Origin of the sequence: Haloferax sp. Atlit-12N (assembly GCF_003383095.1) — an archaeon.
GTDB lineage: Archaea > Halobacteriota > Halobacteria > Halobacteriales > Haloferacaceae > Haloferax.
In genome coordinates this window covers 1-461,373 of sequence record NZ_PSYW01000003.1, presented here as the reverse complement: position 1 = coordinate 461,373, position 461,373 = coordinate 1, and the positions used below count along the sequence as shown (strand labels likewise).

General features: G+C 64.7%; 381 protein-coding genes and 3 pseudogenes (1 of these 384 only partly in view). 198 read left to right on the top strand and 186 right to left on the bottom strand.

Annotated features, from left to right (window positions below; all coding sequences use genetic code 11):
- Nucleotides 1-107, top strand: the 3' portion of a protein-coding gene (locus C5B90_RS16325) for a D-2-hydroxyacid dehydrogenase (protein ID WP_115883014.1). Its footprint begins 859 nt before the window's first position; only the last 107 of its 966 coding nucleotides appear in the window; its start codon lies off the left edge, out of view; the stop codon is at nt 105-107.
- A 113-nt stretch (nt 108-220) separates the two neighbouring features.
- Nucleotides 221-1,003, top strand: a complete 783-nt coding sequence (locus tag C5B90_RS16320) for an IclR family transcriptional regulator (protein WP_115883013.1) — start codon at nt 221-223, stop codon at nt 1,001-1,003.
- 376 nt (nt 1,004-1,379) lie between these two features.
- Here C5B90_RS16320 and C5B90_RS16315 read toward each other — a convergent pair whose 3' ends face one another.
- The gene (locus C5B90_RS16315) at nt 1,380-2,048 is read right to left on the bottom strand and encodes a bifunctional 4-hydroxy-2-oxoglutarate aldolase/2-dehydro-3-deoxy-phosphogluconate aldolase (RefSeq protein ID WP_115883012.1); all 669 of its coding nucleotides are present in this window, start codon (nt 2,046-2,048) and stop codon (nt 1,380-1,382) included.
- 733 nt (nt 2,049-2,781) lie between these two features.
- On the opposite strand from C5B90_RS16315, the gene C5B90_RS16310 reads away from it, so the two are divergent.
- The gene (locus C5B90_RS16310) at nt 2,782-3,651 is read left to right on the top strand and encodes a fumarylacetoacetate hydrolase family protein (protein WP_115883011.1); all 870 of its coding nucleotides are present in this window, start codon (nt 2,782-2,784) and stop codon (nt 3,649-3,651) included.
- Between the two features lie 239 nt (nt 3,652-3,890).
- On the opposite strand, the gene C5B90_RS16305 is transcribed toward C5B90_RS16310, so the two are convergent.
- Nucleotides 3,891-5,033 carry an ABC transporter ATP-binding protein gene (locus C5B90_RS16305; protein ID WP_115883010.1) on the bottom strand — a complete coding sequence of 381 codons (1,143 nt, stop codon included), beginning with the start codon at nt 5,031-5,033 and terminating at the stop codon, nt 3,891-3,893.
- Nucleotides 5,034-5,240: 207 nt separating this feature from the next.
- Here C5B90_RS16305 and C5B90_RS16300 point away from each other — a divergent pair, with 207 nt between their 5' ends.
- From C5B90_RS16300 to C5B90_RS16285, 4 genes are all read left to right on the top strand, one after another.
- Entirely contained in the window at nt 5,241-6,620 is a 1,380-nt protein-coding gene (locus tag C5B90_RS16300) for an ABC transporter substrate-binding protein (RefSeq protein ID WP_115883009.1), read from the top strand.
- 63 nt (nt 6,621-6,683) lie between these two features.
- Complete coding sequence (locus C5B90_RS16295) at nt 6,684-7,559, top strand: carbohydrate ABC transporter permease (RefSeq protein ID WP_115883049.1); 876 nt, start codon at nt 6,684-6,686, stop codon at nt 7,557-7,559.
- Nucleotides 7,552-8,427 carry a carbohydrate ABC transporter permease gene (locus C5B90_RS16290; protein WP_115883008.1) on the top strand — a complete coding sequence of 292 codons (876 nt, stop codon included), beginning with the start codon at nt 7,552-7,554 and terminating at the stop codon, nt 8,425-8,427. Before C5B90_RS16295 ends, C5B90_RS16290 begins: the two co-directional genes overlap by 8 nt.
- A complete protein-coding gene (locus tag C5B90_RS16285; protein ID WP_115883007.1) occupies nt 8,424-9,134 on the top strand; it encodes a hypothetical protein in 711 nt (236 codons plus the stop codon). Before C5B90_RS16290 ends, C5B90_RS16285 begins: the two co-directional genes overlap by 4 nt.
- Nucleotides 9,135-9,136: 2 nt before the next feature.
- Here the strand turns inward: C5B90_RS16285 and C5B90_RS16280 are convergent, their stop codons facing one another.
- The 4 genes from C5B90_RS16280 to C5B90_RS16265 form a co-directional block, all read right to left on the bottom strand.
- Nucleotides 9,137-10,471 carry a sialidase family protein gene (locus C5B90_RS16280; protein WP_115883006.1) on the bottom strand — a complete coding sequence of 445 codons (1,335 nt, stop codon included), beginning with the start codon at nt 10,469-10,471 and terminating at the stop codon, nt 9,137-9,139.
- Between the two features lie 78 nt (nt 10,472-10,549).
- Complete coding sequence (locus C5B90_RS16275; protein ID WP_115883005.1) at nt 10,550-12,085, bottom strand: alpha-N-arabinofuranosidase; 1,536 nt, start codon at nt 12,083-12,085, stop codon at nt 10,550-10,552.
- Nucleotides 12,086-13,426: 1,341 nt separating this feature from the next.
- On the bottom strand, nt 13,427-16,753 hold the full coding sequence (fdhF, locus tag C5B90_RS16270; RefSeq protein ID WP_115883004.1) for a formate dehydrogenase subunit alpha: 3,327 nt from the start codon (nt 16,751-16,753) through the stop codon (nt 13,427-13,429).
- Nucleotides 16,750-18,267, bottom strand: coding sequence for an NADH-ubiquinone oxidoreductase-F iron-sulfur binding region domain-containing protein (locus tag C5B90_RS16265; RefSeq protein ID WP_233512077.1), 1,518 nt, complete (start codon nt 18,265-18,267; stop codon nt 16,750-16,752). The genes fdhF and C5B90_RS16265 overlap by 4 nt, the downstream gene beginning before the upstream one ends.
- A 192-nt stretch (nt 18,268-18,459) precedes the next feature.
- Between C5B90_RS16265 and C5B90_RS16260 the strand changes: the two genes are divergently transcribed.
- Complete coding sequence (locus C5B90_RS16260; RefSeq protein WP_115883002.1) at nt 18,460-18,735, top strand: hypothetical protein; 276 nt, start codon at nt 18,460-18,462, stop codon at nt 18,733-18,735.
- A 115-nt stretch (nt 18,736-18,850) separates the two neighbouring features.
- Here C5B90_RS16260 and C5B90_RS16255 read toward each other — a convergent pair whose 3' ends face one another.
- The gene (locus C5B90_RS16255; RefSeq protein ID WP_115883001.1) at nt 18,851-19,231 is read right to left on the bottom strand and encodes a Rid family detoxifying hydrolase; all 381 of its coding nucleotides are present in this window, start codon (nt 19,229-19,231) and stop codon (nt 18,851-18,853) included.
- A 396-nt stretch (nt 19,232-19,627) separates the two neighbouring features.
- On the opposite strand from C5B90_RS16255, the gene C5B90_RS16250 reads away from it, so the two are divergent.
- A complete protein-coding gene (locus C5B90_RS16250; RefSeq protein WP_115883000.1) occupies nt 19,628-20,785 on the top strand; it encodes a glutathione-independent formaldehyde dehydrogenase in 1,158 nt (385 codons plus the stop codon).
- Nucleotides 20,786-20,859: 74 nt separating this feature from the next.
- Nucleotides 20,860-21,021, top strand: coding sequence for a hypothetical protein (locus C5B90_RS20925; protein ID WP_199180631.1), 162 nt, complete (start codon nt 20,860-20,862; stop codon nt 21,019-21,021).
- Here C5B90_RS20925 and C5B90_RS16245 read toward each other — a convergent pair whose 3' ends face one another.
- The gene (locus tag C5B90_RS16245; RefSeq protein WP_115882999.1) at nt 21,022-22,155 is read right to left on the bottom strand and encodes a GTP-binding protein; all 1,134 of its coding nucleotides are present in this window, start codon (nt 22,153-22,155) and stop codon (nt 21,022-21,024) included.
- A 277-nt stretch (nt 22,156-22,432) separates the two neighbouring features.
- Between C5B90_RS16245 and C5B90_RS16240 the strand changes: the two genes are divergently transcribed.
- Entirely contained in the window at nt 22,433-24,187 is a 1,755-nt protein-coding gene (locus C5B90_RS16240; protein ID WP_115882998.1) for an aldehyde ferredoxin oxidoreductase family protein, read from the top strand.
- A gap of 51 nt (nt 24,188-24,238) precedes the next feature.
- Nucleotides 24,239-24,970 carry a selenium cofactor biosynthesis protein YqeC gene (gene yqeC, locus C5B90_RS16235; protein WP_115882997.1) on the top strand — a complete coding sequence of 244 codons (732 nt, stop codon included), beginning with the start codon at nt 24,239-24,241 and terminating at the stop codon, nt 24,968-24,970.
- On the opposite strand, the gene C5B90_RS16230 is transcribed toward yqeC, so the two are convergent.
- The 3 genes from C5B90_RS16230 to C5B90_RS16220 all read right to left on the bottom strand — a co-directional run bounded on the left by C5B90_RS16230 (nt 24,967) and on the right by C5B90_RS16220 (nt 29,776).
- The gene (locus C5B90_RS16230; RefSeq protein WP_115882996.1) at nt 24,967-25,578 is read right to left on the bottom strand and encodes a molybdenum cofactor guanylyltransferase; all 612 of its coding nucleotides are present in this window, start codon (nt 25,576-25,578) and stop codon (nt 24,967-24,969) included. The genes yqeC and C5B90_RS16230 overlap by 4 nt on opposite strands.
- A 556-nt stretch (nt 25,579-26,134) precedes the next feature.
- Nucleotides 26,135-27,097 (bottom strand): hypothetical protein, encoded by a 963-nt coding sequence (locus tag C5B90_RS16225; RefSeq protein WP_115882995.1) that lies wholly within the window; start codon nt 27,095-27,097, stop codon nt 26,135-26,137.
- Nucleotides 27,098-28,222: 1,125 nt separating this feature from the next.
- Nucleotides 28,223-29,776: a family 43 glycosylhydrolase gene (locus tag C5B90_RS16220; protein WP_394337545.1), complete on the bottom strand. Its 1,554-nt coding sequence runs from the start codon at nt 29,774-29,776 to the stop codon at nt 28,223-28,225.
- A 477-nt stretch (nt 29,777-30,253) separates the two neighbouring features.
- On the opposite strand from C5B90_RS16220, the gene C5B90_RS16215 reads away from it, so the two are divergent.
- Nucleotides 30,254-35,005: a glycoside hydrolase family 2 TIM barrel-domain containing protein gene (locus tag C5B90_RS16215; RefSeq protein WP_199517527.1), complete on the top strand. Its 4,752-nt coding sequence runs from the start codon at nt 30,254-30,256 to the stop codon at nt 35,003-35,005.
- A 303-nt stretch (nt 35,006-35,308) separates the two neighbouring features.
- Nucleotides 35,309-36,805 carry a family 43 glycosylhydrolase gene (locus C5B90_RS16210; protein ID WP_233512070.1) on the top strand — a complete coding sequence of 499 codons (1,497 nt, stop codon included), beginning with the start codon at nt 35,309-35,311 and terminating at the stop codon, nt 36,803-36,805.
- A gap of 336 nt (nt 36,806-37,141) precedes the next feature.
- Here C5B90_RS16210 and C5B90_RS16205 read toward each other — a convergent pair whose 3' ends face one another.
- Complete coding sequence (locus C5B90_RS16205) at nt 37,142-38,536, bottom strand: GntP family permease (RefSeq protein ID WP_115882991.1); 1,395 nt, start codon at nt 38,534-38,536, stop codon at nt 37,142-37,144.
- 152 nt (nt 38,537-38,688) lie between these two features.
- Between C5B90_RS16205 and C5B90_RS16200 the strand changes: the two genes are divergently transcribed.
- From C5B90_RS16200 to C5B90_RS16190, 3 genes are all read left to right on the top strand, one after another.
- Nucleotides 38,689-39,135: a universal stress protein gene (locus C5B90_RS16200; RefSeq protein WP_115882990.1), complete on the top strand. Its 447-nt coding sequence runs from the start codon at nt 38,689-38,691 to the stop codon at nt 39,133-39,135.
- 734 nt (nt 39,136-39,869) lie between these two features.
- Nucleotides 39,870-40,673, top strand: coding sequence for an inositol monophosphatase (locus C5B90_RS16195; RefSeq protein WP_115882989.1), 804 nt, complete (start codon nt 39,870-39,872; stop codon nt 40,671-40,673).
- Nucleotides 40,674-41,341: 668 nt separating this feature from the next.
- On the top strand, nt 41,342-42,139 hold the full coding sequence (locus C5B90_RS16190; protein ID WP_115882988.1) for an IclR family transcriptional regulator: 798 nt from the start codon (nt 41,342-41,344) through the stop codon (nt 42,137-42,139).
- 54 nt (nt 42,140-42,193) lie between these two features.
- Here the strand turns inward: C5B90_RS16190 and C5B90_RS16185 are convergent, their stop codons facing one another.
- Entirely contained in the window at nt 42,194-43,861 is a 1,668-nt protein-coding gene (locus tag C5B90_RS16185; protein ID WP_115882987.1) for an aldehyde ferredoxin oxidoreductase family protein, read from the bottom strand.
- Between the two features lie 158 nt (nt 43,862-44,019).
- Here C5B90_RS16185 and C5B90_RS16180 point away from each other — a divergent pair, with 158 nt between their 5' ends.
- Nucleotides 44,020-45,399: an aspartate aminotransferase family protein gene (locus C5B90_RS16180; RefSeq protein ID WP_115882986.1), complete on the top strand. Its 1,380-nt coding sequence runs from the start codon at nt 44,020-44,022 to the stop codon at nt 45,397-45,399.
- Between the two features lie 18 nt (nt 45,400-45,417).
- A complete protein-coding gene (locus C5B90_RS16175; protein WP_115882985.1) occupies nt 45,418-45,804 on the top strand; it encodes a Rid family detoxifying hydrolase in 387 nt (128 codons plus the stop codon).
- A gap of 71 nt (nt 45,805-45,875) precedes the next feature.
- Here the strand turns inward: C5B90_RS16175 and C5B90_RS16170 are convergent, their stop codons facing one another.
- Entirely contained in the window at nt 45,876-46,529 is a 654-nt protein-coding gene (locus tag C5B90_RS16170; protein WP_115882984.1) for a hypothetical protein, read from the bottom strand.
- Between the two features lie 458 nt (nt 46,530-46,987).
- On the opposite strand from C5B90_RS16170, the gene C5B90_RS16165 reads away from it, so the two are divergent.
- Together C5B90_RS16165 and C5B90_RS16160 are read left to right on the top strand one after the other, a co-directional pair.
- Nucleotides 46,988-48,622 carry a BCCT family transporter gene (locus C5B90_RS16165; protein WP_115882983.1) on the top strand — a complete coding sequence of 545 codons (1,635 nt, stop codon included), beginning with the start codon at nt 46,988-46,990 and terminating at the stop codon, nt 48,620-48,622.
- A 207-nt stretch (nt 48,623-48,829) separates the two neighbouring features.
- Nucleotides 48,830-50,188 carry an aminotransferase class III-fold pyridoxal phosphate-dependent enzyme gene (locus C5B90_RS16160; protein WP_115882982.1) on the top strand — a complete coding sequence of 453 codons (1,359 nt, stop codon included), beginning with the start codon at nt 48,830-48,832 and terminating at the stop codon, nt 50,186-50,188.
- A gap of 72 nt (nt 50,189-50,260) precedes the next feature.
- Here the strand turns inward: C5B90_RS16160 and ilvA (C5B90_RS16155) are convergent, their stop codons facing one another.
- Nucleotides 50,261-51,559 (bottom strand): threonine ammonia-lyase, encoded by a 1,299-nt coding sequence (gene ilvA / locus C5B90_RS16155; protein WP_115882981.1) that lies wholly within the window; start codon nt 51,557-51,559, stop codon nt 50,261-50,263.
- The gene (locus C5B90_RS16150; protein ID WP_115882980.1) at nt 51,556-52,863 is read right to left on the bottom strand and encodes an amidohydrolase; all 1,308 of its coding nucleotides are present in this window, start codon (nt 52,861-52,863) and stop codon (nt 51,556-51,558) included. The genes ilvA (C5B90_RS16155) and C5B90_RS16150 overlap by 4 nt, the downstream gene beginning before the upstream one ends.
- A 130-nt stretch (nt 52,864-52,993) precedes the next feature.
- On the opposite strand from C5B90_RS16150, the gene C5B90_RS16145 reads away from it, so the two are divergent.
- Both C5B90_RS16145 and C5B90_RS16140 read left to right on the top strand, forming a co-directional pair.
- On the top strand, nt 52,994-53,962 hold the full coding sequence (locus tag C5B90_RS16145; RefSeq protein WP_115882979.1) for a D-2-hydroxyacid dehydrogenase: 969 nt from the start codon (nt 52,994-52,996) through the stop codon (nt 53,960-53,962).
- A gap of 6 nt (nt 53,963-53,968) precedes the next feature.
- The gene (locus tag C5B90_RS16140) at nt 53,969-57,109 is read left to right on the top strand and encodes an FAD-binding and (Fe-S)-binding domain-containing protein (protein WP_115882978.1); all 3,141 of its coding nucleotides are present in this window, start codon (nt 53,969-53,971) and stop codon (nt 57,107-57,109) included.
- Between the two features lie 57 nt (nt 57,110-57,166).
- Here the strand turns inward: C5B90_RS16140 and gdhB are convergent, their stop codons facing one another.
- Nucleotides 57,167-58,474: a glutamate dehydrogenase GdhB gene (gene gdhB / locus C5B90_RS16135; RefSeq protein ID WP_199517523.1), complete on the bottom strand. Its 1,308-nt coding sequence runs from the start codon at nt 58,472-58,474 to the stop codon at nt 57,167-57,169.
- 26 nt (nt 58,475-58,500) lie between these two features.
- Nucleotides 58,501-59,679 (bottom strand): M24 family metallopeptidase, encoded by a 1,179-nt coding sequence (locus tag C5B90_RS16130; protein WP_058568101.1) that lies wholly within the window; start codon nt 59,677-59,679, stop codon nt 58,501-58,503.
- Between the two features lie 356 nt (nt 59,680-60,035).
- Between C5B90_RS16130 and C5B90_RS16125 the strand changes: the two genes are divergently transcribed.
- On the top strand, nt 60,036-61,058 hold the full coding sequence (locus C5B90_RS16125; RefSeq protein ID WP_115882977.1) for an LLM class flavin-dependent oxidoreductase: 1,023 nt from the start codon (nt 60,036-60,038) through the stop codon (nt 61,056-61,058).
- A gap of 66 nt (nt 61,059-61,124) precedes the next feature.
- Nucleotides 61,125-61,481, top strand: a complete 357-nt coding sequence (locus tag C5B90_RS16120) for a hypothetical protein (protein ID WP_115882976.1) — start codon at nt 61,125-61,127, stop codon at nt 61,479-61,481.
- A 27-nt stretch (nt 61,482-61,508) separates the two neighbouring features.
- Here C5B90_RS16120 and C5B90_RS16115 read toward each other — a convergent pair whose 3' ends face one another.
- From C5B90_RS16115 to C5B90_RS16095, 5 genes are all read right to left on the bottom strand, one after another.
- Nucleotides 61,509-63,416: a hypothetical protein gene (locus C5B90_RS16115; protein ID WP_115882975.1), complete on the bottom strand. Its 1,908-nt coding sequence runs from the start codon at nt 63,414-63,416 to the stop codon at nt 61,509-61,511.
- A 7-nt stretch (nt 63,417-63,423) separates the two neighbouring features.
- A complete protein-coding gene (locus C5B90_RS16110) occupies nt 63,424-64,209 on the bottom strand; it encodes a signal peptidase I (RefSeq protein ID WP_115882974.1) in 786 nt (261 codons plus the stop codon).
- Nucleotides 64,210-64,212: 3 nt separating this feature from the next.
- Nucleotides 64,213-65,631 (bottom strand): TasA family protein, encoded by a 1,419-nt coding sequence (locus C5B90_RS16105; RefSeq protein WP_115882973.1) that lies wholly within the window; start codon nt 65,629-65,631, stop codon nt 64,213-64,215.
- Nucleotides 65,632-65,737: 106 nt separating this feature from the next.
- Entirely contained in the window at nt 65,738-66,361 is a 624-nt protein-coding gene (locus C5B90_RS16100; protein ID WP_115883047.1) for a TasA family protein, read from the bottom strand.
- A 207-nt stretch (nt 66,362-66,568) separates the two neighbouring features.
- Nucleotides 66,569-68,530, bottom strand: coding sequence for a helix-turn-helix domain-containing protein (locus C5B90_RS16095; protein WP_115882972.1), 1,962 nt, complete (start codon nt 68,528-68,530; stop codon nt 66,569-66,571).
- A 168-nt stretch (nt 68,531-68,698) separates the two neighbouring features.
- Between C5B90_RS16095 and C5B90_RS16090 the strand changes: the two genes are divergently transcribed.
- Genes C5B90_RS16090 through C5B90_RS16085 form a run of 3 tightly spaced genes read left to right on the top strand, consistent with a single transcriptional unit; the run spans nt 68,699 to nt 70,981 of the window.
- Nucleotides 68,699-70,405 carry a histidine kinase N-terminal 7TM domain-containing protein gene (locus C5B90_RS16090; RefSeq protein WP_115882971.1) on the top strand — a complete coding sequence of 569 codons (1,707 nt, stop codon included), beginning with the start codon at nt 68,699-68,701 and terminating at the stop codon, nt 70,403-70,405.
- 58 nt (nt 70,406-70,463) lie between these two features.
- Nucleotides 70,464-70,586, top strand: a complete 123-nt coding sequence (locus C5B90_RS21235; RefSeq protein WP_255566832.1) for a hypothetical protein — start codon at nt 70,464-70,466, stop codon at nt 70,584-70,586.
- Nucleotides 70,583-70,981: a hypothetical protein gene (locus C5B90_RS16085; RefSeq protein ID WP_115882970.1), complete on the top strand. Its 399-nt coding sequence runs from the start codon at nt 70,583-70,585 to the stop codon at nt 70,979-70,981. Before C5B90_RS21235 ends, C5B90_RS16085 begins: the two co-directional genes overlap by 4 nt.
- Before the next feature lie 259 nt (nt 70,982-71,240).
- Here the strand turns inward: C5B90_RS16085 and C5B90_RS16080 are convergent, their stop codons facing one another.
- A complete protein-coding gene (locus C5B90_RS16080; RefSeq protein WP_115882969.1) occupies nt 71,241-72,215 on the bottom strand; it encodes a DMT family transporter in 975 nt (324 codons plus the stop codon).
- A gap of 196 nt (nt 72,216-72,411) precedes the next feature.
- On the opposite strand from C5B90_RS16080, the gene C5B90_RS16075 reads away from it, so the two are divergent.
- Complete coding sequence (locus C5B90_RS16075; protein ID WP_115882968.1) at nt 72,412-73,200, top strand: winged helix-turn-helix domain-containing protein; 789 nt, start codon at nt 72,412-72,414, stop codon at nt 73,198-73,200.
- 344 nt (nt 73,201-73,544) lie between these two features.
- On the top strand, nt 73,545-74,546 hold the full coding sequence (locus tag C5B90_RS16070) for a PQQ-binding-like beta-propeller repeat protein (protein ID WP_115883046.1): 1,002 nt from the start codon (nt 73,545-73,547) through the stop codon (nt 74,544-74,546).
- A 114-nt stretch (nt 74,547-74,660) separates the two neighbouring features.
- Here C5B90_RS16070 and C5B90_RS20920 read toward each other — a convergent pair whose 3' ends face one another.
- The 3 genes from C5B90_RS20920 to C5B90_RS16060 all read right to left on the bottom strand — a co-directional run bounded on the left by C5B90_RS20920 (nt 74,661) and on the right by C5B90_RS16060 (nt 76,255).
- Nucleotides 74,661-74,822 carry a hypothetical protein gene (locus C5B90_RS20920; RefSeq protein ID WP_004971617.1) on the bottom strand — a complete coding sequence of 54 codons (162 nt, stop codon included), beginning with the start codon at nt 74,820-74,822 and terminating at the stop codon, nt 74,661-74,663.
- A 111-nt stretch (nt 74,823-74,933) separates the two neighbouring features.
- Complete coding sequence (locus C5B90_RS16065; RefSeq protein ID WP_115882967.1) at nt 74,934-75,551, bottom strand: class I SAM-dependent methyltransferase; 618 nt, start codon at nt 75,549-75,551, stop codon at nt 74,934-74,936.
- A 350-nt stretch (nt 75,552-75,901) separates the two neighbouring features.
- Complete coding sequence (locus tag C5B90_RS16060) at nt 75,902-76,255, bottom strand: hypothetical protein (RefSeq protein WP_115882966.1); 354 nt, start codon at nt 76,253-76,255, stop codon at nt 75,902-75,904.
- Nucleotides 76,256-76,660: 405 nt separating this feature from the next.
- On the opposite strand from C5B90_RS16060, the gene C5B90_RS16055 reads away from it, so the two are divergent.
- From C5B90_RS16055 to C5B90_RS16020, 8 genes are all read left to right on the top strand, one after another.
- Entirely contained in the window at nt 76,661-78,238 is a 1,578-nt protein-coding gene (locus C5B90_RS16055; RefSeq protein WP_115882965.1) for a helix-turn-helix domain-containing protein, read from the top strand.
- A 108-nt stretch (nt 78,239-78,346) separates the two neighbouring features.
- Nucleotides 78,347-79,120 carry a helix-turn-helix domain-containing protein gene (locus C5B90_RS16050; RefSeq protein WP_042664823.1) on the top strand — a complete coding sequence of 258 codons (774 nt, stop codon included), beginning with the start codon at nt 78,347-78,349 and terminating at the stop codon, nt 79,118-79,120.
- Between the two features lie 96 nt (nt 79,121-79,216).
- A complete protein-coding gene (gene yciH, locus C5B90_RS16045; protein WP_042664820.1) occupies nt 79,217-79,522 on the top strand; it encodes a stress response translation initiation inhibitor YciH in 306 nt (101 codons plus the stop codon).
- A gap of 202 nt (nt 79,523-79,724) precedes the next feature.
- Nucleotides 79,725-80,909 carry a hypothetical protein gene (locus tag C5B90_RS16040; RefSeq protein WP_115882964.1) on the top strand — a complete coding sequence of 395 codons (1,185 nt, stop codon included), beginning with the start codon at nt 79,725-79,727 and terminating at the stop codon, nt 80,907-80,909.
- A gap of 6 nt (nt 80,910-80,915) precedes the next feature.
- On the top strand, nt 80,916-81,710 hold the full coding sequence (locus tag C5B90_RS16035) for an ABC transporter ATP-binding protein (protein ID WP_199517522.1): 795 nt from the start codon (nt 80,916-80,918) through the stop codon (nt 81,708-81,710).
- Nucleotides 81,711-81,810: 100 nt separating this feature from the next.
- Nucleotides 81,811-83,007 (top strand): ABC transporter permease, encoded by a 1,197-nt coding sequence (locus C5B90_RS16030; protein WP_115882963.1) that lies wholly within the window; start codon nt 81,811-81,813, stop codon nt 83,005-83,007.
- A 22-nt stretch (nt 83,008-83,029) separates the two neighbouring features.
- Complete coding sequence (locus tag C5B90_RS16025; protein WP_115882962.1) at nt 83,030-84,202, top strand: ABC transporter permease; 1,173 nt, start codon at nt 83,030-83,032, stop codon at nt 84,200-84,202.
- Nucleotides 84,203-84,304: 102 nt separating this feature from the next.
- The gene (locus tag C5B90_RS16020) at nt 84,305-85,333 is read left to right on the top strand and encodes a transcription initiation factor IIB family protein (RefSeq protein WP_115882961.1); all 1,029 of its coding nucleotides are present in this window, start codon (nt 84,305-84,307) and stop codon (nt 85,331-85,333) included.
- A gap of 157 nt (nt 85,334-85,490) precedes the next feature.
- On the opposite strand, the gene C5B90_RS16015 is transcribed toward C5B90_RS16020, so the two are convergent.
- Both C5B90_RS16015 and C5B90_RS16010 read right to left on the bottom strand, forming a co-directional pair.
- A complete protein-coding gene (locus tag C5B90_RS16015) occupies nt 85,491-85,925 on the bottom strand; it encodes a hypothetical protein (protein WP_115882960.1) in 435 nt (144 codons plus the stop codon).
- A 95-nt stretch (nt 85,926-86,020) separates the two neighbouring features.
- The gene (locus tag C5B90_RS16010; RefSeq protein WP_115882959.1) at nt 86,021-86,515 is read right to left on the bottom strand and encodes a TRAM domain-containing protein; all 495 of its coding nucleotides are present in this window, start codon (nt 86,513-86,515) and stop codon (nt 86,021-86,023) included.
- A 150-nt stretch (nt 86,516-86,665) separates the two neighbouring features.
- Here C5B90_RS16010 and C5B90_RS16005 point away from each other — a divergent pair, with 150 nt between their 5' ends.
- Complete coding sequence (locus tag C5B90_RS16005) at nt 86,666-86,860, top strand: hypothetical protein (protein ID WP_115882958.1); 195 nt, start codon at nt 86,666-86,668, stop codon at nt 86,858-86,860.
- A 24-nt stretch (nt 86,861-86,884) separates the two neighbouring features.
- Here C5B90_RS16005 and C5B90_RS16000 read toward each other — a convergent pair whose 3' ends face one another.
- From C5B90_RS16000 to C5B90_RS15990, 3 genes are all read right to left on the bottom strand, one after another.
- Nucleotides 86,885-87,430, bottom strand: coding sequence for a phage tail protein (locus C5B90_RS16000; RefSeq protein ID WP_115882957.1), 546 nt, complete (start codon nt 87,428-87,430; stop codon nt 86,885-86,887).
- Nucleotides 87,427-88,050, bottom strand: a complete 624-nt coding sequence (locus C5B90_RS15995) for a phage tail protein (RefSeq protein ID WP_115882956.1) — start codon at nt 88,048-88,050, stop codon at nt 87,427-87,429. Before C5B90_RS15995 ends, C5B90_RS16000 begins: the two co-directional genes overlap by 4 nt.
- A gap of 195 nt (nt 88,051-88,245) precedes the next feature.
- Nucleotides 88,246-90,279, bottom strand: a complete 2,034-nt coding sequence (locus C5B90_RS15990) for a copper-translocating P-type ATPase (RefSeq protein ID WP_394337544.1) — start codon at nt 90,277-90,279, stop codon at nt 88,246-88,248.
- 316 nt (nt 90,280-90,595) lie between these two features.
- On the opposite strand from C5B90_RS15990, the gene C5B90_RS15985 reads away from it, so the two are divergent.
- The 3 genes from C5B90_RS15985 (at nt 90,596) to C5B90_RS15975 (ending at nt 92,138) form a co-directional block, all read left to right on the top strand.
- Nucleotides 90,596-91,195 (top strand): MarR family transcriptional regulator, encoded by a 600-nt coding sequence (locus C5B90_RS15985; protein ID WP_115882955.1) that lies wholly within the window; start codon nt 90,596-90,598, stop codon nt 91,193-91,195.
- A gap of 218 nt (nt 91,196-91,413) precedes the next feature.
- Nucleotides 91,414-91,731 (top strand): hypothetical protein, encoded by a 318-nt coding sequence (locus C5B90_RS15980; RefSeq protein ID WP_115882954.1) that lies wholly within the window; start codon nt 91,414-91,416, stop codon nt 91,729-91,731.
- 56 nt (nt 91,732-91,787) lie between these two features.
- Nucleotides 91,788-92,138 carry an SHOCT domain-containing protein gene (locus C5B90_RS15975; RefSeq protein WP_115882953.1) on the top strand — a complete coding sequence of 117 codons (351 nt, stop codon included), beginning with the start codon at nt 91,788-91,790 and terminating at the stop codon, nt 92,136-92,138.
- 13 nt (nt 92,139-92,151) lie between these two features.
- On the opposite strand, the gene C5B90_RS15970 is transcribed toward C5B90_RS15975, so the two are convergent.
- Nucleotides 92,152-94,284, bottom strand: a complete 2,133-nt coding sequence (locus C5B90_RS15970; RefSeq protein WP_115882952.1) for a beta-glucosidase — start codon at nt 94,282-94,284, stop codon at nt 92,152-92,154.
- Nucleotides 94,285-94,425: 141 nt separating this feature from the next.
- On the opposite strand from C5B90_RS15970, the gene bioB reads away from it, so the two are divergent.
- Nucleotides 94,426-95,484, top strand: coding sequence for a biotin synthase BioB (gene bioB, locus C5B90_RS15965; RefSeq protein WP_115882951.1), 1,059 nt, complete (start codon nt 94,426-94,428; stop codon nt 95,482-95,484).
- Between the two features lie 55 nt (nt 95,485-95,539).
- Here bioB and C5B90_RS15960 read toward each other — a convergent pair whose 3' ends face one another.
- Nucleotides 95,540-96,304 (bottom strand): inositol monophosphatase family protein, encoded by a 765-nt coding sequence (locus tag C5B90_RS15960; protein ID WP_115882950.1) that lies wholly within the window; start codon nt 96,302-96,304, stop codon nt 95,540-95,542.
- 114 nt (nt 96,305-96,418) lie between these two features.
- Here C5B90_RS15960 and C5B90_RS15955 point away from each other — a divergent pair, with 114 nt between their 5' ends.
- The 5 genes from C5B90_RS15955 to C5B90_RS15935 all read left to right on the top strand — a co-directional run bounded on the left by C5B90_RS15955 (nt 96,419) and on the right by C5B90_RS15935 (nt 101,638).
- A complete protein-coding gene (locus C5B90_RS15955; protein ID WP_115882949.1) occupies nt 96,419-97,096 on the top strand; it encodes a glycerophosphodiester phosphodiesterase in 678 nt (225 codons plus the stop codon).
- Nucleotides 97,097-97,227: 131 nt separating this feature from the next.
- On the top strand, nt 97,228-98,706 hold the full coding sequence (locus tag C5B90_RS15950; protein WP_115883043.1) for an ABC transporter substrate-binding protein: 1,479 nt from the start codon (nt 97,228-97,230) through the stop codon (nt 98,704-98,706).
- 23 nt (nt 98,707-98,729) lie between these two features.
- Nucleotides 98,730-99,623, top strand: coding sequence for a carbohydrate ABC transporter permease (locus C5B90_RS15945; protein WP_115882948.1), 894 nt, complete (start codon nt 98,730-98,732; stop codon nt 99,621-99,623).
- Nucleotides 99,624-99,627: 4 nt separating this feature from the next.
- Nucleotides 99,628-100,494, top strand: coding sequence for a carbohydrate ABC transporter permease (locus C5B90_RS15940; protein ID WP_115882947.1), 867 nt, complete (start codon nt 99,628-99,630; stop codon nt 100,492-100,494).
- Nucleotides 100,495-100,504: 10 nt separating this feature from the next.
- Nucleotides 100,505-101,638 (top strand): ABC transporter ATP-binding protein, encoded by a 1,134-nt coding sequence (locus C5B90_RS15935; protein WP_115882946.1) that lies wholly within the window; start codon nt 100,505-100,507, stop codon nt 101,636-101,638.
- Between the two features lie 35 nt (nt 101,639-101,673).
- Here the strand turns inward: C5B90_RS15935 and C5B90_RS15930 are convergent, their stop codons facing one another.
- The 5 genes from C5B90_RS15930 to C5B90_RS15915 form a co-directional block, all read right to left on the bottom strand.
- Nucleotides 101,674-102,075, bottom strand: coding sequence for a hypothetical protein (locus C5B90_RS15930; protein WP_115882945.1), 402 nt, complete (start codon nt 102,073-102,075; stop codon nt 101,674-101,676).
- A gap of 125 nt (nt 102,076-102,200) precedes the next feature.
- Nucleotides 102,201-102,368 carry a hypothetical protein gene (locus C5B90_RS20915; RefSeq protein WP_199517530.1) on the bottom strand — a complete coding sequence of 56 codons (168 nt, stop codon included), beginning with the start codon at nt 102,366-102,368 and terminating at the stop codon, nt 102,201-102,203.
- A 669-nt stretch (nt 102,369-103,037) separates the two neighbouring features.
- Nucleotides 103,038-103,805: an IclR family transcriptional regulator gene (locus tag C5B90_RS15925; RefSeq protein WP_115882944.1), complete on the bottom strand. Its 768-nt coding sequence runs from the start codon at nt 103,803-103,805 to the stop codon at nt 103,038-103,040.
- Between the two features lie 99 nt (nt 103,806-103,904).
- Nucleotides 103,905-105,011, bottom strand: coding sequence for a Gfo/Idh/MocA family protein (locus tag C5B90_RS15920; protein WP_115882943.1), 1,107 nt, complete (start codon nt 105,009-105,011; stop codon nt 103,905-103,907).
- Between the two features lie 84 nt (nt 105,012-105,095).
- The gene (locus C5B90_RS15915) at nt 105,096-107,195 is read right to left on the bottom strand and encodes a pectate lyase (protein WP_199517521.1); all 2,100 of its coding nucleotides are present in this window, start codon (nt 107,193-107,195) and stop codon (nt 105,096-105,098) included.
- Between the two features lie 376 nt (nt 107,196-107,571).
- Here C5B90_RS15915 and C5B90_RS15910 point away from each other — a divergent pair, with 376 nt between their 5' ends.
- Together C5B90_RS15910 and C5B90_RS15905 are read left to right on the top strand one after the other, a co-directional pair.
- Nucleotides 107,572-108,720 carry a Gfo/Idh/MocA family protein gene (locus tag C5B90_RS15910; RefSeq protein ID WP_115882942.1) on the top strand — a complete coding sequence of 383 codons (1,149 nt, stop codon included), beginning with the start codon at nt 107,572-107,574 and terminating at the stop codon, nt 108,718-108,720.
- Between the two features lie 24 nt (nt 108,721-108,744).
- The gene (locus C5B90_RS15905) at nt 108,745-110,121 is read left to right on the top strand and encodes a DUF362 domain-containing protein (protein ID WP_115882941.1); all 1,377 of its coding nucleotides are present in this window, start codon (nt 108,745-108,747) and stop codon (nt 110,119-110,121) included.
- A 48-nt stretch (nt 110,122-110,169) separates the two neighbouring features.
- Here C5B90_RS15905 and C5B90_RS15900 read toward each other — a convergent pair whose 3' ends face one another.
- The 3 genes from C5B90_RS15900 to C5B90_RS15890 all read right to left on the bottom strand — a co-directional run bounded on the left by C5B90_RS15900 (nt 110,170) and on the right by C5B90_RS15890 (nt 113,606).
- Nucleotides 110,170-111,708 (bottom strand): glycoside hydrolase family 28 protein, encoded by a 1,539-nt coding sequence (locus tag C5B90_RS15900; protein ID WP_115882940.1) that lies wholly within the window; start codon nt 111,706-111,708, stop codon nt 110,170-110,172.
- A 109-nt stretch (nt 111,709-111,817) separates the two neighbouring features.
- Nucleotides 111,818-112,873, bottom strand: coding sequence for a S9 family peptidase (locus C5B90_RS15895; RefSeq protein ID WP_115882939.1), 1,056 nt, complete (start codon nt 112,871-112,873; stop codon nt 111,818-111,820).
- Nucleotides 112,874-113,363: 490 nt separating this feature from the next.
- Nucleotides 113,364-113,606: a hypothetical protein gene (locus C5B90_RS15890; protein WP_233512067.1), complete on the bottom strand. Its 243-nt coding sequence runs from the start codon at nt 113,604-113,606 to the stop codon at nt 113,364-113,366.
- Between the two features lie 154 nt (nt 113,607-113,760).
- Here C5B90_RS15890 and C5B90_RS15885 point away from each other — a divergent pair, with 154 nt between their 5' ends.
- Both C5B90_RS15885 and C5B90_RS15880 read left to right on the top strand, forming a co-directional pair.
- The gene (locus C5B90_RS15885; RefSeq protein WP_115882938.1) at nt 113,761-115,857 is read left to right on the top strand and encodes an ABC transporter substrate-binding protein; all 2,097 of its coding nucleotides are present in this window, start codon (nt 113,761-113,763) and stop codon (nt 115,855-115,857) included.
- 207 nt (nt 115,858-116,064) lie between these two features.
- Nucleotides 116,065-118,191 (top strand): ABC transporter permease subunit, encoded by a 2,127-nt coding sequence (locus tag C5B90_RS15880; protein ID WP_115882937.1) that lies wholly within the window; start codon nt 116,065-116,067, stop codon nt 118,189-118,191.
- A gap of 233 nt (nt 118,192-118,424) precedes the next feature.
- On the opposite strand, the gene C5B90_RS15875 is transcribed toward C5B90_RS15880, so the two are convergent.
- Nucleotides 118,425-118,643 (bottom strand): hypothetical protein, encoded by a 219-nt coding sequence (locus tag C5B90_RS15875; RefSeq protein ID WP_058828641.1) that lies wholly within the window; start codon nt 118,641-118,643, stop codon nt 118,425-118,427.
- A gap of 215 nt (nt 118,644-118,858) precedes the next feature.
- On the opposite strand from C5B90_RS15875, the gene C5B90_RS15870 reads away from it, so the two are divergent.
- Entirely contained in the window at nt 118,859-119,920 is a 1,062-nt protein-coding gene (locus C5B90_RS15870; protein ID WP_115883040.1) for an ABC transporter ATP-binding protein, read from the top strand.
- Nucleotides 119,917-121,032 carry an ABC transporter ATP-binding protein gene (locus C5B90_RS15865; RefSeq protein WP_115882936.1) on the top strand — a complete coding sequence of 372 codons (1,116 nt, stop codon included), beginning with the start codon at nt 119,917-119,919 and terminating at the stop codon, nt 121,030-121,032. Before C5B90_RS15870 ends, C5B90_RS15865 begins: the two co-directional genes overlap by 4 nt.
- Nucleotides 121,033-121,193: 161 nt before the next feature.
- Here the strand turns inward: C5B90_RS15865 and C5B90_RS15860 are convergent, their stop codons facing one another.
- The 7 genes from C5B90_RS15860 to C5B90_RS15830 form a co-directional block, all read right to left on the bottom strand.
- Nucleotides 121,194-122,315 (bottom strand): Gfo/Idh/MocA family protein, encoded by a 1,122-nt coding sequence (locus C5B90_RS15860; protein WP_115882935.1) that lies wholly within the window; start codon nt 122,313-122,315, stop codon nt 121,194-121,196.
- Nucleotides 122,316-122,488: 173 nt separating this feature from the next.
- Entirely contained in the window at nt 122,489-124,351 is a 1,863-nt protein-coding gene (locus tag C5B90_RS15855) for a hypothetical protein (protein WP_115882934.1), read from the bottom strand.
- Between the two features lie 144 nt (nt 124,352-124,495).
- Complete coding sequence (locus C5B90_RS15850) at nt 124,496-125,521, bottom strand: Gfo/Idh/MocA family protein (protein WP_115882933.1); 1,026 nt, start codon at nt 125,519-125,521, stop codon at nt 124,496-124,498.
- Nucleotides 125,522-125,640: 119 nt separating this feature from the next.
- Nucleotides 125,641-126,825 carry an MFS transporter gene (locus tag C5B90_RS15845; RefSeq protein WP_115883039.1) on the bottom strand — a complete coding sequence of 395 codons (1,185 nt, stop codon included), beginning with the start codon at nt 126,823-126,825 and terminating at the stop codon, nt 125,641-125,643.
- A gap of 154 nt (nt 126,826-126,979) precedes the next feature.
- Nucleotides 126,980-128,134, bottom strand: coding sequence for a UxaA family hydrolase (locus C5B90_RS15840; protein ID WP_115882932.1), 1,155 nt, complete (start codon nt 128,132-128,134; stop codon nt 126,980-126,982).
- On the bottom strand, nt 128,131-128,442 hold the full coding sequence (locus C5B90_RS15835) for a UxaA family hydrolase (RefSeq protein WP_115882931.1): 312 nt from the start codon (nt 128,440-128,442) through the stop codon (nt 128,131-128,133). The genes C5B90_RS15840 and C5B90_RS15835 overlap by 4 nt, the downstream gene beginning before the upstream one ends.
- Nucleotides 128,439-129,629, bottom strand: a complete 1,191-nt coding sequence (locus C5B90_RS15830) for a UxaA family hydrolase (protein WP_115882930.1) — start codon at nt 129,627-129,629, stop codon at nt 128,439-128,441. The genes C5B90_RS15835 and C5B90_RS15830 overlap by 4 nt, the downstream gene beginning before the upstream one ends.
- A gap of 86 nt (nt 129,630-129,715) precedes the next feature.
- On the opposite strand from C5B90_RS15830, the gene C5B90_RS15825 reads away from it, so the two are divergent.
- The 3 genes from C5B90_RS15825 to C5B90_RS15815 all read left to right on the top strand — a co-directional run bounded on the left by C5B90_RS15825 (nt 129,716) and on the right by C5B90_RS15815 (nt 131,459).
- On the top strand, nt 129,716-130,399 hold the full coding sequence (locus C5B90_RS15825) for a carbohydrate-binding family 9-like protein (RefSeq protein ID WP_115882929.1): 684 nt from the start codon (nt 129,716-129,718) through the stop codon (nt 130,397-130,399).
- Nucleotides 130,400-130,492: 93 nt separating this feature from the next.
- Nucleotides 130,493-131,146, top strand: a complete 654-nt coding sequence (locus tag C5B90_RS15820; RefSeq protein WP_115882928.1) for a ThuA domain-containing protein — start codon at nt 130,493-130,495, stop codon at nt 131,144-131,146.
- Between the two features lie 70 nt (nt 131,147-131,216).
- Nucleotides 131,217-131,459 (top strand): hypothetical protein, encoded by a 243-nt coding sequence (locus C5B90_RS15815; protein WP_115882927.1) that lies wholly within the window; start codon nt 131,217-131,219, stop codon nt 131,457-131,459.
- A gap of 56 nt (nt 131,460-131,515) precedes the next feature.
- On the opposite strand, the gene C5B90_RS15810 is transcribed toward C5B90_RS15815, so the two are convergent.
- From C5B90_RS15810 to C5B90_RS15785, 6 genes are all read right to left on the bottom strand, one after another.
- A complete protein-coding gene (locus C5B90_RS15810) occupies nt 131,516-132,598 on the bottom strand; it encodes an LLM class flavin-dependent oxidoreductase (RefSeq protein ID WP_115882926.1) in 1,083 nt (360 codons plus the stop codon).
- Nucleotides 132,599-132,682: 84 nt separating this feature from the next.
- The gene (locus C5B90_RS15805) at nt 132,683-134,116 is read right to left on the bottom strand and encodes a glycoside hydrolase family 4 (RefSeq protein ID WP_115882925.1); all 1,434 of its coding nucleotides are present in this window, start codon (nt 134,114-134,116) and stop codon (nt 132,683-132,685) included.
- A 63-nt stretch (nt 134,117-134,179) separates the two neighbouring features.
- Complete coding sequence (locus C5B90_RS15800) at nt 134,180-134,629, bottom strand: universal stress protein (protein ID WP_004971521.1); 450 nt, start codon at nt 134,627-134,629, stop codon at nt 134,180-134,182.
- A gap of 131 nt (nt 134,630-134,760) precedes the next feature.
- Nucleotides 134,761-135,897, bottom strand: a complete 1,137-nt coding sequence (locus C5B90_RS15795; RefSeq protein WP_115882924.1) for a mandelate racemase/muconate lactonizing enzyme family protein — start codon at nt 135,895-135,897, stop codon at nt 134,761-134,763.
- A 119-nt stretch (nt 135,898-136,016) separates the two neighbouring features.
- Nucleotides 136,017-137,258, bottom strand: coding sequence for a mandelate racemase/muconate lactonizing enzyme family protein (locus C5B90_RS15790; protein WP_115882923.1), 1,242 nt, complete (start codon nt 137,256-137,258; stop codon nt 136,017-136,019).
- A 92-nt stretch (nt 137,259-137,350) separates the two neighbouring features.
- Nucleotides 137,351-138,403 (bottom strand): Gfo/Idh/MocA family protein, encoded by a 1,053-nt coding sequence (locus C5B90_RS15785; RefSeq protein WP_115882922.1) that lies wholly within the window; start codon nt 138,401-138,403, stop codon nt 137,351-137,353.
- A gap of 114 nt (nt 138,404-138,517) precedes the next feature.
- Between C5B90_RS15785 and C5B90_RS15780 the strand changes: the two genes are divergently transcribed.
- The 4 genes from C5B90_RS15780 (at nt 138,518) to C5B90_RS15765 (ending at nt 144,133) form a co-directional block, all read left to right on the top strand.
- Nucleotides 138,518-139,456, top strand: a complete 939-nt coding sequence (locus tag C5B90_RS15780) for a dihydrodipicolinate synthase family protein (protein ID WP_115882921.1) — start codon at nt 138,518-138,520, stop codon at nt 139,454-139,456.
- Nucleotides 139,457-139,669: 213 nt separating this feature from the next.
- The gene (locus C5B90_RS15775; RefSeq protein ID WP_115882920.1) at nt 139,670-141,610 is read left to right on the top strand and encodes a hypothetical protein; all 1,941 of its coding nucleotides are present in this window, start codon (nt 139,670-139,672) and stop codon (nt 141,608-141,610) included.
- A 493-nt stretch (nt 141,611-142,103) separates the two neighbouring features.
- Nucleotides 142,104-142,826, top strand: coding sequence for a ThuA domain-containing protein (locus tag C5B90_RS15770; protein WP_115882919.1), 723 nt, complete (start codon nt 142,104-142,106; stop codon nt 142,824-142,826).
- Nucleotides 142,827-143,065: 239 nt separating this feature from the next.
- Nucleotides 143,066-144,133: a mannonate dehydratase gene (locus C5B90_RS15765; RefSeq protein ID WP_115882918.1), complete on the top strand. Its 1,068-nt coding sequence runs from the start codon at nt 143,066-143,068 to the stop codon at nt 144,131-144,133.
- Between the two features lie 140 nt (nt 144,134-144,273).
- Here C5B90_RS15765 and C5B90_RS15760 read toward each other — a convergent pair whose 3' ends face one another.
- The 3 genes from C5B90_RS15760 to C5B90_RS15750 form a co-directional block, all read right to left on the bottom strand.
- Nucleotides 144,274-145,212 (bottom strand): dihydrodipicolinate synthase family protein, encoded by a 939-nt coding sequence (locus tag C5B90_RS15760; RefSeq protein ID WP_115882917.1) that lies wholly within the window; start codon nt 145,210-145,212, stop codon nt 144,274-144,276.
- Nucleotides 145,213-145,314: 102 nt separating this feature from the next.
- Nucleotides 145,315-146,766, bottom strand: a complete 1,452-nt coding sequence (locus C5B90_RS15755; RefSeq protein ID WP_115882916.1) for an aldehyde dehydrogenase family protein — start codon at nt 146,764-146,766, stop codon at nt 145,315-145,317.
- A 186-nt stretch (nt 146,767-146,952) separates the two neighbouring features.
- Nucleotides 146,953-147,732 (bottom strand): IclR family transcriptional regulator, encoded by a 780-nt coding sequence (locus C5B90_RS15750; protein WP_233512063.1) that lies wholly within the window; start codon nt 147,730-147,732, stop codon nt 146,953-146,955.
- A gap of 671 nt (nt 147,733-148,403) precedes the next feature.
- On the opposite strand from C5B90_RS15750, the gene C5B90_RS15745 reads away from it, so the two are divergent.
- Nucleotides 148,404-149,813 carry an extracellular solute-binding protein gene (locus C5B90_RS15745; RefSeq protein ID WP_158547232.1) on the top strand — a complete coding sequence of 470 codons (1,410 nt, stop codon included), beginning with the start codon at nt 148,404-148,406 and terminating at the stop codon, nt 149,811-149,813.
- A gap of 185 nt (nt 149,814-149,998) precedes the next feature.
- Here C5B90_RS15745 and C5B90_RS15740 read toward each other — a convergent pair whose 3' ends face one another.
- Nucleotides 149,999-151,261: an enolase C-terminal domain-like protein gene (locus C5B90_RS15740; protein WP_115882913.1), complete on the bottom strand. Its 1,263-nt coding sequence runs from the start codon at nt 151,259-151,261 to the stop codon at nt 149,999-150,001.
- Between the two features lie 213 nt (nt 151,262-151,474).
- Between C5B90_RS15740 and C5B90_RS15735 the strand changes: the two genes are divergently transcribed.
- The 4 genes from C5B90_RS15735 to C5B90_RS15720 all read left to right on the top strand — a co-directional run bounded on the left by C5B90_RS15735 (nt 151,475) and on the right by C5B90_RS15720 (nt 155,995).
- Nucleotides 151,475-152,740, top strand: coding sequence for a mandelate racemase/muconate lactonizing enzyme family protein (locus tag C5B90_RS15735; RefSeq protein WP_115882912.1), 1,266 nt, complete (start codon nt 151,475-151,477; stop codon nt 152,738-152,740).
- A gap of 150 nt (nt 152,741-152,890) precedes the next feature.
- Nucleotides 152,891-153,859, top strand: a complete 969-nt coding sequence (locus C5B90_RS15730; RefSeq protein WP_115882911.1) for a carbohydrate ABC transporter permease — start codon at nt 152,891-152,893, stop codon at nt 153,857-153,859.
- Between the two features lie 6 nt (nt 153,860-153,865).
- Nucleotides 153,866-154,762: a carbohydrate ABC transporter permease gene (locus C5B90_RS15725; RefSeq protein WP_115882910.1), complete on the top strand. Its 897-nt coding sequence runs from the start codon at nt 153,866-153,868 to the stop codon at nt 154,760-154,762.
- Between the two features lie 54 nt (nt 154,763-154,816).
- Complete coding sequence (locus C5B90_RS15720; RefSeq protein WP_115882909.1) at nt 154,817-155,995, top strand: ABC transporter ATP-binding protein; 1,179 nt, start codon at nt 154,817-154,819, stop codon at nt 155,993-155,995.
- Between the two features lie 672 nt (nt 155,996-156,667).
- Here C5B90_RS15720 and C5B90_RS15715 read toward each other — a convergent pair.
- Nucleotides 156,668-157,093, bottom strand: coding sequence for a DUF5518 domain-containing protein (locus tag C5B90_RS15715; protein ID WP_115882908.1), 426 nt, complete (start codon nt 157,091-157,093; stop codon nt 156,668-156,670).
- Between the two features lie 250 nt (nt 157,094-157,343).
- Here C5B90_RS15715 and C5B90_RS15710 point away from each other — a divergent pair, with 250 nt between their 5' ends.
- The gene (locus C5B90_RS15710; RefSeq protein ID WP_115882907.1) at nt 157,344-157,697 is read left to right on the top strand and encodes a hypothetical protein; all 354 of its coding nucleotides are present in this window, start codon (nt 157,344-157,346) and stop codon (nt 157,695-157,697) included.
- A gap of 42 nt (nt 157,698-157,739) precedes the next feature.
- Complete coding sequence (locus tag C5B90_RS15705; RefSeq protein ID WP_058568170.1) at nt 157,740-158,588, top strand: carbon-nitrogen hydrolase family protein; 849 nt, start codon at nt 157,740-157,742, stop codon at nt 158,586-158,588.
- Nucleotides 158,589-158,653: 65 nt separating this feature from the next.
- Here C5B90_RS15705 and C5B90_RS21065 read toward each other — a convergent pair whose 3' ends face one another.
- From C5B90_RS21065 to C5B90_RS15660, 8 genes are all read right to left on the bottom strand, one after another.
- Nucleotides 158,654-158,905 (bottom strand): hypothetical protein, encoded by a 252-nt coding sequence (locus C5B90_RS21065; RefSeq protein ID WP_233512061.1) that lies wholly within the window; start codon nt 158,903-158,905, stop codon nt 158,654-158,656.
- 465 nt (nt 158,906-159,370) lie between these two features.
- Nucleotides 159,371-161,674: a pentapeptide repeat-containing protein gene (locus C5B90_RS15695; RefSeq protein ID WP_115882906.1), complete on the bottom strand. Its 2,304-nt coding sequence runs from the start codon at nt 161,672-161,674 to the stop codon at nt 159,371-159,373.
- Between the two features lie 201 nt (nt 161,675-161,875).
- Nucleotides 161,876-162,832 (bottom strand): hypothetical protein, encoded by a 957-nt coding sequence (locus tag C5B90_RS15685; protein ID WP_115882904.1) that lies wholly within the window; start codon nt 162,830-162,832, stop codon nt 161,876-161,878.
- A 16-nt stretch (nt 162,833-162,848) separates the two neighbouring features.
- The gene (locus tag C5B90_RS15680) at nt 162,849-163,379 is read right to left on the bottom strand and encodes a DUF2617 family protein (RefSeq protein WP_115882903.1); all 531 of its coding nucleotides are present in this window, start codon (nt 163,377-163,379) and stop codon (nt 162,849-162,851) included.
- Nucleotides 163,380-163,385: 6 nt separating this feature from the next.
- The gene (locus tag C5B90_RS15675) at nt 163,386-165,230 is read right to left on the bottom strand and encodes a spermidine synthase (protein WP_115882902.1); all 1,845 of its coding nucleotides are present in this window, start codon (nt 165,228-165,230) and stop codon (nt 163,386-163,388) included.
- Nucleotides 165,231-165,299: 69 nt separating this feature from the next.
- Nucleotides 165,300-166,025, bottom strand: coding sequence for a hypothetical protein (locus C5B90_RS15670; protein ID WP_115882901.1), 726 nt, complete (start codon nt 166,023-166,025; stop codon nt 165,300-165,302).
- A 93-nt stretch (nt 166,026-166,118) separates the two neighbouring features.
- The gene (locus C5B90_RS15665) at nt 166,119-166,709 is read right to left on the bottom strand and encodes a hypothetical protein (RefSeq protein ID WP_233512060.1); all 591 of its coding nucleotides are present in this window, start codon (nt 166,707-166,709) and stop codon (nt 166,119-166,121) included.
- Nucleotides 166,710-166,831: 122 nt separating this feature from the next.
- Entirely contained in the window at nt 166,832-168,094 is a 1,263-nt protein-coding gene (locus tag C5B90_RS15660) for a glycosyltransferase family 2 protein (RefSeq protein ID WP_115882900.1), read from the bottom strand.
- Between the two features lie 158 nt (nt 168,095-168,252).
- On the opposite strand from C5B90_RS15660, the gene C5B90_RS15655 reads away from it, so the two are divergent.
- The 4 genes from C5B90_RS15655 (at nt 168,253) to C5B90_RS20405 (ending at nt 170,829) form a co-directional block, all read left to right on the top strand.
- Entirely contained in the window at nt 168,253-168,726 is a 474-nt protein-coding gene (locus tag C5B90_RS15655) for a molybdopterin-dependent oxidoreductase (protein WP_115882899.1), read from the top strand.
- A gap of 7 nt (nt 168,727-168,733) precedes the next feature.
- Nucleotides 168,734-169,693 (top strand): extracellular solute-binding protein, encoded by a 960-nt coding sequence (locus C5B90_RS15650; protein WP_394337546.1) that lies wholly within the window; start codon nt 168,734-168,736, stop codon nt 169,691-169,693.
- Nucleotides 169,674-170,483, top strand: a complete 810-nt coding sequence (locus tag C5B90_RS15645; protein ID WP_042665717.1) for a molybdenum ABC transporter permease — start codon at nt 169,674-169,676, stop codon at nt 170,481-170,483. The genes C5B90_RS15650 and C5B90_RS15645 overlap by 20 nt, the downstream gene beginning before the upstream one ends.
- A gap of 130 nt (nt 170,484-170,613) precedes the next feature.
- Nucleotides 170,614-170,829, top strand: a complete 216-nt coding sequence (locus C5B90_RS20405) for a hypothetical protein (RefSeq protein ID WP_042665719.1) — start codon at nt 170,614-170,616, stop codon at nt 170,827-170,829.
- An 87-nt stretch (nt 170,830-170,916) separates the two neighbouring features.
- Here the strand turns inward: C5B90_RS20405 and C5B90_RS15640 are convergent, their stop codons facing one another.
- The gene (locus tag C5B90_RS15640) at nt 170,917-171,426 is read right to left on the bottom strand and encodes a hypothetical protein (protein ID WP_115882897.1); all 510 of its coding nucleotides are present in this window, start codon (nt 171,424-171,426) and stop codon (nt 170,917-170,919) included.
- 346 nt (nt 171,427-171,772) lie between these two features.
- On the opposite strand from C5B90_RS15640, the gene C5B90_RS15635 reads away from it, so the two are divergent.
- The 3 genes from C5B90_RS15635 to C5B90_RS20910 all read left to right on the top strand — a co-directional run bounded on the left by C5B90_RS15635 (nt 171,773) and on the right by C5B90_RS20910 (nt 173,959).
- On the top strand, nt 171,773-172,510 hold the full coding sequence (locus C5B90_RS15635; protein WP_115882896.1) for a sporulation protein: 738 nt from the start codon (nt 171,773-171,775) through the stop codon (nt 172,508-172,510).
- Nucleotides 172,511-172,591: 81 nt separating this feature from the next.
- Nucleotides 172,592-173,602, top strand: a complete 1,011-nt coding sequence (locus C5B90_RS15630; protein WP_115882895.1) for an aldo/keto reductase — start codon at nt 172,592-172,594, stop codon at nt 173,600-173,602.
- 216 nt (nt 173,603-173,818) lie between these two features.
- Nucleotides 173,819-173,959, top strand: a complete 141-nt coding sequence (locus tag C5B90_RS20910) for a hypothetical protein (RefSeq protein WP_199517520.1) — start codon at nt 173,819-173,821, stop codon at nt 173,957-173,959.
- A gap of 100 nt (nt 173,960-174,059) precedes the next feature.
- Here the strand turns inward: C5B90_RS20910 and C5B90_RS15625 are convergent, their stop codons facing one another.
- Nucleotides 174,060-175,079 (bottom strand): GNAT family N-acetyltransferase, encoded by a 1,020-nt coding sequence (locus tag C5B90_RS15625; protein ID WP_115882894.1) that lies wholly within the window; start codon nt 175,077-175,079, stop codon nt 174,060-174,062.
- A gap of 285 nt (nt 175,080-175,364) precedes the next feature.
- Here C5B90_RS15625 and C5B90_RS15620 point away from each other — a divergent pair, with 285 nt between their 5' ends.
- A complete protein-coding gene (locus C5B90_RS15620; RefSeq protein ID WP_115882893.1) occupies nt 175,365-175,760 on the top strand; it encodes a pyridoxamine 5'-phosphate oxidase family protein in 396 nt (131 codons plus the stop codon).
- Nucleotides 175,761-175,804: 44 nt separating this feature from the next.
- On the opposite strand, the gene C5B90_RS15615 is transcribed toward C5B90_RS15620, so the two are convergent.
- Genes C5B90_RS15615 through tenA form a run of 3 tightly spaced genes read right to left on the bottom strand, consistent with a single transcriptional unit; the run spans nt 175,805 to nt 178,838 of the window.
- On the bottom strand, nt 175,805-177,334 hold the full coding sequence (locus C5B90_RS15615; protein WP_115882892.1) for a sodium:proline symporter: 1,530 nt from the start codon (nt 177,332-177,334) through the stop codon (nt 175,805-175,807).
- Nucleotides 177,328-178,176, bottom strand: a complete 849-nt coding sequence (locus C5B90_RS15610; protein ID WP_115883037.1) for a TenA family protein — start codon at nt 178,174-178,176, stop codon at nt 177,328-177,330. The genes C5B90_RS15615 and C5B90_RS15610 overlap by 7 nt, the downstream gene beginning before the upstream one ends.
- The gene (tenA, locus tag C5B90_RS15605; RefSeq protein WP_115882891.1) at nt 178,173-178,838 is read right to left on the bottom strand and encodes a thiaminase II; all 666 of its coding nucleotides are present in this window, start codon (nt 178,836-178,838) and stop codon (nt 178,173-178,175) included. Before tenA ends, C5B90_RS15610 begins: the two co-directional genes overlap by 4 nt.
- A 230-nt stretch (nt 178,839-179,068) precedes the next feature.
- On the opposite strand from tenA, the gene C5B90_RS15600 reads away from it, so the two are divergent.
- The 3 genes from C5B90_RS15600 to C5B90_RS15590 all read left to right on the top strand — a co-directional run bounded on the left by C5B90_RS15600 (nt 179,069) and on the right by C5B90_RS15590 (nt 182,942).
- Nucleotides 179,069-179,635, top strand: a complete 567-nt coding sequence (locus tag C5B90_RS15600; RefSeq protein WP_115882890.1) for a TATA-box-binding protein — start codon at nt 179,069-179,071, stop codon at nt 179,633-179,635.
- A 793-nt stretch (nt 179,636-180,428) separates the two neighbouring features.
- On the top strand, nt 180,429-181,661 hold the full coding sequence (locus C5B90_RS15595) for a Cdc6/Cdc18 family protein (RefSeq protein ID WP_007274162.1): 1,233 nt from the start codon (nt 180,429-180,431) through the stop codon (nt 181,659-181,661).
- Nucleotides 181,662-181,784: 123 nt separating this feature from the next.
- Nucleotides 181,785-182,942, top strand: coding sequence for a M20 family metallopeptidase (locus C5B90_RS15590; RefSeq protein ID WP_115882889.1), 1,158 nt, complete (start codon nt 181,785-181,787; stop codon nt 182,940-182,942).
- A gap of 52 nt (nt 182,943-182,994) precedes the next feature.
- On the opposite strand, the gene C5B90_RS15585 is transcribed toward C5B90_RS15590, so the two are convergent.
- Together C5B90_RS15585 and glyA are read right to left on the bottom strand one after the other, a co-directional pair.
- Nucleotides 182,995-183,414 (bottom strand): heme-binding protein, encoded by a 420-nt coding sequence (locus tag C5B90_RS15585; RefSeq protein ID WP_058567641.1) that lies wholly within the window; start codon nt 183,412-183,414, stop codon nt 182,995-182,997.
- A gap of 225 nt (nt 183,415-183,639) precedes the next feature.
- Entirely contained in the window at nt 183,640-184,887 is a 1,248-nt protein-coding gene (gene glyA / locus C5B90_RS15580; RefSeq protein WP_115882888.1) for a serine hydroxymethyltransferase, read from the bottom strand.
- A 372-nt stretch (nt 184,888-185,259) separates the two neighbouring features.
- On the opposite strand from glyA, the gene ilvA (C5B90_RS15575) reads away from it, so the two are divergent.
- On the top strand, nt 185,260-186,501 hold the full coding sequence (gene ilvA, locus C5B90_RS15575; protein WP_115882887.1) for a threonine ammonia-lyase: 1,242 nt from the start codon (nt 185,260-185,262) through the stop codon (nt 186,499-186,501).
- Nucleotides 186,502-186,657: 156 nt separating this feature from the next.
- On the opposite strand, the gene C5B90_RS15570 is transcribed toward ilvA (C5B90_RS15575), so the two are convergent.
- Nucleotides 186,658-187,536 (bottom strand): hypothetical protein, encoded by an 879-nt coding sequence (locus C5B90_RS15570; RefSeq protein ID WP_115882886.1) that lies wholly within the window; start codon nt 187,534-187,536, stop codon nt 186,658-186,660.
- A gap of 242 nt (nt 187,537-187,778) precedes the next feature.
- Here C5B90_RS15570 and C5B90_RS15565 point away from each other — a divergent pair, with 242 nt between their 5' ends.
- Nucleotides 187,779-188,429 (top strand): helix-turn-helix domain-containing protein, encoded by a 651-nt coding sequence (locus tag C5B90_RS15565; protein ID WP_115882885.1) that lies wholly within the window; start codon nt 187,779-187,781, stop codon nt 188,427-188,429.
- Between the two features lie 35 nt (nt 188,430-188,464).
- On the opposite strand, the gene C5B90_RS15560 is transcribed toward C5B90_RS15565, so the two are convergent.
- Both C5B90_RS15560 and C5B90_RS15555 read right to left on the bottom strand, forming a co-directional pair.
- On the bottom strand, nt 188,465-188,839 hold the full coding sequence (locus tag C5B90_RS15560; RefSeq protein WP_115882884.1) for a hypothetical protein: 375 nt from the start codon (nt 188,837-188,839) through the stop codon (nt 188,465-188,467).
- Nucleotides 188,832-189,974, bottom strand: coding sequence for an aromatic ring-hydroxylating dioxygenase subunit alpha (locus tag C5B90_RS15555; protein WP_058567647.1), 1,143 nt, complete (start codon nt 189,972-189,974; stop codon nt 188,832-188,834). The genes C5B90_RS15560 and C5B90_RS15555 overlap by 8 nt, the downstream gene beginning before the upstream one ends.
- 197 nt (nt 189,975-190,171) lie before the next feature.
- Between C5B90_RS15555 and solA the strand changes: the two genes are divergently transcribed.
- From solA to C5B90_RS15540, 4 genes are all read left to right on the top strand, one after another.
- Nucleotides 190,172-191,314: an N-methyl-L-tryptophan oxidase gene (gene solA, locus C5B90_RS15550; RefSeq protein ID WP_115882883.1), complete on the top strand. Its 1,143-nt coding sequence runs from the start codon at nt 190,172-190,174 to the stop codon at nt 191,312-191,314.
- 289 nt (nt 191,315-191,603) lie between these two features.
- Nucleotides 191,604-193,358 (top strand): BCCT family transporter, encoded by a 1,755-nt coding sequence (locus C5B90_RS15545; RefSeq protein WP_115882882.1) that lies wholly within the window; start codon nt 191,604-191,606, stop codon nt 193,356-193,358.
- A gap of 36 nt (nt 193,359-193,394) precedes the next feature.
- The gene (locus tag C5B90_RS20905) at nt 193,395-193,553 is read left to right on the top strand and encodes a hypothetical protein (protein ID WP_199517519.1); all 159 of its coding nucleotides are present in this window, start codon (nt 193,395-193,397) and stop codon (nt 193,551-193,553) included.
- A 217-nt stretch (nt 193,554-193,770) separates the two neighbouring features.
- Entirely contained in the window at nt 193,771-196,284 is a 2,514-nt protein-coding gene (locus C5B90_RS15540) for an FAD-dependent oxidoreductase (RefSeq protein ID WP_115882881.1), read from the top strand.
- A gap of 226 nt (nt 196,285-196,510) precedes the next feature.
- Here the strand turns inward: C5B90_RS15540 and C5B90_RS15535 are convergent, their stop codons facing one another.
- Together C5B90_RS15535 and C5B90_RS15530 are read right to left on the bottom strand one after the other, a co-directional pair.
- Nucleotides 196,511-196,921, bottom strand: coding sequence for a hypothetical protein (locus C5B90_RS15535; protein WP_115882880.1), 411 nt, complete (start codon nt 196,919-196,921; stop codon nt 196,511-196,513).
- Complete coding sequence (locus tag C5B90_RS15530) at nt 196,918-197,781, bottom strand: ParA family protein (protein WP_115882879.1); 864 nt, start codon at nt 197,779-197,781, stop codon at nt 196,918-196,920. The genes C5B90_RS15535 and C5B90_RS15530 overlap by 4 nt, the downstream gene beginning before the upstream one ends.
- 253 nt (nt 197,782-198,034) lie before the next feature.
- On the opposite strand from C5B90_RS15530, the gene C5B90_RS15525 reads away from it, so the two are divergent.
- From C5B90_RS15525 to C5B90_RS15500, 6 genes are all read left to right on the top strand, one after another.
- The gene (locus tag C5B90_RS15525) at nt 198,035-199,405 is read left to right on the top strand and encodes an SLC13 family permease (protein WP_115883036.1); all 1,371 of its coding nucleotides are present in this window, start codon (nt 198,035-198,037) and stop codon (nt 199,403-199,405) included.
- 156 nt (nt 199,406-199,561) lie between these two features.
- On the top strand, nt 199,562-200,215 hold the full coding sequence (locus tag C5B90_RS15520) for a helix-turn-helix domain-containing protein (protein WP_115882878.1): 654 nt from the start codon (nt 199,562-199,564) through the stop codon (nt 200,213-200,215).
- Between the two features lie 183 nt (nt 200,216-200,398).
- On the top strand, nt 200,399-202,267 hold the full coding sequence (locus C5B90_RS15515; RefSeq protein WP_115882877.1) for an ABC transporter substrate-binding protein: 1,869 nt from the start codon (nt 200,399-200,401) through the stop codon (nt 202,265-202,267).
- A 51-nt stretch (nt 202,268-202,318) separates the two neighbouring features.
- Entirely contained in the window at nt 202,319-203,314 is a 996-nt protein-coding gene (locus C5B90_RS15510) for an ABC transporter permease (protein ID WP_042661704.1), read from the top strand.
- Nucleotides 203,311-204,231 (top strand): ABC transporter permease, encoded by a 921-nt coding sequence (locus C5B90_RS15505; RefSeq protein WP_115882876.1) that lies wholly within the window; start codon nt 203,311-203,313, stop codon nt 204,229-204,231. Before C5B90_RS15510 ends, C5B90_RS15505 begins: the two co-directional genes overlap by 4 nt.
- On the top strand, nt 204,228-206,345 hold the full coding sequence (locus tag C5B90_RS15500) for an ABC transporter ATP-binding protein (protein WP_115882875.1): 2,118 nt from the start codon (nt 204,228-204,230) through the stop codon (nt 206,343-206,345). The genes C5B90_RS15505 and C5B90_RS15500 overlap by 4 nt, the downstream gene beginning before the upstream one ends.
- Nucleotides 206,346-206,729: 384 nt before the next feature.
- Here the strand turns inward: C5B90_RS15500 and C5B90_RS15495 are convergent, their stop codons facing one another.
- The gene (locus C5B90_RS15495) at nt 206,730-207,770 is read right to left on the bottom strand and encodes a zinc-binding dehydrogenase (RefSeq protein ID WP_115882874.1); all 1,041 of its coding nucleotides are present in this window, start codon (nt 207,768-207,770) and stop codon (nt 206,730-206,732) included.
- A gap of 98 nt (nt 207,771-207,868) precedes the next feature.
- On the opposite strand from C5B90_RS15495, the gene C5B90_RS15490 reads away from it, so the two are divergent.
- From C5B90_RS15490 to C5B90_RS15475, 4 genes are all read left to right on the top strand, one after another.
- A complete protein-coding gene (locus C5B90_RS15490) occupies nt 207,869-208,642 on the top strand; it encodes an SDR family NAD(P)-dependent oxidoreductase (RefSeq protein ID WP_115882873.1) in 774 nt (257 codons plus the stop codon).
- Between the two features lie 738 nt (nt 208,643-209,380).
- Nucleotides 209,381-210,250 (top strand): fumarylacetoacetate hydrolase family protein, encoded by an 870-nt coding sequence (locus C5B90_RS15485; protein ID WP_115882872.1) that lies wholly within the window; start codon nt 209,381-209,383, stop codon nt 210,248-210,250.
- On the top strand, nt 210,247-211,377 hold the full coding sequence (gene gfo6, locus C5B90_RS15480) for a D-xylose 1-dehydrogenase Gfo6 (RefSeq protein WP_115882871.1): 1,131 nt from the start codon (nt 210,247-210,249) through the stop codon (nt 211,375-211,377). Before C5B90_RS15485 ends, gfo6 begins: the two co-directional genes overlap by 4 nt.
- A 60-nt stretch (nt 211,378-211,437) precedes the next feature.
- Complete coding sequence (locus C5B90_RS15475) at nt 211,438-212,415, top strand: D-xylose 1-dehydrogenase (protein ID WP_115882870.1); 978 nt, start codon at nt 211,438-211,440, stop codon at nt 212,413-212,415.
- 27 nt (nt 212,416-212,442) lie between these two features.
- Here the strand turns inward: C5B90_RS15475 and xacC are convergent, their stop codons facing one another.
- Together xacC and C5B90_RS15465 are read right to left on the bottom strand one after the other, a co-directional pair.
- On the bottom strand, nt 212,443-213,303 hold the full coding sequence (gene xacC, locus C5B90_RS15470; protein WP_115882869.1) for a pentonolactonase XacC: 861 nt from the start codon (nt 213,301-213,303) through the stop codon (nt 212,443-212,445).
- A 77-nt stretch (nt 213,304-213,380) separates the two neighbouring features.
- The gene (locus C5B90_RS15465; protein WP_199517518.1) at nt 213,381-214,142 is read right to left on the bottom strand and encodes an SDR family oxidoreductase; all 762 of its coding nucleotides are present in this window, start codon (nt 214,140-214,142) and stop codon (nt 213,381-213,383) included.
- Between the two features lie 100 nt (nt 214,143-214,242).
- Here C5B90_RS15465 and C5B90_RS15460 point away from each other — a divergent pair, with 100 nt between their 5' ends.
- From C5B90_RS15460 to xacK, 6 genes are all read left to right on the top strand, one after another.
- Nucleotides 214,243-215,007, top strand: coding sequence for an L-arabinose 1-dehydrogenase (locus C5B90_RS15460; RefSeq protein WP_115882868.1), 765 nt, complete (start codon nt 214,243-214,245; stop codon nt 215,005-215,007).
- A gap of 296 nt (nt 215,008-215,303) precedes the next feature.
- A complete protein-coding gene (locus C5B90_RS15455) occupies nt 215,304-216,614 on the top strand; it encodes an ABC transporter substrate-binding protein (protein ID WP_199517526.1) in 1,311 nt (436 codons plus the stop codon).
- A gap of 54 nt (nt 216,615-216,668) precedes the next feature.
- Nucleotides 216,669-217,622, top strand: a complete 954-nt coding sequence (xacH, locus tag C5B90_RS15450; protein ID WP_058828574.1) for a xylose/arabinose ABC transporter permease XacH — start codon at nt 216,669-216,671, stop codon at nt 217,620-217,622.
- Between the two features lie 2 nt (nt 217,623-217,624).
- The gene (gene xacI / locus C5B90_RS15445) at nt 217,625-218,554 is read left to right on the top strand and encodes a xylose/arabinose ABC transporter permease XacI (protein ID WP_115882867.1); all 930 of its coding nucleotides are present in this window, start codon (nt 217,625-217,627) and stop codon (nt 218,552-218,554) included.
- Between the two features lie 3 nt (nt 218,555-218,557).
- On the top strand, nt 218,558-219,709 hold the full coding sequence (gene xacJ, locus C5B90_RS15440; protein WP_115882866.1) for a xylose/arabinose ABC transporter ATP-binding protein XacJ: 1,152 nt from the start codon (nt 218,558-218,560) through the stop codon (nt 219,707-219,709).
- Nucleotides 219,710-219,711: 2 nt separating this feature from the next.
- Nucleotides 219,712-220,863 (top strand): xylose/arabinose ABC transporter ATP-binding protein XacK, encoded by a 1,152-nt coding sequence (gene xacK / locus C5B90_RS15435; RefSeq protein ID WP_115882865.1) that lies wholly within the window; start codon nt 219,712-219,714, stop codon nt 220,861-220,863.
- A 356-nt stretch (nt 220,864-221,219) separates the two neighbouring features.
- Here the strand turns inward: xacK and C5B90_RS15430 are convergent, their stop codons facing one another.
- Entirely contained in the window at nt 221,220-222,458 is a 1,239-nt protein-coding gene (locus tag C5B90_RS15430) for a xylonate dehydratase (protein WP_115805603.1), read from the bottom strand.
- A 180-nt stretch (nt 222,459-222,638) separates the two neighbouring features.
- Here C5B90_RS15430 and C5B90_RS15425 point away from each other — a divergent pair, with 180 nt between their 5' ends.
- Nucleotides 222,639-224,087, top strand: coding sequence for a 2,5-dioxovalerate dehydrogenase (locus C5B90_RS15425; RefSeq protein WP_115882864.1), 1,449 nt, complete (start codon nt 222,639-222,641; stop codon nt 224,085-224,087).
- A 321-nt stretch (nt 224,088-224,408) separates the two neighbouring features.
- Here the strand turns inward: C5B90_RS15425 and xacR are convergent, their stop codons facing one another.
- The 14 genes from xacR to cobN all read right to left on the bottom strand — a co-directional run bounded on the left by xacR (nt 224,409) and on the right by cobN (nt 245,543).
- Nucleotides 224,409-225,164, bottom strand: a complete 756-nt coding sequence (gene xacR, locus C5B90_RS15420) for an HTH-type transcriptional regulator XacR (RefSeq protein WP_004972172.1) — start codon at nt 225,162-225,164, stop codon at nt 224,409-224,411.
- Between the two features lie 607 nt (nt 225,165-225,771).
- Nucleotides 225,772-227,199, bottom strand: coding sequence for an MATE family efflux transporter (locus tag C5B90_RS15415; RefSeq protein ID WP_115882863.1), 1,428 nt, complete (start codon nt 227,197-227,199; stop codon nt 225,772-225,774).
- Nucleotides 227,199-228,047, bottom strand: a complete 849-nt coding sequence (locus tag C5B90_RS15410) for a polysaccharide deacetylase (protein ID WP_115882862.1) — start codon at nt 228,045-228,047, stop codon at nt 227,199-227,201. The genes C5B90_RS15415 and C5B90_RS15410 overlap by 1 nt, the downstream gene beginning before the upstream one ends.
- Nucleotides 228,047-229,984: an IucA/IucC family siderophore biosynthesis protein gene (locus C5B90_RS15405; protein WP_115882861.1), complete on the bottom strand. Its 1,938-nt coding sequence runs from the start codon at nt 229,982-229,984 to the stop codon at nt 228,047-228,049. The genes C5B90_RS15410 and C5B90_RS15405 overlap by 1 nt, the downstream gene beginning before the upstream one ends.
- A complete protein-coding gene (locus C5B90_RS15400) occupies nt 229,981-231,354 on the bottom strand; it encodes a lysine N(6)-hydroxylase/L-ornithine N(5)-oxygenase family protein (RefSeq protein ID WP_115882860.1) in 1,374 nt (457 codons plus the stop codon). The genes C5B90_RS15405 and C5B90_RS15400 overlap by 4 nt, the downstream gene beginning before the upstream one ends.
- On the bottom strand, nt 231,351-231,989 hold the full coding sequence (locus tag C5B90_RS15395; RefSeq protein ID WP_115882859.1) for a GNAT family N-acetyltransferase: 639 nt from the start codon (nt 231,987-231,989) through the stop codon (nt 231,351-231,353). The genes C5B90_RS15400 and C5B90_RS15395 overlap by 4 nt, the downstream gene beginning before the upstream one ends.
- Nucleotides 231,986-233,767, bottom strand: coding sequence for an IucA/IucC family siderophore biosynthesis protein (locus C5B90_RS15390; protein WP_115882858.1), 1,782 nt, complete (start codon nt 233,765-233,767; stop codon nt 231,986-231,988). The genes C5B90_RS15395 and C5B90_RS15390 overlap by 4 nt, the downstream gene beginning before the upstream one ends.
- Complete coding sequence (locus C5B90_RS15385; RefSeq protein ID WP_115882857.1) at nt 233,764-235,320, bottom strand: aspartate aminotransferase family protein; 1,557 nt, start codon at nt 235,318-235,320, stop codon at nt 233,764-233,766. The genes C5B90_RS15390 and C5B90_RS15385 overlap by 4 nt, the downstream gene beginning before the upstream one ends.
- Complete coding sequence (locus C5B90_RS15380) at nt 235,317-236,747, bottom strand: diaminobutyrate--2-oxoglutarate transaminase (protein ID WP_255566834.1); 1,431 nt, start codon at nt 236,745-236,747, stop codon at nt 235,317-235,319. Before C5B90_RS15380 ends, C5B90_RS15385 begins: the two co-directional genes overlap by 4 nt.
- Before the next feature lie 226 nt (nt 236,748-236,973).
- Complete coding sequence (locus C5B90_RS15375; protein WP_115882855.1) at nt 236,974-238,800, bottom strand: IucA/IucC family siderophore biosynthesis protein; 1,827 nt, start codon at nt 238,798-238,800, stop codon at nt 236,974-236,976.
- Nucleotides 238,801-238,899: 99 nt separating this feature from the next.
- Nucleotides 238,900-240,099 carry an ABC transporter substrate-binding protein gene (locus C5B90_RS15370; protein ID WP_115882854.1) on the bottom strand — a complete coding sequence of 400 codons (1,200 nt, stop codon included), beginning with the start codon at nt 240,097-240,099 and terminating at the stop codon, nt 238,900-238,902.
- A 75-nt stretch (nt 240,100-240,174) separates the two neighbouring features.
- Nucleotides 240,175-241,017, bottom strand: coding sequence for a cobalt-precorrin-7 (C(5))-methyltransferase (locus tag C5B90_RS15365; protein WP_115882853.1), 843 nt, complete (start codon nt 241,015-241,017; stop codon nt 240,175-240,177).
- The gene (locus C5B90_RS15360) at nt 241,010-241,690 is read right to left on the bottom strand and encodes a precorrin-8X methylmutase (protein WP_115882852.1); all 681 of its coding nucleotides are present in this window, start codon (nt 241,688-241,690) and stop codon (nt 241,010-241,012) included. Before C5B90_RS15360 ends, C5B90_RS15365 begins: the two co-directional genes overlap by 8 nt.
- The gene (gene cobN / locus C5B90_RS15355; protein WP_115882851.1) at nt 241,683-245,543 is read right to left on the bottom strand and encodes a cobaltochelatase subunit CobN; all 3,861 of its coding nucleotides are present in this window, start codon (nt 245,541-245,543) and stop codon (nt 241,683-241,685) included. The genes C5B90_RS15360 and cobN overlap by 8 nt, the downstream gene beginning before the upstream one ends.
- A gap of 44 nt (nt 245,544-245,587) precedes the next feature.
- Here cobN and C5B90_RS15350 point away from each other — a divergent pair, with 44 nt between their 5' ends.
- Nucleotides 245,588-247,723, top strand: coding sequence for a VWA domain-containing protein (locus C5B90_RS15350; protein WP_115882850.1), 2,136 nt, complete (start codon nt 245,588-245,590; stop codon nt 247,721-247,723).
- A 36-nt stretch (nt 247,724-247,759) separates the two neighbouring features.
- On the opposite strand, the gene C5B90_RS15345 is transcribed toward C5B90_RS15350, so the two are convergent.
- From C5B90_RS15345 to cbiT, 11 genes are read right to left on the bottom strand one after another with little or no spacing between them, the layout of a single operon-like run.
- The gene (locus tag C5B90_RS15345) at nt 247,760-248,998 is read right to left on the bottom strand and encodes a PQQ-binding-like beta-propeller repeat protein (RefSeq protein ID WP_115882849.1); all 1,239 of its coding nucleotides are present in this window, start codon (nt 248,996-248,998) and stop codon (nt 247,760-247,762) included.
- Between the two features lie 6 nt (nt 248,999-249,004).
- Nucleotides 249,005-249,388 carry a DUF3209 family protein gene (locus C5B90_RS15340; protein ID WP_115882848.1) on the bottom strand — a complete coding sequence of 128 codons (384 nt, stop codon included), beginning with the start codon at nt 249,386-249,388 and terminating at the stop codon, nt 249,005-249,007.
- A gap of 2 nt (nt 249,389-249,390) precedes the next feature.
- Entirely contained in the window at nt 249,391-250,611 is a 1,221-nt protein-coding gene (locus C5B90_RS15335) for a CbiX/SirB N-terminal domain-containing protein (RefSeq protein ID WP_115882847.1), read from the bottom strand.
- On the bottom strand, nt 250,608-251,279 hold the full coding sequence (locus tag C5B90_RS15330) for a cobalamin biosynthesis protein (RefSeq protein WP_115882846.1): 672 nt from the start codon (nt 251,277-251,279) through the stop codon (nt 250,608-250,610). Before C5B90_RS15330 ends, C5B90_RS15335 begins: the two co-directional genes overlap by 4 nt.
- Complete coding sequence (locus C5B90_RS15325; protein ID WP_115882845.1) at nt 251,276-251,536, bottom strand: ferredoxin; 261 nt, start codon at nt 251,534-251,536, stop codon at nt 251,276-251,278. The genes C5B90_RS15330 and C5B90_RS15325 overlap by 4 nt, the downstream gene beginning before the upstream one ends.
- A 1-nt stretch (nt 251,537) precedes the next feature.
- The gene (gene cobJ, locus C5B90_RS15320; protein ID WP_115882844.1) at nt 251,538-252,518 is read right to left on the bottom strand and encodes a precorrin-3B C(17)-methyltransferase; all 981 of its coding nucleotides are present in this window, start codon (nt 252,516-252,518) and stop codon (nt 251,538-251,540) included.
- A gap of 3 nt (nt 252,519-252,521) precedes the next feature.
- Complete coding sequence (locus C5B90_RS15315; RefSeq protein WP_115882843.1) at nt 252,522-253,400, bottom strand: precorrin-3B C(17)-methyltransferase; 879 nt, start codon at nt 253,398-253,400, stop codon at nt 252,522-252,524.
- A complete protein-coding gene (gene cbiG / locus C5B90_RS15310; RefSeq protein WP_115882842.1) occupies nt 253,397-254,377 on the bottom strand; it encodes a cobalt-precorrin 5A hydrolase in 981 nt (326 codons plus the stop codon). Before cbiG ends, C5B90_RS15315 begins: the two co-directional genes overlap by 4 nt.
- A complete protein-coding gene (cobM, locus tag C5B90_RS15305; protein WP_115882841.1) occupies nt 254,374-255,225 on the bottom strand; it encodes a precorrin-4 C(11)-methyltransferase in 852 nt (283 codons plus the stop codon). Before cobM ends, cbiG begins: the two co-directional genes overlap by 4 nt.
- Nucleotides 255,222-255,929 (bottom strand): cobalt-factor II C(20)-methyltransferase, encoded by a 708-nt coding sequence (locus C5B90_RS15300; RefSeq protein ID WP_115882840.1) that lies wholly within the window; start codon nt 255,927-255,929, stop codon nt 255,222-255,224. The genes cobM and C5B90_RS15300 overlap by 4 nt, the downstream gene beginning before the upstream one ends.
- The gene (gene cbiT, locus C5B90_RS15295) at nt 255,926-256,480 is read right to left on the bottom strand and encodes a precorrin-6Y C5,15-methyltransferase (decarboxylating) subunit CbiT (RefSeq protein ID WP_115882839.1); all 555 of its coding nucleotides are present in this window, start codon (nt 256,478-256,480) and stop codon (nt 255,926-255,928) included. The genes C5B90_RS15300 and cbiT overlap by 4 nt, the downstream gene beginning before the upstream one ends.
- 170 nt (nt 256,481-256,650) lie before the next feature.
- Between cbiT and C5B90_RS15290 the strand changes: the two genes are divergently transcribed.
- The 4 genes from C5B90_RS15290 to C5B90_RS15275 all read left to right on the top strand — a co-directional run bounded on the left by C5B90_RS15290 (nt 256,651) and on the right by C5B90_RS15275 (nt 258,635).
- Nucleotides 256,651-256,836, top strand: coding sequence for a CbtB domain-containing protein (locus C5B90_RS15290; protein ID WP_115882838.1), 186 nt, complete (start codon nt 256,651-256,653; stop codon nt 256,834-256,836).
- 2 nt (nt 256,837-256,838) lie between these two features.
- Nucleotides 256,839-257,675 carry a CbtA family protein gene (locus tag C5B90_RS15285; RefSeq protein WP_115882836.1) on the top strand — a complete coding sequence of 279 codons (837 nt, stop codon included), beginning with the start codon at nt 256,839-256,841 and terminating at the stop codon, nt 257,673-257,675.
- On the top strand, nt 257,675-258,016 hold the full coding sequence (locus C5B90_RS15280; protein WP_115882834.1) for a ferredoxin: 342 nt from the start codon (nt 257,675-257,677) through the stop codon (nt 258,014-258,016). Before C5B90_RS15285 ends, C5B90_RS15280 begins: the two co-directional genes overlap by 1 nt.
- Before the next feature lie 124 nt (nt 258,017-258,140).
- Nucleotides 258,141-258,635 carry an Lrp/AsnC family transcriptional regulator gene (locus C5B90_RS15275; protein WP_115882832.1) on the top strand — a complete coding sequence of 165 codons (495 nt, stop codon included), beginning with the start codon at nt 258,141-258,143 and terminating at the stop codon, nt 258,633-258,635.
- Nucleotides 258,636-258,698: 63 nt separating this feature from the next.
- On the opposite strand, the gene C5B90_RS15270 is transcribed toward C5B90_RS15275, so the two are convergent.
- Both C5B90_RS15270 and C5B90_RS15265 read right to left on the bottom strand, forming a co-directional pair.
- A complete protein-coding gene (locus tag C5B90_RS15270) occupies nt 258,699-260,111 on the bottom strand; it encodes an APC family permease (RefSeq protein WP_115882830.1) in 1,413 nt (470 codons plus the stop codon).
- 249 nt (nt 260,112-260,360) lie between these two features.
- Nucleotides 260,361-261,740: an NAD-dependent succinate-semialdehyde dehydrogenase gene (locus C5B90_RS15265; RefSeq protein ID WP_115883033.1), complete on the bottom strand. Its 1,380-nt coding sequence runs from the start codon at nt 261,738-261,740 to the stop codon at nt 260,361-260,363.
- 258 nt (nt 261,741-261,998) lie between these two features.
- Between C5B90_RS15265 and C5B90_RS15260 the strand changes: the two genes are divergently transcribed.
- Entirely contained in the window at nt 261,999-263,309 is a 1,311-nt protein-coding gene (locus C5B90_RS15260; protein ID WP_115882828.1) for an aspartate aminotransferase family protein, read from the top strand.
- Nucleotides 263,310-263,342: 33 nt separating this feature from the next.
- Here C5B90_RS15260 and C5B90_RS15255 read toward each other — a convergent pair whose 3' ends face one another.
- From C5B90_RS15255 to C5B90_RS15210, 10 genes are all read right to left on the bottom strand, one after another.
- Nucleotides 263,343-263,873 (bottom strand): Lrp/AsnC family transcriptional regulator, encoded by a 531-nt coding sequence (locus C5B90_RS15255; RefSeq protein ID WP_115882826.1) that lies wholly within the window; start codon nt 263,871-263,873, stop codon nt 263,343-263,345.
- Between the two features lie 207 nt (nt 263,874-264,080).
- Nucleotides 264,081-265,196 carry a DUF917 domain-containing protein gene (locus C5B90_RS15250; protein ID WP_115882824.1) on the bottom strand — a complete coding sequence of 372 codons (1,116 nt, stop codon included), beginning with the start codon at nt 265,194-265,196 and terminating at the stop codon, nt 264,081-264,083.
- A complete protein-coding gene (locus C5B90_RS15245) occupies nt 265,193-266,281 on the bottom strand; it encodes a DUF917 domain-containing protein (protein WP_115882822.1) in 1,089 nt (362 codons plus the stop codon). The genes C5B90_RS15250 and C5B90_RS15245 overlap by 4 nt, the downstream gene beginning before the upstream one ends.
- Nucleotides 266,281-267,825 carry a hydantoinase/oxoprolinase N-terminal domain-containing protein gene (locus C5B90_RS15240; RefSeq protein ID WP_115882820.1) on the bottom strand — a complete coding sequence of 515 codons (1,545 nt, stop codon included), beginning with the start codon at nt 267,823-267,825 and terminating at the stop codon, nt 266,281-266,283. The genes C5B90_RS15245 and C5B90_RS15240 overlap by 1 nt, the downstream gene beginning before the upstream one ends.
- The gene (locus C5B90_RS15235; protein WP_115882818.1) at nt 267,818-268,909 is read right to left on the bottom strand and encodes a DUF917 domain-containing protein; all 1,092 of its coding nucleotides are present in this window, start codon (nt 268,907-268,909) and stop codon (nt 267,818-267,820) included. The genes C5B90_RS15240 and C5B90_RS15235 overlap by 8 nt, the downstream gene beginning before the upstream one ends.
- Nucleotides 268,906-269,979 carry an ABC transporter ATP-binding protein gene (locus C5B90_RS15230; RefSeq protein ID WP_115882816.1) on the bottom strand — a complete coding sequence of 358 codons (1,074 nt, stop codon included), beginning with the start codon at nt 269,977-269,979 and terminating at the stop codon, nt 268,906-268,908. Before C5B90_RS15230 ends, C5B90_RS15235 begins: the two co-directional genes overlap by 4 nt.
- Entirely contained in the window at nt 269,972-271,084 is a 1,113-nt protein-coding gene (locus tag C5B90_RS15225; protein WP_115882814.1) for an ABC transporter ATP-binding protein, read from the bottom strand. The genes C5B90_RS15230 and C5B90_RS15225 overlap by 8 nt, the downstream gene beginning before the upstream one ends.
- Nucleotides 271,081-271,980 (bottom strand): ABC transporter permease, encoded by a 900-nt coding sequence (locus C5B90_RS15220; protein WP_115882812.1) that lies wholly within the window; start codon nt 271,978-271,980, stop codon nt 271,081-271,083. Before C5B90_RS15220 ends, C5B90_RS15225 begins: the two co-directional genes overlap by 4 nt.
- A complete protein-coding gene (locus C5B90_RS15215; protein ID WP_115882810.1) occupies nt 271,977-273,008 on the bottom strand; it encodes an ABC transporter permease in 1,032 nt (343 codons plus the stop codon). The genes C5B90_RS15220 and C5B90_RS15215 overlap by 4 nt, the downstream gene beginning before the upstream one ends.
- Nucleotides 273,005-274,750, bottom strand: a complete 1,746-nt coding sequence (locus C5B90_RS15210; RefSeq protein ID WP_115882808.1) for an ABC transporter substrate-binding protein — start codon at nt 274,748-274,750, stop codon at nt 273,005-273,007. Before C5B90_RS15210 ends, C5B90_RS15215 begins: the two co-directional genes overlap by 4 nt.
- Before the next feature lie 724 nt (nt 274,751-275,474).
- Between C5B90_RS15210 and C5B90_RS15205 the strand changes: the two genes are divergently transcribed.
- A complete protein-coding gene (locus C5B90_RS15205) occupies nt 275,475-276,344 on the top strand; it encodes an SMP-30/gluconolactonase/LRE family protein (RefSeq protein ID WP_115882806.1) in 870 nt (289 codons plus the stop codon).
- Between the two features lie 90 nt (nt 276,345-276,434).
- On the opposite strand, the gene C5B90_RS15200 is transcribed toward C5B90_RS15205, so the two are convergent.
- Nucleotides 276,435-276,851, bottom strand: a complete 417-nt coding sequence (locus tag C5B90_RS15200) for a heme-binding protein (protein ID WP_004041071.1) — start codon at nt 276,849-276,851, stop codon at nt 276,435-276,437.
- Nucleotides 276,852-277,020: 169 nt separating this feature from the next.
- Nucleotides 277,021-278,637, bottom strand: a complete 1,617-nt coding sequence (locus C5B90_RS15195) for a glycosyl hydrolase family 28 protein (RefSeq protein ID WP_304465971.1) — start codon at nt 278,635-278,637, stop codon at nt 277,021-277,023.
- A gap of 56 nt (nt 278,638-278,693) precedes the next feature.
- On the opposite strand from C5B90_RS15195, the gene C5B90_RS15190 reads away from it, so the two are divergent.
- Together C5B90_RS15190 and C5B90_RS15185 are read left to right on the top strand one after the other, a co-directional pair.
- Nucleotides 278,694-280,121, top strand: a complete 1,428-nt coding sequence (locus tag C5B90_RS15190; protein ID WP_115882804.1) for a sulfatase — start codon at nt 278,694-278,696, stop codon at nt 280,119-280,121.
- Nucleotides 280,122-280,229: 108 nt separating this feature from the next.
- Nucleotides 280,230-281,360 (top strand): enolase C-terminal domain-like protein, encoded by a 1,131-nt coding sequence (locus C5B90_RS15185; RefSeq protein WP_058567741.1) that lies wholly within the window; start codon nt 280,230-280,232, stop codon nt 281,358-281,360.
- Between the two features lie 153 nt (nt 281,361-281,513).
- On the opposite strand, the gene C5B90_RS15180 is transcribed toward C5B90_RS15185, so the two are convergent.
- From C5B90_RS15180 to C5B90_RS15150, 7 genes are all read right to left on the bottom strand, one after another.
- The gene (locus C5B90_RS15180) at nt 281,514-281,732 is read right to left on the bottom strand and encodes a hypothetical protein (protein ID WP_058567742.1); all 219 of its coding nucleotides are present in this window, start codon (nt 281,730-281,732) and stop codon (nt 281,514-281,516) included.
- A 144-nt stretch (nt 281,733-281,876) separates the two neighbouring features.
- Nucleotides 281,877-282,938: an ABC transporter ATP-binding protein gene (locus C5B90_RS15175; RefSeq protein ID WP_115882802.1), complete on the bottom strand. Its 1,062-nt coding sequence runs from the start codon at nt 282,936-282,938 to the stop codon at nt 281,877-281,879.
- Nucleotides 282,935-284,005: an ABC transporter ATP-binding protein gene (locus C5B90_RS15170; RefSeq protein WP_115882800.1), complete on the bottom strand. Its 1,071-nt coding sequence runs from the start codon at nt 284,003-284,005 to the stop codon at nt 282,935-282,937. Before C5B90_RS15170 ends, C5B90_RS15175 begins: the two co-directional genes overlap by 4 nt.
- A 45-nt stretch (nt 284,006-284,050) precedes the next feature.
- Nucleotides 284,051-285,076, bottom strand: coding sequence for an ABC transporter permease (locus tag C5B90_RS15165; RefSeq protein ID WP_115882798.1), 1,026 nt, complete (start codon nt 285,074-285,076; stop codon nt 284,051-284,053).
- A gap of 2 nt (nt 285,077-285,078) precedes the next feature.
- On the bottom strand, nt 285,079-286,083 hold the full coding sequence (locus C5B90_RS15160; protein WP_233512054.1) for an ABC transporter permease: 1,005 nt from the start codon (nt 286,081-286,083) through the stop codon (nt 285,079-285,081).
- Nucleotides 286,084-286,156: 73 nt separating this feature from the next.
- Complete coding sequence (locus C5B90_RS15155) at nt 286,157-288,013, bottom strand: ABC transporter substrate-binding protein (protein WP_115882794.1); 1,857 nt, start codon at nt 288,011-288,013, stop codon at nt 286,157-286,159.
- A gap of 123 nt (nt 288,014-288,136) precedes the next feature.
- Nucleotides 288,137-288,358 carry a hypothetical protein gene (locus C5B90_RS15150; RefSeq protein WP_058828528.1) on the bottom strand — a complete coding sequence of 74 codons (222 nt, stop codon included), beginning with the start codon at nt 288,356-288,358 and terminating at the stop codon, nt 288,137-288,139.
- Between the two features lie 184 nt (nt 288,359-288,542).
- Between C5B90_RS15150 and C5B90_RS15145 the strand changes: the two genes are divergently transcribed.
- The gene (locus tag C5B90_RS15145; protein ID WP_004972061.1) at nt 288,543-289,004 is read left to right on the top strand and encodes a universal stress protein; all 462 of its coding nucleotides are present in this window, start codon (nt 288,543-288,545) and stop codon (nt 289,002-289,004) included.
- A gap of 135 nt (nt 289,005-289,139) precedes the next feature.
- Here C5B90_RS15145 and C5B90_RS15140 read toward each other — a convergent pair whose 3' ends face one another.
- Both C5B90_RS15140 and C5B90_RS15135 read right to left on the bottom strand, forming a co-directional pair.
- Nucleotides 289,140-290,798, bottom strand: coding sequence for a right-handed parallel beta-helix repeat-containing protein (locus C5B90_RS15140; protein WP_115882792.1), 1,659 nt, complete (start codon nt 290,796-290,798; stop codon nt 289,140-289,142).
- 140 nt (nt 290,799-290,938) lie between these two features.
- Entirely contained in the window at nt 290,939-291,778 is an 840-nt protein-coding gene (locus tag C5B90_RS15135; RefSeq protein ID WP_115882791.1) for an NAD(P)-dependent oxidoreductase, read from the bottom strand.
- Nucleotides 291,779-292,006: 228 nt separating this feature from the next.
- Between C5B90_RS15135 and C5B90_RS15130 the strand changes: the two genes are divergently transcribed.
- The 4 genes from C5B90_RS15130 (at nt 292,007) to C5B90_RS15115 (ending at nt 297,228) form a co-directional block, all read left to right on the top strand.
- Nucleotides 292,007-292,945, top strand: a complete 939-nt coding sequence (locus tag C5B90_RS15130) for a dihydrodipicolinate synthase family protein (protein WP_115882789.1) — start codon at nt 292,007-292,009, stop codon at nt 292,943-292,945.
- A gap of 645 nt (nt 292,946-293,590) precedes the next feature.
- Nucleotides 293,591-294,628, top strand: coding sequence for an SGNH/GDSL hydrolase family protein (locus C5B90_RS15125; RefSeq protein ID WP_115882787.1), 1,038 nt, complete (start codon nt 293,591-293,593; stop codon nt 294,626-294,628).
- A gap of 98 nt (nt 294,629-294,726) precedes the next feature.
- Nucleotides 294,727-295,635 (top strand): AEC family transporter, encoded by a 909-nt coding sequence (locus C5B90_RS15120; RefSeq protein ID WP_115882785.1) that lies wholly within the window; start codon nt 294,727-294,729, stop codon nt 295,633-295,635.
- A 141-nt stretch (nt 295,636-295,776) separates the two neighbouring features.
- Entirely contained in the window at nt 295,777-297,228 is a 1,452-nt protein-coding gene (locus tag C5B90_RS15115) for an aldehyde dehydrogenase family protein (RefSeq protein WP_115882783.1), read from the top strand.
- Nucleotides 297,229-297,247: 19 nt separating this feature from the next.
- Here C5B90_RS15115 and C5B90_RS15110 read toward each other — a convergent pair whose 3' ends face one another.
- Nucleotides 297,248-298,021, bottom strand: coding sequence for an IclR family transcriptional regulator (locus C5B90_RS15110; protein WP_115882781.1), 774 nt, complete (start codon nt 298,019-298,021; stop codon nt 297,248-297,250).
- Between the two features lie 188 nt (nt 298,022-298,209).
- Here C5B90_RS15110 and C5B90_RS15105 point away from each other — a divergent pair, with 188 nt between their 5' ends.
- Together C5B90_RS15105 and C5B90_RS15100 are read left to right on the top strand one after the other, a co-directional pair.
- Nucleotides 298,210-299,277 carry a glycoside hydrolase family 105 protein gene (locus C5B90_RS15105; protein ID WP_115882779.1) on the top strand — a complete coding sequence of 356 codons (1,068 nt, stop codon included), beginning with the start codon at nt 298,210-298,212 and terminating at the stop codon, nt 299,275-299,277.
- Nucleotides 299,278-299,371: 94 nt separating this feature from the next.
- Entirely contained in the window at nt 299,372-300,469 is a 1,098-nt protein-coding gene (locus C5B90_RS15100; protein ID WP_115882777.1) for a Gfo/Idh/MocA family protein, read from the top strand.
- A gap of 540 nt (nt 300,470-301,009) precedes the next feature.
- Here the strand turns inward: C5B90_RS15100 and C5B90_RS15095 are convergent.
- Nucleotides 301,010-301,312, bottom strand: a complete 303-nt coding sequence (locus C5B90_RS15095; RefSeq protein ID WP_004061665.1) for an L-rhamnose mutarotase — start codon at nt 301,310-301,312, stop codon at nt 301,010-301,012.
- A gap of 79 nt (nt 301,313-301,391) precedes the next feature.
- Here C5B90_RS15095 and rhcC point away from each other — a divergent pair, with 79 nt between their 5' ends.
- The 13 genes from rhcC to C5B90_RS15030 all read left to right on the top strand — a co-directional run bounded on the left by rhcC (nt 301,392) and on the right by C5B90_RS15030 (nt 316,942).
- The gene (rhcC, locus tag C5B90_RS15090; protein ID WP_115882775.1) at nt 301,392-302,261 is read left to right on the top strand and encodes an L-rhamnono-1,4-lactonase; all 870 of its coding nucleotides are present in this window, start codon (nt 301,392-301,394) and stop codon (nt 302,259-302,261) included.
- 209 nt (nt 302,262-302,470) lie between these two features.
- The gene (locus C5B90_RS15085; RefSeq protein WP_115882773.1) at nt 302,471-303,826 is read left to right on the top strand and encodes an ABC transporter substrate-binding protein; all 1,356 of its coding nucleotides are present in this window, start codon (nt 302,471-302,473) and stop codon (nt 303,824-303,826) included.
- A gap of 58 nt (nt 303,827-303,884) precedes the next feature.
- Nucleotides 303,885-304,811 carry a carbohydrate ABC transporter permease gene (locus C5B90_RS15080; protein WP_115882771.1) on the top strand — a complete coding sequence of 309 codons (927 nt, stop codon included), beginning with the start codon at nt 303,885-303,887 and terminating at the stop codon, nt 304,809-304,811.
- The gene (locus C5B90_RS15075) at nt 304,811-305,776 is read left to right on the top strand and encodes a carbohydrate ABC transporter permease (RefSeq protein WP_115882769.1); all 966 of its coding nucleotides are present in this window, start codon (nt 304,811-304,813) and stop codon (nt 305,774-305,776) included. The genes C5B90_RS15080 and C5B90_RS15075 overlap by 1 nt, the downstream gene beginning before the upstream one ends.
- A gap of 96 nt (nt 305,777-305,872) precedes the next feature.
- Nucleotides 305,873-307,054: an ABC transporter ATP-binding protein gene (locus C5B90_RS15070; RefSeq protein WP_115882767.1), complete on the top strand. Its 1,182-nt coding sequence runs from the start codon at nt 305,873-305,875 to the stop codon at nt 307,052-307,054.
- 168 nt (nt 307,055-307,222) lie between these two features.
- Nucleotides 307,223-308,257, top strand: coding sequence for a 2-keto-3-deoxy-L-rhamnonate dehydrogenase (gene rhcE, locus C5B90_RS15065; protein WP_058828517.1), 1,035 nt, complete (start codon nt 307,223-307,225; stop codon nt 308,255-308,257).
- Nucleotides 308,258-308,443: 186 nt separating this feature from the next.
- On the top strand, nt 308,444-309,649 hold the full coding sequence (gene rhcD, locus C5B90_RS15060) for an L-rhamnonate dehydratase (protein WP_115882765.1): 1,206 nt from the start codon (nt 308,444-308,446) through the stop codon (nt 309,647-309,649).
- A 2-nt stretch (nt 309,650-309,651) separates the two neighbouring features.
- Nucleotides 309,652-310,680 (top strand): TIGR03560 family F420-dependent LLM class oxidoreductase, encoded by a 1,029-nt coding sequence (locus tag C5B90_RS15055; RefSeq protein WP_115882763.1) that lies wholly within the window; start codon nt 309,652-309,654, stop codon nt 310,678-310,680.
- Nucleotides 310,681-310,891: 211 nt separating this feature from the next.
- A complete protein-coding gene (locus C5B90_RS15050) occupies nt 310,892-311,650 on the top strand; it encodes an IclR family transcriptional regulator (RefSeq protein WP_115882761.1) in 759 nt (252 codons plus the stop codon).
- Between the two features lie 84 nt (nt 311,651-311,734).
- Nucleotides 311,735-312,586, top strand: coding sequence for a 2,4-diketo-3-deoxy-L-rhamnonate hydrolase (gene rhcF / locus C5B90_RS15045; protein WP_115882759.1), 852 nt, complete (start codon nt 311,735-311,737; stop codon nt 312,584-312,586).
- Between the two features lie 51 nt (nt 312,587-312,637).
- Nucleotides 312,638-313,435, top strand: coding sequence for an L-rhamnose 1-dehydrogenase (rhcB, locus tag C5B90_RS15040; RefSeq protein ID WP_052367687.1), 798 nt, complete (start codon nt 312,638-312,640; stop codon nt 313,433-313,435).
- An 855-nt stretch (nt 313,436-314,290) separates the two neighbouring features.
- Nucleotides 314,291-314,914, top strand: coding sequence for a rod-determining factor RdfA (gene rdfA, locus C5B90_RS15035; RefSeq protein ID WP_115882757.1), 624 nt, complete (start codon nt 314,291-314,293; stop codon nt 314,912-314,914).
- Between the two features lie 78 nt (nt 314,915-314,992).
- Entirely contained in the window at nt 314,993-316,942 is a 1,950-nt protein-coding gene (locus C5B90_RS15030; RefSeq protein ID WP_115882755.1) for an archaea-specific SMC-related protein, read from the top strand.
- 132 nt (nt 316,943-317,074) lie between these two features.
- On the opposite strand, the gene C5B90_RS15025 is transcribed toward C5B90_RS15030, so the two are convergent.
- On the bottom strand, nt 317,075-317,839 hold the full coding sequence (locus tag C5B90_RS15025; RefSeq protein WP_115882753.1) for an IclR family transcriptional regulator: 765 nt from the start codon (nt 317,837-317,839) through the stop codon (nt 317,075-317,077).
- Between the two features lie 363 nt (nt 317,840-318,202).
- On the opposite strand from C5B90_RS15025, the gene C5B90_RS15020 reads away from it, so the two are divergent.
- Nucleotides 318,203-319,615, top strand: a complete 1,413-nt coding sequence (locus tag C5B90_RS15020) for an amidohydrolase (RefSeq protein ID WP_115882751.1) — start codon at nt 318,203-318,205, stop codon at nt 319,613-319,615.
- Nucleotides 319,616-319,693: 78 nt separating this feature from the next.
- Here C5B90_RS15020 and C5B90_RS15015 read toward each other — a convergent pair whose 3' ends face one another.
- Nucleotides 319,694-320,398 carry a creatininase family protein gene (locus C5B90_RS15015; protein WP_115883031.1) on the bottom strand — a complete coding sequence of 235 codons (705 nt, stop codon included), beginning with the start codon at nt 320,396-320,398 and terminating at the stop codon, nt 319,694-319,696.
- A gap of 161 nt (nt 320,399-320,559) precedes the next feature.
- Here C5B90_RS15015 and C5B90_RS15010 point away from each other — a divergent pair, with 161 nt between their 5' ends.
- The 4 genes from C5B90_RS15010 to C5B90_RS21265 all read left to right on the top strand — a co-directional run bounded on the left by C5B90_RS15010 (nt 320,560) and on the right by C5B90_RS21265 (nt 326,953).
- Complete coding sequence (locus tag C5B90_RS15010; protein ID WP_115883030.1) at nt 320,560-322,203, top strand: ABC transporter substrate-binding protein; 1,644 nt, start codon at nt 320,560-320,562, stop codon at nt 322,201-322,203.
- Between the two features lie 60 nt (nt 322,204-322,263).
- On the top strand, nt 322,264-323,271 hold the full coding sequence (locus tag C5B90_RS15005) for an ABC transporter permease (protein ID WP_058567772.1): 1,008 nt from the start codon (nt 322,264-322,266) through the stop codon (nt 323,269-323,271).
- Nucleotides 323,264-324,244 (top strand): ABC transporter permease, encoded by a 981-nt coding sequence (locus tag C5B90_RS15000; protein ID WP_199517517.1) that lies wholly within the window; start codon nt 323,264-323,266, stop codon nt 324,242-324,244. The genes C5B90_RS15005 and C5B90_RS15000 overlap by 8 nt, the downstream gene beginning before the upstream one ends.
- A gap of 180 nt (nt 324,245-324,424) precedes the next feature.
- Nucleotides 324,425-326,953: an ABC transporter ATP-binding protein gene (locus C5B90_RS21265; RefSeq protein ID WP_115882747.1), complete on the top strand. Its 2,529-nt coding sequence runs from the start codon at nt 324,425-324,427 to the stop codon at nt 326,951-326,953.
- Nucleotides 326,954-327,069: 116 nt separating this feature from the next.
- Here the strand turns inward: C5B90_RS21265 and C5B90_RS14990 are convergent, their stop codons facing one another.
- Nucleotides 327,070-327,894: a polysaccharide deacetylase gene (locus C5B90_RS14990; protein ID WP_115882745.1), complete on the bottom strand. Its 825-nt coding sequence runs from the start codon at nt 327,892-327,894 to the stop codon at nt 327,070-327,072.
- An 80-nt stretch (nt 327,895-327,974) separates the two neighbouring features.
- Nucleotides 327,975-328,928, bottom strand: a complete 954-nt coding sequence (locus tag C5B90_RS14985) for a TIGR03560 family F420-dependent LLM class oxidoreductase (protein WP_115882743.1) — start codon at nt 328,926-328,928, stop codon at nt 327,975-327,977.
- A gap of 175 nt (nt 328,929-329,103) precedes the next feature.
- Between C5B90_RS14985 and C5B90_RS14980 the strand changes: the two genes are divergently transcribed.
- The 4 genes from C5B90_RS14980 to C5B90_RS14965 all read left to right on the top strand — a co-directional run bounded on the left by C5B90_RS14980 (nt 329,104) and on the right by C5B90_RS14965 (nt 333,593).
- On the top strand, nt 329,104-329,829 hold the full coding sequence (locus C5B90_RS14980) for an SDR family NAD(P)-dependent oxidoreductase (protein WP_115882741.1): 726 nt from the start codon (nt 329,104-329,106) through the stop codon (nt 329,827-329,829).
- 637 nt (nt 329,830-330,466) lie between these two features.
- The gene (locus C5B90_RS14975) at nt 330,467-330,874 is read left to right on the top strand and encodes a PPC domain-containing DNA-binding protein (protein ID WP_042663361.1); all 408 of its coding nucleotides are present in this window, start codon (nt 330,467-330,469) and stop codon (nt 330,872-330,874) included.
- Between the two features lie 562 nt (nt 330,875-331,436).
- On the top strand, nt 331,437-332,300 hold the full coding sequence (locus tag C5B90_RS14970; protein ID WP_115882739.1) for a DUF6293 family protein: 864 nt from the start codon (nt 331,437-331,439) through the stop codon (nt 332,298-332,300).
- Nucleotides 332,301-332,363: 63 nt separating this feature from the next.
- Nucleotides 332,364-333,593, top strand: coding sequence for a PQQ-binding-like beta-propeller repeat protein (locus C5B90_RS14965; RefSeq protein WP_115882737.1), 1,230 nt, complete (start codon nt 332,364-332,366; stop codon nt 333,591-333,593).
- Nucleotides 333,594-333,656: 63 nt separating this feature from the next.
- On the opposite strand, the gene C5B90_RS14960 is transcribed toward C5B90_RS14965, so the two are convergent.
- From C5B90_RS14960 to C5B90_RS14940, 5 genes are all read right to left on the bottom strand, one after another.
- Nucleotides 333,657-335,285, bottom strand: a complete 1,629-nt coding sequence (locus C5B90_RS14960; protein ID WP_115882735.1) for a hypothetical protein — start codon at nt 335,283-335,285, stop codon at nt 333,657-333,659.
- Nucleotides 335,282-336,058 carry an ABC transporter ATP-binding protein gene (locus tag C5B90_RS14955; RefSeq protein WP_115882733.1) on the bottom strand — a complete coding sequence of 259 codons (777 nt, stop codon included), beginning with the start codon at nt 336,056-336,058 and terminating at the stop codon, nt 335,282-335,284. Before C5B90_RS14955 ends, C5B90_RS14960 begins: the two co-directional genes overlap by 4 nt.
- 86 nt (nt 336,059-336,144) lie before the next feature.
- Nucleotides 336,145-337,011 (bottom strand): hypothetical protein, encoded by an 867-nt coding sequence (locus tag C5B90_RS14950; RefSeq protein ID WP_115882731.1) that lies wholly within the window; start codon nt 337,009-337,011, stop codon nt 336,145-336,147.
- A gap of 217 nt (nt 337,012-337,228) precedes the next feature.
- Nucleotides 337,229-338,452, bottom strand: coding sequence for a PQQ-binding-like beta-propeller repeat protein (locus C5B90_RS14945; protein WP_115882729.1), 1,224 nt, complete (start codon nt 338,450-338,452; stop codon nt 337,229-337,231).
- Complete coding sequence (locus C5B90_RS14940) at nt 338,449-339,738, bottom strand: PQQ-like beta-propeller repeat protein (RefSeq protein WP_115882727.1); 1,290 nt, start codon at nt 339,736-339,738, stop codon at nt 338,449-338,451. Before C5B90_RS14940 ends, C5B90_RS14945 begins: the two co-directional genes overlap by 4 nt.
- 127 nt (nt 339,739-339,865) lie before the next feature.
- On the opposite strand from C5B90_RS14940, the gene C5B90_RS14935 reads away from it, so the two are divergent.
- From C5B90_RS14935 to C5B90_RS14925, 3 genes are all read left to right on the top strand, one after another.
- Nucleotides 339,866-341,056: a PQQ-binding-like beta-propeller repeat protein gene (locus C5B90_RS14935; protein ID WP_115882725.1), complete on the top strand. Its 1,191-nt coding sequence runs from the start codon at nt 339,866-339,868 to the stop codon at nt 341,054-341,056.
- Complete coding sequence (locus C5B90_RS14930) at nt 341,046-342,302, top strand: PQQ-binding-like beta-propeller repeat protein (protein WP_115882723.1); 1,257 nt, start codon at nt 341,046-341,048, stop codon at nt 342,300-342,302. Before C5B90_RS14935 ends, C5B90_RS14930 begins: the two co-directional genes overlap by 11 nt.
- Nucleotides 342,303-342,421: 119 nt before the next feature.
- Nucleotides 342,422-343,432: a zinc ribbon domain-containing protein gene (locus tag C5B90_RS14925; RefSeq protein ID WP_115882721.1), complete on the top strand. Its 1,011-nt coding sequence runs from the start codon at nt 342,422-342,424 to the stop codon at nt 343,430-343,432.
- A gap of 81 nt (nt 343,433-343,513) precedes the next feature.
- Here the strand turns inward: C5B90_RS14925 and C5B90_RS14920 are convergent, their stop codons facing one another.
- From C5B90_RS14920 to C5B90_RS14905, 4 genes are all read right to left on the bottom strand, one after another.
- Complete coding sequence (locus tag C5B90_RS14920; RefSeq protein ID WP_115882719.1) at nt 343,514-344,692, bottom strand: ABC transporter ATP-binding protein; 1,179 nt, start codon at nt 344,690-344,692, stop codon at nt 343,514-343,516.
- A gap of 2 nt (nt 344,693-344,694) precedes the next feature.
- Nucleotides 344,695-345,693, bottom strand: a complete 999-nt coding sequence (locus tag C5B90_RS14915) for a carbohydrate ABC transporter permease (protein ID WP_115882717.1) — start codon at nt 345,691-345,693, stop codon at nt 344,695-344,697.
- The gene (locus C5B90_RS14910) at nt 345,693-346,685 is read right to left on the bottom strand and encodes a carbohydrate ABC transporter permease (protein WP_115882715.1); all 993 of its coding nucleotides are present in this window, start codon (nt 346,683-346,685) and stop codon (nt 345,693-345,695) included. Before C5B90_RS14910 ends, C5B90_RS14915 begins: the two co-directional genes overlap by 1 nt.
- A 63-nt stretch (nt 346,686-346,748) precedes the next feature.
- The gene (locus C5B90_RS14905; RefSeq protein WP_115882713.1) at nt 346,749-348,236 is read right to left on the bottom strand and encodes an extracellular solute-binding protein; all 1,488 of its coding nucleotides are present in this window, start codon (nt 348,234-348,236) and stop codon (nt 346,749-346,751) included.
- A gap of 97 nt (nt 348,237-348,333) precedes the next feature.
- Here C5B90_RS14905 and C5B90_RS14900 point away from each other — a divergent pair, with 97 nt between their 5' ends.
- Nucleotides 348,334-350,343, top strand: coding sequence for a glycoside hydrolase family 15 protein (locus C5B90_RS14900; RefSeq protein ID WP_199517516.1), 2,010 nt, complete (start codon nt 348,334-348,336; stop codon nt 350,341-350,343).
- 113 nt (nt 350,344-350,456) lie between these two features.
- Nucleotides 350,457-351,521 (top strand): TrmB family transcriptional regulator, encoded by a 1,065-nt coding sequence (locus tag C5B90_RS14895; protein ID WP_115805515.1) that lies wholly within the window; start codon nt 350,457-350,459, stop codon nt 351,519-351,521.
- Between the two features lie 371 nt (nt 351,522-351,892).
- On the opposite strand, the gene C5B90_RS14890 is transcribed toward C5B90_RS14895, so the two are convergent.
- Nucleotides 351,893-352,747 (bottom strand): MBL fold metallo-hydrolase, encoded by an 855-nt coding sequence (locus C5B90_RS14890; RefSeq protein ID WP_115882711.1) that lies wholly within the window; start codon nt 352,745-352,747, stop codon nt 351,893-351,895.
- Between the two features lie 90 nt (nt 352,748-352,837).
- Nucleotides 352,838-354,643, bottom strand: a complete 1,806-nt coding sequence (locus C5B90_RS14885) for a PAS domain S-box protein (protein ID WP_115882709.1) — start codon at nt 354,641-354,643, stop codon at nt 352,838-352,840.
- Nucleotides 354,644-355,601: 958 nt separating this feature from the next.
- Between C5B90_RS14885 and C5B90_RS14875 the strand changes: the two genes are divergently transcribed.
- From C5B90_RS14875 to C5B90_RS14825, 10 genes and pseudogenes are all read left to right on the top strand, one after another.
- Complete coding sequence (locus C5B90_RS14875; protein WP_115883027.1) at nt 355,602-356,651, top strand: PQQ-binding-like beta-propeller repeat protein; 1,050 nt, start codon at nt 355,602-355,604, stop codon at nt 356,649-356,651.
- 198 nt (nt 356,652-356,849) lie between these two features.
- Nucleotides 356,850-357,278 carry a CopG family ribbon-helix-helix protein gene (locus tag C5B90_RS14870; RefSeq protein WP_042665622.1) on the top strand — a complete coding sequence of 143 codons (429 nt, stop codon included), beginning with the start codon at nt 356,850-356,852 and terminating at the stop codon, nt 357,276-357,278.
- A gap of 352 nt (nt 357,279-357,630) precedes the next feature.
- Nucleotides 357,631-358,656 carry an ABC transporter substrate-binding protein gene (locus tag C5B90_RS14865; RefSeq protein WP_199517515.1) on the top strand — a complete coding sequence of 342 codons (1,026 nt, stop codon included), beginning with the start codon at nt 357,631-357,633 and terminating at the stop codon, nt 358,654-358,656.
- On the top strand, nt 358,656-359,498 hold the full coding sequence (locus C5B90_RS14860) for an ABC transporter permease (RefSeq protein WP_115882705.1): 843 nt from the start codon (nt 358,656-358,658) through the stop codon (nt 359,496-359,498). Before C5B90_RS14865 ends, C5B90_RS14860 begins: the two co-directional genes overlap by 1 nt.
- The gene (locus C5B90_RS14855) at nt 359,489-360,280 is read left to right on the top strand and encodes an ABC transporter ATP-binding protein (RefSeq protein WP_115882703.1); all 792 of its coding nucleotides are present in this window, start codon (nt 359,489-359,491) and stop codon (nt 360,278-360,280) included. Before C5B90_RS14860 ends, C5B90_RS14855 begins: the two co-directional genes overlap by 10 nt.
- A 264-nt stretch (nt 360,281-360,544) precedes the next feature.
- Nucleotides 360,545-360,964 carry a CopG family ribbon-helix-helix protein gene (locus C5B90_RS14850; protein ID WP_115882701.1) on the top strand — a complete coding sequence of 140 codons (420 nt, stop codon included), beginning with the start codon at nt 360,545-360,547 and terminating at the stop codon, nt 360,962-360,964.
- 165 nt (nt 360,965-361,129) lie between these two features.
- Nucleotides 361,130-361,210: pseudogene (locus C5B90_RS21305) on the top strand (cobalt ABC transporter permease); the annotation flags it as partial.
- Between the two features lie 95 nt (nt 361,211-361,305).
- A complete protein-coding gene (locus C5B90_RS14840; RefSeq protein WP_115882699.1) occupies nt 361,306-361,524 on the top strand; it encodes a hypothetical protein in 219 nt (72 codons plus the stop codon).
- A 279-nt stretch (nt 361,525-361,803) separates the two neighbouring features.
- A complete protein-coding gene (locus C5B90_RS14830; protein ID WP_115882695.1) occupies nt 361,804-363,096 on the top strand; it encodes an FAD/NAD(P)-binding protein in 1,293 nt (430 codons plus the stop codon).
- A gap of 1 nt (nt 363,097) precedes the next feature.
- Entirely contained in the window at nt 363,098-363,490 is a 393-nt protein-coding gene (locus C5B90_RS14825; RefSeq protein ID WP_115882693.1) for a hypothetical protein, read from the top strand.
- Between the two features lie 35 nt (nt 363,491-363,525).
- Here C5B90_RS14825 and C5B90_RS20600 read toward each other — a convergent pair whose 3' ends face one another.
- The 3 genes from C5B90_RS20600 to C5B90_RS14815 all read right to left on the bottom strand — a co-directional run bounded on the left by C5B90_RS20600 (nt 363,526) and on the right by C5B90_RS14815 (nt 365,364).
- Nucleotides 363,526-363,678 carry a C2H2-type zinc finger protein gene (locus C5B90_RS20600; RefSeq protein ID WP_158250849.1) on the bottom strand — a complete coding sequence of 51 codons (153 nt, stop codon included), beginning with the start codon at nt 363,676-363,678 and terminating at the stop codon, nt 363,526-363,528.
- Nucleotides 363,679-363,772: 94 nt separating this feature from the next.
- Nucleotides 363,773-364,084 (bottom strand): hypothetical protein, encoded by a 312-nt coding sequence (locus C5B90_RS14820; protein ID WP_233512049.1) that lies wholly within the window; start codon nt 364,082-364,084, stop codon nt 363,773-363,775.
- A gap of 2 nt (nt 364,085-364,086) precedes the next feature.
- The gene (locus C5B90_RS14815) at nt 364,087-365,364 is read right to left on the bottom strand and encodes a GTP-binding protein (protein WP_115882692.1); all 1,278 of its coding nucleotides are present in this window, start codon (nt 365,362-365,364) and stop codon (nt 364,087-364,089) included.
- 61 nt (nt 365,365-365,425) lie between these two features.
- Here C5B90_RS14815 and C5B90_RS21060 point away from each other — a divergent pair, with 61 nt between their 5' ends.
- Genes C5B90_RS21060 through C5B90_RS14800 form a run of 3 tightly spaced genes read left to right on the top strand, consistent with a single transcriptional unit; the run spans nt 365,426 to nt 368,020 of the window.
- Nucleotides 365,426-366,073 (top strand): HEAT repeat domain-containing protein, encoded by a 648-nt coding sequence (locus C5B90_RS21060; RefSeq protein WP_115882690.1) that lies wholly within the window; start codon nt 365,426-365,428, stop codon nt 366,071-366,073.
- A 2-nt stretch (nt 366,074-366,075) separates the two neighbouring features.
- Entirely contained in the window at nt 366,076-367,374 is a 1,299-nt protein-coding gene (locus C5B90_RS14805; protein ID WP_115882688.1) for a P-loop NTPase, read from the top strand.
- Between the two features lie 10 nt (nt 367,375-367,384).
- Nucleotides 367,385-368,020: a molybdenum cofactor guanylyltransferase gene (locus C5B90_RS14800; protein ID WP_199517514.1), complete on the top strand. Its 636-nt coding sequence runs from the start codon at nt 367,385-367,387 to the stop codon at nt 368,018-368,020.
- Nucleotides 368,021-368,485: 465 nt separating this feature from the next.
- Here C5B90_RS14800 and C5B90_RS14795 read toward each other — a convergent pair whose 3' ends face one another.
- On the bottom strand, nt 368,486-369,268 hold the full coding sequence (locus tag C5B90_RS14795) for an IclR family transcriptional regulator (protein ID WP_115882686.1): 783 nt from the start codon (nt 369,266-369,268) through the stop codon (nt 368,486-368,488).
- Nucleotides 369,269-369,772: 504 nt separating this feature from the next.
- Here C5B90_RS14795 and C5B90_RS14790 point away from each other — a divergent pair.
- From C5B90_RS14790 to C5B90_RS14750, 9 genes and pseudogenes are all read left to right on the top strand, one after another.
- The gene (locus tag C5B90_RS14790; RefSeq protein WP_115882684.1) at nt 369,773-370,870 is read left to right on the top strand and encodes an ABC transporter ATP-binding protein; all 1,098 of its coding nucleotides are present in this window, start codon (nt 369,773-369,775) and stop codon (nt 370,868-370,870) included.
- A 1-nt stretch (nt 370,871) separates the two neighbouring features.
- Nucleotides 370,872-371,672 carry a creatininase family protein gene (locus tag C5B90_RS14785; RefSeq protein ID WP_115882682.1) on the top strand — a complete coding sequence of 267 codons (801 nt, stop codon included), beginning with the start codon at nt 370,872-370,874 and terminating at the stop codon, nt 371,670-371,672.
- Between the two features lie 154 nt (nt 371,673-371,826).
- The gene (locus C5B90_RS14780) at nt 371,827-373,098 is read left to right on the top strand and encodes a sugar ABC transporter substrate-binding protein (protein WP_115882681.1); all 1,272 of its coding nucleotides are present in this window, start codon (nt 371,827-371,829) and stop codon (nt 373,096-373,098) included.
- 9 nt (nt 373,099-373,107) lie between these two features.
- The gene (locus C5B90_RS14775; RefSeq protein WP_115882679.1) at nt 373,108-374,046 is read left to right on the top strand and encodes a carbohydrate ABC transporter permease; all 939 of its coding nucleotides are present in this window, start codon (nt 373,108-373,110) and stop codon (nt 374,044-374,046) included.
- Nucleotides 374,043-374,904: pseudogene (locus C5B90_RS14770) on the top strand (carbohydrate ABC transporter permease). Before C5B90_RS14775 ends, C5B90_RS14770 begins: the two are co-directional and overlap by 4 nt.
- A gap of 44 nt (nt 374,905-374,948) precedes the next feature.
- The gene (locus tag C5B90_RS14765) at nt 374,949-376,097 is read left to right on the top strand and encodes a hypothetical protein (RefSeq protein WP_115882678.1); all 1,149 of its coding nucleotides are present in this window, start codon (nt 374,949-374,951) and stop codon (nt 376,095-376,097) included.
- Nucleotides 376,098-376,138: 41 nt separating this feature from the next.
- A complete protein-coding gene (locus tag C5B90_RS14760; RefSeq protein WP_115882676.1) occupies nt 376,139-377,305 on the top strand; it encodes a mandelate racemase/muconate lactonizing enzyme family protein in 1,167 nt (388 codons plus the stop codon).
- Nucleotides 377,306-377,356: 51 nt separating this feature from the next.
- Nucleotides 377,357-378,196 carry an SDR family NAD(P)-dependent oxidoreductase gene (locus tag C5B90_RS14755; RefSeq protein WP_115882674.1) on the top strand — a complete coding sequence of 280 codons (840 nt, stop codon included), beginning with the start codon at nt 377,357-377,359 and terminating at the stop codon, nt 378,194-378,196.
- An 11-nt stretch (nt 378,197-378,207) separates the two neighbouring features.
- Nucleotides 378,208-378,582 carry a Rid family detoxifying hydrolase gene (locus C5B90_RS14750; protein WP_115882672.1) on the top strand — a complete coding sequence of 125 codons (375 nt, stop codon included), beginning with the start codon at nt 378,208-378,210 and terminating at the stop codon, nt 378,580-378,582.
- A 201-nt stretch (nt 378,583-378,783) separates the two neighbouring features.
- Here C5B90_RS14750 and C5B90_RS14745 read toward each other — a convergent pair whose 3' ends face one another.
- A complete protein-coding gene (locus C5B90_RS14745; RefSeq protein ID WP_115882670.1) occupies nt 378,784-379,431 on the bottom strand; it encodes a bifunctional 4-hydroxy-2-oxoglutarate aldolase/2-dehydro-3-deoxy-phosphogluconate aldolase in 648 nt (215 codons plus the stop codon).
- 137 nt (nt 379,432-379,568) lie between these two features.
- Here C5B90_RS14745 and kdgK1 point away from each other — a divergent pair, with 137 nt between their 5' ends.
- From kdgK1 to C5B90_RS14725, 4 genes are all read left to right on the top strand, one after another.
- Entirely contained in the window at nt 379,569-380,525 is a 957-nt protein-coding gene (gene kdgK1 / locus C5B90_RS14740) for a bifunctional 2-dehydro-3-deoxygluconokinase/2-dehydro-3-deoxygalactonokinase (protein WP_115882668.1), read from the top strand.
- A gap of 786 nt (nt 380,526-381,311) precedes the next feature.
- A complete protein-coding gene (locus C5B90_RS14735; RefSeq protein WP_115882666.1) occupies nt 381,312-382,865 on the top strand; it encodes a glycoside hydrolase 43 family protein in 1,554 nt (517 codons plus the stop codon).
- Between the two features lie 279 nt (nt 382,866-383,144).
- A complete protein-coding gene (locus C5B90_RS14730; protein ID WP_199517513.1) occupies nt 383,145-386,312 on the top strand; it encodes a right-handed parallel beta-helix repeat-containing protein in 3,168 nt (1,055 codons plus the stop codon).
- Nucleotides 386,313-386,782: 470 nt separating this feature from the next.
- Nucleotides 386,783-387,823 carry an NAD(P)-dependent alcohol dehydrogenase gene (locus C5B90_RS14725; protein ID WP_115882664.1) on the top strand — a complete coding sequence of 347 codons (1,041 nt, stop codon included), beginning with the start codon at nt 386,783-386,785 and terminating at the stop codon, nt 387,821-387,823.
- Here C5B90_RS14725 and C5B90_RS14720 read toward each other — a convergent pair.
- The 14 genes from C5B90_RS14720 to C5B90_RS14655 form a co-directional block, all read right to left on the bottom strand.
- Nucleotides 387,818-388,585 (bottom strand): SDR family NAD(P)-dependent oxidoreductase, encoded by a 768-nt coding sequence (locus C5B90_RS14720; RefSeq protein WP_115882662.1) that lies wholly within the window; start codon nt 388,583-388,585, stop codon nt 387,818-387,820. The genes C5B90_RS14725 and C5B90_RS14720 overlap by 6 nt on opposite strands.
- A gap of 126 nt (nt 388,586-388,711) precedes the next feature.
- Entirely contained in the window at nt 388,712-390,010 is a 1,299-nt protein-coding gene (locus C5B90_RS14715) for a TRAP transporter large permease (RefSeq protein WP_115882660.1), read from the bottom strand.
- Between the two features lie 48 nt (nt 390,011-390,058).
- Nucleotides 390,059-390,610: a TRAP transporter small permease gene (locus C5B90_RS14710; RefSeq protein WP_115882658.1), complete on the bottom strand. Its 552-nt coding sequence runs from the start codon at nt 390,608-390,610 to the stop codon at nt 390,059-390,061.
- 25 nt (nt 390,611-390,635) lie between these two features.
- On the bottom strand, nt 390,636-391,706 hold the full coding sequence (locus C5B90_RS14705) for a TRAP transporter substrate-binding protein (RefSeq protein WP_233512047.1): 1,071 nt from the start codon (nt 391,704-391,706) through the stop codon (nt 390,636-390,638).
- 173 nt (nt 391,707-391,879) lie between these two features.
- Nucleotides 391,880-392,833: a mannonate dehydratase gene (locus tag C5B90_RS14700; RefSeq protein WP_233512046.1), complete on the bottom strand. Its 954-nt coding sequence runs from the start codon at nt 392,831-392,833 to the stop codon at nt 391,880-391,882.
- Between the two features lie 196 nt (nt 392,834-393,029).
- Nucleotides 393,030-393,803, bottom strand: coding sequence for an IclR family transcriptional regulator (locus C5B90_RS14695; protein ID WP_115882654.1), 774 nt, complete (start codon nt 393,801-393,803; stop codon nt 393,030-393,032).
- Between the two features lie 568 nt (nt 393,804-394,371).
- Nucleotides 394,372-396,315: an archaea-specific SMC-related protein gene (locus C5B90_RS14690; protein WP_115882652.1), complete on the bottom strand. Its 1,944-nt coding sequence runs from the start codon at nt 396,313-396,315 to the stop codon at nt 394,372-394,374.
- Between the two features lie 330 nt (nt 396,316-396,645).
- Nucleotides 396,646-397,287 (bottom strand): rod-determining factor RdfA, encoded by a 642-nt coding sequence (gene rdfA / locus C5B90_RS14685; RefSeq protein ID WP_115882650.1) that lies wholly within the window; start codon nt 397,285-397,287, stop codon nt 396,646-396,648.
- A gap of 104 nt (nt 397,288-397,391) precedes the next feature.
- The gene (locus C5B90_RS14680) at nt 397,392-398,681 is read right to left on the bottom strand and encodes a sensor histidine kinase KdpD (protein WP_115882648.1); all 1,290 of its coding nucleotides are present in this window, start codon (nt 398,679-398,681) and stop codon (nt 397,392-397,394) included.
- Nucleotides 398,682-398,880: 199 nt separating this feature from the next.
- Nucleotides 398,881-399,840 carry an energy-coupling factor transporter transmembrane protein EcfT gene (locus tag C5B90_RS14675; protein WP_115882646.1) on the bottom strand — a complete coding sequence of 320 codons (960 nt, stop codon included), beginning with the start codon at nt 399,838-399,840 and terminating at the stop codon, nt 398,881-398,883.
- Nucleotides 399,837-401,651 (bottom strand): ABC transporter ATP-binding protein, encoded by a 1,815-nt coding sequence (locus C5B90_RS14670; RefSeq protein ID WP_115882644.1) that lies wholly within the window; start codon nt 401,649-401,651, stop codon nt 399,837-399,839. The genes C5B90_RS14675 and C5B90_RS14670 overlap by 4 nt, the downstream gene beginning before the upstream one ends.
- A gap of 18 nt (nt 401,652-401,669) precedes the next feature.
- Nucleotides 401,670-402,533 (bottom strand): hypothetical protein, encoded by an 864-nt coding sequence (locus C5B90_RS14665; protein ID WP_233512044.1) that lies wholly within the window; start codon nt 402,531-402,533, stop codon nt 401,670-401,672.
- Nucleotides 402,534-402,771: 238 nt separating this feature from the next.
- Nucleotides 402,772-403,569: a sugar phosphate isomerase/epimerase gene (locus tag C5B90_RS14660; protein WP_115883024.1), complete on the bottom strand. Its 798-nt coding sequence runs from the start codon at nt 403,567-403,569 to the stop codon at nt 402,772-402,774.
- On the bottom strand, nt 403,562-404,299 hold the full coding sequence (locus C5B90_RS14655; RefSeq protein WP_115882640.1) for a 2-phosphosulfolactate phosphatase: 738 nt from the start codon (nt 404,297-404,299) through the stop codon (nt 403,562-403,564). The genes C5B90_RS14660 and C5B90_RS14655 overlap by 8 nt, the downstream gene beginning before the upstream one ends.
- A gap of 690 nt (nt 404,300-404,989) precedes the next feature.
- Here C5B90_RS14655 and C5B90_RS14650 point away from each other — a divergent pair.
- The 8 genes from C5B90_RS14650 to C5B90_RS14615 all read left to right on the top strand — a co-directional run bounded on the left by C5B90_RS14650 (nt 404,990) and on the right by C5B90_RS14615 (nt 411,888).
- A complete protein-coding gene (locus C5B90_RS14650) occupies nt 404,990-405,433 on the top strand; it encodes a DoxX family membrane protein (protein ID WP_115882638.1) in 444 nt (147 codons plus the stop codon).
- Nucleotides 405,434-405,529: 96 nt separating this feature from the next.
- The gene (locus C5B90_RS14645) at nt 405,530-406,504 is read left to right on the top strand and encodes a deoxyhypusine synthase (RefSeq protein WP_115882636.1); all 975 of its coding nucleotides are present in this window, start codon (nt 405,530-405,532) and stop codon (nt 406,502-406,504) included.
- Between the two features lie 60 nt (nt 406,505-406,564).
- Nucleotides 406,565-407,299: an aspartate/glutamate racemase family protein gene (locus C5B90_RS14640; protein WP_115882634.1), complete on the top strand. Its 735-nt coding sequence runs from the start codon at nt 406,565-406,567 to the stop codon at nt 407,297-407,299.
- Nucleotides 407,300-407,432: 133 nt separating this feature from the next.
- Nucleotides 407,433-407,966, top strand: a complete 534-nt coding sequence (locus tag C5B90_RS14635) for a hypothetical protein (protein ID WP_233512042.1) — start codon at nt 407,433-407,435, stop codon at nt 407,964-407,966.
- 253 nt (nt 407,967-408,219) lie between these two features.
- Entirely contained in the window at nt 408,220-409,323 is a 1,104-nt protein-coding gene (locus C5B90_RS14630; protein WP_158547233.1) for an extracellular solute-binding protein, read from the top strand.
- Nucleotides 409,324-409,325: 2 nt separating this feature from the next.
- Entirely contained in the window at nt 409,326-410,264 is a 939-nt protein-coding gene (locus tag C5B90_RS14625) for an ABC transporter permease (RefSeq protein WP_115882630.1), read from the top strand.
- Nucleotides 410,261-411,148 (top strand): ABC transporter permease, encoded by an 888-nt coding sequence (locus tag C5B90_RS14620; protein WP_115882628.1) that lies wholly within the window; start codon nt 410,261-410,263, stop codon nt 411,146-411,148. Before C5B90_RS14625 ends, C5B90_RS14620 begins: the two co-directional genes overlap by 4 nt.
- Nucleotides 411,148-411,888 (top strand): ABC transporter ATP-binding protein, encoded by a 741-nt coding sequence (locus C5B90_RS14615; RefSeq protein WP_115882626.1) that lies wholly within the window; start codon nt 411,148-411,150, stop codon nt 411,886-411,888. Before C5B90_RS14620 ends, C5B90_RS14615 begins: the two co-directional genes overlap by 1 nt.
- Here C5B90_RS14615 and C5B90_RS14610 read toward each other — a convergent pair.
- Nucleotides 411,810-413,123, bottom strand: coding sequence for a DUF6498-containing protein (locus C5B90_RS14610; protein WP_233512040.1), 1,314 nt, complete (start codon nt 413,121-413,123; stop codon nt 411,810-411,812). The two genes, C5B90_RS14615 and C5B90_RS14610, sit on opposite strands and share 79 nt — an antisense overlap.
- Nucleotides 413,124-413,245: 122 nt before the next feature.
- Between C5B90_RS14610 and C5B90_RS14605 the strand changes: the two genes are divergently transcribed.
- Together C5B90_RS14605 and C5B90_RS14600 are read left to right on the top strand one after the other, a co-directional pair.
- Entirely contained in the window at nt 413,246-413,593 is a 348-nt protein-coding gene (locus C5B90_RS14605) for a hypothetical protein (protein ID WP_115882624.1), read from the top strand.
- A 73-nt stretch (nt 413,594-413,666) separates the two neighbouring features.
- A complete protein-coding gene (locus C5B90_RS14600; protein WP_115883022.1) occupies nt 413,667-415,091 on the top strand; it encodes a DUF6498-containing protein in 1,425 nt (474 codons plus the stop codon).
- A 109-nt stretch (nt 415,092-415,200) separates the two neighbouring features.
- Here the strand turns inward: C5B90_RS14600 and C5B90_RS14595 are convergent, their stop codons facing one another.
- From C5B90_RS14595 to C5B90_RS14585, 3 genes are all read right to left on the bottom strand, one after another.
- Nucleotides 415,201-415,512, bottom strand: coding sequence for a hypothetical protein (locus C5B90_RS14595; RefSeq protein WP_115882622.1), 312 nt, complete (start codon nt 415,510-415,512; stop codon nt 415,201-415,203).
- 1 nt (nt 415,513) lies between these two features.
- Nucleotides 415,514-415,885 carry a helix-turn-helix domain-containing protein gene (locus C5B90_RS14590; RefSeq protein ID WP_115882621.1) on the bottom strand — a complete coding sequence of 124 codons (372 nt, stop codon included), beginning with the start codon at nt 415,883-415,885 and terminating at the stop codon, nt 415,514-415,516.
- A 343-nt stretch (nt 415,886-416,228) separates the two neighbouring features.
- Nucleotides 416,229-417,413 (bottom strand): outer membrane lipoprotein carrier protein LolA, encoded by a 1,185-nt coding sequence (locus tag C5B90_RS14585; protein ID WP_115882619.1) that lies wholly within the window; start codon nt 417,411-417,413, stop codon nt 416,229-416,231.
- A 342-nt stretch (nt 417,414-417,755) separates the two neighbouring features.
- On the opposite strand from C5B90_RS14585, the gene C5B90_RS14580 reads away from it, so the two are divergent.
- From C5B90_RS14580 to aceB, 5 genes are all read left to right on the top strand, one after another.
- Nucleotides 417,756-419,321, top strand: coding sequence for a PAS domain S-box protein (locus C5B90_RS14580; RefSeq protein ID WP_115882617.1), 1,566 nt, complete (start codon nt 417,756-417,758; stop codon nt 419,319-419,321).
- Between the two features lie 734 nt (nt 419,322-420,055).
- A complete protein-coding gene (locus C5B90_RS14575; protein WP_115882615.1) occupies nt 420,056-422,920 on the top strand; it encodes a bacterio-opsin activator domain-containing protein in 2,865 nt (954 codons plus the stop codon).
- Nucleotides 422,921-423,035: 115 nt separating this feature from the next.
- On the top strand, nt 423,036-423,179 hold the full coding sequence (locus C5B90_RS14570) for a rubrerythrin-like domain-containing protein (protein WP_004971811.1): 144 nt from the start codon (nt 423,036-423,038) through the stop codon (nt 423,177-423,179).
- A 60-nt stretch (nt 423,180-423,239) separates the two neighbouring features.
- On the top strand, nt 423,240-423,701 hold the full coding sequence (locus tag C5B90_RS14565; RefSeq protein WP_255566829.1) for a nucleoside deaminase: 462 nt from the start codon (nt 423,240-423,242) through the stop codon (nt 423,699-423,701).
- Nucleotides 423,702-424,545: 844 nt separating this feature from the next.
- On the top strand, nt 424,546-425,856 hold the full coding sequence (aceB, locus tag C5B90_RS14560) for a malate synthase AceB (RefSeq protein WP_115882613.1): 1,311 nt from the start codon (nt 424,546-424,548) through the stop codon (nt 425,854-425,856).
- Nucleotides 425,857-425,979: 123 nt separating this feature from the next.
- Here aceB and C5B90_RS14555 read toward each other — a convergent pair whose 3' ends face one another.
- Complete coding sequence (locus C5B90_RS14555; RefSeq protein ID WP_115882611.1) at nt 425,980-426,744, bottom strand: IclR family transcriptional regulator; 765 nt, start codon at nt 426,742-426,744, stop codon at nt 425,980-425,982.
- Nucleotides 426,745-426,978: 234 nt separating this feature from the next.
- The gene (locus C5B90_RS14550; protein WP_115882609.1) at nt 426,979-427,860 is read right to left on the bottom strand and encodes a GAF domain-containing protein; all 882 of its coding nucleotides are present in this window, start codon (nt 427,858-427,860) and stop codon (nt 426,979-426,981) included.
- Nucleotides 427,861-428,016: 156 nt separating this feature from the next.
- Between C5B90_RS14550 and C5B90_RS14545 the strand changes: the two genes are divergently transcribed.
- A complete protein-coding gene (locus tag C5B90_RS14545; protein ID WP_115882607.1) occupies nt 428,017-431,040 on the top strand; it encodes an FAD-binding and (Fe-S)-binding domain-containing protein in 3,024 nt (1,007 codons plus the stop codon).
- A gap of 199 nt (nt 431,041-431,239) precedes the next feature.
- Nucleotides 431,240-431,845 carry a YqaA family protein gene (locus C5B90_RS14540; protein ID WP_115882605.1) on the top strand — a complete coding sequence of 202 codons (606 nt, stop codon included), beginning with the start codon at nt 431,240-431,242 and terminating at the stop codon, nt 431,843-431,845.
- 15 nt (nt 431,846-431,860) lie between these two features.
- Here the strand turns inward: C5B90_RS14540 and C5B90_RS14535 are convergent, their stop codons facing one another.
- The 6 genes from C5B90_RS14535 to C5B90_RS14505 all read right to left on the bottom strand — a co-directional run bounded on the left by C5B90_RS14535 (nt 431,861) and on the right by C5B90_RS14505 (nt 440,080).
- Nucleotides 431,861-433,606, bottom strand: a complete 1,746-nt coding sequence (locus C5B90_RS14535) for a multicopper oxidase family protein (RefSeq protein WP_233512037.1) — start codon at nt 433,604-433,606, stop codon at nt 431,861-431,863.
- Between the two features lie 125 nt (nt 433,607-433,731).
- Nucleotides 433,732-436,107, bottom strand: a complete 2,376-nt coding sequence (locus tag C5B90_RS14530; RefSeq protein WP_199517512.1) for a PGF-CTERM sorting domain-containing protein — start codon at nt 436,105-436,107, stop codon at nt 433,732-433,734.
- A gap of 368 nt (nt 436,108-436,475) precedes the next feature.
- The gene (locus C5B90_RS14520; protein WP_115882603.1) at nt 436,476-437,327 is read right to left on the bottom strand and encodes a sugar phosphate isomerase/epimerase; all 852 of its coding nucleotides are present in this window, start codon (nt 437,325-437,327) and stop codon (nt 436,476-436,478) included.
- A 95-nt stretch (nt 437,328-437,422) separates the two neighbouring features.
- The gene (locus C5B90_RS14515; protein WP_115882601.1) at nt 437,423-438,376 is read right to left on the bottom strand and encodes a UbiA family prenyltransferase; all 954 of its coding nucleotides are present in this window, start codon (nt 438,374-438,376) and stop codon (nt 437,423-437,425) included.
- Between the two features lie 45 nt (nt 438,377-438,421).
- Nucleotides 438,422-439,297, bottom strand: coding sequence for a sugar phosphate isomerase/epimerase (locus C5B90_RS14510; protein WP_115882599.1), 876 nt, complete (start codon nt 439,295-439,297; stop codon nt 438,422-438,424).
- A 3-nt stretch (nt 439,298-439,300) separates the two neighbouring features.
- Nucleotides 439,301-440,080 (bottom strand): TatD family hydrolase, encoded by a 780-nt coding sequence (locus tag C5B90_RS14505; protein WP_199517524.1) that lies wholly within the window; start codon nt 440,078-440,080, stop codon nt 439,301-439,303.
- Between the two features lie 184 nt (nt 440,081-440,264).
- On the opposite strand from C5B90_RS14505, the gene C5B90_RS14500 reads away from it, so the two are divergent.
- From C5B90_RS14500 to C5B90_RS14490, 3 genes are all read left to right on the top strand, one after another.
- On the top strand, nt 440,265-440,474 hold the full coding sequence (locus tag C5B90_RS14500) for a hydrogenase expression protein HypA/HybF (protein ID WP_115882597.1): 210 nt from the start codon (nt 440,265-440,267) through the stop codon (nt 440,472-440,474).
- A gap of 81 nt (nt 440,475-440,555) precedes the next feature.
- Entirely contained in the window at nt 440,556-441,752 is a 1,197-nt protein-coding gene (locus tag C5B90_RS14495) for an inositol-3-phosphate synthase (protein WP_115882595.1), read from the top strand.
- Nucleotides 441,749-443,149 (top strand): alkaline phosphatase family protein, encoded by a 1,401-nt coding sequence (locus C5B90_RS14490; RefSeq protein ID WP_115882593.1) that lies wholly within the window; start codon nt 441,749-441,751, stop codon nt 443,147-443,149. The genes C5B90_RS14495 and C5B90_RS14490 overlap by 4 nt, the downstream gene beginning before the upstream one ends.
- 119 nt (nt 443,150-443,268) lie before the next feature.
- Here C5B90_RS14490 and C5B90_RS14485 read toward each other — a convergent pair whose 3' ends face one another.
- Entirely contained in the window at nt 443,269-448,488 is a 5,220-nt protein-coding gene (locus C5B90_RS14485; RefSeq protein WP_115882591.1) for a PVC-type heme-binding CxxCH protein, read from the bottom strand.
- A 455-nt stretch (nt 448,489-448,943) separates the two neighbouring features.
- On the opposite strand from C5B90_RS14485, the gene C5B90_RS14480 reads away from it, so the two are divergent.
- The 7 genes from C5B90_RS14480 (at nt 448,944) to C5B90_RS14450 (ending at nt 457,093) form a co-directional block, all read left to right on the top strand.
- Nucleotides 448,944-450,155 carry a Tm-1-like ATP-binding domain-containing protein gene (locus C5B90_RS14480; RefSeq protein WP_115882589.1) on the top strand — a complete coding sequence of 404 codons (1,212 nt, stop codon included), beginning with the start codon at nt 448,944-448,946 and terminating at the stop codon, nt 450,153-450,155.
- A 179-nt stretch (nt 450,156-450,334) separates the two neighbouring features.
- Nucleotides 450,335-451,753: a substrate-binding protein gene (locus tag C5B90_RS14475; RefSeq protein WP_115882587.1), complete on the top strand. Its 1,419-nt coding sequence runs from the start codon at nt 450,335-450,337 to the stop codon at nt 451,751-451,753.
- Between the two features lie 277 nt (nt 451,754-452,030).
- Nucleotides 452,031-452,972, top strand: a complete 942-nt coding sequence (locus C5B90_RS14470) for a branched-chain amino acid ABC transporter permease (protein WP_042664448.1) — start codon at nt 452,031-452,033, stop codon at nt 452,970-452,972.
- Entirely contained in the window at nt 452,969-454,111 is a 1,143-nt protein-coding gene (locus C5B90_RS14465) for a branched-chain amino acid ABC transporter permease (RefSeq protein WP_115882585.1), read from the top strand. Before C5B90_RS14470 ends, C5B90_RS14465 begins: the two co-directional genes overlap by 4 nt.
- Nucleotides 454,111-454,869, top strand: coding sequence for an ABC transporter ATP-binding protein (locus C5B90_RS14460; protein ID WP_004971745.1), 759 nt, complete (start codon nt 454,111-454,113; stop codon nt 454,867-454,869). The genes C5B90_RS14465 and C5B90_RS14460 overlap by 1 nt, the downstream gene beginning before the upstream one ends.
- Complete coding sequence (locus C5B90_RS14455; protein ID WP_042664456.1) at nt 454,866-455,609, top strand: ABC transporter ATP-binding protein; 744 nt, start codon at nt 454,866-454,868, stop codon at nt 455,607-455,609. The genes C5B90_RS14460 and C5B90_RS14455 overlap by 4 nt, the downstream gene beginning before the upstream one ends.
- Before the next feature lie 224 nt (nt 455,610-455,833).
- Entirely contained in the window at nt 455,834-457,093 is a 1,260-nt protein-coding gene (locus C5B90_RS14450; RefSeq protein ID WP_115882583.1) for a PQQ-binding-like beta-propeller repeat protein, read from the top strand.
- An 83-nt stretch (nt 457,094-457,176) separates the two neighbouring features.
- On the opposite strand, the gene C5B90_RS14445 is transcribed toward C5B90_RS14450, so the two are convergent.
- From C5B90_RS14445 to C5B90_RS14430, 4 genes and pseudogenes are all read right to left on the bottom strand, one after another.
- Nucleotides 457,177-458,010 carry a phosphoenolpyruvate hydrolase family protein gene (locus C5B90_RS14445; RefSeq protein WP_042664462.1) on the bottom strand — a complete coding sequence of 278 codons (834 nt, stop codon included), beginning with the start codon at nt 458,008-458,010 and terminating at the stop codon, nt 457,177-457,179.
- Between the two features lie 123 nt (nt 458,011-458,133).
- Nucleotides 458,134-458,544, bottom strand: coding sequence for a cupin domain-containing protein (locus C5B90_RS14440; protein ID WP_115882581.1), 411 nt, complete (start codon nt 458,542-458,544; stop codon nt 458,134-458,136).
- 954 nt (nt 458,545-459,498) lie between these two features.
- Nucleotides 459,499-460,452, bottom strand: a complete 954-nt coding sequence (locus tag C5B90_RS14435; RefSeq protein WP_115882579.1) for an AEC family transporter — start codon at nt 460,450-460,452, stop codon at nt 459,499-459,501.
- 789 nt (nt 460,453-461,241) lie between these two features.
- Nucleotides 461,242-461,373: pseudogene (locus tag C5B90_RS14430) on the bottom strand (mandelate racemase/muconate lactonizing enzyme family protein); the annotation flags it as partial.

Here is a 461,373-nt window from a genome sequence, read left to right as displayed (position 1 = left end):
GTCACACACCGGCTCATTGGAGCCGACTCGCGGACATCGTCGCGAGAAACGTAGCCGCTCTCGAAGAAGACGACAACGCCGATCTCGAAAATCAGGTCATCCCGTAACCGACGCCGGAGGAGCCGTTACGATTTTAGAGGAAACTCGTTCAACAATATCGAATAGTTGTGTTTTCGAGAATGACCGTACGCTTATTATGCTAGGTTAGAGATTGAACCGTATGGTTAAGAATCGCGGCGAAGACGGGTCGAAAAACAGGATCAATTCTATTGAACGTGCGTTCAACATAGTTGATTTTCTTGAGGCCGAACGAGGCGCGACGGTGACAGAGACCGCTACTGCGCTCGACACCCCAAAAAGTACAGTTCACGTCTACCTGAAGACGCTCGAATCGCTCGACCTCGTCGTCCGTGACGGAGACCGCTATCGGCTGGGGTTCCGGTTCCTGAAGTACGGTGGCGGTGTCCGGAACCGGTCGAGGCTCTACCGAACGGCAAAGCTGGAAGTCGACAAACTCGCACGAGAAACGGGTGAAGTGGCCAACCTCGGTATCGAAGAAAACGGTCTTCGCGTCCTCTTGTACAAGTCCGAGGAAGCGGACGCAATCCACGATAATGCACCCATCGGCGAGTACACCAATATGCATTGGACCGCTCTCGGCAAGGCGATGCTGGCGCACTACTCCCCCGAGCGGGTCGAGGAAATCATCGACCAACACGGACTCCCAGAAGCAAACGAGCACACGATAACCACACGCGAGGAACTCTACGAAGAACTCGAAGAGACGCGAGATCGCGGCTACTCGATAGAGGACCAAGACCGTCGTCAGGGCGTACTCACTATTGGCGTCCCAATCATGGACCAGGGCACGAACGAGGTGATAAGTGCAGTCTCGGTTTCTGGACCGGTAAGCCGCGTCCGTTCTCCTGAGACGATGGCAGAATTGGCCGACGCCGTGAAGAGCACCGCTAACGTCATCGAACTGCGATACGCCCACTACTGAAATCGAATTCGACTTCGAGTACAGATACGTGACAGAAACTGACGATGTTTTTGTTCAACACTATTGAATACTTCTGTGGCTACCGGTTTGATCTAGAACAGACGGTCACGTCGGCCAATCGCTCACTTGGACGAGCGACCACTCATTGGAAACAAATTACGAATCTACGCTTGTAATATTGGTGCGGGAAGACTTCAGACCGAGTCGTTTTCGGGCGACTTCACCGTACTGGCGACGGATCTCGCTACCCCTCAAAGCGTTCCAGACGACTCCACAGAGTCCGAATCACTAATTACGCCGAGTGTCCGCGTTCATCACGGTACAGGTCATCTCGCCGACGTCAACCGCGCCATGGTCACGCAGGACGGCCAGAAAGTTAGCGCGACCCGGCCACGGTCTTACCTGCCCGTGCGGATTCGACAGCCGTTCGGAACGCGCGGGCGTTCGCTTCGATAACGTCGAACTCGCCGCGAGCGATGGCCTCGGTGTCGACAATTGAACTCCCGACGCCGACGGCCGTTGCGCCCGCGTCGAAGAACCCGTCCACGTTGTCCAGTCCGACCCCGCCGGTCGGAACGGTCGGGATGTGGCCGAGCGGGCCGCCGAGCGCCGAGACGAACCCCGGTCCGAGCGTGCCCGCAGGGAACACCTTCACCATGTCAGCACCGGCCTCGAAGGCGTTCACGGCTTCGGTCGGCGTGGCAATACCGACGAGCGAGGGTGCACCGTAGCGGTTCGCTGTTTTGACGACGCCCTCGTCGAACGACGGCGTGACGATGAACTCCGCGCCGGCGAGGGTCGTCGCCCGCGCCGTCTCCGCGTCGAGGACGGTCCCCGCGCCGACGGTGACCTCGTCGGCACCGAACGACGCTGATACGTCCCGAATCATGTCGAGGACACCTTCGGTGTTCGCGGTTATCTCGACCGTCGAAACCCCGCCGCGGCGGAGCGCGTCAACCGTCTCGATCGCCGTTTCGGGGTCGGTCCCGCGGATGATTGCGACGATGCCCGACTCCGTGATTCGCTGGGCGGTGGAAGCGACCATACCCGTAGCAGGACGACCGGCCGCTTAGCCTTCGGGGTTCGAGAGTGTCCTGCAGCAAACACCGTCGGGGGCAGAGGGTAAGCCGCAGCGGCCGCTCTCAGGTGGCGCGTCTCATTCGGGGCACGTAGGGTGGTCCGTCACTCGACCGTCGACAGACAGACACCGATATTCGAGATTGTGTTCCACGGTAGAGAACGTCATTTGAAAGATGGAGTTATCGGTCCTCTATAAGCACTTCACGGACAGTTGTGGGTTCAAACGAGATGTGCATACAATACTATGATTGTAATGTTTTGGTTCAGAAACGAACTCATTCGGACCTGACAAGGAGTCGATCAGCGTGACTTCGGGCGATCTCATTCTGAAATCAAGAATATCAAATCAACCTCTAATCACCGGCGTTTGGCTCGATAAACGGAGCTAACCAATGATATCCAAATACAGACACAGCTAACAGCTCCACGCCATCCGATGAGAAGGGGAGGGTGTATGTACGGTCTAGCACCCCTGGCCGCGTAAACCGTTACGAATATACAACGTAGCTGCATTATTCAGTATTAACCGACACTATCTGCTAGTTCGTTGCAAGGGGTTCCACCGAGTCGACGATTCGGGCCAGCCCTATTCTGTTATTCAGAACACTATCGTTCGTCCCCGGGCTGCGGGGACAACGTGTGGTGCGGGACACCACAGAACATAATTTTATTAGATTTGGTTATAAACCAGGATTCGAATGCATTACCACCAGCTAGCGGTGTCGGGAGAGCGCCGACTCTCGGTGAGCCGCGACTCCACGACGTACGACCTCACGAGCGCCGACGAGGATCTCCGGACCTTTGGGGACTTGGCTCGTGTGGCCGGTATCGCCCGAATACCAATCGACAGACTCGCCGCCGAACTCACAGAAGCCGCCGAGGTAGTCGACGAGGCGTTCGTCGACGAGCACGCGACCGTCCCGGTCGACGCTGAAGAAGTCTGGGCGGCGGGCGTCACCTACCAAATCAGCGAGCAGGCGCGCGAGGAAGAGAGTTCCATGCCGGACATGTACTACGACGTGTACGACGCTGACCGGCCGGAAATCTTCTTCAAGGCCACGCCCTCTCGAACGGTCGAACCCGGCGACGCTATTGGCGTCAGAGACGATTCCGAGTGGGACGTGCCCGAACCGGAACTCGGAATCGTGCTTCGTCGCGGCGAAATCGTCGGCTACACGGTCGGCAACGACGTGAGCAGTCGGTCGATAGAGGGCGAAAACCCGCTGTATCTGCCACAGGCGAAAGTGTACGACCGTTGTTGCTCGCTCGGCCCGTGCGTGGTCACGCCGGAAGACATCGACGACCCCCACGAGTTAGAGATGAGCATGACCATCGAACGCGACGGCGAGGTCGTCTACGACGACGCCACAAACACCAGCGAGATGGTCCGTAGCTGTGAGGAGCTCGTGTCGTACTTCACGCGCCACAACACGGTTCCCGAACTTGCGGTCATCCTCACGGGCACTTCGCTCGTCCCCGAACAGCCGTTCGACCTCCAAGAAGGCGACCGCGTCGACATCACCGTCGAGGGAATCGGCACCCTCTCGAACGGCGTCACCACCGTATGACCTCTACACCCACCGACATCACAAACGAGTTCAGTCTACCGACAAGGTGGACCGACGGAGACCGATAGAGATACCGATGGCGTCGTCGCTCCTCGTCGGAGTCGAACCGTAGTTCCGACTCCGGCCTTCGCCGACGAAGCTCACCGACGCGTCGCTCGCGTCTCGCTCCGCGAAAACACTATCATCGGGTGTCGGCCGTAGCTCTCCGGCGAGTTGACTCGTCGAATTGTACAGGACCGCTATCCGGCCTGTTGTTCAGCCGCCGCCTCTAACGACGGTTCGTCTTGAGCGAGAATGTTGATGCCGTCCGATTGCCGAAAGAGATGCAGCCGCTCCTCGTCGAAGGCGAGCGATAGCTCCTGGTTCGTGTCGGGTTTGACGTCTCCGGGCACGCGGACCCAACACTCCTCGCCCTCGATGTCGAAGTGGAGGTAGTTGTCCGACCCCACCGGCTCGCGGACGTCGAGGAACGCTCGAACCGCGTTGGGCTCGTCGCTGTCTGTGAGGGTGATGTTCTCGGGGCGGATACCGAGCACGAACTCGTCTACCCCGTCGGCGTACTGTTTGATGTGTTCGAGGACCCTCTCGGAGAGGTCGTAACTGAAGCCGTCGGCGACCAACGACGTGCCCGACAGCCGCACTTCGAACTGGTTCATCGGCGGGTTCCCGACGAAGTCGCCCACGAACAGGTTTCGAGGTTCGTTGTATATCTCCTCGGGCGTCCCGATCTGCTGGAGTTCGCCGCCGTCGACGACAGCGATGCGGTCAGACATCGTCATCGCCTCCTCCTGGTCGTGAGTGACGTACACCGTCGTCGTCCCGAGCGTGTCCTGCAACTGCTGGAGTTCCGTCCGCATGTGCAGTCTGAGCTTCGCGTCCAGGTTCGAGAGCGGCTCGTCGAACAGGAAGACGGACGGCTCGCGCACGATGGCGCGGCCCGTGGCGATACGCTGTTGCTGGCCGCCAGAGAGGTTCCCGGGATGCTTGTCAAGTTGGTCCGTGACGCCCATCATCTCCGCCGCCTCCATCACCCGCCGGTTTATCTCGTCATCGGGGAGGTCGGTCGTCAACTGCAACCCGTAGCTCATGTTCTTTCGCGCGGTCATGTGCGGGTACAGCGCGTAGTTCTGAAACACCATTGCGACGTCCCGGTCCTGTGGCTGTACGCCGTTGACGACTCGGTCCCCGATGCGTATCGTCCCCTCTGTGATATCTTCCAGACCCGCAATCATACGGAGCAACGTCGACTTGCCCGAACCCGAGGGACCGACGATAGTCAGAAACTCCCCGTCTTCTATCTCGAAGCTGATGTCGTCGACAGCGACAATATCCGAGTCGCCGCCGTAGACTTTCCGCACGTTTTCGATGCTAACAGTACCCATAGTGCGTGGGTTGCCAAGAGAACTAATAATAGTTGTGGTTACTTCCGGTCAAGGCGACCTCATTCGGGCACGCGAGCGCATTCTGAACGTCAACTCTCCGCGCCGCCACGCCCGACAGACGAACGGGTGGTGTGTCGGGCTTCATCTACCGGCAGAATTAGTCATGGAAAATAGTTTAATCAATACCCCTGCATGTACATACGGCACATGGTTCGAGAAGCTATCACTAGCAGGACCCGTCGGAAGTTCATCAAATCAGCCGGAGTCGCGGGGACCGTCGCCCTCGCAGGCTGTGCCGGTAACGGCGATAACAGCGGCAACAACGACGGTGGTGGCGGCGACAGCACCAACACCGATGGCGGCAGTTCCGGTGACACGCGGAGCGAGTCCTACGAAATCACCTTCTGGGAGCTGTTCAGCGGTGGCGAAGGGCCGATTATGGAGAGCATCGTCAACAAGTTCAACGAGGAACAGCCGCTCGACACGGACGCGGAGGTGACCATCAACCGACAACGAACGCCGTGGAACGAGTACTACAACAAGCTGTTCACCGCCCTCTCCGGCGGCGAAGCGCCCGATATGGCGATCATGCACGCCGCGTACCTGCGAGCGTGGGACGGCGGTATCGACGCCATCGGTTCCTACGCCGACACGGCGTCGATTAAGAGCGATTACACTGCAAGCCACTGGGACCTCGTCACCGTCAACGACAACGTGAACGCGCTGCCGATGGACATGCATCCCATCGGAGTGTACTACAACAAGGACCTGTTCGAGCAGGCTGGCTTGGACCCCGAGAGCCCGCCGACGAACTGGGAGGAATTCCGTCAAGCGGGTGACGCAGTCGTCCAGAACACCGACGCCCACGCGTTCACGCAGTCGCCGTACAACGACGGCTTCGGTTCGTACCGCGTGTGGAGTAGCTGGGTCAAACAGCAGGGCGGGAGCCTGTACGACGAGGAGTGGAACCCGACGTTCGACAACGAGGCCGGCCAGAACGTCGCCCAACTGTTCTCCGACATGACCGGCGATATGGGGTGGTCGAAGCCCACGAGCGAGGCCAACTGGGGGAACAACGCCTTCCAGAACGGCTCGTGTGCGATGGCGATGAACGGAACGTGGTACGTGGCAGCCTTAGCGAACGTCGACGGGCTCAACTGGGGCTTCTTCGAACCGACGGTCGGTCCGAACAAACAACAGGACAAGGTCTGGGCCGACGGCCACTCTATCGTCCTCCCGAAGAAGCAGGGCCGAAGCGACGCCAAGTCTGAGATTGCCGCCGAGGTCGCCCACTGGATGACCACGCAGAACCCCTCGTGGGGTGCCGAAGCCGGTCACCTGCCCGCCGCGAACAGCATCTACGAGTCCGACGCCTTCCAGAACAGTCCGTACTACGACAAGACGCTCAACAAGTACGTCGAGATGGCCGAAGACGGTGACTACTTCTACCACCCGAAGGTCCCGAACGGTGACCCGAACGCGCAGAACTGGTACACGTGGCTCGTCGACATCTGGGCGCAGAACTCTGAGCCGCAGGAAGCTATCGATTCCGGAATCCAGACGGTCTCTAACGGCATCTCGGAGTAATCGAAGATGGGGATAACAGAACGCATTATGGGAGGTGAGAACGCGACGAACAGCAAGACAGTTATGGGTCTCCGCAAGGAGACCATCGAGGGCGTCCTGTGGTCGATTCCGTACCTCGCCGTGTTCACGGTGTTCCTCATCTGGCCGGCCCTGAAGGGGCTCTACATGAGCCTCCACACGTACCCGAACAAGTTCGACCTCACCGAGACGGAGTGGGTCGGCCTCCAGAACTACGTGGAACTGTTCCAGGACCCGGTGTTTTACAACGCCATGGAGGGCACGCTCCTCTTCGTCGCTATCTCGGTTCCAGCGCTGGTCATCCTCGGGTTGATAATGGCGCTCGGCGTGAACCGAGACGTGGCCGGGAAACGTACCCTTCGGGCCATCTACTTCAGTCCGTACGTCCTCACCGTCGCGGTCGTGACGTTGGTCTGGGGACAGGTGTACTCCCAGAGCTACGGCCTCATAAATTACTACCTTGGGTTCTTCATCGACAACCCGCCGGGATGGCTCACGTCGCCGGACCTCGTCATGGCGGCGCTCGCGTTCATGACCGTCTGGTGGCTGGTCGGGTTCAACTTCGTCATCTTCCTGGCGGCCCGACAGAGCATCCCTGAACGGCTCTACGAGGCCGCACGCCTCGACGGTGCGACCGGCTGGCGAGCCTTCAAGGATATCACGCTGCCCCAGATGCGAAACTCGGTCGTGTTCGTGGTGATGGTGCAGTTCATCCTCCAGTTCCAGGTGTTCGCACAGCCGTACGTGATGACGCAGGGCGGCCCGAAGGACACCTCGGACACGCTCGTCTACTATCTCTACCGGAGCGCCTTCTCCCAACAGCAGTTCGGCTACGGCGCGGCGATGGGGTACGTGCTGGTCGCAATCCTCATCATCATCGCAATCGTGAACTTCAAAGTAATCGGTGATTCAAATGACTGAAACGACATCACAGGACTCGATACGCGCGCGGCTCAACGGCGACACGGTGCGGAACGTGTTGCTCCACGCGTTCCTCTACGGCCTCGCCGTTCTCATGGCGGTCCCGTACCTGTACACGCTCTCTCGGTCCTTCCAGCCGACCGAGCTGTTGCGCGACCCGCGACCCTACTGGATACCGCCGCTCGCGGGCGAGCCGATAACGCTCGAACACTACCAGTACCTCCTGAACAACACGCTCGTCGTGGAGTGGACCATCAACACCTTCATCATCGCCGCCGGCGCGACGCTGCTCATCGTCGTCATCGACTCGATGGTCGCGTTCTCGCTTACGCGACTTGACTGGCCCGGACAGGGTCTGGTCATGGGGGTTATCCTCGCGAGCTTCATGGTCCCGTACTACATGAACATCGTTCCGCTGTACCAGATCGTCTCGGACCTCGGCCTCATCAACTCCTACTGGGGTGTGATACTGCCGGCCGTGGCCAGTCCGCTCGGCGTGTTCCTCCTCTATCAGTTCTTCAAGGACATCCCGGTCGAATACGAGGAGGCGGCGAGGCTCGACGGGTTCACCACCTTCCAGGTGTACACCCGAATCATCCTCCCGCTCGCGAAGCCGATCCTCTCGGCGCTGGCGCTGTTCATGTTCGTCTACAACTGGAACGCGTTCCTCTGGCCGCTTCTCGTGCTGTCGAACGAGACGGCGTACACGCTGCCCATCGGACTGGTGAACCTCTATCAGGGGAACATCGACACGCCCGGACTCCACATGGCCGTCGCGATTCTGGGGTCCTTGCCGCTGTTCATCATCTACCTCATCTTCCAGGGACAGATCGTACGAGCAGTGCAGATGCAGGGCGCGACGGGATGAGCGAGTCAGCGGACGGCACCGTCGGCGTCCACCGCGCGCTCGTCGCCGCGGTCCGAACGGTGTTCCATCACCCCGTTCAGATGGTCGTCATCAGCGTCGCCTGGATGCTCGCATCGATTCCCCTGGTCACGCTCGGCCCGGCGACGTTGGGCGTCTACAGCGCCGTCGCCTCCGTCCGCGAACAGGGTCACACCGACCGCGACGCCGTCAGGGAGACGCTTTCGGACCACTGGCTCGACGCGCTCCTCTTCAGCGGGCTTCTGGTCGCGTTCCCGGCCCTCGCCGTCTTCTACCTCGGCCGGTTCACGGCCTCCGGGTCGGCGTTCGCGGGCGTCCTCGGGATGGTCGGGTTTTATCTCGCGTACCATGCGTGGGTCGTCTTCGCGCTGGGCTTCGTCGCGCTCGCACAGGGCGACGACGCGTTCGACGCCGTCACCGACGGCTACCGGTGGTCCGTCGAGCGGCCGGTGGCGACGGTGCTGGTCGGTGTCGTGACCGCGACGCTGTTCGTCGTGTGTTTGGTCTTGACGGTCGCACTCCCGCTGGTGTTTCCCGCGCTCGTGGCCGCGTTCCACACGGAACTGGCCGCCCAGACGCGCGACCGAGAAGAGGAGACGGCGGACGCAGCGGACTCGACCGCTCCGACCGACCGCCCAGTCTCCGGTGAGAGTCTACGAAACGATTTCTCCGCGACGTTTCGACGGTGACGTTACGTCCCGTCGTCGAGTTTTAGCGACTGGACGCCGTAACTGATTTCACAGAGATTCGGCCCGTCCGCGACCGACGTGAGCTGCAGTAGCTCGTCCCCGTGGCGCGAGGGCAGCAGCGGTGTCGTCCAACCGACGAACGCCCGGCCGCCGAGGTCGCTCTCCGTCTCGAACGACAGCGGGGCGTCGACCGCCTCCCAGTCGCCGCTGCCGTCGAGGTTCGAGTTCGCGAGCACGACCTCACCATTGCCCTCGGCGAGGTCGCGATTCCCGTCGACGAGCTGTTTTCCGGACACGAGTATCGTTCCGTCTTTGCCGCCGGCGGGTGTCCACGTCACGTACGGGCCGTTGATGAACCGCCGGCCATCAGCCGTCGAGACGAGGGTTCCCGCGTCCGTCGGGTCGCCCCAATCACGCCCGTCGGGCGAGGTCTTGACGTGGACCTCGCCGTACAGGTAGTCCGGGCCGATGACCTCGTAGCTCATCATGTACGTGCCGTTGGGGAGCGGGGTGACGGTGGGCATCCCCGGGCGCGTCGTCTCGTCAGGGATGGCCGCGACGAACTGCTCGTCGCCCCACGACTGGCCGCCGTCCTCGGAGGCTTTGTACGCGACCAGCTGATTGTAGTCGTCGTCGCTCCCCATCCGCTCGTCGGCGAAGTAACAGACGAGATTCCCGTCGTCGTCCAGCCCCAGTTCCGGCTCCCAGACGGGGCTGTTCCCGTCGTAGGGGACGGCCTTGCCGCCCGTGACGACGGTGCTCACGAACTCCCAGGACTCCCCGCGGTCGGTACTGGCGTAGAGGTCGATGCTCGTCTCGCCGAGTTCGCCGATCTCGCCCTCGGGGACGTCTTCGGGATCGTCGAGAATCGGGATGGAGTTTCCGGCGGCGAGGACCGTCCCGGCCGGCCACGGACCGACCGCGTGCGGGAGTTCGAACAGCGTCGGCTGGTATCGGAGTCCCCAGTCCTTCCCGCTCGTGTCGTGAATCTCGGAGAACTTCGACCAGGTCTCGCCCCCGTCAGTGCTTCGGTAGACGGGGAAGTACGGCTCCGACCCGCCGCTCATCGACGGGTAGTACTCGAACGTCGCGAGCAGCTGCTTCTCGCCGCCCTTTCCCGACCCGTGTTTCAGTCGTGTGACTCGGGGATACAGCGACCCGGGTGCGGGCGCGTCCGACGGGGGCGAGTACAGCGTTCCTTCGACATCTGTCGGTTCGTCGTCGCGTCCACGGCCCGCGATAACGCCGGTGGACCCGACTGCTGCGGCCCCGACGGCGCCGACCGCGGCGAGGTACTTCCGACGGCTATGCTGGCGGATGGAATCGCGTTCGCTCATGACGCTGCTATGTGTTCACACGGAACCATAATAACTGTATCCCCGCTGTCAGCTCAAAAAAGAACGACGGCGGCTCCGTTACTCCGTCAGCGTCAGACCGACGACGGACGCCGGCGGCGCTTCGAACGTGATAGTTCCGTCGCCCTCGTCGGTGACGGCCAGGTCGCTGGCTGCGAACGACTCCGCATTCTCCTTCGTCGAGTACTCTCGGATGTCGTTGTCTTCGAAGAGAACGGTGGCCGAGGACACCGAGTACTCCGACGACCCGACGTCGACGGTGAGCAGTTCAGCCTCGTCGTGGCGGCGGTTCGAGGCCGTGACGAACAGCTCTCCGTCGCCCTCGGAAGCCGACGCCGAGACCATCGGGACGTCGTGGTCCTCGCCGTCGATTTCGCGTTGCTCCGTGTCGACGCTCGTTTCGAGCGCCGTCTGTCCGACGTGGTTCTCGTACAGGTCGAAGACGTGGTACGTCGGCGTCCGCCACGCGTCCTCTTCGTCGGTCTGGACGAGACACTGCAGGACGTTGACGAGCTGTGCGATGTTCGCCATCGAGACGACGTCGGCCCGCGCGTGGATGAGGTCGAGCACGCCGGCGGTCGTCAGCGCGTCCCGGACGGTGTTTTCCTGCTCCAGCCCGTTGTCGCTCCGCGCTTCTGGGTGCCACACGCCCCACTCGTCGACGATGATGCCGATTTCGCCCTTCGGGACGTACTCCGAAATCGTCTCGGCCGCACGGTCGATGTCGCCACCGACCTTCTGTGCGCGTGCGAAAATCTTGTAGTACTGCTCGTCGGTGAAGTCGGTGTCGCCGCCCGCCTGATAGTAGCGGTGGACGGAGAAGTGGTCCATCAGGTTGAACGGCGAGCCCATGCCGAGGAACGAACCGGGGCCGAACTCCATACCGCCGTTGAGGCTGTCGAAGAATACCTTGTTCCAGTCGTCCGTGAGGTGTCCGCAGGCGATGAACTCGGTGGAGTCCTCGTTCATCAGCTTATCGAAGCCGTTGAAGTAGTTCGCGAACCGGCGGTACTCGTCGGCGTACTCGTCCGGCGCGAACCGACCGCCACAGCCCCAGTTCTCGTTCCCGATGCCCCAGTACTTCACTCCGTACGGCTCCTCCTGTCCGTTCTCTCGCCGCCTGTCGGCGAGTTCCGTGTCGCCGCCGTAGTTGCAGTACTCGATCCAGTCAAGCGCCTCCTGCGGCGTCGACGACCCGACGTTGACCGCGATGTACGGGTCCGTGTCGAGGAGTTGGCAGAGTCGAAGGAACTCGTCCGTCCCGAACTCGTTGGACTCCTCGGGGACGTTGTCTCGCCCCTGCGTCCACCACAGGTTCCGCCGGCGAGGACGGTCCTCTCGCGGGCCGACACCGTCTTCCCAGTGGTAATCGTCGGCGAAACAGCCTCCCGGCCAGCGGAGAACCGGCATGTTCAGTCCGCGGAGCAGCGAGACGGTGTCCATTCGGATTCCGTCCTCGGTCTCGACCCTGTCGTCGTCGCCGACCCAGAGGCCGCCGTAGATACACCGTCCGAGGTGTTCGGCGAAGTGACCGTAGATGTTCTCCGAGATATGGTCTATCGGCTCCTGACTGCTAACGCGTACTTCACTCTGCATACGTTCTTCCATCAGTACCCGGTTAAATAACTATTGTGCCTTGTTCCCTGTTTGCACGAGGTTAGATGTGGAGCCGTCTAGTTAAGCGGTGAACGCAGGGCGAAGCGTTGTGCACCTCGGGTCCGTGAGCAACGCGTTCGTCGCACCCACTCCAAGGTTCCCTATATCAGAACAAGATAATATCGTTCTGCACACTACAATTACAAACATAAATGTGTAATTTCTACGATGCCACCAGCGGATACTCTCCGAAACCAGTCTCTTCGGTCGGTTTCGAGAATCCGGCGTGTTGTTCCAGCATAGTGAATGGCGAATAACCGGTGGCCATAGTAGTGGATAGTTAGTTCGACGACAGTAGCCGTACTCGGGGCCGTCCGGAGGGACGTTCAACAGAGAGATAGATACAGTGGGGGCCGTCGAGGCACTCGCCATCGTCGATCGCGCAGTCGCACTCGCGGAAACAGCAGCCACATACCAGGGAGGGCCTTCTGACGTTTCTGGCATCGAGAACAACATGGCGGCTGGGGCAAACGTGACAGGGCCGTCATCGTGAACACAGATGAAGTCGGAGGACCCCGACTGGTCGGCGACCTATCGGGATGTTAAGCGTGCATAAGAGTTCTAACTCGGGGCCAGAGTTCGTACTGAACCGGGCTACGTTCCCAAAAAATGATGGCAGCGGGTGGTGTGTTGAGCTCGACGTGGAGTGCTGTCAGGTGTTCATGAGCTTCGACCGGGACAGCCAACTCTACGCATAACGTCACGTCTATGACATGACTGATACGTTAGCCTCTTGGTCGGTTACGCTATCGACCATATAGCTGGATGGTTGAGTCTCACATTACTTTTTCCTTCTCTGCAAATCTTAACACCGGAACTGAGCGCGACTGCGCACCGAGTAATACGACAATCGTCGTGGTAAGGGTTAAGTGACTATCGAACAGTTAACGAAACGCATGCGTTGTCCAAAGTGCAGTCACAGCCTCGCCATCTACGATTCGTTTTACGACGTCGCCTTCGTCTGCGACTCGTGTGGATACGTCCTTCCGCGGGGAGCGGATTGAAGAGACAGATGAATCGATGACAGCCAACTACTCCGCCTGTTAGCTGAATCACGGTCGCGGACCAGAGCGCCGGGAGAGGAGTCACAGCCCCGGTGGAAACCACGGTCGAAAATAGATATAGCAGCATACGGTGTATGGATGGGTCGAGTCTCGCTCACGAGCCGAAACGTAGTACAGGTATGAACAAACACGAGTTCGCCACGTCACAGGCACCAACTTTCAGCGGAAGTCAGTACGCCTTGGAGAGGAGTACAGCGAAACGAAGCGACCGCCGCGGTCAGTCGTTGCCGTGTGCGGTGCTCCCAGCGCCTGCGTCCGGAGTCCGCAGCACGTCCGGGTCTGCGTCAGGTCCGAGCGGTTCGACGCGCACGCTCGATACCTTGAACTCCGGAATGCCAGCCTGCGGGTCGAAGGTCTCCTGGGTGAGTTTGTTGACCGCACCGGCCGCGAAGTGCATCGGGATGAAAAGCGTCCCATCGCCGACGCGGTCTGTCACCGTCGCCTTGACCACGATGTCGCCGCGGCGGGATTCGACCTTGACGTACTCGCCGTCCGGAACGCCGAGTTCCGCGGCGGTCGTCGGATTGATTTCGATGAAGCTCTCGCCGACGTGGCTCATGAGGCCCTCGACGCGTCGGGTGATCTGTCCGGTGTGCCAGTGGTAGAGGACCCGCCCGGACGTGAGCGTGAAGGGGTACTCCTCGTCGGGGAGTTCGCCGGGGTGACCGCCGTCCGCCGGCACGAAGCGGGCCAGCCCGTCGTCGAAGTTGAAGTTCCCCTCCTCGTAGTCGTAGAGATACGGCGTGCCGGGGTGGTCTTCGTCCCAGCACGGCCACTGAAGTCCGTGCTCGTCGCCCGATTCGAGACGCTCGTAACCGACGCCCCCGTAGATGGGAGTCAGGTCGCTAATCTCGTCCATCACTTCCCGCGGGTGGTCGTAGCCCCAGTCGTAGCCCAGTCTGGCCGCCAGTTCCTGCGTGATTTCCCAATCCTGACGCGCCTTTCCGGGCGGTTCGGCGGACGCTCGAACCCGCTGTATCCGGCGCTCGGTGTTGGTGAACGTGCCGTGTTTCTCCGGCGAGGTCGCCGCCGGCAGGACCACGTCCGCGTGCTCTGCGGTCTCCGTCATGAAGATATCCTGGACGACGAGGAAGTCCAAGCTATCGAGCGCCTCGCCGGCGTGCTGGATGTCGGGTTCCGAGAGCGCGGGGTTCTCCCCGACGATGTACATCCCGCGGAGATTCCCCTCGTGAGCCTCGGCGAGCATCTCCGGCACTTTGAGGCCGGGTTCCGCCGGTGGACGCTCGCCCCACGCCTCGGCGAACTTCTCGCCAACTTCGTCGTCGGCTGGGTCCTGGTATCCGGGGAGACTGCCGGGCAGAGTCCCCATGTCGCCGCCGCCGCCCTGCACGTTGTTCTGGCCGCGGAAGGGCGACAGTCCGGAACCCGGTTTCCCGACCTGCCCGAGGGTGAGCGCGAGGTCGGCCATCGCGAGGAGGTTCTCCGTCCCGTGGCTGGATTGGGTCATACCCATCGCCCAGCCGAAGACGACGTTCTCGGCGTCGGCGAGCGTCTCGGCGGCCGACTGCAGTTCGTCGGGTGAGACGCCGGCCAGTTCCTCGACTTTCTCGGGGGTGAACGCCTGGACCTTCTGCTTGACCGCGTCGAATCCTTTCGTATTTCGTTCGATGAACGCCTCGTCGTGCAGGTCGTGCTCGATGAGGTATCGGATGAGTCCGTTGAGCCACGCCACGTCGTAGCCGGGCGTCGTTCTCGTGTACTGGTCGGCGTGTTCGGCGATGCCGATTTTCCGGGGGTCGAACACCACGAGGTCGGCCCCGTCGCGGACGTTCTGCTTGATGCGAGTCGCCAACACCGGATGCGACTCGGTCGTGTTCGACCCGCTGATAAGGTAGGCGTCGGCCTCGCCGATGTCCTCGTTGATGCGGTTCGTCATCGCACCGTAGCCGAGCGTCTGTTGGAGCGCCGCCACCGTCGAGGAGTGACAGAGCCGGGCGCAGTTGTCGATGTTCTTCGTCCCGAGCACCTGCCGCGCGAACTTCTGGACGAGATACGCCTCCTCGTTGCTCCCTTTCGACGATGCGAGGCAACTGACCGCGTCGACGCCGTGTTCGTTCTGAATCTCACGGAGTCGGCCGGCAACGTAGTCGAGGGCCTCGTCCCACGATGCCGTCTCGAACTCGCCGTTCTCGTTTCGAATTAGCGGCTTCGTGAGCCGTTTCTTGCTGTTGGCAAAGTCGTGTCCGAACTTCCCCTTCACGCACGTCGAGAAGTTGTTCGCCGGGGCGTTGTCCGGGTCGTCGACGGGTTGGACGCCGAGGGCGTTGCCGTCTTTGCCCCACATCTCGAACCGACAGCCGACCGCACAGAATCCGCACGTCGTCTCCGCTTTGTCGACTTTCCCCAGTCGGTAGTCGCTGACGAGCGACGCGATGTCGAATAGCCGACCCTCTGGCAGTGTCTGCGCCGCGATGTTCTCGGCGGTGTGTTCGCCCGCGAGCATGGCCTTCCGACCGTATTTGTCGAAGAAATCGGACGCTCGGCGTTTGCTCTGGGCCATGTATCGGGCGACGCCGCTTCGTCCTTCCTGTGCCGCCTCGGCTTCGCCACCGGCACTCCCCGCACTACCGGGTGCAGGCGAGCGGTTCGGTGCCGTCGTATCGTCGAGGGTCTCTACCTCCTCGTGTTCGATGACGTTCCCGACGGAGTTCCGCTGCGTGAATCCCGGAAGCGGGAGCGTCCCCGCGCCACCGATGTCCTTCTCGGTCAGCGCGCCGGTCGGACAGACCGTGGCACAGTGCCCACAGGAGACGCAGTCAGAGTCAGCCATCGTCTCGGCGTCGGACTGGAAGCCGATGCGGGTGTCCTCTCCGGAGCCCTCGATGCGGAGAACTCCTTCGACCTGAACGTCGTTACAGCCCTCGACGCACCGATTACAGAGGATGCACTTGTTGCGGTCGATCTGAATGAACGAGGAGCTGTCGTCGAGCGGTTCGTACTCGCTTCGCTCGTCGAAGACGCCGTAGCGCGGGTGGTCGACCCCCTCGTTGATGGCCGTCTCTTGGAGTTCACACCGCCCGTTCCCGTTACAGGTCGTACAGCGCAGATTGTGGTTGGAGAGGACGAGGTCGAGGTTGACGCTCCGGCACTCCTCGGCGGTCGCCGTGTCGGTCTCGACCGTCAGCCCGTCGGTGGCCGGGAACGAACAGGAGGGGACGACCCCATGTTCGTCGGTTTCGACCATGCAGGTTCGACACTCGCTCCGAGGGCCGATTTCGTCGCTCACGTCGCCCTCGCGGTCGTAGTAACAGAGCGCCGGAACGTCGGCGTCCTCATCGAGGCTGTCGGCACCGGGGTCCACGGTCACAACCTCGTCGTCGGCGGCTTGCATGGCGTCGATGACGGTCGAACCCGGCGGGACAGTGACCTGTGTTCCGTTGACAGTAACCGTCGTCGGGTTCTCGCCGTCGGTGCCGACGGGCGGGTCGTTCGCGGTCCCGGTCTCGAACTCCGCCGTGACCGGCGTCTCGTGCTGCGGGTCGTCTAGCTCCGGAACGCCCGGGAGTGGGTCGTCAGTACTCATAGTTTGTCAGAACAGGTGCCGCTCGGACAGCGGCCGTCGGCGTGCGCTTCGAAACTCGATTCGAACTCGTCAATCGCAGTCAGCACCGGACGCGGTGCATGCGCGCCAAGCAGGCAGTTGCTCGACCGGGTCATGACCCGGCCGAGTTCGCGTATCTTCTCCCGGTCGAACGAGCCGCGGTAAACCGCTCGCAGCAGTTCGGTGAGTTGGACGGTTCCCTCCCGTCCCGGCACGCACCGCCCGCTGTTGGCTTCCGAGGCAAAGCGCGCTCGCTCTCCAGCGGTCGCGACCGCACACCGCTCGTCGTTCAACAGTTCGACGACGCCTTCCGTTCCGAGGCCGGCCGCGGTCAGTTCGGCCGCGGTCGGTGCGATGTCCAACGTTCGGGTGACGCCGCCGAAAACCCCGCCGACGCAGGCCATCTTGAACGACCCCTCCAGTTCGACGGCGTTCCGAACCGCCGAGAGGCGGGCGTCCGAGCCGACCTCTATCGTCGCGGGCGCGGTCACGTCGCCGGTGACAGTCAGCAGTCGCGTCGTCGATTCGGCGTCTCTATCGGTGCCCTCGGGGTCCGAGAGCGCGAGACGTATCTGGGCGAAGGTCCGCGGCGTGTGAATCACCGTCGGGCGACCGTACAGTCCGTACTCGGCCGGCGTCGGTGGCTGGAGACGGGGCTCGATTCTATCCGCACCCTCTATCGCTTCCAGCGCCGCCGTCGGTTCGCCGACGCGGTACTCGTCCGGACCGGTGACGACTCCCGGCACGACCGGGAGTTCGTCCGCGGCGGCGTCGATAGCCTCCTGAAGATGTGCTTGCAGTTCGGTGTCGGTCTCGGCGAGGTGGATGACCGCGTCAGTCGTCTCGATGTACTCGGCGACGGCCGCCACGCCATCGAGCACCGACATCGGCGACCCGGCGAGGAGCGTTCGGTCCGCGCGCTGGCGGTCGTCCGCGTCGTTCGCGTTCACGACGACAACCGGGTCGCCGTTGGTCTCTCGCGCGCGTCGCCAGATGTCTGCGACCGGTTCGTCAGCGGCGGCGTCGCCTCTGCCTCGACCGACGAGTCCGGCGTCCACGATGGCGCCCGCGTCCCTATCGAGCGAGTAGAACTGATACGCTGTCGGGTCCAGCGGGTCGACCCATCCACAGGGGCCGAGGACGCGCCGTGTTCCCACCGCGAGCGGCCCGTCGGCCGGAACTGGCAGCGTCGTCGTCTCGGCGTCGTGTTCGACGACTGCCGCAGCACCGTCCGTCGGTAACTCCCCGTCTTCCATGGCGGTGACGAGGTCTCGGACCCTCGATGTCTCCGGGGCCGGGAAGAACGCGGTCCGCCCCGCGTCGGTCGCGAGAACCAACGGGTCGTACTCGCTGATTCCGGTGGGTCCCGTCCGGAGGACCGTGACGGAGTCGGCGGTACCGCGCGCGGCGCTCAAGACACGCGCTCCGCGTTCTGTCCGTCCGGCTCCCGAGACCCGGAGTACCGGCGACCGGACTGCGTCTCCTGTGCGACTCATTCTCACAGTTGAAGAGACACGGCGGGGTTAAAAAATCATCCCACTCCACTCGCGTCGGAGTGCGACTTCGAGGCGTTCGGGAAGCCGAACTGGAAGTCGATTCGAGTGCGAGTGGGCGGGAAACAGGTGACTGCTTCAGACGGGATAGCGAGTGGAGCAAAAAGCTAAGGCGGCGACGCGTCGTCTACCGTGATGATGACCAACCCACGGTTCGACGACGTGCGAGAGAAGGCGGCCGACGCGACTCGCGGAGACGACGTCCAGTCCGTGTACACCGGACTCGTCCACGACGACGGTCGACAGGAGTACTACTTCGCCAACGACACCGAAGAGGCGTCGGAGTTACGCGAGACGGCGGCGGTCCAACTCGGGATGTTGGTTCGCGTCCTCGCGGACCGCTCCGAGAGCGACATCGAGGAGATTACCGACCTCGCGGCCGAGCGAGCCGAGAACATGCGATTGGAGTAGCCGACGATTGTAACACCGGCTGCTCGGAAGTGCATTCTCTCGGGACGTGTCGGCTCGAAAAATGCCGGGCGCGTCGGAATCGTCGAGCGCCCTTCAGAGGTCAGCGGCGGTTCGCTTATTCGGTCACCGCGACCGCTTCGATTTCTATCGCGGCTCCTTTCGGCACGTTGCCGACTTCGACCGCGCTCCGCGCCGGCGGCTCGTCGTCGAAGAACTCGCTGTATACCTCGTTGAACTCCTCGAAGTCGTCGATGTCGTCGAGGAAGACGGTCGTTTTGAGCACGTCGTCTAAGGACGCGTCCTCGGCGGCGAGAATCGCCGCCACGTTTTCGAGACACTGCTTCGTCTGGTCGCCGACCGAGGCGTCGTCGAGTAGCTCGCCGTCGGGCGTGAGCGGGAGCTGTCCCGCGGTGAGGAGTAGCTCGCCGTTCGTCGTCGCTTGACTGTACGCGCCAACAGCCGCCGGGGCATCCGAAGTGCTAATCGTGCGCTTCATGGCCGGCCGTTGCGGACGATCCGTATTAAATCCAGTTCGGGGACTGAATCCGCACACGTCATGTAAGAAACCGGAGTGCTTGTGGGATGTCTCGGCGCACACGTGAGTTGACGACTACCGTACAGGTGGCCGAGACGGTTCGCCACCGGTCAGTCCCGCAGGGAGCACCGAGCGTGGCCGGGACCGTCGACTGCGAGGCGGAGCCGGGCCGTCGTGGGGTGTGTTTTCCGGACGAGTACGGCATGAGGAAACACAAATAATAATTTATCTGGTAATTTGAGAATGGACGACACTACTCTACTCACCCGTAACGTGTCAAACTTCACGAAGACGAAGTCTACCCGAGCTATAAATGGTGACCGTTCGCAGAGGTTGAGTGGAGTTCACACAATGTCTATGGACGCAGTCGTCTACAAAGGCGAACGAGAGGTCGCAGTCGAAGCGGTCGAAGAGCCCCAGATTCAACATCCGAACGACGTCGTCATCGACATCACGACGACCTGTATCTGCGGGTCCGACCTGCACATGTACGAGGGACGAACGGCCGCGGAACCGGGAATCGTGTTCGGCCACGAGAATATGGGTATCGTCGAAGAAGTCGGCGAAGCCGTCAGCAGTCTCGAAGTCGGCGACCGCGTCGTCGCGCCGTTCAACGTCGCCTGCGGCTTCTGTGAGAACTGTGAAAACGGCTACACGGGCTTCTGTACGAACGTCAATCCGGGGTTCGCCGGGGGAGCGTACGGCTACGTCGCCATGGGCCCCTATCAGGGAGGGCAGGCCGAGAAGCTCCGCATTCCGTACGCTGACTTCAACGCGCTCAAGCTACCCGACGGGCGGGAGCACGAGGACTCGTTCGCGCTGCTCGCGGACATCTTCCCGACGGGGTGGCACGGCACGGAACTCGCCAATCTCGAATCCGGCGATTCCGTCGCCATCTACGGCGCCGGTCCGGTCGGCCTGATGGCCGCCTACAGCGCCAAACTCAAGGGCGCGGCCGAGATTTACGTCGTCGACCGCGTTCCCAGTCGCCTCGCGCTCGCCGAAGAACACTGTGACGCCACGCCCATCAACTTCGAGGAGGGCGACCCCGTCGAACAGATCAAAGAGATTCACGGCGGCGGCGTCGACAAGGGCGTCGACGCGGTCGGCTACCAGGCCATCGACCCGGACAAGGAAGCCGACTCCGCGTACGACCCCGCCCGGGAGAACCCGGCCGTCGTCATCAACAACCTCATTCGGACGGTTCGACCGACCGGCGAACTCGGCATCCCCGGTCTCTACGTGCCCGACGACCCCGGCGCTCCCGACGAGATGGCCGCGCAGGGCCGTCTCGGCATCGACTTCGGTCTCCTCTTCGAGAAGGGTCAGGCCCTCGGCACCGGCCAGTGTAACGTCAAGGAGTACAACCGAAAACTCCGCGACATGATCATCGAGGGACGCGCCGACCCGAGTTGGGTCGTCTCCCACCGCGTCGGCCTCGAAGACGCGCCCGAGATGTACGAGAAGTTCGACAACCGCGAAGAGGGCGTCACGAAGGTCCTGCTGGAACCCTAGGACTAGGAGCAGCGGAGCCTCCTAACCCGGTTCCCACCGATACTCCTTTGCCGGTTTGCCCGGTATCGCGTTCTATGTGCCAGTACTGCAGTTACCGGTATCACGACGGTTGGACGCAGTTGTTGGAGTACGACGAGGTGTATCAGACGGTAATCAGCGGTGAGTCGGAGTCGACCTACGGGTTCCACGAGTCGTGGGACGAACTCCGAGACGAGGTCGACTTCGGCGCGGCCTAATCAGGCGGATTCGCGGGGAAACGGGTCGTCGGGATACGCCGCCCCTCGCTCGTCCGTCGTCGCCAGACACTCGTCGAGTTCTTCGGTCAATGCGTCCTCGTCGAGGTCGCGACCGATGAACACGAGTCGCGTCTCGGGGTCATCGTCTCCCCATCGACCGATGGGGCCGACCTGCACCGACGGTCCCGCCTGACTCACACCGAGAACCGCCTCGGGACGACTCGCGACCCACGCGAACCCCTTCGCGCGGACGACGTTCCCCCGCCAGTCGTCGAGCCACGCGTCGAGTCGATGCGGATGGAACGGACGGTCTCGACGGTAGACGAAGGACTCGACGCCGTGGGCCGTCGCTGCCGAGACACCCTCGTCGTGAGTATGGTCGTGGTGGTGGTCGGTGTCGTGGTCGTGGTCCGCCTCGGCCCCGTCACTCGCGAGGGCCTGTTTCCAGCCCTGGTGGCGCTTCGCCGCCTCGAAATCGAAGCGCCCCGTATCGAGAACCCGCGTCGGGTCGACTTCGCTGTAGGTCGTCCGGTGGAGGCTCGCACGCGGCTGGAGCTCTCGAATCTCCGCTTCGACGGCGTCCAACGCGTCGTCGGGGACCATATCGCACTTGTTCAGCAACAGCACGTCACAGAACTCGACCTGCTCGACGAGTACCTCCGTCAACGGACGCTCCGGGTCGGGGGCGGCGTCCGGAAGCGACTCCGCCGGGTCGAACGCCTTCCAAAAACCGTAAGCGTCGATGACCGAGACCGTGGTGTCCAACCGGAGTTGTTCCGGCAGTCCGCCCTCGTTCGACTCGCTCGCCAGCGTCCGCGCAATCGGAAGCGGTTCGCTGATGCCCGAGGCCTCGATGAGGAGATAGTCGAACGAACGGTTCTCCGCCAACCGCGTCACTTCGGTCACGAGGTCGTCCTGTAGCCGACAGCAGATACACCCGTTCGAGAGGTCGATGACCCCGTCGTCCGACTCGGACGCGACTAACTCCGCGTCGACGTTCAGTTCACCCATGTCGTTGACGACGACGGCTATCTCCCTGTCACCGGGGTCGTTCAGGAGTCGGTTGACCAACGTCGTTTTACCCGCGCCGAGTGGACCGCTAACGACCGTAATCGGTATTTCCGTTGTAGACATGTCGATGCTGTGTGACGCCTCGGGAGTGCTCGTAATGAAGACTGGGTCGGCCGACCCACACGGGGGCAGAACCCGTCATTCTCCGAACTCCCGCCGTGAAAACACATCGTCTGTTTTGATTGACATATCTGGTTTGCCGTCGGTTCGCATCGTGTGGCTCGTCCTCCGAGCGAACCGATGAGTACGGCTTTGACGGAGGCGTTCGCGACGCCGAATTCGCTCGGCGGTCCGCGAGAACGGCACATCTTTTTGGTCGCCGGTACTGACGAACGACCAGATGGCACCTCCAATCGCTGACCGATTCCTGCGGGTCGACTTGTCCGCCCGCTCGGTCGAGAGCACGCCGATTCCGGACGAGTGGCGACGGCGATACGTCGGCGGCAAGGGGTTGGGTGCCCGCTATCTCTACGACGAACTCGACGCCGGCGTCGACCCGCTCGGCGAGGAGAACGCGATTCTGTTCATGCTCGGCCCGCTTTCGGGCTATCTCCCGGGCGATTCGAGATACGCCGCCATCACGAAATCCCCGCTGACGGGGTGCTTTCTCGACTCGTACGCGGGGGGCGAGTTCCCCGACTCCCTGGCCGGCGCGCTCGGGTCGCACATGGGCCTGCTCGTGACGGGTGGCGCGTCCGAACCCGTCCACCTCGTCATCGAAGACGGGAACGCGACAATCGAACCCGCCGAGACGTGGGGGACCGGGACGGTCGAAACGGCGCGGGCGTTCCCGAATGCGTCTGTCGCGTGTGTCGGCCCCGCGGGAGAACGACAGGTCGCATACGCCACCATCGCGTCCGACGCCGGAGACCACCACGCGGGCCGGGGAGGAGCAGGCGCGGTGATGGGTTCGAAGCGGCTGAAGGCAATCGTCGCGCGGGGAGACCCACCGGACGGTTTGGACGACCTACGAGAGGCCTACGCGGCGAAGTATCGAGAGACCGCCACCGGGCGGTGGCTTCAGGCCAGTGGAACCGTCGAGACTATCGATTTCGCGAACGAAATCGGCGCACTCTCGACACGAGGCTGGAGCGACGGACAGTTCGAAGCGGCGGAGGAGTTAGGCATCGCGGCAGTCGAAGACCGGGCCGTCGGTCGCGAACACGCCGACACAGAAACTCCGGGCGGGTATCGCGTGGCTACGGAGGAGGGCGACCACGTCCCACGCGGTGCCACGGCGATGACGCTCGGAGCCGGACTCGACATCGACGACTTCGACGCCGTCGCAGTGTTGGGACAGACCTGCGACCGCCTCGGGATGGACCTCATTAGCGCCGGGAGTGCGGTCGCGTGGACGGTCAAGGCCAACGACACCGACGTACTCGACCGCTCGCTCTCGTTCGGTGAGCCCGACGGCGCGCGGGCCCTCTTACAGGAGATTGCGGAACGCGAGTCGGACCTCGGCGACGCGCTCGCGGAGGGCGTCGAAGCGGCGGCAGCGCGGCTCGGCGGGCGAGCCCTCATCCCCACGGTGAAGTCGATGGAGCTACCGGCCTACGACCCGCGCGGCGCGCAGAGCATGGCGCTCGCGTACGCGACCAGCGACCGGGGGGCGTGCCATCGACGAGCGCGACCCATCGAACGCGAGGCATTCGACGGAGGTTGGGGAGCCGACCGGACCGCGGCGGAGGTCATCCGCGAACAGGACCGGCGGTCGGTGCTCTGGAGCCTCATCGCCGATGACTTTTTCGGCGACGCGCTCGCCGACCTCGGCCGGGAGTGGCTCGAGTCGGTCGGCCTCGAAACCGTCGGCGGACTCGCCACAATCGGCGAGCGGATTTGGAACGTGACGCGACTGTTCAACGTCCGCGAAGGCATCTCGCGCGAGGACGACTCGCTCCCGGCCGCGCTCCAAGAGCCGCTCGAGACGGGACCGCGCGCCGGTGCGACCGTCGACCGCGACGACTTCGACTCGATGCTCGACGCGTACTATCACCGCCGCGGCTGGAACGACGACGGCGTGCCGACGGCGCAGACTATCGACCGCCTCGGCCTTACTGAACTCACTAATGACTTCGACACCCTCGATGCTTGAACACCGCACGAACGGCTGGACGACGAACCGTACACACCCCGGAGAACGAACATGACGCTCGCTGATGCGCTCTGCGCTCGACACGGCGTGGTCTGCGTCGTCGGCGCGGGCGGGAAAAAGTCCACGCTGTACGCGCTGGCGCGCCGGCTCGACCGTGCCGTCGTGACGGCGACGGTCCGCATCCCCATCTTCGACCAGCACGTCGTTGACGTGGTCGTAACCGACACGCCGGTCGAAGCGCTCGAACGGGCGACTGACTGGCCGGTGGGCGTCGTCCCCAACCGTGACGGCGACGACCGCTACCGCGGGTACGACCCCGACGTGGTCGACGCCATCGGGGATTCGGGTGCCGCCGGCACGGTGTTGGTGAAGGCCGACGGCGCGCGGATGCGCGAGTTCAAGGCCCCGGGTGACCGCGAACCACAGCTCCCGGCGACTGCCGACACCGTCCTCCCCATCGCGAGCGTCCACGCGGTCGGTGAGCCACTTTCCGAAGCGTGTGTCCACCGCCCGGAACGAGTCGCCGACCTCACCGACCTCGAACTCGGCGACACGATTCGCCCGGAGGACGTCGCAACTGTGCTCACCAGCGAGCGCGGCGGCCGCGTGGACGTCCCCGACGGTGCGACGGTCGTTCCCGTCCTGAACAAGGTCGATGACGCCGCCCACGAGGCTGTCGCACGGGAGATTGCTACGGACATCCTTGCTCAGTCAGACGTCCCACATGTCGTACTGACGCAGTTGACGGCGCCAGAACCCGTCGTGGCCGTCGTGGAGCGCTAGCGCAACTGTTCCGCCGCGCGAGCGAACTCGTCGGGGGTGTTGATGTTCTCGAAGGTGTCGAGACTCGCGTACTCGCACACCTCGTCCTCCCCGAGGACGACGTAGTCGAGCGTGAACAGCGGGTCGATGATTTTGTGGCTCCCCTCGGCCAGCGCGACCTCGCAAGCGTCGGCCATCGCCGAGGCCCGGTACACGGCGTGCGTCGGCTGGAACCAACCGTCACCGACCCGCGGCACGGCGGCATCGTGACCGCCCGCCCGCTCGAACAGTCTCTCGATGAGCGCGGGTTCGAGAAAGGGCATATCGCAGGCGGCGACGAACGCGTACTCCGATTCCGCGGCGCGCAGGCCCGTCATAATTCCCGACATCGGGCCCTCGTCGCAGTCCGCGTCCTCCGCAATCGTTATCGGGTGGTCGTAGCCGTCGAGCGCGGTTCGGAGCGCAGCAGTCTGCTCCGGTCGGCAGTTGACGACGAGGCTGTCGATGACACCCGCCATCCGGTCGGCGACGCGCCGGATGAGAGGGGTTCCAGCGAGCGAAGCGACTGCTTTGTCCTCCTCACCGAATCGCGTCGAGTACCCGCCGGCGATGATGACACCAGTTCGCATACTGGTGGTGTTTACTTTCGTCGTGGAAAGCAGTTGTGCTACGAGCCGTATATCGGTTCATTCGTCAGTTTCGTGCCGGGGTTGGCTACCCTGTGCTGTATTCTCAGCTACCGTCGCTTGCAGTCCGGAACGTTCGACGCTTTTTGAGTGATCAGAGACTTCGATTTCGGGACGCGAGAGTGAATGAGAACGAACCACACACATTACACAGCTATCCGTGTTATCCAGATTTTCATTTTATTTAAAATTAACGCAGAATCGGAACGAGCTGGAGGTGATTACTGCTGAATCGTCGAGTGTTACACTCGATGCTCGCTGGCGTAATTGGAGCGGCTCGCTGGCCGCTCGGATGACGGTCATCCACTTTGATCACCACTTGGGCCGTTACGATGGGTCTGAAAATCCTCACAACCTCGGAGGATGATTTTGATGCGTTCCTTATTTACGATTCTCAGGACATCGAATGATTCTATCCGCAGGAGATGAGGGTGAACTATTAGTGCAAACGTACGTGTGGACTCTTAGAGGCGTGAGGAGAGTTACTACGCTCGCAGCTCTACTCGGACGATTCGTTCGTCGTATTCGCCCCTATATTACAACCCATGAGCGTCGAGACGGTGCTAGCCGTGAGTTCTCCCGCAGCGTTGATTTCTGCTCGCGTTGAGGACTCGTTACAGTCGAAGTTTTTGGGCGTAACTTGCTCAGTCACCGTCGTCCCTGTTTCGATCACACCCATCGATAGAGTGTACGTCCCCCTCTCACTGAGGGTGATCAGTACCGTCCCCTCGGGTTCGACCGTGTAGACCCCATCGAACTGCGTTGTCGAGTCGTCCTCGACGAGAATTCGGGTCGTCCACGTGTCGTCCGATGGATTCCGAAGCATGAGCGTGTGGCTGAATTTCCCTGTATCCGCAGGAATCGGATCGTCACCGAGTGTGTGCGACGCTAGCCCATCAGTGGAGGCATTTTCGCTGACAACACCGGGACACGCCATACGCGTCGAAACACCGATCGAGTCAAGCGTACCATCGTCTTGAACGCTGATCGTCGTTCGGGTCACGTTACAGGTGAATTGGCTAGGACTGATAGTAACCTCTTCAGTCGCATCCAACTCGGGAACTGTCACGCGGGCTGCGTACGTATCGAGATCGGTGAGTGATACAACGATGCTCGCGTTCGCTTCGAGTTCCACCGATTCCTCAAACACGGTCTCGCCGGCCTTCGAAACCGTAATCGTTCCGTGATGGGTCTCCTCGGTGGGGTTTCCAAACGCGACGTGGTGAGCTTTTCTGAGGCCACGCTCTTCGAGCGATTTGGTCCCGACAGTTCGTTCGACCGTGTCTCCGGACTTGATGTGCGTACGTTCCTGCATTTGCTCAGTCTCGGTCTGTGTCTCTTCTGTGGTTGACGTTTCTGTCTCAGTTGTGGATGATCCATCCGAAGTTGCTTGGGAGGTACAGCCCGCTGCTGCGGTTGCGAGGCCAATTCCAGCACTTGCCAGAAACGTTCTCCGTTTCATATCCAACCATTAGAGGGGTCAAGTATCGTCCTATCCCAGATTCAAAGGCGTCTTTGAGTCCCGGAACCCACATCATAGGGTGGCACTGTCTAGTCACAGTTTCGGCGTTTGGATTCCGTTGCGTGGCTTATTTTCACGCAGATTAGGTTTGGTTAGGCTGTGGTCTCGTAATTTTCGAATTTTCCACAGTGAGAAAGCTTGGAAAGGTTTTCTGAGAGACATGGAATCGAAATCGATAGACTGCTCCTATTTCAGTCTCGATATGCTTGAACAGAAGGCACGCAACACGCCCATCCTCCGAGGTTGTGATCCTCAGACGAAGCAGATGGATATCGCTCTATACAGTTTATGAGCTCCGCGACTGTCGGATTATAGTACGAGACGAAAAACGCGTGAAGGGAGGTCGAGGCCACACCGAACCACGCAGAACCGGTTCGTGAGGGCCAAAGCGATCTATTTCCAGAACTAACGGCCGATTGGCGCGTACATTTCGACAGTAAATTGCAGTACTGGACCGGCGATGTACCAAGAAACAGCTCACCGACCAAGTTCGATATCTCATCTGCGAGTTGCTCGTTCGGTCCACAAACCCGGGGTCGAAGCACCCAAAGCGGCCCGCTGTCGATCAATCCGAATCTGAATACGTGATTTTCGAGACAATCGGTGGTTGTGAAATATATTTGAATATAATACTAGTGTCGTTGTCCGTAGTAGACAACGAGGATTAGTAATCAGGCCAGGGGAACCGGCGGTGAACGAATAAACTTCATATTGCTATACGAAATTTGAGATTGGATGGTTACAGAGTTCGGGGGAGAGACGTCTTCTGCCCGGATTTGTCGAGCAGTACAGGATATGACGAGCGATACTAACTCAAAGACATAGCCACGCGAGAGATTTCTCTGCGATTATCGGAGAATCCGAATAATCGTCACTCAGTAGTGCCTTGTAGAGACGGCAGACGCGACCGAGCGTCAGTCGTAGAGTACGAAGTGAATTCCACGTCGAACAGAGAGAGGTGTGCGTCGTTGCAACAACGAGACGCCGAATCCAGGCCAGACCCCAGCGACAGTCGTTGCAACGCGGCGATGCTGAATCAGCGTCGGTGTGATGCAGCGGTGCCGATCACCACGGGCGACCGTCCCAGAGCGGTTGGACGCCGCCGATGAAGTTGAAGTTCCATCGCTGTTGGTCCCCGCCGTTCCACGGCCACTGGACCACGTCGTCTCCGTCAGCGGTCCCGGCGTTGTACACCTCGGCTACATCACCAGTCGCAACGCTTTCGATGCGGTAGGTGCCGTCTCCGTTATCAATGATGTTCCACTTCTGGGCGGCACCGGTGAACCACGGCCACTGTTGGAGACTCGCACCGTCCGTGGTCGTCCCGTCCGGGACGTCGAGTGCGCGGTTGCTGTTCTCGTTGACGATGCGGTACTCGCCGCCACCGATGTACTCGACCCACCATCGCTGGCAGGTGCAGTCGTTTGCGGCCCACTGCCGAACGTTCGCCCCGTCGCTCGTACTGGCATCTGCGACCTCCATCACCTTCCCGCTGTTGACGTTCTGAATCTCGTAGATTCCGTCAGCGAGGATGCCGCTGTCGTTGGTGTTCGGTTCGACCGACTGAAGGCTGGGCGTCTTATCCCCGGCGATGACGGGCCAATCGTTGTCCGTCCACTCGACGCGGTCGATGAAGAACTGCCGGGCCGGAACGCCGTCTACGTACTCCGGACCAGTACGGTCGTAGGCGTGATACACGAACCAGTCCTGCCCGTTGTCATCCGTGGTGATGTCCCCGTGGGCGGGCGCGACGAACCGACCGTTCGAGGTGAGTTGCGCGATGCCGGCGTTGTCGCTGTTGTAGCTCATCATGTCCGTGCCGGACACGTCGGTGTACGGCCCGAAGAAGTTCGTCGACCGGCCGACTTCGACCTCGTAGGTGCTGCTGTAGCCGTTACAGCAGGTCCCGGTTGCGACAAACAGGTACCAGTAGCCGTTGCGGTAGAAGACCGTCGCCCCCTCGTAGGCGTCACCGGCGACCTGTTGGAGCGTTTCTGGCTTCCAGTCCTGGAGGTCCGAGGTGAGTTCCATCAGATAGATTCCCTGGAAACTCCCCCAGAACAGATACGGCGTGCCGTTGTAATTGACGAAGTATCCGTCGATGGACCCGCCACCGGCGTGGTCGTTGTCGCCGATAATCTGGCCGTAGTCAGTGAAGGGGCCGTCCGGCGTGTCGGACTTTGCGAGGCCGATGCCGAACTCACCGCTCTCCCACGGGCGGGGTGAAAGCGAGTAGAACATCACCCACTCTCCGTCGTAGTAGTGGATGTCCGGTGCCCAGATGGAGCCGTACGTCCAGCCCGGACGGGAGTCGAAGGCTTCCCCGACGTAAGTCCACTCGTGGAGGTTGTCAGAGCGCAGAATCGGGATGAGCAACTCGTCGGAGTCGTTGTTCCGATTCATGTTCGTTCCGTAGGCCCACCAGGTTCCGTCTCCCGCCCGATGAATCGTGGGGTCGGGGAAGTGAGGGCCGTACAGGGCGTTGTGATAGTGTGTCGAATCGTCCGTCGTCGCAGAGACTGACCCGCTCCCCGCCACTGCAAGAGTCGAGCCGAGAGCGCCGATACCGATGCTTTTCAAGACGTTCCGCCTGTTCAATCCACTGTCATTTTCTGGCATGCAACTGCCAAAATATAGACACACATACATAATGCTTTTTGCTGTTATTATCTGGTTCGTTGCTTCCGGCTTCGGTTGAACACGATTGTGGAACCAGCTTCTCGAACGACAGACGCAGGAAGACCACATCATGAGCCACGAGACGAGAGCGACCAAAATAGCAGGTATCAAACACGGTGTGATTACGGGCCTACTCGGCTAGTGAGTAACAAGCAGTCACCTACCAGATAATACTCGGCACATGTTCTATTGGTTCTATGTGATACTGCCATTAGAATTAAGTTAATTGTATATGATTATAGTTTGACGGTCGTAGTTCCTCAACTGCGCGTCAGGAAGGCGGTTGACGAGCGTTCTAGACCTCCTACCGCACATCGAAACACCATGACACACTCAAATCAGCGGAAGACAGGTATCGAACAGTCACCCGATAGTCGGCTCACTCCGACGCGACGGAAGTTCTTGCAGGCGACCGGAATGGCCGCGGTAGCCATGGGAGCAAGTTCGCAATCCGGTGCCGCAACAGCGATGAACGTGCCAAGCGCCCCGGGTCGGATTTCGAATCTCGCGGCGTACCTCGAAGACCCCGAAACGGTTGCCGAGAACGTCGAGCCGACGCACGTTACGACCGCCGTTCCCTACGGGTCCGTGCACGCGGCCCGAACGGCGGACGAACCGTTTACCGAACTCGAATCGCGATTCGCGGAGTCGGAGTACGTCCAACTACTCAACGGGGAGTGGCAGTTCGCGTTCCACGAGAAGCCTGCCGACCTTCCCGACTCGTACGACAGCCTTGCGAGCGACGAGTGGGGTTCGATAGACGTTCCCGGTGTTTGGCAGACGCAGGGCTACGGTCAGCGAATTTACGCTAACAATGCCATCACGTGGGAAGCCTACGAGCCGAACCAAGATGGCGATTTAGTGCCCGACGAAAACGGCACCGTCGACGTCCCGGGAATCGACGACGACGGCCTCAACCCCGTCGGCACGTACCGACGGTCGTTCGCAGTGCCAGAGGCGTGGGACGGCCGCGAGACGTTCCTCCACTTCGAAGGCGTCAAGCAGGCCTTCTTCGTGTGGGTCGACGGCGAGTACGTCGGCTTCCGGACGGGGTCGATGACGCCCGCCGAGTTCGACGTCAGCGACCACGTCGAGGCCGGCGGAGACCACCAGGTTACAGTGCAGGTGTATCACTGGTCCGACAGCGAGGCGCTGGAGACGATCGACATGTTCCGGTACGCCGGCATCTTCCGAAGCGTCTACTTGTTCGCGACGCCGACGGTCCACCTCAGGGACTTCTACGCGCGCACCGACCTCGACGACGACTACGAGGACGGCGAACTTCGTATCGACGCCGAAATCGCGAACTACGGCGATGCGCCCGCGGGAGAGTACGAGGTGCGCGCGCACCTCTACGAGACCTCCCGCACGAAACCGGGCCGCGGACCGCCGCGTGAGAACGGGACGAACGCAGCAGGTCGAGACAACGGGAAGCAGAAGGGCCGCAAGGAACCTCAGGGACGCGGCCCACCGGACAACACCGGTCGCGGCCGCGGGCCGCCGCGCGGGCGCAAGGTCACGACCCTCTCGTCGACCGCGACTGTGGACGAAGACGGAGCGGTAGTCACGCTCGATACCGACGTAACGGACCCTGCAAAGTGGTCGGCCGAGCATCCGAACCTCTATCAGCTCGCGCTGGAGCTCGCGCCCGTCGGCGGCGAGCCGACGGAGGCGATGCTGGAGAAAGTCGGCTTCCGGACCTACGAGACGACCCGCGGACGACACGGTGCCGAAGTTCTGGTCAACGGCGAGTCAGTCGATATTCAGGGCGTGAACCGCCACGAGACCGACCCCGACTTCGGGCGGACAGTACCAATCGAGCGCGTTCGGGAGGATATCGAGACGATGCGACGGTTCAACATCAACGCGGTCCGAACCTCTCACTACCCGAACGACCCGTCGCTGTACCGACTCGCGGACGAGTACGGCCTCTACCTGCAGGACGAAGTCTGCGTCGAGACCCACTGGTGGGAGGGACTGCTCGCGAACACCGAAGTCTACCACGACCAGGCGGTCGCGCAGTTCCGCCGAATGGTGCTTCGAGACCGAAATCACGCCTCGATTTTCAGTTGGTCGACCGGCAACGAGGCCGGGACTGGTGCCGAGCACCTCGAAATGGCGTCGCTAGCAGCCGACTCTGACGAGTACATCCCTGAGGATACCGCCGACGTCAGCGGCGTCGAAACCGTCGAGTCGTTCGACGGAGCCGCCGAGGGGCTGGCGTCCGACCGCTTGCTCTATCACCAACCGAACGGCGGCGGCTGGAACGTCGAGTACAGCGACATGCTCGGGCCGCGGTACGCCGACATCGGGACGTTGCTGTCGGTCGGCGACGGGTCGTACATCGGTGACGGACTCCGTCCCGTCGTGATGGGCGAGTACAACCACGCGATGGGCAACAGCCTGGGACTCGTCCACGAGATGTGGAACGAGTATATCAAGCCGCCAGTCCGGGAAGCGACCGACCGGGCAGGCGCCGACATCCCCGGTGTGCTCGTCGGGTCGCCGGATGTCGTTCCCGGGCCGGACGCGGCACCGGGTGGGAACACCGACGGGGCGGTCGAACTCGGCGCGGGCGACGCGATTGAAATCCGACGAACCCCCGAACTCGAACACGACGGTGAGTTCACGGTCGGCGCGACGGTTTCCGTCGATGAGGGAACCAGCAGGGGTGACGCACCCATCGTCGTCGACGAAGGCAGATACGCGCTGTCGCTTTCGGACGGTGAAATCGAATTCTCGGTCGGCGGCGGTGAGGGTACGGTCACAGCCCCAATTTCCGATGGCAGTCTCGACGATTGGACAACCGTCGTCGGCGTCGCTGACTCGAACGCGCTCGCGATTTACGTCGACGGTTCGCGCGCGGGCACAGCGAATCACTCCGTCTCGGGACTTCCTGCTGGTTCGGAGCCAGTCCGAGTCGGTGGCGAGGCCAACTTCACGGTCGACAGCGTCGGCATCTACGACCGCGCTGTGAACCCCGAGGAGACGAGCGATGCCGACGGCGAGCGAACGGACGGCGCTCTCGTCGCGTACGACTTCGCCGACCTGCTGCGAGACAAGAGTCTCGTCGGCGGGTTCGTCTGGGACTGGGTCAATCAGGACCTGAACGACACCACGGCGGACGGCGAGCCGTTCCAGTTCTACCACAGCGACGGCCCCGACGGGGCGTTCTGTCTCAACGGATTGGTCTGGTCCGACCGAGACCCACAACCCGAACTGTGGCAACTCAAACACAGCCATCAGCCGGTCGGTGTCGCCGACGCCGACGTTGCGGTGGGCGAGATTTACATCTCGAACCGCTACAACTTCACGTCCCTCGACGGCGTTGAGGGTCGGTGGGAACTGACCGCAGACGGCGAAACGCTCCGTTCCGGTGGCTTCGATGTCGACATCAGTCCGGGCGAGACCCGCCGCGTCAGCCTCCCCGTCGAAGCGCCGTCGAATCCCGGGGCGGGCGTCGAGTGCCGGCTAACGGTGCGATTCACACTCGCGGAAAGCACCGTGTACGCCGATGCTGGTCACGAAGTCGCGTTCGAACAGTTAGAAGTTCCCGTCGATGCGCCCGAACCGGAGTCCGCGTCGCTCGAGTCGATGGGACCGCTGTCGGTCGATAAAGCCGGCGATGTCACCATCTCCGGTGACGGCTTCGAGTACGTCGTTGCCGACGACACGGGAACGCTGTCTTCGATGGCATACGAGGGAGCCGAACTACTCGAACGCGGCCCGCTGTTCAATTCGTGGCGCGCCCCGGTCATGAACGAGATTCAACAGTGGGGAAGCTCCCCCGCGCTCTCGTGGTACGAGGCGGGTCTCGACGAACTGACGCACTCCGTCGAGTCGGTCGACGTCGAGCGCCGCGACGAGTCGCTCGTCGAGGTCGCAGTCGAGGGCTTCGCCGAGGGGGCCGAACCGGCCAGTCGGCTGGAGACGCCGGACCACTCCGAACACGACAACGACGGCGTCCTCGCGGGTGAAGCCGAAGTCGTCGAGGGGGCCGACGGGCAGGCCGTCGAGTTCACGAACGACAGCACGCTCTCGCTCGGGCAATCAGAGAGCCTCGACATCACCGACGCGGGACTCACAATCGAGTTCTGGGTCCACCCCGGCGAGCCACAGGACGGTGGCGCGGCGCAGGTCTACGTCTCCAAGGGCGGACGACAGTATCTACTCAAGCGCCGTGAGAGCGGTCGTGACGGGTATCTGGAGTTCGTGTTCAACGCCGACGGCTGGCACGTCGCCGACGGACCGGTTCCGGACGACTGGACCGAGGGTTGGCACCACGTCGCCGGCGTCTGGGACGGCAGCGAGATGACGCTGTTCGTCGACGGAGAACGCCTCGGAAGCGGCACCTACGAAGGGACGCTGCAACACATCGACGCGCCGACGCAGGTCGGTTCGAGCGTCGCGGACGGAACCGCACTAGACGAGGTACGCATCTACGACCGTGCGCTCTCCGAAGACGAACTCGGGGCGCTCGCGACGGACACGCCGCTCGACGGCGCTGTAGCGTGGTTGCCGCTCGACGAGTTCGACAGCGTCGAAGACGCGAACGGTCCGGGCTTCGCCACCAACTACCACTACCGAGTCTACGGGAGCGGCGATGTCGCTATCGACGTCGAAGCCCATCCCAACGAGGGACTCCGCGACACGGTCAGTGGTTGGCTTCCGAAGGTCGGCGTTCAACTCGAACTCCCGGAGCGATTCGGTGACTTCGAGTGGTACGGTCGCGGCGAACTGGAGACCTATCCCGACCGCAAGTGGGGTGTTCCAATCGGGTGCTACGAGGGGTCTGTCGACGAACAGTACGTCCCCTACCTCCCACCGACCGACAACGGGAACAAAGCACAGACGCGGTGGGCGACGCTCTCAGACGGTGAGGTGTCCCTCCTCGGGACGTTCGGGGACGAGGATGCGAACGTCAGCCTCGAACAGTGGGCGAATCTCACGGCGGCCGAACACCAGTACGAACTGGAGGAACGCGGGTCCGTCGGACTCAACCTCGACCATCGGGTGACTGGTCTCGGCGGAACCCCGACTAACCCGCTCGACCGGTATCAGGTCCCGGTCGAATCGACCACGTTCAGCGTCGTCCTTCGACCGTTCGACCCCAACGACGACGACCCGATGGCGCTTGCGAACCGACGACTCCCCGGCGCACAGGAGTAGCGTTCGGGCCTCGGCCCTCGGTGCTCGTTTTCCCACCCGTGACGACAGGGGAAACGTTGCAAACTCGGCACTGAGAACCGAACCGGATTCAGGAATCGACCCGAACGTCGCAGAGCAAACAGTCGCGTCGGTATCCCCGGCTGTTCAACTCGATACCGTTCGCTGCATCTCTCAACTGCAGTTCGGTCTGTTGTTCGGTCTGCTGTTCAGCCTGCCAATCGGTCTTCTCACCGCGACGCTGACCGAGCCGCCACAACTGTTACCAACAAGCATTATATACCCACCATCTGTACGATAGAAGACATGACTAAACGTCATGGAAGCAATAATATCGATAGACGGACAGTACTCAAATCGCTCGGCGCGGGTGCGGTGGCGACCGTCGGCGGCCTCGGACTAAGCGGGACGGCCAGTGCGGACGAGAGTTCCACGCACTACCACAACCCGGTCGGGCCGATCGGTTTCGGCGACGTATCGATCATCGAGGACAACGGGACCTACTACGCCTACGGAACGGAGACACCCCAAGACATTATCCCCATCGCGGAGTCGACGGACATGTACAACTGGTCGTACATCGCACCGGCGCTCACGGAGACGCCGGGCTGGCACCCCACGGAGTCAGACCCGGGCTGCTGGGCACCCGACGTCCGATACCACAACGGCCAGTACCACCTCTACTATTCGCTGTCGGTCTGGGGGAGTGACAACGCGGGAATCGGCCTAGCCACCTCAGACACACCCGACGGCCCCTTCAGCGACCAGGGACCGGTGATCGAAAGCGGCGACCTCGACCTGACGAACTGCATCGACGCGGACACGGTTATCGTCGACGGCCAGCCGTGGCTGGTCTGGGGCAGTTACGAGGGCCTCTACGCCGTCCAGATGAACGACGCGATGGACGACATCGTCCCCGGCACCGAGTTCCAGATGGCGGGCCAGATGATCGAGGGGCCGGTGATGCTCCAAGACAACGGGTACTGGTACCTCTTTTACTCCTCGGGGCAGTGCTGTGAGGGGTACGACAGCACCTATCGCCTCGAATGCGGCCGCGCGACGTCGTTCACGGGACCGTACTACAACCAGAACGGCACGGACCTGCGGGACCTCACCGAGACCCACCAGGGCGTCCCGATTCTGGAGGGCAACAGCGAGTTCACCGGTCCAGGCCACAACGACGTCTTCCAGGGCCCCGACGGCGACTGGTGGTGTTTCTACCACGTGGAGGCGACCGCCGACGACGAGACGCGCTACATGATGCAAGACCGCATCGAGTGGGACAACAACGACTGGCCGGTCATCGCCTGCAACGGCGTGCCGAGCAGCGAGGCCCCCGTCCCCGGCGAGCCCTCGGGCTGTGAGAGCGGTCCCATTTCGGACGGAACCTACCACATCGCGAATGCCAACAGCGGCAAACTGCTCGAAGTGGCCGACGCCGGAACGGCCGACGGCGACAACGTGCGCCAGTACGCCGACACCGGGAGCACGTGTCAGGACTGGGACGTCACGGCGAACGGTGACGGAACCTACGCGATCACGAACGTCAACAGCGGCCTCTGGCTGGAGGTTGCGAGCGCCGGCACGGCAGAGGGTGACAACATCCAGCAGTACAGCAACACCACCAATCCGACTCAGGCCTGGACTATCGAAGACGCGGGCGGCGGTGAGTACCGCCTCGTCAACGCGAACAGCGGGCTGCTCGCCGAAGTGGCGAACGCGGGCACCGCCGACGGCGACAACGTCCAGCAGTGGAGCGACAACGGCGGCGCACACCAGCGGTGGACGTTCACCTCGGTCTAATCGAGCGACCGACCAGACTCACAGCACGGCATCGCCGCCGGCGACGTACAGCAGGTGGCTGGTGACGAACGACGCGTCGTCGCAGGCGACAAAAAGGCGGACTCAGCCACGTCCCCGGACGGTTCGGACCGCTCCATCGGCCACGGCTTTTTTGCAACGTTCAGTTCGGTGTCTGACTCGGTCGTGTCGTCGGAGCCGACCTCCCCGTGACCATCTCCGGAGTCCACAGCAGCTCACTGCCGAGCGACGGACAAAAAAAGCCACCAAGAGAGTACGCGGTTGTGGTCTCGGTGCGTGCATCGCTTCCGTTTGACGCTTGGTTTCGACGGCCGAAATTCACGCGAGCGGAACGATAGTCGAGAAGACGAGCACCGAAGCGATTCCCGTGACCGAGATAATCGTCGTCAGCGCCGTCCACGTTTTCAGCGTCTCCATCTGCGTCAGACCGCCGATCTCCTTCATCAGCCAGAAGCCGGAGTCGTTGTACCACGAACAGATGATGCCGCCCGAGCCGATCGCCATAACGAGGTACGCGGGGTGTACGCTGAGCTGGCTCGTCAGCGGTGCCATGATACCCGCGGTCGTCAGCATCGCGGCCGTTGCCGACCCCTGTGCGATGCGGACGATAGCGGCGATAAGCCACGCGGTCACCAGCAGTCCGATACCAATCCCACGGAGGCTATCGGCGATGTACGGGCCGATTCCCGACGCGGCGAGCAGCGCGCCGAACGCGCCACCCATCGCGGTGATTGCAGCGATGTTCCCACCGCTCTTGAGCGCCTCAGTAAGCTCGTCTTCCCACAGCGAACGCGAGAGGTCGGACCAGCGGAGGTACGTGAGCGCCGCTGTAAGCCCAGCGAGCGTCATGGCGACGTTCTTGTCTCCGATAAATGCGATTCCTGGTCTGACGACCGCGAGCGACGGATAGAGCGGTTCGAGCGTGTTGAGAATCGTAAGCGAACTCACTAACACGACCGCGAGGACGATCGGGAGCGCGGCCTCGAACGTCCCCGGAAGCGAGCTACTGCTCTGCTGTGCCCGTTCTTCGAGTTCTTCGGTCGTCGTCCCCATCGAGTCTCGCAGCGGAATCTCCATCCGAGCGTTGGCCCAATGGCCGAAGACGAGCCCGGACATCGTCGCCGAAGGAATCGCGACGGCCACACCGACAGCCATCGTCATGGCGAGGTCGACGCCGACTTGACTAGCGACTGCCAGCGGCCCCGGGGTCGGCGGAATGAACACGTGCGCCGCAGAGCCGCCGGCGCCCACGGCGATGAGATACAACGCGTAGTTCTTTCCGCGGCGTGCACGCATCGAGCGGGCGAGCGGCGCTAAGAGGAACAGGACGCTGTCGAAGAACACCGGAATCGAGAGGACCGTACTGCTCCCCCACAGCGCAAATTCCGAGTTCTCCCGCCCGACGAGTGATTGAAACGTCCGCACGATACGTTGAGCGGACCCACTTTCCAGCATCGACTTGCCGATGATTGCCGCCATGAGGATGGGAATACCGATACCTTCCATCCCGTTTCCGAACGCCGCTGCCGTTCTCGTCGCCGCATCGACGAGCGCGAAGTCCGAGACGAACACCGAGTTGACGATGCCGACGGAGAACGCGGCGAGCCCTAACCCCACGAACGCGGGGAGGTCCCACACGACGAGGAACAGTACAACTAGTATGAGCCCGACTACGAACGTAAGTAGCGGACTATGGACGAACTCCACCGTCATGATCCGTCCTCGAATCAATCATATTAGTTAATAATTGTTACTATGTGTCAATGCTTGGTTGTGTATACAGTTGGGAGGAATACAACGTTCTCTGAGGGAGTCTACGACGTCGCTGCCCTAGTTTCTTCAAAGGAGGCCCACGTGGAGACGGTATGGAACGAGTCCTAGCCGTCGTAGACCCGTCGGAGATCTCGAAGAAGGTCGTCCGCGAGGCCGGTTCGATCGCCGAACAGATGAATGCCGAAATGGTCCTCATCCACGTGACGACGGAAGACGAGTACAAAGCCCGACGCGGGACGATGGAGACGCTCCTGAGTTCCTCGAGGAGTTACACACACGACGACGCGCGAGAGGGGGCGACGAAGTTCGCTCAAGACCTCGGACGCGAAGTGCTCGCTGATTTCGAGGTGGAGTACCGGGCGGTCGGGTCCCTCGGCGACAAGGCCACTGAAGTACTCGATGCGGCAGTCGAAAACGAGTGCGACCACATCTTCCTCTCAGGGCGTCAACGGTCGCCGACGGGTAAGGCCATCTTCGGTGACACCACGCAGCGAGTCATCCTCGAGTTCGACGGATTCGTCACCGTCACCACTCGGTGAACCTCGTCTCCCGGAGTCGTCAGTGAGTACCGCTTGCCCGACGAGAGAGCTCAACCGCGCACTGTTCGGTTGGTGAAGTACGCACGTGAGCAGACGGATCACTACCGATTCTGTTCTTTTTCGAGACCCCGCTAGCCGACTCACGCGAAATTGAAAGCGACCCTCGACTAGCGGCACGGATTGCCACATCTCGTTTGCTATCTGAGAATTTTTATTGGCTACACACAGATAAGCGTTACATAATTATATGTGTAATAGAATGGGCGAATTTTATTCGAATATCGGTATTTTAGGCGCTGAAGAGGCCGCTGCGTCGAGAGTTCCAATACGTGCAGGAAGACAGAATGCATCAGATCCTTCGACCGTACCTATCGGCACGTCCCCACGAGCAACGAGCTCGCTTGGTGAGTTATCACAGAGATGGTGGAGTCGCGAATAAGGCGCTACAGAGACCGGTTTCGGCCACGCGCGAACTCGTGGCCTCGGACGAGGGGTCACGAGTGGGCGCAGAGCCCCGCTCTGAGGGGTGCCGTACCCGTATCGAATCTCGGATGGTCGTTCTGAGGGGAAGAACGGTCGAGATACCGCGAGTCGGCGTGTTGTGACCCTCAGAACGCGTACACCCACCGGGGAGAAACTAACCGACAGCAAACTCCCGTCGCGTAGTCGGCAAAAGACCGCGAAGGCTTGACCGCTGTCCGAGGCTTTTTCTCGCCGTGTCGTACATAGTCGCTATGGACACGGACCCCCGCACGGAAGTCGCAATCGATGCCGCGAAGAGAGGTGCCGACCACGCGTCGGCGCGTTTCAGAACCGAACTCGATATCGAGCAGAAAGGCGACGCGATAGACCTCGTCACGGAAGTCGACCGCGAGACACAACGCCGGGTCATCTCGACGATTAGAGAGCGCTTCCCCGACGACGCGGTCGTCGGCGAGGAGGAAGACGAACTGAAGACCGTCCCCGAGTCGGGATACGCCTGGATTATCGACCCGATAGACGGGACGCAAAACTACACACGGGGGGCCCGCGAGTGGGTGACGAGCGTCGCCGTCGTCAAAGACCAGACTCCGATTGCGGCGGTGAACGTCTCTCCCGAGACGGGAGACACCTACATCGCCACGGAGGAGGGAGTCGAGCGGAACGGACGACCAATCTCCGTCAACGACGAGTCGAACACCAGCGCGTTTCTCGTCTCCTCGACGCTCCGGTATCAGGACGGTGACCGACCGGGAATCGAACGGCTCGCGGGGGACATCTTCGGTACGTTCGGCGAGATGCGGAAACTCGGGACGACGCAACTGACGCTCTCGCGACTCGCCGACGGGTCGATAGACGCGGTCGTCGGACTCGACGAACACCCGAACGCGTGGGACACCGTGGCCGGGGTCTACCTAGTCAAGCGCGCGGGCGGAACGGTAACCGACCTCCACGGAAACAACTGGGGACCGGGACAGCCGGGTCTCGTCGCGTCGAACGGGCGCGCACACGACGAGGTGCTCGAAGCGGCGCAGGCGGCGTTCGAGGCGACGCAGTAGTCGCATCCTCCGGCGCAACCACCCACAGCACCCGACGACCGGACAGAGTTCGTGACGGGCGGATTCGGGCAGTTGAATTACATAGTTATGTCTGTAATGGAGATGGGCGGCTCCGCGTTGACTGAATGCGTACTCGGACGCGGTCGTCGCGAGAGTCTAATTTTCTTGTCACGAGAGCGTGCGCGTGCGTTCACCGCGAACTAACCGATGACAGCGAGCGGAACGACGACGCTCGACACACGGCACGGAGAGAAGTGGTCGTGTTGCCCGGTGTCGCCAGCCACACTTAAACGTTCACGCGTCCGAAAACTGTGGCGAGAGTGGCGGTTTCAGGCGCTTATTCGTCCGTAAAACCGAACCTCACACGTCTCGGGACACGCGACGTTCCCGTTTTCCGAATACGTATATAGAGATGAGCCAGTTCTCCCCGGATGAACGGATAATTACAACACCTACTGTTCGTAATCATCTCATAGAAGTGTGTTAACTATTGACAATCTAGAGATCTACGTATAAATGTTCGACTTTCCGGAACATCCTGAATCGCCGAGCAGTCGGGACAGGTCGTGTCGAGCGAGCGTTCAGTCCCGGTATCGCGGGTACCTGCTGACACGGCCGCCCCAACAAACGGAGGTACATCTTTAACCCCTGACCGTGGATTCCCCTCCATGAATAGACACGACCCGTCCGGCGTGCTCAAGACGACCGCCGCCTCGTTGGCGCTCGTCGACCACATCCTCGAACTGGAGGGGGCGACGATGAGCGAGTTGGTCGAGGCGACCGACCTCGCGAAGAGCACCGTCCACGCTCACCTGAAGACGCTCGCGGAGTACGGCTACGTCGTGAACATCGACAACGAGTACCAGCTGGGAGCGAAGTTCTGTCATCTCGGCGACTACGTCAGGACGCGCAAAGACTACTACCGGGTCGCTCAGGAGACCGTCTCGTGGCTCGACAACGAGTCGTCGATGGACGCGGACTTCGCGGTCGAAGAACACGGCCGCATCGTCTCGTTGTACGGCGACCTCGAATTCGCGAACTCCCCGCGGTTTCTCATCGACGGCAGTCCGTTCCACGTCCACACGACGAGTTCGGGGAAGGCGATTATCGCCGAGTACCCGGAGACCCGAGTGCGGGACATCATCGACCGCTGGGGACTGCCTGCGGCGACGGACGCCTCCATCACGACCGAAGACGAACTGTTCGCAGAGCTGGCGACCGTCCGCGAGCAGGGATACGCCGAGAACAGCGGCGAGGCGGTCGAAGGCTTTTGGGCCATCGGGAAGGCCGTGAAGTCGCCGCGGGGCGAGGTGTACGGGTCGCTGAACCTGAGCGGTCCCGCCTACGTCATCGACGAGGAGACGCGGGCGACGCAGGCCGAACTGCTCGAACGCGCCGCCGAGCGATTCGAACAGGGCATCGCGGAGCTATACCAGACTCCGGCGGGCGAAACGGACGAAGAGTGAGAAGCGGGGGGAGAGAGACGGAGAATTCGTCGGGCGAAGGGGTACTCAGACGCGTTACGCCGGGACGTTCCCGGACGGAACGACGCCGTCGTCAGTCCACCCGCGACGCTCGTAGTACGCTTCGAGCGCCGCCTCGAACCCGTCTAACTCGTCGGCGTACGGGAGCGTGTCGTCGCCGCGGTCGAAGCCGCGCTGGTTGTTGAAGTGCCGTTCGAGCGTGACGATGCGGTCGCCGACGGCCAGCAGGTCCTCGAAGTCGGCACCGAACAGCATCTCGTAGCGCTCGGGGGTCATGAAGTCCCGCGAGAACTTACAGACGATGCCGCTGTCGTTGAGCGCCATCTGGTTTTCCTTCTCGATGAGGCGCTTGGGCTTGCCCTCGAAGCCCTCCGGCGGGTAGGCGTCGTCCTTGCCGACGAGCGGGTACTCCTGCGAGTAGAACACCGCGTACATGTGGTCCGCGCCACGGTTGGCGACGGCGTACGACAGGCCCTGTCCGTGGAGGACGCGCCCCTCGTGGGCGGCGAAGTCCATCCCCTTGACCGTCCAGTTCTCCACGCCGAGGTCGTCGTGCACGCGGGCGATACCCTCGGCGAGGTCGTCGCCGACGCCCTCCCGGAGCGCGATTTTCTCCACGAGGTCGTGGATGAGGTCGGTGTTGCCGAACTCGTCTTCGCTGGCGAGGTAGGCCGCGACGGTGTTGCCGGCCGAGATGGCGTCGAGGCCGTAGCGGTCGCACAGTTCGTTCGACTTCATCACCTCGACGATGTCGTCGACGCCGGAGTTCGACCCGAACGCCATGGTGACTTCGAACTCGGGCCCCTCGGTCTCGACGCCCGCTTCCTCGTCTTTCGTGGGGAGTTTGCACGCGAACGCGCAGGCCGAGCAGGTTCCCTTCTTGTACTTCTTCTTCTCGATGGCGTCGCCGTTGATGCCCTCTGCACCCTCGAAGTGGCGCTCGGAGAAGTAGTACGACGGGAGGCCGTCCATCTCGTTGGCGAGGTCCAGCACGGCGACGGTTCCCTGTCGCTTCATGATGTGGTCGTCGGTGGCGGCCTCCCGGTGAATTTCCATCTGTGACGACGGAATCTCGATGTCGGGCGCGGAGTCGCCGCCGAAGGTGAGCGCCTTCACGTTCTTCGACCCGAGGACGGCACCGAGGCCGCCGCGGCCGAACGCGCGCTCCTCGCTCGTCATGATGGAGGCGAAGCGCACGAGGTTCTCGCCGGCGGGGCCGACGACCATCGTCCGGTCGGCTTCGATGCCGTGTTCGTCGTCGAGGTACGCGACCGTCTCGGGGACCGTCGCGCCGGCGAGGTCCGGGACGGACTCGAACTCGACGCCCTCGTCTGTGACGTGGAGGACGACCAGTTCGTCGCTCGCGCCCTCGAGTTCGACCGCCGAGTAGCCCGCGTCAGCGAAGTTCCGCGAGACGAACCCGCCCGCGTTCGACGAACAAAGGCCGCCGGTCAGCGGCGAGACGCTGGTGCAGTTCGTCCGGCCGGTGAAGCTCATGTTCGACGCCTGCATCGGACCGGTACTGAAGTAGACCCGGTTCTCCGGGCTGAACGGGTCCACGTCGAAGGGGACGCGCTCGTGAGCGAGTCGGGTGGCGACCCCGCGGCCACCGACGTACGATTCGAGAATCTCGTCGATGTCTTCCGTCCGGCTCGTTTTGTCTCCCAAGTCGACCGTGAGCAGCGGACCTTTTGCGTGTAACATTAGAAAAAGAAGGGCTTGCCTCGCACAAATCCATTGTGGTTACTGTTACGTAGCTAACTGGACCGCCGCGAGGAACCGGACTCGAAACCGAATACTGTGTACGTTATCAATAGGAATCGTGGACAAATTATTTATGACTGTTCTGCATGGGTTGAGGCATGGTCGCAGGTCCACCGATTCACGAGTTGCACTTCGACGACGCGCCGAGCGTGGGCGACGTTCCGGGGCCGAAATCGACGCGACTCCTCGAAAAACAACAGCGAATCGACAGCAGCGCCGTCTCGTACCCTGAGGATATCCCCATCGCGTTCGACAGCGGGAAGGGCGCGACGGTGCGCGACGCCGACGGCAACACCTTCATCGACATGTTCGCCGGTATCGGCGTGTTGAACGTCGGTCACTCGAACCCGTACGTCCTCGACGCGGTCCACGAGCAGACCGATAAGTTCGTCCACACCGTCGACTTCCCGACGGAGGCCCGACTCGACCTCATCGAGAAACTGGACGAAATCGCGCCCGAGGGACTGCGCGGGAACAACCGCGTCGTCTTCGGCGGTCCGACGGGGAGCGACGCCATCGAGGCGTCTATCAAACTCGCCAAGTACAACACCGAAGGGAGCGGTCTCGTCGCCTTCCGCGGCGCGTACCACGGCGCGACGAGCGGCGCGATGAGCCTCACCGGCAACAAGAAGTTCAAGGGGGACTACTCACCGCTGCTCCCCGACGTGGTCCACGCGCCCTACCCGAACACTATCGAGATGGGCAAGGGACCGCAAGAGGCGGTGGACCACTGTCTCGAAGAGGTCAAGGCCATCTTCGAGGACCCCTACGGCGGCCTCGCCAACCCGGCTGGTATCTTCGTCGAGCCGATTCAGGGCGAAGGCGGCGTCGTCACCCCGCCGAAGGGCTTCCTGAAGGGCCTCCGCGACATCGCCGACGACAACGACGTGCCGCTCGTGTTCGACGAGATTCAGAGCGGCCTCGGTCGCTCCGGCAAGTGGTGGGCCAGCGAGTGGTACGGTGTCACGCCGGACGTGATGACCTCGGCGAAGGCGCTCGGCGGGACCGGCTTCCCGCTGTCGGCGACTATCTACCACGAGGACCTCGATACGTGGGGGTCGGGCGACCACGCGGGCACCTACCGCGGCCACGTCGTCGGGATGCGCGCCGGCACCCGCGCCATCGAGTACATTCAGGAGCACGACCTCCTCGCGCACGCCCGCGACCTCGGCCAGTACATCCGCGGACGGCTCTCCGAAGTCGCAGAAGACAACCCGCGAATCGTGGACGTTCGCGGGAAGGGGCTGTTCATCGGCGCGGAGTTCGTCGACGCCGACGGCAACCCCGACGGCGACGCGGCCGACGCGCTCCAGCAGTACTGCTTCGAGCGCGGCGTGCTGGTGTGGAAGGCCGGCCGGCACGGCAACATCCTGCGCCTGCTCCCGCCGCTCGTGCTCACCCGCGACCTCGCGGAGACGGCGCTCGACGTCATCACCGATGGCATCGAGGCGGTCACGGCCGAAACGCAACGAGTCTAATCACGGTCACACACCACGATGCCACCCGAACGAGTCATCACGGACGACGCCCCGCGCACGGACAACCCCTACTCGCAGGGCGTCGTCGCCGGCGACACGCTCTACGTCTCGGGCTACGGCCCGGTCGACCCCGAGACGGGCGAGGAGGTCGACGGCGACATCGAGGAACAGACCGATCGCGTACTCGACAACATCGCGGCCGTCGTCTCCGAGGCCGGCGGCGACGGCCTCGACGACGCGGTGAAACTGACGGTGTACGTCACCGACCTCGACGACTACGAGCGAGTGAACGAGGCGTACGGCGCGCGGTTCGACGAGGTGCCGCCGGCCCGCGTCTGCGTCGAGGTCGCGCGACTCCCCGGCGACGTACGCGTCGAGATGGACGCGATAGCGTATCTCGGGTAGGTCGCGGGGCGCGGGGGCGCGGAGGCTCGACCGCGCGACCGCCGGTTTTCGGAGGGCCGGCGAACCGCGGTTCAGTCGTTCAGTTCGTCGACTCGGCGGTCTCGTCGCTCGTTCGCGGCGTCGATTCGCTCGATGAACTCGGACATCTGCGCTTTCATGTCGGCGCGCAGGTCGGTCGCCGAGAAGTCGTCGGACTCCGCGAGGAGCCTGACGAACGCCTGTAGCTCCTCGTCCGTGAGCTGGTCGAACGCGCCGCGTTCGAGCTTGTCGATGACGGCGTCCACGTCGATTTGGCCGACCGGTTCGACGTTGAAATCGACCGTGACCATCCGGTAGTCGGAGCCGGCCAGTTCCTGTTCGGCCTTGTTGACGCCCTCGGCGAGCATGTCCTTGAACGGCGTGTAGTAGCCCATCGTCCCGAGATGGAGGAACGCGAGCATGTCGGTGATGCCCCGGGTGTACGCCTCGCGGTCGGCGGCGTCGGGGTTGAACACCGTCTCGCGGTCGCGGTCTTCGAGCGACTCGAACAGGATGGTGAAATCGAGGATGGCGTTGCGGAGGCGGCGTCGAATCCGGTTGCGCTTCTGTTTTTTCGAGTGGTCGGTGTAGTCGGTCTTCCGGCCGAGCAGGAACTCGCGGTCGCTCGGGGTGAGGATGCCGCGGCCGCGGTCGGCGGCGTAGGCGAGGTCGTCGGTGCCGTCCGTTCCGTCGGCGTCGTTTGCCATATACAGAACGCGTGTACGAATTCGATTAAGCGTTACGAACGGGCCGAAAATTCGGGCGAGACGGGCCGAGAATCCGGGAATTCACGGGTTTCGTCTACAGTTCGTGTGAGCACGCCGGGAGCGCGCGAACGAGGAACCCAGTCAGGAGCGAAGCGCCCGACTGCGACGTGACAATCCACCGAAGGCGAACCGTCCACCGATTTTCGACCGTTTGTAAACGGATTTCGTTCTCGGCGTCACCGATAACCACAAATTTTATTGGTAATGTTTGCACTTGTCGTGACGTGGGACATCACGTAGCATGGTGTCCGTCGGAGCGAGAGTATGTCAGACCACAACACAGCACACGCGTGCAACGGTCGTCGTGACGCACAGTTCGGGGCGCGGGCCTCGGCCAGTCAGTCGGGAGGTGACGACCCCGTCCGGACGGGGTCGAACGGAGCGCTCGCCCACGGGGGGTGTCGGCCGTGAGTTCCGCCGACGGCGCAGTCGGGCGCTTCCTCGACGAAATCGAGCCGGTGGTGTTCGCGTTCGGCGCGGCGATAACGCTGCTCTTCGTCGGCGCGTTCAGCCTCAATCCAGAGGCCTCCTACGACTTCGTCCTCGGGATTCGCCGGTGGATTCTCGCCACGTTCAACTGGTTCTTCCTGTTGGCGATGCTCGGATTCGTCCTGTTCCTAGGCTTCGTGATATTCGGGCCGTGGGGGAACCTAAAGCTCGGTGACGAGGACCCAGAGTACGGCTTCCTGTCGTACTTCGCGATGATGTACTCCGCCGGCCTCGCGGCGGGTATCGTCTTCTGGGGTCCTGCAGAGGCGCTGTTCCACTATTCGACGGTCCCGCCGCTGTACGGGGCCGAGGCCCAGTCTTCGGCGGCGATGCCGCTGGCAGTCCAGTACTCCATTTTCCATTGGAGTCTGACCCAGTGGTCGTGTTTCACCGTGATGGGCCTCGCCATCGGCTACTTCGTCTACAACTACGACGCGCCGCTTCGCGTGTCGGCGGTCCTGACGCCGGTGCTCGGCGCGGACAACGTCGACGGCGCGATAGGGAAACTCGTCGACATCCTCGCCGTGTTCGCGACCCTCGGTGGCGTCGCGACTTCGCTGGGCTTCATCGGGAGCCAGTTCATCACCGGCCTGAACTTCCAGTGGGGAATCCAACTCGGCGACGTGGGGACCATCCTCGTCATCACGGGCATGGTCGTCATCTTCACCGTTTCGTTGGTGCTGGGCGTCGACAAGGGGATTCGCCGGCTCTCGAACTTCAACATGGTCGTGTTCTCCCTGTTGATGCTCGCAACGCTGATATTCGGGCCGACCTTCCGCATCCTCGAACTCGGCACGCAGGCGACCGGCGGCTTCATCGGCGACTTCTTCCAGATGAGCCTGTTCACACAGGCCACCGCGGCCAGTTCTGAGAAGTGGGTCAACGCGTGGACCGTCTTCTACTGGCTCTGGCCGCTGGCGTGGTCGCCCTTCGCGGGCCTGTTCATCGCCCGCATCTCGCGCGGTCGGAGCGTCCGGGAGGTCGCGTTCGCCGGTATCGGCGCGACCTCGCTCGCGACGGTCCCGTGGTTCGCCATCGTCGGCGGCGCGGGCGTCATCATGCAGCACACGGGCGCAGCGAACGTCCTCGGGCCGGTCTCCGAGTACGGCGAAGCGGTCTCGGGATACGTCCTCTTCGGTAACCTCCCCATCGTCGGACCGCTGCTCCTGTTCGGGTTCCTCGTGCTCGTGACGACGTTCTTCGTCACCTCCGCCGACTCGTCCACCCTCGCGGTGTCGATGATGACGACCGGCGGCAAAAAGGAACCGTCCGCGCTCAACCGCATCTTCTGGGCCGTCCTCCAGGGTGCGGTGGCGTCCATCCTGATGGTCGTCGGCGGCGTGAACGCCCTGCAGTCCGCGGCGATTATCACGGGCGCGCCGTTCGCCATCATCTGCGTGATAGCGACGCTCGGACTCATCCGAACCTTCCAAGACGACTACGGAAGCCTCCTCCTCCAAGACGAGACGAACCTCTGGGGGAAATCGGAGTCAAGCGGCGGGCAAGCGCCGGCCGCGAACGTCTCCAGCCACGACGACGACTGACGCCGAATCCAGCCAAATCCAGCCGAACGCGGTTCCGTCCCCGTCTCTGTCCCCATCGCCGTCCGTCTCCATTCGACGAAAACCAGCACCGGCCGAGTCCGCCGCGGTCTCGGACGCGCGGCCGAGCGACGAACCCGCCGCGAACAGTACGGTGTGGTAGTTTCTATGATACCAAGTTTTAATGTACACCATTAACAAATCCTGTGTATGGATCGGGATACCGCAGAGCCGGACGCAGCAGCGCTGCCCGGACCCAACGCCGAGAAGTGGGTCGAGTTCCACCACAAGCACGCCGCGCCCAGCGAGTACTCCCACGAGTTCGTCTGGGACGTGACCGCCGAGGCCGACGGCCCGTTCGTCACCGACGTGGACGGCAACGTCCTCTTGGACTTCACCTGCCACATCGGAGCCGCGCCGCTCGGCTACAACAACGAGAAGGTGCTGTCGAAACTCCGGGAGTTCGACCTCGTCGAGCCGATGAAAATCGCCGGTCAGGACATGTACTTCGGAGCCGGTCCTGACCCCGAGACGGCCGACTTCCCCGGAGCGAGCCACCTGATGGACAAACTCACCGACGTGTCCTCCCACTACGGGATGGACACGGTGTTTCTGTCGAACTCCGGGGCCGAGGCCGTCGAGAACGCGATGAAGATAACGCACAACCACAAGGCCCCGGCGAAGTACGGCTACGCCTTCGAAGGGAGCTTCCACGGGCGGACGCTCGGGACGCTCTCGCTCACGAAGTCGAAGGAGGTCTACACCCGCCACTACCCAGAGGTCGCGGGCATCGAGACGGTGCCGTTCTGCGCGGATTCGGGCTGTTCAGCTGACACCTGCGACTGCGGCTTCTTCGCCGGCGGCGGGTCGCAGTTGCGGAACTCCCTGTCGCCGGAGGGCGGCCACGTCAACCCCGACGAGGTCGCGTTCGCGATTCTCGAACCGATTCAGGGCGTCGGCGGCTACCGCTTCCCGAGCGAGGAGTTCATGGCCGAGGTGGGCGACGTCTGCGACACCTACGATATCCCACTCGTCGTGGACGAGATTCAGTCGGGCGTCGGCCGCACCGGCGAGATGTGGGCCGCCGACCACTACCCCATCGAACCCGACGTCATCGCCAGCGCGAAGGGCCTCCGCGTCGGCGCGACCGTCTCGCGGTCCGACGTGTTCCCGACCGAGAAGAACCGCCTCGGGTCGACGTTCGGCGGCGGCGACCTGCTCGCGTCGATGCAGGGCGCGCTCACGCTCGACGCCATCGAGGAGTACGACCTGCTCGACAACGCGACCGAGCGCGGCCGGCAGGCGAAGGAACTCCTCGCCGACGACGCGCCCGACCACGTGGTCGATATCCGCGGCAAGGGCCTGATGCTCGCCGTCGAGTTCGACACCAAACAGCGCCGCGACGCCGTCGTCGAGGCGGCGCTCGACCGCGGCCTGCTCACCCTCGGCTGTGGGAAAAAGACGATTCGCCTCCTGCCCCCGCTCGACTCCACCGAGCGCGAAATCGAGATGGGCGTGGGCATCTTCTGCGAGGCGATGGACGCCGTGGCGACCGAAGTGGCCGCGTGAGCGTCGGCGTCATCGGCCGAACAGCATCGAAAAGACACGGACCCGAAATGGGTCGTCGTTTTTCTGGACTCCTCAGGCCGACTCAGTAGCGTCGCCGCCGCGCTCGTCCAGCGAGTGCGAAGCGACTTCGACGCCGTCGAGCGCCGAAAGCGAGTCAAGCGCGTCCGCGAGGTGATCCGGCCCGCTCCCGTCGAGTCGGACCTCGACCGGGACCCGGTTCGGCGCGTCGGACGCGGTTCGGGCGGCGCGCTCGACGCTATCGAGTTCGGCTCCCGCGTCGGCGATGGCCTCGGAGAGGTCGCCCAGCACCGCCGGCCAGCCGTCGAGTTCGAGGCGCGCTTCGATGGCGCGCCCGAGCGTCTGCATCCCGACGCGGGTCAGTTCGGCGTGTTCGGAGAGACCGACGTTGCCGCCAGAGACGACGGCCGCGATGCGCTCACCCTCGACGTCGACCGCGCCGGAAAGGAGCGCGGCGACCGGGGCCGCGCCGGCCGGTTCGGCGACCGTCTTCGCTCGCTCGGCGAGGACCGTCGTGGCGACCGCGAGGTCCGTATCGTCGACCGAGACCACGTCGTCGACGCGGTCGCGGACGACCGCGAACGTCCGCTCTAACAGTCGCGCGTCGGCGATGCCCTCGGCGACGGTATCGACCTCCGAGAGCATGCGAATCTCGTCGGCCTCCAGCGAGGGCTTGGCGTGGGCCGCGCCCTCGGGTTGGACGCCGACGACGCGCACGTCGGGGTCGCGCGCCTTCATCGCGGTGGCGATACCCGAGATGAGGCCGCCGCCGCCGATGGAGACGAGAACCGTGTCCACGTCGGGCGCGTCGGCCGCGATTTCTCGCCCGACGGTTCCCTGTCCGGCGATGACGGCCGCGTCGTCGAATGGATGGACGAACTCCAGTCTCTCCTCGTCGGCGAGTTGCAAGGCGTGTTCGTACGACTCCTCGTACAGGTCGCCCTCAACGACGACCTCGGCGCCGTAGCCGCGGGTGGCGTCGATTTTGACCGCCGGCGTGATTTCGGGGACGACGATGGTCGTGTCGATGTCCAGCAGGTCACCCGCGAGTGCGACGCCCTGCGCGTGGTTGCCGGCGCTGGAGGCGACGACCCCCCGTTCGCGCACCGACTCGGGGAGTTGCGCCATCGCGTTGTACGCGCCGCGAATCTTGAACGACCCCGTCCGCTGGACGTTCTCCAGTTTGAGGTCGACCCGCTCGGCCCCGCAGCGGTCGGCTATCGTCCGCGAGCTATCGAGCGGCGTCCGGTGGACCACGCCGTCGAGTCGTTCGTGAGCGTCCGCCACGTCGTCCGCGGTGACGATTTCGGACGCTGGCGGTGCCGACTTGCCGGTGACGCGCCCGTCGCTCATTGGTTCGCTCCCGCGATTTCCGGTACTGACTCGACTCCGGCGACGGAGAGAATCGACCGCGTGAGGACGTCGACGCCGGTTTCGAGGCTTCGTTCGTCCACGTCGAACGTCGCAGTGTGGTGGCTCGTCGGGTGGTCGGTGCCGACGATAGAGTAACACGCGAGGCCGCCGTCGCGCTGGACGCGCTCCATGAGGAACGTCGCGTCCTCGCTCGCGCCGAAGTCGGCGGTCGGCACGACGCGGTCGACGCCGCGCACGCCCTCGGCGGCGTCCGCGACCGTCTCCACGAGCTCGGGGTCGCTGTCGGCCCGCGGGCTCTCGCTGACCACGTCGACCGTCGCCTCGCAGCCGTGCAGTTCGGCCGCCTTCTCGAACCGCCGGCGGAGTTCGGACTTCGCGTACTCCATGAGTTCGGTCGTCTCGCCGCGCGCCTCGGCGACGGCCTCGACCTCGTCGGCGATGACGTTGCTGGCGGTGCCCCCTTCGACCCGGCCGACGTTGACGCGGGTCATCCCGTCGGAGTGCCGCGGGATGCCGTAGACGCTCTCGATGGCGGTGCCGAGCGCGTGGATGGCGTTCGCGCCGGCCTCCGGTTCCTTGCCGGCGTGGGCGGTCGTCCCCTCGATTTCCGCGTCGATGTGGCACATGGCGAGCGGTTTCTCGATGCCGGCGACGACCTCGCCCGTCGGGTGGTCGAGGCCGACGTGGACCGCGAAGAAGTAGTCGATGCCGGCGGCGTACTCGCTTTTCGCCATGGGCGCGCCGCCCCCCGAAATCTCCTCCGCGGGCTGGAAGAACACGACGAGGCGACCCGAAAAGTCGCTTTCCTTGACGGCTTCGAGCGTCGCCAGTCCCCACGTCATGTGGGTGTCGTGGCCGCAGGCGTGCATCGTCTCGCCCATCTCCGAGCGGAATCCCTCGGCGGCGGGATCGTGGCCCGCGTCGTCTGACTCCTCGATGAACAGCCCGTCGATGTCGACCCGGAGGCCGACCGTCGGCCCCTCACCGCGGTCGAGAACGGCGACACAGCCGGTCGTCCCGCCGCGGAGGGGTTCGAGGAGGCCCGGGTCGGTCCCGCGGTCGAGCGCCCGCTCGTACCACTCGTCGAGCCGGTCGTCGCTCGGGACGGCCATCCGGTCGTCGGGGTCGTAGGCGTCCGCGCCGACGGCGAGTTCGTCCACGCCGATGGCGCGCAGTTCCTCGACGAGTCGCGCGGTCGTCTGGAACTCGCACCAGCCCGGTTCCGGGTGGCGGTGGAGGTCTCTGCGAAGCTCCGCTAATCGCGCTCGAACGGCGTCAGCCATGCGTACACGTACCACCCGCCACCCACTTAAGTATAAACGGTATCCGTGGACACCGACTACACAAAAAGACTAAGGGAGCGTCACCCAATCGATGTAGCAACCGCGCCCGCGACGCGCGCGACCTATCACCATGACCGAGACAGACATCGTCGTCCTCCGCGAGGGGACCGAGGGCCTTTCGATGGAATCGTACGCCGACGCGCTCCGCGAGCGCCTCCCGGACCGGACCGTGACGCTCGCCCGGACGCCGAAACAGGAACGTGAACTCGTCGCCGACGCCCGCGTGGTCACGGGCATCACGATAGACGAAGACCTCCTAGACCACGCCGACCGCCTCGAATTGTTCGCCTGCACGTTCGCCGGGACCGACCACGTCCCGATGGACGCGCTCGCGGAACACGGCGTCGCCGTCACCAACGCCGGCGGCATCCACGCGCCCGGAATCGCCGAGCAGGCCATCGGCAACATGCTCGTGTTCGCTCGCCGCCTCCACGAGGGCTGGCGGCGCAAGGAGCGCGCCGAGTGGCGGCACTTCCAGTCCGGCGAGTTCACCGACAGCACGGTGACGATTATCGGCCTCGGCTCCATCGGGCAGGCCGTCGCCCAGCGGTTGCAGGGCTTCGAAGTCGAGACTATCGGCATCCGCTACACCCCGTCGAAGGGCGGGCCGACCGACGAAGTCGCCGGCTTCGAATCCGACGCGATTCACGACGCGCTCTCCCGGAGCGAGTACGTCGTGGTCGCATGTCCGTTGAACGACCTGACCCGCGGGCTCATTGGGGACGCGGAGTTCGCCACGATGCCGACCGGCGCGGTGCTCGTCAACGCCGCCCGCGGCGGCATCGTCGACACCGACGCGCTCGTGTCGGCGCTGCGGTCGAACAAGATTCGTGGGGCCGCGCTCGACGTGACCGACCCCGAGCCGCTTCCCGCGGACCACCCGCTGTGGGGGCTGGAGAACTGCCTCATCACGCCCCACACGGGCGGGCACACGCCGAAACACTGGGACCGCCTCGCCGACATCGTCGCCGGAAACCTCGGGCGGCTCGACGAGGGCGAGGAGCTGGAGAACCAAGTGCTGGCCGCCGAGTCGAACTGACTCCCGATGGCGACGCAGGAACGTCCGGACGACTCCAGCGACGGCCAGCGGACCGACTCGTCCGTCGACCCCAGCGACGACCCGCGCGCCGACTACGACTACGTCGGCGGCGACACCGACCGCGAGGCGCTCGTCCGCGACCTCGAACGCCTCGTCGACGGCGACGTGCGGTTCGACGAGTACACCCGACAGCTGTACGCGACCGACGCGTCGGCGTATGAAGTGCTCCCCGTCGGCGTCGTCATGCCGACTTCGACCGCCGACGTAGCGGCCGTCGTGGAGTACTGCGCCGACCGCGAGATTCCCGTCCTCCCGCGCGGCGGCGGCACGAGCCTCGCGGGACAGGCCGTCAACGAGGCGGTCGTCCTCGACCTCTCGCGACACATGAACGGGGTTCAATCGGTGGACGCCGAGGCGGCGACGGCGACCGCACAAGCCGGGGTCACGCTCGCGGACCTCAATAACTCCGCGGCCGACCATGGTCTCACGTTCGGCCCGGACCCCGCGGCGGGCGACCGGAGCGTCCTCGGAGGCGCTATCGGCAACAACTCTACGGGTGCGCACTCGCTGAAGTACGGCAAGACCGACTACTACGTCGAGGAGTGCGAGGTCGTCCTCGCCGACGGGAGCGTCCACCGCTTCGGCGAGGTGCGCGTGGACGAACTCCGGGAGAAAGCCGACCCCGAGAGCGACGCGTGGGGAGCCGACGGTCCGGGGAGTCCGCTTCTCCCCCGAATCTACGCCGAGGTCGTCCGCGTGCTCGACGAGGAGCAAGATGAAATCGACGCCCGCTACCCGGACCTCAAGCGCAACGTCTCCGGCTACAATCTCGACGCGCTGGTCGATGAGGCCCGCGGGGAGCGCCCGCTGGCCGACGGAACCGGCACCGACCCGAACTGCGAGTCGGGGACCGTGAACCTCGCGCGCCTGCTCGCCGGGAGCGAGGGCACTCTCGCCGTCGTGACCGAGGCGACTGTCTCGCTCGAACCGCTCCCGGAGACGAAGGCGGTCGCGCTCCTCACCTACGAGGACGTGTTCGACGCCGCCGCCGACGTGGCCCCCATCCTCGACCACGACCCGGCGGCGGTCGAACTCATCGACGACGTGCTCATCGACCTCGCGCTCGACACCGCCGAGTTCCACGACGTGGCCGCGTCGCTCCCCGACGGGACCCGCGCGGCCCTGCTGGTCGAGTTCTACGCCGACTCCGACGCGGACGGCCGGCGGAAAGTCGCCGACCTACTGACGGCTCGCGCGCCATCGGTGACGCCGGAGGCGACGCCGTCTTCGGGCGTCAGCGTCGCCGACGACGCCCGTGCGTTCGACGCGCTGGAAGCCCACGACGAGGCGGCCCGCGCGGGGCTCTGGGAGATGCGCAAGGCCGCCGCGCCCATCTTGCTGTCACGGACGACCGACGAAAAGCACATCTCGTTCATCGAGGACTGCGCCGTGCCGGCCGACGAACTGCCGGGGTACGTCGAGCGGTTCCGCGAGGTCATCGACGACCACGACGCCAACACGAGTTTCTACGCCCACGCGGGGCCGGGCGTGCTGCACGTCCGCCCGCTCGTCAACACGAAGACGCTCGACGGCCTCGACTCGTTCGAGACCATCGCCGACGAGGTGACCGACTTCGTCGTCGAGGCCGGCGGGTCGGTGTCGGGCGAACACGGCGACGGCCGCGCGCGGACCCAGTGGAACCGCAAACTGTACGGCGACCGTCTCTGGAACGCCTTCCGCGACCTCAAGACCGCGTTCGACCCCGACTGGCTCCTCAACCCGGGGCAGGTCTGCGGCGACGTGTCGATGACCGAGAACCTCCGATTCGACCCCGACTACGAGTTCGACGCCGGATTCGACCCGGAACTCAACTGGGACACGGAAAACGGCTTTCAGGGGATGGCGGAACTCTGCCACGGCTGTGGCGGCTGTCGGGGCGACCAATCGACCACCGGCGGCGTGATGTGTCCGACCTACCGCGCCACGGAGGAAGAGGGGCTGTCCACCCGCGGTCGCGCCAACATGCTCAGACAGGCGATGAGTGGCGACCTCGACGCCGACACGACGGATACCGAGTTCATGCGCGAGGTGCTGGACCTCTGTGTCGGCTGTAAGGGCTGTGCCCGCGACTGCCCCAGCGAGGTCGACATGGCGAAGCTCAAAGCCGAGGTCGAACACGCCCACCACCAGTCTCACGGCGCGAGCCTTCGGGACCACCTGTTCGCCGAAGTGGACCGGCTGAACGAACTGGGCTCGCGACTCGCTCCGCTTTCGAACTGGGCGGCGAAGATTCCGGGCGCGCGGACGGTCATGGAGAAGACCGTCGGTATCGCCAGAGAGCGGTCGCTCCCGACGTTCCACCGCGAGTCGCTGGAAGACTGGTTCGAGGCGCGGGGCGGCGCTCGCGTCCCCGAGGCCGAGGCGACCGACAAGGTGCTTCTGTTCCCGGACAGCTACACCAACTACAACCACCCCGACGCGGGGAAGGCCGCGGTCCGGGTCCTCGAAGCCGCCGGCGTCCACGTCGCGGTTCCGGACGACGTGACCGCGACCGGCCGCCCGGCCCACTCGAAGGGATTCCTCGACCGCTCGCGTTCGCGCGCCGAGACGAACGTCGACGCGCTCGCGCCCCGCGTCGAAGCCGGCTGGAGCGTCGTCCTCGTCGAGCCCTCCGACGCGGTCATGCTCCAGTCGGACTACCTCGACCTACTTTCGAGCGACGCGGCCGAGACTGTCGCCGCCGAGACCTACGGCATCATGGAGTACCTCGACGCGAAGCGTCTCGTGGAGGACCTCGACGCCGCAGCGTCGACGGGCGACGAGACGCTGACGTACCACGGTCACTGCCACCAGAAGGCGACGCGGAAGGACCACCACGCCGTGGGCGTCCTCCGGCGTGCCGGCTACGACGTGGACCCGCTCGACTCCGGCTGTTGCGGCATGGCCGGGAGCTTCGGCTACGAGGCCGAACACCACTCGCTGTCGAAGGCCATCGGCGGCATCCTGTCCGACCAACTCGGTGAAAGCCGCGGCGATACCGTCGTCGCGCCCGGCGCGTCCTGTCGGACGCAACTGGAGGACATGGACGGCGCGGCCGACGACCCGCCACACCCGATAGAGAAGGTCGCCGAAGCGGTCGCTGACTGAGAAGCGCGCCGAAAAAGAACCGCGGGTCGCTTCGAATTTCGCCCGACGCTCAGCGACTCAGGGCCAGAGACCCCGCGTCTCCTTCGCGCCGCCGATGCGAGAGAGCGCGACGACGTACGCCGCGTCGCGCCACGTCAGGTCGCGTTCTTCGACGTGTTCGCGGACCGCGTTCCACGCCTTGAGCATCTCCGCTTCGAGTTCCTCGTGGACGCGTTCGAGCGACCACTGACGGCGGTTGATGTCCTGCAGCCACTCGAAGTACGAGACGGTGACGCCGCCGGCGTTGGCGAGGATGTCGGGGACGACCGGAATCCCGCGCTCTTCGAGGACGGCGTCGGCCGCGAACGTCGTCGGCCCGTTCGCACCTTCGACGACCATGTCCGCCGAGATGGCATCGACGTTCTCGGTCGTGATGACGTTCCCGATGGCCGCCGGGATGAGCACGTCCACGTCGAGTTCGAGCAGTTCCTCGTTCGAGAGCGACTCGGGGGCGTCGTAGCCCGACACCATGCCGGGGCGCTCGTCGTGGCCCTCGACGTCTTGCGTGTCGAGGCCGTCGGGGTCGTAGATGGCCCCGTCCACGTCGGAGACGGCGACCACCTTCGCGCCCCACTCGTCGAGGAGGCGGGCGGCGTTCGCACCGACGGAACCGAACCCCTGGACCGCGACGGTGGTGTCTTCGATGTCCCAGTCGTAGAAGTCGATGGCTTCGCGGGTGACGATGGCGACGGAGCGACCGGGGGCCTCCTCGCGGCCGTACGACCCGCCGATGACCGGCGGCTTGCCCGTCACGACGCCGGGCGTCGTCTCGCCCTGCTGCATCGAATAGGCGTCCATGAACCACGCCATCTCCTGCGGACCGGTGCCCATGTCGGGCGCGGGAACGTCCTTCTTCGGTCCGACGACGTTACGAATCTCCTCGGCGAAGCGGCGCGTGAGTCGCTCGCGCTCCTCGTCGGAGAGCGTCTTCGGGTCGACCGCGACGCCGCCCTTGCCGCCGCCGAACGGCAGGTCCATCACCGCGCACTTCCACGTCATCCACATCGAGAGCCCGATGCACTCGTCGGCGGTCACTTCCGGGTGGTAACGGAGGCCACCCTTGTACGGCCCGCGCACGTCGTCGTGCTGGGCGCGGAAGCCGGTGAACACGTCGAGCGACCCGTCGTCGCGGCGGAGCGGGACCGACACCTGCTGGACTCGTGTCGGGTGCTTCAGACGTGCGACGACGCCGTCGTCGACGTCGGCGTGGCTCGCCGCGCGTTCGAGTTGCCTCCGCGCCGTCGCCAGCGCCGATTCGGGTTCCGACTCCGAGCCGCCGTCGGCGACCGCTTCGCCGTTTCGATTTTTGCCATCTTCGGTCATCATATGAGGGCTGTGACCCGGAGTCATAATTAAGTTGTGAATAGGCGGCGGGGGAAGTCGGCCAGCGGCTCCGCCCCGTCGGACGTGACGACGAACGTCTCGCTGAGTTCGACGCCGAAGTCGTCGAACCAGAGGCCGGGGATGGTGTGGAACGTCATGTTCTCTTCGAGGACGGTCTCGTCGCCGGGGCGGAGGCTCGCCGTGTGCTCGCCCCAGTCCGGCGGGTAGCCGAGCCCCATCGAGTAGCCGATGCGGTCTTTCTTCTCGATGCCGTACTCGGCGATGGTGTCGCGCCACGCCTTCTCGACGGCCTCGCAGGTCACGCCGGGTTCGACCGCGTCGAGCGCGGCTTCCATCCCCTCGACGACGATGTCGGCCCGCCGGGACAGCTCTTCGGGCGGGTCGCCGACGAACGTCGTCCGCGCGAGCGGCGAGTGGTAGCGGTGTCGACAGCCCGAGAGTTCGATGATGACAGGGTCCCCGTCCTCGAATTCGCGGTCGGTCCACGTGAGGTGCGGCGTTCCCGTGTGGTCGCCCGAGGGCATCAGCGGGACGATAGACGGGTAGTCGCCGCCGTAGTCGTCGGTTCCCTCGATGAGCGCCGAGTAGATGGCCTCGGCGGCCTCGTACTCGGGGACGCCCTCCTCGATGACGTCGAGGCCGGCCTGCATCGCGTTCTCGGAGATGCGGGCGGCCTCGCGCATGTAGTCGAGTTCGGCGTCGGACTTCTTGATGCGCACGCGGTTCACGAGGAGCGTCGTGTCCTCGAAACTCGCCTCGGGGAGGTTCTTCTGCAGGCGCGTGTAGGACTTCGCGGTGAAGTAGTACGCGTCCATCTCGAGGCCGACACGGGCGTCGTCGACGCCGAGGTCCTCCAGCACGGCCGCGACGAAGTCCATCGGGTGGAGGTCGTGCGGCGACTGGACGTGGTCGTCGCTGTACGGCCGGATGCTCTCCTCGCTCAACGTGGTTGTCGCGCGCGCGCCGTTGGCGTCCATGTCGCGGCCGACCCACACGGGTTCGTCGCGGTCCCGCGTGACCACGACGCCCTGATGGACGTAGAACGACCACCCGTCGTAGCCGGTGAGATAGTTCATGTTCGCGGGGTCGCTCACGAAGAGCGCGTCCAGCCCGCGTTCGGCCATCCGCTCTTTCGTCCGGGCGATGCGTCTGTCGTACTCGGCGCTGTCGAACACGGCTCTTGGCATGGGAACCTCTATCGAACCATCGGATAGGGCCCGTAAAAATTTTTTGTGGACCGTGGTCACGGATACTGTGTACACTGGCGAGAGAGAACAATCACAAGATTGTATTATTTCAGCAATACAAATCCCCATAGAACGAGAGGAAAAGATAGCATCAGTTGTCGGTTGGTATAGTCGCTTTGTACAGCAGTTATGGAGGCATAACAAATGTAAATTATCTAGATTATTCAAAAGGTTTGGGAAATCCAGATTATAGTGAATTTAGAATAGAACAATTCTGACCGTTTTGGAAACCGCAGGAACAGTACGCATCTGCTGGGAGCCCAATCGTTATTCCTCACAGTCTCGGAGGCGGGGGTATGGACCTCTCCGTCGTCGACCTCTCACCGGTTCCCCAAGGCGGGACCGCGACCGACGCGTATGCGAACACCGTCGAAGCCGCCAAGCAAGCCGAGCGACTGGGCTACTCGCGCTTCTGGGTCGCCGAGCACCACGGCATGGCGAACACCCTCGCGGGGACGACGCCCGAGGTGTTGCTCGGCCACCTCGCCGCGGAAACGGACTCGATTCGACTCGGTTCCGGCGCGGTACTGCTCAACCACTACAGCCCGTTCAAGGTCGCAGAACAGTTCGGCGCGCTCGACGGACTCGCACCCGGTCGCATCGACGCCGGCCTCGGCCGGGCGAACGGGTCGCCCGCGTCGGACCAGGCGCTCGGGACGGACCGACACGTCGAGGACCCCGACGGCGACCACGCCGAGAAGGTCGAGGCCGTCGTCAACCACCTCTACGACGACTACCCCGACGAACACCCCTACGCCGACCTCGAAATCCCGCGGGGCGGCGGCGACCCGCCGGTCCCGTGGGTGCTCGGGTCGAGTCCGTCGAGCGCGACTATCGCGGGCGAACTCGGGTTGCCCTACTGCTTCGCGGGCTTCATCAGACCGCAGTTCGCCGTCCACTCCTTCGAGGAGTACCGCGAGAGCTTCCAGCCGTCGCCGCTGGCCGGCGGCATCGACGAACCCCACGGCATGGTCGCGGTGAACGCCGTCTGCGCCGAGACCGACGAGGAGGCGGCGCGACTCCGCGCGGTGGCCGAGGCGACGTACAAGCGGATGCGCCGCGGCGAGGTCGGCACGAGACCGACCGTCGAGGAGGCGATTGACGAACTCGGCGGCGTCCCCGAGCCCACGCCCGCGACCCTCGGGGCGAAGGAGTGGCCGCGGGCGATTTCCGGCAGTCCCGAGACGATTTCGGGGCTGTTGGACCAGCTCGCGGAGCGCGTCGGGGCCGACGAGATGATGATTCAGCACGTCGTCGGCGACCACGAAGACGGCCTCCGCTCGCACGAACTGCTCGCTGAGGGCGTCGGCCTCGTCTGACGCGTCGGCTTCCGCGACAGTCCGCCGGCCCGGATAATTCATATTCCGGACCCCGAAACGTAGGGTGTGTCACGCCTACGTCATCTCCGGCTCGAAGACACCCCCTTCGAAGCGAGAGAGTTCTCACTCCTCTGGCTCATCGCGCTCTCGACCTACGGCGTCGGCGACATCGTCACGACGCTCACCATCCTCTACTACGAGCGACGGTTCGACGAGGCGAACGCCCTCCTCGTGGCGAGCACGGACGCCCTCGGGCGGTGGGGGCTCGTCCTCCCGAAACTCGCCGTCTTCTTCCTCTGTCTCGGAATCTGCGTCTACGGCGCTCGCGTGGGCGATAAAGTACTGTACTACCTCCCGCCGGTCACGCTCGCCGTCATCGGAGCGTTCGCCACGGCGTTCAACCTCCGTCTCTTCGTCGGGTGAACGGCGGGAAATCTGACTGCGGAGCGCTCAGTCGGTCGCCTGTTCAAGCGTGAAGACGAACTCCACGTCGATGCTGTCGGTCTGTATCTCGTTGCCGGCCGACTCCCGAATCCGCCACTCGACGACGAGCGACAGGGACTCCCCACCGTCGAGGCGGCCGAGCGAGACGGACTCGTTCCACACGTCGGCGAAGTCGAGATACGTCGTTTCGTCGCCGAGGACGTAGGTACTCGTCCCGTTCGCCCGCTCGACGCGAAGCCGGACGGCGAGCGCCTCGTGGAGTTCGCCCTCGTCGGCTCCGCCGGTCGAATCGACCGACAGTTCGGGACCGGAGCGACCGTTTTCGGCGGACTCGAACGGCATCGAATCCAGCGTCAACACGCCGGGGTCGCGCCCGCGATTGGTGAGCGTCCCCGTCGAGTTGCCCGCGGAGCCGGGTGCGACCGACTGCGTGTCGAGGAGCGAGACGCCGGCCCCGCCGGACCCGAGTTCGAGGTCGACGCCCTCCGGGGCGCTCCCGGCGGTGTTCTCCACGGTCACGTCGAACGACGCGGTCTCCTCGGTTCGGGCGACCTCTGTCGAGTCGCGGAAGAACACCGCGGTCACGGAGACGTAGCCCGTCGTGACAGTCGTCTCGCCGTCGTCGGTGGCGGCGAAGCCGTCGGTTCGGTCGCCGTCGGCGTAGGTCACGTCGGAGCCGAGCGCGGTGGTGATATCCACCGGACTCGACTCACGGAGCGTGACGCGGCGCTCCTCCTGCCAGCCGTCGTCCGGTGCCCACGTGTTCACCACGAGAACCACGCTATCGACCGAGCCGGACCACGAAAGCGTCCCGGTCACGGGACCGCTGAGCGTCCCGACCGTCCCGTCGGCGCTTCGGACCGTCGGCGGGTCGGCTGCCTCGACCGTCAGCGTCGGGTCGGGCGCGGGCGACGATGCGGCCGTGGTCGTGGTCGTCGTTTGGCTGTCGCCGCCGGAGCTACCACCACCGGATCCACCACCACCGCCACCACCGGACGAGCGCGCCGTAGTGGTCGGCTCGGGGGTGTTGGGGGTGCTCGTCGGCGTGGGCGTTGGGGCCGGTGCCGATGTCCGAGTCGGCGTCTCCGTCGAATCGGTGTCTGTCGTCGTAGCCGGCGTTGTCGTCGCAGTCGCTGTCGGCGTCGGTGTGGGTGTGGGTGTGGGTGTGGGTGTGTCGTCAGACTCGTTCGTCTCGTCTGGTGGGTCGTCCGGGGTCGGCGGGGGCGGCGTCACGGTGACCTCCGGCGGCGACGGTTCGGGGTCGCCGTCGCCCCGGAGGTCGGAGAGAACGTCGTTGATGCCGGTGTCGTCGAGGAAGCGGTCGATGCTCCCGGGAGCGGCCAAGCCGGTTCCGACCAGCACGATGCCGATGACGACGAAGACGATGACTAGCCGGCCGGCGACGTGCGAGAGTCGCGGCGAGAGCGTACCGAGAAGCTTCGCCGAAAAGAGCGAGGCGAGCGACAGGGGTATCGGGAGCAGACCCGCCCGCGGCGGGCGGTACTCGACCACCAGCGCCGTCTCGGTGGGCCGGTCGCCGGGTTCGACCTCGTCACCGACATCGACCGAGCGCTCGTCGGTACGCGGTTCGCCGTCCTCGTCGGTCGAGGCGCGCTCGACGGTCGTTGGGTCGGCGTCATCGACGAACGACGCCGACCGCGGGTCCCAGCGCCGGACCGCTCGCACGACCCCGTAGACGGGGAGGCGCTCGCCGGGGAGACAAAGCACGCGGTCGCCGCGTTCGAGGCGCTCGAAGTCGACCTCATCGAAGTCGTCTGCGCCGCGGTCGTCCGCGTCTCGGTCGGCCTCCGCCTCGTCGACGAGGCGGCGGCACCGGGTCGCGTCGGCGAGAATCAGCTCGGGCGACTGCTCCGGCGACCAGTCGAGCGGGTCCGTGCCGTCCGGGCCGCTCACGGGAGCATCACCGCCCGTCCTCGGGGCCGAGTGTCTCGTCGGCCGCCGTCGCCGCCGCATCGCGGTCTGCGGGTTCGGTCACCCACTCGATACCGTCGGTCGAATCGGAGGTGGCGGGGTCAGAGGCGGAAGACGAGGAGGACAGTTCAACGACTGCGACGGGGTCCGAGAGACGGACGCCGGTCCGCTCCGGGGAGAGCGTGACGCCTCCGTCCGAGGCGCTGACGTAGCCGGCGTCGATACCGTCAGACTCGTCGGGGTCGACCTCGACGAGCGCGTCGGTGTACAGCGAGTAGAGTTCGGTCACGACGAGGAGCACGCCGGGGAGGATGACGAACAGGACCAACCCGAGTTGCGACTGCGCGAACTGCGAGGCGAGTCCGAGGTACGGTACGTGGAACCAGACGCGGCCGACGACACGGTCAGCGGCGACGGGGTCCGAGTCGACGTCCTCGTTGGCGTCGCCCTTCGTCCGGAACACCGGGCTATCGCCGCTTCGGTCCACCGCGACGACCCGATGGGTCACGCGGTCGGTCCGCTCGTCGGTGATGGCGCTTCCGGCCTCCCGGTAGGTGATGATGTCGCCCTCCGAGATGTCCGCGGGCGGAACGTCGCGGACGACCACCACGTCGCCGGCGTTGAACGTCGGCGACATGCTCCCAGAGAGGACGGTGTAACTGGCCTCGGCACCGAAAACCTGCGGTGCGGCGAGCACGACGACGAGGGCGACGGCGACGAGGAGGACGACGCCGCCGAGGACGCGGGCCGCCGCGGCGAGGCGAGACCAGTTCATCGGTCAGTCGTCTCCCTCGTCGTCTTCGTCGTCCTCATCGTCATTACCGTCATCGTCCTCGTCCTTGTCGTCGCTATCCCAGTCTCCGTCGTGACCATGGTGGTCGTCGTCATCGTCATCGTCGCCGTCGTGATGACCGTTATCGTCGTCGTCCGTCTTGACGTCGACGCGCACCACGAGGTCGTCGGGGTCGACGTCCTCGTCGGCGTCCCACGAGAACCGGAGCGTGCCGGTGAGCGAGAACGACCCGTCTATCTCGCGGTCGATGCGGACGTGGCTCGTGCCGGTCGCGTCGACCGAGACATCGGCGAGGGGGCTCGTCTCCCCGTCCGCGGAGAGTTCGAGGTCCGAGACGGCGACCGACGACCCGGCGGCCGAGGCGGAGACGGTAACGCCGAGCGCGACGGCGTCGTCCGCGCCGACGCCCTGCGCCTTCCGCCCGTTCTTGTCCGGGTACTCGGTGCCGCCGACAGTCATCGTCACCTTGCTCCCGTCGAAGTCGACACGGAACGACTCGGTCTGTCCCGAGGTCCACGCGTGCTGCCAGTGGTCGTTCTGCTTGTGGACGCGGGTCTCGGAGCTTCCGGCGCGCTTCAGCACCGCGACTTCGTAGTTCTCCGGTTCCGAGTTGCCGTGAACGGAGTCGTCGTCGGGGTCGCCGTAGCGGGTGAGCGTCGCCCAGTCCCAGCCGCCCATCGCCTCGCGGGCGTCGCCGGAGCCGGACGATGAATCATCGTCTCCGTCGTCGTCGTCTCCGTCATCGTCGTCGTCGACCTCGCAGGTCGCGCCGCCGTCGTCGTCGGACCGCTGGTCGAGCGCGAATCGGAGGTCGACGCCTGCGATATCCGAGGCGACTTCGTTGCCGGCGCTCGACGGGAGTCGCCACGCGATGTAGAACTCCACCGACTCGCCGGATTCGAGTTCATAGTCGAGGTCGAACGTCTCGTCCGCGACGAAAATCGAATCGAGGGTCGCGTAGTCGGAACTGCCGCAGAGGAACGTCTTCGACCCGTCGGGGGCTTCGAGCCACGCGCGGATTTCGAGCACCTGCGCGAGTTCACCGTCCCCGACGCGGGGGTCGTTCTGCGACGGGGGCTCAGACTGGCCGTTCTCGTCGTCGGTGACGCCGAGTACGTCGATGTCGAGGAATCCGGTGAGCGACCCACGGTTACGGAGCGTCACCGACGCGGTGCCGCTGTCGCCGGGCGCGAGGCCAGACTCTTCGAGGAACGTGAGCTGCTCATCGTCACCATCGACCGATAGGTCGAGCGTGCCGACGCCGAACGACGCGTCGGCGCGCTCGGTGTCGGAAAACGCCGAGTAGGTGCCGACGCCCGCGGCGGCGCTTCCGGCGCTAATCGTGAAGAGTCCGCCGAGGAATCGGCGTCGGGTGAGCGTCAGCGTTGGTGTCTGTTTCGGCATTGAGTGGCGTCGATGAGTGCGTCCTGACGGCCGTGACGAAAGAGGTGAACTCGGTCGGATGCGACCGGGTCGCGTCGTCTGCGTCGCCCGCGAACGCGAAGTGTGATTACTGGCTGTCTCGCTGGTTCAGTTCGAAGTCGAACTGGATATCGAGGCCGTCGGCTTGGAACTCGTTGCCGGCGCTCTCCTGCATCTCCAGCGCGAACGAGAACGTCTTGGTCTCGCCGGATTCGAGCGCGATGTCCCGAACGTTGGAGTCGTCGTCCTCGCCGTCGTTGTTGGCGACTACGTCCGCGAGGGTTGCCGAGCCGCCGAAGCGGTCGGCGAGCACGTCGAGGCTCCCGACTTCGAACGTCGTCACGTCGAGGACGCCCGCGAGGTCCGCCACGGAGGCGTCCACGTCGCCGTCGTCGCCGGCCGTATCGTCGCTGTCGTTTTCGGTCAGCGTGAGGTCGATATCGAGGCTCCCGTCGAGCGTCCCGTCGTTTTCGAGGTCGACCTCGAAGGTGTCGGTCTCGTCGCCGGGCGCGAGGCCCGTGGCGCTGAAGCTCGCGGAACTGGCCCCGTCAGCGAGGCTCAGCGTCCCCGCTTGGAGCGTGTTCTCGGTGCTCGATTCGGTGTCGTTGAAGAGGGCGAACGTGCCCACCCCGGCTGCGGCGCTTCCCGCACCAATCGTGAGGAGTCCTCCGAGGGCGCGGCGTCGTGTGAGTTTGAATACTTTCTCTGGCATCGGTTTCTCCGTGCGGCCCACCATACACCCACTCCCTTCCGTGATGTTCTGGGTGGGGTGACCTTCAGTAATCTCTACTCGATTACTCGGGAATAACCTGATACCCCCACTATGCGGTATCCGGCAAAAACCGAGCGACGTGATAGCCTTCGTCACAGGGGTTCCGAGCCGAGGAGCGACCGGGCGCGTCGGCTCGGTTCGACCGGACTACGCACCGTCTCGCTCACCGTCGAACAGCTCGGCGAAGACCTTCCGCTGGGCCGCCCTGAGATGTTGGGTGAACGTCGACCGCGAGACGCCAATGGCCTCGGCGACCTCGGCGGCGCTGCGGCGTTTCGGACGCTCGAAGTAGCCCGTCCGGTACGCGACTTCGAGCGACTCGCGCTGTCGGTCGGTGAGTCCGGCCAACACGCTGGCCCCGATATCGGACTCGACGGACCGGTGGTTCCGGGCGGTCATGACGACGCTGTCGAAGGCGGCCGCGAGCGCCTCGACGAACGGCCCGGCGGGTCGCCGCCGGGGGAGGTCGACGACGACTGTTGCCTCGCCGGCGGCCACGACGATGCGGTGGAGGACGCCGCCCGCATCGGCGATGGCCGTCCCCAGAGAGGGCGCGACCGTGTCGAACTGCGCCCGGACGACCCCTTCACCAGCGGTCACGTCACCCGGCGTCACGCCGTCGATACTCGCCAGCGCGTCGGTCACCGCGGCCTCGGTTGCGCCGCGGACTGTCACGAAGTAGCGCTCGCTGTCGCCGCGGGGCAACACCGTGTGGACGACGAGTTCCGCGTCGCCGCCGAGCGCGTCGCCGACCGCCAGAATCCCCGCTTCGTCGTCGCGGACACTGAGGCGGACGCGGACGACCTCGTCGGCCACGAGCGCCTCGCGGCTTTCGGCGGTGCTGAGGGCGTAGCTGAGCGTCTCCGCCAGTTCTTCGAGCCGTCTGCGCTCCCGGTCGTCGTTCGCACCCCGGTTGTACACGCCGAGGACGCCGTAATCGACGCCACCGTACCGGAGTGCGACCGCGACCGCGGTTTCGATACTGGCCGCGGCCGCGGCCGTCGTCCACCCATCATCTGGAGCGCGCTCGTCCCCGACGGCGCGGACGACCGTCGCACCCTCGCGGAAGGCGGTCAGACTCGGTTCGGACGAGTCGCGCCGCACGGCCGCATCGGCGTCGAGAACGCTGGCTGCTCGGAGGTACGACCCGTCACCTTCGACCGCGAGCGGGTCGAGTCCGCCGCCGGCGGTCCGCTCGCCAACCCACGCCACGGCGGTCTCGGGGTCGCTCCCGATGTACCGGCAGAACGCCTCCGCGACCTCCATGCGCGAGGAGTGTCGGACGAGAATCTCGCGAATCGCCTCCTTCGTGTCGCGCTCGCGTTCGAGTCGGCGCTGGTGGTGGACCTGCGCCGTGATGTCGCGGAGGACGCCGATAGTCCCGGGCAGGCCGTCGTCGATGACGTGGTCCACATCGAGGATGCAGTGGCGGGTCTCGCCGCCGCGGGTGCGGATGCGGATATCGAGCGACTGCGGGGCCGACAGGTCGAGCGCGTCGCGGACGCGGACCCGGTCGTCCGGATGGACGACCGTCTCAACGATGTCGCCGGCGAGGAGCGCCGCGCGGTCGTAGCCGGTGAGCGTCGTCGCCGCCTCGTTGACGAGGACGACCGCACCGTCCCGGGCGACGAAGATAGCGTCGCGGACGTTCTCGACGAGCGTCCGGTAACGCGCCTCGCTCTCCGCGAGCGCGCGCTCTGTCCGGTGCTTGTCGACCGCCGTTCGGACGCGCGTGGCGAGCGCCGCGGCGCTGTCGCCGACGCTCGTCTTGACGATGTAGTCGTCCGCGCCGGCCGACAGCGCGCTGCTGGCGAGCCCCTCGTTTCCGGCGCCGGTAAAGAGGAGAAACGGGAGGTCCGGTCGGTCTTCGCGGACCGCCGCCAGCAGTTCGATACCCGTCCGACCGGGCATGTAGTAGTCGCTGACGACGCACTCGACGTCGTCGGTGAGGCAGTCGAGCGCCCCGTCGACGCTGTCGGCCGCTCGAACGTCGAAGTCGGGTGCCTCCTCGCGGAGTCGCTGCACGACGAGCGTCAGCCAGTCGCGGTTGTCGTCGACGAGGAGGACCGCGACGGGGTCCGCGCTCGTCTCGTCTGTCGTCTCGGTCACAGCGGTTCTGCCGTCCGTGGCACACCAACCGCGATAAACTGTTCGAATGTGAGGACAGTTTACGCCGACATCGAGACGAAGCCAGTTTCCGAACAAGTACATCTAAATACCAGAGCGGGAACAGAACACGCACTGATGGACGCGAGCGGCGCTTGGGAGCGGTGAGAGATGGGGTGGCAATACACCGTCTTCGCGCTACCGACCCTCTTTGCGATGATTACCTCGGCCCTACTGGGAGCCTACAGCCTTCGGCACATGCGGCTCCACGGGCGGTCGTCCGACCTCGGTGCATTCTTCGCCGTGAACGTCGGGCTCGTCCTCTGGACCGGGTTTTCGGCACTCAAGCTCCTGCAGACCGACCCGTCGCTAAAGTTGCTTTTCTACCGGTTTCTCTACTTCGGCGTCGCGCCGCTCGGCGCGCTCGCGCTCCTCTTTACGCTCCTCCACACCGACCGGATTCGCCGAGTCACGCCCGGGGTGGTCGCGGCGCTCATGGCCGTCCCGGTGGCCTTTCTGGCGCTCCTTTTCACGAACCCCCACGACCTCGCCATCCAGGGAACGCGCCTCGTCGAGACGAACGGCGTCGTCGTCATGCGGGTTGACGTCGGCCTCGGCCACGTGGTGTTGCAGTTGCTCTACAACGCGGTGCTCTCCGCGCTGGCCATCGCGCTCATCCTCTACGAGGCGGTGCGACTCGGCCGGCCGTACATCCCGCAGGCGGTGCTGGTGAGCGTCGGCCTCGTCGCCCCGTTTCTCTTCGTGGTCTGCGCCACACTCGGAGTCCCCCCGTTCAGTAGCGACGGCGTGAACCTCGTCCCCACCTCGGCCGCGGTCACGTCGGCCGCCATCGGCGTCGCGCTCTTCCGCTATCGGTTTCTCGACCTGCCGCCCATCGCCTACACGACCGCGATGGAGGAGTCGCCCGACGGGGTGTTCGTCCTCGACGCCGACGAGCGAATCGTCCACGTCAACGACCGCGGCGCGGCGCTCTTGGAGCGCTTCGACGCGGCCGTCGGCGACCCGCTTACGGGCGTCTCGCCGGACCTCGACCTGACGACCGAGAGCAACGACAACGTCAGAACCACGCGAGAAGACGGCGAGACGGTGTACCTCAGTGCCCGGTCCCAGCGACTCGAACGGGGCGACCAGACCATCGGATGGGTCATCGTCCTCCGCGACGTGACCGAGTTACACCGCCAAAAACAGACGATTCTCTCCCAAAACGAGAAGCTCACCCTGCTCAATCAGATAATCCGCCACGACATCCGCAACGACATGGCTGTCATCCTCGGCAACGCCCAGTTGGTTGAGGAGTCAGTCGACGACGAGGTGGTTCGCGAGCGCCTCGACGCGATAATCAGGAACGGCGAGCACGCCACCGAACTCACCGAGAACGTCCGGAACCTCATGGCGACGATGCTCGACGACGAGGAGACGAACCGACCGACGACGCTCGCCGGGCCGCTGTGGACCGAGGCGAGCGCGGTCCGCGACGGAACGTCCGAGGCCGCGGTCTCGCTCCCCGACGACCCGCCGGACGTGACCGTCGTCGCCGACGACATGCTGGGGACAGTGTTCCGCAACCTCCTCACGAACGCGGTGCGGCACAACGACGCGGACCGGACTGAAATCGACGTGTCGGTCGAGGTTCGGGACGACAACGCGCTCGTCCGTATCGCCGACAACGGGCCGGGCATCCCCGACGAGCGCAAAGAGGAGGTGTTCGGCCGCGGCGAGAAGGGACTCGAAAGCCCCGGAACCGGCCTCGGTCTCTACCTCGTGGACACCATCGTAAGCGGCTACGGCGGCGACGTGTGGGTCGAGGACAACGAGCCCCGCGGCGCGGTCTTCGTCGTCCGCCTGCGGAGAGCCTGAGAACGGGGCGGACACCCATCCCCAACACTCAAAAAGTCAGAACACCGATAGGAAGGCGATGCCCTCCGCCGTTCTCCCCGCCGGTGTCAGCCGATGGCGACCGGTCGTATTCGCGGTCGTCGCCGTCAAGGCGTACAACTCCCGACACGGAACGAACCACCTCCGAGTCGATTTCGAGTGACCGAACTGAGCGAGATCGGCGTCGTCGGGGCGATAGCCGCCGTATCGGTTCTCGTGGGACTCGTCGTCGCCTTTGACGACCCACAGGTTAACCTCGCGGCTGGAGTCGTCTGGACCGCTGCGACGGGCATGGTGCTTCTGCGGGTTCGCGGGAAAGTCCGCGACGCTCGGAGCGACGAGCCGCCCGAGCCGGGGCCGCTCCTGCGCCTGGCCGAAATCGACTACGACCCGCGATACGACCGCTATCTCGGGGTCGTCCTGTTCGTCCTCGCTATCGCGGCGTTTGCGGCGTTCGTCGTCGTCGACACGTCCGGTTCGAACGCGTTGTTCCTCGTCGGCGTCGGACATTTCTGTCTGATTTCCGCGCTCGGAGCGGTCGCGCTCTCCGATAGATAGTGCGGAAAATCGAAATGACCACGCCGCCGTCCGCTGTTTTTTGAGAATCGGGCCAAAAAGACTACTTAGCTGGCTGGCAATTTCCATATGTCCGTTCGACGCTGTCTGGTCGGCGGACCGGTGACATAACAGCACAGACAGGCGGCCCATCCCGTGCCAACGGTACTCCGACCCTGCCCCCTCGGACTGCCGCCCGATGGTCCGCCCCTACATCTCTACCCCCTCTCAGTTCTACTCCCGCGAGTGACTCGGTCACGACTCAGTCGCGTCCCGGTGCCCCGTGCCCGGCGAGACCGACCACGCGGGACTCGATTTTTCCGTAGACGCGCGCGACCTCCCCGAGGAGCGATTCCGTCGCGAGGACGGCGAAGCCGGTGAAGATGGTCGCGAAGCCGACGATGGTGAGCGTCGAAATCGACTCGCCGAGGAGCACCGTCCCCCCGAGCGTCGCGACGATGGGGACGGCGTAGAAGACGAGATTGCCGCGAATCGGGCCCACGTCGTCGAGGAAGCCGAAGTAGGTGAGGTAGGCCACCGCGCCGGCGAAGACGCCGACGTAAGCGAGCGCGAGGAGTGCCGTCGGCGACCACGTGGCCGCGGCGAACGACTCGCCGGAGGCGACGCTCATGCCGTGGGTGAGCGCCGCGCTGACGGGGAGCGCCCACGCCGTGCGGACGGTGCTCGAAAGCGACGTGTCGGCCCACCGGATGAGGACGGTCCCGAGCGCGCCGCTGACCGCGCCGAGGAAGAGAACGCCCTTCCAGAGCGCCTCGCCGCCGAGCAGGTTCGCGGGGTCGACACCGACGACGAGGCCGACGCCGAGGAGGCCGATGAGCATCCCGAACGCGCCGCGAGTGGAGAGTCGCTCGTCGGCGAGCAGCAGCATGGCGAACACGGGCGTCAGAATCGGATTGAGGCTGAAGATAATCGACCCGACGCCGCTGGAGACGTGCTCCTGTCCCACGAACAAGAGCGCGTTGGCGAGGCCGATGACGAAGACGCCGGTGGCGAGGATGCCGACCACGTCGCGGACCGACCGCGGGAGCAGTTCGGCGCGCGGCCGGGTGGCGACGACGTAGCCGACGAGCAGCACCGCCGCGATGTCGAACCGGAGCGCGACGAACAGGAGCGGCGGCAGGTAGTCGAGGCCCGCCTTCGCGGCGACGAACGTCCCGCCGAAGAAGAGCGCCGTCAACGCGAACAGGACGAACCGCCGGCGCGCCGCAGTTACCATTCCGCACCTCCGAACGAGAGACCGAACGCAGAGTGAAGTGAACGCATCTTGGATACACGTACGACTCCCCCACGTATAGTTTGATTCAGAAATCAATTCACGGTAAGAAAAATCCGTGGCGGACGAGCATAGTTCATGGTGTGAAATTATTTCGAGACGCGAAAGAGGTTTACCGAGGCGAGCACAACTCCGTCACATGGAGTCGGCACTGGACGTAATAGAGTTCCTCGCGCTCTCGCAGAACCGCGTCGACGCGCTCAGATACCTCGCCGAGCGGCCGCACTCCCGACGCGAGTTGGTCGAGCGGACCGGGGCGTCGCAGCCGACGATGGGCCGGATTCTCAGCGACTTCGAAGACCGGTCGTGGCTCGTCCGCGAGGACGGCGCGTACCGGGCGACGGTAACCGGCGAACTCGTCTCGCGGGGGTTCGACGACCTCGTCGACATCCTCGACACCGACGCCAAACTCCGGCCGGTCGTCGAGTGGCTCCCGACCGACGCCATCACGTTCGACCTCGAACATCTCACCGAGGCGACGATTACCACGCCGAGTCAGGTCCGGCCGAACGCGCCTGTCAAGCGCGCTGTGTCCCTCCTGAGCGAGGCCGAGGACGTGCGAATCTTCTCCTACGCGTTCAACGAGCAGAACCTCGACATCGTCCGAGAGCGGACCGCCGCCGGCGACCAGCGGTTCGAGGGCGTCTTCTCGTCGGACGCCATCGACGCGCTCGCCCACGACTCCCAGCTTCGCGAACAGCTCCGCGACCTCCTCGACGCCGACGCGGCCGCTGTCCGCATCACCGACGAGCCGATTCCGATGGCGGCGACCATCGCAGACTCAACCGTCCACCTGTTTCTCCGCGACGACAACGGCATCCTCCAAGCCTCTATCGACGTGACCGAACCCGAAGTGCTCGCGTGGGCCGACGAACTGTTCGAGCGCTACTGGGAGGCGGCGGAGCCGCTCGACCTCGACCGGCTGTGAACTGCCTCGGGGTCAAGCCCCGAGGCACTCGCCTTGTTTATTTGTAGAGCGAGTCTCGCTGGAACCGTCGCACCATCGCACTATCACACCGTCGTCCGTCAACCGACCCACGACACACCCACAATACCTATCGGCGACCTGCGAGAAGCCGACGTATGCCCTCGCCCTCGCCCCCTCCCTCCCACGCTTCCGCTGACTCTCCCGCGAGTTCCGACGCCGATTCCGACCCGCCGTCGCGTCGCGCGTTTCTCGCCGCCGCCGGCACCGCCCTCGTCGGCGGTGTCGCCGGCTGTTCGTCGCTTCGACAATTCCGGTCGCCCGACGGGACGGACTGGTCCGCTTCCGTGCCCGAACCGAGCGTCCTCTCTCCGCCGGCAACCACCGACGGGGTCGTCGCCGTCATCGGCCATCGGGACGGCGACATCGACGACGGGCGAGTCGTCGCATTCGACCGACAGAGCGGCGAGCGGCTGTGGAACCACGACTTCGGCCGACCGACGGGCCTGCTCGCCGCTGACGGGTCCGTGTACGCGGGCGAGAAACTCGGGTCTGGCCGCGGGCGAATCCGCGCGTTCGACGCCACGGACGGGAGTCAACGGTGGTCGCAGACCGTCGGCAACATCGGCTCATCGATGGCAGTCGCGGGCGACACGCTGTACGCGGCGAACGGGACGCTCGCGGCGCTCGCAACTGACGACGGCGCAGTTCGGTGGGAGCACTCCGCGGTCGATGGCGTCGGTTTCACCGTCGTCGTCGCCCCGCAGGACCAACTGTTCGCCGACGAGCGAACGGTGTACTACGGCGACGACGAGGGCGTCTTCGCGATGGCACCCGAAGACGGGAGCCTCCGGTGGGCGTGGCGACCGGACCGCTGGGACTGGGCCGACGTGGGACCGGTTCCGGCTGGCGATAGCGTCTACGCCGGTGGTGGCGGCGACATCGCCATGCTCAACGCGGTCGACGGGTCGCTCCAGTGGCGGACCTCGTTCGGGGACGACGCGCAGGTCGTCGGTGTCCACGAGCGGGGGTCGACCGTCCTGGTCGCGGAGGGGACCGACGAGTCGCCGTCGGACACCTTCGGGACGCTGTACGAACTCGCGGTTCGCGACGGCTCGGAGCGGTACGAAATCCGCTTCGACAGCCCGGTCGAACGGACCGCTTCGACCGACGAGGTGTTCGTCGTCGGGACCCGCGCGGGCCGGATTCGGTGGTCCCGCGGCGCGTCGTTTTTCGACCCGTTCGAGACGACGCTCTCGGCGGACGGCTACCTCCTCGGCGCGGCTGAGACGCAGGCGTTCGCACAGACGAGCGAGGGGACGCTCTGGGCGCTCTCGCCGGACCAGTAAGTCACGGACGGCAGGGCTGTCGCCGTCAAACACCCCGTCAGAACGAGCCGCGCCGTGCGCGCGGTGCGCCGGCGTCCGAAACCGCTACCGAACGATGCCCTCGCGCCCCACCCGTCACTCGAGTTCGTCGAACGAGTCGAACTCATCCCAGCAGGAACACGGCAGGTCGTCCAGAGAGGTGACTTCGTCCGGGAGACTGGTGATGGGAATTCCGGAACCGGCCTCGTCGCAGTCGCGCAGGTGAACGCTGAAGTCGTCGCTGGACATCGTGTACATAGTCAGCACGCTCAGTTCGCCGGCTTCATTGAAACAATTTGTGAGTGTGGCAGACGCGCGAGTGGGAGTCTAGCGGCGGTGCGGTATCGGCCACGAGGGCGAGTCGCAGGGTCAGAGAACCCGAAAGACGCGAACTGTGTCGCGCTTGCCCGGTTCGCAGAGGAGCTGTGCGAGGCCGATGTCGGAGAACTCGTCTTTCCAGTTGCGGTGATACAGCGGAAAGTCGTCGTTGACGTAGCTCACCTCGGAGCCGGAGCGCCCGCGCGTCGGCCCGTTACCCTCGTTCTCGGCGGTTATCACGAGGTCCGAGGAGACGCGGGCGATTTCCTCGAACACCCACGTGTCGTCGGGGTGGACGTGCTGGAGGGTCTCGACGGAGTAGATAACGTCGAACTTGTCGTCGGGGAAGTCGGGAAGCAGGTCCTCTATCGCGCCGGTGAGGAACGTGCCGGTGTCGACGAGCTCGGGGAAATACTCGGCCATCACCTCGAAGGAGTCGTCGTTGATGTCGATGCCGGTGAGATCCTCGTAGCCGCGGTCGCGGAGGTGTGCGAGGTGACGACCGGAGCTACAGCCGAGTTCGAGAACCGACGCGTCTTCCGCCGCGTAGTGCTCGAACACGGTCGCGAGCGTCTCGCTGACCTCGTTCGGGCCGATTTGGGCGTAATACTCCGGCGAGAAGTCGCCGGAGCGCTCGGCCCATCCGCGGTGGTTGTCGTCTGCGTCCATACCCGGAGTAGCGAACGGGCGGGTAAATGTTCCGCGGAGTGCGCGTCGTCGTTGCGACTTCCGGAGGTGGTTCCGAAAAATCGAGCGACTCCGACCGGGTCGGGTGCGCTGGAGGGCGCGGTGAAGGCGTGCTGGAGGGCACGGTGAAGGCGTGCGTCAGGGGGACCGAGTTTGGAGGGGTGCGTCAGGGGGGATTCGAGCGTCCCGTGAGGGACTGGGAGCGAGTGTGCCGTGGAGGGCTGGAGGGGGTGAGCGCCGGCGCGGGCACGAGCAGTCGGGTGTACCAGTCGAGCGTGCCGTGCCTCGTTCGCGGCGCGGGCGTCAGCGGGTCATCGGTTCGACTGCGGCTGTCACGCCGAATCGTCGGTCGTCGTTTCGTTCGTCGATGTCTCGTTCGTCGTGGTTTCGTTTTCGGCCGTTTCGTTCGCCGTCGTCGAGTTGTCGAGCGACGAGTCGGTCGTCTCCATCGTCGTCTCGGTGGTCTCCATCGTCGTTTCTTCCGTCGTGGTCTCGTCTTCGGTTGTCGCCTCGACACCACCGGTCTCTGCGGTCGTCTCAGTGCCGCCGACCGCTGGTTCGGCGTCCGTACCGTTCGTCCCGTTCACCGGGCCGCCGCTACCGCCCGTATCCGTACAGCCGGCGAGGGCGACGGTCGCCGCGGCGACTCCGGCGCCGAACTGTCGTCGAGTGAGGGTTTCGCGCATCGCAGTCAGCAGTATCGCTCGGCAGATGATAATGGGGAAGAGTCGTCCCGACCGTTCTCTCCCGAGCAACCGTTTCGACTGGCCGTTTCGACCGTTTCAGTCGGATTAACGGAACGTTTTCCGGCGGTTCGGTCGCCGACGAAAGCGGTTCTGTACGTCGATTACCTCACGTCAGGGGGGCGACCGGGCGAGAGGCGACAGGGAACGAGTGCGAGCGGCGACGAGCGGCGGCCGAGGCCCATCGAGCGAGAGACGCGCCCGCGAATCTCAGCGACGACGGCGGGGAAATTCACTATTTGGGAACATTCTTTGCAAATTGACTTTCAAAAGAGTTGTAAAAATGTTCAATGAATAGATAAACAAAACATTATACACTAGCAGAGTCGACAGATAAAGAACGAACACATGCCAGTCAAACGCGTCTCGCGGGTCGGGTGGGCGCTCGTCGCGACGTTGCTCGTCGTCGCGGCAGGCCTCTCACCGGTCGCCGTCGCCGCGGCGGACGGCGTCGAGGTGGGTGCGGTCGACCACACCGGCGCGGGCGTCGTCGCGACCGAGAACGGCCGGACGTACGTCGCCTCGTGGCAGCCGTCGACGGTTTCGGTGGCCGTCGTATCCGACAGCGACGACTACGAGGTCTGCCTACAGACCGACCGCGACGATGGCTCGACGATGCTGTTGGGGTGCGAACCGCTCGGAAGCGCGGGGGCGAACGCGAGCGATGAGCGGCGCGTCGAGTTCGACTTCACGACGTGGCCGGTGAACGCGACCGGCGACCGCACCTTGACCGCCGTCGTCAGACCCGGCGGGGGCGGCGAGCCGGTCGCGCAGGCGAGCCACGGCGTCACGGTGCTCGCGCCCGCCGGCGACGCCGACGGCGACGGCCTCGGCAACCGGGACGAACTCGACCGCGGTACGGACCTGCTCGTCGCCGACACCGATACCGACGGCGTGCCCGACGGCGAGGAGGTGAACCGCTACGAGACCGACCCGACGAGCACGGACACCGACGGGGACGAACTCAGCGACGGCGTCGAGGTCAACGAGCAGGGGAGCAACCCGACTGAAACCGACACCGATGGCGACGGCCTCGACGACGGCGCGGAAGTGACGACCCACGGCACGGACCCGACCGAGGCCGACACTGATGGCGACGGCCTCGACGACGGCCCCGAAGTCAACGACTACGAGACGAATCCGACCGAGGCCGACACCGACGGCGACGGCCTCGACGACGGCCCCGAGGTCAACGTCCACGAGACGGACCCGACCGCCGCCGACACCGACGGCGATGGCCTCGACGACGGCCCCGAAGTCAACCGATACGAAACGAACCCAACCGAGGCCGACACTGACGGCGACGGCCTCGACGACGGCCGCGAGGTCAACGTCCTCGGAACCGACCCGAACCGCGGCGACACCGACGGCGACGGCCGCGGAGACGGCGCGGAGGTCGAAGCAGGGTCGGACCCGAACGCAGCGCCGGGGTCGGTCGTCGGGTCGCTGGGACTCGGCGGCGACGGCTGGCTACTCGTCCTCGCGGTCGCGGCCGTCGCGGTCGTTCTAGTCGCCGTCGGCGTGCGAGTCCGCGGAAGCGACGTGCGGGCGCGGCTGTCGGACGTTCGCTCCCGCGCGGCCGACCGCGCTGGCGGCCGGCGCGACGGGGCGTCGGCGGAGGCGGTCCAAACGGGCGGGAGCGGCGGCCCGGTTCGCCCGGAGCAGACCGCCGGCGGTTATCCCGGTCAGGAGGAACTCCTCGACGACGAGACGCGCATTCTCAAACTCCTCGACGACAGCGGCGGTCAACTCCGGCAGTCGAAGGTCGTAGAGGGAACGGGCTGGTCGAAGTCGAAAGTGAGCCGCGTCCTCTCGCGGATGGCCGACGAGGGCAGCGTCACGAAGATAAACCTCGGTCGGGAGAACCTCATCGCCCGTCCCGAGAACGTGCCCGAACACGCCCGGTCGCCGTTCGACGAGTCCTGAGCGGGGCGAGCGACCGAAGTTCGGGGCCTGAGTCGGTAGTCCGGGATGCGAGCCGAAGTTGGAACATACCAATCAAGGCTATAGGCCTCCGGCGACTACCTCGAATCCATGCGCGAATTCGTCTTCACCGTCGAGTACGAGCGGGGTGCCGACGAGGTGATGGACCTCTTCATCGAGAACCCGGACTTACACTCCAAGACCATGGCGATACACGCCACGAGCGAGTCGATGTGGCGACTCGACCGCCTCACCGGGCCGACGGAGGCGCTCGAAGCGTTCGACGAGGTCATCGAACAGGCCACACGGTGTAACGGCGTCCTCGGGATGTGCGGCGCGCCGGTCGTCGAGTGGGAGTTCGAAGTGCTCTCGGAGACGCCCAACGGGCGCATCGTCTACTCCTGTCGCGAGGAGGGCGACGGGATTCAGTCGATTCCGCACGTCGCCGCGAAGCACATCGGCGACGGTCTCCTGATGCAGGCCGAGCGCCGAGGGGCCCAAAACCAGTGGCGACTACTCATCTCCGACGACGACACGGTGAGCGAGATTTACGAGGAGGTCAAAGACAGCCTCAGCGACGGCCTCTCGCTGAGCGTCCAGCGCATCAGCGAACCCGAGTGCTGGCTCGAAGAGGGCGTCTCCGCCGACGGCCTCCCGCCGGAACAGCAGGCCGCGCTCGAAGCCGCCGTCGAGTTCGGCTACTACGAGACGCCGCGTCAACACACCGTCCAAGAGATTTCCGAGGAACTCGACATCCCGAATTCGACGCTCCAGTACCGTCTGACACGCGCCGAGGCGTGGCTGGCCCGGCAGTTCGTCACCGGCACGCTCGGCACCGAGGTCGAAGAGCGCGTCGACCCCGAAAAGCTCGAAGCGAGCGCGTGACCGACGAGTCGGGTTGAACGCCCCGCGGACACGCTCACAGGAGAGTTGGAATATTCCAACCGTATCCTGATACGCCGCGGACGCGTACTCGAATACGTGGGAAAGGACACTTTCAGCGACATCACCGGCCTGCCGGACGACCTCGGAATCGGCGACGACCTCGCGCGGGCGGACCAGCGCGCGTCGATTCGCGTCGATACCCGACGGTACGGCAAGCCCGTGACGGTGGTCGACGGCCTCGACCTCCCGACCGACGAACTCGACGCTCTCGCGTCGACCCTGAAGCGACGGCTCGCGGTCGGCGGGACCGTGACCGACGACGGACGCATCGAGCTACAGGGCGAACACGGCGAGCGCCTCGAAGCCGCGCTCCGCGACGAAGGCTTCAGCGTCGAGACCTGATTCCGAGCGCCGCCCGTCGAAGTCGACACCATCTGACTCACATCGCCTCACCTCGGCCGCGTTTTTTCCGGGGAGCGACCGAGTGAGCCCAGCAGGAACTAGTTCGACAACAGACATGTAAACCAAGGAACTTATGTGGGGCTGGTCAGTCCGATTAGCCAATGATGGCAACGAAACAACATTATTACGTGAGGAGAAACAGATGAGTCCGCGGGAACCGAACGACGGCGTCGGCTCGGTTCTCTCGTGGCTCTTCGTCGCGGTCGTCGTGCTCTCCGCGGTCACCGTCCCGCTGGCGACGGGGCCGGCGAAAGCGGCCGAGGCGCACATCGGAATCTCCGACGTGACGGTCGCGCCGGCGGAGCCGACGCCCGGCGAACAGACCGACCTCGAAGTGACGATTCGGAACGGCGAGAACAGTCCGAGCGTCGTCGACGTCACCGACGTCTACGTCCGCCGACAGGGAAGCCCCACCGACATCACGCGCATCGAGGACGTGGGGACGATAACCATCGGGTCGAGCATCACCATCCCGGTCGCCGTCTCGTTCGACGACCCCGGGTCGAAAAACCTCCGCGTCGTGCTGGTCGGCAGACAGAACGACGGCTCGCACGTTCGGGTTCGGTACCCGGTGACCGTCGACGTGAAGGAGGTCTCCCGCCCGCAGATAGAGCTCTCGACCGAGGAGGCCGTGCCCGGTGCCACTCGGTCCGTGAACGTCACCGTCTCGAACGGGCTCACCGAGGACATTCGACAACTGCGGGTCGTCTCGTCCTCGCCGGACGTGAACTTCAGCGTCACCGAGCGCGTGAAGCCACGGCTGAAGGCGGGCAACGCCACGACGTTCACCTTCCCCGCGCGGGTCGACGAGGCCGGGTCGTACCCGGTGAACGTGACACTCCAGTACTCGAACCGCGGCGAGAAACACGAACTCACCCACACGTATCGCCCCGCGTTTAGCTCTCCGACGAATCCCGGACAGGTCATCCTGACCGACGTGCAGGCGACACAGGCCGGGGGCACGCTCGAAATCTCGGCGACCGCCGGGAACGTGGGCTCCGACGCCGTCGAGGGAGTCGTCGTCTCCGTCGCGGACTCGTCGAGCGTCGAGCGAAGCAACTACTTCATCGGGAGCATCGACGGGAGCGACTTCTCGTCGTTCACCCTCCGAACCCCCGCACAGGGCAACGTCTCTTCGGTCCCCGTCGAGGTTCGGTACAGCGTCGGCGGCGTTGAGAAGTCGGTCACCACGTCGGTCAGCGTCGACCGTCAGATGATGCGTCGCCCCGTGCCGGACTCGGGGTCGGGCGGGTTCCCGCTCCTCCCGGTCGGCGGTACCGCCGCGGCCCTCATCGTGGGTGCGGTCGTCTATCGCTGGCGGAGCTGACGACAGATGACACGGGACACCTCCGACTCCGAGGGGGCGGAACCGACTGAGACCGCCCGAGGAGACCGACCGGGTGACGCGGCGGGCGTCGGCGGCGACCTGATACTCCGCGGTGAAGACGTCACGAAGGAGTACCAGACGGGAACCCAGACCGTCCGGGCGCTGAAAGGCATCGACTTCGGCATCGCACCGTCCGACTTCGTCGCCATCGTCGGCCCCTCGGGGAGCGGGAAATCCACGCTCCTCAACCTGCTTGGCTTACTCGACGTTCCGACCGACGGCGCGGTCAGCCTTCGGGGACAGGACGTGTCGACGTTCTCCGACGCGGACCGAACCCGAAAGCGGAAGCGCGCCATCGGCTTCGTGTTCCAGAGCTTCTACCTGATTCCGACCCTGACGGCGCTGGAGAACGTCGAGATGCCGCGGATGCTCGACAAGACCCCGGTGAAGACGCGCGAGCGGGCGAAAACGCTGCTTCAGCGGGTCGGTCTCGGCGACCGTCTCGACCACTACCCCGACGAGCTATCGGGGGGACAGAAACAGCGCGTCGCCATCGCGCGGTCGCTCATCAACGACCCCGCGCTCCTGTTGGCGGACGAGCCAACGGGGAACCTCGACCGCGACACCGGCGACGAAATCCTCGCCCTGTTCGACGAACTCCGAGCCGAGGAGGACGTGGCCATCGTCACGGTCACCCACGACGCCTACGTCGCCGAGGAGGCCGACCGCGTGGTGAACCTCGTCGACGGCGTCATCGAGGACACGGGCGAGGCGGCGGCCGACGGGGGACACGGAGCGTGAGCGTCGCGGACCTACGGCCGCGGCGAGAGTTGACGCCGGTCGGCGAGCCTCACGTCTCGGCGTGGTGGCTCCGCCTCGTGCCGGGCCGAGGTGAATCCCCGTGAGTTGGCTCCGCCGGGTGACCGCTCGGTTCCCGACGGTCGTGCTGGCCCGCCGAAACCTGTCGCGCGCCACCGCGCGGACCACGCTGGCCGTCGTCGCCATCGTCATCGGCGTCGTCGCCATCGGAACCATCGGCGCGGGCGGCGAGGCGTTCAAACAGGACCAGATGGAGGCGTACGAGGGATTCGGGGGGACCGCCACCGTCAGCCCCGTCTACCACATGAACGACGACGGGGACATCGTCGGCGGCATCTCGGACCAAGACGTCAGTCGGATGCGACAGGCGACGTCGGGCGCGACGGTACATCCCGTCATCCAGCGCTGGGACACCGTCGTCCGCACGTCGTCGGGAGAGACCTCCCCCTCGGCCCAGGTGAAGGGACTGGCTGCCCTCGGGACGTTCTACGAGGCGCAATCGGGGTCGATACCCGATAGCTGGCGACAGCAGGTCGTCGTCGGCTCCCGGTTCGCCGACAACAACGACGTGGAGACGGGCGACCAGCTGACGGTGACGATAAATGGGAGCTTCGAGCGGACGTTCCGCGTCGCGGCGGTGCTCGAACCGCAGGGGTTCGCCGACCAGCTACAGGCCGACCGCTCCGTGTTCCTTCCGTTCGACCGACTCAGTCAGCTCGAAGACTCCGACTCGGAGTACGGTTCGGTCATCGTCAGGGTCGACCCGCAGACGGGGTCGATAAGCGAGGCGGCCGAGAGCCTCGAAACGGAGTTCAACACCCGACGGCGGACCATCTCCGTCTCGGAGGTCCAAGAACAGCGAGAGCGCTTCAGTCAGACGTTCGAACTAATAAACCAGTTCCTCATCGGCGTCGGCTCGATTTCGCTCCTCGTCGCCGCGGTCACCATCGCGAACACGATGTTGATGACAGCGATAGAACGCGAGCGCGAAATCGGCGTCATGCGGGCGGTCGGCTATCCCAAGCGGGCGGTCGTGAGCCTGCTTCTCGCCGAGGCGGCCATCCTCGGTCTCGTCGGTGCCGCAATCGGCGTCCCGCTCGCACTCGGCATCGGCATGGGGCTCAACCAGTTCCTCGTCGGCGACCCCCTGGCGTTCACGGCCGCGGGGCTTCGATACGTCGGTCTCGGAGCGCTGTTCGGCGTCCTCACGTCGCTGTTCGCCGGCGTGTCCCCCGCGTGGAAATCCGCGAATAAGCGGCCCGTGGAGGCGTTAGAATGACGAGAACGTGGGGTGAGGGACGATGAGCCTGCGCCATCGAATCGCCGGGCGATTCCCGCGACTCGTCATCGCCCGACGGAACATCTCGCGGGCGAAGGTCCGGTCGATACTCGCGGCAGCCTCGATACTCATCGGCGTCGTCGCAATCGGCGCAATCGGTGCGGGCGGCGCGGCGTTCAAACAGAGCCAACTGCAGAGCATCCAAGCACAGGGCGCGACGAGCGTCTACGTCTCGCCGGGAGCCGACATGGAGGCGTCGCACTTCGACAGAGAGGACGTCAAAGCGATAGACGAGACGGTCGGGTCGGCCGCGGTCGTGGCGACGCAGACCGGGGATATGGAGCTGATAACGGACGACGGCACCCGAGAAGGGGTGACTGTCACCTACGTCGACGACCCCCGGAAGACACACGAGGTGGCGCGGGGTGAGATTCCCCTGAACTGGCGGCAGAGCGTCGTCGTCTCCCACGAGTTCGCGGCCGACCGCGGCGTCGAACTCGGCGAGCGCCTCACGTTCGTCTCCGAGACGGAGACGGCCGCCGGGACGGTCGAGACCGAACACACCTACCGCGTCGTCGCCGTGTTGGCCGAGACCCAGTCGTTCGGCGGGAGTCGGCTGTACCTCCCCATCGAGGAGACAGGGGACCGACAGTACAGTCGCGTACAGGTGATGACGGAGTCGACGGACAGGGCCGAGACGGTCGCCGAGGCACTCCGCGACCGCTTCAACGACCGGAAAGACAGGCTGTTGGTGTTCGAACTCACCTCCCTCGTCCGCCTGCTCAAGACGCTCGTGAACGGAATCAACGCGTTCCTCGCGGGCCTCGGCTCCATCTCGCTTCTCGTCGCCGGCGTCTCGATTGCGAACACGATGCTGATGGCCGTCATCAAGCGCCGCGAAGAGATAGGCGTCCTGCGGGCGGTCGGCTACGGCAAGGTCGATATCGTCCGGATTCTCCTCGTCGAGGCGGTGCTCCTCGGCGCGCTTGGCTCGGCGGTCGGACTCGCCATCGCCGTCGCCGTGGCGATGGTGGCGAACGCGCTGTTCCTCGGCGACCCCTTCGCCTTCACGCAGTCGGCGCTCCTGTACTTGGCCGGGGCGGTCGCGTTCGGTATCCTGACCAGCCTGCTCGCTGGTGCGTACCCCGCATGGCGGGCGGCGAACGAGCGCCCCATCGACGCGCTTCGCGGGTGAGCGGGCGGAATCGCTCCCCGGCCGTCATCCCTCGAATCGTAGGTGTTTGGCATATTCCAACCGAGAGCCCATTACCCTCGATAGGGAATAAGCCGATACTCAATGGATACGAAACACGTCGACTGGCGTTCGATGCGGGACGAGTCGGCACCGACGGCGGAGCCCGAGGTCCGACGGTCCGGCGAGGAGCGCGACGAAGACGAGGCCGAGGCGTCCGAGGCAGCGGTCGCAGAGCGGACCGACCTCGTCTACGACGAACAACACGGCGAATGGGTCGACCCCGAGACGGGCGAAATCCTCCGCGAGGACGAAATCGACCGCGGCCCGGAGTGGCGCGCGTTCGACGCCGCGGAGCGCGACCAGAAGTCCCGCGTCGGGTCGCCGACGACGAACATGATGCACGACAAGGGACTGTCGACCAACATCGGCTGGCAGAACAAGGACGCCTACGGCAACTCCCTGTCGTCGGGACAGCGCCAGAAGATGCAGCGACTCCGCACGTGGAACGAGCGGTTCCGCACCCGCGACTCCAAAGAGCGTAATCTCAAGCAGGCGCTCGGCGAGGTCGAACGGATGGGCTCGGCGCTCGGGCTTCCGGACACCGTCCGCGAGACCGCCTCGGTCATCTACCGCCGCGCGCTCAACGACGACCTGCTCCCCGGCCGCTCCATCGAGGGTGTCGCCACGGCCGCCATCTACGCCGCGGCCCGACAGGCCGGCGTTCCGCGCTCGCTCGACGAGGTCCGGCGCGTCTCCCGCGTCGACAAGATGGAACTCACCCGGACGTACCGCTACGTCTCCCGTGAACTGGGTCTCGACATGAAGCCGGCGGACCCCGCGCAGTACCTCCCACGGTTCGTCTCCGAACTCGATGTGACCGACGACGTGGAGCGCCGCGCTCGGTCGCTTCTCGACAACGCGAAGCGGCAGGGCATCCACAGCGGCAAGAGCCCGGTCGGACTCGCGGCGGCGGCCATCTACGCCGGCGCGCTCCTCGCCGACGAGGAACTGACGCAGTCCGAGGTGAGCGAGGTGACCGACATCAGCGAAGTGACGATCAGGAACCGCTACCGCGAACTCCTCGAAGCGACCCAGAAGTCGGGCGAGAGAGCCGTCGGAACGACCGCCTAACGCGGATTTTCGGGCGCAAAACGCAGTTTTTCTCTTCGGCTCGGTTCGTTTTCAGCGAGTGCGTTCGGACTGTCCAGTCCATTCAGTCCGTTCGGTCCGCGGTCCGTTCGGACCGTTCAGTTCGACCGCGAGCGACGCGGTGACGCTCTCAAACGCGTCAGCGGTTGCAGGAACACGACGAACGGGTCGCACCGCCGCGTCCCGGCAGAGCACCGCGGACGCGGTCGGCGAGTTCACTCGCAGTCTCGCGGAGGACGGCGGCGTTCGATTCGGACCGTCGCTCTCGGAAGTCGAAGTAGAGCGCTGTCGGCAGGAGGAGCGAGGCGTACACACCGCTGACGGCGACGGCAATCTGTAGCGGGTGGTCGGCGGGGACGACTGCCCAGCCGACCGTGATGAGCGCCCACAGCGCGATTCCCTGTCGGACGGTCGGACGCCATCGGTTCGCGAGTGTCGGCTGCGCCTGCGCGTCTGGGCCGCCGTGGGCGGCGGCGTCGTCGCTCGATTCGAACGCCGGGCGGTCGGCTCGGGGGGACTCGGTTCGGGTGTCGTCACGTGGAGAAGAGGCGTGACGGAGCGTTCGTTCGGACATGTGGTGGTATCGACGGCTATGGCTCCGAACCTAATGTGGCCCTGTTTGGAATAGACCAACTCCGAAGGGCGAAAGCCGCGGTCGGTCTCGACGGGTCAGTTGACGCCCGCGCCGTCGACCGGTTCCGCGAACGCGACGGTCTGTTTCACGTCGGTGACTTCGACCTCGACGCGGTCACCTGGCTCTGTGCCGGGGACGATGATGACGAAGCCGCGTTCGACCTTCGCGATGCCGTCGCCCTGGTCGCCGAGCGTGTCGATGATGACGGCTCGGACGTCGCCCTCCGCGACGGGCGGTTGTCGCGGCTGTGAACGCGCCTCGCGGGAATCCGGCGCCGAAGCCTCCGGTTCCCGCTCGTCGCCCGAACTAATGCCGCGGCCGTCGGTCGTCTTCGCTGCCGTCGGTTCGGCCGACGCCTCGGTCGTCGACGCCGTGCCCGGACTGGTCAACAGCGCGACGCGGTACAGTTCCTCCGTCGAAATCGACCCGCTTTCGACGAGTTCGCTCGGAATCGACACCACGTAACGGTCGCCGTCTCGCTCGACCGAAGTCTCGAAAAGGAGCCGAAGAGAATCTGAGATATCAGTCACTTCCCCCTACTTCGCGCCAAACCAAATAAAAGGTGGTGAAAATACCGCACTCGTTTCGCCGACGATGACCGATGGAACCGACCGAGACCCGCTTGTCCACGACAACGGGCGCGCCCGAAAACACATGACAACCGGACACAATTTTTAGCTATGGCACGCGACACGCTCGTTTCGTGGAAGACGTTCGCGCTGTTCGTCTTGTTTCCGCCGGCGGCGCTCATCGCCCTCGTGTTCTTTCCCCTGACGCTGCTCGTCTTCGGGTGGCTGTACTACCGCGGCAAGCACGAGGCGATGCTGGAGTCCGACGAGCGAGCGGCGGCGGGACCGAACGACCTCGGTCCGTGAGACGCCGTCGTTGCGGGCCCGAACTCAGTCGGCGCACTCGTCGAGGTCGGTGAGGGCGTCGATTCCTTCGTGGGTCAGTTCGAGCGACTCCGTCGCCACGGCGGCCGCGTCGGCGACGAGATGCGGCCCGGTCCACCTGACCGGCGTCGCCGCCCGGCAGACCCACCCGCGAACCGGCTCGCCGGTCGCGTCGAGCAGGCAGATTCGAACGTCCTGCGGGGTCGCCTCGCCGTCGACCCACGCCCGGAACCACGCCCACAGCGACTGGTCGTCGGTGACGCCTCGACGGAGTTCGAGCGGCGGCGAACTAGTTGCTCGGCGGGACGGTGAGGGAGGCCGCGGTCGCGGGGCCGGTCGCTTCCGCGCGCGACGGCCGCGGCGGTCACGGCGGTCGCGGCGGTCGCGGCGGTCGGTCTCGGATGGCGGCGGTTCGGACCGCGACTCGTCTCCGTTCGCGGACTCGGCCGCCACCGAGAGCCCGCGAACCTCGGAGAACCCCAGTTTCGGGAGCGCGTCGCATCGGACCCGAAACCGGTGTGCGCCGTAGGGGTCGGGCTCGGTCGCGGTCACGTCTCGTCGGACTCCTCATCACCGGCGCGACTCACTTTCAGTCGCGGTTCGTCGATGCCCTGCGGCAGTCCCTCGCCGACCGGGAAGTCGAGGTCCGGCAGTGACGGGGTGGTACCACCATCGCTCTCGGTGTCCTCGGTATCGTTCTCACTCTCGTCGTCCTCGTCGTCACCGGTTTCGACCGCGACGCGGGCGAAGCCCTCGTGGACGACGACGAGGCGCTCGACGGCGACTTCGGAGGCCATCGCGTCCAATCGGGGCGCGTCGTACTTCGAGGGCCACGCCTCGCGGAAGACCCAGCGAGCGGCGGGGTTGCCCGTCGCGTCCAGCAACACGACCGCGGCGTCCCGCCGTGCCTCGTCCATCCGGCCCTGTTCGACGAGCGTCCGCCACTCGGACAGTTCGAGCGACCGGTCTGTCACGCCAACTTCGAGCACGAGCGGCCCGTACTCGTTCAGTCCGGGAAGTTTCCGCGGCGTCGGCGGGTCCGCCCCCTCGCGGTATTCGACGACCGCCGAGGTCGCCGACGGAAGGTCACAGCGGCTGAAACCGGCGGTCACGAGTCCTCCGATTTCGAGGATGAACCGTAGCTGTCTGTACGGGTCTGTCCGAGTGGCCATCGTCAGCGACCTCCGAGGAAAACGAGCGCCGACGACCAGGGTGCGGCGGTCCGCGAGGTATTGTCATGTGAGAACATATTAATCGAGACTCGCGGTGGCGACTAATGAACGTGTACCCTACGTGCGAAAACGCGCGGAATGAGAGGGTGTGTTCGAGCCGCCGACCGGAAGCCGTATTGCAGACGGTCGCCAGCGTCACGCCGAGAGATCGACACCCCGGAGGCGGCGGGCGTTGACCGCGACGATAATCGTCGACAGAGACATGAACACGGCGCCGACCGCCGGCGACAGGAGGATGCCGATTGGCGCGAGGACGCCCGCGGCGAGCGGGAGCGCGAACACGTTGTAGCCGGTCGCCCAGACGAGGTTCTCCTGCATCTTTCGGTAACTCGCCTTCGAGAGCTTGACGAGCCGAACCACGTCTCCGGGGTCGTTGTCGACGAGGATGATGTCGCCCGATTCGATGGCGACGTCGGTGCCGGAGCCGATGGCGATGCCGACGTCCGCCCTCGCGAGCGCGGGCGCGTCGTTGACGCCGTCGCCGACCATCGCGACCCGCTTCCCCTCGGACTGGAGCCGCGCTACTTTGGTGTCTTTCTCCTCGGGCAGGACCTCCGCGAAGTACTGGTCGATACCGAGTTCCGCAGAGACGGCGCGCGCGACGTCCTCGGAGTCGCCGGTCAGCATCGCGACCTCGATGCCCATCGCGTGCAGCGCCTCGACGGCCCGCCGGCTCTCCTCGCGGATGACGTCGGCGAGCGCGAACGCCGCGACGACCTCCGACTCGTCGCGAATCAGGTAGATGACGGTCTGCGCGTTCGAGCCGGCCTCGTCGGCGAACGACGCGATTTCGTCGGGATACTCGATACCGAGTTGGTCTATCAGGTTGGGGCCGCCGAGGTGAACCGTCTCGCCCTCGACGGTCGCCCGGACGCCGAGTCCGCGGAGGTTCTCGAACTCCGACACTGTGGCCCGTCGAACGTCGCGGTCGGCGGCGGCGTTCCGAATCGCGCGGGCGATCATGTGCTCCGAGTCGCCCTCGACGCCCGCGGCGACCTCGAACGCCCGCGTCTCGTCCCACTCGCCAGCCGTCTCGACGCCGACGACCCCCTGTTCACCCTTGGTGAGCGTGCCCGTCTTGTCGAAGACGACGGTGTCGAGGTTCCGTGCTTCCTCCATGGCGATTCGGTCGCGGACGAGCATCCCGTTCCGGGCGGCCGTCGAGGTGTTGATTGCGACCACGAGCGGGACTGCCAGACCGAGCGCGTGTGGACACGCGATGACGAGGACTGTCACGACGCGTTCGAGGACGCCGACGCTGAATCCGACCGCGAGGACCCACGCGACGGCCGTGACGCCCGCGGCGGCGAGCGCGGCGTAGAACAGCCACCCCGCCGCGCGGTCCGCGAGGAGTTGCGTGCGGGATTTGGACTGCTGGGCGTCTTCGACCAGACGCATGATTCCCGCCAGCGCCGTCTCGTCTCCCGTCTTCGTGACCCTCACGCGGAGGCTCCCGTCCTGATTGACCGTGCCGGCGATGACCTCCGAACCGGCGTCCTTGTCGACGGGGCGGGACTCGCCCGTAATCATCGACTCGTCGACCGACGACTCGCCTTCGACGACCTCGCCGTCGGCAGGAACCGACGCGCCGGGCCGGACGAGCACGACGTCGCCCTCCGAGAGCGCGGAGACGGGGACTTCCTCTGAGTCTCCGCTCTCGGTGACGCGCTCGGCGGTGTCGGGCATGAGTTTGGCCAGTTCGTCGAGCGCCCCGGAAGCCTGCCGGACCGACCGCATCTCCATCCAGTGACCGAGGAGCATGATGTCGATAAGCGTGACCAGTTCCCAGAAAAACGGCGTCGTCCCCTCGATGAACAGGCTCGCAATCGAGTAGACGAACGCGACGGTAATCGCCAGCGAGATGAGCATCATCATCCCCGGTTCGCGGTTCGCCAGTTCGGTCCGCGCCATCGAGAGGAACGGCACACCGCCGTAGGCGAAGACGACGACAGAAAGGACGGGCGTAATCCAGACGCTTCCGGGGAACGTCGGCGCGGCGTAGCCGAAGGTACCTTGGACGAACTCGCTGAAGTAGACGACCGGCAACGACAGCGCGAGCGACACCCAGAACCGCCGCCGAAACATCTGCTCGTGGCCCGAATGGTCGGTGTGGGCCTGGCGATGGTGGTGTGACGAAGCGTCGTGGTCGTGGTCTGGGTGGGTGCTCATGGATTGGAGGGTGGGGCCGTTTTCCGTATCTTGTCCGCCTGAAACAGCGCGGCGCGGTCAGGCGAAGGGGATTCGGGGGAGAGCGGCAAGGGAGCCGCCGACGTACACGGAAACGTACGCTCCCCGGCCTTATGCGGATTTTCCCTTCGAAACATCGGCTCTGAGACGGTCGATATCTTGGAATCGAAAACATCGCCGGTCATCCCGAACCCTACCGGGCGCACGCGGGTGTGGACGCAGCAATCACAACTGGTACACCGGTGTCGCTCCAATCACCGTGCATGAACGAGCACCACGGTAAACCGAGGTGGGACGGATGAATCGGCGACGAGCAGACGCGGTCGTCGGCGCGCTCGTCGCTGGCACCGTTCTCATCGGCGGAGCGCTCAGTTGGCAGGCGTACCAGCGACAGCAGGCGTTCGAGCAGATGGGGTCGATGATGGACATGGGAACGTCGATGGGGGCCGTCCACGGAACGAACCCGCTGTGGTACGTCCTCGGGACGGTCCTCGCCGCGACCGTCATCGGCGGCGGGTATCTCGCGGTTCGAGACGCGCTCGACGGTGCGGACGCGAGCGAGCGCGTTCAGGACCGGACAGCAAATCCGACCGACCGAGAGCGGTCCGAACCGCCGGTGGAAGCCGAGGAATCGGAGGAGACGAGTACCTCGGGGTCGCACCCGCGGACTCGCGTGCTGGACCTCCTGCCGGAGGACGAGCGCCGGGTGCTCGAACCGGTTCTCACCTCTCCGGGCATCACGCAGATAGAACTCCGAGACCGCTCTGACTTCTCGAAGAGCAAGGTGAGCCAGACGGTGAGTTCCCTGGAAAAACGCGGGTTGCTGTACCGCGAGCGCCAGGGGCGAACGTATCGAATCTATCCGAGCGACGAGTTACAGCAGAACCAAGCGCCGTAGCCGACTGCCGCGGCGTCTTCTCGCCCGCGGGTTGCCCGAACCGGTGCGTGAAAGTGCGTGGGAAGACCCGACACCGACGAATTCGGCGCGGATGAACGGTCTCGTTTCTGAAAAACGATTAGAACTCTGTATAAACGTTCTCGGACGTTCTCAGCGCAGGGTTCACACCCATCCCGATAACTCCGGAGCGGCCCTACGACCAACCGAGGAGAAACACAATGACCAACGTCAAACTCGGCCGCTGGCTGCTCGCGGCGCTCGCAATCGTCGGACTCGCGGTCGCCGCGCCCGCTGTCAGCGCACACGGTGACGAAACGGCTGTCGACGACGCGGCCCCGACTAGTGGAACCGCCGCCGAGTGGGCGGCGTGGATGGAGTCGCAGATGACCGAACACATGGGACCGGGGAGCGTCGAATGGATGGAGTCGCACATGGGCGTGACCATCGACGAGATGGCCCGAGACATGGCTGACGGCAACCACGACCACGGAAGGTACGGACAGGGCGGCGGCATGTACGGTCAGGGCCACTGCTGACGGCTCTGACCGACTGAATCGCCTCGACAGAACACCGAAACTCACTAATTCGAAATATGACACGACGTGACATGCACCTCGGACGTACTGCTCGCCGCCTCGCGATGCTCGCGGTCCCGCTACTGGTCGCGGCGACCGGTACGGCCGCCGCCATGGGCGGCGGATACGGCGGCGGCATGATGGGCGGTGGCTGGGGGCTCTTCGGCGGCGGGATGGGCCTCTGGGGACTCCTCTGGATGGGGCTACTGCTCGCGGTTCCGCTGTACCTCGTCTTTGCCCTCGGGAAGCGGCGGGAGAGCGAACCCGACGAACGGCCGCTGTCGGTCCTCCGAACCCGCTACGCGCGGGGCGAACTCTCGGACGACGAGTTCGAACGGCGGCGCGAACAGTTGGAGCGCTCCGAATAGCTCGTTCGACTGGCTACCGCGACACCGTCGTCTCGGCCCGAACGTCGCGGGACGAACGGCCGACCTCCACGACGTACTCACCGGCGTCGACGGTCCACCCGTCGGACTCGTCGTATCTGCGGAACGCGTGCTCGGACAGCGAGAGTTCGACCGTCTCGGTCTCGCCGGCGGCGACTTCGACGGCCGCGTAGCCGGCGAGTTCTCGCGTCGGGCGCTCGACGCCCGCGACGGCCGGCGGGCGGACGTACGCCTGCACGACTTCTCTCCCGTCGCGGTCGGACGCGTTCGTCACCGCGACTGCGACCGCGTCGTCGCCGCGCACCTCCGCGTCGCCGTACTCGAAGGTCGCATACGAGAGGCCGTGTCCGAAGGGGTAGGTCGGCTCGGCGTCCGCGTCGGCGGCGTCGAAGTGCCGGTAGCCGACGAAGACGCCCTCGTCGTACTGCGCCTCGTCGTCGACGCCCGGGAATCGTTCCTCGGCGGCCGTGGGGTACGAGTCCTCGGGTGCGAACGTGACTGGGAGGCGACCCGAGGGGTCGACGTCGCCGTAGAGGACCGACGCGAGCGCGTCGCCGTCGGCCTGTCCGGGGTACCACGACTCGACGACGGCGTCGACCGAGTCGCGCCACGGCAGTTCGACCGGGCCGCCGGACTGGACGACGACGACGGTTCGGTCGGCGGCATCGGCGACGGCCTCGACGAGTTCGTCCTGTCCGCCGGGGAGTCGGAGCGTCTCGCGGTCCGCGCCCTCCGTGGTCGCGTCCCTGACGACGACGACCGCGACGTCGGCCTCGCGGGCGCAGTCGGCCGCCGCGTCGATGTCGGGCGTCTTCCCGCCGGGGAAGTCGTCGGCGTGGTCGCCGCCGTCCGCGGGTCCATCGTCGAAGAACGAGGGCGTGACGACGCGTTCGACGCCGGGTTCGAACGCGACCGAGCCGTCGGTTCGGGCGCGGATTCCTTCGAGCGCCGAAACCTCGCGGGCGGGGTTGACTTCGGAGGAGCCGCCGCCGCCGAGCATCGCCTCCGCGACGCCGGGGCCGACGAGCGCAACGTCGGCGTCGTCAGAGAGCGGGAGCGCCCCGTCGTCGTTCTTCAGGAGGACGGTCCCGCGGGCGGCGAGCGTCTCGGCGAGGTCGCGGTGGTCGGGCGTGTCGAGCGCGCCGCCGTCGCCCCAGTCGCCGTCGAGGAGGCCGATTCGAGCCATCTGCCCGAGGATTCGCGCGACCATGTCGTCGAGGCGGTCGGCCGGGACCGCGCCTGACTCGACCGCGGATTTCAGCTCGGTCGCGAACCTGGGCGTCGTGGTCTCGCCGGCCGGGATGCTCTCGTCGTCGCCCTCCTCAAGCATCTCGGCGTCGGGGTCGATCCCGAACGCCTCGTGGAGCGCTTCGAGCGAGATACCCGGCATTTCGAGGTCGAGGCCGGCGGTGGCCGCACCGACGGCGCTCGCGGTGCCGAACCAGTCGGAGACGACGTAGCCGTCGAAGCCCCACTCGTCTTTCAGTACCTCGGTGACGAGTCGTCGGTGGTCGCTCATGTGGGTTCCGTTGACGCGGTTGTACGCGGTCATGACCGACCCCGCGCCCGCCTCGACGGCCGCCTCGAATCCGGGGAGGTAGAGCTCTCGGAGCGCCCGCTCGCCGACTTCGGCGCTGACGACGAGTCGCTTCGTCTCCTGGTTGTTGGCGACGTAGTGCTTCGGCGTGGCGAGGACATCCTCGGACTGGATTCCCTCCACGACCGCGGCGGCGAAGTCGGCCGTCACGACGGGGTCCTCGGCGTAGTACTCGAAGTTACGCCCGCAGTTGGGGACGCGAATGAGGTTCAGCCCGGGGCCGAGGACCGCGTGCTGACCGCTGGCTTTGGCCTCGCGGGCCATCGCGACGCCCTGTCGCCGTGCGAGTTCGGGGTCGAACGTCGCCGCCACGGCGATGGAAGCCGGAAAGGCGGTCGACGAGCGGCCGGGGATACGAATCCCGAGCGGCCCGTCGGCGAGGCGAAGTTCGGGGATGTCGAGTCGGGGGACGCCGGGCACGTAGCCGGTCGCCGTCCCCTCGGGGTCGGCCGCCCCGCGCACGAGCGAGCACTTCTCGTCGAGAGAGAGCGAGTCGACCAAGTCGGAGACATCGGGGTCCGAGAGAGCCATAGAACTGGCTACGAGTTTCGTCAGTAGCTCGAATAGTGTTGTGATGCCAGCAGGGCAGGCACCCTGTCGGGGAGTCGGTGGCCAGGGTGAGAATGTCGACGAGGCAACGGGTTTTTGAACTCGTCAACTGAGATGTGAAGTATGGTTTACGAGACTGGAAACCCAACTGTCGACGACGCGGTGCGGCGAGTGCTCGGCGGCGAGGAACTCGACCGAACCGACGGCGTGGCGCTCATCGCCCAACCGGTCGAGGCGCTCGCGGCGGGGGCTGATTACGTCCGCTCGGTCCGCTCCGACGGGACCGTGGACGCCTGTTCCATCGTCAACGCCAAGGCCGGCGACTGCGCCGAGGACTGCGGGTTCTGCGCGCAGTCGGCGCACTTCGACACCGGTATCGAGACGCACGGCTTTCTCGGACCGGAGGCGGTGTTGGACGCCGCGCGACGCGCCGAGCGCGACGGCGCACAGCGGTTCGGCATCGTCGTCGCCGAGAAGGGCGTCTCGAAGGAGCGCCGGCCCAACGAGTGGGCAGAGGTGCTGGCGGCGATTCGACTCGTCCGCGACGAGACGAGCGTCGAAATCGACGCCTCGCTCGGTCTGCTCACCGAGGAGGAAGCGCGAATCCTCGCCGACGAGGGCGTGAACCACTACAACCACAACATCGAGACCTCGCCGCGGTACTTCGACGAGGTGGTCGGAACCCACGACTTCGAGGACCGACTCGTGACGCTCCGGCGGGCCAAAGACGCGGGGATGGACCTCTGTGCCGGCGTCATCCTCGGGATGGGTGAGACGCCGGCGGACCGCGTCGACGCCGCCATCGAACTCCAGAAAGTCGGCGTCGAGTCGCTCCCGGTGAACGTGCTCAACCCCGTTCCCGGGACGCCGCTCGGCGACGCCGACCACGCGGACATCACGACGACGGAACTCGTCAAGACCGTCGCCGTCTACCGACTGCTCCACCCCGACGCGCGCGTCCGACTGACCGGTGGCCGGGAGGCGAACCTCGCGCCCGACGAGCAACACCTGCCGTTCGAAGCCGGCGCGGACGGCGTCCTCACCGGCGACTACCTGACGACCGACGGGCAGTCGCCGGCGGCCGACATCGAAGTGGTCGAGCGGGCGGGCCTCGAACCGAACCGCGCGGTCAACGACTTCGACGTGGACGCCGTCAAGCGCCGAGAAGCGAGAGACGGCTGAGGGGGCGGGTGAACCGCCGAGCCGTCGAACCGCTGAACCACCCGAGACATGCCGCTCATCCGAGGGCGCTGTGCCGAGACATGAGCGAGATGACCTGCCGGTGGAGCGCCTGATTGGACGCGACGACGGTGTCGCCGGTCACGTCGTCTATCGCTTCGACGTGCGTCACTTCCCCGCCGGCCTCGCGGACGAGGAGCGGGCCGGTCCTCGTGTCCCACATATCGAGGTTCTGCTCGAAATACACGTCGAACCGGCCGGCGGCGACGAGCGCCAACTCCGCGGCGGCCGACCCCATCCGGCGAACGCCTCGCGTCGATGCGCAGAGCGCTTCGAGGTACGCGCCGTCGCCGTTCGCTCGGGCCAGCGAGTCGAACCCGGTCACGACGAGCGCGTCCGACAGCTCCGCGGCGTTCGAGACCGAGAGTTCCCGGCCGTTGACGAACGCGCCTTCACCCTCGATTGCGACGTACAACTGGTCCGCCGGGACGTAGTTGACGACGCCGACGTCGGGCCGCGTCGCCCCCTCGTACATGATAGAGACGGAGAAATGCGGCACGCCGTTGTGGAAGTTGACCGTGCCGTCGAGGGGGTCGACGACCCAGCGCGGCTTCGGGCGGAACTCCGGAGAACCCTCCTCGGAGACGACGTTGTCGTCCGGGAACGCGGCGGCTATCACGTCGATGATGCGCTCTTCGGCGGCCTCGTCCGCCGGGCGGTCGCGGGACCGCCCGCGAGACCTCGACTCGAAGCGGGCCCGTAACTCGTCGCCGGCGACCTCGGCCGCCCGAGTCGCGGTCCACAGGTAACGGTCGTCAACCATACACCGGATTGGCCGTGGCTCGTATATTGTGACTGCTATGTTGTCTCAATAGTAATCTGTTCAGTACGTTGCTATCATAGTACGGTTGATAAGTCGTTGCCAGTGACGTATCGTATGCTCACTATCGGGCATCGAGGCTGTGCGGGCCAGTATCCAGAGAACACGATTTCGGCAATCGAGCAGTCCGCGCCCCATGTCGACCTCGTCGAGGTGGACGTGATGCGCTGTGGCACCGGGGAACTGGTGGCGTTTCACGACGACGACCTGTCTCGGCTGACGACGGCCTCGGGTCGACTCGCCGAAACCGCCGTCGACGACCTCACGACGCTTCGAGTCGACGGCTCGGAGGCGACGATTCCGCGGTTCGACCACGTGGTCAAGGCGTGGCCCGCGGGCACCGGCATGAACCTCGATACCCGCGACCCGGAGCTCGTCGAAGACGCCTTAGCGGCCGTCGAGGCGCTCGACGAACGGGTCGTCCTCTCGTCGCCGTCGCGCGAGGCGGTCAGTATCGCGCTGGAGACGCCGACGTCGGCCGAGGTCGGCTACTCGTTCCGCGACGACGTTTCCGCGGAGTTGGCGTGGGCGACAGAACGGGGCTGTGATTTCGTCCACGTCGAACACGGCCTGTGCACCTCCACGGACCTCGTGGAGCCCGCGCACGACGCCGGCCTGCTCGTCGACGCGTGGACCGTCGACGACGAAGTGACCGCGACGACCCTCCAGTCGCTCGGCGTCGACGCCCTCACCGTCGACCGATGGGACGTCGTCGCCGTGGAGTCGCACTCGTGAACTCCACTCGATTCCCGAGGCTGTCGGCCGCCTTTTTATACCCCAATCAGAGCGGTACGAGCCACACCAGAGGACAACATATGTCTAATTATTTGCGATATAATGGTAAAATTTAAATTATGTGTTCGGATATGTCCCAGTACATGCCTGAAAATGGCCCTGTCGGCGAGCGAGCCGAAACGACGAACCGAGCTATCGGGCGCACAACCAGTCGACGCGGATTCCTCGCAACGGCGGGGGCTGTCGGCGTCGCGGGACTCGCGGGCTGTTCCGGTGGGAGCAACTCACCGACCCAAACCGAAGGCGGGAGCGGGAGCACCGACCAGTCGGGGACGACGGCCGGGTCGTCCGGCGCGCAGGACGTGACCGTCTCGTTTTGGCACATCTTCGGCGGCGAACTCGGCCAGACGCTGGGAGACATGGCCGCCGAGTTCTCACAGCAACGCGACGGCGTCACCATCGAGGCAGTCAACAACGGCGGCTACCGGCAGAACCTCAACCAGTCGCTGCAGGCGTCGCGGGCGGGTGACCCGCCGGGCATCGTCCAGATATTCGAGGTCGGGACGCGGCTCGCGCTCGACAGCGGCTCGTTCACGCCGGTCGAGGAGATTCTGCCAGAAGGCCAAATCGACTTTGACGACTTCCTGCCGTCAGTCTTGAACTATTACCGCATGGATGGGACGCTGAACTCGATGCCGTTCAACTCCTCGAACACCATCATGCTCTACAACAAGAGCGCGTTCGAGGAGGCCGGCCTCGACCCCGAAAGCCCGCCGCGGAGCCTCGCGGAGGTCCGGCAGGCCGCACAGACCATCGTCGACCAGACCGACATGGAGAGCGGAATCAGCTGGCCGAACCACACGTGGATGCAGATCGAACAGCAGTTCGCGAAGCAGGACCAGGTGCTCGTGAACCAGGAGAACGGCCGCGACGGTCGGCCCGACCAGACGTTCTTCAACTCCGAGGCGGGGCGCAGCGTCTACTCCTGGTGGAAGGGGATGGCCCAAGACGGCCTCTATCTCAACCCCGGCATCGAGGCGTGGGGCGAAGCGCGACAGGCGTTCCTCACCCAGAAGGTGCCGATGCTGTGGGACTCCACGTCCAACATCGTCTCGATGCAGTCCGGCGCGAAGGAGAACGGCTTCGAACTCGGCTCCGGCTACCTGCCGACGCCCGACGGCGCGAACACCGGCGTCGTCATCGGCGGGGGGTCGCTGTGGGTGCCCGACGCCCTCTCCGACGAGAAGAAGCAGGCCGCGGGTGAGTTCATCGCCTACGTCACCCAGACCGAACAGCAGGCGCGCTGGCACCGCAACAGCGGCTACTTCCCGGTCCGACAGAGCTCCATCGACCAGCTCACGGACGACGGGTGGTTCGAGAACAACCCCAACTTCAGCACGGCGTTCGACCAGCTACAGGACACCGAGGACACCCCCGCGACGCGCGGCGCGGTGATGGGCGTGTTCCCCAAGACCAGGTCGATTAACGAGGAGATATCGGTCAGCATCATCAACGACCAACTCGGCGTCGAAGAGGGACTGTCGCGGATGGACACGCAGGTCGGCGAGGCCCTCGAAGGGTACAACGGCAACTACGACGGGAGCCAGTAGGCACCCCCCGACACGTCAGTCACATGTCTACTGCCACAAAACCGTACGATTCGACGCTTCAGGCGGCGCTGTTGTTACTCCCGACAGCGGCGGTACTCGTCGCGTTCCTGTACTACCCCGCGCTCGAAACCTTCCGTCTCAGTCTCTACGAGACGCTGTTTCTCGGACAGCGACAGACGTGGACCGGGCTCGGGAACTTCGTCAGCCTGCTCACGTCGGGCGTCTACCAGTACAGTTTCTTCATCACGGTCGCGTTCGCAGCGGTCGTCGTCTTCGGGACACTCGGCGTCTCGCTGTTGATCGGCTACCTGATATTCTCCGTCGACGTCCGGTCGTCCGTCTACCTCGTCGCCGCGATTTGGCCGTACGCGCTCCCGCCGGCGGTCGCCGCGATTCTCCTGAACTTCATCCTGCACCCGAATCTCGGCATCTTCACCCACTACCTCGAACTCCTGACGCCGCTCACTTTGGACTGGTTCAACGACGGCCCGCAGGCGTTCGCCATCCTCGCGGTCGTCGTCATCTGGAAGCAACTCGGCTACAACATCATCTTCATCGTCGCCGCGCTGAACAACATCCCCGAGATACTGACGGAGAACGCGCGCATCGACGGCGTCGGTCGGTTCAGAATGCTGTACAAGGTGTATGTGCCGATGATTGCGCCGACGATGACGTTCCTCGTCGTCATGAACACGATATACGCGTTCTTCTCGACGTTCCCGCTCGTGGACCTGATGACGAGCGGCGGGCCGAGCGACGCCACGAACTTCCTGATATTCAAGCTCTACCGCGACGCCTTCCAGTTCAACAGCCTCGGACTGGCGTCCGCGCAGTCCGTGATTCTGTTCGTCGTCGTGTCGATTCTGATGTACATCCAGCTTCGGTTCGCGTCGGGCTACGGGCGGTACGGAGGATAACGAGATGGCCACAGAGACAGACACCACGACGTTCGACGCGGGAAAGCTCGCGCACCGCCTGCCGGACGACGCGCTGCTGCACGGCGGCATCGTCTTCGCAATCCTCCTGATGGCGTCGCCGCTGCTGCTCGCGATTATCATGAGCACGCAGTCGACGACGGAGGTGTATCAGGTGACGAACCTCGGCCTCGGGTCGAAGGGGCTGTCGAACTACTCGGACGCGCTCGTGAACTACGACTTCAGCACGTACATGCTGAACTCGTTCGTGATGAGCGTCATCGTCGTCGTCGGGAAGGTTACGCTCTCGCTGTTCGCGGCGCTCGCGCTCGTCTACTACCGCTTCCCGTACGAGCGGGCGGTGTTCATGTTCATCCTGCTGACGCTGTTGTTGCCGGTGCCGGTTCGAATCGTCCCGCTGTTCCAGTTGATGGCCGACCTCGGGTGGACGAACTCCCTGTTGGCGTTGACCGGGCCGTACATCGCGAGCGCGACGGCCGTGTTCCTCTTTCGCCAGCAGTTCATGGGAATCCCGGCCTCGCTCGTCGAGGTCGCGCGCCTCGACGGCGTCGGCCCGCTTACCTTCCTGTTCAGGGTGCTCATCCCGATGTCGAGAGGGATGATTGCCGGGGTGTGCGTTATCACGTTCATCTACACGTGGAACCAGTTCCTCTGGCCGCTGGTCGTCGTGACCGACAAGAGCAGTCAGGTCGTCCAAGTGGGGATTCGGTACCTCCAGGGCTCCGCGCAGGCGGGGCTGACGCAGTGGGGACTCATCATGGCCGGCGCGGTCCTCGCGTTGCTCCCGCCGCTCGTGGTACTCATCGTGCTGCACCGACCGCTCCTACGAACGCTCACCATCCAACAGAAATAGCGAACTCATCATGTCAGACATCACGATTCAGAACCTACGGAAGACGTACGACGACGTGCGCGCCGTGAAGGGTATCGACCTCGAAATCGAAGACGGCGAGTTCCTCGTCGTCGTCGGCCCCTCGGGGTGCGGGAAATCCACGACGCTCCGAATGCTCGCCGGCCTCGAATCGGTGACGGACGGCTCTATCGCCATCGGCGACCGCGTCGTCAACGAGGTGCCGCCGAAGGACCGAAGCATCGCAATGGTGTTTCAGAACTACGCGCTGTACCCGCACATGACGGCGGCGGAGAACATGAAGTTCGGTATGAAATCGGCGAGCGAGTTCTCCGCCGACGAAATCGAGCGGCGCGTCGAAGACGCCACAGAGACGCTCGACATCGCACACCTCCGTGACCGGAAACCGAAGGAACTCTCCGGTGGGGAGCGGCAGCGAGTCGCTATCGGGCGGGCGCTCGTCCGCGAACCGGACGTGTTCCTGATGGACGAGCCGCTGTCCAACCTCGACGCGAAGCTCCGGGTGCAGATGCGCGCCGAACTGCTCAAACTCCACCGCGACCTCGAAACGACGACCGTCTACGTCACCCACGACCAGACGGAGGCGATGACGCTCGGCGACAGAGTCGCCGTGCTCGAAGACGGGACACTCCAGCAGGTCGCACCGCCGCAGACGCTGTACGACTACCCGACGAACCAGTTCGTCGCCGGCTTCGTCGGCGAGCCCGCGATGAACTTCGTTCCCGTGGCGGTCCGACGGCAACGCGGTGAACACGTCGCCGAAGCGCCGGGGCTCTCGCTCACGCTCCCCGACGGCTCCGGACTGGACGACGTGGACGACGACGGACTCACGCTCGGCGTCAGACCCGAAGACGTGTCTCTCGTCTCGAACACCGCCGGGGCGTCGGAGTCGTTCACCGCCGAGGTGACAGTCACCGAACCGCTCGGAGAGCTCCTGCTTCTGCACTGTCGCCTCGGCGACGAGGAGATTCGGGTCAAGGTCGAGCCGCGAAGCCGGATTACGGCCGGAGACACCGTCGAACTCGCCGTCGATGCGGACCGCCTGCACCTGTTCGATTCGAGCGGCGACGCCGTGTACCACTCGTCGGTGCCCGAGCGAGCGACCGAGAGCGTCGTGGCCGATTGACGAGGCGAGCGGCGAAGCGAGCGCGGGGCGCGTCGCTACCGCCCGTCGAACGGCTCGGGCGACAGGTCGAGGCCCGCCCGTACCTCGTCGGTGAGTTCTTCGAGGACGCTCGTTCCGGAGCCCGGTTTCGAGTCCCACGACCAATCCTCGTGGAGGCGGAGACGGCCGTCGTCCAGTCGCTCGATGCGGTCCGTCGAGTGGCCGGTCGCGGTGGTCCCGTCTTCGGTGACGTGCGAGTATCGGAAGTCGAGCGTGTCGCCGAGGTGGAGGCCGACGAGATGGCCCAGCCTGACGGTTCCGCCGCGGTACGTCGCGTGAATCAGGTCGTCGGACTGGTCGAACCAGAAGTAGGTGTCGCCGCCGACGTCGCCGCCCTCGGCGTTGGCGACCGACTTGAAGACTCGTCCGTCGAGCGACGGCGCGTGAGATTCGGGCATAGTCCGTGTGCGAAGCCGACCGTTATGAGTGGTCCGCCGCAACGCACGGAGGAACCCGGCTGGCACCCGGCCGACGATCCGCTACGGACCGTCGCGAACCGCCACACCACCACCGGTGTCAGTCGCTATCCGTTCCCCGAATCGCCGTTCGAGCCGGATTCGACCGCGTCAGTCGCCTTTTCGATTCCTTTCTTGGCCTTCTCCTCGCTCACCTTCGTTCGCTTTCCGACCTGTTTGGCGACTTCGTCTTCGCGTCCCTTTACGAGGCCGAGCAGCCGTCGAAGCTTGCTCATCACGCCCATAGCGTCGGCGATAACGACTCCTCGGAAGAAAAAGTGGCGGCCGTCGAACGAACCGACGGGTGCCGAGCGTACACAGCGGCGGAATAGTAAATAATCAGATATACCTATAAAGATGGTATGTTTGCGGTGTCATCTCGAATCCCCATTCATGGTTCGGAAACCGAGAGAGACGTATGAGCCGTAACGACTGTTTTTTCGGTGTTTACGGATGTATTCGGGAGCAAGCCGTAGCAGTACGAGATTTCGTTGACTGATGCCGAAAGTCTGACCCGAGAACTGGTCCGAACGGTTTGCCTAGTATTTTCAGTCGTTTCAGCGTTCGAGTAGTGACTTCTCGGATATTTTCCGGACACGAAGCGAGAGATAGCGCATTGGAGACTAAAATTACTGAATTCTGATGATATTGTGAATTAGTATTTTATCAGATGAGAAAAATTCGCCGGCCGTAATCGAAAGCGTGCAGTCACTGCGTCCGAACACTCGCTCAGCACGGTGGTGCGTTACGAGAATATATTACAGGCGTACGAGCGTAATTTGTTGATTCACAGTAATAATACAGCGAAGAGAACGGTTGTAACTATTGCAGGTATATAATGTTCGACAGTTCCGAACGACCGGGGAACGGTCGGCAGGAAACGACGCGGGATGGTCCCGCCCGGGTCACGCGAGCGCGAGCTCCAGTTCGAACTCGCTGACGATGTCTTTGACCGTGTGCGCGAGTTCGGCCTTCCGGTCCTCGCCGGTCACCGAGTGGGCCGGGCCCGTGACGCTGAACCCGCCGATAACGTCGCCCGAGCGGCGCGTCGCGGCGACGCCGATGGCGTAGAGTTCGTTGAAGTTCTCGGCGCGGTTGACCGCGTAGCCCTGCTCGCGGACGCGCTCTAACTCCTCGAACAGTGCCTCGCGGTCGGTCGTGGTGTTTTCCGTCTCCTGTGGGAGGCCCCACCGGTCGATTATCTGTTCGATGCGCGGCTCCGGAAGCTCCGCGAGAATCGCCTTCCCGACGGCGGTGTTGTGCAGGAACAGTCGGTTGCCGAGTTGCTCGTGGGACCACCCCATCTTACTCCCCGACGCGGTGTGCAGGAAGACGGCCTTCCCACCCATCTCGACGGTGAAAATCGACCGGAGTCGAGTCTCTTCGAACAGACGCTCCGTGAACTGTCGCGCGAGGACGAACGCCGGCTCTCGCGTCCGGACTTGGTTCCCCAACCGGAGCAGTTCCGGACCGATGAAGTAGAAGTCGCCCTCCTTGATGACGAACTGCTCCTGCTTGAGCGTCGCGAGGTGGCCGTGAATCGTGCTCTTGGGCTTGTCCATCCGCTCGGCGATTTCGGAGACTCGCGCGCCGTCTATCGCTTCGAGTTGCTTCAGAATCTCTATCGAGGTGGCGGTCGTCCGGAGCGTCTTAGTCGAGTTATCCGTTGGCATACCTCAATATTTTCGGCTACGTATTTAAAGTTCAGGATGGTCGAACGGCTAAGAGGACGCGGTCTCGGCGTGACGGCGTCTGGGCGGCGGCGACCGGGGTCACCCCTCGACTTCGACCCATCCGCCGCGCTCGCCGGACTCGTAGGCCGCATCGAGGACGCGCAGCAGTTGCACGGCGTCGTCGACGGTCGCGGGCACGTCGCCGGTCTCGTAGCCCGCGAAGTAGTCCTCGAAGTAGTCCTGCACGAAGTCGCCCCAGGCCGGGAACCGGTCGTAGGTGAACTCGAACTCGACGGTCCGCTTCGGCGCGGCGGTCCAGTCGGGATGCTCCGAGGTGATGTCCAGCGGGACCGTCGGTTCGTGCTGCAGCGAGTCGTGGTGCAGCGGCGTCAGCGCCTGTCCCTCGGTGCCGTAGAGCCCGAGGTGCGTGTCCTTGCCGCGGTCGCTCAGGTAGTAGCCGGTGTGGTACGTGCCGAGCGTCCCGCTTTCGGTCTCGAACTGGAGGACGGCCCCGGCTTCTACGTCCGTCTCGACCGCGTCGTGGAACCGGGCGTTCACCCGCGCGATGGGGTCGTCGAGAATCCACGGCATCACGTCGACCCAGTGCGGGCCAATCCACTGGAGTGCGCCGCCACGACTCGTCTCCCGGTCGTAGAGGTAGTGGTCGGTGTCCCGGTAGGAGAGCTGGCTGGCGTTGAAGCGGCCGTCGAGCGTCCACACGTCGCCGAAGAAGCCCTCAGAGACCCGGTCGCGGAGCGCCATCGCGACGGGGTTGCGCCGGTAGTACATCGTCGGCGAGACGGTCACGCCGAGTTCGTTGGCCCGGTCGGCGATGTCTTCGAGATCGGCGGCGGTCCGAGCGATGGGTTTCTCGCTGACGACGTGAACGCCGTTCTCGACGGCGCTCTCGATGATTGACGGGGTCTCGTCGCTCCGGTAGGTTATCCACGCCACGTCGACGTCGGCGTCGGAGACGAGTTCGTGGGGGTCCTCGTAGACCGCCGCGCCGCCGACGAGGTCCGCCATGTCCTGCCCCTCGGTCGTGATTTCGTCGGGGCGGTCGTCCATCGCCGCGATGTTCTCCACATCGACCCGTCGTCCGGGTTCGCAGACCGCGGTAATCGTCGCGTCTAACTCGCTCGCGACGGCGAAGTAGGGGTCCCGGTGGTGGTGGTCGATACCGATGTATCCGATATTCGTACCCATACACGTACTTCACCGAAAATAATTTAAAAATATGCGGGTACAAGCAAGATAGTCGGCGGCAGGCGGTTCGTCGGCCTCACGCGGTCATTGTGAGGGTGTCTCGACCCGACGAGACCACGACCGGAGCCACGGTCGAGTCCCGCCATTGGGGACGTTCAGCTCGTGGCTGTTGACCGCGAGGTTCGGGTAGCCGCCGACCTGCTCCTGACTGTCGACGAGGTAGCTCTCCCCGTTTTCGACGTTTTCGAGGATGCGTTCGTCGGTCGCTGTGCGGTCGGCCGGGCGCGCGCCGACGTTCGCGAGGTTGTGGTCGAACGTCCGGTCCGACGACATCGCTGCCAGTCCGTCGGGCCACAGCGGCCGCTCGTCGACCACGGTCACGTTCTCGTCGACCATCGGCACGTCGCCGTCGGTGCGGTTGTCTTCGAGGTACGCCACGGCGGTGTCCACGTCGTCCTCGGTGAAGACGTTCGCCTTATTCGAGTTGGGCCGGAGATAGGCGTTGCCGACGATGCTCGCCTCGGTGTCGGGGTCCATCCACGTACCGTCCTCGTGGTCGTACATCACGTTGTTGACGACGACGCTCTCGGTCCCCTCCTTGAGTCTGGGATGGCGGTCGGTGTTGAACGCCCAGACGTTCCCCAGCATGGCGACGTTCTTCGCGTCGTTGCCGATGAGCGAGCCGTAGCCGTGTTCGCCCTTCGGGTGGACCGAGTCGTCGAGCGCCTCGGCGACGAGGCAGTTCGAGACAGTCGTCTCCGCAGTCTCGTAGCCGACCGAGAGGCACTCGTCGACGCTCCACGAGGCGGAGACGTGGTCGATGACGTTGTTCGTCGTCTCGTCGGCCGTGTTGACCGTGTCGAGCGCCCAGTCCTCGGTCGGTTCCTCGATGCCCGCGTCGCCGAGTCGCACCCGGACGTGCTGGAGGACGCAGTCGCTCGCCCCGATATTCACGCGACCCTTGACGAACGTGACGCCCGGCGAGGGCGCGGTCTGGCCCGCGATGTAGCACTTGTCGTACGGAATCGGGAGGTCGCGCACGCCGAGGTCGATCGTTCCGCTGGTCTCGAAGACGACCAGTCGCTCGCCGTCGATGGTGACCGCCTTTTCGAGTTGGCGACGCGTCGGCTCGGTTATCACGATGACCGGCGTGTCGTCGTCGAGCCACGGTGCAGCCTCGGCGAACCCGTCGCTCGGTCCGAAATGCGACGCGCTGTCCGGACCGGCGTGGGCCGGAACCTTGCTGTTCGACGGGTTCGAGGTGTTGAACGTGGAGACTGCGCCTCGCGCGGTGTCTCCGTCGGCCGTGTCTGCCACCGCGCGCACCTCGTAGTAGCGACGTTCCGTCAGGTCGTCCGCCTCGACGCTGAACGCGCCCGGTGAGGTGAGTTCCGTCGGGTCCGTGGTCTTCCACGATTCAGTGGGTACCTCCCGATACTCGAAGTAACAGTCCGCGGAATCAGCACCACCGAGGTCGCCGAGTTCGCCGGTGAGCGTCGCGGATCCGGGGCCGATGTCGGTCACGTCGTCGGTCGAGACGAGCGGGACGCCCGTCGTGTTCTCCACGCTTCCCGCGACTTCGACGTCGCCGATATCGCGGTTCTGGTCGGGGTCGACGCCAGAAAGGCTCTGGAACGTCGCCGTCGCGAGCGTCCCCGAGAGGTGGCTGGTGACCGCCAGACCGACGTAGACGCTGTCGCCCAGCGAGATGTCGGTGGCGTCGAGCGTGTTAATCGACGTCCACGTCTCGCCGTCCGTGGAGTGGTACGTCTCTATCGTGTCACCGCTTCGCTTGAGACGGAGCCAGTCAGCCTGTGTGCCGCCGACGCTGTTCGTCTCGGCACCGTCTTCGGGCCGGTACTGCATCGACGCCTCGCCGTTGGGCCGGCGACGGACCATGACGTTCTTCGAGTCGGGGTCGAGCGACTCGCGGACCATCGGGCCCGTCTTCGTCCAGCTTTCGATGTTGTCGATGCCGGTGTTCTGGACGGCGACGTCGAAGTCGCCGCTCAGTTCTGTGTAGTAGTAGTGGAACGCGTCGGCAGTACCCCAGATGTCGTCGCCGCCGCCCTGCATCGAAATCACGGTCGCGGCCGCGGCGCTGCCACCGAAGAGGCCAGTCGTCGCCGCACCAATACTTCCTGCTCCGAGCACGCGGAGGAACGTCCGTCTATCGGGTCTCATGAGTGCATCACTCGAACAGACAACATATTCAACGATTGTTATAATTTATGGCAGCCTGAATCCGGCACCGGCAGAGTATATAAAGTTCGTGAGGCACGAACGGTTGACGCCGCGGCTGGTTCGAAATAACGAGATGAGACATAAGATATTACACCCATATGCTTGTAATACATGTGTCGTATCTTATAAAGTTCGGTATATTCGAATAGAGATGTCCGATCACACACGTCGTCGATTACCGTTCTCTCGGACACCGTCGAATCGGCGGCTCGCGGGCGCAGACGACGGTCAGGCGCGCGAATCGTTCCGGCGGAAACCGAAGCCATGCAAAAGGTTATTACACTCCGACCAGCAGATTGGTGCAACGAGTCAGCACATGCAAGAGCTAGGTATCATCATGAACGGCGTGACCGGCCGGATGGGAACGAATCAGCATCTCATCCGCTCCATCGTCGCGCTACGCGAGGAGGGCGGCGTGGAACTCCCCAACGGGGAGCGAGTCATGCCGGACCCGATTCTCGTCGGCCGCAACGAACGCAAACTCCGCGAACTGAGCGAGGAACACGGCATCGACCGCTGGACCGTCGACCCCGACCTCGAGACGTGTCTCGACGGCGACGACGAGGTGTACTTCGACTCCCAGATAACCCCCCGCCGCCCGGACAGCGTCATGAAAGCCATCGACGCCGGAAAGCACGTCTACTGCGAGAAGCCGCTGGCGAGCGACCTCAGCGCCGCGCTCGACGTGGCCGGGATGGCCGAAGAGAGCGACGTGAAACACGGTATCGTCCAAGACAAACTCTGGCTGCCGGGGCTGTTGAAGCTCCAGCGACTCATCGAACAGGACTTCTTCGGCGACATTCTCTCGGTGCGCGTCGAGTTCGGTTACTGGGTGTTCACCGGCCACGGCCAAGAGGCACAGCGCCCCTCGTGGAACTACCGCGCCGAGGACGGCGGCGGCATCGTCGACGACATGTTCTCCCATTGGAGCTACGTGCTGGAGAACCTGTTCGGCGAGGTGGAGTCCGTCCGCTGTCTCCAGAAGACCCACATCGACGAGCGAATCGACGAGGACGGCGAGCCGTACGAGGCGACCGCGGACGACGCCGCCTACGCCATCATGGAACTGGAAGACAACATCGTCGCCCAGCTCAACTCCTCGTGGACCGTCCGCGTCAACCGCGACGACCTCCTCGAAATCAAGGTCGACGGGACCGACGGAAGCGCCGTCGCCGGCCTGCGCGACTGCAAGACGCAGGGCCACGCGAACACGCCGAAACCGGAGTGGAACCCCGACACACCGAAGGAACACGACTTCTACGAGGACTGGACGGGCGTCCCGAACAATCAGGTGTTCGAGAACGCGTTCAAGCTCCAGTGGGAGAAGTTCATCCGCCACGTCGTCGCCGACGAGCCGTTCCCGTGGGACTTCACCGCCGGGGCGCGCGGCGTCCAACTCACCGAGGCGAGCTATCGGTCCTCAGAGGAGGGCCGCCGCGTCGTCCTCGACGACCTCAGCGTGTAGGAACTCCCCCCGACGAACAGTTTTATGTCGAACTCGGCCGTCGAGTTTCGCATGCACACAGATGGCGACGAGAACCCCGTAGACTGGCTCTCAGTCCCGGAAGACGTTATCCTCGAAGCGTGCGGTAACCCCCCGCTCCCCGAGTTAGGTATCATCGAACAGGTCTGGGAGACGAATCCGATTCCGGCGGCCGAGGTTCCAGAGGCGGCCGCGAAGGCCGTCGCCGCGCTGTCGTTCGCGGACGTTCCCGACGGCGGCGAGGTCGCACTCGGCGTCGGAAGCCGCGGTATCGCGAATATACCCGACATCGTCGCGGGCGTCGTCGAGGCCGTCTCCGAGGCGGGCTACGAGCCGTTCGTGTTCCCCGCGATGGGAAGCCACGGCGGCGCGACCGGCGAGGGACAGCAGGAGATGCTGAACGAACTCGGCGTGACCGAGGAGCGAATCGGCTGCGAGATTCGGTCCAGCATGGAGGTCGTAGAGGTCGGGCGCACGCCGGACCGCGACGTGCCCGTCGTCGCCGACGCCAACGCCGCGGGTGCGGACGCCATCATCCCCATCAACCGCGTCAAGCCCCACACCGACTTCGACGGCGAGGTCGAAAGCGGGCTGTCGAAGATGCTCGTCATCGGGATGGGCAAACAGCGCGGCGCGCAAATCGCCCACAAGTGGGCCGTCGACTGGTCGTTCCGGCGGATGATTCCCGAGATAACCGAGCAACTGCTGGACTCGCTTCCCATCGTGGGCGGCGTCGCCATCGTGGAAGACCAACACGACGACACCACGCTCATCGAGGGCGTTCCCCCGTCAGGCTTCCTCGACCGCGAGCGCGAACTGCTCGAAACCGCGTACGAACTGATGCCGAAGCTCCCGTTCGAGGAGCTCGATTTGGTCGTGTTCGACCGACAGGGCAAAGAGATTAGCGGGCAGGGGATGGACACGAACGTCATCGGCCGCCGGCCGTTTTCCATCAACGAGCCTGCCCCCGAGAAGCCGAACATCAAGCGCATCTACACCCACGGTCTGACCGAGAAGACCCACGGCAACGCGATGGGTGTCGGGTCGGCAGACGTGATTCACGAGGACATCGTCGCCGAGTTGGAGGCGCAGACGACGCTCATCAACGCGCTCACCGCGAGCACCATCCGCGGCGTGAAACTCCCGCCAGTCGTCGAGACCGACCGCGCGGGCGTGGTCGCCGCGCTGTCGACCATCGGCGTCGTCGACCCCGACACAGTCCGGGTCGTCCGCGCGGCCGACACCATGCACCTCGCTCGGCTGTACGCCTCGCCGGCGCTCGTCGAGGAGGCCCGCGACCGCGACGACCTCCGCGTGGTCGAAGAAGCCTCGCCGATTGCGTTCGAAGACGGGCAGTTCGCCGCGCCGTCGCTTCGGGACTGAAGCGCGCAGAAGCGTCTTTTTCGGAAAAACGAGTGTGTCGGGCGTCGCCTACCGCTCGACCGTCTCTGGCTGTACTGAAACGACGGCCTCGGCCATGTCGCCGTAGTTGCCAGCGAGGAGCACCGAGGATTCGCCGTCGCCCTCGTCGCGGACGTGAGCGAACGGTTCGCCGTCGTCGGGGGCGACGCAGCCGCCGATTCGGAGGTTCTCGACGCCGTCCGCCACGACAGCCGGGGCCTCGTCGGCCTCGGCCTCGAACCCGTCGAGGACGACGGTCGAACTCGCTTCCGCGGTCAGCGGGGTCCCGCTCCCATCGGGGACCGTCACGCGAACGTCCTTGAACGAGACGCTGCCGAGCGACTTACAGAAGACGCCGTGTCGCTGGTCGTAGCCCTTCGCCATCGCGGGCGAGAGGTCCGAGGCGTCGAACGGGCGGGTCGCGTCGATGTCCACGTCGGTAAAGGAGATTCCCTCGAACCGCTGTTCGGGGAGGCCCGCGAGGAACGCCGCCGACTCGACCTCCTCGGCGGAGATGTGGTGAAAGTTGACGTTGCGGACGTTCGGCGTCGCCTCGGTGACGGGCTTGGGGTCGCTGTCGATGTCCGTCTGGTAGTAGCCGTTGATGACGAACGGGCAGGCGACGCGGCGCATGATGATAGTGTCGAACCGGAGGTCCTCGACCGTCCCGCCGCGGCCGCGCTTGGACTTGATGCGGATGCCGCGGTCGGTGTCGGTGAAGGTGCAGTTCGTGACGGTGACGTGCCGCACGTCGCCGGCCGTCTCGCTCCCGATGACGACGCCGCCGTGGCCGTGTTCGACCGTGCAGTTGGTCACGACGACGTTCTCGGTCGGGCGTCCGACCTCGCGGCCCTGCTCGTCCTTGCCGGACTTCAGGCAGATGGCGTCGTCGCCGGCGTCGATGTGGGTGTCGCTGACCCTGACAAAGCGCGAGGAGTCGATGTCGATGCCGTCGCCGTTCGGGGCGTCCGGCGGGTTCTGAATCGACACGTCGTGAATCGTCACGTCGTCGGAGTAGACCACGTGGGTGTTCCAGAACGGGGAGTTCCGGAGCGTCACGCCGGAGACGGTCACGTTCTCACAGCCGTCTATCTGGAGCAGTGGCGGGCGCACCGTGAACGTGCTCACCTCGTCCTGCTGGTTGCCACGTCGAATCTCCTCGAGTCGCTCGGTGAGTTCGGAGGGGTACTGCTCGGGCGGTAACGACACGAACTCCCACCAGTAGGAGCCGCCGCCGTCGATGACGCCCTCGCCGGTGATGGTGACGTTCTCGGCGTCGGCCACGTGGAGACACGGGTGGAAGCCGTCTTGGTCCCACCCCTCCCAGCGGCTCTCGACCGTCGGGAACTCGGTGAAGTCCTGGACGAACTGGAGTTCCGCCCCGTTTGCCAGTCTGAACGTCGTGTCGTCGCCGACGCGGAGCGGGGCGCTTCGGTACGTCCCCGGCGGGAGATACACCTCGCCGCCCTCGCCGGCGCAGTCGTCGAGCGCCGCCTGAATCGCCGCCGTGTCGAGCGAATCGTCGTCTTCGATACCGTAGTCGCGCACGTTCCGCTGTTCGAGAGTCACGCCTCAAGCATCCGCGAGCGCGTTGATAAACGTTGTGCCGGGGTACCACGAGGCACCGGTATCGGAGACGCGAGGCGAGAGCGGAAGCGGGTCGGGACAGCGCGTCGGCTCAGAGCCGGTCGCGCAGGAAGGGCCACGCGCCGGCCTCGAAGAAGCGGTGGCCACCGTCGCCGACGAAGAGGCTGCACTTCCCCTCGGCATCCGCGGCGCGGTACCGCCCGCGGATTCGGTCGAACGCCCGTCTCGTCCCGGCTATCGGGAAGATGGGGTCGGATTCGCCCGCAACGATGCGGAGCGACCGCGGAGCGACGAGGCCGGCGATATCCCACACTTCGCCGAGGCGTCGGAGGCCGGGAACGTAGTTGCACAGGCAGTGGTCGATGGGGACGATGGAGTCCTCGAACGGGCAGACCGACGCGCAGGCGACGACGTGCCTGATTCGGTCGTCGAGCGCGCCCGCGAGGAGCGCGATGGTTCCGCCGCCGGAGTGGCCGCAGACGGCTAGTCGGTCGGCATCGAGCGCGGGATGCCCCTCGACGAAGTCGACTAGGCGACGCACGTCCCACACGCGCTCACCGACGAGCGACCGGCCGAGGAGCTGGGCGCGTTTCTGCCAGTACGTACATGGGTTGACAGCATCGGACTCGTCCGACTCGTCGGCCGCGTCGGGACGCAGTTCGCCGAAGGCACGCATGTCTGGGGCGACGACGGCGAAGTCCCGCCGGGCCGCCTGTCGGGCGATGTCCCGCCGGTCGTCGTCGATGTGGCGGCTGGCCGCCTCGCCCTCCGCGACGCCGGCGGCGAGGTCTTTGCCGTGTTCGGTGTGGCCGTGCAGCGCGACGACAACCGGATATGGCGGGTCCACCGAGTCGGGGAGAAGCAGGTAGAACGGGACGCGGAACCCCCGTTCGGTGCGGACGCTCCACGTCTGTCGCTCGTAACTCCGGTGTTGAACCGCCGCTTCCGGTCGCTCCCGTCGATTCGGATCGATGCCCTCGACGGCTCGGTCACGCATCGCCGGAAATCCGAGCACGTCGCGTAGTTCGTCGCGGAACGACTCCTGCCACGCCTCGAACTCCGGTCCCGTCTCACCCGCGTACTCGACCGAGCGGTCGGTCGCTCGGAGGACGCCGTCGAACCAGTCGTCGTAGTCGAAGCCAGTCATTCGGTGTCGTTCCGACGAACGCGGTGGGTTCACAAGTGCGTGTCGGCGTTGCGGACCGGGAGAATTGTTCCCCGTGGGCGAACAGAATCGGTTGTGAAGAAAACAGGACGCAGAACCCACCACTCACCCATTTTCGGTCGTTTTCGATGGAGAACGAACCGGTCTGAAATCGGGAAAAGGAGCATTACGGTTGTAGCGTCGTCACGGCGCGTAGCGAACCGAATAGAGTCCGATTTCTGCCAGTAGAGTCCCTAGAAGTAGTGATTTTGCTGTTCACAGCGTTGACTGGGACGCTACTCAGTGAGGACGACCAACCGAATTCGGCTGTTGAGTTCCCCATACGCGAACAAAAACTAACACCTATATTACAGATTAGACGCGGAAACCGAAAGACGGCGGCGAGATGGAGGTGAAAGTGATACTATGATATGAAGAACAGCGATGATCCGAGTCGGCAGAGACGACGGGAGAAAACAGAAGCCGAACGCGTTCACTCGAGGGCGTCACTCAGATAGCCGCAGCGCCAGAAGACGACGCCGACGGTCGCGAGGAGTACGCCGGCGAGGGCGAAGTCCATCATGAGGACGACGTACGACGCGGTCCCGCGCTCGATGCCCGTCATCGCGAGGAGGCCGAGCACGACGATGAGCAGCGTGAACGAGAGCACGCTCGTCCACAGCATCTTCTTTCGGCAGATCCAACATTTGAAGTACGACTGTTCTGAGGTTCCCATTACCGGCGATTTCGCAAAACGGGATAATAGTCCTTTGGGGGACCGCCCCGCGCGTCGCGAGGGTCACGAGCGCGGCCGCGTAATCAAATACTGTCAGTAGATAATTACCATTATCGATGGGTATATATGGGATAGTCATAATGGGTACTGTGTGATGGATTCGCAAAGCAGCGCTGAGTCCGACAAGTGGATCAGCGACGACGAGTGGGAAGACGTATCGCCACAGACACGCCGGCGTCTGCTTCGAAACGCGTTCGGTGCCACGGCCGGTGCCGCCGCGCTGGCCGGTTGTAGCAGTGGTGGTAACGAAGACACGCCGACTCCGCTCGAGAACGAGGGTGGCGGCGGCGGGAGCACGACGACCGAGGGCGATTCGACCGGCCAGTCGTCGGGACGAACGCTCGACCACATCATCTCGCTCGCACCGACGAACGCCCGATTCAACCCGTACGGCAACGCCGCGAACTTCTCGTTCCGGTGGTACTGGGCGATGTTCGACCAGTTGGCCGTCCACGACAAGGTGTCGAACAAGACGAAAGGGATGGTCATCGAAGACTGGGAGTACGCCGACAACGGACAGGTCGCGTGGAACGTCCGCGACAGCTACACGTGGCACAACGGCGACGACCTGACCGCGGAGGACGTGGCGACTCAGCTCAAGATCGGCAAGCTGATGCAGACCGTCCACAAGGGCTACGGCGCGCAACCGCTGTACGAGAACGTGGAGACGACCGGGAAGTACGAACTCACGTTCGATCTGGTCGAGCCAGACATCAGCCGGGAGATATTCGAGTTCGGTCACATGAAGCGCCGCGCGTGGCTCTGGGCGCACCGGGACATCTGGGGGAAGTACGCCGAGATGTTCGACGACGCCACCACCGACTCGGAGCGGACCTCTGCCCAGCAGGAGATGATGCAGGCGGTTCAAAAGAACGTCTGGGACAACGCGAACGTGCCGGGGAACTCCGTCTGGGAGTTCGTCAGCGGAGAGGAGAACGTCGCGCACTTCGAACCCTACGACGACTACGTCAGCCCCTTCAGCGACGCCGAGTGGTCGAACGGCGAGATTACGGGCGACATGATAGACTACAGCCTCGACTGGCACCGCTACCCGAACCAGCAACAGCGGACCAAGGCGATGCAGGAGGGCGTCATCGACGTGAGCTACCCGCCGGAGTCACAGTCCGCCCGTGACCGACTCAAGGAGAACGGGTGGGGGCCGGCCGACAGCCTCTCCGAGGACCAGATCACGCCGCAGATGCGCAGCGGGGCGATGGGCGTCCTGCTCAACTGTCAGAGCGACATCACCGGCGACCCGCGCGTCCGGAAGGCGATTCACCACATCGTCCCCCGGAAGCCCCTCGTCGAGTGGGTTCCGGACTACGGCACCTACTGGGTCGAAGACCGCATTCCGTCCGGCATCGGGCAGGACAAGGAAGTGCCATGGTTCGGCGGGAACTCGAACTGGCCGAGCGGCGACCTCGCGAAGCTCGAACGGTACGCCCACACGGAAGACGACGTGGACGAACAGCGGGCGACCGAACTCCTCGAGGCCGCCGGCTTCTCGAAGTCGGGCAACCGCTGGAAAGACCCGAACGGCGAGAACGTCACCCTGCGGTTCTACACGGCGACGTCCGACGAGGAGCCGATGGCTCTGCGGTTCGCGCAGATCGCGAAGTCCTACCTGGACAGCTTCGGTCTCCAGACCGAAGTGACCGCACAGGAGGCGACCATCCGCGCCGGGAAGACGATGGAGTCCGGCGACTGGGAGCTGCTGTTCGACAACTGGGGCGGCGCGAAGTCCGGCCCGCCGTTCCTCGGCTTCTCGAACTCCTTCCGGGTCCAAGAGTCGCTGTCTGGACAGCCGCTTCCGAGCAACGACAGCTGGGCGATGGACCGCGTGGTCGAGGTGCCGTACCCAATCGGCGACCCGACCGGTGACCTCCAAGAGGTCGACGTCATCAACAAGCTCAACGAGCTTCGGACGCAGATGTCCGACGAAGAGCGCAGACAGAAGGTCGCGGAAGTCTCGTGGATATTCAACCAGTCGCTCCCGATGATGCTCATCAACGAGGAGGGCGGCACGGGTGGCTACTGGCTGAATCACGACAACTGGGCGACGAAGCCGCCGAACAACAACCTGAATCCGGCGTACCGCTACGAAATCGTCGAAATCGGCCAGTACTCCTACTGCCAGTACATGGCCAAGATGGGAACCGAGTACTTCCACCCGGCGGAGGGAGGGCAGTAACCGAACCGGGCGCCGCCACCTGAACGAGAAACCGTCGTCTCACCGAGATCAGTCAGAACGTATCAGCCATGCGGTGAACTCCCCGTCCGGGGGCGCAACGCGCCGCCTCCGGACGCGACGACGGCGAGACAGTTCGGTCGATTGCGGTCGAAAGTAGCCCTATTCATAATGATTAAGTACCCACATGAGAGGTAAGAACTAGCAAGGATGGTCGAGAAAAATTACTACGTGCGCCGGATAGCGCAGGCCCTGATAACGGTCTGGGCGGCGATCACGTTCTCGTTCGTGACGGTTCGGCTCATACCGGGCGGGCCGATGGACTACATCGCCGCGCAGATTAGACAGCGGTCCGGGGGGGCGGTTTCGTCGACCCGCCTCAACCAGATGGTCGAGATGTACTCGAACGTCAACCCGGACAAGCCGATGCTGCAGGCGTACGTCGAATACATCGTATCGGTTGCGCAACTAGACTTCGGGCGGTCTATCTTCTACTCGGACCCGGTCTGGAGCGTGCTCGGACCGGCGATCCCGTGGACGATGTTCGTCTCGCTTTTCGCCCTCGTCATCGGCACCATCATGGTGTTCCTCATCGGCGGCTTCCTCGCCGTCCACGAGGGAGACACCTGGGACGTGGTCGGGAGTTACTTCGTCATCTTCTCCGACGCCGTCCCGTACTACATCGTCGGGCTCGTACTGCTTTTCACGCTCGGATTCGGCACCGAGTTCTTCCCCAATGGGGGGCGGTACGACAACGCGCTCACGCCCGGGTTCAACATCGAGTTCATGGCCAGCGTGCTGCGACACGCGGCGCTGCCCATCATGTCGTTCGCGCTGACCTCGTGGGGCGGCCTCGAGTTCCGCGCGCACTGTACCCGCATCATCGGTGAGGACTACGTCGACGTGGCGGAACTCAGGGGACTGCCCGACAGCCGGATTCAGCTACGGTACATCGGCTGGAACTCGATGCTCCCGATGTACACCGGTCTCATGGCCGGCCTCGCCAGCCTGTTCGGCGGTTCGGTCATCATGGAGCAGATATTCCGCTACCGCGGCATGGGCTTTTACTTCTACGAGGCCACGATGGCGCGGGACTACACGACGGTCATGGCGGCGGTCATCCTCTTCACCATCGTCACCGTCGTCGGCCTGCTCATCGCCGACTTCACCTACGGCTTCATCGACCCGCGCGCCGGGCACACCCAGCGCGAGTCCTACTCGCGGTCGTACCGCGAAACCCTCCAGCGGTTCGTCAACCGCCTGCGAGGCGGCGGCGCGGACGAGACCGAGACCATCGACGACCGCATCGAGGGCAACCGCATCTCGGCGAGCGGCGCGATGAGCTTCGACGTCGATAGCTCCGACTTCTCGCGCGGCGAGTACATCAAAGAGCGAATCGACCAGAGCCTCCTGACCCCGTTCCGCATCATCTGGACCTCGCCGCGGGCGCGGGTTGGCGCGATAATCCTCAGCATCTTCGGGTTCCTCGGGCTGTTCGGGCCGTACATCGTCCCCGAGGTCAGACCGATGCAGGGGCCGATTCTCCTGCAACCGCTGGAGAACATGCGCTACCCGCTCGGCACCGACGACATCGGCCGCGACCTCCTCGCACAGCAGGTGCTCGCGACCCGCCCGATGCTCGTCATGATGCTGTCGGGGGCACTCGTCACGCTCGGGCTCGCCATCTTCTTCGGCGTCACGTCCGGCTACCTCGGCGGCGTCATCGACAAGGTGCTCATGACGGTGACCGACGTGATGATGAACATCCCCGGCCTCGCGCTCGTCATCGTCCTCGCCGTGATTCTCGAACCGAAGAGTCCGGTGTTCGTTGGGTTCGTGCTGGCCATCGACAACTGGCCACGCTTGGCCCGACAGCTTCGCTCGCAGGTGCTCACCATCCGCGGTGAGTCCCACGTCGAGGCCTCGCGCGTGCTGGGACTACCCACGTCGAGCATCCTCTCGAAGAACGTCATGTCCCGGCTCATGCCGATGCTGACGATGGGGACCGTCGGCTCCATGCGGAACATCCTGATGGAGTCCGTCGGCCTGTACTTCATCGGCGTGCTGCCGTTCACGACGAGCAACTGGGGCGTCGTCCTCAACATCGCCCGCAACGGCGGGGCGCTGTCCGGCATGGACCGCTTCCACTGGCTGCTCGCGCCGATACTGTTCATCGTCACGATGACGTACGGCCTCCAGCTGTTCGCGCAGGGGACGGACCGACTGTTCAACCCCCGTCTGCGCGCTCGCCACGCGGCCACCGTCTCGACCGACGACATGGAAGGCGGTAGCGGCGGTTCGGAAGGCGGCGACGGTCCCGCATCGGCCGCGGACTAACCACCGGACCAGCCGGTCCGTTCCGCGTCGCTGTTTTTTTTCGATTATCTCGACCCGAGAGCGGTCGTGCCACGCTGTCTCAGGGAAAAGGTTAACACACGCGCTGTTGACCTACGAAACGGACTTCAACCATGAAAGTGGAGAAAGAAGGAAATACGACGCGGTACCTGCTCGGCCTCGTGATACTCGTAATCCTGCTCATCGGGGTGTACTACGGATTCACCATGATGTAATCAGAACAGCCGGTACGCCCAGATCAGTACCCGGAACGCGACGGCGACGAACACCAGCAATCCGCCGATTATTCCGAACATTCCCGCCCAGACGCCGGTCTGAAGGGCGGCACCGAAGAGAATTAACAGCGCTCCGAGGAGAATCACCGTCGAGGTGATACCGCCGATTTTGGAGCGAACTGTCCACAGCACGTTCTGTCGCGTTTGCGCTTGCGCCATGTCAGCACGGACATCGCGGACGAACTTATAGTTTGCCGGTATCGCCGGTCGAACTGGCCGAAGACCACGAAATCGGCGCGCGTCAACTGCGCCGGCGGAAAGTATTAAGTAGTATTGAACGTGATAGATTCCTACTACGGTCACATGTTGACGATAGGCACGCGTGACGGGTGGGGTCGCTCGCCCGCCGTACGAACCGACGAGAGGGACTGACCATGGCGACACAACACACCAAACAGAAGATGCCTGAAGAGCCAACGGCCGAACACAACGTACTCGAAATAACGAACGCGAGCGTCGCGTTCGCGATGGAGCGCGGGGACGCGCGAGTCCTCGACGACGTGTCGATTAACGTCCGCCGCGGCGAGGTTCTCGGCGTCGTCGGCGAGTCCGGCTCCGGCAAGTCGATGCTGGCGGACTCCATGCTCGACGCCATCGACTCGCCCGGGACGCTCACGGGCGACGTGGTGTTCAACCCGCCGGAGGGCGGCGAGCCAATCAAGGTCAACGACCTGAGCAAAGAGGAGCTTCGCCGGTTCCGCTGGGAGCGCGTCTCGATGGTCGTACAGGGGGCCCTCGACTCGTTCAACCCGACGCTCAGCATCGGCGACCACTTCGTCGAGACGCTCCGAGCGCACGACTACGACATCCAAGAAGGGATGGAGCGCGCCCGACAGCTCATCTCCGACGTGCACCTCGAACCGGACCGCGTCCTCGACGCGTACCCCCACGAGCTATCCGGCGGGATGAAACAGCGCGCGCTCATCGCGCTGAGCCTCATCCTCGACCCCGACGTACTCGTGATGGACGAGCCGACCGCCGCGCTCGACCTCCTGATGCAGCAGTCGATTCTGAAGCTCCTCTCGGAGCTGAAAGCCGAGTACGACCTCACCATCGTCATCGTGACGCACGACCTGAGCCACGTCGCGCGCATCTCCGACCGCCTCGCGGTGATGTACGCCTTCGAACTGCTCGAACTCGGCCCGGTGCAGGACATCGTCATGGACCCCGCCCATCCCTACACGCGGGAGCTACTCAACTCGATACCCGACATCGACGCCGACCTCGACGAGATGGCGTCCATCGAGGGGACGAGTCCCGACCCGCTGAACGTTCCGAAGGGCTGTTCGTACCACACCCGGTGCCCGCTCGCCGACGAGCAGTGCCGGGCGACGAACCCGGACCTCATCGAGGTGTCCGAGGACCACGGAGCCGCGTGCTTCTACACCGACGAAGCCCGTGAGACGATTCCCCTCAAGAAGGAGGTCTCGAAATGAGCGACGACCCCCTGCTCCGCGTCGACGACCTGAGCGTCCACTTCGGCGGCAACGAGGGCATCCTCGACCGCTTCCTCGGCGACGACAAGGGCGTCGTCCGCGCCGTCGACAACGTCTCGCTCGACATCGGCGAGAACGACGTGGTCGCACTCGTCGGCGAGTCCGGCTGTGGCAAGACGACGCTCGGAAAGGCCATGATCGGCCTCCAACGCCCTACCTCGGGGGCGGTCCGCTTCCGCGGACAGGACATCTGGAAGTCCGACCTCGAACCCGGCGACATCCCGTACAAGGAGATTCGGAAGTCGCTCCAGATGGTCCACCAGGACGCCGGGAACTCGCTTGACCCCAACCGGACGATATTCAAGAACCTCAACCCGGCGCTGAAGAAGTGGCGGCCGGAGCTCAACCTCGTCGAACGGCGGGAACTCGTCCACCAGATGCTCGACACCGTCGGGCTCACCCCCGCCGACGACTACGCCTCGCGGTACCCCCACCAACTGAGCGGCGGAGAGGCCCAGCGGACCGTCATCGTCCGGTCGATGCTCCTCGAACCGGACCTCATCCTCGCCGACGAGGCTGTGAGCGCCCTCGACGTGTCGCTGCGGGTGAACCTGATGGACCTCCTCCTCGAACTGCAGGAGATGTTCAGCACCTCGTTCGTCTTCATCTCGCACAACATGGCGAACGCTCGGTATCTCGCCGGTCGCGCCGACGGCCGCATCGCCGTCATGTACCTCGGCCGCATCGTCGAAATCGGCCCGGCGGACGAGATTATCAAGAACCCCCAGCACCCGTACACCAAGAGCCTCCTGTGGGCGACCTCCGGCCTCTCGGAGATAAACGACCCCATCGAGACGCCCCCGGTCAGGAAAATCGACATCCCGGACCCGGAGAACCCGCCGAGCGGCTGTCGGTTCCACACCCGCTGTCCCGAGGCGCGGGAGTACTGCACGTCGAACACACCGGACCTCTCCGGCATGAGCGGCCCGTCTGACCGCCACGAGGCGGCCTGCTTCGACGCGCACGACAGAATCGACTACCGGAACAGCGAGCCGCTCACCGACGACCTCGACATCGACGTCGCCGACGACGCGGAACAGCCGGCCGACTGAAAGAGAAACCTCGATTGAGACTGCTGTTCAGACGCTGTCGCCAACACCGAAACCGGTACCGACACCGACGCCAGTTTTCGCTTCCGTACCGACTCCTGTTTTCGCTCCCGTACTGACGCCCGTTTTCACTCCCAAACCGATTCCTGCGTTCACTCCCGAGTTCACTCCGCGTCGCCCGCCGGGCCGACGTCAGTCGGGAAGCCGTCGGGGACCGACGGCGGGCGCTCGCACTGCGCTGAGAGTTCGACGTACGCGCCCTCCTCGGCGGACTCGCGGATGCCGTCCATCGCTTCGAGGACGTGGAATCCGAGGTCGCCGCTGGTCCGGTGGTCCCAGTCGGAGTCGAGCGAGTACGCGAGGTCGACGAGGCCGAGGCCGCGCTGTTGGCCGGGGTGGTCGCGCTCGACGGGAATCTCGCGCCACTCGCCGTCGTCGTCGTCGCTGAGATGGATGCGAGGCGTCCCGTCGAACCGGTTGGGGTTGGTGACGCTCAGCGTCCCCTCGGTGCCGTAAATCTCGAACCCCGGTAGTTCGGACCCCCACACGTCGAAACTCGTCAAGAGCGTCCCCGTCGCGCCGTTTTCGAAGGTCACGACGGCCGTCTCGTGGGTCGGCACCGACACCGGAATCCGCTCACCGCGGCGCGGCTCGCTCGTTATCTCGCGCTCTGCGAACGGCGTGTTCGCGGTGCCGGCGACCGACTGAATCGGGCCGAGGAGCGTCACGAGCGACGTGAGGTAGTACGGCCCCATGTCGAAAAGCGGGCCGCCGCCTTCCGCGTAGAAGCCGTCGGGGTCCGGGTGCCAGTGTTCGTGGCCATGGTTCGACCAGAACGCCGTCGCGCCGACGGGGTCGCCGATGCGGCCCTCGTCGATGAGGTCGCGGCAGGTCTGGATGCCGGTTCCGAGGACGGTGTCGGGCGCGACGCCGACGGTCAGTCCGCGCTCGGCGGCGGTCTCCAGAATCGCCTCGCCTTCGGCCTTCGTCGCCGCGAGCGGCTTTTCGGTGTAGGTGTGCTTGCCAGCCTGAAGCGCGGCCGACACGAGGTCACCGTGGGTTCCCGCCGGCGTGAGCACGACCGCCACGTCGATTTCGGGGTCCGCGAGCAGGTCTTCTGTCGGGAGAACGCGAGGCACGCCGTACTCGTCTGCCTTCGATTCCGCGCGCTCCGTGTCGAGGTCGGCGCAGGCGACGATGTCGAGGGCGTCGAAGCGGTTCCCCGCCTCGAAGTACACGTCGCTGATGGCTCCACAACCGATGATACCGAGAGTCACACTCTCCATACCGGGGCGACGCGGAAGAGGCTCAAATAGCTGTTGACGGCCACAGATACGCGGCTGTCACGGTCGACCGTTACGACTGGAAAAGATGGCACACACGGCGGCTGGTCGCGTCTCGATACGAGTCGCGGCTCGGTCGGTCTTCGTGCCGACGAGCGCTCGTTCGCCTCGGCGGGTCAGGGGGGGCTCGCGCCCGACTCTTCGACGGCGAGCGCCCACTGGTCGACCCAGTCGCGCAGGCCGCTGTCGGGGACCGAAAGCGAGCGCGTGCTTCCGCCGTGGTCGGGGTAGCCGCCGACTTCGCCCTCGTTGCCGGGGATGCCGGGTGCGTTCGCCGGGTCCGAGACATCGGTATCGAGGCTCCGGTTGCGGATGTTGTCGATGACGCGCTGTTCGTGGCTGATGCGGTCGGCCGGGCGAGCGCCCGCGTACGCGAGGTTATGGCTCTCGACATCGGTGGCGGGCATCGCCGTGAGTCCGCTGGGCCACAGGGGACGAGAACCGAGTTGCGTGGCCGAACAGAACGTCCGCCCGTTCAGGCCGGGGTCGGCGACGATGTTGTCTTCGATGTAGACGCTGCCGTCACCCTTGACAATCGCGTCGGACCAGTCGAACCGCCCGAGATACGCGTTGCCGACGACACTGGACTGAGCGCCGGGGGACGCCCAGATTGCCTTGTCGAAGTAGTAGACGATACTGTTGGCGATGACCGACTGGGTGTCGTCTTTCAGCCGCGGGTTGCGGTCGTTGTTCGCGGCGTAGACCGTCCCGAGGATGGCGACGTTCTCCGCGCCGTTGCCGACGAGCGAGCCGTTGGAGTTCTCCTCCGGTTCGTCGAGGCCCTCGGCGACGAGACAGTTCGCGAAGGTCGTGTCGCTCGTGTTGTAGCCGACAGAGAGGTTCTCGTCGCGGCCCCAGTAGGCGCTGCAGTGGTCGAAGATGACGTTCGAGGTATCGTCGGCGCTGTTCATCGGGTCCGCACCCTCGGCCGCGCCGCCGTCCTCCCCGCGGAAGATGCGGAGGTGTTGGACGACGCAGTCGTTCGCGTCGACCTGAATCATCCCGTTGATGAAGGTGATTCCCGGCGAGGGAGCCGTTTGACCGGCCACCCAGCAGTTGTCGTTCGTGATAGAGAGGTCGCCGCCGCCGAGGTCAACGACGCCACTCGCCTCGAAGACGACGAGGCGCGGGCCGCTGGCCTCGAACGCCGCGCGGACGGCGCTCTCGGTCGCCTCCTGGACGCGGTGGACGGTCACGCTGTCGTCGAACCACGAGGCATCCGCGAATCCGGCGTCCACGTCGAAGTAGGACCCGCCGGACGTGTCGCCGCCGGACCCGTCGTCCGAGCCGCCGTCGCCAGACCCACCGTCGCCGTCGCTGGTCGAGACGCTACCGGCCACGTCCACGTCGCCTACGTCGCCGTTGCTCGACGGCGACAGGCCGGTGAGACTCTCGAACTCGGCCGTCGAGAGCGTGCCGGCGCTGTGGCTCGTCACCGCGAGGCCGACGTAGGCGTCCTCCGCAAAGTCGATTTCGCCGGGTTCGATGTCGGCGATGAGCGTCCAGTTGTTCCCGTCGGTCGACCCGTAGGCGGAAATCGTGTCACCGCTTCGTGTGAGGCGGAGCCAGTCGGCGGTAATCGACCCGCCGCTCACCTCGCTCTCGCCGCTCCCGCCGTCGGACGTCGTGCTGACCGTGTCCGCGCCGGCGGCCGAGCGCCACTGGAGCGACGCCTCGCCGTTGGGTCGGCGGCGAACCATGGCGTTCTCGGCGTCGGCGTTCAGCGTCTGCCGGACCATGAGGCCCGCTTTGGCCCAGCTATCGGTGTTCTCCAAGGCGGTGTTGTGGACGACGACGTCGAAGTCGCCGCTCACTTCCTCGTAATAGTAGTGGAACCCGTCCGCGGCGTTCCAGATGTCTTCGCCCGCCCCCTCAACGGTGACGGTGGTCGCCGCCGCAGCGGTTCCGCTGAACGTCGCGACGGTACCGATACTACCTGCTCCGAGTGCACGCAAGAACGTGCGTCTGTTGGGAGTCATGTTATGACACCAACAGGATTCAGAACCCGCCCCGTAATAAAAATTGTTGGTGAACAATCATTATCGAGACGTAAACGGTCGAATACCCGCGTCTCTGGGAGTGTCTGGTTCCGCGAAAACGCCGCGTCGGTCAGGAAAGCGAACTCAGTCGTCCACGTCGCCGAGGTTGCCGACAGACGACACCGACACCCACTCGCCGCGACTGTCCGAGCGCTCGGCGGCGAAGACGATGTCTACTCCCTTTCTCGCCTCGTCCGGCGGCACCATCGGCGGTCGCCCCTCGGAGACGGCCTCAACGAAGTCGCGTATCTGGGCGACGTGCGGGCCGTCGGGACGCGGGTCGGGGAGTTCGACGGGCTGTTTCTCCCCGTTCACCTCGAACAGTTCGACGCCCGTTTCGGTGACGCGGAGCGTTCCCTCCGTCCCGTTAAATTCGAGGCTGATGGCCTGTTGGGGCCGCGTCGCCGTCGTCGCCGACACCTGCCCGAGCGCGCCGTCTTCGAACCGGAGCGAGAGCGCGGCCGTATCGGGAGCTTCGATGTCGTGATACAGCGCGTCGCCGGTGCCGGCAACCCGTGACACGTCGCCCGCGACCCACTGGAGCAGGTCGATACCGTGGAGCGCCTGCGTGAACAGGACGCCGCCGTCGAGGTCCGCGCTCCCGTGCCACGACGAGTCGTCGTAGTACGACCGGTCGCGGTGCCACTTCACTCGCACGTCGGCGAACACGAGCCGTCCGAGCCGACCGTCGCCGACCACCTCGCGGGCGAACTGCATCGTGGGAAACAGCCGCCGCTGAAGGATGCAAGCGAGGGTGACGCCGGCGTCGCGGCAGGCGGCGACCATATCGTCGACGCGGCCGGGCGTGATTTCCAGCGGTTTCTCGCAGAGCACGTCGATGCCCGCCGCCGCGGCGTCGACGACGATGTCGCGGTGGGCCCCGTTGGGCGTGCAGACGCAGACGGCGTCGAGCGCGGCGTCGGCGAACAGGTCGGCGTGACTGGTGTACGACGGACAGCCGTGCGTCTCGCCGAACGACTGGGCGGTCTCCGGGGTGTGGTCCGCACAGCCAACGAGTTCGGCACCGTCGATGTCCGCAAGCGCTTCGGCGTGGGACCGGCCCATACTCGCACAGCCGACGATGCCGACCCGAATCGGCGTCTCGGTCATCGGCGCTCACCGTCGGGCGAAGGGGAAGTGGCGACTGTAGGCGTCATCGACTCGAACGTCAGCGGGCGGCGTGATAAGCGTTTACCAGCGCGTCGGGCGGTCGTACGGCGTGGCGCGGCTCACTCGGGTGAGAAACTCTCGGTGAGCGTCCGTCCGACCAGCCCGGCGGCAACGAACGCGAGGACGCTGGTGCAGACGAACGCCGTGGCGTAGTCGAACCGGGTGGCGAGCACGCCGACGAGAAGCGGTCCGAGAACGCCGCCGAGACCGCGGGCGGTCGAGCGAAGTCCCATCAGTTCGGACTCGCGGTCGACCGGGGCCACATCTGCGACGAAGGCGATGGTACCCACAGTGAGCATCGAGAACGTGACCGCGTGGACGACGAAGGCGGTGCTGCTGATACCGATGCGGGCGAGCTGCCCGTCGGGGAGAAGCGCGAGCACGACGACGAGCGCCTGTATGCCGCTGCCGGCGAGGCCGCCGACGATGAGTTTCTTCCGCCCGATACTGTCGCTCAGGCGGCCGAAGCCGTACATCGAGACCACCCGGACCGCGGGACTGACCGCAAGCACGGCACCCATGACGACGTTCGAGAGCCCCACGTCGGCGACGAGGAACACCGGGACGACCGAGATGAAGCCCTTCTCGGTCATGTTCCGGAGGACGATACCGACGTACAGCCAGCCGAGTCCGGTCCGCTCGAACAGTTCCCGCCGCGCGCCGCCGGGGAGGAGTCGTCCGCGGACTTCCCCCAGGAGTCGACCCGTGGTCAGTGTCTCTTCGGACGGCGGTGTCGGGTCGGCGATGCGGAGCGTGAGGAGCGTCGCCACGAGTCCGAGACCGACGACGACGAGATAGAGGTCGGTCGGCACGAGCAGGCCGACGAGATAGCCGACGAACAGCCGACCGCTGATAGCCCCGGTAGAGCGGGCGCTGCTGTAGAAACCGATGGAGCGTCCGCGCTCCGACTCGCCGCCCGACTCGCTCACGATAGTGAGAATCACCGACTGGAAACCGGCGGTGAACACCGCGAAGAGGCCCCGACAGACGATTTGGAGCGGAACCGAGGCGCTGACCGTCAACGGAACGACGGCGAGCGTCGAGAGAAACGCGGTGCCGATGAGTATCGCGCGCCGTCGTCCCGTGATGTCGGCGATTGCGCCCCAGACCGGGGCGAACACGAACAGTCCGAAGGAGAACGCCGCGTACGCGAGGCTCACCGCGAACGGCGACCCCTGTTCTCCGATGTAGAGCGCCATCGCCGTCCCGAAGAGCGACCCGCACGCGACGCGCGAGATACCGATGAGCGCGAGTGCGCTTCGCTGTCCACGACTCGCTGGTCGAGCCTGCTGATTGACTACCACTACGACTCGGTGTGACACTACCACCCAATAAAGATTGGCGAGGCGGAAGACGACATATTCATCTCACTGACACGTCCGAATTGCCGGAACGGGCTCAGGTCGACGGGCCGGCCCGGGCGATGGCGAACTCCGTGAGTCCGTGTTGCTCGGCACACGTCCGGTCACCGTCGGCGACGGCGAGAAGGAGCGATTCGAGGTCGTCCGCGTCCGCCTCGCGGGCGTCGAGGTCGATGTCGTCGGGGACGGCCGCGAGGGTGTCCGCGTCGCCGGAGAGCTTCACCACTGGGACGATGGGATGGCCGGCGGGCGTCCCCTGTCCCGTGACGTGGAGGACGAGGTGCGCGCCCGCGGCGGCGAGGCCGGTTGCGGCCTCTTCGACCCGGGAGGGCGCGTCGAGAATCGTCACGCCGCCGCCCTCATCGCCGACTCGCTCCCCGTACGCCGCGATACCCGCGACCGGTGCGTCGCCGATGAATCCCGTCGCGGCCTCAAATCCTTGGGTCGCCGCCTCCGTTCCGACGCGCGTCGCTCTCGCAGGTCTGTCCGCCGCGTCAAGCAGTCGGTCGGCGGCCGCGTCGCCGACGAGTGCCCGCGTCTCGTCGGGGTGCGCAGCGAACCGTTCATTGCCGGCGACGATGACCCGGCCGCCGGCCGCCGCGACTCGCTCGACCAACTCGGCGACGAGCGGGTGCGCGTGCCGTCTGGTCGAGTCCGCGAGGTCATCGACGACGACGCCGACTGTGAGGTCGCCGAGGGTCGCCGCCGGTTCGTCGGCTGTTGTGGTCGAGTCGTCTGCCTCCGCTGGCTCCTGCGCGGCCGCCGACTCGCGGAGGTCGGCAACGGCGGCCACGCCGCGGTCGGCGCAGGCGTCGGTCCCCCCGGTGTCCTGTATCGTGAGTTCGCGGACCGGAAGCCCGCGTTCTTCGACCGCCGCCGCGACGACGTCGCTCCGGACCGTCTCACAGCCGAGACCGACGACGACCGTCCCTGCGACGTTGGGATTGCCGGCGAGGCCGACGAGCGTCCGCTCGGTCTGTTCGGCGTCCGCGCCCAGTTGCCCACAGCCGTGGTCGTGGGGCGCGGCCACCGCACCCGGCGAACGGGCGGCTATCTCCTCGGCGACGACGTGCGAGCAGATGACCGACGGGAGAACGAGCACCCGATTGCGGATGCCGAGGCGGCCGTCGGGTCGGGGGTAGCCAGCGAACGAGTCGCGGCCGATTCGGTTGGAGAGGCGGTTTTCGGTCATCGCTCCGCCTCCGTCGCCGCCACATCGCCGCGGCCGCGAGTGCTCTCGCAGTTGTGCGTGTGGACCCATTCGCCGGCCGCGACCGCCTCCGTGGCCCGCCCGATGACCTCGCCGTATTTCTGAACCGTCTCGCCGGCCGACAGCGGTTCGAGGGCGAATTTATGACCGAACGGAACGTCGTCCGCGAGCGTCACCGCCTGGTCTCCATCGCGGACCTCGCGCCCGGCGTCGAGGTCTTCGAGCGCCGTCGCCACGCTGTCGCCATCGGCCAGCACGAGGGCGGCCCCGTCGAGGACGCGACCCTTCATGTGCCCCGCACCTCCGCGAGTTCGCGCGGGTGGACCTCCGTGATGGCAAACTCCTCCATCCGGCGCGTCTCGGCCCCGGTTCGCTTCCCGTCGGCGACAGCGAGCACCTCGTCGAAGATGCGCTCACCAACCTCGGAAATCGTCGCGTCGCCCTCGACCACCGCCCCGGCGTTCACGTCCATGTTCGACCGCATGCGCTCCCACGTCCGGGGGTTGCCCGTGACCTTCACCACAGGCGCGACGGGGTTGCCGGTGGTACTCCCGCGGCCGGTGGTGAAGACGATAATCTGCGCCCCGCCGGCGACCTTGCCGACGACGCTCTCCACGTCGTAGCCCGGCGTGTCCATCAAGACGAGGCCGCCGCCGACCGGCAGGCGCTCGGCGTAGTCGACGATGCCGCGCACGGGAGTCGTCCCACCCTTGGAGATGGCTCCGAGGCTCTTTTCCTCGATGGTCGTGAGCCCGCCCTCCTGATTGCCGGGCGAGGGCTGTGCGCCCCGGAGGTCGACGCCCATCAGGTCGGCGGTCGCCTCGCGACGCTCGACGCGGTCGAGCAGTCTGCGGCGGGTCTCCTCGTCGGCGCACCGCTCCGCGAGGACGTGCTCCGCGCCGATGAACTCCGGCGTCTCGCTGAACGAGGCGGTTCCCCCGGCCGCGACGAGACGGTCGCAGGCGTCGCCGACGGCGGGGTTGGCGGCGATACCCGAGGTGGCGTCGCTCCCGCCGCACTCGACGCCGACGACGAGTTCGCTCGCGTCGGCCGACTCGTGACGGGCGTCCGCGGCTGCCTCGTTCAGCGAGTCGAGGGCGGTTCGCCCGCGCTGGAGGGCCGCGGCCGTCCCGCCGACCTCGCGGACCGACAGCGTCTCCACCGGCTTCCCGTCGCGGGCGATTCGGTCGGCGATGTCGTCGGCGTCGATGTCCTCGGTTCCGAACTCGACGACGAGCGCCGCGCCGACGTTCGGATTTCGCCCGACGCCGACCAGCACCCGCTCGGTCTGTGCCCGCGCCTCGTCCGGTTGGTTCGCTCCCATCTGGTGCGGCGTCGCGCGTGCCCACGCCCCCGCCTCGGCCGCGATGCCGCGGGCGACACACGACGACGCGACCGAGGTCGGAAGGACGGCGACGTGGTTTCTGACCCCGATGCGGCCGCTCTCCCGGCGGTAGCCGGTGAACTCTCGTCTCATACCACGCGATTCGGTAGCGCCCGACAAAGTGGTTTCGTCGGGCGCGGGCGGAACGCTCTTGCGGGCGGGTCGAGTGAGTGTGTCGTATGCGAACCTACGAAGTCAGCCGCATCGACGCGGCCAGAGCGGTCCCGCTGACTGGTGCGGTCGACGGGACGGTGTGGGAGCGGGCGAACGTCGCCCGACTGGACGAGTACGCGTGGGGCGACGAGCCCGGTCCGGAGACGACGGTTAGGGCGCTGTTCGACGCGGAAGCGCTCTACCTGCAGTTCCACGTCGAAGACGACGAGATAACCGCCGACGTGACGGAGCTGAACGGGCCGACGTTCGAGGATAGTTCGGTCGAACTGTTCGCCACGCCGGCCCCGCCCGAGGACGGCTCGCCGGGACGGTACTTCAACTTCGAGGCGAACTGCTGCGGTACGTTCAAACTCGCGTGGCAGGAGCCGAACTGGCGCGAGCGCGACATCGGCCGCGACCCCGTCTCGCCGACCGATGCGGCGGCCGTCGAGGTGGAAACGTCCGTCCCCGGCCCCACGAAGACCGCGTCCCCGGACGACGACTCGTGGTGGCTCGCGGCGCGGCTCCCGCTTTCGACGCTCCGGTCGCTGACCGACCTCCCGCTCGAACTCGACTCGGGGACAGTCTGGCGCGGGAACTTCTACCGGAGCGGCCTCCCCGACGCGCAGAAGGGGACGTGGAACCGCATCGAACTGCCGGAGCCGACGTACCACTCGCCGTCGTTCTTCGGGCGCATCGAGTTCGAGTGAGCGGTCGCCTCGGAGGGTTGCCCCAGACGGTCGTACCGAGCAGGTCGTGGTGGCACCGAAACGGCTTTTCACACGGGCCGAGAACGGCAGTCCATGCAACAGCCGTCAGCGTTAGTCATCGGAGAGACGACCTTCTCGTTCCACGACTTCGAGGAGATGCGACCGCACATCGAGTCCGCCATCGGCGACGCCGCCGAGGTGACCGCGACAACCGACAAAGACGCCCTCGCCGACCTCGGGGGTTACGACCTCGTCGTGGACTACCTGACGGACGCGACCCTGACACCCGCGCAGTTGGACGGCCTCCTCGGGTTCGTCCGCGACGGCGGGGCGTATCTCGGTCTCCACTGCGCCGCCGACCTCATCAACGTCCACGACGGCGACGGCGGCCTCGACAAACGCGACGAGCCGTTTCCCGACCTCCGCGACCTCATCGGCGGCCATTTCCTCACCCACCCCGAGCGGTCGACGTTCGGCGTCGAAATCGTCTCCGACCACGCCGTGACTGACGGCGTCTCAGACTTCGAGGTGCTCGACGAGCCGTATCAGGTCGACGTGGACGACGACGTGACCGTGCTCGCGCGTATGGACCATCCCGACCTCACCGACTACCCGGTCGCGTGGGTCCGCGAGTACGGTGCGGGGCGAGTCTGTTACGCATCGCTCGGCCACACCGCCGAGGCCTTCGAGAACGAGGACTACCGGCGACTGCTCCGCAACGCCGTCGGCTGGCTGGTCCGCGCCTGAGCGGGTCGACCGCGGCGTCGCCGGCGGCGGCGTGTGAACGTTTATCCCGGTCGGTTCCGAACGTCGATACATGAACCTTCGAGCCGCCGACCTGACCGTGTTCGTGTTCGTCCTCGGCGTCATGCTCTCGGGAATGTGGCTGGCCCAGCAGTTCGGCATGGAGTGGTCGCCGACGCTGTTCGCCATCGTCGCCGTCGTCGCAGCCGTCTGGACGGTGTACTACCGATTCGGCGTGGAGCCGCGAATCGACGCGAGTAGAGGAGACGACGACGGCCGACAAGAGGCCGGCGTCAGCGACGGCGCACAGGAGTGACCGACTGACCGCATCAGCCGGTGTCGGCGACCGACGCTCCGGTTCGTCCCGCCGCGCTACCGCTCGCTGAAGTACGGGATAATCTCGTTTTCGTAGTGCCGCATCGTCTCCTCGTAGTCACCGACCGGGATGAGAACGAGGTTATCGACGCCCGCGTCGCGGAACGCCTCGATGCGCTCGATGGCGCGGGCGGGGTCGCCGGCGACGCAGATGTCGTCAACAGCCTCGTCGGGGATGCGCTCGGCCGCCGCCGACAGTTGCCGTTCCTGTTGCTCGTCGAACGCCATCTGCCACATGATTGGCGTCGACTCCGCGATATCCTCGTAGCCCATGTCGGCGAGGAGCGGCGGCCGGAGCGCGAGATTCACGCGGTTACGCTCGATGCCGGCCGCGCGCGCCTCGTCGCCGTCGTCGGAGACTGTCGTCGGAACCATGACGGCGCGGTCGATGGCCTCGGGGTCGCGGCCGCGGTCTGCGGCCACGTCGAGGACTTTCTGCAGGTCGGCCGCGTACTCGTCGGGCGAGTAAATCCACGGGAACCAGCCGTCCGCGACCGCGCCCGTCAGACCGCGCATGCTCTCGCCGTAGCCGCCTATCCAGAGCGGCGGGCGCGGGTCCTGTGCGGGCTTCAGCCCCATGTGCGCGTCGTCGAGGTCGAAGTAGTCCCCCGCGAAGGAAAACGGCTCGTCTACCGTCGAGTTCCACAGCCCGTCGATGACGGCGACGCACTCCCTGAACCGGGTGTACGGGTCGTCCCAGTCGATGTCCGAAATCGGGGCGAAGTTGAACGCCTCGCCGGCCCCGATGCCGAGACCGGCTCGACCGTCCGTCATCCGGTCCAGCGTGGCCGTGACGTGCGCGAGTTCGGTCGGGTGCCGGCGCACCGAGTCGGCGACGCCGGGCATGAGAGTCACCTCATCGGTGCGCTGGGCTATCGCCCCGAGGACGGAGAACGCCTCCCACGGCGGGTCCACCAGATACTCCTCGGAGCCGGTCGGATGAAACAGGTGGTCCGGGACGGTGACGGTGTCGAACCCGGCCGTCTCGGCTCGGACCGCTCGCTGGATGGTTTCCTCGACGTTTCCGTAGCTGACAACTTGACAGCCGAAGCTCAAACCGCGGCTATTGGCGCTCGACATCGCGTGTACCGACTGGACGGCGGGATAAATAGCTGACCCCGAAAGCGGGGAGGTGACGTGTTCGCAGGGGTTCGAAACGCCGGCTTACGCCTGCAGGACCGACGCGTCGAGGTCGTAGTCGGCGAAGTACTCGCGCTCCAGTTCGACGAGTTTCGCGAACAGCTCCTGTGCCTCGTCGCGCGAGACGGTGACGAGCGGTTCGTTGAGGAACGCCTGAAACGCGAGGTCGAGGTCGCCCTCGAAGCCCGCGCGCACGAGCGTCTCCTGATTCGTGACGTGGGTTTCGACCATGCTCTCGACCTCGTCGGGGAGGCCGCCCGCACAGAGGGGTGTCACGTCGTCGCCGGAGAGGAGCGCGTTCGTCTCCACCACCGCGCCCTCGGGGAGACCGTCGACCTGCCCCTCGTTGGGGTAGTTGAGATGCGTGACGAACGTTCCCTCGCCGGAGAGCGCCCGCATGATGTCGACCGCCTCCTCGCCCGACTCGTGGAACTCGAACTCCGCGTCGCCTTCGAGGTAGCGCTCCATCTCGTCCGGACCCTCGTCGTCGGAGACGCGGGCCGAACTCGGCGTGAGTCGGATACCGTAGCGCTGGATTTCCTCGGGTTCGTCGATGCTCAGATACCACGGGACGAACTCCACGAGGTGACGGTCGCCCGCCGCGCCGAGGACGCCGAAGCGGTCGTAGAGGTCGAGGGCGACCTCCTCGTTGTTCACCCAGTAGGATTCGGCGTCGAGGTCGCCCGGCTCGCGGTCGAAAAGCGACTTTCGCCGGTCGAGTTCCTCGTCGAGGTACTGGAACACGTCGCGGTCGCGCCACCGCGCCTCGTCGACCCACGTGAAGTGGTTGACCCCCTTGACGTTGACCCGAACCTCGTCGCGGGCGACGTCCTCGGCGTCGTCGATGTAGCGCTCCGCCATCTCGGCGAACAGCTTCTGCGTCTTGAACACCTCGTGACAGAGCCCAATGGCCTTGATGTCCGGGAACTCCTCGTAGAGCGTCCGCGTGCAGACCGTCATCGGGTTGGTGTAGTTGATGACCCACGCGTCCGGACAGCGCTCGCGGACCGTCGCGGCGATTTCGCGGTACTGCGGAATCGCTCGCAGCGCCCGAATCGCCCCGCCGGGGCCGACGGTGTCGGCGACCGTCTGATAGATGCCGTACTCCTGGGGCACGTCGATGTCGTGGACGAACGTCTCGCCCGGCGGGTCCTGAATCGAGCAGATGACGAAATCGGCCCCGTCGAGCGCCTTGTCCATGCTCCGGGTCGCCTCGAACGACCAGTCACCGACCGCCTCATCGCGGTCCATCACGCGGTTGCCGAGGAGGGCGTTCTTCGACGCCATCTCGTAGTTCACGTCGTACAGCGTGACGCTCCCCGCGAGGTCAGGACACTGCGCGAGGTCGTTGATGAGCGTGTGGGCCCACCCCTGACTCCCGCCGCCGATGTAGCCGATGTCGATGGTTCGGGACGAACCCGACGGTACAGGCTCCGCTTGCTCCGACAGCTGATACATGTGATAACACGAGACGGGTCGCGGTCGCAAATAGCTGTCGTTTCGGGGGGTCCGGGTGCGCCGTCACTCGGTCAGGATGGTGACCGGCCCGTCGAAGTTGAGGACGACGCGCTGTGCGGTGTCGCCGAACAGCGCCTTCCCGGTCGGCGAGCGCTGTCGCCCGGCGACGTAGACGTGGTCACAGCCGCGCTCGTCGGCGACGCGAATCACCTCGTCCGCGAACTCGCCCTCGTCGGCCACGACGGTGACGGCGTCGTACTCGACGGTTCCGTCCACCGACTCGAACGCCTCATCGGCGGCCTGCGACGCGAAGCGGGTGGCGACTTCCCGCGCGGAGTTCGACTCCAGCGGCGTGTTGGCGGCGTCGCTCATCGCCTGCAACGTCTCGGCGTTCTCGACGATCTCGTCCTCGGTGATTCGCGTGAGGAGTACGAGCGGTGTGTCCGTGCCGGCCGCGATTTGTCCCGCCTCAGTAAGGAGGCGCTCGTTGGAGTCCGTACTGTCGACTACCACTAGCGATGACTGCATACCGGTGCCACGGTGCTTTAACGCATAAAACTATCCCGCGAGTCGCCGCGAGTCGGAACAGCGCGGGGTCGGTTCGGCGGTGCGGCGCGCGGGGGAGACGACGGAGCGACCAGCGCTCAGCGGTCAGCTCGGTACCGCTCAAGCGCGTCTTCGTCGATTTCGACGCCCAGTCCGGGTGCCTGTGGCACGTCCACTTCGCCGCCAGTCGGGTCGAACGGGGTTTGCAGAATCTCGTCGCGGAGCGGGTTCTCGCTCCGGTCGAACTCGACCATCATCGGGTCCGGGACGTGCCGCGTGTGCGGGTAGTCCGAGACCGACGCCGCGAACTGGACCGCCGCGGCGAGGCCGACAGCGCTGTTCCAGATGTGCGGCCGGACCGCCACGTTCTCCGTGCTGGCGAGGTCGGCGATTCGGCTCGCCTCCGAGAGCCCGCCGCACCTGCCGAGGTTCGGCTGGACCACGTCGACCGTCCGGTCGTCCACGAGGCGCTTGAACTCGAACCGGCCGTAGTGCGCCTCGCCGGCCGCGAGAGGCACGTCGGCGCCGCGTTTGACCTCGCGGTAGCCCGAGAGGTTCTCCGGCGGGACCGGCTCTTCCATCCACGTGATGTCGAACTCCTCGATGGCCTTCGCGGTTCGAATCGCCTGTCGCGGCCGGTAGTTCCCGTTGATGTCGACCATCAGTCGCGCGTCGTCGCCGAGAAGTTGGCGGGCGGTTCGAACCCGCTCCACGTCGGAGTCGGTGCCGCTGCCGATTTTTATCTTGGCCGCCGAGAAGCCCTCGTCGACGGCGTCGCGAATCGGCTCGGCGATGTCTCGGTCCTCCTCGGTGAAGTACATCGTCGAGGCGTAGGCCGTGAGCGTCTCGCGGGGCGTCCCGCCGAGGAGCCGGTGGACGGGCTTGCCGGTCGCCTTGCCGACGAGGTCCCACAGCGCCACGTCGATGCCGCTGAGGGCGCTCTGGACGAAGACGCTCCCGCCGAAGTGGTACGGGTCGGTGTACGACTCCTCGGCGAGTCGCCGCACGTCGAAGGGGTCCATGCCGACCACGTCGTCGCGGAAGAACTCGTCGACGACGGGCGCGACGACGCTCCCCGGCGCGAACGCCTCGCCCCAGCCGACCTCGCCGGTGTCGGTGTCGACGCGGATGAGTGTCGTCGCCCTGTCGTGGCCGAACCCGCGGGCGTCGCCGAGGCCCTGCCCGTCGGGGAGGCGGTGCGATATCGGGATGACTTCGATGTCGGTTACGTGCATGAAAAATGTACCACGGAGAGACGCATTATAGCTTGTGCAGACGGCGAACGCGGCGAGACAGCCGGGTCGGGGAGTGGCGAGGCAGACGAAAGGCGACGAGGCGCGTGCGAATCGCCGACTCAGTCCTCGTCGTAGTGGAACTCGGTCCACGGCCCGTCGCGGAACGGGTAGTCGTCGAGCACGTCGAGGTTCACCTCGACGCCAAGCCCCGGCTCGTCGGACAGCGAGAGGACGCCGTCCTCGACGGCGGGTTGGCCCTCGATGATGTCGAACGCGAGGTCGAAGGGGTACATGCCGGGGTCGGTGTCGGCGTCGAGGAGCGGGTCGTCCTCGAAGACCGGGTATTCGAGGAGCGACACCTCGGGCGCGGCCGCGACGAGATGTGCGTTGGCGAGCAGGCCGACCCACGTCCCGAAGTTATGCGGGACGAACTCCACGTCGCGGCCGACGCAGGACTCGACCGCGGGACGACAGCCGGTGTAGCCGCAGTGGTGGCGAACGTCGCCCTGCAGGAAGTCCACCGCGCCCGTCTCGCCGAGCGCGACGAGTCCCTCGGGCGTCGGTTCGCTCTCGCCGCCGGCCAGCTGCGCGCCCGTCTCCGCGAGTTCGATGTAGCCCGCGTGGTCGTCGGGCGAGACCGGCTCTTCGACCCAGTAGCAGTCCCGCTCGGCGGCGAAGGTGACGAGGTCCTCGACCGTCTCGCGGTCGTAGCCGTCCCGAATCTTCCACCACGTGTGCACGTCGAGCATCACTTCCATGTCGCCCGCGACGTCGGCGAGGAGTTCGATTGTTCGGCGGTCCCCGTCGGGGCCGATGCCCGGTCGGTACTTGTAGCCGAAGAAGCCGAGGTCGCGGATGGTCGCCGCCTGTTCGGCGTAGCCCTCGGGTTCCATGTACATCCCGGCGCTCGCGTACAGGGGCATCTCCGTCGTCGGGTCGGTGCCGTACTCGTCGGCGAGGAGTTCGTAGATGGGCGCGCCGACCTCCTTCCCGCGGATGTCGTACAGCGCCACGTCGAGCGCCGAGATGGCCTCGTGGCGGAGTCGGTCGGGCAGGTCGGTGTCGCGGAGTATCGCGTGGGCGTCTTCGACTTCCTCGACGGTCTCGCCTTCGAGCGCGTCGGCGACTGCGCCGTTGACGACGTCCGCGAAGGTTCCCTGCGAGTCGCCCTCGAAATACTCCCGCATCGCGGAACTGCTCGCACCGGCGGTTGCGATGCCGCGGGTGCCGTCGGCCGATTCGACGACGACAAGCACCACGTCGCGTTTGAGCAGGCGACGGGTGCCACCGTGGAAGGGGCGGTCCTGCGGCGGTTCGATGGGTGACGAGAGAGCGTATCCGCTGATAGTCGCGATTCGCATACCTCTACAGACTCGGCCATCACGATAAAACTCCGCCTCGCAAGCGGGACTCGGGAAGGGGAAGGAGACAACCGGGAGAGAAAGGCGGCGCGCTACTGGAAGACGTCAGAGGCGAACGGGTAGAGTTCGTCGAGGGCGACGCGCTCGTTCCGCCGGCCCGACTCGTAGGCCGCCATGGTGATGAGGACCGCCTTGAGGCCGTCGCGGGCGGTCGCGGGCGGCGTCTCGCCGGTCTCTATCGCGTCGAGGAACGCGGTGCCCTTGCTCAGCCACCGCTCGTAGCCGTCGTAGGGGTGGTGTTCGGTCCCTTCGTCGTCGATAACGTAGCCGGTCCGGTCGTCCCACTCGTGGCCTTCGAGGTATATCGCCCCCTCGTCGTCCCAGATGTGGACGTGCTCGCGGGTCCGCGCGACGACGCCCGTGTCGGAGACGTTCGCCACCGCGCCCTCCGCGAACTCGATGATGATGGAGGACTGGCGGTCGAACACCTGCTCGTCGTCGTGGAAGTCGACGTAGGCGTTGACGTGGGTGGGCGTGAGGCCGGTCGTCCAGAGGATGGCGTCGATGACGTGGGTGCCGACGTTCAGGAGGTGGCCGCCGCCGCTCAACTCGGGTTTCATCCGCCAGTCGTCTTCCTTCTCGTAGTAGGACTGCCAGTCGTGAGTCACCTCGCCGGTGATAAATCGCGGGACGCGGTCGCCGTCAGCCCACTCCTTGTGAGCGCGCTTGTAGGCCGGGTTGAAGTGTCGCTGGTAGCCGACCATCACGGTTTGGTCGCTCGCCTCGGCGCGGGTCGTGAGTTCGTAGGCCTCCTCGGCGTCGGTCGCGAGCGGCTTCTCGCAGAGGACGTGCAGGCCGCGGTCGAGCACGGCCGAGGTCTGTTCGTAGTGGAGGCCGTTGGGCGTCGCGACCGCGACGGCGTCCATCGGGGCCGAGTCGAGGAACGCCTCGAACGACCGGTAGCGGTGCGCCTCGGGAACGTCGAAGGAGTCGCCGACCTCGGCGAGACCGTCGGGGTCCACGTCGGAGATGGCGACGAGTTCCGACCGGGGGAGTTCGACGAACTGTTGACAGAGCCGGCGACCGAGGCTACCGAGGCCGACGACTCCGACGGCGATTGGAGACGAGTCTGTCTGACGCGGCATGGCTTCGACTACAGAGATGGGGCAGATAACTGTTTTGACGGTCCTCGGGCGCTCGGCGTCTCGCGCGACCCCCCTGTCCGAAGATTTTATGCGCGAGTGCCCGGTGGTTCGGGTATGCCACTCGCAGAGAGCGGTGTGCGCGAGCACCTGCGCGGCGTCGCCGCCGGGCTCCTCACCCCGTTCGACGACGACCTCGACATCGAACACGACGAACTGGCAGCGAACGCAACAACGCTCTACGACGAGGGAATCCGCACGTTCCTCGCGTCGGCAAACATCAGTGAATACCACTCGCTGACCCAGCAGGAGCGAATCGCGGTGACGGAGACGGCGGTCGACGCGCTCCCGTCCGACGTGTGTGTCCTCGCCGGCGTCGGCGGGAGCACCGCGGGCGCGCGAGAACTCATCGACGCCTACGACCGCATCGGCGTCGACGGGATGATGATAATGCCGCCGGACCACACCTACATCCACGAGCGCGGCCTGCTTCGCTACTACGAGAAGCTCGCCGAGGCCTCGTCCGCTCCGCTGGTGCCGTACGTGAAGGGCTTTGACCCCTCAATCGGCTACCTCCGCGACCTCGCCGGACTCGACGGCGTGGTCGGCATCAAGTACGCCATCGAAGACGCCGTCAAACTCGGCGCGGCCGCCAGCACTACCGGCGACGACGTGGTCTGGGTGGACGGCCTCGCGGAACCCTTCGCCGTCTCGTTCTGGAACGAGGGTATCGAGGGGTTCTCGGCGGGTGTGAGCAACTTCCGGCCGGAGGTAGGCCTCGCGCTGTTCGAGGCACTCACCGAGGAGAACTGGGAGCGCGCCCGCGAGCTTCGGAACATCTGTCTGCCCTACCAGAACTTCCGCGACCAGACCGGGCAGAACAACAGCCTCGACGGCGCCATCAGCGTCCCAGCGGTGAAGAAGGGCCTCGAACTGGCCGGCCTGCGCGGCGGGGGAGTCCGCGAGCCGATTCGGTCGCTGTCGGCTGAAGACGAGCGCCGCGCCGAGGAACTGTACGACCAACTCGACGACGACATCGAGCGCCTCATCGACTGAACGCGGACGACGGAAGACGCTGCCGACCGACAGCGGCGAGAGCGACGGCCACGGACGGGACCGAGTCGCGTCGCGGTGTCGGCGGGAGAGTGACGACTGAACCGACGGTCCAGCGACGAGACGGCCGGCCTGCGCACCGCGGGCCGGACTGGACAGCTACCAGTATCTCGCGCGACCCAAATATTCATCACCCGAGACGCGGGGTATGTTGGCATGCGCGAGTTCGAAGCGACCGCCGAGGCGACTCGGCCGCCGACGTGGGCGCACAAACAGCGAGCACTCTTCGACCTGACGGCCGACGCGGTCGACCGGTTCGTCGCCGACTACACCGGCCCCGACGGGGAACCGTTCTGGCCGCCGGACGACCACGTGGGCGTCGACGGCTTCGACGACGTGGTCGAGGGGTTCTACAACTGGCCGCTCGTGTACGCGATGGGCGGCGACGAACGCCTGCTCGACCACGCCCGCCGCGTGTACGAGGCCGCGCTCGAACGCGGCGCGGAGACGGAGACGCCGTTCGGCCACCCGATGGTCGTCGACGAGTTCGAACAGTGCCGCGACTGGTTCCACCTCGGCGAGGGCAACCTCTACACGTACAACATGGGTCTCGCCGCGCCCGACGACGCCGCGGTCGTCGACCGGGCGAAGAAGTTCGCGGATTTCTACACCGCCGACTCGGAAACGGGGAACTACGACGCCGAGAACCGCGTGGTTCGCGGGCCGATGAACGGGAGCATGGGCCCGGAGTTCTGCGACTTCTCCGCCTACGAACACCACCCATACGGCGCGGACTACCGCTGGGCCAGGCACGGCCTCCCGTGGCGGGACCTCGAGTTCGACGAGGCCGCGGACCTCCTCGACCCGGCGAACGAAGAGCGCCTGTTCGAAGTGTTGAACGAGCGCTGCGCGAAGGGAGACATCCCACTGAACCTCAACATCACGAGCCTGATGACGAACGCCTACCTCCACACGGGAGACGACCGCTACCGCGAGTGGGTCACCGACTACCTCGACGCGTGGCGGGAGCGGACGGCCGAAAACGGCGGCATCATCCCCGACAACGTCGGGCGCTCCGGTGAAATCGGCGAGTACACCGACGGCTCGTGGTACGGCGGCTACTACGGCTGGTCGTGGGGCGGGTGGCACTACATCGGCATCGGGCCGACGGTCGCCGCCGAGAACGCGGTCCTGCTCGAAGGCGACAGAGAGTATCTCGACTTCCCGCGGTCGCAACTCGACATCCTCATCGAAAACGGCATCGAGGTCGCCGAAAACGACGTACACAGCACCCTCCACATCCCACACAAGTACGGAGACGAGGGTGACTACCACTACGACGCGTCGGGTGTTCTCACAGAAGACGACGGAGAGGTGCTGTGGCGGGACGGTTGGTACGAGTTCCAGCCGCACACGGACGACCCCTACGCGGTTCACCTCTGGTACATGTCGATGCGCGACGAGGACCGAAACCGAGTCCGTCGGCTCCGCGACTGGGGAGAACAGGACTGGCGGCGGGTCGACCCGCGCGCGAAGACGAAACACGGCGACGGTCACGAGTACGCGTGGCTCGCCTACCTCGATGGGGAGTTCCCGGACTACCCGGACCGAATCCTCGAAGCGACGCGCGAGCACGTCGACGAGCGACTACGCCTGTTCGACGCCGAAGGGAACGAGCCGACGACCGTGGACGAAGACTACCTCAGGGACCGGAACCCGGCGTTCCACAAGGCGCTGCTCCAACTCACGATGGGAGCGCCACAGCCCGTCTACTACGGCGGCCTCGTGATGGCGCAGGTCCGGCACTTCGACGCACGCAGGGAGCGGCCGGGACTGCCGGCGGGCGTCGCCGCGCTCGTGGAGTCGGTGACGAAAGACGGAATCGAACTGACGCTGGTCAACACCGGAGCAAGGGAAGAGGAAGTCGTCGTCCAAGCGGGCGCGTACGGCGAACACCGATTTACTACGGTCGAGACCGACGGGGTGGAACGTGGTGTCGACGAAGGCGGAGCAGACGCCGATACGGCCGACGACGAAGGTACGGACGCGCTCCGAGTCCGACTCCCCGCCGGAAGCCGGATGTCGATTCGCGCGGACCTCGACCGCTTCGTCGATGACCCGAGTTACGACCACCCGTGGTCGGAGACGGAGCCGTAGGCGGTACACCGGCCGCGCCGCGTGGGGTTCGGAAGACGCGTACGAGGATTCGAAAACCGTAGATTCGTTCCCATCACGGGAACGACAGTATTCGTCGTGTGGAATCTCACTATTCGAAAGAGCGACTGAGAAGTCTCGAAACCGGTGATTAGCAATCGTGCCGTCTCACAACGGAAACTCCGAGACGAACGCTGTTCCCGTGTTGGGAATTATTAATCAGGAAGTATCCGGTGAGTCCGGGTCGAGAGCCGTCGGAGGCACTCATCAGATAGATATTACAGTCGTATTTCTGTAACGCAATCGGGCCGAGAAATTGGGTTGGGTTTTCGGATTTCAGCAACTACGAAAACAGAAGTGCCATATTCGTCGTCGATAGCCGTTCTTCTTGCTCATTAAGCGTTGTTCCCGTCAAGGGAACGCATTTTACGCGTTGACGAAGACCGCAGTCACGCGTGGTGAGAGAATTTATCAACGGGGGCGGACACTATGGCGCATGCCGACACGAGTCACTGTCTGGAACGAGAACGTCCACGAACGGGAGGAACCGGCCGTAGCAGAGCGGTATCCGAAGGGAATCCACGGAACCATCGCGGAGCATCTGGAGGGACCGGACCGCGAGGTGCGAACGGCGACGCTACAGGAACCCGAACACGGCTTAGACGAGGAGACGCTGAACGCGACGGACGTGTTGGTCTGGTGGTCCCACTGCGCCAACGACGAGGTGACAGACGCTGTCGCCGAGCGCGTCGTCGACCGCGTCCACGAGGGGATGGGCTTCATCCCGCTGCACTCGGGGAAGAACTCGAAGCCGTTCACGCGGCTGATGGGCACGACCTGCAACATCAAATACCGCCACGGCGGCGAGCGCGAACGCGTCTGGGTCGCGGACCCCGGCCATCCCATCGCCGACGGCCTCGACGAACAGTTCGTCATCCCGGCGACGGAGACCTACGGCGAGCCCTACGACATCCCGGAACCCGACAGAACCGTCTTCATCTCGTGGTTCGAGGGCGGCGACGTGTTCCGCTCGGGCGTCTGCTACCGCCGCGGCCGCGGGCGAATCTTCGCCTTCCGTCCGGGCCACGAGGAGTACCCCATCTTCCACCAGGACGAGGTCAAACAAGTCATCGACAACGCCGTCGAGTGGGCGGCCCCGACCGAGGGCGCGTCGGCGCGGTGGGGAAAGACCGACCCGCTCGAACCCGTCGGGGAATGAGGAAACTCGGGAGGATTAGGTAATCCACGTTCCCCTTTCGGGAACAGTTTCGACGCGTCACGGTTCGGCCTCGAAAGCCAGAGAAGTTCTCGCACGGCGGTGCCCGAAACGACCGTCTCTGAGATGGTTGTCCACCAGTCGTTTGTCCCCAGCGGTACTGCCTCGTTACCGCTGTAGGAAAGCGGACGTAACTGGTCCGACCCCCGATTTTATATCTCCATAGGTCGGATACTACCGGTATGGCCACGAGTGTACCAGAGGTTAGTACAGAGACTGACAGCGATATCCGGGTCGGCGTGCGAACCCGAACGCTCTCCGACCACCGACTCAAGTACATCCGACAACTGGGTGCAACCGACATCTTCGTCGACCACGCCGACACCGACGAGGAACCCGACGAATTCAACGACCGAGACGGCAGCGACACCGTCGCGGTCGGTCGCGACTCGATTCCTTCGACTGCCGAACTCAGAGCCGCACGGGAGCAGGTCGAGTCCCACGGCCTGCGACTCACGGGCATTCAATCGCTCCCGTACTCGCTCTACGGCGACATCATGTTCGGCCGAGAGGGCGAGGAGGAAGCCCTCGAACAGATAAAGACGCTTCTCCGCAACCTCGGCGAGGCAGATATCCCGATTCTCGGCTACCAGTGGAACCCGCGGGGCGTCGTGCCCATGCGGACCACGCCGGTCGAACTCCGCGGCGGTGCCGAAGGCACTGCGTTCGACCTCGACGAACTCGACGACCCCGACGAACTCGCGCCCGGACTCGACCGCGCTTACGAGGAAGAGGAGTTCTGGGCCAACTATGAGGCGTTTTTGGAAGAAGTGATTCCGGTCGCCGAGGAGGCGGGCGTTCGGATGGCGCTCCACCCTGTCGACCCGCCGGTGCTCGAATCGGTGGGCGGCATCCCGCGGTTGTTCCGCAACGTGGAGAACTTCGAGCGCGCGATGGAACACGTGCCGAGCGATAATCACGGCCTCAAACTCTGTCTCGGCTGCTTCTCTCAGATGGGAGAAGACGTTACGGAGGTCCTTCGTCGGTTCGCCGAACGCGACCAGATCGTGTTCATCCACTTCCGCGACGTCGTCGGGACGGTTCCGAAGTTCAACGAGACGTTCGTCGACGAGGGGAACTTCAACACGGTCGAGGCCGTCGAAACACTCGACGAGGTCGGCTATCAGGGTGCCGTCATCCCCGACCACGTCCCGAAGATGGAAGGTGACGACGACTGGCGGCACCGAGCGCGTGGCTTCACCATCGGGTACCTCCGCGGCGTCGTCGACACCGTTCGGAACAGGCACTAACCGCCCTGCTAGCGACTATTCTCATAGAAGCGCTAAAAAAAACCGCCTCACGACACCACACAGTTCGGATTGAGAGAGTGTGGAATCCGAGCGGTATCCCACACGAACGGAAACCAGCGGTACTCGAGACGCAAGTCGCGTCAGTCGATGAGGCGGGCGATATCGTCGTCTAACTGCTGGTATATCTCCTCGGCTTCCGCCTCGTCTTCGGACGAAAGCGGGCGGATCGGCTCGCGGACGTCCCCACCGTGAAGACCCGCGAGTTCGAGTCCCTTTTTCACCGCCGGGACGCTGATGGCCCCGTCGAGGCTGTTGTTCTGTCCGGTCCGGTCGCGGAAGTTCTGGTAGGGCAAACAGATGTTCCGAAGCTCCCGGGCGCGCTCCCAGTTCTCCTCGGTGAGCGCGTCAAATAGTGCGAGGCCGACTTCCGGCCGGAAGTTGCTCACGCCCGCGGAAAACCCTTCGATGCCCTCGTTCCAGTAACTGACAGCATACGGTTCCGCGAGGCCGTTCACCCAGACCACGTCGTCCAAGCCAGCGCTGACTGCGGCACCGAGTTTGACGGGGTCTTTCAGCGCGTACTTGATACCGACGACGTTCTCGATTCGCGTGAGGTCCGCCAGGAACGAGACTGAGGGGTCGAACCCACGGACGTACGGTACGAACGGCGTCTCGGTCACGGACGCGAGTTCCTCGAAGTAGGACAGCAGGCCGCGCTCGTGGACGTACGTGTGGTCCGGCGGCATCACCATATGTCCGTCAACGCCGAGACGATCGTAGGCGTCGATGAGTTCTTGCGCCTCGGTCGTTGGACCGCCGACACCGGCGAGAGCACAGGCGTCCGAGGGTAACGCATCGATGCTCGTCTCGGTCGATTTGATCCGCTCGCCCTGAGTGAGCGAGTGATACTCGCTGATGTTCGCCGACGCGAGGAACGTACGCAGGCCGCTATCGTAAAGTGACCGCGCGTTTCCCTCGAGTTTCGAGTAGTCGACATCACCACGCTCGTCGAACGGTGTCAGGAGTCCGGCGGCGACACCCCGCAGTCGCTCCATAACCGCAGTTTCTGCTAACGGCATCAGTTCGGATGTGAGCGTAGCAGAGCATAAATCCACCGTCTAGTGAACGATTCGCACGGCATCGGGCGCTTGAACTCAAAAAATACCGGCTGTATGAACCGCTCAGTAGTTCCGGTAGATGGTCTTCGTGGCGGTGAAAAAGTCGAGGCCCGCATCGCCCTGCTCGCGGTACGTGTTCGTAGACGACTGCTTGTACCCCCCGAAGGGGACGTGGAGTTCGAGGCCGGTCGTTTTCTCATTGACTTTGGCGACGCCGGCCTCGATTCGGTCGAGGAACTCGTTCGCTTCGGTCAGGTCTTGCGTCACGATGCTCGCCGAGAGCCCGAACTCGACGTCGTTCGCCAGTTCGAGCGCGTCCTCGAAGTCGCTCGCCTCGATGACCGAGAGGACGGGACCGAATATCTCTTCCTGTGCGATTCGCATGTCGTTATCTACGTCCGAGAAGACCGCGGGACGCACGTAGTATCCGTCGTCATACTCGCCGTCGGCGAGTCGTTCGCCACCGGTTTCGAGCGTCGCGCCCTCGTCCACACCGATATCGATGTATTCCAGCGTCGAATCGAGTTCTCCCTGCGAGACGTGCGGTCCGACGTCTGGGTCGTCGAGACCCGGACCGACCACGATATCCTCGGCGTACTCCACCATCGCATCGACGAACTCGTCGTAGACGTCCTCGTGGACGATGGCGCGGGAGGCGGCGGTACAGGACTGTCCGGTCGTCCCGAACGCGCCGACGCCGAGGATTTCGACCGCCTCGACGATGTCGGCGCTCGGCATGACGACGGTCGGGTTCTTCCCGCCCATCTCGCATTGAACGCGTTTGAGCCCCTCAGAGGCGGCTTGCGCGACGCTGGTCCCGACCGACGTACTCCCGGTGAACGAGACCGCGTCGATCTCCGAGTGCGTGGTCAGCGGAGCGCCGAGTTCGCTTCCCGGCCCGGTGACGAAGTTCACGACGCCGTCCGGAAGCCCGGCCTCGGCGAGACACTCGACGAGTATCCGCGTGGAGTTAGGTGCTTCCGACGCGGGTTTGGCGACGACGGTGTTGCCGGCGGCGAGCGCCGGGGCGAGCTTCCACGCCGGAATCGCAATCGGGTAGTTCCACGGCGTGATGATGCTGACGGTGCCGAGCGGTTCTCGCTTGGTAGATAACTCCTTGTTTCGCCCGCTCGGAGATTTGACCACGCCGCCGAGGTCGAGCGATTTCTGCGCGTAGTACGCGAAGATGTCGATAGCGCGCTGTACCTCACCGGCCGCCTCGGACCGGGCTTTCCCCTCCTCACGAACGAGCATCTCGGTCGCCTCCTCCTTCCGCGATGCGAGTTCCTGAGAAGCACGATTCAGGATCGCGCCGCGCTCCGGACCGGGTCGATTCGCCCACTCGTGCTGTGCAGCGATGGCCGCCTCGATTGCATCTTCGGCGTCCGCGGCGGTCGAGCGCTGAAATCGAGCGACGACATCGGTAGTGTCCGCGGGGTTCACTACCTCGAACGTGTCGCCGGATTCAGCGTCGACCCACTCTCCATTGACGAAGTTGCCAAAGGCTTGTTCCATGGCGGCCGCTAGTTCGCCAGCCCCGATTACCAATGTTTTGGTGGACCGGCCGTGAGCCCCGTTTTCGTCGAGCGAACCGCCCATCGGCCGACCGGGGTTGAATCAGTCGCGCGGGGACGACCGAGCCCCCAAACACGGACTGGGGCGCGAGGGTGACTCACCGCTCGAGCGGCAACAGACGGGTCTTCAAGAGTATCGGGAGTTAACCTCGATGACGTTGGCCGACTGCGCGACCTGCTCGTAAAGCTCGTCGCGCATCCGTTTGTCGGTCATTCGCTTCGAGGGTCCGGAGATACTCAGCGCGCCCATGACCTCACCGTCGGGGGCGGACACGACCATGCCGATACACCGAACGCCGCGGATGTTCTCCTCGTCGTCGATCGAATACCCTCGTTCCCGGGTCTCTTCGAGGTCCGCTCTGAGCGCATCCGGGTCGGTTATCGTTCGGTCGGTCTCCTTGGTTAACTCGTGTCGCTCGATGATCTCGTCGCGGCGTTCCGACGGCATCTCGGCGAGGATGGCCTTTCCGAGAGAGGTGGAATGCATTGGCATTCGGTTGCCAACCTTCGACGCGGTTTCGACGGCGACGTTTCCCCGCACCTTTGCAAGATACACGACGCGACCCTGCTCTTCGGTCCCGAAGTGGACGACCTCGCCGGTGGCTTCAGCGAGTTGCGCGAGTTCTTCCTTGACGATGGTGTGGTCCGCGGTGTAGTTTTTCACTTCCTCAGCGATCTGGAGGAACCGAAGGCTCAGCCGGTACGTGTGGTCGTCTTTTACGACGAACCCCTCGCTTCGAAGCGTCGCCAGATGCCCGTGAACGGCGCTCTTGGCGAAGTCGAGTTCGTCGGCGATTTCTGTCACGCCGGCACCCTCGGTCTCGCGGAGAACGCCGATAATACGACACGCATTTTCCAATGTCCCGATTGTTCTTGAGCTGCTACGCCCCATACTGACAGCGTTCACCGTCGAGCATCATAACAGTTGTTCTTCAAGAAAGAACGGATAGAGAGGCGAACAGACCGTTCTCAGTGGAACCGATGAGCAGCGGCGCGGATGAGGAGACACGATATGATTTGCCAGTAGAACTGTGGATTGTCGGCGAAAACCGTTCGCGAGAAAAGAATTAGCTGTTTCAAGCGTTCTACGCTCATATTTCGGTGTCCACTCACAGGAGAGAAGCGGAATCTCGATAGAGACTCGATGGAAATTACAAAAATACGTTTGTAATTGAAGACTCTCCTTTATCAGTCACTCCTATGCGAAAGAGAGCCACGATAGACATTCACACGCATTTATCAGTCGGCTCTGGGGTTTTGTTCGCCAAGAAAGAACACTAGTAGAAGACCAGTAGATCCACTCATAGTGGAACACAGCAAACCGCCGGTGAATCACAAATCGAGATCGTCCAAAGGACCAGATTCAGAGGGCGCAGGTTCGGACGAGTACCGCCAAGCAGCATCGGGCTGCGGGACTGCCGTTTCGGACGCACGTGCGAAAACAAATTATATGCAATAAAATCGTAGTTTTATCGAGATACCAAATTTTAATACCCTACAATATCATCATTTATCCGTATGATACCAGATGGCAAGCTGTCCCGCCGCAAACTGCTAAGTCTAACAAGCGCTGCAGGTGTGACAGCCATCGGGGGTTGTCTCGGTGGTGGGAGCTCGGGGAACAGCGGGAACGGAGGTAGTTCAGGCAACGGCGGGAGCGGATCGACGCCGGGGCCGGCGGGGACACTCGGCGACTGGAGTCTCGACATCAACGCGCCCAGTCCGGTTGTGGAGCGAATCACCGGCGAGGAGTGGGCACCGCCGGAGTACGACGAAAACGAGGTAGCGTCCGGTATCGAGCGGATGAACCTCGGTTCGATGAAGAACGACCCGGCCACGGAGTGGTTCTCGGACAAGTTCACAGAACAGGTTGGTATCGAGACGACGCCGGTAACGGTACCGTCGACGAACGCCGTGTCGAAGATGCGGACGCTGCTTTCAGCCGGTTCGAAGAACCCGGTCCTCATGCAGATCTCGCAGGAGTTCTTCATGGACTTCGTCGCGGAAGGATGGCTAGAGCCGGTCGACGAGCTGTGGGACGATAGTGCGTACGGCCTGTTCCCGCCTTACTTCAAGGACCAGCTGACCACGGGTATCGACCCGTCGCTCGAAGGCGAACACACCTACATCGGCGTCGCGCTGAGCGAGGCACACTGGTTCAACTACAGTCCGAAAGTGCTCAAGGAGCTCGGGTTCGAGGGAGACTTTTTGGAGGAGTCGACCTGGGAAGACGTCCGAGAGGTCTGCGAAGAGGCGAGTTCGCACAGTGAGGATTACTTCGGCTTCGCGTGGTGGGGGAAGGGCAACCGCTACCCCATCTACCCGTGGCTCCTGATGACGTGGTCGCGAGGAGGAAGCTTCGTGCAGGGCGACGGAACGGTCGTCGTGAACTCCGACGAGGCGGTCGCAGCCCTCGAGTGGCAGCGCACGCTCATCGACGAGGAACTGGTCCCCAACGTGGCCCAGTACGGGGAGGGCGGACTCGCCGACCTCTTCCTCAGCGGGAAGCTCGCGGGCTACGTCGGCAAGCCGGGGATGATGCAACTCGCCTACGAGGAGTGGGGCGACGACACCGACAAGTACGACGTCGCACTGCCCCCGAAATCCGCCGGGAACGAGCGAGTCAGCTACATGAACACCGACTTCCTTGCGGTCAATCGTGCCGCACCCCCGGAGGCGAAGCGAGCCGCAATGGTGTACATGGACGGCTCTCGGAGCGCGGTTGCGAGCGCCCAAGAGTACGACATGGAAGGGAACTACCCGGCGAACAAAGAGGCGTGGAACACCGAGGTTCTGGCCGACGCACGTCACGGCGAAAAGGCCCGGCGGAACGCCGAAATCGCCAAGGTCGAGCTGTGGCCGAAGCAGATTCAGACGTACGACGCGCTGATCAGTCAACTCCAGAGCGTCTGGCTCCAGGACAAGACCGCCCAAGCGGCCCTGGACGAAGCCCAGTCGAAGATCGACGGAATCTTGGAGCAAAACTAAGGAATGTTAGCCGAAGACGAGACCCAGTCGTAGCTCACTAACCGAGGACGTGAACTGCCGCGTCTGCCCCAACATCACGGACCCGCGTAGTCAGTCATGATCAGCCACACGGTACGAACGTCGCGGTAACTCGTTCTCTTCGGTCTCGTCTTCTCCAGTTCGAAAACGGACAGCGACGGCGACAGTTACCAGCGAGGCTTGTTCGGAAGCCAGTCGGACCGGCCCACGGAGCTTTCGCCGGCGGCGTATTCGGCAGCCATCGAACTGACGTCGGAGTACGCCAACGGGTCCGTCTCCTCGTAGCGCTCCGCTAGTCGTTCGAGTTTCGACTCGTCGAGGTCGACGCCCAATCCGGGGTCGTCAGGAACCGGAATCGAACCGTCTTCGAACGTGAACGGCGTCGAAACGACATCGTCGACCATCCACGGATAGTGCGTGTCGGGGGCGTACTGCAGGTTCGACATGGCCGCCGCGACGTGCGTCATCGCCGCCATACTCACACCCAGATGTGAGTTCGAGTGCATCCCGACACTGAGGTCGAACGTCTCGGCGACATCGTCGAGACGGACGTTTCCGGTCAGACCGCTCCAGTAGTGATGGTCGCTCAAGATGACGTCCACCGCATCAGTCCGGACCGCCGGCGCAATCTGGTCGAAGTCGACCACGAACATGTTGGTCGCCACCGGCAGCGGGGTGTTACGCTTCAACCGGGCGTGGGCGTTCATCGTCGGGACCGGGTCTTCGAGGAACTGAACTCGGAGGTCCGAACGCTCGAGTTCGCGGGCGACGCGTGAGGCCGTCTCGACGCTCCACGCGCCGTTCGGGTCGATACGGAACGGAGTCTCCGAGCCGAACTCATCAGCTAACCGTTTCAACGTGCGAACCTCCTCGTCGGGCTCTAACACGCCGCCTTTCATCTTGAGGGTCGAAAAGCCGTGGCGGTCCACGAACGCCCGCGCCTCTTCGACCATCGTTTCCGGCGAATCGACAGCGTGGGGAGCGATATGCGACTCGTCGGGGGCCTCAGTTTCGTACTTGTAAAAGAGGTATCCGGAGTACTCGACTTCGTCGCGGACCTTCCCGCCGAGGAGATTGTACACCGGTTCGCCGACTTCCTTGCCGATGACGTCTAACAGCGCGGTGTCCAGCGCGCCGTAGGTCATGGGGTCCTGAAGCCGGAGTTCGAGCGGTTTCCGAGCGTGAGGGTTCATTCCCTCGACGAGACTTCGGGCGCGCTCAAGTGCGTCGATGATTTTCTGGTCGCCGTACGTCTCGCCAATCCCGACTTGTCCGTCAGCGGTCGTGAGTCGAATGATGGTCCGTGCGGCGACGTTCGTGTGTGCGCCCCAGGAGTTCCGAAGCGGGGGTTCGGTGTGTGCAACCGGGATGACTTCGAGGTCGGTGATACGTCGTTCGTTCGAAGGCGTGTCGCGTGTGGATGAGCTCATGTATCTGATCTTCTCGGTGTCTACCCGCGGAGTGGGTGTCCGCCTCAACGCGTAGTCGAGGTTGATGACCCGAACGCGGATAAACAGGATAGGAAGACCGATTACTTAGTTTTTGTTCGGGGTATCGCCGCTTGACGCAACTGTTACACGGGGTGCCGACTGAATGCCCGGTTCTACCCGAATATTTATGTTAGGTGCTGTTGCGGACTAGGTATGGATATTCGCGACATCCAGGCGTACGCAGTATCATCGCCGATCGATCCGCCGCAGGAACGCCAGTTCCACGGTGGAATGCGACGGCTCAACAAGCGAGACGTCGTCATCATCGTCGTCGACACCGCCGACGGGGAACGTGGCTTTGCGACGGCCGGGGCCAGTAGCTCGGCGATGCGGGAGTATTTCGAGGGAGATTCACAGGGGACGTTCGCCGACGTGGTGAACGAGAGCATCGCCGACCAACTCATCGGCGAGACCGTCGAAGAACCGGCCGACGTGCAATCGCTCGTTCGGGAACTGCCGCTTCCGGAGCGGGCGAAGACCGAAGCGGCCTCGGCGCTAGACGTCGCGCTCCACGATATTCGTGGCAAGGAACTCGGCGCGCCGGTGTACGAGCTACTCGCGGACCAGTACGACGACCACGACGGCGCCGCGCCGACAGACATCCCGCTTTACGCGAGCGCCGGGATGTACATGGAACCGGAGGGGTACGTCCAGCAGGCGAAGACGATTGAGGAACTCGGGTTCTTCGGCTACAAATACCGGCCCGGAATCGGCCCCGACGAGGACCGGCGGACGGTCTCGCTCCTCGCCGACGCCCTCGACGACACCGAGATAATGCTCGACGTGCACACGTGGTGGAAACTCGAAGACGGGTACGACGAGGAGACGGTTCGGGACCTCGTGAAGCACGCCGGAACACAGGGTGCGTACTGGGTCGAAGAGCCGCTTGAGCCGGAAGACTACGAGGGATACGTCGAGATGGCGAAGCAAGGGGTTCCGCTCGCCGGCGGCGAGAGCGAATCCACGGATGGACTGGTGAAACTCGGAGAGACCGGTGCAGTCGACTTCCTCCAAGGCGACGTCCGGCACCACAGAGGTTTCAGCGGCTGTCAAGCGGCTATCGAACTCAGTCGAGGCCGGGAGATGGAGTTCGTCCCGCACAATTTCGGAACGTGGTTCGGACTGATTGCAAACGCGCACTTGGTCGCGTCGGCACCCGAGGTGCGACTGCTCGAATATCCGGTCTTCGAGAACGACCCCGTGCTGTCTGCCGATCACGACCCTGGAATGTACCAAAACGACGTCGCGTTCGACATCATCGAAGGACAACCCGATATCGAAGACGGGCAACTCTCGCTGTCGGACGACCCCGGCCTCGGAATCGAGATAGACTTGGATGTCGTCGAGAAATACCCCTTCCAAGACGGTCCGTGGACCGAGTTCCACTACCACGACGAGGACGAGGCGATCCCAGAATAAGAATCGACGAGCGCTTCGAGCGACGCTGACGCGGCGTCGCAACCTCGGTTTCTCGACACCGGTGCAGACAGTGTGTGTTGGTCTCGAACCTGTCCGATGATGAATTGTTAACAAAAGATATAATAGGGAACGGTAGTGATTAGCACGCAGATGGCTTCGAGAAGTACTACTAAAGACATCCGTGAAGGGTTCGGCCTCTTCAGCGGGGACGAAACAGGAGACGTTGGACCGATACGGGAGTGGATCAACGACAAGTTCATGTTTGTCGTTCTCACGCCTCCGCTCGCGCTGCTCGGGGCGATCGTGCTCCTCCCGACGAGTTACCTGGTGTGGACCAGTACTCACATCACTAACCAGTATCGTCCGGACGAGTTCATCGGATTAGAGAACTTCATTCAGGTGTTCCAAGATCCGATGTTCTACTTATCTCTGCAACATTCGGTCATGTACGTGTTGGGGTCCGTGACGGTCGCGTTCCTCCTCGGACTGACCGCCGCACTCGCCATCAACCAAGTGATGTCGAAGCGGGTCCGAAGTACGTTTACCGTACTCATCCTGCTCGCATGGGCCGTTCCCCTCGTCGTGACAGGGCTCATCTGGCGGTTCATGCTACACGCGGACTACGGTATCGTGAACGGCATCTTCATGGAATTGGGGCTTATCTCCGAGAATCTCGGGTTCATTACCGACCCGACGCTGGCGTTCATCTCAATCATCGTAGTCGACGCCTGGGCACGCGCACCGTTCGCGTCGATTCTCCTCTTGGCGGGGCTCCAAACGATACCCGAAGACCTCTACGAAGCGGCGAAGGTCGACGGTGCGAACTTCCTGCAGCAGTTCCGGGACATCACGCTTCCGCACCTCAAGCCGCAGGCGGCGATTGCCCTGCTCATCATGTCTATGTTCGCGTTCCGCACGTTCTCCATCGTCTTCGCGATGACCGGTGGGGGGCCCGCGAACTCGACTCGCGTGCTCGCGACGTACATCTACAGCGTCGGAATTACGCAGTCCCGACTCGGCTACGCGTCAGCCCTCTCGATAATCATGATTATCATCACGCTGATATTCGTGAGTATCTACGTCCTGCAAGTCCAAGAGGACGCCCTCGAAACAGCATAACCAACAATGTCAATGAAAGAGTCACTTACAAGTTCGAACCGCCAATACGAGATCATCCAACAGATCGGTCGGTTCATAACGGGGAAGTACGCCGTGACGGCGGTGCTCTCGGCCCTCGTCCTGTATTTCACGTTCCCGGTCTACTGGACCTTCGTCTCCAGTATCAAGACGATGGGCGGAATTCACGCGTTCCCGCCGAACTTCATCCCCGTAGAGATCATAGACCCGATCTGGAAGAACTACACCGACCTATGGTTCCAGCGGGCGTTCAACATGTTCACGCTCAACAGCCTCGTCGTCGCGATTGTGACGACGGTGCTGGTGGTGACCTTCGGGACGCTCGCAGGGTACGGGTTTTCGAGATTCCGCTTCCCGTACGACGACTACGTGTTCATCGGTATCCTCGGCGCTCGTCTGCTCCCGCCGATCGGCATGCTCGTCCCGTTCTACCGACTGTTCAGCATCGGTGAGCTCATCGACACCCGAATCGCGCTCATCATGGTCTACACCTACATGAACCTGCCACTCGTCGTGTGGCTGATGCGGAACTACTTCGTCTCGATTCCGGCGGACCTAGACGAGGCCGCGTACATCGACGGAGCGACTCGGTTCCAGACGTTCAAGGACATCATCCTGCCGCTGGCGAAACCGGGCGTCGCCGCCTGCGCGATTCTCACGTTCCTGTTCTCGTGGCGTGAGTTCCTGTTCGCGTTCGTCCTGACGTTCACCGAGGCCTCGAAGACGATTCCCGTGGGGGCGATGATGATGCTCGAAGACGTGGTCATCCTCTGGAACTACCTCGCGGCTGCGGGCTTCATCGCGATGCTCCCCGCGCTGCTGTTCGTCATCCTGTTCCAGCGGCACATCGTCAGCGGACTCACGGCCGGTGCAATTAAAGGATAGATACGAGAACAAACAACGCAAGCCAGACAAGCACACGCATACACACCCACAACAATGAGTAAAACAGACACGCTAGAAGTCGACCAGACGAATGAGAGCATCAACCGCAGTGAGACGTTCCTGAAGATAGACGGCCTGACGAAGGTGTACGACGACGGCGGAAGCGGTGTCGTTGCCGTCGACGACATGAACATCGACATCAAAGAGGGCGAGTTCATCGTCTTCGTCGGACCGTCTGGCTGCGGGAAGTCGACGACGCTCCGTTCCGTGGCCGGCCTCGAAGAGATCACCGAAGGACAGATCGTCATAAACGGCGAGAACGTGGAGGGCCAACCACCGCGTCAGCGTGACATCGCGATGGTGTTCCAGTCGTACGCACTGTACCCGCACATGACCGTGCGCGAGAACATGGAATACCCACTGAAAGTTCGTGGCGTCCCCAAAGAAGAGCGTGAACGGCGAGTCGAAGAGAGCGCCGCCCTGCTCGAGATTCCAGAGCTCCTCGACCGCCAGCCGAAAGACCTCTCCGGTGGGCAGCAACAGCGCGTCGCGCTCGGGCGGGCAATCGTCCGCGAGCCTCGCGTCTTCCTGTTCGACGAGCCGCTGTCGAATCTCGACGCGAAGCTCCGCGTCCAGATGCGGACGGAGCTCAACAAGCTTCACAACAAGATCGGCAAAACGTCGATTTACGTGACCCACGACCAAGCCGAAGCGATGACCCTGAGCGACCGCGTCGTCGTCATGAACGACGGGGAGGTCCAACAAATCGCACCGCCGCAGCAGGTGTACGACCAGCCGGCGAACGAGTTCGTAGGCGGGTTCATGGGGAGTCCATCGATGAACTTCTTCGATGCGACGGTCAACACCGAAACCGAGGAGATAACCACGGACGCGTTTACGATTCCGCTTCCGGAGTGGATGCAAGAAGAACTCGACCGGACGGGCGAATTCGATGCACGCTTTGGCGTCCGACCCGAAGACATCACCGTCGATAGGCAGAAAGCCGGCGAGACCGATACGAGTCACACGACCGTGGATGTCGTCGTCGTCGAGGAGATGGGATCGAATTTCTTCCTGACCGTGGAAAACAACAACGTCGAGTACAAGGCCATCGTCGAGCCAGACGCCAACATCGAGCGCGGCGATGCGTTGCACCTTGACTTCAATCTCGATAAGTGTCACTTGTTCGATGCGGCGACGGGAGATACGCTCGTCTACGAGATACAGCGGTAAGTCGCCACCCTTCCAGCCGTCTATTTTCACGTTTGCGTTCCTCTCGGAGCGACCGGTAACGGCCGCACGAACCAACCATAGGTCGTGTACCGAGAAGGCCACGGGTCACAGCCCATACCCAGCAAGGGAACGCGAACTTGGTAGTCGCTCACCGAGCGGGAACAGCGGCGTCAAAACCGCTGAATTCGGGGGTCACGCGACAAAGAGAGCGAGACGTGCTTCGTCTGAGCGGGATATCGTTCCCCCAAGAGGAATCGTTCTTCGGTCGAGTGTAACTGTAGACCGGATAGGGGCGTTTCCAAGAGCAATGATTACACTACTACAGGTGTAATTCACGAGAGAAGATGTTGAGAGCTATGGACAACATAAATTCAAACTCTGGTTTAGAGAATTAAATAGTAATAGACGATATTGTAAGGGGGAAACGGCTTCGCTAGTTCCCGTCTCGGGAACGCAACGCGGTTCGAGGAGTAAGAGCAATGAGAGTCAACGTCAGATGCCGTTCACCGCCGCAGAACGAAAATCACTCCACTGTTTCGGGACGGGCAGTAGCCTCGTCGCTATGGAAATTCTTCGGTGCGGTCCACCCCGGAACCGAGCGTCGTGAATTGAGAAAGTGTCAGATTCAAATTTATATTTGGAATATGATATTTTCTAAACTGATGCGGAGAACTACGACGTACTCGCGGTCGGGTTCCACCGTGAGGCGACGGCGCGCACCACCCACCCGCCGACTCGCCCACAGCCCAGACCGAACAGGGAGGCGAGACAGAGAACGGCTCCGGCGGCGAATGCGAAGAACGCGACTCTGGACAGCGGCCACGCCGCCGTCGTTCCCGTCGTCACCGCGAATATGACCAGTTCTAGAACGCCGCCGAGAAAGCCGGCGCGAAGTCCGGCGGCGTCCGGGTCCGTCGAGCGGACCGCGGCGACAGCCCCCGCGATGAACGCGCCGAATATCATCATGCCGGCACCGACGGTCGACTCCGATTCTGGGAGCCAGTTGACAACCGTGATGACGGGGAGCGAGACAATCACACCGATGAGCGCAGCGTTCCATGCTGGGGAGAAGGGCCTGAAGCGGGGAGTCGAGACCATCGTCTCGTATGTAAGATGGCTAAGATTTCATATAGCTTGGCAGGGTTGGATTTCGAGGGGAGGAGGTTCGAATCCGATTCCGAGTCGCTCGTGTGCCGACTCGTAGACAGCGAACCTACCGAGTCAACGGACCCCAGACGATATTATCTGAAATAGTGTATGAAAGTGGTTTCTAAATTTTTCTTATGTGTGTTGGTGATGTTGTCAGCCCCGACGTAAGAGATACTACCATCCCCGAAGAACGTGTTCTATGGCAGACAGTACAGAAGTCGACGAGCTGGTTGTCACGGAGCTTTCCGACACGAACTCGACGGCGGTCGAAGCCGGCCGCACGGAGTCGGTCGACCTAAGCGACGTGTCGGTCACGCGAGCGACGAAGGAACCGGAGTGGGGGACCGACGGCGACCGCGGGGGCGCGGAGCCAGACTACTGTCAGAACGCCCACGACATCTACGTCGTCTCCGGGACGCTCGGTCTCGAACTGGACGACGGGACGCGGACGGAGATTACCGCCGGCTGCGCCGCGACTATCCCGCCGGGACACAGCGGCTGGACGGTCGGAGACGAGCGACTCGTCTATCTGGAGTTCGACCCGAGCGAATAACCGTGACTACCATACCGTCGGTCCGCGTAACGGTCCGACGAGATGTCCCGATTCGTGGCGGCCGCGTGCCAGCTAGACTCGCGAGACGACAAGGCGGCGAACGTGGAGCGGGCGCTCGGCCTCCTCGACGAGGCCGCGGCCGACGGCGCTGACTTCGTGGCGTTCCCGGAGATGACGACCTTCATCGGCCCGGAAGAGCGGTTCGCCGAGGTCGCGGAGTCGCTCGACGGACCCACAATACAGCGCTTTTCGGAGAAGGCCCGCGAGCACGGCGTCTTCGTCCACACGGGGAGCTTCTTCGAGCGGATTCCGGACAGCGACCGAGTGTACAACACGTCTGCGCTCATCGGCCCGGGCGGCGAGGTGCTCGACACCTACCGGAAGGTCCACCTGTTCGACATCGAACTCGACGGGAGCGTCGAACACCGGGAATCGGACTACGTCGCCCCCGGCGACCGAACGGTGACGGTCGACACCGACCTCGCGACGTTCGGCCTCTCTATCTGTTACGACCTCCGGTTCCCGGGGCTCTACCGGACGATGGCGCAGTCCGGCGCGAACGTCCTTCTCGTCCCCGCGGCGTTCACGATGCACACCGGAAAAGACCACTGGGAGCCGCTGATTCGCGCCCGCGCAATCGAGAATCAGGCGTACGTCATCGCGCCCGGGCAAATCGGCGACAAGCCGTCGTGGGTCGAGACCTACGGCCGCACGCTCGTCGTCGACCCGTGGGGGAACGTGATTTCGAAGGCGCGGGACCGCGAGGAAGTCGTCACGGCGACTATCGACCTGTCGCACCTGGACGATATCCGCCGCGATATGCAGACGCTCCAGCACGCGCGTCCGGACGTGTACGAGCGGTCGGACGAGGTGAGTAGGGGAAGCGAATGAGCGACGCGGTGACGATTCGTGACACCAGTCGAGATAGCTCCGTCGAGAACTCCGTTCCTGTGAGGTCAGTCAATCAAATCTTCCGGTGCAACAGCGCCGTGATCGAGCAATTCCCCGTCGAAGGTAACCATGGTCGCATCAACGTCGTTCGCTAATGCGAGAAGCACACAATCTATCGTATAGAGCAGATTGTCTCGCTGTAATTCATACGCCGCAATCTGGTCGCTGATTTCGGGCGCGTAGATGTCCACGCGACCGTAGATATCCGACAACACCGACTCGACGCGGGACTGCTCAACGCGCTTCTTCTTCGTCATTACTGACCGAATTTCCATGAGATTCAGAATGGAGGTACAGAATCGTGGTTTTCGTTGAGTAACTGTGTCGCAATCTCACCACGACCCGGTTTATCAGTCAAGCTAGCAATAAAGACATTTGTATCGACGAAGACTTTCATCCTCGGCTTCGTTCGTCACGTACCGCTTCAACGGAATCAACTTCAACATCTGCAAGTCGGCCTGAAAGTAGATCACCGAGTCGAACCTGAGGCTCGTCATCTTCGGGTGATTCGTCGGTCCAATTCGGCGGCGTTGCGTAGCTACCCATTGCCGGTAATTGCAGACGTGCCTGTAAATCGCTTTCTCTATTCAGAATTTCAACACCGCCAAATGCACTAAGGCGGGTGGCGGTTTGCTGAACACCCTCTGCCTGGGTTACACAATTCTATCCGGTCCTAATGAGTTCGACAGCGCCGTCGGGCCGAATACAGACGCCCGGCTCGATTAGCTCCCACCGAGGACGCGCTTGAACAGCGTGAACGTGAGCAGGGTGAAGAACAGCCCGTTCAACATCCCCTGACTCGCTGCGAGCACGCGCGCCGCCGGCCCGAGCGGGTTGATATCGCCATATCCGACCGTGCTGAAGCTGATGTAGCTGTAGTAGACGTTGTCGAAGAGCACCTCCATCGTCGTCTTGTCGACTGCGGCGGGGTCGAAGACGCTCCCCGCCTGCGTCAGAAACGGCCCGCCAAGGGCGTAACACAGCCCGAACAGCGCCGGGAGGAGGAACGTGAACGCCGCGATTCGCGGGAGGCGGTTGCCGTAGCCGCAGGTGACCTGCATGAGCGTGTTCAGCCCCACGCTGGCGACCTTCTTTCCGCGGGCCCACGTGTTCAGCGAGTACTCGTTGAAGATGATGTCGAAGTTCTTCTGGCGGTTGTAGTAGTAGCGCTTGAACTCGAACTCGCGGCTCGCGGGGGTGTCGCCGACGGCGTTGGCGCTGTCCTGTGCCTTCCGGTACGTTTCTTCGATGATATCGGGCGTCAGTTCGACGGCGAACTGACCGGTCGCGCCGTTGCCGACGAAGTCGTGGATAGTCCAGTCGTTGCGTTCGAGATAGCCGTGGTGGTCGCTGAAGTCGAAGCGGTCGAACTCGGTGAGACAGAAGCGGAAGTGGTCAAGAAGTTGGTGTTCGTTGCCGTCGCCCTCCAGCGTCAGGTCGCCGATGGTCGCTCGGGTGAGGTCGTACGGCGTCGGCTCGCCGGAGCCCTGCGAAATCGTGCCGCCGGAGAGCGTCGCGTCGGTGAAGTCGAGGTAGGTGTCGCGGTCACCGACGAGCACGCGGAAGCGCGCCGTCTCGAAGTCCGACTGCCGGAAGTCCGCCCGGTCGTGGAACGTCGTCTCCCAGAAGGACGCGCTCGTGAAGTTCGCGGCCTCGAACTCCGCGCCGGCCTCGAAGGTCGCCTCGTTGAACGAGGCGTTGGCTTCGAGGTGTTGCAGTTCGCCCTCGAAGAACGTCCCGCGGAAGGACGCGAGGCCGTGGAACGTGGCGGTCTTGAAGCTCACGTCCTCCTCGAACCGCGCCTCGCCGAACCGAGCGTTAGCTTCGAACTCGACCCCCTCGAACGAGGCGTCGGAGCCGAACGTCGCTTCCTCGGCGACGACGGCGTCGCGGAACTCACTCTCGTCGAAGTTCGCTTGCCCGCCGAACGACGAAAGAGAGAGGTCGAACGCGCCGTCGACGCGGAGGCGGTAGCAGTCGGTGCGGGCGGTGAACGTCGCGCGGTCGAAGTTGACCGCGCCCTTGAACACGGCGTCCTTGAAGTCCGAATAGCGGAATCGCGCGAGTTTGTAGTCCGCTTCGCCCTCGAACGTCGCGCCCTCGAACGTCACGTCGTCGTGGGTCGTCCGACTCCCGCCGTTGAACTCGACGCCGCGGAACTCGGCCAACTGCATAAACCGGGCGTCGGCGAAGCTCGCGTCGTCGTCGAACCGCGCCTCGTCGAAGTCTGCCATCTCGTCGAAGCGGACGCCGTCGAACCGCGCGTCGCCCTCGAACTCGACGTGTTCGAAGTCCGAACCCGCGGAGAACCGCGCCCCCTCGAACGTCACGTAGTCGAAGATGGCCTGTCTGAAACTCGCGTCGTCGCGGAACGTCGCGTTCGCGAAGGTGATGTTGTCGTCGAGGACGTGGCTGCTCCCGCTGGTCTCGACGTTGCGGAAGCGTGCCGTGCCGTGGAACGTCGCGTCTGCGAAACTGGTGTCGCCCTGGAACACCGTCTCGTCGCAGCGGACCTCGCCGCGGAAGGTCGCCTCGGAGAAGCGAACGTCCTGTTCGAACGTCGCCTCGTTGGCCGTCACCGCGCCGGTCACGGTGACCTCCCGGGCGTCCACGTCGCCGGTGACGACCGCCTCGTCGAGTTTGAGGCGGTCGACCGTCGCCTCGCGGAGAATCAACCCCTGGTCGAGGCGGCCGTGGGTGAGGTCTAACCCGTCGATGTCGGCGTGCTGGAAGTTGAGAACGTGGTTCGTCGCGCCGTTGATGTCCTGATAGGTGAGCGAAAGGTGCGGAAGGTCCGCGCCGACGTACTCGTTGACGCGGGTGTCGGGCGACTGGAGGTTCGCCCGGAGTTCGCCGACGATGTCGTCGCCGGTCACGTCGAGCGAGGCGCGCTCGTCGCGGCTCATATGGAACACGCAGAACTCGCTTTCGGGGTGGGCTTCGTGCGGACACTCCCACGTCGTCTGGAGGTGGGCGTCGGTCTGGACCGACGGGTCGAACGTGTACCGGCACGACGAGGAGGACATCAAGGCCGGCGTGGACTCATTTCTCGACATGGCTGGGGAGGGGTGGACGGGTGTGCCGGGGACAGCGGGTGTGGCGGATACGGTTGCGGGTGCGGACCCGGCAGGTGCGTTCGGTCGTCGGGGCGACGTTCGAACGCGCGGACAGTCGTATGTGCAACATTGTCTGGTGTTTTGATATATATCTTCGGACCGTCGTCGGCGTCAGTCGAATATCTCGCGGCGCTCGGACGCCGAGAGCTCGGCGTGAATCGCGTTGGGCGAGCAGTGTTCGCACTCGCGGGCGGGGTTGGTGCTCTGCTCGAAGGTCCAAAGCGGCCAGCCGAAGAGGAAGAAGGCCTCCATCTGGTGGCGCTCGATGATGGCCTCGGCGGGCTTGCCGCAGTTCGGACACCACTCGTCGCCGTTGGCCGGCTCTTGGAACGTCACCTTCCGGCGGCCGAATCCGGCGTTCGAGTAGGCCTCGCTTCGGGACATCTCGACGAGGTCCTCGGCGGGGTAGGGGTCGGCGTCGACCGCGTTGTCGAAGCCGGTGTCGGTCTCGACGCTCGACGCGAGGTACGGCCCGACGCTGACGGTGTTGTCGTAACCGACGAAGTGAATCGAGACCGCCGCACCTCGGCCCTCGACCCGCACCTCGTGACCGTGGCCGACGAGGTAGAGTTCCACGTCGGAGTTGACCTTCGTGAGGTCGATGTCGTGGGCCATGCCGACCGCGTAGACGCCGGTGTCGGGGGCGGTCGCGCTCCCCGACTGCTTCCAGCCGAAGGTGGACACGTCGTAGTCGTCGGGGGCGGCGACGGGCGTCGCCTCGCCCGCGTAGACGTTCTCCGCGCCGGGTGCCGAAACCGCGCCGTCGGCGGCGTCGGCCGCGACGAACACGTCTTCGGCGTCGCCGAGGAGCACGTCGCCGTCGACCGACTGGACGTAGCCGTCTTCGAGGCTGCCGCGAATCTCGGTCTCGACGGCCGCGTCGCCGACGGCCGCGTCGTCGGTCACCGGCGCGTGAGTGAAGACGTACTCGGCGTTCTGCACGGTGAGGTCGCCGGCGACGCTCGCGCCGCCGACGAACACGTCCGCGGGGTCGTGGAGTTCGACCGGGGGTCGTTCGGAGCCGTTGAGCGTCACGTCGCCGTCGTAGGTGGTGGCGTTTCGGGTCATCGTTGGGTTTTGGGAGTCATCGCTGAGCCTCTCGTTTGGGAGTCATCGTCGTCTCGGTGTACAGCGCGAGGTCGCACTCCGGGTAGGTGTGGTACGTCTCGTAGCCGCCGTCGCCGACGCGGATGGTGGTCCACGCGTCCGGGTCGAACCGATAGGCGACCGTCGCGTCGTCCGGCCCGGGGAAGTCGCCGAGCGGACGACCCTCGACGACCGTTCGGGCGTCGAGTCGGTCGCTCTCGAAGCTGAACTCGCGTTCCGCGCCGACGGAAAGCGGCGTCTCGTGCGTCCGTTCGTGCGGCAGCGGCTTGCACGAACACAGCTCGTGGAAGTCGAACGCCGGCAGGCCGACGTAGTGGGACTCGCCGATGACGGTGAGGACCGCTGGCTCGCCCGCGAGCGTCGCCGGGGCGACCGTCTTCACGTCGACGGTCGTCAGGTCCGGCACGTCGGCGCTGTAGCCGAAGTATAGTTCCGTCGGTGTCTCGACCGGCGGAGACGGGTCGGAGGCGGCGGGCGGTTCGGTGGGAGAGGGTGGGTGGGAGGGCATGGGTAGTCAGGTGTCGACGAGGATGTCGTAGTTCGGATGGAAGATGGAGTTCTCGCGGACGCCGCGGTAGTGCGGGACCGCGTGCCACTCGGCAGAGTCGTAGTGTTCCTCGCGGGCGCGGACGTACCGAGTCGCACCGTCGCCGGTGAGTCGTGGGCGCTCGCCGGGCGCGAGCACGTAGAACTGCTCGACGCGCTCGGTCTCGCCGTCGTCGTCGAGGTCCTCACGAACCCAGTACGAAAGCTCTTGGGTGAAGCCCGCTGCCCCGACGGTGTTGACGAACGCTTTGTGGTGTTCCGGGTAGGCGTCGGGGGAGTAGCCCCACGTCACCGCGACGCCGTCCTCGGAGAGGTGGGTCCGGACGGAGCGGTAGAACTCGGTCGAGTAGAGCGTGAGCAGGTCGTCGTCGGTCGCGCCGGGCACGTCGAGCAACACGAGGTCGTACGTCTCGTTCGTCTCCTGAAGGTAGCGGTAGCCGTCGGCGACCGTCGTGTTCAGCCGGTCGTACTCGTGGGCGTCGTCGTGCCAGCGGCGGAAGAAGGAGTCCGTCTTCGCGTCGCGCATGAACTCGCCGTCGAGGTCGACGTGGTCGACGGTGACGCCGTACTCCCGCAGGTGGTCGATGGCGATCCAGTCGCCGCCGCCGACGACGAGCACCTTGGTCTCGGGACCGGGTTCGACCAGCGACATCGGCACGTCGACCAGCCCTTCATGGTAGCTGTCGGCCCAACTCTCACAGAGTTGGACGGCCGCGCCGAGGCGGAGACACTGTTCTGTCCGCCCGTCGAAGTGCGGATTCGGGCCGGTGCCGGTCCACGTGCGGTTGTACCGGATGACGTGCTGGTAGGTGGTCGTCTCCTGCGAGGTGACCGTCGCCCGCATCGCGCCCGGCGGGTACTCGTTTTCGATCTGCTGTTCGAGGTAGAGTTGGGACAGGCGCTCGTCTGCGACGTCGTGCTTGGCGACGACGCCCGCGTAGGTCGCCGTCAAGAGGAGGCAGACCACGAGGAGCGACTTCGAGACCCGGGCGGCCGAGAGCGACCGGTCGGCTCGGGCGCTGTCGGTCGTGTCGGTCGCGTTCCCGCCGGGTGTGGCTCTGGTGGACGAGGTGGGTCTTGCGGACGGGGTGGCGTCGCTGAAGGGCCACCACGACCACTCGCTGAAGTGAGCGACGAAGACGAGCGCGGCGACTCCGTTGAGGAGCGCCAGCACGAATATCGTCGGGATGAGGCCGATACCCGGGTAGAGGACGCGGGCGTAGACGACAGCACCGGCGAGGCCGCCGACGTAGTCCATCGCGAGGATGACAGACAGCCCGCTTCTGCGGCCCTCCGTCCGCTCGACGGTCCAGAGGGTGCCAACGGCGGCCACGACGAAATCGTGAATTCGCGTGCCGGCGGTTCGGAGCCACGAGGGCGTCGCCGGCCCGTCGTCGTCGAGTTCGTCGAACATGCGGGTCAAAAGCGGGAGTTCGAACCCGGAGAGGAACCCGACGACGACGACGGGGAGGCGGGCGACAGTCCAGATGACCTCCGCGGGCACCGCCTGCGGGATGCGGACGCTGTTGAGGCCGACGATGAGCAGGAAGCCCGCGGGCGCGGCGGCCGCGAGAAGCACCTCGGTGCGGAAGAAGTTCCCGCCGAGGTTCGCGCCGTCGAGGTCGTCTGAGAGCGCCGCGCCGATGCCGAGGCTGAAGAAGTACAGCCCGACCGTGATGACGTACTGGGTGACCGTCCCGCCGTACATCACCGTCAGCAGTTCCGAGTAGACGAACTCGTAGGCGAAGCTACAGAACGACACCACGAAGGTGAGCGTCAGGAGCGTCGCCGTGTCGGTTCGTGTGTCAGACATCGATGGAGGGCGAGTCGGTCGCGGCGGGTGCGACAAAGACGCCGCGGCCGTTGTCGTGGTTCGTCCCGCTCAGATGCGCGGGGAGACTTTCCACTCTTCCTCGATGGAGTACCCCGCGTCACCGATGCCGTCGGTGACTTCGAGGTCGTAACACTCCCAGCGGAAGTCGTGGTTCACGTCGTCGCCGACGATGTGCGCGCCGACGCGGTACCAGCCGTCTCGACCGAGTTGGCTCCCGTCCGACATGTCGTACTCGGCGGTGCCGCTCGGGTCCTGTATCTCGCGGTCCCACGGGACCGGACCGGCCTCGGGCGCGTCGTCTCGCATCGCCGCGGTCGACCCGAGGTAGGCGATGCCGAGCGCGGCGACGCCGACGGGGAACCGACTCACCTTGCCGGCGTTGTCCTCGTACCAGTCGTCGGCGTAGTCGCCGCCGTGGTACCACGCGTGGCCGTGGACCGTCCGCGGGGCGGAGGCGTAGCCGCCCGTGCCGCGGCCGGTCGCGCCGCGGCCGCCGCCGCCGCCACCGCTTTTCGCCGCGCTCGCAACCCCGACGGGGCTGAGCGCGGCCAGCGACTGCGGGTCGAACCCCGACAGCGACGACTGGTCGGCGGCTTCGTAACGGGACATCACCCACGTCTGGTCGGCGAGGTCGACGACGAGCGAGCCGTCGGAGACCTCGAAGTCGGAGACGACGCTCGACTTTCGCGGGGGAGGGGAGTTCGAACCGAGACAGCCGGCGAGTCCGCCGGCGGCCCCGAGACCGGTCAGTTGGAGGAACGTGCGGCGCTTCATGGGGACTCTCGTCTCTGTCAATCATAAAACTAGGATAACAGTCTTGTGGTTCGATACGTCTCGTAAGGGAGAATGTCGTGTCCGCAGACTGGTTTACGGGCGGACCATCGCGAACGCGGTCCTGACGCTCCCGATGACGACCCTATCGAGCGAGTGCGTCGCCGCGCCGAACGAGACGAAGAAGACGACCATGACGAGGAACTCGACGAGCGGGAACGCGCCGAACGGGAATACGCCGACGCCGACGCCCGCGACGAGTCGGATGAACGCGATGCCCGCGTCGACGGTGCGGTCGAACGTGAGAACGGCGATAAAGCCACCGACGACGGAGACGACGGCGTAGACCAGAAGCAACGGAATGGGCGGGACCGCCCGTCCCGACCCGGCACGAGCGGCGCGTCCGCTTTCTCCGGCGACGACCCCGAGCGCCGCGAGTTGTCGGCGGAGTTGGTCAAGCGTCGTTACGACGAAGATGAACCACAAGAATGCCGCGAGTCCGAAGCCGACCGCCGACGCCGAGACCCCGGGAACGACACTGGTCAGGGTTTCGACGAGAGTCGGGGTCGCGCGCTCGACGAACAGGTAGAAGACGACGAACCCGAGCGCCGCGTCCACGGGCCCGTACGCAGGGAAGGGCTCGTGTTTGCGAGCGTGGTCTGGACCGGTGTTCGCGTGCGCGTTCATACGTGAGAAAACGTGCCGTGAGCGAATCAATCGACGACTCGATTATCACGGCTCGGGAGTCAGCCTCCGGAGAGTGGTCATCGGATGCCAATGGGGAATGGTTCGGCACGCAATCGCCGCGGTCAATCCTCAGAGGTGTAAAGTGACTCTCGGAGTTCGCTCGCGAACCGATTCACGTCCAGTCGCTCGGGTAAGTCGTTCCGCCCGTCGTGTTTCGTGAGCGAACCGGATTCGAACGCGGGGTTGCGCTTTTCGACCGTCTCCAACGGCACCTTGGTCGTGACGGCGAAGTGCTCGACCGGAGCGACGAACCCCCAGAGCGCGCCCGCGGTGTTCAGGACGACGAGAATCGGCGTCCACGGGACCGCGAGGAGCGTGAGTTTCGACTCCGACCAGTAGCTCGCGACGCCGACGCCCGTCACGACGAACAGCGTGGCGAACTCGACGAGCGAGCCGATTCGGTAGAGCATCAGATCCGGGAGCGCGCTGGGGACGAGGAACGTGATGAGGGTTATCAGCGGGATAAGCGGCGAAAAGCCCCACGCGACGAGGCGGAACTGCAGGAACATCTGATAGTGTAGCGGCAGGAGGTCCGAGTCCTGTCGCGTTCCGGAGAACCACCGTCGGCGCTGTTTGAGCATCGTCATGACCGACGGCGGAGCCTGATTGCGGAACTTGCAGTTCAGCACGCTGAAATCGAGGTCGGTGTCGGCGGCCGCGCGCCACGCGAAGTCCGTGCCCTCGGTGATGGTCTTCGAGTCCCACGTGATTCGATTTTCGAGGCTCGTCCGAACCGCGATGCCGCCGCCCCACGCGTACAGCGGGAAGCTGAATCGGCCGAACGCCCGCTGTTCGCGTTGGTAACCGATGCGGAACACCTCCGAGAGATACGTCACCCACGACCCGGTGTACAGCGGGAGTTCCGTAATCTGGACGATGTCGCCCTCCGGCAACCCCTCGAAGTTCGCCATCAGCGTGTCCTCGTCGAGGTAGAGGACGAACTCCTTGTCGCAGGGAATCTCGCGGCGCGCCCATTCGAGCGCCCGGCCCTTGTGTGACGCCGTGCAGGTGAACTCCTCCGGAACGGCGTGGACCGTCGCGCCGTCGACCGAAATCGGCTTCTCGGCGACGACCCGAACGTCGTCGAGGCCGTCGGGGACGGCGTTGACCGTCGATTGGACGATGTTGGCAGCGTCGATGGTGATGATGCGTACTTGGATGTCGTCGTAGCCGTAGGCGACGTCGTCGGCGGGGACGGTCTGTCGCCACGCGAGGACGAGCACCTCGACGAACCACGTGAAGACCGACGCCGAGTAGAGCACGAAGACGGTCCAGACGAGCATCAGGAGGACGAATATCGCCAGCTCGGACTGGACCTCGAACATGTAGATTAGAAATACATTCTTGGAATAATGAATGTACGGACTCCGGAATCGACCGACTCGGCGCGAGTCGACGCACGTTCCGTCTCGGTTTAAAAGAATTAATCACCAAAGGTTACATACATCGTTAGAGTAAACCGATATTGGACTAGTGAGTACGCATGCACGCACAACACGACCGGTCGGGGCCGGCGACCCCGCTCTCCGAGCCGATTCTCGTCCGCGGCGACAGCAGCGTGACGCTGTCCGGCCCGGAGCTACGCGGGTTGCCCGCCGAAGACCGAACGGTGACGGTCGCGTGCGCGTCGGGGACGCGGCACACCGCGACGTGGACCGGGGTTCCGGTCCTCGACCTCTTCGAAGCCGCCGGTCTCGACGACGAGACGACGCATCTCGTGGTCGAGAGTACCGACGGCTATCGGGTCTGCATCGACGTGTACGCCGCCCTCGACGCCGTCGTCGCCTACGCCCGCGACGGGACGCCCATCGGGGAGGAACACGACTACGAGACGCGCTTTATCGCGCCCGACGTCGACGGGTCGCGGACGGTGAAAGGCGTCCGCGCCGTCGAGGCGCGCGTACTCGACCCGTCTACCGACCCCGAATCGCTCGAAGACATCTCCAAGAAACCCTGACCAGATGATGCGAAAGAGACGGAATCGGCCGCCCCGAACGGACGCGGCGGAGAACACCGGCGAGTCCGCCAGTGGGTCGAGTAGGCGGGCGTTTCTCGCATCCGTCGGCGGGGTCACGGCGACCGGCCTCGCGGCGACAGCGGGCTGCCTCGGCCGAGCGGGGACGACGCCGACCGTGTCGGTTCTCGCAGCCGGGAGCCTCCAGCGGGCGCTCACCGCCGAGTTCGAAGCGCCGGAGGGAACCCGCGTGGAGGTCGAGGCACACGGTTCCGCCCGCGTGGCACGGATGGTCGACGACGACCAACGCGACCCCGACATCGTCGCCCTCGCGGACCCGACGCTGTTCGACGCGCCGCTTTCTGTCCCGTGGTACGCGACGTTCGCCAACAACGCGCTCGTCGTCGCGTACAACCCCCAGACCGACGGTGGGACGCGGGTCGCCGACGCCGCGTCGTGGCCCGACGCCCTCCTCGACGACGGCGTCAGCCTCGGTCGAACCGACCCCGACCTCGACCCGCTCGGCTACCGGACGCGGTTCGCGCTCGCGCTCGCGGCCGACTACTACGACCGGCCGGCGCTCGCCGACGACCTGCTCCGCCGCGACCAGATTTACCCCGAGACGCAACTGCTCGCGCAGTTCGACGCCGGCGGCGTCGATGCAGCGTTCGTCTACCGGAGCATGGCCGTCGAGCGCGACTACCCGTACCTCGAACTCCCGGCCGAAATCAACCTGAGCGACCCCGAACACGCGTCGGCGTACGCGTCGGTCTCCTACACGCTCCCGGAGGGTGTCACCGTCCGCGGCGGACCCATCCGGTACGCCGTGACGCGACGAACCGACACGGCGGCGGCGAAATCGGTGTTCGAGGCGCTCGTCGGGACCGCCGGCGAGTTCCTCGAACCCTCGGGGTTCACCGTGCGTGCGAGCCATCCACACTACTTCGGAGATGTCCCACAGAGAGCCTAACCGTCGCGAGAGCGGCGTCACGCGACTCCTACCCGAGACGTGGCGAGGCCTGACGCTGCTTCTCGCCGGGATGCTCCTCGTCTACTACCTGCTTCCCATCGGCGCGCTCGTCCTCGCGCAGTCGCCGGCGTCGCTGGCGGACGACGTGACGAGCGAGGTCGTCCTGACCGCCGCCACCAACTCCGTCGTCGCGGCGACGCTCAGCACGCTGGTCGCCGTCGCCTTCGGCGTCCCCTTGGCCTACTGGCTCTCGCGCACGTCGTTCCGTGGTCGGGACGTGATTCTGGCGATGGTGATGCTCCCGCTCGTGCTTCCGCCGGTCGTCAGCGGGATGTTACTGCTCAAACTCGTCGGCCCCGCGGGGCTCGGCCAACTGACGAGCGTCCCGCTCACGCGCTCGCTGGTCGGGGTCGTCCTCGCGCAGACGTACGTCGCCTCGCCGTTTCTGGTCGTGACCGCGAAGACGGCCTTCGACGGCGTGGACCGGCAACTCGAAGCGGCGGCCCGCTCGCTCGGTGAGGACCGCGTCGGGAGCGTCCGGCGCGTGACGCTCCCACTGGCGAAGCAGGGTATCCTCGCCGGCGTGACCCTGACGTTCGCGCGGGCGATGGGTGAGTTCGGCGCGACGCTCATGCTGGCGTACTACCCGCGGACGCTCCCGGTGCAAATCTGGGTGTCGTACCTCTCGACCGGCCTTGACGCCGCGTTCCCGGTCGCGCTCGTCCTCGTCGGCATCGCTGTGGGGGCGATTCTGCTGGTCCACGCGCTGGGGACGAACCCGTGGGAGTGAGGGCGGACGGAACTGGTGGAAACCGACTAGTTTGCCGAGCCGTCCGGCGACGAGAGTAGTTCGGCACCGACATCCGAATCGGCACCCACCTTCTTTACGGAGCGTTCCGTGGTCGCGAATAGAGGACTCGATGACATCGAAACAGGGTGGACACACACCGCTTTCTCCTCGCGCGACGCGAGCGTTCGAGCATCTTCGGCCCCTCGTTTCCGACCGCGACGCCGGGATGCCCGTGACCGACGCGCGCCGCCGGGTGCGCTCGGCGGGCGAAGACCCCGAAGCCGTCGACGAACTCCTGAACAAGGGGTATCTCTACGAAGTCGAAGGCGACGTGTACGTGACGTGAGGGCTGTCACGCTGGACTGGAGGCGCGCGAGTGCGGGGCGTTGGTGAAAAACCGGAGTAAGACGGCCTCACCGCGATGCCGATTGGGTTACTGCCCCGGGGGCGATGATGGCCGAGTGACCTGGTTACCGACGCCAGCGACGACATACGTCTGGTACTCCCAGTCGCCGCCAAACGCGGGTGGTCGGTCGCCCGTGTACCGCGGGTCCGTCTCGTGGACGATGTTGTAGTTGTAGTTCCCGTTGTCGTCGTAGCCGCGACAATTAATCTGGTTTCTGACCCAGCCGGTGTCTAAGAACGGGTCGTTCGCGTACGTCCCCCGGTACTGAACCTTGTAATCACAGACGGTGAGGCGGTCCTGGTCGAGTTCGTCGATGCTGGAGACCGTACCGTAAACCCGACCGTCGCCGAGGTCCCAGTACCAGTCTTCCTGCGGATACGCTCCCGAACCGTACTCGCCCTCGTACGCCAAGACCGACTTGTACGCGCCGGTAACGACCTCCCCCTCGTCAGGGATGCCGTTGCCGTCTTCGTCGTCGAACTGGCTTTTCGCGGTCGAACTCGCGTTACCCACGCCGGAGAACGCGACGAGACTCACAAGTCCTGCCGCGCTCCGAAGGACGGCTCGTCGAGTTCGTGGTTTCGTTGTCACTTCTGAACACCTCGGCTACTAGACAATGTTATGTCGTAAATAGATATTTATTTGTTATATCCAAACACTATCAGAAACCGCTGAGAGCCCCGTTTCAGAGGTAGTTGTGCGATTTCGAATTTCATTTCCAATATAATAATCCGATTTTTGTTATTTCTGGACAGGCCGATAAATCACTATCTGGAGGGTCGGTGCGTGTGGCAGCGATTCTGTCGCCGGAAAACCGACTGCCGCTCGGGGGTGAGCGGGCCACGAGATACTTACACCGCGAGCGAGACGTGCGGCGTGCATCATGAAGAAGGTCCTCGCACGAATCGGAATCGGCAACGCAACCGTCGATACCGTCCTCCCCTCCGACACCGTCCGCGCCGGCGAGACGGTCGATGCAGAAGTGCGCATCGAAGGCGGTTCGACAGAACAGGAAATCGGGAAGATTCGGTTCGAACTGGAGACCCGCTACCGGACCGAAGATGGCTACCGAGAGGTCGACATCGCACAGTACACCCTCGCGGAGAGCCTCACCATTCAACCGGACGAACGGGAGACACGGGACGTGTCGCTCGACATCCCTCACGGGACGCCCGTCACGCTCGGCAACGTCGACGTGTGGGTCGAAACCGAACTCGACATCGAGTTGGCCGTCGACCCCGAAGACAAAGACTACCTGAGCGTCCAGCCGACGCCGCGGCTACAAGCCGTCTTCGACGCGCTCGACGACCTCGGCTTCTCGCTCCACACCGCCGAGTGCGAGGCCGACCCCCACGGCGTGTTCACCTCGACTCGGCGCTTCGTACAGGAGTTCGAGTTCCGACCCACGTCGGGGCCGTTCGCCGGCGAGTTAGACGAACTCGAAGTCGTGCCGCGACCGGGCGAAGACGCGCTCGAACTGCACATCGAAGTCGACCGTCGCGGTGGCGTACTGAGCGAGCTTAGCGACCTGGACGAGCGGACGGTCCAGACGACGGTTCGGACCACCGACGCGAGCGAGATGCGCGACGAACTGGAATCGCTGATTCGCGCGAACGCCTGACGGCGGAACGCGGAGCGACTCACCCCAATCGCCTTCCGGCTACCCAACGCTTTTGCGTCGATTCGGCGTATCCCCGCGGGCATGACGACACCCGATGACATCGACCTGGACTTCGTTCCGTTCGGCGAGACGGGCCTCCAGACGAGCGAACTCCAGTTCGGGACGTGGCGGTTCGGCAAGGAGACCGAACAGGGCAACGTCGAAATCGACGAGGAGCGCGCGCACGAACTGCTCGACGCCTACGAAGCGGCCGGCGGGCGCTTCATCGACACCGCTGACATCTACGGCGGCGGCGCGAGCGAGCGCTGGATCGGCGACTGGCTCGAAGACCGAGACCGAGAGCGGTTCACCATCGCGTCCAAAATTTACTGGCAGATTCGCGACGGCGACCCGAACAGCCGCGGGACGAACCGGAAGAACATCCGGCACCGCATCGACGCCCTGCTCGACCGCCTCGACACCGACTACGTGGACGTGCTCTACATCCATCGCTGGGACGACGAGACGCCCACGCGCGAGATGATGAAGACGCTCAACGGCCTCGTCGAAGACGGGAAAGTCCACTACCTCGGCGCGTCGACGCTCCGACCGAACGCGTGGAAGGTGGCGAAGGCGAACGAAATCGCCCGCGCCGAGGGCTGGGAGCCGTTCACCGTCGCCCAACCGCGGTACAACCTCGTCGACCGCGAAATCGAGGGAGACTACCTCGAGATGACCCGCTCGTACGGCATCGCGGTCTGCCCGTGGAGCCCGCTCGGACAGGGCTTCCTCACCGGGAAATACACCCGCGAGGACGGTCTCACCGGCGAGTCCCGCGCCGCGGAGTCCAGCCGGTTCGAGGAGTCGTATCTGACCGAGGAGAACTTCGACGTGCACGACGAACTCGACGCGGTCGCCGAGGAAGTCGACGCGACGCCCGCCCAGACGGCGCTCGCGTGGCTCATGCACCGCGACGGCGTCACGGCCCCCATCGTCGGCGCGCGCACGGTCGAACAACTGACCGAGAACCTCGAAGCCGCGACTATCGACCTCACGGACGAGCAGGTCGACCGCCTGACCGAGGCGAAGCCCGACCCCTACGCGGGGCTCTAACTTCAGCGTCGAAGGAAACGGTGATGCGGCCACCGGGAGAACACAGCGTTCAATGAGTCGCCCATCGGGGCCATCGACACCGTGTACGAGTCGCCTTCAGCCGTCGATTTTGTGATCGAGCAGTGGCGAAACGGACTCGTTCGGCACGGACTCGACCAGTTGGCCGACGACGCATCAGGCCCGAACGAATAACTCTACCGAGGACACAGTAGACGTATGGCAACGAAAGACGGCGCGAACAATGAATCCGAACTCGACAGGGTGATGGAAGACATCCGTCGAGAACTCGTTCTCCGCGTCGCGAAGGCCGACCGCGACGACCACCGGGACGTGTACGACGCACTCGAACACGAGTAAACGCGGGTGTTCCGTGTGACCGCCGAGTTGGGTAACTAGTGGAACATCTGGGACTTCTTGAGTCAATATCCGGAGGGAATCCGGGGCGAACCGTACTCCGTTACACGCCCTCACGAATCGTCTTGTAGAGGTGTGCGAGCGTCTTCATCCCCGCCGCGTTCCGTTCGAGGCTGTAGAAGGGATGGAGTTCGGGGTTGAACTTCGCCTTGTATCGGTTGATGCGGCGGTTGTTCGCGCCGACGAGGTCGTAGGTCGTCCGCCCACGGTCCATCGCGTCACACATGATGTGCCAGTCGAGCAGGTCGTTGACGGCGAGGTCTGTCTCCACGTCGGTCCGCACGCCGCCCTGCCACCGCGACACCGTCTCCTTGTAGTCGACGACGAGGATGCCGCCGACGAACTCGCCGTCGGTCCGAAGGACGTAGGGTCGAATCTGCCCCTCGGGGAGGGTGGTGTAGAGGTCCGTGACGAACGCCGGGGTCGAACGGTACGAGATGCCCTGTGATTCGTAGCGCGAGGCGACCTGTTCGACGATTTGCTCGATTGCTTCGGGACCGCCCTCCTCGATGGAGTACGCGTCGTCGGGCGCGTTCCGGATGTTCGACCGGGCGTCGCTACTGAAGCTCATGAGTACGTCGTCGACCCCCGGCGAGAGGTCGACGTGGTAGGTGTACTGCGGGGTTATCGTGTAGTCGTTCCACGAGAAGGCTCTGAGGTCGTCGTACCGACCGTCGAGGCGGATGTGGGTGTAGCGCGGTCGAATCTCGTCGCGGACCCATTCGAGGCAGGCGTCGATGAACTCGTGGTGTCGGCCCTCGCGCTTTCGCTGTTTCATGTGGTCCATGTTCAAGAGGACCGGACCGAGGTACGCGACGCGAAGCTCCGGCGGCGGCGAGAACACCGTCGCTATCGGCCCTTTGTCGATGCGGAACAGCGGGAACAAGCCGACGACTTCCTCGCCTTTTCGTCCGACGAGCGGAACCAACTCCGCGCCGGCGTGCGCCGCCTGAATCTCCAGCGCGTCGTACTGATGGAACGCGTTGCCGTGCGGTGACTGTTCGACGAACGCGTCCCAACTGTGGACGTCGTCTCCAGTCGCCCGCCGAACCTCGATACTCATGAGTAGGGTGCCTGAACTGTCGCGTCCGACCCCTTTGTTATGCACCCGTTATGAGGGTTATTCGGGGCGATTCGGACGGATGACAACTACGTTCCGGCTGGCGTTAGGAATATCTAAACAAAACATTTTGATGACATTAAATCGAAGGTGTGTGAGTGTTCACGGCGCGGGACAGGGTGAGACGGAGCTCGTCAGAACCCCGTGTCCACCGTCTCGGGGACTACCCTCGCGTTTGTAAATACCGATAGAGGCAATCGTATTACGCTGAGAGACCGATATCCGACTATGACTGGCCTCTCCGAACGCGCCGCGTCGCTCGTGACGAGCGAACCGCTCATGGCGCACCTCGCGACCAGCGTCGACGACCGCCCTCACGTCGCCCCGGTCTGGTTCCACTACGCGGAGGACCGCGGGGTAATCGAGGTGCTCACCACGGGCCGGAAACTCGCCAACATCCGCGAGAATCCGCGTGTCGCGCTCTCCGTCCAGAAAGACGAGAAGGGACAGGCACAGTGGAAGGTGACGATTCTCGGGACGGCAACCGTCGTCACCGACGACGATGAGGCCGTTCGAGACGCCACGCGGCGAATCAACCGGAAGTACGGGGCCGAAGAATCCGCGTGGCCCGAAAACGAACTCGTCCGAATCTCGGTGGGGACCGCGACGGTCAGCGAGTACTGAAGTCGTCCAGTCGGCCGACGGTGCGTCAGTCGGCCGACGGCGTCTCAGTCGGACGACGGCGCGTCGGTTCGGCCGTCGTCGAACCGCCGAATCTCCCGCGAGAGCCGACCGAGGTCGAACCCGGCGTCCGTGAGTCTGGCGGCGACGAGCGCCGCCGCCGTCGACACCACAAACGCCCCGCCGAAGGAGGTGAGATACAGCGGGTCGGCGGCGGGGAGCAGGCCGCCGACGACCGGAATCGACGTGATGACGCCGCGGAGGTCGGGGAAGAACGCGAGGCCGACGGCGAGCCCGGTGAGACTGCTCGCGAGCGCACCGAGACCAGTGATTCGCGTCGAGTACAGTCCGTAGACGAGCGGGAAGGCGACGGCCGCGCCGAGCAGGTCGGCGAAGAAGAACAACCGGAGAACGCTCTGGGCCCGGAGACTGACGTAAATCGCGGCGACCGCGACGGCGATTGTGAGCGCCCGCGACCCGAGCGCGAGGCGTCGGTCGCTCGGGTCCGCGAGCAGGCGGGCGAGGTCCGCGGTCACGAGGCTCGAAAGCGCGTTGAACAGCGTGTCGATGGAACTCATCACGAGCAGGAGCGCGAGGAGGACCGCCGCGAGGACGAGCCACTCGGGGAACGCCTCCCCGAGGAGGACGAAGAAGGCGGCGTCGGCGTTGTAGCCCGCGCTCGCGGGGTCGGTGACGACGGCGGCGTTGCCGACCGCGACGACGCCGAAGAAGGCGGTGACGAACACGATGGCACCGTTGGCGAGCGCCGCGGTCCGGAAGCTCCGCCCGACAGTCTCCGACGAGTCGGCCGCGTAGATGCGCTGCCACCACGTCTGGTTGATGAGTTCCGCGCCGAGGATGGCGAACGCGAGCGCGAGCCCAAACTGCAGACCGGCGACCGCACCGAGGTCGAGGAGCGCGGGGTTCGTCGCCGTGATGCCGTCGATGGCGGCGGCGGGACCGCCGAGCGCGACGAGCGCGCCGACGAACGCGAGCAGTAAGAGCGGGATGACGACGCCCGCCTGGACTGCGTCGGTCGCGATGCTGGCACGGAGGCCGCCGTAACTCGTGTAAAGCAGGACGAAGCCGCCGACGAGGAGCGCGGTCTGCCACTGCGGAACGCCGGCGACGAGCGCGAGCGCGCCGGCGATACCAGTCAGTTCAGCGGCGAGGAAGATGAACATGTAGAGCGCGCTCACGAGGAGGACGAAAGCGTACATCGCGGTCCCGTAGCGGGCGTGGGCGTACTCGGTCAACGAGTGGCCCTCGGGGATGAGTTCCCGGATTCGCGGGCCGAGGCGGGCGTAGACGAGCATCGGGACGGCCTCGCCGACCGCGTAGCCGACGACGGCCGCAATACCGAAGCTCGCACCCGCTTCGGGGGCCGAAAAGAGCACCCAGACGCCCATGACGGACGCGACGAGCGTCGCCGTCGTTCGCCGACTTCCCGTAGAGCCACGAGCGCTGATGAGGTCCTCGACAGAGCCGACGCGACCGCGGGAGAACCACACGCCGACGCCCGTAAACGCAACGAGCGTCGCGACGGTCAGCCCGAGCGCGACGGTCGAACTCACCACCGACCGTCACCCGGTTGGGAAGACCCGCCGGTCGAGTGTGAGGGCGCGGGTGAGGTTGCAGTTGCGGTCGAATCGCCGGACGGTGCCAGTTCGTACGCCTCGTCGAAGAACGCGACCTCCAGTTCGACCGTGCGGCAGAACAGCTGTTCGAGCCGCCGTTGTCGGCGCGGTGAAGCGGCCGCGCCCTCGCGGTCGAGTTCGGTCCGGAGCCACTCGACGAACGCCGCGAAGCCGTCGACTGCGTGGAGGTCAATCCACTCGGAGAGGTAGAACCGCGAGGGCGATTCGTCGGGGTTAGTACCGGCGGTCGCCCACGACAGGTAGACCCACTCGGCAGGGACGAGCACCGCCAGCGTCTCCGCGTACCCACCCTGCCCCGCGGCGCGTTCGAGGAGGTCGATAAAGGCGCGTGTCGTCGGCGTCGTCTTCGGGTCCGAGTAGACGGACTCGGGAACGTCGAGTGCGTCGAACGCCCGCAGGAAGTAGTCGTCCTCGTCGTCGGTCAGGACGCTGAGGAACGAGACGAGTTCCGACTTCGACTCCATAGTCGGCGCGGTGCCGACAGCGTGGCCGAAGACGCCGACGAGCGTCTCCACGAAGGCGTAATCCTGTACGAGGTACTGCCTGAACACGTCGTCTGCGAGTTCGTCGGCGGCGAGTTCTCGCGTCAGTCGGTGAGCGGTCGCGTCGTCCCACGAGTCGCCCGCGCGCTTACGGAGCCAGTCGGTGAATCGCGGGTCCGACCGCGACGCGGCGAACTCGTCGTACGTCTCGGGGGCCACCGGGTCCGCGTCGGGCGAGTCGGGCGAACCAATCGAATCTGACTGATCGGCGTCGGTCATAGCGGCCACTCCTCTCGCCGCCAGGCGGCGTCCCAAAACAGGTACTCGTACTGCGCCGACGTGCGGAACAGGTCGCGGTAGCGTTCGCGGTCCGACTCGGTGGCGCTCGCGGCCACGTCGTCCATGAGCGCCTTACACCAGTCGGTGAGTTCGGTGAACTCGTCGCCGGCGTACATCTCGACCCACGCGGCGTACTGGTCGTGATCCGGGATTCCCGCATCGGCGAGTCGGAGACCAGTCTCGTTGAACCCCCACATACAGGGGAGCAGGGCGGCGACGATGTCGCCGAACGAGCCGAGCGTCGCGGTGCGAACGAGGAAATCCGTGTAGGCCCGGGTCGTCGGTGACGGCGTCGTGGCTTCGAGTTCGGCGGGGTCGATGCCGAACTCGGCGGCGTAGCTCCGGTGAAGGTCCATCTCCTCGTTGACGGTCGATTCGAGGAGGCTCGCGAACGTTCCCATCGAGTCGAGCGTCGGGGCCTTCGCGGCCCCGAGCGCGAAGAGGCGGCTGTACTCGACGAGGTAGACGTAGTCCTGCCGTACCCAGTAGCGGAACGGCTCCTCGTCGAGGCTCCCCTCCCCGAGTCGGACGACCATCGGATGGTCGAGGATGGCCGACCAGAACTCGTCGGCCTCGTCGCGAATCGTGTCTGTGAACGCCATGGCGAGTAATCGAAGAAGACGCTGAAAAGAATTATGATGAGGTGATATTCATTGGTTATCCCACGTGGAGCCCGTCCCGACTGTTGCCCGACCGCCGGTCTCAACTCGGCCAGTACGCCGGCCGCCCGGTCAGCGGTGGGTTAGCCGTCCAGTTGTCCAGTTGTCCGGTGATTAACACGTGTGAACGACCCCGGTAGTTTAAGTCGAGCGAGTGTCAACGAATCCACAAGATGTCGCACGTGAACGCCGTCGGGTCCATCGAGATTCAGAACGTCGTCGCTTCGACGGAAGTTCCGGTCGAACTCGACCTCGAACGACTCTCGCTCGATATGGACGGGACGGACTACGACCCCGAGAACTTCCCCGGACTCGTCTATCGAACCCGAGACCCGAAGTCGGCGTGTCTCGTCTTCCGGTCGGGGAAAGTCGTCTGCACCGGCGCGGACAGCGTCGACGACGTGAGCACGGCCATCGCAACGCTGTTCGACGAGTTCACTGAACTCGGCGTGCCCGTTCCCGAGGATGCGGATATTACGGTCCAGAACATCGTTTCGAGCGCCGACCTCGGCGAGGCACTCAACCTGAACGCGCTGGCCATCGGGCTCGGTCTCGAAGCCGTCGAGTACGAACCCGAGCAGTTCCCCGGACTCGTCTACCGTCTCGACGAACCGAGCGTCGTCGTCCTCATGTTCGGAAGCGGGAAAATCGTGATTACGGGGGCGAAGCGGACTGCCGACGCCGAAGCAGCGCTCGAGACAGTTGACGAGGACGTTCGCGAGCTCGGACTGTTCGGGTGAGCACTCGGTGGGTAGTCGACGGGTATTCGGTGGCCGTTGAGACACCGGGTGACGTACTGACGTGTTGGCGAAGTTGGGAAGGCGGTTAACTGGAGGTCGGGAGACGGTATCGGTGCTGACGGTGGCTGTTTTCGGGTTGTTGTATTGTTGTATTGTTGTGTTGAGTAGCAGAACTAGTAGTCTAGCTACTAGTGTTAGTCCAGTGTGTCAGTGAAGAGAACGGTATCGCGTCGTTGGATGCGTGTCGAGGTGTCGTGGCTGTTCTTCGAAATGGGTCTTGTTCATGATTCGTCCGTCTGCGCTCGGGAGTACACACACACACCCCCCTCGCGTTTGTAACGGCTACGCCAGACCCTAGGCGAATTCGACACACCCCCCTCGCGTTTGTAAATCTAGGGGCAAAATCAACCGACAACACCCCGCTCGCCGACCCACCCCCACACCGATTCGCGTTACATCCGCGAGGGTGGTGTGTCTGCACCGCCGCTCTCGTCACTCGACGTTACAAACGCGATGGTACTCCCCCGCTCGATTACAAACGCGAGGGTGGTCTCTCGGCGGCCGAGTTACAAACGCGAGTGTACCCCCACCGGCCACGTCTTCCTCGTGGCCGTCTCGCCGGTTACAAACGCGAGGGTGGTGTCTGACAGTCTTACTTGCGCGATACTACTCGTTGATCGTCGAATCCAAAACCGGGACTGAAATACCGCTCAAACGGCCGTATTTATCGCTGTTACAAACGCGAGTCCACCCCTTCACCTTTATTAGGGGAGAGTATGAATAGCGAACTCACATGACATCGGACGAGAGCGAGGGTGGGACTCGCGACCCGCTGTTTCGCTACGACCAGCCTATCTTCGCGAATGAGGATATCCTCAAAATCTCTCACCTCCCGGGTCCCGACAAGATCGTCGGTCGCGACGAGCACATGTCGAAAGTCGCACAGGCGCTCAACCCCGCCATCTTCGGACGTGAACCGACCCACCTGTTCATCTTCGGGAAGACGGGGTCTGGAAAGACGCTCACCGCCCGGCTCGTCAGCGAGCGACTTCAACACGAGGCGGTCCGCGAGGACGTCGACGTTCGCATCGCCGTCATCGACTGCGGCGAACAGCACACCGAGGCGTCGGTGATCAAGACGCTCGCCTCGCAGGTCAACGACCCATCGAAAAGCGGGATGACGATTCCCGAGCGCGGGCTGTCGACCGGCGACTACTACAACCGACTGTGGCAGGTGCTCGATACCTGTTCGGACGTGACCATCGTCATCCTCGACGAAATCGACATGCTCCGCGACGACGAGGTGCTTCGAAAGCTCTCACGCGCGGGAGAGAATCAGAAGATAGTGGATTCGCGCATCGGCATCATCGGCATCTCGAACAAGATCGACTACCCCGAGGAACTCACGGAGCGCGTCAAATCGAGCTTCGCCCACGACGAACTCGTCTTCCCGTCGTACGACGCGAACCAGCTCCGCGAAATCCTCGAAAACCGGAAGGACGCGTTCAAGCCGAGCGTTCTCACCGACGACGTGATTCCCCTCGCGAGCGCGCTCGCCGCCCAGGAACACGGCGACGCGCGGAAAGCCATCGACATCCTTCGGAACGCCGGCCGCATCGCGCGCAACGAGAGCGCCGAGACCGTCACCGACGACCACGTCCGGGCGGCGAAAGAAAAAAGCGAGGCCGACCGCTTCAGCGAACTCCTCGAAGGAACCGCCACGCAGTCGAAAGCCGTCCTCTACTCGCTCGTCCTTCAGACCGGCGGACGAAAGACCGCCGAGATTACGACGAACAAGATTTACCGACAGTATCTCACCGTCGCCGACGACCTCGACATGGACCAACTCTCTGAGCGCCGCGTGCAGGAACTCCTGCAGGAACTCGACTTCCTCAACGTCATCCAGTCGGAGGTCCGAGGCCGCGGCCGCGGGCAGGGCGTCCACGGGACCCACCGCCTGCTCGAAGACCCGGACATCGTCAAGCGGGTTCTCCTCCGGGACAGCCGTATCTCCACGCTCGAATAGCGGCGCGCGACACGCGACACGCGGCGTTCGCACGAATCCTTCGACGCCTGCGCCCGCGTCGGAAAAAAGCTACCGCACGAACCCTTAACACACGCCCGTCTCTGTCGATAGACGACCGAAACCATGGACGAGGAGTTACTCTCGTTGCTCACGAGTCTCGTCGAAATCGAGACCGAAAACCCACCGGGAGACGAGGCGGCGGCGGCGAACTTCGTGTACGACTGGCTCGAATCCCGAGGCGTCTCGGCGACGCTCATCGAGGAACCGTTCCCCGACCGACCGCAGGTCGCGGCGCGCGTCGGCGACGGCGAGCCCTCGGTCGTCCTCAACGGCCACCTCGACGTGGTCCCGGCGGGCGACCGTGACAAGTGGACGCACCCGCCGTACGAACCGACCGTCAGAGACGGCAGACTGTACGGCCGCGGGAGCGCGGATATGAAGTGCGGCGTCGCCCTCGCGATGCTCGCGACGGTCGAGTTCGCCGACGCGTTCGATTCCGGGGCCCTCGACGGCTCGGTCGTGTTCCACGCCGCCGTCGGCGAGGAGACGGCCGAACCGGGAACGAAGACGCTCCTCGAACGCGGTTACGACGGTGAGTACGGCGTCGTGCTCGAACCGACGGCGCTGCGGACCGCGACGAGCGCGAAGGGGCTCGGATGGTACGAGATTTCCGTCGGCGGCGACCCGTCACACGCGAGTCGCCCCGACGAGGGGGACAACGCGATTGGGAACGCCCGGCCCGTTCTCGACGCGCTCGAAGCGTACGACGAGGAGATTCGAGCGCGCTCCGACTCGCTCGTCGGTCACCCGACCGCGACAGTCACGCGGTTCGAGGCGGGGACGAAGGAGAACGTCGTCCCGGAGAGCGCGACGATAACGGTCGACAGGCGGTTCGTCCCCGCGGAGTCCGTCGAGGAGGTCGACGCCGAAATCGACGCACTACTCTCCGATGTCGCGGCCGAACACGACCTGCGCGTCGAGTGGACGCGAACGCGGGTCTACGAGTCCGCGGCGGTTCCGACCGACAGCGACATCGCGACGCGCTTTCGGAACGTGGCCGCCGAGCAGGCGGATATCGACCCCGAACCGTGGGGTATTCGGGCGGCGACCGACGTTCGGAACCTCGTCAACGACGCCGGGATGGACGCGATTACGTGGGGACCGGGGTCGATGGCGCAGGCCCACGCCTACGACGAGTACATTGAACTGTCGGAGGTCGAAGCCGGGTACGACATCCTCCGCACGGCGCTCCGCGGGCTGTTCGAAGCCGGTGGGAACTGAGCACTCGCCCGTCGGACGGGCGGCCCAAAAAAGCGGCTGACGTCGACGCCGGTTATTCGACGAGTTCTTCGAACCGTTCGACCGCGGCGCTCGCGACCGCCATGTCTTCGGACACCTCACCGCCGCTGACGCCGACGGTCCCGACGATTTCGCCGTCGACTTCGAGCGGATAGCCGCCGCCGAAGACGACGAGTCGGTTCTCGTCTGTCGTCTGGAGACCCCAGAGCGACTCGCCGGGCTCGGTCGCCTCGGCGAGTTCGTGCGTGGGTGTTTTGAGCGCGGCCGCCGTGTACGCCTTGTTCCGAGAGATGTCGACGCTCGCGAGCCACGCGTCGTCCATTCGGTGCTGTGCGATGAGGTTACCCTCCGGGTTCGCGACCGTAATCACCATTCGCAGTCCCATCGACTCGGCCTCCGCTTCCGCCGCTTCGATGAGTACCTTCGCCGTCTCGAGATTGATTGCATCGGACATATCGCTTCGTCGAAACCGGTCTCGACGGCCCTACTTATACGTGCGCCGCGGGTCTCGGATGGCCTACCGATTTCGCTTCTTTCCCCCGATTTCGGGTGTTTGAGTGGCCCTCGAACGACTCGGACGAGAGAACAACAAATGTAAGAATTTTTATAATTCGTGTCGCCCGCCTGTGAGACTCCATCGGAAGACGTTCGGTTCGAGGCGAACCGACTCGGTGTCCGGTCAGTCGTACAGCGGGTACTCGTCGGTCAGTTCGTCGACCTTCTGGTCGACGAACCCCTTGACCGACTCGTCGTGCGGCGCGTCGACGACCTCGTAGATGAGGTCGGCGACGGTCCGGCAGGCCTCCTCGTCGAACCCGCGGGTGGTGAGCGCGGGCGTTCCGGCGCGAATCCCGCTCGGGTTGAACGCCGAGCGACTCTCGCCGGGGACCGTGTTGGCGTTGAGGACGATACCGACCTCTTCGAGGGCCGCTTCCACGTCTTTGCCGGTCGTGTCCGGGTGGGACGGCCGGAGGTCGACGAGGACCAAGTGGGTGTCCGTGCCTCCGGAGACGAGTTCGAGGCCGCGCTCCTGTAGCCGCTCGCCGAGGGCGGCGGCGTTATCGACGACCTGCGACGCGTACTCCTCGAACTCGGGGGTCAGCGCCTCGCCGAAGCCGACGGCCTTGCCGGCGACGTTGTGCAGTATCGGGCCGCCCTGGAGACCGGGGAAGACCGCGGAATCGACGTCGTCGGCGTGTTCTTCGTCGCACATGATGATGCCGCCGCGACCCGACCGAATCGTCTTGTGGGTCGAACCGGTGACGAAGTCCGCGGTGCCGACGGGAGACGAGTGTTCGCCCGCGGCGACGAGGCCCGTGATGTGGGCGATGTCGGCGAGGTGGTACGCGTCGACCGCCTCGGCCGCGGCCTGTACGCGCTCCCAGTCGACCTCCCGTGGGTACGCGGAGTAGCCCGAGATGACGATGTCAGGGTCGAACTCCTCGGCCTTCTCGGCGAGTTGCTCGTAGTCGACGTAGCCGGTCTCGGCGTCGACCTCGTACTGTTCGACCTCGTACGTCTTCCCCGCGACGTTCACCGGATGGCCGTGGCTCAGGTGGCCGCCGTGGGTCAAATCGAGCGAGAGAATCTTGTCGCCGGGTTCGAGCACGGTGAGGAACACACCCATGTTCGCCTGCGACCCCGAGTGCGGTTGGACGTTGACGTGGTCGGCGCCCCAGAGCTCCTTGGCGCGGTCGATGGCGAGCTGTTCGACCTCGTCGGCGTGCTCACAGCCGCCGTAGTACCGGCTTCCCGGGTAGCCCTCGGCGTAGTTGTTCGTCAGCTCCGAGCTTTGGGCCTCCATAACCGCCTCGCTGACGTGGTTCTCGCTCGCTATCATGGCGAGCGTGTCGTTCTGCCGCTGGCGTTCGCCCGTCAGCGCGTCGGCGACGGCCGGGTCGGTCTCTCGAACGGTGTCGTAAGGCATCGTGAGTGCATCTCGACTCTGCGGTATAACGCTTCGCCGACCCCCCGAGACGAGGGTGGAATGACGCACCAGAACCACAACGTGACAGGACACGTATGTTCTGTGTTCGGGTCGATAAGCGTGGTGAGTGTCTCTTGGGTATTCCCGAAAGATAATCCGAACTGGGTTCGCTAACGGCCAAAATCGGCGTATTACCTATTCAGTTTCCGCCAGGCTGAGCGCCGACCAGCGATAGCTCTATATTGGAACTTCGTCACGTTTCTCACATACCGTGCTAAGAACTATCACAGACTACGGAACGTCCGGGAACCGAGGGGATACGCGCGTGCCGTCACTGCGCACCGTGGGACCGACCGCCGAGGTGTCTCGCCGATGAGTGAGGCCGAGTCCCTCCCGGTACAGTACAGCGACATCGAGCGCGCGCGCGAGCGACTCGAAAACGAGCGCGTCGTCAAGCGAACGCCGATAGAGCGGAGCACCTCGCTCGGAGACCTCGTCGGCGCGGACGTCTACCTGAAGATGGAACACCTCCAGTGGACGGGGTCGTTCAAGACGCGGGGGGCGTACAACAAGATTCGACAGGATACCGACCGCGGAATCGATGAGTTCGTGGCCGCGAGCGCCGGCAACCACGCGCAAGGCGTCGCGCTCGCGGCGACCGAGTGCGGGGCCGACTCCACGGTCGTGATGCCGGAGAACGCCCCGCAGACGAAAATCGATGCGACGCGTGACTACGGCGCTTTGGTCGAACTCGTCGGTGAGGACTTCCAGGAAACGATGGCGTACGCTCAGTCGCTCGCTGAAGGGTCGGACGCCGAGTTCGTCCACGCGTACGACGACTGCGACATCGTCGCCGGGCAGGGAACGCTCGGCGTCGAGATGTACCACGACCTCCCCGAGATGGACACCGTGGTCGTCCCCATCGGTGGTGGCGGCCTCATCTCGGGTATCGCCACTGCGATAAAACACCACGACCCCGACATTCGCGTCGTCGGTGTGCAGGCCGAGGGCGCGGAGACGGTCCACGAGAGCCTCGACAAGGGCGTCCCCGTGACGCTCGACGACACGAACACTATCGCGGACGGCATCGCCACCGGCGGCATCTCCGAGTTGACGCTTCGAACTATCGAGGAACACGTCGACGAGGTCGTCACGGTCTCCGACGGGGAAATCGCGGAGGCCATCCTCCTCTTGCTCGAACGCGCCAAGCAGGTCGTCGAGGGCGCCGGTGCCGCCTCCGTCGCCGCCATACTGAGCGACGACCTCGACGTCGAGGGCGAGACCGTCATGCCGCTTCTCTGCGGGGGAAATCTGGACATGACGATGCTCCAGACGGTGCTCGTTCACGCGCTGACCAACCGTCGCCAGACGCTCCGTCTCCGGGTTCGAATCCGGGACGAACCCGGCGAGATGGCGCGACTTTCGCGACTCATCGCCGACCGCGACGCGAACATTCACGACGTTCGCCACGTCCGCGCCGTCGACGCCCTCGACGTCGGCGAGGCCCATCTCCTGTTCCGAATCGAGACGAAGGGGGCCGAACACGCGGCGGCCGTCGTGGACACGATAGAAGACGCGGGTTATGCGGTTGACGACGTTTCGGCCCGGCGATAGCCCGCGTCGTCCGTCGCACTCGGTCTCTTCCCGCCGCTTGCCTACAAAAATAATACTTTTGACACGTTGTGTGAGTCCAGGCGGAACACAGCTTGAACGACGGGCGTACCGACGCGCTCCCCGCCAACCGAATTATCGACACAGACGAAGCGTCCGCTACGTTTCTCCGGCCGACTGCCTGATGCGCGCCACGACGTCCTCCCGACTCACGTCCGGGTCGTCGTCGGTCGTGAGTCGGCCCATCACGAATTCGAGCAGGTCGAGGTCTTGGAGCAGGTCGAGCGCGTCCATGCGTTCGAGGTCGAGCGCCTTGCCGAACTCGTAGACGGTCTTGGCGTCGTTAGCGGCGTCGGCGAGTTGACCGATTGTGACTGACTCGGGCAGGCCGATGCCGTCGGCGAGCGCCTCGGGCGACCCGTCGCCGTCCGTCGCGGGCGTCGGCGGTCGCTCGACGCCCGCCGGGTCGCCGGCGAGCGACGTTTCGTACGACGACGGCTCGTGGACGCCTTGGTCGATCATGTACCTGCGGACCGTCTCGTCCGTCACGTCCATCTCGAAGGCGTCGGCCATCCGCTCGAACGTCTCGTACCGCGCGTACACGGCTTCGAGGTACGGCGTGTCTTCGAACGCCGGCACGTTCGGATTCCGAACGGCTTCGGGCAGTTCGATATCGGCATCGTCGTCGGCCGTCTCGATTGAACTCGTCGTCGGCGTCTCGGTCGCGACCGTGACGACGACCACAGGGTCGCCGTCGAGCGAAACGTCTGTGGCGTCGACGGCGACGTGCTTGCGGTTGCTCGGCAGGACATCGTCGACGCCCAGTGTGAGCCCAATCGCCCCGTCGGAGTCGAGCGACGCGTCTCGGATTCGAACGGGTGCGTCGCCGTCGGCGTCCGACGAGAGCGCAAACTCGACATCCGCGGACGCGCCCGACTCCGTGACTGTCACGGACGACTCACGGACGCTCGTGGCGCCCGTCCGCTCGCACTCTTCGAGGAATTCGCCCAGTCGCCGAAGCGATGTGCCCACGCTCATTGTTCGTCTCGACGGACGCGCCGGGACTCCCTGAAAAGCGGTGTGGAATACTGAGTCGGTTTATATAGACCCCCAGAATATGCGTCGAAAGCTATAAGCGAGAATCTGATAGTCAAACTACTATATCGTGCCCACGAGAAACGCTTCTGTCGCGAACGTCGAAACGACTTCGTGTCTTTCAACCGAACCGGCAGCCTGGTTTGCCCGGTGTCGAATCTCTTTATCCACGAGGTGAAGCCACGATGAGTCTGATAACCGTCGCCGACATCGCGCACGACGACCTCGCGTTGACGCCGACGATTCAGTCGGAGGCCGCGAGCGAGATAGACGTCGTCTCGCAGTCCGCGACGGACCCCGAGACCGGCCTGTTCTTCTTCGTCGTGAAGTGCTCGGATGTCTCGGCGTTCGAAGCGGCGCTGGAAGTCGACCACACGGTCAGCGACTGGCAGCTCGTCTCCGAGCGGGAGGGGTCCGCGGTGTATCGTATCGGACACACGCAGGACGCGATTCTCCTCTCGCCTATCATCACGGAACTCGGCGGGCTCATGCTCGACGCGTGCAGCAACGACACGGCGGGCTGGCGGGTCCGGCTCCAGCTCTCGGACCGCGAGGCGCTCTCGGAGCTGTGGGAGTACTGCGAGTCGAACGACATCACTTTCGAGCTGAACCGGATGTTCCGACAGGACGGCTGGATGAACGGCGAGCCGAGCAAACTGACCGACGCCCAGCGCGACGCGCTCGTCGCTGCCTACGAACACGGCTACTTCGAGGAGCCGCGAGAGGCGGCGCTCGAAGACCTCTCGGAGATACTCGACATCTCGCCGACGGCCGTCAGCGGGCGCATCAGGCGGGGGACCTCGGAGCTGGTCGAGTCAATTCTCCTCGACGAGTGACCGGATGACTTCCTGAAAAAAAGGCGGGGCGGGGATTAGACCACGAGGACGTAGTCGTCCCGCGGTTCGTAGATTTCGCCGCTCATCCGCAGGTCGCGGACGGCGTCGAGCGTTTCGCCGATGGCGACGCCGTTGTCTGCGAGCGCCGCGGCGAGTCGTCCGAGTTCGACGCCGTCGGGGTGGGTCTCACCGAGTTCGGCGAGCGCCGTTTTCACGTCGCTGCTCTCGGCCTCGACGTCGAACGCGACGCGCTCCCACTCGACGTCGTGGCCGGTGACGTTCGCGTGTCGCCGGTACAGGTCGACGGCGTCGTTCGGCTCCGTGACGGAGACGTGGAGGTCGCACGCCGGGCAGGTGACGACGCCGGCGCGTGGTTTTTCGGCTAGTTTGGCATCCTCGTTTTCAGGCATTGTAAGCGTCCTGTGCGAGGCGGTGCAGTTTGTGGACGGTGTGTTCGTTCGGACCGAGCTGTGCCTGTCCGAGCGCGCCGGACGTGAGTCCCTCGTACTGCCGTTCGACGAGTTCGAAGTCCTCTTCTTGGAGCTGTCGGCTCGTCTGGACGAACTTCTCTTCTTCTTCCGACAGGTCGGAGTCGCGGAAGTAGTAGTCCGCGATGAGCTGGAAGCGCCCCTCGTCGATGGGGTCGATGATGTACGTGCCGTAGCCGTCGGCGGTGCCGTACATGTTGACCGTGAAGTTCGGCCAGAAGTAGTAGAACTTGGCCTCGTGTTCGGGGTGGATGCGCATCTCGTCGTCGACGTCCTCTTTGTGCTTGTAGTGAAGCACCCAGTGGTAGTCGTTGACTTCGAGTTCGGACTCCATGAGTTCGAGCCCCTGCACCCAGTCTTGGTGGTTCGCCTGACAGTGGTCGCACTCGGAGTAGTTCCCGCTGAACGTCTTCCAGTTGCACTCGACTTCGGAGACGTAGCGCCGGGCGTGTTCGTACTCGCCGAGCGGCAGGTCCTCGAGTTCCGTCTTCATCGACCCGGCCTGTTCGGCCAGCGAGAGGCTCGGTTCGTCCTCGAAGTTGACGAACACGAGCGGCCCAATGGCGTCCGTGTTGACCTCCATGAGCCCGTTTTCTTCGGGGTCGAGTTCGCTGACGGCGTCGTCGTCGAGGTCCGGGTTCAGGCTCGCCTCCTCGAAGCTCTTGGGGGTGCTCTGGAGCGACCCGTCGAGTTCGTACGCCCAGAGGTGGTACGGGCAGGTGATTCGATTGAGGGTTCCGGTGTCGGTCATCGGCGTGTCGTCGAGCATCTTCGACCCGCGGTGGGCACAGACGTTGTAGAACGCCCGCACGTCGCCCTCGCCGTCGCGGGTGACGATTATCTGCTTGTCACCGATGGTTCGCGTGAAGTAGTCGCCGGCGTCCGGGATGTGGGTCTCGTGGCCCGCGTAGACCCAGTACTGACCGAACACTTTCTCCTTTTCCATCTCGTGGACCTCCGGGTCGGTGAAGTACCTCGCCGGCAACGCGTTCGTTTCCGCGGTGATGTCGGCACTTACCGCACCGATCTCGTCACGATTGTTGTTCCACCGTGTCATGGGAGGAAGAAACACACATCTGTGGAAAAGGATTCGTCGGGAATAGTTGACCCGTATAAGTGGTGGTGGATATCCGAGAGCGGTCGCCGTTCGGCCGCCAGCGTCGCTCTCGGCGGGCCGGGCGTCGCTCCCTTGAAAAAGGGGCTCCGTGATACAGGTCAAGAGTGAAGGGGGGATGTTCCGAAGCGCCGGACACAATGAGTGTCCGCGACGACCGATACGACGTCGCCGTCGTCGGGGTCGGCGGGATGGGAAGCGCGACCGCGTACCACCTCGCCGACCGCGGCCTCGACGTCGTCGGTCTCGAACGCTACGACATCCCCCACTCGCAGGGGTCGTCTCACGGCATCACCCGCATCATCCGCCGCGCGTACTACGAACACCCCTCGTACGTCCCGCTCATCGAACGCGCGTACGACCTCTGGGACGACCTCGCCGAGGAGACCGGCCGCGAGGTCATCCACCGAACCGGCTCCATCGACGCCGGACCAGAGGACAACGACGTGTTCGCGGGTTCGAAACGCTCCTGTGAGGAACACGACATCCCGCACGAGGTGCTGACCGGCGCGGAGGTCAACGAGCGGTTCCCCGGCTACGAACTCCCCGAGGAGTACCGCGCGGTCTATCAGGAAGACGGCGGGTTCATCGTCCCCGAACAGGCGATTATCGCGCACACCGAAGCGGCGCAGGCCCGGGGTGCCGAGATTCGCGCCCGCGAACGGGTCGAAGACTGGGCGGAGACGAACGACGGCGGGGTGCGCGTCCGCACCGACCGCGGCGTGTACGTCGCGGACGCGCTCGTGCTCGCCGCGGGCGCGTGGAACTACAAACTCGCCGACGCGCTCGATGGGCTCGCAATCCCCGAGCGACAGGCGCTCGCGTGGTTCCAGCCCGAGTCGCCGACGACGTTCGCGCCCGAGGAGTTCCCCGTCTGGAACCTCAGCGTCCCCGAGGGTCGGTTCTACGGATTCCCGGTCCACGACGTGCCGGGGTTCAAACTCGGCAAGTACCACCACCGCGACGAGGAGGTTGACCCTGACGACTTCGACCGCGAGCCGAACCGCGCCGACGAGGCGATACTCCGGGACGTCACGGAGAAGTACTTCCCGGAGGCCGCGGGGCCGACGATGTCGCTCGCGACGTGCATGTTCACGAACTCGCCGGACGAGCACTTCATCCTCGACACGCTGCCGGACCACCCGCAGGTCGCCGTGGGAGCCGGCTTTTCGGGACACGGCTTCAAGTTCGCCAGCGTCATCGGCGAAATCCTCGCCGACCTTGTCGTCGAAGGCGAGAGCGACCTGCCGCTCGACATGTTCTCGCTCGACCGGTTCGAGTGACGACGGGCGGCCGAGCTTGCCGCTCGTCAACCGATTCGGCGATATAACTTTCGTAACTTTTCTTCATTTGCGTATAAATGCCACTATTATCGAAGACGACTTGTTATGATGTGTAATACCGATGGGATGGTTGAATCGTGAGGGGTGTGGTCTCGTGTCATGGTCAGAGCGGACGCGTCGAAGCCGATGCGGACCGTCTCTCGACGGTGACAGCGGGTGGCCCCAAAGCGGGGAAACGATATGAACGAACACGAACTCAGGCGGCGGTTATCAACGGAGGCTGTATCGAATGACGAATAGCAACGATTCGTCCGACCGGTCGACGAACGACTTGCAGGCGGACGTATTCTACCCCGAGACGGAGCGCGAACCCGGCGACGGAAACATCCAGCGGTGGGGGCTCGATATCCATCCCGTCGTCTTCCCGGCCGCGCTCTTGGTCATCGGCGTCTTCGTCGCGGCGACGCTCATTCTCGGCGAGCAGGCGGCGAGCGTCTACTCGGCCGTCAGGGGCTTTTTCGAGGGTAACTTCGGGTGGTTCTTCCTCCTGTCGGTGAACCTCTTTATCGTGGTCTTGGCGTACTTCGCGCTGAGTAAGTACGGAAAGATAACGCTCGGCGGTGTCGAGGCCGAAAAGGAGTTCAGCGACTTCTCGTGGATGGCGATGCTGTTCAGCGCGGGCATGGGTATTGGGCTCATGTTCTACAGCGTCTCGGAGCCGCTGTACTACTTCACCAACGTCCCCGGCTTCTTCGACGCCGAGGCCGGGTCCGGCGGTGCGGGTATCGCGGCGATGACACAGACGTTCTTCCATTGGGGATTCCACCCGTGGGCCATCTACGGTCTCGTGGGACTGGGGCTCGCGTTCTTCTCGTTCAACAGGGGGCTCCCACTCACCTTCCGGTCGATTTTCTGGCCGCTCCTCGGCGAGCGAATCTACGGCTGGCCGGGCCACCTCATCGACCTCGTGTCGGTGTTCGCGACGCTGTTCGGCCTCGCCACGTCGCTCGGCCTCGGCGTCGCACAGATAAACACGGGCCTGTCGTACATCCTCGGCGAGAGCATGCTCGGCGTCCTGAGCGTTCCGAACAACACGGGGATGCAGATCGGGCTCATCGCCGTGATTACCCTCATCGCCACCGCGTCGGTCGCGGCCGGCCTCGAAGACGGCATCCGGCGTCTGAGCACGCTGAACGTCTTTCTGATGTTCGTCCTGTTGGCGTTCGTGCTCGTCGCCGGCGCGACGATGAGCATCTTCGGCGCGTGGGTGCAGGGTCTCGGGAACTACTTCAGCGACTTCCTCTCGCTCGCGTTCTTCACCGGGACGCTCGGCGACGGCGCGTCAACCGTCAACGGCTGGACGGTGTTCTACTGGGCGTGGTGGATTGCTTGGTCACCGTTCGTCGGTATGTTCGTCGCGCGCATCTCGAAGGGGCGGACGGTCCGCGAGTTCGTCTTCGGCGTGTTCGTCCTGCCGTCGCTGTTCTCGACGGTCTGGCTCTCGGCGTTCGGCGGGAGCGCGCTGTTCAACTCGCTCCAGGGTAACGGCGCAGTCCTCTCGACTTACGGCGAGGCCGGACAGACGGTCGCGATGTTCGCGCTCCTCGAACAGTTCCCGTTCAGCGCCGTCACGGGACTGCTCGCCGTGACGCTCGTGGTGACGTTCTTCGTGACCTCCTCCGACTCGGGGTCGCTCGTCGTCGACCACCTCACGTCGGGCGGCAAGCACGACGTGCCGCGGACCCAACGCATCTTCTGGGCGGTCGTCGAGGGCCTCGTCGCGGCGCTTCTCCTCTACGGCGGCGGCCTCGGCGCGCTCCAGACCGCGGCCATCGCGACGGGATTCCCGTTCGCCGTCGTCCTCGTCGTCATGTGCTACACGGTCTATCTCGGTCTCGACAAGGAGTACGAACTCCTGCAGTCCGAGGAGTTCGCCGAGCGAATCGAGAACTTGGCGGACGAGGACATCGACATCGACGTCGGTCGCTCTCGGACGTCGGTCGTGACCAACGTCCAAGAGAACCCCGGCACGACGGACGACTAACGACGGAGTCACCGAACTGATGACTCGATGCTATCGATGAACGCGCTCGCTGTCGTTTCGGCGGCGTTCGCGGTTTTCCTTTTCGTCGTTGCGCTGTTCGCGATGACGGTCGGTGAGCTACGGGGCGCTGGTCTCGCGTTCCTGAGCGCCAGCCTCGTCATCTACCTCAGAGAGAAGCACCTCGTCGGCGAGTGACGCTCGTCGGCGAACGCTCCATTGGCGAACGCTCCATTGGCGAACGCTCCATTGGCGAACGCTCCATTGGCGAACGCTGCTCGTCGGCGCTCTCTCCTCGTGTAAACGACGCTCGTCCCGTGGCGAAACCCGGCTCTCACCACCCCCCGGTACGTATACACCTCAGATAGTGGACCCGGAGAGATATCCGGGGGCCGCAGTCACTACTGTTTGGTATATGAGCACATGGACTACGTTTCCCGAACGCGCCGGAACGGTCGTTGTCGGGGCCGGCTGTGTCGGTTGTAGCGCGGCGTATCACCTCGCCGAGTCGGGTCGCGAAGACGTCGTCGTCCTCGACCGGGGGCCGCTGTTCGAGACGGGGGGTTCGACCTCTCACGCCCCCGGACTCGTGTTCCAGACGGCCGGGAACAAACTGATGACGGAGATGGCGTCGTACACGCGCGACCTCTACGACGGGTTCGGTGACTTCCGGACGTGCGGTGGCATCGAAGTCGCCTACTCCGAAGCGCGCTGGGACTTCCTCAAACGCAAGCGCGAGTGGGGACAGTCTTACGGCATCGACGAGGGCGAACTCCTCACGCCCGAAGAGGTCGAAGCCCGCGTTCCACAGGTAAACCCTGACGTCATCTACGGCGGGTACTACGTCCCGTCGGACGGGAAGGCTGACGCCGTCAGCGCCGCCGAGTCGATGGCGGAGGAGGCGCGCGAGGTCGGCGTCGAGTTCTACGGCCACACCGAGGTCACGGACATCGACATCTCTGACGGCAGTATCGACGCGGTCGACACCGAACACGGTCGAATCGAGGCCGACGAGGTGCTCGTCGCCACGAACATCTGGGGGCCGCTGTTCGGCGAGATGGTCGGCACGGACATCCCGCTCGTTCCCTGCGCACACCAGTATCTCGTCTCCGACGAACTGGACGAACTCGAAGGCGCAGAGCGCGAAATCGAACAGCCGCTCCTCCGGCATCAGGACCACTCGCTGTACTACCGCCAGCACGGCGAGCGCTACGGTATCGGCTCGTACAACCACGAGTCGCTCCTCGTCGACCCGGCGGATATCTACGGTCCCGATAAGCTCGACGACCTCGGACTCGAATACCCGTCGCTCCGCGAGTTCACGGCGGAGCACTTCTACGAGAACACCCACCCGGACCACGACCGGTCGGCCTTCGACGCCGCCAGCGAACTCATCCCCGGCTTCGAGGACTGCGAGTGGACTTCCGCCATCAACGGCATGTTCTCGTTCACGCCCGACGGCATGCCCATCCTCGGACCGGACGAGGACACGGACGGACTCTGGTGGGCGCTCGCCGTCTGGGTCACGCAGTCCGGCGGCGCGGGCGACATCGTCGCCAGCTGGATGGAAGACGGAACGCCGCGACTCGACGGTTCTCGAGTCAACGCTTCCGGCGCGCACGTCTCCCGGTTCCAATCGCACACGGGCAGTCGAGAGTACACCTACGGGCGCGGCGCACAGCAGTACCGCGAGGTGTACCAGCTCATCCACCCGCGCGAACAGCCGGACGGACAGCGGGCCCTCCGCCGGAGCCCGTTTTACGACCGGCAGGCCGACCTCGGCGCGGAGTTCTACGACAGCGACGGCTGGGAGGTCCCGCAGTGGTACGAGTCCAACGAGACGCTCCTCGAGACGTACGACGTTCCGGACCGCCCCGACTGGCTCTCGCAGAACTGGTCGAAGGTCCACGGCGCGGAACACCAGCACCTCCGCGAGAAGGTCGGCATGGTCGATATGACGACCTTCACGCCCATCGAAGTGACGGGGCCGGGCGCGCTGGAGTTCCTGCAGGGACTCCTGACGAACGACATGGACGTCACGCCGGGCCGGATGCGCTACTCGGCGATGCTCAACGAAGACGGCGGCGTGCTCGCCGACCTGACGGTCGCCCGCCTCGGAGACGAACGGTTCGTGCTGTTCACCGGGGGCGGAAGCTCGGCGACGCTCCACTCGCGGTGGGTCAAAGAGCACGCGCCCGACGACGGCTCCGTCGACGTGACCGCGCACGTCTCCAGTCGGACCGGCATCGGCGTCTTCGGACCCGACTCCCGGAAGGTGCTTTCGGACCTCGTCGAGGCCGACCTCTCGAACGACGAGTTCCCGTTCTACTCCGCACAGGAGACCTACCTCGGAAGCATCCCCGTGACCATGCTTCGACTCTCGTACGCCGGCGAACTCGGCTGGGAAATCTACACCCCGACCGAGTACGGGAGCCAGCTCTGGGACGCGATTCAGGAGGCCGGCGAGGAGTACGACATCGCGCCCGTCGGCTGGGCCGCGCTCGACTCGACGAGCATGGAGAAGGGATTCCGCCTCTGGGGGACGGACCTCACGCCCGAACACAACCCGTACGAGGCCGGCATCGGCTTCGCGGTCGACCTCGACACCGACTTCGTCGGGAAGGCGGCGCTCGTGGAGGACAAAAACGACGACAGCCCGAGCGGCCGAATCGTCCCGATAACGCTCGACGAGGAGGAAGCCGTCGTCGACGCGGGCCACCCGGTGCTCGCCGACGGCGACCTCGTCGGCTACTGCTGTCGGGCGGACTACGGCTACACTATCGACGCCGGCATCGCGTACGCGTACCTCCCCGAGGAGTACGCCAGTTCGGGGCAGGACGTCGAAATTCGGTACGAGGGCGACGCCTACCCCGCGACGGTCCGGTCGGGGCCGCTTTTCGACCCCGACCGCGACAAGATGATTCGGTGAGCGCCGGTTCCTCTCGCGTCACCGCCTCGGTTTCTCTTTGAATCGTTGGCCCCGTCGAACCCCTCCGTCGCTGCTACCGTATTGTGGCTGTGCTGACGTCGGGATGCGTGGAAATCACACACTAGTGTTACACTACTCTAGCGCTGTCACGGTCGTTGCGTTTCCGCTGCCATGTACTCGACTTCTGTCCGTTTCTAAGAGATTTGACTGAGGTTGATTATCCGAATTATTCAGAATTTTCGTCGTCGACACCGCGCTGTTCGAGGACGCGTTCGACGATTTCTTCCGGGTGTTCGGTGGCCACGTCGAGCGCGGCGTTGTGGAGTTCGCTCTTCGTGACGCCCTTGAGCCCGTGGTCGCGGGTCAGGTCCCGCTCCACGTCGTAGGTGATGATGTCGTCGAACTCGTCGGCGACCGATTCGAGCACGTAGAGCGCCTTGTGGACGGTCTCGTCGAACTCGAACGCGGGGCGCTCTCGGGGGTCCACTTCTTCGAGAGACTCCGGTTCTGGCTCCGCTTCCGATTCGGCCGCGGCGTCGGTGTCGGCACTCTCGGGCTCCGGTTCAGGTTCGGGGTCCGACGCGGACTCCTCGCCCCCCATCGCGGCGTCGAGGTCGCCGAAGGGGTCTTCGCTCATCGGGACACCTCGCCTTCTTCGACGATTTGTGCGAGTTCGTCGTAGCACGCCAACTGGTCGCAGGTGCTGTCGTAGTCCCGAAGCGGCATGTGCTCTCGAATCGACGCGTCGATGGCCGAGCGGTGCCGAATCCCCGGCTTCGGCAGGTCGCCGTCCCACTCGCCGTTGTCGATGGCCTCGAACACTTCCGGGTCGGTGTACGCGAAGTTCGGGAGCTTCGACGCGATGTTCGGCTTCGAGACGAGCGCCTCCACGAGCCGTCTCGTCGGGCGGTCGTGGTCGATTCGGTCTCGCAGGTCGGTCGGTACGACCGCGAGAATTTCGAGGTCGAAGTGCTCCCGTGCGGGTGTGATGAGTCGCTTGACCGTCTTTTCGAGCCCCGAGAGCGCCCCCGACTCGGGTCGCATCGGCAAGACGAGATTCTGCGTGGCGTACAGCGCGTTGTCGTTGAGCTTCCCGCGCGCCGCGGGGCAGTCCACGACGACGTAGTCGTAGTCGTCGCCGAGAAGCGGGTCGATGACGCGCTGTTTGAGCCGCGCCGACCCCATCATCACGCCGCCGAGGTCGGACTCGACCTGTTCGATGCGGTCGTTCGAGGGGAGGAGGTCGATTTCGAACTCGGTCTCCAAGATGAGCTCTCGCGGCTCCAACTCGGCGTCGTCGAGGAGCACGTCGCCGAGGTGCGCTTCCGAGTAGAACTCCTCGCCGAAGCCGAGGCCCGTCGTGGTGTGTCCGTTCGGGTCGAGGTCCACGAGCAGTACGTCGCTTCCTCGGTGTGCGAGCTCGCGGGCGAGGTTGATGGAGGTCGTCGACTTGCCGATACCGCCTTTGAGGAGACAGACGCTGACTGCACGTGACATGATGGGGATATCCGTGATAGCGAGATTCTCGGCGTAGTTGAAATAATTATGGTTACCCCGGCTCTTTGGACAACTCAAATTATCCAACTAATCTAAATAATTTAAACACGGCAACTCGCGCCGGTTCTTGCCTCAACTGGCGGCCCGAATTGTCGTCGGCAGTAGCTATTTGAGCCTGTTGTGTGCAGGTAAATTCGTGACAGATTGGTTGCCCGACCGAGGGCTGCGCGCCCCCGAACTCTCGTCGCAGACGGTGACCCTCGCGGTCGCCGCCGCCTTGCTCCTCGCGGTCGTCGGACTCCACCCCGTCTCCGTCCTTCCGGTCCGGTCGCAGTACGCGCTTTCGGTTTTCGTCGTCGCGCTCCTACTTTGGTTGACGAAGCCGGTTCCGTACGCGATTTCGAGTCTGGCCTGCGTCTCCCTGTTGTACGCCCTCGGCGTCGTGGACTCCTTCGAGGCTGCGGTGAGTGGCTTCACCTCCTCGCTCGTGTACTTCCTCCTCGTGTTGTTACTCCTCGGCAACGCGGTCCGGTCGGTGGGGTTGGACACCCAGTTAGCGAACCGACTGCTGTCCCCGGACAGCACCCCTCGTGGGGCGTTTCGTTCTATCGCCCGGAACGTGCTCGTACTGGCGCTGTTCATGCCGTCCGCGATGGCCCGTGCGGTCGCGTTCATCCCCATCGTCGAGGAGGTGACAGAGGAGTTCGACCTCCCGTCGGGAAGCGGGTTCGAGCGCGCGTCGTTCCTCCTCTTGGGTCACATCAACCCCATCGCGTCGATGGCGCTCATGACCGGCGGCGGGATGGCGCTCGTCACCTCGGGCATCCTCGCGACGAGCGTCCGACCGCTCTCGTGGGTCGAGTGGGCCGTCTTGATGATTCCGCCGACAGTGGTTCTCTACGTACTCGCCGCCGCGGCCGCCGGTCTCTTCAACGCCGTCAATGCCGACTCGACTGTCGACCCCGGCAAGCCGGGGATTGCGGACGCGTCCTCCGACGGCGAGTTGACTCGTGAGCAGGGATTCGTCGCGGTGGTGATGGCCGGGACTGTCCTCGCGTGGGTCGTTGGGTCGTTCGTCGGCCTCCCCGAGATTCTCCCGGCGGTCGTCGCGGTCACCGTCCTCGCGCTCCCGGGAGTCGACGTTATCGACGCCGACGACGTCAAGGGTCTCAGCTGGGGCATCCTCTTTCTCATCGGCGCGACGCTGTCGATTCTGGACGCCTTGGAAGCGACCCAAACCATCGCGCTCGTCGTCGACCTCCTCGCGCGGTTCGTCCCGTTCGAGGCGTTCAGCCACTGGCAACTCGTCGGACTGCTCCTCGGGTTCGCAGTCGCCGTCCGCGTGCTCTTTTCGACCGGGTCGGCCGCCATCGTGGTGATTCTTCCCATCGTGCTGCGGTTCGCGGAGACGTTCGGCGTGACGCGGCTCTATCTCGGACTCGCGGTCCTCCTCGTTGTGGGGTCGACCACGATTCTCCCGTTCAATACGACCGCCGTGCTCGTCTCGCTCGACCGCGGCCCGTTGACGAATCGGGACGTGACGCTGTTCGGGTTCGTGACGATGGGCCTGTCGCTCGTCGTCGTGACCCTCTCGTGGCTCTTCTACTGGCCGCTCGTCGCCTGACTCGGCGGCCGGCCCACCGCCCCGTCCGCGTGAACTCGGCCCGGCATCGCCGCCCGTTGCGGCAACCACCTGGCTATTTGTAGGTGAACGGTATCTGCCCGGTACGGGTGAGTTCGCATCTTACGTGTTGAGTTTACGACGGCTCCGACCGGCGTCATGTCGAAGATAGACCGCCGTCTGCGAGACGCCCGGAGCATCGAGTTGGACAACGCGTTTTACGTCGAGGACGGGACGTGGATCGAGTCGCTCACCATCGCCTCCAACGGTCCCTTCGACGTGGAGTCCCTCCTCGCCGACATCTCGGGCGTGACCGTCTTCTACGACGAGGAGATTCCGACCGCCTCGACCGACGTGCAGATACGCCGAGTGACGATTCTCGCCAACGAGTCGTACCCGTTCATCCTCGGACTGGTGCTCAGACAGGAGACGATTCCGAACCGAATCGTCCTCCAAGACGGCGTCTTCGAGGTCGTCGCCACCGCCCAGGACTGGGACCACTTCAGGGCACTCGCCGACGAGATTCAGGAGACGCTCGGGGAGTTCGAACTCCGCTCCGTGACACAGGACGAAGCTCCCGGTGAACCGCTCGACAGCGGCCGATTAAAGGAGGTGTTAATCTCCAAGTTGACCGACGACCAGCTCGCGGTTCTGGAGACGGCATTCAACCACGGCTACTTCCACATTCCGCGGGAGACCTCTGAGACCGAACTCGCGGAGGAACTGGGTATCGCTCAGTCCACGCTGAGCGAACGACTCCGGACCGCGGAGCGAAATCTGCTCGAACTCATCTACGGCCCGCGACAGGAGTAGCTCACACCTTGCTGGAGAATGTTGCCGCTTTTCACCGGACCAGTATATAAAGAGCGATAGATATCGGGGCGTATCGGGAACAGCACCATGGAAGATACTCCATAACAAGCGGTCGCAATGTCGGAGAAAAATCGTGATAGTTCAGGTGTCGAACGTGGAACTGGCCTCACGCGACGCGACTACGTGGCGGCGACGGCGACCGCTCTCGGCGTGACCGGACTCGCGGGGTGTACCGGTGGCGGCGGCAACGGGAGCGGCGGGAGCGACGGCGGGTCGAGTCTCACCCCCGACGTTCCGTCCGGGACCCCGGAGACGGTCGAGACGAAGTACTGGCGCGAGTGGGAGACCATCGACGCCGACGAACCGCCGCTCGACTACAGCGCGACCGCCGGCGCGGTGTTGGACCCCGTCCCGCTCGAATTCTCGAGCGAGGACGACCCGTGGATGCGGGAACACGCGCTCATGGTCCAGCGCGGGCTTGACGCCCTCGGCGTCGGGACGCAACTCAACGACCGACCGCTGAACCAACTGTACGCCCAGAGCTGGGACACGAAGGGACTCGAAGCAATCGTCTCGATGAGTACCCACGGTCCGGACCCGCAACGCGGGCTGGACCCGAACCCGCTTTTGATGCGGCGGACCGAGACGAGCCTCTCGAACTACGACAACTACTACCACCCCGACCTGCAGGAGGTGCTGACGGAACAGAGTCGGGCGACCGACCGCACCGAGCGCGAGGAGCTCGTCGCCGAGGCGCAGCGCATCTTCAGCGAGGACGTGGGCGCGCTCATCACGCTGTTCCCCGATATCATCACCGCGGTCAACACGGAGCGCTGGAGCGGCTACGTCCAGACGCCGGGCAACGGCCCGACGAAGGACTCGTTCGTCTGGTCGGAGGTGAACCTCCAACCCCAGACCGACGACCGGACCTACATCAAGGGCGTGACCACCTCGATGAACTCGCTGAACCTCCCGTGGGCCGCCGGCGGCGCGGAGGCGAAGCGACTGACGTTCATCTACGACGGCCTCTTCGACGCCACGCCGGACCTCGAAGTCGTCCCCGCGCTGGCGACCGGCGGCGGGTTCGTCGACGACACCACCGTCGAACTCACCCTTCGCGAGGGCGTCGAGTGGCACGACGGCGAACCGTTCACCGCGGAGGACGTGAAGTTCACCGTCGAGCTGTACAAGGAACACTCCTCGACCAGTCAGACGCCGTTCTACGAGCCGGTCGAGTCGGTCGAGGTGCTCGGCGACCACGAGGTTCGGTTCAATCTGAAGGGTCCCGACGCGGCGTTCATGACTCAGCGCGTCGTTCGCAGCGTCATCATCCCCAAGCACAAGTGGGAGGACGTGGAGAACCCGTCCCAGCACAACCCCGAGTCGCCCGTCGGCACGGGGCCGTTCACGTACGAGAACTGGGAGCAGGGAACCCGCTTCGAGGTGTCGAAAAACGAGGACCACTGGATGTTCGACGACGACTGGCGGGCCGACGTGCTCGGCGACCAGGCCACGACCGGCGAGGGTGTCGAGCGCGTCATCTGGATAAACGTCGGCAACATCGACTCGATGATTGGCTCGCTACAGGGCGGCGAAATCGACGCCATCGGCACGACGCTCTCGAACTCGCAGGCCGACCGCGCCGCGAGCACCGCCGGCGTCGAGAAGATGACCTCGGGCAACTTCGCGCCGCTCGACACGAAGCTGATGTTCTCCTGTCCGCTCGTTCGCGACAAGGAGTTCCGCGTCGCCCTCGCCAAGTCGGTCGACACCGAGGGCTTCGCCACCGACGTGCTACAGGACCGCGCGACCGTCCCGAGCGGGGAGAACCCGATCTCGGACCTCACGCCGTGGCACACGTCGGACACGACGCACTACGAGTTCGATATTGACGGGGCGAAATCGAACCTCGAACAGGCCGGCTACACGTGGGACGACGACGGAAATCTCCGATTCCCCAACGGGGACGCGTGGGCCGCCTTCGTCGAGCGCATCCAGCCCGGAAACATGCACCAACGCCGCGACGAACTCGGACAGGCGGACTTCTCGTGAGGTGACGAGCATGTCGAACACTACCCATTCGCGCCGTCGGGGGGCCCGACCATGAGCGAGTTCCAGCGCTTCCTCGCGAAGCGGCTCGCTATCTCCGTCGTGCTCACCCTCGTGGCCGTCTCGGTCATCTTCGTCGTCCTGCGGCTGCTTCCCGGGAGCCCGTTCGAGTCGCTCGTCACCGCGGGCAACCTGAGCCAGCAGCAAATCACCGAAATTCGGGCGATGTACGGCCTCGACCAGCCGATGTGGCGGCAGTACCTCAGCTACCTCCAGAGCATCCTGCTGTTCCAGTTCGGCTACTCCATCCTGCGGAGTCAGCCCGTCTGGGGTGTGTTGGCCCCGCGGCTCGTCAACACGCTCATCCTGCTCGTCCCCGCGTTAGTGACGACGGCGGTCCTGAGTTCCCTGCTCGGGATGTACGTCGGTTGGAACCGCGGGAGCAAACTGGAGAAGCTCAGCATCATCGCCACGACGTTCCTCCGGTCGACGCCGGTGTTCATCACGGGCATCCTGTTCGTCATAATCTTCGCGTACAACCTCGAACTGGTGCCCGCCTTCGGGATGCGCTCTATCAGCGCCTCGCCGGAGGGCTACGTCGAGACGTTCGCCTCGCTCGACTTCCTGCACCACTACATCCTGCCGTTTACCGTGTCGGTGCTGTACTACAGCGGCGACTTCCTGCTGTTGGCGCGCAACGGCGTCGTCGAAAAGCGGGGCTCTGAGTTCCTCAAGCTCCACCGCGCGAAGGGGCTCTCGGAGATGCAGCAGCTCGCGCGGGCGGGTCGGAACTCCATGCTGCCGATTCTGACCTACTTCGCGCTGCGTCTCGGGATGATATTCCAGGGACTCATCCTGCTCGAAGTCGTCTTCGGCTGGCCCGGTATCGGCCGCGAACTCGTGCTCGCCATCCAACAACAGGACTACCCGCTGGTGCAGGCGGCCGTGTTCATCATGGCGCTCGCGGTCATCGTGGCGAACCTCGTCGCCGACGTGCTGTACGCCTACTTCGACCCGACCGTCTCGACCAGCGGAGGTGGTGCCGCGTGAGCACCGAGACGAAGCCCGAAGCCGAACTGAAAAAGCGCGTCGAGGGGGTCGCAGAGACGCTCCACAACCAGTTCACGTTCCTGCGGCGCGACCGCCTCGCGTTCGCCGGCGTCGTCATCGTCGCCGTGTTCGTCTTCCTCGGCCTCCTCGGACCCGCGCTCGCCCCGCACGACCCCATCGAGCACACCGTCCGCGACGACGCCGGTTCGATGCTGCGGCTGTCCGAACCGACCGGCGCGGCCCCGTTCGGGACGACCGCCTACGGGAAAGACGTCCTGAGCCAGTTCCTCGCCGGCGCGCAACCGACGTTCATCGTCGGCCTGTTCGGCGGCATCGGAACCGGCGCGCTCGGCTTTCTCGTGGGGCTCGTCAGCGGGTACTACGGCGGCTGGGTCGACGAGGTCCTCATGCGTCTCACGGACCTCACGTTCTCCCTGCCGTTCACGCCGATGGCGCTGTTGCTCCTGACGTTCGTGACGCCGAGTGTCTGGCTCATGACGGTCATCATCGTCGCGTTCCTCTGGAAGATGCCCGCGCGCGTCGTCCGCTCCGAGGTCCTCTCCGTCAGAGAGCGCACCTTCGTGAAGTCGGCGCGCGCCAGCGGCGCGAGCGACCTGCGGACGATGCTCTACCACGTCGCGCCGAACGTGCTCCCCATCGGCTTCCTCTACACGGCCTACGGTATCGCGTGGGCCATCGCCGCGCAGGCCAGCCTGGCGTTCCTCGGATTCGGCGACCCGACCGTCACGAGTTGGGGCCGGATGCTCCGACAGGTGTTCGAATCGGGCAACATGCGCGTCGCTTGGTGGTGGGTGCTTCCGCCCGCACTCGGCATCGCGGCCATCACCACCTCGGTGTTCCTCATCGGACGCGCCTACGAAGAAGTCATCAACCCGGAAATTCAGACCGAACAATGAGCCTCCTCGACATCACAGACCTCACGGTCACCTACTCGACCGACAGCGGAACCGTCCACGCCGTCAACGACGTGTCGTTCAGCATCGACGAGGGCGTCAACTACGGCCTCGCCGGCGAATCCGGCTCGGGGAAATCGACGCTCGCCGAGGCGGTTCTCGGTCTCCTCCCGGGCAACGGCTCCGTCGAATCTGGGAGCATCGAATTCCAGGGCCGCGACCTGACCGGCCTCAGCGAACGCGAGCGCCGCGACGTGCTCTGGGAGGACATCGCCTACATCCCACAGAGCGCGATGGACTCGCTCGACCCGGTGATGTCCACCGGCGCGCAGATTCGGCAGGCGATTCAGACCCATCGGAACGTCACCGACGACAAGGCCCGCGCGCGGGTCCGAGAGCTGTTCGAAATCGTCGGGCTCGACCCCGACCGCATCGACGACTACCCCCACGAGTTCTCCGGGGGGATGCGCCAGCGCGTGACCATCGCGATGGCGCTCGCGCTCGAACCGGACCTCATCATCGCCGACGAGCCGACCACGGGGCTCGACGTCATCGTCCAGGACAAGATTATCGACAAGATTCTGGAGATACAGGACCGGATGGACAGCTCGCTGCTGCTCATCACCCACGAGATCGGCGTCATCGCCGAGACGTGCGACGAGCTTTCGATACTCTACGGCGGGAAAGCCATGGAGCAGGGAAGCGTCGACAACGTCCTCGTGAACCCCACGAACCCCTACACGATGGGGCTGAAGAACTCCTTCCCCGAGATTGAGGAGGGCGACCAGGACCCCGTCTCGATTCCGGGGTCGCCGCCGAACCTGAGCGAGGAACCCAGCGCCTGTGTCTTCAAGGACCGGTGCCCGTTCGCGACCGAGGAATGCGAGGCGTCCCATCCGGACCTCGTCGACCTGCCGAACCGGAATCACCGCTCGGCATGCCACCACGTCACCAAAGCCGCCCAGATGCGGCGTGACGCCACGGACCCGGAGACGTGGGGCATCCCCGACAGCCACGACGAATCGGACCGCGGCGAGGTGCTTCTCGAAACCGACGGCCTCGAGAAGTACTACGAACAGAGTCAGCCGCTCTTGGAGCAACTCAGGGGGAACGACCCGAACTACGTCCGCGCCGTCGACGGCGTTTCCCTGCGCGTCCGGCGGTCCGAAATCCTCGGCATCGCCGGGGAGTCCGGCTGTGGGAAGTCGACGCTCGGCGAGACCATCGCGCTCCTGAAACAGCCGACCGGCGGCGAGTTCGTCTTCGACGGCGAGCCCTACGAGCACTACGCGGACGGGAACATGCGCGAGTTCCGCCGGAAGGTCCAGATAATCTTCCAGGACCCCTTCGACTCGCTCAACCCGAGACAGACGGTTCGGCAGTTGGTCGGCGAACCGCTCACTATCCACGACTACCGGACCGAGGAGCGCGAACGGGCCATCATCGAGACGCTGGAGAAAGTCGGGCTCACGCCTGCGCGGAAGTTCCTCGACCAGTACCCACACCAGCTCTCGGGGGGCCAACGCCAGCGCGTCGCGGTGGCCAAGGCGCTCGTCCTCGACCCCGACTTCCTCATCTGCGACGAGCCGGCGTCGATGCTCGACGTGTCGCTGAAGGTGAACCTGCTGAATCTCCTTCGGGAACTCGCGGACACAGAGGACATCGGTATCGTCTACATCTCTCACGACCTCGCCAGTCTGGTACAGGTGTCGGACCGACTCGCGATTATGTACCTCGGTCGGGTCATCGAGGAGGGCGACGTCGAGTCCATCGCGGCCGAGCCGAAACACCCGTACACCACCTCGCTCCTCGCGGCCGCCCCCGAGAAGGACCCGACGGTCGACCGCGACCGCGTTCTGCTCGACGGCGAGCCACCGGACCCGGTCGACCTCCCGTCGGGATGCGTCTTCGCCCCGCGGTGCCCGAAGGCCGAAGACGAGTGCCGGGAGAGCGAACCCGGACTCGATACCGTCCGAAGCGACGAGCACCGCGCCGCGTGCTACTTCCCGGACGGGGAGACCCCCGCCGCAGACGACCTCGCCGACGACCGCTCGGACTCTCAATACGGGGACCCTGAGTTCTCGTCGCCGGCCAGCGGTGACTCGGCTAGCGACTGACGCCCTCCTTCGATTCCGCTCGCTTCGTCTCTTTGGCGACCTCCCGGTAGCGCCGCGTCCCGATTCGGGTCTGAGGTTCGAACCGGCGCATTAGTATTGTATAGAATAGAAAATTCTACCGGAGGAAATATTTGAGCAGTTTTAAAATTATTGGACTCATATTCTCAAAGATGGTGTGTTATGAAATTTTAGAACCCGAATATGATATATTTGTCCAAGAAAATCAGAAAAGAGTATTGGACATTTACTGTGAATGGTTAAAATCGAGAAATGTGTACTATATGAGTATCTTAATGTGTGAATTGCCGTCTTCGACCGAATATAATATTGTAGTGTATTTGGATTTCTATCTCTGATTTGAACTGCTATCGACCGAAACTTCCCTTACGCCAACTCAGAGACGTCGAACACTGGCTTGCACGTCCCGCCTTCGATGAACGTCTCGAAAGCCTCGTCGGCTTCGAGCAGCGAAAACCGGGTGTCGACGAACGTCTCGCAGTCCACGTCGCCGTCGCGAATCAGGCGGAAGGAGCGCTCGAAGTCCTCGTACATCGAGGCGTACGAACATTGCAGGTCGATTTCGGCCCGGACGAGTGGGGAGTAGGGCATCGAGGTCTCGCCGGTCTGCCCGACGAGGACGATTTGACCGCCCTTACGGACCTCGTCGACGGCCGTCGTGAGCCCCGAGGGGTGGCCGGTCGTGTCGAACACCACGTCGTAGCCGACGCCGCCGGTGTGTCGCTCGCGGCGCGCCTCGGTGTCGTCGTCGGCGACGTTGACGGTCTCGAAGCCGAGTTCCTCCGCGAGTGGGAGCCGATAGTCGGCGTCCTGTCCCACGCCGGAGACGACGACGGTGCCGCCCTGTGCGGCCGCGACTTGGGCCGTGAGCAGACCGATGGGTCCGGGTCCTTCGACCAGCACGCGGTCGCCCGCGCCGACCCGAGAGTTCTCGATGACGGCGCGCGCGGCGATGCTCGTCGGCTCCGCGACCGCGGCGTGTCGTTGTTCCACGTCGTCCGGAATCGGGTGCAGGGCGCGCTCCGGGACGGCGATGAACCGCTCGTAAGCGCCGTCGTGGTCGACGCCGGTGATGACCGCGTCCTGGCAGACGTTCTCCTCGCCGATGCGACACTGATAACACTCGCCGCAGCCCCGAATCGGACGCTCGACCACGCGGTCGCCGACGCCGAACTCAGTCACGCCGTCGCCGACTTCGACCACGCGCCCGGCGTACTCGTGGCCGATGACGGTCGGGAGCTCCATCCGCTCGAAGGCGGATTCGAACTCGTAGATGCCCGCGTCACTCCCGCAGAGGCCGGCGTAGTCGACCTCTACGAGCACTTCTCCCGTGCCCGGCTCCGGTTTCTGTCGCTCGACGAACTCCATAGCGCCGGAGCTACGCTCCACTTTGGCAAGTCCTCGCATGAGACCACATGTGGCACGGGTCCGTAAAAACGTATTGCATGCGGCACTCCCATCGCGCGTTCCGCAACTATCATGTCGGCACCGTGCGGACTGGAACCATGGTCGCATACGAGCACACGCCAGTCTCCGTCAGCGACAAGCGCGTAGTCGTCGTCGGCGGGACAAGTGGCATCGGACAGGCAATCGCTCTCGGATTCGCGAGCGAGGGTGCGGACGTACTCGCAACCAGCCGACGCCAGTCGGCGGTCGACGAGACGGCCGACGCCATCGAGGAGTTGGGCGCGAACGCGGTTCGGGAGACGTGCGACGTGACCGACCCGGCCTCGCTCGAACGCGTCCGCGAGCGCGCAGTCGAGGAGTTCGGCGGTATCGACGTGGTCGTCGCCTCGCAGGGTGCGATTTCCCGCAAGACGGTCCGTGATATCGACGATGACGCGTGGGACCACGTCACCGACATCGCGCTCGGGGGCGTCCGCCGGGTGACGCAGGAACTTGCCCCGGCTGTCGCCGACGGCGGGTCGATTATCAACATCTCCTCGCTGGCCGCGCGCCTCTCGATGGCGAACCTCCCCGCCTACTCGGCGGCGAAGGGCGGTGTCGAGGCGTTCACCCGCGCGTCCGCGAAGGAACTCGCACCCGAGATACGGGTCAACGCCATCGCGCCGGGCTTCGTCATCACCCCGCAGAACGCCGACACCTACGCCGAGGGGACCGAAAAGCGCGAGCGAATCGACGAGCGAACGCCGCTCGGTCGGGTCGCGGAGCGAGAGGAAATCGTCGGCGCGGCGGTCTTCCTCGCGAGCGACGCGTCTTCCTTCGTGACGGGTGAGGTCATCACCGTCGACGGCGGGTTCGCGGACAGCGCCTTCTGACGCGCACCTCCGTATCTTCCTCGCGCGTCGTCATCCCATCGCCGGCCGAGAGGGTTCTCTGGAACACCCGTGCTGGCTTCGATGCGCGGTCACCGCCGGTTCCGAAGGGTGACCAGATAGGCGTTCTGTAATGGAGAACGGGTGCTGAGGCGCGGAATCACACTCGGTCTCGCGTCACGACTCCCCTCGACGCTCGTCTAGTCCGGTCGCTTTCGCCGGCGTCCGCCTTTCTAGATTACAAGCGTACCTGTGTAATCCCGACCGCGACCACCCAGCGTCAAGCGCTTGAGTTGCGCACGTTCCCGTTCGATATCGACACCCTATCGTTCTGTAATAGAGAACTTTCAGATTCGGTCGAGCCCAGGCCGAAGATGAGATGAATGTCAACGATACGCACGCAAAGAGGAACTATCTCTCCTGTCTCTGGCAGACGTATCTCTTCGGGGGGCCAGCAGGCCCGTGGGAACACGTCCGAAACGGCTGAAATCGTGAACGCCGAACGTTCCGTCTCTCTGCGCACGTGTTCTGACATAAAGAACGCCTCTGTCGGATGCCAGCACGACGGTTCCGAGCCCTCGGTGGTCACGTCACGGCCGCCGGCCGGCGGTCGGCTCCCTATCGCTCGGATACTATCTCTTCTCGAACTCGCTCTCGTCCCGCGATTCCGCGCCGTTCTCGCCAGTTGGCGTCCAGGTCGGGACGTACTTTTATAACAATCGATGGCAATGAGCATACTGAATGCAGTACCACCAGCTAGAGGTGTCGGGAGAGCGCCGCCTCACGGCAACTCGCGACTCCACGACGTACGACCTCACGAGCGCCGACGAGGATCTCCGGACCTTTGGGGACTTGGCTCGCGTGGCCGGTATCGCCCGAATACCAATCGATAGACTCGCCGCCGAACTCACAGAAGCCGCCGAGGTAGTCGACGAGGCGTTCGTCGACGAGCACGCGACCGTCCCGGTCGACGCCGAGGAAGTCTGGGCGGCGGGCGTCACCTACCAAATCAGCGAGCAGGCGCGCGAGGAAGAGAGTTCCATGCCGGACATGTACTACGATGTCTACGACGCCGACCGACCGGAAATCTTCTTCAAGGCCACGCCCTCTCGAACGGTCGAACCCGGCGATGCTATTGGCGTCAGAGACGATTCCGAGTGGGACGTTCCCGAACCGGAACTCGGTATCGTCCTGCGGCGCGGCGAAATCGTCGGGTATACTGTTGGCAACGACGTGAGCAGTCGGTCGATAGAGGGCGAAAACCCGCTGTATCTGCCACAGGCGAAAGTGTACGACCGTTGTTGCTCGCTCGGCCCGTGCGTGGTCACGCCGGAAGACATCGACGACCCCCACGAGTTAGAGATGAGCATGACCATCGAACGCGACGGCGAGGTCGTCTACGACGACGCCACAAACACCAGCGAGATGGTCCGTAGCTGTGAGGAGCTCGTCTCGTACTTCACGCGCCACAACACGGTTCCCGAACTTGCGGTCATCCTCACGGGCACTTCGCTCGTCCCCGAACAGCCGTTCGACCTCCAAGAAGGCGACCGCGTCGACATCACCGTCGAGGGCATCGGCACCCTCTCGAACGGCGTCACCACCGTATGACCTCTACACCCACCGACATCACAAACGAGTTCACGCGCCGCGACTGGCAGGGCGACGACGTGACGGGCACCGTCAGGCTCGCCATGATCGGCCTCGGCTGGTGGACCCGCGACGAGGCGATTCCCGCGGTCGAGGAGTCCGAGTTCTGCGAGACGACGGTCGTCGTCAGTAGCTCGAAGGAGAAAGCCGAGGGCGCGAGGGAGTTGGCCGAGTCGATAACGCACGGACTCACCTACGACGAGTTCCACGAGGGCGTCGCCGCCGACGCCTACGACGCGGTGTACGTCGTCACGCCGAACGGGCTACATCTCCCGTACGTCGAGACCGCCGCCGAGTTGGGGAAGGCGGTCCTCTGCGAGAAACCGCTCGAAGCGTCGGTCGAGCGGGCCGAGAAGCTCGTCGCCGCCTGCGACCGCGCGGACGTGCCCCTGATGGTCGCCTATCGGATGCAGACCGAGCCGGCCGTCCGGCGCGCCCGCGAACTCGTCGAGGCAGGCGTCATCGGCGACCCGGTGTTCGTCCACGGCCACATGTCCCAGCGCCTGCTCGACGAGGTCGTCCCCAACCCCGACCAGTGGCGACTCGACCCCGAACTCTCCGGCGGCGCGACCGTCATGGACATCGGGCTCTACCCGCTGAACACCGCCCGGTTCGTCCTCGACGCCGACCCCGTTCGCGTCAGGGCGCGCGCCCGCGTCGACGACGAGGCGTTCGAGGCCGTCGGCGACGAACACGTCAGCTTCGGCGTCGACTTCGACGACGGCACGCTCGCGGTCTGCACCGCCAGCCAGTCTGCCTACCAGTCGAGCCACCTCCGGGTGACCGGCACCGAGGGGGAACTCGAAATCGAGCCCGCGTTCTACAACCGCCAGCAACGCGGCTTCCGGCTGTCGTGGGGCACTCAATCCGCCGACTACGACTTCGAGCAGGTGAACCAGATGACCGAGGAGTTCGACTACTTCGCGTCCCGCCTCCTGACGGAGACCGACCTCGAACCCGACGGCGACCACGCCCTCGTGGACATGCGCGCGATGGACGCGATTTACGCCGCGGCGGAGCGCGGCACCGACGTCGCCGTCAACGCTGACGTCGACTCCGACTCCGCCTCCGCCTCCGACGAGGCGTAAGCCCCGATTCGACGCGTTTTCGCCCGGAGTTTTATTATCGGGGTCGCCGCACCTCTCCGCATGCAGTTTGGTATCCTCGGCACCGCAGGTATCGGCATCGAATCGGTGATTCCGGCGATTCAGGCGAGCGACCACACGGCGGCGGCCATCGCGTCCCGCGACGAGGAACGGGCGAGCGCAGTCGCCGACGAGGTCGACATTCCCACCGCGTACGGCAGTTACGAGGCGCTGTTGGCCGACGACTCTCTCGACGCGGTCTACATCCCGCTTCCCAACAGCCTCCACGCCGACTGGGTCCGGGCGGCCGCCGACCACGGCCTGCACGTGCTCTGCGAGAAGCCGCTGACCGCCAGCGCCGACGAGACGGCCGCCGTCTTCGACTACTGCGAGGACGCGGGCGTCACGCTGATGGAGGGGTTCATGTACCGCTTCCACCCGCGAACCGAGCGGGCCGCAGAACTCGTCGCGTCAGAGCTCGGCGAGGTCGTCTCGGTCACCTCGAACTTCTCGTTCCGCCTGCCCGACGGGGCGGAGAACATCCGCATCGAACCCGAACTCGCCGGCGGGAGCGTCATGGACGTCGGCTGTTACGCCATCAGCGCGGCGCGGCTCTTCCTCGGGACGCCCGACCGAGTGTACGCGAGCACGACCGACACCCGTGACTGCGGCGTCGACACCCGGATGTCGGGCGTCTTGGAGTACGACTCCGGCGCGACCGCCAGCGTCGAATCGTCGTTCGACACGCCCGAGACGCAGTACTACCGCGTCCAGACCACCGACGGCTGGCTGGAGGCGAAGACTGCGTTCAACATCGAACCGACGGCGTCCGCCGAACTCACCTACGCCACGGACGGCCGGGTCGTTACGGAGACGTTCGACCCGATAGACAACTACCGCAGCGAAGTCGAGGCGTTCGCCCACGCCGTCGAGACCGGCGAGACGCCGCGAATCGACCGCGAGGAGTCCGTCGACCTCATGCGAACCATCGACGCGATTTACGAGAGCGCCGACAGCGGGCGCACGGTCGAGTTGGACTGACGGCCCGCGGCCGCTGTCCGTTTCGACTCAGCCCAACCGAATGTCGGAGCGAAACTCGGGCCGCCCGGTCGCTTCCACGTCGAGGCAGAACAGCGCGCCCGCGTCCTCGTCGTCGCCTGCTCCGCCGTCCGGGTCGCCGCCGGCGGTCGTCACGTAGAGCGAATCGAGGTCGGATCCGCCGAACGCGACGCTCGTCACCTTCTCCGTCGGCACGTCGAACCGGTCGAGTTCGGTTCCGTCGGCATCGTACTTGACCACACAGCCGCCTTCCCAGCGGGCCGACCAGATGTTGCCCGCCGAATCGACCGTCATGCCGTCCGGCAATCCGGGCGTCGCCGGCGATTCGACGAACCGCTCGCGGTCCGAGACGGCTCCCGACTCCTCGTCGTAGGCGTACCGATAGATGGTGTGTGCCTCCGTCTCCGTGAAGTAGAACCGTTCGCGGTCGCGGGTGAAGCCCATCCCGTTCGGGATTCCGACGCCGGTCTCGACCGTCGTCACCGTCCCGTCGGTGTCGAGACGGAACAGCCGTCCGCCCGCGGACTCCGAGGGCATCGTCCCGCAGAACACCCGCCCCGCGGGGTCGGCGATAACGTCGTTGAACCGAGTCGGTGAGTCGACGATTTCGGTCACTCCTGTGAGTTCGCCGTCGACGACGCGCCCGACGCGGCCGCGGTCCATGAACGCCAGCAGCGACCCGTCGTCCTGTATCGTCACGCCGGCGATGACCGATGTTTCGACGGGACAGTCGTGTGCTCCCGTCTCGGGGTCGTAGCGGTGGAGGCGTCCGCTTTCGATGTCTACCCAGTACAGCAGCTTTTCGTCGGGGTGCCAGACCGGTCCCTCGCCGAGTCGGCACGACGTGTCGACCACTCGTGTGACGGTCATGGCCGTTCGTTCGCAACCGACCGCAAAATACGCTTCCCCCGAGGTCGTGGGGGTCGCCGCCACTTCCGGCGTCGCCTTCAGAAGTGCGATATCTTGTCTCGCCGGTAGAGGTCGAGCGAGAGCACCGTGTTCGGCGACCGCTGGCGGACCGCGTAGGCGATGGCGTCGGCGACCTCTATCGCCTCCGTCACCTCACCCTCGTCGAACGACTCCGATTGCGTCTCGCCGCTCTCGGAGCCGAACTCGGTCCGGACCTCGGTCGGGTTGACGCAGGTCACGCCGACGTTCTCCTCGCCGATGGACCCCTGTAGGCTCGACGCGAACCCGCGGACCCACCACTTCGTCGCGGCGTACACCGGATTGTGGGGCCGCGGGTGGTTCCCGGACATGCTCCCGAGGAAGACGATATTGCCCTCCGACTCCACGAGATGCGGAATCGCCTCTCTCGCCGTGTAGAACATCCCGTCGACGTTGACGCCCGTCATCAGCCGGTACTCCTCGTCGGTGAGTTCCGCGACCGGTTTGTCGACGCCGAGGCCGGCGTTGCAGACGACGATGTCGAGCGAGCCGAACAGCTCGACGGTCGCGTCGACGAGCGCCCGGACCGCGTCGGAGTCGGTCACGTCGGTCGGCACGACGCTCACGGCGGCGCCCGTCGCCGCGCGAATCTCGTCCGCGAGCGATTCCAGTCGCTCGACTCTGCGGGCGGCGAGACACACGTCCGCGCCGTCTTCGGCGAGCACGCGCGCGGTCGCCGCGCCGATTCCCGAACTCGCTCCCGTGACGAGCGCCGTCCGCCCGTCGAGCGGGTCTTTCAAAACGGTTGGTCGGTCGACCATACACCGTGATTGTGACCCTGTCGCATACGTGTTTTCCCCGTGGCAATCCGGCGACGGACGCTTGGAACACGTTTAATAGACTTCCGTCGATTGTCATGGTATGGCACGTATTGCGGTCACTGGAGCGGCTGGCAACGTCGGGAGAGTCACGGTCGAGACGCTGGACTCGGACCACGACGTGACGCCCATCACGCACCGAGAACGCGAGGGACTCGATAGCGTCATTCTCGACGTGCGCGACGAGGACGCGCTGACGGAGGCGTTCGAGGGCCACGATATCGTCGTTCACCTCGCGGCCAACCCGAACCCCGACGCGGCGTGGGACAGCGTCTACGAGGTCAACATCGGTGGCACGTACAACGTCTACGAGGCGGCGCTGGCGGCCGATGTCGACCGACTCGTCTTCGCCAGCACGAACCACGTCCACCAGATGTACAATATCGCCGACCCGGCCCGTCCGGAGACGCTGGCCGCCGACACCGAGGCGGTCGGCGTGTCGGATCCGGCGCGTCCCGACTCGTACTACGGGGTGAGCAAGGTGTTCGGCGAGGCGCTGGGCAACTACTACGCGGACCGACACGGACTGGAAGTTCTCAACCTCCGTATCGGGTGGCTCCTGACAGCCGAGGAACTCCGCGAGAAGATGGACGAGGAAGAAGCGGTCGCGCGCTACGTCCGTGCGATGTGGCTTAGTCCCGACGACTGCGCACAGGGGATGCGTCGGGCCGTCGAGTCGCCGCTTCCCGACTCGCCGCTCGCGGTCAACCTCGTCTCCGCGAACGACGACCGGTATCTCTCGCTCACGGAGACGATGCGCGCCATCGGCTACCGCCCGCGAGATAATTCGGCGACTGTCGTGGAGTGAGCGGCGACCGAGGCGCGACGTGAGTGGGGTGTCGACCTATCGCGAGGCGCGCCGCGGCTGACGACGCCCCTCCCCGCTCGCCGGTTGGTTCAGCCATAGAACGCGGTCCCGGACTATTTTGCAGAATAATTACCCAGAAATATTCTCGAGACGCGTTGATTTACCCCGTCCGTTTTTATATCATCATCAGTCATTCACAACCTATATATGAGGGAAGATAACATGGGTACAACATGGCTGAGCATGGCTGTAGCGATGAAAGTGTGAACCGTCGAAAGTACCTGAAGGCCCTATCTGTGGGTGCCGCCGCCGGCCTCGCTGGATGTGCCGGGGGTGGCGGCTCCGACACCGAAACCACCGAGGGTGGGAGCGGTTCCGACGACTCCGGCGGCGACACCGAGACCGGCGGGGACAGTTCAGGCAGCACGTGGGACTCGCAGCTCGAAGTCCTTCACGGCTGGGCCGGCGGCGACGGCGAGGCGGCGGTCACCGCGCTCATCGAGGCCTTCGAGGAGGAGCACCCCGAGATGGATACGAACTTCCAGGCGGTCGGTGCGAGCGCGAACGTGAACCTCAACGCGACGATTCTCCGTCGGCTCGCGAACAACAACCCGATGAGTTCGTTCGCCAACTGGCCGGGGAAGAACCTCGAACGGTACTCGGGCGCGCTGATGGACCTCGAAGCCGACGTGTGGGACGCCGAAGGGTTCAAAGACACCATGCAGGCCCGCGCGGTCGAACTGTGTAAGTTCAACGATAAGATGCCGGCGGTCCCGCTCGGGTCTCACCGGATGAACAACCTGTTTTACAACACCGCCGTCTTCGAGGAGGCCGGCATCGACGCGTCGAGCCTCGACAGCGTCGACGCGCTCCTCGACGCGCTCGAAACCATCGACCAGAACACGGACGTGACGCCGATGGCGCAGGCGATGGTCGCGCCGTGGACGAACCTCCAGCTCTGGGCGCAGATTCTGACGAGCCAAAGCGGCGTCGACGCGTACATGAACTTCATCGAGGGCAATCCCGACAGGGCGGCCGTCGTCGAGGCGCTCGAGGCGCTGAAGACGATCAACGAGAACTACATCACCGCCGACGCCTCGTCCATCAGCTTCACGACGGCGGGCCAGAAGGTCATCTCGGGCAACGCGGCCACCATCCACCAGGGGAACTGGGTGTACGGCATGTTCCGCGCCGACGACAGCTTCAACTACAAAGAGCAGTGGGACTGGATACCGTTCCCGGGTACGGAAGGTATCTACTTCTACCACGTGGACTCCATCGTCGCGCCGAGCAACAACCCGAGTCGCGAGGAGACCATCGCGTGGCAGAAGTTCGTCGGCACGAAGGAGGCACAAATCGCCTTCAACAACCCCAAGGGGTCGGTTCCGCTCCGCACCGACATCGACCCGAGCGAACTGACCGACTTCCTCGCGATGACCTACGAGGACCTCACCGACTCGGAGGCGTATCCGCCGACCATCGCCCACGGACTCGCCGTCACGCCCAAGACGATGGGCGCGTGTAAGACCGCCTTCGGCGACAACTTCATGGGGCCGTTCAAGGTCGAAGCCACCGCCGACGCGCTCATCGAAGCGGTCTCGGAGTAAGCCTTCGGCCGAAACTACACCTTTATCACTCACAAATAGAATATAGGTATATCCATGGCCACACACGATAACACGGAGCATGTCTCCGACGCGCCCGACGAGGCGGTCGGGTGGGAGTCGAAGCTCCAGTATTTCCTCAACAGCGACTTCGTTCGCTCCGCGCCGTACTGGGGAATCCCGTTCGTCCTCATGAGCATCGCCGTCTACGGTGGCATCGGCTACAACTTCGCCATCTCGTTTACGGATTACGAGGGCCTCGGAACCCCCGATTACTCCGCTCTCGACCTGGAGATGTATGCTCAGGCGCTGTCGAGCGACGCGTTCATCGCCGCCGCGCAGAACAACTTGGTCCTCCTCGTAGGCTTTACCACAATCTGTCTGGTGCTCGGTCTGTTCCTCGCAATCCTGTTGGACCACGGCATCCGCTTTTCCGAGAAGTTCCAGACAGTCTATCTCCTCCCGATGAGCCTCTCGTTCGTCGTCACCGCACAACTGTGGCTCTGGATGTTCAACGTCGAAAGCGGCATCCTCAACCTCGTTGTGACGACACTCGGGTTCAATCCGGTGGACTGGCTGGGGAATCCATCAATCGCGCTCGGTGCGGTGATATTCGCCCTCATCTGGCAGTTCAGCGGGTACACGATGGTCGTCTACCTCGCGGGGCTCCAGTCGATTCCCGACGACCAGTTCGAGGCCGCCCGCGTCGACGGCGCGAGCATCACTCGGACCTACCTCCGCATCATCGTCCCGCAACTGAAAGAGGCGTCCGTCAGCGCGGCCGTCGTGCTGATGGTGTTCGCGCTGAAGGCCTTCACCTTCCTGTACGCTCTCGTCGGCCGCTACCGCCCGCCGAACGGGACGGACATCCTGGCGACGCTCATGGTGCGCCGCGCGTTCAAGTTCGGTGAGTGGGCCTACTCGGCCGCCATCGCGACCATGCTCCTCGTCATGGCGCTCGGCGTCATCGGACCGTACCTCTACTACCAGTACAAACAGGGGAGTCTCTGACCATGTCACAGTCGTCACCCACAGGCAGCTTCGACGTCGCATCGCTCGTCGAGGACGTGAACCTCCGGCGCGTCGGCCAGTACGCGCTCGTCGTGTTCTTCCTCGGCTTCTTCCTCGTCCCGTTAGAGACGGGAATCATGACCGCCATCAAGACGAACGAGTCGGTCGCTCGCTCGCTCCCCTTCGCGCCGCCGGTTGGCGAGGGCTTCACCCTCGGTAACATCCAGTTCGCCCTCGAACAGCTCTCGGGGTCGTTCTTCAACTCGCTCATCATGTCGATTCCGGCGACCATCGGCAGCGTCCTGTTCGGGAGCATGGCCGCCTACGGCCTCACGATGGTCAACTGGCGGGCCCAGATGGGCGTGCTGATGCTCTTCGTCGTCGGTGTCTTCGTCCCCTACCAGGCCGTGTTGGTCCCGCTCGCGCGCTTCTGGAACAACATCTTCCCGCTCGCGCGGATGATAGAGCCGATGGTGGCGTCGATACCCTTCTTCCAGGGGTACCACGCCGACCTCGTGCCGCTCGTCATCACCCACATCGCCTACGGGATTCCCATCTGTACGATACTGTTCCGGTCGTACTACCAGAGCCTCCCGAACTCGCTCGTGGAGGCCGGTAAAATCGACGGCGCGAGCATCACGAAGATTTACCGGCGCATCATCCTGCCCATCTCGAAGCCGATGTTCGGCGTCGTGTTCATCTACCAGTTCACGCAGATTTACAACGAGTTCCTCTTCGCGTTCACGCTCGTCACCGGGTCCGACGCGCCCGCGGCACCGGTCACGCTGGTGCTGCCCGCAATCGGGGCGTCGACCTCCGGCATCGACTTCGGTATCAGGATGTCTGCGGCGTTCCTCGCCGCGGTTCCGACGCTCATCCTGTACGTCGCGTTCGCCGAGCAGTTCGCCAAGGGACTTCGCACGGAGGCCTAAGCTATGGGACAGATTCAACTCACCGACCTGACGAAGCGCTTCGGCGACACGGTCGCCGTCGACGACCTCTCGCTCGACATCGCCGACGAGGAGTTCCTCGTGCTCGTCGGTCCCTCGGGTTGTGGGAAGTCGACGACGCTCCGGATGCTCGCCGGCCTGGAGACCCCGACCAGCGGAGACATCTACATCGGCGGGGACCACATGAACTACCGCGTCCCGCAGAACCGCGACATCGCGATGGTGTTCCAGGACTACGCGCTGTACCCCCACATGACCGTCCGGCAGAACATCCGGTTCGGGCTGGAAGAAGAGGAGGGATACACGTCTGCGGAGCGCGACGAGCGCGTCGTCGAAGTCGCGGAGACGCTCGGCATCGCCGAGCTGCTCGACCGCAAGCCCGACGAACTCTCGGGCGGTCAGCAACAGCGGGTCGCACTCGGCCGCGCTATCGTGCGCGACCCCGAAGTGTTCCTGATGGACGAGCCGCTGTCCAACTTGGACGCCAAACTGCGGGCGGAGATGCGGACCGAACTCCAGAACCTGCAGGACCAACTCGCCGTCACGACCGTCTACGTCACCCACAACCAGACGGAGGCGATGACGATGGCCGACCGCATCGCCGTCATGGACGACGGCGAACTCCAGCAGGTCGCCTCTCCGTTCGAGTGCTACCACGAGCCGAACAACCTGTTCGTCGCGGAGTTCATCGGCGAGCCGATGATAAACCTCGTCCGCGGGACGCGCTCGGAGACGACGTTCGTCGGCGAGCATTTCTCGTACCCGCTCGACGAGGACGTGATGGAGTCCGTCGGCGACCGCGACGACCTCGTCTTGGGGGTGCGCCCCGAAGACATCGAGGTCGCCGACGCGGCCTCTGACGACGCCGCGATCGGCGATCACGAACTCCAGATGGACGTGACTGTCGTGGAACCCCACGGCGACCAGAACGTCCTCCACCTCTCGCACCCGGACCAACCCTCCGACGACGACGCCCTACAGGCGGTCACGGAGGGGATGCACCTCGTCACGCGGGGCGACCGCGTCACGGTGACGATTCCGCCGGACACGATTCACGTGTTCGACGCGGAGACCGGAACCGCGGTGCACAACCGCCGTCACGACCAGGAAGCCGACCTCACGGAACTCGAACAGTAGCCATGGCACGATTAACACTCGACGACGTAACGAAGGTTTACACCGACGACGGCGGCGGCGACATCGTCGCCGTCGAAGAGATATCGCTCGACATCGACGACGGGGAGTTCCTCGTGCTCGTCGGTCCCTCGGGGTGCGGGAAATCGACGACGCTCCGGATGATGGCGGGACTCGAAACCGTCACCGAGGGCGAACTCCGACTCGAAGACCGCGTCCTCAACGACGTGTCCGCGCAGGACCGGGACATCGCGATGGTGTTCCAGTCGTACGCGCTGTACCCTCACAAGAGCGTCCGCGGCAACATGTCGTTCGGTCTCGAAGAATCGACCGACCTGCCGGACGACGAGATACGCCAGCGGGTCGAGGAGACGACCGATATGCTCGGTATCTCCGACCTGCTCGACCGCAAGCCCGACGAACTCTCGGGCGGTCAGCAACAGCGGGTCGCACTCGGCCGCGCTATCGTGCGCGACCCCGAAGTGTTCCTGATGGACGAACCGCTGTCCAACTTGGACGCGAAGCTCCGGGCGGAGATGCGGACCGAACTCCAGCGCTTGCAGGATGAACTCGGCGTCACCACCATCTACGTCACCCACGACCAGACCGAGGCGATGACGATGGGCGACCGCGTCGCCGTCCTCGACGACGGCGAACTCCAGCAGGTCGGGACGCCGCTGGACTGCTACCACCGGCCGAACAACCTGTTCGTCGCGGGCTTCATCGGCGAGCCGTCGATGAACTTCTTCGACGGCTCGCTTTCGGGCGACACCTTCCGCGGCGACGGCTTCGACTACCCGCTTTCGGATGCGACCAGAGAGCAGCTCGGCGATGCGAGCGACCTCACGTTCGGCATCCGACCCGAGGATATCGCGGTCGGCGAGCGACGCTCCGGCGACCGAACCTTCGACGCCGAAGTCGTCGTCGTCGAGCCGCAGGGCAACGAGAACACCGTCCACCTGCGGTTCGCCGAAGACCACGAGGGGGCTCGGTTCACCGCGACCACCACCGGGCGGTCGAGGGTCGAATCGGGCGACCACACGACCGTCTCGTTCCCAGAGGACGCGATTCACCTGTTCGACGGGGAGACCGGCAACGCGCTGAAGAACCGAGAGCTCCCGTCGAACCGCGCCATCGGCGCGTTCATCTCCGACTGACGACCCGGCCGACACGCGCTGTCGCCGTCCGTTCTTTCACCCCTTGCGGGCCCTCCAGACACCCCACCTCCTCGGACTGACCATCCGCACCACTCTTCGGACTGACCATCCGCACCTTCTCTCGTCTTCTGTTCGCAAGCGCTGCTCCGGTAGTCAGGACTCGTCTCCTATCAGCACGGTCGCTGCTACGCGAACCGCGTCGCTCCGGTATCGAACGACTGCGAGTAAAAGGCGGCCGCGGCGGACGCGCCGCGAGCGGTGAGACGCTCACATCTCTCGGCTGCGGTGTCGCGTATCGCGTCCAGTCGGTGTGTTATGTCAGGCTGATACGGCCGCTGTGGGACAGTCTCGTTCGTTTACTCCTCGTCGAAGAGCGTCTCTCCTTCGACCATGTGTTCTCCGACGGCGTCGAGGTCGAGCGTCAGCCCGAGGCCGGGCTTTTCGGGAATCTCCATGCGACCCTCCTGAATCAGGTCGTCCTCCTCGACGAGGTCCTCCCACCAGCCGAGCTGGTAGGAGTGGTACTCGAGGGCAAGCGAGTTCGGGATGGCCGCGGCGACCTGCGCGGAGGCCATCGTTCCGATGGGCGACGAGACGTTGTGCATCGCCACGGGGATGTAGTACATGTCCGCGAGGTCGGCAATCTTCCGCGTCTCGCGCATGCCGCCGACACGAGGCAGGTCGGGTGCGATGATGTCCACCGCCTGCGGTTCGAGCAGCGTCCGCTGGCCGAACTTCCGGTAGACGTTCTCGCCGACCGCGATGGGCGTCGTCGTGGACTGGGTCACGAGCTTCTGCACGTCGTGGTTCTCCGGCGGGACGGGGTCTTCGAGCCACCACACGTCGTAGTCTTCCAGCTCGGACGCGAGGCGCTTGGCGCTCCCGCCGGTGAAGGACCAGTGACAGTCGAACGCGACGTCGGCGCGGTCGCCGACGGCCTCGGTGACGGCCTCGACGATTTCGACCTTGTGGTCGATTTCGGGGTTGCGGAGGTGGCGGTTCGCGCGGTCCTTCTCGTGGCCCGAGGGCACGTCGAGGTCGAACTTGATGGCGTCGTAGCCGAGCTCCTCGACCACGCGGACGCCCTCCTCGGCGCAGGCCTGCGGGTTGGCCTCGTCTTCGGTGTGGAGGTCGCAGTAGACGCGCACCTCGTCGCGGTACTTCCCGCCGACGAGCTGGTAGGCGGGCACGTCGAGGAGCTTCCCGGCGACGTCGTGAAGCGCGATTTCGATGCCCGAGATGGCGGAGATGACCTTGCCCGAGACCGAGCCCTCGCCGGACATCTTCTGGACGAGGTGCTCGTAGAGGCGGTCGATGTCGAGGGGGTTCTCGCCGACGAGGAACGGTTTCATCCGCTCGATGATGGCGGTGTCGCCGCCACCCCAGTAGGCCTCGCCGGTGCCGACGACGCCGGCGTCGGTGTAGACGCGGACGAGAATCCACGGGTAGTTCCCGTCGACCATCGTCGTCTGTACGTCCGTGATTTCGGCGTCGCGGACGCCGCCTCGCGGATTCGTGATATCCATCGTCTCCGCGGACAGGTCGCGCATCGTGTACTCCGCGTTCGGGTCGCTAAGCTTCGCTTGCTCAACCATTGCGCACGTATATCTCGAAAGCCACTACAAAAGTGTGTGGGTTGGTAGTTCGTCGCTCAGTTCGCGTGTACGTCCCGAGTACTCACCGTCGCTGTCCTCCGAGCACCGACCGTCGCTCGCGGCTTACAAATGGTGACAATTTCGCAAGAATTGTATGTCGGAAGAGAGAACACACGACTGATGACGGAACCCAGTAAAAACTACGTCAACGGTGAGTGGGTCGCCTCCGAGACCGGCGAGACGGCCGAGGTGACGAACCCCGCGAACCCGAGCGAGGTAGTCGCGACGTACCAGCACTCGAACGAGAACGACGCTGCGGCGGCCGTCGACGCCGCCGTAGCGGCCGAAGACGAGTGGCGAAACACGCCCGGTCCCGAGCGCGGGCGCATCCTCCGCGAGGCGGGCACGCTCCTCGCCCAGCGGAAGGACGAACTGACGGAGATTCTCATCGCCGAGGAGGGGAAGGCGCGGCCCGAAGCGGCGGGCGAGGTACAGCGCGCTATCGACATCTTCCACTACTTCTCGACGAAGGCCGCCGACCTCGGCGGCACGCAGAAGGGTGCGAGCGGACCGAACACGAACCTCTACACGCGCCAAGAGCCCGTCGGTGTCGCGGCGCTCATCACGCCGTGGAACTACCCCATCGCCATCCCGGCGTGGAAGCTCGCCCCGGCGCTCGCCGCCGGCAACACCGTCGTCCTGAAGCCCGCCTCCATCGCACCCGGCGTCGTCATCGAAATCGCCCGCGCGCTCGACGAGGCCGGCCTTCCGGACGGCGTCCTCAACGTCGTCACCGGGCCCGGTAGCTCGGTCGGAAGCGAGTTCATCGGCAACGAGGGAACGGACCTCGTCTCGTTCACCGGCAGCAGTCAGGTCGGCGAGATGGTCTACGAGCAGGCCACAGACGCCGGCAAGCGCGTTCAGACCGAACTCGGCGGGAAGAACCCGACGCTCGTCGCCGACTCGGCCGACCCCGCCGAGGCCGCCGACATCGTCGCTAACGGTGGGTTCGGCACCACCGGTCAGTCCTGTACGGCGTGTTCCCGCGCCATCGTCCACGAGGACGTGTACGACGACTTCGTCGCCGAACTCGTCGACCGCGCGGAGTCCCTCGACGTCGGCCCCGGAACCGACCACGAGATGGGCCCGCAGGTCAGCGAGTCCGAACTCTCCTCGACGCTGGAATACATCGACATCGCCGAGGGCGAGGGCGCGACCCTCGTCGCCGGCGGCGGCGTCCCCGAGGGCGAGGAAGTCGAGACGGGCCACTTCGTCGAGCCGACGGTGTTCACCGATGTCGACCCCGACATGCGTATCGCACAGGAGGAGGTCTTCGGTCCGGTCGTCGCCGTCATCGAAGTGAGTGACTTCGACGAGGGTCTGGCGGTCGCGAACGACGTCGACTACGGCCTGTCGGCCAGCGTCGTCACCGACGACCACACCGAGGCGAACCGCTTCGTCGACGAGGCTGAAGCCGGCGTCGTGAAGGTCAACGACAAGACGACCGGCCTCGAACTCCACGTCCCCTTCGGCGGGTTCAAGCGCTCGTCCTCCGAGACGTGGCGCGAGCAGGGCGACGCGGGTCTCGACTTCTACACCATCGAGAAGACCGTCTACGACAACTACTGAGCGGCTCCCTGCGGCCGTCGATGCGACCGCGACCGGCTGCCATCGTCTCGTTCTTTTTGTCGTCTTTTCTCCTCTCCTCTCCTCTCCTCTCCTCTCCTCTCCCGTCACCTGCACTCTCATCCGGCCGATACTGTTGGCTCAGTCCGCCCCAAACCCGGTTCTCTATAACAGAACGAAGTTCTACGGGTGATCACAGTACGTGTTACACGTATAGGTGTGTAATTTTCAGTTGTAATCGTGCGCCGAGAGCTGTGTTAACACGGTTCTACATAGAGAATTCGACTGGCTCGCGTCCTGTTCCGAGATGGAGAACAGGGGGTGTCAGTAGTTGATGTTGAGTTCGACGACGTTCGCCGCGCTCAGGACGCGTTCGGGGAGCGACCCGTGGAGGTCTTCGTCGCTGACCCGGCTGGCGGGTGCGGAGACGCTGATGGCTCCGAGCACTTCACCGGAGGACGATTTGATGGGTGCCGCGAGACAGCGCAGTCCTTCGAGGCGCTCGCCGTCGTCGATAGCGTAGCCTCGCTCGCGGACCGCTTCGAGCACCTGGAACAGCTCCTGTCGCGTGCCGATGCTCTTCGGTGTCTTCTGTTCGAGACCGTGGCGCTCGATTATCTCGTCCACCCGGGACTCTGGGAGGTTCGCGAGAATCGCCTTCCCGAGGGCGGTCGTGTGCAGGTTCGTTCGGAGGCCCGCGTAGGTGTCGAGGTCGACGGCGTCGTCGCCTTTCGCCCGCATCAAGTAGACGCCCATCCCCTGTTCTTCGACGAGGAGGTTGGCGAGTTCACCCGTATCGGCGGCGAGCGATTTTACCTCGGGTTCGGCGACCTGATACACCTCCATCGACTTCCGACTGTGACCGCCGACTTCGAGGAACTTCAGCCCGACGCGGTAGTCGTCGCCGTCCTTGAGGACGTACCCGTGTTTCTGGAGGGTCGTCAGGTGGTTGTGGACCGCGCTCTTTCCCATGTCGAGGTCGCTCGCTAGCTCCGTGACCCCACAGGGTCCTTTCTCCATCAACTCCTCGACGAGCGCCAGTGTCTTCTCGGTGGTTCGCACCGGATGTTTGGCGTCCATAGCTACTCGTTGTCAAGTATCTGAATAAGTGTTCTGGTCCGGAGAACGGTGACGCCGAGTCGCAGAAAGGCGTCCCGTTCGACTCGGAAAACCGCTTTCGATGGTTGATGCTGAGCGTAGCGCGAGCGTCGGCGGTGGGCGTTCATGAGTTGGACTTGTCACGGCGCCCGCTGCCGACTCGCGCGTACTGGTATGACTGACACGTCACACGGTCGGGCCGCTCGCGCCGACCACGCGTAACCTCGTGCCGGGGCATGATAGTTCTTGGCATGGGTGTAGAGCTTGCCCGGCGGTCGTCTTCTCGGCGCGCCCGGGTGACCGTCTCGACTACGCACCGACGCTCTCCCTGATTATCGACCGAATTCATGTATGCTTATTTTCATAGTTGCTATAAAATCGCCTACGTATCTCGATAGCCCGCTTCCGTTTCACTCACCTCTGAATAATTGCTCATGTCGCTGAAAACGTGTCTCACTGGATGTCTGGGACACAAGTGAATCTTCCAATAGCCTCGTCTATCCCTACTGCGAAAACGTGTCAACTATATCGGGCCAAAATATACTTAATCTGTAACTTCGTCGGTGAGTCCTCGGCCGCCCTGCGGGCGTCAGTCGTCGCCGGCCACGGCCCCCCCCACACCGCTTCGAGCGAGTGAGCGCCACCGGGAGGTCCGGTAGAACCACAGCGACGCGACGCCGCCGCCGACGATGTTCGAGGCGGCGAACGCGATCCAGATGCCGCCGGGGCCGAGGGCGCTCGCCCCCCACAGCGCGGCCGGAATCCGCACGACGCCGAGGGCGAGGATGACGATGAGCGACGCCGCTGTCGTCCGCCCCGCCCCGCGAAGCCCACCGGTGAACACCCGCATCAGTCCGACGAATCCGAACGAGGGGGCAATCGTTCGGAGGAAGGAAACGCCGGCGTCGACGACGGTCGCGTCGGTTGCGAACAGGCCGACGAGCGGACGGGCGGCGATCCAGACGACGACGCCGCAGGCGCTCATGACGCCGAACAGGAACACCGCAGCGAAGCGGTTGGTCGCCGTCGCGCGGTCGGTCGCTCCCGCGCCGAGGTTCTGTCCCGTCATCGTTTCAACCGCGCTCGCGAACGCGACCGTCGGGAGGACGACGACCGAGAAGACGCGCGTCCCGACCCCGTAGCCGGCGACGACGCCGGTCGAAAACAGCCCGACGACGGCCAAGAGGAGGTTGATTGAGACCGCCCGTCCGGTCTCTTCGAGGGCGGTCGGCAGGCCGAGTCGGAACAGCCGCCTCGCGGCCGCGGCGCTCGGGACGAACTGCCTCGGTCGGAGTTGGAGCCCGCGCCGTCCGTCGAGGAGGATGCCCACACCCACGACGGCGGCCAGTCCGCGACAGCACACCGTCGCTATCGCCGCCCCGCGGATGCCGAGTTCGGGCGCGCCCCACCACCCGAAGACGAGCACTGGGTCGAGGACGACGTTGAGCGCGACCGACCCCACCATGACGAGCATGGGTGTGACGGTGTCGCCGCGGCCCCGCATGAGCGAGATGAACGCGTAGAACGCGAACACGAACACCATCCCCAGCGAGACGATGCGCATGTAGGCGGTCGCCAGCGGGAGGACTGCGGGTGACGCGCCCATGAACGCGAGCAGGTCGTCGACCGCGACGTAGGCGACAGCGCCGACGCCGACGGCCGCGATGGTCGTGTACGTGAGCGTCTGCGCGGCGGCCCGCTCCGCGTCGAGCGATTCGCCCGCGCCGGTGTGTTGGGCGACGAGGACGCTCCCGGCGATAGAGAGGCCCAGCCCCAGCGAGAGGAACAGGAACACCAGCGGGAACGCGAACGAGATGGCCGCGAGCGCCTCGGTGCTGTACCGGCCCAGCCAGAGTGTGTCCGCGACGTTGTACGCCGTCTGGAGCAGGTTCGTAACGACGATGGGTGCCGCGAGGTAGCAAAGCGGCCTCGCGATACCTCCCTCGGTCAAGTCGAGTTCCGACGGGTCGACGAACAGGCCGTCGAGGCAGTTCCGGAGCTTCGTCGCGCGGCCCATCAGTCGTATCGGTCGCGCCAGTAGCGCGCGAGTTCCGCGCAGGTCGTCACCCACGTGTCGCCGGTCGAGAGCATCTGCTGGAGCAGGGATTCGAGCGCGTCGACGCGGCTCGCCCGACCCACAATCTGCGGGTGCATCGTCAACACGAACAGCCGACCGCGCTCGCGGATGCCGTCGAACTCGGCCTCCCACGTGTCGAACACCGGGCCGTGCGGAGAGATTCCCGACTGGAACTCGAACGTCGGCCCCATGTTGAACCCCCAGTAGACGAAGTCGTCCAGTAGGTAGTCGTTAGGAATCTCCACGAGGTCGTGGTCCTCGCGGAGATACGGCATATCCGTGTCCTGCCACGAGGCGTCGTACAGCATCCCGGCGTCCTCGACGAGGTCGAGCGTCTGGTCGCGCATCCCGCCGACCGTCCGGTAGCCGACCGGGGGCTCGCCGGTGAGGTCTTCGAACACCTCGACGGTCCGTCGGAACTCGGTCGCCTCGCGCTCGGCCGACATCTCGCGGGGCGAGACGTGCGTGTAGCCGTGGTGGGCGATTTCGTGGCCGTGTTCGTGGAGGAGTTTCACCGCCTCGGGCCACTCTTCTGCGACCTTGCCGGGGACGAAGAACGTGCAGTTCACGTCGTATTTGTCGAACAGTTCGACGAGCCGCGGCACGCCGACTTCCGGCCCGTAGTCACCGCGGTAGTCCAACCGGGCGAACTCCGGGTCGAGCGCGGCGGCCGCGCGCCACAGTTCGTTGGCGTCGAGGTCGAACGTGAACGTCGCCGCGGCGCGGTACTCGCCCCACGGCTCCGGCTTGTGGTTCGAATCGACGCGCGCGAACAGTTCGTCGCTCATCAGTCGCTCCGTTCTCCCCCTGTTCGCGCCGCCGGTTCGAGGTCGAAAAGCGCGTTCGAGACGGTTCCGTGGGCCGTCACCGCCGGCGGCGCGTGGTCGTCGTCGTAACCGTACTCCACAAGCCGGTTCCGGTTCAGACAGAGCTTGTCGTACTCCGGTTTGAACAGGTCGAACAGCTCGAAGCGGTCTTCCAGTTCCGGGAACCGCTCGTGGTACCGCTCGATGCTCGCGCGGACCTGCCGCCACAGGCGAATCTCGTCGTAGCCCTCGCGGCGCTCCAGCAGGTCGGCGACGTAGCGCAGGACGCAGACGAACAGCGTGCCGACGATGTGCTGGCACATCCCCTCCGGCGACTTCTGGTGGACGATGTCGTCGTGTTCGTACAGGTCGTCGGGAAGCCTGTCGAGTTCCGGGAGGCGCGTCTCGCTGACCGCGATTTCGTCCACGTAGTCCTTCACCGCCAGCCGGGTCGGTCGGCCGTCCCGCAGGACGAGCATCGTGTTCGTCCCGTGCGGCATGAAAACCATCCCGTAGCGGTAGAGATAGTGCAACAGCGGCGGCAACAGCACGTCGAAGCAGTCGGCCAGCCACTCGTCGATAGAACAGCCGGCCCGCTCGGCGAGCTTGGAGACGACGGGCGTGCCATCCGCGTCCTCGTGCATGAGCGCCGAGAGCGTGAGCACCTGCTCGTCGTCGTCGACGAGGGCCTCGACGCTCTCGCGCCACACCGCCCCGAGCAGTTCGTGGTACTGGTACGGCGCGTCGTCCAGTTGCGAGAACTCGGGATGGTCGTAGTTGAGGCTCGCAATCTCGCCCGGCAGCACCAACTCGCAGTCGTCGCGGAGGAACGGGTCGTCGTCGCGAATCGACTGCACGTACTCCGTGACCCGCGGCGCGGCGCGCGCCTGCTCGCCGGGCAGTCCCCGATAGACGATGGTGTTCAGCACGCGAATCGGGACCTTGACGTGCGGCTTTTCGGGGTCCGAGAGGTTCGTCAGCGTCCGTACCGACTGCTGCGGGAGGTAGCTGTCGGGGCCGGTTCCGAGCGGGACGATGTCGCCGACGGCGATGTCCTTGGCGAACAGCTGCGCGACGGTGTTTTCCCACTGCCACTCGTGGACTGGGAGGTAGTAGTAGTCGTCAGGGTCGTGGCCGCCGGCCCGGAGCGTCGCGTCGAACTCCGCCGCGGCCTCGCCGAGTTGCTGGGCCATCAGCGACTCGTACCGCAGGCCCTCGACGCTCCGGAAGTCGGCCCGGTCGCGGTGCGCGGCGACCCAGACGAGCGACTGCGGCGTCTTGCGCTCGGGCGCGTACGCCCGGTAGTCGTCGTAGCCGAAGCCGATGCGGCCCTTGCTGATGGTGAACCACGGGTGGCCCTCCATCTCGCCTTCGACCGCGGCGTACGGCATGTCCAGCAGGCTCTGGTCCGCGTCGGCCTTTCGGGCGTCGATGTGGGCGTCGGCGACCAGCGTGTTGTTGTACTCCCGAACGAGGTGACTCGCCGTCTCGGGGGCCACGCCGAGCGACTCCCGCGCGTCGAGGAGGAACTGGACAGGGTCGGTCGCGGGCCGCCAGCCATCGGCGTCTCCGCCTCTCCCCGGCTTCTCGCCGGCGTCTCCGCTCACCGTTTCGCCACTATCGCCGTCTGCCCGTCGCTCGATGCTGTCGGGGTCGACACGATAGCTGTCGAACGGTCGCGATTGGGCCGCGAACCGGTAGGAAACGCCGTCGTAGTCGAGGCGGTACCGGGTCCACTCGCCGTCGGAACCGCGCGCTTCGGGGTCGAGCAGTTCCTCGTACAGGAACTCCTCGAACAGCTTCGTGAGCAAGTCGCGGCTCACGTCCGCCCACCGGTCCGCGTCGAGCGCGGTTCGGAGCGTCTCCAGTCCGTCTATCCGTCCCGTCCGTCCGTTCGTCCGCAGTTCTGGTCCGTTCATTCGTCTTCCTCCGCCGTCGATGCCGCCGCGGTCGCGCCGCCGGTCGTTTCGAGGAACCGCTCGACGGCGAAGTCCTGAAACACGGTGTCCTCGTCTTCGGGGTAGACCGGTCGGTTGCAGAGTCGGTTCACGATGTGCGCGTTGCGATAACAGCCGAGGCCGAGGTCGGGCGCGCCGACGCCGTGGGTGTGGCGCTCGGCGTTCTGGACGAAGATGCGCCCCGTCACGTCGTCGTCGAGGCGCAGTCGGTAGTCCTCGGTGACGCGGTAGCGACCCTCGTCGTCCCACTCGATTCGCGATTCGAGCGACGAGAGGAAACTCGGCGTCGGCCGGTGGTAGCCCGTCCCGAGGACGACGACCTCGCTCTCGTGGGCGAACGGCGTCTCGGACTGCCACTGCTCGCAGTCGAGACGGTAGCGCGGTCCGCCGGGGCCGGCCACTCGCTCGATGCCCTCCACCGAGGTCATGGCGAACAGCCCCACGTCGGGGTCGCGGTCGCCGATGGAGCGACGGTAGAGCGCGTCGTATATCTCGGCGCTGGTGTTCACGTCGATGCCCTTGTACAGCAGGTCCTGTTCGGGGTACACCTCGTCGCGGGTCTCCTGCGGGAGGTCGTTGAAGTACGACGTGTACTCCGGCGTGAAATGCTGGAGTCCGAGCTTCGAGTACTCCATCGGGAAGAAGCCCTCCGAGCGCGTGAGCCAGTCGAGTCGGTAGTCCGCGTCGGCCTGCGCCTCCAAGAGGTCCAAGAACACCTCCGCGGCGCTCTGGCCCGACCCGACGACGGTTATCGAGTCGGCGTCGAGACACCGCTCTTTTCGGCTCCGGTACGCCGCGGTGTGGAACACGTCCCGCTCGGGGTGCCCGCCCAGATTTTCGGGGACGTGCGGTCGGCTCCCGACGCCGAACACCACGTCCTCGGCCCGGTAGCGGTGCTCCTCGCCGCTTTCGGGGTGGCGGGCGGTCACCTCGAAGTAGCCGGCGTCGTCCCACTCGATGTTCGTCACCCGGCGTTCGAACCGGCAGGCGTCGAGTCGCCGACTGACCCAGCGCAGGTAGTCGTTGTACTCCCGCCGGGGAATCTGGAACGTCTCGTAGAAGTAGAACTCGTAGATACGCCCCGTCTCCCGCAGGTAGTTGAGGTAGCTGTGGGGATTCGTCGGGTCGGCCAGCGTCACGAGGTCCGCGAGGAACGGGACTTCGAGGGTCGTCCCCTCGATGAGCATCCCCTCGTGCCACGCGAACTCGGCGTCCTGTTCGAGGAACACCGCGTCCACGTCGTCGGGCGCGCCGTCGAGCATGGCGGCTAGCCCGAGGTTGAACGGCCCGAGACCGACGCCGACCACGTCGTGGACGGGCGTCTCGCTCATCGGCTCACCTCCGTCTCCACGCCGAAGAACCGCTCGCGCTCGCAGTGCATCAACAGCGCCTCCTTGTCGGGGAGGTCGATGCGCCCCTGCGGTTCGTAGCCGCAGCGCTCGAAGACGCGGATGGCGATTTCGTTGCGAACGTCCGGTTCGCTGACGACCCGCTCGGCGTCGGTCGCGCGGAACTGAAACGCGGTAATCGCCCGCAGGAGCGGCGCGGCGTAGCCGTGTCCGAGGTACTCCGGCGGCCCGATGAGCAGGTGGACGCCGCGGTCTTCCGGCTCCGCGCCGTAGCGCTCGCCGACCACGTCGTCGGCCGCGCGGTAGGTCTCCCAGTAGCTCATCGGCGTGTGGTCCAGCAGGCCGACGTAGGGCGTGAGATGGTCGTCGTCGAGTTTCGCGTCGAGCTTCGCCCGAAACGCCGCCTCCGGCAGGTCGAGTTGCCAGTACGGCTTGACGTGGTCGGAGCCGAACCACGCGCGAAGGCGGTCGAAATCGAGGGCCGGGTCGACCTCGGCGAACGCCACGGTCCGGTCGATGCGCTCGTTTCGAACCCGATACGCGTACTCGCGGCCCGCGCCCGCTCGCGCCGTCGTGGCCGCGGTCGCGGTCGCCGCGTCGGCGTTCGAGCCGGTCATGGCGTCGGCACCTCCAGTTCCGTGACGAGCGGATTGTCGATGTCGGCGTACACCGACTGGTTCGCCAGCGAGCCCTCCAGTTCGTCCATGTCGTGGAACCGCGTGAGCAGGTTCGCCTTGCAGGGAATCGTCTCTTTCGTGAGGAGGTCGTCGAGGAGCGACGACGACGGTCGGTCGTACCGGCGAAGCGATTCGAGCTCCTCGCGGAGGACGCCCAAGAGGCGTCGCTCGTCGACCAGCCCGGCCGTGCCGAAGGCGTTGACGAGGCCGAGGGCGTTGTTGATGATGACGTAGTACCGGATGCGTTCGTCGGCGACGGCGTCCGGACAGACGGTGTCGGCGCGCTCGCCGATGCCGGGCAGGAGCGCGTCCACCTCGTCGTACGTCGACTCGGGGAGGTAGTAGCCCTGATTGTCGCGGTAGCGGAACGTCTCGGGGTAGCCGCCGTCGAGCGTCAGGACGCTGTTTTGCTGGTGGGCTTCGACGCCCAGCCCGCGTTCGAGATAGAGCCACAGCACCGGTCGAACCGACAGTTCGAGGTACTGGCGGAACCAGTCTTCCGCCACCGCGTCGGTCGGTCGTCCCTCGTGGTCGGCGATTCCCTCGACGAGTGTCGCCAGCCGCGACGACCCGTCGCCGAGGTGGTCCTGACAGAGGCCGACCACGGGCGTCGCGTTCGTCGCCGCGTTGCCGCGGAAGGGGTTCTCGCGGAGGACGGTCTCGAAGCCGGACTCGCCGCTGCCGAGGTCGACCGTCAGGTACGCCGGGTCGCGGACGACGTCGAACGCCGGGAACCGCTCTTCGAGCTCGTCACCGAGTTCCGTGTCCAGCAGTTCGGTGATGGCGACGCCGCGCTCCAGTTCGGGGAGTTTGTTCGTCCGCTCGGAGTTGGTGATTTTGACGTTCAGCGACCCCTTGACCATGAACGGCGCGTCCGGCGAGTACAGCGTCCGCACCGAGGAGGTCGGGAAGAACTCTCGGCCGACTTGACCGACGTATTCGAGGCCGTCGCCGAGCTGCGCCTGCACCTCGGGTTGCGAGCGGAGGTAGTCGGCCTGCCACGGGTGGACGGGAATCAGCACCCTGTCGCTATCGACGTGTTCGGCGACGAATGACTCGGGGACCGACTCGTCCGCTCGGAGGGCCGACGCGACCCACTCGGCCGCCGAGTCGTCGCGCGCGGAGTCCTGCGAGACGAGCGACGAGTCGGCGCTGAAGTACGCCAGTGGGAACGACCCGCGGAGTTCAGGCGCGTAGGTCCGCGATTCGTGGTCGGGGATGCCCTGCCTGCTCTTTGGCGTCGGGTGGAGCGGGTGGCCGAAGACGAGCGACTGCTCCGCGTCGCGGAAGGTGGTGTCGAAGCCGTACAGTCGCTCCTCGTCGCCGCGGCGGGCCTCGACGAACCGCTCGATATTCTGGCAGCTCTTGACGACTCGCAGGAGGAGTTCGTCGGCCGCGCCGGTGTCGTCGCGGTCGAGTCTGAGTTCGGTCGTGACGAGCGTCACGAGCATCGTGTACTCGAGCGGGAGCGTCTCGCCTCGGGGGAGTCGGTAGACGCCGGGCAGGTCGAACAGGTGGCGGTCCGTCGGCGACCGGTACGAAAGCGGGACGTAGAGGTCCACGCCCTGATGGAACAGCGGCGCGTGGACGACTTCGTCGGCGTCCGTCTCGACCGGTGCGTCTCCGGCGGGGACGACGGTGTAGTCGCCGGTCTCCCGGAGGTAGCAGTTCAGGAAGCTGTGTATCGTCGCTGACTCGGCTGTGTCGTTCGGATTCATGCGTATCGGTCGTCGGTCGTCGTTTCGAGTTCGGTTCCGCGGGTCGAAATCTCGCGCAGGAGCTCTCGGAGGGCCTCGCGCGTCGTTCGGGGGTTCAGGAGCGTCAGCTTCAGGCACGTCTCGCCGTCGACGGTGGTCCGGGCCACCACGGCCTCGCCGTCGTCGAGGAGGGAGTCGCGGATGGCCTCGTTCAGGTCGGCGACGCGCCGTTCGTCCGCCGTGTCGTCGTCCCGGTCACAGTCGGGGACGTACCGGAAGACGACGACGTTCAGGTCGGAGTCGTGGACGAGTCGGAGGTCGGGGTCGGCCTCGACGAGTCTCGCGGCGTCGTCGGCGAGGTCGATGGTGTACTCGACCATCGACGCCAGTCCCTCGCGGCCGAGCGCCTGCATCGTGACGAAGGGCTTGAGCGCGTCGAACCGCCGGGTCGTCTGGACCGATTTCGAGACGAGGTTCGGCACGCCCGCGTCGTCGTCGCGCTCCGGGTTCAGGTAGGCCGCGTTGCGGTCGATGAGGTCGTACGCCGACGCGTCGCGGACGAGGACCGCGCCGCAGCTAATCGGCTGGTAGAACAGTTTGTGGAAGTCGACCGCGACGGAGTCCGCGGCCTCGATGCCGGCGAGTTTGTCGGCGTGGTCGTCGCTCAAGGCCAGCGCCCCGCCCCACGCGGCGTCGACGTGGTACCAGCAGTCGAGTTCGGCCGCGCGGTCGGCCAGCGGGCCTAACGGGTCGATGCTCCCGAAGTCCGTCGTCCCGGCGGTCGCGACGATTGCGAACGGGCGCTTTCCGCGCTCGCGGAGGTCAGCAACCGCCTCGTCGAACGCTTCCATCGACAGGCAGCGGTCGTCGTCTGTCGGGACGGTGACGACAGCGTTCTCGCCAAGACCGAGGTGCGAGGCGGCCTGCTTGGCGGTGAAGTGGGCGTCGGCCGAACAGAGGATGCGCAGGTCTCTCGCCTCCGGTGGGAGGCCGGCCTGTTGTACGTCGACGCCGTACTCCTCCAGGACGACCCTGTTGCGCGCGATGAGCAGGCCGACGAAGTTCGACTGGGTGCCGCCGCTGGTGAACACGCCGTCGCCGTCCTCGTAGCCGAACAGGTCGCACAACTCGTCGACGAACTGCCGTTCGAGTTGCGTCGCGGCGGGGCTCTGGTCCCACGAGTCCATCGACTGGTTCGTCGCCGTCAGGAGCACCTCGGCCGCGAGCGCGGGAATCGTCGGCGGACACTGGAGGTGCGCGACACAGGTTGGGTCGGAGACACCGACCGAGTTTCGCAGAATCGGCTCGGTGCGGTCGAGTGCTGCAGCCACGCCGTCGCCTTCGTGGGGTAACATCTCGAATCGGGCGAGTACGTCGTCGAGTTCCTCGGGTGTCGCCCCCGAGTACGGCGTCGCCTCATCGGCGAACTCGTCGAGAACGAGGTCGCACGCCCGCCGAATCGCGTCCCGATAGCGCGCCCGGTCGTCGTCGTCGCCGCTCAGGAACCACTTCGCGGCGTCCGGTCGCGGGTCGCGGTGCTCGTCGACGCCGTCGACATCGCCGACGCCGTTCATGCGGCGACCTCCCGGCGGCCGTCGGCGTCGACCGCCTCGATTGCGGCCTCCACGGCGTCCGCGAAGATGCTCCCGATGGCGTCCACGTCGCTCGGGGTGACGACGAGCGGCGGGAGGAACCGCACGACGCTCCCGTGGCGGCCGCCGAGTTCGACGATGAGTCCGCGGTCGAAACACGCCGTGCGGACGGCGTCGGCGAGGTCCGGATGCGCCGGGAAGCGCCCGCAGGCGTCGGGCTCGTCCGTGGGGTCGACGAGTTCGACGCCGAGCATCAGCCCCCGGCCGCGCACGTCGCCGACGGCGTCGTGAGCGCGCTTCGTCGCGTCGAGGTGGCCGCGGAGTCGGTCGCCCATGCGCGCGGCGTGGTCGTCGAGGTCGTGTTCGAGCACGTGTTCGATGGTGGCGATGCCGGCGGCCATCGCGAGTTGGTTCCCGCGGAAGGTCCCGGCGTGCGCGCCCGGCTCCCAGACGTCGAGCGACTCGTCGTAGACGACGACCGAAAGCGGGAGCGACCCGCCGATGGCCTTCGAGAGCGTGACCGCGTCGGGGACGATATCGGCGTGCTCGAAGGCGTACAGCTCGCCGGTTCGGCCGAGCCCGGTCTGAATCTCGTCTACGACCAGCGGGATGTCGCGCTCGCGGGTCACCCGCCGCATCTCTCGGGTCCAGTCGTCGGGCGCGGGAATCGCCCCGCCCTCGCCCTGCACGAGTTCGACCACCATCCCGGCGGGGTCCGTGATGCCGCTTTCGGGGTCGTCGAGAGTTCGCTCGACGTACCGGGCGGCGAGTTCGTGGCACTCCTCGCCGCCGACGCCGAACGGACACCGATACTCGTACGGATACGGCAGGTGGTGTACGTCGGGCATCAGTCCCGGCACGTCCGCCTTCGGGTCGGTGTCGCCCATCAGGCTCAGCGCGCCGTTAGTCATGCCGTGGTAGCCGCCCTGAAACCCGAGGACGCTCCGGTTGCCCGTCGCGGTCTTGACGAGCTTGAGCGCGGCCTCGACGGCGTCGGTCCCGGCCGGGCTACAGAACTGCACCCGCGCGTTGTCGGCGAACTCGTCGGGGAGGCTGTCGAACAGCGTGTCGACGAACCGCTCCTTGACGGGCGTCGTGATGTCGAGGGTGTGAAGCGGGCGGTCCTCGGCGAGGACGCGTTCCATCGCCTCGACCACCTTCGGGTGGTTGTGTCCGAGCGCGAGCGTGCCGGCCCCCGCGAGGCAGTCGTAGTACTCCTCGCCGTCCATGTCGGTGACGGTGACGCCCGAGGCCTCCCGTATCGCGTGCGGGAGGTGTCGGGGATAGGTCCGCGCGCTCGACTCGCGGGCGGCCTGCTGTTCGAGCAGCGCCTCGTTGCCGGCCGTCGGGTCGGTCATCGCGCTGTCCTCCGCCGATTCGTCGTCGGTCTGTCGCTGTCGAGCATACAGTTTTAGGCTAGCCTAAAAATACAAAAAGTTTACTGCAGGCACAGTTTGAATGAATAATAGAACGACAGCGCGGCCGCTACTCGGTCGCCACGGAGCGTCCGCGACGACCGCCTTCCGCCGCTTTCGGCGGTTTTCTCTGCCCGAACGCCCGCCTACGCGCCGGTCGCGACGAGCCGAGTCGAATCTCGGGCTTCGCGTCGGCCGCTCGCGTCGCCGCCGCGTTAGCTCACTGCTCCCCGTCGAACGTCGTCACCAGCGGGTTGTCGACCTCGACGAAGAGCGGCGCGTCGTCGAGGGAGTCGTCCAGTTCGTCGATGTCGTGGAACCGTGTCAGGAGGTTCGACTGGCGCGTCAGCGTCGGCTCGGTGAGCAGTCGGTCGAGGAGCGACGACCCCGGCGCATCGACCTCGCGGAGCGATTCGAGTTCCTCGCGGAGCGCCGCGAGCAGTCGCCGCTCGTCGACCAGTCCGCTCCGGCCGAGCGCGCTGACGACGCCGAGCGCGTTGTTGAGAATCGTCCAGTATATCATGCGCTGGTCCGCGATGCCGTCGCCGCAGACGGTGTCCGTGCGCTCGCCCACGCCGGGGAGGAACTCGTCGAGCCGGTCGTACCGTGATTCGGGGAAGTAGTAGCCCTGATTGTCGCGGTAGCGGAACGCGGCCGGATAGCCGTCTTCCAGCAGGACGACGCTATTCTGCTGGTGGGCCTCGACGCCGAAGCCGTACCGGAGGTAGAGCCACAGCACCGGTCGAAGCCCGACCGAAAGGTACCGCCGAAACCACGACTCGGCGACCGCGCCCGGCGACTGCCCCTCGCGCTCCGCGAGCATTTCGACGATAGTCCCGAGTCGGGAGCGACCATCGCCGATGGGGTTCTGACAGAGCGCGACCACGGGCGTCGCGTTCGTCGCCGCGTCGCCGCGGAAGGGGTTCTCGCGGAGGACGGCCTCGAAGCCGGACTCGCCGTCGCCGAGGTCGACGGTGACGTAGGCCGGGTCGTCGATGAGACCGAACTCGGGGAACTCGGCGTCGATAACGTCGCGGAAGCCGGCGTCGAGCAGCTCGCTGACGGCGACGCCGCGGACCAGTTCGTGGCGCTTGTTGACCCTCGCAGAGTTGGTGATTTTGACGTTCAGCGACCCCTTGACCATGAATGGCGCGTCGGGGGCGTACAGCGTCCGAACCGAAGAGGTCGGGTAGAACTCCCGGCCGACCTCGCCGAGCGATTCGATGCCGTCGCCGAGGTGCGCTCGAACCGCCGGCTGTTCGAGGAGGTAGTCGGCCTGCCACGGGTGGACCGGGACGAGTCCGTCGTCGGAGTCGTCATCGACGTGTTCGGCGACGAACGATTCGGGGACCGACTCGTCCGCGCGAAGCGCGTCGGCTATCCACGACGGGGCGCTCCGGTCGAGCGTCGAGTCGTGGTCGAGCAGGTCGGCCGCGACCCGGAAGTAGTGGAGCCGGAACGACCCGCGTAGCTCCGGGGCGAACCGCGGTTCGTCGTGCGGCGCGATGCCTTGTCTGCTCTTGGGCGTCGGGTGCCGGTGGTGGCCGAAGACGAGCGACTGCTCCGCGTCGCGGAACGTCGTCTCGAAGCCGTACAGCCGCTCCTCGTCGCCGCTGCGGGCCTCGACCGCGCGGGCGGTGTTCCGACAGCTCTCGACGACCCGGAGGAGCAGTTCGTCCACCGAACCCGGCGCGTCGCGGGCGAGCGACAGTTCTTCGAGGAGCAACCGCGCAAGCCGGAGGTAGTCGAGGTCGAGGACCCGGTCGTCCGGGAGGACGGAGACGCCGGCCCCGCCGAACAGGTGTCTATCCCCCGCGGAATAGTACGAAAGTGGCACGAACACCTCGATACCCTGCTCCGGAAGCGGGAGTCGAAATCCTCGTTTACAGTCGGTTTCGAGCGGTGTCTCGGCCGCATCGACGACCTCGTGACCGCCGATTTCGTGGAGGTAGCAGTTGAGAAAACTGTGCAACGTCGCTGACGCGGCGCGGTCGTCCGGGGCCGCGTCGGCCTCCGGTGTCCGTCCGATATCTCGGCTGGTTGCCATAGTTTTAGGCTAGCCTAAAAATATATAAGAATTCTGGCGGAACGCGCCGCTCGACGGTGGAGCGAAACGGGAAAAGCGGGGCCGCGAAGCGGGACCGGACTACAGGTTGCCGTTGACGATGTCGCTGACGCGCTGGGCGTCGAACAGGCGCTCGTCGGCGTCGTACAGGGTCTGTGCGAGGCGGTCCGTCACGACGAGGTTCGTGATGGGGCCCTGGTAGAGCGCGCCGGCGCGGTAGACGTCGCCGTTCTGGACGGCGGTGAGTTCGCTCGCCACTTCGTGGTTCTCCATGAACGAGATGACCGTGTTCTGGAACTCCTCGCGGTTTTTGGCTTCCTGTCCGCGCAGGAGGAGCACTTCGGGGTCGACCTCGAGGAGCGTCTCGAAGTCGACCGCGCCGCGGTTGCTGTAGAAGTCCTTTACGTCGGTCGTCGCGAGCGCGTCGTTGACCTTCAGGTCGTTGAGGTGCTTGAAGCTCGTCCCCTCGTCGATGATGTAGGGGTAGAACTCCTCGGGCTCGTCGCCGCCGCCCCAGACGACGGCGGCCGAGGGCCGCTCGCCCTGTGCGGGCACGACCGGCGCGAGGTTCGCCTGGAACTCCTCGTGGACCTGCTCGAACGCCTCGAAGCGGTCCTCGCGCTGGAACACCTGCGCGAGCTTTTCGAACGCCTCGTAGAGGCTGTAGTAGCGGTAGTCCTCGTGCCACGCGTAGCCGCGCGAGAAGATGCTGTTGCCGAAGAACGGACCGACTTGGGTGCTGATCTCCTCGATATCGCCCTCGCTCCACTGGCCGCGGTTCAAGAGGAAGTTCGGGTCGGCGACGTGCACGTCCACGTTCATGTCGTAGAACTGCTCTTTGCCGACGCCGCTGTCGCCCCACAGCTGACGGATAGACGACTTGTCGACGCTCACGTCAGGAATCTCGTCGTAGTACTGCGTGTGGTACCGGCCGGGGAGCCAGACGCCCATCGGCGCGTCGAGGCCGAGCGCGATGCCCATGTCGGCCCAACTGCCGTTGTTCGCGACCCACGTCTCCGGGACCGAGTCGAACGTGACCTCGCCGACCGGCTCTATCGACACCGAGTAGGACTCCGACGCCTCGGTCGTCGTCTCGGTTTCCGTCTCTGCCGCCGTCTCGGTCGCCGTCGCCGTGGTCGTCTCGGTCTCGGACTCTGTCGTCGTCTCCGACCCGCCGCCGCCGGTACAACCCGCGAGCAGCCCGCCCGCGACGACCGCGCCGCCGTACTGCAGATACTCACGCCGCGTCGATTCTCGACCGCTGTGTCCGTCGTTTGCCATGCGTTTTAGGCTTCCCTAAATGGTTAAAACGTCTTCGAAATTTAGGCGAGCCTAACTACCGCCGTGCGAGGTGGCTCAGTCGGTCACCTCGACGGGCGCTCTGACGGCGAGAACCGAGAGGTCCGAGTACGGCGTCGACTCGGGGCCGCTCCCGCCGGCCGAGTCGCGCAGGTCGCCGAGCGTCGTTCGGGTGATTCGCTCGTCGTCGTGGGTCAGCCGTTCGAGCACGAGGGCGTCCAGCGACTCGTCCGCACCCGAGTCGAGGAGGAACTCGGCGATGTCGCCCGGCATCCAGTCGAACGGTCGCGGCAGGACGAGCAGGTGGCGCTCGCCGACCGCCTCGGCCAGTCGGTCGAGGTCGACGTCGAGCGACCCGCTCTTGTGGAGCGTGACGAACCGCGTGTCCTCCATCGGCGTCCGGGCGCGACTCGCGGCTATTTGGAGCGACGAGATGCCCGGAATCACCCGCACCGGTCGCTCGACGGCCCGCTGGACCTTCCCGAGGAACTGGTAGCCCGAGTGGTTCGGGTCGCCCATGAGGACCGCCGTCCCACGCTCGCCGGCCGCGACGCGCCGCCCGAACTCGGACAGTGCGTCGGCCTCGTCGGCGTAGCCGCAGGTGAGTAGGTCGGCGTCGGTCTCGTCGGCCACGAAGTCGACGACCGTCTCGAAGCCGACGACTACGTCGGCCTCCCGAATCGCCCGCCGCCCGCGAGGTGTTAGGTACTCTGGGTTGCCGGGGCCGACGCCGACCGCGTAGACCGGTGCGTCGGCGGCCTCGGTACCGTCGGCGGCCCCAGTGACCCCGTCGATTCCGTCGATTCCGTCGATTCCGTCGATGCTCGGTTCGGGCGCGGCCGCGGCGAACGTCGCCGGGTCCGGCCCCGAATCGAGGTCGTACGGGTCGTCCTCACTCATGGTTTGCGAGGTCCACGTCGCCGTTGCGAACGTCGCTCGCGACGTGAATCAACTCGTTCGTGAGCGCGGCCGCGAGGCCGCTCCCACCCCGCTTTCCGACGTTCGTCACCGCGGGAACGCCGTACTCGTCAGCGATGTCGCGGACGCGTTTCCGGCTCTCTTCTGCCTTGACGAAGCCGACGGGCGTCGCGACGACGGCCGCCGGTCGGGTGCCGTTCTCGATGCAGTCGCAGAGCGCCAACGCGGCGGTCGGCGCGTTGCCGACGACCGCGATTGCGCCGTCGTAGACGCCCTCCTTGTCGAGTTCGAGCACCGCGGCCGCGGTCCGGGTCATGCCCGTCTCGGCGGCGAGTTCGGCTCCGTTGCCGATTGCCTTCCGCACCGGGCAGTCGTGGCCGCGGCCCGTGATGCCGGCTTTCGCCATCGTGATGTCGGTCACGATGGGTCGCTCGTCGAGGACGGCCCTCGCGCCCGCGACGACCGGGTCGTTCTGGCACCGGATGAGGTGCTGGAACTCGATGTCGCCGGTCGAGTGGACTGACTTCTGCCGCAGTCGGTCGTTCAGCGTCTCGTCGGGGACGAACGTCCGGACGATGTCCATGCTCGTCTCCGCGATATCCATCGCTTCCTGTGTCGTCGCGCCGAGGTCGGCGTAGGCGTCTCGTTCAGTCATCGGATTGGGTCTGCGTCATCGCGTTCGTCGTGTTCGCTTCGAGGTCGCCTTCGACGGAGAGGTTGATGTCCTGCAACCGCTCTCGCACGTCGTCGTCGGCGTCCCACAGGTCGCGGTCGATGGCTTCGAGGAACGTCGCGGTGATGCTTTCGAGCGCCCACGGGTTCACGTCGCGCAGCCACTCCTGTCGGTCCTCGTCGAAGGCGTAGGCGTCGGCGAGGCTCTCCCAGAGCGTGTCGCTGACGACGCCCGTCGTCGCGTCCCAGCCGAGCGCGACGTCGACCGTGGTCGAGAGGTCGCCCGCGCCCTTGTAGCCGTGTTCCTCCATGCTGTCGAGCCAGTCGGGGTTGAGGACGCGCGCCCGCATCGCCTTGCGGACCTTCTCCTCGTTCGTGTAGACGCTGACGTTGTCGGGGTCGCTGGAGTCGCCGACGTACGAGGCCGGGTCGCTCCCCGAAATCTCGCCGACTGCGGAGACGAACCCGCCGTGGAAGGCGTACCAGTCGGAGGAGTCGAACTCGTCCTGTTCGGCGGTGTCCTCGATTTTCACGGTCGCCTCGACGCCGCTCAAGCGGCGCTCGAAGGCGTCGCGGGCCTCGGTCACCTTGCCGCGACTCCCGAGGGCGTAGCCGCCCCACTGGACGAACACGTCCGCGAGGTCGCTTCGGTCGTCCCATTCGCCCTCGTCGACGGCCTTGTTCGTCCCCGCGCCGTAGCCGCCGGGCGTCGTCGTGAACACGCGGTGTTTGGCCAGTTTCTCGGCCTCGTCGGCGTCCACGCCGTCGGCCTCGAACTCGGCGGCGTCCTCCTCGACGTGCTTTTTCACGTAGTTCAGCTCGTGGGGCTCGTCGAGTTCGACCACCGCGTCGACGGCGTCGTTGACGACGCTCGCGGCCTGCGGGAACGCGTCGCGGAACAACCCCGAGACGCGGGTCGTCACGTCGATTCGCGGGCGGTCGAGGTCCTCCAGTGGAATCGGCTCCACGCCGTCGACGCGGCCCGCGTCGGTCCACACTGGTTCGACGCCCATGAACGCGAGCACCTGCGCGATGGTCTCGCCGCGGGTCCGGACCGTCGGCGTCCCCCACGCGACGACCCCGAACTCCTCGGGGTACTCGCCGTGGTCGTCGTAGTGGCGGTCGAGGACGCCCTCGGCGACCCGCTCGCCGACGCTCCACGCCGGCTTGGCCGGGACTTTCCGCGGGTCGAGCGTGTAGAAGTTCCGCCCGGTCGGCAGCAGGTCTACCCCGCCGCGGGTCGGCGCGCCGGAGCCGCCGGGTCGGACGTACTCGCCGTTGAGAGCGTCGGCGGTCTGCGGAATCTCGGCTTCCGCGGCCGCGACCCGCGGGGCCGCCTCGTCGCAGATGAACGCGAGCACCTCGCGGAGGTCGTCGTGCGCGCCGCGTTTCGCCCGCGCATCGCCGAGTTGGTCGATATCGACGACGAGCAGGTTCATGTTCACTTCGTCGTCGGGGCCGGCGTCGACTTCCGACTCGGGCACGTCGAAGTCGCGCTCGGCGAGGGCCGACACCAGTTCGACGCACTGGTCGTAGACGCGGTCTGCGGCCTCCGAGAGGTACATCCCGAGTTCGTCGTCGTACGTCCCCGGCTCGTCTCGCATCCGGTCGTAGTCGACGCCCATGACCCCCGCGACGCTCTCGCGGAGGCTCGGCGTGTCGGCGTTCGGGAGGCGGGTGAGCGCGACGAGGTACTCCACGAGTCGGTCGCGCTCGGGCGGTTCGCCCATCGTGTGGAGGCCCATCCGAATCTGCGTCGTCTTCACGTCGGTCAGGTACTCGTGGACGCGTTCGACGAGTTCGTCGAAGTCGACGGCTTCGGTGCCGTCATCGGCATCTGCGCTACCGATTGCGTCGCCGATGGCGTCTGTGTCTTCGAACCCGAGTTCGACCGCGAGGTCGAGGTCGTCGATTGCGTCAACGAGGAGTTCGCGGAGCTGGTCGCCGCGTTCGGGACGGGCCTCGTCCATGCCCGCCTCGCGGTACTCGCGGGCGAGTTCTTCGAGGTCCGCGAGGTCGTCGTACGTCCCCGCCGTGCGCATGACCGGCGTGAGGTAGTCCACGATGGCCGCGTACGACCGGCGCTTTGCCTGTGTCCCCTCGCCGGGGTTGTTGATGATGTACGGGTAGACGTTCGGGAGGTCGGAGATCAGTTGGTCCGGCGCGCTCTCGCCGTTTAGCCCGACGGTCTTGCCGGGGAGCCATTCGAGGCTTCCGTGGGTGCCGAGGTGGACCACGGCGTCGGCCTCGAACGCCTCGCGGAGCCACGCGTAGAACGCCACGTAGTCGTGCGGGGGTTGGAGGTCCGAATCGTGGTACACTTTCGAGGGGTCCATCCCGAACCCGCGCGGGGGCTGGACGGTTACGAGGACGTTCTCGAACTCGACGCCCGGAATCGCAAACGGTCGCTCGGGCGGGTCGCCCCACTCCTCGACGATGTTGTCACGGAAGCGGTCGTCGGCGTCGGCGAACCAGTCGGCGTACTGACCCGGAGACACCACGTCGACGCTCAGGTCCCGCACGTCCTCGGGGGCGACCCAGCGGTCGTCCAGCGTCAACTGCGAGGTGAGGTCGTCGATGAGCGCCTGTCCGTCCGCGGGGAGGTCGCCGACGGCGTAGCCCCGACTCCGGAGTTCGGAGAGGAGGTTGACCGTACTCTCTGGGCTGTCCATCCCGAAGGCCGTCCCGATGCCGTCGTCGCTCGGCGGGTAGTTGTGGAGGACGACCGCGACGTTCTTTTCGTCGTTCGGCAGGTGGCGAAGCCGCGCCCAGTTGACCGCGAGTCGGGCGACGTGGTCGACGCGGTCATCGATGGGGAAGTGCTGTTTCGGCGCGCTCCCGACCCCCGCCTCGTCTTCCATCCGCTCTTTCCCGCTTATCGGGTGGGTGATGACGTTGCCGTCGAACTCGGGGAGCGCGACCGACAGCGCGAGTTCGAAGCCCATCACGCCCGTGTCGCTCGATTCGTACCGGCTTCGAGAGCGCATGGTTGTAATAGCCTGCAACACGGGGACGCCGAGTTCGCTGAGGAACACGTCCTCGGCGGCCGCGCCTTCGTCGTCGGCGTCGCGGCCGCGCTCGCTCATCGACAGCGAGAACATGAAGGAGCTGACGACGGCGTCGACGACGGGGCCGTCGTCGTCCGAAAACCAGTTGCGGGCGACCCACTCGGCGTTCTCCTGTCCCTCCTCGTCGGTCGCGGGGTTGCAGAACGCCGGGAGGACGTTCGCGCCGAGCGATTCCAGTCGCTCCACGAGCGCGTCCACGTACCGGGTGTTCGCGTGCGTCCAGTGAGACTCGTAGAACCAGACGCCGATGGTCGGCTTGTCGGGGTCGTGCGTATCGAGCAGTTCGTCGTACTCGACGCCGGGGTAGTCCGGGTGGTAGACGCCCTCTGTCGGGAGTTCGACCGGGTCGTCCACCGCCGTCTCGACGCCGGCGTACTCGGCGGCGAGGAACCGACAGAGGTTCTCGACGTTCACCGCGCCGCCGCGGTCGAGATACTCGCAGACGCGCTCGCGGTCCGCGTCGGCGACAGTCGTGTCCCGGCGCGCGAAGGCGTCGCCGGTGGCCTTGACGACGAGCGGCACGCCCGCCGCTTCGAGTCGTTCGACGGCGTGGTCGTAGCCGGGCATGCTGTCTTCGGCCCCGTGGAGCCAGAAGACGGCCGCCGTCGCCGACTCTAGCTCGTCGACGAAGGCGTCCGCGTCGGTCACGTCGTCCAAATCGCTCGCGGAGCGGACGACGAGGTCGATTCCGTCGAGTCGGCGCGCGGCCCGCTGGACCGCGCCCAACTCGTTTTCGGTCGCTGTGTACAGTCCGATTGTCGGTGTCATTGATAAAGTGTTATTGTCTTACTGCAAGTACGATTTCGCATTCGATGACGACTCAGACGCTGCCGTTCTCGGCTATCGTCGGGCAAGACGAACTGAAACGGGCGTTGTTGGCCGTCGGAGCCAACGACGACCTCGACGGGCTCCTCGTTCGCGGCGAGAAGGGAACCGCGAAGTCGACCGCGGTCCGCGCCCTCGCCGACCTCCTGCCCGAACAGGAAGTCGTCGCTGGCTGTCCGTACGGTTGTCCGCCGGACCCGGACGACCCGGCCCGCCAGTGCGACTCGTGTCGCGCCCGCGACGACCCCGCGGTCGAGCGCCGGTCGGTTCCGCTCGTGACGCTCCCGCTCGGCGCGACCCGCGACCGGGTCGCGGGCACGCTTTCGGTCGCCGACGCGCTCGACGGCGAGGCGTCGTTCGACCCCGGGCTCTTGGCCCGCGCGAACCGCGGCATCCTCTACGTGGACGAGGTGAACCTCCTCGACGACCACTTGGTCGACTTGCTTTTGGACGCGGCCGCGAGCGGCGTCAACCGCGTCGAGCGCGACGGGGTGAGCGTCGAACACCCCGCCGAGTTCACCCTCGTCGGGACGATGAACCCCGAGGAGGGCGACCTCCGCCCCCAACTCCGCGACCGCTTCGCCCTCCAAGCGACCGTCGTCGGCAGCCGCGACATCGACGACCGCGTGGAGATTATCGACCGGGCGCTGGCGGGCGGCGACGACCCGGAAACGGTCGCCGACGCCCACCGCGAGGAGACCGCGGCACTCGAAGTCACGCTTCGCGAGGCGACGGCCCGCCTCGACGCGGTCGCCCTCCCGGCCGAGTTCAAGCGCGACATCGCCGAACTCTGCGTCGACGCCGGCGTCGAGGGCCACCGCGCCGACATCGCCATCGCCCGCGCGGCCCGCACCCTCGCGGCGCTCGACGGCCGGACGAAGGTACTCGAAGGCGACGTTCGCGAGGCGGCCGCGCTCGCGCTCCCCCACCGACTGCAGAGTCGTCCGTTCGACGACGACCCCGACCTCGACGACGTGCTCGACGACCACTTCGACGAGGAGGTGGACCGGGACGACGCCGAGGACGGCGAAGAGGGTGAGAACGGAAACGATGGAGATGGCGGAAACGGTGAAGACGGCGGCGGCGAGGAAGTCGGTTCCGACTCCGGTGAGGACCGCGACGCCGCGGGAGAGGCCCCCGACGCCGATACCGGGGATGACGACGCCGGGGATGACGATACCGACGGCGACGACCGAGGTGGAGAAGTCGGCGGAGCCGACGACAGCGCCCCCGAAGACGGCGATTCGGAAGAGAGGACTTCCGAGGACGGCGATACCAACAACTCCGGAGACGCCGACGCCGACGATGCCGACGAAGCCACGCCGCTCCTCCCCGGACAGAGCCGGGCCGCCATCGGCGACGCCGAGCGACCGCCGGTCGAGGACGCGACCCTCGACGCGGAGACCCCCGGTGACGGGAGCCGTGCCGCAGTTCGGGAGTCGCGGCAGGGGCGAGGCTCGCGGGTGCGGACCGAATCGGCGACCGAGACCGACGACATCGACGTTCCCGCCTCGGTCCGGGCCGCGGCCTCGGCCGGTCGCTCCCGCGTCACCCGGTCGGACCTCCGAACCGCGGTCGCCCGCGGGTCGGCCGAGACGCTCGTCGTGTTCGTCGTGGACGCGAGCGCGTCGATGCGCGCCGCCATGCGACGGGCGAAAGGCACCGTGCTGTCGCTCCTCGAAGACGCCTACGAACAGCGCGACGAGGTCTCGTTCGTCGCGGTCGCCGGCGACGACGCCGAGGTGTTGCTCCCGCCGACCGACAGCGTCACGCTGGCGGCGCGGCACCTGAAGGAACTCCCGACGGGCGACAGGACGCCGCTTCCGTCCGGGTTGGACGCCGCCCGTCGGGTCATCGACCGCTCGGACGCCGACGCCGCGCTCGTCGTCGTCGTGACCGACGGACGGGCCAACGTCGCGGACGGGAGCCCGACCGGGCAGACCCGGTCGGCGGCGCGGAACCTCGCCACTGCGGACGCGTCGGTCGTCGTCGTCGACGCCGGCGACGACGGTATCGGCGTGACCGACATCCTCGTCTCCGAGACGGGCGCGCGGCGCATCCCGCTGTCCGACCTGTCGGCCGAGCGGGTTGCCGAGGCCGCGCGCTCGGCGGACGGGCAGTAGCCGGGGGCCGGTCGTCTTGTTTCGCATGGTGGTCACCTACGGAATCGGCCGCGTTCGAAGCCGGTACGCCCCGCGAGTGACGCTCTCGTCGTGGTACTCGACCGGCTCTTCGACCACCGCGAGGACGCCCCCGCCCGCGGCGATGGCGGTCGGGATGCCGGGGAGTCCCATCGTTTCGACGTGCCCCGCGTCGGGGGCGAAAACGTGGACGCCGTGGCGCTCGGCCTCCCGCTCTCGGAAATGCTGGGCGGACGGCACGAAAATCTGTGAGCTGGTGGCGACGGCTGCCCGTGCGAATCCGCCGGTGTCGCGGGTCCACAGGCGGTCACCCCCGTCGACCGAGACGCCGACTGCGGTGTGTTCGTCGGGATGTCGCGCGTCCGGGTCGCGGGTCGATTCGGCGAACGTGTTCCCCGTGACGAAGACGGCGGTTCCGTCGGCGACGCAGACGTGGGTCGGATAGGCGTAGACGGTCTCGTCGCCGACGCGGCGCTCGGTAGCGAGGTCGAGTTGCCACCGCGTCTCCCCGTCGAAATCGAGGAGATAGCCGCGTTTGTCGCCGTGACTGGCGACGGCGACGGCGTCGCCCGCGAAGGCCACGTCGCCGACGCGTCGGTCCCCGTCGGTGCCGGGGTCCCACGACGCGACCCGCGCTCCGGAGTGAGCGTCTAGGAGAACGAGGCCGTCCTGTTCGGGATTCGGACAGCGGTTGTACGCGACGGCGACGCGGTCTCCTTCGGCGGCGACCGCGATGGGCGACGCGTGGACGCGCCTGCGCCACGCGAGTCGCCCGTCCCGGTCGAACCCGAGGACGACGCTCCGCCAGACTCGCGCTTCGCCGTCCCGCTCGTAGCGCCGGGCGGCGACGACGACCCTGTCGCCCGTCACCGCGAGGTCGACGACGTACGGTCGAAAGAACAGCGAGTCCTTCGTCGCCGTGCCCACGTCGTCAGCCGTCGCGTACGTCCAGCGGGCGACGCCCGTCTCGGTGTCGAGGACCCGAACCAGCCCGTCGCCGCCGCGCTCGCCGACGACGAGGAAGTCGTCGGTGGCGGCCATCGACACCACGGAGTGCTCGCCGCGCGCCTGCCAGCGTTCGCCGGTGTCGGGCGTGGAATCGGTAGCAGTCTCCAGCGCGATGACGCGGCCGTCCGCGGTCCCGACGAAGACGGCGTCGTCGGTCGCTTCGACCGCGGAGCGAGCCCAGTTGTGGCGGCTGCTCGCGGGTTCGACTTCCCCGAGGTCGCGGCGGGCCGTGAGTGGGGACGGTGCCATCGGGAGTCAGTCCTCGACGGGAAAGGCGTCGTGGAGCGTGTGGTGCGCCTCCCCGAGGTCGTCGAGGAACGCATCGGCTCCCTCGCGGAGGCGGCGAAGCGACCGTTCGGCGTCGCGGACGGCGACGAGTCGGCCGCGGAGGTAGCCCGCCTGCGGGTCGTCGTCGTCGATTCGCGTCGCCTCCGCTTCGAGGTCGACGAGCGCGGCGTCGAGGTGCCGCTGGGCCTCGTCGAGGCTGGTCGCGTTCGCGAGCGCCTGAATCGGGCCGGGGTCGGCGTCGCCGAGGTAGTCTTCGAGTTCGGCTTCGGCGTGTCGCTTCGCGTGTTCGTCGGTCGTTCCGGTGATGTTCAGGAGCGCCAGTCGGAGCGCTTCGAGTTCTGCGCAGGCCATGATTAGAGTGATTGGTGGACGAGGTTCGAGACGATGCGGTCCCGTTCGAGATGGGACGAGACGATGCGGTCGGTGTCGTCGGGCGTCACGCCGCCGTACCAGACGCTGTCGGGGTAGACGGCGACGATTGGGCCGTCGCCGCACTGGCCGAGACACGAGCTTCGAGAGACGTGGACATCGCAGTCGTCGGCGTCGCGAACGCCCTGTCTGAGTCGTTCGAGAACGGTCGCCGCGCCGCTCGCGGCGCAGGTCTGGTTCGTGCAGACCGCGACGTGTTTCTCGGGGGCGTCGTGGACGTGCGGGTCGTCGTCCACGTCGCTCCGGTCGGCGTGTTCGGCCTGATGGACGAGCGAGCGGAGCATCGCGCGAGCGCCGCCCTCGTCGTCCTCGTAGCCGGCGAGTTCGACCTTGTACTTGCAGGTGTCGCAGGACATCTCGACGCTCCCGGTGCGCGCTTCTCGGTAGCGGTCGGCGAGGGTCTCGACCACCCGGTCGTCCGTGCCGAGCGGCCCCGACGCGCCGGCGTCGACGTAGGGGTACTCCTCGTCGAACGTCTCGGCTTTGTCCACGATTCGCCCCGTCAGCACGCCGTCGCCGAGCATGTACGGGAGGACGACGACGGCGTCCGGGCGGTCCTTGGCGACGGTGTGGAGCGTCTCCTCCAACCGCGGCGTCGTGACGCCGATGAACGCCGATTCGACGCGGGTGAACTCCCGCCCCTCGTACAGCAGGCGGGCCAGTTTGTGCACGTCCCCGTTCGAGTCGGGGTCGCTCGACCCGCGAGCGCAGAGCACGACCGCCACGTCGTCGTCCTCGCGGTCGACGCCGAGGTCGGACTCGACCGCCTGCACTCGCTCGTCTAACAGGTCCACGAGCGAGGGGTGGATGCCGAGGTGGGAGCCGAACCGGAACTCGGTGTCGTCGTGGGTCGCGCGGGCCCGCTGGACCGCCAGCGGCACGTCGTTTTTGACGTGGCTCGCGGCGAAAAGCGAGAGGGGGACGACGGTCATCGTCCGGCAGGTCGGTGCCATCGACTCGATTGCGTCGTCTATCGAGGGTTCGGCGAGTTCGATGTACGCCGCGTCAACCGGGACCGACAGTCGGGACTCCAACTTCGCGGCGAGCGTCCGAACCTGCTCGTTGGACTCCTCGCGGCGCGAGCCGTGGCCGACGAGGAGCACCGCGTCGTCGTCGAGCGCCGGGTCGGGCCGTTCGAGACTCATGCGTTCTCGGCCTCTTCGAGGCTGCGGACGAGCTTTCGACGCCGCGTCGGCGCGAACAGGCTCGTCTCGTCGCTCCCCTCGTAGACCCACTCGCCGAAGCCGGCGGCCGCGTCGTCGTCGATGCCGAACCAGTAGCCACCCGACGAGGTCTCTCCAATCTCGCCGGTCGGCGCGTCGACCGGACAGGCGTCGAGTAGCCCGTCCACGGTTTCGAGGAGCGCCCGGTCGTCGTGGACGAACGAGATGCCGACCGTCCCCGACGAGGACTTGAAACAGACCGTCCCGCAGGATTCGAGCAGTCCCCGAAGGAGCTGTTTTCGCCGGTCGTCGAACACGTCGAAGCGGTAGCCGCCGGCGTCGTCGCCGACGGGGAGGCCGAACGCGGCGCTCGCGCTTCTGACCACGTCGCCTTCGACCATGACGTGGTACTCGTCTTTGACGCGGGTGACGGCGGTGTTGTGGGCGTACTCTCGCTCCGTCTCTCGGCGGTCGATTTCGCCGCCGCCGGCGATGACCGCGAGGCGGTTCGCACAGGTCTCGTCGTTCGTCAGCGCCGTGAACTGTCCCGGCTCGACCGCTCCGCCGCCGGCGACGTGGCCCCAGAGATAGGCCGTCTCGGGCGCGCTCTTCAGGAGGTCGTCCGCGGGGGCGACGCCGGTGTCGTTCACGCGTCCACCTCCCGGACCGAAATCGCGCCCGGCGGACAGGCTCGCGCCGCGAGCGTCGCGTCGTCGTCGACGTCCGCTTCGGCATCTCCTTCGAGGAGGGCGACGACGCGCTCGCCCGTCTGCTCGACGCTCACGACGCCGGGCGCGTCGGGGTCGATTGTGGCGAGTCCGTCGTCGTCCTCGACGAACCGGCCGTCGCGGGCGAGGCAGGCGAAGATGCCGTCGCAGGCGTCTCGGTCGATTTCGATTTCGAACATCTCAGTACTCGTATTTCTGCTCGTAGCCCCGCGGCGTCACCATCCGGTCGTCCCAGACGTACGTCTCCTCGTTGCCGACGAGCAGCGTCGTCGTCATGTCCACGAGGTCGGTCTCGCCGAGGTCGGGCAAGTCGCCGAGTTCGACGATTTCGACCTCCTCGTCGTCGCGGCCCGCGCCGTGGACGATGCCGACCGGCGTGTCGGGCGCGCGGTGTTCGAGGAGAATCTCGCAGCACTTCTCGTAGTTCGACCGGCGCTTGCGGCTCCACGGGTTGTAGATTGCGATGGTGAAGCCCTCCTTGGCGGCCGCGTGAAGCCGCGACTCGATGGTCGGCATCGAGGTCAGGTGGTCCGAGAGGCTGATGGTCACGGTGTCGTTGACGAGCGGCGCGCCCAGCCGGGCCGCACAGGACTGCGCCGCCGGGACGCCCGCGACCACGTCGAAGTCGACCATGCTCGCGGTCGCGCCCTTGGATTCGAGAATTTCCAGCGCGAGGCCGGCCAGCGCGTACACGTTGGGGTCGCCGCTCCCGACGATGGCCACGTCGTTGCCGGCGAGCGTTCGGTCGACCGCCTCCTCTGTCCGGGAGACCTCGCCGCACATCGGCGTCGAGTAGATATCCTCGGCGTCCTCGACGATGTCGTCGGGGAGGAGTTCGATGTAGGTCGTGTAGCCGACGATGTGGTCGGCCTCTCGGAGGGTGTCTTTCGCCAGCGTGGTCATCTCGCTCGCGCGGCCGGGACCGAGGCCGACGGCGACGAGTTGCCCCGGTTCGCCGTCGAAGTCCTCGACGGTCGCTTCGACCTTCTCGGCGGTCTGTTCTTTCTTCGACCCGCCCGAACTGCCGCCGCACTTCGAAGCCGAGCCGTCGTCGGACTTCGAGGACGACGCGCCGCACTTCGATTCTGCGTCGGCCGAGTCGGTCGATTCCACCGTCGCTCCGCCGCACTTCGATTCGGTTGTCGTGTCTGATTCGCTCATGGATTAGAAGTCGTTGACGTCGCGCCCGCCGCGGGGCGTGACGAGGTACGTTTCGTAGTCGTTGCTCCAGGGTTCGGTCTCGTGGGTGCCGATGAGAATCGACGTGCCCATCCCGCCCACGTCGTCGTCGTGAGCCTTCGCGTCACCGAGGGTCGTAATCGAGAACGTCTCGTCGTCCAGATTTCGGCCCGCCTCGCCCCGACCGGCGTCGTTGAAGATGCCGACCGGCACGTCGTCGGCCCGCTCCTCGCGGACCACGTCGATGGCGCGTTCGTAGTTGCGCCAGCAGTTGTACAGGACGATGACGAAACCGCTGATGGCGGCTGCGCGCAGTTTCTCCTCGATTTCGTCCCAGCCGCGCCACTTGTCGGACAGCGAGACCGTACAGAAGTCGTTCGACAGCGGTGCGCCCATCATGGCCGCGCCGCCGAGCGCCGCGGTGACGCCGGGGACGATTTCGATTGGCACGTCGGTCGCCTCGTCCGTTTCCGCCATCGTGAACACGAGGTCGGACTTCCCGTAGACGTTGGGGTCGCCGCCGGAGACGTGGACTACGTCCTCACCGTCGCGGACGCGCTCGAACGCCTCGCGGGTCAGTTCGACCTGCTTTCCCATCGACGAGCGGACGACCTCCGGCCCCTCGTCGCTTTCTTCGGGTGGGAGGGTTCCGTCGTCTCGGAGGAACTCCTGATAGAGGTTCGAAGCGACCACGCAGTCCGAAGTCGAGACGAGTTCCTTCGCTCGCTTCGTCATGTGGTCCGGGAGACCGGGACCGATGCCGACGACGTAGAGCGTCCCGTAGTCGTCCGGGACCTCGTCACGGTCACGGCTGCGGTCGCTGGAGTCAGGCGTCGGTTCGGTCGGCTTGTCGCCGTCGCTCATCGTCCCACCGCCACGGTCACGGCGTCGTCGTAGCGCCGCTTTTCGACGACGAGTTCGTGGTCGCGGCCGCCGGCGATGGCGCTCGCCTCGGCGATGCCGGGCCAGCCGATGAGTTCCTTCGACCGCGAGGGCGTCGGCCCCTCGAACTCGGTGAGGGTCTCCTTTTCGAAGTAGACGACACCTGCGCCGATTTCCTCGGCGGCGTCGAGCATGCCGGGTTCGTCCGCCTTTCGCGTGCCGGTGGCGACGAACTCCACGTCGTCCCAGTCGCAGTCGGTGTCGTCGAGCGCGCGCTCCCACGCCGTCAGGAACTGCGCTTTCTTCGCGCCGGAGACGCTGCCCGTCCCGAGGACGACGCCGTCGTCGCCGTTGCGCTTCAGGACCGTCACGTCGTCGCCGACGAGGACCGCCTTCGGACCTTCGAGTCGGGCGACGGGACCGAGTTCGTCGTTGAGGACGGCGAGGTTCGTCGCCACGGTCGAATCGCCGTTGACGACGTGGGAGTCGAGTGCCTTCGCCTTGCTCTCGACGCCCTGCTTGCCCGCGGCCTCCGAGGCGGTCGTCATCGCCGGAACGGCCCCGAGTCTCGAGAGGTCGTAGGCGACCTGATTCGCGCCGTGGTGGCCGCCGGTGAGTGGAATCGCCCACGTCAGTTCCTCGTCGACGACGACGACCGCCGGGTCCTCCCACTTGTCGTCGAGGAGGCCGGCGGTTTTCCGCATGGCGATGCCGCTGGCCATGAGGCCGACGAAGCAGTCGTACTCGCCCCAGTGGTCGGCGAACACGTCGCCGTGGTAGGTGAGTACGTCTATCCGGTCGTAGTCGTCCGCGAGGTCGCGTTTGATTTCCTCCGCCGTGTCGAGTTTTCGTTCGAAGCTGACGATGGCGATTTCGTCGGCGACCTCGCCGTCGCTGTCGGGAGTGCTACAGTGGCCGCTTCCGGAGTCGGTGTCGGAGTTAGAGTCTGCGTCGCTCATTGCGCATCACGCTCCTGCGGGTCGGAATCGGAATCAGAATTGGGGTCGTCGTTCGGTGCATCGCCGCCGCGGGCCCAGTCGCCGTAGAGGAATGACCGCTCGTAGTCCGAGCCGTTCACCGCCTCGCCGATGATGACGAGCGCCGAGGCACGGTAGCCCGCGTCTTCGACCCGCCCGCCGATGGTTTCGATGGTGCCCTCGATGACGTCTTCGTCCGGCCACGAGGCGTGGTAGACGACCGCGACGGGCGTATCGGGGTCGTGGCCCTCGTCCAGCAGTCGGTCCATCGTCTCGGCGACGGCGTGGGTGCCGAGGTAGATGCAGACCGTGGTGTCGCCGAAGCCGACGAAGTCGCTGATGTGGTCCTCCTCGGCCGAGAGCGTCCGGCCCTGCGGCCGGGTGAAGACGACGTGATTCGAGACCTCGTTCAGCGTCAACTGGGTTCGGAGCGTCGCGCTCGCGGCGAACGCCGAGGTGACGCCGGGGACGAGGTAGCTCGGAACGCCCGCCTCGTCCAGCGCGTCCATCTGCTCTAAGGCGGCCCCGTAAATCGCCGGGTCGCCGCTGTGGAGTCGGACGACGGTCCGACCCGACTCGTAGGCGTCCGCCATCAGCGGAATCAGCTCTTCGAGGTCCTTGCCGACGCTGTTGACCTGCTCGGCGTCGGCGCAGAACTCGTCTAGGAGTTCGCTGTTGACGAGCGACCCCGCGTGAACCACGAGGTCGGCGTCCTCGACGAGTTTTCGCCCGGCAACGGTGAGCAGGTCCGGGTCGCCCGGTCCCGCGCCGACGAAGGGGATTCCCTCGTCGTCGGTGAAGCCGGTGTCGGCCTCGCCGTCTGCGCTCATGTCGACCCCCCCGATTCGACGCCGTCGAACGCGGCGGGCGCCACGTCGCGCTCGACGCCCTCGCGCTCCGCGTACGCCAGCGTGTAGTAGTCGCGCTCTGCGAGTTCGTCGGGGTCGTCGGTGACGACTGTCTCGCCTTGCTCCATGAACAGGCGGCGGCCGAACCGAACGTCGTAGCCCGCCTCGGTCAACTTCTCGTGGGTCGCCGGCACGTCGGTGACTTTGAACAGCACCATTCGGTCGGGACCGGTCGGCGCGGAGCCGTTCGCGGCTTCGCGGAGCGCGAGTCCGGTTCCAGACTCGATTTCGACGCCGAGCGCGGTCGTGAAGGCCGTCATCGCGCTCACGCCGGGGACGACTTCGAGGTCGACCTCGGGGTGGAACGCGTCGAGGGTGCGGCGGAGATGTCCGAACGTCGAGTAGACGTTGGGGTCGCCGAGGGTCACGAACGCCACGTCTTCGGACTCGGCGCGGGCGGCCACCTCGGCGGCGGCCTCCTTCCACGCGCGGCGGAGTTCGTCGGGGTCGCGCGTCATCGGGAAGTCGAGGTCGCCGATGCGCTCTTCGGGGACGTGGTTCAGCGCGACCGTCCGCGAGAGTCGGCCGGGTGAGTAGACTACCGCCGCAGATTCGAGCAGGCGTTTCCCCTTGACGGTCACGAGGTCGGCATCGCCGGGGCCGAGGCCGATGCCGTAGACGGTCATAGTCCCTCCGCGTCGCGTCGGCCGACGACGACGTACACCGGGTTGTTCGACCGGAAACTCGTCGCGCCGGCGAGTTCGTAGCCGTGGCTCACCTGCAACTGGACGACCTCCGAGAGCAGGTCGCGCTCGCGGAACGCCTCGATGGCGTCGCCGGCGGGTTCGACCCGCGAGACGTTCATCACGACACGGTCCACGCCGGTCTCGACGGCGTGGTCGAGGACGGCCTCGAAGTTCCGACTCCCGCCGACGAACATCGCGTCGGCGTCGGTCGGGAGGCCGTCGGGAGCCTCCGCCTCGCGGAGCGTCACGTCGGCGTCGTACTCGTTCGCCGCGAGGTTCTTTCGCGTCACGTCCAGCCGCTTCGGTTTCCGTTCGACGGCGGTCACGCGCTCGACCCGCCGGGCCGCCTCGATGGTGACGGAGCCGGTACAGGAGCCGACGTCGACGAAGTGGTCCGCCGGCTGCAAGCCGAGTTTGTCGAGCGTGACCGCTCTCACCTCCGGTTTCGTGGGTCCCGCCTTGGCGTCGTGCGGGAGCGTTACCTGTGACATTCGACTCGACAATCCCGGCGCGGTTTGAAAACAATTGTGCTTGGAGTACAGCAAATTAACTTTCATAAAACACACCCGCCGAGTTATTAAAACAAAATTGGCAAAACACAATCTAACTTGTCTTCGAAAGTTTTACAAACAGACTTGGTTTTCATCAATTTGAATTTACCATGGCTACGGCGAACACCGTCAACGGTCGTATCGAACGCGCTCGCACCGAGCTATCCTCCACGCAGATGGCCGCTGGAGCCCTCTTTATCGCCGCGCTGGGCTTTACGCTCCTGTTCGTGCAGGACCCGCTCGTCCACGACTCGCTCCATAACTTCCGCCACGCGGCCGGTATCGCCTGTCACTAACCATGTTCGCCGAGTATCTGACGCGGGGGGTGAAGGCGGGGCTGGTCGCCGGACTGGTGTTCGGCCTGTTCATGGCCGTCGTCGCCAACCCCCTCGTCGTCTACGCGGACGAACTGAACCACGCCGCCGTCGAGGAGAGCGGTCACAGCCACGAGGCTGAGAGCGCCCACAGCCACGACTCCGAAGGAACTCACAGCCACGAGTCCGGTGACTCCCACGCCGGCGAAGGCGGCGGCCATCACGACTCCGCGGTATCGATGGCGGTTACGAAGGCCGTGAGCGTCGCGGCCGGCGGACTCTGGGGCGTCGTGCTCGGCGGCGCGTTCTTCGGGGTCGCGTTCTTCTTCCTCGAACCGGCGATTCCGGGTCCCGACGCCGCGAAGAGCTACCTGATGGGACTCGCGGGATTCGTCACCGTCTCGGGCGCGCCGTGGCTGGTCCTCCCGCCTGTCGCGCCGGGCGCGGAGCAGTCGCTTTCAGCGGCGACGCGCCTCCCGCTCTACGCCGGGATGATGCTCGCCGGAGCGCTCGCTTGCCTCTCGGCGGGGTACGTCTACACCCGCTTGCGCGAATCGAGCGGTCCCGTCCCGGCCGTCGTCGGCGCGGCCGTTCCGTTCGCTCTGCTCGCGGTGCTCGCCGTCTTCGCTCCCGAAAACGCGGTTCACGGTGCGCTGTCGCCGACGCTCGAAACCGGACTCACCGGACTGTTCGCGTTCGGGCAGGTCCTCCTGTGGTTGGTCCTCGCGGCGGCGCACGCGCGGTTCCGGCCGTCGAGTGATTCCGAGTCCGACTCGGCGATTCCGACCGCAGGCCGGGACTCGGCCCCCATGGCCGACTGATGCGTGACCGAACCGACGAGGTCCGCGAGCACGGCTTCACGGACCACGTGTTGGTCTGTACGAACAGCCGAGAGTCCGAGTACGCCGACTGCGCCGAGGCCGACGGCACCGCGGTGTACGACGCGGTGACCTCGTGGTTGCGCGACCGTGGCGTCTTCTGGTCGCAGGTTCAGGTCGCCGAAACGAGCTGTCTCGGACTCTGTAGCGCCGACGGGGCCGCGGTCGCCATCCACCCGCGGAACCGGTGGTACTCGGACGTTCGCCCCGAGGACGTGCCGGCGCTGTTGGCCGACGAGTTCGGTCCCGACGCGTCGAACCTCGGCGTTCGGCCCACTCGCTGACCCCCGACTCACCGGTACCGGCGTCTACGCCGCGCCCGTCTCACCACCGTCTTGCCGCTTTCTCCCCGACGCGGCTGGGATTGGACACAGAACAATAATATCGTTGCACTTCTGATTACGGTCCATGGACGAGAAGGACCTTCGAATCCTCAAAGCCATCGGGACGCTCGAATCGGGGAGCCCCGACCGGATAACCGAGGAGACCGGCATCCCGAAGTCGACCGTTCACTACCGCCTCGAACGGCTGCAAGAACAGGGCATCATCAAAAACGACATCTTCGACGTCGATTTCGAGAAGGCCGGGCTGAACCTCACGCTCATCACCGAGGTCTGGGCCGAGTACGGCTCGGAGTACCACAAGGAGGTCGGCGACAAACTCGGCGAGGTACCCGGTGTCAATCAGGTGTACTTCACGCTCGGCGACACCGACTTCGTCCTGATTTCGCACCTCGCCTCGCGCGGGATGGTCGAAGACCTCATCTCGGAGTTCGAGGAGATAGACGAGATTTCGCGGACGAGTTCGACGTTCGTCATCACGACCATCAAAGACGAGCCGAACCCGCTGAACGACTACGAACTCGAAGAACTGAAAGACGCCCTCCTCCCCGACGTGTCGTAACGCGGCCCGCGCCGCATCCGAACTCTACCGCATCCGCACCGCGCTTCGACCGCCGGAAGCGGCTCAGTCTTCGAGTTGCTGGGCGCTCAGGTGTGCTTTCGCCTCCGTCCGAGTCGGAAGGCCGCCGGCGACGGCCAGCAGGACGACGCCGAGCAGGCACCAGCCGCCGACCATCGCCCACTCGTAGGGCCACGCCAGCGCCGAGGGCGAGCCGGGGAGGTAGAGACCGACGAAGAACACCGTCAGCAGCAGGCCGAGCGCGCCGACCGCGTAGCCCGCGGGGAGCTTGAACGGCCGGTCGAAGTCGGGGTCGCGGTACCGGAGCACGAGGAACGAGACGACGACGAGGAACCACGCCGACACCATGCCGAGGCCGCCGGCGTTGACGACCCACACGAGCATCTGCTCACCGAACAGGGGCGCGAGCGCCGCGAGGCCGCCGACGAGCACGATTGCGGTCGACGGCGTGTCGTGGTCGTCGTGAATCGTCGCGAGCCGCTCGGGGAGCATGTTCGAGTCGGCCATCGCGTAGATGGCGCGGCTGGCACCGAGGACGAAGCCGTTCCAACTCGTGAGGATGCCCGCGAGGCCGGCCAGCGCCATGATGCGGCCGATGGTCACGCTGTCGAACGCGATTTCCATCGCCGTCGCGGCGGGGAGCGAACTCTCGACGAGCGTCGCGCCCGTGGCGACCTGTCCGGCCGCCCAGATGACGGCGATGTAGAACGCGGCGGCGCAGGCGACCGAGAGGCCGATGAGTCCACCGAGGAGCTTCGGCGACACGTCGGCCTCGCCCGCGGCCTGCGGAATCACGTCGAAGCCGACGAACATGAACGGCGTCATGATGGCGACCGTGAACACGCCGCCGATGCCGGCCCCCGCGAGCGGCGGCGAGGACGGCGACGTGCCGTTGAACAGCGCGCCGACGAGGAGCGTCAGGCCGGCCAGCGTGATGACGAGCGCGAGAATCGCCTGGAACTGGGCGGCCGGGCGGACCCCCCGGTAATTGAGGTACGTGATAACCACAGAGCCGATGACGCCCGTCGCGACCCACGTGCCGTAGACCGGCTGGCCGGCGACCGTCCACAGTTCGAACACGTTGAAACCGGGGACGATGTACGCGAGGGCGCTCGGGAGCGCCACCGCCTCGAACGCGACGACGCTGATGTAGCCGAAGATTATCGCCCACGTGCAGACGAACGAGCCGGCCGGCCCCAACGCCCGCATGCTGTAGACGTGCTCGCCGCCGACGAAGGGCATCGCCGAGGCGAGTTCGCCGTAGATGAGCGAGACGACGGTCACCATGAACCCGCCGAGGACGAACGCCGAGATAGCGCCGGTGACGCCGCTCTGGTCGATGAAGTACCCCGTCTGTACGATCCAACCCCATCCGATCATCGCGCCGAGCGCGAGCACGAACACGTCGCGCTTCGAGAGGACGCGTGAGAGTTCTCCTGTCATGGTTGTGATTGACATCACCACATTCTAACTTACCTACTATATATCTTACTGTGTTCAATTTCTAGAGTAAATTAGGAACACAGTTCAATAGAGAATGGTGGTCTGGAACGACAAACTGGCCGGCGATTCACCGGAAAATCGCCAAACGGCCGGCGGTTCGAATGGTAGTCAACTCGTCGAGCAGAAAGAAACGATATCAGCGCTCGATTCGCCTTCCGGGTGTCGACGCGGGCGTCGTCGCGGGCGTCGCTCCGGGGACCGGGCTTACTCGTCGGCGGGCGCGTCCTCGACCCAGACCGTCTTCGTGTTGACGAACTCCCGAATCCCGTGCCGGGAGAGTTCGGTCCCGTAGCCCGAGTCTTTCGTCCCGCTGAAGGGGACTCGCGGGTCCGACGCGACGATGTGGTTGACGGCGACGTTGCCCGCGGTGAGTTTCGTCGTGAGCGCCTCGCCGCGTTCGGCGTCGGCCGTCCAGACGCTCGCGCCGAGGCCGTAGGGCGTGTCGTTCGCCACGCGGACTGCCTCCGCCTCGTCTTCGACTTCGATGACGGTGGCGACGGGGCCGAACAGTTCCTCGGTTCTGGCGGGCGCGTCCTCTGGCACGTCGGTCAGCACCGTCGGCGGGTAGTAGTGGCCCGGTCGGTCCAGCGGTTCGCCGCCGAGGCGGAGCGTCGCGCCGGCCTCGACGGACGCCGTGACCTGCTCGTGGAGCGTCTCCATCAGGTCCGCCCGCGCCTGCGGCCCCACGTCAGTCTCGGGGTCGGTGGGGTCGCCGACGGTCAGCGACCGCATCTCCTCGGTGAAGCGCTCGACGAACTCGTCGTAGACGGCCTCGTGGACGAGGAAGCGCTTCGCGGCGATACACGACTGGCCGTTGTTCTGCGTTCGCGCCCGCGCGGCCTGCTTCGCGGTCGCTTCGAGCGGCGCGTCGTCGAGGACGACGAAGGGGTCGCTCCCACCGAGTTCGAGCACCGTCGGCTTGAGTTCGCGGCCGCTCGTCTCCGCGACGGCCCGCCCGGCGCGGGTGCTTCCGGTCAGACTCACGCCGCGGACCCGGTCGTCTTCGATGACGCCGGCAACGCGCTCGGCGGAGACCTGCAGCGAGGTGAACACGTCGTCCGGATAGCCCGCCCGCTCGAAGACGGAGGCGATGGCGTCGGCGGACCCGAAGACGTTCGGCGCGTGTTTGAGCACCGCGACGTTCCCGGCGGTGATGTGCGGGGCAGCGAACCGGAACACCTGCCAGAACGGGAAGTTCCACGGCATCACCGCGAGCACCGGGCCAATTGGTTCGTAGGAGACGTACGTTTTCGACCCCGGCACGGTGCCGATGTGCTCGTCCTGCAGGAACTCGGAGGCGTGTTCGGCGTAGTAGTCGCAGACCCACGCGCACTTTTCGACCTCGGAGACCGCCTGCGCTATGGGCTTGCCCATCTCCTCGGTCATCAGCGTCGCGTACTCCTCGCTGTTCTCGCGCAGCACGTCGGCCGCGGCCGCGAGCAGTTTCTCGCGCCGCGAAATCGGCGTCTCGCGCCACGATTCGAACCGGTCCCACGCGGCGTCCAAGCGCGCGTCGACCGTCGCCTCGTCGTGTTCCTCGTGCGTCTCGATGACTTCCTCGGTTGCGGGGTTGATGGATTTCATGGTCGGCTCTCGGGAGCGCGGCGGTCGCTCGCGGCTCCCACTTGGCTCCACCGTCGACCCATATGTTGATAAATGTTCCAGTGAAAGACGATTATTCGGACTGTGTTCAAAACGCGTCGGTGACGAACACACTCGAGTACGGGGCCACCAGCTATGTTCGAGTCTGAAGCGACCGTTTCTGTCTCGACACACCCGCAGTATTCTGAACTTTGTCCTACACAGAACAATTTATTAGGATTCAGTTTAGAAGTTGTGTTCATGGGAGAACGGAAGACGAATTCGTCGGTCGAGGTAGCGTACGACGACTACCTCATGCCGATTTGGAAATCGCTGAACGTCCCGGTCGAGCGGGCATCCGGTTGCACCCTCGAGGACTTCGACGGCAACGAGTACCTCGACGTGTTCTCCGGCATCTCTGTGACGAACGTCGGGCACAACAACGAGGCCGTCGTCGAGGCCGCGACCGAGCAGTTAGCGGAGTTCGTCCACGGCTGTTCGTACGTCCACCCGAACCGGCCGGTTGCCGACCTCGCAGAAACCATCGCCGAGGTGACACCGGGCGACCTCCAGAAGACCTTCTTCTGTAACTCCGGCACCGAAGCCGTCGAGGGTGCCATCAAACTCGCCCGGAAGTACACCGGCTCGAAGGAGGTCATCTCGCTGGAGATGGGCTTCCACGGCCGCACTCTCGGTAGTCTCGCGCTCACCGGCAACAGGGCCTACAAGCAGGATATGGCCCCGACGATTAACGACGTGGCTCACACCGCGCCGCCGTACGCCTACCGCTGTCCTCGCTGTGACGGCGACACCTGCGGCGCGGACTGCGCCGACGCGCTCGAACGGGTCATCGGCTCGCACACCAGCGGCGACCTCGCGGCGGTCGTCGTCGAACCCGTCATGGGAGAGGCCGGCATCGTCGTCCCCTCGGAGGCGTGGCTCAAGCGTGTTCGGGACATCGCTCACGACCACGGCGCGCTCCTCATCGCCGACGAGGTCCAGACCGGCTACGGCCGCACCGGCGAACTGTTCGCAAGCGAGCACTTCGGTGTCGAACCTGACATCCTGACGCAGGCGAAGGGCATCGCCAACGGCCTGCCCCTCGGCGCATTCACGGCCCCCGCGGAAATCGCGGACGCGTTCGGCTCCGGCGACCACCTCTCGACGTTCGGCGGCAACCCCGTCGCCTGCGCGGCCGCGCTGGCGACCATCGAGGAACTGCAGAACGGTATCATCGACAACGCCCGCGAGAACGGCGAGTGGCTCTCGGCCGAACTCGCCACGCTCGAATCCGACTACGACGTGGTCGGAGAGGCCCGGGGCCTCGGACTGATGCAGGGCATCGAACTCGTCGACCCGGAAAAGCCGGGCCCGCAGCACGTCGCGCCCGCCCCTGACAAGGAACTCGCCGCCGCGGTCGGCGAGCATCTCCGCGAGGAGTCCAACGTCGTCATGGGCGTCGGCGGCTACTACAAGAACGTCATGCGCTTCCAGCCGCCGCTGACGATTTCGCAGGCGCAACTCGGTGAGGCCGTCGACGCGCTTCGGGTCGCGCTGGACGACTTAGCCTGAACGCGGGACCCACCGGTCGTGACGCCGACCGATTCAGGGGCGGTCCAACTCTTTGTCCCACGCCTTCCACGTCTTCAGAAGCGGGATGATGGTGTAGTCGTCGACGATTTCCTCGCCGTCGAAGAGGTCCCAGACGTACTCTTTCAGCGCGTTCAGGTCGGTGTGCCACGCGCTGAAGATGAGGTCGTACTCGCCGAGACAGGAACTCGTGTTGTAGATGAGCCCTTCGTCGATGAGCATCGTGATGAACTCGGTCCGTACCTCGGAGGAGACGTGTTGGTTGAACGAGACGAGAATCTGCGCGTCGGCGAGGTCGGCCTCCTGGAGAACGATGACTGCGAGGATTTCGAGCACGTCGCTCTCTTGAAGTTTCTCGCGCCGGCGACGGACCGCGGTCCGGGAGAGACCGACACGTTCGGCGAGCTCCGTGTCTGAGATGCGGCCGTTCTCGTTGAGCGCGCGGAATATCTCGTAGTCGTGCTCGTCGAGGTAGTTTTCGAGGACGGCCTCCGGTGTGTTCGGGTCGGACGGGGTGTCGGCGGACGTGAGGTCGGGGTTTTCCATGGTCGGATATATTCGAGGGGTCGATTTGAAACTGCTGGTGGCGCAAACGAATCAAAACGACACACAAGTTGTGTCGAATTGGCTAGTTCGCGCGTCGGGGAACTGGGTGGTGGTACGAGTTGGTTCGGTCGCGGGACGCCGCGCGAAACGCGGCTTCGAGGGCGATTCAGCGGTTAGGACGGCGGTGGGACTGCGGCGACTGCGGCGTCACCATCCCGTCTCGTCCCGCGGAAGCGGGTCGTAGGGGATGTCGTAGCCGAACGCTTCGGGGCCGATGACGTCGAGCGCCTCGGGCGTCGTGAGCAGTTCGGGTGCGGGCACGCCGAGGACGCGGACGCGCTGGCCGTATCGCAGGGCATCGGTCATGACCGGCGCGCCGGTGTCGGTGTCGACCAGACAGATGAGGTCGGGGACGGTCGTGAGCAGCTCGCCGTCGTCGTCCCGCGCGACGAGGAACTCGTTTTGGAACTCGATTTCGAGGGTCGCGTCCTCGTCCAACCCGGTGAGCGTGACGCTCCCGAGGGCGAAGCCGTCGCGGTTGCGACGGTGCACGTCAACGATTTTGCCGGCGAACAGCTCCTCGCCGCCGAGCAGTTCGCGGCCGGCGTCGACGGGGTCGGTGCCGGCGTCGCGGGCGCGTTCGACCGCCCGACCGAGTTCGGTGGCGAGCGAGACGGTGTGGGGAACCGCGTACTCCGAGACGAACTCACCGGTCATGAGCGGGAAGGCGTAGCCCGAGCGCCCACCCATCTGGACGGTGATGGCCCGCGCGAGGTCTTCGAGGCGCTTGGCCGAGTCGATGTCCCGGTAGACGACCTGATTGCCGCGCTCGTCGGTCGTCGCCGCGTAGTTCACGGGCGTGCCGTAGATGAAGAACGTGTCCATCTGGAGTTCGGGGAACGCCCGGCCCATGCCGTCGGCGTCGACCACGGGGAGGTCGGTCATCGCCGCCACGCACAGCGGGGCCATGCTGTTCGCGCCGCCGATTTCGCCGGGAATGAGCGCGTCGACCGTCTCGCCGGAGAGGTCTTCGATGGCGCGAAGCGACTGGACTTCCTCGTCGCCGCCGGCGAACTTTTCGACGCTGATGGTGGGCGCGCCCATCCCGCCGACGCTCGCCACGGTGGCGTCGGCCGGCAGGTCCCGCGGGTCGACCAGTTCGACCGAGTCGGGGTAGGCGTCGTCTTCGAGGAGCGTCTGCAGGCGCAGTCGGCCGAGGCGGGGGTTGCCCCCGCCGCCGGTGCCGAGGATGCCCGCGCCGATGCCGAGCGCTTCGAGGTCGTCGAGCGTTACCTCCGTCAGGTGTGGGATGTCGAAACTCATGGGTGGTCCGCGAGTGGTTCGTAGGTCGCGTCGAGGCCGAACGACGCCGGACCCCACACGTCGAGCGCGGCGGGCGTCCGCATTATCTCTGGCGTCCGGATGCCGAGTACGCGGACTCGCGCCCCGTACCGGAGGCTTTCGGTCGGAATCGGGCCGCCCGTCTCGCGGTCGAGGACGGTGATGAGGTCGGGGACGGTCGCCACGTAGCTCCCGTCGACGGTCGCGCCGAGGTTCTCGTTTTGGAACTCGATGCGCATCGTCGACCCCTCGTCAGAATCGAGGCCATCGATGTCGACGTGGCCGAAGACGAACCCGCGCTCGGTGCGGCGCTGGACGTCGACGATTTTCCCCTCGAACAGGGACCGCGCCTCGCCGTAAATCGACTCGCGGGTCACCTCGCGGATGGCGCTCATCGCGTCGTCCTCGGCGAGTCGGAGCGCGCGGCCGAGGTCGCGGGCGAGCGACATCGTGCCGGGGATGGCAGTCTCTTTGACCTGCGCCCCGGTCATCGGGTAGTCGGAGACGTAGGCGACGCCGCCCATTCTGACCGTGACGCCGCGGGCCAGCCACTCCAACTGGTCGTTGTCGTCCGTCTCGATGAGACAGGAGTTCCCCCGCTCGTCGCTGACGGCGGCGGGCGTCCCGCTGACGCCGTAGATGTTGAACGTCTCGTGTTGGAGTTCGGGGAACGCCCGACCCATGCCGTCGGCGTCGACCACGGGGAGCCCGCGGCGGGCCGCGACGGCGAAGGGGAACGTCGAGTTGATGCCGCCGCACTCGATTGGCATCGTCGCGTCGGCGGTCTTCCCGAGTTCGCGCTCGATGCGCTCCATCGAGGCGACGGCCTCCTGCCCGCCCGGAAGCTTCTCGACCGAGACGGTCGGTGCGCCCATCTGGGCGGTCGGGATGACGAAGTCGTCCGCGTCCAGTTCGTCCGGGGGAAGGAGTTCGACGGGCCCGAACTCCTCGATGGCCTGCTTCGCCACGAGTTTGCCGACGTGGGGGTCGCCCCCGCCGCCGGTGCCGAGGACGGTCGCGCCGAGCGCGATGTCCTCTATCTCCTCGACGCCGATTTCGACCGTCATTAGTGGTCGAGCGCCCCGGCGGCCTTCACCTTGATTCGCACCGCGTTGCCGGGCAGGTACGAAAGCGGGACCTCCTCGACGTCGACGATGTCCACGCTGTCGGCGTCCGCCCCGGCGGCGAGCGCGTTGTCCGTGGCTTCGTCTTTCGCGTGCTGGATGGCCTCCTCGCGGTCCATCTCGTCGAGGCTGTAGATGCGGTCGACCTCGCCGGAGACCTGCGCGATGGCGACGCCCACGGCGTTCGCGACCTCGTAGTGGTCGGGCTTGTGGACCTCGCTCGCGCCCGCGATGTCGTCGGGGACGAGGATGCTCCCGCCGCCGACGATGACCACGGGGACGGGTTCGGCGCTGGTCTTCATGCGGTCGACCTCGCGCTCGACGCGCTCTCTGACGTACTCGCGGGCGGCCTCGACGATTTCCGCGTCCACGTCCGGCGTCTCGGAGCCGATGTCGATGGTGCCCGCGGCGACTTCGAGGTCGGTCGCGGTCAGCGTCTCCCCGCCGAAACACTTCGCCTCCTCGGTCAGTTTGTAGCCGACGCTCTGGGGACCGACGGTGACGCCGTCGTCGGTCGAGACGATGGAGCCGCCGCCGATGCCGATGGCGATGATGTCGGGCATGCGGAAGTTGGTCTTCACCTCGCCGATTTCGACGGCGACGCTGCTCTCGCGGGGGAAGCCCTCGGTGACCGCGCCCACGTCGGTCGTCGTGCCGCCGACGTCGACGATGATGCCGTTTTCGACCGCAGAGAGGTACGCCGCGCCGCGAACCGAGTTCGAGGGGCCGCTGGCGACGGTGAAGATGGGGTAGCGGATGGCGTAGTCGACGCTCATCAGCGTCCCGTCGTTCTGGCCGAAGTAGAGGTTCGCGTCGATACCGCGTTCGTCCATCGCCTCGACGAAGGCGTTCGCGGCCTCCGAGGCGACGCTGGTGAGCGCGGCGTTGAGCGCCGTCGCGTTCTCGCGTTCGAGCAGGCCGACGCTCCCGATTTCGTTCGAGACGGAGATGGGCACGTCGTCGCCGACCTCCTCGCGGATGAGTTCGGCGACCCGCGTCTCGTGGTCGTCGCGGACGGGCGAGAAGACGCTCGTCACGGCGAAGGCGTCCACGTCGGCGAACTCGCGAATCTGCGCTCTGACCTGCTCCTCGTCGAGGTCGTTGAGGAGGCGGCCGTCGAACTCGTGGCCGCCGTCGAGGATGGCGACGTTGTTGCCGATTGCCGCGGCGAGGTCGTCGGGCCATTCGAGGAGCGGCCGGATGCTCTGGGTCGCGGGCGCGCCGATGCGGATGACGCCGACCTCGTTGAGGCCGCGGCGCTCCGTGATGGCGTTCGTCGCGTGGGTCGTGCCGAGCATCACGTAGTCGAGTTCGTCCTCGGAGACGCCGCTGTCGTCGAGGACCACGTCGAGGGCGCTGAGGATGCCCGAGGTGATGTCTTCGGTCGTGGGGGTCTTCGTCTTCGCGAGGAGGTTGTCGTCGCCGTCCATGACGACGGCGTCCGTGTTGGTGCCGCCGACGTCGATTCCGATTCGGTAGTCAGTCATGTTTGGGTTGCTGGAGAGTTTCGATTGGTTCGTAGTCGATGCTGTAGTCGAAGTACCCCGGCCCGACGAGGCCGAGTCCCTCGTCGGTTCGCCACTTCGGCGAACACGGCATTCCGATGACCCGCACCCGGTGGCCGTAGGCGAGTCGCTCGGTGGTGACGGGGTCGCCCGTCTCGGCGTCGAGGACCGTAATCAGGTCGGGGGTGCTCGCCACGACGCCGCGCTCGGAGTCGCGGGCGACGAGGTTCTCGTTCTGGAAATCGAGGGTGAACGTCCGGCCCTCGCAGTCGTCGATGCCGTCGAGGGTCGCCTCGCCGACTGCGAAGCCGCCTTCGGTCCGGCGCTCCACGTCGGTTATCTTCCCCGCGAACAGCTCGTAGCCGTCCGTGAGGTCGAGGACCGACTCGACGGGGTCCCGCGAGTGGTGCTTCGCGGTGCGAATCGCCTCGCCGATATCGTGGGCGAGGGACATCGAGTCGAGAATCGCGTGTTCGCGGACCTCCGCGCCGGAGAGCGCGTAGGTACCGATCATGCACGCGCCGCCCATCTCGATGCTCGTCACGCGGGCGAACGCCTCGGCGTACTCGTTGCTGACGGTGTTCACGAGAAGCGAGTTGCCCTTCTCGTCGGCGATGCTCATCGGGGTGGCGCTGACGCCGCCCATCGTGAGCGTCACCATCTGCACCTCGGGGAACGCCCGGCCCATGCCGTCGGCGTCCACGAGGGGAAGCCCGAGCGCGGCGGCGACGGCGATGGGGACGGTGCTGTTCAGCCCGCCCGCCTCGATGCTCATCGTCGCGTATGCCTCCTGTCCGAGGTGCGTTTCGAGCGCCTCGAAGGCGGACAGCGCCTCGGTTCCCTTCGGCATTTTCTCGACCATCACGGTCGGCGCGCCGAGCATCGCGCTCGGGATGACGAGCGCGTCGTCGGGCACGTCTCGCGGGTCGATGAGATCGACGGGACCGTGCTCTTCGATTGCCTGCTGTGCCATCAGCTTCCCGATGTAGGGGTCGCCTCCGCCGCCCGTCCCGAGGACAGTCGCGCCGGTTGCGAAGTCGTCGATGTTGTCTGTGGTTATCTTCATGGCTCGTTGGTGTTCGATGCGACTGTCTCGTCGGCGACCGCCGCGACGGCCACGTCGGGCACGTCGTCGAACGCATTGGCGTACGCCTCGTCGTAGATGTGACACCGGACGTTAGGGCCGGCGTCGACCGCGACGAACTGCGGTTCGTCGGCCGAACACGCGTCGGTCGCGTAGGGACAGCGCGTGTGGAACCGACAGCCCGAGGGTACGTCCCGCGGGCTCGGGATTTCGCCCCGGAGCGGTTCGTGTCGCGGCTTGTACGCCTCTTCCTCGTCGGTGGTGACCGGAATCGCGGAGAGAAGCGCCCGCGAGTAGGGGTGTCGCGGCCGCTGGAAAACCTCCTCCGTGGGGCCGCGTTCCTGAATCTCGCCGAGGTACATCACGGCCGTCTCGTCGGCGAAGTTGCGGACCAAAGAGAGGTCGTGGGTGATGAACAGGTAGGTGAGTCCGAACTCCTCCTGTAAGTCCTCGAGAAGCGCGATAATCTTCGCCTGCACGCTCACGTCGAGGGCGCTCGTCGGCTCGTCGAGCAAGAGCAGTTCCGGTTCGACCGCGAGCGCGCGGGCGATGTTCACCCGCTGTTTCTGCCCGCCGGAGAGTTCGTGGGGGTACTTGTTCCAGTACTCGTCGTTCAGTTCCACGCGTTCGAGCAGTTCGACCACGCGCTCCCGGAGGTCGGACGTCGGCACGCCGCGGGCCTTCAGCGGGACCGCGAGCGACTTGCCGATGGTCCGCCGGGGATTCAGACTCGACGTGGGGTCCTGAAACACCATCTGGACGCGCGACCGGAGGCGAGCCAGTTGCTCGTCGGTCGCGTTCGTGATGTCCTCGCCGTCGAATCTGACGGTCCCGCCGGTCGCGCCGGTCAGGCCGATAATCGTCCGAGCGACGGTGCTTTTGCCGGACCCGGACTCGCCGATGAGCGCGAGGGTCTCCCCGCGGTCGATGTCGAACGAGACGCCGTCGACCGCTTTCACGTAGTCTGACGTGCGCTTGATGATGCCGCTTTTGACGGGGAAGTACTTCTCGAGGTCGTCGACTTCGAGCAGGGGTTCGGACACGTCAGTCACCCCCCGTCTGCTTGCCCGGTCGCCGGGTCATGTGACTCCGGGTTTCCTCGACGGTCGGCCGCTCGGACGCCGGGGCGGCCTCGTCGTAGAGGACGCACTCGACGCCGGTCTGCGGGCCGCGCTTGTACATCTCCGGGCGGGCCTCCTCGCACTCGGCGGTGGCGTAGGGACACCGCGGCGCGAACCGACAGCCCGGCGGCGGGTCGAGGTACTCGGGAATCGAGCCGTCGATACCGGTCGCCATCTCGTCGCCCGTCAGGCGCGGAATCGACGCGATGAGCCCCTGCGTGTAGGGGTGTTTCGGGTTCTCGAACAGCTCTTCTGTCGGCGCGGTCTCGACGATGCGGCCGCCGTACATGACGTACACGCGGTCGCTCACCTGTCGGGCGACGCCGAGGTTGTGGGTAATCATCAGGACGCTCAGGTCGTGGTTCTCGATGAGGTCCTTCAGCAGGTCGAGAATCTGGTCGTGAATCGTCACGTCCAGCGCGGTGCCGATTTCGTCGGCGATGAGCAGGTCCGGCTCGTTCAGCAGGGCCTGCGCGATGAGCGCGCGCTGGCGCATCCCGCCGGACAGCTGGGTGGGATACGAGTCCATGATGTTCTCGGGGTCCGGCATCTGGACCTCGCGGAGCATCTCCAAGACGCGCTCGCGCGCCTCGTCGCGCTCGCCGCTGAAGCGGCGGCGGAAGAACTCCACGACGCCCGTGTCGCTGTCGCCGCCGAACTGCGCGGTGTCGGTGAGCTGTTCCCCGATGGTGAACGTCGGGTTCAGACTCGACATCGGGTCCTGGAAGACGAGGCTCATCCGCTGGCCCTTGACGCGCTCGAACTCGCGGTCCGAAAGCGACAGCAGTTCCGTTCCGTCGAACGTGATTTCACCGTTCACGCGGGCGGGCGGCTGGTTGAGCAGGCGGAGGATAGACTTCATGGTCACCGACTTACCGCAGCCGGTCTCGCCGGCGATAGTCACGACCTCACCCTTGCCGATAGAGAGGTTGACGCCGTCGATGACCTCCGCGAAGCCGTCGAACGACTCGAAGCCGACTTCGAGGTCCTCGACGGTCAAAAGCGGGTTCTCGGCGACCGGCTCGTCGAGTTTCATCGGTTCACCTCCACGTCGAAGAGGTCACGAAGCCCGTCGCCGAGCATGTTGAACCCCATCACGAGGACGAAGATGGCGAGCCCGGCGAAGACGCTCACCCACCACGAGTCGGGCAGGTAAGACGTTCCTTGGCTGACCATCGTCCCGAGGCCGGGCTGGGGCGGCTGGACGCCGACGCCGATGAACGACAGGCCCGCACCGATGAGGATGACGAAGCCAGCGTCCAGGGTCACCTTGACCAGAATCGGCGACAGCGTGTTCGGGAGAATCTCCCGGAAGAGGATGTGCGGCGTGCTCGCGCCGGCGAGTTTCGCGGCCTGCACGTACTCCTCGCCGCGCTCGCTGGCGACGATGCTCTGGACGAGGCGGGCGTGCCACGTCCACCACAGCGCCGCGATGGCTATCATCGCGTTCGTCAGCGTCGGCTCTAAGGCCGAGGTGATTGCCAACGCCATCACGAGCGGCGGTAAGGCGAGCGCCGTGTCGGTCGCCCGCATGATAATCGTCTCAGTCCAGCCGCCGTAGTAGCCGGCGACGAGGCCGAGCAGCACGCCCACGGGGACGCCGAAGCCGAGGACGACGGCCACGAGCATGAGCGACAGTCGGTAGCCGAAGAGGATGCGCGAGAGCACGTCGCGGCCGACGTGGTCGGTCCCCAGCGGGTGGTCGAGGCTCGGCGGCTGGAGCGTGTTCGAGAAGTCGGTGAACTTCCCGGCGTGTTCGGGGTACGGCGCGACGACGGGTGCGAAGACGGCGAGCAAGATGATGGCGATGATGATTCCGAGACCGACGACGCTCATCGGCCTGCTCGTAAAGCGTTTCCACGACCGCTGCCAGAGTTCGCGGCGCTCGGCCGAGACGACCCGGTCGAGGACGCCCGCTGACTCGGCGCTCATGTCGCCTCCTCCATCGCCAGTCTGATGCGGGGGTCAACGCGACCCAGCAGCACGTCGACGAGGAAGTTGATGCTCACGAACGCGACGCCGATGGTCATCGTGACGCCGACGACGGCGTTGAAGTCGTTGTTCAGCACCGCGGTGACGCCGTAGGACGCCAGTCCGGGCCACGAGTAGACGAGTTCGATGAGGAACGCGTTCCCAAGCAGCGAGGCGTACAGCAGCCCCAGAATCGTGAGCGTCGGGATGAACGCGTTCTTGAGCGTGTACTTGTACGTAACGAGCCACGAGGGGAGGCCGAAGCCGCGTTCGGCCTCGACGTAGTCCTGGTCTTTCACGTCAATCATGCTCGACCGAGTGATGCGCATCACCTGTCCGATGCCGGCGAGCGAGAGCGCGAGTGCCGGGAGGATGATGTGCGCCCACGCGTCGACGTGGGCCGCGAGGTTCCCCGACAGCAGGGTGTCCACGAGCAGGAAGCCCGTGAACCGCGAGACGCCCGAGCCGAACTCCGAGCCGAGTCGCCCCGTGATGGGGAGCCATTCGAGCAGGTAGCCGAATATCAGCTGGAACATGATTGCGATGAAGAAGCCGGGCACGCTCACGCTGAAGAACGCGACGAGCCGCGTCGCGTTGTCCGCGAACCCGTCTTTGTTCTGCGCGGCGATGACGCCGAGCGGAATCCCGATGACGATGGTGAGGAACATCGACACCGTGATGAGTTCGAGCGTCGCCGGCAGGTAGTAGACGATGTCGGTGCTGACCGCGCGCTTCGTCTCGAGGCTCGTCCCGAGGTCGCCGACGAGAAGTCCTCGCATGTAATCGAGGTACTGCAGCGGAATCGGCTTGTTCAGGCCCATCTCGGCGGCGAGCGCCTGCACCTGTTCTTCCGACGCGAGCGCGCCGAGGGCCATTCGAGCGGGGTTCCCGGGAAGCACTCGTGACGTGGTGAAGATGATTATCGACAGGCCGATGAGACTCACGAGGATGCCCGCGAGCCGGCGCACGAGATACTGCCAGTATTTCATTCTTGGTAGAAGTCGGGGAACCAGTAGTCGAAACTCATCGACGGCCGGAAGGTGTAGCCCTTCACGTCGTCGGCGAAGGCGTGCTTCTTCGACTGGACGAAGATGAACAGGTCGGGGTACTGGTTCGCGATGCGTTCTTGGACTTCGGCGTACAGCTCGGCGCGAGCGTCGGCGTCGACCGTCGAGCGCGCCTCGTCGATGAGGGAATCGACGTTCTCGTCTTCGAGGTGCTCCATGCTCATCCACGTTGAGGCGGCTTCAGAGTGGTACTGGTTGTAGAACACCGTGTCGGGCGAGGGATACACCGGCCCGTAGAACACCTGGTTGATGTGGGGCGTCCCCTCGACGCTCGTCGCGAGTTCGGTCATCGTACCCCACGTCTGCGGGTTCAACTCGACGTTGATGCCGATTTCGTCCATGTTCTGCTGGAACAGCAGGCCCATCTTCTCTTCGAGGCCGTAGTCCTTCACGTAGGTGTTCTGGACGGTGATATCGCCCTCCTCGTAGCCGGCGTCGGCGAGAATCTGCCGCGCCTTCTCTGGGTCGTAGGTCGGCTGGACGATGTCGTCGTTGTGGACGCCGAACGAGGTCGGGAGCGGCCCCTGCGCGGGGAGCGACCCCGGCGCGATTTCGTTTCGCGCCGTCTCGTAGTCGAAGCCGTAGGCCATCGCCTCGCGGACGGCGGGGTCGTCGGTCGGGGCCTTCTGGGTGTTGATTTTGAAGTAGAACGTCGTCACCGTCGGCACCGACTCGACGCGGATGTCGTCTTCGGCCGCGAGGGCCTCGTAGGTCTCCTCGCTTTGGTACTGGCTCGACATGTCGAGTTCGCCCGTCTTCATCAGCGAGCGAACCGTCGGGTCGTTGGTGATTATCTGGACGACGACGTTGTCGTACGCGCCGTCTTTGAACGAACCCCAGTAGTCCGCGTAGCGGCTGAACGAAATCTGGGCCTGCCGCTCGAAGCCGGCGAGTTCGTACGGGCCGGAGCCGGCGTCGTTGTCGTTGAGGAACGACTGGCCGTAGTCGCCACGGTCGCCGAAGTCGCCGTCCTCGGCGTTGTCGAGGACCTGCTGTTTGTCGACGACGAACAGTAACACGAGCGTCGCGAGGAACGGCGAGTGGACGCGGTCGAGCGTGAACGACACGGTCCGTTCGTCCTCGACGGTCACGTTTTCCTTCGAGAGCACGTTCCCGAGCAGCGACGAGTAGCCTTGGTTAATATCGAGGAACCGCTCGGCCGAGAACTGCACGTCCTCCGCCGTGACAGGGTTGCCGCTGTGGAATGTCGCGCCCTCGCGGAGCGTGAACGTGTAGGTCTGGTTGTCGTCCGAGACGGTCCAGTCCTCGGCGAGGTGTCCCTGTAGGTTCCCCTCCGTGTCGGGGAACACGAGCGGGTCGTAGAGGTTGACCAACGCGAGCACCTGCGTGTAGTCCGTCCCCTTCGCGGGGTCGACGGTCCCGAAGCGCTGGGTCGCGCTCATGCGGAGCGTCGAACTGCCCGAGTCGCCGCCGGACGACGTTTCCGTCTCCGTGTTCTCACCGTCGCCGCCCGAGGCCGTGGTCTGTTCTTCGCCGTTGTAGCTCTCACCACCGCCGGAACAGCCGGCGAGACCTGCGATGCCGGCCGTCCCGAGGGCCTTGAGGAAGTTTCGACGACTCGCCGCGTCTCCGAACCGAGCGCGGATTGACTCCGATTTCGACCCCACCTGCGACCGCGTCTGTGTGATGTCCTTTCTCGACATACGTTACTCATTCTCACAGAGGTGCAATGGAACATAAAGATACCGTATAGTAACCTAAAACAATATTCTCGGTTCAAAACGGAATACGTAGTAAACAATCTGGAACAATGTGGTTGTCTGTCGTCTACCACACGACCGGTCGCGTCTCCGCAATCGATAGACTGCACGACCTTCCACAGAACTTCGCCGGCTGTCGTGGATGACTGGAGGATTAGTTTCCCGCCCGCTGGCGCACGCTCGCCGCTCTCGACTGCACTTCCCTCGTTACTGCGACGAGAGTCCGCTCCCGGCTATACAGTTGTCGGTCGTTCAGACACGAATTATTATCAGAAAATAGTTGTATATCGATATTTGATGAGTTTTAGCTAGGGGGTTCGACACACTCGATATAGATTCACAAAAAGGAATTTAAATTCTCATAATGGGGGCGAGTATTTAAAAATTATTCCTATAATAGAGATATTACTCAGGTATTGTGGTTCAGCAACTAGATCTCCAAAAATACTAGATAATTTATACTTTTCTAAAGCTATATTTTCAATTGCTATTCTGCCTTCCCGCTCAGAACTCTGTTCCGAACCGTGTCTCCGGCGTAGTTGTGACCGACTTGTTCGCCCCGTTCCATCTCGCAGAAGTGATTCTGAAATCGGAAATTCAGTTGACAATTTGGCACGTGAACTGAGTCGGACGACGTTTAAGTCCCCGTGGGAAGAACGACCACTCGATGGCATGGGAGTTCGAGCGAGTCGCGGGTCCGTTCCGGGCGACCGAGGGTCCGATTTGGACCGGCGACGCGGTTCGATTCACGGAGATAAAGGAGCATCAGGTCCTCGAATACGACCCGGAGACGGGAGAGACGAGCGTCTACATCGACTCGACCGCCGGCGCGGTCGGCCTCCACGAGGGACTCGACGGCGAACTGTACGCCTGCGAGGCCGAGGGCCACCGCATCGCCGCGCTGGCCCCGGACGAACCCGCGTCGGCCGTCGTCGACGAGTTCGAGGGGACGCCGCTCAACGGACCGAACGACCTCGAAATCGACCGCGACGGCGACGTCTGGTTCACCGACCCCGACGACAAGGACCGGGGGTTGCTCGGGCATACCTCCGTCTTCCACGCGGAGCGGGCCGACGGGGACGCGGGCGATGAGTGGCGACTCGTCCACCTCACCGACGAGATGGACCGCCCGAACGGCATCCTCCTCTCCCCGGACGAATCGCGACTGTACGTCGCAGAATGCACCTACGGTCCGAACCAAGAGACCGACCTGCGAGCCTACCCGATTCGCGACGACGGCTCGCTCGGTCCCCGCGAGATACTGCACGACTTCGGCGACCACCGCGGCATCGACGGCATGACGCTCACGCAGTCGGGCGAAATCGTCGCCTGTGCCGGCTGGGAAAAAAGCGGTCCGGGGCCGTCGATTTACGTGTTCTCTCCGTCGGGCGAGGTGCTCGAACGCCACCCGTTCCCCGAGAACCGCCCGACGAACTGCACGCTCGGCGGGCCGGACGGCTCGACGCTCTACGTCGCGGACATGACGGGCAGCCTCTACGCGGCCGAGACCAATCGCTCGGCGTACGTTCGCTTCTGACCGAAAAGGGACCGTGAGGACAGATACGCTGGATTGGATGTCGTCGGAACCGAAACCGAAACTGAACTCGGCGACTCCGACGCGGGCGTCTCAGCGGAGCGGTTCGAACGCGTCGAGCCCCGCTTGGGACGCTTCCATGTCTTCGGACACCGCACCGCCGCTCGCGCCGACCGCGCCGACGACGACGCCGTCGTGTTCGACGGGGAACCCGCCGCCGAAGACGACGACGCGACCGTTGTCGGTCGTGTGGAGGCCGTACACGTCGCCGCCGGGTTCGGCTCCTTCCTTCAGTTCGTGGGTGGGCTTCTTGACCGCGGCCGCGGTGTAGGCCTTGTTCTGTGCGATGTTGCTCGCGACGAGCTTCGCGCCGTCCATCCGGCGGAAGCCGAGGAGGTTGCCCTCGCTGTTCGTCACCGCGAGGTTCAGCGGGACGCCGAGTTCCTCGGCTTTCTCCTCCATCGCGTCGAGAATCGTCTTGGCTTCGGCTAGCGTCAGCTCTTGTACCATCGACTCGACCGTCGGCGGCTCGGAGCAAAAACCCACCGTTCACGGGGAGAAACGCCGCTGGAACGGCCACAGACGGCAATACGGCTATTCGAACCGAATCGAACGCCGCGGGCTCGACTGCGCGTTTTCGCGTTCGTCCGTCGTGGTCGCGTCGGCTTGAACGTACGGGTTATCGCGGGAGGGCGTTCCCCGACCGCTCGAACGACTCCACGTCGCCGGCGTCGGCGGCGTCGATGAGGTCGTTGTTCACGAACAGGCGTTCGCCGTCCGTGTTCGAAAGCGAGAGGAACGTCCCCGTTCCCTCGGTCGCCCGGGAGTTCCGAACCGTGATGTCCGTCGTGTCGACGAGCGAAACCGCCGCCGCGTCGTCGTCGCGGTGGGCCTGTCGACCGACGAAGCCGTCGACGAGCAGGCCGTCCACGTCTTCGCAGGCCAGTCCGCTCCGGTAGTAGTCGGGCAGGTCGTCGCCTTCGTCCCACTCGACGGTCACGTCGCGCATCGTCACGTCGCGGGCGTTCTCGACGTGGACGCCGGCGATGTCGTTGGCGAAGATTGGCGTGACGACCGAACTCGGCTGGAGGTCGAAGTTGCCGCCCACCTCGTCGGCGTGCTCGCTTCCGGTGAGTTCGATGCGAACGTTGTCGAACTCGATGGTCTCGATGTCGGAGTCTTCAGAGCCGTAGACGAGTGCCCCGTTCTCGCTGCGCGCGACGATGTTCGAGAAGCGCACGTTCCGAATCCCGCCGAGGTCGGTGTCGTCGTCCCGCGGGACCGACGTGACGTAGATGGGCTCGCCCTTGCCCCACCACGGGCCGGGGAGCATGTTGGAGTTGACGACGATGTCGGTGAAAAGCACGTTCTCGACGACGCCCGAGTCGCGGTGCTGGATGCCGAGGCCGCGGTTCGACTCCTGCACGACGATGTTCTGGAACAGGCAGTCGCGAATCGTGTCGTCGGTGCCCGAGCCGAACTTGATGGCGCAGGCGCTCGACCGGAGCGTGCAGTTCGTCACGACGATGCCCTCGCAGGTCACCGGTTCGTCGGGGCGCGCGCCGAAGGTGATGCTGTCGTCGCACGACTGGATGGTGCAGTCGGAGATGTGGACGTTCTTCGTGTCGCCGAGCGCGATGCCGTCGCAGTTCGGGATGAGCAGGTGGTTGAGGATGTCGACGCCGCGGATATCGACCTCCTCGGTCCCGTGGAACGACAGCGTCCACGCGGGCATGTCGCGGATGGTCACGTCGCGGATGCGGACGTTCGTGCAGTTGTTGAACCGGAACATCGGGCCGGGCCGGAAGTCGGGTTTCGCGACCGGCCAGCCGTCCGTCCCCTCAGTCCGCGAGAGGTAGGCGTCGCCCTGCCTCGCCTCGTGGGGGCCGTTCGAGATGAGCGGGTGCGATGCGCTCTCGTTGGAGTGGCCCTGAATGGGCGTGTCCATCCGCATGAACTCGGTCCCGAGGCCGTCGAACTCGCCTTCGCCGGCGATGGTGACGTTTTCCACGTCCTCGGCGAGGAAGAAGATGCGTTCGTTGTCGGGCCCGATGAACTTGTCCGTGTACTCGGACTCGTCTTTCGCGGGGCTGACGACTGCGCCGGCTTCCAGATAGAGCGTCACGTTACTTCGGAGGTGAACGGTTCCAACGGTGTACGTCCCGCTGGGGACGGTGACGGTTCCGCCGCCGGACTCCGAGCAGTCGTCGATGGCCGTCTGGAACGCCTCGGTCTGGAGGTCGTCTGTCTCGTCGGCGTAGGCTGTCACGTCGAAGGCACTCGCTGCGGGTGGCATGTACCCGTACCGTCGCGGTGACCTATCTTTATACTACTGGTGGTCGGAGTTCGGCCGTGAGTGATGCTCGCCCAAACGTCCTGTTCGTGATGACTGACCAGCAGCGGTCGGACACGATTCAGGCGCTCGGAAACAGTCGAATCCACACCCCGAACATCGACCGACTGGTCGACCGCGGCGTCTCCTTCACCAACGCCTACTCGCCGGACCCAATCTGCATCCCGGCGCGACACACGATTCGAACCGGCTGTGAGGCCATCACGACGGGCTATCTCGGGAACGAAAAGCGGGACGCACGACACCTCGAAGACCGGTGCGGCCCCTTCCTCGCACGGAGCATGCGCGAGCGGGGCTACCGGACGTTCCTCGTCGGGAAGTACCACGCCCACCCGCGCGACATCGACCTCGGCTACGACCACCACCTGAGTTTCGAGGCGTTCCGCGAGGAGACCGGCCACGAGGTCAAGACGACCGCCCGACAGGGCGCGATGGTCCACCTCCCCCAGCAGAACCGGCTCCCGCCGGACGACAACTACGAGGCGTGGATGACCGACCGTGCGGTCGACCTCATCGGCCGCGACGCCGACGAGCCGTTTTTCGGTCTCGTCTCGTACGAACCGCCGCACCCGCCGTTCGCGCCGTCGCCGCCCTTCGACCGGATGTACGACCCCGAGCGCCTCGGAAACCCGGTGAAAGGTGACCTCGAAACCGACCACATGGACGAGAAGATTCCCGCCCAGAACCACCACTTCTGGACGACCCGCGAGGGCGGCATCGACGACACCACCGTCCGGGTCATCAAGGCGTACTACTACGGGATGATTTCGGAGGTCGACCGCCGAATCGGTCGCCTGCTCGACGCGGTCGAAGCCCGCGACGACGCGGACAACACGCTCATCTGTTTCTTCTCGGACCACGGCGAACTCCTCGGCGACCACCGCGGCTGGGAGAAATCGTCGTTCTTCGAGTCGTCGTGTCGCGTCCCGTTCCTCGTGAGTTGGCCCGCGGAGCTACCGGAGGGCGACCGCCGCGACGACCTCGTGGCACTCACCGACCTGTTCGGTATCGCGACGACCGCCGCGGGAGACCAGGAACTCCGAGATGGCGTCGACGTGCTCGGGACGATTCGGGGCGACGCGGACCCGAGAGAGCGGCTGTTCGGCTACCACCGGACGCCGCGGCTCCCGCCGAACTTCACCGGAATGGTCCGCGAGGGTCGCTGGAAGTACGTGTTCATGCGCAACGGCGGCCGCGAACAGCTGTTCGACCTCGCGGCCGACCCGAACGAACTCGACGAGTGCGCCGCCGACAACCCCGAGGTCGTCGCCGAACTCCGCGACGCGCTGGCGGCGAAGCTGACCGACGCGGGCGCGGACGAGTTCGTCGAGAACGGGACGCTCCGACGCGCGCCGTACCAGGAAATCGACATGGGTCGGCTCGTCCGCGAGCCGTACCCCGAGGAGCCAGCCGACGTGCTGGACTGACGGCCCGGCGTCGCCGGGTTCTCCCCCCTGCTCTCCCCGCCGTCTGGTCCCCGAAATCGCCGGTCCCGCCGTACTTTTATGAGCGTTCCGCGTAACCGACTACCACGAATGGAGATCAGCGACATCCGTACCATCCGGTTCAGCTGTGAGTCCCACATCGACCCCGACGAGAAGGGCCACGGCCACCCCGGCGAGCCGAGGGAGTCGACGCGGACCATCACGCACGTCGTCGTCGACGGCGGCCCCGACGGCTACTGCCGCGGCGGCCACGAGGCGGCCAACGAGTTCGCCAAGAAGCACCTCGTCGGCGAGAACCCGCTGTACCGCGAGAAGCTCTGGCAACTGCTCTGCCGCGCCGAGCGACTGAACAAGGGAACGCTCACCGACAAGCGCGTCGCGCCCATCGACTGCGCGCTCTGGGACATCGCTGGCAAGGACGCCGGCCTCCCCGTCTACCAACTTATCGGCGCGGCCCGCGATTCGGTCCCGGCGTATGGCAGTACGATGGTCGGCGACGACGACCCCGACGGACTCGGCTCGCCCGAGGCGTACGCCGACTTCGCCGAGGAACTCGTCGAGGAGGGCTATCAGGCCGTCAAGCTCCACACGTGGATGCCGCCGTTCGGTGACGACCCCGAACAGGACATCGCCGCCTGTCGGGCGGTCCGCGAGCGCGTCGGCGACGACATCGACCTCATGCTCGACGCCCACCACTTCTACAGCCGAAGCGAGGCCAAGAAGATCGGGAAGGCGCTCGAAGACCTCGACTTCCGCTGGATCGAGGAGCCGATGGACGAACACTCGATGTCCTCCTACGAGTGGCTCTCGAACGAACTCGACATCGCCGTCGTCGGCCCCGAGACCGCCGAGGGTCGGATGCACACCCGCGCGGAGTGGATTAAGCGGGACATCGCCGACATCATCCGCGTCGGCGTCTACGACGTGGGCGGTATCACGCCGGCGTTGAAGGCGGTCGGCCTCTGCGAGTCGTTCAACATCGAGTGCGAGATTCACGGTCGCGACGCGCCCAACCTCCAACTGCTCGGGACGATGGCGTTCCCCGGCCGGTACTACGAGCGCGGCCTCCTGCATCCGAAACACGACTACGAGACGTACTTCCCCGGCCTCGAACACCCGCCGGACGAAATCGACGAGAACGGCGTGGTCGAACTGCCGCAGACACCCGGCCTCGGCTACGCGTTCGACTGGGACTACATCGACGCCAACCGCGTCGAGTAACCGCGCGAGAACGCGCGGCGAAACGGAGTACGGAACAACCGACGAGGGCCGCTACGAAACAGAATCGACGGCGGTCACTCGCGGAACGCTGCACGCTGCTTTTCGGGTCGGTGATTCAGTTCGACGGTCGGTGCTGGTGTCGGACCCCCGCGGTCAATTGTACGAGCCCCAGAGTCGGAGCAGCAGGAAGCCGCCGATGCCGACGCCGACGAGCGAGATGCCCCAGACGCCGAACATCCCCGCGAGCGTCCCGTCGAGGACGAACCGCGCGAGGAGGACCATGAAGACGCCGGAGAGCACGGTTATGATGAAGTTCCGGTTCGACGACGCGACCTTCCGGAGCGAAGGCACGCGCGATGCGTTGACTGACATACGTACTCACACGGTAGCTCTCCGCACACAAATAGATACTGTTCGCGCGGAGGTCGTTCGACCGGCTCGCACGGCTCTGCGGGACGAAAACGGGTCGGTCGGAAAACGGGGCGAGCGGTTGCGGCGGTTGCGGACGGGTGTGGTTCAGTCGTCGACGATGCTCGGACTGTCCCAGTACTCGTGGGTGTCGTCGGCGCGGAAACACCGCGCGGCGTGGCCGTTCTCGTCTTCGAACGCGCCCGGGTCGTTCGTCTTGCAGACCTCGCGCGCCTTCGGACAGCGCGGGTGGAAGTGACAGCCGCTGGGCCGGTTCGTCGGGTCGGGGATGTCGATCTTCCGAATCGGGAGGTCGTCGTCCTCGTCGCCCTCGTAGAGGTTCGGCGTCGCCCACTTCAGCGCCTGCGTGTAGGGGTGCTGTGGGTCGCCGATAACCTGCTCTATCGGCCCGACTTCGACGATGCGGCCGAGGTACATGACGGCGATGCGGCCGCCGGACTTCTCGGCGATGTACCGGGCGTTCGAGAGGTCGTGGCTGATGAAGACGTAGGAGGTGTTGAACAGGTCCTGCAGCTCGAGCATCAGGTCCATCATCTCCACCCGAAGGCTCACGTCGAGTGCGCTGATGGCCTCGTCGGCGAGGATAACGTCCGGGTTCAACAGCAGCGACCGAACGAGTACGACGCGCTGTTTCTCGCCGCCCGAAAGCTGGTGGGGGAACCGCTCGACGAAGTCCTCGGCGGGCGTGAGTCCGACGCGTTCGAGGAGCGCGTAGATGCGCTTTCGGCGCTCCTCCTCGCCGAGGTTCGGGTTCCACTTCTTCAGCGGGAGCATCAGCGAGGTGAGGATGCGCTGGTTCGGGTTCAGCGCGCTGCCGGGGTCCTGGTGGATGATCTGGAGCGACCGCCGAATTTCCGAGAACGGGATGTCGGGGTCGCGGCTGTTTTTCGCCTCCCAGATGTCCTGTCCGCGGAAGGTAATCGAGCCGTGGGTCGGCTCCTGCGCGCCGATGATGGTCTTCCCGAGCGTCGATTTGCCGCAGCCGGACTCGCCGATGAGCGTGACCACATCGTTTTCGCCGATGTCGAGCGAGATGCCGTCGACGGCGCGGACCGTCTGCCGCTCGCCGAACAGGCCGAGGAAGCCGCTACTGTCCGTGAAGTGGACTGATACGTCGTCCACCGAGAGGATGGAGTTGTCGACGCTCATTCCGACTCACCGCCTTTTTCGGCCGCTTCCATCGCGGGAATCGGAATCTCGTCGGCCACGTCGTCGTGGTAGAAACACGCGGTTCGGTGACCGCTTCCGCGGTCTGCCATCGGCGGCTCCGCCTCCGCGCAGGACTCGTCGGCCATCGGGCACCGCGGCCGGTACGAACAGCCCGGGATGTTGGTCACCGGGTCGGGCTTCGCTCCCGAGATGGACTGCATCTCCTCGATGGGTGCGTTCAGGTCCGGCGTCGCGTTGAGGAGCGACCGCGTGTAGGGGTGCGCCGCGTCGTAGAGAATCTCTTCCGTCGAGCCGATTTCGACGATGTCGAACGCGTACATCACGACGAGCCGGTCGGCGAGCTTGGTGAGAAGCGGCAGGTCGTGCGTGATGAAGATAATCGTCAGGTCGTACTCCTCTTTGAGCTCCTTGAGCAGCGAGACGATAGAGCGCTGCATCAGGAGGTCGAGCGCGGCGGTCGGCTCGTCCATCACGAGCACCTCCGGTTCGAGGATGAGCGCGAGCGCGACGAGCGCGCGCTGTTTCATCCCGCCCGAGAGCTCGTAGGGGTACGAGTCGAGGACGCGGTCGGGGTCTAAGTAGAGGTCGCCCAGAATCTGGCGTGCGCGTTCGAGCCCCGCTTCCACGTCGCGGTTGTGGTCTTCGAGGGTCTCCCGGAAGTGACCGCGGACTTTCTTGACGGGGTTAAACGAGCTCATCGCGCCCTGGAACACCATGGCGACTTCGCCCCAGCGGAACTTCCGAAGCTCCTCTTCGTCGAGGTCGAGCACGGAAATCGGCTCGCCGCCGTCAGGCGGGTAGTAGGTAACCTCGCCGGAGGTCTCGCCCGGGCTGACGACCGCGTTCATCAACGCGGAGGACGTCATCGACTTCCCGCTGCCGCTTTCGCCGACCATACCGAGCGTCTCGTTGCGGTAGATATCGAAGTCGACGTTGCGGACGACTCTCGATTCGCCTCGGTTGGTCCCGAAGGTGACCTCTAGGTCGCGGACTTCGAACACGACGTCTTGGTCCGGGTCCGAGTCGTTCTGATTCGACGTTCGCATTGTTTGGTTGGTAGTCATCGTCTGGTAATAGGTGTTGGCACGGGGTCAGTCCCCGCCGGTCGCCTGCGATTGGTTGTTCTTCGAGGTGCCTTTCTTCTTCGAGGTTTTCGCGTGGCGTGCCCGGAGGCGGACGTTGAACAGGCTGTCGAGGCCCTGCGATAGCAGGACGAGCCCGAACGACAGCAGGAAGATACAGACCATGGGCGCGACCATCCACGGGAGCATGTCCGGTCGGGTGAGCGCGTTGCCCTCGTACGCGAGGTTCATCATCACGCCCCAGTTGAACGTGGTGAACGGCAGGATACCGAGGAAGTACAGGCCCACGGATTCGAAGATGATGCGCCGGGAGGTGAGCGCCCCGTTTATCATCACGTACGGCATGAGCTGCGAGAGGATGTCCCGCCGGAGAATCGACGACAGCGGGATGCCCATGATTTCGGACGCCTCGACGTAGGACTCCTCGCGGATGCTCAGCACTTGGGAGCGGACGGTCCGCGCCAGTCCCGGCCAGTTGTCGATACCGAGGAAGACCCCGACGATGTAGGGGTTCTCGGGCTGGAAGATGGCCGTGATGACGATGATGAGCGGCAGGCCCGGAATCGTGATGACCACGTCGGTGATGGTCATCAGGAACGAGTCGATGCGCGTGCCGTGTTCGAAGCCGGCGACGACGCCCACGAGGGCGGCGAAACCGACGCTCACGACCGCGCCCGCGAAGATCATCTTGAACATGCCCGGCGTCGCGTGGATGAGCTGGGCGTGAATCGGCTGGCCGAACACGTCGGTGCCGAGCGGGTACGCGAGCGATTCGAACGGCGCGGCGAGAACGGGAGCGTCACCGCTTGTCGGCCGCTCGACGAGCCAGACGCCGACGGTTCCCATGAGGAGGAAGAACGCGAGAATCGCGCCGCCGACGAGCGCGCGCCAGTCGTCGACCGCGATGCGCGCGGGTGCGACGACGTTCATCTCGAGGAACCGCTTTGCGCGGTCGGCCCGCGATTCGGGGTCCGGGTCGATATCTTCGTCGTAGAGGTCCTTCAGGTCGAACGTGTCGGAATGTGCTTCGCTCATAGTTACTCCTCACCCACCGAGATGCGCGGGTCGATGAGCGTGTACGTGAGGTCAGCGATGAAGATGGCGGTCAGCGAAATCGCCGTGAACACGATGAGCGTGCCCATCAACAGCGGGTAGTCTTGCGTCTTGACAGCCTCGAACATCAGGAGGCCCATGCCCGGGTACGCGAAGACCTCCTCGACGATGACTGCGCTACTGAAGACGCCGGCGATGCCGATCATGAACTGCGTGTACATCGGGAGGATGGAGTTGTGCCCGAGGTACTGCGTGGCGATGCGGGTCTCGCGGAGCCCGCGGAGCTGTGCCACGCGGATGTAGTCCTCGCCGAGGACGCGAATCGCGTTGCCGCGCATGGCGAGCGCCCCGGAGGTCGCGAGCGCGCCCATCGAAATCGCCGGGAGCGCCGCGTGCTTCACGAGGCTGAGCATGAACTCGGGGTTGTACCCCGCCGTGATTCCCGAGCCGATGCGGCCGCCCGTCGGGAAGTAGTTGTTCTGGATGGCGAGGAAGTAGATGAGCACGACGCCGACGATGTAGTACGGAATCGAGTTGAGTCCGATGATGAGAGATGACACCGTGGAGTCGAACCGCGACTTCTCGCGGTAGGCCGTCATCACGCCGAGGAAGATACTCAGCGAGTAGCCCAGCGCGAGCGCGTAGACGCTGATGAACATCGACCACGGGATGCGCTGCATGATGAGCGTCGTGACCTTCTCGTTCTTGAAGAACGAAGTGCCCAGGTCCTGCCGGAGAATCACGTCAGACGCGTAGTTGAAATACTGTACGTGCATCGGCTGGTCCGGATTCACGTTCGTGTAGAGCTGTATCATCCTGTTCAGTCGGTCGATGTCGACGCTCCCGCCGCTCTGCGAGAGAATCACACTCCGCATCGCCTCCGTCGGACCACCCGGCATGGCTTGGTACAGCAGAAACGAGACCGTCATCGTGACGAGAAACGTCAGTATCGCTTGCCCGAGACGTTTCAACAAATACTTTGGTGTCATTATTAATAGTTTGGCTTCTAGCGTGAGAGGGCTTAATTGTGGTGGTTAAGCCCGTTGGGGGTGCCGTCTGACCTTACTCAGAGTTCGAGCTAATCCATCCGTTCTTGAACGAGAACTCGCCCGGCCGGTTCGTGTTGAGTTCGTAGTCGTCGCCGGTCGGCATGGAGAAGTCCTGCGTGTCGCCCCAGTAGCCGGAGTCTTCCTCGACGAAGACGAAGTCGGGAAGCGCGTAGTTGAACCACTGGACGAGGTCGCGGGTCCGTTCTCTGACCTGCTCTGCCGACTCGGAGTTCGGCAGGTCGTTCATCAGCTGTGCGGGCTGGATTTCCTTGCCGCTGCCCGAAATCTCGGTCGCGCCGACCTCGCTCGGGATGGTCGTCGTGAACGGCTTGCCCGTCGGGCCGGTCTCGTTCCCGCTGGAGGGGTTGCCGACCTCGATGCCGTAGAAGTTGTTCGAGAAGTACGCCGTCGGGTGCCAAAGCGCCTTCGCGACGTGCCATATCCAGAAGATGTCCGCCTCGTACGTTTGGAGGCGCTGGTAGTAGTCGGTCGAACTGACCGTGCTAATCTTCGTCTGGATGCCGAACGCGTTGAGCTGGTCGTTGAAGACCTTCGTGGCCTGCACCTGGGTGTTGTTGTTCTGCGTGAGGACCGTGAAGGTGAACGACTCGCCGTCCGGGTCGACCCACGTGCCGTTCTCCTTGGTGTAGCCGGCGTCTTCGAGCAGCTGCGTCGCGGCTTCGAGGTCTTTGCCGACCGGGTAGTCGATGAGCTGGTCGACGAAGTCCTCACCGAGGTACTCCTCGTGAATCGTCGAGCGCAGCGCCGTCTGGTTCTCGGCGGGCGCGCCGACGGTTCCGGCCTGCCGCATCGCGGCGACCATCGACTCGAAGTCCACCGCGTTGACGATGGCGCGTCGGACGGGGAGCTTCGCGATGTGCTCGTTCTTGAAGTTGAACGTGAACTTCTGCGTGCGGAACCAGTTGAGCCGGTAGACGTTCTCGATGTTGTCCGGGTACCGGGACTGCTGGGACTCCGACATGAGCACGTCGGGGTTCATGTCGAGCTGGTCGTTCACCGACAGCGACTCCACGTCGGAGGTCGTCTCGGGGATGATACGGACGTTCGGGATGTCCGTGCGGCTCGCGTACGGGTGGTCTTCGAACTTCTCGAGGATGGTCTCCGAGGAGTTGAAGCCGGTGACGCGGTACAGCGCGTTGCCGAGTCCCTCGTCGATGAGCTGTTGGGTGGTGATGCTCATGTCGAGGAGGTCGCTCGTCACGCTCTCGCGCTCGCTGTCACTCGATGCTTCCTCGTAGCGCGTGAGGTATTCGCGGTAGACCGACCGCGGGGTGTTGACGAACGTCTCTGCAACGTTCGCCTTCATGAGGTTGGGCGAGACGGCCGTCTTGAACGTCCGCTCGATGGTGTAGTCGTCCACCAGCGTGTTGCTCTCGATGGGCGACTCCTCGGGCGACTGCAGGCGGTCGATTTCGAGGCCGATGTAGTAGTCTTCGGCCGTCAGGTCGTCGCCGTTCCACCACTTGAACCCCTCGGGGAACGTCAGCGTGAGCGTCCGCCCGTCGACGCTCATGTCTTCGAGCAGGTCGGGTCGGACCGTCCCGTCGGCGTAGCCGCGCGCGACTTCCTCGAACAGTTGGTCCTGCAGGGTGTGTGCGTAGTTGCCGAGGCTGTAGCGGTTGAACTGCACGTCCGTCGCGGGTCGGCCCGCGGGGTAGTCGAGGGTGTCGTCGGCGATGGTCGCACCGCCCTCGGTGCTCGTACCGCTGTCCGTGCCGTCTTCGGTGCTGCCGTCTTCGGTCGTCTGCCCCGAGCTATCGAAACAGCCAGCCAGTCCCGCTGTGCCAGCGACCGCCCCGTATTTGATAAGGTCTCGTCTCTTCCAGTTGGTTGAACGTTTTCCAGCCATGCGGTATCATCTATCATGATACTCCCGGTTAATATAGATACTGGATTTGTCCATACTGGCCATGCCAGAGAAAATAACTATCCTAGTTGTAATTCCTGACTATCAGGGTTCGATGAACGTCTCTCACGCGCTTCTGGCCGTCCACAAGAGCAGTCCGAGCATCGCGACCGCCAACCCGCCGAACGTCGTCAGTTGGAGGTAGACGAGCGCGTGGGTCGTCGTCCCCGGTTCGATAGACGGAAGCGAGATGAGTAGCAGGACGATAGAGGCCAGCGAGATGACGAGGACGAACTTCATCCGGGTCTCGTAGTCGCGGAGCACGTCGGCGAGACTCGTTTCGGGCATGCCTACGTAGAGTACCGCGGTGTATTTCAGTATACTGCCCCGCCGGGCGACTGCTCCGCCAGGCGACGAGTCGCGCGTCGCACGCGGGGAGAAGGTCGGCCTGGTGGCTCGTACTCCCGCCAACCCCGTCCGTGCCGTCCGTTCCTGCGGTAGACTTAGATAAGACGAGATGAAATGCAGGTGCATGGACAGAGGATTAGTACTCATCGAGAACACTGACTTACACGCGGACCTCCTCCGGGAGGCCAGAGAACACGCACTCGGCGCGGACGCCGACCTCGTCCTCCTCGTCACGCTCACCGAAGACGAGTTCGAGGAGACCCAGGAGGTCCTCGACACCATCGGCGACGTCGAGCACACGTCATACACGGAACAGGACGCGTTCAAGGGTGCGATGAACGACGCCGAGGAAGTCGCCCGAGAGGTCTTCGGGACCGACGACGAGGTGTCCTACGAAATCGTCCCGCGAATAGCGAGTGAGAAAGAGCGCGCCGAGACGGTCATCGAAGTCGCAGAAGAGGAGGGCGCGGACCACGTGTTCATCCTCGGCCGGAACCGCTCGCCGACCGGGAAGGCGCTGTTCGGCGACCTCGCGCAGTTCGTGATTCTCAACTTCGACGGCTACGTGACGCTTCACACCGAGTGAGCGTCGCCGCGTCGGCCTGAACCGTCACCCTCGTTTTTTCGGACTCATCGACCGGCGCAGTCGTTCGTCATCAGTCGCCGGCAGTCGCCGGTAGTCGCCCACGTCAACCGTCAGCCGCCGGGTGCGACGGCCGCTTCAGCGCGTCTTGTCCACGACGTAGTCGAGCGTCACGTCGACGCCGGGGTCGGTACGCCACTCGAAGACGAGGTCCCAACTCCCGGTGGAGCCGTTCCACTCCACGTAGCTCTCCCACGCGTACGTCTCCGACGACCCCGTCGTCGCGGGCTTCGCGCGGACCGACAGTGCCGACGCCTCGAAGTCTTCCGGTTCGTCGACGCTCCCCGGGATGGTCACGTCGGGGAACTCGCTGACGCCCTCGACGCGGGCCGCGGGCGATTCGCCGGCCGACAGCGTCACCTCGCCGTCGGCGAAGCCGCCGCCGACGTTGTCCCGCACGACCGTCGTGTTCGAGAAAATCCCGATGTTCCGGGTCGTCCCGCCGCTCCGTACGTCGTTGTTGACGATGCGGTTGTGGTTGCACGCCGGCCCGGTTTCGAGGATGCCCCACGTCTGTTTCGGCTCGTCGCGGTCGTCGTAGACGCGGAGATTGCTAATCGAGATGCCTTCCGCGGGAAGCTGTTCCCCGTCGTTCCGCGAGTCGATGCGGACGCCGTCGCCGTTCGTGTTCTTGACGACGCCGCCCTGCACGGTGAAGTCCCGGCAGTTCTGGATGAGAATGCCCTGGTCCTCCGCGCCCTCGATGTTGACGTGGCCGATGGTGATGTCGTAACACTCGGAGACGCCGAAGACGCCTCGGTTGCCGCCGCGGCTGACGACTTCGCCGACTGTCACGTCGTGCGCGCCGTTGGCGACGCGGAACGTCGCGTAGCCCGCGGGACCGCCCGGTTCGAGGCCGACGACGCTGTTCACCGTCGCGTCGACGGTGTCGTTGAGGAGGACGACGCAGCTTGCGGGGTCGTTGCCGACGACCTGCTCGATTTGGATGCGGTCGACCCCGTAGGTCTCGACGCCGTGGTGGCCGTTCCCCTCGATGTATATCTGCCCCATCTGGATGTCGGTCGATCGGGGCGCGTCGCCCCGGCCGTCGATACGGATGCCGTCGCTGGTCACGCCTGTGATACGGATGTCGCCGAGGCGGACGTTCGAACAACTGGTGAGTCGGACACCCATCGCCGCGGGCCCCTCGACGACGAGGGATTCCACTTCGATGTGTTCCGCGCCGACGGCCCGAACGACCGGTGGCACCGACTCCCCGTCGGGAATCGAGAGCGTGGTTGGCGCGTCGAGGGTCGTGTAGCTCGGGAGTTCGAGGCTGCCGTCCTCGCCCGTAATCTCGCCGGGCGAGGCGATGAGCACCTTCTCGTTCCACGTCCGCCCCTCGGTGAGGCTGTCGATGGCCGCCTGCGCGACCGGTACGACGCCGTCGCCCGACGCGACTTCGCCGTCCGCGCCGTCCGCGTGGAACGTCCCGTCGTCGTCCTTCCAGACGATGACGTCGGCGTCGCGCGCCGAGGTGTAGACGCGGTCCACGTCGAGCGACGCGAGGTTATACAGACTGTTGCCATTCGCATCGACGTCTCGATTCCACGGCTTTCCGTCGTTTCCGCGGCCGTTCCCGCGGTCCTCTTCGCCGTCGTCCTCGCGTTCGTCGTCGGACTGGGCGGCCGCGGTGCCGGACAGCGCCGCGACGCCGGTGCCCCCGAGGAGCGCGAGCGCGGTTCGTCTGGTGAGCGAGACTCGGTTCGAATCGTTGACTGTGGGTGTGTCTTTCATACCCACGAACCCATTTTTAACAAATATACATAAATTTAATTGCAGAATCAGATTTGCTTGCGTCAGCAACGACGCGTCGATGGAAGAACCGAAAACGGAACAGGCGGGACAGACAGCGGGACGTGGCTCGGACTTCGGGATTACTCCGGCGGGCTGTCCCACTCCTCGCCGTCGTCCTGCGGGTGGTAACCGATCTGCGAGCGGGCGTGTTCGAGGTCGTACCACCGGCGCTGGTTGTCGCTCACGCCGCTGAAGATGCCGAACTCGACGTCGTCGTCCTGCAGACAGCAGTCGATTTCGTGGGCGAAGTCGCGGCGGGACTGCCACATCGCCTTCATGCGCCCGACGGTCTCTTCATACTCGGCGCTCCCGCGCTCGAACTCGCCGTTCTCGACGGCCTGCTCGGCGTCGCCGTACGGGTGGTCGTACTCGGGCATCCGGACGCTGCACACCCGGAGGGCGTAGAACTGCTTGGGGTATTCGTAGTTCTCGACGTAGTACCGGCCCATGTCCTCGCCGTAGGCCTTCGACGCGCCGTAGAACGAGTCGGGGCGGACGGGGTCGTCGTGGCCGATGACGAGTCCGTGGCCCGGTTCGTAAATCTCGGGGGAGAACTCGTCCTCGTAGCCGCCCATGACGTGGTTGGTCGAGAGGAAGACGAACGATTCGATTTCGTTTTCGCGGGCGACTTCGAGCGCGTTGTACATCCCGATGATGTTGGGCTCGAAGATGTCCTCCCACGTGCCGTCGGTGTAGGGGTACGCCGCCATGTGGATCATGGCGTCCTGTCCCTCCGCAGCGTCGTTGAGCGCGTCGTAGTCGGACACGTCACCGACGACGGTGTCGTAGCCACCGTAGGGGTGGTCGTCGGGGCGGTCAGAGCGGTTGAAGTACGTGAAGTCGTAGTCGTCGTCGTCGTGCAGGTGGTCTATGACTGCGGTGCCGCACCGGCCATAGACGCCGGTCATCAAGACGTCCATACGAATCCACTCTGACCAAATCGTAATAAATTGATGGGTGACCGCGAAATCCGACTTCGCGCCGACGTCCACACCCGCGGTGAACTCTCCCGCGTCGACAGCGTCGTTCGTTCGCGTAGCCTGACTATTGTGTCCCGAAGACGTAACTCGCGGGCGCCCCCGAGCGCGCGAGAACGCCGTTCGAGACTGACGATGGCTTTATCAGGGTTGACCAAGATTGACTCTACCATGCCACTCGCAGACGACCGTGTACGTAGTCGTCTCCGTGGCGTCGCCGTCGGCTTGCTCACGCCGTTCGACGACGACCTGGAGATAGAACACGACAAACTCGAAGCCAACGCGAAGTCGCTTTCCGGCGACGGTATCTCGTCGTTCCTCGCGGCCGCGAACATCAGCGAATACCACTCCCTGTCCCAACAGGAGCGCGTCGACGTGACGGAGACGAGCGTCGAAGCCCTCCCCGACAGCGCCTGCGTCCTCGCCGGCGTCGGCGGGTCGACGAAGGCCGCGACCGACCTGATGGAAGCCTACGACCGCATCGGCGTGGACGCGATGATGGTCATGCCGCCGGACCACACCTACGTCCACGAGCGCGGACTGCTCCGCTACTACGAGAAACTCGACGCCGCGACCGACACGCCGCTCGTTCCCTACGTCCGCGGCTTCGATCCCTCGGTCTCCTTCCTCCGCGACCTCTCGCGCATCGACGGCGTCGTCGGCGTCAAGTACGCCATCGAGGACCCGGTCAAACTCGGCTCCGCCGTCGCCGTCGCGGACGACGACGTGGTCTGGGTGGACGGCCTCGCGGAACCGTACGCCGTCTCGTTCTGGAACGAGGGTATCGAGGGCTTCTCGGCCGGCGTCAGTAACTTCCGCCCGGAAATCGGCCTCTCGCTGTTCGAGGCGCTCACCGAGGAGAACTGGGAGCACGCCCGCGAGATTCGCGACCTGACGCTTCCCTTCCAAGACTTCCGCGGCGAGACGGGCGAGGACAACGACCTTCCCGGCGCGATAAGCGTCTCCGCGGTGAAGAAAGGCCTCGAACTGGCCGGCCTGCACGGGGGGAACGTCCGCGAGCCGATCCGCCCGCTGTCGGCCGGCGACGAGCGCCGCGCCGAGGAACTGTACGAGGAACTCGACGACGGCATCGCCCGCGTCATCGACTGAATCGGCGACTTCGACCGGCGCGCACACCGACGGTTCCGACCGCAACGACACCGACTGACCACGCTCACCACACCTGTCTGACGCCGCCCGACGACATCCGTTGGAAGCGTCCTACCCCATTTTTCGTCGCCTCGCCGTTCCCTCGCTTCGCTGTTGAGACGTTTTCACGCCTCACTGGTCCGTTCGTGTCTCGCCGGACTGCCGACCCGAAACAATCGCGATGCACCCTTAATTCCGGCAGTTGAGCGACTATATCCCCGAGATTGACCGCACGAGGTCGGCGTCACAGCCTATTTTGTTCGCCGGTGGGGAACGAACATTCGGCGAATTGTGCCCAATTATTCACTCTGGATGGGTTTTGCGTTCCCCGGTGGCGAACTCAGGAGTTTTGGACTCTAAGTGGGCTTATGATGGTGTTTAGTGGGTTTGAGATTTTGATCGGCTGTGTGACCCATACGACGTACGCGTGAATTCGGCGCTATAGTCGCCAATATATTACAAACATATGTCTGTAATTTTCCCGCCTCGGGAACCGACGATGCCAATTCGGCGTCAGTCTCCGTCCAGCTCCGTCGCGCCCATCGCCGCGCGTCGGTCGCCGGAGGTAGCGATAAGTAGGTGTGGCGTGTGCGAGACTCACACGGTATGCAGCACGACGATATCCAGCACGACGACATTCAGTTCCACAACGTCAGGGCGCTCCAGCGGGTTCGACCCCGCGAGGGACTTCGATTGCTCCGCGTTCCGGAGGCGGTCAGGAGCGGCCTGAACACCGGCGCGCAGACGCGGATGTCTCACCCGGCGGGGACCGAGATACGGTTCGTCCCAGAGGAGGGGACGGTCCGTATCACGCTCTCCTCCGAGGAGCGCGACAGCCTCGTCCGGCCGTTCTGGGGGGACTTTCAGGCGGCGGGCGAGGAGTTCACGCTCGGGCCGGAACCGAAGACAGTCGAACTGTCTCCCCCGGAATCGCTTTCCGACCTCGACCCCGACGCCACCGGCGAGATGCGCTACGCGCCCGAGGTGTGCCGGCTCGTCTTCCCCGGCGACCACCGCGGCGGCCACATCTACTACCACGACGTCGAGGGCGCGCGGCGGCCGCCGACCGCAGACGAGGTGCCAAGCCTCCGATACCTCGCGTACGGCACGTCGATTACCGAGGGTGAGGACCCGTCGGCGGAGATGCTCACGTACGTCAACCAGACGGCCCGGAGACTCGGAGCGGACCCGATAAACCTCGGCTCCTGCGGGACCGCCTATTGTGACCCTGCGATGGCCGAGCACATCGCCGCCCGCGACGACTGGGACGTGGCGACGCTCTCGCTGTCGGTGAACATGGTCGGTCGGTTCTCGCCCGACGAGTTCCGCGAACGGGCCGCGGACATGGTCGAGACCGTCGCCGCGGCGAACCCGACGAAACCCGTCGCCTGCATCACACTGTTCCCGCACGTGCGCGAGTACAAGCGCGACCACGAGGAAGCGACGCTCTCCGAGACGTTCCGCCAGCACCTTCGTGACGTGGTCGACGAGTGCGGCTACGACAACGTCCACCTCGTGGAGGGCCCCGACCTCCTGCCGACCGCCAGCGGGATGACGACCGACCTCGTCCACCCCGGCGACGACGCGATGATTCGCATCGGGGAGCGCCTCGCGCGCGAGCTCGAATCTCTCATGGACGATTAACTGGGATATGCTCGACTCAGGCGCTCTCGTGGTCGAATTACCCGAACGGAATCTCCGCGAGCGTAACACGGAAGGACCCCCCTGTTCGATGGAAGGGTATGACCGTCGCCGCAAATCTGGGCTACATGCTCGGGGTGCTCTGCCTCGGGGCGCTAGCGAAGCGTCTCGGCCTCCTCGACAGTAGCCGCCGCGACAAACTCACGTTCTTCGCGTTCGCCTTCGCGCTCCCCGCGCTCGTGTTCACCTCGACGTACGACCAGCCGATTCGCGAGGTCATCGAGCCGACGCTCCTCGTGGGCTTCTGGCTCGTCCTCTTCACGATGCTCGCCGTCGGGTGGGTCGTCCACCGCCGGGTGTCGCCCGACTCGGTCCGGAGCGTCGCCATCGTCCAGTCGTACTACTCGAACCTCGGTTTCCTCGGCCTGCCGCTCGTCGCCTCGACGTTCGGCTCGCTGACGACGGCGAAGGCGAGTGTCATCCTCGGCGTCGGCGCACTCACTCACGTCCCGCTCACCATCACCGTTCTCGTGCTCGTCAACGGTGCCGACGTGTCGTTCAAAGAGGAGTTCGTCGGCGTGCTCAAGACGCCGGTCATCCCGGCGCTCGTGCTGGGACTCTCCTTTTCCGGGCTCGGTCTCGGCGTCCCCGGCGTTCTCGTGACGGGCCTCGACGCGCTCGCCTCGCTCGCCCTCCCCGTGGCGCTGCTCTCCATCGGCGCGTCGCTCACCGTCTCCGCCGAGTCGTTCGACTTCCGCACCGTCGGGGCCGTCGTCGGCAGCAAGGTCATCCTGATGCCGCTCGTCGCCTTCGCAGTGTTCTCGACGCTCGCGTCGAGTTGGACGACGGTCCAAGCCGGCGTGACGATGCTCGCGACGCCGACCGCCGTCTCGTCGTTCATCTACGCGAACGAACTCGGTGGTGACGCCGACCTCGCGTCGATGAACGTGTTCGCCACCACCGCCGTCTCGGTCGCGACGCTCTTCGTCGTCCTCCAGTTCCTGCTCTGAGGCGGCGGCGCCTCGTCGGTATCCCTTCCGAACCTCACGAGTTCGCTTCTCCCACGCCTTGCGACGGTCAGGAGCGCGCGGCGAACCTCGCCGTTCGGCATGAGAAGCTTACTTAGTGATGGGTGTGCATGGCTAGGACGAATGTCGAGAACTTACGGTAACTTCATCGACGGTGAATGGACAGACTCCCAGTCGGGAGAGACGTTCGAAGTGACGAACCCCGCGGCGGCCGACGAAGTCGTCAGTATCCACCCGGCGTCCTCCGAAGCGGACGTCGAGGCGGCGCTCGACGCGGCCGTCGCCGCGCAGGACGAGTGGGCGTCGACACCCGGCCCGTCCCGCGGCGCGATTCTCCGCGAGGCCGGCAACAACCTCGAAGCCCGGAAGGAAGAGGCGACCGAGGTACTCGTCCGCGAGGAGGGCAAGACGCGCTCCGAGGCGGGTGGCGAGGTACAGCGCGCCATCGACATCTTCCACTACTACGGCGCGAAGGCTCGGGACTTCGGCGGCACCGTCAAGTCCGCCAGCGCCCCCGGAAAGGACCTCTACACGAAGCACGAACCCCTCGGCACGGTCGCGCTCATCACGCCGTGGAACTACCCCATCGCCATCCCGGTCTGGAAGCTCGCCCCGGCGCTCGCCGCCGGAAACACGGTCGTCCTCAAGCCGGCGTCCGAAGCTCCGGCCGTCGTCTCCATCGTCCTCGAATGCCTCGACGACGCGGGCCTCCCGGCCGGCGTGGCGAACACCATCACCGGCTCCGGCAGCGAGGTCGGCGGCCCGCTCATCGAGAGCGAGCGCATCGACGGCGTCTCCTTCACCGGCAGCACCGCCGTGGGAACGATGGTCGCCGAGACGGCCGCGGTCGACCTCAAGCGCGTCCAGTGTGAGATGGGTGGGAAGAACCCGACCGTCGTGATGCCCAGCGCGGACATCGAAGACGCCGCCGAGACCGTCGGCGTCGGCGCGTTCGGGACGACCGGCCAGTCGTGTACGGCCACCTCGCGCGCCATCGTCCACGAGGACGTGTACGACGAGTTCGTCGCGGCCGTCTCTGACTACGCCGAGTCGCTCGTCGTCGGCGACGGCCTCGACGACCCCGACATGGGCCCGCACGTCTCCGAGAACGAACTCTCTTCGACGCTCGAATACATCGACATCGGTGCCTCGGAGGGCGCGACGCTCGAAGCCGGCGGCAGCCGACTCTCCGGCGACGACTACGACGACGGCTACTTCGTCGAGCCGACCGTGTTCTCCGGCGTCGAAAACGACGCTCGCATCGCCCAAGAGGAGATTTTCGGCCCCGTGCTGGCGGTCGTCAAGGCCGACTCGTTCGAGGACGCGCTCGACCTCGCCAACGACGTTGACTACGGCCTGTCGGCCAGCATCGTCACGCAGGACCTCAGCGAAGGCAAGCGCTTCGTCAACGAGGTCGAAGCGGGCGTCGCGAAAATCAACGAGAAGACGACCGGCCTCGAACTCCACGTCCCCTTCGGCGGCTACAAGGACTCGTCCACCAACACGTACCGCGAGCAGGGCGACGCCGGCCTCGACTTCTTCTCCTCGGTGAAGACCATCTACGAGAACTACTGAGCCGCGGGCCCCTCCGCGCTCAGGAGAACTTCGTATTCAGTTCGATGACGTTCGCGGCGCTCCGGACGTAGTCCGCGAGTTCGCCGTGCAGGCGGTCCTCGGTGAACCGACTCGACGGGCCGGTGATGCTAATTGCGCCGAGGATTGTCTCGTCGTTCTTGACCGGCGCGGAGACGCAGCGCAGGCCGTTGATGTTCTCCTCGTCGTCGATGCCGTACCCCTGTTCGCGGATGGTCTCGAGTTCCTCGAACAATTCCTCGGGCCCGGTGATGGTGTTCGCCGTCTTGGGTTCGTACTCCATCGCCGCCGCGATCTCCTCGATACGCTCGGGAGGGAGGTACGCGAGAATCGTCTTGCCGAGCGACGTGGAGTACATCGGCTGTTGGGTTCCCACCCGCGACAGCGTCTCGACGGCGTGTTCGCCCTGCGCCTTGTGGAGGTACGAGACCATCCCGTACTCCTCGACGCCGAACTGGACGATTTCGCCCGTCTCCTCGGCCAGCGAGTCGACCTCCTTTTGGACGATGTCGAAGTTGCCTATCTGGTCGCGGACGTGCGAGGCGACGTTGAGAAAGCGCAGACCGAGACGGTAGCCGTCGCCCTCGCGGACGATGATGCGCCGCTCTTCGAGCGTTCGGAGGTGGCTGTGGACCGTGCTCTTCGAGTGGCCGAGCTCGTCGGCGATTCGCGTCACCCCGATGCCCGCCTCCTCCTGCAGGAGGTCGATGATATTGAACGCTATCTGGACCGAGCGGATCGTTCGGCCGGGGCGTTTGTTCGGTTGGGGGGTCATGGTGTGACAGTCGGACCCGAGCCGTATATATCTGTTCCCGCCTGGGGAACGTGTTTGTTACGACGAACGAGCGCTCCTCGGTTTCGGACTGGCTGCCCGACCGGCGCGCACGGCCGCCGTCAGGTGGTGGCGCGACGGCATGGGATACATTTTTCATCCTCGCACGTGTTCGTGTGGGTACTGTACTCATGCCAACAGACGAGCCTACACCAGTCCAGCGCGCCGCGTCGTATCTCCGGTCGTTGGACATCGACGGACAGTCGTGGATTGCCGGCGTCGCCATCAACGGCCTGCTCGCCGAGGGTGGAGACGAGTCGGTCGAGCGCGCGAAGCACTTCGTCGACACCGCGGTGGCGACCCAGAACGACGCCGGGCAGTTGAGTTACGGCCCGAGCTATCCGATTGAGGTTTTCAGCCACGGTCGCGAGTACGAGGCGAGCTGGGAGCTGACCGTCAAGAAGTGCATGAACACGAACAACAGCACCGCCATCGGCCACGGCGTCCTCGACTTCTACGACAGCACGGGCGAGGACCGCTACCTCGAGGCGGCCGAGCGCGCTTACGAGTCTCTTCTGTCCTTCGAGCGAACCGAAGACGGAGGTATCCCCCACCACGACCCCGAACTCGCGGGCATCAAGTCGCTGTGGATCGACTCCGTCTACATGATGTGCCCGTTCCTCGCGCGCTACGGCGAGGCCGCGGGCGACGACGACGCCTTCGACGAGGCGGTCGAGCAGATTCTGATTCACGCCGCGCACCTCCGCGACGGCCACACGGGCCTGTTCCGTCACATCTGGGTCGAACAGCCGAACCACTACCCGCAGGGCGCGTTTTGGGCCCGCGGCAACGGCTGGGCCGCCGCCGCGTCGGCTGACGTGCTCGAACGGCTCCCCGAGGACCACCCGAAGCGCGACGACCTCGTCGACCTGTTCCGGTCGCACTGCGAGGCGCTCCTCCCGCTGCAGGACGGTAGCGGCTTCTGGCACAACCTCGTCGACGACCCGCACACGCCGCTTGAGTCGTCGGGGACGCTCATGTTCGCCTACGCGTTCGCCCGCGGCATCGACCTCGGCATCCTCGACGAGGAGACCTACCGCCAACCCGCCGAAGACGGACTTGCGGCCGTCTCCCGCGTCGTCGGCGAGGACGGCGCAGTCAACCGCGTCGCTGGGCCGCCGGGCGGCCCCGAAGCACCCCTGACGGACACGCCCTACGGGCAGGGCTGGTTCCTCATGGCCGCGGCCGCGCTCGACTAACCTCCCGGTATCCTTCTCGACTCTTTCTGGGCCGACACCACAGTTATGCGCTCCGGCGAACATTGACGAACGAACGCGAGCGACAGAAGACACCATGACCTACCACGCAGGCATCATCGGCACGGGCGGTATCGCAGGGATGGGCATCCTCGGCATGCACGACGAGGAGGCCATCGGCAGAGAGAAAATCGACGCGAGCCACGCGGGCGGCTACGCCGCGACCGACGATATCGAACTCGTCGCCGTCGCCGACGTGGACGAGTCGAAACTGGACACCTTCGGCGAGGCGTGGGACATCCCCGCGGACCGCCGGTACGTCGGCCACGAGGCGATGCTCGAAGCCGAGGACCTCGATGTCGTGTCGGTCTGCACGCCGTCGTTCCTCCACCGCGACCACGTCGTCGACGCCGCGCGCTCCGCCGCCGACCCCTCGGTCATCTGGTGCGAGAAACCCATCGCGTCGTCCGTCAGCGACGCCGAGGAGATGGTCGACGTCTGCGACGAGACCGACGCGGAACTCGTCATCAACCACTCCTTTCGGTTCACCGACAAGCTTCGGCGACTCCGTGACCTCGTCCGCGAGGAGGGCATCCTCGGCGACGTGAAGTCCGTGAGCGCGCAGTACCGGATGGAACTCATGCGGAACTCCACGCACGTCCTCGACACGCTCGTCTACCTCCTCGACGCGCGGGCGTCGCGGGTAAGCGGGCACATCACCGGGGAGAACGAGGCGCTCGACGCGCTGGACGCCACGGAGTCGGTCGTCGACGCCGGCGGCGGCGGGCACGTCGTCATGGACGACGGCACGTTCGTCACCGTGGACTGCACGATTCCGCGCGACGTCTCCTCGATGACGCTGAGCTTCATCGGCACGGAGGGCAAACTCTACATGAACAACGACGACGGCGAGTGGCGCTACTGGTCACTCGAAGACGGCGAACACGTCGAGCAACCGCTCCCCGGTATCGAGGGCGCGTGGACGTGGGAGTCCGACTACAAGGGGTCGTTCGCCAACGCGGCGGCCCACGTACAGGACCTCCTCGACGGACAGGCGGAGAACTACTCGCCCGGCGTCGCGGCGACTCGTTCGCTCGAAATCATCGTCGGGTTCTACCTCTCGCACTACACCGATTCGACGGTCGATATCCCGCTTCCGGGACCGCTCCGTGAGGTTCCAATCACGTCGTGGTGAGCCGCGGTCGGTCGGTCAGTCGCTCACGCCGGAAAGGCATCCGGTATGGCCGGACAAGTGTCTGTCTCCGGTTCTCGAACTGAACCGTCCGTATATGGCTGGTAGAAGCCTAAATAGTGCAGTATCGAGTTTTTGATTGCTCTCTCTCGCGGTGGTCTTTCAGTCCGGCCAGTCGAAGTTGCGTCCGAGATATATCCGTGGCACTCCGCATAGAATCAATTCAAAATTACAATTCTATGGTAGTAATGATTAGGGCCGTACAACCCGCTTGGAGGGCAGTCACGTACATTGAGTCGTCGTACCACTCGGTTAGCGGGTGACGCTCCACGGTCGATTCGAGCCGAACCGGGTTTCCGCCAGTGGCGGATGAGCATCCGGAAGGACCGGAGTGAGAAATTTACCCAAGATACGGCTACTTGTGCGCCGCTACCTCACGGTAACTGCGAACTTGGGGTAATTCGTCCAGTAGTATTCTCGGTGAGAAATTCGTTGTGGATGGCGGGCTCTCCGCCATGGCCGGATAATATTCGCCTTCGAGCGTCAGACCATCCGGTAGACTTCGTCCATCCAACTGTCGTCGGTCTCGACGGTGATGCCGCTCATGACCTCCGCCCAGTCGGCTTGCGCCTCGCTGTTGTCCATTACCTCTTGGATGGCTTCCGGGTCGTCGACTTCCATGAAGCCGAAGACGTGTCCGTCTTTCTCGAAGACGCTGTACGTCTGCAGGCCGGCGTCGGAGTCCAGGTAGGCGGATTCGAGCGCCTCGGGGACGTTCTCGTGTTTCGTTCGGTACTCCTCTCGCTTGCCGTCCTTAATCTCCAGGTGGAACGCGATTCGCGCCATACGGTCTCCGATTCGGCGGCACCCGTCTTAGCTTTTCGGCGGGTAAGATTTAGTACGGGAACGCCCGTCGTCGATTGTAATGATAGACACCCATACCCACGCGTGGGGTGCGGCGAGTTCGGAACACCCGTGGACCAACGGCCCCATCTTGGACCTCGTGGATAGCTTCGACGTACACACCGTCTACACCGCCGAGCGCCTGCTCGCCGACATGGACCGACACGGCGTGGACGAGGCCGTCGTCGTGGGCTATCCCATCTGCGACTGGACGGACAACTGGTACACCCGACGGGTCGCCGCGGAGTACGACCGACTCCACGGCATCGTGATGCTCGACCCCTTCGCCGACGACGCCGTCGAGCGCCTCGACCGCTGTATGGAGACTGACGGCGTCCTCGGCTTCCGACTCGGCGCGGCCTGCCCGTACGACCAGATGTGGGAGACGTTCGACCCGAGCGTGACGTGGCTCCGAGAGAGCGTCGAGGAGACCGCCTTTTGGGAGGCCGCGGTCGAGCACGACGCCGCCGTCCAGATTCTCTGCGACCACGGCCAACTCGACCAGGCGCTCGAACTCGTCGAGTCGTATCCGGAACTCACCTACCTGTTCGACCACTTCGCTCACGCGGGCCCGGAGACGCCCACCGACGAGGGCACGTTCAGCCGGTTCGCCGACCTCGCGGAACACGACTCGGTCGCGGTGAAGGTCTCGGAGATCGTCCACATGTCGGACTCGGCGTTCCCCTACGCTGATATGCACGACCACGTCCGGTGGCTCCTCGACACCTTCGGGCGCGAGCGGGTCATCTGGGGCTCGGACTACCCCAACGTCAGCGACGTTGCCAGCTACGCGGAGGCGTGCAACTGGCTCAAACAGGTCGACTCGCTGTCGACGGCCGACCGGTCGTGGCTGACCGGGAAGTCGTTCCGGCGGCACGTCGACCTCGGGTGAGTCGTCGTCGTCGCTCTGTCGCGTGTTTTCACCGTCTTTCCGGCGACTAGGTCCCCCGGTCTCTCGGCTTGCACCGGTATATTTATTATAATGAATATATTGGTTTGTAATGGCACACCATGACAGGCAGTAGTTCATCGAACCGGCTCAGCAGGCGGCGCTATGTGACTGGGCTCGGAGCGGGTCTCACCGCGGCGCTGGCAGGTTGTATGGGTGGCGGAAACGACGGTGGCAACGGCGGGGGTTCCGGTGGAGGTGGAGGCGGTTCGGGCTCTCAGTCGCTCGACTTCTGGCTGTTCGGCGGCATCCCCGCCGAACGGGAATACATCAGTAACCACTACAGCAACTACGGCGACCACGACGTCACCTACCAGCACCAAGAGTGGGGACAGAAGTACCAGATTATCGCGTCCGCGGCGGCCAACAACAATCTCCCGGACGTGATGGCGGGCCAGACGCAGCAGATTCCGGACTACGTCGGTGCGAGCGCCATCCAACCGCTCGACCAAGAGCAGTTTGCCGACCAGTTGGAGGAGATAAACAGCCGGTTCATCCAGGCGAACGTCGACACACAGATTTACGACAGCCTCGGCGACACTGAAGGGGAGCGGCAGTGGGGCCTCCCCGGCGGCTACGCCGACCTCGGTCCGTTCGTGGACATCCGAACCGACTACCTCGAACAGACGAGCTTCGACAGCCCGCCGCGCAACTGGGAGGAACTCATCCAACTCGGCGAGGAGATGCAGGAGCTAGACGAGGTGTCGGCGGCAATTACCGCGCCAGGGACCGACTTCGGCCTGACGACCGGGTATTTCATCGGCTTCGTCTACGCCAACGGCGGTCGGTACTTCGACCCCGAGACGCTGGAGGCGACGGTCGACCAACCCGGCTTCGTCGACGCCGTCAGGCTCTATCAGGACATCGCCGAGGCCGGGTTGTTCCCCAACTCGATGGCCGAGAACGACCACATCGGAGCTGGACGTCTCCTCCGCGAGGGCGAGTCCGGCATCTTCATCACGTACTCCCACGCCAACGCGGTCTACCAGACGACCGGCGCGCCGCAGGCGTGGCTCGACGGCGAGGGCCACACCGTCACCCGCGCGCCGCTACCGGACAGCCCGTCGGGGAGCTTCGAACCCCGCGACCTGCTCCTGCAGAACGCGCAGGGCTTCATGCTCGGTAACGGCACCGAATCGGAGGCCGAGCTACAGGCTGCGTTCGAATTCACCGACTGGTGGAACTCCGAAGAACAGCTCGCAGCGTGGACCTACGACGCGGAGAACGACGTGGGTATCCGCGGGCGCGTCCCGACGCTCGAAAGCGCCTTCGAGGACCCGAGCGACCTCTTCCGGAGCCAGTTCGGTGACCTCGTGACGCTGTACGAGAACGACGACCTGTTCACGCGCACCTCGCGGTTCCCGTCGTTCTCGGGCATCGCGTCGGTCCAGAGTATCATCAACACCGAGGTCATCCAGCCGGTCGTCCTCGGCAACGCGACGGCCGAAGAGGCCTGTAGCGCCGCAAACGAGTCGGTTCAGGAAGTCATCGACGAGGAGCTGGCCTGACAATGCGACTCGAACCGTCGCTCGAACAACCGCGGGCCTGCGGTGGTGAGACGAGGCCATGAGCTACTCGAAGCAGGCGAGGGGGTCGTTCGAGAGCGTCTCCGAGCGGATTCCCGAGGGTGTCAAAGTGTACCTCCCGGTCCTGCCGGTGACGGCGCTCGTCGGGCTGTTCATCCTCTACCCTATCGCGCAGGCCATCTACTCGAGCTTCTTCAACAAGGACCTGCTCGCGCCCAGCGAGGCCGAGTTCATCGGACTGGCGAACTACGCCGAAATCTGGTCGAGTCCGACCATCCACCAGGTCCTGTGGAACACGCTCGTGTGGGTCGTCGTCGGCAGTTCCGCCGCTATCGTCCTCGGCTTCCTGATGGGTTGGCTCCTCCACGAGAAGCTCCCGTACACGAGCGTCGCGAGCGCAATCGTGCTCATCCCGTGGGTCCTTCCGCGGGTCGTCGGCGCGTCCATCTGGCAGTTCATGTTCGGCGGGTCGCAGGGCATCATCAACGAACTGCTCGTCCAACTCGGCGTTATCGACGAGTACATCGTCATGCTCGGCTCGACGGAGCTCTCGCTGTGGCCGCCCATCATCGGGATGATTTGGCGGCTCGCACCCCTGTTCGCGCTGTTGACGCTCACGTCCCTGCAGGGAATCGACGAGCACCTCTACGAGGCCGCGCGCATGGACGGCGCGACGCCCTGGGAGCAGTTCCGGTTCATCACCATCCCGATGATGCGATACAACCTCGCCATCGGGTTCCTCCTGATGCTCATCTACAACATCAGGAACTTCTCGATGATTTGGGTGATGACGAAGGGCGGCCCCGGCGTCTCCAGCAGCACGCTCCCGGTCATGATCTACCGGACGGCGTTCATCGACTTCGACGTGGGGCTGGCGTCGGCGCTCTCGCTCATCCTGTTCGTCGTCCTGCTGGTGTTCTCGTACTACTACATCCAGGTGTACGACCAAGTGCGGGGTGACGTCTGATGGCGTCGCAAGACTCCGACCCGGCCGCCGAGTTCCGGCGGAACGAGTCGTGGCTGTTCGACACCACGGCGGGCGCGTACGTCCGTAAGACGGCGGTCGCGCTACTCACGCTCGTCGTCTTCGCGTTCGTCCTCTTCCCGCTGTACTGGATGGTCGTGACGGCGTTCAAAACCACTGCGGAGATTCAACAGATTCCGCCGACGGTCTTCCCGAACCAGTTCTCGTTGGAGGGCTTCCGGCTCGTCGTCGAGTCGTCGATTCAGGCGGGCGGCTACACCTCGCTATTCGCCAACCTGTTCGGATGGCAGGCGTCGTCGGCCATCGACATCGACATCCTGTCGCTCGTGCTGAACAGCCTGAAAGTCGCCGTCGGCGCGGGCGCAATCGCGCTCGTCCTCGGGACGGCCGCGTCGTACGTGCTCTCACGCCGCGACTTCGTCGGGAAGAACGCGCTCATGAGCATCTTCCTCGCGTCGCTGATGTTCCCCGGGACCGCTATCATGGTCCCCGAGTGGGAACTCGTCTCGGCGCTCGGCCTGTTCAACACGCACCTCGTGTTGATCCTCATCTACGGCGCGATGACCGCGCCGTTCGTCGTCTGGCTGATGAAGGGCTTCTTCGACGACTTCCCGGACTCGATTATCGAGGCCTCCCGCATCGACCAGTGTAGCTCGATAGAGACGTTCTGGTACGTCATCGTGCCGATGGCGCGGAACTCGCTCATCGCGTCGTTCATCTTCGCGTTCCTCCTCGCGTGGAACGAGTTGGTGTTCGCACTGACGCTCCTCGACAACTCGCGGTACACGGTTCCGCCGGGGCTCCTGACGTTCGTGCAGGGGTTCAACACCCAGTGGAACGTCGTCGCCGCGGCCTCGATTATCATCTCGCTCCCCGTCCTGCTCGGACTGGCCTACATCCAGCGCTACTTCGTGCAGGGACTCACCGGCGGCGCTATCAAGGGATAATACCCTCTCAGTCGCCGTCTTTCGGTGCCGCACACCGCGGCCAATTTTCGTATTCAGTCGCTAGCTTTAAGGGGCGTTCTACGGTAATGTTTTACAATGACACACCTCACAGTAGACGGTGTCACGAAGATTTTCGGCGACCCCGACAAGGACGGAGTCGTCGCGGTCGACAGCCTCGACATCGACGTCGAAGACGGGGAGTTCCTCGTTCTGCTCGGACCGAGCGGTTGCGGGAAGACGACGACGCTCCGGATGATCGGCGGACTAGAGACGCCGACGTCCGGTGAGATTCGCTTCGACGACGTCGTCGTCAACGACATCAAAGCCCGAAACCGCGACGTGGCGATGGTGTTCCAGGACTTCGCGCTCTATCCGCACATGACCGTCCGGGAGAACCTCGGGTTCGGCCTCAAGCGGGAGGACAACGGGATGTCGAAGGCGGACATCGACGAGCGCGTCGAGGAGGTCGCGACGATGCTCGAAATCGAACAGCTCCTGAACAACAAGCCCGCACAGCTCTCGGGCGGGCAGAAACAGCGCGTTGCGCTCGGCCGGGCTATCATCCGCGAGCCGCGGCTGTTCCTGTTCGACGAGCCGCTTGCGAACCTCGACGCCAAGCTTCGCAAGACGATGCGGACCGAAATCGACGAACTGCAGTCCGAGGTCGGAATCACGTCCGCGTACGTGACCCACAACCAGGAGGAGGCGATGACCATCGCCGACAAAATCGCCGTTCTCAACGACGGCGCGCTCCAGCAGCTGGGGCGTCCGGAGGAGGTGTTCAACGAGCCCGCGAACCTCTTCGTCGCGCAGTTCGTCGGCAGCCCGGACATGAACATCTACGACGGCGTCGTCGCTGACGCCGACGGCGGCGCTCGCGTCGAACTCGACGGCGTGAACTTCGAACTGCCGAGCGACGCCCTCGACACGGAGGTGCCGCCCGGGCGCGTCAACGTCGGGTTCCGCCCGCAGGACTTCTATCAGACGAACAAGCGCCGCGCCGACGGGCTGACGTTCGACGTGGAGGTCCGCGTCGTCGAGCCGGTCGGCACGAAAGCAATCGTCCACGGGAACGGACCGATGGGCGACCTCACGGCCGAAATCGGTGAGTTCCACGGGCTGTCGTCCGGCGACACGCTGTCGCTCTCTATCGCGCCCGAACACGTCTACCTGTTCGACGCCGAGACGGAGGCGCTGCGCAAGGGCCGGCGCATCGAGAACCGCGCGTCCGTCCAGTCGCAGTCTCAGTCGTCCGAGTCCGACGGCGTCGAAATCTGAGCCGAACGTCCGGGAGACATCACCTTCGCCTATCGTACGGGCTTTCGAAGCCCACTTAGCCGCGGCTTCAGCCGCGCTACGGCCGAAATCTTCCGCCCGCACCCAAACATATTAATCGGTGTGTTCACATGGTGTAAACGAGACGAACTCACACGGTTATTCGCAACTATGAAAGCCATTATTCAGACCGGGCCGCGCTCGGTAGAGACACAAGAGCGAGAGGTCCCCACTCCCAGTGCAGACGAACTGCTCATCAAGGTCCACACCGCGGGTCTCTGCGGTAGCGACGCCCACGCCTACAAGTACGACGGCGGCTACGAGTGGATTCCCATCCCGCGTATCATGGGTCACGAGTACTCCGGGACGGTCACGGAAGTCGGCGAGAACGTCGAGACGTTCGAGGTGGGCGACAAGGTCGTCGAGGAGCCGATTCACGACTGCGGCCACTGCTTCCAGTGTCAGAACGGCCAGCCCAACGTCTGCCAGAACTTCTCTATTACGGGCATGCACCGCGACGGCGCGTACACGGAGTACGTCACCGTCACGCCCGAGCACGTCCACGCGGTGCCCGAGGGCGTTCCCCTCCGGCACGCCGCCATCACCGAGCCGACGAGCATCGCCACGCGCGCGGTCCTCGACCAGTCGGTGACGACGCCCGGCGACAACGTCCTCGTCGAGGGACCGGGCCCAATCGGCATGCTCGTCGCCGCCGTCGCCGACTCGCTCGGCGCGAACGTCGTCGTCTCCGGGCTCGGACAGGACGCGGCGTATCGCCTCCCGCTGCTCGAAGACCTCGGCATCGACACGGTGAACCTCCAGGAGGAAGGCGGCCTCGACGAGCGGGTCGAGAGCCAGACCGACGGCATCGGCTTCGACGTGGTCTTCGACGCCACCGGCCACCACAGCGGCGTCGTCTCCGGGAACGACGTGGTCCGCAAGGGCGGCCAAATCGTCGTCGTCGGCATCCCGAACTCGCCGAGCGAACTCAGCCTCACCTCGACCGTTCGCGGTGAAATCGATATCAACACCTCCTACGGCTCGACGTGGACGAACTTCGAGCAGGCGCTCCGCCTGATGGAGCGCGGCGAAATCGCGGTCGACAAGATTCTCGACACCTCCTACAGCGTCGACGAACCCGCCGAGGCGTTCGAGGCGTTCCTCGACTCCGAGACCTGCAAGCCGGTCTTCCAGTTCGACGGCTGAAACGACGCGAACGAGGCACCCCACCGAGGCGTCGCCGTCGTATCACCGACCGATTCGGACTCTTTGACCGACTGACGGCGGGGCCGACCGACTGACGAAACAGCGACCTCTCCGGGCCACCGGTCGCTCAACGACAGAAACTATTTTACCCGTGCCGATTGGATGTGAGGTCGTACCAAACAAATCATGGAGATTACAGACATCTCAGCGACGAAAATCAGCAACGAGTCGTGGGGCGAGTTCATCGAATTCCCGCTCGTCACCATCATGTCGAAGTACGACGAGTACCGCAACGTCGACGGCGAGAACCCGCAGGCCCGCCGCAAGTGGATGGGCCCCGTGGGCGACGTGGTCGTCGAAGTCGAGACGGACGCGGGCATCACCGGCGTCGGCGTCGGTAACTGGGGCACCGGAGCCATCGCCACCGTCGTCGAGGAGACGCTCTCGAAAATCGTCGTCGGCAAGGACCCGATGCAGCGCGAACTGCTCTGGGAGCAGATGTACCGCGCCACGCTTCCGTTCGGCCGGAAGGGCGTCGCGGTCATGGCCATCAGCGCGGTCGACCAGGCGCTGTGGGACATCGCCGGGAAGGACGCCGGAAAGCCGGTGTACGAACTGCTCGGCGGCCCCACCAAAGACGAGATTCCCGCCTACGCGTCGAACCTCCACCCCGTCGACATGGAGAAACTCGAACGCGAGGCCATCCAGTACGTCGAAGAGGGCTTCGACGCGATGAAGCTCCGCTTCCTCCACGGCCCCGAGGACGGCCGTGAGGGCATGAAGAAGAACGAAGAAATCGTCGCGACGGTCCGCGACGCCGTCGGCGACGACATCGAAATCGCGGGCGACGCCTACATGGGCTGGTCGGTCAAGTACGCCAAGGAGATGACCCAGCGCCTCGGCAAGTACGATATGGCGTGGGTCGAGGAGCCGGTCATCGCCGACGACATCTCCGGCTACGCCGAGGTCCGCGAGGCCGCGCCGATGCCGATTTCGGGCGGCGAACACGAGTTCACCCGCTGGGGCCACGAGGACCTCCTCGAAGAAGGTGCGGTCGACATCCTCCAGCCCGACGTGGGTCGCGTCGGCGGTATCACGGAACTCCAGAAGGTCGCCGACATGGCCGAAGTCCACGACGTGCCCGTCATCCCGCACGCCGGCACGAACCCGACGCTCCACGCCATCGCCGGCCACACGAACATGCCGATGGCGGAGTACTTCCCGACCCCCGAGTGGTTCGAAGAGCGCCAGGAGAAACGCGAGTCCACCTACGCCGACGCCATCTTCCAGAACCCGCCGTCGCCCGAAAACGGGTCGATTCCGCTCCCTGACGAGCCCGGTGTCAGCACGCAACTGAACCGCGAGGCGCTCGAACACTTCGCCATCGAGTAACGATGTCTGACATCAGCTTCGAGTACAACGTCCCCGTCTTCGCCGGCGCGCCCGACGAGGGGACCGAGCCGACGCACCGCGACACCCCGGCGTACGAGGCGCTCGACTGGGAGACGACCAAGATGGGCGTCCAGAAGGCGGAGGAACTCGGCTTCGATGCGGCGTGGGCACCCGACCACCTGCTGTTGGGCCGCGACCACGCCGAGTACGAGTGCTGGACGCTGCTGTCGGCCATCGCCGGTTTCACCGAGGACATCAACCTCGGCTCGCTCGTCCTCTGTAACGACTACCGCAACCCGGCGCTCGTCGCCAAGATGGCGGCCACGCTCGACGTGATTTCCGACGGGCGGCTGGAACTCGGCCTCGGCGCGGGCTGGCACGAACCGGAGTACGACGCCTACGGCTGGGAGTACCGCGACGGCTTCGAGCGCCTGATGCGCCTCGACGAGTCTATCCGCCTCATGAAGCGCATGTGGGACGCTGGCACCGACGGCGCGAGCTTCGACGGGAAGCACTACCAAATCGAGGACGCCTACTGCGTGCCGGGCCCCGTGCAGGACCCGCACCCGCCGATTCTCGTCGGCGGACAGGGCGAGGAGGTCACGCTCAAACTCGTCGCCAAGCACGCCGACGTGTGGAACACCGACGTGTTCAACGGCGACGTGGAGACGCTCGAACACAAAATCAGCGTCATCGAAGACCACTGCGAGACCGTCGGCCGCGACCCCGACGAAATCGAGTACTCGTGGGACGGGCACGTCATCTGCACGCGCGACGAAGAGAAGTTCGACCGCCTGCTCGACCTGATGACGCCCATCCAGTTCGAAGAGGAGTATCAGGACCAAGCGCCCATCGTGACGGAGGAAGACGCCCGCGAGTACTTCATCATGGGGACGCCCGAGGAGTGCGCGGAGGCCATCGAGCGCCGTATCGACGCGGGCGTGACGAAGTTCCAGGGCTGGTTCATCGACTTCCCCGACACCGACGGCATGGAACTGTTCGCGGACGAAGTCATCCCGCAGTTTAGCTGAGACGCCCCACGGGTCGAGCGCGCCGCGCTCGGTCGCTTCGGATACTCGCTTTCTTTGTTGCTATCCTCGTGCGATTCGTTTACCAGAATATCTACAACATCTAAATTATTTAGATTATTCATATTTCTCACTCGGAGTTCGTCGCTCGTGACGCCCATCATTTCCGGCCATAGCGGAAAGACATTTGAGGGATGAGGATTCATAACTAACTATGGCGAAGGACGTTCCGGTCAACGCGGTCAAAATCTCGCTCGAACTCGTCGACCTCCTGCGGGAGCTCGACGGGGCGGGCGTCTCGGAGGTAGCCAAGCGACTGGACAAGCCGACCAGCACGATTCACGACCATCTGCGGACGCTGGAGCAACAGGAGTACCTCGTCAAGGAGGGCGACACCTACTACGTCAGCACGCGGTTCCTCCAGTTGGGCGCTCACGCGCGGTCCCGCCAGAAGGTGTTCAAAATCGCGCGTCCCGAGATAAACGAACTCGCGCAGGTGACCGGCGAGCACGCAAACCTGATGATAGAGGAACACGGCGTCGGCGTCTTCCTGTACCGGTCGCGGGGCCCCGACGCCGTCCGGTTGGACACCCACTCGGGGATGCGCGTCCCGCTGCAGACGACGGCCCTCGGGAAGTCAATCATGGCGAACCGGCCGCGGGAGGAAGTCGAGCGCATCTTGGACCGTCACGGACTGGAGTCAGTGACGGACCGCTCTATCACGGACCGCGAGGAGCTGTTCGACGTGTTGGAACAGGTCCGCGAGCGCGGCTACTCGTACGACGACGAAGAGCGCGTTAAGGGCATGCGCTGTGTGGCCGCGCCGATACTCAACGAGGACGACTACGCCATCGCCGCCGTGAGCGTCTCGGGGCCGAAAAGCCGGATGCGCGAGGAGCGCTTTACCGAGGAACTGCCGAACCAGATTCTCAAGAGCGCGAACGTCATCGAAGTGAATCTGACGTACTCGTAGTCGGCTGACTGCGGACCCACCTCGGCCGTCGCAATGCTGCGTAGAGCGCAACAGTTACGTATCACGGTGTGGCAGAGTGTAACGATGCAACTCGTTCGATACACCGCGGGCGGTGCCCCCGAATGGGGCGTCCGCCGCGACGACGAAGTCGTCCCGCTCTCCGGCCTCCGCGAAGACGTCACCGTCCAGAATCTGAACAGCCCCGGCTTCCTCACCGTCGTCGAGGACGCCGCGGACGCCGCCGAGGACCAGTCGGTCCCCGTCGAGGAGGTAAAACTCCTCGCGCCCGTCCCGCGCCCCGGAAAAATCGTCTGTGTCGGACTCAACTACCACGACCACGCCGAAGAACAGGACGAAGAGGTGCCCGAACGTCCGCTTCTGTTCGGGAAGGCCGGCACGTCCGTCACGAACCCCGGCGACCCCATCGTCCACCCGGCGGCCATCGACGAGGTCGACTACGAGGTCGAACTCGGCGTCGTCATCGGCCAGACGGCCAAGAACGTCGACGCCGAGGACGCCTTCGACTACGTCGCGGGCTACACCGCTATCAACGACGTGAGCGGCCGCGACGCCCAGTTCGACGACGGCCAGTTCTTCCGCGGCAAGAGCTACGACACGTTCGCCCCGATGGGGCCGACGTTCGTTCCCGAGGCCGACCTCGACCCGCACAACCTCGACGTCGCCTGCCGCGTCAACGGCGAGACGAAACAGGAGTCCAACACCTCCGAGTTCATTTTCGGCGTCGACGAGGTCGTCGAGTACATCAGTAACATCACCACGCTCCGACCCGGCGACGTTATCTCCACCGGCACGCCCGGCGGCGTCGGCATCTTCCGCGACCCGCCGGAACTGCTCGCACCGGGCGACAGCGTCGACGTGGAAATCGAGGGCATCGGTACGCTCACCAACCCCGTCGTCGCCGAGCGCGACGAGTAACCGGCCGGCGTACAGCGCAATTATTTATACGATATCCCGGTACTACCGACTATGAGCACGCACACAGACACCCGACTGAGAGACAGGCATATCGTCGTCACCGGCGGCGCGCGCGGCATCGGCCGCGGCATCGCGGTCCGCTGCGCCCGGGCCGGAGCCGACGTATCGATTTTCGACACGAAGCCCGAAGTGGCCGCGGAGACAGCTGAACTCGTTCGCGAGCTGGGTGGCGAGGCCGAGGTGTACGAGGTCGACGTGACCGACGCCGAGGGCGTGGAAACCGCCGTCGACGCCGCTATCGACTCGCTCGGTGACATCCACGGCCTCGTGAACAACGCGGGCGTCCAGCAGGCCATCCCGCTTCTCGAAACGACCGAAGACGACTGGGACCTCCACTTCGAAGTGAACGCCAAGGGGACGTTCCTCGTCTCCAAGGCCGTCGCCGCCCGGATGGTCGACCGCGAAATCGAGGGGAGCATCGTCAACATCTCGTCGGTCGGCGCGGAGCGACCGTTCGCCGGACAGGGCGCGTACGGCGCGTCCAAGGCGGCTGTCCTCGCCTTCACGACCGTGCTGGCGAAGGAACTGAGCGACCACGGCATCACCGTCAACGCGCTCAAGCCCGGCACCGTCGAGACGCCGATGGTCGAAGCGTGGCTCGACGAACACGCCGAGCAGTCGGGCAAGTCGCCGGACGAAATCCTCGCGGAGACGCTCGACGTGCACATCCTCGACCGAATCGGTCAACCCGAGGAAGTCGGTCACGTCGCGGTCCTCCTGCTCTCCGAGGAGGGCGACTGGATCACCGGCGAGTCCATCGCCGTCGACGGCGGCTACCTCAAGCAATAACGCCTCTTTCGACGGGCTTCGAGACGTTTCACCGCAACCACCACCGCCGGCGTCCCGTTTTATTCGCTTCGATACGTCCACTTCGACGACTGCTGTCTGGAGACTCTGATACGGCCGAAATCAATGCTTTAGGATTCAATACGTCGGTTTCGAATCGATGCTCACGACGAGCAATTCTCGTCCGGCATCGTCGGACGTACTTTGCGTCGTATCTCGGCAGTCAGTCGGTCCGGAGGCCCGACGCGAACTGACGCGACGGCGCGGGGCCGGGGTTCCCGAGACGCCCGTGATGGGCCGTCTCGACCCGCGTCGCGGAATGTCGCCAATGCCCGGCGGCCCCCGGTCGCCTTCGAGAATCGGCGTCGAACCGGCGGCTCCGGGCGGGATTCACATGCTACTCACAACGGTTGCCAAGTACATAATTATTATATGGGTGTGATTCGTAGTAGCATATGGTCGGAGCAATCTGACCCATGTGTGATCAGCATCCCGTGCGACCAGCACGATAGCCATCAGTACGTCAGTCATACTGTACGCGCGGTAGCCCCCACCGAGTACGCCTGCCCAACTGGTACTCATGAACGCGTGGGGTGGCTACCTCATCGAGCACAACGTCCCATTGATGCTCCATTTTTCGGCCGTCTCCCGTCGGTTACGTAGCCTCTGCACTCTCGACTCAGCTCCGCGTCACTATTCGGTCTCCGCGTGAGTCACCGAACCCCATCTCATCCAACCCTATCTCATCCGACATTGCCGGATAGTAGCGGTCCGGTTCCGACGAACGCGCCTCACCGAGTGTGACGAATCGCTCTCCAAACCTGAAGATATTTTACGTTACCGTGTGAATCACGGGTAATGGGTACCGACCAAAGCACGAACCGTCGCCTGAGCAAGGTAGAACGGGTCATCGAGGCGTACGACTTGGACGGATTCGGCGAGCAACTCGCCGACCGCTGGACGGCTCCCGAGGACAGCGACAGTCTCCGTGACCTCGCGGACCTGATGAACGAGAAGGTGCTCGACGCCGCACTCCGCGAGGCGGGCGAGGACGTTCTCGAAGGCGAGGTGGAGAACCTGTACACGCTCCTCACCGGGGACGAGACCACGGAGGGGATGCGCGTTCAGGCGAAAAACACGCTCCAGTCCCGCGGCGTCGACGTCGACCAACTGCTCTCCGATTTCGTCTCTCACCAGGCGGTCTACACCTATTTGACGGAGATTCGCGGCGTCTCGAAAGAGTCCTCGTCCGGGAACAGAGTCGACAACGTCGTCGAGTCCATCCAGCGGCTCCGCGGCCGACTGGTCGCGGTCATCGAACAGAGCCTGAGTTCGCTCCGTAACACGAGCAAGCTCCGGCTCGGCGATTTCGACGTCCTCGTGGACACGCAGGTGTACTGCCGCGACTGCGGGACGCAGTACGAGGTCATCGAACTGCTCCGGCGGGGCGGGTGCGACTGCGACGAGGACGCGTCGAACTAGGGGTTACATAATTAGTTCTGTCACATTCTGTTCGATTCAACGGATGATTTTATATTGGTGTACCTATTTGGTCAAGGTATGAGTTCAGAACAAGTGTCAAAATCCAAAGTCCACCTTTCGGTCGAAAACATCGGTGGCATCGACAACCTGTCCACGTCGTTCGAGCCGGGCGTGACGGTCCTGGCGGGACGGAACGCTACGAACCGAACGTCGCTTTTGCGGTCCATCATGGCTGCCCACGGGAGCGACGACGTGGCGCTCAAGGGCGACGCCGACGAGGGGTCGGTCGAACTCACCATCGGTGACGAGACGTACACCCGGACGTTCGAGCGGCAGGGCGACACGGTCATCTCCGGCGGGAATCCGGTCCTCGACGACCCGGACCTCGCGGACCTCTTCGCGTTCCTGCTCGAGACGAACGACGCCCGACAGGCGGTCGCCCGCGGCGACGACCTCCGCGACCTCATCATGCGTCCGGTGGACGTCGAGTCCATCAACGAGCAGATCGAGTCGCTCCAGCAGGAGAAACGCGACATCGCCGACGAGCTCTCGACGCTCAGCAACCTCTCGGACCGCCTGCCGCAACTCGAACGCCGGCGGACGAAACTCGAAGACCAAATCGAGGAGAAGGAAGACGAACTCGCCGAGAAAGAACAGGAAGTCGAGGAGTACGACGCCAGCGTCAGCGAGCGGCAGGAAGTCGAGAGCGAACTCGAATCCAAACTCGGCGACCTCCGGAGCAAGCGTCGCGACATCAACGACGTGGACCGCCGCATCGAGACGGAAAAACAGAGCCTCGACGCCCTCGAATCCGAGGAGGACGAACTGGAGGACGACGCCGAGGACCTCCCCGAGGTCGCCGGCGGCAAAATCGACGAAATCGAGTCCGAAATCAGCCGCCTCCGGACGCGCCGCCAGCAGATTCAGTCGACCGTCAACGAGCTTCAGTCCGTGATTCAGTTCAACGAGGAGATGCTCTCTGGTACCTCCTCTGACGTCGTTGACGCGCTCCGCGACGCCGACGACTCCGGCGGCAGCGTCACCGACCAACTGCTCGGCGACGACCAGGTCGTCTGCTGGACGTGCGGTTCCGAAGTCGATAAGTCCGAAATCGAGGGCACGCTCGAGCGCCTCCGGACGCTCCGCGAGGAGAAACTCGAGGACAACCGCGCACACCGCGAGCAGCTCTCCGAACTCGAAGACGAGAAGTCCACCTACGAGCGCCGCCAGCGCGAGCGCGACCGCATCGAGCGCCGCCTGTCCGAAATCGAAAGCGAACGCGAGACGCGCCAAGAGCGCATCGAGGAGCTCAAATCCGACCGCTCGGACCTCGAAGACGAAATCGACTCGCTCGAACAGACCGTCGACGAACTCGAAAGCGAGGAACACGGCGACCTGCTCGACCTCCACCGCGAGGCGAACCAGCTCGAATACGACCTCGGCCGCCTCCGCAGCGACCTCGAGGACGTCGAAGACGAAATCGCGGACATCGAGCGCAAACTCGACGAGCGCGACGAACTCGAAGCGGCCCGCGAGGACATCGAGGATGAACTCGCAGAGCTTCGGACGCGCATCAAGCGCCTCGAATCCGAGGCCGTCGAGGAGTTCAACACCCACATGGACGACGTGCTCGAGGTGCTCGAATACGACAACCTCGACCGCATCTGGATCGAACGCACCGAAAAGCGGGTTCGGGAGGGCCGAAAGAAGGTCAAGAAGTCGGTGTTCGACCTCCACGTCATCCGGACGAACGAAGACGGCGTGAGCTACGAGGACTCCGTCGCCCACCTCTCTGAGTCCGAGCGCGAGGTGACCGGCCTCGTGTTCGCGCTCGCGGGCTACCTCATCCACGACGTCTACGAGACGGTTCCGTTCATGGTCCTCGACTCGCTCGAGGCCATCGACTCGAACCGCATCTCGCGACTCGTGGACTACTTCGCGGACTACGCCGACTTCCTCGCCGTCGCCCTTCTCGAAGAGGACGCGCAGGCGGTCGACAGTTCCTACCCGCGCTACTCGCCGGCGTAACGTCGCCGACAGCGTTTGTTTTTCTCGTTTTTTCGCACCCCCGCTGAGTCGCGTCGCGGACGGCACTTCTCGTTTCGAGTTACACTATTAGGTGTGTCACGAAACGCCCCCGACGGCGACGAGGCGGCGCGCTCAGGAGAGCGCGATGCTCAGTTCGAGCTCCTCGGCGATGCCGAGGAGGACCTCGGTGAGGCGGTCGAACTGCTCGCCTTTCATCCGATTGGACGGGCCGGCGACGCTCAGCGCGCCGAACACGTCGCCGTCCGGTCCCATGACCGGGGCTCCGACCGCGCGGACGCCGCTAATCTGCTCTTCGACGTTCAGCGCGTAGCCGCGCTCTCTGATTTCGGCGAGTTCGTCGAACAGCGCCTCCTCGTCGTGAATCGTCTGTTCCGTCTCCTTCGGGAGGCCGACTCGCTCGACGATCTCGCGGACTCGTTCTGTCGGCATGTGGGCGAGGATGGCCTTCCCGCTCGCCGTCGAGTGGAGGTAGACACGCTTTCCCACTGTCGACTGCGTCCAGACGCCGTGTTTTCCGGGTGAGGTGTGGACGTACACTCCTCGGCCGTGCTCTTCGACGGTGAAGATGGAGCGCCGCTCGGACTCCTCGGCGAGCACGTTGGTGTAGTGTTCGGCTTTCCCGAAACGGCGTTTCCGCGTCCGGACGAAGTTCCCGAGGCCGAGAAATCGAAGCCCGAGATGATAGGTATCACCCTCTTTAACCACGTATTCCTGGGATTCGAGAGTCGTCACGTGGGTGTGTGCGGTGCTCGGTGCGATGTCGAGTTCGCGGGCGATCTCGGTCACGCCGGCACCGTCGCGTTCCCTGAGTAATTCGACGATTCTGAGGGTTGTGACCGTTGTTTTGAGCGAGCGGTCGTTCGCGTTTTCGGTCATTACCTGCGGGTCGTCACCATCGCACATAGTATTTTCGGCGCTCCCGAATGATGCTTGTTAGATGACGAATACATGTCCCCCAGACGCCGAAACGAGTCGTTTGTGAACGATACGCACGGCATGCGCCTGATTCGAGGGGGTGGCTCCCCTCACCGGAGTCGGCGAGGCTGACGAGCGAATCCGGGAGGGAGCGGTTCGAGAACCCTCGAACTGCCGGGATTTGGTCGTTCTATCGGTTTCGACTCTCCCGTCGTTTACATTCGTTCCTCGTGAATCTCAATTCTTAACCCGAACATAGCGCCAGAACGTCCACTGTTCCGGAAGTGTTATTATCGTTTCTCCAGTCGAAACGCACGAGACGCAATGAATCACAACGAGACGTTCGAGACGGTCGAGTCGCTGGAGGCGGAACTCGTCTCGCTCACCGAGTCGCTCTGGGAGACGCCCGAACTCGGGCTTCACGAGACCGAATCAGCCGAGTTGCTCTCGTCGGTCCTCCGCGACGCCGGGTTCGACGTCACCGAGGGTATCGGCGGGATGCCGACGGCGTTCAGCGCGACCTACGGCGAGGGCGAGCCACACGTCGGTATCCTCGGCGAGTACGACGCCCTGCCCGGACTGTCGCAGACGGTGTCGTCGAGTAGGGACCCCGTCGAGGCCGGCGCACCGGGCCACGGCTGTGGACACAATTTGTTCGGCGTCGCCGGCGTCGGGGCCGCTCTCGCCGCGAAGCGCGCCATCGACGACGGTCGGGCCGAGGGGACGGTCACGTTCTTCGGCTGTCCCGCCGAGGAGATACTCGTCGGCAAGGTGTTCATGGCCCGCGACGGGGCGTTCGACGACCTCGACGCCGCGCTCACGTGGCATCCGAGCCACCTCAGCGCGCCGTTCATGGCGCAGACGCTCGCGATGAACTCCGTCGAGTACACGTTTCACGGGGAGTCAGCCCACGCCGCCGACAGCCCCCAGTCGGGTCGGAGCGCGCTCGACGCAGTCGAACTGCTGAACACCGGGTCGGAGTTCATGCGCGAGCACGTCTCCGACGACGCCCGCATCCACTACACCATCCCCGACGGCGGCGGCGCGCCGAACGTCGTCCCCGCGGAGGCGACGGCGTGGTTCTACGTCCGCGCGCCGACCCGCGACGAGGTCGACCGTATCACCGACTGGCTCGACGACGTGGCCGAGGGCGCGGCGCTCATGACCCAGACGACGGTGTCGCGGCGGTTCCACACCGGCTGTTACGACTACGTGGCGAACCACGCGCTATCGGATAAACTGCTGGAGAACATGCGACTCGCCGGCCCCATCCCGTACACCGACGAGGACCGCGAGTTCGCCGCGGAGCTTCAGGAGACGCTCTCGGCGGAGACCATCGAGGCGCGGACGGCGCAACTCCCCGAGGAGCGACGCGAGGCGGCGCGCTCGTCGGTGCTGTATCCGGACGCGCAGCCCTCTTACGACGTGGGGACGGTCCTCAACGGCTCCACGGACGTTGGGGACGTGAGCTGGATTACGCCGACCGCGCAGTTCTGGGCGGCGTCGTGGCCGGTGGGGACGCCCTCGCACACGTGGCAGGCGGTCGCCGCCAACGGGAGTTTCGGGTCGAAGGCGGCCGTGTACGCCGCGAAGGTCCTCGCGGCGACGACGCTCGACCTCCTTTCGGACGAGGCGCTGGTGGCGGCGGCCCGCGAGGAGTTCGAGGCGTCGGTGCCCGGCGAGTACGAGTGTGCGCTCCCGGAGGGGATGGAACCGCCGTTCCACCTCACGCTGTAGGTGGTGGTGGTCGGTAAAATCTCGTTTCGTTCGGGGGTTCGCTCGCTATCGTCCGTTTCTCGGTCGTCGAGCGTCGCGTTACTCCAGTTCCGACTGGAGGTGCGTCAGGATTCGCTCGGTCGTCGTCTCGATGACTGCTTCGAGGAACTCGGGGTCGGACTGCGTCGGGTCGCCGAGGCCGCCCTCCACGGTCAGGTCGTCGAAGTGGACGTACTGGCGGACCTCGTAGCGGTTCTTCTTCGTCTGCGGCGTCTTGCGGTCGCCGTGGACGAGTTCGGGGCGGTAGTGTTCGATGACGCTCGTCTCGTACTCACCGGCGTGACCCCACTCGGTGCCGAACCGCTCTTCTAACTGGTCGCGGGCGAAATCGGTCCAGTGGGCGTAGTACGAGTCGAGTCCGTGGTCGCGTTGAAGCCGGTCGAGCGCGAGTTTGTGCGGCTCGATGTTGCCTCCGTGGAAGTTGGCGACGAGAAACCGGGTCGCGCCGTGGCGCTGGACCGACCGGCCCACGTCGATGATTATCTCTTGGTACGTGTCGGCTCCGAGCGAGACGGTCCCTGCGTAGTTGATGTGGTGCTCCGAGTAGCCGTACGGGAGGACCGGCAGAACGAGGAGGTTCAAGTCGTGTTCCGGGGCCGCCGCGGCGAGTTCCGCGGTCAGGTTCTCCGCTCGGATGGAGTCGACCGAGGTCGGGAGGTGCGTCGAGTGCTGTTCGGTTGCTCCGCAGGGGAGCACGACGAAGTCCGCCTCGTCGAACGCGGTTTCGGCTTCCTGCCACGTCATCTCCGCTAGGAGTGACTGTGACTCCGTTGAGTCCATACGGAGATACGCACAGTTGTCGTATATAATACTTCACGAAGCGGCAGCATGAGTGGATAAGGGGAAACAAACGCACAGTATGCAAACGCTTATGTCGGTGATGCCGAAATGATTCGGCGTCAATGATGAGAGAGAGTGTCTCACGTAGAAACATACTGAAAGCGACGGGTGCGTCGATACCTGTCTTACTCGCCGGCTGTACGTCCGACTCCGGTTCCGAAACGACGACCGAGGGCGACGGCGGCGGCGGAACGACCACGAGCGGCGGAACGGAGACGTCCTCCGGGAGCTCCGACGCGACGATAAACATCGGACAGTCGCTGAACCCCGTCCGATTCGACCCGATAACGCAGCTTTCGAACCCCGACGCGCTCGTCGCGAACCGGGTGTTCAGCCAGCTGTACACCTACGGCGAGGGGACCGACGTGGTTCCGAACCTCGCGACGAGCATGCCGACCATCGAGCGGGACAACACCCGTTACATCGTCGAAATCGTCGATAACGCGATGTTCCACAACGGCGACCCGGTCACCGCTGAGGACGTGGCCTACTCGTTCCGTGCGCCGATAGAGGAGGAGACTCCTCTTCTGGGCATCTTCAGCGTCATCGACTCCGTTGAGGCCATCGACGAGACGACGGTTCAGTTCGACCTCTCGAACCCCTACGCGATGTTCCAGCACGTCCTCACCCATCAGGTCGTGCCGGAGGCCGTCCGCGAGGAGGACAAAGAGGCGTTCAGCACCCAACAGCCCATCGGGTCGGGGCCGTTCAAGTTCGTCGAGTGGGAAGAGAGCAACTACGTCACGCTCGAACGCTGGGACGACTACTGGGGCGACGAACTGCCCAACGTCGCGGGTGTCGAGTTCACGCCCATCACGGAGTCGACCACGCGCGTCACCAACCTCCGGACGGGCGACGTGGACGTCATCGAGACGATTCCGCCACGGCTCTGGGACACCGTCGAGAGCACCGAAGACACGAGTATCTCCGAGGTGGAGAGCGTCGGGTACTTCTACGTCGCGTTCAACTGCAACGAGGGGCCGACCGCCGACAAGCGTGTCCGCGAGGCCATCGACTACAGCTTCTCGATGGACGACGCGGTCGAGCGCTACATCGACCCGGCTGGACTCCGCCAGTACGGTCCGCTCCCGGGCCCAATGGTCGAAGAGTGGGACATGCCGCTCGAAGAGTGGATGGAGATTCCGAACGACAAAGATATCGAGCAGGCGACGGCGCTGTTCGAGGAGGCCGGCGTCCCCGCCGACTGGGACGCGAAGATTATCGTCCCCCCGGACGACAACCGCGAGAACATCGGCCTCTCCATCGCCAACGGCATCAAGGAGGCCGGCTACGAGGCCCACGTCGAACGGCTCGACTGGGGCGCGATGCTCAGCCGCGCGTACACCGGCAACGCCTCGGACTACAACATCTACGTCCTCGGGTGGGTCCGCTACCCCGACCCGGACGACTTCATGTTCAACCTGTTCCACGAGGAGTCTGAGGGCGTGAACCAGGGCGTCTACTACAAGAACGACGAGGTCATGGAGCAGATTAAGGGCGCGCGCGAGTCGACCGACCGCGACGAGCGCCAACAGCTCTACCAGTCCGCCATCTCGACGCTTCTGGAGGACAAAGTTCACCTCCCGGCGTTCAACTACAAGAACTCCTACGGCGTGAAGTCCGCCGTCAGCGAGTTCCAAGTCCACCCGGTCTCGCCACAGAACCCGCGGCTCCTCACCGGCTACAACAACGTCTCCGTCGACAGATGACGTTGTTCTGTCGGTAACAGTTACCAAACGTTATATGCTCACTCCCCATCCACTCCACTCATGACGACAACCGGTTACATCGGACGGCGATTACTCCAAATCGTTCCGGTCTTGCTGTTCGTCGTTACGGTCACGTTCGTCCTCATCAACTCGATACCCGGCGACCCGGTTCGCATCCTCGTCGGGCCGGCCGCCGACGCGGCGGCCATCGAGGCCGCCCGCGCGAAGTACGGCCTCGACCAACCGCTGTACGTCCGGTACGTCCGGTACCTCGCGGCGGTCGCGACGGGCGACTTCGGGACGAGCATCCACTACGGTGGAGTCGCGGTGACGGAGAAGATTCTGGAGCGGCTTCCGGTGACGCTGCTGCTCCTCGCGTCGAGTTTCACGCTCGCCATCGGCTCTGCGATTCCGCTGGGCATCTTCGCCGCCAAGAACCGTAACAACGGCTACGACCACCTCGCCCGCGTCACGTCGCTCATCGGCGTCAGCACGCCGAGCTTCTGGGTCGGCCTGCTGCTCATCATCGTGTTCGCGTACTACGGCGACCTCCTGCCGCCGAGCGGGCTCGTCATGCCGTGGGCCGACCCCGCGTCGGTCGACGGCGCGACGTCGAGACTGGATGTGCTCACGACTGCCGCGTCGCATCTGATACTCCCCTCTATCACGCTGGGGACGCTTCAGATGGCGGCTATCACGCGCATCGAGCGGTCGTCGATGCTCGAAGTGCTCAACAAGGACTACGTTCAGCTCGCCCGCGCCTACGGCGTCTCCGAGCGGACGATTCTCCGACGGCAGGCGTTCAAGAACGCGCAACTGCCGGTGCTCACCGTCATCGGCATCCAGATGACGACCGCCCTCGGCGGCGCGGTGCTGACCGAGACGGTCTTCAACATCAACGGGATGGGGAACCTCATCATCACCGCGGTCCGGGCGCAGGACTACCAACTTATCATGGGCACGACGATATTCTTCGCCATCGTGTTCGTCCTCGGCGTGCTCGTCGTGGACGTGCTGTACGCGGTCATCGACCCGCGCATCTCCTACGGGGGTGGTGCCGGTGAGTGATTCGACGGCCGCCGTCGGCGACTCGACCCGCACGGGCGGCGTCGCGGACGCCGACGAGCGCTCCGCCGTCTCGCGCACCTCGCAGGTGCTTCGACAGCTGAAGCGCAACTCGGCGTCGCGCGTCGGCCTCTACGTCATCGGGCTCGTGACGCTCGTCGCGCTGTTGACGACTATCGACGCCGACCTGTTCGACTACCAGTTCGCGGCGACGTTCTGGTACCACCCGGAGAACGACCCGGCCGGGAGCACAATCCTGCTCCCGCCGGTCGGCATCGAAAACAGTTTCGGGACGGGAACGTGGGCGCATCCGCTCGGGACGGACCACCGCGGCCGCGACGTACTCGTCAGGCTGGTCTACGGCACCCGCATCGCCGTTCAGGTGGGTCTCATCGCGACGGGCATCGGGATGACCATCGGGACGGTCGTCGGTGCGGTCTCGGGCTACTACGGCGGGTGGGTCGACGACGTGCTCCAGCGGTTCGTCGAATCGCTGTACGCGATTCCGTTCCTCATCCTCGTCATCGCCATCATGTCCGCGTTCGGCAAGGAACTCGGCATCGCCATCGTCGGCGTCTCCATCACGACGATTCCGGTGTTCACGCGCCTGATTCGCTCGCAGGTGCTGAGCGTCCGGGAGATGGAGTACGTCGAGGCCGCGAAGGCCGCCGGCGTGCGCGACCGCCACATCATCTTCCGCCACATCATCCCGAACAGTTTCGCGCCGGTGCTCGTCCAATCGACGCTGCAGGTCGGCGTGAACATCCTCATCGTCGCGTCGCTGTCGTTCCTCGGGTTCGGGGTCCAACCCCCGACGCCGTCGTGGGGGCAGATGCTCGCCCACTCGCGGCAGTATATGATCGTCAACCCGTGGTTCAGCATCTGGCCGGGCCTCGCGATTCTCGCGACGGTCATCGGCTTCAACCTGCTGGGCGACGGCCTGCGCGACGCAATCGACCCGCGGTCGAACGACTGACGATGAACGGACGACACATCTCACCGACCGTTCGCCGCGGGGCCGGGAGTCGCCCGGCTTCCGCCAGTCGCTCGCCCGCCGAACTATCGCTCCCTACTCGGGGCGGCGTCGGAACTCGCTCTTGCGGTTCTGCAGAGGCACCCATCTCACGCACCGACGCCCCCCACGATTCCACGACCAATGTCTGATACGCTACTCACCGTCCGCGACCTGCACACCCACTTCCGCACCGACGCGGGAACCGTCCGGGCCGTCGACGGTATCTCGTTCGAGGTACAGCGCGGCGAAGTGCTCGGGTTAGTCGGCGAGAGCGGCGCCGGAAAGAGCGTCGCGGCGCGGAGCATCATGCGCCTCATCGACTCGCCGGGCCTCATCGTCAACGGCGAGGTCCGTTTCGAAGACGACCTGCTCGTCGGCGTCGAGCGCGGCGACGGCCCCGACGACGAACCCAAGCAGGACCCCGAGATGCTGTCGAGCCGCGAGATTCGCGAGCGCATCCGGGGCCGCGAAATCGCGATGATATTTCAGGACCCGACGGAGAGCCTCAACCCGGTGTTCACCGTCGGCGAGCAGTTGAGCGAGATTATCGGGCTCAACCGCGACGTGTCGGCGGCCGAAGCCGAGGCCATCGCCGTCGAGCGCCTCCGCGAGGTCGGCATCCCCGAGGCCGAACGCCGGATGGACGACTACCCGCACGAGTTCTCCGGCGGGATGCGCCAGCGCGTCCTTATCGCGATGGCGTTCGCGTGCGAACCGAGCCTCGTCATCGCCGACGAGCCGACGACCGCGCTCGACGTGACCGTCGAGGCGCAGATTCTCGACCTCGTGAAGGACCTCGCGGCGCGCTACGACACGTCGTTCGTCTGGGTCACCCACGACATGGGCGTCGTCGCCGAGATATGCGACCGCGTGGCCGTGATGTACCTCGGCGAAATCGTCGAGCAGGCGACCGTCGACGACCTCTTTCACGACACGAAACACCCCTACACCGAGGCGCTCCTCGGGTCGATTCCGCGACCCGACCGCGACGTGGACGGCCTGTCGCCCATCGAGGGCATCATGCCGGAAGCCATCAACCCGCCGCAGGGCTGTCGCTTCCACACGCGGTGCCCGCACGCCCGAGAGGCGTGTCTGCACGCCCACCCCGACGCTCGGCGCGTTGACGGCGGGGGCAAGGGCTCCCGCGATGCGAGCGCCGCGGCCTCCGCTGGCGACGGTCCAACCACCGCCTCCACCACCGCTGACGGAACGGCCCTCACCGAAGTTGCCGCCGCGCCGCATCGGGCGGCGTGCCTGCGCAACGACGCGTTCGCCGAGGCGGGCTACTGGGAGAGCGCCCCACTCGACGGCGCTGGGTCGGAGTCGGCTTCGACCGCCGCCGAATCGGCGTCGGTGTCTGCTTCCGCCTCCGCGGGTGACACTGCCGACGCCGCCGATACCGCCACCGGGTCCACCTTCGACCCCGACGCCGACCCGCTCCTCAGCGTGCGCGACCTGCGGAAGTACTTCGACGCGAGCGACGGCTTCCTCGACCGCCTTCGGTTCGACCGCGACGCGGGGCCGCTCCCCTTCTCGGTCGAGCGCGAGCACGTCCGTGCGGTCGACGGCGTCTCGTTCGATATCCTGCCCGGCGAGACCCTCGGTCTCGTCGGCGAGTCCGGCTGCGGGAAGTCCACGCTCGCGCGGACGCTCCTCCGGCTGGTCGACCCGACCTCCGGCGACATCGTCTTCGACGGGGAGAATCTCGCCGAACTGTCGAAAGAGGAGCTTCGGAAGCGCCGCAAGCGCATGCAGTTCGTCTTTCAGGACCCGCAGGCGTCGCTCGACCCCCGGATGACTGTCGGTGAAATCGTCGAGGAGCCGATGCAGGCCCACGGCCTCTACGAGGGCAACCGCGAGGGGCGGGCGCGCGAACTGCTGGAGACGGTCGGCCTCGACGCCGACCACTACAACCGCTACCCGCACCAGTTCTCCGGCGGCCAGCGCCAGCGGGTCAACCTCGCGCGGGCGCTCTCGGTCGACCCCGACTTCATCGTCTGCGACGAGCCGACCTCGGCGCTCGACGCGTCAGTACAGGCGCAGGTGCTCAACACGATGAAAGCGCTTCAGGAGGAGTTCGGCCTGACGTACCTCTTCATCAGCCACGACCTGAGCGTCATCCGCCACGTCTGCGACCGCGTGGCCGTGATGTACCTCGGCGAACTGGTCGAACTCGCCGACAAGGACGACCTGTTCGAGTCGCCGAAGCACCCCTACACGCGGGCGCTCCTCTCGTCGATTCCGGTGCCCGACCCGCGGGTATCCCGAGAGACCGTCCCGCTGTCCGGCGACGTGCCGTCGCCGATTCACCCGCCGAGCGGCTGTCGGTTCCACACCCGGTGTCCGAGCCTCGTCGCCCCGGCGGAACTCGACCTCGGCGACGAGGAATGGGACCGCGTGCGCCGGTTCGTCAGAGCCGTCCAGCGCGAATCCCCGGATGTCGTCGCTGACGACGCTCGCGCGACCTACTTCCCCGACGGGCTCCCCGCCGGCGACGCCGGTACGACCGTGGAGCACGCGCTCTCGCTCGCGGCCGACGGCGCGTGGCGCGACGCCGCGTCGCTCCTGACGGAGACCTTCGTCGAGCCGAGCGTCTGCACCTCCGAGGTACCGGCGCTGGAGTCGCCCGACGAACTCGACCGTATCGTCAGCTGTCACCACTACTCCTGAAAAAGCGTCGCAGTCGTTACCTTACCTTACCTTACCTTACCTTACCTTACCTTACCTTACCTTACCTTACCTTACCTTACCTTACCTTACCTTACCTTACCTTACCTTACCTTACCTCACGCCGACCCGAATCGGTCGGCGACTTCGTCCACGGTTTCGAAGACGACACCCGGCGCGTCGGCGACGTGTTCGACGAACGATTCGAGCCGAGCGAGCCGGTGTGACTGCCCGATGACCTGCGGGTGCATCGTGAGGACGAAGACGCCGTCATCGACGTTGTCGACCATCCAGTCGAACTGCTCGCGCCACTGGCGGAACACCGCTTTCTCGTTCGCGTAGCCCCGCTCGCGGTTGAAGGCGAACGCCGGGAAGTCGTCGCGTTGCCACGAGACGGGCACCTCGACGATGTCGGTCTCGGTGCCGCGTTCGAAGGGGGCGTCGGCGGGCGCGGCCCACCCCTCGCGGACGCGGTACGGCTCGAAGTCGGTCGCCATCTGGCTGGAGTCCCACTCGAAGCCGAGTTCGTCGAGGATGCCGAGCGTGTGGGTCGAAAAATCCCACGACGGCGAGCGGTAGCCGGTCGGCCGACGCCCCGTGAGGTCCACGATGCTCTCGACGCCGCGTTTCACGTCGTCGTACTCGGCCTCTCGCGACTCGTACTGTCGCGGGCGGGTGTGCGACCAGCCGTGGTGCTGGATGTCGTGGCCACGGCTCCACACCTCCTCGGCGGCCTCGGGGAAGCTATCGATGGTGTGGCCCGGCGTGAACCACGTGGTCTCGACGCCAAACTCGTCCAAGAGGTCGAGGACGCGGGGCGCGCCCACGTCGACGCCGAAGAGTCCTCTCGACAGTTTCGTCGGGCTGTCCGGCGACTCGAAGGAGTGTATCCACGAGGAGACGCCGTCGAAATCGAACGTGAGGCAGACGCTGTGGTGAGTCACGTTTCGACGTACGAAAATCGATGTGATAGCTGTTTCCATGCCTCACTCGGCGGACGTGGACCTCCGTCCCCCGCCCCGACTTATCGAAACGCCGGTGCGACGCGCTCGGCGAACAGTTCGGCGCTCGTCGTCTCGGGAAAGTCGACGAACTCCACGACGACTTCGTCGAAGCCCATCTCGGCGAACGTCTCCAGTCGCTCGCGGACCTGTTCGGGCGTGCCGACGAGCGGGTACTCGCTGTCGGCGACGTTCTCGAGCTTGAACCGCGGGAAGTGCTCATCCAGCAGGGCGTCGAGTTCTGCCCCGTCTTCGCGTATCAGACACCGCGCGAACCACGAGCGCTCTATCTCCTCGAACGGCCGGCCGTAGCCCTCGCAGTGGCGTTCCAGCACGTCCAGTTTGTGTTGCATCACTTCCGGCGGCCCCCAGAAGTTCCACGAGTCGGCGAACTGAGCGGTGATTCGGAGCGTGAACGACTCGCCGCCGCCGCCGACCATGATGGGCGGGTGCGGGTCTTGGACGGGGTGGGGCTGGCACATCGCCTCGTCGAGGGTGTAGTAGTCGCCGTCGAAGCTGACCGTCTCCTCGGTCCACAGGCGCTTGAGCATCCGAATCGACTCCTCCAGCATCCGGAGCCGAGTCGGCGCGTCCGGCCAGTCGTAGCCGTAGGCCCGCGCCTCGCTCTCCTTCCAGCCGGCTCCCATGCCGAGTTTCAGTCGGCCGTCGCTCACGGCGTCGAGCGTGGCGGCCTGCTTGGCGAGGAGCGCGGGGTTTCGGAAGTGGTTGTTCACCGTCTTCGGGTAGAGGTACACGTCCTCCGTCTCGCGGGCGATAGCGGCCAGCGTGACGAAGCACTCCGTCGTGGGGCCGGTGCCGGTCATGACGTGGTCGGGGACGGCGACACCGTCGAAGCCGAGGTCCTCCATCGCCACGGCGAACTCCACCTGCGCGTCCCACGAAATCTCGTCGCAGAACGCCAACTGGGAGTGAACGGAGTCGCCGGCGCTGGTCGGAACGTTGACTGCGAACTGCATACGAACGGCTCACGCGCGACCACGAAAACAGTTACCACTTCACTCGCCTCGGCGGCGTCGCTCGCGCCATCCACACTCGCTACTCTCAATCGCACCACCCGCACCACTCTCGACCACGACAGTATCGCTCGCCGCCACCCCAACACGTACTACGGTTCGGGCCGTCTCGACCCACATGACGGACCACCAGCGCGCGGCAATCGTGACCGGCGCGTCCAGCGGTATCGGGCGAGCGGTTGTCGAGCGGCTCCGAGCGGACTACGACTACGTCGCCTGCTTCGACATCGAGACCGGCGAGATCGACTGGGACGACGAAGGCGTCCACGAGTTCGCGGTCGACGTTCGTGACCCCGACGCGGTCGCGGACGCCGTAGCGGCAGTCGAATCGGTCGCCGACGTGGCGGCGCTCGTGAACAACGCGGGTATCTCGCGGGCCATCTCCCTCGTGGACCTCGACCCCGACGAGTGGGACCGAGTCCTCGGCGTGAACCTCAAGGGCCAGTACGTCGTCGCTCGCGCCGTCGCCCCGGGTATGGTCGAGCGCGGCGAGGGTGCCATCGTCAACGTGTCGAGCGTCGCCGGCCTCCGCGGGAGCGCCACCGGCGGCGTCCACTACTCCTCGTCGAAAGCGGGCGTCTTCGGGTTGACGAAGGGGCTGGCGAAACAGCTCGGCCCCGAGGTACGCGTCAACTGCGTCGCGCCGGGACTCGTCGAGACGTCGCTTCTCACCGAGTCGAACCTCTGGACCGAGGAGGCGCTCGCCGAGTACGCCGCCGAACTCCCGCTCGAACGCATCGGAACGCCCGAGGAAGTCGCCGACGTTGTCGCGTTCCTCTGCGACGGCGCGGGCTACATGACGGGGACGGTGCTGACGGTCGACGGCGGGTCGATGCTCCGGTGACGCGTTGTGCGACGCGGTCGTGGACAACTCTGCACCACGCCGACTGAGTCGAGCGAGTGTCTAAACATATCGGAATACTATTCATACTTGAATACTGTAATCATTGTTCTTCACTCGAACGATTTCGCGCGACTCGCCATCGGTGGCTCTGTCCGGTGCGTCTCGCCGGTGGCCCCGACACGTCTCGCGCGTTAGTCGTGGTAGCGCGGCCTGGCGAGAGCACACAGTGAACCGCTCCGTATCGGCTTCTGAACCGCTCTCAACGTCCTGTGTATCGAGGTGGCGACCGGACGACTGCGGTCGAACTGAGTTCCCGTGTCCGCGGTGGTCGGCGGTAGTCTGCTGTTTCGACGATGACTGCCGACTGAATCTGCTATCCGAGAACCAAGCCGTCGATAACAGGTGTGAGACCGGAGAGATCCGGCGAATAGGGGACGAAGCCGCAGTCATCTGGTCGATGCGAAATCGGTCGATTGGGATGCCGGACGAGAGGACTCATGAAAAACACATATTGAAATTGATTGTCTCATCGAAATCTCAAAGAATTTATAATTTAATTCCGTCGGTCGTCCCGCAACGTTGAGCCTTTCACAACATATTACGCCGCCGGCGCTGTACCGGACGCTCGGGCACAACTATGGACTACGTCAAAGAAGACGACACGGTCGTCGTCAGGCTGGACCCCGGCGAACAGGTCCTCGACTCGCTCGCGACGGTGCGCGACGAGTTCGACATCGAACACGGCTTTCTCACGGGTATCGGCGCGGTCGATTCCGTCACACTCGGCCACTACGACGTGGGCGACCAGGAGTACCTCGAAGAGGAGTTCACGGGCCAGTTCGAGGTGACGAGCTTCCTCGGCAACATCGGCCCCGACAAGATTCACACGCACATCCAGGTCGGTACGCGCGACTTCGAGACGCTCGGCGGCCACTGCTCCGGCGCGCGGGTCTCCGGGACGTTCGAGGTCGTCATCCACCTCGGCGAGACGCCGCTGACCCACCACCTCGACGAACAGACCGGTCTCGACGTGTTCGACATCTGAACTGGCCTGGTCCGGCCCGGAGCGAACTGAGCCGAACTAAACCGAACTGAACCAGACCGAGCGATTCGCGGTGCGGGCACTCGGTCACTTTTTCGTGCGCCTGCTGTGATTCGAGAGCGTCGCGCTCGTCGGGTGACGAGTGGTGATTCGGAGAAAGAAAAGCCGGTGCTGTCAGGGCGTCGGCCGGCGGTGGAGGGCCGAAGCGAGGGGGGCTGGAGGGCGCGTGTCGGCGGACTGGCCGACGCCCCGAGCGCACCGAACGAGGGTTCCGGGGGTCGTCCGCCGACGCGGGTTCCGCCGCGGGGGCGCGACCGGGGACCGCTGGTCGCGCCGCCGTCGGCGGGTCGCAACCGCCGGTCCGTTGGACCGCGGCCGGCGGCAACTATTCGTAGTCGGTAACCCATATTGGCGGTTCCTCGGTAACTACCGTAAGTTACGTGAGTAGCATGAGTACCGTGTGTTTCTCGCGATTCGACGTTTATGGACGTTCTATCGTTCACTCACGGCAGAATATCCTAATCGAATGACTTTCGACACGGGCGGTCGTGGCCGAGAGTGACAAATGAAACGACACCTCCGCGTTCACATCGTCCCCCTGTGGCGCGAACACGACCGCATCGTCGGTCCCATCGAGGACGACCGACCGGACAAGGTCTACCTCCTCGAACACGAGGACCCCGCGGTCGAGCGCCCGACCTACCACGATGCGGTCGTCGACCGAATCGCCGACGTTGTCGGCACCCCACCCGACGTCGAGTATCTCGACCTCTTCGACATGTACGAGGTGATGGGCGCGATTACGACCATCGCCGACTGGCACCCCGACGACTTCGTCCGCGTCAACGTCACCGCCGGTACAAAGCGCGCTGCTGTCGGCGCGACGATGGCCTGCATGGACGAACGCACTGACGCCGAACCGTATGTCGTCGACCCGGAGGTCCGGCCGCACGGCCTCGACGAACCGGTCACGGAGGGGTTCGCACAGGCGTCGCTCCTGACGACCTACCAAATCGACTCGCCCTCCCCGGACCAAGTCGCCGCGCTCGCCATCATCGAGGCCCACGACACCGACGCCAAACACGCGAAAAAGAAGACGCTCATCACCGAAGCGGCCCGTTACGGCCTCGAGTTCATGCGCGGCCGCGTCGACGGCGAGGCGGCCGACTACGAACCCGTCACCGGCGACTACAACGTCCTCGACAACCGCGTCACCGCGACGCTCGAACATCAGGGCTACGTCACCGTCACCCAGCGCGGAACCCGTCGCTACCTCGAACTCACGGAGGAGGGCAGACAGACGCTCCGCGCGTTCCGACACCGCGCCGAGTCGGTCGTCTCGGACCTCGAAGCCCGGACCGGCGACCCCTCCGAGAACGTCGATTTCGCTCTCGACAACCCGGTCGACGCGCTCGTGGAAAACCGGTAGGGCGAGTCGTCGGGATGCGGCCGGGGAAACTGTTAGTACGGTAGCACCGGGACACAAACATGTATGCCCTCCAACATGCAGACGCGCAGAGCCGTCCTCGCGGCCGGCGGTGCGACCGCTCTCGCATCGCTCTCAGGTTGTGTCGCCCGCGCAATCGGTGCCCTCGATGTCGAGCGCGACTACCGACGCGACGCGCCGGTCGGCGACGTGACTGGCGCGTGGCCGACGTACCAGCACGACTTCGCCAACACCGGTTACACCACCGACTCTGGTCCGTCGGCGGACGCGAGCATCGAGCGAATCGCGTCGGGCGACGCCGCGCTCGCCACCTCGGTCGCGCTCGCCGACGGGCGGGGCGTGCTCGGCCACAGCGACGGCGACGGGGAGGACGGCGTCTACCGCGCGCTCGACCTCGATTCCGAGACCGCTCCCGCCGAGTCCGACGACGCGTGGACCGTCGATTACGCGCACGGCAAGTCCACGCCCACGCTCGCCGGGGACGCGATGTTCGTCTCGACCGCCGAGTTCGTCGCGGCCTACGACGCCCGGACTGGCGAGCGGTGCTGGCGGACGAGAAACGGTGGCTACGGGACCTCCGGGAACGCGCCGGTACTCGCAGCGGGTGTGCTCGTCGACGGCGGCGGTTCGACCGTCTTCGGGCGCGACCCGGTGACCGGAAAAGAGCAATGGAGCTACGACGCCGGCGAGGCGTCTCCCGGACTCGTCGCCCGTGACGGCGTCGTCTACACGCCAATCGGCGTCGACCACGAGCAGACCGGCGTCGCCGCAGTCGACGCCGCAACCGGTGAGGAGCGGTGGCGACGCGAGGATCTCCCGCAGAGCGGCGTCCCGCTCGCGGTAGGCGGCTCTCACCTGTACTACAACGCCCACCGCGGGAACGTGTTCGCCCTCGCCCTCGAAGACGGGTCGACGCAGTGGCGGGCGTCAATCCCGCTCCCGGAGAACGGCAGCCCACGGACCGCCGTCGCGGGCGACACGCTCCACGTCCAGACCTCGCGGGGGAGTCTCGCCGCGTTCGACGTGGCTGACGGTGCGACGAAGTGGACGCTGTCGCTCGATGCGGATACGTTCCCCCGACCGCCGGTCGTCGCGGGCGACACCCGATTCGTGGCGAGCGACGACCGCCTCTACGCGATTTCGGCGGCGTCCAGCGATGAACTGTGGTCGAAGGCGCTCGACACGCGGCCTACTGGCGGCCTGTCGGTCCGCGGTTCCGAGATTTACTTCGCCGGAATGGGACGTGCCCCCGGCGTGTTCCGCGTGGCGGACTGACGCCAGCGGGCCGTCACAGGAGTTGCGGACGCCGAGTTTCGCGCCCGAACGACGCGCTCGTCGTCACTCGAACGTGTACGTCCGGTACCGTCGAACCGCGTACCGGTACGAGCCGTAGGTGACGCCGACGGTCACCACGAGGTACAGCCCGAGTCCGGCGGCGAGAAGCGGCGTCGCGGAGAGGTGACCGGTCACGCCGAACCACGTGGCGACGAGGCCGATGACGGTACCGGGGCCGACGACGAACATGAACGCCATCAGCACGAGCGTCGAGGGAACGACGGTCGTCGTGCCCCAGAACTCGCGTTCCTCGTATATCGGGTACGCCGCGCCGATGCCGACCGAGAAGGCCGCCGCGGCGACGCACATGAGGACGCCGACGAACGCGAACCCGACCGCGGACAGCGGCGACGTGCCGAGGGCGACAGTCGCCAGCGGGAGCGCCGTGGCGACCGGAACGCCGAGAATCACGCCGGCGAGCACGCGACCGCGGACCAGCGTCCGGGGCGCGGTCGGAGTCAACAGCAACATCGGAAACTGCGGGTGGTCGTCGCCGATGGGGTTGAGGCCGAACGTCGCGCCCGCGAGGTAGGTTCCTAGGCCGGCCCCGCTCGCGGCGAGCAGCGGGCCGAGGCCGTCGGCCGAGGACTGGACGATGGTCGTCCCGAGCGGGCCGAGGAAGAATACCAGCATCACGAGGTGCGTGAACTTCTGCGGGTGGCGGACGCCGCGGACGAGCAGGCCCCACGCGACGTGGCCCCCGTTCGTCCCTGCGAGCGGTTTCGGCGTCGAGAAGCCGCCGGACGAGCTATCAGCCTTCGCGCTCGGCACCGACGAGACTCGGTCGCTTCCGCTCGTGCGGTCGGTGAACCAGAGGGCGCTCGCCTGCCGGGTGGCGACGACGAGGCCGACGGGCGTGAGTGCGACGATAGCCACGAAGGTGACGATGGCGGCCGCCGAGAACGGTCGGGCGAGCGGGGTCCCGACGAATGCGAACGCGAGGTAGTCTGCGAGCGGCCCGAACGTCAGCGTCGCCGCCAGCCACTCGAGCGGGAGCAACCCCTCGGCCAGCAACCGACCGAACGACTGCGAGACGAGGACGAGTCCCACCATCGCGACGAAGCCGACGACCTTGAGCGTGCGCCGGACGCCGGGCAGGCGCTTGAACCCGCGAAGCACGGCGACGCCGACCGCGTAGCCCCAGACGGTCGTACAGCACGCCAGCGGGGCCGCGACGACGGCCGCCGTGAGCAACAGCGACGGCGCGCCGAGACCGGCCGTGAACGTCGCGGCGACGACTGCCAGCGGGAGTCCGAACCAGAGACCAATCCGACCGATTTCGGCGGTGATAAGCCCGATGACGACGGCCCGCGGATGAACCGTCGTGAGCACGAGCGACTCGTTTTCGACGCGGCCGATGCGTTCGAGCGTTCGGAACGCCGCGAGGAGCGTGAGCCCCACCGGTATCGCGGTGGCGACGAGGTCGAAGAAGGGAATCTCGGTCACGGACTGCGCGCCCCGGCCGACGACGTAGACGGCTGGGAGCGAAAACAGGAGGGTGCCACCGAAGAACAGCAAGAGCAACAGGAGGCCGATGATTCGGCGCGTCTCGGAGGCGTACCCCCGGAGACTCCGCACGAACTCGGCGCGCCCGATTCGCAGGCCGTGGCGAACGTCTCGTCGGAGGCTCATTCGTCGGCGACACCCGACAGTTGCGTCTCGTCGCTCGTGACCGCGAGGAACGCGTCTTCGAGCGAGCCCTCGCCGCCCGTCTGGGCGCGCGATTTCACCTCGTCGGGCGTCCCCTCGGCGACGACGCGACCGTCGAACAGGACGCCGACCTCGTCGGCGACGGCCTCGACTACGGGGAGGATGTGCGTCGAGAGGAAGACCGTCGCCCCCGAGTCGGCTACGTCGCCGATGGAGGTCCGAATCTGTCTCGCCGCGCGGGGGTCGAGTCCGGAGGTCGGCTCGTCGAGAAACAGCACGTCCGGTTCGTGGAGCACGCTCTGGATGAACGCGGTCTTCTGTTTCATCCCCTTCGAGTACGTGCCGATGCGCTTGTTCGCGTCGCCGACGAGACCGAACTGGTCGAGCAGGTCGTCGATGCGTGCCTCGGCGGTCTCCGACGGGATGTCGCGCAGGTCGGCGACGTAGTCGAGCTGCTCGCGGGCGCTGAACTCGTCGTACAGCGGCGGCGTCTCCGGGAGGTAGCCGACGTGCGGCGCGAGTTTCCTACGGTCGCTCACGTCGAGTCCACAGATACGGACCGACCCCGAGGTGGGCTGTGAGAGCCCCGTCAGGATGCGCATCGTCGTCGTCTTCCCCGCGCCGTTCGGCCCGAGGAATCCGTACACCGTTCCGCTCGGAATCGACAGCGAGACGTCGTCGAGCGCGACCTCGGAACCGTAGGACTTCCTGAGGTCAGTCGCTTCGATGGCGACGTCCGCGTTGGTGGAGGGCATGGGACGGCCCGCGTTTCGCCCCCCGGACGCCTAACGGTTGCGAATTGATACACGACCGACAGAAATGGCGGTGGTTCGCGGCGGCGTCAGGCGCTTACTCCCTCGGAGTTCGCCGGTCGAATCGACCGGTAGAATGCGGTCGAGTAGGCGGCGAAGAAACCACCGACGAGACCGCTGACGAGCACGAGTCCGACCGCGATGGCGACCATGCCGACGACGCCGACCGCCGGGAGACTCGAAAACGCCGACGCGGCGGTCGCGCCGGTTCCCGACCCGGCCACCGCCGCCCCCTGATGCTGGAGCGACGGGGTGAGAAGGAGTGAGGCCACGCCGCCGACCATGCCGGCCAGAAGGCCGCCGAGGCCGACGATGATGGAGTAACCGAACACCGACACGAGGTTGTTCCTGACGCATGAGATGCTGCGCTTGATGCCGTCGACCGCGCCGAGGTCGTCGATGACGATGGCGTGGCCGAAGAACTGCGAGACGAACACCACGGCGAGGTAGGTGAGGGTCACGGCGAGGACGATGATGCCCAGAACCGCGAGCGTGGCGGTCCCCGGCTGGGTGCTACTGCCGATGACGAGGAGGCCCAAGAACAGCGTCGCGAAGACGCCGACGAACGCCAACACGAGGTTGACGGCAAGGAGGCCGAAGTAGACCGCGAGCAGCGAGACGTAGTTCGACTTCCCCTCGCTGACGAGCGTGCCGAGCGAGGTTCGACCGTCGATGGCCTCGTTGGCCATGCCGAGGACGCCGCCGAGGAAGAACGGGACGACGAACACGGTGAGGCCGCTGAACCCCAGCGAGATGATGCTTCCGATGACCGGGCTGACCGCCTGCGCGAACATCGACGGGAGTTGGACGAGGCTGAACGCTGCGGCGACGACGAACAGTATCGGGTTCCGCCTGAGAGAGCCGGCGGCTGTGCCGATGGCTTGGAGGGCTGCCATACTGGTCACGTCTCCACATCGAGCAAAGAAAGTTTGGTTGACAGGTCTTCTCACCCGTCCGCTCACCGGCACGAAAACTGAGTGTAGGCGGGCACGAGACGGGCTATCTCCCCGAAATCGTGATTACACGTGTACCCCTGTAATCATCTAACTCACGCGTGACTGGTTCGGGCACAGGGCGGGAGTCTCGTCCTCACCGACCCCGACGACGAACGCCCTAACTCAGCCGAACGATGGCGCTCCGGCCGGCGAAGTAGACGCCGCCCCCGGCGACGCTCGGGCCGATGTCGAAGCGTTGGCGTTTGCCTCCGATTAGTTCCTGTTGCGTATTCCCGGTCGGGGCGTCGAGGACGGTCATCGAGCCGCCTCCGTCGTCGTGCGTCGGGACGAACACCTTCCCCGCGCCGACGGCGATGCCGCTCGCGTAGCCCCCGGCGTAGCTCCGGTTGTCCCAACAGCGGGTCCCGTCCGCCAGCGCGAGCGTGACCAGTCGGTCGTCGGTCGCGACGTACACTCGACTGCCGTCGGTCGCGATGGTCTCGGGTTGCCTCGGTCGGCGTTCGTCCCTCGTCTTCCTCGGTTCGAGCCGGTAGCGCCAGCGCTCCTCGCCGGTCTCGGCATCGAATCCGAGCACGCTTCCGGCCCCGGTCCCGACGAGGACGGTACCCTCGACCACCGAGACGTTACACGCGATTCGGGAGCTCGTCTTCGCGCGCCAGCGCTCCGTCCCGTCGGCCGCGGCCAGCGCCCGGACGTAGGTGTCGTCGCCGGCGGCGTAGACGGTGTCGCCGGCCACCGCGGGCGTCGAGTCGGAGGGGAACCCGGTCGCGGCCCGCCAGCGGGTCTCGCCGGTTGAGCGCGCCAACGCGTGGGTCGCCACGCCCGACTGGACGTAGACGGTGTCGCCCGCGACGATGGGACTCGCGCCGAAGATGTCGCCGTCGAGGTCTTCTCGCTTCCAGCGCCGGTCTCCCGTCGCCGCGTCGAACGCGTGGGTCTCCGCGTTGGTCACGACGACGAGCGTCCCGCCGCCGACTGCGGGCGCGGGTTCGGGGTCGGTGAGCGGTCTGGTCCACACCCGCTCGCCGGTCGCGGCGTCGACCGCGGAGAGTTCGTCGTCCATGTCGTGGACGTAGACGGTGCCATCGGCGACGACCGGAACGTGGTGGCCCACGTAGGTCTCGACGGGGGCCGTCCAGTCGACGGTGAGGTCGCCCTCGGGGACCGCCTCGGCCGCGACGGCCCCGGTGTTCGTCGCCGGGCCCATCACCCCGCGCCAGTCTGTCGTCGCCGGTTCGACGGGGTCGTACTCGGGGCACTCCCCGTTCGTCGGGTTGTGCTCCGACCGCGTTCCGAGACAGCCCGCCACGCCAACGGCGGCGGCGCTTCCGAGACTCGCCAAGAACCGTCGCCGAGTCGGTCGCTTGCCGGTGTCGGTCATGCGACCTTCACCACCCCGTGGTGCGCGTGTGTCAGATACATCGCGTCCCCGGTGACGACCGGCGACGCCACCGGCCGCCTGTAGTACGGTTCGGCGAAGTAGTTCCCGGTCCGGAGCCACTCGTCGGCGTCGCCGCCCCACAGCCGCGCCCCGTCGGCGGCGGAGACCGCTCCGGTCCGGATGTAGACCCGTCCGTCGGCGACGGGGGGACGAGCGAGATACGGGAGTACCGTCGGGTCGCGGTCGTGGCTCGGCGGCGCTTCGTTCACCACGCGCCATTGTTCGATGCCCTCGCTCCGCGAGAGCGCATAGAGGTTCTTCGCGCCGACGTAGACCCGCTCGTCGTCGACCGTCGGCGGGCCTGCCACCGCCGAGCCGGTTACGAACTGCCACCGTCGCTCGCCGGTGTCGGGGTCCAGCGCGTAGACGGTTCCGCCGACGGTCGCGTACAGCGCGTCGTCGGTGACGGCGAGACCGTTGGGCGACCGGCCGTACCGCCCGTCGAGCACCGTCCGCCAGCGCCGCCCGCCGCCGTGGTCGTAGCCGAGGACGACGACCGCCTCGCGCTCCCGCTCGAACGGCGTGAAGGCGGCGTAGACGCCGCGGTCGTCGGCGACGGGCATCGTGGTTTCGACCGGTTCGTCCGGTCCGACGAGGAGCTCCGTCGGCCCCGGCCGGTCGGCGGCCCACAGCCGGCTCCCGTCGCTTCCGACGGCGTGCAGGCGACCGCTCCCGCTTTCGACGTATAGCCGGTTCCCGTACGCGGTCGGCGTGCCGAGCCGGCCGCCGAGGTCCACAGTCCACTCGCTTGACCCGTCGGCACCGACGGCGTGGAGCGTGCCGTCGTAACCGCCGATGACGACGGTTCCGGAGCCGTCGCCGGCGACTGCGGGGCTGCCGCCGAGTCCGTCCGCGAAGCCTTCGACCCAGCGGACCGAGCCGGACGCGGCGTCGATTGCGGCCAGCGGGCTCACGAAGTCGTCCGGCCTGTAGTAGTGGGTAGCGAGCCCGGCGACGTAGACGGTGCCGTCGGCGACGACCGGCGGGGAGAGCGCGCCGTAGAGCGGCGGGTCGGCGGTGCTCCGCGAGACGCTCCACGAGACGGTTCCCTCGGTCGGGCCGGCGGGTGCGTGACCCGTCGCCTGCGGGTCGTAGCCGGCAGTCGGCCACGCCGTCGTCGGCGCGTCGAACGTCGCGTCCGGAGTCGGCGGGGAACCGCCACAGCCGGCGAGGCCACTCACGAGCGCGGCTCCGCCGGCGGCCAGCACCTCGCGTCTGGAGAGCATACGCCCGCCGTCTCGGCGCGGGATAAAAACCTTCGTGGCTCCTCGCTCGGGGCCTGCCGGCCGCGGCCGGTCGCACCGCCGTCGAAACCAACAGGAGTATTATCAGCCGGTACACACGTCCTCGCTGATGCCCTCCTATTCGCGACGCGACGCGCTGAAGACGATTCCGGCGCTCGCCGCCGGACTCGCCGGCTGTGCGAGCCTCACGGGCCGCGACGACTCGCTCCCGATGCCGACCGCGTGGACGGCGGGCGTGCGAACTCCGACCCGCGCCCTGCGCCCGTCGTCCGGGCCCTTGCTCGTCGGAACCGGGAGCCCGTTTCACGCCGACCCGATGGTGTCCGCGCTCGACCCCGAGACCGGCGAGGAGCGCTGGGCGGTGACCGGCCGGAAGGGCTACCGGTCGCCGCTCGGCGTCGACGACCAGTATGCGTACCTGTTTTCGAAGGCGGGACGAGCCACGGCGGTCGATTACGAGGCAGGCGAGCGAGCGTGGAACATCGGGCTGACGGGCGTCGGTAGCGCCGACCCGGGCGTCGTTCAGTATCCACCTGTCGTCGCCGACGACACCGTCGTCTTCCCCATCTCGGGCACGGAAAACGACGTGGTAGACCGACTGCTCGGACTGTCCCGCGAGGAGGGCGACCGGCGCTTCCGCGCCGAACTGCCGGCCTCGCTCGCCGGCGCGCCCGCTTTCGTATCCGCCGGTGACAGCTCCGATGCCGGCGTCGTCGCGCCTGTCCTCGACGGAACGCTCCGTCGGTTCGCCACCGATGGCTCCGAATCGTGGCGCGTCGACGTGGGTCCGTCGCCGTCGTCGGTGACAGTCGCCGGCGACACCGTCTTCGTCGGGAGTGCGACCGAGGAACTGCTGGCGCTCGACGCGGCGACCGGCGAGATTCGGTGGCGCGCGTCACTCCGAAACACCGTGTTCGCCCGGCCGCTCGTCTCCGACGGCCGCGTGTACGTCGGCGGCGCGGACTACTTCCTGTACGCCTTCGACGCCGAGACCGGGACCCGACTGTGGCGGCGCGAACTGGCCGGCCCCGTGACCTGCGGGCCGACCCGCGTCGGCGACCGACTGGTGACCGTCGTGGGGTCGGACATCCTCGTCCGGGGACACAGCGGGACCGTCCCGTTCGACCCGACCGTGCTGTACGTCCACGCGACCGACGGAACCCTCCTCGGCGACTACCGGTTCGAAGGCTACCACGACGGCGGCACGGTGAACTGGGCCGTCGCCGCGGGCGACGGCGTCTACGTCGGACAGGAGTGGCAACTCGCCCGCCTCGACCCGGAGGTGCTCGATGCCGAGTGAGCCCCCGGAGCGGACGGGTTCGACCGGGAACCGGGACCGAAACGTCTCCCGTCGCGAGGTGCTCGGCGGCCTCGCGGCCGTCGGTTCGCTCGCCGTCGCCGGCTGTAGTTCGATTCCCGGACTCGGCGGGAGACGACCGGTCTGGCGACGCGACATCGACGGCGCGTTCATGGCTGGCCCGCTCGCCGTCACCGACGGGCTCGTCCTCGCCGGGATGCAGGACAAGGCGCTGTACGGTCTGCGGCGCGAGGACGGGTCGACCGAACTTCGGTTCGAGACGGGCGGCCCGATAGAGACGCGCCCTGTCGCCCCGCCGTCCGGCGGCCCATACCACGTCCACAGCACCGATGGCGACCTCTACGCCGTCGATTCGTCGGGCGACGAACTGTGGCGCGACGAGGGCACGGCCCACCGAGCGCGACTCGTCCGCACCGAGTCGCTCGTCGCCGAACTCGACTTCGCGGGCCCGGAGAACACGCTCACGGGCTACGACCCGCAGACCGGCGACCGACGCTTCGAACTGGCCGTCTCGTCGTATCTCCTCGACGGTGTCACCGACGACTCGGTCGTGGCTCGCGTGCCGGTGAACGAGACCGAATCGCGCGTCGTCTCGCTCTCACCGTCGGATGGAAGCACCCGGTGGCAGACCGAATCTGAGCGGTGGCTCCCCAACGTGGCCGCAGACTCCCGACTCGTCGTCGCCGTGTGGGACGGAACGTTGGTGGCCTACGAACCGTCCGACGGGAGCGTTCGGTGGCGGACTCCCATCGGCGACGCCGGGCGCACGATGGTCCTCGGGTCGCAGGTGTACCTCACCCGCGACCGACCGGACGGCCGTCAGGGACTGCTCGCGTTCGACCGCGAGACGGGCGAGAAACGGTGGGCGAACCCTACCGGCTACCAGATTCGGGCGGTCGAGGCCACGGACGACGCGGTGTTCGTCGGGAGCCGCGTCGACGACCCCGACGGCGGGATTCTCGGCCGAGTCGACTGCTTCGGCCTCGACGGCACGCGGCGGTGGCACACCGTGACCGGACTTCCGTCGCTCGACTCGCTCGCCGTCACGGGCTCTCGTGTCGTCCCCGCTTGGGACCGTGGCTTCGAGGTTTTGGCCCGAGAGACTGGCGAGACGCGGTGGGCGTACGAGTCCGAATCGCACAGCCGGCTTTCGCTCCGCGTCGAGCAGGCGTCGGTGTTCGCCTCGTACGTCGACGACGGCGCAGTCGCGCGGTTCCCGCTGGACTGAGTCTCGCTCGGCGCTGGCGGCGCGGCGTCGTGGCGGCGCGGCGTCGTGGCGGCGCGCGGCGCACCCACCAACTTATTGGTGCGCCGAGGAGATACTGCGCCAACGAGGAGCACGAACCGATGGACGACACACGCCACGCACCCCCGCTGGAGCGCCTCGTCGAGTCAGTCGACGCCCGCGCCTACGAGACGGTGAGCGACTCTCTCGGGGAACTCCTGACGGCGTCGCCGGAAGACCGAAAGCGGGCGCTCCGAGCGCTTCGACGCCTCGCGGACGAACACCCGACCGCGTTCGAGTCGTTCCTCCCCGACGTCACGCCGTTTCTCACTGACGACGACCGCGCCGTCCGACTACTGACCGCGAAGGCGCTCGTCACAGTCGCGTCGGCCGCCCCCGACGCGGTCGCTCCCGCCGTTCCGTCGCTCGCCGAGCGACTCGCCGACGAGGACGAGTTCTACTACGTCCGCGCCCGGTCGGCCGAGGCGCTGGGCTACGTCGCGCTCGAACACCCCGACGCGGTCGCCTCACCGGCGGTGCTCGCGGACCTCCGCGTCGGCCTCTCGTTCGACGAACCCGAGGTGAAACAGAAGTTGGCGAAGGCGCTCGAATGCGTCGCGCTCGGCGACCCCGGCCGGCTTCGCCACCGCGTCTCGACGCTCGCCGAACACCTCGACGACCGGGACGAACTCGTCCGCTATCACCTCTGTACGGCGGTGGTGGTCGTCGGCTGCGGCGCGCCGGATTCGCTCGCCGAGGCTCGGGCAGCGCTCTCGGCTCGGCTCGCTGACGAGAACGCCTTCGTCCGGGGCCGCGCCGCCGAAGCGCTCGGACTGTTGGCCCGCGAGAGCGGCGAGGCGGTTCGGGTACTGGCTCCGGTGCTCGACGCGGAATCCGACGAGGCGGCCGAGTTCGTCGCCGAACGGGTCCGATTTCTCCGGGCCGCGTCGGAGGAGGGCTCCGCGGAGTCACCGGTCGAAAGCGTTGGGTCGCTGGCCGGCGTTCGGGCGACGACCGACGACGCGGTCACGGAGATTACGTCGCCAGACGCCGACGGGGAGTGCCCCCACTGCGGCGTCGACCTCCCCGAGGGCGCGCCACCGATGTGTCCGAGCTGCGGCGCTCCGTACTGAAGTCGAGAGAGCGGTACTTCCGGTGTTCTCCGAGAGTTACCGCGTCTTGTCGCCGACGGCGGTGAGCGTCGTTGGGTCGTTTCAGTCGTCTGCGTCGGTTGCCGTCTCGGTCTCTAACTCGGCTGAAACAGGGGACAGGCCGTGGGCGAGTGCGTCGCCTGACGCCGTACCGAAGAGATGGACGTTCCCCCGGTCTATCACGACTTCGACGTCCGTGTCTTCTCGAATCGTCGAGTCGGGTTCAACGCTCATCAGCAGCTGGTCATCGGTTCTCGATTGATCCATCGATGTGCGGCGTTCGCCCAACAGCATGTACGCGAATATCTCGTCACCCATTGGTTCGAGAATATCGACACGCGTGGAGATGAGCGAAGAGGGGTCTTCCACTTCGACGCGCGTTCCGCCGGGATAGATATCTTCGGGACGAATCCCGACAGTCACCTCGTCGCCCACGTCCACAGCCTTGACAGACGCCGGATCGAACGCGAGCGAGAAGTTCGCCGTCGAAAGCGAGTCCTCTGTGACCGTCGCCTCGGCGAAGTTCATCGAGGGCGAGCCGATGAAGCCCGCGACGAACAGGTTCGCTGGCTCGTTGTAACAGACGAGCGGCGGGTCGATCTGCTGGAGCTGTCCGGAGTCGAGGACGGCGATACGGTCCGAGAGCGTCATTGCTTCCTCTTGGTCGTGGGTGACGTAGATGATGGTCGTGTCCAGTTCCTTGTGTAGCCGCTGGAGTTCGGTCCGCATGTGGACCTTGAGCTTCGCGTCGAGGTTCGCCAGCGGCTCGTCCATGAGAAAGACATCGGGCTCACGGACGATGGCGCGGGCGATGGCGACGCGCTGTCGCTGCCCGCCGGACATCTCGTCGGGCATGCGTTCGAGCATCCCCTGCAACTGGACGATTTCGGCGGCGCGCTCGACGCGGCGCTCGATTTCCTCCTTGTCGTAGTTGCGGAGGCGGAGCCCGAAGGAGATGTTGTCGTAGACGTCCATGTGGGGGAACAGCGCGATGTTCTGGAACACCATCGCCACCCCGCGGTCCTTCGGCGGGAGGTTCGTCACCTCACGGTCGCCGATGTGGATTTCGCCCTCACTCGGCTTCGTGAGTCCAGCGATACTTTCCATCGTCGTCGACTTCCCACATCCCGACGGGCCGACAAAACAGATGAATTCGCCGTGGTCGATGTCGAGGTTCATGTCGTCGACCGCCGTTACGTCGTCGTAGTGCTTGCTTACGTGTTCGAGTCGTACTCGTGCCATTGTTATTCTTTAAGTGCTCCTGCGGTCAGTCCGCTGACGATGCGTTCCTGTGCGATGATGACGAGGACGACGACGGGGATGACCCCCACAACACTCGCTGCGGCCATGAGGTTGTACTGCGTCGTGTACTGGGTCTGGTAGCTGAGAATCCCGCCGACAATTGGCGACCACTTGGACGCTTCAGGTGAGGTCGCCATAATCGAGCTGAAAAAGTACTCGTTGTAGACGCTGATGAACGTGAGGACGCCCGCGGTCGCCACGCCGGGTGCCGAAAGCGGCACGATGACGCGGAACAGCGCGCCCAGTCGGGTCGTTCCCTCAACCCGTGCCGCATCCTCCAACCCGTCGGGGATCTGCCCGTAGAAGGTCGTGAGGATGAATATCGACAGCGGCAAGAACAGCGCGCTGAACGGCATGACCATCGACCCCGGGGTGTTCAGCAGTCGAGGCGGTGTGAATAGCGGGACACCTACGAACGGAATCGTTATCGGGGCGTTGCCGGCGAACGCCTGAAACAGTGGGATGACGAACGCTGCGGGCGGGAAGTAACTGATTGCGAGGATACCGAGCATCAACAGCGCGCGCCCGGGGAACTCGATTCGTCCGAACACGTAGCCTGCGAGGCTCGCGACGACGAGGACGATAACCGTCGTCGTGGCAGCTAGCACGAAGCTATTCAGCACGTACAGATGGAACGGAATCTGCTCGAAGACGGTAACGAACGCGGTCGGATTGAACCCCTTCGGAACGGGGAGCGGGAACGTGCCGCTGACGCCGAACAGGTCGACCGTCGGGAGGAAACTCCCGGAAAGTAGATTCTCTTGTGGTGTCACCGCGAGGACGAGTAACCAGTAGAACGGGAACACTGTCGTGACCATGAAAAACGCCATCGCGACGTAGAACAACGCTCGATACACGCGACGTGGGTTGTGGATCGCATTCCGCGCCCACCGTGCGAGCGGTCCGGTGTCGTCTGACGCGCCGTCGGTTTCGCTGGACATTATATCGCGTCCTCCCCCTGCCACAGGATGATTCCCATCACGACGACGCCGATGATGGCCGCTGTCACGAACGCAATGGCGGCAGACGTCCCCTCGTGCGTGTTGAACGTCGAGACGACCATGCAGGAGAGCGAGGGGACTACGGTACAGCTCGAGACAGTATCGATGATACCGTACACGCGCATCGCCTGCACCGAGCGGAATAACACTGCAACCCCGATGGTCGGCAGGATGAGCGGGAGCGTGATGTATCTGAACTGCTGCCACTTGCTCGCCCCGGCGACACGGGCCACGTCGTACAGGCTGCGATTGATGCTCTGGAGCCCGGCAAGGATGAGTAGCGCCATGAACGCTGAGGTCTTCCAGATGTCGGCGACGATAATGATGAACGTCGCGCTGACCGTGTCGTTCAGTGTGTTGGTCGGTGCCACTACTCCGAGGTCGGCGAGAATCGGCGTCGCGAATCCGACGTTCGAGTCGAACATCAAGAAGAACATCATCCCCTGGATGACGATTGGGACGGCCCACGGAATGATAATCGCCGCACGGACCCACCGTCGGCCGTAGAAGTCTTGATCTAAGACGAGCGCTTGTCCCAGTCCGATGAGGGTCTCGAACAATACGCTGGCTACGGCGAAGATGAGGGTGATTACGAGGGCGCTATCGAGGAGACTCGCGGCGTCGAGCCCGGTCGGGAGAAACGTCGTCCCGCCGGGGAGGAACCGGTTTTTCTCCCCGGTGAACAGCGCGACGTAGTTGTCGAGACCAACGAAACGGACACTAGAGAGGTCGGTCGAGACGGCGTACAGTGACAGCTCGAACGTCCGTAAGAGCGGGTAGATAGCCACGATACCGAGCAGGACGAATACCGGAGTCAACAGTAGGTACGCGTACTGCGTGTCGCTCAGGTTCTCCAGCCACCGCAAGAAGCCAACGACTGGCCCCGACTGCCGTGACTCACGTGCCGGTTCCGCAGCCGTATCGGTGCTCATACTATCCCTCCGAGAGGTGTGGGACTCATGATTTGATCTGGTAAGTGTGGAGCTCTCCGCTCGTCAGTTGCTTCTCTCAGTCTCTTCGAGGCTGGACTGGAGCGTTGCCATCGCGTCGGACGAAGTCACCTCTTGTCCGACCGCGCGATTGGCCTGCTCCGCGATTTTGCTCGATTGGTTGTTCCAGACCGCCGTAACCGGTCGAGCCATCGTGTTCTCACCGGCGACGCGGAGCGTGTCCATGTAGTCGCCGGCCGGTTCGAGCTCCGCAGCCGTCTCGGAGTTAAACAGGCTCGCCCGCGGCGGTAGCCACCCCTCTATCTCCAGGAGGAACAGCTGGAACTCCTCGCGCATCGACGCTTGGATGACCTGTGTGACAGCGTCGAGCTTCTGGCTGTTCGGATTGACAGTGATGTGCCAGCCACCGAGTGCGGAGGTGGACCCACCGGTTCCGGGGAACTGCGCCTCGCTTTCGGGGACACCGTAGGGAAGCGGCATCGTCCCGAGGTCGTCACCGAACTCCGACGCTGCTTGGTTAATCGCGTACGGCCAGTTGCGGTGGAACACGGCGTTCCCGTCGATGAACGGTGCGAGCGAACTGTCTTCGATCCACCCGAGGATGTTCGTCGGTGTGAAGCCACCGCCGTAATCGCTGAACTTCCCGTCGAAGCTCTCGTCGTGGACGAACTTTCGCATCATATTCAACGAGTTGACCACCGGGTCCGAATCGACGGTGACGGGGCGTTCGCCGACGGGTCCGAACAGGTTCTCACGACCACCGAAGTAGGCGCCGCCCCACGAAGACAGCACCTCGTTGAAGGTACAACAGGCGGTGCCGACGTAGATGTCCCACTGGGTGGTAAAGCCGTAATCGACGCCCGAGACGTCCTGTGCCTCGGCAGCGATGTTCGACCACCGTTTCCACGTCATCGGCTCGGTGGCCCAGTTCTCCTCGGTCGGGTTGTAACCCGCCTCTTCGACGAGGTCTTTCCGGTACAACATCGTCGGGTAGTCGGGGTACAGCGGAACACCGAACAGGTCCCCGCTGGCGGGGTCGATGGCCGTCTCGGTGAACCCGCCGAAGTACTCGTTTTCGATGGTGGAAAGCGCGCTCTCGGGGAGAACCTCCGAGAGGTTAGCGAGCTGTCCCCGCTGGATGAAGATGTTCACCCAGCCGTTGTCCATCATGAACATATCCGGCGTCGTCTCTTGAGAGCTCAAGAGCCGGTTGTACGTCGCCCGACGCTTCCCGCTGTCCGGCTGGCCCGGCTGGAACTCGACGCGGATGTCGTCCGACAGACCTCCTTTCTCGTGTAGCGCTGTGCGAAGCTGGTCCGCGTGATCCTGTGCAACAGTCGCGTCAAAGCCCCAGACGACGGTCGTTCCGCCGCTTTCGGACTCACCGACCTGTGCACCGGTGTCGGAGCCGTTACCAAACATACTCGCACAGCCGGAGAGGCCCGCTGTGGCCCCCGTCGCACCAGCAGCGGTGATAAATCGCCGTCGTGAGACGCTCTTCGTCGTCTTGCTCGTCTCTGGGTTCGTTGTCATCGTCCGAATTGTTCATCAAAATAGGGCCACTTATACTTTAGGGATTATCTTTGAGATATCACAAGAACTTTATCTGAACTCTGTGGCCAGTAGGTGTATGGGACTCCGACGGTCACTCGACGATTACAAGCAGAACGAAGACGCGACCGACGTATTTCCGGGCGAACGGCGCACGCGGCGAGGCAGATTCAGCGGGTCGGACCAACGCCTCGTTCACGTTTCACCAGCCGGGTCGCTCCGAGACTACTCGTACCCACTTTCGGGATTCGGCGGCATCGTGTCCTCACGCTTCGGCGTCCGTGTCGGCGACGCTGTCGAGTGGTTCGATGCGTTCGACACGGGGAGCCAGACGTACCGAGCGGGTCGGTCGCTCGTCGAGACGACGCACCGTCTCGACGGATTCGACGTGGTACAACGCGACGTTACTGACGGGCTCGCCCACACGACGGCGTTTGAGCTTGGCGACGGTGCACCCGAAGATATCGAACTGGCCGGGTTCGTCGAGATCAGCCCGGAGGGGCGAGATGGGCGCGTTGGGCAGCTCGTCCACGACGACGCCGTCGAGGTGTATCACAACCGAGAGCACGACTATCTCGGCACCTCGACTGAGTTCGTGGAGTGTACGCCCCAAGTACTCGAGCGGTTCGACGAGATACTCGCCGCGGAATCGCGGTCGTTTCCGGAGTTCGGTGCGTCCGAAGAGTACGAGGAGAGTCGCCTCACCGGCGGTGTTGGAGTCCGCGTCGCTTTCGAGGATGGTGAGACTAGTCTCGTCACCCTGCTGTCGGACATCGAAACGCAGTCGCGCTCGGATGCGCTCTCTGCGGTCGCGACCCGGACGCGACGACCCAACAGCGATTCAGCCGCGCTCCTCGCGACGGCCCGGCAGGCCGGACAGTACCCCACGGTCACGGATCGGCTCGTCGCGACTGACCTTTCGGTCCTTGAGTTACTCTCCGCACCGACTGGGGCCCGAATTGCGGGACCGGACTTCGATCCGTTCTACCAGTACTCCGGCGGCTATGGTTACACGTGGTTTCGAGACGACGGAGAAGTTTCGACGTTTCTCTTGGAAGCCGACGAATCACTCGGGTTCGACGCAGCCGAAGCACACCGACAGAGCGCCGAGTTCTACTTGCGGACGCAGTTACCTGACGGCCGGTGGCCCCACCGAGTATGGCCGATGAACGGCCGGCTCGCGCCGGGTTGGGCGAACGGCCACATCGAGGGCACGGAAACGCAGTACCAAGCCGACCAGACTGCGAGCGTCCTCGTTTTCCTCGCCGAGTACCTCTCGGCATACCGACAGTCGCTCCGAAACGTCACCGTCGAGGCCATCGAGAGCGCATTACAGTCGGGAGTCGATGGGCTCGACAGCTCGCTGGAAGACGATTGCTTTCCGACGGTATGCGAAAACGCGTGGGAGAATACGAATGGCCGTTTCACGCACACCGCCGCGAAGTTCGTTCAGGCCTACAGTACGATTGCGGCCGTCACGTGCGATGCAACCACCAGAGAGCGCGCAGCTACGCGGGCAACGCAGGTCTTCGACGCGCTCGATATGGCATGGGCCCCCGACGAGGGTATCTACGCGCTCCGATTAGATGACGGGGACGGTGACTTGGACGACCGAGTCGACAGCACTACCTTCTCACTCGTCGACGCCCATCTCGCCTATCGGGACATCGAGGACATCGGCGAAACGCGATTGCGGCGGCTCGAACGCCATCTCCACACCGCGTTCTCCAGGCTCTGGAAAGAGACCGGCGACATCTCCGGACTCACGCGATTCGAGGACGATACGTGGCGGCGGCGGGGGCAGGAAAGCGAGAAGGTTTGGACCGTCTCGACTGGCTGGGGCGCGTACGCGGCCGAGAAGTCGATCCGACTCTTCTCGTCGACCGACGAATACGACCCCGAGAAGTGGGCGGACCGGTTGTTCGACGAAATTGACCTCGATGGCAGTCTGTGCCTTCCATCGGGGTATCTCCCAGAGCAGTTCTTCGACACCGGCGCGCCGGACAGCGCGACGCCGTTGGGTTGGTCCCACGCCATTCGACTGGCAACGCACGCGTCCCGTGTCACTCGAGGTACCCGCACCGAGTAGGGGTAGCTACAGCTACATTCGAACAACGGGTTCGAGGCAGTCACGCGCCGGACAGCACCCTGTCTGTACTCTCATACTAAGATTTATCCCCCGCCTTGGCCGAACTCTTTGGTATGGTGGAAGACGAGGTGGTGGACAGCCTCATGAGGATCGGGCTCTCGGACAAGGAGTCGCGAGCATACGTGACGATACTCCGTAACGGGGCGACGACAATCCGTGTCGTCTCCGAAGAGGCTGACATCTCTAAGAGTTACGCGTACGATATCGTCGGAAAACTCGAGGAGCGCGATCTCATCGAAATCGACGACCACGTCCAACCGACGCAGTTACGAGCGATTCCGCCCGCAGAGGGCATCGACAATCTCGTTTCCCAACTACAGACCGTCGAGTCCCAGTTAGAGGACCTGTTTGACTCCGAGAGCTACGAACAGCAGAAGTTCAGTATCATCAAATCCCGACGGACGATACTCGCTCAGCTCAACAAGCTGATCGACGCCGCTGAATCGGAACTCGTTCTCGCACTTCCCGCATCGGTTCTTCATCGGGTCGAGGACTCTCTCAGAGAGGCGCAGAGTCGGGGAGTATTTTGTATGCTTCTCGTCACGGAGTACGACGGCACGAGTTCGATCGACGGTGCGACCGCGAGTATCATCCAGACGTGGAGCGCCCCGGCACCAGTGACGCTTACCGTTGACCGGGGTGACGGTATCATCGCCTCGGCAGATGCGATACTGAACTCGAACTCCGATGAGTACGCCATCTACCACGCTGAGGAGCACATCGTGTCCTCGTTGTTTGACTCGTTTATCGCCAACTACTGGCCGATGGGCGAGCAGGTGCACGTCGGGTCGAAAAGCCAACTGCCGGCGACATTCACGAGCTTCCGTCACGCGGTGTTCGACGCGACGCTACATCTGATGGACGGAGCTGTCGTCACGGCCGAGATGGACATCCGCCCCACCCAGAGCAACGCGGCGTTCGAGACGACCACTGGGACGATCGTGGCGGTGAAACAGAGCCTCGTTCGGCCCTTCTCGAACGACTTTCCGACCCAGGAATCGTTCGTGGTTGAGACGTCTGACGACACGTTTACGGTCGGTGGCTCGAAGGCGTTCTTGGAAGATTTCGAGGCCCGGCGCGTCGTCTTTCGGTCGGTCAGCGATGCGGAATCGGATTAGTTTTCTGCACTTGCTTACCGACCAGTCGCGATGGACTGTCGTGCGTGGGCCGCCGCTGCTTTCCTCCCGGTCGGGTCGCCCCAACCGCCTTCGACGTCACTCGAGTAGCGCGAACGCCGCTTTGCATCCAAAACTGGCTCACGCTTCAGGATGGAGCTTTGACGCCGGCTACTCTGCCGTCTGACTCCTGTGCCGGTACTCATCCGACTCGGCCCGAAGACGACGAACCGACCAGCGTCTTCGTCGTCGAACTTCCGTGCGCCGACTGACCTGTCGGCGATTTCTGTGGTACAGTACGACATCGCCCTTGAGGTGGGGACGCTGCGCGACGTCGCCGTGAGGGCAGAAGCACTCGGTGGCGGGTTGGAGATTCACTCACCGCCGAGGCGCGCCGGTGGGACGACGCCCGGCCGGTCGAGTCGGAAGCGGTCGCCGACTTCGACCTCCTCGATTACGTGCGGGTACTCGAACGTCGTCGCCGCCTTCGAGAGCGCGCCGGGGTCGGCGTGAATCGACCGCCAACGCCGCCAGTGCTCGGGAATCAGGCGGTCGATACCGAGCGCGTTCGCGGCCTCGATCATCTCGTCCGCGTCGTTGTAGAGTTTGCGCGTGATGACCTCGCCGTCTTGGACGACGCGGGCGTCGGTCCCGTAGGAGAGCATCCCGAGGTCGATGTCGAACTCCGCCCCTATCTCGTGGAACGCCTCGCAGGGTCGGTTGTCGCCGCCGTGGAAGATGGTGCCCGTCTCGTGTTCGATAACGTACGACACCGTGCCGTCGGCGTCTGGGTCGTACCCGCCTCTGACGTGGACCGTGAGGTCGCCGACCTCGTAGCTGTCGCCGGGTTCGACGACGGTCCGCTTCGCCTCGTCGATTGCGCTCACGTCGAAGTTCTCGAAGCACTCGACGGGCGCGTGGACAGCGCCGCCGTGGTCGAGGAGCGGCCCGAACGAGGGCGGCCAGAAGTGGTCGCGGTGGTCGTGGGTGCAGAAGACCGCGTCGCAGGCGTCCGCCCACTGCGGCTCCATCGGCACCGGCGACATCCGCGCGACGTACTCGCGGTCCCGCTCGGTGCTGAAGTAGGGGTCGATGTAGATGGCGGTCTCCGGCGTCCGTATCGCCCAGCCGGCGACGCCGAGATACCACAGCGAGACCCCCTCTTCGACGTCGATGCCGTTGAGTTCCTCTCGGGCCCACCATTCGCCCCAGTCGCTCGTAATCGTCATCGGACGCTCCGCGCCGCGCTGCCGGGTTCGCCGTGATAGTACATGTGACAGCGGTCCGCACGGGACCTGTAAAAACTTCCGACGCGAGACTCAGTCGTCGATATCAGCGAACGTGACTCCCGTAATCTCGAATCGCGCCCCGCGTGCGTCAGGTTCCGCGACGTTAACGTTCCAGCCATGGGCTTCGGCGACCTGCTTGACGATAGCGAGCCCGAATCCGGTGCCCGTACGTGAGGTTGTGCGGCCAGCCTCGAAGATGGTGTCGCGGCGCTCGACTGGGATGCCGACACCGTCGTCTTCCACGTAGAACCCGCCCGGGAGTTCACCGACCGTCACCGTCACGCCCTCTCCACCGTGTTCGATGCTGTTCCTGATGAGGTTCTCGACGAGCTGTTGGAGCCGGCTTCGGTCGGCGATGACCGTCGCCGTCAACTCTGTCTGGAGTTCAGCGCCGGCCGTTTCGATGGTCCTCCAGCAGTTGGAGACGAGCGGATCCAAGGACACCGGTTCCAGTTCACCGACGTTGTCGCCCCTTCGGGCGAGTGTGAGCAGGTCCTCGATGAGGTCGTCGATGCGGTCTAACGCCCGCGCGGCGGTCGCAAGACGGTCGATTTCGTGGTCTTGGCGGGCCAGTTCCACGTTCCCAGCAGCCACGTTTAGCGGGTTCCGGAGGTCGTGGCTGACGACGCTCGCAAACTCGCTCAGCCGCTCGTTTTGGCGCTGGAGCTGTTGTTCTCGCTCGCGTTGCTCGGTCGTGTCGCGGTACATCCAGAGGTGTCCGGTCCCCTTGGGGAGTTCGATCGGTTCGTAGCTTCGGTTGAGCGTCCGACCGTTCGTCAGGGCGACTGTCTCGTTGTGGGCTGACTCCGCCCCGGCGATCAGCTCGTCGACGCGCTCGACGAAGCCCTCCGAGTCAACCACGAATTCGCTGGCCATCTGCGCCAGTTCCCGACAGTCAGCGCCGATGAGTTCCGTCGGCGGTTCCGAGATATCGAACAGTTCGAGCAGTCGCTCGTTAATCGCGAGGACCGTCCGGTCGCTGTTTTCGGCGAGGACACCGACCGGGAGCGACCGAATGAGCGTCGAGAGCAGGGCGTTGGTCCGTTCGAGTTCGTCCTCACGGTGGGTTCGCTCGGTCACGTCCTGGAACAGCGAGATGATGCCGACGACTTCGCCGTTGTCGTCGGTGATGACTCGGTTGTGCCACTCACAGCGGATGTGTTCACCGTCCTTCCGGATGTTCTCGTCGATGCTGTGGTAGCCGCCCTCCGCGACTGCAAGCTGGTCCGTGACGTCGTCGACGTTGTCGTAACTGTCGTCTGCGACGATGAGCTCCCAGCTGTGGTCGCGGAGTTCCGATTCGGTATAGCCCAGAATCTCCTCACCGCGCTCGTTGAGCCCGACGATTTGGAAGTCGCTGTCGTACTCGAGGACGCCGAGCGGCGACTGTTCGATGAACAGCGAAAGGCGTTGTTCGCTCGTCTCGAGCGCGCGCTGTGAGCGGTACTGCTCGACCGCGTTTTCGATACGGTTAGCGAGCACGGTGTACTGGCTGGTCCCGTGTTCTTTCTGGAGGTAGTCGGTGACGCCCGCGGAGATTGCATCGCTCGCGACCTCCTCGCTTCCTTTGCCAGTAAAGAGGATGAAGGGGAGGTCCGGCGCGTTCTCGCGGAGGGCTTCGAGGAAGTCTAACCCGTCGCGCTCGGGCATGTCGTAGTCAGACACGACGCAGTCGAACTCCGCGTCTGCCACGCGGTCGAGCCCCTCGGTGACCGAGGCGGCCGTTTCGACCCGAAACCGGTCGTGTTCCCGTTCGAGGAACGTCGCCGTCAGTTCGGTGAAGTCCTCGTCGTCGTCGACGTACAGGACGACCACCTCGTCCACTAGCTCGCTCATATCTATTCCGCTTGAATGTTCGCTAAGTAGATACTTAAGGGTGGGCGCGGCCGGCGGGGACACGACTCATCTCAACGCCACGCGAGTGACATCCTCCTCGCCTAAAACAGACCACGAGTGTACCAGACACGCGCTATTCAACAATCTCGAACGGTGCAGCGAGTGCGATGCCTGCATCGTGTTCGGAGAAACCCCAGTAGATGAATCGGTACGTGGCTGGTTCGTGTGTTGTACACCGTTGGTACGGGCCTAAAAATTCGTTGGCGCGGAGTCTCATTTCCCACTGGAGTTCTTCACCAGGCGCTAGAATCCGTTGGGACGACGACCACTCGTGTTCTTCGGCTACACCGATGGAATTTCGCCACGTACCGTCCGGTCCTAACTGCTGAATCATATACCTAGATTTTCCGAGTGTGGTGAGTGAGTCAGCGGACTCGTTTGTGAGTCTCGCTATCAGTGTTCCACCAAGTGAAACCGATTGCGGGACCGTCAACGATGCATACCTCAGATAGTTCACTATTGACCGCTTTGTGAACGCGTCTCCGACATCACGATACCCCGGAGCACAGACTTGATCCTCGTTTCCTGTAACGACGCCGAGGCACCCAGTGAGGGCAACTGTTCCGACTGAACTACTGAGCGAAAGTAGCCGACGACGTGAGAGTGGAGGGCTCATAGCAGAACCATCCGAACTCATAATCATATATTTTTGCCACTACGCTTGCAAATACTCGTTGCGTATGACGCGCCGGGGTTCAGCTTCGAAGCAACCGACGACCCCGACCGCTTCGTGGATACCCTCGAAGTTACGTATTTCCTGAGAGAATTGGCTGCCGTGCCCTCCCACACGCGCCGCCAACTCCTTACAGCCCTCGGTTCGACAGGTGTTGCGCTTGCTGGCTGTCTCTCGCCGTCTCGCCCCTCGGGAGACCTCGGAGACGTCGACGGAACGTGGCCGATGAGCGGTCGAAACCCCGGTCATACTCGACGGGTGGCATCGGGTCCGAGGGACCCGAAGACGGTCTGGCAAACCGACCTCAGTCAGGTACGCGCTACTGAAACACCGGCAGTCGACGCCGGACGACTATACGTCCCCGTCGATGCGATTTCCGATACGGCACGCCATCGGTACCGGCTTCACTCGTTGAGCGCAGCGACAGGCGAGGAACGGTGGCAGGTGCCACTTCGCTCGGAGCCGAATGGGCCACCCGCAGTAGCTGGTGACCACATCGTCGTGACGGCTAAACGGGGACTCGAACAGGGTCGTATCGTCGCATTTCGGAAGCGGTACGGCGAGGAGGACTGGCTCGTCGACATCGACGCCCGCCTCACGGCGGCACCCACGATTGATGGTGGAACGGTCTACGTCCCCGATTGGAGCGGCCGGGTCCACGCACTATCGGTATGGGACGGGTCCGTGCAGTGGTCACAACAGGTAGGCGCAACGGCTGGTGGACGAACGTTCACCGAACCGGTCGCCGTTCTCGGCGACACGCTCTATCTCGGTTCGCAGTCGGGGTCTACCGGCGTGGTTGCGTTGGACGCCGCAACTGGTGACACAGAATGGGAAGCATACACGCGTGCCGTGACTGGGGGACCAGTGGCGCATTCGAAGGGAATCGTTGTGCAGAGTCACCAACACGTAACTGCGTTCGACACGGATGGCACACGCCAGTGGTCGTTCAATGTCCGCGGTCCGAGGGGACGGGCCCTCGCGGTCGATGGTCAGCACGTTTACGTGTCCGCTGGGAACGCGGTCTACGCGGTCGACTGGAACGGGGAGGAGTCTTGGACACACGAATCAGACGGAGACCCGGTTGGAGCGCCGACTGTAGCCGGCGATACTGTTCTCTTCCGAAGCGAAGGGCAACTCACCGCGCTCTCTCGAGCAACCGGGGAAGAGCGATGGACCACGACTCCAGGTGGCGTCAGTCGTGCCATCGTGACTCCAGCGGCGATTTTCATGCCCGAATCGGACGGAACCGTGGTTGCACTTGGGGAGACGTAGGGGGACAGTCGAGTAGATCAGTGACAGTATCTGAGACCGGGCTACTCAGCGCGGCAGAACGGTGCTGGTTGCGCTTCACCGGTGGCCGAAACTCGTGTCCGTTCCAAACGACGTTCGACGCTGTCTCGTCGGAACCCTTCATCACTCCATCCCAATCGAATAATAAGGTTTAATATTTGATGTCGGCTTAGTTGTTATATGGCTGTCGTTAGCGTCTCGATGCCGGAAGAACTACTTGAGCGAATCGACCAGTTTTCGGACGACCACGGATATACTGGCCGGAGCGAAGTGCTCCGAGAGGCGAGTCGAAACCTCCTCGGTGAGTTCGAGGACAAGAAACTCGAAGATCGCGAACTGATGGGCGTCGTAACCGTCGTCTTCGATTACGAGACGACGAGCGTCGAAGAGAAGATGATGCGACTTCGCCACGAGTACGAGGACATCGTTGCGTCGAACTTCCACAGTCATGTCGGCGGGCACCACTGTATGGAATTGTTCGTTCTCGAGGGATCGCTCGAAGATATCTCGACGTTCGTCGGGAAGATCAGAGCGACGAAAGACACGCTTACGATCGATTATTCGGTACTTCCGGTCGACGACTTCGGTCCGCTCGCGGATATGAGCTAAATTCGCTTTTCACGTTCGATATCCCAGACTGACATCTCCGTCCGCTGTAGGCGGAGAAATAGCGACTATAGTCGGATATCGTGGTTTGCAGTCCGATTCGTGTCTGAGAGTGGAGCCGATTCCAACCTCAGCCCTTCGAGTTTCTCGTGCCGGTGAGGTCCGAGATGAACGGTCAAACAGCCGTACACACCGGACGCGTCTCTCATACTGACTTACTTCTTCGACTCACCGTTCTCGCACTACGGACACCAGCGACTTCTTCGACGTTGACCCGACCATCGGGAACTGATATTAATAACACACCTCTAAATCACAGTTGTTATTATACTCTGTTCTAAAGTTAACAATAACGATGGTCGAACTCACGCGACGAAGATTGCTCCAGAAAGCGGGTGTAAGCACGGTCGCTGCAACGGGAATCGCTGGCTGTCTCGGTCAAAGTGGTGGGTCACTCGACTCTGTGACCGTCGCGTACGTCCCGATTTACCCGAACATACAACACTACGTGATGGAACAAGAGGGCTACTACGAGGAGGTTCCGGCGGAGGTCTCAATAGAGCGGTTCAGCTCCGGTCCCAGCGTCGTCAAGGCCTTCGCCAGCGGGGACGTCGACGTCGCGCTTTTCGGTATCACCCCTGCGATGGTTCTCGCCGACAAAGGGACCGACGCCGGTATCCTCGCGGCAAATTCGAGAAACGGCTTCAAGGTCATGGGGACGACCGAACTCGCCGAGCTCTACGAACAGGAGGGGACGGCCACGTTCGAGCGCTTCGAGGAAGAACACGGTCGCAAGGTCCGGTTCGGTGCTCCGCCGGATGGGAGCGTCCCTGATATCGTGCTCCGGTACTGGATCCAAGAGGACCTCAACGTCGGTGAGATGGAGTCCGTCATCAACAAATCGAAGGTCCCACCGGCGAAGGCGGTCCAAACGATCCAATCGGGTGATATCGACGCGACCATCATCCAAGAGCCGTTCGCGACGATAATCGGCCAAGAGGACGGCTTCGAGGAACTCGTCTGGTCCGGTAACATCTTGGAGAACCATCCGGTTACGGTGCTGTTTGCGAACCAGCGGGTGATTGACGACAGCGAGGTCGCCCAGTCGCTGGTCGAACAGCACACGGCGGCGACCGAGTTCACGGCAAATTCGCCTGATGTGGCCGCTACCCACGCCGCGTCGGTTATCGGGTCCGGCGTGAGCGAACAACTGGCCACGAAAGCAATGGACTCCCGGGCGTCTGCGTTCATCTCGGATCCCCACGCAATCACCGAGCAAACCGCGACGATGGGTGAGTTCGTCGCGAACGTCGGCAACATCGAGGCACCGGTCGCGACCGAGGACCTGTTCGCGTTCAGCCCCTACGACGCCATCCAGTAATGAGCCTCCAGACCGACTCCAACTCCAGTGCGACCACGATGCCCCGTTTCGAGGGGGACGCGAAGAGATATCTGCGCGGACTCGGCGGGCTGACCGCGTTCCTCATCGTCTGGTGGATCGGCGCGATGATGACCCAGCCGTCGTATCTGGTTCCGGGGCCGGTCGCGTCGGTGCGCGCGTTCGTGGACCTGTTCGCAACCTCGACTGCGATTGTCGCCCCCGTTTTGGGGTCGGAGATGGTGCTTCCAACGGGGCTCGCACACCTCGCGGAGACGCTGTTCCACTACGTTCCCGGCCTCCTTTTGGGGGCGGGCTGCGGAATCTCGCTCGGGTTGGCGATGGGCTGGAACGGTGCACTCGACGACTGGTTCCGGCCGCTCGTCCGTGTACTGCGGCCGATTCCGCCGCTTGCATGGGTCGTCTTCGCCATCGTCTGGTTCGGTATTCACCACACCGGCGCGGCGTTCATCGTCTTCGTCGGCGCGTTTTGGATTAATTTCTACGGGGCGTACGGTGGCGTCGAAGGCGTCTCGAGTGACCTCACCGATGCCGCGTCGACGCTTGGCGTTGAACGCGACCTCTCGATGCTGAAACTCGTCGCGCTCCCGAGCGCGGCTCCTCAGGTGCTGACGGGGTTCCGGACGAGCATCGGGCGGTGCTGGATGATCGTCGTCGGCGCTGAGCTGTTCGGCGCGCCTGGCGTCGGCTACGAGATCATCAACGCCTCGAACAACCTCGCGATGGCGACCAGCGTCGCCTACATGTTTCTGATCAGTCTGGCGTTCCTCTGTATGGACGTCGGATTTCGACTCGTCGAACGGAGTGTGCTCGCATGGCGATGAACAAGCTCTCATCGACTGCCCGGGAGTCTAGCCAGAAGATTAGCATTCGGAGCGTCAGCAAGGCGTACGAATCCACCCACGCGCTCGACGAGGTCTCGTTTTCGGTGTCCGAAGGCGAGTTCTGCTGTGTCGTCGGGCCGTCCGGCTGCGGAAAGACGACCCTGTTGCGGGTCATCGCCGGGCTCGACGACCCCGATAGCGGCTCGATTCTGGTCGATGGCGACCCGGTCACTGAGCCGAGTTTAAATCGGGGGATGGTGTTCCAGGAGTACGCCTTGTTCCCGTGGCGAACCGTCCGCGGGAACATCCGATTCGGCCTCGACCGGCCCGCGTGTGCGTGCGCCGACTGCGAGGCGCGGGTTCGCGAACTGGTCGACCTCGTGGGACTTGACGGCTTCGAAGACGCCTACCCAAAGGAGCTGTCCGGGGGCATGAAACAGCGCGTCGGCATCGCCCGGGCCCTCGCCGTCGCCCCGGAGATACTGCTCATGGACGAACCGTTCGGGAGCGTCGACGCCCGGACGCGTGACCGCCTGCACGCCGAACTGCTCGACATCTGGGCGCAGACCGAACAGACCGTCGTGTTCGTCACCCACGATATCGACGAAGCGGTGACGCTGGCCGACCGCGTCGTCGTGATGGACGCCGACCCGGGGACCGTCCAGTCGACCATCTCCATCGACTTAGAGCGGCCACGCGAACGAACGGCCCACGAGTTCGTCGACTACGTCGCGAGAATCAGAGACGAACTCGGAAGTCCGCGAGACATCAGCCAGAAGTAGCGTCACCGCACTCCACAGTGTGTCGTTTCGTCGTGACTCCCGTGGTGAACGGGGCGATAGACCCGCAGCGATACTATGCGTGACACTCCTGTCCTTGGTGCCGTAGGCCTCGGAAACTTCGCTTTCCACGAGCTTGGGGTGTCGTTGAGAGGCACCCAACGATGAGCTCCGGACACGAACCCAATATTAACTCCCAGTGCAACCAACCACCATATCTATTATCTCAGAACACAAATTTAATATATGCCGATTGTAAGCTCCTCGATGGATGAACGACTCCGTGACAACCTCGATACGTTCGCCGCGGAACATGGCTACAGCGGCCGAAGCGAGGTCATTCGTGAAGCATGCCAATCTCTACTCGCGGAGTACGAAGAGACCGATTACGAGGGTCAACGTGTCTTAGCGACGGTAACCGCTGTCTTTGGGTACGATAAGCCGGAGATTGAGCGCCGGATGATGGACATTCGCCACGAGTTCGAGGCGTCGATTCGGTCGAACTCGCACAACTGCCTCGACGGCAACGCGGGCTGTGTCGAGACGTTCGTCGTCGAGGCACCCTACGACGACGTCTTGCGGTTTATTGGAAATGTTCGCGGGGCAGACGAGTCAGTCTCGGTCGAATACACGGTCGTCCCCGCCGATGTGATGAACGCAGAAGTCAGCGACCTGAAGTCACCCTGAGGTACACGATAGTGTTGTCTTCGAACCGCTGTAATCGTCGGTCGTCGGGTCAAAAAAGTAATCTGAAGTATTAACAACGCGAGAGAATATATTGTTTCATTATTATTCTAAACATCCTAACACAGCAACTTTATTATATCAAATTTAAGAATTGGCAATCAGGCTATGGCACACATTCACCTCGGAGAAGGGTCGTTCCCGTTGTGGGCACTCGTTCTGTGGACGCTCATCGGCGCCGGGCTCGTTCGCCTGAATCCATCCTCGTTTACCGCGACTAGATTATTAACTACGTAGTGTGAAATCGTAGTACTTATTATGCTTATCTTCAATTTTAACAACACATGTCTCAGTACGCGCGACGACGATTCGACGCCGTTGAACCCGGTGCCGCCTCGTTCGGCTCTCTCGAAGGGTGTCCGTCGGATGACGCCGGCCACGGTACTGGGAGCGTAGACGGGCCGGGGGCGCAGGTGTCGTCCTCTGTGTTCGCGGTCGCCGCGAGCGAGGTTGTAGGCGAGACCGCAACCGCGGAGACGCTACGGAAGCCCCTCGAAGCATGACTGACCGAAGCTCTAGCGACACCGAACCAACCTGGAGCGGCGATGCCGACCCCGGACCATCCCCGCGACCTCACAGAGAACTGATGTCACTCGTCGTCGGCTCACCTGAGCGACCGGCTTGTACGCTTTATCCGCCGGATGTGGCGGTTCCGTACCGAACGACGACGTGGATAACGGCGTACGGCGATTCGTTCGTCAACCTCGGGGACTGGCGATGACGCCGCTAACGACGCGCAAGCCGTCTCCTCCCACGCACGTCGGTGGAGACGGAGGTGAAAGATGACCTACAGTGAGTCGACTGGCGACCACAACTCACTCGACCGCCAGCCGTACGAATATGTAATCATCGGCGGTGGTGTTCACGGGACGTGCGTGGCGAACTACCTCCTCGACGAAGGTGGCTACGACCACGAGGAACTCTGTCTGGTCGACCCTCACGAACGGTTACTGGCGTCGTTCGCGACGAAAGCACGACAGTGCGGAATGCAAACCCTCCGTTCGACGTTCGTCCACCACATCGACACCGAGCCGTTCTCGCTCGATTCGTTCGCGGAGGGCGCACACCGGGAACACGAACTCGTTCCGACCGAGGACTATCCGAACCGACCGACACTCGACCTGTTTCTCGACCACGCCCGGTACGTCATCGACCGACGCGATATCGACGCTTGCCACCGTCAGTCGACGGTAACGGGTGTCACGAGGTCCCGGACGCGTGGGTTGCTCCGCGTGGATACGTCTCGTGGGTCGTTCGACGCTCGTCGCGTTGTTCTGGCCGTCGGCCTCGGGGGTCAGCCGGCAGTCCCTTCGTGGGCGGCGTCGCTCTCCGACGACGCGCGGCTCGCGCACGTTTGGGACGACGACTTCGAACCGGCGGCGGCGGCGACCTTTGACGGCCGGACGTTCGTCGTCGGCGGCGGTATCACGGCGGCGCAGCTCGCCTGTCACCTGTCGAAACGCACGGATGTGACGCTCCTCTCGCGGCGCGGCTTGGAGGTCGAACTGACCGAGGCGGACCCACAGTGGATCAACTGGCGACACATGGAACAGGAGATTCACTCGCTCCCTCCGGGCTCGGCAGCCCGCTACGACCGGATTCGCGCCGCGCGCCACGATGCGACAATCCCACCGTACGTCGCGCGCCGACTGGCGGACGCCCGCGACTGCGGCGACCTCGACGTTCGGTGCGGCGAGATCGACCACGCGCACACGACGGACGGCAGACTGCAGCTCCGATTCGACGACGGCACGACCGCCACGGACGTACAGGTCGTGCTCGCAACCGGGTATGACCCCGCCACGGAGCACCCGCTCGTGGGAACGCTCGCCGAATCGCTGTCGCTCGAACGCGGGGCGAACGGCTTTCCCGTCCTCAACGACCGGACGCTCGCGTGGCGACGGACTGATGGCGCCGATTCGGCGCTGTACGTCTCGGGCGCGCTCGCGGAGATGAGCGTCGGCCCGTTCGCCCGAAACGTCGTCGGTGGTCGCCGCGCCGCGGAACGCCTTCTCGAACCGCGCGACCGAGTGAACTCGGAGGCTACCGCCTCGCTGTCGAAAGGGCGGTCCTGACATGCCGTCGAACGACCTCACGCTCGCATTCTCGCTGCGGGCGCTCGACGAACTCGCGCGACCGAACCACGCGCTCGAAGACGCCGCGCGGTGGACGACCCACCTCGGAATCGTCTCCTCGAAGCCGTCGTTTATCGAACGACGGCGCGTCCGCGAGGCGGGGTATGAACAGGAGTTCCTGTCGGGGCCGCGCTCGATTCCGGAGGCACTGGCGAGCGTGCGGGACCACTTCGAGACGACGCGGTACGTGTTCGTCGGCACGGAAGAGACCAGCGAGGTCGTCACCCGAGTCCCCGACTGGACGTACCAGTTGGTCTCGGACGCTGCAGCAGCCGCGGGTTGGCAGCTCGCGACGACCATCGCTGCCGACGAGGAGTGGCCCTACCAGGAATAAACGCGCTTCGAGTGACCTGCGGTCGACTCGCTAAGTCAGTGACTCTCGTGGATGTGGCTGCGGAGCGAATCGGTACTGTCGAACTGCTCGTCGCACTCGGCGCACGTGTTGTGGTGGAGGGCGACGTGCTGGGTCACACCGGCGGCGCTCTGGAACTGTGCATCGCAACTGGAGCAGGTGTACGCCATTGCGTTAATAACTCAACCGGAAGTAAACTAAAACAGCTATTAAAAATAGGCGGGTACTGCTTGCCTTAGCCTAATAACCTCGCGTTCGGACTAACTAACGACGACAGATTCGGATGGGGGAGGCGGTCCCCAACCCGTGCCTAGAGCGCTTCTTGTGCCCGTTCTCGAAGCGGGGTGCGAGGCTCGTGTCGTTCGCGAGTTTGTCGAGCGCGTCCGTCGCTCGACACCGACTAAGCGCGTTCAGGGCTTGGCGACGGTACCGCCCGTCGAGGCCGCTCGTGACTACGACGAGTCGAAGCTGCGTAGTCGCCCGTTCCTCGGCGAGTTCGTCGATGGCGTCTTCCCGCGTTCCGCGCGGGACGTTCTTGTCGACGACCGTTTGAAACAGCGAGCGTGGCGAAGACATCGTCAATCGGCGAGGCCGACCTCCTCGGCGCTCTCGGCGGACTGTGCGTCCCCGCCCGCAGCCTCTTCGGCGTCTTCGGGGCGTTCGAACGTCGGGAAGCGGTCCTCGAAAGCGCTCCAGTCGGCGTCCATCTCCTCGTCGGTCAACGTGGCCGCCTCGAGGTCCGCGCGGAGGTCGTCGTGGTCGATGTCGGTGCCGATGAGGACGAGTTGCGAGCCCCGGTCGCCGTACTCGGGATGCCAGCTTTCCTCCAGTTCGGGGTACGCCTCGAAGTACTGCGCCTGCTCGTCCGCCGGGAGCGTCGCGAGCCACTGCCCCGCAGGCGTGAGTCGAATCGACTGCCCCGCGACGTCGATACCCAGCGCGATGTCCTCGCGACCCGCCAGCCAGAAGTGTCCTTTCGAGCGGACGACGTTCGTCGGCAGTTCGTTCAGCAGGTCGGCGAACCGCTCCGGGTGGAACGGCCGACGGGACTCGAAGACGAACGAGGTGACTCCGTGTTCTTCCTCCGCGGAGGCGTGGGGTTCTTCGAGCTCTTGCATCCACCCGGCGGACTGGCTCGCCGCCTCGAAGTCGAACCGACCCGTGTCGAGAATTGTGTCCGGGTCGACCGCACCGTGTTCGGTTCGGAGGATTTCGGCGCGCGGCTGTAGCACCTCGACGACTGCCTCGATCTCGCCGAGCGCCGCTTCGTCGACGAGGTCGCATTTGTTCAACAGCAGGACGTCGCAGAATTCGATCTGCTCGACGAGGAGGCTCCCGAGGTCCTTCTCGGTGTCGCCGTCCATGAGCGACTCCGCCGAGCCGAACGTGGTCCAAAACTGGTGGGCGTCGACGACGGTGACCGTCGTGTCGAGTTCGTAGTAGTCCATCGGCTCGATGCCGGTCTCCTCGTAGAACTCCGTGGGGTCGAGGTCCGACTGGTCGAATCCCATCGTGAGCGTCTGTGCGACGGGGAGCGGTTCGGCGACACCGGTCGATTCGATGACGAGGTAATCGAACTCGCGAGCCTGCGCGAGCTTCGCGAGCGCGTCGAGCAGGTCGCCCCGAAGCTCACAACAGATACAGCCGTTCGACAACTCGATTAACTCCTCGTCGTCCTCCGAGATGTCGGAGTGTTCGGCGACGCGCTCGGCGTCGACGTTCACCTCGCCCATGTCGTTGACGAGGACCGCGATATCGAGGTCCGTTTGCGTGTTTAGGAGGTTGTTCAACACGGTCGTTTTCCCCGCGCCGAGGTTGCCGCTCAGCACGGTGACGGGAATCGTCTCTCGACTCATCTGTTATTAATTCTAGACCGTATCTTATTTATAATTGTCTATCTAGACTATCTTGTTGTTAATGGTGGCCCCAACGACCCCCCAAACGGACGAGTCGCTCGACGCCGTTATCGTCGGCGCAGGTGCCGCTGGCGTCGGTATTGGCGTCGTTCTCGAAGCCCTCGCCCTCGACTCTTACGCGATTCTGGAGCGAGACGACGTCGGCGCGTCGTTTCGACAGTGGCCCGAGGAGATGCAGTTCATCACCCCCTCGTTTCCCAGCAACAGCTTCGGCTGTCGAGACCTGAACGCCGTCACGACGGACACGTCGCCCGCGTTCGCGCTCGACCGCCTGGACCGGGCAGCACACGAAGCGGTCATCGAAGCCGCGCTTGACGACGAGCACCACGCCGCCCGGCGAAACGCGCTCGTCTCGCTTTTCAAACTCCGCGGCGAGGGCGCGTGTGACGCGCTCGTTGCCGCCGCCGACGACCCGAGCGAGCGGGTGCGAGAGTGGGCGGCGCACCTGCTCGGCGGGGTCGAAACCGACCGGGCGGCCGAGGCGCTGTCCCGACTCGCCGACGACGAACAGAGCGTCGTGCGAGAAACGGCGGTCCGGGCCCAAGAGGTCGATTCCGGGAGTTTCCGTCGCCAGTTCACGGGCGTCCTCGACGAGACCGACCGCACCCTGCCCGGCGAAGACGACCTCAACCGAACCCCGAACCTCTGACCATGAGCGAACACGAACCGACGAACCACGACCCGGCGAATAGCGAGCCAGACACCGTGCCCGAGCTTCGAGACCGCGTCGAATCGGCGCTCCGAGCCGTCCGAGACCCCGATGCCGACCTCGACGTTTTCGAGGCCGGACTGGTCGAATCGATAGCCGTCGACGGGGACAGCGTGACCGTCCACGCGGCCGTGACGGAGTTCGACAACGCGAACGCGACGCAGGTCATGCGAACGATGGCGCAGGCGGTCCGCGACGTGCCCGCAGTCGAGAGTGCGCACGTCGAACCCGTCTCGCCGTCGTCCGGCGACGATGCGACTGGCGTGGACGCGTTCGACACCGTCATCGCCGTCGCCAGTGCCAAGGGTGGCGTCGGGAAATCGACCGTCTCGACCGGTCTAGCGTGCGCACTCGCCGGCGAGCATTCAGCCGGGCTGTTCGACGCGGACATCCACGGCCCGAACGTTCCGTCGTTGCTCAACGTCGACGGCCCCGTTCACTCGGACGACGAGGGGCATCCGCTCCCCGTTTCGGTGACGGGCCCCGACGCCTCGCTTGACGTGATGAGCGTCGGGTTAATGGAGTCGGGCGCGCCGCTGGCGTGGCGGGGCGCGATGGCGCACGACGCGCTGACCGAACTGTTCGCGGACACCGCCTGGAGCGCCGACGACACCCTCGTGTTGGACCTTCCACCGGGGACTGGCGACGTGGTCCTGACGACGCTACAAGAGATTTCCGTCGATGGCGTCGTCGTTGTGACTACGCCCTTCGAGTCGAGCCTCGAGGACACGGCGCGGAGCATCGAACTCTTCCGCGACAACGGGGTTCCGGTTCTCGGGGCGGTCGTCAATATGCGCGAGTTCGCCTGCCCCTCCTGCGGCGACACCCACCAGCTCTTTCCGGGTGAGGCCGCCAGCGAACGCCTTGACGCGACGGTGCTCGCCGAACTCCCGTTTTCCCCGCAGTTTCAGGAGACGCCCGCGCCCGGCGACGCCGAACCGGCGTTCGAGACACTCGCGGAGTCGGTCTCCGAGGCGGCGGCGACCGCGTGGGACGTCGACGCTCCCGACGACGCACTCGACATCCGTGGAGACCCGCCGGAGCGACGGAAGGAGCGGGTCGCAGAACGGTTCACTGAGCTCGCGAGCGGCGAAACGTTCGCACTCGTCAGCGACCGCGACCCGACGCCCGTCCGACGGTTCCTCGGCGGACTGACCGACCGCGACCCCGCAGAAATCGACGGGTTCTGCGTCGAACGACGAACGCCGAACGACTGGCTGTTGACTGCGACGAAACCGTAATCGAGGACCGATGGAACGACAGCCACCGGTGACCGGCGTCGTGCTCGCCGGAGGCCGGAGCGAGCGGTTCGGCGAGGAGTGCAAGGCGGCGGCCACCTTCGATGGACGTCCGCTCGTCGAACGCGTCGTCCGGCGCGTCCGAGCGGCGACGAGACGCCGACCGATCGTCGCCGCGGGGGCGCGCGACAAACGCACGGTTGTGGACCGCGTACTGACCGACAGCGATCCAGTGCGGTACGTCGCGGACGCGGACTGGTGTAACGGCCCCGTCGCCGGCCTCTGTGCCGCGCTCGACACGGTTTCGACCGACCACGTCTTCGTCTGCGGTTGCGATATGCCGCTGTTGTCGGTCGCGGCCGTGTCGTGGCTCATCGACCGCCACGCCGGTTCAGGTGCTGACGCGACGCTCCCGGTCGATTCGGCGGGTCGTCGACAACTCCTCCACGGAGTCTACCGAACGTCGGCGTTGGCGGCGCGATGCGACCGGCGGCTTGATTCGAACAGCCTCCGAGCCCTCGTCTCCGAACTCTCGGTCGACCGCGTTGACCCGTCGTCGGTACCCGACTCTCTCTCGCTCGAAGCGTCGATAGCGAACGTGAACACGCGAGCGGAACTCGGTGCGCTCCGTCAGCGGTTTGGTGCGTAAGTTCGCAGCCCTCTCGGCCCAATGGTATTGGTCGTTTTATTCAATTTTATCTGTCGTCATTATCTCCTATGGGTATTCGAAACTGAATGGTTTATACCGCCGCAGGTAATCTCGCGAGTCGTACAGAGATGACTAGACGCAACTTCTGACTAGAAATGTGGAAATAAGTATTCGTTTCTCTGATTTTATATATCAAATTAGTACAAATATCATCACGTGTGTGATGGCTGTGAATCTGCCGTCAACCAAATGGTCGCTTCGTCAGCGATACGGAGGGAGTTACTTCCGTACTAGAATTTCTTAATTCGTACAATACTTTCTCCGTGGTGACTCTACCGACGCGTCGTGGCTTTGTCGGTTTGCTCGGCCGGAAGGCCGGCAAGACTCCGAGACGAACGATACCCATCGTATCTCTCATATTTCATTACAGACATAGTTTTGTAATTCACTCACGACGAGTGGTAATCACCCGTCTATGGTCGTGTACTCGGAGTACTGGTTACGCACTTCGAGTTCGTTTTTGCTGTACTGCAGTACGTTCAGCAGCTCCGACATGTAGGCGGGGGTGAACCGGTCTCGTGGCCCGGTCACGCCGATAGACGCCTTGACCTTTCCGTTCTTATCGAGAAGCGGAACGGCGATACCTCGAATACCACGGAGGTGTTCCTCGTCGTCGATGGCGTAGCCCCGTTCACGGACCCGCGCGAGCGAGTCTTCGAGTTCCGCCAGCGAGCTAACGGTCCTGTTCGTCCCCGACGGGAGGCCGTGTCGCTCGACGATTTCCGCCCGGCGAGCCTCGGGGAGGTACGCTAAGATTGCCTTTCCAAGCGAGGTCCAATGCATCTCCGTGCGATTCCCGATCGGAATCTCGTCCGCCGCGGCCTTCTCCCCGGTGCTTCGATACAGAATGACTCGTTTCCCGTTTTCCTCGACCGCGGCACCGACTATCTCGCCCGTCACTCGGCTGAGTTCTTCGACCTTATTCCTGAGTAGCCGAGCGATGTCGACTCGCTGCCGGATGTCTCCGCCGACCTCAAGAAAGCGAAATGAGCGACGGTACTCTCCGGCGTCTTTGACGACGAAGCCCTGTTCGACGAGCGTGTTGAGGTGGACGTAAATCGTGCTTGCCGGAATGTCGACTGTCGACGCGAGTTCCGAGAGGCCGGCCGGTTCGACGCCACTGAGAGCGTCGAGAATCTCGAACGTCGTTTCGACCGCGCGTATTGTTTTGACGTTGCCATCGGACATGATACGGTCTTTCCCGCACTCGGTGAAAGTATTTTCCCCCTGTTCAACTGGTATTCAACTCTCTCGGGAAGAACATCCCGAGTATTCACCACAGAAAAAAGTACAGCGAGTAACATGCTATTTTTACCGCATTCCAATGCGTATTTTCCGAACACGCCGAATCCGAGAGCGAAACCGCGTCCGGTGAACAGGCCGAAATACCGGTTGAGAAGCCGTGTTCGCTGAATGTCAACGGGAGTGTAGGCGTACGTCAAGGTTCTCCATTTTCGACCGTGTTGAATACAGCGTGCCGACCATGATGATTTCGGGAAGACCACCGCTGAGTCCCTCGGTTAGACGCATGGGGAGGCAAGAACCGATGACCGGACAGACGCTTCACCCGACGACTGGGGTGTCGAGAAGACCGCAGCGGCGCCGACTGCGATTCAACACCGTTGGGAGCGCGTCGTTGACTTCCATCACCAACATTTATTATGCAGGATTGAGGAGTAGTCCTCAGCCGACATGAGCCAGGTAAGACTATCGAACGTGAGTAAGGAGTACGACGGGGACATCCTCGCCGTCGAGGGGTTGGACCTCACCGTCGACGACGGGGAGTTCGTCGTCGTCGTCGGACCGTCCGGGTGCGGGAAGTCGACGACGCTCAGGATGGTGGCGGGCCTCGAGACCGTCACCGGCGGTGAGATCGCCATCGGCGAGCACGTCGTCAACGACGTGCGGCCGCAGGACCGGAACATCGCGATGGTGTTCCAGTCATACGCGCTGTACCCACACATGACCGTCCGCGAGAACATGTCCTTCGGGCTGCGTCTCGCCGGTGAAGACGACGGCGAGGTCCGGGATCGTGTCGAGGATGCCGCCGAGATGCTGGAGATTTCGGAGCTGTTAGACGACCTTCCGAAACAGCTCTCGGGCGGTCAGCAACAGCGGGTCGCACTCGGGAGAGCCATCGTGCGCGACCCTGACGTGTTCCTGATGGACGAGCCGCTTTCGAACTTGGACGCCAAGCTCCGGACGCAGATGCGGACGGAGATCCAGCGGATTCAGGAGGACCTCGGTGTCACGACAGTGTACGTCACTCACGACCAGACGGAGGCGATGACGATGGCCGACCGTATCGTCATCCTCAACGACGGCAAACTCCAGCAGGTCGACCCCCCGGAGCGGTGCTACGACGAGCCCAACAACGAGTTCGTCGCCGGCTTCATCGGGTCGCCCTCGATGAACTTCTTCGAGGTGACCGCAACGGACGACGACGGCGGCGTTCGCTTCGAATCCCCGAGCTTCGAGTTCACGCTGGATGTCGACATTCCCTCTGGTGAGTACACGCTGGGCGTCCGACCGGAAGACCTCACGCCGGACCGCGAGGGAGGCTACGTCGAAACAGTCGTCGACGTCGTCGAACCGGTCGGTTCGGACAACTTCCTCTACCTGCAGACGGCCCGGGGTTCGTCCGAGGTCGTCGCGCGGGTCGAAAGTGAGTTTCGACCAACCACCGGGGACGAGATAACGCTCGGGTTCGACGTGGACGACATGCACCTCTTTGGTAGCGACGGCGCGCGCGTACCAGTTAACGAGACGCAACTGACGGACTCAGCCTGACATGATGTATGACTCAATCGGACGACGCGAGCACGAGTGGGCAGGAATGACCGCGGCAGAGGTCCGAGAGATAGGAGCGAAACCGGGATCGATTCTGGTGATTCCGGTAGGGAGCATCGAACAGCATGGCGAACATTTGCCGGTGGTGACCGACTCTCTCTTGGTCGAGGCGATGGTCGATTCTGCGGTCGAGCAGACCGACGGTCTCCCCGTCGTCGTCTCGCCGACAGTGTGGAGTGGGTTCTCACCACACCATCTCACCTTCGGCGGGACGCTGTCGTTAGATTTCGAAACGATTCGCGCGACGCTCGAGGACATCGCGAACACGGGACTTCAAAACGACTTCGACGCCGTGTTGTTCGTCAACGGCCACGGCGGCAACGGACCCCTCATCGGGTCCGTAGTCAGCACGGTCGGCGTCGAGACCGACGCCGAGGTGCTCGGAACGACCTACTTCGAGCTGGCGACTGACCGAATCGAGGCGCTTCGAGATACCGAGACCGGCGGGATGGCTCACGGGGGCGAGTTCGAAACGTCGCTCATGCTTGCGGTCCGACCCGACCTCGTCGGCGATTCGTCCACCCGGAACGGTGAACCACTAAGTGAGACGTACCGCTGGGGCGGACAGGACCTCCTCGACGGGGGCTCGGTGAGCGTCTACCGGTCGTTCGACGCGTACTCCGAGACGGGCGCCATCGGGCTCCCCGAGGAAGCGAGCGCTGAGAAGGGAGAGCGGATTCGGTCGATTATCGCCGAGGAACTCGCCTCGCTGCTCGATGCGGTTCACGAACAGAACGCGTGAGACACCGACAACCATAATAAAAATAAAATATGGACAAAAACAATTATATATGTGGGGGCAATTGGTAGTGATGATGCGAGAGAATACCACAGAAGAAGCTAGCGGACAGACTCTGGACCGTCGGCGGCTCCTTCAAGCGCTCGGCGCTGGTGGCATGATCGCCATCGCCGGCTGTACCGGCGGCGGGGACGGAAGCGAAAGCGGCTCTGACGGCGAGGGCAGCGGTGAGGGTGGGGGCGACACCCAGAGCGTCCAACTCCTCACAATGGGTGTCGGTGACAACATCAAGCAGTTCTTCGAGGAGAACAACGCCGCCTTCGAGTCAGAGTACGACGTTGACGTCGAGTTCACGAGTGTAACTTGGGACAACGCACGGCAAACTGTGAACAACCGAGTCGACGGCGGACAGGCCCCGGACGTGAGCCGTTGGCCCGCTCGGTGGATTCCGCAACTCGTCGGGAAGGACGCGCTCGAACCGGTCGACGATCTAATGGACGGCGAGTTCGGCGAGAAGTTTGCCGAGGGAGTCGCCAACGGCACGATGTACAACGGCTCGCACTACGGCGTCCCGTGGGCCGCGTCGAACAAGTGTCTCTACTACAACAAAGACGCGTTCGAGGCTGCCGGTCTCGACCCGGAAAACCCGGCGCTCGACACGTGGGAAGATATGCTCGCGGCGGCGAAGGCCCTCACTGAGAGCGACGAGGTGAGCATCCCAGCGCTCGGTCTCGCCGGCGCCGACGCCATCGAGACGGGGTCACAGTACTACCACTACCACTGGTCGCACGGCGCCGACCTGGTCGACGACGAGGGGATGCCCGTCGTCAACTCCGACGGCGCCGTCGAGGCGCTTTCGTTCTACACCGACCTCCATCTCGAACACGGCGTGACGCAGTCTTCACCGCTTTCGTCGACCCGACAGGACATCCGTCAACTGTTCGAGAACGGCGACCTCGGGATGGTCATCGGGCACGTGTACACGGGGCTCAACATAACCGAGTCACAGGAGAACGGTGAGGTTGACTTCGATTACGGTATCGTCCAGGTCCCGAAGGGTCCTGCGGGCCGGTACAGCCTGTTCACTATCGACACGCTGGGCATCTTCAGCCAGAGCGAACACAAGGACGTCGCGCAAGACCTGATTCGCTTCTACTTCGACGAGGAGCGCCGCTTCCAGTACTCGAAACAGAAGGGCTTCCTCCCGGTCGTCAAGGCGGTCGGCGAACGGGAGTACTTCTCCGAGTCGAAGAACTGGGGGCCGTTCGTCGAGGCGGGACAGTACGCCCGTGCTCGGCCGAAACTCAGCAATTTCAGCCAGTTCAACGACCGGATGGTCCAAGCGATACAGGAAGCGCTCGCTGACCAGAAGAGCCCGCAGAAGGCCTTGAACGACGCCCAGAGTGACCTCGAAGACGCGATGAACTAATGCAACGATATGAGCCTCGCTGAAGAACATACCCAGACAGGCGACGATTCGCGGCTATCACAGTCCGCCGCGCACGTCAAGCGGAACCGCCGCGCATACCTTTTGATAGCGCCTGCTGCGTTATTTCTCGTCGCCGTCGTAGGGTACCCGATACTGGAGACATTCCGCCTGTCGCTGTACCGTTCTCCCGCCGATTCGACTATCGAGACGTTCGTCGGGTTGCAACACTATGTCGACATTTTCAACAGCGACATCTTCTACCGTCTCCTCTGGCAGACGGGGCGGTGGGTCGCAGTCGGCGTCGCCGGAAAGACGTTACTCGGTCTGCTCATCGCAGTCCACCTCAAGGGAGACATCCGAGGCCGGAAGTTCTTCCGAACGGCGTTTCTCATCCCGTGGGGAATTCCGTACGCCATCTCTGCGGTCGTCTTCCGGTGGATAGAACATCCACAGTTCGGCTACCTCAACGCCATCCTGCTCAAGCTCGGCGTGATAGAGCAGGGTATCGGGATTCTCGGGAACCCCGACATCGCGTGGTTGGGCGTCGTCGTGGCGGATATCTGGATCGGTACGCCGTTCATGGCGATTATCTTCCTCGCGGGTCTGCAGTCGATTCCGCAGGACCTCTACGAGGCCGCGGCCATCGACGGGGCTGAGCGGTGGCACCAGTTCCGATACATTACGCTCCCACAACTCAAGAGCGTCATCCTGATGGCGACGCTCCTCTCGACGATTTGGACCTTCGTCAGTTTCGACGTTATCTGGACGATGACAGGCGGCGGTCCGATTAGTACGACCGCGACGCTGGTGATACACATCTACCAGGTCGGCCTGCAGAACGGGAATCTCGGGCTCGGTGCCGCCTACAGCGTCATCGGGTTCCTGCTGTTGCTCCTGTTCGCTATCGTCTATCTCAGGGTCTACACCCGCGGAGGTGAGGAGCTGTGACGATGGCAGGCCACGACGAGGGCGGACTGCGCCGAGTCAGAGTCTACGGCATGCTCATCGCGCTACTCGGGATAATGATGTTCCCGTTCTACGCGATGTTCTCCAGTACGTTCAAACCGGAGTCGGAGATATTCTCCGCACCGGCGACGCTCGTGCCGTCCCAGCCGTCGCTCGGGGCGTACGTGGACGTCTGGACGCAGACCGACGTGCTCCTCTGGATTGCCAACAGTTTCGTCATCTCGCTCGGAACCGTCGTCCTGACGCTTCTGCTCGCGATTCCCGCCGCGTACTCCTGCGCGCGGAACGACTTCGTGGGCAAACGGACGTTCCTGCTCGCCGTCCTCGTCGTCCAGATGTTCGCCCCCGTGGTGCTCATCGTGGGGCTGTTCGACGTCATCAGCCGGCTCGGACTGTTCAACACGTACCTGGCCGTTATCGTCCCCGCAGCGGCGTTCACCCTCCCGTTCAACATCTGGATGCTCTACGGCTACTTCAAGACCGTTCCCGTCGAACTGGAGGAATCCGCCCGCATCGACGGTGCCAGCCAGTTACAGGTGCTCACGAAGATTGTTCTTCCGCTGACCAAACCCGCGCTCGTCGCCAGCATCACCTACACGTTCCTGTACGCGTGGAACCGGCTCCTGTTCGTGCTGACGTTCCTCACCGACAGCGCGAAGTACAACATCCCGCGCGGGGTCTTCTAACCGCGTGCTGACGTCGATGGTCGGCGCGCTCCAGACCGACTGGCGGATGATGCTCACCGTCTCGGTTATCGGTATCATCCCGCTTCTCGTCCTGTTCGCGTTCCTCGAACAGTACATTGTGGCGGGGATGACCGCCGGCGCGGTCAAGGAGTAACGACCCTCCTGTATATTTATTATCGGCCCGCGTGACGACCCGCTATGGAGTTCGCTATCTGGGCGTACCCGTGGGACGTGCTCGACGCGGGACCACGGGAGACGGGCGCTCGCATCGCCGAACTGGGCGTCGACGAGGTGACCCTCGCGACGAACTATCACGCCGTACAGGCGTTCGCGCCGCACAACCCGAAGCGGCGGACCTTCTTCGCACGCGCGAGTTCGTATTTCCGCCCTGACGGCGGCTACGGCCGCCTCGAACCGATTCCGTACGAAGGAATGACCGGAGACTGGGTCGCTGGAATCGCCGACGGTCTCGAGAACGTCCGGTTGAACTCGTGGACGGTCGGCTGCCACAACTCGCGGCTCGGGATGCGCCATCGAGACGTGACGCTGACCTCCGCACACGGCGACGACCTCGTATTCGGCCTCTGCCCGTCGAACCCCGACGTACAGGAGTACCTCACCGGACTCGTCCGCGACCTGACCGACTCGGCGCACTTCGACCGAATCGAACTCGAGACCTTCGACTACTTCTACGGGACGGGGTTCGGTTGGCACCACCAGAAGATTCACGCTCAGCTGGGAACGCTAGGTGAGTTCCTCTTCGGACTGTGCTTCTGCGACCACTGTCGGGGAACCGCGTCGGATGCGGGCATCAACGTCGAATCAGCTCGGGAGACCGTCGCACAGACGCTCGACGAAATCGTCGATGGAACCGTTCCGCACGGCCTCTCGCCCGAGCTATGGCTCCGCGAGCACGACGCGGTCGCCGACTACGTCGACGTACGCGAAGAAACGCTGGCGACGCTCTACGCGGACCTGTCCGCGGCGAGCGGGTCGACGCCGCTCGGATACTACGTCGGCGCGCCCGAACCCGGCCGCGAGTGGATGGTCGGAGCCGACCTCGACCAGCTGTCTGAGTACGTAGACTACTTCTGTCTGCCAGCGTACGAGTCCTCACGTGAGGCGGTGATGAACGCCTATCGAAGCGTCGATGCGGTGACCGATGACGTACCGTTACACGTCGGCCTCCTCCCGGGCCACCCGGCGATACACGACGGCGACACGCTCGTCGACATCGTCGACTCACTCCGGGCCGTCGACGTGCCGCGGGTCTCGTTCTACAACTACGGACTGCTGCCCGAGCGGTCGCTGTCGTGGATTCGGGAGGCCACGAACAGGAGTCTGTAACAAACGATACTTTCATACTGTCGCCCCCTACAAGCGTTTGTATGGAGATAACCGACGTGACAGCGGTTACTGTCGACGTTCCGCTGACGAGTACCGACGAGCATCTCGGAATCGCCCCGTACACCACGAATCACGGCGAACTCGAATCGATGGAGCGCGTGCTCGTCCGCGTCGACACCGACGAGGGTATCGAAGGCTGGGGCGAGATGCGCGTGTTCCTCTCGCCGACGGCGACCGAGTCGCTCATCGAAGACGGTATCGGACCGATGGTCGTCGGTCAGTCGCCGTTCGAAATCGAACGCCTTCGCCGACAGGTGTTCGTCGAGTACACGAACGTCGACATGTTCTTTTCCGCCGTCGAAACGGCCTGTTGGGACATCGTAGGGAAAGCGCTCGACCGACCCGTGTACGAACTGCTCGGCGGCTGGACCGCGCCGACCCAGAGTACGCTCCAGCACAGGTCCCACGTGGCCGATGGCACCCGCAGCCCCGGTCCAGTCCCGGTCGCGTTCTGCCTCGGAATCCTGCCGCCCGAGGAATCTCGCGTGAAAGCCCGAGAGGCACTAGACACAGGGTTCGATGTGCTCAAGACGAAAGCGGGCAGGGACTGGCGACAGGACGTTGCGCGGATCAAGGCGATGCACGACGAGACGGACGGACAACTGGAGTTCCGACTCGACCCGAACCAGGGCTGGACGCTCGACCAGGCAGTTCGTGTCGGCGCGATGCTCGAAGACGAGGGTATCTACCTGCAGTACCTCGAACAGCCGATTCGGGTGGACTCTCACGTGTCGCTCGCACGGTTGCGACAGCGCCTTCGGCAGCCCATCGCTCCGAATGAGGACACCTACGTGCCACACAACATCTCTTCGCTCGTCGAGGCCGGCGCGATGGACGTGGGCGTCATCGACCTCACCCCGGCCGGCGGCATCAGCGGGATCCGGCAACAGGCCGCGATACTCGAAGACGCCGGCGTGCCGTTTACCCATCACTGTGCGTTCGACCTCGGGATTCGAACCGCGGCAATTCTCCACGCCGTGAGCGGGATTCCGGGCTTTTCACTCCCCCCGGACTCGACGTACTACGCGTGGGAAGGCGACGTCATTGCGGACCCGTTCGAAGTTGAAGACGGCTGTCTCCCCGCACCGCGCGGACCCGGACTCGGTATCTCGGTCGACCTCGACGCCGTCGAAGCGTACCGAATATAGTGCAACACCATAGCAAGGTTGAATAGCCCCGACTACATCGGTGCGCACGCTATGGTTGAGTTATCACTACGAGACCGTCCGGCAATCGTAACCGGTGCCTCTCGAGGTATCGGTCGCGAAATCGCGGCACGATTTGCGGAGGCTGGCGGAGACGTCGCCATCTGCTCGCGCTCGTTGGACGACGTGAGACCGGTCGCAGAGGAGCTCACCACCGCACACGACGGCCGGGTCGTTCCGGTCGAGTGCGACGTGACCGACCGCGACGAGGTTCGAACCCTCGTCGATACCGCGCTCGACGAGTTCGGCGAGGTCAAGGTGCTGGTGAACAACGCGGGCGGGTCAGACGAGTCCGCGAACGTGGCGCACCGCTGCGACGAGGAGACGTTCGAGCGGATGGTCGACCTGAACCTCAAGAGCCAGTTCCTCCTGAGCAAGGAGGTCCTCCCGGCCATGGTCGCCGCCGGCGGAGGTTCGATGGTCCACATGGGCTCGGTCAACGGGCTCTTCGGCATCGGTTTATCCGGCTACTCGGAGGCGAAAAGCGGTCTCCTCGCGATGTCGCGAAACATCGCGGCCCACTACGGCCAACACGGTGTTCGCTCGAACGTTATCTCCGCAGGGACGATAGAAACCGCGAGCAGGCGCGAGGAGATGGAGAACACAGAGGGCCGGAGTGATTCGAACGCGCGCGAAGGCTGGCTCGACCAGTACCCGCTCGGTCGCTTCGGGACGCCGCGTGAGGTCGCGGACACCTCGCTGTTCCTCGCATCGGAGCTGTCCAGTTTCATCACCGGCGAGAACGTCGTCCTCGACGGCGGCCTCACGACGAGTCTCTCGACGTCGTTCATCAATGAAGTGTACGACGCGGACGAAGTACCATCACGACGGTAACCACATCAACGATGAAAGAACTAACCACAGCGGACGCACCGGACAGCATCGGACCGTACTCGCAGGGCATCGTCTCGGGGGACAAACTCTACGTCTCTGGACAGGGGCCCGTCGACCCCGAAACGGGTGAAGTCATCGACGGGACACCGGCGGAACAGACGAAGCGAACCCTCGAGAACGTCGAGGCGATTCTGGAGGCCGGCGGATCGTCGCTCGCGGACGTGGTGAAAGCCACCGTCTTCCTCAAGGACATGCGCTACTACGACGAGGTGAACGAGGTTTACGGCGAGTACATGTCGGCACCGTATCCGGCACGGAGCGCCGTCGAGGTCGTGAAACTCCCCGTCGACATCGACGTGGAAATCGAGGTCGTCGCCGAGCGGTGACGCGCCGAGTCAACGATTCCGAGAGCACGTCCCGACCGTAGGTGAGAGCGGAAGCCGACGGCGCAACACCGCGTCGGGAGTGACGACGCTACCTTCCCCGCGGTCCCGAAGCAGTGTGGACCGTCGGGTTCCGCTTTCGCTTCGTGCAGTTCAGAACGCGCGACACCTCGGTTGTCGCGGCCGTCGGAGCCGAACGAACTCCTACTCCGACCGTGCGGCCTCGACAGCCTCTCTGAACGCGCGGGCGTTCGCTTCAATAACGTCGAACTCGCCGCGAGCGATGGCTTCGGTGTCGACGATGGAGCTCCCGACGCCGACGGCCGTCGCGCCCGCATCGAAGAACTCGCCCACGTTGTCCAGTCCAACCCCGCCGGTCGGAACGGTCGGAATGTGGCCGAGCGGGCCGCCGAGCGCCGAGACGAACCCCGGTCCGAGCGTGCCCGCAGGGAACACCTTCACCATGTCAGCACCGGCCTCGAAGGCGTTCACGGCTTCGGTCGGCGTGGCGATACCGACGAGCGAGGGCGCGCCGTAACGGTTCGCGGTTTCGACGACGCCCTCGTCGAACGACGGCGTGACGATGAACTCCGCGCCGGCGAGGGTCGTCGCCCGCGCCGTCTCCGCGTCGAGGACGGTCCCCGCGCCGACGGTGACCTCGTCGGCACCGAACGACGCTGATACGTCCCGAATCATGTCGAGGACACCTTCGGTGTTCGCGGTTATCTCGACCGTCGAAACCCCGCCGCGGCGGAGCGCGTCAACCGTCTCGATCGCCGTTTCGGGGTCGGTCCCGCGGATGATTGCGACGATGCCCGACTCCGCGATTCGCTGGGCGGTGGAAGCGACCATATCCGTAGCAGGGTGACCCACGGCTTAACCTTCGGGGTCCACGACTGCCGGGTGCAAACTTCGTCCAGAGCGGAGTCCTTATCACGCGACTCCACGACGTTCGAGTATGCAAAACCCGCCCCGACGGAGTGGATACTGTGACGCCTGAACTGGTGACGTTCGGCGAGACGATGGTTCGCCTATCACCTCCGAGAGGAGGCCGCTTAGAGACGAGTGACACGCTACGGTTCAGCACCGCCGGGGCGGAGTCGAACGTCGCAATCGCGGCTAGCAGGCTCGGAGCCGACGCCGCGTGGCTGTCGAAACTCCCCGACTCAGCGCTCGGCCGCCGGGTCGCGACCGACGTGCGTCGACACGGCGTCGAACCCGCGGTCGTCTGGAGCGACGACCACCGACAAGGAACGTACTACCTCGAACATGGCGGCGAGCCGCGTGGCACGTCGGTCATCTACGACCGGGCGGACGCCGCGGTGACGACCGCGACGCCCGACGAACTCCCGACGCGCCTCCTCGAAGACGCGGCCTACTACTACACGAGCGGCATCACGCCCGCACTGTCCGACCAGTTGGAATCGACGACGCGTTCGCTTCTCGACGCCGCGCGGAGCGCGGGGGCGACCACCGCATTCGACCTGAACTATCGGTCGAAGCTGTGGAGTCCTGAAGCGGCACGCGAGACGCTCGAACCGCTCTTCCCGCTCGTCGACGTATTCGTCGTTGCGGCGCGCGACGCCCGAACCGTCCTCGGACGCGACGGCGACGCGGCCGCAATTGCGGCGTCACTCGAAGCGGAGTTCGGCTTCGAGACGGTGCTCGTCACACGCGGCGACGAAGGCGCACTCGCCCGCGTCGACGGCGAGACGTACGAGCAGGGTGCGTTCGAAACCGAGACAGTCGACCCGATCGGTACGGGCGACGCCTTCGTCGGCGGCTATCTCGCCTCGCGGATTCACGGTGAACCCGTCCCCGACGCACTCGAAACAGGCGCTGCGACGGCGGCCCTCAAGCGAACGCTGGATGGTGACTTAGCTATCATCACTCCCACCGAAGTCGAGCGCGTGTGCGAGCAGTCCAGTGGTGGCATCAGCCGGTAACCACGGCTCTCCGACTGAGCGGCCGATACGAGAGACACAAAAGTGACTGTCGAACGTGTTCGGTTTTGTCGTGGTTGACCGCGCTCACGACCCGCCTGAGGCGACGCCGAAGCAGATCGCAGATGAGGGAACTACTCCCCAAGCCGATGGCAAATAGCCTTGATTTCATATTGTGATGGACCCAAGGCAATACTGATTCTTGACGTAGTAATATCTAATTAGTAATAATATTGAACGGTTTGTTTGTTGAGTGATTAATGTGGCCATTGGGCGTTCTTGTGCCGAGTAGACTTGTGAAATATTTACAAAAATCTCACGGCTCCCCATCCTCGGGTTATGAACACGGTCGACTCGGATTTACGGATCTGAAACCACGTTCCGGTGAGGTTTCGCTTGGCGTAGTCAATCCGACTGCTCAATCCTAATCGAGAGAATGAAGTCTAATCGACGGAAGATGTCTCCGAGAATACAGCGTCTGAGTTCTTGTGATTCCCCAAGCGGTGATGATAAAGCACAGTCGTTGGGTCGGTATCATGTCGGTTGAACAATTCGTCAGCAAGCATCTCAGCCCCATAATAGATTGTATTATATAACCAAGACAATGTGTGATTGATTCCAACAACGGTCTCTTCGGCTGCAGCCTAATTCGGTGTATTTCTGGTAAATTAAGACACATATATGATAAATACACACTATCGACAGACCGTTTAATGAGAGCGCTCGAAATCGTGTAATTGTGGACCCTGAACACAACGTTTATTCATGCGTTACTTGTTGTCCGCTATCATGAAACACACCTCAGCAGTCTGGGACCCGAATCTCGACGACGGCCAGTATCGGAACCCGGTCATATACGCGGACTACTCTGACCCTGACGTCGTTCGCGTGGGTGCTGATTTCTTCATGACCGCTTCGAGCTTCAACGCCGTCCCCGGGCTCCCGATACTCCACTCGCGCGACCTCGTGAACTGGCGACTCATCAATCACGCCATCGACGAGTTACCACCAGATTTCGACCGTCCGCAGCACGGGAACGGCGTCTGGGCGCCCTCGATCAACTACCACGAGGGGACGTTCTACATCTTCTACGGCGACCCCGACCGCGGCGTCTACATGACCAAAACCGACGACCCCCGTGGTCGGTGGTCCGACCTGACGCTCGTACACGAGGCCGAGGGGTGGATCGACACGGCACCGCTGTGGGACGACGACGGGAACGCGTATCTCGCCCACGCGTTCGCAAAGAGCCGTGCTGGCTTCAACAGCGTGCTCAACATCGCCCCGATGGCACCGGACGGGACGCACATCACCGGCGAAAGCAGACAGGTGTTCGACGGCCACGACGACCACCCGACAATCGAGGGACCGAAGCTGTACAAGCGGGACGGGAGTTACTACATCTTCGCGCCCGCCGGTGGCGTTAGCGACGGGTGGCAGACGGTCCTGCGCTCGGACGACATCTACGGCCCGTACGACGACCGAATCGTCCTCGCTCAGGGGGAGACACCGATTAACGGGCCGCACCAGGGAGCGCTCGTAGACTTAGAGAGCGGCGAGGACTGGTTCGTTCACTTCCAAGAGGCCGACCCGTACGGCCGCATCGTCCATCTCCAACCGGTCGCTTGGGCCGACGGGTGGCCCGTCATCGGTCGCGACGAGGACGGCGATGGGACCGGGGAGCCGGTTCGAACGCACCAAAAGCCCGATGTCGCTGCTGAGACGCTTCCGACGATGGTCCCGCAGACCTCCGACGACTTCGAAGCGGCCCGCTTAGGGCTCCAGTGGCAGTGGCACGGGAACCCGAAGTTCGGGTGGCACTCGCTCACCGACCGTCCCGGCGCGCTCCGCCTGTTCCAACAGCGTGTTGATGAGTCTGAGAACCTGTGGACCGCCCCGAACCTCCTTCTCCAGAAGTTCCCCGCCCCGGCGTTCACGGCGACGACAGAAGTCCAGTGCGGTCTCCAAGAAGAAACCGGGCATGGGGGGCTTCTCGTCATGGGCACCGAGTACGCCTACCTCAGTATCCGCAAGAGCACGGACGGAGTCCGCCTGATACAGGGACGTAACACCAGTCCATCGGAGGGCGACTCCGATACGGTCGTTGAGCGAGTGCCCCTCCGAAGCTCGTCCGCACGACTGCGGGCGACCGTCGAAGACGGGGGTCGCGTCCAGTTCGCGTACGCGACGGACGATACCGGCTTCGAGTCGATTGGAGAACCGTTCCAAGCCCAGCAGGGGCGCTGGATCGGTGCCAAAATCGGTCTGTTCGTCGCGCAGTCGCCCGACTCTGCGGTCGGTGACGGGTACTGCGACTTCGAATACTTCGAAATCAGCGACTAAACAGTCCCCAGAGAGGCGCACGTTCTGCGTCCGATATAACAGACATATCATTGACTCCATTGTGGACACTGCATAGTTAGTGCCCCCTCAACCGGCGTTCCTCCATCGAGCATTGATTCGGTTGCTGGAAGTTGTAGTATTGTGCGAACTGCATGCGTCTCTCCGTGTGAACGGAAGTCGTGACGGCCGACGGCTGACCGCCGTCGATTTCAGAGCCGAGTACCACTTCGTTTATATCTCGTGAAAATCACATATATCCTATATCTACGCTGACGCATAATGTTCTTAACTTCCTCATCTCTCGGTTGGACTCGGCGAATACTGGTCGTACTCGTCGTCGTGTCGCTTTTCGTCCCACTCGGCAGTCCGGTGGCGGCCGCCCAAAGCGAGGCGAACACCACGTTCGTGGAATCGGACATCAACGCGGACACGACGTGGACGCCGGAAGACGGCCCCTACCGAATCATCCAGAGCGTCCACATCGACCCCGGGACGACGCTGACGATACGACCCGGGACCGACGTTCAACTCGCCGAGGGAATCACGCTCTCCGTGGACGGCTCACTCGTCGTCGACGGCACGGCGGCCCAGTCGGTGACGATTTCACGGTCTGCGGGTGCCGCCGCCGAGCGCCGGTGGGCGAGCATCCGCTACAACGGGACGAGCGAGTCTCGGCTTGTCGTACGCAACACGACCCTGCAGGGCGGAACGAGCGGCGTCACCGTGGCCCGCGCGGACGGGTCGATTACGATTACCGACTCAACGTTCCGAGACTTTTCGAACGCCGGGCTGTCGGTCGGCGACACCGCGTCGACGCCGCCGATTAGCATCGAGCGGTCGGCGTTCCGCCGTATCGACGGGCACGCGATTCGGGCGACCCCGCTGGCTGGTGCGACCGGTGCGACTTCGGTTACGGCGTCGCCCGTGGAGCGCGGCAACCGGTCGAACCACACGCTGTCGCTCGATGCCGGCGTCGGCGTGACGTTCGACACGATAGAACTCCGGTACACCGATTCCGGGTCGGTCGACGACGTCGACGCGAAGAGCATCGCCCGAATCGGCCTCGATAGCAACCGAAACGGAACGATAGAGCGGTCGTTCGACTCGCTCGTCACCGATGTCTCAGGGACGGACGGACGCGTGCGAATCTCGCTGTCGAGGCCGGTCAGTATCCCGAGTGACGGCCGACTCCTCGTGGAGTACGGGGACGTGGTCAACCCGGAGACGCGCGGTTTCTATCCCGTTGCGGTCGACCTCCGCAAGGGGACAGTCTCACAGCTCTCGGACGGCGTTCGGGGCTCGCTCGCCGTCGGAAACGTCATATCGCCGGTCGACGAGCGCGCCGCGTCCACGACGCGCGTGCGACAGCTCACCGTTCGCGAGTCGACGTTCCGCGATATCAACGGGAGCGGGGTCTTCGCCGCCGCCGACAGCGTCGGTCGCCTCTGGGCGTTGAACAACGAGATTTCGGCGACCGCGGGCAGCGGAATCGCGGTTCGCGCGGCCCAGAGCGATACGTCGCTGCTGCACAACCACATCACCGCCGGTGACGCCGGTATCCAACTCGACGCTCGCGACGAGACGACGGCGACCGTGGCCGGAAACGAGATTCGCGGCGCTCGGACCGGCATCCGTATCCGCCAGTCGGGAACCCAACTCCCGCAACCCGGCGCGGTTACCATCCGTGACAACACGCTCGCGGACAACGTCGGCCACGGCGTCGACCTCACCGCTCGCAGTCTCGAACTGAATCTGCAACTCACCGACAACGCGATTCGCGGTAACGGCGGGGACGCTGTCCACGTCAACAACTGGCTGACGAGAGGGAGCGACGTTCGTGGGAACCGGCTCATCGAGAACGGCGGCGACGGGTTCGCCCTCGATGGGACCGTCGTGTCGGGCCTCACACTGGCTGACAACACCGCCCGGGGCAACGAGGGAGCGGGACTGGAGCTCCAGACGGGAGCGGCGGCACGCGGGGTCGACGTCCGGAATAACACCGTCCGCGATAACGGGGGTCACGCCGTTTCGGTCCGCTCGAACCTGATTATTCACCGGACGAACGTCAGCGAGAACCGACTGGCGAACAACGCCGGTGCGGGACTGGTCGTCGCCAGCCCGATAACGCACCGCGGCGAGCTTTCGGTCGCCAACAACACTATCGCCGCCAACTCCTACGGCGTCGTCGTCCGCGGGGTCGTCGAGACCGACGTTCGGGACAACGACATCGTGTTCAACACGAACGCCTTTGCGGACCCGGTTCCCGTTTCGAGGGTGACGCCGGGAACCGGCGTGTACCTCGCCGAGGGCGCGTCCGGTGCGATCATCAACCAGGCCGAATCGACGGTTCCGCTGGAAGAACTCGTCGCCAATCCCGAGTTGACACAGCGGCTCACGGTCGCTCGGCTCTGGGACGACACGGTCGTCGTCCTCCGGACGGACGGCGAAAGCGAGACGCGGAGCGCGGAAGCCAGCGCCCTGACGATTCGTCGCGTGAGCGGCGCGCTCCCGACGGGCATCGGGGTCCAAACGGCCGGCGAGGGAACCAGGACCCACCACGTCGTCAACAACAGTATCTACGGCCAAGACCGCGGCCTCACGGTCGATATCAAGCCGCTGGTCAGCGCGAACGCGACCGCCCGAATCGTGGTGGACCCGATTCGGACCGTCGACGCCGAGTCCAACTACTGGGGCGCTGCCAGCGGTCCGTATCACTCGTCGATTCTCCCGTCCGGAGAGGGGAACCCCGTCGTCACCGAGCGCGGCTGGGTCGATTTCACGCCGTTCCGAACCGCGGCACCCGACGAGCTGTACACCCGTCCGACCGCCCGAATCGATGCTCCGGCGACAGCGACCGCCGCGGACGAACTCCGACTGTCCGGGGCCGGCTCGACGAGCGACACCTCAGCAGTCGGTCGCTATCACTTCTTCGTGAACGGGACCGAGCGAGTGCAGTCGACCCCCGAACTCAGCGTCACGATGAGCGAACAGCCTCTCGACGTCGGGTTAGCCGTCGAGAGTCGACTCGGCATCGACAGCGACACCGTCACGACGACGATTGGTGTCGCGCCACCCGAAGTGACTCCGACGGTGACGACAGCGGCCTCCCCGAACACGGCGGGGGCGACGACCACGGCTCAGTCGCCGACGAACGATTCGACCGACGACGGGTTCCTCGGCGGATTGGCCTCGGTGTGGGGCCTTCTCGGAAGCGGGCTCTACGTGGGTGCGCTGGGTCTCGGCGGCTACGGAATGGTCCTGACCCTTCAGCGTCGGTCGCCACCGGTGAGCGGTCTTCGAATACAGCTGTTGGCTGGCGCGGCCGTCCTCGTCTGGCTCATCGGCGGACTCGTCGGCACCGCCTCGCTGGTCGGCGTCGGTCTCGCCGCGGGTGTCGCGTGGGCCGGACTCACTGGGGTCGCATATGTCTTGGCGACGCGAGGGTGAACGCGCCCCTGACGACCGTCGCAGATAGCGTCCCGCCACGCGGCGGAGCATCGTGACGCTTCCCCCGGAAGGCGTGTCACGCCGTGGTTCTGCCGTGTGTCTCATTTCGGTCAGTGCAAAACCATAGTGGTATCAGACCAGTGAATGTGTAGATTGTACAATATTGGTGTTCAGGATTTTGATGTGCTTTTTGTGAATATTATCTAGTCATCTGTAATACTCACTTATTTACAGTCTGGAGAGTATATGACCACTCAAAACAAATATTATGTAATAATCTGAATAATTCAAACTATGTAGAGTTCACAAAAGTGTTTGTTTGTGAAACTATTGTTGGGCTCGTCTGTGCTATTTTGCTGTCCACTGAGCAAGCAAACGTCCGGTCGAGTGCGGTGAATACTCCCCGTACTACCGTCTGTCGTGATCCACACGGCAAAAGGAATATAACCGTAATTCTCCTCCGTACAAGCATGCGAACCTGCGAGCTCACAGCTGTTAGTGAATTCACACTTGTCGAGCGGGACCTCCCGACAATCGCCCCCGACGAAGTCCTGGTTCGAATCGACCGCGTCGGCATCTGCGGGTCCGACTTACACTACTACCAGCACGGCGAAAACGGCGGTAACGTCGTCGACTTCCCCCACGTCCTCGGTCACGAGGCGGCCGGCACCGTCGTCGAGGTGGGGGACGAAGTCTCCCGCGTCGGTCCCGACGACCGCGTGGCAATCGAACCCGGTCTCCCGTGCGGAGAGTGCGAGTACTGCGCCGGCGACGACACCTACCACCTCTGTGAGGACATGGAGTACATGTCTTCGCCGCCGGTCGAGGGCGCACTAACCGAGTACGTCGCGTGTCCCGCCGAGTACCTGTACGCGCTTCCGGACTCGGTGTCGCTCCGCGAGGGGGCGCTCGCGGAGCCGCTGAGCGTCGCGATGCACGCCTGTCAGCGCGGCGGCGTCTCCGAGGGCGACTCGGTGTTAGTCACGGGCGGCGGTCCCATCGGCCAACTCGTCTCGGAAGTCGCGATGGCCCGCGGAGCCGAGACGGTCGTCTTGACCGACGTGGTCTCCGAAAAGCTCGAACTGGCCGAGTCCCGCGGCGTCGACTACGCGGTCGACGTGACGGAGTCCGACCCCGTCGAGACGATTCGCGAACACGTCGACGAACGCGGCGTCGACGTGGTTCTCGAAAGTTCCGGCTTCGGCGGCGCTATCGAGACGACGACCGAGGCCGTCAAACGCGGCGGCACCGTCGTCTTCGTCGGCATCCCGCTCGAACCCGAGTTCCCCACCGACATCGTCGAGACCATCGGCCAGGAGTACGACCTGAAGGGGTCGTTCAGGTTCAGTAACACGTATCCGGAGGCCATCGAGGGAATCGAAACGGGCCGGTTCGACGTGGACAGTATCGTGACCTTCGAATCGTCGTTCGAGGACACGCAGGCCGCGTTCGACCGCGCGGCCGAGCCCGAAGAAGTAAAAGGCGTAATCCGCGTCAGCGACGAGCTATAACGCGTTGTCGTTGTAGCCGCCGTCGACCGTGATGACCGCGCCCGTCGTGAACGACGCCGCGTCGCTGGCGAGGTAGACGGCCGCGCCCGCGATTTCGTCCGGCGTCGCGACGCGTTCCATCGGCGTTCCCTCGTCTATTTTCTCTCGCAGTTCGGTTCCCTCGTTGAAGCCGTCGCCGGCGAGCGGGGTCTTGACGAATCCCGGCTCGATGGCGTTGACGCGCACGTCGGGCGCGAGGTCGGCCGACGCGGCGCGCGTAAGCCCGTTCACACCGCTCTTCGCGGCGCAGTAGGCCGGGCGCTCCTCGCGGGACTGCTGTGCGGACATCGAAGAGATGTTCACGATGCTTCCAGACTCCATCTCGCGACCGAAGACGCGGCACGCCCGGAAGACGCCCGTCAGGTTCACGTCGATGTCTTGGTTCCACTGGTCGTCGCTCATCTCGGAGACGGACGCTCTCGCGACCGACCCCGCCGAGTTCACGAGGATGTCGATGTCGCCGATGGCGTCGCTGGCGACTTCGTAGAGGTTCTCTATCGATTCGTCGTCTCGGACGTCACACGTCACTTCGGCGGTCTTCGCACCGCGAGCGCGGAGCTCTTCGGCGGTCTCTTCGACGGCGTCCGCGCTGCGACTCGTCGCCACAACGTCGGCACCGTCGTCGGCGAAGGCGAGCGCGATGGCTCGGCCGATGCCGCTCGTACCGCCGATGACGACCGCAGCGCTATCCGATACGGTAACCGTGGGTGATGTCTCCACCATACTCGACTCGACCGGCTATGGCATGCTAACTCTTGCGGTCGACAGACGACTCTACGGGGCGAATCACTCTCGTACCCGCACCTACGCGCCGCTATCGACCGTTCTATAAAGGACGTGGAGCGTCGCTCAGGCGAGCCCCATCGCGCGGGGCAGCCAGAGGACGAGCTCCGGGAAGACGATAATCAACAGGAGGGTGAACAGAAGCGGCAGGTAGAACGGGACCATGTGCCGAGTAATCCGTTCGAGCGAGACGCCGGTGACGGCGTTGAGCACGAACAGGATGACGCCGAACGGCGGCGTGAGCAGGCCGATCATCAGCGTGACGATCATCACGACGCCGAAGTGAATCGGGCTGATTGCGGTCTGCTCGACGATGGGGAGGAACACCGGCGTGAGGATGGTTATCGCCGCAATCGTCTCCAGCATCAGCCCGACGATGAACAGGACGCCGGCGATGAGCAACATGAGCACGAGCGGGTCCGTCGACACGCCCGTAATCGCCTGTGCGAGAATCTCTGGGAGCTGTGCACGCCGGATGAGGAAGCCGTACAGGGACGCCGCCGCGACGATGAACGTGAGCGTCGCGGTGTGGGTCATTCCCTCGTCGAACGATGAGACGAGTTCCTCGCGCGAGAGGCCGTCGTAGAAGACGGTCCCGATGATGAGCGTGTAGAACAGCGCGACTGCGCCCGCCTCGGTCGCGGTGAACCAGCCGCCGAGAATCCCGCCGATGATGAGCGCCGGGGTGCCGAGCGCGGGAAGCGCCCGGTAACACGTCCGGCCGACTTCGCCGAGGGACCACCAGTCGCCTTTCTCGTAGCCGTTCCGATGGGCGTAGAAGCTACACAGTATCATCAACCCGACGCCCATCACCAGTCCCGGGACGAGGCCGGCGATGAACAGCGTGCCAATCGAGACCTGCGCGAGAATCCCGTAGATGATGAGCGGGACGCTCGGCGGGATAATCGGGCCGATGATGGACGACGACCCGGTGACGGCGACGCTGAACCCCTGGTCGTATCCCTCCTCGCGCATCGCCCGGTACTCGATGGCTCCCAACCCCGCGGCGTCCGCCGCCGCGGTCCCCGTCATTCCGGAGAAGATGATGCTGGCGACGATGTTGACGTGGGCGAGGCCGCCGCGAATTGGCCCGACGATGGCCTTCGCGAAGTCGAAGATGACGTCCGTCAGACCGAGTTTGTTCATCAACAGCCCCGTCTGGAGGAACAGCGGAATCGCCAGCAGGACGAAGGAGTTGGTCCCGGAGACCATCGTCTGGGCGACCAGAAGCGGCTCGAACGGAATCGACGTGGTCCACATGAGGATGAGACTCGTCAGCCCCAGTGCGTACACGACGGGTACCTCGAACAGGTACAGCACGAGCAGGACGCCGATGAACAGGCCGAGCAGGACGACGTCGGCCATCAGCGGCACCCCTCTTGGAGCGGGCGCGTCTCGGTGGCGGGTCGGCGTTCAGTCTGCATTTTCGTCTTCTCCTTTGATGTCCTCGATGATCGTTTCGGGCTCGACGGCGACGAGCCACAGGTCACGAAGCGCATAGATACCGATGCAGATACCGCCGACGACGGCGGGAACGTACAGCCACGCTTCGGTGAACGGCGGGTGCGACGGGAGCGCTCCCATGCCGAATCCCCGGTTCTGTAGGTACAGCGGGTACGCTCCCGAGACCATGACGCCGACGAACGCGAGGATGAGAAGCGTCCGAAGGCCGGTCAGGACTCGGATGACGTCGTCCGAGAGCCGCGAAACGAGGAGGTCGAGCGAGATGTGCTGTCGCTTTCGACTGGCGACCGCCGCGCCGAAGAACGTGATGTACACGAGCAGCATCTGCGAGAGGTTGACCGTCCAGGGGAGGCTCGACCCGAGTATCGAACCCAAGGCCCAGCGGGTCAGAATCTGTAACCCGACGACGAGTATCATCAGCACGTAGAGTGCTAACGCGATGGATGTGACCAACCCGTCGAAAAGCCGGCCGAGTTTCGTTGCGAGATTTACTTCTTCCATGGGTGCTCTACGAGTAAGCGTCCGCTCAAATGTTTCGCACTTCTTCGAGCGACGGTTCCCAGTTCTCCTCGAACTGCGTCTGGAGCGGCTCCTTCGCGGCCTCTAACCACGCGTCTCGGTCGGGTTCGACCACGTTCATTCCCTGTTCTTTCAGCGCTTCGATGGCCTGCGACTCCGATTCAGCGATGCTGCTGCTGAGTTCTTGGATGCTCGACGTCAGCGAGTCGACCATCGTCGTCTGGTCCTCGTCGGAGATGTTCGAAAGCGCCTGGGTGCCGAGCGTGAACCAGCCCGTCGACGCGAGGTGCTTGGTCAGCGTGTAGTAGTCCTGGACCTCGTACAGCGAGGACGACCGGACGGTCTCCGCGGGGTTCTCTTGAGCGTCGACGACGCCCTGCTGCAGCGCGCTGTAGAGTTCGTCGAAGGCGACGGTGGTCGGACTCGCGCCGATGCCGCTCCAGATGTTCACCCACGGGGTGAGGTCGGGCACCCGCAGGTTGGTTCCCTGAATGTCCTCGGGCGTCTCGAAGGCCTTGTTCCCGCTCGTGTGTCGGTAGCCGCGGTACACCGGCTCGTTCACGAGCATCTGCTTGCCCTGCTCGCGGAGGCGCTGTCGGCCGTCGTCGAAGAACTCCGTCTGGAACGCGCGTCGCTGCTGTTCCCAGCCTTCGAAGACGAACGGCGACTCGACCCAGAAGTTCTTGGGGTCGTAGTCGATGACCCAGCGCGTCCCAATGATGGTCCCGTCGATGGACCCGATCTGCGTCTGTTCCATGACCTCCTTTTCGCCACCGAAGGACTCCTCGATGGTGATCGCCACTCGTCCCTCGGTCTCCTCTTCGACGGAAGAGGCCCACTCCTTGGCCATCTCGTTGATGACGTGCCCGCTGGGGAAGACGCTCCCGATGATGAGCGATTGGCTCTGACCGCCACCACCGCTCTCCGTCGTGTCGGTATCTGAGCCGTCTGAATTGGTCGTCCCGTCGTTTTCGGAGTTGGAGCCGCCGCCCATGCAGCCAGCCATCGATGCGATTGCCCCGGTGCCAGTAAGTAGCCCGAGCTGTTCCATGAAGCTCCGTCGGCTTTGTCTACGCATACCATTCACAACGATTCTACACTGGTACTTATATCTATCGCAATAATTCATTTTAATAATATATCATAGGATAGATATCCTCTACTCCGGGTAGTTCGACTCGTACTCGTCGCAGTCGCCGGTAGTCGCCGGCCGGGGCGAGACAAGACGAGGCTGACCGGTCGGGTTCGGTGTTACCGTCCGCGTTCGATGAGGCCCTTCATGTAGCCGATTGCGAACAGCCGGCCCATGTCGGTGTACCCCGCATGCGCTTCCGCTCGGTCCTCCTCGCCGAGCATCTTGGGGACGTGGTCGGGGCGAATCGCCCCGTCGAAACCGATGTCTTGGTACGCTTCCATCGCTGCCGCCATGTCGGTGGGCCCGTCGTCGTGCCACGTCTCCACGAACGACTCGGGCGTCCCTTCGACGTCGCGGAAGTGGACGAAGTGAATCCGCTCTCCGAGGCGTCGAATCGCCGACGGGACGTCCTCGCCCATCGCGGCGAAGTTCCCTTGACAGAACGTGACGCCGTGGTTGGGACTCTCGTGAAGTTCCAAGACGCGCTCGTACCGTTCGAGCGACGTGACGAGGCGGGGAACTCCCCGAAGCTCCTCGACCGGCGGGTCGTCCGGGTGCAGTGCCATCTTGACGCCCGCCTCCTCGGCGACCGGCACGACTTCGTCCAGGAAGTACTGGAGGTTGTCCCACAGCTCCTCCTCGGTGATACCCGCCGCGGGGTGGTCCTCGGCGCGCTCCAGCCACTCGTGGTCGTACCCGGTGACGAGCGAATCACCGCGGTCCGGAATCGAATCGGAAGTTCTGATGACGCCGACGGGGTTTTCGGTCCACACCCAGCAGTACACGTCGATGCCGAGGCGTCCCATATTCCGAAGCAGTCGTTTCACCGTCTCGATCTCCTCGTCTCGACCCTCCTGACCGAGGACCGTTCGCTCCATGGGCGGGCGGTCCTCGACGACGTCCAGTGAGAATCCGTGGTCTGCGAACCGATTTCGGGTTTCGAGTAACGTCTCGTACTCCCACCAGTCGTCGACGCCCCAGAACCGTACGACGGCGCTTTCGACGCCGAGTTGCTTGGCGAGGGTCCACCGTCTGTCCGGGGAGGGAGGCAGCATCACTGCTGGATTCATACACTCACATCCCAGACTCACTCTAAGTAAAAGCGTTTCGCACAGCTGTCGGCATCGTCGTCCGGCGAACCAACGAATCGTCCCCTAGAGCCCCTCTACAGCCAGTTTTGAATCCATAACGTATCTTTGTGAGGTTCTGATCCACTCATAGTGGAAAGATTTCGTTCGACCCGATGAAACGACCGGGGAATGGCGCTCAGTCGTACGCGTACTTGACCTCGATGACGTTCTTCCGGTCTCTGAGCGCCGGGAACAGTTCGTCCACGATTCGGTCGTCGTTGAACCGCTCTTTCGGTCCGGACAGCGACACCGCGCCGATGACCGACCCGTCGCTGACGAGCGGGACCGCGATGGACCGAATCCCGTCTCGTCGCTCTTCGTCCTCGAGCGCGTACTCTCGCTCCCGTATCGTCTCGAGTTCTTCGAGGAGCGCCCCCCGGTCGCTGATCGTGTGGTCGGTCTTCGTCGGGAGCCCGTACTCGTCGACGATTTCGGTCACCCGCTCGCCGGGGAGCTCCGCGAGAATCGCCTTTCCGAGCGCGGTCCAATGCATGTGCGTGAACTCGCCGATCGGCGCGTTGTCGTACACCGCCTTGTCGCCCTCGGCCTGGTAGACGATGACCCGCTGTCCGTTCTCCTCGACGCCGAGATTCGCCACCTCGCCGGTCGACTCCGCGAGGTCCTTGATTTCGGACCGCGACGCGCCGTACACGTCCAAGCGCCCCCGGGTGATGCTTCCGTCGCGGAGGAACCGAAGTCCGAGTCGGTACCCGTGTTCGTCCTTGACGACGTACCCCGCCGCCTCGAGGGTTTTCAGATGTACGTGCGCAGTACTGGTCGGCACCTCGAGCGCGTCCGCGACGTCGTTAATCCGCACCGTCCCTTGCTCTCGCAGAACGCCGATTACCCGGTACGAGCGCATGACCGCCTTCACGCGCTTGCCGCCGCCTTCGCTTTCGTTAGGTGCCATAGTTCGCCTTTCGGAGCAGGACAGATAAATTCTACTGATGGTGGAAACACCCCACGAAGTCGGTAGCGACCGCGGCCGACGCCGTCGCACGCGGGTTTACCCTCGCTGTCGTCGTACTGATACCGTGGGGTGTCTCTCTGGTGATTGACGAATGTTCATAATTAATCCGAATCGGTGAGTGATTCGATACGTGAGCCTCGGTTTCCGTTCAACTAGACACATGTGCTCACGGAGCACACCAAGCACAGAGGCGCTTGTCCGCCTCACGTACTTCTACTATGAGTAGAACTGCTGCCAATCGCGAACAACCCGGTTCTGCCGCTGATTCCCGTTTTGGATGGATTCATCAACTCGAAACGAGCCGACGAGGTACGCGGACCGACGCTCGCGTCCCGGCTACACGCCGGTCCCTACGACGTCGCTGCGAGTGAGACCGGCCGTGCATAACAGGCCTACCCGTGTAACTCCTGCATGGCACGGGCATCTCTCGAGTAGTTCGTTTTCAGTGGATTATGATTACAGAGCTATGTCTGTCACGGACGGGTCGTTTCGGACCGTCAAGTCGGGGTCACGGAGTCCGAAGTCGTCGGTACGACTCCGGGAGGCCCTGCGCGCTCTCACTGGACACGCCGCCGACGACGTAGTTGGCATCCTGGCCGACGTAGGCGAGAAGCCTGCGAACGAGCTCGGCGTCGATGGCCTCGACCGAGTCGAGAACGAAGAACGGAACGTCGTCGGACACTTCGTGGACGAGGTAGCCGGCAACGGCGAACACGAGACCGATAAGCTCGTGCTCGGACGCCGGGAGGTGGTCGATAACGTCCTCGTAGACGGTTCCATCGTCCGTCCGGCGCTCGATGTGCGGGACGAATCGCCCCGTGGGAGCCGCGTCCGCGTCGTCGAGGGCGTCTCCGTCGCCCCGTCTCTCGATCCAGAGGCGGGCGAGGGGGTCGTATTCGAGGGCGTCGAGGACGTCCGCCATCCGGTCGTTGAACGCCGAGACAGCCGCGCATTCGAGCCGTTCGATACGACTCCGAAGCTCGACGATTCGGTCGTCGATTTCGTCCTGCCGAGCTTCGAGGTCCGCCCGTCGGTCGAGTTGGACTTCGAGGGAGTCGAGGTCCTTGACGACGGCATCGCGCTCCTCGCGTCGCCGCTCCAACTCGAACTCGACTCGGTTGACCTCTCGATGGGCGGCGAGGACCGCGGCGCGGTCGTCCGGCTCCGCGGCCTCGACATCGCGTCTCAGGTCGGCGATATCCGATTCGAGGGCGTCGCGTTGGGTTTCGAGGTCCTCGACTCGCGCCCGGCGTTCGGCGCGCTCGCGGCGTAACTCATCGCGTCGAGTTTCGAGGTCGCGTCGCCGTCGTCGTTGGTCTTCGAGTTCCGACCGGCGCTCTTGGAGTCGTTCGAGGCGGTCGGTGAGTTCGGCGCGCTCCTCGCGGCGGTCGTCGCGGAGCGTCCGGAGTTGGTCGAGCGTCGATTCGATGCTCGCTTCGGGGACCGAGGTCCCACACGTCCAGCAGACGACCCGGTCGTCATCGTTGGCTCCGCCGTCCTCGCCCGCGCTCGCGGCGACGGGCGACGTCCCCGACGAGAGGAACTGTTCGTTGAACCGTAGCGTCCGCTGAACGTCGGTGATGTCCGCATCTAACCGTCGTTTTCGCGCGCGTGACTCGGAAAGTTCGTCGGTCAACTCGTCGAGTTCGCCGGCGGTGTCGGCGGGACACGACGCGAGTGCTGATTCGACCTCGTCGAGTTCGGCGTCGAGCGCGTCAAGCGACTCCCGCTCGGCCTCGAGTTCGAACTGGGCGTCGTCGAGCGCCGCGTTCAACTCCCGTAATCGGTCCGCCCGCGTCTCCGCGTCCGACGCGTCGGCATCGGTTTCCGTCCGCGCGTCAGTGTCGGCGTCGACCGCCGATGCTTCGATTCGAGCGAGCGTCTCCTGCCGGTCTGCTAACTCGGCCTCCAAGCGCTCGACGGCCGCGTCCAGTTCGTCGCGGCGCTCGCGGAGTCGGGGGCGCTCGGATTCGAGCGTGGACAGCTCCGCGATTCGGTCGTCTAACTCGGCGCGCTCGGCGCGGAGCTCCGCGATTTCCTCTTTGACGGCGTCGATGTCGACCGAGTGCGTGACGAGCGCCCGCAGGTCGCGCTCGCCGGTCACCGCCTGCCGGGCCTCGTCGGAGCCGAGCAGGAACGCGAACAGGTCGGCGGTCGTCGAGTCTTCGAGGTACGGGTCGCCGGACGCGACGACGCGGTCGCCCTCCCTCACGAACGTCCGCGTGTACGTCTCGCTCTCGACGGCGAGTTCGACCCGACCGCCGTCAAAGCCCTCGTTAAACGGGAGTTCATCGCTTCCCAGCGCGGCCGCGAGACCCCACAGGAGCGGTGTTCGGTCAGCCGCGTCGCGTCCCGTGACGACGGAGACGCCGGGCTCGAACTCGACGGTCGCGTCGTCGAGGCCGGCGAACCGCGCTACGGTCAGGCGGGCCGGTCCGTTCGTCGTGGCCATACGGTGTTCCACACGGGGGGCCGTGAAAACAGTTGGTGACGGGTCCCAAACCCGTTCCACTACTATCGCTGGAACGCATTTTGCACGGGTTCCAACCGTACGCTCGGCGTCTATCGACTCCGATTTGGGCCGATACGGGAACAGCCGACGATCAGCGAGTCCGGAACTGTGTTCGAACTCCCCCGTCGTCGCTTTCCTCTCGGGCCGTCTCCTCGTCTGTCGGCAGGAACCACAAATCAGTTCCACAGCTATCGGTGGAACGATTTTTCGCCCCGAGAATCCGGTCGTCACTGGTCGCTCGAAACCGTGGTTCGGAGAGCGCGAAACGGACTACTCGCAGTCGCAACCGCCCCTATCGATGAGGTCTTCGACCGTGTATTGGGAGTCACAGCCCGGGCAGTGGACGCGAACGTCGACGTACACCTCGGCGGCGTCGGGAGCGAAGTCGAGTTCGTCGGCGGCCGCGAGGTCGGACAGCGACTTGTCGGTGACGCGCTCGACGCGACCCAGCAGGCGTCGAATGGTCTCCGACCGGCGCTCGCGGAGGTCACCATCGTCGCGGTCGGCCTCCGACGGCGGCGTCACGCCGCGGTACGAGGTGAGATACGTCCGCATCGCCCGGTGCGAGACGAAATCGGTCTCGAGTCGCGCTACGTCGACGCCGGCGCGTTCGAGCCGGCGGACCGCATCCGTTCGCGACCCGCTCGAAACGCCGTCGTCGGTGAGCACGCGGTACAGATTCTCGACCTCGCCGTCGATGACGCGTTCGTTCCGCTCGTCGAGCGCCGCGCGAAGGAGCCGTCGGTTGAACGCGTCTGCGAGGTCACGGAGGCTCGACCGCGCGTCCGCTTCGGCGGTCCAGCGCCGTTCGAGCTCCGCGCCGAACCCGTCGAGACCACGCTCGCGGAGCAGTCGGTTGACCTTGCTCTCGGGGCCGCGCTTTCCACCCGGGGAGTCGTGTGGGTCGCTCACTGTCGACTGCTATTCGGGGAGTACACATATGCTTGGCGCGCGGTGAGATTGGATACCGGGGGGTGGCCCAAAAGAGGGTACAAAGGCGAAGTCGGGATGGGCGGTCAGTAGTTTGCGGCGTCGCCGCGGCCAGTAGACGGACCCCGACCGGCCGGCGATTCGCGGTCCGAGTGCACGGCGGCGAAGTCGTCTCGGTCGTCCGCGTCGAGGCCCGTCACCGGGCGCGACGTCGAGGGTGACGATTCGCTCTCGTTGACTCCCTCGACGATTCGGTCGGCGGGGGAAGTCGCGGCGTGTTCGGCGAGCTTGAGAGTGACGGCGACGGTAGCGCCGCCCTCGGGGTGATTTTCGACCGCGACAGTCCCGTCGAACTGTTCGACGAGCGCGGCGACGAGCGAGAGACCTCGGGACTCGGGGGACCCCGCGACGGTCTCGCCCGCGTCCGGGAAGGCGTCTTCCGTGAACGGCGGGCCGTCGTCGGAGATACGGACGGTCACGGTCTCCGCGCCGCGCTCGGCGCGCAGGCGGATTCCCGGACGCTCGGCGTCCGCCCGCTCGACGGCCGTGACGAGGAGGTTTCGGAAGACCGCGGAGAGCATGCTGTGGGCGAGAACGTTCACCTCGGGCAGGTCTCCGGAGACGGCTACGTCGGTGTCGTGTCCGGCTCGGACCTTCCGAAGCTCCGCCTCGATGGTCTCGGCCAGCGGCTTCGGTTCGAGGTCTGCGGTCCGCTCCGAGGTAAGCACGTCAGTGAACTGCGCCGTGCTCTCGGTGAGGTCGATGATGCCGTTGCTCGCGGCGACGATGTTCTCCAGCCGTTCGTCGGCCGCCGGCCCCGCCTCTTTCCGCACGACCGACGCCCACCCGCGGATGACTAGCGCGTCGTTTCGGATGTCGTGTTGGAGGACGCGGTTGAGGACGGCGAGCTGTTCGCGCTGTTGGCGGAGTTCGGTCTCCCGTCGCTGTCGCGCGACGGTCCACCGGTAGATGCCGAACACGAGGAGCGCCGCGCCGGCCGCCTGTGCCCCGTCTTCGAACAGATAGCTGAACCAGACGGGCTGCTCGACGAACTCGTCGAGGAAGTCGGTCAGCGCGAACAGGTACGAGGCCGCGACGCCGCCCGCCAGCGGGTAGAAGACGAACGGGTCGCGTACTCGTCGGACCACGAACAGGCACGCGAAGAGGACGGCGACGACGACGCCCTCGCCGACGAGGTCGAGCGCCGTCGTCGTCGGGTCCGGCGGGAGCACCATGACCTGCGCGCCGACCGGGATAGCCGACCCGGCGGCGACTACCCACGGGAGGTATCGATGTGCGGCCCCGATGGGCTCCTCACCTGTGGATTCTGGTTCGTCGTTGGCGGGTACTCTCTCCGCCCGCGTTGCGGAGTTCATCTCGGCTCACCACGCCCCGAGCGCCTCCCGCGTCCGACCGGCGGCATCTGTCTCGTTCGCATACTCTCGTTGACGGCGATGACCGATGAAGTGGTTGCTATGTGGATTGTCTGCCTCACTTTCTGCTCGGTAGCGGTACCCTGTGTTCGGTAGTCGTACGGAGTCGAAAATAGTCCGCGGGGCGACGCGTGCCGTCAGCTCAGGTAAACACCCAGACCGCGGCGACGAACAGCAGCGACCCAAAGACGAACGTGACGTCTCTGGTCCGAACCATCATGCCCTCGGTCCGGAGGGCTTGGCTCTGTTCGTCGCCCAGCGAGCGCGAGAACCCCTTCGTCTCCATCGCCTCCACGGTTACCCGCGAGCGCTTCGCCACGTTGAAAATCAGCGGGTAGAACGCCTTGACCGAGAGCGTCAGCAGGTAGTAGAAGTAGCGCCACCTGAACAGCCCCTGCTTTTCGGGAACCTTGCTCCGGAGGCGGAAGGAGTTGATGAGCGCGTGGTACTCCTCGACGAGGAGCGGCATCATCCGGTAGCCGTACGCGATGGCGAACGTGAGCTGTCGAGGGACGCCCAGACGCAACATCCCCTTGCTGAGTTTCTGCGGGCTCATCGCCGAGAAGACGGCGAGGCTGATGACCGAGATAATCGTGAGCTTGAGGAAGAACGGGACGAGCGCCCCGACGGCGTCGATTCCGACTTCCTGGCTGGTCGTGGCGGTGTGGATGCCCCGACCGACCGCGGCCACGACGATGCTCCCAGTCTCGGCGAACACGCTCGCGTCGCCCGCCATGACGCCCGCGACGACCCGGCCAGCGTTGTCACCCAAGTACCCTACCGCTTGAACCGCCCCGCCGATGAGCGGGACCAACACCACGAAGAAGCCGACGTTGGTGACTTGGCCGAACAGGAGCAACGCGAGCAGGTACTTGCTGACCTGCGAGAGCGCGGCGAGCACGAAGGCCGCCGCGAGCAAGATGGCCAGCGGAAGCGTGTCGTAGAACAGCCACGGGATAATCATGAACAGCACGGTCCACAGCAGGACGACTCGTGGGTCGAAGCTGTTCAACAGGGCGTCCTCGTTGTCGTAGGCCGTCCGCATCAAATCGACCTTGATGTCGGCGACCGAGATGTCGGTGAGCGCGTCGACGTACTTCATCGCATCCCTCCGTTCGGCTCGCCCCCGCGGCTGACATCGGCGACACCACCATCGGCGAGCGCATCATCCTCGAACGAACGAGCCAGTGTCTCACACATCGCGTCGGTGCTGAGAGCGGGCGATTCCAGCCCGAGTCGCTGGCTCAGTTCGACCACCTGCGGCTGTCGCAGGTCGGTCTCGGCGAGGAGGTCCGGGTCGGAGAACACCGCCGCCGGCGGTGCGTCCGCGAGCACCTCGCCCTCGCCCATGACGAGGACGCGGTTGGCCCACGCCGCGACCAGTTGCAGGTCGTGCGAGGCGACGACGACTGTCTCGACGCGGCTCTCCGCTTTCCGGAGCATTCCGGTCACTTCGCGTCGGCTCTGGAGGTCGAGACTGCCCGTGGGTTCGTCCAGGAGGACGACCGTCGGGTCGGTCGCGAGCCCGATGCCGAGCGACGCGCGGCGCTGTTGGCCGAGGCTCATCAGGCGACCGTCGCGGTCGGCGAGGTGTTCGAGGTCCAGATACGCGAGAATCTCGTCGACGCGTTCGTCCACGTTCGGGGCGTCGCGGTTCTCGAGGTAGTAGGCGATGTCCTTGCGGACGGTGTCCTCGACGAACATCTCTTCGGGGTTCTGGTGGATGTAGACGGTGTCGTCGGCCAGTTGCTCGGGGAGCGTCTCACTCGTGTCGCGCCCGAGGACCGTCACTCTCCCTTGGTCTGGGGACTCTAACCCCGTCATCAATCGCAACAGCGTCGACTTCCCGGAGCCGTTGGCACCGACGAGGGCGACCCGGTCGCCCGCGTGCAGTTCGAGGTCCAGCCCATCGAGTACGCGGTTGTACCCTTCCCGAAGCGTGGGGTAACCGTGACCGACACCGCGCATCGTCACCAGCGCGTCCCGTTCGGAATTGGGAGACGGGGCGGTGTCTGCGTCGGCTGCCGCTACTGCGCCGCCGTCGACCGCGGCCCGCGACTCACGCGTCGCGACGGGCTGAAACGCCGTTGCCGCCTCGTCGACGGTCACGGGATACCGACCGCTGGGTAGAGTTCCCACCTCGGTCGGCAGGCCGTCAGCGATTTGTGTGACCTGCGGCGGGTGGATGTCGTGGGCGAGTAAGTCGTCGAGCCTGTTGAGTCCGACCTCGACCGGTTCCTTCCAGGCGACCCCGCCGTCGGAGACGAGCACCATCTCGTCGCAGTAGTCGGCGATGAACTCGGAGTGGTGTTCGATGACGATTATCGTCTTGTCGCGCTCCTCGTTGAGTCGTCGGAGCTGTTCGTACGTCTCGCGGGCGTTTCGGGGGTCGAGCTGTGCGGCGGGCTCGTCGACGAAGATGAACTCGGGGTCCATCGCGAGCACTCCAGCGAGCGCGACGAGGTGTTGCTGGCCGCCGCTCAGTTCCCAGATGAACCGGTCTTCGAGGTGGTCGAGACCGAGGGTTTCGAGCGCGCGGGTCGCCCGCTCGGCGTAGTCGTCGAGCCCGTGGTTGAGCGGTGCGAACTCCACGTCGTCGCGGACCGTCTCCTGGACGAGTTGGTTCTCGAAGTCCTGGAAGACGTAGCCGACCGTCTTCGAGAGTTCGGCGACGTCCGACTCGCGGGTGTCGGTGCCGGCGACGGTGACGCGCCCGTCGAACGTCCCCTCGAAGAAGTGCGGGATGAGGCCATTGAACGTCTTACACAGGGTCGTCTTGCCGCTGCCGTTGCCACCGACGACGGCCGTGAACTCGCCCGGCTCTATCGTCACGCTCGCGTCGCGCAATACCGCCTCGTCGCCGCCGGGGTACTGAAACGTCAGGTTCTCGACGACGATGTTGTTGCTGCTCATAAAAAACAAAAAATGGATTCAGTCCTGCAGGCCGTCGACCTTGCGCTGGCGGTAGGCGACGAGTCCGAACGAGATGACCGCCGCGATGGCAATCGGCACGAACAGGAACGCTTGGCCGTACGTTTCGACGAACTCCGGCGTGAACGTGATGAGCCCACCGCTGGTCTCGCTCAGCGTCTCGAACGCGAACGCGACGGGAATCAGCGCCACCCACGCGATGAGTCGCTTCAGGGACGTGCGCGTGAACATCGGGCCGTCGCGGCCCTCGAGGGGACTCATGCCGAGCAGCGGTTCGATTTTCCCGCGGAGCCGCGGGTAGAGGAACAGTGTCGGAATCGCCCCGAAGACGACGCCGGCGATAATAATCTGTAGTAGGGCACCGATTCCCTCGGTGGCCCAGACGGTCTCGGGGAGCCACGAAATCGCTTCGAGTTCTTCGACGCCGATGTAGAACTTCCCGACGTCGATGAACCACGCCGCGGTCTCTTCCATCGCCTTCGCGAGGAAGCCCAACGCCGCGATCTGTTTGACGTTCTTCGGGTCCGTGATGAGCGACATCACGAAGAACCACGATAGCGTGACGACGATTAACCCCTCGACCGCTCCGAGCGCGCTGAAGTCACCGATGAGAATCTCTCCGAAGACGATGCCGCCGACCGGAATCGCGAGACAGGCCCAAAACGAGCGGAAGAGGAGAACGACCGACATCGCGACGAACCAGAACGGTCCGATAGAGACGCCTAACCCGCCTATCGAGAACTCCGGCAGGAGCTCCGTAATCATGCTCTGCAGACCGTGTAGCGACATGACGAGGATGAACGCCATCATGTCCCTATGGTCGAAACTGAACGCACTACTCGAGTTGCTGGACGTTGTCACCATCCGGGTGGTGGTGGTTAAGCAAGTTGTTTAATCGTTGGTATGAGCACAGCGTACGACTGTATAGCTGACTATAGCCTGTGGAGCAATCGGTGGACGTACATAGAACTCGCGCCAGTATATTGCGCTCCGGATACCGGCCGGTCGCGGCGCTCGCAGAGCGGTTCGGATGCTACTGAGTGCGACTGTCCGTGTCGAAAAAAGAACCGAGCGGCGGCGACGATGACGGTGACGCCGACCGTCAGGCGTCGGGCGCGCCCACGCAGCGCTCGACGTCCGCGCGGGACTTCATCTCCAAGACGTTGTACGGAGCGTCGATGTCCGCGGCGACCGACCGGAACGACGGAAGCGGTTCGTGCGCGTCTTCGGTGCCGTCGTTGTCGTGGAGGTGCGCGACCTGAATGCGGCCGCCGAATCGCTCGACGAATTGTCGGTAGTCGACGCCCGTCGCCTTCGCGTGGCCCACGTCGAGCGTCAGTTTCAGGAACTCGTCGCCGACGCCGACGTCGTCGAGGAACGCGGCGAGTCGGTCCGGGGTCGCCGTGTGCCGACGCGTCCCCGGTTTGTCGCGCTGGTTTTCGAGACAGACCGGAACGCCCGCCTCGGCGGCGAACTCGGCGCACTCGCGGAGCGTCTGGACCGCCTGCTCGCGGGTGTGTTCGCGGACGTGGTCGGGATAGCGGGTCCGAACTGTCCCTCCGTGGACGATAACGCCGCCGGCGTCGATTACCGCGGCGAGTTCGATGGCGTCTCGCGTCGCCGCGACCGTGGCCTCTCGAAGTCGCTCGTTGACGTTCCCGGGCGCGACATCGAGATGGGGACCGTGGACCGTGTAGCTCACGTCGAACTCCTCGGCGACCGCTCGCAGGCGTTCGGCGTCTCGCTCGTCCGCCCGAACGTCCAGATACCCCGCGCGGAGTTCGACGTGGTTCAGGTCGAATCTGCGGAGGAACTCGGCGAACGAGGCGACTTCGTCGGCGTAGCGGATGTCCATCGACGCGCCGAACCGCGGTCGCTGGACGGGCGTCACCTCAGACATCGACCCGGCTCGCGGGGACGAGGCGGTCGCCACGGAGGACGGGCACGACCGACCGGGAGTCGATTTCCGTCTCGAACTCATGGAGGTCGCGCCGCCGAATCTCGTGTTTCTGCTCGTATCGCGGCCCTTTCGCCGTCACGAGGAGACGCGCGTACCGCTCGCGGTCGCGGTCGGTGAGGCCGTCGCCGTGAAGGCACTCGTCGATGAGCGCCGCGCCGAGGGTGTCGTCGGGCGTCGGCTGGCCGCTCGACCCGCTGGCGACGATAGTGACCGGCCGCCCGCGGTCTTCGAGCAGGTCCGCGACCGCCGCGGCGTTCGTGTAGCCGCCGACGAACACCTCGACGTCGGACCCGCCGCGCTCGCGGAGCGTCGAGACGGCGCGCCCGCCGTTCGTGGAGGTCATCGCGGTCGGTCGCCCCTCGAGGTCCAGTCGCTGGACGTAGCTCGGCGAGTTGAAGAAGTCGTAGCCGGGGTTCGGCTCGTAGTCGTCGGTCTTGCCGCCGCCGATGAGACACTCGGGGTGGTCCTCCTGATACGCCGGTTCGTCGCCGCGCTCGTCGGTCACGTGGACGTACTCCGCGCCGAGCGCGAGCAGTTCCGCGACGGTCGCCGAGAAGTGAGTCACGTCCACCACGACGTAGTCGCCCGGTTCCGGGTCTGCCGGGATGTTCTCACAGCCCTCTATCAACGTCTCTACGAACGGCTCTGTCTGTCGTCCATCTGCGGACATAACCCAGGTTCTCTACAACACCTACAAGTCAATTGCTAGTAGCGATATATATCGACCCGTACTATCAGTAGCTCGAACGACTCGTTCGACTGGGCCGGTGTCCACCGAATTCGATACCGATTACTCAGAAAGGAAAACTGTTATAGATTCGTATTATTACATGAAATAGCGTCGTAGAATTCGGTGTCGAACGCCGATAAACGTGATGTCCCGTCGGACTGAGTTTCACGTCTTGATATTCCCTAATCAGGGACTGTTAGGCTCAAATACGTCGTTTTAACTCCCCGTGACTGGTGGTCGTGAAGAGAGACTCGGAAGAGCGTAATTCGGGCGCACTGCGGGACCCATTCGTGCCCGGGGAATCCGCTAACTCACGACGCGATTTGTCTCGGTCTACCGGACCCGAGACTGTCGTTTGCAGAACTACCAGCAGCAATTCGTCCGTTCGTGACGAACCACTCTGTCGTTAGTATGGACGGTTCAACAGGGGGCGTCTCGCGGTCGATACTCACGACCCGCCGGCCGTCTGTGTCGGGTCTGGCTCCCGACCGACTCTCGTGAACTCTAATGTCAGACTAATCAGAATTTATACTGTTTTACTGTCTAAATAGTGATTTTCGAATACGCGTACGACTGTCGCTTCGCTGTCGCCGACAGCGTCTTTGGCCGCCGGTCCAACGTCGATTCGAGATGGCTCTCGATGCCGAACGACTCACCCGATTCAAGACGCCGCTCCGATACGTGATGGGCGCGCTCTACGTCCTCGCCGGTGTGATGCACTTCGTCGTACCCGACGCGTACGCACAGGTCGTCCCACCGGTCTTCCCGGCGGCGCTCGCGCTCGTCTACGTCTCGGGCGTCGCCGAAATCGCTCTCGGCGTCGGCGTCGTCTTCCGCCGCACCCAACGCATCGCCGCGTGGGGACTCATCGCGCTACTGGTCGCGGTCTTTCCCGCAAACGTCTACATGGCGACGAGCGATATCGTCCTCGAAGGCGTCCCGGCGGCGCTTCGAGAGCCCTCGGACGCCGCGCTGTGGCTTCGACTGCCGCTTCAGGGCGTGCTCGTCGCGTGGGCGTGGTGGTACACCCGCCCGGAGTCAGACGGCGGAGTCGACTCGTCTCCGAGCCGGTGACCGTCACCGAGTGAGTCGGTGCCGAGCCCCACGCTGTCCGGCTGTTTTCGGAACCGAACGGAACTGATTCAAGCGCGCCGGTGCGAGCCGTATCCGATGACCGAAGACGACACTCACGACCACGTCGTCCCCGGAAGCGACGAGGCCATCGATTCGGCCGACGTTCGGGGGTACGACTTCGACGGCGCGTTCGACTTCGACGAGTTCCTCGACGCGTACGCGACGACCGGCTTTCAGGCGACACAGCTCGCCGAAGCCATCGACATCGCCGAGGAGATGCAGGACGCGGACGCGACCGTCTATCTGACGTTCACCTCGAACATCATCTCGTCGGGCCTGCGCGAGGCCGTCGCCTACCTCGTCCGCGAGGGCTTCGTCGACGTGCTCATCACGACGTCCGGTTCGCTGACCGAGGACGTTATCAAGACCGCCAAGCCGTTCAAGATGGGCTCGTGGGACGCCGACGAGGGTGAACTCCGCGAGCGCGGCATCAACCGCCTCGGCAACATCTACGTCCCCTCCGACCGGTACGTCTGGCTCGAAGAGTACCTCTACGACTTCTTCGAGGACTTCTTCGCGGAGGAGAAGGTTCGAACGCCGACGGCCTTCGCCCGCGAACTGGGCGAGACGCTCGACGACGAACACTCGGTGTTGAAGCAGGCGGCCGACAACGACGTACCGGTCTACTGCCCGGCGCTCACCGACGCCGAGGTTGGTAACTTCCTCTACTACTACCGGCAGGGCTACGACAAGGACGTCGGCATCGAGATTCTCGACGACTACGACTCGCTCATCCAGAACGGCCTCCTCGCAGACGAGACCGGTCTCATCGCCGTCGGCGGGGGCGTCCCCAAGCACCACGCCATCATGACGAACCTCTTCCGCGGCGGCGCGGACTACGTCGTCTACATCTCGACGGGGATGGAGGGCGACGGCTCGCTGTCGGGCGCGCCCCCGAACGAAGCCGTGTCGTGGGGGAAAATCAAGGACCACGACACGAACTACACGCAAATCGAAGTCGAGGCGACGCTCGTCTTCCCGCTCCTCGTTGCGGGCGCGTTCAAGAACTAGCGCGTCTGGACGCCCGCCGAGCGATATTTATCCTCGTGAACGAGTGGTTGTTCACTCAACATGAACGGAGACGACGCGGGCGGCGGCGAACGACGAACGGTCGGCATTCTCGGCGGTATGAGCAGTCAATCGACGGTGGAGTACTACCGACTCATCGACGAGGGTATCAACGACGCTCGCGGCGGCCATCACGCGGCGGAACTCCTGATTCGGAGCGTCGACTTCGGCACCGTCGAGCGCTTTATCAAAACCGAGCAGTGGGACGACGCGGGAGAGTACCTCGCCGATGCCGCGGTCGACCTCGAAGCGGGCGGCGCGGACTTCGTCGTCATGGCGACGAACACGATGCACAGGGTCGCCCCGCGCATCGAGGCGGCGCTGTCGGTTCCGTTCGTCCACATCGTCGACCCGGCCGCGGACGCGATTCACGCCGAGGGATTGGACGCGGTCGGCGTCTTGGGGACTCGGGCCACGATGGACGGCGCGTTTTACCGGGAGCGATTCGAAGCACGCGGCATCGACGTTATCGTCCCCGACAGGTCGCGTTTCGACGAACTCGACCGAATCATCTTCGAGGAGTTGACCAAGGGCGAGGTCCGCGAGTCGTCTCGCGCGTTCTATCTGGGAGCCATCGACAGCCTGGTCGAGCGGGGTGCCGAGGGTATCGTCCTCGGGTGCACGGAAATCGAACTCCTCGTCGAACAGACTGACCGACCGGGTGTGCCGCTGTTCGACACGACGGCGCTCCACGCCGAGCGGGCCGTCGAACGAAGCCTCGGGCAGACAGACACGTAACGGAGGCTGTCGCTTCGAGTGTTCTCCGGGTGCGGCCAGTCGAGTAATCGTTCGCCACGACGATTCCGGTCATCTATTTTCAAGTGAGTACTCACTCAGTAGAGTTATATCCTCGTCTACGAATAGTCGTTCAATGAACGAAGACGCCACGCGGACGCGGAACGGCTGGCGACGCAGACGAACCCGAATTCGGGCCGCGATTCGAGACGTGCCGCCCGCGCAATGGCTCGCCGCGATACTCACCGGGTTCCTCGGGAGCGTCCCGCTCGGGTTGATGATGCAGTACGGGAATCCCGAACCGCTTCTCGCGCTCGCGCTTCCGAGGATGTACGGCTTCGCCGGTCCCGACATCGTGCTGGGTTGGACGATTCACCAGTTCCACGGCGTCGTGCTCGCGCTCGCGTACGTCGCCGCGGTGCAGTGGCGGCCGCTCGAACGACCGGCGGCGTCCCTGCGTGGTGCGGTCCTGTTCGCCGTCGCTGTCGGCGTGGGGACGACGCTCGTCTTGTCAGTTCTCCTGATGCCGCTGTGGTTAGCGGCGGTGCAGTATCCCTTCGCGCCCGCGTTCCCCGACCTCTCGATGCCCGAGAAACTGTGGAGCGTGCTCGGCCACGTCGTGTTCGCGCTCCCGGTGACGGTCGGCTACGCGGTTCTCTCGCGGGAGTAACCCGAGAAGTGGTCCCGTCGAGGACTCGGTGGCGTCGCCGTCGACCTCGGCGAGGTGGGGCGTGTCGGAGACCGAAATCACGCGAGATTCGACAGAACGTCCGTCTCTATTGTCCCCCAAATAGCGCTATGTGACCGTCTCAGCAATCGAAACGGCTACGTTAGGCTCATAGCAATTCCCTTTAGCAGACAGTCATGTTTCTCGGGCGATGGTATCAACCAGGCGAAGTTTCATCGGGGGTTCTGCCGCGGCGGTGGCGGGTCTCGCCGGCTGTCTGACGACGAGCAGTTCCGAGAGCGACGCCGACTCGACGGGTTCCGGTGGCGGCGACGGGGAGACGTACGAGGTCGGCTATCAGGACTTCCAGACGAACATCGAGGCCACCGCGTTCCCCGATATGCTGTACTTCTACTGCGTCCAGTCCGGATGGATGAACTGGCCGTCGCTGATGCAGTCGTTCGAGGACTCCTACGGCGTGGCCGTCCACGACGACGACCGCTCGTCGGGCGAGGCGCTCCAGCACATGCGCTCCCACTCGAACAACATGACCCACTCCGGATACAACGGCGGCTACACCTACGGCATCGTCGCCCGGAACGAGGGCTTCACGCAGGCGTACAAGCCGAAGGGGTGGGACAAGGTTCCGGACTCGCTCAAGACCGACGACGGCCACGTTACGGCGACCCGCCGGGTGACGACGGCCGTGACCTACCGGAAGGATATCTACGAGGAACGCGGCCTCGACGAGCCGACCACGTGGGAGGACCTGCTCCAACCCGAAATCATGCAGGACCTCGCGCTCCAGACCCCGCAGGCGGCGGTCGGGCTCGCGGCAGCGTTATCGGTCAACAACGCCCACGGCGGCAGCATGGACGACCTCCAGCCCGTCATCGACTACTACGAGCGGATTCAGGAGGGCGGCGCTGAGTTCACCGACAACTTCCTCGCGCAGTTCTCCCGCGGCGAGTACGCGACGTTCATCCGGTACGACTACTCCGGGCTCGACCTCAAGTACAACAACGACGAGGTCGCAGAAGAGAACGTCGGCGTCGCGCTCTTGGGCGGCGAAAACGGGAACAAGGGCGCGCTCAACATGCCGTACGGCTACGCGCTCTTGGAGGGTGCGCCGAATCCGGCCGCGGGCAAACTGTTCATGGACTACGTCCTCTCGCTGGAGGGCCAACAGCAGTTCCTCGACGCCTACGTCAGGCCGATTCGCTCCTCGGAGCTGGAGCTTCCCGACGAGTTCATCGACCCGTCCGAGTACGACCGGACGGAGTTCCAAGTCGACTACGGTCAGTTGGTCGAGAAACAGGAGGACATCATCCGAGAGATAACGCGCGGCGCGAACATCTGAGGATGTCCGACCGACACGCCGAGAACAGTCCGCACTCGACGCTCCGGGCGCTCACGGCGCGAGTCGTCGGCGCGTTCGAGACCGTCGCGAACCCCGTCACCGAACGAGAGCGCGAGTCCCGCCGCATCGTCGCGCTGTGCGCGCCGTTTGCCGTGCTGTTGCTCGTCGCGGGTCTGTATCCGCTCTCCGAAGTCGTTCGCATCAGCGTCTCGACGGCCCAGTACCGGTCGGTCGGATTCTCGCTCGACGCCTACGCGACGCTGTTCGGCGACCCCTACTACCGACAGGTGGCGTTCAACTCTCTGTGGCTGACCACCGGGACGACGCTCGTCTCGGTCGGACTCGCCGTCCCCATCGCGCACGCCCTCGAGAAGTACGACCTCCCCGGCGAAGACCTCCTCGTCACGCTCGTCTCGTTTCCCATCAGTCTCCCCGGCATCGTCGCCGCGTTCATGATTCTGGTGCTGTTCGGGAACAACGGCGTCGTCACGGCGCTCGCGGCCACCCTCACCGGGAGCCGACCCACTGACCTCGCCTTTGCGGTGAGCGTTCCGGGGCTGTTCGTCGCCTTCGTGTACTCGATGGTGCCGCGCGCGACGCTCATCCTCCGCGGGACGTACGCCGAGGTCGACTCGGCCGCCGAGGAGGCAGCCCAGGCGCTCGGCGCGACGCCGTTCGAGACGTTCCGGCACGTCACACTCCCGCAGATTCGACCGGGTATCACCGGGGCGCTGATACTTACGTTCCGGACGGGACTGGCGATTTTCGGGACGCTCGTCGTCATCCAGACGCTCGTCGTCTGGACGCTCCAACTCTCGCGGGAACTCGGCGTCGGCTACGACGTGCAGGTCGCCGGCGCGATGGCGACCGTCTACTTCGCGTTCACGTTCCTGTTCACCGTCTTCGGACTTCGGTACACCAGCGCGGAGGTCGGCATATGAGGCCGTCCCCGTCCCTCTCGCGTCGGTTCGGGCGGTCTGTCGTGGCGCTGGCCCTGTTCGCGACGGTCGCGTTCCTCATCGCGCCCATCGTCCTCACCGTCGTCGCCTCGTTCGCCACGAGTTGGACCGGCGTCCTCCCCTCCGGGTTCGTCACCTTCGAGAACTGGCGGGCGGTGCTGGGGCTCGCGGACACGATTGGCTCACAGCGCAGCATGGGATGGAGCCCCCTGTTCAGGCTCCCGCTCGGCGGCGAGACGCTGACGGTGTTGGTCCCGGCGGAGTTGGCGTTCAGCATCGGGCTGGCGCTCGGCGGCGTCCTCATCAACCTCGTCGTCGGCGTCCCTATCGCGTACGCGGTCGCTCGCTACGAGTTCCCGGGGAAAGAGTGGGTCAACGCGCTCTCGGTGCTCCCGCTCGTGCCGGGCGTCATCTTGGGCGTCGCGTTCCTCCGGGCGTATCCAGACCTCTCGGCGACGAGCTTTGGGCTCATCGTCGGCTACTCGCTCCTGAAAGCGCCGTTCATGGTGATGGCAGTCAAAAGCGAGTTCGAGTCGATGCCGCTCCGACAACTGGAGGAATCGGCTCGCTCGCTGGGCGCGTCGTGGCCGCGGACGTTCCTGACGGTCATCGTGCCGAACGCCCGCTCGGGCATCGTCTCGGGAGCCATCATCTGTTGGGCGCTCGCGGCCGCGGAGTTCAACTTCTCGTACATCGTCTGGGCGAAAGGCACCCAGCCGCTCGCGCTCTTCTTGCAGCGACACATCTCGAACAGTTCGTTCACCAAGGCGGCGGCCGCCGTGTCGATGTTCTTTTTCATCATCGTCGCGGTCACCCTCCTCCTACAGCGGGTCGGTCGCCGCGGATTCGACATCAGAGGTAGCTAATGGCAGACGTGACACTAGATGCGGTCCGAAAGGACTACGACGACACGACGGCGCTGGACGGCGTTTCGCTCACCGTCTCGGACGGCGAGATTCTGGGCGTACTCGGTCCCTCGGGATGCGGGAAGACGACGACGCTCCGGACCGTCGCCGGCTTCGAGACGCCGACCGACGGCACGGTCAGGTTCGACGGCGAGGACGTGACGAACGTCCCCCCGGAGAACCGCAACGTCGGGTTGGTGTTCCAGGAGTACGCTCTGTTCGACAACATGACCGTCGCCGAGAACGTCGCGTTCGGGCTGAAGATGCGGGGCGTCGGGAAGCACGAGCGACGGACTCGGGCCGAGGAACTGCTCGAACTGCTCGATATTGGCGAGATGGGCGACCGCGACCCGACGACGCTCTCCGGCGGCCAGCAACAGCGCGTCGGGCTGGCTCGCGCACTCGCTATCGAGCCGAACATCCTCCTGTTGGACGAGCCGATGACGGGGCTCGACGCCCAACTGAAGGCGCGCCTGCGGACCGAAATCGGCGCGCTCCTCGCCGAGTTGGACGTCACCGGCCTCTACGTCACCCACGACCAAGAGGAGGCGATGGTGATGTGCGACCGCGTCGCGGTGCTGAACGAGGGTCGCGTCGAACAGGTCGGACCGCCCCGAGAAATCTACGAATCGCCGGCGAACGAGTTCGTCTCGGAGTTCGTCGCACTCGACGCGCCCGACCTCCCGTTCGTCAGCTGGTGATTCGACTGCAGCGGCGCGATTTCGACGGCGTCCGACGGGAGGTGCGGCAGTCGGTACACACGGTCATCGCGTTCGAGTTGGAGCGTCTCAGTTCCGAACAGGCGGTCGGTGGCAGTCCGGACGCGCTCTAGTTCCGCCCGCGACTCGGGGGCGAGTCGCCACTGCGGCCCGAACAGTCGGTCGTAGCCGACGACTCGCCCGGGGCCGGCGTCCTCGGCCTCCTTGTCATCCTCGTCCTCGATGCGGTACTCCATCGCCAGATACCGGAACGACCAGTCGAAGACGCCCAGCGCGGTGAACGCTCCAGCGACGACCACGGCTCCCCCGAGCAGTTCGACCGCGACGCCGGAGGTCGTCGCGGTACTGAGTAGGCCAATCAGCATCAGCGCCCCGCCCACGACGAGCGAGAGCGGAGAGCGAAGCCCGCGGACGACCCCGCCAACGACGACCGCCGACGGCCTCGGACGGATGATTTCAGACCCGTCCCGCGAACTCTCGATTCGCTCCCACTCGGGTGTGTCAGGAGCGAATCCGAGTTCGACCGACGTGCGCTCGTCGAACGCCTCCAGTCGGTCGCGGTAGACATCGACGATGTCGGCGAGGAGTTTCACCGCGAGGACGAACGCAAGCACGAACGGCGGCGGGGCACCCGAGATGACGAACCCCCCACCGATGAGGAGCGCCGAGCCGGTTCCGGCCATAGACGTGAGCGCCGACCGAAGCGGCTGCTGCGGTGGGACCGAGGCGTAGGTTCCTCCGAGCAAGTACCGACCCACGTCGACGGCTCGACCGAAGATGACGGCGAGCACACCCAAGCCGACAGAGAGCGATTCGGCGTCGGTCATCGCCGTGCCCGTGGTCTCCCCGACACCGCCGACACCGATTGCGCCAAAGAGCGCCCAGCCTACGCTTCCGACGGCGAGCGCCATCAGGATGGCGGGGAGGTTCGCGACCTGAATCGACAGCGGTAGGACGGGGAGATTGATGCGCCCGCGCTTTTCGGCCAGGGCACCGAACACGAGCCACGAGAAGCCGTTCGCCTCGTAGACCGGCTTGCCCTCCGCGAACAGCGCCTTCACCGCGGCACCGACGAGGCACGCGCCGAGTTCGACCCAGTAGACCGCCAACAGCGCCACGAGCGACCAGTCGAGCGCGAGCACGCCAACGAGCGGGACGGCGTTCACCGCCATCAACACCGCCACCTTCGCTCGCCGTTTCTCACTGGGAGTGAGCATTGTTGATAGAGAGACATTTCGCTCGGGACAGTTAGGTAGTCTGACTCGCGTCGGGCGGTCGGAACCGCGCTTCCGCGACTGGAAACCAAGCGTTGATACTGTCAGCGAATTATCCAGAACGCGTGCGTTCCTCGCTTCGATATCTCGTCTCGCTCGTCGTCGGTCTCGTCGTCGCCGGTGTGGCCGTCTCGGTCGCCAACACGCCGGGGTTCCTTCCCGTGGCAATCGCCCCGTTGTACGCGGCGACCACCGCGCTCGTCCTCCGCCACCGCGACGGGTGGAAGCGACTCTTCCGATTCGGAAACCAACGCTGGAGCGACCGAAAGCGGGGGGCGCTCGGGGGCGGCATCGGCGCGCTCAGCTTCTCGCTGTTGCTCAACGTCTCGATTCCGGCTGGCATCACCGGAATCGGATTGATGTTCTTCGGCCAGGCGCTCACGGTCGCCGACTACGAGTCGCTCCCCGAGTAGTCGCACGCCGCCGGGGCGATTCGAGAGCGATTTCCATCAGCTATATGACTGGATGTGCGAAACGACGCACTCGATGTCCCCTCCACGGTACGGCGACGTTCCGACTTCGTCTCTCCCCGCCGGCATCGGATTCCTCCCGGTGCTTTCGGCGAATCTCCTTCCCCTCGCCGGCGTGCTGTGGTTCGGCTGGAACCCCGGGACGCTCCTCGCGGTCTACGTCCTCGAACTGCTGTTGCTGTTCCCGCTTTCGGGCGTGAAAGCGCTGTTCGCCGGCCGGCCGCCGACTTCGTCCCGCGAGGGCGGCGTCTTCAGCCTGTCCGACAACGACCTCGTCGACAAGCGCGGAAGCGTCACCGTTCACGAGCGTCTGCCGCCGGTGTATCCGCGGAACGTTCCGTTTGCGACCGCCGTCGTCAGCGGCGGCGCGTGGGTGGGCGTCTTCCTCCTCGCGCCGCTCTCAGAGGTCGTCTCGGTGCTCGACGTACTCGCCCGCCCGGAGGCGGTCGTCAGCGTCGCCGCGCTCGTCATCGGGCAGGCTGGCGAGACCGCCGCCACGTTCCTCCGGCGCGACCGATACGCGGAGCGCTCGCCGTACGCCCTCGTCGAGATTCCCGCCCGGCAGGCGATGTTCCTCGCGTGTCTCCTGTTCTTCGTCGCTCTCGGTGGCGCAACCGTTGCGCTCGCGGGGTTCGTGTTCGTGAAACTGCTCTTCGAGTGGTCCGGCTTCCGTGCAGAGCAGAGTGGCGGCCGGCTCACCAGTTGGCTCTCCGGTCCCGACAGCGACGCGATTCGCGACGAGGTCGCCGTTCCCGACGGCCATCCATCGGCCGCAATCGACGCGGACCGTCGCGCAGTCGTCGCGGCCGCGGTCTGGCGCGCGGTCACCACGACGGGGCCGTTCTACGTCACCATGGCTGCGATGGTCTGGATCGGTGGAACCGCCTTCGTCGCCGAGGAGGCCTCGCTCGCAGTCTGGGTCGGGTTCGGCGTGTTCGGACTCGCCCTCCTCGCGTTCATGCTCGTCGGCGACGTGGTCGAGGACACGCTCGCAAGCGGGTGGCTGACCTACCGTCGTTTCGACGACCGGCTCGTCGTTCACGACCGTCTGACGAACGAGCCGCAGTGGGCGGTGACGGTCGGCGACCTCCGCGACGCCGAGGTCGTGGCGACTCGACCGACCGACCGCTATCTTGGGACGCGAACGTTCACGGCGACGGTCGGATGGGGCGACGACGAGACGGAACGCACGCTCGGGCCTGTCGCGGACGCCGAGGCGTTCGTCGACGCGTTCGACCTACCGGTCGAGTCGACCGGACTCGCGCCACTCGACCGCCGGTTCGCCGGGGCGGCCGTGGCCTCGATCGTCCTCACCGCGGCTGGCGTCGTCGCCGTGGTGGCCACCCCGCTCGGCCCGTCCACGAGTTGGCTGCTCGCGTTGTTCCTGTTTCCGGCGTTCGCCATCGTCCCCAAGGGGTTCTGGAAGCTCGCGCACTCGTGAGGTGAGACGAACAGAGCGGTTTGTGACGAACGAAAACGTGAGCAGAAGAAGGCGCGTGAGGAAACGAGTAGCGCCACGACGAGGCCGCCTGCGACGACCCGCGGACGGACTACCCTCGCGAATGTAACGAGTAGGCGATGAGTACGACGCCACAGAACTGAAACAGCCGCGTGACGAGCGTGAGCGGCTGTTGGTACTGGAGGCCGATGTAGCCCTGGCGCAGGAGCACCGACCCAACGAAGGCGACGCCGAACGCGAGGGCGGTGAGGAGGAACAGACCCGCGGAGAGCGCCCGCATCGTCCGGCTGTCGTGACGGCGGTAGCCGCGATAGGCCTGATAGCCGACATAGCTCCCGACGAGTGTCGACCCGAGCGCGAGCGAGACGATGAGCCAGTCGAGGACCGCCGACAGCGTCGCCATCTCAGAGGTCCTCCCACATCCGTTTGAAGCGGTCGGCGGTGTCGGTCTCTCCCTCGCCGGGGAACGACTCGTCGGCGGTGCGCGTCAGCGACGCCTCGAACGAGCCGTCGTCTAATTCGACGGAGAACTCGGAGAGCGTGGCGGTGTAGACGCTGTAGTGGTTGTTACTGGTTCGAATCTCGGTCTGCTCGTCGAGGAGTCCGTACGCTTGTAATCGTTCCACCCGACGGTAGACCGTCGGTTTGGACATCTCACACTCGTCGGCAAGCTCTTGTGCGGACATTGGTTTGGTACTCGTCGCTGCGAGGATGTCCCGGGCGTACTCGTCGCTGAGGAGGTCGAGAACATCACCCAGCGCCGGTTCCTCACTCACGGTGGTCGAATGACTGCTCGTCGGACTAATAGGCCCATGGGTTTCCACCCCTGTTGGTCGCGGCGACCGATTCGGGACGGGTGTACGATGGGGCTGTCGGGATAGCACGGTGGGGCTTCGGATTGGTTCGACGGTGCTGCGGGGCAACACGGCGATGCTGTGGAGGGGCTGTCGCGTCAGCGATGACCGCGATGGGTGCCGGAGTGCTGTCAGAGGGCACAGAACGGTACTGCTCGGGAGGGCAGTACGGTATCGGTTCGGCGGGGCCCATCGCAGTTCAACCGATGCGCCGGTAGATGATATAAAAAGGGGGCCAGTTTCTGACCCAGAAATTCGCGCGATTTCAGGCGGGACAGCCGACCGAGTGACCGACTTCGACGAGGCGGTCCGTCTCGACACCAGTCCCGCGGACGGTGTAGCCGTAGCCGTCGCAGTTCCACGATACCGAGGTGGTCGGTCCGTAGTCGATAGTCGCTGGCCGACCTGCCACCATCGTGTCGCGCTCGTCGGCGTCGATGTCGAGCGTGTAGTTGAACTTCGCCACCGTGAGTTCGCGGCCACCGGCGGCGTAGCGGAGTCCGACCCCGTCGATGCGGCCGGTGGTCCGCGTGGCGTAGACCAGTTCGAACGCGGACGGGACCGTCGGGTCGGGGACCGAAATCGAACTCCGCGCTTCCAAGTCGCCCCTGCTCCGGAACCACTCCGTGTTCGGCGTGTTCGGTCGCTCGACGGTCGTGTTCGCGCCTATCTCCGGCCGGAACGTGTCCGCCGACACGGCGGCGTCGAAGGTGACGTTCGTGTACGTGGTCGTCACAGAGTGTCGAGACCCGTCGGCCGTCCACGCCGTCTGTTTGCGAAGCGGGTAGAACCGCTCGCTGTCGAGCCACAGCCGCTGGTGGTAGCCCGCCTCGCTCCGGTTCGTCTCGGGCGCGATGTCGATGACGTACGCCTCGCGCCCGCCGACGGTGTCGGTCTCGACGAACTCGACGACGTAGCTGTAATTCGCGTCGGCCCGCGGGGCGGCACCGGCGTGTCGCGGCACGACGGGCAGCGGTGACACGCCGATAGACTGCGGGCGACCGGCGTCGTCGGTCAGCCCCGCGGCCGCGACGAGGAGTTGGAGTCGCTCGGCCGTCCGCGACTCGGTCGGCGGGCCCGTGAGCTCGATGGCGGTCACGGTGTCCTCGTCAGTGTCGTGAAGCCAGAGCATCGAGCCGTTCGAGACCTGCCAGTCGTACTGTCGGTTCGCCGCGTTCCGAAAGTGAACGCGCTTCCGCTCCGTCTCCGGGACGAGCGTCACGTCGGCGACGGTGCGAGACGTCACCGTTCCATCGGTTCGAATCTCGACCGTCTGCGTTCCGGTGAGCGCGTCGATTGCGCGGTAGCGCTCGGTTACGTTCGCGTCGACCGAGGGGCCCGCGTCGCCGATTGCGCCGCCCGTCGTCCAGAGGACCGCGGGGAGTGCGACGGCGACGAGCACGAACACGGCGAGTGTGCGTCGGTTGAGTCGGAGTGGAGGGCGAGTCATGCTGGGTGTACTCTGACAGGGAGTTCGACTGCGTGTCTGGGGGCCGACGGCTAAATACTTCTGGACGACTGGGGCAGTCGAACCCGACCGGACCGGTAGCGACTCCCTCCGCGGACGAGATGGCCGGGATACGACGCCCTCCACTAGCCCAACCCGAACTCGGGAGAGGGTCTGCGCCCACCAGTAGGGTCTCGTTCAGGCGTTCGTCGCCGAGACGACCATCGTCAATCGTCACTCGGTTCGTTGACGGATGGTTCACCGCCCGGACGAGACGCTCTCCCGCCCGTTCACCTCTCGAACCGCCGAGCAGTTTATGGCCATGTGGATGGTAATCAATTTATAATGTCAAGAGAGCGGGGCAAGTTGCCCAGACACATCGAATCTGACCTCATCCTTCGAGAGTTCTTTCAGGAGGTGACCGAATACGCGATATTTCTCCTCGACGCGGACGGGTTCGTGGCGACGTGGAACGAGGGTGCGAGACGGATAAAGGGCTACGAGCGAGACGAGATTATCGGTCGCCATCTGTCCGTCTTTTATCCCACCGAGGGAGACGGCACGTCTCCCGAGACAGTGCTCTTGATCGCCGAGTCCGAGGGAAGCTACGAGGAACAGGGGTGGCGGGTCCGGAAGGACGGGTCGCGCATCCTCGCGCACGTAACCATCCGCGCGCTGCGTGACGACGACGGAGAGCTCAGAGCCTTCACGAAAATCGTCCGAGACGTCACCGAGACCTACGAGTACCGCCAGGAGTTAGAGCGGAGCCGCGACCGCCTCGAACGCACCGAACAACTGGCCGACATCGGCGGCTGGGAGGTCGACTACGAAACCGGCGAGCTACGACTGACCGACGGGACCAAGCGGCTGGTCGATATCCCGCCCGACGCGGAGGTGACAATCGACGGGCTCAGGGACTTCTTTCACGAGGACGACCGCTCTGTCATCGACGGAGCTATCGAGAGTGCGAAGGTCGACGGCGACCCGTTCGACGTCGAAATGCGGGTGATAACGGCCACCGGGCGAACGCGGTGGGTGCAAGTTCGCGGTGAGCCGACGGACGGCGGTGCCAACGTCCGCGGCGCGGTGCGCGACATCTCGGACAGGAAAGAACGCGAAGAGCGACTCATGGTGTTGAACCGAGTGCTTCGTCACAACCTTCGGAACAACCTCAACGTCGTCAGCGGGTACGCGAGCGAGTTGAAACGAGACCTCGAAGCGCTCGGCACTCCGTCGATAGACGAAGGCGACTACGACCGGTTGCACGAGACGCTGGCGAAACTGAGCGAGACGACCAGGGGCATCGATACGGAACTGCGGACGCTCGACACGCTGGTCGCCGCAGCGAGTCAATTCTCGGCGGAAGTGATGGTCTCGAAGACGGACCGAATCATCGAGAACGCCGACAGCCTCGTGTCGACCGGCGAGAAAGCCCGGCAGTTCGAGAACGCCGTGGAGGGGAGCACCGACAGACACCCGGTCGGCGTCGGCGACGTTTTCGCTGACCTCAAACAGACGTACGAGCGGAAGCATCCCGAGGCGGAGATTCGAATCGGGCAGAGCGAACAGACCGTGCTCGCGAGCACGCACTCGCTGTACCTCGCGCTCGACGAACTCGTACAGAACGCCATCGTCCACAACGACGAGGACCGCCCCGTCGTCGCGGTCTGGTCGCGACGCCTCTCAGGAGAGCGAGTCGCAATCGCGGTCGAGGACAACGGTCCCGGTATCCCACAGACCGAACGGGAGATTCTGAAACGCGGGAAAGAGACACCCCTAACGCATGGGAGCGGAATGGGGCTGTGGACCGTCCACTGGTTCGTCACGCAGTTCGACGGCGAGGTGTCTATCTCGGACCGCGCTGAGGGCGGGTCAACGGTCGAACTCAGACTCCCCGCGCTGGAGAACTGAGGTGGCTATTGGACATTACTTGGGCCATCTGAGTAGTTTAGACTTTTCAGATAACCTAGGTTATTTAGATTTCCCTAATACTGGAAGTTCGTCAGGGAACTCACAGTATCCCGGCAATGCAGACATTACGAAGCTAGCCGTCGAGGAACGCGAGCCGGAACAGTACCATACTTCGGGATATCCAGATTATTTGGATTACTAACTGGACCTGGCTCGACCTCGAAGCGGGCCGGAAGCGACTAATCCCGCTCGTACGCGACGGGGAGAGCGGTCAGAGAAACACGGTAGTACTGAGAACTCCAGTTAGTCGAAGAACCACCGTTATCGAGGCTATCCACGCAGCTTCCGTTATCCACACATGCGCCTAATCCAAGCCATGTGGGCCGTTCTGATTTTTGTGGTTATCTGAATAATCTGCGACTCGTGCAGAATCCCTATGAGTTCGATACTGTGCGGAGGTGACGACAGGCGAAGAGTTCAGATTATCTGAGCTATGTGGATTGTCTAGAGCATGTGAATAGTTTGGGCCGCCTGACTACCCCGCGCAATGCACAGGAGGAAGCAACCGCGGACAACCTACGTGGCTGGAAGAACCCACGTTTCCTGAGAAATTCAAAACTCCCAACACACTTCCATTATCTAAAAAATTCAGATTATTCAAAATTCTTGAGCTATTGCTAGCTGCGACGGTAAGATAGCGAACGCCTTTGTCAACGGGGGGTTGGGTTCTAGCCATGTCCGGTGTCCCCGATTCTGGCAGCGTGCTGGTCGTCGGCGAGAGCGACTGGGTGACGCGGTTCGCCGAGGAACTCGGTTCGCGACCCGGCGTCACCGTGCTGGAAGCCGAGACGAAGGCGGCGGCGCTTCGCACAGTCGAAGCGGGTGAGGTCGACTGCGTCGTGGCCGACGCCGACCTCGCGGACGCGACCGCCGTCGAACTCCTCACGGACGTTCGCTCGACGGTCACAACTCTCCCCGTCGTCATCGCCGCGGACGGTGGGAGTGACGTTCTCGCGAGCGAGGTCCTCGGTTCGGGCGCGACTGGCTACGTCGCGCTTGACGCCGACTCGCCGGACGTCGAAACACTCCTCACGCGGACCGGACGGGCGCTCCAGTCGGCGCGACAGTCGGCCGGCGAGCGCGAACGGGCCAGGCAGTTCGACGCGATGTTCGACGACGAACGGACGGCGACGTGGGTACTCGATGGCGAGGGGTCGCTGACTCGGGCGAATCAGACGGCGCGCGAACTCCTCGACGCACCCGTCGACCCGCTCGTCGGTGGGGCCTTCTGGTCACTCCCGTGGTGGACGGGAGGAGACGACCCGACGAGCGACGACGTGCGACGGCTCGTCAAGAACGCGCTCGAAGGGACGGCCGGGAACGCGGTGGTCCCACAGCCGTCAGAAGCCGGAAGCCGCCGCATCGTCGAGCTATCGGTTCGCCCCGTGACCGACGAGCGCGGAGAGGTCGCGTCGGTCGTAGTCGAAGGTATCGACATCACAGCGCGGGTGTCGCTCGAACGAGACCTCCGCCGCTCCGAGGAACTCCACCGTGTCACGCTCAACAACATGACCGATACGGTCCTCATCACCGACGAGGAGGGGGCGTACACCTACGTCTGTCCAAACGTCCACTTCATCTTCGGCTACACCGCAGACGAGTTGCGTGAACGGGTCCCCATCGACGAACTGCTGGGGGCGGACCTCTTCGACCGCGACGAACTTTCGGAGCGCGGCGTCCTGAAAAACATCGAGAGCACGGTGACCGACAAAGCCGGCCGCGAGCACACCCTCCTCATCAACGTCCGCGAGGTCTCGATTCGGGACGGGACGTTGCTTTTCAGCTGCCGCGACATCACGAAGCGCAAGCAGCGCGAGGACGCGCTGACGACGCTCCACGAGACGGCTCGCGAGTTCCTCTACACGGGGACTCACCGGCAAATCGCCCAGCGCGTCGTCGACGATACTCCCGGCGTGCTCGCGCTCGATGCGAGCGCCGTCTATCTCTTCGATGCCGACGCCAACGTGCTCAGGCCGGCGGCGTACTCGCCGGCGATGCGCGAGGCTCACGGCCCGCTCCCGACAGTGCCCGCGGACGGGGAGACCCTTCCGAGCCACAGTTTCGTCGAGGACAGTCCGCTGTACTTCGATGACGTGCACGAGTCCGACCGGTTGGAGAACGCCGTGACTGGCCTCCGGAGCGTCGCGTACGTCCCACTCGGCGACCACGGCGTGTTCGTCGCCGGCTCGACCGATGTCGGAGCCTTCGACGCGGTGGCGCAGGAATTGACCGACCTACTCGCGGTGACTGCCGAGGCGGCGCTCGACCGCGTCACGCGCGAATCCCGGCTCCGCGAACAGGACCGCACGCTCCAGCGACAGAACGACCGGCTCACCGAGCTAAACCGAATCAACGAGACCATCCGCGAAATCGACCAAGCGCTCGTCGGAGCCCAGACGCGAGAGGAGATAGACTACACCGTCTGCGAGCTACTGACCGCCGCCGACCGGTTTGCGTTCGCGTGGGTCGGCTCCGTCGACCCCGTCGACGAGACCGTTGAGCCCCGCGCGTGGGCCGGCGACGAGCGGGGCTATCTCGACAGCACTACGTTCGACATCGCGGCGTCGTCGGTCGAGCCGGCGGGACGCACGGCGGCGACCGGAGAGGTGACCACCGTTCCCAACGTCGCGTCCGGCTTCCGGGACGAACCCTGGCGGAAGGGCGCGCTCACCCGTGACTACCTGTCGGTTCTCAGCATCCCGCTCGTCTATAACGACCTCTCGCACGGCGTGTTGACGGTGTACGCGACGACACACGACGCCTTCGACGAGACGGCGACCGCCGTCTTGGCCGAACTCGGCGAGACCATCGCGTCGGCGCTGAGCGCCCTCGAACGGAAGAACGCACTGCTCACCACGGCCGTCACCCGCGTCGGGTTCGTCGTCGACGACCCCACGTTCGTCCTCTCGCGGCTCGCCCGCGACGCGGAGTGCACGCTCACTTACCAAGGAGGAGTCCAGCAGTCCGCCGAAGGGAACTACGTGTTCATCACCGTCGAGGACGGAGCGGTCGAATCCGTCGCGGCCGCGGCCGACGAACTGGTCGCCGTCGCCGACGTGCGACGGATAAGCACCGACGGGGACGCCGGCGTCCTGCGTCTCCGCTTGACGCAGCCGTTTCTCGCACCGGAGCTTGCGGACCACGGTGCCGTCCTCGGCGAGGTGCGGGCGACCCCCGAGGAGACGACGCTCGTCGTCGACGTCCCCGAGAGCATCGACGTTCGAAACGTCACGCATCTCGTCGACGAAGCGTTCGCCGGCGTCGAACTCCGGACCAAACAGACGCTCGACCAATCGACCGAGCGCGACCTCTTCTCGCGGTTCCTCGACAAGCTGACAGAGCGGCAGCTCGAGGTGCTCCAGACGGCCTACTACAGCGGCTACTTCGAATCGCCACGAGAGAACACGGGCGAGGAGGTCGCCGCCACGCTTGGTATCTCCCCGCCGGCGTTCTACAAACACGTGCGGACCGTCCAGCGGAAACTGTTCGCGACGCTGTTCGACGAGCACTCCGGTTCCGTCTCCGGACGGGCTAAGTAGTTCGTTATCTAACCGGTGCCGTTTCAGTTGGTTTGTTACTCAACTACCCCATATTCCCTTGTACACCTATTACACATCGGTAGAGCGTCTGGGACACGACCGGCGCTCGCGAACTATGAGAGATGTCGAATCCACCCCCGGCGAGGAAGGAACGTACGAATGCTTCGAGTGTGGCGGTATCGTCCTCACCGAGCACAACCCGCTGCGCTGTCCGGACTGCGGCGGGGCGATGCGCAACCGACGGACGGCGATTGAGTAACCACGCGAGGGCGCGGCCGTCGTTCGATTTAAGCCGCTCGGCGTGGAGACCGTAGGCGACGTGACGACTCACTTCGACGACTTCGACCACGAGGCGCACATGCGCGAGTGTTTCGAACTCGCCCGCGAGGCCGCCGCGCGGGGCGACGAACCGTTCGGCTCCGTCCTCGTTCGCGACGACGAGGTCGTCATGCGCGACTCGAACCGCATCGTGACGGAGTCCGACATTCGTCGGCACCCCGAGTTACACCTCGCCTATCGGGCGTGCCGAGAGTACGACCCCGACGAGCGGGCGGAGACGGTGATGTACACCAGCACCGAACCCTGTCCCATGTGTGCCGGCGGGATGGCGACCGCTGGCTTCGCGCGCGTCGTGTACGGCGTCGGCGGCGACGAAATCGGAGAGTTCACGGGTTCGAGTCCCGGCGTCCGGTCGGCGGCAATTCTCGATGGTATCACCGCGGTAGTCGGACCCGTGCTGAACGAGGAAGCCCGCCGAGTTCACCGAGAATACGAGTGGTAACGATGGCTCGAAGGTCCCGCCCGGCAGCGACTGAACGCCGGTGCAGCCACGCGTGGACGCCGCGGCCGTAGCGAACGATAGTTATCAGATGAGAAGTATCTCCAACAAGTATTCTAATATATGATATATTTGTAGGGTCGGGGAGCAGAAGGTCATTATACAGATGCCCTCAAAATCAGCTCTAAACCGCGTATGACGCGGGAGTGTAAATGTCTCAGGAACGCTCTCGTATGTCTGAACCCACACAAACTTACCTGCTTTAGAACCTCAAAACGAGATAACTAAGTATATACAATAATTATCGCAGATATAGGCATAGAAAACATACAATAAGACATAATAAGTGAAAAAGAAGACAATAGATATTCATCAACATCCAAACTATTATTGTTTTCTGATACGATATCTCATAATGTCCACCTGAACTCGTCGCACCGAGTCGAACACGGAGGGACTTCGGGTCGCTGTCGGACGACGGTTGACGCTCGCGAGTTTTCGATATCGAGAGGAACGTGAGAACCGAGAGGCGGCGAACTCATTTACATAATCCGAACGTCTCGTGCTGTTGTGGGTAATACCCGACTAAGATTACAAAGCTATACTTGTAACACAAGTCGATTTAATTCCTCATATCTGTATAATGTGAACACGTGACATTGCACTCGTTTACATAATGTAAGTTAGTGACATCCAGATGTCGTTCGCTCGGGGGAGGCGTTCGGCGACCATGGTCGCCGAGACGGCTTCCGATATCTGAACCGCCGGCGACCGTCGAATCGCAAGCCACCGATTGGGCGAGTCTAAATATTTAATATGTTTCGGAAGAGACGTTTCCACTGTCGATATGAGTAGCGACAGAAACTACGAACGAGAGTTCGTACGTACGTTCTTCACCTCGCCGACGGCGGTCAGCGGCGAGAACTCGGCGAAGATGTTGCAGAGCGCGGCACAACTGCGGGGGATGCAGGCCCCCGACACCTGGATTCCGGACAACGAAGACGCCACCGCGCCGTCGATGCGGGCCGAAGGCGTCCAGAACCTCGTCGAGGTCGTCTCCGAACACGGGGCCGACTTCCCCGGCGAGATTCATCCCCGCGTCGTGTGGCACCGCGACGACCCCACGACCCGCTACGAGGGCTTCAAGCAGATGCTCGAAATCACCGACCCCGAAAACGGTGCGGTCGAGCACATCGACGGCTTCGTCATCCCCGAAGTCGGCGACCTCGACGACTGGAAGAAGGCCGACGAGTTCATCACCATCATCGAGAACGAACACGGCCTCGAAGAGGGAAGCCTGTCGATGTCGGTCATCATCGAGAGCGGTGAAGCCGAACTCGCGATGAGCGATCTCCGCGCGGAGAAGGGCAAGCCGTCCAACAACCTCGAACGGCTGTTCCTCCTGGTCGACGGGCAGGTCGACTACACGAAGGACATGCGCGCCATGACGCCGACCGGCGAGCTTCCGGCGTGGGCCGAACTTCGACACAACACCTCCCGCGGCGCGAGTGCCGCCAACTGCATCGCCGTCGACGGCCCGTACGACGACATCCGCGACGTCGAAGGCTACCGCGAGCGCATGGTCGAGAACCGCGCCATGGGGATGACGGGCATCTGGGCGCTCACGCCCGGACAGGTCGTCACCGCCAACGAGGCTCCCCTGCCGCCGAAGACCGGCAGTTGGCTCCTCGAACTCGACGACGACGAAATCGAACTCGACGACGAGGACGGTCGCCAGGTGTACGACGGCGACGAACTCTCGCTCGAACAGGTCGACGACGACAGCTACGTGCTCCGCGTCGACGGCGAAGAACAGGAACTCGACGGCGAGGAACTCCACGAGGAGCTCCTCGACCTGACCACCTACGTCCCGAGCATGGACGACATCGTCGACTCCATGGAGGAGTTCGAGGCGGCCAAGGAGGCCGGCAAGGGCGCGATTGCGATGACGCAAGCGACGACGCTCGTCATCGACGGCGTCGAAGTCGACATCGCCAAGGACCGCATGTGGGACGAGGCGACGTATCAGGCAGCGATGACGCCTGTCGCCCTGTTCCAGGACGTGTACGAGCACCGCCCGGACCAACACGACGCGCTCGAAGAGATGTACGGCGCCGACATCGTCGAGCGCGCGATGGCAGTCGGGACAGACGACTAACGCACACCGTCAGTCAGCCACCCAGACAAGTCCAACCAACCGCGTCTGTCCTTTTCGCGTGACGTCCGACCTGACCGCGAGCGAAGCTGTGGTGACTCGCGAGACCCACGAGACGGTCGCAGTCTACGCGAGCGCCGATTCCAGCGACTCGACGGCGTTCAGTAGCTCGTCGGCGAACTCGCGTTCGAGCCGCGTCATGTCCACCTGATACTTCGGTCCGCCGACGCTGAGCCCACCGACGATACGCCCGTCGCCGTCGTGGACCGGTGCACCGATGGCGATGAGGTTCGGTGCGAACTCCTCGTCGACGACGGCGTACTCCTGAGTCGCGATTTCGTCCAGCGCGTCGAACAGTTGGTCGGGGTTCGTAATCGTTCCCTCCGACTCCCGCGGCAGGCCCCAGTAGTCGATTATCGACTCGACCTCGTCGCGGTCCAGTTCCGCGAGGATGGCTTTCCCCGCGGCCGTGTTGTGCAGGTGATACTCCGACCGATACCGGGTGCCGTTCGCGTCTCTCCCCTCCTCGGTCGACGACCCATAACACATGAGCAGCCGACCGTGTTCGAAAATCGTGAAGTTCGCCTCTTGGTCGGTCGCGCGAGCCAGTTCGTCGACGACCTGCTCGACGACCCCGTCGTTCGGATAGCGGTGTCGAGCGCGTTCGCCCAACAGCGCCACCCTGAAACTGACGTGGTAGACGCCGTCGTGTTTGACCAAGTATCGGCTCTCCAAGAGCGTGTTGAGGTGACTGCAGATGGAACTCTTCGAACTGTCGACCATGGAGTCCAGTTCGGCGAGCGTGAGGCCGTCGTGTTCCAAAATGAGGCTGAGAATCTCCAACGAGGCTTGGGTCGTCTTGAGCCGTCGCCCGGTCACGTTCTCAATCATGCCTCAACTATTATGTTGATGGTTGATAACTGTTGCCATAATGTAAATCGGCTGAACTAGCGAGCTAGGCCTATCAATTCGAACATGTTTCTACCCGACTACACCGGGAACAAACAGAACGTCGGGGCGAGCACGGACGCCGATACCACCTAGTCCGTTAATCCGAGCGTCGCGAACTCACGGTTCGCCTCCACCAGCGTCGAGTTTCGTGACGAGGAGAGCGTTCAGTGTGCGTCAAATCGCCCGCGACCGTTTCACCCAACCGATGCGCGTGATGGCCTCCGCGCCGAGTTGGCCGAGGAGACTCGCGGCTTCGAGGTCGTGTTCTTCGAACGCGTTGACGACGACGTCGCCGGCGCTGAGCACGCCGTGGCTTCCGATGGGGACGTACAACCCGGACTGGAGAGCCCCTCGACTGTGGTCGTCTTCGGTGTGTTCGTGGTTCGCGTGGATGACCGGTTCGCCCGTCCGGTACGTCCGTGCCGCCGGCGTGTCCTCGCTGACCGAGTAGTTCGGTCGGTCGCCGGCGCGTTCCAGACACTCCTCGGTCGCCTCGATAGTCTGGAGCATGCTCCGGTTCTCGTCGACCAGCCGAACGGTCGTGTTGACGAGGCCGAGGACGTTCTTTGCCGCGTCGGCGAGTATCTCGGCGACTTCCGCCTTCGAACTCGCGTTCCGAAGCTCTTGGCTCGTCCGTCGGAGAATCTCGATGCGCTGTTCCTGGCGCTTGGTGTCGGTTACGTCCTGTACGACGCCGTGGAGGTCGACCGTCTGACCGTCTTCGACCAGCGGTTCGCAGGCCAGCCGTATCGACTGCTCAGTCGTCCGCTCGCTCGCGTACCGCACGTCGACGGAGAAGGACTCGCCGTGTTCGATTGCGTCCGCGAGGTAGGCGAGCACCTCGTCTTGGTCGCCTTCGGCGTACTGTTCGACGACGTCCGAGACGGTCGGCATCGCCGACGCGTCGAAGCCGTGTATCCGCTTTGCCTCGTCGCTCCACCACAGTTCCTCGCGCGAGACGTCGTACGACCACACGCCGATACCGGTCAGCCGCTGGAGGCTCGCGAGTAGTTGGTCGACCTCCGTTTCCGATGCTGTCGGGACAGCGCGTGCCACGTCAGTTTGATTCCAGTTCGGTGACCTGACCATGAATGTCGTTACGTACCGAGGACGTGAATATAAATCCCCACGTCGGTCGTGACGGGCTATTCGGGGGCGGAAACGTGTCGCAACACCAGAGCATTTAATCCGTGCGTATGTGTATCAATGATGATGGCAGTCGAAGACACGCTCGATTCCCCTCGGGGAAGAGAGACATCGGCAACGACGTTAGACCTCGACCGGCCGGACGCCGCGGAATATTCGGCGTTGGCGACAGAGTTACGCTCCCGCGTCGATGGAGAGGTGAAGTTCGACGAATACGCGCAGGTACTGTACGCGACCGACGGCAGCATCTACCAGGCGCGACCCGCGGGGGTCGTCTTGCCGAAGGACGTAGACGACGTCCGCGCCGCCGTCGAAATCGCGACGAGCCACGGCGTCCCCGTTCTGCCACGCGGAACGGGTTCCTCGTTGGGTGGCCAGACCGTCGGGCGGGGCTGCGTCGTCATCGATTTCACGAAGTACATGGACGACATCGTCGATATCGACCCGTCGGCGAAGCGCGCGACCGTCCAACCGGGGTGCGTCCAAGACCACCTCGACGCCGCGCTCGCGGACCACGGATTGAAGTTCGCGCCGGACCCCGCCTCGTCAAATCGCTCGACCGTCGGCGGCGGCATCGGCAACAACTCTACGGGCGCGCACTCGGTCCGCTACGGCATTACTGACGCCTACACCGAGGAGTTGGAGGTGATTCTGGCCGACGGTTCGCTGATACACACCCGCGAAGTCGTCCTCGACAGCGACGAGTACGAATCCATCCTCACCCAAGACGACTTAGAGGCGAACATCTACCGGACGGTTCGGGAACTCGTCGAGAACCACGAGTCAGAAATAGAGAACAAGTATCCGTCGCTCAAGCGCTCGGTGTCGGGGTATAACCTCCAGAAAGTCATCTACGAGAACGGCGACGGCGAGGAGGTCATCAACCTCTCGAAGCTGTTCGTCGGCGCGGAGGGCACCCTCGGCGTCATCGTCGAGGCGACCGTCTCGCTCGTCACCAAGCCGGACGAGACGGCGCTCGCGCTGTACTGCTTCGACGACCTCGTAGACGCGATGGAGGCCGTTCCGGAGGCGCTCGAATTCCCCGTCAGCGCAGTCGAACTCATGGACGACGAGGTGTTCCGCCTCGCTCGCGAGTCGGAGGGCTACGCCGAGTACGCCGAACCCATTCCCGAGGGGGCGAAAGCGGCGCTGATGCTCGAGTGGGACGACGAACTCGTCGACGACTTCGAGGCCGCGGTCTCAGACACGAACGCCCACTTCGTCGACTCCGGCGCGGCGTTCGACGTGCTCGAAGCCTACTCCGAGGAGAGCCAAGGCCGACTGTGGAAGCTCCGTAAGGCGGCGATTCCGCTGTTGATGAGCCTCGAAGGCGACCCGAAACCCTACCCGTTCATCGAGGACGCGACCGTGCCACCCGAGGAACTCGCGGAGTACGTCCAGAAGTTCGAGGAAGTCCTTGAGGACCACGACACGTCGGCCGCGTACTTCGCCCACGCCGGGTCGGGAACGCTCCACATCCGCCCGATTCTGAACCTCAAAGAGAACGAGGGCATCGAGAAGATGCACTCCATCACCGACGACGTGACCGACCTCGTCGTCGAGCACCACGGCGCGTTCTCCGGCGAGCACGGCGACGGGATGGCCCGGACCGAGTTCAACCCGAAGATGTACGGGCCCGAACTCTGGGGCGCATTCAAGGAGCTGAAGACGGCGTTCGACCCCGACTGGATGTTCAACCCCGGGAACGTCGTCTACCGCGACGGCCCCTCGGACCCGGGGCCGGACAGCGACCGCGGCGTCGGCGCGGACATGCGCGAGAATCTCCGGTACGGTCCGGACTACCAGTCCGTCGAGCCGCAGACCGACCTCGACTTCGACGACGAGGGCGGCTTCTCGCACCTCGTCGAACTCTGTAACGGCTGTGGCACCTGCCGGCAGACCGATTCGAACACCATGTGCCCGACTTACCGCGCCTCGAAAGAGGAAGTCCAGACGACCCGCGGGCGGGCGAACATGCTTCGGGCCGCTATCTCGGGCGAACTCCCCGAGGACGAACTGTACTCCGAGCGCTTCCAGACCGAGGTACTGGACCTCTGTGTCGGCTGTAAGGGCTGTAAGAGCGACTGCCCGACCGGCGTCGACATGGCGAAGCTGAAATCCGAGGTGAAACACCAGTACCACCAGAAAGAGGGCACAAGCCTCCGCTCGCGAGTGTTCGGCAACATCGACACCCTGTCGAAAATCGGGAGCAAACTCGCCCCGCTTTCGAACGCCGCCGCGGAGCTTCCGGGAAGCCGCCTCGTGATGGAGAAGGTCCTCGGTATCTCCAGCGAGCGCGACCTGCCGACCTTCAGCAGCGAGTCGCTCAAGGAGTGGTTCGAGGCTCGGGGCGGGTCGTCCGTGTCGCCCGCCGACGCCCGAGGGAAGGTGCTTCTGTTCCCCGACACCTACACCAACTACAACTACCCCGAACCCGGCAAGGCCGCCGTGGAGGTCCTCGAAGCCGCGAACGTCCACGTACAGATTCCGAGCGACCTCGAGGCGAGCGGCCGCGCCGCGTTCTCGATGGGGATGCTCGACACGGCCCGCGACCGAGCGCAACACAACGTCGGGCGACTCCGTCCCTACGTCGACGACGGTTGGTCGGTCGTCTTCGTCGAACCCTCCGACGCGGTGATGTTCCAAGACGAGTACCTCGACCTCCTCGACGGGACGGGCGTCGAACTCGTCTCGGGGTCGGCCTACGGTATCATGGAGTACCTCGACGTCGTGCGCGCCGACGACCACCTCGACTTCGACGCCCCCGCCGAGACGCTGACGTACCACGGCCACTGCAACCAGAAGGCGACGAACAAGGATCACCACGCGGTGGGCGTCCTGCGTCGCTCCGGCTACGCCGTCGACCCGCTCGACTCCAGTTGCTGCGGGATGGCCGGGTCGTTCGGCTACGAAGAAGAGCACTACGAACTCTCGAAGGGCATCGGCGAAATCCTGTTCGGGCAGGTCGACGAGAGCCCCGGCGACGTCGTCACGGCACCCGGCGCGTCGTGTCGCTCCCAACTCGGCGACAGACCCGGCGAATCCCGCCCGCCGCACCCCATCGAGAAGATGGCCGAAGCCCTCGACTGACCACGTCACCGACAGCCGACAGCATAGCCTGACGCGCTCCCCCGCGAACCAGCCAGCCTGACGCGATTCACGAACCAGCATCGAACCCGCCGCCTTGCACCCGCGGCGAGTTTCTCGTTTCGCAGCCTCCGTCTCTCGGAGTCGAGGGTCACAAACAGCGATAATTATTACTGACAGTAGCGGCGTCGTAGAGACGACGATGCTAGACGTACTGGAGTCTATCGAACTATCGACCGCGTTTTTCGCCTCGCTCGGCGCGCCGGGGCTGCTGCTCGTGGCGTTCCTCGAATTCTTCTTGCTCCCTGTCCCGCCGGACTTGGTGCTCGTCCCGCTGTCGGCGACGAACCCCGAGTTCGCGCTCCTGTACGCGGTCGTCGCTACTGTCGGGTCGGTGTCGGCGGGGCTGGTCGGGTTCCTCATGGGCAAGAAAGGCGGCCGTCGCGCGCTGGACTCGCGGTTCGCGGGCGAGCGGATTCACAAGGTCGAGCGATACTTCGAGCGCTCGGGATTCGTGACGGTCGCGTTCGGGGCGTTCGCGCCGATTCCCGAGGGGTACGAACTGCTTTCTATCGGGTCCGGCGTGTTCGACCTCGACCTCCGGACGTATCTGGCGGCGTCAGTGCTCGGGCGCGGCGGTCGGTACACCATCGAAGCGCTGCTCGCGGTCTATCTCGGCGAGGCCGCCCGGTCGCTCACCGAGGTCGACGTGTACTCGATTATCGGCGTCGCCACCGCGGTCGTCCTCGTCGCGTACGTCGTCCGGAGTCGGTGGTTCTCGGACCGCTCGGCCGAACCGGTGCAGTAACTCGGCGACAGTCGCTCAGGCGACTTCGTCGCCGCTCCGCCACTGGTCGATGACTTCGAGGAGCACCTCGGTTTCGAGGTCGTCGTTCCGCCAGTCGCTCACCGCGTCGGTCAGCCCCGTCGCGTCCACGATGTCGCTGTCGTTCGCGTAGTCCGCGATGGGGTTCTCGACGACGAACGGAATCATCATCTTGTTGTCCTCGTGTTCGAGCATGTGGCAGTGCCACGGGAACTGCCCGGTGTACCCCTCGAACGTGGCGATTATCCGCACGCGCTCGTCGGGGTCGACGCGGACGGTGTCTTTCGGTCCCAACTCGTTGGGGTCCGGTGGCTGCGTCCCGTCGGGGCCGCGGCCGATGACCCTGAAGGTGACCAGATGCAGGTGAATCGGGTGTCGTCCCCCCGACTCGTTCTGCAGTTCCCATATCTCGGTCGACCCGAGTTGCGGGTAGACGGGTGCGTCCTCGTCGCCGAAGACGTACCCGTTCAGGGTGTGCATGATGAGGTTGTTTTCAACGTCGACCTTGGTTCCCAGCGTCATCTCGCGAGTCACCCGTGCGTCGCTCTCGTCGTACGAGGTCGGCGCGGGAAGCGACAGGTCCGTCGGGTCGGCGCTCGCGTCTTCGGGCGGCGTCTCAGGGTCCGAGACGCGGAACTGGACGAGGTCGGTCAGATCGGGACCCATGTCGGCCCCGTTGGTGAGCGTGAGCGTCTCGCCTGCGTGGTCGGAGAAGTCGACGATGAGTTCGCCGCGCTCGAAGGGCGTGAGCAACAGCGAGTCGAGGTCGCCGTTCGGGCCGATGGGAACGACCGATTCGAGGAAGCCGTGGCCGGGCGCGAACTGGTACATCGTCGGGACGCCCGACCCGCTTTCGTTCTCGAACTGGAGGTCGAACGAGCGGTGGTTCGCACCGTTCAGGATGCGGAAGCGGTACCGACGCGGTTCGACCTCGACGTACGGCCACACGGCACCGTTGACGACGGCCGTGTCGCCGAGGAACGCCGAGGCGAACTCGTCTGGGTAGTGCAGCGAGCCGTCGTCGTTGAACTCCTTGTCCTGCAGCAACAGCGGGATGTCGTAGTCGCCCGACGGCAGGCCGAGTTCGCGCTCGGCGTCGGTCGTAATCGAGTAGAGTCCGAGGAGCCCGGCGTAGGCGTTGAGCCGGGTGATACCCAGCGTGTGGTCGTGGTACGTCGAGGTGGTGCGCCCCTGTTCCATCGGGAGTTCCTGCCACTCCGAGTCGAACCGCGGCCCCTCGACCCCGCTCGGCGAGGTCCACATGTCGGACTGCCCGTCGTTCGCGGGGTCGACTTCCAGGCCGTGGAAGTGGGTGACGGTCCGAACCTCCGGGACTGGGCCGTCGTAGCCGGCGTGGTTCTCCGTGGTCGTGCCACCGATTCGCTCGTCGACGTTGAACAGGTGGTCGCTCGGGAGTTCGCTGTTGTCGAACCGAACGTGGACTGGACTCCCGGCGTCCGCTTCGATGGTTGGGCCGGGATACGACCCGTCGAACCCCCAGACCGTCGTCTCCGGGAGGTCCGGGTGGAGTTGTTGAGTGAATTCGGTGACCGATATCTCGTAGGCGTCCGCGCCGTCTCGCTGCCCGTCCGGTTCCCGGACCGACGGAACCGGAAGCGGTTGCACGAACTTATCCAACGCCGGTGACGCCGCGGAGACGTTCGTCGTCGTCTGCGGGAGCGTTCCGGCGATGCCGAGGGCTGCGCCTGTCTGTAGAAACCGCCGCCTAGACCAGTCTGTCATGATGGACCCTGAACTACGACTTGGGAGTTATTATATTAAATCTTCTGAATGACCGAGTTAGAGCCGAAAGCGGGGGCGGAGGGAATTCGAGAACGTGCGCTGGCGCGGGAAGACGAGTCGCCTCGTTAGCTCGTTCGCCGGCGCGCGAGAAGGACCGAGCCCATCACGAGCGCGGCGAGCGCAACCGAGACACCGAACCCGGGAACGGGCGTGTCAGTCGTGGTCGTCGCGGGCGTGTTGGGGTCGGCCGTCGTCGTCTCGGTCGTTCCGTCGTCCGAGCCGTCGTCACCGTCCGAGCCGTCGGAACCATCGTCTGAGTCATCACCGTCGTCATCTCCGTTGTTATCGTCGTCATCGCCGTCATCACCGTCATCACCGTCGTTATCATCGCCGTCGTCGCCGTCGTCGCCATCGTCGCCATCGTCACCGTCGTTATCATCGCCGTCGTCGCCGTCGTCGCCATCGTCGCCATCGTCACCGTCGTTATCATCGCCGTCGTCGCCGTCGTCGTCACCGCTGTCTCCGTCAGTGCCGACAGAGAGCGATTCGAGGCCGTCGACGTCCATCTCCTTGTCGCCGGCGTCGAACTGCGCGAACCCGCTGAGTTCGTACGAGGCGTCCTCGTCCATGTCCTCACCGGCGGTCACACGGTACTGGAGGGTGACGTTCTCGCGGTCACCGTAGGTCGCGAACAGTTCGTCGTTGGCGTTCCGCACGCCCGAGAAGTCCGCGCCGTCGTCATCGACGATTTCGACCGATGCGAATCCGGGGTTGAACTCCTCGATGACGGTGAAGTTCGTCGCCTCGCTGCCGGTGATTTCGACCGAGACGACGGTCGATTCACCGGGTTCGAGCGTCGTGTCGTCGGCCGACCGGGTGAGGTCCCAGTTGTCGTCGTCGGACTCGCTCTGAACGTCGAGTTCGTCGGTGCCGCCGGTCGTCACCTCCGAGCCGTTCACGTCGGTGAAGCCGTCGAACTGGTAGGCCGTGCCGGCCGCGTCGTCGCCCGCGGTCACCTCGTAGACGAGCGTGACGCTCTCGCGGTCGCCGTAGGTGGCGAACAGTTCGTCGTTGGCGTTCCGCACACCGGAGAAATCAGCGCCGTCGTCGTCGACGATTTCGACCGAACCAAAGGCGGGGTTGAACTCCTCGATGAGCGTGAAGTTCGCCGCCTCGTCCCGGTCGACCTCGACCGTGACGGTGGTGGATTCGCCCGGCGCGAGGGTCTCGTCGTCGACCGACCGAACCGCACCGGAGTCACCGTCGTCCGACGCCTGGACGCTGATTTCGGCGGTTCCATTGGTCGCCGACTGCGAGCCGTTCACGTCCGCGAAGCCGCCGAACTCGTAGACCGTGCTGGTCGTCGCGTCGTTGTCGGCGGTCACCTCGTAGACGAGCGTGGCCAACTCGCGGTCGCCGTAGGTCGCGAACAGTTCGTCGTTGGCGTCGCGTACGGCCGAGAAGTCCGCACCGTCGTCGTCGACTATCTCCACCGAGCCGAATGCGGGGCTGAACTCCTCGACGAGCGTGAAGTTCGTCGCCTCGTCCCGGTCGAAGGCGACCCGGACCGTGGTCGATTCACCCGGCGCGAGGGTCGCATCGTCGACGGACCGGACGGCCGCGCCGCCGTCGTCGCTCGACTCCTGCACGCTGATTTCGGCGGTCCCATCGGTCGCCGACTGCGAGCCGTTCACGTCCGCGAACCCGTCGAGTTCGTAGACCGTGCCGGCCGCCGCGTCGTCGGCCGCGGTTACCTCGTAGACGAGTGTGGCCAACTCGCGGTCGCCGTAGGTGGCGAACAGTTCGTCGTTGGCGTTCCGCACGTCCGAGAAGTCCGCGCCGTCGGCATCGACGATTTCGACCGAGCCGAACGCGGGGCTGAACTCCTCGACGAGCGTGAAGTTCGCCGCCTCGTCCCGTTCGACAGCCACCCAGACGGTCGCCGATTCGCCGGGCGCGAGGGTCGCGTCGTCGACCGAGCGGACCACGCTCGCCCCGTCGTCGGTCGAGACGCTGATTTCACCGTCACCGGTCGTCGAGGCCCGGACGTCTTCGAGGCCGAAGTCGCCGTATCCGGTGAGTTCGTGGGTCGTCGCGTTCGCGTCGTCGGCCGCGGTCACCTCGTAGACGAGCGTGACGCTCTCGCGGTCGCCGTAGGTCGCGAACAGTTCGTCGTCTGCGTTCCGCACGCCAGAGAAATCCGCGCCGTCGGCGTCGACGATTTCGACCGACTCGAAGCCCGGACTCAGCTCTTCGACCACGGTGAAGTTCCCCCGTTCGGAGGCGTTCACCTCGACCGTGACGGTGGTGGACTCACCGGGCGCGAGCGTGGTGTCATCGACCGTTCGCGTGAGCGTTCCACCGTGGGCGTCCGCGGCGACCGGCGCGATAGCCGCACCCAGTCCGAGCGAACCGACCACCAAGAGGGCCGCCATCGCGACGACCGGAAGGGCGTTCCGGAGGTCCGCCGACCGCTCCGAACGTGGACTGTCCGGACTCATGATGAGTAAGCGACGTTCGATTGCGACGGTGAACTCGCCCTGCGAGCGACGTGCGAAGCGACCGTCGGACGCTTCGGTTCGGCTCGGTGGGTCGCGGTCACCGGCGGTGTCTGTTCGACTCGTCGGTCGGGAGACTGACGTCTCGTGCGCGCGCTACCTCTGGATGCGGATAGCTCGCTCTCGCTGGAAAGCATGCAATCAGCGTGTGAATCAAAAGCGCCATGCAAATAGTTAACGATTATCTGAGAAAGGTTTCGCGCCGGGAAGACCGCGACGCCACTCACGCGACGCCGCTCGTGAGCGTCCGAACCCGTTCGGGGGCGATAGTCGGTGTCTCGCGCCGTGAATTCGCGTCGATATCCCGCCGTTCAGCGGGCGTATTCGGCCAGTTCGTCTCGCGCGCGCCGGGCCGCGTCGTCGGGGTCGTCGGGATAGGTGTAGAGTTCGAACGTCGCGAAGCCGTCGTACCCGATGTCGTCGAGCGCGCCGAAGACGGGTCCGAAGTCGAGGTCACCCTCGCCGGGGATGAGGTGATAGTGTTTCCCCCCACGGCCGCCCTTGATGTCTTCGAGATGGATGCCCGTGATGCGGCCGGCGCACTGGCGAATGCTCTCGGCCGGGTCCTCGCCGTAGACGGCCGCGTGGCCGACGTCGAAGTTGACGCCGAGCGCGTCGCTCCCCACGTCGTCGATGAGCGTCAACACCTCTTCGGTACACTCGACGAGGAGCTCCGGTTCGAACTCGATGCCGAGGTCGACCCCGGCGTCCTCGGCGTACGCCGTGAGTTCGTCGAGCGATTCGAGTAGGTACTCGTAAGCCTCACTCGGCGGCGTTCCGGGAAGCGACGACCCGCTGGCGACGCACGCCGCGGGCGCGTCGACCAGCGCGGCGAAGTCGATGGCGGCCTTCGTGTACTGGATACGCCACCGGCGGTCTTCCTTGTCGGCCGAGATGAGCGTCGGGTCGAAGAACGCCGACGGCGGCGCGTCGTCGTAGTAGCCGCAAGTCGTGTTCGCGTTGATATTCGACACCGAGAGTCCAGTCTCGTCCAGCGCCGTCAGGACGCGCTCGCGGTCGGTCTCGTCGAAGTCGGCGAGAAACGCGTGCGGCACGTCCGCCAGTAGCTCGACCCCGTCGTAGCCGTGGTCGGCGATTCGTCTGATCGCCTCCGGCAGGTCGAAACGCGTGTACGCGTTCGTAGAGAAGGCTAACTGTACCATATGTCGTGGTACAGTCACACATGAATAATTGTTTTGGTACTGCCAATCGTTCGGGGCAGAAAAACGTGGACTGAGTCGTTGAGACGACCCGCCGGTCACGACACGTCGAACGCCGACGAGAGGCCGACTGCGGGGACGACGAACGCCGCCGCGACAATACCCCATGCGGGGCTCAGCAGCCCGGCGACCGCCGCGTTCAACACGACGAGCGCGAGGACGCACGTGCCGACCGCGGGGCCGATAGTTCCCGGACGGGGGTCGGCGTAGGCGGTCAGGAGGTCACGGCCGGTCCACGCCGCGAACCAGACGAGTAGTCCGCCAGCCACGGCGAGCGTCGCGGGGTCGCTTGGGTCGATGCCGACCGCCGTGGCGACCACGACCACCGACCCAACGGCGAGCCCCACGCCGGCCATTCCGACCAGCACCGCTCCCGAGTCGCCCGCGCCGGTCTCCGACTCGGCCATGTACGTGACGCCGGCGATGTAGAGCGCGACGACGACCGGCACGAGGAACACCCACGTCGGGGGTGTCGGAGCCGAGGGCGACCCTACGACGACTGCCATGCCGAGGGCGACGTTCGCCCCCCGACAGCCACCCATCGCCGCGAACCCGAGGGACGTACCCTTGAGCACGCCGTCGTAGAGCGCGACGAGTAGGCCGAGGACGGCGGCGACGATGCCGGTGGACGGTCCCCCGGCGGCTGCGGCGACGACGACGCCGGCACAGAGGAGCGCGACGCCGAGGTTCCGAGCTCGCGTGCGCGACACGTCTCCAGACGGAATCGGGCGCTCCGGACGGTGCTGTGCGTCCTCGTCGGCGTCGGTGTAGTCGTTGAGCGTCGTGCCCGCCGCGTACAGCAGCACCGAGGCGAGCGCGACGCCGGCGAGCGACGAGAGCGGAACCGACGGGCGGCCGCCGCTGACCAACACCGCTCCGAGGATGACGTCAGGCGGCGTGGTGAACAGGTTCGGGACGCGGACGAGTCTGGCGAGGCTCGCGAGCGAGCGTCGAAGGCCGCCGGTCGAGGGTGTCGCGTTCGTTCGGTTCATCGTCGGTCGATCGCTGGGTCGGGTGCTCGCGTCCGAGCGAGGCGGTCAGGCCCACCCATGGGCTTCGAGGTACTCCATCGCGGTTCGGGCCGTCTCCGCCGCGGTCTCCTGATAGGGGTACAGTTCGACCGTGACGTAGCCGTCGTAGCCGGTCGCCTCGACCGCTTCGAGGAAGCCGTCGATGTCCATCGCCCCCTCGCCGAGTTGGGTGTGTTCGTGCGTTCTGTCCCCCGGGATGTCTTCGAGGTGGTAGTGCGGTGTGTGGGGCGCGAGCGTCTCCACCAGTTCGACCGGGTCCTCGCCGACCGAATAGAAGTGTCCCGCGTCGAAGTTACAGCCGATGCGGGGCGAGTCCACGCGGTCCACGAGGTCGAGGAAGTCCTCGGAGGTCTCGATGAGCAGGTGGGGTTCGGGTTCGACCAGCACGTCGACGCCGAGCGTCTCCGCGACGTCGGCGACCTCGCGGAGCCCCCAGATGAACGCGTCGAGCGCGTCCGCCCGTGACATGCGCTCCGGGACGGGTCCGCCCGGCGGAATCGAGATGCTCTCGGAACCGAGCGCGGCCGCCGTGGCGAGCGCGTGTTTCGTGTGCTCGACCCGCGCCTGCCGGTCCTCGGCGGCGAGTTCGACGAACGAGGGGTGGTGAAACGCCTCGGTGTCGCGGTTGAACGTCGCCGCCCGGCTCTCCGCGGAGGGCTCGATGGCGCTGAGCATGAACGCGTTACAGTTGCTGACTTCGATGCCGCAGTCGTCGAGGAGCGTCCGAACGCGTTCGAAGTCGTCGCCGTCGGCCGTCCCCGGAAACAGGTGCGGGTCGTCGAGCAGGATTTCGACGCCGTCGTAGCCGGCGTCGGCTATCGCCTCGACGCCTTCGGTGAGGGTTCGCTGTCGGAACGCGTTCATCGAGAAGCCGAACTCCATCGGTCACACCTCGTAGTGGAAGTTCGGCGACTGGCCGAAGAACTCCCGGGGGTTGTCGTAGACGACCTTCCGGACCTCGTCTCGGTCCCAGCCGCGGTCGAGCATCTTGTCTCGGGCTTTCGGGACCGCAAGCGGGTCGGAGGGGTCCCAGTCGGCGGCGCTGTTGAGCAGCATCTTGTCGGTGCCGTACTCCTCGAGGATGTCGATGGTCGTCTCGGCGTCTATCTTTCCGGGATAGAGCGTGAAGCCGAGCCAACAGTCGGTCTGCAGCGAGATGTCGACCGTGTTCTCGGTGTTGTGGTCGATGACGATTCGCTCCTCGGTCACGTCTTCGCCCTGAATCATCTCCACGAGTCGCTCGGTCCCCTCTGGCTTCTGGGTGTGCGGGGTGTGGATGATGACCGGTAGTTCGCGCTCCTCGGCCATCCTGAGTTGGCGTCTGAACGCGTACTCCTCGGCTTCGGTCCCCTGGTCGAGCCCGATTTCGCCGAGTCCGACGACGTGCTCGCGGTCGAGATACTCGGGGAGGCCGTCCATCACGGCCTCCGCCATCTCGGGGTAGTTCGCTTCCTTCGGTTCGAGGCCGACGGTGACGTAGTGGTCGATGCCCGCCGCCCGTTCGGCCCGGTCGGTCTCGAACTCGATTATCTGCTCGAAGTAGTCGAAGAACGACGCCGCGTGCTGCTTGTCCGTCCCGCTCCAGAACGCGGGTTCGACGCAGCATTCCACGCCCGCGAGCCGGGCGCGCTCGTAGTCGCTCGTCGAGCGAGACACCATGTGCATGTGCGGGTCGATAATTGGTATCGACATGTGACCTACCTCTCTGATGGTAGTTAATCATTGTTTCGGTGGATTCGGTGACGGCCGCGGGACGAGGGCGCAACGACCGGGCGAAGCGACCGGGCAAAGCGACCGCGAGCGACGGCGGAGACAGCTATTTACTCGTCCGCGCAGACCCCGTAGTCGCATGCCTGAACACTGTCCGTTCTGCGGCGAGCCGATAGAATCGAACCGCGTCACTCCCGAGGACGGCCGCCCCTACGAGGAGTGGCGCTGCGTCGACTGCGACGAGACGTGGCGACACCCCGAGGAGACGGTCCTCGACCGGAACCTCGATTTCAGCAAACACGGCGACCAACTCGACAGGCGGGACGACGACACCTCCCTCGACTGGTGAGCGGTCGCCCGCCGGCACCGACGCGGAAACAATCATGATTGACGGACAAGGTTATGTATCGGCCACCGCAATCGTGAGTCGATGACAGTCGGAGTTTGGATAATCGGAGCCAGAGGTAACGTCGCGAGCGTCTCGATGACCGGCGCGCGCGCAATCGCCCGCGGCGTCGCGGACACGACCGGGATGGTGACGGCCCGCGAACCGGTGGCCGCGCTCGACCTGCCCGCCGTCGGCGACCTCGTGTTCGGGGGTCACGACATCCGTTCTCAGCGAATCGAGGAGACCGCCGAGGAGATGGCGGGCCACGGCGGCGTCGTGGCACCCGACACCCTCGACGCGGTCCGCGACGACCTGCGCGAAATCGACGAGCGCGTCGAACTCGGAACCGCGCGCCGGTGCGGCGAGGCGGTCGAGGGAATGTCCTCGGAGACGGCGAGCGACGACGTGTCGGTCGCCGACATCGTCGAGGAGATACGGGCCGACTACGCCGCCTTCGCCGACTCGCAGGACGTCGACCGACTGGTCGTCGTGAACGCCGCGTCGACCGAGCCGCCGATTCCGACGCCCGGCGACTACGAGACGCTGGAGGCGTTCGAGGCGGCGGTCGAGCGGGACGACCCGAACCTTCCCGCAAGTTCCCTGTACGCGTACGCGGCGCTCCTCGACGGCCACCCGTACATCAACTTCACCCCCAGCACCGGCTCCTCGCTCGGTGGCCTCCGCGAACTCGCAGAGCGAAACGAAGTGCCGCACATGGGCCGCGACGGGAAGACCGGCGAGACGCTGATGAAGTCCGCGCTCGGGCCGATGTTCGCGGGACGGAACCTGCACGTCCTCTCGTGGGAGGGCCACAACATCCTCGGAAACAGCGACGGTCTGGTCCTCGAAGACGACGCGAACAAGGCGGGGAAGATAGAGAGCAAGGGCAGCCTGCTGGACGACATCCTCGGCTACGAGACCCACAACGCCGTCCGCATCGACTACACGCCGTCGCTCGGCGACTGGAAGACCGCGTGGGACCACGTCCACTTCGAGGGCTTCCTCGGGACGAAGATGAAGATGCAGTTCACGTGGGAGGGGGCCGATTCGGCGCTCGCCGCCCCGCTCGTCCTCGACATGGTCCGGCTGGCCGCCTTCGCCGACGAGCGCGGCGAGGGCGGGACGATGCCGCAGCTCGCGTCCTTCTTCAAGTCGCCCGAGGGCGTGGACCGTCACGAACTGTCCGAGCAGTTCCGTCTCCTCTACGACTACGCGGAGCGCCACGCGGAGGGAACGTGACGGCTCGCAGACCCTCGGACGCGGCCGCGGCCGGTGCCGGGCGCGTCGTCGTCCTCGATATCGTCGGACTCCAAGAGGAGCATCTCGACGAGGAACTGGCACCGAACATCGCCGACTTGCTGGCTGGAAAGCCGTGTGGGCCGCTCGAACCGCCGTTTCCGAGCGTCACGGTGCCCGCACAGACGACGCTCTCGACCGGGCAGTCACCCGCGGCCCACGGCGACGTGTCCAGCGGCGAGTTCGACCGCGAGCGACAGGTCGCCGAGTTCTGGGAGCGCGACCGAGGAACGCGAACCCGGCTGTGGGAGGCCGCGAGCGACGAGGCGGGCCTCACGACGGGCGCGCTGTTCTTCCAACACCTCATCGGCACGAGCGCGGACGTGGCCGTCACGCCGTCGCCCATCGAAGACGAGGACAACAACCTCATCGAGATGGACTGCTGGACGAACCCCGACGGCTTCTACGACGCCCTCCGCGAGGAGTACGGACACTTCCCGCTGCACAACTACTGGGGGCCGGTCGCCGACGAGCGGAGCAGCGAGTGGATTCTCGCGGCCGCACGAGAGTCGATAGCGCGGTACGACCCGGACCTGCTGTGGGTGTACGTGCCGCATCTCGATTACGACGCGCAACGGCACGGCCCCGACTCGCCGGAACTCCGGGAGGCCGTCGGCGTCGTCGACGACCTCGTCGGGGAGTTCCTCGACTGGCTCAAATCGACGCCTCGCTGGTCCGAGACGGCGGTCGGCGTCGTCAACGAGTACGGCTTCAACGCGGTCGATACCCCCGTGTTTCCGAACCGGGAGCTCCGCGACGCGGGCCTGCTCTCGGTGCGCGACGACGGCGAGGGCGGCGAGGCGGTGGACATCGCCGCGTCGTCGGCGTTCGCGATGGTCGACCACCAAATCGCGCACGTGTACACCGACCGGCCGGCGGCCGCCCGGGAGGCTCTCGAATCGCTTCCCGGCGTCGACGACGTGGTCGAAGGCGAGGCGCGGGGCGGTGCGAACCACCCGAACGCCGGCGACCTCGTCGTCGTGGCGGACGCGGACGCGTGGTTCCAGTACTACTGGTGGACCGATGACGCCGACGCGCCGTCGTACGCGACGGAGATGGATATCCACGCCAAGCCCGGCTTCGACCCGTGCGAACTGTTCCTCGGCGACGAGGGACTCGTGGCGCTCGACCCGACCAAGGTGTCGGGGTCGCACGGCCGCATCGACCCCGAGACGCGCGGCTTCTACGGCTTCGGCGGGCCGGCGTCACCCGACGGCTCGTCCGGCGGCGTCGTTGATTCGCGGCGGTTCGCGCCGACGGTTGCGGACCTGCTCGGCATCGCAGAGGACGTGTCGCTCGCGTTCGAGCGCCCGTCGCTGTTCGCCGGCCCACAGGTGTAGGTCCGGCACCGCCGCGACGCGCTCGAAGTACTGATTTTCCGCGTCGCTCGGTTCGAGTTCGAGAGTACGATACGAAAGAAAAGCCGCCACAGACCGCAGTCGGAACGCGTCTCGCCCGCTTAGTTACCTCCCGAACTCACGATTTCGATGGTGCCGCGCATCCGGAAGCTGTGGGCGCGACAGACGTACTCCGCCATCGCGTCGGTGACGGTGAACGTGACGCTCTGTGACTCGCCCTGCGTCGCGAGGTACGACGTGGAGATGTCGTTCACGACGGAGTCGTCGCCGTTGACGATTTCGAAGTTGTGAGGCGCACCGTTGCGGTTCGTCCACGTGACCGTGTACTCGCCGCCGGCTTCGAGAGTCAGCGTCGGGTCAGTCGCGTCCGCGATGCCGGACGGCGAGACGCCGGTCCAACCCTCGTTACTCCCGGCTTCCAGTTCGATGGTCGAGCCCGAGGGGATGGCGTCGCTGCCGCCGTCGTCGCTACCACCGTCGTCGCCGCCGCCGCCGGTCGCCTCGACGTGCGCGGTGACGCGGTCGTAGACGAGTTCCAGCCCGTTGCCGGAGCCGCCGACGCGCTTCAGTTCGGTGTCGTCGAACCAGACGGTGCCGGTGGCGTTGCCCCAGCCGCCGAACAGTAGGTTGAGCTGGAACTGGCCGGGCGACGCGCCGGTCGAGAACGTCGTCTCCAGCAGTTGCCAGTCCTCGACGGGCTCCGTGTAGTAGTCCGTGACGGAACCCTGTCCGAGGCCGTGGACGTTGATGGTGACGCCGTAGGAACTGCCGATTTCGCCGAAGCCGTCCTCGGAGTTGCTGAAGTCGTCCGAGGTCCTGACCCACGCGCGGAAGCGGTACTCGGAGTTCGGTTCGAGGTCGTCGCGGTACTGCGTCCACGACGCGTCCGCGCCCTCCGTGGAGTCGACGCGGACGCTGTAATCGCCCGTCCGCGCCACGTCCGAGGTGTAGGTGAACTCGGCCGACCCGCCGTAGGTGATTCCCTCCCAGTTCGCCGGGCTCTCGGGGTCCGACGACGAGTCGGTGCTCGCGCCCTCCTCGAACGAGGCGTTCGGCAGGACGTTGTTCCCGTCGGGGTCGGTCAGCGAGACGTTGTCGAACCACGCCGTCCCGGTTGCCGTGCCGTAGCCGCCGAACAGGCAGTTGATCTGGACCGTCGTGGTGTCGGCACCGGTCGTGAACGTGGTGCTCACCTCCGTCCAGTCGTTGGTGCCGGTCAGCGGGTCCGTCTCGAAGTCCGTCGTGTGGACGTTGAACAGCGCGCCGCGTGCCGAATCGCTCGTCTGGACGTTCTCGGTCTTTATCCAGCCGCTGAGGGTGTACTCCGTCTCGGGCTGGACCGAGATGCCGTCGGCGAGCCAGACCGCGTCCGCGCCCTCCGAAGACGTGATTTGGACGCTCTGACTGCCGTCTTGACCGGTGTCCGCGTAGGTGTACTGCGCCGTCCCCGCGAACGTGTTCGTCGACCAGTCGGCGGGCATGGCGGGGTCGCTGCTGCCGGTGCTCTCCTCGAACGAGCCGTTCGAGAGCACGTCGTTGCCGTCGGGGTCAGTCAGCGAGACGCTGTCGTACCACGCCGTGCCGGTCACCTCGCCGTAGCCGCCGAACAGGCAGTTAATCTGGAGTTCTTCGAGGTCGCCGCTGTTGATGGTGGTGCTCACCTCGGTCCAGTCGTTGGTGCCGGTCAGTCCGGCCGGAATCGTGTCCCACTGGGTTCCCGAGTCCGTGTTCGCTATCTGCTCGACGCTGACGGTCGCGCCGAGCGGACCCTCGCCGAAGCCGCTTCCGTCCACGAGTTGGACGCTCTCGGTCCTGACGTACGCGGAGAGAGTGTACTCGGTGTTCGGGTCGACCGCGACCGTCGTGTTCCACGAGGCGTCCGCGCCCTCGGTGGACGATACCTGGACGCTCCGGTCGCCCTCGTAGCCCGTCTCGGCGTACGTGAATTCGGGTGAACCGGTGTACCCCGTGTTCGACCAGCCGACGGGTATCGGGTCGGAGTCGCCGCCGGTATCGCCGCCAGCGGGCGTCTCGAACGAGGGGTTTTCCATGAGGTTCGGCAGTTCGTCGTCGTCGTTCCCGCCGTCGCTCGTGTCCTCGTTGGCCTCGTACGCCGGGATGAAGCCGTCGGCGTGGGTCGCGCCGGCGAGCGACGCCGCGTCCACGAGAACCGTGTCCCGGTAGTTCGATTCGTCGCTAATCATCTGGTAGACCGCCTCGCCGGACGCGTCGTCGGACGGCGTCTGCGCGAGCGCGACGAGCGCCCACATGGCGACTCGGCCGTCCTCGTCGTTGAGGAGGCCGTTGTCGAGAATTGCCTCCCGCGTGTCCGTCGTCGACGGGAGAACGCGGAGCGCGGTGAGCCTGACACCGGCCGAGGAGTGCGTCAGCGCGCCGAGCGCGGCCTGAATCGCGGTGCTGTTTCCGGTGTCGGCGTCGAGCGCGCCGAGGCCGTGCATCGTCCACAGCGCGTGAATCGCCGCCGGGTCGAGACCGGTTTCGTCGAGCGTCTCCGTCGTGACGAGGTCGACGAGCGAGGAAAGCGCGCCCGTCTCGTTCCGTTCGACCAACAGCCGCTGGGCCGTCCGCCGCCAGAACATGTTCGAACTCGACAGCGTGTCGACGAGTTCCGAGACGCTCGCGTCTGTGAGGTCGGTCGGCTCGTAGCTGTCGTCGTCGCCGTAGACGACGCGGAAGAGCCGGGCGGTCGCGTGGTCGCGTACCTCGGTCATGTACGCGTTTCCGGGGCCGTTCTCGAAGCCGCCGGGCGTCGGGTTGTGCTGGTAGATGTAGTTGTACCAGTCGATGAACCACAGCATGCCGTCCGGGCCGACGGAGGAGTACGACGGCGCGAACCACGCGTCGGTGCCGCCGGCGATGTTGTGGGCGTAGTGGGTGTTGTAGCCCGCTCCGTCCTGCGAGAGGAAGAACGTCCCGAGTAGGTGACCCGTTCCGCCGCCGACGAAGCCGGTGTTGTTCCAGTACTTCTCGGGATACTCACGCGCCGTGTAGATGGTGTGACCGGTCGCCGCGGTGTACCCGCCGTGGAGGTCGACCTGCCGGACGCGGTCGGTGACGGGGAGGAACCGGTTCGTGTCCGACGCCGCGCCGAAGTCGTTCGGCCCGGTCCCCTCGATGAGGTCGTAGTACTGATGCGGGATGGCGAAGTAGTTGCTCGGTCGCCCGGCGGTCGCCGCCGAACCGAAGGCGAGGCCCTCCTCGGTGAAGCCGAGGCCGGCCTGGTTCCCCGGGAGCGCCCCGACGATTTCGAAGTCGGTGACGGAACCGTCTTCTAACTTGAATCGGTAGACCGAGGAGGTGAAGTTCCGCTCCTCACCGGCGATGGTGCCGCTGAACCCGGAGTAGCCGACCTGTCCCCAGATCCAGTTGTCGAGACCGTGGACCAGTTCGTTGGGGCCGGCGTGGGTGTCGCCGTTACCGTACCCGGAGAACAGGACGTTTCGTTCGTCGGCCTGCCCGTCGCCGTCCGTGTCGACGAGGTGGACCAGCTTCCCGCTCTCGTCGGGGTCGTCGAGGTCGGCGACGACGACGCCGTCGTCGACGACCACCATGCTCGGCGGAACCGAGAGCCCGTCTGCGAAGATGGTGAACTCGTCGGCCTGTCCGTCGCCGTCGGTGTCTTCGCAGACGACGATTTTGTCGCGGCCCTGCCCCAGTTCGTTGGGATAGTCGCGAGTGACCGACAGCCAGACGCGACCCTGTTCGTCGAACTTCGCGTCGAGGATGTTCCCCTTCGCGTCGTCCGGCAGGTCGGTCTCGGTGACGAACGGCTTGAGGTCGAACCCTTCCGGCGTAATCGTTCGACGGACCGTCTCGCTGGGGTTCAGCGCCCGCTGCATCTTGTTCCAGCTCGTCCCGCTGCCGACCTCCTCTGGGACCTCCGGCGTCAGGAGACTCCCCTCCGGCGGCGGATAGTACGGGATGTCGGCGTCGATGAACTCCAGGTCGTTGAGGACCTTGGTGTCGTCGGCGATGGTGTCTTCGTTCTTCGTGACCCAGCGAATCGCGTTCTCGATGAGCGCTTTGAAGCCGTCGGTCGCCCACGGCGCTCTGCCGTGACCCCACGCGGTGTAGAAGACGCGACCGTCGCCCTGCGTGCGAGTCCACGACCACGGCTCGCCCTGGTCGCGTCCCTCGTCGTACTCGGGGATGCTGTCGCCGTCGGGGAACTGCCCGTGAGCGAGCACATTGATGTCGTCGTTGAGGTTCATGTGGCGATACGTCTCGTCCTGCACCGTGATGGGGTCGAGATTCGACAGAATCGGGTGGCTCGGCTGGGCGAAGCTCGTCGTCATCTCACCGAAGTTGTGGTCGGCGAACTCGCCGCCGACGAGGTTCATGTAGGCGTCCGACTCGGTGAAACAGGCCGAGGCGCTGTGAATCGGGATGAAGCCGCCGCCGTTCTCGACGAACTCGACGATGGACTCCTCCTGTTCCGCGGTCAGCTCTTGGCCGTAGTTCGCCCCGCGGTTGTCCATCATGATCCACGCGTCGTAGCGGTGGAGCACGTCGGGTTCGAGGTCTTCGAGACGGTCGGTGTACTGGACCTCGATACCCCGGTTCAGCATGTACTCGGTGAGCTGGACCTGCCGGGCTGGCGCGTTGTGGCTGCCGCCCTGCGGGCCGCCCATCATGAGGACGCTGATGTTGTCTTCGGCCGGCGGCGGGGTTATCTCGACGCTCCCCCGCATCTGCTCGGGGTGCTCTTCGGCGTAGTACATCGCCATCGACGACTCGGCGGTGAAGCTGATCGTCTCCGAGCCGCCCGACGCCTGCATCGTGGAGAACGACTGCATCTCCTCGCCGGTCGGGTCCGCGAGGACGAACGTGACGTCCTCGTCCATGACGTTCGAGAGCTCGATTTCGTACTCCTCGCCCTCGTGCATGACGAGCGTCGGGTTGGTCGTGTCCTCCATCTCGGAGGGAGCGGTCGCGACCCACGAGAACGAGTCCGCCGAGGTCTCTATCTCCGTCCCGTTTCGCCAACTGTTGATTCCCTTCAACAGGGAGTCAGTCGTCAGGCCACCCTGACGCCAGTCGGATATCGCGTCGGCGAGACCCGACCCCTCGATGACCGACTCCTCGTTCGTGTACGCCGCGAGGACGTCACCCTCCGTCGCGACGAGGCGAATCGTGTCGTCGGTGGTGAGCTGTTTCGCCTGTGCGACGCCGCTGGCTCCGAGGAAGTTCGCCGCCCCGACGCCGCTCACTTTCATGAAGTTGCGTCGGTTGATGTTCAGACCTTTGCTGTCGCCGTCGTCGGGATTCGATTCCCGTGTCGTGTCGTCGTCGTGTGTCATAGTGTGTTGCGTCGGTCGCTGTCGTCGTTGGTCACTGTGCGATTACAGGACTGCGCTGCTCTCGCGAACGGCAACCCAGCCGTGTACCCCGCCAATGCGCCGAACGGACGGACGGCTCTCTCCCCGCGTTCTCGCCCGAATGGACGGCGAGGTGTAACGGAAGTATAGCCATTATTCCCGTCGGCTCATTGATTTGGGCTACCAAATCTCATGAACTAACATTACTTGAATGTACTGTCCGGCGGCAAGTCGTGTCCACATGTCTCACTGCTTCACTAGCCGGTGAACGTTGGACTGACCCCAATATTGATTACAGTCTGTAGTGTTGCCACGATTGCAAGTATGAACCGCGCATACACACAACCAGTCGCACCGGCGGCGACGCCGCGCGGCGTCGAGGTTTCGAACGACGGGGGCGGACCGACCCGACGCGAGCGGTCCACCGCGGGTGACCGATGAGCGTCGTCATCGTCGGCACGCTCGATACCAAGGGCGAGGAGATAGGATTCGCCCGCGAGGTACTCGAAGGGCAGGGAATCGAAGTACACCTCGTCGACGTCGGCGTGATAGGTGAGCCAGAAATCGAACCGAACACCGACGCCGCGGCCGTGGCCGAGGCGGGCGGCAGCACCCTCGAAGCGCTTCGGGAGGCCGGCGACCGCGGCAAGGCCATCGAAACCATGGGCGACGGTGCGGCCGTCGTCGCGTCGCGACTCCACGCGGAAGGCCGACTCGACGGCGTCCTCGGTCTGGGAGGCGGCGGGAACACGTCGGTCGCGACGGCCGCGATGCGCGCACTCCCGATGGGGGTCCCGAAACTGATGCTCTCCACGATGGCCTCGGGCGACACGGAGCCGTACATCGGCTACCACGACATCGCGATGATGTACTCCGTCGCCGACATCGAGGGGCTCAACCAACTCTCGCGGACCGTCATCTCCAACGCGGCACTCGCGATGGTCGGCATGGTGTCGAACGAGCCGGACGTGGAGACCGAGGACAAACCGACCATCGGAATCACGATGTTCGGCGTCACCACGCCCTGCGTCCAGACGGCGCGCGACTGGCTCGAAGCGCGCGGCTACGAGACCATCGTCTTCCACGCGACCGGAACCGGTGGCCGGGCGATGGAGTCGCTCATCGAGGAGGGCGTCATCGACGGCGTGCTCGACGTCACGACGACCGAGTGGGCCGACGAACTGGTCGGCGGCGTCCTCGCGGCGGGTCCCGACCGACTCGACGCCGCGGCCGAGCGCGGCATCCCACAGGTCGTCTCAACCGGCGCGCTCGACATGGTCAACTTCGGGCCGAAAGACTCCATCTCCGACGAGTTCGACGGCCGGCAGTTCCACGTCCACAACCCGCAGGTGACGCTGATGCGGACGACCCCAGAGGAGAACGCCGAACTGGGCCGAATCATCGCGGAGAAACTCAACGCCGCGACCGGGCCGACCACGCTCGCGCTCCCGCTCGGCGGCGTCTCGATGCTCGACGCGGAGGGCGAGGAGTTCTACGACCCCGAAGCCGACGACGCGCTGTTCGACGCGCTGCGCGAGCACCTCGACGGCCACGTAGAAGTCGTCGAGTCGGCGGCCAACATCAACGACGAGGAGTTCGCGCTCACGCTCGCGAAGGCCATCGACAGCCGCATGCGGGCGTCGGCGTGAGACGACCGTTTCCGAATCGAGAACGAGACTCGAGGGTCGCGCCCCGAGAGCCGATATTCTGAGCGCCGACGCGCGGGATTTCCCACCCGCAGTCAGTCTCGTGACCTGTTTTCTACCCGGATAATCACAAAGTTTAACTATACCATGACACCATGTCACTACCAGCGTTCCGAAGAAACATGACTGATCAACCAGCGCTAACTGACGAATCCAGGCGACGCTATCTGAAAGCAATCGGGACGGCCGGACTCACGGCCGGCCTTGCGGGCTGTGCCGGTGGGGGCGGTTCCGAGACCGAGAACACTGGCGGTGGGGGCGGCGACGATTCCTCTGGCGGGGACACGTCCGGCGGCGACGACAGCGGCGAAGACTACGAGCCCATCGGGAACTTCCCGCCCGAAGGGAACTCCGTGAGCATCGGATTCAACGGGCCGACCTCCGGCGCGTTGGGTCCCGACGGTCAAGACCAGGAGAAAGGCTTCGACCTCGCGGTCAAGCACCTGAACGAGGGCGGCGGCCTCGTCGACTACTGGGACCGACTGAGCGGCGACGGCATCATGGGCTACCAGGTCGAGCCGACGAAGGCCGACACCGCCGGCAGCGCCGACACGGCCCAGGACAACATCGACCGGATGATTCAGCGGGACAACATCCAGTTCTGGACGGGCGGCATGTCCAGTACGGTGACGATGGCGATGCAGAACGTCGCCCAGCGGGAGAAAGTCCCGTTCATGGGCGGCAACTCCACGTCCGCCGGCATCTCCGGCGAGAACTGCTCGCGATACTACTTCCACCCGACGTTCCACGCAGAGATTATCGGGATGGCGATGGGCGAGGCCGCGCCCTCGGTCCTCGGCGAGGACCGCTCGCTGTTCCACATCTACATGGACTACTCCTACGGGCAGTCGAACCGCGACGCCGCCCGCAAGTACCTCACCGAGCAGGGGCCGTGGGAGGACGCCGGCGGTGCCGCCATCGCGGAAGGCGAGACCGACCACAGCTCCCAGATTCAGGCGCTCGAAGACTCGGGAGCCGACACGCTGTACTTCTCCAGCTTCGGTAACTTCGCGGCCAGCGGCCTCGCGCAACTGCGGGACGCCGGCCTGACCGACGACATCGACGTCATCATCCCGCACGTCAGCGCGTTCACCCTCGACCCGCTCGGTGCGGACGCGGAGGGCGTCCTCGGTATGGAGCCGTGGAACCCGAACGCCGACAACGAAGCGAGCCAAGCGTTCGTCGAGGCCTACCGAGCCGAGTACGACGAGACGCCGAACCAGAGTTCGCTGCACACCTACGAGTCGATGATGGTGTACGCCGCCGCCGTCGAGGAGGCCGGCACGTTCCACCCGCCGACGGTGGTTCGAACGCTCGAAGACTTCGAGTGGAGCCTCGCGTGGGGCGACTCCTCGTACCGGTCGTGCGACCACCAAGTCGAGCGACCGTGGTACATGGTGCAGGGCGTCGGCGACGACCGCGCCGAGGAACTCGGCATCCGGACGGAAATCGTCGAGACGACCGACCCGCTCGTCTACGAGTGCAGCGAGTTCCCGGCGTCGAACTGCGCCATGGGCGACAACGAGTACGGAGACGAGTAACGGCCGGTCCAAGCCTCGATACGACGTACCTTACTCCCATTTTCTGCAGTTGGTAATCCGCGAGCGGCAACCGGCGTTCTCGGCCGCGCGCACGCCATTCTCCCAACTCGACTGCATTCGTGTCTCGCTGACACCCGGGACCGCCCCCGCCGAACCCGGAGAGCGGCCCGCTGGCATGCCAGAAGTCAGCGAAACACAAGATTAACATACTGAAGAATGTATGAATAATCGTGCACACCATGAAGTGCTTACTCACATCTGTACCGAGGTGGAAGCCATGAACATCGACGGTGTCGTCGGGTTCCTCTTCATCGCGCTGAGCGTCGCGTCGCTGTACCTGCTCGTCGCGGTCGGTCTATCCATCGTGTTCGGGTCGCTCAAATACGTGAATATGGCTCACGGGGTCCTCTACCTGAGCGGCGCGTACATCGGGCTCCTCATCGCGTCGAGCGAACAGTACGGTGGGCTCTTAGGTGACTTCGGGCAGGTCGGACTCGATTGGGGGTTCGTCCCCGCGCTCGTGTTGACGCCGGTGGTCATCTTCGTCCTCGGCGTCGCTATGGAGCGTTGGATCGCGAAACCGTTCTACGAGCGAGAACTGCTCGACCAACTGCTAGTGACATTCGGAATTCTCATCGCCGCTCAAGAGCTGGTCGCCATCCTCTTCGGCCGGACGGGGACCATCTACCCCCGACCCGAGTGGCTCACGGGCGCGATTTCGCTTCCCGTCATCGGTACGCCGCCGGGGATGAGCGCGGCCTCGACGATACGCGTCCTCGTCGTCGCGCTCACGCTGTTGCTCGTCGCCGGCATCTTCGCGTTCTTCAAATACACCGACTACGGGCTGGCCGTGCGGGCGGGCACCGAAGACTCCGAGATGACGCAGATGCTCGGTATCCGCGTCGGCCGGCCGTTCCTCCTGATATTCGCCGTCGGTGCCGCGTACGCCGGACTCGCCGGTGTCCTCGGGGGGTCGCTGTTCAACGTGACCTCCGAAATCGGCATGGAGATAATCATCCCGTCGCTGGTCATCGTCATCATGGGCGGCGTCGGCAGTTTGCGCGGGACCGTTGTCGGCGCGCTGCTCGCCGGACTCACCTTCGCGGTGGCGACGGAACTCGAACCGAGCATGACGCAGGCCAGCATCTATCTGCTGGCCATCGTGGTGCTGACGATTAGGCCGAGCGGCATCTTCCCCTCGGCGGAGGTCGGACAATGAGCACGGACAACATCCACAAGACCGTAGACGAAGAATCGTCGTTGATTAGCTGGGACACCTGGGACGGAATCAAGCACACCGAGTCGTTCGTCTTCCTGGCGTCGGTGTTGTTCGTCCTGACGTTCTCGTACGCGTTCGGCCGCGCACCGGTCGTCTCGGATATCTTCCAGGGATATCACGGACTCGCGGTTACCATCCTCATCTGGTCGATATTCGCGCTCGGGTTCAACCTCCTGTTGGGCCAGACCGGCCTCCTCTCGTTCGGGCACGCCATGTTCTTCGGGACCGCGAGCTACGCCTCGGCGTTGTTCGCGATTCACGTGTACAACGACCCGCTTGCGGTCATCGTCGTCGGGACGTTGGCTGCGGTCGCCCTCGGGGCAATCGCGGCGCTGATTCTCCTGCGCCTCCACACGGTGTACTTCTCCATCGTGGCGCTGGCTATCGGCCAGTTCCTCTACTTTCTCGCCCGAGAACCGCTCGTGGAAATCACGAAGGGCATAAACGGCCTCGAAGTGCCGCGGTCGCCCGTCCTCGGGTTCTTCGAACTGGAACACCAGTACGGCGGGTTCCTCGGCGAACTCATCGTGAACAACCTCTACCTCTTCGTCGGCGTCTTCTTCGTCGGCGTCGTCGTCTCCATCACGCGCATCCGCAAGTCGCCCTACGGGCTCATCTTCAAGGCGATTCGCGAGAACGAGACGCGGACGGCGTTCGTCGGTCTCGACGTCTGGCGCTACAAGTTCGCGGCGTTCCTCCTCTCCGCGTCCATCGTCGGCCTCGCCGGCGGCCTGATGGCCGTCAACACCCAGTTCGCGGGCGTCGAACGACTCTACTGGTCCGTCAGCGGCGACGTCGTCGTCATGACCGTCCTCGGCGGACTCGGCACGCTCGCCGGCCCGGTCATCGGGACGTTCGTGTTCTTCTACTTCAAAGGCATCGTCAACGGCTTCCCGACGCTCGGCAACTACTGGCTCCTCCTGCTCTCGCTTTCGTTTACCACGGTCGTGTGGGTCTACCGCGACGGTATCTGGGGGATGACGACCGCCCTCACCGGCGCGCTCCGCGAGCCCAGAGAACTGCTCGACTCCCTCACGGGTGGCGACTCGACCGGCGACTCCTCGGGAGGTGAGAACTGATGGCGCTGCTCGAAACCCACGGACTCACCAAGGAGTTCGGCGGACTCACGGCACTCGACGGCGTCGACATCGAAGTCGAAGAGGGCGAGCTCGTCTCCCTCATCGGCCCCAACGGTGCCGGCAAGTCCACGCTCATCAACACGATTACCGGTCGACTGCGTCCGACCGAAGGCGAGGTGTTCTACGCCGGGAACGAACTCGTCGGCATGAAGCCGTTCGAAATCGCCCAACTCGGCGTCGGCCGGTCGTTCCAGACCGCGTCGATTCTCCCCGAACTCACGGTGCGCGAGAACGTGCAGGTCGCGTCGTTCGCGGCCGAACACGGCTCGTTCCGGGTCAACTTCTTCCGCCGGCGGGACTCCTTCGACGAGGTCCAAGCGCGGACGAACGACATCCTGGAGACTATCGGTCTCGACTCGAAGGCCCGGATGGAAGCCGGTTCGCTCCCGTACGGGGACAAGCGGCGCTTAGAGGTCGCTATCGGACTCGCGACCGACCCGGACCTGCTGTTCATGGACGAGCCGACCGCCGGCATGTCGCCGACGGAGACCGAGATAACGGTCGACCTCATCCACGACCTACTGGCCGACTGGGGGATGACCATCTTCCTCGTCGAACACGACATGGACATCGTCTTCGACGTGTCCGACCGCATCTTCACGCTCCACCAAGGACGGCTCATCGCGCAGGGTACCCCCGAGGAGATTCGGGAGAATCCAGCCGTTCGCGAGGCCTACCTCGGAGGTGGGGAACAATGAGCCTGCTCGAACTCGACGATGTGCACGCCTACTACGGACCGAGCCACATCCTCCGCGGCGTCTCCCTCGACATCGACGAGGGCGAGGTCGTCACGCTCCTCGGCCGCAACGGCGCGGGGAAGACGACGACGGTCCGCAGCATCGCCGGGACCGAACCGCCGGCGATTCGGTCCGGGTCGATTCGATTCGACGGCGACGACATCACGGACTGGCCGGCCGACAACATCGCTATGGGCGGCATCGGCGTCGTCCCGGAGGGTCGGCGACTGTTCTCCGAACTGACGGTCGAGGAGAACCTCGAGATGTCGAAAATCACCCGCGGCTGGTGGAACACCATCCGCCGGGGCGGTCTCGGCGGCGGCGAGAGCACGATGTCGATAGACGAGCTGTACGACCTGTTCCCGCGGCTCGACGAGCGGCGGGCCCAACAGGCCGGGACGCTCTCGGGCGGCGAACAGCAGATGCTCTCCATCGCGCGGACGCTCAGGCTCCCGAACCTGAAACTGCTGTTGCTGGACGAACCGACCGAGGGACTGGCCCCACAAATCGTCAAGACGGTGGGCGACTCCGTCGCGGAAATCGCCGACCAAGGGCTGACGGTGCTCCTCATCGAGCAGAACGTCCGCGAGGCGCTCCGCATCGCGGACCGCGGCTACGTGCTCGACCAGGGTGACATCGTCTACAGAGGCACCGTGGACGAACTCGAATCCGAGGACCTCGACGAGTACCTCGTCGTCTGACCGCGCCGAACGCGCGCCCCTCGGCGCGACCGACGCGCTCTTTTTCTCCCACCTCGCTTCCGTGTCGGTCCGTTCTCGTTTCGATTCTCTCCTCAGTTCTTGTTCCGGCTCTCGTTCCGGTTCCTTCCCCGGCGCTCAGTCTCGCATTTCGGGGGCGGTTCTTCACCCTCGGTCGCCGTCAGTCAGTCGACAATATTATTTCGTGACACTCGAAGACACGGGACATGAAACGGACCAACCGACGACGATTTCTCGCCGCGTTCTCCTCGTCCGCGTTTGCGTTCACCGCGGGGTGTCAGCGACCGGTCGCGTCAGCGTCGCAGAGCCACCCCGTGTCCGAACCGGTCACCTCGTGGCCGACGTTCCGCGGAGGACGGTTCAACACCGGCTACATCGGCGACGTGTCCCCACTCGACTCGGAGCCCTCGGTGGAGTGGACCTTCGAGGCCGACGGGGCGTTCTGGGGGAGCCCAATCGTCGCCGACGGCACCGTCTACATCGGGAGCGCCGATAGCTCGCTGTACGCCATCGACGCCGAGACCGGCGAGAAACGGTGGTCCTTCGAGTCCGGGCACCGAATCGAGGGGACGCCAGCCTACGCCGACGGTATCGTCTACATCGGGTCGTACGACAAGCATCTGTACGCTATCGACGCCGAGACCGGCGAGGAACGGTGGTCCCGGGCGTTCGACGGGCTGATTCGAGGGAGCCCGACGGTCTGGGACGGGACGGTCTACACCGGCGTCGGCTGTCACAACCTCGCGTGCGCGTGGTACGCGGAGGAGGCCAACGTCTCGGAGACCGGATGGGTGTACGCGCTCGACGCCGAGACCGGCGAGACGGAGTGGCAGTACGAGGTCGGCGACGAAGTGGTCAGCAGTCCGGCAGTCACGGACAACCGCGTGTACGTCGGCTCCTCGGACGAAGCGCTGTACGCGCTGTCGCGCTCGACCGGCGAGGTCGAGTGGCGGTACGAGACCCGCGACATGATCTGGTCGAGTCCGGCGGTCGCCTACGGCTCCGTGTACTTCACTGACTGGAACGGCAACGTTCACGCCGCCGACGCGGCGACGGGCGAGCGAGAGTGGCTCGCCGACACGGCGGGCCGATACATCTCGGGGTCCGTCGCCGTCGGCGAGGAGGCCGTCTACGTCGGTCACACGCCGTACAACACGCTCGACGACCCGACGACGAACCACGCGAAGGTGTTCCGCTTCGACCGCGAAAGCGGCGCTGAGAACTGGAGCTTCGAGACGCCCGCGCTGGAAGTCGGAAGCAGTCCCGTCCTGACTGAAGACACGCTCTACGTCGGGACGCACCGACAGTCGGACGGCGACGGCGTCGGTGTCCACGCCATCACGACTGACGGGCAAGAAGAGTGGTTCATGGAAATCGACGGGCGGGGCGTCGGGTCCAGCCCGGCGCTCGTCGACGGGCGACTGTACTTCGGCGGGACCGACGCGAAGGTGTACGCGGTCGAGTAGTCTGACTGTACGCGAGACCGCCTCCGCGACGACTGGTTACCGAAGCGGTAGCAATCGCTCGAACGAGAACGTCTCGAAAGCCCTCAGAAGTCGATTTCCTTGAACTTGCGCGCTTGATTCTCGATGGCTTCCTCCGTGGCGAGGCGCTCGATGCTCGACGCGCCGAAGAAGCCGACGACGCCCTCGGTGTTGTTGAGGACGTACTCCGCGTCGTCGGGCCACGCGATGGGGCCGCCGTGACAAATGACGTGCACGTCGTCTCGGACCGACTTGGCGGCGTCGTGGTGCGCCTGCACGCGCTCGGCCGCGTCGTCGAGGTCGAGCGCCGTCTCCGCGCCGATGTCGCCGGAGGTCGTCAGGCCCATGTGGGAGACGATGACGTCGGCACCGGCTTCGGTCATCGCTTTGGCCTGCTCCTCGGTGAAGACGTACGGGCACGTCAGCATGCCCTGCTCGCTCGCCTCGCGAATCATCTCGACTTCCTTGTCGTAGCCCATGCCGGTCTCTTCGAGGTTCTTCCGGTAGCTGCTGTCCTCGTCGATGAGTCCGACGGTCGGGAAGTTCTGGACGCCGGAGAAGCCGCGACGACGCAGGTCTTCGATGAACACGCTCATCTCGCGGAAGGGGTCGGTCCCGTTGACGCCGGCGAGCACCGGCGTGTCTTCGACGACCGGGATGACCTCGTGGCCCATCTCGACGACGATTTCGTTGGCGTCGCCGTACGGCAGGAGACCGGCCAGCGAGCCCCGACCGTTCATCCGGTAACGGCCCGAGTTGTAGATGATAAGCAGATCGACGCCACCGCGTTCCGCGAACTTCGCGGAGATGCCGGTTCCGGCACCGGCGCCGATGACGGGGTCGCCGGATTCGATCGTGGATTCGATACGGTCGAGTGATTCAGCACGAGTATACTTCATCCGAGTTGACAGGCCATCGCATACGACTTTAATATTTCGGAAGAATCGACCGAGGCCGGGCGTCCTCGACGGCGACTGCCTCGACCGAAACGGTCTCGATAAGAAGGCGCTCGTCCGCGCGAATCAGTTGTCCGGGAACTCGCCAGGCGGGAAGACCGTCGCGTCGTCGTCCTCGCGAATCACGGCTTCCGGGCCGGGCGGGCAGTACACCGCGAGGAAGCGAAGCGGCTCCCACGAGGTGTTGATGGTGCTGTGTTCGACGCCGCTGGGGATGTGAACCATGTCGCCCGCGCCGACCGTCCGGGTCTCGTCTTCGATGGTCTGTTCGCCCTCGCCGCCGAGGAAGTACAGTATCTCCTCGCTGTCGGGGTGCGTGTGTCGCTCGTGGCCCTTCCCGGGTTCGAGCAACACGACGCCGGCGCTGAGTCCCTCCGAGGCGGTGACCTCGGGCGTGTTCATCCACTTCAGCGTGCCCCAGTCCAGTTGAATCGTCTCTACGTCGTCTGCCTGGACGAACCGCTTTTCGGATACCATGACGTGTTGAGTCAAACAGTATCAATTATTAAATATTTTGGTGACCGAAACGCGGTCAGAAGTTCGTCGAGCGTTCGCGGGCTATCCACACTATTTTCGAGAGGAAAATCGAGGCGCAGATCCGGAGCCGACGACCAACGCGACTGAACTAGTGGTAGGTGGCCTCACACGGCGATTCGTCACTATTCGAGTCGGTGGCGGTCACGTGGGCGCTCCGTTTCGTTCGCGTGTTGTAAATTATTAATAGACCAATACAATCGCGGGGCGAACCGTGACGGAATCGGTCGGTGACTGAGGAATGGACGCTCCGAGAACGAGCGGAATCGGACCGGCGTACGGGGATTTCCTGCTCGTTGGTCCCGAGCGACTGTTCTACTCACGCGGACGGAACGGGGTTCAACCGGCGACGACAGCCGTTGTTCGGGCGTCGGACGCGTGTGATGTGATGACAAACCAGATAGCTCTCAAACATCCATTTTCATATCGAAAATCCAACGCGGAGTCACGAGAGTGGAGACTCTCTGCACCGGTGCTTGGTTCGTATCTTCGATAGACATTACAATCATATGTTTGTGATGGACTAATTACAAACATATGTCTGTAATATTCACTCGCCACCTCCCCACCAGTGTCCGTGGTTTACGAGACGAAGAGAAGACAGTCGTGGGACCAACCACCCAGTTCTGTACGACACGTTCCGTATAGGTGCGAGACCCCTCGTGACGCTAGCGCTCCCGCAAGTCCCGCGGGAAAAGCGACCAGTACGCGGGCACAGTCCGTTTACGAGATCTCAACCGAACTGCTCCGCGGCGGGCGATGAGACCGTCATTCGAGGGCGCAGATGAAACGCGAGTAGAGATCCCAAAACAGCATTCTCGAAATGTGAAGTTTGGTGTGTTGTCGGTGAGAATGCCGAATACCGCCGTCAACGGAGTCGCTCCGTCGTCGGGGCGCTCAGAACAGCGCGCCCGCCTGCAAGACCGCCACGAGGACGGTCAGGACGCCGACGCTGGCGACGGTGGTGGTGAAGATGGTCGTGCTGAGATACTCCGGGGCGGTGATGCCGTCGACCGCCGTCTCGTCGGCGTACTCGATGGTGAGCGCCAGCGGGATGACCGCGGCGGGCGTGGCACACTCGAGGACGAACACCTTCGCGACGGTCGGGTCGCCGAACCCCAACGCGAGCGCGAGGCCGAATCCGACGAGCGGCGCGACGACGAGTTTCAGCGCCGTCGGCGCGAGCGACCGCGATATGACGGACACGTTGGTCTCCGCCAGCTGGATGCCGAGGATGAGCAACATGACCGGAATCGACGCGTCGCCGACGAGTCCGACGGTCTCCATGAGCGCCGAGTCGGCCGGCGGGACGAGGCCGAGCGCGCGGGCGATGACACCGGCGATGATGGCGTACAGGAGGGGGAGGCGGAATATCTCCGTGACTGCGTCGAGAACTCCGCTATCGGAGCCGTTCGAGGCGATGTAGACGCCGAGCGTGTAGACCACGAGGTTCTGGATGGTGAGATAGATGACGGCGGTCGTTCGTCCGACTTCGCCGAACGCGAACCCGGAAAGCGGGATACCGACGAAGCCCGAGTTCGGGAACGCCGCCGCCAGCATGAGCGCGCCGAGGAGCGGCCCCGACTCGCCTGCGAGCCGGCCGACGCCCCACGCGATAGCAATCATGAGGAGCGCGTAGCCGACGACGCCGACGCCGAGTTTGAGCACTTCACCGCCGTCGAGGGTCGTCGTGGCGATGCTGTGGAACGCCAACGCCGGGATGAGCACGTACAGTCCGAGGGTGTTTATCGGTCCGACGTCGATGTCCGTCGTTCGCGCCAACAGATAGCCGACGACGGCGACGCCGAGAATCGGGAGAATCGCGTTCGTGAACGCCCCCGTCAACGACATTGGTTACCCTCCACGGGGAGTCGGTTCGGCGGTCTGAAACGTTCGGCTAACACTCTGCGCTGTCGCTGTCCGCTCATGTCACTTCCATATTGCTTCTGGTATAAATAGTATCGGAGATGGCTACGTGCGGGACCAGATGTTGTTACCATGCGAGTAGACAAACGAATATGCGGATAGTGAGATCAATCGCACGCCAAGTAGAATTGTTCCATGTCCGAAATTTGGCGTGTGGGGAAGATCGGTTAAAGGATTAGGTGGGTAGATAAATTGATCCTACTTCTTGTTTTGAGAAGATTATATAAATTTTAATTGGATTATAGGAATCATCTATAACTATATCCGAGATAAAAGATTAATATCAGAAATTATCTGAGGTATTCAGATATTTTGAATTTTGACTTGGTTTCTTCTGGTTTGTATTATATCTAAAATACTGGCATCCGGTGTGTGTTCGATTTGGCTCTGTTGAAATCCTTCAGCGATGACATTGGAGAGAGCGCACCTTCTGGCTGTTTCCGTGGACCACAGTAAAAACTAGTCTCTCAACAAATAGCAAGACGACAAGAGGGTTTCAACAGAGCCTTCAATTTGCAATAGGCAGGACTGATAAGATAGAGAATTGACTTCGGCTTACGCTTCGTCGAACATAACAGACGCTACGCGTCTGTTGGCTCGACGAGTTGTTTCACTCCTCGTCGAATACTGTCGAGCGAAGCTCGACTGATTCGACTTCGGCTTACGCCTCGTCGAACAGCGCAGCACTCCGTGCTGCTGGCTCGACGAGTTGTTTCACTCCTCGTCGAACAGCGTCTCGCCGTCGACCATGTGCTCTTCGACGGTGTCCATGTCCAGCGTCACGCCGAGGCCCGGCTTCTCCGGAATCTCGATGTAACCGTCCTCGATGACCGTCTCCTCGACGAG

What these genes read in the sequence shown, in the direction of transcription:
- C5B90_RS16320 (WP_115883013.1), top strand. Translation starts at nt 221, where the DNA reads ATGGTTAAGAATCGCGGCGAAGACGGGTCGAAAAACAGGATCAATTCT.
- C5B90_RS16315 (WP_115883012.1), bottom strand. Translation starts at nt 2,048, where the DNA reads ATGGTCGCTTCCACCGCCCAGCGAATCACGGAGTCGGGCATCGTCGCA.
- C5B90_RS16310 (WP_115883011.1), top strand. Translation starts at nt 2,782, where the DNA reads ATGCATTACCACCAGCTAGCGGTGTCGGGAGAGCGCCGACTCTCGGTG.
- C5B90_RS16305 (WP_115883010.1), bottom strand. Translation starts at nt 5,033, where the DNA reads ATGGGTACTGTTAGCATCGAAAACGTGCGGAAAGTCTACGGCGGCGAC.
- C5B90_RS16300 (WP_115883009.1), top strand. Translation starts at nt 5,241, where the DNA reads ATGGTTCGAGAAGCTATCACTAGCAGGACCCGTCGGAAGTTCATCAAA.
- C5B90_RS16295 (WP_115883049.1), top strand. Translation starts at nt 6,684, where the DNA reads ATGGGTCTCCGCAAGGAGACCATCGAGGGCGTCCTGTGGTCGATTCCG.
- C5B90_RS16290 (WP_115883008.1), top strand. Translation starts at nt 7,552, where the DNA reads ATGACTGAAACGACATCACAGGACTCGATACGCGCGCGGCTCAACGGC.
- C5B90_RS16285 (WP_115883007.1), top strand. Translation starts at nt 8,424, where the DNA reads ATGAGCGAGTCAGCGGACGGCACCGTCGGCGTCCACCGCGCGCTCGTC.
- C5B90_RS16280 (WP_115883006.1), bottom strand. Translation starts at nt 10,471, where the DNA reads ATGAGCGAACGCGATTCCATCCGCCAGCATAGCCGTCGGAAGTACCTC.
- C5B90_RS16275 (WP_115883005.1), bottom strand. Translation starts at nt 12,085, where the DNA reads ATGCAGAGTGAAGTACGCGTTAGCAGTCAGGAGCCGATAGACCATATC.
- fdhF (WP_115883004.1), bottom strand. Translation starts at nt 16,753, where the DNA reads ATGAGTACTGACGACCCACTCCCGGGCGTTCCGGAGCTAGACGACCCG.
- C5B90_RS16265 (WP_233512077.1), bottom strand. Translation starts at nt 18,267, where the DNA reads ATGAGTCGCACAGGAGACGCAGTCCGGTCGCCGGTACTCCGGGTCTCG.
- C5B90_RS16260 (WP_115883002.1), top strand. Translation starts at nt 18,460, where the DNA reads ATGATGACCAACCCACGGTTCGACGACGTGCGAGAGAAGGCGGCCGAC.
- C5B90_RS16255 (WP_115883001.1), bottom strand. Translation starts at nt 19,231, where the DNA reads ATGAAGCGCACGATTAGCACTTCGGATGCCCCGGCGGCTGTTGGCGCG.
- C5B90_RS16250 (WP_115883000.1), top strand. Translation starts at nt 19,628, where the DNA reads ATGGACGCAGTCGTCTACAAAGGCGAACGAGAGGTCGCAGTCGAAGCG.
- C5B90_RS20925 (WP_199180631.1), top strand. Translation starts at nt 20,860, where the DNA reads ATGTGCCAGTACTGCAGTTACCGGTATCACGACGGTTGGACGCAGTTG.
- C5B90_RS16245 (WP_115882999.1), bottom strand. Translation starts at nt 22,155, where the DNA reads ATGTCTACAACGGAAATACCGATTACGGTCGTTAGCGGTCCACTCGGC.
- C5B90_RS16240 (WP_115882998.1), top strand. Translation starts at nt 22,433, where the DNA reads ATGGCACCTCCAATCGCTGACCGATTCCTGCGGGTCGACTTGTCCGCC.
- yqeC (WP_115882997.1), top strand. Translation starts at nt 24,239, where the DNA reads ATGACGCTCGCTGATGCGCTCTGCGCTCGACACGGCGTGGTCTGCGTC.
- C5B90_RS16230 (WP_115882996.1), bottom strand. Translation starts at nt 25,578, where the DNA reads ATGCGAACTGGTGTCATCATCGCCGGCGGGTACTCGACGCGATTCGGT.
- C5B90_RS16225 (WP_115882995.1), bottom strand. Translation starts at nt 27,097, where the DNA reads ATGAAACGGAGAACGTTTCTGGCAAGTGCTGGAATTGGCCTCGCAACC.
- C5B90_RS16220 (WP_394337545.1), bottom strand. Translation starts at nt 29,776, where the DNA reads ATGCCAGAAAATGACAGTGGATTGAACAGGCGGAACGTCTTGAAAAGC.
- C5B90_RS16215 (WP_199517527.1), top strand. Translation starts at nt 30,254, where the DNA reads ATGGCCGCGGTAGCCATGGGAGCAAGTTCGCAATCCGGTGCCGCAACA.
- C5B90_RS16210 (WP_233512070.1), top strand. Translation starts at nt 35,309, where the DNA reads ATGACTAAACGTCATGGAAGCAATAATATCGATAGACGGACAGTACTC.
- C5B90_RS16205 (WP_115882991.1), bottom strand. Translation starts at nt 38,536, where the DNA reads ATGACGGTGGAGTTCGTCCATAGTCCGCTACTTACGTTCGTAGTCGGG.
- C5B90_RS16200 (WP_115882990.1), top strand. Translation starts at nt 38,689, where the DNA reads ATGGAACGAGTCCTAGCCGTCGTAGACCCGTCGGAGATCTCGAAGAAG.
- C5B90_RS16195 (WP_115882989.1), top strand. Translation starts at nt 39,870, where the DNA reads ATGGACACGGACCCCCGCACGGAAGTCGCAATCGATGCCGCGAAGAGA.
- C5B90_RS16190 (WP_115882988.1), top strand. Translation starts at nt 41,342, where the DNA reads ATGAATAGACACGACCCGTCCGGCGTGCTCAAGACGACCGCCGCCTCG.
- C5B90_RS16185 (WP_115882987.1), bottom strand. Translation starts at nt 43,861, where the DNA reads ATGTTACACGCAAAAGGTCCGCTGCTCACGGTCGACTTGGGAGACAAA.
- C5B90_RS16180 (WP_115882986.1), top strand. Translation starts at nt 44,020, where the DNA reads ATGGTCGCAGGTCCACCGATTCACGAGTTGCACTTCGACGACGCGCCG.
- C5B90_RS16175 (WP_115882985.1), top strand. Translation starts at nt 45,418, where the DNA reads ATGCCACCCGAACGAGTCATCACGGACGACGCCCCGCGCACGGACAAC.
- C5B90_RS16170 (WP_115882984.1), bottom strand. Translation starts at nt 46,529, where the DNA reads ATGGCAAACGACGCCGACGGAACGGACGGCACCGACGACCTCGCCTAC.
- C5B90_RS16160 (WP_115882982.1), top strand. Translation starts at nt 48,830, where the DNA reads ATGGATCGGGATACCGCAGAGCCGGACGCAGCAGCGCTGCCCGGACCC.
- ilvA (WP_115882981.1), bottom strand. Translation starts at nt 51,559, where the DNA reads ATGAGCGACGGGCGCGTCACCGGCAAGTCGGCACCGCCAGCGTCCGAA.
- C5B90_RS16150 (WP_115882980.1), bottom strand. Translation starts at nt 52,863, where the DNA reads ATGGCTGACGCCGTTCGAGCGCGATTAGCGGAGCTTCGCAGAGACCTC.
- C5B90_RS16145 (WP_115882979.1), top strand. Translation starts at nt 52,994, where the DNA reads ATGACCGAGACAGACATCGTCGTCCTCCGCGAGGGGACCGAGGGCCTT.
- C5B90_RS16140 (WP_115882978.1), top strand. Translation starts at nt 53,969, where the DNA reads ATGGCGACGCAGGAACGTCCGGACGACTCCAGCGACGGCCAGCGGACC.
- gdhB (WP_199517523.1), bottom strand. Translation starts at nt 58,474, where the DNA reads ATGATGACCGAAGATGGCAAAAATCGAAACGGCGAAGCGGTCGCCGAC.
- C5B90_RS16130 (WP_058568101.1), bottom strand. Translation starts at nt 59,679, where the DNA reads ATGCCAAGAGCCGTGTTCGACAGCGCCGAGTACGACAGACGCATCGCC.
- C5B90_RS16125 (WP_115882977.1), top strand. Translation starts at nt 60,036, where the DNA reads ATGGACCTCTCCGTCGTCGACCTCTCACCGGTTCCCCAAGGCGGGACC.
- C5B90_RS16110 (WP_115882974.1), bottom strand. Translation starts at nt 64,209, where the DNA reads ATGAACTGGTCTCGCCTCGCCGCGGCGGCCCGCGTCCTCGGCGGCGTC.
- C5B90_RS16105 (WP_115882973.1), bottom strand. Translation starts at nt 65,631, where the DNA reads ATGCCGAAACAGACACCAACGCTGACGCTCACCCGACGCCGATTCCTC.
- C5B90_RS16100 (WP_115883047.1), bottom strand. Translation starts at nt 66,361, where the DNA reads ATGCCAGAGAAAGTATTCAAACTCACACGACGCCGCGCCCTCGGAGGA.
- C5B90_RS16090 (WP_115882971.1), top strand. Translation starts at nt 68,699, where the DNA reads ATGGGGTGGCAATACACCGTCTTCGCGCTACCGACCCTCTTTGCGATG.
- C5B90_RS21235 (WP_255566832.1), top strand. Translation starts at nt 70,464, where the DNA reads ATGCCCTCCGCCGTTCTCCCCGCCGGTGTCAGCCGATGGCGACCGGTC.
- C5B90_RS16080 (WP_115882969.1), bottom strand. Translation starts at nt 72,215, where the DNA reads ATGGTAACTGCGGCGCGCCGGCGGTTCGTCCTGTTCGCGTTGACGGCG.
- C5B90_RS16075 (WP_115882968.1), top strand. Translation starts at nt 72,412, where the DNA reads ATGGAGTCGGCACTGGACGTAATAGAGTTCCTCGCGCTCTCGCAGAAC.
- C5B90_RS20920 (WP_004971617.1), bottom strand. Translation starts at nt 74,822, where the DNA reads ATGTACACGATGTCCAGCGACGACTTCAGCGTTCACCTGCGCGACTGC.
- C5B90_RS16065 (WP_115882967.1), bottom strand. Translation starts at nt 75,551, where the DNA reads ATGGACGCAGACGACAACCACCGCGGATGGGCCGAGCGCTCCGGCGAC.
- C5B90_RS16060 (WP_115882966.1), bottom strand. Translation starts at nt 76,255, where the DNA reads ATGCGCGAAACCCTCACTCGACGACAGTTCGGCGCCGGAGTCGCCGCG.
- C5B90_RS16055 (WP_115882965.1), top strand. Translation starts at nt 76,661, where the DNA reads ATGCCAGTCAAACGCGTCTCGCGGGTCGGGTGGGCGCTCGTCGCGACG.
- C5B90_RS16050 (WP_042664823.1), top strand. Translation starts at nt 78,347, where the DNA reads ATGCGCGAATTCGTCTTCACCGTCGAGTACGAGCGGGGTGCCGACGAG.
- C5B90_RS16040 (WP_115882964.1), top strand. Translation starts at nt 79,725, where the DNA reads ATGAGTCCGCGGGAACCGAACGACGGCGTCGGCTCGGTTCTCTCGTGG.
- C5B90_RS16035 (WP_199517522.1), top strand. Translation starts at nt 80,916, where the DNA reads ATGACACGGGACACCTCCGACTCCGAGGGGGCGGAACCGACTGAGACC.
- C5B90_RS16025 (WP_115882962.1), top strand. Translation starts at nt 83,030, where the DNA reads ATGAGCCTGCGCCATCGAATCGCCGGGCGATTCCCGCGACTCGTCATC.
- C5B90_RS16020 (WP_115882961.1), top strand. Translation starts at nt 84,305, where the DNA reads ATGGATACGAAACACGTCGACTGGCGTTCGATGCGGGACGAGTCGGCA.
- C5B90_RS16015 (WP_115882960.1), bottom strand. Translation starts at nt 85,925, where the DNA reads ATGTCCGAACGAACGCTCCGTCACGCCTCTTCTCCACGTGACGACACC.
- C5B90_RS16005 (WP_115882958.1), top strand. Translation starts at nt 86,666, where the DNA reads ATGGCACGCGACACGCTCGTTTCGTGGAAGACGTTCGCGCTGTTCGTC.
- C5B90_RS15995 (WP_115882956.1), bottom strand. Translation starts at nt 88,050, where the DNA reads ATGGCCACTCGGACAGACCCGTACAGACAGCTACGGTTCATCCTCGAA.
- C5B90_RS15990 (WP_394337544.1), bottom strand. Translation starts at nt 90,279, where the DNA reads ATGAGCACCCACCCAGACCACGACCACGACGCTTCGTCACACCACCAT.
- C5B90_RS15985 (WP_115882955.1), top strand. Translation starts at nt 90,596, where the DNA reads ATGAATCGGCGACGAGCAGACGCGGTCGTCGGCGCGCTCGTCGCTGGC.
- C5B90_RS15980 (WP_115882954.1), top strand. Translation starts at nt 91,414, where the DNA reads ATGACCAACGTCAAACTCGGCCGCTGGCTGCTCGCGGCGCTCGCAATC.
- C5B90_RS15975 (WP_115882953.1), top strand. Translation starts at nt 91,788, where the DNA reads ATGACACGACGTGACATGCACCTCGGACGTACTGCTCGCCGCCTCGCG.
- C5B90_RS15970 (WP_115882952.1), bottom strand. Translation starts at nt 94,284, where the DNA reads ATGGCTCTCTCGGACCCCGATGTCTCCGACTTGGTCGACTCGCTCTCT.
- bioB (WP_115882951.1), top strand. Translation starts at nt 94,426, where the DNA reads ATGGTTTACGAGACTGGAAACCCAACTGTCGACGACGCGGTGCGGCGA.
- C5B90_RS15960 (WP_115882950.1), bottom strand. Translation starts at nt 96,304, where the DNA reads ATGGTTGACGACCGTTACCTGTGGACCGCGACTCGGGCGGCCGAGGTC.
- C5B90_RS15955 (WP_115882949.1), top strand. Translation starts at nt 96,419, where the DNA reads ATGCTCACTATCGGGCATCGAGGCTGTGCGGGCCAGTATCCAGAGAAC.
- C5B90_RS15950 (WP_115883043.1), top strand. Translation starts at nt 97,228, where the DNA reads ATGTCCCAGTACATGCCTGAAAATGGCCCTGTCGGCGAGCGAGCCGAA.
- C5B90_RS15945 (WP_115882948.1), top strand. Translation starts at nt 98,730, where the DNA reads ATGTCTACTGCCACAAAACCGTACGATTCGACGCTTCAGGCGGCGCTG.
- C5B90_RS15940 (WP_115882947.1), top strand. Translation starts at nt 99,628, where the DNA reads ATGGCCACAGAGACAGACACCACGACGTTCGACGCGGGAAAGCTCGCG.
- C5B90_RS15935 (WP_115882946.1), top strand. Translation starts at nt 100,505, where the DNA reads ATGTCAGACATCACGATTCAGAACCTACGGAAGACGTACGACGACGTG.
- C5B90_RS15930 (WP_115882945.1), bottom strand. Translation starts at nt 102,075, where the DNA reads ATGCCCGAATCTCACGCGCCGTCGCTCGACGGACGAGTCTTCAAGTCG.
- C5B90_RS20915 (WP_199517530.1), bottom strand. Translation starts at nt 102,368, where the DNA reads ATGAGCAAGCTTCGACGGCTGCTCGGCCTCGTAAAGGGACGCGAAGAC.
- C5B90_RS15925 (WP_115882944.1), bottom strand. Translation starts at nt 103,805, where the DNA reads ATGCCAACGGATAACTCGACTAAGACGCTCCGGACGACCGCCACCTCG.
- C5B90_RS15920 (WP_115882943.1), bottom strand. Translation starts at nt 105,011, where the DNA reads ATGGGTACGAATATCGGATACATCGGTATCGACCACCACCACCGGGAC.
- C5B90_RS15915 (WP_199517521.1), bottom strand. Translation starts at nt 107,195, where the DNA reads ATGAGACCCGATAGACGGACGTTCCTCCGCGTGCTCGGAGCAGGAAGT.
- C5B90_RS15910 (WP_115882942.1), top strand. Translation starts at nt 107,572, where the DNA reads ATGCAAGAGCTAGGTATCATCATGAACGGCGTGACCGGCCGGATGGGA.
- C5B90_RS15905 (WP_115882941.1), top strand. Translation starts at nt 108,745, where the DNA reads ATGTCGAACTCGGCCGTCGAGTTTCGCATGCACACAGATGGCGACGAG.
- C5B90_RS15895 (WP_115882939.1), bottom strand. Translation starts at nt 112,873, where the DNA reads ATGACTGGCTTCGACTACGACGACTGGTTCGACGGCGTCCTCCGAGCG.
- C5B90_RS15890 (WP_233512067.1), bottom strand. Translation starts at nt 113,606, where the DNA reads ATGGGAACCTCAGAACAGTCGTACTTCAAATGTTGGATCTGCCGAAAG.
- C5B90_RS15885 (WP_115882938.1), top strand. Translation starts at nt 113,761, where the DNA reads ATGGATTCGCAAAGCAGCGCTGAGTCCGACAAGTGGATCAGCGACGAC.
- C5B90_RS15880 (WP_115882937.1), top strand. Translation starts at nt 116,065, where the DNA reads ATGGTCGAGAAAAATTACTACGTGCGCCGGATAGCGCAGGCCCTGATA.
- C5B90_RS15875 (WP_058828641.1), bottom strand. Translation starts at nt 118,643, where the DNA reads ATGGCGCAAGCGCAAACGCGACAGAACGTGCTGTGGACAGTTCGCTCC.
- C5B90_RS15870 (WP_115883040.1), top strand. Translation starts at nt 118,859, where the DNA reads ATGGCGACACAACACACCAAACAGAAGATGCCTGAAGAGCCAACGGCC.
- C5B90_RS15865 (WP_115882936.1), top strand. Translation starts at nt 119,917, where the DNA reads ATGAGCGACGACCCCCTGCTCCGCGTCGACGACCTGAGCGTCCACTTC.
- C5B90_RS15860 (WP_115882935.1), bottom strand. Translation starts at nt 122,315, where the DNA reads ATGGAGAGTGTGACTCTCGGTATCATCGGTTGTGGAGCCATCAGCGAC.
- C5B90_RS15855 (WP_115882934.1), bottom strand. Translation starts at nt 124,351, where the DNA reads ATGACTCCCAACAGACGCACGTTCTTGCGTGCACTCGGAGCAGGTAGT.
- C5B90_RS15850 (WP_115882933.1), bottom strand. Translation starts at nt 125,521, where the DNA reads ATGACCGAGACGCCGATTCGGGTCGGCATCGTCGGCTGTGCGAGTATG.
- C5B90_RS15840 (WP_115882932.1), bottom strand. Translation starts at nt 128,134, where the DNA reads ATGACCGAAAACCGCCTCTCCAACCGAATCGGCCGCGACTCGTTCGCT.
- C5B90_RS15835 (WP_115882931.1), bottom strand. Translation starts at nt 128,442, where the DNA reads ATGAAGGGTCGCGTCCTCGACGGGGCCGCCCTCGTGCTGGCCGATGGC.
- C5B90_RS15830 (WP_115882930.1), bottom strand. Translation starts at nt 129,629, where the DNA reads ATGAGACGAGAGTTCACCGGCTACCGCCGGGAGAGCGGCCGCATCGGG.
- C5B90_RS15825 (WP_115882929.1), top strand. Translation starts at nt 129,716, where the DNA reads ATGCGAACCTACGAAGTCAGCCGCATCGACGCGGCCAGAGCGGTCCCG.
- C5B90_RS15820 (WP_115882928.1), top strand. Translation starts at nt 130,493, where the DNA reads ATGCAACAGCCGTCAGCGTTAGTCATCGGAGAGACGACCTTCTCGTTC.
- C5B90_RS15815 (WP_115882927.1), top strand. Translation starts at nt 131,217, where the DNA reads ATGAACCTTCGAGCCGCCGACCTGACCGTGTTCGTGTTCGTCCTCGGC.
- C5B90_RS15810 (WP_115882926.1), bottom strand. Translation starts at nt 132,598, where the DNA reads ATGTCGAGCGCCAATAGCCGCGGTTTGAGCTTCGGCTGTCAAGTTGTC.
- C5B90_RS15805 (WP_115882925.1), bottom strand. Translation starts at nt 134,116, where the DNA reads ATGTATCAGCTGTCGGAGCAAGCGGAGCCTGTACCGTCGGGTTCGTCC.
- C5B90_RS15795 (WP_115882924.1), bottom strand. Translation starts at nt 135,897, where the DNA reads ATGCACGTAACCGACATCGAAGTCATCCCGATATCGCACCGCCTCCCC.
- C5B90_RS15790 (WP_115882923.1), bottom strand. Translation starts at nt 137,258, where the DNA reads ATGCGAATCGCGACTATCAGCGGATACGCTCTCTCGTCACCCATCGAA.
- C5B90_RS15785 (WP_115882922.1), bottom strand. Translation starts at nt 138,403, where the DNA reads ATGCCGCGTCAGACAGACTCGTCTCCAATCGCCGTCGGAGTCGTCGGC.
- C5B90_RS15780 (WP_115882921.1), top strand. Translation starts at nt 138,518, where the DNA reads ATGCCACTCGCAGAGAGCGGTGTGCGCGAGCACCTGCGCGGCGTCGCC.
- C5B90_RS15775 (WP_115882920.1), top strand. Translation starts at nt 139,670, where the DNA reads ATGCGCGAGTTCGAAGCGACCGCCGAGGCGACTCGGCCGCCGACGTGG.
- C5B90_RS15770 (WP_115882919.1), top strand. Translation starts at nt 142,104, where the DNA reads ATGCCGACACGAGTCACTGTCTGGAACGAGAACGTCCACGAACGGGAG.
- C5B90_RS15765 (WP_115882918.1), top strand. Translation starts at nt 143,066, where the DNA reads ATGGCCACGAGTGTACCAGAGGTTAGTACAGAGACTGACAGCGATATC.
- C5B90_RS15760 (WP_115882917.1), bottom strand. Translation starts at nt 145,212, where the DNA reads ATGCCGTTAGCAGAAACTGCGGTTATGGAGCGACTGCGGGGTGTCGCC.
- C5B90_RS15755 (WP_115882916.1), bottom strand. Translation starts at nt 146,766, where the DNA reads ATGGAACAAGCCTTTGGCAACTTCGTCAATGGAGAGTGGGTCGACGCT.
- C5B90_RS15740 (WP_115882913.1), bottom strand. Translation starts at nt 151,261, where the DNA reads ATGAGCTCATCCACACGCGACACGCCTTCGAACGAACGACGTATCACC.
- C5B90_RS15735 (WP_115882912.1), top strand. Translation starts at nt 151,475, where the DNA reads ATGGATATTCGCGACATCCAGGCGTACGCAGTATCATCGCCGATCGAT.
- C5B90_RS15730 (WP_115882911.1), top strand. Translation starts at nt 152,891, where the DNA reads ATGGCTTCGAGAAGTACTACTAAAGACATCCGTGAAGGGTTCGGCCTC.
- C5B90_RS15725 (WP_115882910.1), top strand. Translation starts at nt 153,866, where the DNA reads ATGTCAATGAAAGAGTCACTTACAAGTTCGAACCGCCAATACGAGATC.
- C5B90_RS15720 (WP_115882909.1), top strand. Translation starts at nt 154,817, where the DNA reads ATGAGTAAAACAGACACGCTAGAAGTCGACCAGACGAATGAGAGCATC.
- C5B90_RS15715 (WP_115882908.1), bottom strand. Translation starts at nt 157,093, where the DNA reads ATGGTCTCGACTCCCCGCTTCAGGCCCTTCTCCCCAGCATGGAACGCT.
- C5B90_RS15710 (WP_115882907.1), top strand. Translation starts at nt 157,344, where the DNA reads ATGGCAGACAGTACAGAAGTCGACGAGCTGGTTGTCACGGAGCTTTCC.
- C5B90_RS15705 (WP_058568170.1), top strand. Translation starts at nt 157,740, where the DNA reads ATGTCCCGATTCGTGGCGGCCGCGTGCCAGCTAGACTCGCGAGACGAC.
- C5B90_RS21065 (WP_233512061.1), bottom strand. Translation starts at nt 158,905, where the DNA reads ATGACGAAGAAGAAGCGCGTTGAGCAGTCCCGCGTCGAGTCGGTGTTG.
- C5B90_RS15695 (WP_115882906.1), bottom strand. Translation starts at nt 161,674, where the DNA reads ATGTCCTCCTCGTCGTGCCGGTACACGTTCGACCCGTCGGTCCAGACC.
- C5B90_RS15685 (WP_115882904.1), bottom strand. Translation starts at nt 162,832, where the DNA reads ATGACCCGAAACGCCACCACCTACGACGGCGACGTGACGCTCAACGGC.
- C5B90_RS15680 (WP_115882903.1), bottom strand. Translation starts at nt 163,379, where the DNA reads ATGCCCTCCCACCCACCCTCTCCCACCGAACCGCCCGCCGCCTCCGAC.
- C5B90_RS15675 (WP_115882902.1), bottom strand. Translation starts at nt 165,230, where the DNA reads ATGTCTGACACACGAACCGACACGGCGACGCTCCTGACGCTCACCTTC.
- C5B90_RS15670 (WP_115882901.1), bottom strand. Translation starts at nt 166,025, where the DNA reads ATGAAGCGCCGCACGTTCCTCCAACTGACCGGTCTCGGGGCCGCCGGC.
- C5B90_RS15665 (WP_233512060.1), bottom strand. Translation starts at nt 166,709, where the DNA reads ATGAACGCGCACGCGAACACCGGTCCAGACCACGCTCGCAAACACGAG.
- C5B90_RS15660 (WP_115882900.1), bottom strand. Translation starts at nt 168,094, where the DNA reads ATGTTCGAGGTCCAGTCCGAGCTGGCGATATTCGTCCTCCTGATGCTC.
- C5B90_RS15655 (WP_115882899.1), top strand. Translation starts at nt 168,253, where the DNA reads ATGCACGCACAACACGACCGGTCGGGGCCGGCGACCCCGCTCTCCGAG.
- C5B90_RS15650 (WP_394337546.1), top strand. Translation starts at nt 168,734, where the DNA reads ATGCGAAAGAGACGGAATCGGCCGCCCCGAACGGACGCGGCGGAGAAC.
- C5B90_RS15645 (WP_042665717.1), top strand. Translation starts at nt 169,674, where the DNA reads ATGTCCCACAGAGAGCCTAACCGTCGCGAGAGCGGCGTCACGCGACTC.
- C5B90_RS20405 (WP_042665719.1), top strand. Translation starts at nt 170,614, where the DNA reads ATGACATCGAAACAGGGTGGACACACACCGCTTTCTCCTCGCGCGACG.
- C5B90_RS15635 (WP_115882896.1), top strand. Translation starts at nt 171,773, where the DNA reads ATGAAGAAGGTCCTCGCACGAATCGGAATCGGCAACGCAACCGTCGAT.
- C5B90_RS15630 (WP_115882895.1), top strand. Translation starts at nt 172,592, where the DNA reads ATGACGACACCCGATGACATCGACCTGGACTTCGTTCCGTTCGGCGAG.
- C5B90_RS20910 (WP_199517520.1), top strand. Translation starts at nt 173,819, where the DNA reads ATGGCAACGAAAGACGGCGCGAACAATGAATCCGAACTCGACAGGGTG.
- C5B90_RS15625 (WP_115882894.1), bottom strand. Translation starts at nt 175,079, where the DNA reads ATGAGTATCGAGGTTCGGCGGGCGACTGGAGACGACGTCCACAGTTGG.
- C5B90_RS15620 (WP_115882893.1), top strand. Translation starts at nt 175,365, where the DNA reads ATGACTGGCCTCTCCGAACGCGCCGCGTCGCTCGTGACGAGCGAACCG.
- C5B90_RS15610 (WP_115883037.1), bottom strand. Translation starts at nt 178,176, where the DNA reads ATGACCGACGCCGATCAGTCAGATTCGATTGGTTCGCCCGACTCGCCC.
- tenA (WP_115882891.1), bottom strand. Translation starts at nt 178,838, where the DNA reads ATGGCGTTCACAGACACGATTCGCGACGAGGCCGACGAGTTCTGGTCG.
- C5B90_RS15600 (WP_115882890.1), top strand. Translation starts at nt 179,069, where the DNA reads ATGTCGCACGTGAACGCCGTCGGGTCCATCGAGATTCAGAACGTCGTC.
- C5B90_RS15595 (WP_007274162.1), top strand. Translation starts at nt 180,429, where the DNA reads ATGACATCGGACGAGAGCGAGGGTGGGACTCGCGACCCGCTGTTTCGC.
- C5B90_RS15590 (WP_115882889.1), top strand. Translation starts at nt 181,785, where the DNA reads ATGGACGAGGAGTTACTCTCGTTGCTCACGAGTCTCGTCGAAATCGAG.
- C5B90_RS15585 (WP_058567641.1), bottom strand. Translation starts at nt 183,414, where the DNA reads ATGTCCGATGCAATCAATCTCGAGACGGCGAAGGTACTCATCGAAGCG.
- glyA (WP_115882888.1), bottom strand. Translation starts at nt 184,887, where the DNA reads ATGCCTTACGACACCGTTCGAGAGACCGACCCGGCCGTCGCCGACGCG.
- ilvA (WP_115882887.1), top strand. Translation starts at nt 185,260, where the DNA reads ATGAGTGAGGCCGAGTCCCTCCCGGTACAGTACAGCGACATCGAGCGC.
- C5B90_RS15570 (WP_115882886.1), bottom strand. Translation starts at nt 187,536, where the DNA reads ATGAGCGTGGGCACATCGCTTCGGCGACTGGGCGAATTCCTCGAAGAG.
- C5B90_RS15565 (WP_115882885.1), top strand. Translation starts at nt 187,779, where the DNA reads ATGAGTCTGATAACCGTCGCCGACATCGCGCACGACGACCTCGCGTTG.
- C5B90_RS15560 (WP_115882884.1), bottom strand. Translation starts at nt 188,839, where the DNA reads ATGCCTGAAAACGAGGATGCCAAACTAGCCGAAAAACCACGCGCCGGC.
- C5B90_RS15555 (WP_058567647.1), bottom strand. Translation starts at nt 189,974, where the DNA reads ATGACACGGTGGAACAACAATCGTGACGAGATCGGTGCGGTAAGTGCC.
- solA (WP_115882883.1), top strand. Translation starts at nt 190,172, where the DNA reads ATGAGTGTCCGCGACGACCGATACGACGTCGCCGTCGTCGGGGTCGGC.
- C5B90_RS15545 (WP_115882882.1), top strand. Translation starts at nt 191,604, where the DNA reads ATGACGAATAGCAACGATTCGTCCGACCGGTCGACGAACGACTTGCAG.
- C5B90_RS20905 (WP_199517519.1), top strand. Translation starts at nt 193,395, where the DNA reads ATGAACGCGCTCGCTGTCGTTTCGGCGGCGTTCGCGGTTTTCCTTTTC.
- C5B90_RS15540 (WP_115882881.1), top strand. Translation starts at nt 193,771, where the DNA reads ATGAGCACATGGACTACGTTTCCCGAACGCGCCGGAACGGTCGTTGTC.
- C5B90_RS15535 (WP_115882880.1), bottom strand. Translation starts at nt 196,921, where the DNA reads ATGAGCGAAGACCCCTTCGGCGACCTCGACGCCGCGATGGGGGGCGAG.
- C5B90_RS15530 (WP_115882879.1), bottom strand. Translation starts at nt 197,781, where the DNA reads ATGTCACGTGCAGTCAGCGTCTGTCTCCTCAAAGGCGGTATCGGCAAG.
- C5B90_RS15520 (WP_115882878.1), top strand. Translation starts at nt 199,562, where the DNA reads ATGTCGAAGATAGACCGCCGTCTGCGAGACGCCCGGAGCATCGAGTTG.
- C5B90_RS15510 (WP_042661704.1), top strand. Translation starts at nt 202,319, where the DNA reads ATGAGCGAGTTCCAGCGCTTCCTCGCGAAGCGGCTCGCTATCTCCGTC.
- C5B90_RS15500 (WP_115882875.1), top strand. Translation starts at nt 204,228, where the DNA reads ATGAGCCTCCTCGACATCACAGACCTCACGGTCACCTACTCGACCGAC.
- C5B90_RS15495 (WP_115882874.1), bottom strand. Translation starts at nt 207,770, where the DNA reads ATGCGAGGACTTGCCAAAGTGGAGCGTAGCTCCGGCGCTATGGAGTTC.
- C5B90_RS15490 (WP_115882873.1), top strand. Translation starts at nt 207,869, where the DNA reads ATGGTCGCATACGAGCACACGCCAGTCTCCGTCAGCGACAAGCGCGTA.
- C5B90_RS15485 (WP_115882872.1), top strand. Translation starts at nt 209,381, where the DNA reads ATGCAGTACCACCAGCTAGAGGTGTCGGGAGAGCGCCGCCTCACGGCA.
- gfo6 (WP_115882871.1), top strand. Translation starts at nt 210,247, where the DNA reads ATGACCTCTACACCCACCGACATCACAAACGAGTTCACGCGCCGCGAC.
- C5B90_RS15475 (WP_115882870.1), top strand. Translation starts at nt 211,438, where the DNA reads ATGCAGTTTGGTATCCTCGGCACCGCAGGTATCGGCATCGAATCGGTG.
- xacC (WP_115882869.1), bottom strand. Translation starts at nt 213,303, where the DNA reads ATGACCGTCACACGAGTGGTCGACACGTCGTGCCGACTCGGCGAGGGA.
- C5B90_RS15465 (WP_199517518.1), bottom strand. Translation starts at nt 214,142, where the DNA reads ATGGTCGACCGACCAACCGTTTTGAAAGACCCGCTCGACGGGCGGACG.
- C5B90_RS15460 (WP_115882868.1), top strand. Translation starts at nt 214,243, where the DNA reads ATGGCACGTATTGCGGTCACTGGAGCGGCTGGCAACGTCGGGAGAGTC.
- xacH (WP_058828574.1), top strand. Translation starts at nt 216,669, where the DNA reads ATGGCCACACACGATAACACGGAGCATGTCTCCGACGCGCCCGACGAG.
- xacI (WP_115882867.1), top strand. Translation starts at nt 217,625, where the DNA reads ATGTCACAGTCGTCACCCACAGGCAGCTTCGACGTCGCATCGCTCGTC.
- xacJ (WP_115882866.1), top strand. Translation starts at nt 218,558, where the DNA reads ATGGGACAGATTCAACTCACCGACCTGACGAAGCGCTTCGGCGACACG.
- xacK (WP_115882865.1), top strand. Translation starts at nt 219,712, where the DNA reads ATGGCACGATTAACACTCGACGACGTAACGAAGGTTTACACCGACGAC.
- C5B90_RS15430 (WP_115805603.1), bottom strand. Translation starts at nt 222,458, where the DNA reads ATGGTTGAGCAAGCGAAGCTTAGCGACCCGAACGCGGAGTACACGATG.
- C5B90_RS15425 (WP_115882864.1), top strand. Translation starts at nt 222,639, where the DNA reads ATGACGGAACCCAGTAAAAACTACGTCAACGGTGAGTGGGTCGCCTCC.
- xacR (WP_004972172.1), bottom strand. Translation starts at nt 225,164, where the DNA reads ATGGACGCCAAACATCCGGTGCGAACCACCGAGAAGACACTGGCGCTC.
- C5B90_RS15415 (WP_115882863.1), bottom strand. Translation starts at nt 227,199, where the DNA reads ATGGGCCGCGCGACGAAGCTCCGGAACTGCCTCGACGGCCTGTTCGTC.
- C5B90_RS15410 (WP_115882862.1), bottom strand. Translation starts at nt 228,047, where the DNA reads ATGAGCGACGAACTGTTCGCGCGCGTCGATTCGAACCACAAGCCGGAG.
- C5B90_RS15405 (WP_115882861.1), bottom strand. Translation starts at nt 229,984, where the DNA reads ATGAACGGACCAGAACTGCGGACGAACGGACGGACGGGACGGATAGAC.
- C5B90_RS15400 (WP_115882860.1), bottom strand. Translation starts at nt 231,354, where the DNA reads ATGAGCGAGACGCCCGTCCACGACGTGGTCGGCGTCGGTCTCGGGCCG.
- C5B90_RS15395 (WP_115882859.1), bottom strand. Translation starts at nt 231,989, where the DNA reads ATGACCGGCTCGAACGCCGACGCGGCGACCGCGACCGCGGCCACGACG.
- C5B90_RS15390 (WP_115882858.1), bottom strand. Translation starts at nt 233,767, where the DNA reads ATGAATCCGAACGACACAGCCGAGTCAGCGACGATACACAGCTTCCTG.
- C5B90_RS15385 (WP_115882857.1), bottom strand. Translation starts at nt 235,320, where the DNA reads ATGAACGGCGTCGGCGATGTCGACGGCGTCGACGAGCACCGCGACCCG.
- C5B90_RS15375 (WP_115882855.1), bottom strand. Translation starts at nt 238,800, where the DNA reads ATGGCAACCAGCCGAGATATCGGACGGACACCGGAGGCCGACGCGGCC.
- C5B90_RS15370 (WP_115882854.1), bottom strand. Translation starts at nt 240,099, where the DNA reads ATGGCAAACGACGGACACAGCGGTCGAGAATCGACGCGGCGTGAGTAT.
- C5B90_RS15365 (WP_115882853.1), bottom strand. Translation starts at nt 241,017, where the DNA reads ATGAGTGAGGACGACCCGTACGACCTCGATTCGGGGCCGGACCCGGCG.
- C5B90_RS15360 (WP_115882852.1), bottom strand. Translation starts at nt 241,690, where the DNA reads ATGACTGAACGAGACGCCTACGCCGACCTCGGCGCGACGACACAGGAA.
- cobN (WP_115882851.1), bottom strand. Translation starts at nt 245,543, where the DNA reads ATGACACCGACAATCGGACTGTACACAGCGACCGAAAACGAGTTGGGC.
- C5B90_RS15350 (WP_115882850.1), top strand. Translation starts at nt 245,588, where the DNA reads ATGACGACTCAGACGCTGCCGTTCTCGGCTATCGTCGGGCAAGACGAA.
- C5B90_RS15345 (WP_115882849.1), bottom strand. Translation starts at nt 248,998, where the DNA reads ATGGCACCGTCCCCACTCACGGCCCGCCGCGACCTCGGGGAAGTCGAA.
- C5B90_RS15340 (WP_115882848.1), bottom strand. Translation starts at nt 249,388, where the DNA reads ATGGCCTGCGCAGAACTCGAAGCGCTCCGACTGGCGCTCCTGAACATC.
- C5B90_RS15335 (WP_115882847.1), bottom strand. Translation starts at nt 250,611, where the DNA reads ATGAGTCTCGAACGGCCCGACCCGGCGCTCGACGACGACGCGGTGCTC.
- C5B90_RS15325 (WP_115882845.1), bottom strand. Translation starts at nt 251,536, where the DNA reads ATGTTCGAAATCGAAATCGACCGAGACGCCTGCGACGGCATCTTCGCC.
- cobJ (WP_115882844.1), bottom strand. Translation starts at nt 252,518, where the DNA reads ATGAGCGAATCAGACACGACAACCGAATCGAAGTGCGGCGGAGCGACG.
- C5B90_RS15315 (WP_115882843.1), bottom strand. Translation starts at nt 253,400, where the DNA reads ATGAGCGACGGCGACAAGCCGACCGAACCGACGCCTGACTCCAGCGAC.
- cbiG (WP_115882842.1), bottom strand. Translation starts at nt 254,377, where the DNA reads ATGAGCGACGCAGACTCTAACTCCGACACCGACTCCGGAAGCGGCCAC.
- cobM (WP_115882841.1), bottom strand. Translation starts at nt 255,225, where the DNA reads ATGAGCGCAGACGGCGAGGCCGACACCGGCTTCACCGACGACGAGGGA.
- C5B90_RS15300 (WP_115882840.1), bottom strand. Translation starts at nt 255,929, where the DNA reads ATGACCGTCTACGGCATCGGCCTCGGCCCCGGCGATGCCGACCTCGTG.
- cbiT (WP_115882839.1), bottom strand. Translation starts at nt 256,480, where the DNA reads ATGTCACAGGTAACGCTCCCGCACGACGCCAAGGCGGGACCCACGAAA.
- C5B90_RS15290 (WP_115882838.1), top strand. Translation starts at nt 256,651, where the DNA reads ATGGCTACGGCGAACACCGTCAACGGTCGTATCGAACGCGCTCGCACC.
- C5B90_RS15285 (WP_115882836.1), top strand. Translation starts at nt 256,839, where the DNA reads ATGTTCGCCGAGTATCTGACGCGGGGGGTGAAGGCGGGGCTGGTCGCC.
- C5B90_RS15280 (WP_115882834.1), top strand. Translation starts at nt 257,675, where the DNA reads ATGCGTGACCGAACCGACGAGGTCCGCGAGCACGGCTTCACGGACCAC.
- C5B90_RS15275 (WP_115882832.1), top strand. Translation starts at nt 258,141, where the DNA reads ATGGACGAGAAGGACCTTCGAATCCTCAAAGCCATCGGGACGCTCGAA.
- C5B90_RS15270 (WP_115882830.1), bottom strand. Translation starts at nt 260,111, where the DNA reads ATGTCAATCACAACCATGACAGGAGAACTCTCACGCGTCCTCTCGAAG.
- C5B90_RS15265 (WP_115883033.1), bottom strand. Translation starts at nt 261,740, where the DNA reads ATGAAATCCATCAACCCCGCAACCGAGGAAGTCATCGAGACGCACGAG.
- C5B90_RS15260 (WP_115882828.1), top strand. Translation starts at nt 261,999, where the DNA reads ATGGGAGAACGGAAGACGAATTCGTCGGTCGAGGTAGCGTACGACGAC.
- C5B90_RS15255 (WP_115882826.1), bottom strand. Translation starts at nt 263,873, where the DNA reads ATGGAAAACCCCGACCTCACGTCCGCCGACACCCCGTCCGACCCGAAC.
- C5B90_RS15250 (WP_115882824.1), bottom strand. Translation starts at nt 265,196, where the DNA reads ATGAGTTTCGACATCCCACACCTGACGGAGGTAACGCTCGACGACCTC.
- C5B90_RS15245 (WP_115882822.1), bottom strand. Translation starts at nt 266,281, where the DNA reads ATGACGGTCGAAATCGGCGTCGAGGAGATAGAGGACATCGCGCTCGGC.
- C5B90_RS15240 (WP_115882820.1), bottom strand. Translation starts at nt 267,825, where the DNA reads ATGACTGACTACCGAATCGGAATCGACGTCGGCGGCACCAACACGGAC.
- C5B90_RS15235 (WP_115882818.1), bottom strand. Translation starts at nt 268,909, where the DNA reads ATGAAGATAACCACAGACAACATCGACGACTTCGCAACCGGCGCGACT.
- C5B90_RS15225 (WP_115882814.1), bottom strand. Translation starts at nt 271,084, where the DNA reads ATGAAACTCGACGAGCCGGTCGCCGAGAACCCGCTTTTGACCGTCGAG.
- C5B90_RS15220 (WP_115882812.1), bottom strand. Translation starts at nt 271,980, where the DNA reads ATGAGCGCCGAGTCAGCGGGCGTCCTCGACCGGGTCGTCTCGGCCGAG.
- C5B90_RS15215 (WP_115882810.1), bottom strand. Translation starts at nt 273,008, where the DNA reads ATGAAATACTGGCAGTATCTCGTGCGCCGGCTCGCGGGCATCCTCGTG.
- C5B90_RS15210 (WP_115882808.1), bottom strand. Translation starts at nt 274,750, where the DNA reads ATGTCGAGAAAGGACATCACACAGACGCGGTCGCAGGTGGGGTCGAAA.
- C5B90_RS15205 (WP_115882806.1), top strand. Translation starts at nt 275,475, where the DNA reads ATGGCATGGGAGTTCGAGCGAGTCGCGGGTCCGTTCCGGGCGACCGAG.
- C5B90_RS15200 (WP_004041071.1), bottom strand. Translation starts at nt 276,851, where the DNA reads ATGGTACAAGAGCTGACGCTAGCCGAAGCCAAGACGATTCTCGACGCG.
- C5B90_RS15195 (WP_304465971.1), bottom strand. Translation starts at nt 278,637, where the DNA reads ATGCCACCCGCAGCGAGTGCCTTCGACGTGACAGCCTACGCCGACGAG.
- C5B90_RS15185 (WP_058567741.1), top strand. Translation starts at nt 280,230, where the DNA reads ATGGAGATCAGCGACATCCGTACCATCCGGTTCAGCTGTGAGTCCCAC.
- C5B90_RS15180 (WP_058567742.1), bottom strand. Translation starts at nt 281,732, where the DNA reads ATGTCAGTCAACGCATCGCGCGTGCCTTCGCTCCGGAAGGTCGCGTCG.
- C5B90_RS15175 (WP_115882802.1), bottom strand. Translation starts at nt 282,938, where the DNA reads ATGAGCGTCGACAACTCCATCCTCTCGGTGGACGACGTATCAGTCCAC.
- C5B90_RS15170 (WP_115882800.1), bottom strand. Translation starts at nt 284,005, where the DNA reads ATGCGAACGTCGAATCAGAACGACTCGGACCCGGACCAAGACGTCGTG.
- C5B90_RS15165 (WP_115882798.1), bottom strand. Translation starts at nt 285,076, where the DNA reads ATGAGCGAAGCACATTCCGACACGTTCGACCTGAAGGACCTCTACGAC.
- C5B90_RS15160 (WP_233512054.1), bottom strand. Translation starts at nt 286,083, where the DNA reads ATGACACCAAAGTATTTGTTGAAACGTCTCGGGCAAGCGATACTGACG.
- C5B90_RS15155 (WP_115882794.1), bottom strand. Translation starts at nt 288,013, where the DNA reads ATGGCTGGAAAACGTTCAACCAACTGGAAGAGACGAGACCTTATCAAA.
- C5B90_RS15150 (WP_058828528.1), bottom strand. Translation starts at nt 288,358, where the DNA reads ATGCCCGAAACGAGTCTCGCCGACGTGCTCCGCGACTACGAGACCCGG.
- C5B90_RS15145 (WP_004972061.1), top strand. Translation starts at nt 288,543, where the DNA reads ATGGACAGAGGATTAGTACTCATCGAGAACACTGACTTACACGCGGAC.
- C5B90_RS15140 (WP_115882792.1), bottom strand. Translation starts at nt 290,798, where the DNA reads ATGAAAGACACACCCACAGTCAACGATTCGAACCGAGTCTCGCTCACC.
- C5B90_RS15135 (WP_115882791.1), bottom strand. Translation starts at nt 291,778, where the DNA reads ATGGACGTCTTGATGACCGGCGTCTATGGCCGGTGCGGCACCGCAGTC.
- C5B90_RS15130 (WP_115882789.1), top strand. Translation starts at nt 292,007, where the DNA reads ATGCCACTCGCAGACGACCGTGTACGTAGTCGTCTCCGTGGCGTCGCC.
- C5B90_RS15125 (WP_115882787.1), top strand. Translation starts at nt 293,591, where the DNA reads ATGCAGCACGACGATATCCAGCACGACGACATTCAGTTCCACAACGTC.
- C5B90_RS15120 (WP_115882785.1), top strand. Translation starts at nt 294,727, where the DNA reads ATGACCGTCGCCGCAAATCTGGGCTACATGCTCGGGGTGCTCTGCCTC.
- C5B90_RS15115 (WP_115882783.1), top strand. Translation starts at nt 295,777, where the DNA reads ATGTCGAGAACTTACGGTAACTTCATCGACGGTGAATGGACAGACTCC.
- C5B90_RS15110 (WP_115882781.1), bottom strand. Translation starts at nt 298,021, where the DNA reads ATGACCCCCCAACCGAACAAACGCCCCGGCCGAACGATCCGCTCGGTC.
- C5B90_RS15105 (WP_115882779.1), top strand. Translation starts at nt 298,210, where the DNA reads ATGCCAACAGACGAGCCTACACCAGTCCAGCGCGCCGCGTCGTATCTC.
- C5B90_RS15100 (WP_115882777.1), top strand. Translation starts at nt 299,372, where the DNA reads ATGACCTACCACGCAGGCATCATCGGCACGGGCGGTATCGCAGGGATG.
- C5B90_RS15095 (WP_004061665.1), bottom strand. Translation starts at nt 301,312, where the DNA reads ATGGCGCGAATCGCGTTCCACCTGGAGATTAAGGACGGCAAGCGAGAG.
- rhcC (WP_115882775.1), top strand. Translation starts at nt 301,392, where the DNA reads ATGATAGACACCCATACCCACGCGTGGGGTGCGGCGAGTTCGGAACAC.
- C5B90_RS15085 (WP_115882773.1), top strand. Translation starts at nt 302,471, where the DNA reads ATGGGTGGCGGAAACGACGGTGGCAACGGCGGGGGTTCCGGTGGAGGT.
- C5B90_RS15080 (WP_115882771.1), top strand. Translation starts at nt 303,885, where the DNA reads ATGAGCTACTCGAAGCAGGCGAGGGGGTCGTTCGAGAGCGTCTCCGAG.
- C5B90_RS15075 (WP_115882769.1), top strand. Translation starts at nt 304,811, where the DNA reads ATGGCGTCGCAAGACTCCGACCCGGCCGCCGAGTTCCGGCGGAACGAG.
- C5B90_RS15070 (WP_115882767.1), top strand. Translation starts at nt 305,873, where the DNA reads ATGACACACCTCACAGTAGACGGTGTCACGAAGATTTTCGGCGACCCC.
- rhcE (WP_058828517.1), top strand. Translation starts at nt 307,223, where the DNA reads ATGAAAGCCATTATTCAGACCGGGCCGCGCTCGGTAGAGACACAAGAG.
- rhcD (WP_115882765.1), top strand. Translation starts at nt 308,444, where the DNA reads ATGGAGATTACAGACATCTCAGCGACGAAAATCAGCAACGAGTCGTGG.
- C5B90_RS15055 (WP_115882763.1), top strand. Translation starts at nt 309,652, where the DNA reads ATGTCTGACATCAGCTTCGAGTACAACGTCCCCGTCTTCGCCGGCGCG.
- C5B90_RS15050 (WP_115882761.1), top strand. Translation starts at nt 310,892, where the DNA reads ATGGCGAAGGACGTTCCGGTCAACGCGGTCAAAATCTCGCTCGAACTC.
- rhcF (WP_115882759.1), top strand. Translation starts at nt 311,735, where the DNA reads ATGCAACTCGTTCGATACACCGCGGGCGGTGCCCCCGAATGGGGCGTC.
- rhcB (WP_052367687.1), top strand. Translation starts at nt 312,638, where the DNA reads ATGAGCACGCACACAGACACCCGACTGAGAGACAGGCATATCGTCGTC.
- rdfA (WP_115882757.1), top strand. Translation starts at nt 314,291, where the DNA reads ATGGGTACCGACCAAAGCACGAACCGTCGCCTGAGCAAGGTAGAACGG.
- C5B90_RS15030 (WP_115882755.1), top strand. Translation starts at nt 314,993, where the DNA reads ATGAGTTCAGAACAAGTGTCAAAATCCAAAGTCCACCTTTCGGTCGAA.
- C5B90_RS15025 (WP_115882753.1), bottom strand. Translation starts at nt 317,839, where the DNA reads ATGACCGAAAACGCGAACGACCGCTCGCTCAAAACAACGGTCACAACC.
- C5B90_RS15020 (WP_115882751.1), top strand. Translation starts at nt 318,203, where the DNA reads ATGAATCACAACGAGACGTTCGAGACGGTCGAGTCGCTGGAGGCGGAA.
- C5B90_RS15015 (WP_115883031.1), bottom strand. Translation starts at nt 320,398, where the DNA reads ATGACGTGGCAGGAAGCCGAAACCGCGTTCGACGAGGCGGACTTCGTC.
- C5B90_RS15010 (WP_115883030.1), top strand. Translation starts at nt 320,560, where the DNA reads ATGAGAGAGAGTGTCTCACGTAGAAACATACTGAAAGCGACGGGTGCG.
- C5B90_RS15005 (WP_058567772.1), top strand. Translation starts at nt 322,264, where the DNA reads ATGACGACAACCGGTTACATCGGACGGCGATTACTCCAAATCGTTCCG.
- C5B90_RS21265 (WP_115882747.1), top strand. Translation starts at nt 324,425, where the DNA reads ATGTCTGATACGCTACTCACCGTCCGCGACCTGCACACCCACTTCCGC.
- C5B90_RS14985 (WP_115882743.1), bottom strand. Translation starts at nt 328,928, where the DNA reads ATGCAGTTCGCAGTCAACGTTCCGACCAGCGCCGGCGACTCCGTTCAC.
- C5B90_RS14980 (WP_115882741.1), top strand. Translation starts at nt 329,104, where the DNA reads ATGACGGACCACCAGCGCGCGGCAATCGTGACCGGCGCGTCCAGCGGT.
- C5B90_RS14975 (WP_042663361.1), top strand. Translation starts at nt 330,467, where the DNA reads ATGGACTACGTCAAAGAAGACGACACGGTCGTCGTCAGGCTGGACCCC.
- C5B90_RS14970 (WP_115882739.1), top strand. Translation starts at nt 331,437, where the DNA reads ATGAAACGACACCTCCGCGTTCACATCGTCCCCCTGTGGCGCGAACAC.
- C5B90_RS14965 (WP_115882737.1), top strand. Translation starts at nt 332,364, where the DNA reads ATGCCCTCCAACATGCAGACGCGCAGAGCCGTCCTCGCGGCCGGCGGT.
- C5B90_RS14960 (WP_115882735.1), bottom strand. Translation starts at nt 335,285, where the DNA reads ATGAGCCTCCGACGAGACGTTCGCCACGGCCTGCGAATCGGGCGCGCC.
- C5B90_RS14955 (WP_115882733.1), bottom strand. Translation starts at nt 336,058, where the DNA reads ATGCCCTCCACCAACGCGGACGTCGCCATCGAAGCGACTGACCTCAGG.
- C5B90_RS14950 (WP_115882731.1), bottom strand. Translation starts at nt 337,011, where the DNA reads ATGGCAGCCCTCCAAGCCATCGGCACAGCCGCCGGCTCTCTCAGGCGG.
- C5B90_RS14945 (WP_115882729.1), bottom strand. Translation starts at nt 338,452, where the DNA reads ATGACCGACACCGGCAAGCGACCGACTCGGCGACGGTTCTTGGCGAGT.
- C5B90_RS14940 (WP_115882727.1), bottom strand. Translation starts at nt 339,738, where the DNA reads ATGCTCTCCAGACGCGAGGTGCTGGCCGCCGGCGGAGCCGCGCTCGTG.
- C5B90_RS14935 (WP_115882725.1), top strand. Translation starts at nt 339,866, where the DNA reads ATGCCCTCCTATTCGCGACGCGACGCGCTGAAGACGATTCCGGCGCTC.
- C5B90_RS14930 (WP_115882723.1), top strand. Translation starts at nt 341,046, where the DNA reads ATGCCGAGTGAGCCCCCGGAGCGGACGGGTTCGACCGGGAACCGGGAC.
- C5B90_RS14925 (WP_115882721.1), top strand. Translation starts at nt 342,422, where the DNA reads ATGGACGACACACGCCACGCACCCCCGCTGGAGCGCCTCGTCGAGTCA.
- C5B90_RS14920 (WP_115882719.1), bottom strand. Translation starts at nt 344,692, where the DNA reads ATGGCACGAGTACGACTCGAACACGTAAGCAAGCACTACGACGACGTA.
- C5B90_RS14915 (WP_115882717.1), bottom strand. Translation starts at nt 345,693, where the DNA reads ATGTCCAGCGAAACCGACGGCGCGTCAGACGACACCGGACCGCTCGCA.
- C5B90_RS14910 (WP_115882715.1), bottom strand. Translation starts at nt 346,685, where the DNA reads ATGAGCACCGATACGGCTGCGGAACCGGCACGTGAGTCACGGCAGTCG.
- C5B90_RS14905 (WP_115882713.1), bottom strand. Translation starts at nt 348,236, where the DNA reads ATGACAACGAACCCAGAGACGAGCAAGACGACGAAGAGCGTCTCACGA.
- C5B90_RS14900 (WP_199517516.1), top strand. Translation starts at nt 348,334, where the DNA reads ATGGGACTCCGACGGTCACTCGACGATTACAAGCAGAACGAAGACGCG.
- C5B90_RS14895 (WP_115805515.1), top strand. Translation starts at nt 350,457, where the DNA reads ATGGTGGAAGACGAGGTGGTGGACAGCCTCATGAGGATCGGGCTCTCG.
- C5B90_RS14890 (WP_115882711.1), bottom strand. Translation starts at nt 352,747, where the DNA reads ATGACGATTACGAGCGACTGGGGCGAATGGTGGGCCCGAGAGGAACTC.
- C5B90_RS14885 (WP_115882709.1), bottom strand. Translation starts at nt 354,643, where the DNA reads ATGAGCGAGCTAGTGGACGAGGTGGTCGTCCTGTACGTCGACGACGAC.
- C5B90_RS14875 (WP_115883027.1), top strand. Translation starts at nt 355,602, where the DNA reads ATGAGCGGTCGAAACCCCGGTCATACTCGACGGGTGGCATCGGGTCCG.
- C5B90_RS14870 (WP_042665622.1), top strand. Translation starts at nt 356,850, where the DNA reads ATGGCTGTCGTTAGCGTCTCGATGCCGGAAGAACTACTTGAGCGAATC.
- C5B90_RS14865 (WP_199517515.1), top strand. Translation starts at nt 357,631, where the DNA reads ATGGTCGAACTCACGCGACGAAGATTGCTCCAGAAAGCGGGTGTAAGC.
- C5B90_RS14860 (WP_115882705.1), top strand. Translation starts at nt 358,656, where the DNA reads ATGAGCCTCCAGACCGACTCCAACTCCAGTGCGACCACGATGCCCCGT.
- C5B90_RS14855 (WP_115882703.1), top strand. Translation starts at nt 359,489, where the DNA reads ATGGCGATGAACAAGCTCTCATCGACTGCCCGGGAGTCTAGCCAGAAG.
- C5B90_RS14850 (WP_115882701.1), top strand. Translation starts at nt 360,545, where the DNA reads ATGGATGAACGACTCCGTGACAACCTCGATACGTTCGCCGCGGAACAT.
- C5B90_RS14840 (WP_115882699.1), top strand. Translation starts at nt 361,306, where the DNA reads ATGTCTCAGTACGCGCGACGACGATTCGACGCCGTTGAACCCGGTGCC.
- C5B90_RS14830 (WP_115882695.1), top strand. Translation starts at nt 361,804, where the DNA reads ATGACCTACAGTGAGTCGACTGGCGACCACAACTCACTCGACCGCCAG.
- C5B90_RS14825 (WP_115882693.1), top strand. Translation starts at nt 363,098, where the DNA reads ATGCCGTCGAACGACCTCACGCTCGCATTCTCGCTGCGGGCGCTCGAC.
- C5B90_RS20600 (WP_158250849.1), bottom strand. Translation starts at nt 363,678, where the DNA reads ATGGCGTACACCTGCTCCAGTTGCGATGCACAGTTCCAGAGCGCCGCC.
- C5B90_RS14820 (WP_233512049.1), bottom strand. Translation starts at nt 364,084, where the DNA reads ATGTCTTCGCCACGCTCGCTGTTTCAAACGGTCGTCGACAAGAACGTC.
- C5B90_RS14815 (WP_115882692.1), bottom strand. Translation starts at nt 365,364, where the DNA reads ATGAGTCGAGAGACGATTCCCGTCACCGTGCTGAGCGGCAACCTCGGC.
- C5B90_RS21060 (WP_115882690.1), top strand. Translation starts at nt 365,426, where the DNA reads ATGGTGGCCCCAACGACCCCCCAAACGGACGAGTCGCTCGACGCCGTT.
- C5B90_RS14805 (WP_115882688.1), top strand. Translation starts at nt 366,076, where the DNA reads ATGAGCGAACACGAACCGACGAACCACGACCCGGCGAATAGCGAGCCA.
- C5B90_RS14800 (WP_199517514.1), top strand. Translation starts at nt 367,385, where the DNA reads ATGGAACGACAGCCACCGGTGACCGGCGTCGTGCTCGCCGGAGGCCGG.
- C5B90_RS14795 (WP_115882686.1), bottom strand. Translation starts at nt 369,268, where the DNA reads ATGTCCGATGGCAACGTCAAAACAATACGCGCGGTCGAAACGACGTTC.
- C5B90_RS14790 (WP_115882684.1), top strand. Translation starts at nt 369,773, where the DNA reads ATGAGCCAGGTAAGACTATCGAACGTGAGTAAGGAGTACGACGGGGAC.
- C5B90_RS14785 (WP_115882682.1), top strand. Translation starts at nt 370,872, where the DNA reads ATGATGTATGACTCAATCGGACGACGCGAGCACGAGTGGGCAGGAATG.
- C5B90_RS14780 (WP_115882681.1), top strand. Translation starts at nt 371,827, where the DNA reads ATGATCGCCATCGCCGGCTGTACCGGCGGCGGGGACGGAAGCGAAAGC.
- C5B90_RS14775 (WP_115882679.1), top strand. Translation starts at nt 373,108, where the DNA reads ATGAGCCTCGCTGAAGAACATACCCAGACAGGCGACGATTCGCGGCTA.
- C5B90_RS14765 (WP_115882678.1), top strand. Translation starts at nt 374,949, where the DNA reads ATGGAGTTCGCTATCTGGGCGTACCCGTGGGACGTGCTCGACGCGGGA.
- C5B90_RS14760 (WP_115882676.1), top strand. Translation starts at nt 376,139, where the DNA reads ATGGAGATAACCGACGTGACAGCGGTTACTGTCGACGTTCCGCTGACG.
- C5B90_RS14755 (WP_115882674.1), top strand. Translation starts at nt 377,357, where the DNA reads ATGGTTGAGTTATCACTACGAGACCGTCCGGCAATCGTAACCGGTGCC.
- C5B90_RS14750 (WP_115882672.1), top strand. Translation starts at nt 378,208, where the DNA reads ATGAAAGAACTAACCACAGCGGACGCACCGGACAGCATCGGACCGTAC.
- C5B90_RS14745 (WP_115882670.1), bottom strand. Translation starts at nt 379,431, where the DNA reads ATGGTCGCTTCCACCGCCCAGCGAATCGCGGAGTCGGGCATCGTCGCA.
- C5B90_RS14735 (WP_115882666.1), top strand. Translation starts at nt 381,312, where the DNA reads ATGAAACACACCTCAGCAGTCTGGGACCCGAATCTCGACGACGGCCAG.
- C5B90_RS14730 (WP_199517513.1), top strand. Translation starts at nt 383,145, where the DNA reads ATGTTCTTAACTTCCTCATCTCTCGGTTGGACTCGGCGAATACTGGTC.
- C5B90_RS14725 (WP_115882664.1), top strand. Translation starts at nt 386,783, where the DNA reads ATGCGAACCTGCGAGCTCACAGCTGTTAGTGAATTCACACTTGTCGAG.
- C5B90_RS14720 (WP_115882662.1), bottom strand. Translation starts at nt 388,585, where the DNA reads ATGGTGGAGACATCACCCACGGTTACCGTATCGGATAGCGCTGCGGTC.
- C5B90_RS14715 (WP_115882660.1), bottom strand. Translation starts at nt 390,010, where the DNA reads ATGGCCGACGTCGTCCTGCTCGGCCTGTTCATCGGCGTCCTGCTCGTG.
- C5B90_RS14710 (WP_115882658.1), bottom strand. Translation starts at nt 390,610, where the DNA reads ATGGAAGAAGTAAATCTCGCAACGAAACTCGGCCGGCTTTTCGACGGG.
- C5B90_RS14705 (WP_233512047.1), bottom strand. Translation starts at nt 391,706, where the DNA reads ATGCGTAGACAAAGCCGACGGAGCTTCATGGAACAGCTCGGGCTACTT.
- C5B90_RS14700 (WP_233512046.1), bottom strand. Translation starts at nt 392,833, where the DNA reads ATGAATCCAGCAGTGATGCTGCCTCCCTCCCCGGACAGACGGTGGACC.
- C5B90_RS14695 (WP_115882654.1), bottom strand. Translation starts at nt 393,803, where the DNA reads ATGGCACCTAACGAAAGCGAAGGCGGCGGCAAGCGCGTGAAGGCGGTC.
- C5B90_RS14690 (WP_115882652.1), bottom strand. Translation starts at nt 396,315, where the DNA reads ATGGCCACGACGAACGGACCGGCCCGCCTGACCGTAGCGCGGTTCGCC.
- C5B90_RS14680 (WP_115882648.1), bottom strand. Translation starts at nt 398,681, where the DNA reads ATGAACTCCGCAACGCGGGCGGAGAGAGTACCCGCCAACGACGAACCA.
- C5B90_RS14675 (WP_115882646.1), bottom strand. Translation starts at nt 399,840, where the DNA reads ATGAAGTACGTCGACGCGCTCACCGACATCTCGGTCGCCGACATCAAG.
- C5B90_RS14670 (WP_115882644.1), bottom strand. Translation starts at nt 401,651, where the DNA reads ATGAGCAGCAACAACATCGTCGTCGAGAACCTGACGTTTCAGTACCCC.
- C5B90_RS14665 (WP_233512044.1), bottom strand. Translation starts at nt 402,533, where the DNA reads ATGGTGACAACGTCCAGCAACTCGAGTAGTGCGTTCAGTTTCGACCAT.
- C5B90_RS14660 (WP_115883024.1), bottom strand. Translation starts at nt 403,569, where the DNA reads ATGTCTGAGGTGACGCCCGTCCAGCGACCGCGGTTCGGCGCGTCGATG.
- C5B90_RS14655 (WP_115882640.1), bottom strand. Translation starts at nt 404,299, where the DNA reads ATGTCCGCAGATGGACGACAGACAGAGCCGTTCGTAGAGACGTTGATA.
- C5B90_RS14650 (WP_115882638.1), top strand. Translation starts at nt 404,990, where the DNA reads ATGGCTCTCGATGCCGAACGACTCACCCGATTCAAGACGCCGCTCCGA.
- C5B90_RS14645 (WP_115882636.1), top strand. Translation starts at nt 405,530, where the DNA reads ATGACCGAAGACGACACTCACGACCACGTCGTCCCCGGAAGCGACGAG.
- C5B90_RS14640 (WP_115882634.1), top strand. Translation starts at nt 406,565, where the DNA reads ATGAACGGAGACGACGCGGGCGGCGGCGAACGACGAACGGTCGGCATT.
- C5B90_RS14635 (WP_233512042.1), top strand. Translation starts at nt 407,433, where the DNA reads ATGAACGAAGACGCCACGCGGACGCGGAACGGCTGGCGACGCAGACGA.
- C5B90_RS14625 (WP_115882630.1), top strand. Translation starts at nt 409,326, where the DNA reads ATGTCCGACCGACACGCCGAGAACAGTCCGCACTCGACGCTCCGGGCG.
- C5B90_RS14620 (WP_115882628.1), top strand. Translation starts at nt 410,261, where the DNA reads ATGAGGCCGTCCCCGTCCCTCTCGCGTCGGTTCGGGCGGTCTGTCGTG.
- C5B90_RS14615 (WP_115882626.1), top strand. Translation starts at nt 411,148, where the DNA reads ATGGCAGACGTGACACTAGATGCGGTCCGAAAGGACTACGACGACACG.
- C5B90_RS14610 (WP_233512040.1), bottom strand. Translation starts at nt 413,123, where the DNA reads ATGCTCACTCCCAGTGAGAAACGGCGAGCGAAGGTGGCGGTGTTGATG.
- C5B90_RS14600 (WP_115883022.1), top strand. Translation starts at nt 413,667, where the DNA reads ATGTCCCCTCCACGGTACGGCGACGTTCCGACTTCGTCTCTCCCCGCC.
- C5B90_RS14595 (WP_115882622.1), bottom strand. Translation starts at nt 415,512, where the DNA reads ATGGCGACGCTGTCGGCGGTCCTCGACTGGCTCATCGTCTCGCTCGCG.
- C5B90_RS14585 (WP_115882619.1), bottom strand. Translation starts at nt 417,413, where the DNA reads ATGACTCGCCCTCCACTCCGACTCAACCGACGCACACTCGCCGTGTTC.
- C5B90_RS14580 (WP_115882617.1), top strand. Translation starts at nt 417,756, where the DNA reads ATGTCAAGAGAGCGGGGCAAGTTGCCCAGACACATCGAATCTGACCTC.
- C5B90_RS14575 (WP_115882615.1), top strand. Translation starts at nt 420,056, where the DNA reads ATGTCCGGTGTCCCCGATTCTGGCAGCGTGCTGGTCGTCGGCGAGAGC.
- C5B90_RS14570 (WP_004971811.1), top strand. Translation starts at nt 423,036, where the DNA reads ATGAGAGATGTCGAATCCACCCCCGGCGAGGAAGGAACGTACGAATGC.
- aceB (WP_115882613.1), top strand. Translation starts at nt 424,546, where the DNA reads ATGAGTAGCGACAGAAACTACGAACGAGAGTTCGTACGTACGTTCTTC.
- C5B90_RS14555 (WP_115882611.1), bottom strand. Translation starts at nt 426,744, where the DNA reads ATGATTGAGAACGTGACCGGGCGACGGCTCAAGACGACCCAAGCCTCG.
- C5B90_RS14545 (WP_115882607.1), top strand. Translation starts at nt 428,017, where the DNA reads ATGGCAGTCGAAGACACGCTCGATTCCCCTCGGGGAAGAGAGACATCG.
- C5B90_RS14540 (WP_115882605.1), top strand. Translation starts at nt 431,240, where the DNA reads ATGCTAGACGTACTGGAGTCTATCGAACTATCGACCGCGTTTTTCGCC.
- C5B90_RS14535 (WP_233512037.1), bottom strand. Translation starts at nt 433,606, where the DNA reads ATGACAGACTGGTCTAGGCGGCGGTTTCTACAGACAGGCGCAGCCCTC.
- C5B90_RS14530 (WP_199517512.1), bottom strand. Translation starts at nt 436,107, where the DNA reads ATGAGTCCGGACAGTCCACGTTCGGAGCGGTCGGCGGACCTCCGGAAC.
- C5B90_RS14520 (WP_115882603.1), bottom strand. Translation starts at nt 437,327, where the DNA reads ATGGTACAGTTAGCCTTCTCTACGAACGCGTACACGCGTTTCGACCTG.
- C5B90_RS14515 (WP_115882601.1), bottom strand. Translation starts at nt 438,376, where the DNA reads ATGAACCGAACGAACGCGACACCCTCGACCGGCGGCCTTCGACGCTCG.
- C5B90_RS14510 (WP_115882599.1), bottom strand. Translation starts at nt 439,297, where the DNA reads ATGGAGTTCGGCTTCTCGATGAACGCGTTCCGACAGCGAACCCTCACC.
- C5B90_RS14505 (WP_199517524.1), bottom strand. Translation starts at nt 440,080, where the DNA reads ATGCACATGGTGTCTCGCTCGACGAGCGACTACGAGCGCGCCCGGCTC.
- C5B90_RS14500 (WP_115882597.1), top strand. Translation starts at nt 440,265, where the DNA reads ATGCCTGAACACTGTCCGTTCTGCGGCGAGCCGATAGAATCGAACCGC.
- C5B90_RS14495 (WP_115882595.1), top strand. Translation starts at nt 440,556, where the DNA reads ATGACAGTCGGAGTTTGGATAATCGGAGCCAGAGGTAACGTCGCGAGC.
- C5B90_RS14485 (WP_115882591.1), bottom strand. Translation starts at nt 448,488, where the DNA reads ATGACACACGACGACGACACGACACGGGAATCGAATCCCGACGACGGC.
- C5B90_RS14480 (WP_115882589.1), top strand. Translation starts at nt 448,944, where the DNA reads ATGAGCGTCGTCATCGTCGGCACGCTCGATACCAAGGGCGAGGAGATA.
- C5B90_RS14475 (WP_115882587.1), top strand. Translation starts at nt 450,335, where the DNA reads ATGACTGATCAACCAGCGCTAACTGACGAATCCAGGCGACGCTATCTG.
- C5B90_RS14470 (WP_042664448.1), top strand. Translation starts at nt 452,031, where the DNA reads ATGAACATCGACGGTGTCGTCGGGTTCCTCTTCATCGCGCTGAGCGTC.
- C5B90_RS14465 (WP_115882585.1), top strand. Translation starts at nt 452,969, where the DNA reads ATGAGCACGGACAACATCCACAAGACCGTAGACGAAGAATCGTCGTTG.
- C5B90_RS14460 (WP_004971745.1), top strand. Translation starts at nt 454,111, where the DNA reads ATGGCGCTGCTCGAAACCCACGGACTCACCAAGGAGTTCGGCGGACTC.
- C5B90_RS14455 (WP_042664456.1), top strand. Translation starts at nt 454,866, where the DNA reads ATGAGCCTGCTCGAACTCGACGATGTGCACGCCTACTACGGACCGAGC.
- C5B90_RS14450 (WP_115882583.1), top strand. Translation starts at nt 455,834, where the DNA reads ATGAAACGGACCAACCGACGACGATTTCTCGCCGCGTTCTCCTCGTCC.
- C5B90_RS14445 (WP_042664462.1), bottom strand. Translation starts at nt 458,010, where the DNA reads ATGAAGTATACTCGTGCTGAATCACTCGACCGTATCGAATCCACGATC.
- C5B90_RS14440 (WP_115882581.1), bottom strand. Translation starts at nt 458,544, where the DNA reads ATGGTATCCGAAAAGCGGTTCGTCCAGGCAGACGACGTAGAGACGATT.
- C5B90_RS14435 (WP_115882579.1), bottom strand. Translation starts at nt 460,452, where the DNA reads ATGTCGTTGACGGGGGCGTTCACGAACGCGATTCTCCCGATTCTCGGC.